Raw genomic sequence first — 461,373 nt, 5'->3', positions numbered from 1 at the left:
AATCAAAATATGCCTATGAGAAATGCACAAAATGCTCCAAGTTTTGAAGACATTGATAAAAATGGTGATAAAAAAATAACAACACAAGAGTTACAAAGTTATCAATTAAATAAAATGTCAACGAGAATGAACAATAAAGGCATGAACAATGGTCAAGGAATGAATCGAGGTCAAGGCATGAACAATGGTCAAGGAATGAATCGAGGTCAAGGCATGAACAATGGTCAAGGAATGAATCGAGGTCAAGGCATGAACAATGGTCAAGGAAGAGGTTTAAATAACTAAGAGAGTTTTCTCTCTTAGTTATTTAAATCATCATACTTAAAGCTACTTTTTGTCTTTTTATATCAATATCAATAACTTTAAGTCTTGATAAAAATTGATTTATTGATAAAACTTCCATTGGATGATTTACTCTTTTCTCACTCATTTTAGAAATATGTATCATTGCATCATTTTTCAATCCAACATCAACAAAAGCTCCAAAATCAGTTAGATTTCTCACTACCCCACAAAGTTCATCATCAAGTTTTAAAGACTCTAAACTAAGCTCATCATCTCTAAATACAGTTTGAGGTAACTCTTCTCTAATATCAAAGCCTGGTTTTAAAAGTTCACTTATTACATCTTCATAAACAGTTTTTGAAATTTCAAATTTATTACAAACTTCTTCTTTATTTATATTATTTAAATCTTTATATTTTAAAAGTTGATTTGCTAACTCATAATTTTCAGGATGAATTGCAGTATTATCTAAAATGGAAGAACCATCTTTTATTCTTAAAAATCCAACTGCTTGTTCATAAACCTTTGCTCCAATTCCACTTACTTTTAATAAGTCACTTTTTGTTTTGAAGTTTTTGTTTTTATCTCTATATGAAACAATATTTAAAGCTAATTTTTCAGAAATACCTGATACAAATGACAATAACTTATAAGAAGCAGAGTTTATATCAACTCCTACTTTATTTACCAAATCTTCAGTAACTTCATTTAACTTTTTCTCAAGTTTTGTTTGATTTACATCATGTTGATATTGCCCTACTCCAAGTGATTTTGCATCAATTTTCACAAGTGCAGATAAAGGATCTCTTAATCTACTAGCAATTGAAATAGCACCTCTTGTTGTAACATCTAAATTAGGATACTCAATAGTTGCAATCTTTGAAGCAGAATAAACAGATGCACCAATCTCACTTACAACTGCAAACTTTAAATCTAAATTATTCTCTTTTATAAACTTTGAGAAAAAACTTGCTGTTTCATTTGAAGCAGTACCATTACCAATTGCTATGGCATTGATTTTATACTTTTTAATTAAATCAGAAACAATCTTACTAGAATTATTATAATCTTCTTTTGGCTTTGTTGGATATATAACATTTGAGTCTAAATAGTTTGCATTTTCATCAATAACAGCCAATTTACAACCTGTTTTATATCCAGGGTCAACTCCAAGTATAACTCTATTTACAACAGGTGGAGTAATTAAAAGTTGATGTAAATTTTTTCCAAAAAGATTTATTGCTTCATTGCTTGCTTTTTCTTTTATATTTGTTATAAGTTCTCTTTTTAAACTAGGAAGTAGCAATCTTTTTAAACCATCAACTAATCCCTCAAGTAGATAAATACTTGAACTATTTGCATCTTTTGGAATCTTAAACTTTTGTATATTCTCTATAATTCTTTCTTCATCAATTTCTACTTTTATTGACAATTGTTTTTCATTGACAGCTCTATTTATTGCTAAAAATCTGTGAGAGGGAATATATTTGGCTTTTTGAGAAAACTCTTTATAGTTTTTATAAACTCCATCTTCTTGATAATCTTTTGTTGGTTTTGTTTGTAAAAGTGCATGATTTTCTAAAAGTGTTCTTACTACTTGTTTTGAGCGTATATCATCAGCATATCTTTGAGCAATAATATCTTTTGCACCCAAAATAGCTTCTTTAGTATCTTTTATATTTTCATTTAAAAAGGTCTTTGCTTTTTTTTCAACTTCTTCTTTTGTATATTTTACACAAGAAATAATATTTGCTAACCCCTCTAAATTATTATCAATAGCTTTTTGTGTTCTTGAACTTTTTGTTGTTTTAAAAATAGAGTAAATATCATCTAATGCAACTAATGTTGTTGCCTCATTAATTGATGCTTCAAGTTTTGAAGTTAAAAGCTCTTTTTGAATAAGTTTTTGTTTTATATCATCTTTTTTTTCTACAACTTTTTTACTATATTCATAAATATCATTGAAATCTCTTAAAGTTTCATCACTTGCATTTCCTGTTAAATCTTTTCTATATCTAGCAATAAAAGGAATTGTACATCCTTGCTCAAAAAGATTTAATATATTTTCTATGTACTCTTGTTTTAAATTTGTTTTTTCTTTTATAGTTTTTATTAATTCATTCAATTTATATATCCTATTGCATCAAAAATTAATTTTACAGCAAATGCTGCTAATAATAAGGCCAAAAATTTCATTATAAAAAAATAAACCTTCCCTTTTAAAAACTTTTTACTCTTTGCTGCCATATATGCAATAAAAACTTTTGAACCAACCAATGAAAAGTAAAAAGTTGCTAAAAAAGCAAATACTACACTTAAAGAGAACTCATTTAGTATTTGCAGTAAAATTGGTGTTCCAATAGCAATCCAAAAAAGATAAGGATTTGGACTTAAAGCACCAATAACTAAACCTTGTCTAAAAGATTTATTTGGCACATTTTTATCAAGTACAATTTGTTCAACCTTAAAATTTTCATAAGCCAAATAGAATAAATAAGCACTTCCAACTAAAGAAACAAACATTAAAAATATTTTTGAATCACTAATATAACTTGCTAAAAGAATAGATAATATCACTATTGGAATATCTACTATTACAGGAGAAAAAGCCACTTTAACACCTGAATTCAAATCGTGTTTTAAAGTTTGTTGTATCACAAAGTTTGTAAGAGGACCTGGAGCAAAACCAGCACTTACACCCAAAGTAAGTGCCAAAAATAAAAAATCTATCATACTCTTCTAAAAATAAGCGAAAGTATTAAAAATACTACAACAACTATTCCTAAACCTATATATTTAAAGTCTTCACTACTATTTAATATATACGAACCTGCTGTGTAACTTGCATAACCAACAATTACAGCCCAAAGTGCTGTTGCTAAAATATTAAAAAATACAAACTTTTTACTTGAATATTTTGTAATTCCCATAGCCAATGGAATTAAAGTTTTTATTCCATAAATATATTTTTGGAAAAAAACAACAAAGGAACCATATCTTCTCATCATCAAATGAGCTAAAGCAACTTTTCTTCCATACTTTTTCATCATATCTTTTGCATACATTTTATTTTTTCTTGCAAGGGTAAATAAAAACTGGTCACCCAAAAAGTTAGATACACCTGCAACTAATATAGAAATATAAATATTTAAATCACCGGCATAAGATAATACTCCTGCAACTACAAGACCAACAAATCCACCACCAAAGGAATAAGCAAATAATGCAATATATCCCCAATCTTTTATCAAATCTTCCAATACAAACCCTTATATAAATTTAAGGGATTTTATCTAAATAAGTTTTAAATAACATATAGTAAAGATTTTTTAAAATAAATAACTTTTTTTTGGGATAAATAATATTAATCACCTAATATTTTAGGAATATTAAGATTTAATAATATATAATCAATTTATAAAGTAAAAAAAGGGTATGAATGTATATATTAAAGAAGTTTTTAAGATATAAGAATAAAGATAAATTAAAAACGCTCTTTTTAATAGATATATTATACATGAAAGATATTAACGCTATTTATAATTTTGATAATGGCGATTACATAATAAAACAATTAGAAAAGTTACTTAAACATACAATTAAAAATAAAATCAAAGCCATACTAAAAGATTCAGTTTTTATTGATTTTGTAAATACACATGTTGATGTTTTTGGACTTACTATATACAAAGATATATCACAAGAAGATATAGAAAAAATAAAAGATGCAATCTTTTATACAATAATCTCACATAAATTTAAACTTTTAGATAAAAAGTCATTTATTAATATCGATGTAACAATAGGTTGTTCTAAAAGTGCAGATAAAAAAATAAAAATATATGCAGAAAAAGCTTTACATAATGCAAAGTTAAATTTTGTTCATTTTATCTATTTTGATAGTAAATTTTATGAAGAAGAAAATTCAAATGAAAACTTACTTGAAATACTTAAATATAATATTCAAGAAAAGTTAGTAGAACCATATTTTCAGCCAATAGCAAATGCTCAAACAGAAGAAATTGTAAAATATGAAGCATTAATGAGAGTATTTGACAAAAATAATAACATGATAATGCCTTATGTATTTATTCAAAAATCTAAAAAATACAGACTATACAATAATTTAATGGCAATACTAATTGAGAAAGTTGTTTCATATATCAATAAATATAAAATCAATATAAGTATAAATCTTGACTTTCATGATATATTAAATCCAAAAATAAAAGATTTATTAATAGAAAAAATCAAAAATAACAATGTTGGAGAATATCTAACTTTAGAGATATTAGAAAGTGATAAAATATCAAACTATTCTATTGTAAATGAGTTTATTAAAGAAGTTAAAAAATATGGTGTAAAAATAGCCATTGATGACTTTGGAACAGGCTTTTCAAATTATGAATATATTTTAAATATTGATGTTGATTATATAAAAATAGATGGCTCACTTATAAAAAAGATTGACCAAGAAATTTATTTAAACCTTGTAAAAAGTATAGTTTTATTTTGTAAACAACAAAATTTTGAAGTTGTTGCAGAGTTTGTAAGTGATTTAAAAATATTAAGATATATTCGTTCATTGGGAATTGAATATGCACAAGGATATTATATTAGTAAGCCAAAACCAATAGAAACAATAGTTGGAGAACTTAATGAAAAGAATTCTTAAAAAAGTAACTGATGAGACAGTAAATGAACTTTTGCAAAATGAAATTATTTTGCCCTCAACATATTTTCAGTGCTTTGATAAACATGCAAAAACCTTAGAAATTGACTTAGAAGATAAAGATTTTCACAAAAGACTAGACTCTTTTATAGCAAAAGAGTATGCAGATATAAATGATTATGCAAGAAAAACACTAGAAAGTTTAGATAAGGTAACAATTGCAACAAAAGATGCGAAACTTGCAATTGAAAATAAAGATGAAAGTTCTTTACAAAAAATCTATCATGAGATGCAAGATTTAAAAAAAGAACTTGATACTATAACAAGTAAAGTATTTAAAGATGAAGTAACACAAGCTTTTAATAAAAAATGGATTTATAATAGATTTTTAAATAATGAATATAATTTTAAAAAAGATGGAGTATTAACTTTAATAAGAGTAGAAAATGCTGATTATATTTATGAAAATTATGGTCAACTAATTTTTGATAATTTGCAAATCTTTTTAGTAAAATATATTACAAAAAAGATAAAAGAAGAGAAATTAAACTACAGTATTGCTAGATTTATAAATAACCAATTTATTATATTTTTTGATAATGAAGATTTAAAAGAGTGTTCACATGTAATCAATAATATAAAAAATCTAATTGAAGACACTACACTTAAAAGTAAATCAGGCATCTTAATCAAACCAAAATTTACCTATGAAATAAATACATATTCAAAAAATGAAAGTTTTTCAGAACTAATAGAAAACTCTTTTATAAATATTTGTTAATAAAATAATTCCAAAAGCTTAGTTAAAAGAGTTATAAAACTCTTTTAACTTCTTTTGTGCTTTTTCAATAGATATTTGTTTAAATCTTATTTTTGTATTTGGTTTTGCTTGAGCTAATTTAAAGCAATCAATACTTAAAACACTACCAATTTTAGGATAACCACCAATTGTTTGTCTATCTTTTAAAAGTATAATAGGTTGTCCATCACTTGGAATTTGTATTGCTCCAAAGCTTATTCCCTCAGATACAATACCATCAATATCACACTTTATTGGTTCACCTTTTAATTTGCACCCCATTCTATTAAACTCATTTGACACTGTAAACTCACTTGAAAAAAACTTCTGTTTTTCCTTATCAGAAAAATATTCATCTTGATAAGATAAAACAACTCTTAATAAAAGTGTATCTTCATACTTTGGATGAAAACTCTTTTTTAATCTTGAAGTATGAAATAGATTATGAGAATTAATTTTTAAAATATCACCCTTTTGTAATCTATTTGCATTTAAGCCACCAAGATTTTCTTTTATTGTAGTTGAATAGCTTCCAAACTCTTTTTTAATTTTAAAGCCATCTTTTACAGCAAGATATACTTTTGAACCTTCTAAAAACTTTCCAATTTTAACAATATCTCCAACTTTAAGATTATGTGTTTGCCAACTATTTTTAGCTTCATTATTTATAAAAACCTCACAAAAAGCTCCAGTTACTGCTATTTGTGTATTTGTATTTGCTTTAAACTCTACATTTGCAAAAGCTATTTCTATAATATTCTCATCTTTTTTATTACCTAAAAGCATATTTGCTATATAGTAAGCATACTCATCCATAACACCTGCGTGTGTTACTCCTATGTGTGTATATGAAAATCTTCCTTTATCTTGAATAGTTGCAAAAATTGGAGTATTAATAATCTCTAAACTCATAAAACTCCTCCTTGTTTTAAAAACTGCTCTTTTGAAATTGGATTAAATTTCACCCTATCTCCTACACTAATAGGAGATAAAGTCTCTAATTTTTTATCAAAAAATTCAAAAGCAGTTCTTCCTACAATATTCCAACCTCCAGGGCTAGCTTGTGGGTAAACAGCTGTTTGAGTATTTGCAATTGCAACACTTCCTTTTGGAATACTTTTTCTTGGAGTACTTAATCTAGGAAGAGCAATACGATCATCAACACTTGCTAAATATCCAAAACCTGGCAAGAATCCTATTGCATACACATCATATGTTTTCTCTGAATGAATTTTTATAATTTGTTCTATACTTAAACCTGTTTTTTCACTCATACTTTGCAAATCTAATCCAACTTCAGTTCCATAATAAACATCAATAGTAATTAGTTTAGAGTTATCTTCTTGAGTTTCATCTAGATTAATCAACTCTTCAAGTTTTATTTTTATAGTTTCATAATCATATGTAAAAATATCATATGTAATTAAAATTGAAGTATATGATGGAACTATTTCAATAATTCCATCAAGATTTAATTTTTTTATACAAAGATAAGCATTTTTTACTTTCTTTGCTATATCTTTATCAATCTTATCTCCAAAATAGATAATTAATGAATCAACTGAGGCTACTTTTATTTTCATTTTAAATCAATGCTTTTCTTAATAGTTTTATAAAGTCTAAGGCTTTTTCATTATCTCCATGCACACATAAACTATCTACTTCTAAAAATAATCTGTTATTGTTTACACTTAATATATAACCTTTTTCTTTAAGTGTTGAGATTCTTTGAGCAACTTCTAGCTCATCTTGAATCACCGCATCATCTCTTATTCTTGATACAAGAGTTCCATCATCATTATAATTTCTATCTGCAAATACTTCATACAATAAATTTATTCCATAAAACATTGCAGTATGTTTATAACTTTCATTTTTAGGGCTTGATAAAATCATAAGTTTTATATTTTTATCAAAAGATGATATTGCACTTAATATTGCTTTGAATATATTTTCATCTTTCATCATATCATTATATAAAGCACCATGTGGTTTTACATATGAAATACCTGTTCCATGAGCTTTACAAAATGCATTTAATGCACCTAATTGATATAAAATTATAGATTTTATCTCTTCAAGTGAACATCTTATGCTTCTTCTACCAAAACCAACTAAGTCTTGATATGCAGGATGTGCACCAAGTGTTACATTATATTTTTTTGCCAAGGCAACAGATTTATTCATAGTTAAAGCATCACTAGCATGGAAACCACAAGCAAGATTTGCCATATCAATATATGGCATAATTTGCTCATCATATCCCATCTTCCAGATACCAAAACTTTCTCCCATATCGCAGTTTAATCTAATATTCATAACCTTATCCTATAAATTGTGATACTTTATTATATCTAACCAATCATTTTATTTGGTAAGAAAAATACCAATTCTGGGAAAAATGTAATTAGTGCAACTGTTATAATCATTATTATAAAAAATGGAAAAGTTGCTTTTAAAATCGTTTCAATCTTTTCATTACTTATACCTTGAATTACAAATAGGGAAAATCCAACAGGTGGAGTTATTTGTGCCATTTCTACCATAAATACCAAGAAAATACCAAACCATAAAGGATCATACCCAGCTAAAATAACAATAGGTAATACAATTGGTAAAGTCATTACAACAATAGAAATTGCTTCTAAAATCATTCCAAGAATAATATACATAATACCTATTAATAAAATAAGCATTAATGGACTTAATCCAAGACCTGTAATAAACTCACTCATAGCTCTTGCAATTCCTAAAAATCCAATAACTTGAGATAAGAAAACTGCACCTGCAATAATAAAACCAATCATAACTGAAGTTTTTACACTATTTAAAAGTGCATTTTTTAATATATCAAAAGATAAAGCTTTAAAGTAAGCAGCTAAAATCAATGAACCCAAAATACCTAAAGCTGCTGCTTCTGTTGGAGTTGCAAAACCACCATAGATTGAACCTAAAACTAAACCAATAAGTGAAAATATAGGCGCTAAATCTTTTAGTGAATATAGTTTATCTTTAAAAGTATATGTTTCATCATCAGCTGGCATAACATTTTCTTTATCTGTTGTTGCTTTATACATAATATAAAAAGAGTATAAAGTAGCAAGTAATAATCCAGGTATTAAACCAGCAACAAAAAGTTTACCAATAGATACATCAGATAAAACTCCATATATAATCATTATAAGTGATGGAGGAATCAAATATCCAAGAGTACCAGAACCTGCAAGTGAACCCATAGCTAATGATTTTGAATATCCTCTACTTTGAAGTTCATCAAGAGTAATTTTACCAACAGTAGCAGTAGTAGCAGCACTAGAACCAGACACTGCTGCAAAAAGAGAACAAGCTGCAACATTTACATGTAAAAGTTTACCAGGTATATGAGTAAGCCATGGCTTTAATCCATTTAGTAATCTTGTTGAGATTGAAGATTTATATAAAATCTCACCCATTAAAATAAACATTGGAAGTGCTGCAAGTGACCAAGAATTTAAAGCATCATATAAAGAAGATGCAAGTAAATCTCCTATTTTATCATATACACTTATTACAGGAGGAAGATTATGATCAAATAAAAGCATCCCAATTATTCCTGTTAACATCAATGAAATACCAATCCAAATAGATGATAATAAAAATACAAACATTATTACTATTAAAACAATTGATAATATAAGTGGATCAGCTATCATGTGTAAATCCTTTGAAAATAAAAACTATAACTGCTAAAATAAATAGCGCAATTCCAAGAGGCATTGCAAGTTGAGTTAAATAAATTGGTGTTTCTGATACATTTTCTGAAAGCATTTCAAACTCATATGAGTCATATGCAAGTAATACAGTTCTATAAAATGCAAAAAATAGTACACCAAGTGCAATAATTGCTGCAAAAACATCTACTTTTTTATTTACTTTTTTAGAAAGTTTTGAAGTAATTATATTAATTCTAATATGACTATCACTACTAAATGTATAAGCAAGTCCTAAAAAAATAGAAGCTAAATAGAGATATCCACTATATTCATCTGCAATCATTGTTGAAATATCAAAAAATGATCTTAGAAAAATCTCCAATAAAATTAGTGATACTAATATTATCAATAAAAATCCCGATAAATAAGCTCCCCCTTTTGAGAGCTTATCTACTAAATTACATAAAGAATTCATACGCAACTACTTTCTATATTCTTTAAAGATTTTTTTAATATCTTTATTTGCATCATCAAGATATTCAGTTAAAAGTTTTAAAGCAATTTCATCAAGCTCTTTTTTAAGTTCAGGACTAGCTTCTTGTACTTTCATACCATTTTTTCTTAATAACTCTAAAGAAGTCTCATCTTCAATTTTCACAGCTTCCCATTGTGACTTTTCAATCTCTTTTGCTGCTTTTAGCATCGCTTTTTGTTGATTTTTATCTAAAGCATTCCAATAATCTAAATTTATAGTCACTGCTTGTAAAGGATATGCATAATTTATTTTTGTATAATTACCTAATACTTCCCAAAACTTACCATCTTTACCTGAGCTTGAAGAAGTTACAACAGAATCAACCATTCCAGTTCTAAGTGATGAATAAACCTCTCCCCAAGGTAAAGCAACAGCATTCCCACCTGCAAGATTTACAAAAGATGCAGAATTTTTATCATAAGTTCTAGTTTTTACACCTTTAAAATCAGCTATTGAATTAATCTCATTTTTAGAATAAAAACCACTTGCTGGCCAAGTTACTGAATAAAGTAGTTTTTGATTCCACTTTCTTGCAGTTTTTTCATAAGATTTTTTTGATAATTGATAAAGTTTATAAGCATCATCATATGAGTTTGCAATAAAAGGAAGTGCTGAAATTCCAAATACCTTACCTCCACCTGAAGTAAAAGGTATAAACATATCAGTCATAGCTACAGTTCCATCTTTTACTGCTTTTAAAGGATTACCCTTAATAAGCGCACTACCTGAATGTACTGTTATTTTTATACTTCCATTAGTATACTCTTTAACTAATGTTGCAAACTTCTTAGCACCTTGAGTATGAAAGTTACTTTCAGAATATTTTGCATTTAAATCCATTTTCATATCACCTGCAAACATTGCACTTGCAAGAGATACAATCAATAAACTTTTCTTGAACATTTAAGACTCCTTTTGATTTTATTAAGGAATCTTAACTTACCCTAGTGAGTAAAGAGTGAGTTTTTTGTGACTTATGTGTAATTTATGTACTTTTTAACTTATACCCTTCTTGTGGAATATTTATTAAAATATCTTCAGGAACCCTTTGTCTAAACTCTTTTATAAATGTTTTCAATGCACTCATACTCATACTTTTATCTTTCCATAAATACTCTTCAATATAATCATATGTTAAAACTCTATTTTTATTTTCATACAACAATATAATAAATTCTTTATCTCTTTTTCTTAAACTTATTAATTCATCTTTAAAATATAATTCCCTTGATTCCATATGAAAACATAAATTATCATTTAATTGTATTTTCAAAGTAAGTTTTGAAGCAAGTGCTTTTAATATACCATTTAAAAGTGACTCTGAGTTCACAGGTTTTAAGATATATTGATTTACATTTAAATTTATCAAATCCAATAAATACTCTTCATTACTATATGCTGTTACCATTATTATAATAGTGTTAAAATCTTTTTTTCTTATCTTTTCAATAAGGGCGATTCCATTCTCTTTTGGCATCTCAATATCACTTAAAATTATTGAAGGCTTATATTCAAAGTACAATTCATAACCTTCATCAGCATTTGAAGCTGAATAAACTTCTTTAAAATAATACTTTAAAGTATTTACCAAACGTTTACGAATCCCCTCTTCATCCTCTACACAAAGAATTGTATAGTTTTTCAATTGTTCTAATAACTCTTTTTTCATAAAAAACCTTTAAAACAAAATATATTATATAATTTATTAAAAAAAACTTTTAACACTTTTTAAGTAACCATTTATTAATTATTTTTATGTATAATCCCTAAACTAATTAGTTATTATATTAAAAATTTATTTGGATTCATTCTATATTATTTCCATAAGAAAACATTAATTAGACTATTACTTTTTTATTACATTTATTTGTTACAATTAAATTAGAAATATGACACTACATCAAAAGGATTACAAAATGTCAATTAAACAAAAATTAGTGCTATTAAGCACATGTGTACTTTTAGGATTAATTGCTCTTTTTATTTTGAATAACTACAGTCAAAATCAAATGAAAGAGTTAGTTAAAGCTCAAAAATCAGTTGAAGTGCTTAAAACATTACAAACAGAATTAAGGAAAAATGAAAAAGATTTTCTAGCAAGAAAAGATGAAAAATACTTAAATGATTTCCAAAATAATTTCAAAAGTTTACAAAACAGTGCAAACTCTTTAAAAGATATACTAAAAAAAGTAGATATTAGCACTGAATATACAAATGACTTTTTAGAAATATCAAATAATTATAATGATATTTTCACACAAATTGCAAATACACAAAAGCAAATAGGTTTAACACATACAGATGGATTATACGGAAACTTAAGAAAAAGTGTACACAATGTACAAGAATTTGCTAGAAACTCTAATAATTTTGAATTATTATCTTTAGTATATGAGTTAAGAAAAGAAGAAAAAGACTTTATGTTAAGAAAAGAAGAAAAGTATAGCACTAGATTTGAAAAAAAAATTGATTTACTTACAAAAATGCCAATTAACCAAGAGATTAAAACTTATTTAAATCAATATAAAACTGCCTTTTTACAATTAGTTGAAAAAGAAAAAGTTAAAGGATTAAATGAAAAAAGTGGACTTTTAGAAAATCTAAGAAAAACTATTTATAAAACTGAAAATAGTTTAAATAAAATGGAAAAAAACATTTCTGCTCATATTGTAAAAGCAGAATCATTCTTAAATACATTCTTAATTATTTTAACACTACTTATTATTGTAGTATTGATGGTTTCTTTTTACTTTATATCAAAATCAATAACAAAATCAATAAATAAATTTCAAGAGGGATTGATTGGCTTTTTTAAATATCTAAATAACGAAACAAAAGATGTTGAACTACTAGATGATAGTAAAAATGATGAGATATCAAATATGTCAAAACTAATCAACAAAAATATAGAAAAAACAAAAAATAATATTGAAGAAGATAAAGCACTAATTTTAGATGTAACACAAATTGCAACAAAAATTAAAGAAGGGCATTTAAATAAACAAATTACAGCTTCAACATCAAATGAATCATTAAATGCACTAAAAGATGTTATAAATGAGATGTTAGTTGGTTTAAACAAAAACATAAGCTCAATTTCAACAGTGTTAAAAGAGTTTAGTAATTATAAGTTTACAAGTAAAGTAGATAGTAGTGGTGTTGAGGGAGATATGAAAGAGTTTATAGAGAATGTAAACTTCTTAACAGATGAGATATCAGGATTGTTAAAAGATTCATTAATCATAGGATTAACACTAGATGAAGCATCAGATAAATTAATAACAAATGTAGATGTATTAAATACAAGTTCAAATGAAGCAGCAGCAAGTCTAGAAGAGACAGCAGCAGCATTAGAAGAGATAACAAGTACAATAGTAAATAACTCAGAGAATGTAGCAAAAATGAGTAAGTATGCACAAGAGTTAGGAAACTCAGCAAAAACAGGGCAAAGTTTAGCAAATAAAACAACAAAATCAATGGAAGAGATAAATGAACAAGTAAGTTCAATAAATGAAGCAATCACAGTAATAGATCAAATAGCATTCCAAACAAATATACTTTCACTTAATGCAGCAGTAGAAGCAGCAACAGCAGGAGAAGCAGGGAAAGGCTTTGCAGTAGTAGCAGCAGAAGTGAGAAACTTAGCAAATAGAAGTGCCCAAGCAGCTAAATCAATAAAAGAGATAGTAGAGAATGCAACAAGTAAAGCAAATGAAGGGAAAGGTATCAGTAGTGAGATGATAAAAGGCTATGATGTCTTACTAGAGAATATTGAGAATTCAACACAAATGATAAGTGAGATAGCAGCAGCAAGTAAAGAGCAAGAATCAGGGATTACACAAATCAATGATGCTGTAACACAATTAGATCAACAAACACAAAAGAATGCATCAATAGCAACACAAACACATGATATTGCAATACAAACAGATACAATAGCAAAAGAGATAGTAAGTGATGCTGGAGCAAAAGAGTTTTTAGGAAAAGAACAAGCAAAAGTAAAAAAGATAGATGTTCCACATGAAGAAGAGCCAAAAGCAAAATATGATAAAAAAGAGGAGTATGAAGACAAACCAAGAGAAAATAAAAAATCATACTCTTATGAAAAAAAACCTAAACAAGCTCAAACTTTTACTTCAAATAGTAGTAGTGATGATGAGTGGGAAAGCTTTTAATCTTTCCCACTTTTAAAAGGAAGAGTGACTAAAAAAAGTGCACCCTTCCTTGAGTTCTCAACACTAATTTCACCTTCCATATTTTTTTCAACAATCATTTTAGCCATATAAAGACCAAGCCCTGTACCTTTTGAACTACTTTTGGTAGTAAAATATGGTTCAAAAATCAAATCTATATATTCATCTTCAACTCCACCTGCATTATCTAAAACTTTAACAATTGCACTTGAACCAACAGCATCTACTTCAATATATATATTTGGATTTTTGATATCTCTTTGAATAAGAATATCTTTTGCATTAGAGATAAGATTTAGCATTACTTGTGCAAACTCTCTTTCATATCCATAAATAATACTATTACATTTTACTTTTTTAACAAGATTTATATTAAAGTTTTTAATTGAAGCATCAACTAAAGTTAAAGCCTCATTACAAGCATCATCCAAATAAAAATAGACTTTCTTCTTATCTGGTTTAAAAAAGTTTCTAAAATCTTCTATTGTATTTGACATAAATTCAATTAATTTATTTGATTCAATGACTGAATCTTGTATCATTTTTTCATCAACTTTATTAAATTTACTTGCAGTTTCTAACTCCATCAGTACACCAGAAAGTTCACTTAATGGCTGTCTCCATTGATGTGCAATCATACTAAGCATAGCACCCATTCTTGCAAGTCTTGATTGATGAAGCATCGCCCTATCTTTTTTCTTTACATCATCAATTGCTTTTTGAACCTTTAGTTCTAAGTTTTTGTTCAAGTCTTGTAACTCTTGCTCTTTTTTAACTACACTTTTTCTATACTCATTAAAAGCTTGGTTAATTCTATTTGAGATAAAAACAGATAAAATACCAATAATAAATATTACAAAAAAAGAGATAACAACAACAGTTTCAATATATTTATCAACTCTTTTTTCTAGTAACTGCTTATTTTTTAAAATAGAGTTTTCTATATCATCCATATAAAGCCCAGCACCAACAACCCAATTCCATTTTTCATAAAGTTTAAAATATCCAAGCTTTTTAGAAAACTGTTTTTTATTTGGTTTTTGCCAGTTATACTCTACAAAGACTCCATTTGGTTTCTTTTTTGTTTCATCGATAAACTTTTTAGTAATATAATCTCCACTTGCATCTTTTAAATCAATATCATATTTACCAATACTATCTTGTCTAAAAGGGTGAGCAATAAGATGATATTTCGTATCATGTATCCAAATATATCCATTATTTTCATAACGAATAGTTTCAATATACTTTATTAAATCTTTTTTAATTTGTTTGAGATTCTTTTTACTATTTTCTACACTTCCTATTATCCAATCTAATTTTGGAACATGTTTTATGTAAATTAATTTATTCTTTAATTGTACATATTTCCCAGTATCAGGATATAGATAATTTTTAATAAACTTGTCATTTAATTCAAACTCTTTTTGAATACTTTTATTAAAAGGTTGAATAAGTTTATCATTTTGTACATCATATGCAAAAAAATAATCATTTCTATTAATAGCTTTTGAATCAATTAACTGATTCATTATTTCATTTTTTTTACTACTATTAAGATTTTTATCTTTTGTTAGCACAGATAGTTGATTGTAAAGTATTTCAACCCTATTCTTAACCCTATTTTTTACTTCATCATTCGCTTTTTTTTCATGATAATCTAAATAAGAAAGAACAGAATTAATCTCTTTTTTAAGTATATTTTTTTGTTTTGAGATATATTCTATTTCCTCTCGAATACTCTCATCATCAAAATATTTATATTGATTTTGAATAAAAAAATAAATTGTAAAAAATGCAATAAGAAGTACTGTAATAATAGGAGTTAATATAATTAACTTTGAAATATTTTTTTCGCTAAACATTCTATATTTTCCTAGTTTAAATTCAGTAATCTTATTTAGTTGTAGTGAGTATTAAGTGAGCTTTTGAAGATTTATTGATAAACGTGATACTTTTGATTCTCTTTTGCTTGTCTTTTTTCAATCTCTTCGTATGTTTTTAAAGCTAATTGCTTAGTTTCCTCGTCAATTTTTTTACCAAAGTATTCATCTACAAAATTATTTAAAACTAAAATATAAACAATAGAGTTTAAAATAATTGCATTATCATCTTTCATCTGTTTTGCTAAATCTATTGCATAAATTGCTTCTTGAAAAGTATAAAATATTCTATCATTTATATTTTCAAGTCTATGTGCATAACCTAAAATAGTCAAATAGTTTTCTTCATATTCTTTATGGATATTCTCTTCTTTTAATATATTAGAATACTCTTTTATTGCTTCTTGATGCTGTGTAACAATTTCATCAGTTTCTACAACAGTATTTTTAAATTGATAAAAAAAATCTGTTACTTGTGTAATAATCAAATCTATAATAAATCCTTTAAAATATTTGTGCAATTATAGCAAAATAACTAAAAATTGACAAACTGAATAATTTACATACCTGAATTAAAATAACTTTTAAATGCATTCAATTTTACTAAACTACAATCAAAATCAATATTTAATCTTTTTTGATTGTTAAATTTATAAATATAGTTTTTATCCAAACCTGAAATCAAAGTTTTAAAAAGTGATGTATCAAAATCTAAGATAAACACATCTTTATTAACTTCCCAAATATAAATCAAATGAAGTAAAAACTCATCATCAACTTTATAAACTTTAAATACATAGTGTTCGTATTCATTATTTTCAAGAACCTCAAGTTTTTTTAGCTTTAGTTGTTCTTTTAAAAAATCTTCATATAAACTAAGTGATTGACCTTGCCAAGTTGTATCTTCATCAACTTTTATATGTTCTACATAAAAATTAGAAGTTTTTAAAGTAAAAGCATCTAATGTATATGGATCATGTCTTGTTTTTACATCAAAATTTTCTAAAGTATGTGTATAAAAGAAATCTGAATCAATTTTAAAATTAAGCTCATTAGCTTCCATTGAAAAAATAGGTCTTGAGACTCTTATGATTTTTTTTAAAATATTTTTAAAGAACCCCATAGAAATTTCCTTTTATTTAATATTAAGAAATGTACTTTAACATATAAATAGATTTTTTTCAAGGAAATTTAAGTAATATTTTATTTTTTGTAGGTTTTAGTTCTATTTGCAGATTTATATTAAAGCTTTATTTTCTTTTTTATGCAAAAAGGCATTTTATCTTTTTGTTTTATTTTTTCAATATAATAAAATACAAATATCAAAGTAAATGTAATGAACAATGAGGCAATTATTTCAAACATAAATTCTTCCTAATTAAAATTTTTGAAATAATACTATAGTTTTTTTTAACTTATCTTATATATTACAAATTGTAAGATATTATGTAAGTTTTTATTAAACTTCGCTATACTAAAAACTTAAATTTAGGGAAAAATATGGATATACAAAAACACTTTTCAAAAGAAAATATTATTTCAAACTTAGCAAAATATGATATGTATTACCAAATTGCAACAGGTAAACTAATAAACATAACGCAAACAAAAGATATAGATACAAGTATAGAGTTTCAATATGCACTAGGCTCTATTTATGAACTTTTAAAAGATTTAGAAAAACTTGAAAACTCTCAAGAGCTTTTTGAAGATGAACTTAGAAATCAAGCAGCAATGGATGCAATACAAAACTTTATTAACAATAATATGAAATTAATAAAAGATGGAAAAATAGAAATAGAACCTATTATAAATGATATAAATGATGGTAATTTTTTCAATAGAACTATGATAGAAATATGTGAACAAAACCATGAAAAGCAACTAGAAAAATGGGAAGAAGTAATTACAGATAAATTAGCAACTGCAATACTTCAATCACTGCAAGAGTTAGAAGCTAAAAACTAGCTTCTAGCAAACTCTTCTAAAGCATTGCCTGTAAGTCTATATGGTATCCACTCTGTTTGTCCTTTAGCACCAATGCTATCATAAAAATCAATTGATGGTTTATTCCAATCTAATACTTGCCACTCTACTCTACCACAATCATTTTCAACTGCTATTTGAGCAAGTTTTTTAAGTAATGCTTTACCTGCACCCACTCCTCTAAACTGAGGTGTTACATATAAATCTTCTAAATATATTCCATTTTTACCAAGCCAAGTTGAATAATTAAAAAAATATAAAGCCATTCCTATTGATTTATTATCATACTCACAAAGCAAAACAGAAGTAACACTTTTATCACCAAAAACAGTTTTCTTTATAGTATCAACATCTGTTTTAACTTCATGCTCTGCTTTTTCATAAATAGCCAACTCTTTAATAAAATTAAATATAATCTCAGAATCTTCTATTTTTGCTTTTCTTATAAGCAATTTTGACATATATATACTCCTTTATTTCAATACAATGATAATTAAATCTAAAATAGTTAAAATTAATCTTAAAATTGGAAAAAATCAATATTTAATAGATATATCTTTTTAAATTTAGGTATTTGTAAGTTTAAAAACGTAAAATGCTTAATCCATTAATAGTTAACATATGAACTATTAACTAACTATCTTTTATACTAATTTAACTTTAAAGGTCTTGTATGCCATTTCAATCAAATAATATATTTGGAATTTTAATTGCAAATATTAGAAATCATTTAAAAAATAATCTAGAAAAGAAGTTACAAGAACACGATATATCTGCTGCACAAAGTATTATTATTAGAAGACTTTGTGAAAAAGATAATCTAACACAAAAAGAACTTGCAAAAGATACATATTTTAAACAATCAAGCCTAACACTTTTAATAGATAAATTAGAAAAAAAAGGTCTAGTTGAAAGAAAAAATAAAAAAAACGATAGAAGAGCATATCTTATATGTATAACTTCAAAAGGTAAAGAACTAGAACAAATTATAAAAGATGCAGGAAAAGAGCTTGAAGAAAAAGCACTTGAAGGAATAGATCTACATAATAAAGAGCTTTTAATCCAAGCGCTTAAACAAGTATACTCAAATCTAAAGTAAGGAAAATATGAAAATAATATTATTTACAATTTCAATCATTTTTTTATTTAATGGTTGCATACCCAAAATAAAAAAAATAGAAAAAATCAAAGATTCAAAAATAGAAAAAGAACTAATACAAGATTTAACTAAATTTAGTAGCAATGACATAGAATTAAAAAATAACTGGTGGAAAAATTATGAAGATTCTCAACTAAATGAATTATTAAATGATGCTATAAAAAATGCACCAAGTATAAAACAATTGGAATCAAAATATAAAATAGCAAGAAATTTAACAAAAGCACATCAATCAAAAAATATTCCTAATATAGATTTTGATTCAAATACTTCAAGACAAAGATATAGCAAGAACCATATATACCCTGCTCCACTTGCAGGAAGTTATAATAATTTGTATCAAACAGGACTTGCTTTAAATTATGATTTTGATTTTTGGGATGAAAGAAAAGCTTTAATTAAAGCTTCTAAAAATGAAGCATTAGCAAAACAAGCACTAATTAAAGTTAAAGAATTAGTTGTATATACATCTATTACTAAATTATATATATCATGGAATTTTAAAATTCAAAAAATAAAAAGGTTAAGTACTTTAAAAAGATTGATTTATGAAAAGCATGACATATTAGATAAATTATATAAATTAGGGCTAGCAAATAAATCAAAAATAAATCAAAGCAACTACTTAAGTGAAAAAATAAATCAAAATATATTAACTACAAAAGCACAAATCGAAGATATAAAAGCATCAATTGGTGTTATTGGTGGATTTTTACCATCAAGATTAAAAAATTTAAAAAATCCAAATATAACAAAAAACTATAAATTTTATGTACCAAAAAATATTCATTTAGATGTGATATCACATCTTCCTAAAATTGCTTTTCAAAAATACCTATTAATAAGTAAAAATGAGTACATAAAAAAAGCAAAAGCAAAATTTTATCCAAATATAAATTTAAAAGCATTAGTTAACTTTACATCTTTTTCTTTTGTTGATTTACTTACAAAATCATCTTTTTCTCCAAAAAGTGAAGTGGCTTTTTCATTACCAATATTTGATGCAAATAAAAAAGAGGAAAATCTTAATGCAAAAGTAAATGATTATAATTCACAAGTTTATGCTTATAATCAAACTATAATCGAAGCTATAAATGAGATAGTCAAAACATTAAAAAAAATAGATCTAAATAAATCAAATATAAAAGCGCAGAATAATGTGATGATTTACAAAATGAAAAATGAGAATATTGAGAAAGAAATATATAAATTAGGATTAAAAAATAAAATCTCTTATTTAGACTCTAAAATAGATATTCAAGAAGAAAAAATAAAAAGTATTTCATTACAAGATAAACAAATGCAACTACAAATAAACTTAATCAAATCACTTGGTGGTGGATACAAAAATAAGGTGAGTAATGTTCTTAGCCTTAAATAAAACTACTTTAAACTGTGCAATAAAAGAGTGGGTAAATCAAGATTTACCTATTTTAAAATATATAGTAAAATCTACAACTGCAGCACTTCTTGCATTGTCTATTTGTATGTATTTTAATCTTAAAATGCCACAAACATCTGTATTTACAGTATTTATTGTAATGCAACCTTTTAGTGGACTTGTATATTCAAAAAGTTTTTATAGATTAGTAGGAACAATCATTGGAACTATTATGGCTTTTATTTTAGTTGGTGCATTTATCCAAGATAGAGTATCTTTTACTCTATTTTTTGCATTATGGATTGGACTTTGTGCTGCTGTTGGATTTATGTCAAGAAACTTCATGTCTTATGGATTTGTGCTTTCTGGATACACTATTGCACTTGTTACTATGCCAATAATGCAAAGATTGCAAGATGTATTTACTTTTGGTATAGATAGATTAGCAGAGGTTATTATTGGATTATTATGCTCTAGTTTTATTAGTGAAATACTTTTCCCTCAAAAACTATCACAAACACTTCAAAAAACTGAAAAAAGGAAATTTGATTTATTAATTAAATCTCTTAGCAATAATGAAAATATATTTAACTTTGAAAAAGAGAGCATAAATTATGCAAAAGATATTTTAGGTACTGATTCACTAAGAATAAATAGTAATTTTGAAACAGGAATGAAAAAATCAAACAGATTATATTATAAAAGATTAAACTCTGAATTTATGCATATAAGTACTACTTTTTTCTCATTGAAAAATATTATAAATAACAACATAAATAATGCAATTTTTATAAACTCAATAAAAAGTATTTATCTTGTATTAGAAGGTTGTTTAAAAAAGTTTTCAGATGAACAACAAACAGTTCAAACATTAAATAATTTAGTACTAGAGTTAAAATCTTTAAAAAAAACAACTCTGTTAAAAATCAAAGAAGAAAAACAGAAAATATCCCATGATGATTTTGAGTTATTGCATGATTTTAATAGTATATGTTATTTAATTACAAGAATCGAAAGTGAATTAATTGAATACTGCAATACATATCTTAATTTTATTTCAAATGACAGTAAGATAAAAAAACTTGAAGATTTTTCACAAAATTTAAAATTTTCTACACATAGTGATAATATTTTAATTTCCTTGATGATTACAAGGGGTGCAATAGCACTGATTTTGATGATGGCATTTTGGATGATATCAGGTTGGAAATATGCTCCATTTGCAGTAATTCCAGCAGTTGCTAATACGCTTTTATTAAGTACAGCTCCAAATCCAGTTGGTGCAACAAAGAACTTTTTAATTGGTACAACAATTGCCTTATTTATAACACCTATTTATAATTTTTATATTATACCTATGTTTGTAAATGATTTAATAACATTTTGTATATTTTTAACTCCTATTTTAGCTTTTATTTCACTACTTATGATACTTCCAGGAAAAAACTTAATAGGATTTGGCTTTTTACTTATTTTTATTAATACTTGTGCTATTTATACTCATTATAATATGACATTTGTAAGTTTTGCAGATATGTGTATTGCAACAATATTAGGACTTATTATTTCAGGATTTAGTTTTATTCTTATTGATTTTGCATCAAATGTTTGGATTGAAGCAAGAGTAAAAAGAACACTTAATTTACAAATCAATAAATCAATAAAAGAAAAACTTGCTCTTCAAAGAGTTAAACTTGAAAGTGGAAGTTTTGATTTACTTCAAAGATATTCTGCAATAGGAAGACTTGATACTAAATCAAATAACACTATTTTTAGATGGGTTTTATCTACTTTAGAACTAGGAAAAGCAATAATTAATATAAGAAGAAAATCAAGCTTATTTTCAAAAAGGCGACCTCCTCAAATACATAAAATTCTTACTTTAATAAAAAAATATTTTGATTTTAAAAATAAAAAAAGTAAAAAAGAACAACTAGAAAAAATAAAACATCACATAGAAGAGTTTGAACATATACACTTAAACTCTGCAAATGATCAAATCTTATTAAAAGATATTTATATGAATTTTTCAATTATATATTCAATTATAAAAAATAGAGAATTTTTACCAATAAAAGGAGAAATAAAATGCACTTAATTGTATCACTATTTGGAATACAAATACCAGCACTGATTTTGATATTTTTATTTGCAGGAGTAATTCAAATATTATTAAATAGAGTTTTTGCTGACTTGGGTGTTTATGAATTTGTATGGCATCCAGGACTTTTTAGAACAGCAATATTTATATGCATATTTGCAAGTTTTTCACTAATAATTTATAAATAAGGACATAAATGCAAAAAAATAAAATCATTAAACTTATAAGATATACAATAACATTTACAATAGTTACAATTGCTATAATATTATCAATCACATTATGGCACAACTATGTTGATTCACCATGGACAAGAGATGGAAAAATAAGAGCAGATATTTCCCTTATAGCTCCTGATGTTTCAGGAATTGTTACAAAAGTATATGTAAAAGACAATCAATACGTAAAAAAGAATGATAAACTTTTTGAAATAGATAAAAAACGATTTGAAGCAAATGTTTTAAGACAACAATCACTTGTTCAAATAAAAAAAGCTAAGTATTTAAAGAAAAAAGCACAATACAATAAAAGAGTAAAAGCTAAGGACTCAATAATACCAAAAGATATAAAAGATAATGCAAAATATGATTTACTTATGGCAAAAGAAGAACTAAATGAAACAAAAGCAAAATTGGATTTGTTAAAACTTGATATAAAAAGAAGTACAGTACTAGCTCCAGCTTCAGGATGGGTTAATAACTTACTATTAAAAGAAGGTGATTTTATAAAAATAGGAGAGAGTCATCTATCTATTTTAAATGAAAATAGTTTTTGGGTATATGGATATTTTGAAGAAAATAAAATTTCTAAAATTAAAGTTGGAGATACTTCAATTATGAACTTGCTTGGAACAGATATCACATTAAAAGGACATGTTCAAAGTATAGCAAATGGTATTACAGATAGAGATAACAACTTAGGAAAAGGACTTCTTGCAAATGTGAATCCATCTTTTACTTGGGTTAGATTAGCACAAAGAATTCCTGTAAGAATTGCCATAGATAAAATACCTAAAAATTACACCCTAAGAGCTGGTACAACTTGCACTATTGAGATTAAAAAGTAAAAGACTTATGTTCAATCTTTGATATTTTCAAAAATTGAACATAAAATCAAATCTTTATTTATTACTTAAAAAGAGTTTGTATTGTACTTTTCTTTATCTTTTAAAATTTCAGCTGTTAAAACCATATCTTTAATAATTGCATCTTTTGTATTTGCAAATTTTTCTATGAACTTATCAGAAACTTCTATTAATTCTGCTTGTTTTCCTAATTCACCTAAAAGAAGTATTTTATTGTATAAAGCCAAAGCAACTTGAGATAGAAGCATTGGATTTATTTCATTTTCAAAGTTATTTACTATTTCATCATATGTTTCTAAAGCTTTAGAAATCTCATTTATATTACTTAAAAGCGAAGCTTTATTTACTAATGCTTTTGCTAGTAATTCTAAACTAGCTTTATTATTAATCTTATTGCATATTTCTATCAATCTATCAAATTTCACAATAGCTTTATCATTGTTTTCTAGTTTTTGATAAATAGAAGAAAGATTAAATAATGCACTAGCAACATCAAGTAAAACCTCTTCTTGTTCTGAGTTTTCAAAGTTTTTGATTAACTCTTCATATACTAAAACAACATCTTCAAGTTTTCCCAACTCTTTTGTACAAATAGCTTTATTTAAATATGTTTTTGTCAATATTAACTCTATTTTTAAAGAAACATCAGATATAAAGTTTTCTAACAATTGATTATAACAAGACAATTCTTCTTCATACTTTTTTTCTTTTGCTAGAATTATGGCTTTATTATATAATGCATAAGCAAAAATATATGAGATATTTTCATCTTGGGTTTTTGAAAAATTATCTATAATTTCATCTAAAGTTTCAAGAAGCTGTTTTTTTTGATCTAAAACTGTCAATACTCTTACCTTTGCCATAAGTGCATAGGCAACTTCAATATCAACTTCTTGTGCAACTTTTAAAAGTTCATAAGTTAAATCTAAAGCTTTTTCATACTCTTTATTATGAAATTTTGTATTAAATTCATCATATATATTTTTAAAATCTAATTGACTCAATTTATCTCCTAAATATTTTCTAATCTTAATTTTTAAATATAATAAACTCTATCTTAAAACTTACTATAATTCTTAGTTTATTTTTTCAACTTTTTCATCTAAGCCCTCATGATAACTTATATATAAGTTTGTTGATAAGCTATCTTGAAATTTTGAAATATAATCTTTTAATTTATCTTTATTAGTAAACTCTTTTGCAAACTCATCTTTTAATTTTATATATATAACAGTTCCTGAGCCTTCATCATTTATGCAAGGTGCTAAAGTAAATCCATCTTCATCACTTGTCCACTTATAAGCTGTATCTTCTGCAAGTTTTTTTGAAATAATATTTGCTTTTACTCCAACTAAAAATAGTGAATATAAGCCTAGATTTGAAACTTCTTTGCTATTTGAAGATAAGAATGATTCAGCCTTTTTTGTAGCTATAGTATGAGTCAAATCAAATAACTCTTCTTTGTTCATACCAATTCCATTATCTACAATAGTAATTGAACCATCAGCTTTATCAAAATAGACTTCTAACATTCCTTCCCACTGATTTAACTCTTCTTTATATTTATTTTCATCTTTTAGATTTTTTAATTTTGACACTGCTTGATTTGCATTTTGTAATAACTCTTTTAGAAAAACCTCGCTATTTGTATAAGCCTTATTCTTTAGATTTGAAACTAATTGTTTTAACTCATTTGTAAACTTGTGATTATTTGACATAAAATCCTCCTAAATAAAATGACAGATTCTAACACAATATTTTGAAAGTATTCTGACATTGTTAGATTAAAAAGTTATCTTCACTCTTTATACAAAATCCAAATTTTCTAAATAATCTTTTATTATCAAAGTAGAGTCTTTTCTACATATTAAATGTGTGTCAAGGTCAAAATCCATATTTGTAATTTTTAGTCTATTTGAATATCCAAATTTTTCAATTATTGGTCTTGAAAAAAGCGCAACACCATAACCAGCTTCAACACAAGATAATATCAATTCATAGTTTTCTAAATTTACTTTTTTATAACTGCTTTTTTTATTTTTTGAAAGATATTTATCTAAAAAGACTCTATTTAAACAACCATTTTTATATGCAAAAATAGTATTTTGAGCAGTTTTATCTTTTGATTGAACTAAAACTATATCCTCTTTTATAATATTTAAAACTTCTATTTCTTTATGATTTGGATTTCCATTTACAAAAGCAATATCAAGTTTATAATCTAATAGTTGCTCAATTAAATTTAAACTACTATCTACAACAAACTCTAAATTCATATCTTTAAAATCTTTGTTTAATTTTTTTTGAAAATCAATTAGTCTGATAGTTGTATTTGATTGAGTTGAACCTATTTTTAGTAGTTCATGATAATCAATATTTCTTATTTTTAAAGTTGCCTCTTCTACTTTTTTAACTATTTCAATAGCATAAGGATAGAGTTTTTCTCCCTCAATTGTAAGAATAACACCTCTATTTGTTCGGTAAAATAAAGCATAACCTAAGCTCTTTTCAAGTTGTTTAATTCTTAAAGTGACATTTGATTGAGTAAAGTTTAACTCTTTTGCTCCCAAAGATATACTTTTAGTATTTGCAACTGCAATAAATACTTTTAATAAATTTGAATCCATACTATAAAACCTTTATAAAAATAGAGTTTGATATACTAGTGTTAGTGCTATAATAAATAGTAAAGCCTTTAATATTTTTGCATAAAACTTTGCATCAATTTTTCTTTTTATTTTTATACCCAAAAACATTCCTAAAGATACAATCACAATACTTAAAATAGATAGTTCAAAAGCTTCATTTGAGAAAGCACCCAAAGATATAAAAACTATAAGTTGCCCTATTTTAGTAAATAAGAAACACAAATTTGATAATTGAATTGTATCTTTTTTTGTATATTTTAACTCTAAAGTATACATTATCATCAAAGGTGCAACTATATTTGTAAGACCTGAAATAACTCCACCAATTAAACCCAAACCATAAGTAGATGATTTTGGATAAGAAGAGATAAAAGTAGCTTCAATTTTTACAAAAGATTGTAAAAGATAAACAAATATAATAAAAGCAAGTAAAAGTTTGAAATAGTTTGAATTTGTATAAACTAAAAGAACAGTTCCTAAAACACTTCCTATTACCATAAGTAAGATAATAAACCAAAACTTTTTTAAAGCTTCAAAAAACTTACCCTCACTTAAAATACTAATAATATTCACAAGCATAGTAGAAATAAGCATATAAGTAATTGTTGTTTGTATATCAGTAAATAAAGCAACCAAAGGAGTAGAAATCATCCCAAAACCAAAACCAATACTACCATGAACAAGTGAAGAAAAAAGAACAATCACCCCAAAAGCAATTACAAAATAAATATCCATATGAGCACCTTTAATATTACATATAACTATGTGTAATACCAAAAGGCATTACTAAAGATTATATCAAAAGTTTATTAAAGGTGTTTTAAATATTTAATTTATGCTTTTTTAAGGCCATCTAAAATAATTCTTTTCATAAAAGTTTCATCAGCGTATTTTACACACTCTATTGATGCATTGATATATTCTTGGGATGTACAGTTTGAATAATCAATTGGTTGATAACCATTATAAACAACAATCATATCAAAAAATAATCTTGTTATTCTTCCATTTAATTCATAAAAAGGGTGAAGACAAATCAATTCTGATTTTATCAAAGCAATTTTTTCTGCAAAAATTTCTTTAGATATGAAACTACAATCTCTTAAGTAATTCTCTTTTTTCAACATATCAAAAATTTTTTTTGATTCATTTTTAACTGCTCGTCCAATACAAAAAGTTGAAGCACCTTTAAACATATCTTCTATTCGATAAACTCCAGCCCAGTCGTAAAGTGTTTCAAAAGTATTTTTGTGTAAATTAATAAAGTATAATTCATCAAAAACTGTATTTTCATTTAATTGTGAAATATAAAGTTCATATGCTTGTTTTAATAAAAGAGATTCTATTTCATGTAGTTCTAATGAGTTTTTTAAAGAGAGTTTATTTATCGGAATATCTGTACCATCATAGTAGATTTTACTATCTTTTTGATGATACTTTGACATTGTATTTTTCCATTAAAACTTTTGCTTTTACTTGCACTTCTTTAGATGGTTTTTTATATCCCTCAATTAAGTTTGAGTTTCTAACTGTTTTTGAAATTTGAGATTTACTTACTTTTGCAATAGTCATTTATAACTCCTATTTTGTAATTATATTTTATCTAATTTTTACAAAAAAGAAAAGCTTTTTATTTTTTAGACAAACCTTTATTTTTTTCTATTTCTTTAGCTCTACTCATATATTCAGAAAAATCTTTAGGATATAATTTATCTAACAATTCTTTTAGAAAAATGTATGCATTATCTATATCATCTTTTTTTATATTTTTTAGAGAATGTGAACCTTCATTTCCAATCCACTTTAATGCAAATAATAAGGTCTTAGTATCATCATTTAAATTCAATTTAGTCTTTAATTTTTTTATTCTAGAATTTAGAGAGATGAAATTACCTTCTTCATTATACTTATCTATATCATTTAATAAACATAATTCTTCTAGTAATACTCTCAATATGTTTACACAAGAAGAATAAGATGAAAAATACAGAGAAAAAGACTCTTTTAAAACACTCCTTATTTCTTCAGGATACTCTTCTTTTAATTCAATTATATGTAAAGAAGGCACAAAATACTTAAAAAGTATCACTTTTTCTTCTACTTCTACTTCTTTATCATTTTCATCATCATAATAATTTACATAAAACCTTGTTTCTCCAATAAAAGATGTTATTTCCTGACATCTATGACATTTCATTTGTCCTGTTATTGTACCTCTATAAAATCTATCATCAAATTCAATCTCGTCATTTATTGAAAATTGTCTTTTTTTTAAACTTGAAATATATTCTTTTTCATTTTTATTTACAATTTCCATATAAGCATTTAGACAATGAGGGCAAGTAAAATCAGTTAAGTTATTATTAAATTCTAAATAATCTTTCATTTTAAATTCTTATTTTTCCAACTGCACAATCAGATGGTCTTGTTTCATTCCAAACTCTAATTAAATCTATTTTTGAATGCTTAAACCAGTCTTGAATATTTTTAATTACTTTTTTACTAAATCCACTATTCTCTAAAATACTACAATCTTCTATTGATAGAGAAGCTCTACAATTATTTGTTTTTACATGAAAATGAGGTGGAGGATGTTCATTTGAATATATTTCAATTTTAATATTATTCAAAGTTGTAATTAAATGTTTTGTATTTATAAAGTTATTGTTATAAATATATGCCCCTGAATTTAAAAATTGATTTAACTGGATTTCAAACTTTTCAAATGAATTTATTTTATTTTGATTAAAAAGATATGACTTTCCAATATTCTCTAACTTTGAAAATGACAATTTACAAATTTCCATAAAATAGTCCCGTAAATTTTTGAACACATTTTATTATTTTATAGCTATAGGTGAGGTTAAAACATACTTTAATATTTTACTTAAAAGAGTTAGTTGTATGAAGATTCAAGGCGAAGTAAATTTTTGGCGATTGAGCATACTAAAGTATGTGATTGAGCCAAAAATTTACTTCAACGCAGAAGATTTATGCAAATAGCTCTTTTATAGAGCTTTTGCTGTGATTCTTGATAATCTTTGTGCAAACGCTACCGCATCAGTAATTTCCATACCTTCACTTAGTTTTGCTTGGTCTAGTAATACCCATGAAACATCATTGATTAAAGAGTCATCTGCACAACCATTTAGTTTTTTAACTATATCATGCTCTGGATTGATTTCTAAAATTGGTGCTGATTCTGGTACTTCTTGTCCCATAGCTTTCATCATTTGTGCCATTTGTGCCATTGGATCATTTGCATCTTTTACTACACAAGATGGAGAGTCAGAAAGTCTATTTGTAACTTTAACTTCTTTTACAGATTCACCTAAAATATCTTTAATTTTTTTAGTTATATCTTGGAATTTTTCTTCTACTTCTTTTTTCTCTTCTTCTGTTTGCTCTACTTTTGGAGGTTCAACAGAAGTAATATCTTTAAATTCCCACTCTTGATATGCACCTAAACTTGGTGTGATAATCTCATCTATTTCTTTATCATCACAAATTAAAACTTCGATATCATTTTTCTTATAACTTTCTAATAATGGAGAGTTTCTTAATACTTTTTCATTCTCACCTACAATATAGTAAATTGCTTTTTGCTCAGTATTAGCTCTATCTTTATAAGCTGCTAATGAAGTCAATTTAGCATCTTCAGTTTTTGTAGATTTGTATCTAATTAAATCTAAGATTAAATCTTTATTTGTAAAGTCTTGATAAGCACCCTCTTTTAAAGGTCTATTATATTGAGAGATAAACTCTTCATATTTTTCTTCATCTTTAGCAAGTTTTTTAATCTCATTTAAGATTTTTTTAACTGAACCTTGTTTGATATTTGCTAAGATTCTATTTTCTTGTAAAATTTCTCTACTAACATTTAATGGTAAATCTTCACTATCAATAATACCTCTAACAAATCTTAAGTAAGTTGGTAATAATTCTTTTTCATCATCAGTAATGAATACTCTTTTAACATAAAGCTTAACTCCTGGTTGATAATCAGCTCTATAAAGATCCATTGGAGCAGTTTTTGGAATATAAAAAAGTGTTGTATATTCGTTTACACCCTCTGCTTTTGTATGAATAGTACATAAAGGATCTTGAGAATCATGAGAAATTGATTTATAAAACTCATTATAATCTTCTTGTTTCAGACTAGATTTTGGCTGTGTCCAAAGTGCTGTTGCTTCATTGATTTTCTCATGTCTATTTTCAATAGTTTTTTTAGCTTCTTTTCCAGCTTTTTTATCCTCTTCACTTAACTCTTCTTCTACTTCTTCTTGGTAGTTTAAGTAAATTGGATATGCAATATGATTTGAATATTTTCCAATAATATTTTTAATTCTTTCTTTAACTGCAAATTCAGATGCTTCTTCATCTTTTAATTTTATATAAATAACTGTTCCATTTGTCTCTTTTGTAACAGGAATTATTTCAAATTCACCAGTTCCAGTTGAAGACCATTTATAAGCAGTCTCTTCACCAGCTTTTTTTGAAATAACATCAACATTTGAAGCTACCATAAATACAGAGTAAAACCCTACTCCAAATTGTCCAATAAGATTGCTATCTTTTTTTGCATCACCTGTTAATGCTTCAACAAATGATTTAGTTCCTGATTTTGCAATAGTACCAATTGAAGAGATTAATTCTTCTTCATTCATACCAATACCATTATCAACTATTGTGATAGATTTATCTGCTTCATCAAAAGAGATATTAATCTCTCCAGCCCATTCTTCACCAACAGATTTCTTGATATTTTCATCAGTTAAATTTAGATAATTTAATTTATCAATTGCATCACTTGCATTTGATACAAGTTCTCTTATAAAAATCTCTTTATTTGAATATAAAGAGTGAGTCATTAAGTGTAGTAATTGTCCTACTTCTGTTTGAAATTGATGTTTTGCCATTAATTATTCTCCTTAATTTTAGGAAATGGACAAATTGCAAAAAGCAATATGCACCATAATTTCTCCTATATATTTTATAAATTTTACAGAAGAATTTTAGCACAACTTTATAAAAGTTGGCTAAAGTTTTTATTTTATTTAGCACTTTTACAATACAAGTGCCAACAAAGACTTTTTTTAGACTTAAGATACAATACAAATTTTTTTCTGTATTATAAAGTGACTATAAAATTACAAAAGAGTTAATAAATGAAAAGTAAAACACTTTATAAAATGATTTTGATTATTTTGATTCCTACAGTAGGAATGATTTTTTTTAGTAGCATTTATATTTACAATAAATATAAAACTTTAGATAGGTTAGATACTATTGATTTACATATAAATTATGTACTTAATGCAGAATTTTTATTAAATAACCTACAAAAAGAAAGAGGTATGTCAGCTGGATATATTGGCTCTATTGGTAAAAAATTTAAAGAAGATTTAATTTTTCAAAAAAAACAAACAAATAAGTCAAAAAAATTCTTTGATGATTTTATATTAAAACATGACTTCAACTCTCAAAAAGAAAAAAGCCATATCAAGAAAATTCAAAATGAACTTTTTAAACTAGAAAAGCTAAGAAATAGAGTTTTTAAACTTGATATAGATTTAACAAACGAATTAAAAAGTTATAATCTAATGACAAATGCAATAATTGACTCAATTACTGTATTACTTACTAGTAATGTAAACAATAATATAAGTAATAAACTTCTTGCAGCACTTTATCTTATTAATACAAAAGAATATGCAGGATTAGAAAGAGCCATACTATCAAATAGTTTCTCAAAAAAATATTTAGAAAAAGATGATTTTATGAAAATTATAAAATTAATCTCTTTACAAAATAATAATATAAAAAATTTCAAAAATGTTATAAGTATTCAGGAGTTAAACTTCTTTTACAGTACTTTTAATTCAAAACTCATTGAAGATGTTTTAAGTTATAGAGAAAAGATTTATAAACTTGACAATAGCAAAACTTTAGATGTAGATGCAAAAAATTGGTGGGATATTTCAACTAAAAGAATTGATGCATTAGGAACTACAATTGAGTATTTTATGAAAGCTGTTTTAAAAGAGGCAAAACAATTAAAAACTTACACAATAAATAGTTTAATATATAGTTTTATACTTTGGCTTATTGGTATATTTGCTTCAATATTCTCTATTTTTGCACTTAGAAAAATAACAAAACAAGAAAATCAAAATTTGAAAAGTTTAAAAAAACAGAAAAAAATCTATAATATTTTAAATAATGCAAATGAATTAATCATTTATAATTATACAATGGAAGAGGTTTTAAATAAAGCTTGTAGTTTTGCTACAAAAGAGTTAGATTTATCTCTTAGTTTTATTTGTTTATTAAATAAAAAACAAGAATTACAAATAGTTGAATCAAATGGTAAAAATAAAAATATATTATCAAAACTTGAAATCAATAACAAAAATAAAATCTACAAAAAATCCTTAATAGAAAGAAAAAATCTAATTATTAATAACACTAAAGAAGATAAATCTTCATTTGATTTAACAACAGAAAAAATAAATGAGATTAATTCAATTGCAGTTTATCCTTTATATAAAAAAGACAAAAGCATGGGTATTATGGCTTTTTGTTCTAAAGATGTAGATTTTTTTGATGAAGAGATTATTACCATATTTGATAAAATGACAAATGACTTATCATATGGTTTAGAAAAAGAAGAGAATGAAAAATTAAGATTAGAGTATGAAGAAGAGATAAAACTTGCTTCTTATTCATTTGATTCACAAGAAGCAATGGCAATTACAGATGCAAATGCAAATATTATAAAAGTGAATACTTCCTTTACAAAAATCACAGGATACACAAACAGTGAAGCAATAGGAAATAATCCAAAAATATTAAAGTCTGGAAAACATAGCAAAGAGTTCTATGAAAAACTTTGGAGTGATATTTTAAACTATGGTTCTTGGAGTGGAGAGATTTATAATAAAAGAAAAAATGGTGAAATTTATCCTGAAAGAGCAACTATTACTGCAATTAAAAATAATATGGGAAAAACTACTCATTTTATTGCACAATTTTTTGATATTACTGAAATAAAAAGAAGTCAAGAAAGACTTATTCATCAAATACAAACAGATAGTCTTACAGGATTGTATAATAGAACTATTTTAAATGAAAAGTTAAATCAAGCAATCGCACTTGCAACTAGACACAAAATATTTGGTGGTGTTATTTTTATTGACTTAGATAATTTTAAATATATAAATGACTCATTAGGACATGATATTGGTGATTTATTTTTAATAGAAATAGCAAAAAGAATAAAAGGATGTTCACGAGTTGATGATATTGTTATAAGACTTGGGGGAGATGAGTTTGTAATATTGGTACAAAATATTAGTATGCAAAAAGAAGAAGCAATTATAAATATAGAAAAATTTGCAAATAAAATATTAAATTCACTAGATAATCCAATAAAAATAGATAATCACAAACTAACTACAACAAGTAGTATAGGAGTAGCACTATTTCCTGAAAATAACAAAAACTCAATTGATATTATAAAAAATGCAGATGCAGCAATGTACTTATCAAAAGAACAAGGTAAAAATAGAGTTATGTTTTATCATGAAGATTTGGATAAAAAAACAAGAAACTATTTAAGAATAGAAAATGAATTAAGAGAAGCTATAAAAGAAGATCAATTTGAATTATATTATCAAAAAAAATATGATTATGAAAAGAAAAAAGTTTTAGGTTTTGAAGCTCTTATTAGATGGAATCACCCAACAAAAAAAATCTTATATCCAGACAATTTTTTAGATGTTGCAAAAAAATCTGATTTGATTATTCAAATTGGAAAATGGGTTTTAAAAACAGTGATTAATCAAATAAGTGATTGGAAAAAACAGAATATAGATTTAGATGATATAAAAGTATCAATAAATATATCACTACTAGAGTTTTCTCATCCTGAATTTTTAAATAGTATAAAAAAGATAATCAAAGAATCAAATTTTGATACAAAATATCTAGAGTTTGAAATAGATGAAGCATCAATTTTTAAAGACTTAAATCTTGCAATAAAAAGGATAACACAACTCAAAGAGTTAGGTATTTCTTGTAGTATTGATGGCTTTGGAGTGGGATACTCTTCACTTAATTCAATTTCTAAAATTCCCGTTGATACTATAAAGCTAAATAAAGACTTTCTAAGACAAAAAGATGTCTTAGTAAATGATTCTATAATAAATATGGTAATAGAAATTGCACAAAAACTAAATCTTAAACTTATAATAGAAGGAGTAGAAAAAAAAGAAGAGATTGACTATCTTATTGAAAAAAATAGCTATTTATATCAAGGTTACTATTTTAGTAAACCGCTTAAAGCAAAAGATGCAACTTTTTTACTAAATAAAAGATAAAGATAATTTGCATATACTTATGCAAAGGATTTTTAGATGAAAAGAAAAATTTATATTGTATCAACACTTATTATTGTAATATTAATAGGTTTTGTAGGTGGGGCAGTTGATATTTTACTATCTGATTCAGTTATAAAGATTGCAAATGATTTAGGTTATCCTTTATACTTTTTTACTGCACTTGGTGTACTTAAAATAGTTGGTGGGGCAATACTTTTATTACCTAAAAAACTTGATAGAATTAGAGATTTAGCATATGCTGGTTTTGCACTTGATTTTCTATTTGCTTCATATTCACACTATAGTGCGGGAAGTAATATAGAAGAAGTTATTATCCCTTTCATATTTTTAGTTATCTTAACTATTTCATTCTCTTTAAAAAATAGAACAACACTATTTAAAAGTAGCGAACTTTAAAAAAAAATTTAAAGTTCGCCTAGCAAAATCCAATGTAATACATTACTAATTTAAAAAAAGATAAACTAACAAAATCTATAAAAAAGGATTGAAATGAATGAAACTCAATTTTTAAAAGATGTAGAAAATATATATCAATTTTTAGAAAATGAAAAAAACAATACAAATAAACTTATAACATATCTTGAAAATAAAGAGTTTGATAAACTAACTATTATTGATGAGTTTGCTCAAAGTTTAAGTTTAAAGCTTGATGAAAATCTAAGATTTGCACTTATTACAAGACTTGTAAATTTAAGAGATGATTCACTAGTTCAAGTTTTAAAAAGATTAGAAAAAGATGAAAAAGAGATTATTGTTTTACAAGAAAAAGCATATCTTTTTGTAAAAGAGTTTTGGGAAAATAAACATTTAAAACTAATAAATCACATTGAAGATAACAACTTATTAACACCATTTTATAAAGAAGTTTTCAATGGAGTTTATAGTGTTGGTAAAGCTATGAGTAAATGGCAAAGTTCATGGACAGCACTGATTATTAATAAAACAAATAAAGAACTACTTGAAAAGTTTGATGGAAATGAAACTAAAGTATTTGAATACTTAGAAAAAGAAAACTTATTTGACTTAGGACATGGACAAGAAATTGCTGATAGATGCTACTCTGCATTAGTAAAAGATAAAGACAAATACAAATCTCAAGCTTATATAAAAGCTTTTAAAAAAGAGGTAACTGATGTAGTTGATGCTTTAGAAAACTTTGCAGATAGATTAATTGAAGTTGAAGATGAAATATATAATCAAAAATGGGATTATGTTTTATATATTCAAGCACTAATTAAAGCATTTAGTGAAGATAATGTAAACAAATTAGTTGAAAAATGGGCAGATGTAGATAGAGCTTGGATGAAAATAACAACACCAATTCAAATAGGACATCCACTTGAATATTATGAAGACCACTTTAGAAAAGCAGTTGCATTAGAGTGGGATATAAGACTTACAAATCCTAGTTTTGCAAAAAATGAAAAAAGAGTAAATAAGATTAAATTTGCTTTTGAAAAAATATATAATAGTTTTGAAAAAAATGAAAATTATGAACATATTTATAACTTCTCTTTAAAATCTCTTGATAAAGTACAATTATATATTGGAAGACCTGCTTTATTTTTTGGAGCTGGATTCAATGGTTTATTTTCAGCACAAGTTGTACCAAATGATGAAATAGTATCAAAAGAAGAAGGTAAAAAGATTTTTGCATTTTCTGATGAAATATTACAAATTTCAAGAGCAAAACCATTTTTAAAATTAGCTCGTGAAATTTTTGGACAAGAGCTACTAACTAAAGATAGAGAGTTTCTATTTAATGAGACTGCAAAATGGCATCAAGTTTATGATATTAGTACAATTGGACATGAGTTTGGTCATATTTTATGGTGTGATGATGAAACAGAAGCAGTTATGAATAAAACAGGAAACTTTAAAAATATAGAAGAGTTTAAAGCTACAACTGGTGGACTTATTTCATTTTTTTGTGATGAAGATGATGATGAAAAAGAGCTTGAAGAACAAGTTCTAATTGATTTAGTAAAAAGAGCTATTGGATTAATTGCATGGATGGAAGTTGATGAAGTACAACCATACTATTGTGAAGGATTAATTCACTTAAATGCTTTATTTGATACAAAAATTTTAGACTTTAAAGATGAAACTTTAAGTATTGATTTAAATTCAAAAAAGATTGAAGAACTTAAAAAATGGTATATTACTACATATACAAATCTTGCAAAACACTATTTAGATAAAAAAGATGCATCTATATTTTTAAATCAATTTGCAACAAAAGAAGGAAAGTATTTTATGCCAGTAAATGAGAAAATAAACTCATTTGTAAAATACTATTTTGAAAGATATAAAGCAATTGGTCAAGAATTAGACACAGAAGATAAAAAAGCAAACTACATAAAAAAAGGCTAGTTAAAAAACTAGCCTTTAAATAAATAGCAATTTACTTTATGATTGTAGCTTTTTAGCTACAAGTTCATTTACTACTTTTGGATTTGCTTTTCCCAAAGTAGCTTTTAAAACTTGTCCTACAAAAAACCCTAAAAGTTTACTATTCCCATCTTTGAATTTTTGTACATTTTGTGGATTATTTTCAATAACCTCATCAATTATAGGTAAAATAATAGCTGTATCACTTATTTGAATTAAACCTTTGTCTTCAACTATTTGTTTTGGCTCTTCACCTGTTTGGCTCATTTGTTCAAATACTTGTTTTGCTATTTTTGTTGAAATAGTTTCATCATCTACCATTTTAACTAATTGAATAATCTCTTTTACACTAAATTTAAGTTCATTTAGTGATTTATCTTTTAACTGCTTTGCTACATCATTTGCTACATAATTAGCTAAAATACTTACTTGAGGAAGTAATTGCATAGTTGCTTGATTATAAGTAGAACTAAGTTCTTTATATGCATTTTCAAAAAATGATGAAAGTTTCTCATCTCTTGCTAAAATATTAGATACTTCATTATTTAACTTAAATTTTAAATTGTATTTTTCAAATAATATCTTTTGTTCATCTGTCATAGGTTCTGCTTCACCATGAACTTGTACTTTATTTAGTTCTTGTTTTGACTCTTTTGGTGTTTCTTTTACTTTTTTATTTTTTTTAGCCCATGAGTCTTTTAAAGAAACAATCTTATTAAATACTGGTAATTCATCACTATAATCAATTGGATCTTTATAAAAATAACCTTGTCTTTCAAACTGAAATCTTTCATCTATTTTATCATCAATTACAGCTGGTTCTACAAAAGCATCTTTTATAATCTTTAATGACTCAGGATTTAAATCTTCTAAGCCCTCAGGAGATTCACTTTTATACAACCTATCATAAAGTCTTACTTCAGCTTTTTTTGCTTCTTTAACACTTATCCATTGAATAGCACTTTTTACTTTTATGCCACTTGTATCGCTTCCACTTTTTGAGTTAGGATAATACTCTGCTTTTATTTCAGTTATATTTCCATTTGAATCTTTAATTACTTCCTTACAAGAGATAATATATCCATGTCTTAATCTAACTGGTTGATCTAAAGTAAGTCTATAATAACCTTTTGGTGGATTTTCACAAAAATCTTCTCTTTCTATATAAAGTTCTTTAGAAAAAGGTATTTTTCTAGAACCCTCTTTTGGTACATCATGGGGATAATAAGAAGCTTCAATTATCTCATTATCTTTTTCATAATTTTCTATAGTTACTTTAAGTGGGTCAAGAACACACATAACTCTTGGAACTTTTTGATTTAAATCATCTCTTATACAAAACTCTAATTGAGCAACATCAACCATAGAGTTTGCTTTTGCAATACCAATTTGCTCACAAAAATTTAAAATAGATTCTGGTGTGTATCCTCTTCTTTTATATCCTGCTATTGTTGGCATTCTTGGATCATCCCAACCACTAACATATTTTCCCTCAACTAATTCAAGAAGTTTTCTTTTACTCATAACTGTATAATTCACACCTAATCTTGCAAATTCATATTGATATGGTCTTGGTGGTTCTAGCTTTAATGTATCTAATACCCAATCATAAATATCTCTGTTGTTTTCAAATTCAAGTGTACAAATCGAGTGAGAAACACCTTCAATATAATCAGATAAACAGTGTGCAAAATCATACATTGGATAAATATACCATTCATTAGATGTTCTAAAGTGATGAGCATGTCTAATTCTATATAATAAAGGATCTCTTAGTTTCATATTTGCAGCACTCATATCAATCTTTGCTCTTAATACGTGTTCACCATTTTTAAACTCACCATTTTTCATTTTTTCAAAAAGTTCTAAGTTTTCTTCAATAGTTCTATTTGCATATTTACTTCTTTGTCCTGCTTTAGTAACTGTTCCTCTATACTCTTTCATCTCTTCTTCACTTATACTGTCAACATAAGCTTTACCCATTTTGATAAGCTTTACTGCATATTCATAAAGTTTAGGAAAATAATCAGATGTAAAGTGTACCTTTTCATCCCATTCAAAGCCAAGCCATTTAACAGCATCTTTCAATGCATTTACATATTTTGTATCTTCTGTTGTTGGATTTGTATCATCCATTCTTAAATTACAATGACCGTTATAATCCTTTGCAATACCAAAATTTATACAAATAGATTTAGCGTGTCCAATATGAGGAAAACCATTTGGCTCAGGAGGAAATCTAGTAACTACTTCTTTGTATTTGCCTTTTTTTAAATCCTCTTCAACTATTGCACGTAAGAAATCTTTATTTTCATTCATTATTATTAAGCCTTTTTATTTTAAAACTCTTCTTTTTTGGTTTGCATTTTATCTAATTTGAGCTTATAGCATCATAGCAATATTAATTAAAATCATTCACATAAATAAACATTTATCGTATAAAAACAACATACCAAATAACATTTTAAAATGATACAATAAATATAACTAGAAAGGATATACACTATGAAAGTATTACTTACAGGCACAACAGGATATATTGGAAGAAGGTTAAAACAAAAGCTAAAGGAAAATAAAAATATTTCACTTAGATTATTTGTAAGAAACAAAAAAAGCTTATCTTCTAATATTGAAAAAGATATCGAAGTTTTTGAGGGTGATACATTTAATAAAGAGAGTTTAAAAGAAGCACTAAAAGATGTTGATACTGCTTATTATTTAATTCACTCTTTAAATAGAACTGATTACAAAAACTTAGATAAAATTTCAGCACAAAATTTTATAGAAGTTGCAAAAAAGTGCAATGTAAAAAGAGTAATATATCTTGGTGGACTTGGAGTAAAAAATAGTGATACAAGTGAACACTTACTTAGTAGATTAGAAACAGGAGAAGTTTTAAGTAATCAAAAAGATGTTCAAACGATTTGGATTCGAGCAGGTGTTATCATAGGTTCTGGAAGTACAAGTTTTGAAATAATTAGAAATCTAACAGAAAAACTACCTGTTATGACTACACCAAAATGGGTATTAACTAAAGCTCAACCAATTGCAGTTGATGATGTTTTAGAATATTTAGAAAAATCATTATTTTTACAAGAAAAAGAAAATTTAATAGTTGATATTGGAGCTGAACAATTGACATATAAACAAATGATGCTTCAAACAGCAAAAGCTTTAGGCTTAAAAAGATATATAATACCACTTCCATTTTTAACAATTAATTTATCATCTTATTGGCTTAATTTATTTACTCCTGTTCCTTTTAAAGTTGCAAAAGCATTAATTGAGGGTTTAAAATCAGAAGTTGTAGTACAAAATGATAATGCAAAAAAGTATTTTAAAGATATAACTCCTATGCCTTTTATAGATGCGGTAAAAAAGGCTGTTAAAGAAATAGAGACAAACCAAGTAATTAGTAGATGGAGTGATAATGCTGGAAAGATTTGGGAGAAAAATCATACAAAAGAGATAGCAGATGCAATTTTTATTGATAGAAAAGAGATTGATATTTCAGATATTTCTAAAAGTAAAGTTTATAAAAGCTTTATTAGTATTGGTGGTAAACAAGGATGGTTTGATTATGATTTTTTATGGGAACTTAGAGGAATAATTGATAAAATTATTGGAGGAGTTGGACTAAAAAGAGGTAGAAGAAGCCAAGATGAGTTAAGAGTTGGAGATAGTTTGGACTTTTGGAAAGTCGTTGATATTAAAGAAAATGAAAGATTACTTTTATTTGCACAAATGAAAATTCCAGGTAGTGCTTGGCTTGAATTTAAAATAAAAGATGACAAACTTATTCAATCTGCATACTTTTATCCTAAAGGGGTCTTAGGTAGAGCTTATTGGTATACTCTTATTCCTTTACACTATTTTGTTTTTAATAATATGATTACAAATATTGTAAAAAGAGCAAAAAAAAGCTAAACAAAAAGAAATATTAAATTTAAAACCTAATAGTAATTTTTCTTTTTTTTATATTAATATAAGTGTATATTTTCACAAAAACAAAGGTTATAATATGCAATTTAATATAACAGCTGGACACGTAGGAATTAGGCCTCCTGTAAATCTTCCTGATCCTAGATTTTTAGAAGTTTTAGGAGAAGAGAAAATAAGAAAATTAGTATCTGATCATTATGATTTATTAAGACAAAGTAATATAAAAGGACTTTTCCCTCCAACAGATGAAGGCTTTGAAAAAGCAAAAGAACACTCAGCAGATTTTTTTATACAAATTTGTGGAGGACCTAAATACTTCAATGAAAAAAGAGGTGCACCAATGATGGCAGCAAGACATAGTCCTTTTAAGATAAACCAAGAAGCAAGACGAATTTGGTTAGAAAGTTATGCGATGGTACTTGCTCCACTTGATATTGAAGATGATATAAAACAATCTTTTTGGAACTATATAGATATTTTCTCTATTTGGATGATGAATAGTAATGAAAACTAAGCTTTATGCTTAGTTTCCAATAGCTAAAGCATATAAAACCATACTATTATCTTCTATAAATTCACAAACCTCATCATCATAATAAGCGCCAATTCCACTACATCCATAACCTAAATAATTTGCAATCAAATATAGTCTATGACCTATAATTCCTGCTTTTTGATAAGCTGCTTGATAGTTTTTTGATTTTGTAGTAAGAAAAAAAGTAACGGCACTATCTTTTCCTAAATCTTGCTCTAAACATAAATAACCAGCTTTTGTTTTAAAATCACCCTCTTTTATATAAGTATTATCTTTATATAAACCCAAAGGCATAGAAACAACTCTATTTATAACACAATAAATATCAATGGCTTCATCACAATCACTTGTAATTGGCTCATTTAAAATCTCTAATACTTTTAAAAACTCATCTTTTTTTATAGCTTTTAAACTAAAATCTCTAATTGAGCGCCTTTTAAAAACTGTTTGTTTAAATATTTCTTTGTTATAAAAAAAGTTTGGAGATAAATTTTGTGAATGCTTTTGCTTAATGTTTAAAGATTTTTCATAAGCTTCTTGAATTAACTCATTTTCTTCAAAATAGTAAGTTCCATCCACTTTTGGTAAATCTAAGTTACATACTTTTTCTACCTCTTCTAAAGAGTTTGAACCTACAACTACACTTGCTTGAAAAAACTCTTCATTTGAAAAATTAAATAGTTTATTTAAAGCCTTTTTATCAAAATCATAAATGATTTTATACTTTTTGTCATGTAAAAAACTACTAGCTTCTAAAGTTCCTAGTAAATGCCCAGAATCAAGTAAACAATATCTTAATGCTCTATTTTTATACTTCCAAGAAGAACGAAAATATAGTGATGAAATAAAGAAAATAAAACCATTTACTTTGTACTTATAATTTAATAAAGGCTCAATTCCATCATTTGTAATCTCTTTTAATAGTGTAATACTTGAACTTTTAATATCAAAATGATAAATACCATCTTTTATATTCTCATTGTTTCTACTTTGAAAATATATTTCATTTGGATAAAGAGCACCTGCACTAGGATTTATTCTTAGATAATACTCTACATTTGGATAGATTTTTTTTGCACTTAATCCTGCAATATAATATAAAAAGCTATGATTTATAAAATCTAAATCTAATTCATACTTTTCAAAACTATCATATGATTTGAAAACCATTGGTTGATTTTCCCAACTTAATCGATTTGGATAGTTTCTAACAGAAAAGTATGAATGTTTTGTATTTAGATGATAATCAAAAAATTCATCAAATTTCATTTATCATCTTTTTGAAGTGTCAATCCCTGGATTTTCTTGTGTTCCTACATAATCATCATCCATTTGACTATAATTGTATCTAAAGCTTGCGTATATAGCCCCTACAATTATTATTAAGGCAATTACTAATCTTACAGTATTTCTTTTACTTTTAGATTCATTTCCATCATAATCTTCAATTTTATGCATACTTAACTCGTCATCTTCATACTTACTCATAATATGACTCCTTTATATTATTAAGCCAATATAACTAATAATTTCTTAACTAAAAGGTCATAAGTTTAAGTTATGATACTTTTTAAACTTACATTTATAATATACACAAAAGTGCATATTATAATTATATAGTAGAAACCATTAGTTGATTTACTGTTGTTACAATATCTTTTATATCTTTTTCTTCTTTTGTCATAAATACATCAAGATGATCTCTTAGTCTATAAAAAGTCTCTTTTTCATTTGCAATAAAATTTGAAAAAGCAGTTTCAGGAGCTTCATTTATTCTCTTGAAATTTAATATCTTTTTTGTATAGTGAACAACAATATAGTCAATAAACTGTAAAACCTGATTTCTAAGTATAACATCATTTCTTGAATGAAGTTTTAACTTACTTAAAGAAACAATTATTTCTAAAATATTAAACTCATGAATTAATTGATAAAATAGTACTATTACATCTTTAAATGAATGATGAGTATTCTCTTTAATAACTACTCCTGCAACGGCAAATCTTAAGTAATCAATAACACTAAAGAAAAGATTAAACTCTTCATCATTAGGAATCAACTCTTCTATTTTTTGAGTATGAATCTCAGTAAGTTGTGAGAATAGTTCATCTTTATGATCAAGTATATGAGCTGAGTCAACTTGAGTTTTATTCATATATTTAACCATCCATTTAGTACTTGTAAATAAAATATACTCTAATTTTGCAATTAGTTTATATTGTTTATCAATATTCATAATATAATCTTGAGAATAGATTTTTTCTCTTATTTCATTTGAACCAAATAATTGTTTTACAATTAAATATGATTTTATTTTTTGTAAAAACTTCTCTTTACCTAATTTTTCATAATCTCCTATAAAAGTACATCCTTGTGAGTTTATAATTATATCTGCAATTTTTGTAGCAATTATTTCTCTTTTTAAAGGGTGACTTGTTATTTCGTGTTCATATGCACTTACAAATGATTTAGGGAAATATCTATAAAGATATTGCGATGCAAACTGTTCATCTACTAAAGTTGATTCTAAAAGAGTTTGTTTAATAAATATTTTTGAATATGATAAAAGAGAACTTAGTACAGGTCTTACAATTGAATCATTTATATCAACTACATCTTCTATATTTTCATTTTTAGGGATATAAAAGTCATGTCTATTAAAAGCTGTTACATATTTTTCTAAAATCTCTATTGTTTTTATAAAGTTATTTCTATGCTTTCTTGAAAGTCTTTCATCCATAGATATTACAAAAGATTGATTATAGTTATTTTGCAATACTAAATTTACAACTTGGTCTGTCAAGCTATGTAGTGTTGCTTTTGTTTCTTGCTCACAAAGTAAGCCTTGCTCTTTTATAATATTTAATAAAATCTTTAAATTTACTTCATGGTCAGAAGTATTTACTCCACCTGCATTATCAATACCATCTATATTTATCTTTCCACCATTTAAAGCGTATTCAATTCTAGCTTTTTGAGTAAATCCTAAGTTTCCACCCTCACTTACAATTCTTGCTTTTATATCTGTTGCATCTACTCTTACTGCTTCATTTTGTTTATCACCTATGTCAAGACTATTTTCATCACTTGCCTTTACATAAGTTCCAACTCCACCATTAAATAATAAATCAACATGCAAAGTAAGAAGTTTTACACAAAGCTCTTCTCCACTAAGAGTTTTTTTACTTGTACCAATAAGTTTTTTTATTTCAGGTGTTAAAACTATTTCTTTTTCACTTCTTAAAAATACTCCACCACCTTTTGAAATCTTTTCTTTATCATAAAAGCCCCAACTTCCTTGCTTTGAATTAAAAAGTCTTTTTCTCTCTTCAAAACTTACTTTTAAATCAGGATTTGGATCAATAAATATCTCTTTATGACCAATTGCTGCAAGTAGCTTGAACTTGTCTGATTCTATCATTCCATTTCCAAAAACATCACCACTCATAGAACCAAGTCCCATTACAGTAATTGGGTCTTTGTAAATATCAATACCCTCTTCTATAAAAAATCTTTTTGTTGACATTAAAGAACCACGAGCAGTAATACCTAAATCTTTATGTCCATAACCATTTGAACCACCACTTGCAAAAGCATCACCTAGCCAATAGCCTCTACTAATTGCTATATCATTTGCAACATCACTCATAGAAGCAGTTCCCTTATCAGCAGCAACTACAAAATATGCATCATCACCATCATAAGCCACGATTCTTTCATCTCTTACAATTTTGCCATTTATCATATTGTCAACTAAATCTAAATTTGAATTAATAAATAAAGAGTAGATTTGTTCAAAATACTCTTTTGTGATTTCTGCTATATCTTTATTTATTACAAATCCACCTTTTGAACCATCTGGAATAATAATAGAGTTTTTTCCCTCTTGTGTAATCATAAGAGATTTTATCTCTTGTCGATAATCTTCATGTCTATCACTCCATCTAAGACCACCTCTTGAAATTTTACTCATTCTTAAATGAATTCCATAAAAATCAGAATGATAAATAAAGTTTTCGATATTTGGTTGTAAACCTCTTAAGTTTTCTGAAAAACATTTTGTATCAATTTTAAAAGCTATTGTTTCTTTATTTAAAAAATAATTAGTTCTTAAAAGTGACTTTAAAAAAGAAAAAGTCAATTTTAAAATTTTATCATCAATTATTTGAGGAATTATTTTTATTTCATCTTCGATTTCTAACTGTAAGTTTTCTAAATCTTGTTTTCTTTTAGCTTTTTGTTTTGGATCAAATTTTTTGTAAAAGTAGTTTAAGAAAAGATTTGAAATTTTATGATGTGTTGTAAGTGTATTTAGTATGGTATCTGCATTAATTGTTAAAACAGCTTGGTCTAAATACTCAATAAAAGCTTTTAAAAGATAAACTTTTTTTACAGTAAGATTTTGAAGTAACACTAAAGAGAATAATTTAGAGTGATATATTTTCTCATCTTTTAATGTTTGAGTGATTACATTTTCTAAATTTTCTTTTGCTTTTTTAACTATATTTACATCTTTAATATGCAAATTAAATCTACTAACATAAATAACTTTTGATTTATTTGAAATATTATAAGTTACTTCATCTACTATTTCAAATCCAATATCATGTAAAATAGGCGTAATAGTAGATAAATAAAGTTGATTAACAGAATAAATTTTTATATGATTTGAGTTATTATCTTCATGAATATGTGTTATTATACATTCATCTAAAACTTCTTGGAAAAATTTATCCGATACTTTTAAATCCTCTTTTGTTAATAACTGAGAGCAAACAGCTTCAATATCTGAAGTAGCCATAGTCTTTCCTTTGTTAGTAAGTTATAAAGATTATCTATTAACAAACTTTATATGTAACTTAAACTATAGTTACTTTTGAATAAGATACAAAATTATTTAAAAAATTACTTTTTTTGATTAAGATTGATTTTATGCTTTAATATCTTCTATTTTTGCATTTAATATTTCTTTCAATTTAACTGCATTTAGTTCAATATCAAGACCTCTTTTCCCACCACTTACAAAAATAGTTTCAAAAGCTAATGAAGAACTATCAATAACCGTAGGAAGCAATCGTTTTTGTCCTAAAGGAGAGATTCCTCCTACTAAATATCCAGTCACTTTTGAAGCCTCATTTTTATCTGCCATTACTACTTTTTTTTCACCTAAAGCATTGGCTATTTTTTTTAAACTAAGTTGATTTGAAACAGGCACAACAGCAACTGCAAGTTTTTTTGGTGATGTTTCAACAAGTAACGTTTTATAAACTCTATTTGCATCTAAACCCAATTTTTCTACTGCTTCATTTCCAAAATCTGTATTATTTGTATCATGTTCATATTTATGTATTTTAAAATCACATTTATTTTTTTTCAAAATATTTATTGCTGGTGTCATAAGCTAAAAAATCCTTTTTTATTTATCTATGCTTGCTATTTATTTTTATAATAAATCTATATTTAATAAGCAAAGCATTTCCTATTTTAGCACTTTTTAGCTCAAAAATAAAATAATTTAACCTATGAAGAGCAACTAACATGGGAAATACCAGCCATCCCAAAAAGATTTGAAGGTTTTTTATTGTAGTACTTATCTTCAAACTCTTTACTATTTTCAATATATGGATTTGTCATTACTTCTTGTAACTGTTTTACTAATTCATAGTTTCCTTCTTGGGCTTGTTCATATGCCAAAACTAAGTACCACTCTTTTAAAGTAAACTTTGGATTAACTGATTTCATTTGATTTGAGACTTTTTTTATAGACTCATTTGAGTTTGTATCTATTTTTGTTCTCCATTTTTCTAACCAACTGCTCCATTTTAATCTAATATCTTTATTTTCAAAGTTATCATAAAAACTTTTTTCAAGTTCATTGATACTATTAGGTATATTTGATAATTCTCTAAAAAATATAGTATAATCAACTTTAGTTTCAATCATTAGATTTATAAGCTCATCAAACAATTCAAAGTCAAATTTATCAATTCCTAATTTACTAGCCCACATATTTTCTATTTTTAAGTGCATAATCTTTGAAAAGTTATTTTCAATCTCTTCAAGTTCTTTTAAACTATTTAAATTTGAACTAAGCAATGGTTTTAAAGAACTACAAAATGATTTAAAATTCTTTTTTGCTGCATTGGGTTGATTGAAAAATGAAAAGTGCATTCCCCCACCAGTCCAAGGTTGGTATTTAGGGTCAAACATATCTATAAAACCAAAAGGACCATAATCAAGTGTAAAACCTCCTGCTGCACAATTATCACTATTGAAATTACCTTGACAGTATCCAACTCTTATCCAATTTGCAACTAAAGATGTAAGTCTATTTTGGAACTGTTTTGCTAATAGTATTACCTTTTCTTCTAAGTTTAAATCACTATTTATTTCATCATTGTATTCTCTATGAATTAAATGTAAAACAATCTGTTCTAACTCTTCATATGCTTTTTTATGTTCATTTTTTCTAGCTCGTCTAGCAAAAAGTTCAAGTTGACCAACACGAATAAATGAAGGAGCAACTCTTGTAGTAATTGCCACATCTTCTTCAATCATCACTTCAGGATCTCTTGAATAAGAGTTATTTCTAAACCATGGTCTTTTTACTTGCTCTTTTTTTGATGTAAATAGACTCAAAGATCTTGATGTTGGAACTTTAAGTGCATGCATATGCTCTTGTGCTAAAAACTCTCTTATACTTGATCTTAATACAGCACGACCGTCTGCACCTCTACAATATGGTGTTCTTCCAGCTCCTTTTAGTTGAAACTCCCATCGTTTACCATTTATAACTGCTTCAAAAACAGAGATTGCTCTACCATCACCATATCCATTCCCTGTTTGAAAAGGACATTGTGCATAATACTCAGTACCATAAATAGATAAAGCATATCCAGTTGCCCAAGCTACATTTTCCATAGGATAAGATATATTTGACATATCACCTGAAAACATTTTAATAAAGTCATCTGATTTTATTAAACTCTTATTAAAACCCAAATCATTAAAAAAGTTTTCACTATGACATATGTATATGGGTTCTTTAATAGCAGTTGGTTCTACACTTACATAATGACCGCTAAAAACTTCTCTTGGTTCTTTGTTATCACCATTGAATTTAGCATCAGGATCACAATTAAGTCTGTTTACAAAAGAGTAATCAGCTAATTTTGCAAATTGTTCAAATGTTTTTATATCTTCTTTTAAATTTTCTTTCATTATTTATTGTCCATTAATTTTTTATCTATTAAGATTTTTAGCATAAGTATTTGAAATACATAGCAAAAATAGGATTTAGAAATTTTTATTAAGTCAAAAATAAATTTAAAGACTTAGACTTTCAAGAGATATTTTTAATTATATGTTAAAATCAAATATTAATTTATATTTATTTCAAGGTGTTTTAGTGGCAATTTTTACTTTACAATCATTAGCAGGTGGATTTCTAGATGAAGATTTAGAACATTTTAATAAAATCTTTGATGACTGGTGCATTCAATTTGATAGTTATGAAGATGCAATGGATATATTGCAAACTATTGAAAATGATGAAACTATTGATATAGTTGAGATTACACCCTTAAGTTATCCAAAATATTTTTTTAATTCTCTTCAAGGTACTATTTACACAACAAGACAAGTTGAAGATAAAATTATTTGTGTTGTAGAACCTTTTATAGGATCAAATTTTAGAATTGCAATATGTGATTTAAACACTAAAAAAGTAAGACTTACGAATACTAGATATAAAAGTATTCCAAATATAGAAAATGCTTTTGCTAACTTTGGTGATACTGAATAATTCACTAAGTAAATTATATATTTAGTTTAAAAGAGAATATTTAGGAGTATATTTCAAATGAACAGATTAAACAATAACTCTTTAGAATCATTAGAGTATTTAAAAGAGTTGTGTGAAAAAGAGATTATATCTTGGCCTATAGATTTTGAGTTTTATCAAGCTAGTAAAACCCAATTGGAAGAAACACTTAAATATTGGTTTGGCAATGAAACTTGGTCATCTTCTGGTGATAGTTTTATTCAGTTTGGTAAAGATGCAAGTGGCTCAATGTTTCTTTTATGGTTTTATCCAAAACTAAAAACAGAACCGCCTGTTGTTTTTATGGATTCTGAGGGTGATGCTTATCTTGTTTCTTCATCTATTACAGAGTTTGTTAAACAAATGGCTTCAGGCTTTTTATTTTTTAGTGGCTCATGGATAGAGCCTAATTCAAAAGAGAAAAAAGATTTAAATTGGACTCTTTTAAAAAAACTAGTAAATGAGCACTTTGGTGTTAAACATATAAACCCAGAAGAATTAACTAAAATTGCCAAATTAAATCATCCAAGTTTTTCTGATTGGGCTGAAAGTAAAATTTAATAGAATAGATAATTTAATAGGAGAAATTGATGTCTTATAGAACTTTAAAAGAAGAGATAAAAGTATTGGAATTAGGCTTACCTCCAATGGAAGATGATGGTTTTATTGGTGGAAGATTAGATCCCAAAGAAGCTAGTTTAATTTTACTTCCTGTTCCTTGGGAAGCAACTGTTTCATTTGGAGAAGGAACAGCAAAAGCACCTGATGCTATAAGAATTTCAAGTCATCAACTTGATGTGGAAACATACCACTATATTAAGCCTTATACTGCTGGAATTGCTATGCTTGAAACTGATAAAAGTTTATTAAAATTAAGTAATAAAGCTAGAAAAAAAGCTTTGAAAGTAATTCAAGCACTTGAAAAAGGAACTACAAAGAAAAAAGCATTAAACTTTGTAAATGAAGCTTCTAAAACCTTAAATGACTCTGTTTATAAAAAATCAATCAAACAAATCAAAAAAGGTAAATTTGTAGCAGTTGTAGGTGGTGATCACTCTTGCCCACTGGGACTTATCAAAGCTTTAAATGATACTCAAGATGAAGCCTTTGGAATATTGCATGTTGATGCACACCATGATTTAAGAAAAGCATATGAGGGTTTTACTTATTCCCATGCTTCTATTTTTTATAATGTCATGAATGAATGTGACAAAATCTCAAATCTTATTCAAATAGGAATTAGAGATTATAGTAGTGAAGAAGCTTTGAGAATAAAAAAGTACGGAAAAAAAGCTGATTGTTTATATGATACACATATGCAAGAAAAACTTGCATGTGGAAAGTCACTAGAAGAGGTATATTTTCCTTTTATTGAGCAACTTCCACAAAATGTATATTTATCTATTGATATTGATGGCTTAGAACCAATTAACTGCCCAAATACAGGAACACCAGTTCCAGGAGGACTTAGATATAGTCAATTAGAACATCTTATTTTTATGGTAGTAAAAAGCGGTAGAAATATAATAGGATTTGATTTATGTGAAGTAGGAATTAGTAAAAACGACTGGGATGAAAACGTCGGCGCAAGAATTTTATACCAACTTAGCGCAGCCTTACTAGCAAGTCAAAATAAAATATCGTATAATTAAAGGAAAGAAATATAATTATTATATGATTTAAGGGTCTTTTATATAAAATGTGTGTTTGATAAATAGTTGTGTGTAGTTCATAAATAATAAAGGATAACATTAAATGAAAAAACTTATAAAAAACATATATCATCAAAAAAATAACTTTATTGTAATTGGATTAACTGGAAAAACAGGTAGTGGTTGTACAACAATTTCAAATATATTAAAAAATGGTTATGCAAATTATAGTGCTACAAATCACGAAGATAAATCAATTCAAAATAGAAAAGATAATATTATTAAAAACTTTGCAAATAAAAATTTTATTGATAAGAAATTTGAGATTATTAAACCATCAACAATAATTATAATGTTATTTATATTTGAAAAAAGTATATTCTTTACACAAATTAAAATATTAAAAGAACTTCTGGAAAAAACACATGAAGATAAAAATGAAATAAAAGAAGAATCTAACAAATTATTAAATCTTTATAAAGCATTTATAAGTTTTGATATAAATAATAAGTTAGATAATAAATCTAATTTTGAATACTATTTAAATAATTTAATTGAAAATTGTTCTGATAAAAATAAATCACTTGTATTAAAATATATTAAAGATAAAAAAAATAAGTATGAAAAAAAATTATTAAATCAAAATCTTGAAAATCTAATTAAAGAAATAAATACTTTATTTGGTTCAAAGTTAAAATCTCAAAATAAACTTTTTAAAAAAGTAAAATATAAGAAGATAAATTCTCCAATAAACGATAAAAATAAAATACTAAATAAGTTTAAAAAAAAACGAGAAATCATAAGTAAAGTACTAGAATACTTAGCCAAAAATAAAAGTTCAATTTTTATTAAGCTATATAACAAATATAATAATATTATTTTAGAAAAAAGAAAATCTAAAGAACTATCAATACCACAACTACAAGTAATTGGTGACTTAGTAAGAGAAAAAATAGATATTTTTCAATTACCAGAATATATTAATTTACTAATTAAATCTTATAGAAAACAATCAAAGAAGAAAAATAAATATTGTTATATTGCAATAGATTCTTTAAAAAATCCATTTGAAATATTATTTTTTAAAGAAAGATATTCAGCTTACTATACATTTTCAATTCATGCTACAGATGAAATAATATATGAAAGGTTTATAGATACTAACATAGATATTAAATCAATCCATAAGAAAGAATTAAATAAAGATAATACGGATAAACAAAAAGGTTCATTAGACTCTAAAAAAGATTTTAATTCACAAAATATTATTGAATGTATACAAAGAAGCGATATTTATATTGATAATAATAATGATGAGAAAGATACTTTATACAAACAAGTTTTTAAATATTTAAGCTTAATAGTACATCCTGGAATTATTACACCAACAAAAGATGAAATAATTATGCAATTAGCTTTAAATGCTAAATTTAACTCTGGTTGTATATCAAGGCAGGTAGGTGCAGTGGTATTAAATAAATATGATTCTATAAGAGCTGTAGGTTGGAATGAAGTTCCAGAAGGTCAAATACCATGTTTATTACGAAGTCACAATGAACTATTAAGCAATACCTCTTTGTTAGATTATAGTAATTATGAAAAAAATAAACTAAGAAAGAAAAAAGAATTTAAATCTATATATGAAAATGATTTTAAACTATCTAATAAACAAGGTTTAAATGATTCATTTTGCTTTAAAGAAATACAAAATAAAATAGATGGTGAAAAAAATCAGGTTTATACACGTTCTTTACACGCAGAAGAAAATGCATTTCTCCAAGCTTCTAAATATGGAAATACTGAAATAATTGGAGGTCAATTATTTACTACTGCTTCACCTTGCTTCTTATGTGCAAAAAAAGCATATCAGTTAGGAATGAAAAGAATAGTTTATATTGAAGCATATCCTGATATTTCAAAAGAACAAGTATTTGATATTGGTATTAATGATATAGAGATGGTGCATTTTAGAGGTGCAATTGGATTGGCTTATCAAAAACTATATGAACCAATATTTTCATATAAAGATGAATTAAAAGCATTAAATACATAACATAGAGAGAATAAAACTATTGATAATATCAAACTTTTAAGTGTCATTGAAAGATATTTAAAAGTTCTGGTTATTAAACTGTACCCATATTATTTCTCGCCTCAAGTTTTATTCTACCATTTAATATTATTCTATATTATCTATTAAATATTCTTCAATTATCTTCTCTCTCACTTTTTGATTTATTTAAACTTGTAACTTCTATTTAATAAATTCACAAATGATAGTTTAAACTTTTTTTCTTCCTAAACTTTGATGAAGCTAGAAGCTATATGTTTATTTTCACTTACGCACGAAACTATTTGTACCTTTAGAATAATACTACTGTATGCACTCTTTATCAGTTTTCTCGAAGAAAGTGCATACAAGCAAGGTAGACAACAAATATCTAACTGTAAGCAAGTCGTTTGCTTGCTTTTTATCTTAACTTTTTAAAACTAAAAAGTAAAATTTAGCTCTTAAAAAAAAGATAGCAATTAAGCTATCTTTTTATTTATGCAAATGCTGGTTCTAAGAAAGGGATAATTTGTTTTTTTCTTGAAAGACAACCATCTAACCAAACTTTTCCATCTTCTAATTTTACATCAAATGCTTTTTCAAATACAGATGTATCTTCTGATGAAACAAGTACTTCAGAACCCTCTTTCATAATATCAGTTAAAAGTAAACAAGCAGTATGTAAATCATTTTCAACTCTAAGCGCATCTAAATCAGCTTGTAATTTATCTTTTACATTATCAAAAATTGCCAAATCAACAACTTCGAGTTGTCCAATACCAACAGCACTTCCATGCATATCAAATGGCTTGTAATCTCTTAAGATAAGTTCTCTTACAGGAACTCCATCAACTGCTGATTTTACTTTAAACATCTCCATACCCAATGCACCAAAGTCTTCAACACCAGCAATTTGTGCAAGTTCTCTAACTATTTTAATATCAATATCTGTACATGTTGGTGATTTAAAAATAACAGTATCACTTAAAATAGCACAAAGCATAACACCAGCAATATTTGCAGGAATTTCTACACCATGATAATCATACATCTCTTTTACAATTGTGTTAGTACAACCAACAGGTCTAATCCAACATTCAAGTGGTGTTGAAGTAGTTAAATCTCCTAATTTATGATGATCAACAATACCAACAATAGTAGCCTCATCAATATCTTTTGGAGCTTGACCTCTATCTGAATAATCAGTAATAAAAATCTCTTCACCAGCAAACTCTGTTTTAAGTTCTGGTGCTTCAAAACCAAATCTATTTAAAATAAATTGAGTTTCAGGCGAAACTGGTCCTTGTCGTGCTGGAATTGCCTCACGCCCTATTTTATTTAATAAATATGCTAAAGAGATAGCTGAACATATTGAGTCTGAATCAGGAGTTGTGTGTCCACATGTATAAATTGCCATAAAAAAATATCCTTTTTATTGTTCCCCAACAAAAAGGGAACCAGTTGTATTTTAAATTTTGTGATTTTATCTAAAGTTTTGTTATGTTAGTTTTAAACAAGTATATTACTATTACTTGTTATAATTAATATAATTAAAAAAAGGAGACAACATGATTAGTAAAGATTTACAAGAAGCATTAATAGAGCAATTAAACAAAGAGTATCACTCTGCATATATCTATCTTGGTATGAGTGCATACTGTTCAAAAGAGGGTTTTAATGGTGCATCAAATTGGTTTTTAATTCAGTATCAAGAAGAAGTTGCTCATGGAATGAAACTTTTCAAATACCTTGAAGACCAAGATGTAGAGATTAAACTTCCAGCAATTGATGAAGTTAAAGTTGAGTATAAATCTTTACTTGATGTATTTAAAAAATCATTAGCACATGAACAAAAAATGACTAAAAATTTAAATATTTTAAGTGATTTAGCTATGAAAGATAAAGATCATGCTACATATAGCTTACTTCAATGGTACGTAACAGAACAAGTTGAAGAAGAAGCAACAGTAAAAGAGATTATTGACCATATCAAACTTGTGGGAGATAACGGATATGGATTATATACAATAGATAAAGAGCTAAGTGCAAGAGTATTTAACGATCCTACAAATCAATAAGAGGTTAAAACCTCTTATTAGAATATTATTTTTCTATTTTCAAAAACTTTTCAAGCCATTGATCTGCTTCTTCAATAGAAGCAAATTTTTGAGATTTTGCAACTTGATCTTGACCTTCATAAAATCTAATTCTTATTCCATCTTCTACTTGATCAATTTTTATTCTAGTAATTCTTGCTAGATTTAAGTAAACTCTATCATTTAATTTAACAAACATGTTCTTGTCCTTTTATTTTATTATTTCTTATTATATCTAATATTAAATAAAAACTGAAACAATTACTTTGATTGCTAAGATTGATAATAGTATTTTAAGTAAAGATCTAAATTTTTTACCATCAATTTTATTTCTTAATTTTGTACCTGCATAACTTCCTGCAACTGCTCCAACAATCATAAAAACAAGTAGCCAAAGATACTCAAAGAATGCAAAACCAAAAAAGATAAAGACAAATACTTTAAAAATATGAGTAATACCCATAAGTGCAGCAGCTGTTGCAACAACTTCATCTTTTTTCTCAAAATCTTTATAAAGTAAAGTCATAGTCAAAGGTCCTGTTGCACCAACAACAAGAGAAAGACCTGTTTGAAAAAAACCTATTATAAAATAACTTTCAAATCTTTTTATTTTTTCATTAAATTTTGTAGACCACAAAGAAAGAAGAATATACACACCTATAAAAAGAGGTACATACTCTAAAGAGATATAATAAATAATACTTGAAATAAGAGCAGTTCCTAAAAGTGAGCCAAAGATAAACTTAGGTATAACTTGATATTGCACATCTTTATATCCAAAAACGGCTCTGCTGAAATTACTAGACATTTGTGTTAAGCCATGTACAGGAATCAAAGCATTTACAGGTAAAAAAGATGGTAAGATTGCTATTAAAATCATACCTCCACCAAGTCCAACAACACCTGCAATTGTTGATGTAAAAAATGTAATTATTCCTAAAAAAATCTCTGTTGTCATACTTCTTCACTTTCTAAAAAATAGAAAATAAAATAACAAAAACTCACTTATAAATAAAATAGCTTTAAAAACTAAAATTTATATTTTATATTTTTAAGTATTATAATATAGTTTTTTTTCAAGTTTTTTAGAAATAATTGATATTGAATATGTCATTACAAAATAAAAAACTCCAAGTGTAAGATATATTTCAAAAGGTTCATATGTTCGTACATATATCAACTGCCCTGCTCTTGTTAATTCTGTTATTGATAAAACAGAAACTAAAGAACTATCTTTTAATATAGCAGCATAAGTATTAGTTAAAGTAGGAAGAGTAAGTCTTAATGCTTGTGGATATATTATATATGCAAGCATACTTAGATTACTCATTCCTAATGACTTTGAAGCTTCATACTGACCTTTTGGTATACCTTGAACGCCAGCTCTTACTATTTCAGACATATAAGCACCAAAATTCAATGAAAGACCTAAAATTGCAGCTTCATGACTTGACATTGATATACCAACTTGTGGCAAACCATAATATATAAAAAATAACTGTATTAATAAAGGTGTTCCTCTAAAAATTTCTATATATGAAGTCAAGACAAAATCTAAAAGTTTATGTATTTTATAACTTCTTAAAGTTCCTACAACTATACCTATTATAAATGCAATTATAAAAGATATAAATGATAAGTATATTGTAAGCCAAGAAGCTTCAAATAAAAACCCAAGATTGTCATAAACTACATTAAAATTCATCTATTTTACTTCTAACCATTTTTGAACTAATTTATCATATACACCATTTGATTTTAGTTTAGTTAATGCCATATTTATTTGTTTTGTTAACTCATCTTTATCTTTTTTCATTACAACAACTAATTCTGATGGAGCTAATTTATCAACTATTTTATATTCACTTTTAAAATTCTTTTGTTTAGCAGCATATGCATAACCCACTACAACTGCATCAATTCTTTCATGTTTTAAGTCTAAAAATGCTTCTGGATTATAGTTATATCTTGCAACTTTTTTTAAGCCTTTTAACTTATCAACAATTTGTTCACTTCCACTTCCAAGTTGTACACCAACAACTTTATTTTTTAAATCTTGTTTTGAAGTAATTTTATTATTTTGTTTTTTTACTACAATTACATCATTTAGTAAATAATATGTATTTGATAAATTCACATTATTTTCTCCAGCTTCTTGACGACTCATAGCACTTAAAATCATATCATATTGATTTGTTTTTAATCCACCTAATAAAGCTTGCCATTCAGCATCTTTAATTACAATCTTTTTATTTAATACTTTACCTATTTCATTTGCTAAGTCAATATCAAAACCTACAATATCACCAGACTTTGCATCTCTTGATTCAAATGGTGGATAAGCTGCACAAAGCCCTACTGTTATTACATCTTCTTGGGCATAAGAAAACATTGAAAAACAAAGTAAAAATCCCGCTATAAATTTTTTCACTATAATTCCTTTAAAATATTTTTTACTGAAGTATTTGGATTAGATTCATTTATTGCATAAAAGTCTAAATTTATTGCATTTTTATCCAATAAATTTTTAAAGACTTCCATAAAAACACCTTTTTCATTAACTATATTCAATGAATTCAAAGTTTCTTCCAAAGAAAAAGAACTATCAATTTCACCTTCCCATTTAGAAGATTTGCAAGTAGTATTTACTCCACAACTAGGACTATTATCGACACCTATACAAGCAGATATTTTATAACCACTATTACTATAATCAATAAGTTGTTGTATTATTGGTTCAAGTAGCTTTTCACAGTGTTTACGAAAATAAGGAGTATCAAGTTGTTCTTTTACTTGTCCCCATCTTTTTATACCACAAGATAATAATTCAGGACAAGGAAGTTGAATAAAGCCATAGCCTTTTTGAATTAAAGGAACCATTAACTCTTCTAAGCAACCACCATAATTTGCAATTTTATTTACTTTTGAATTTACATTTAATAGACAATGACTTAATAAAAGGATTTTTTTATTTCGCTGCATTTAAAAACCTTAGAAACTTCAGTTTTTTAAAAAAGCATTTGACAAGTAAAGTATAATTGTCGTTCCAAACCTTGGAATTCACTTAATTTAAGAAATTAAATTCTATATAGTTTATTCTTAAGAAATCATAAAATCTAAGATTTATTATTTATATTTTTTAAACATTTATTTATGTTTGTATGAAGTAAAGCATAAGTATTTGCATTTTTTTTACAAGTATGCTTATTTCCTTTAATTTTGAGAGATATATTATTAATACTAGCATCAAAGTCTTTACTTTTTGTGTATCTATTTGATTTATTTAGTATATACACAAAAATCTTATTTTTATTATTTAAGCAGATTTTGTATTTTGATTTATTGTCAAAATTTAATTTCATGTTTTTTTTTGAAGCTAAAAAACAATATGATTTAGATGTAAACTCATCTTTTGTATTATGATAAATGCTAATATCATAAATAAAATTCATATTATCAGATTTCTTTTCACCTTGATAAATATAAAAATTTGCATTCATATTTATTTTATTGAAAGAAGAATCTGCATTTAAATTTAATAAAGCAAAAAAGAGTAAAATTATAAGTTTCAAAAAAATCCTAAATAAAAATATTTCGTATTATAGAAAAGTTTTTTTATTTAAAATAGATTTTTTTGTATTAATAATATTATTTTATATACATTTAAAGAAGGTAAAAAATGGACATTTTCCAATGGATAGGCTTCGTAGGCATGGCATTTGTTGTAACTGGTTATTTATTTTTACAATTAGGTAAATATGATATTCACTCAATTCAATATCAATTATTAAATTTAGTTGGTGCTATATTATTACTTATTTCACTATGTGTTCATTTTAATCTTGGTTCTTTTATAATTGAAGTATTTTGGATTGCTATTACAATCTATGGAATATTTAAAAATTTAAGGAAAAGAAGAAATGAAAAAATTGATACTTTTAACCCTTAGTTTAATAACTATTGGTTTTTCAAATAATTATGGCAAAATAGATATGCATGGTGGAAAAGGTGATTCCTTAATTGGAAATAACAAGAAAGATTTTACTAAATCATCTTTTCACAATGAATTTGATGAATTAAAAAAACAGACAAAAGAAACAAAAAATAAAGAAAAACAAAGCAAACAAAAAGAAAAAAAGGATTAACAAAATATGCAAACATATAAGTTTATTTCATGGAATGTAAATGGAGTTAGAGCAGTAGATAAAAAAGAAGCCTTAAAGTGGGTTGATAATGATAATGTTCATATTTTAGGTCTTCAAGAAATTAAAGCAGAAGAAAATCAAATTCCAAAAACTATTTTTGATAAAGAGTTTAACTTTACACATATTAACCCTTGTAGTATCAAAGGTCGTTCAGGAACTGCCCTTTATAGTGATATTGAACCTATATTTAGTGATAATACACTTAATGTTGATATTTTAAAAGAAGGTAGAATAAACGAAGCACACTTTAACTTTGATGGTAAAAAGATTGCATTTTTTAATGTATATTTTCCAAATGGTCAAAGTAATGATGATAGACTTGAGTATAAAATGCAATTTTATGATAGATTTTTAGAATATTGTGAAAATTTAAAAAAAGAAAATTTTTCATTAATAATTTGTGGTGATGTAAATACAGCTCATACAGAAATTGATATTGCAAGACCTAAAGCAAATGAAAAAAAATCTGGTTTTTTACCAATGGAAAGAGATTGGATTACAAAGTTTTTAAATCATGGATATATTGATACATTTAGATATGTAAATGGTGATATTAAAGATAAATATAGCTGGTGGAGTTATAGAGCAAATGCCAGAGCAAATAATGTTGGCTGGAGAATTGATTATTTTTATGTAAGTGAAGATTTAAAAGATAATATCAAAAATGCTTATATTTTAGATGAATATATGGGAAGTGACCATTGTCCAATTGCACTTGAATTAGAGCTATAAAAAAAGGGAATGAAGATTAACTTCATTCCCTTTATACTTTAAAGACTGTAAGCTTTAAAATAATAGTTTAGACTAAAATCTACTATTAAAGTTTCTTTTTGGTCTTTCTTCTCTTGGTTTAGCCTCATTAATTTTAAGAGTTCTTCCTTCAAATTCTGTTCCATTTAATTCTTCAATAGCACTTTGTCCAGCACTATTATCTTCCATACCGATAAATCCAAAACCTTTAGCTCTTCCAGTTTCTCTATCAGTAATAATCTTTACAGAACTAACTTCTCCATACTGAGCAAATAAAGCTCTTAAACTCTCTTCTGTAGTCTGATAAGACATATTCCCAACGTAAATTTGCATTTTTTCTTTTCCTTTTATTGTTATATAATTAACGAACCTTTTACATCCTCTTAGTCTGTATTGGGTACATTAAAAATATTAGTAAGAAGATTATACTATAAAAAACTGTATTTTCTACTGGTTTTTTCAAAAAAATATAAAAAATTTTTAAATTTATTTAAATTAAAAAATTAAGAAAACTAATTAACTCCTATTTTATGGTAGCTAAAGAGTTCTATAAAAGAAAATTAAACTATAAACATTTATAGTTTAAAGAAAAGATTATGCTTAAGATTAAAAAGGTCTAATTTTGACCTTTTTAATCTTTGGTTTCTTGTAAGAGATTTTGAGGACAAGTTTTAATAGATAAGTATCTTACAAAAAATAAAAATATTATCACTCCTGATAATATCATTATATTAAAATTAACAGGGCTAGAAAACAATGCATCAAAAGATGTTAAATCCTCTTTATTTACTTTTACTACATTTAAAATAAGCTCTCTTAGTGTTAAAATAATAAAAGCATCAACAAGAATACTTAATACTACTTTTTGCTCTCTAATAAAATTAATTACAATTCTTACTATTTCAAGAAAGATAATAAAATAAAGCATATAAATAATAAAATCCATTAATTTATTCATAGCAATAGCAATAATAAAAAGCAATGTTGCTACAAGTATTTCAACATAAAACTTATCTTTATAAAAATTTGAAATTCTTTTCATCTTATAGTATAACCTTTATTTTCAACCAAGATTGTGGAATATCTTTCAATCCATATTTTGCAGTAAAAATCATAACTGCCACCATACCTCTAGCGCTTGAATCACCACCAGCTTTTGCATTTTGTATTAATAACTCTTTTAAATCTTTATATTTTAAAAGCAAATGCAATACAGAAGCAAAACCTTCACTTGTACCACAAGCAGGGCCGAACTCTCTTATTACATCAAAGCTATCTTTATCTTTAGATTTTATTGCTTTATCAATATAAGTTTTAATATCTTCACTTGATTGTTCTTTTAACTCTAATATTGAACTTTCAATATCTTGTTTATCTAATACTTTTAATAGTAATTTTGCAAAAAATGAACTTGCATTTTTGCATTCAGAACTATTATGTGTAAGACAAACAAAGCTTTGTACATTATCTAAAAACTCTTTTTTAGTTTTACTAACCATTAATAATGGTGATATTCTTCCAACAATTGATAAATCACTAGATTCAGAACCTATTAATAAACCTTTACTTAAAGGCTCAATACTATTTCTTGTAGCTGAATCTATATATCCATTATATGATTGTATTTTTTCTAACCAATATAAGGCATACTCTTTTACATCAAATTTTTCTTTATCTTTTAAATATTCATAAAACCAATAAGTTTGATCTCCATAGTGAGTAAACTCACCTGCACCCTTACTCTTATGCCATATAGAGTATGGTTTATTTAATTTACTCCAATCAATATTTAAACTTTTTAATTGTTTTTCATCATAAACCCAATGAGCTACTAAACATAAAGAATCAGCAACTAATGTGCTAAGAATAATATCTTTTATTTGTTTTTTATCATACATTTTAAACTCCTAAGTCTAAATATTCCAATTTTTATAATTGGTAAAAGCAGGATACTGCTGCTTAAACTCTTCTTCTTCAAAACTAAATTTATAATTATCAATATACTTTAATAAAAGCTCATAAGCCTCTTTAAGTTCTTGAAATTTCTCTTGTGTACCTGTTGAAGTATCAGGATGGTATATTTTTGAAAGTTTTAAATACTTTTGTTTTAACTCTTTTTTTGAAATTTTAGTTAATATCCCAAATAAATCAACAGCTTTATCAAACTCTTCTTTATCCATAAACTCCCCATTATTTAATCTTTTCTATATTATTTATCACTATAACGCATTTATACTTTAATTTTTGGAATTATACAATATTTTTCACATTTTAGGACAAAGATTATAAATACTCTTCTTCATAATCTTTATCATCTCTTTTAGTAGATAAAGTTAAAGTTATTAGTGATAAAATTATTAAAACAATCACAAATATAATTGCACTTAAAATTGTAATTGTTTGTAAACTCTTTTCTGATTTTTCTTCCATATTTTTGATTTTTAATTCAATCTCATCAACATATGCACCCGTTCCAATTATCCAATCCCAAGGTTGAAATTTTTGAACATATGAAATCTTTGGTTTTGCTTTTTGTTCACCTGGCTTTGGCCATAAATAAAGAACAAGCCCACCTTCTTTTTTTTCATTTGCAATAGTAACAAACTCATTAAAAATATATTGTCCATTTTCATCTTGAAAAGTTGAAAGATTTTTACCGTTTAAATCTTTAAAAATTGGATGGCTTATCATTTTTGATTTACTATTATTTATCCAAAAATATCCATTATTACCATACCTTATTTCAGATATTGTTTTTATTGCATCTTTTTTTATTTTATTTGTAACTTCTTGTACATAATCCCCTGTTCCAATTATCCAATTAAAAGGTTCAAAAACTTTTACATATGATATTTTTTCTTCTGCTTTTTTCATACCAGGCTTTGGCCATAAATAATCAACAAAACCTGCATTTTGTTTTTTTGCCACATGAACAAAAGCTTTAAAAAGTTCTTTACCATTTTCATCTTTTTGATCCATTAAATTTTGATTATTTAATTGTTCTAAAATTGGATGCATAATCATTACTGCATCAAAATCATTTACCCAAAAATAACCACTATTAGAATATTTTGCAGACTTAATTATTTTGATTAAGTGTTGTTTTAATTCCTCTTTAGACATACTATTTTTATATATCTTATAATTTTCTTCTAATATAGAAAAGAGAAAATCCATTCTTTGAGTCAAGTGATTTTTCACTTCTTGTTTTATTTTAGAAGGAAGTGTTCTTTTATAAAATGAATCAATTGTTTGAATAGTTACTTGTACGTAATTTTGAAGTTCTATTTCTGTTTTTTTATAAATATCATGTTTATATTCATCTATATTAGATTTATTGATTGTATTTACTGTAACGATTGTTGCTATAAGTGAAGCAACTGCGAGAAAAAAAACTACAAATATAGAGATTATCAATACTTTAGTTCGCATTGAAACACTAATTGTTTTTGTCATTTGATATATCCTAAGACTATTTAACTTAAGTATACTTCAAAAAAAAATTTGTGTCAATTAGTGAAATGTTTTTTCAATAAAAGAGGGATGTTCCTCTTTTATTTCATAAGTGGGTCTGTAAGTCCTAATACATACATTCCAATAAGTCCTATTATCCCAGCAATTAAACAATAATAAAGCGTAGGAATAATTGTTCGTCTTAATGTTTCACCCTCTTGATCTAGTAATCCAACAGTAGCAGAAGCTGCAACCACATTATGAATAGCTATCATATTACCAGCTGCTGCACCAACTGCTTGAAGAGCAATCATAAAAGCTGTTGAAATACCTAAAGCATCAGCAACACCAAATTGAAACTGACTTAACATCATATTTGATACTGTATTACTACCTGCAATAAATGCTCCTAAAGCTCCTATCATTGGTGCAAATAAAGGATATATATCTCCCACAGAAGTTGCAACGAAATTTGCCATAGCAACAGGCATAAAATCAAATCCTGATTCATTAATTCCTGAATTAATAAGAATTCTTACAAGAGGAATTGTAAATATTAAAACAAATCCAGCCCCTAACATAACTTTTGAAGATTCTGAAACTGCTTCTTTTAACTCTTTAAACTCCATTCTATGAAGAAAATATGTCAGTAAAACAACAAATACTAATATTCCACCAGGAAGATATAAAGGAGAAATAGTATAACCTAAGCCCTCACCTAAAATATCTTTAAAAGGTATTACAATTGAATTTACAAAAGCTTTAGCTTCATCACTAACTCTTGTAATAACTAAAATTACAGCAACTAAGATATATGGTAACCAAGCTTTTGATAAAGACATAGGAACTTTAGCTGTCATTGCATCAAGTTTTAACTCTAATTTACTTACCCAATGAACTGGCCACTCTTCTTTTGGAGCAAAATCCCAAGATTTTTTTGGAATTAAAAATCCTTTTTTTGCTGCAAATGTAACAATAGGTAAACCAACTAATGCCCCTATTAATGATGGAAACTCAGCACCTAAGAAAACACCTGTTAAAGCATATGGAATTGTAAATGAAATACCTGCAAAAATAGCAAATGGAACAATATTTAAACCCTCTGTCCAAGATTTGTTTTTACCAAAAAATCTTGTTAGCATTATTACCATAAATAAAGGAATAAGAGTTCCTGTAATTGCATGGACAATAGCAACTTCTGATGTAATAAGTCTTAAATAAGCATCCCAATTTGAACCTAATGAATCAAGTAAAGTACCAATACTTGCACTATCTAATCCTTTATTAACTCCAATTAAAATAGGAGTTCCAACTGCACCAAATGATACAGGTGTACTTTGAATCATCATACCAACCATAACAGCAGCCATTGCTGGAAAACCAATTGCTACTAACAATGGTGCTGCTATTGCTGCTGGTGTACCAAAACCTGAAGCACCTTCAATAAATGAACCAAATAACCACGCAATAATAATTACCTGTACTCTTCTATCAGGACTGATATTATTAAAACCTTGTCTAATTACACCAATTGCTCCTGAATGTTTTAATGTATTTAAAAGTAAAATAGCGCCAAAAATAATCCATAAAACTGCAATAGTAATAAGTAAACCTTGAATTGTTGAAGCTAACACTCTATTAAACGTCACTTCCCAAACAAATAAAGCTACTAAAGCTGTAGCAATATAAACTATAGGCATTGCCTTTTTTGCTGGTAGCCTAAGACCAACTAATAATATAGCTGCAATAAAAATTGGTAATGCAGCATATAGTGCTTGTGTACTAATGTCCATATAACTCTCCTTTGAACTCACTAAAATAATAAAAAAGAAATGTGATAATTGTATGATAAAAATAAATGGAGAAAAAATTAGCAATTGTATTATTAAATTTGAGTAATTATGAAACAAAATAAAATAAGCTCATAAAGTAATTATAAAAAAAAGATTCAATTACTTTTATTTTTATTTACTTATTCGATTCTTTTTGTATAATTGATATTTTATTATAAAGATTTTACATGTTTATATTATAATATTAAACTTTTAAGAACAAAGGGAATTTTAATACAAATGTACAATAATACAATTATATATATTTTCAATCGACTAATAAGAGTTGGTATCTTATTATTTATTTTATATCTTATTTTTACTAATTTTGGAACTTTTTTAGTAATTATCATAACTATATTTTTACTTGGATATTTTTTTATTTATAAAAAATTAAAAAAAATGTCAAATGAATTTAAATTTACTTATACTCAAGGTGATTTTAGACAAGGTGCAAATCAAAATTTTGATTTTAGAGACTTTGATTTTAATAATTTCAATCAACAATTTGCACAAAGACCAGGACTTGGAGAAGTGGAAAAAGCAAAAGAGTTTTTTGGATTTACTCATACACCAACAAAAGAAGAAGTAAAAAAAAGATACAAAGAATTAGCAAGAAAATATCATCCAGATATTAATAACAGTGATGATAGTTTGATGCAAGAATTAAACCACTATAAAGATGTACTTTTTCAACACTTAGGATAAATAATGGGAATAAAAAAAGTATTTAATATTTTTTTATTCCTAACTACGATTAGTACTATTTTTTTAATATATCTTTGGTATAAAGATTATCAATTTGACACAAAACCTTTAACAAAAGATACTATTTTAAGAATTCAAGAAAAAACAAAATATTTAAAAAGTCTTGCTTTAGAAAAATACAACATAAACTATAATATACCCATATTAATATCAAAAGATATGAAAAGTAACCTTTTTGGTAAAACAAAATATAGCTTTGATGAAAAAATAGTTATATATTTAAATAAAAATAGATTTAAAGAAAATGTTAATTATATGATTGATTCTGTTTTGCCCCATGAATATGCTCATGCAATAATGTTTATATTAGGTGACTTTTCAAGACAAAATGGTGGTCATTCTAAAAAATGGCAAGAAATTTGTATTTTTTTAGAAGGAAAGAAGTGTGATAGATTTGTTAATCACAATGATATAATCATTGAAAAAACAAATCCTTTTAATTAATCATTTTTATATTTTGAACTTAAAGCAAATACTTCATTTGACCATTTATCATCATCTAAAGTATCTTCATTTGCTATTGATTGAGCAATTGTTTCTATTTCATCAGCAGTTGATGAAATCTTTATAGCTTCTTCATAAACTTCTTTTGCCCATTTTTTATCATTTAATAACTCTTTATCACTTAAAGATTCAGCAATAGTTAAATACTCATAAACAATTGTAGCTTTTTCAATTGCTTCACTATAAATACTTTTTGCCATCTCTTTATCATAAAAAGAGTCTTTTTCTTTTGCTAAAATATCTGCAACAGTACGTAAATCTCTAAGTAATGTAATTTTTGTAACTGCTAATTTGTAAGCTTCTTTTGCTAAATTATTATCTTCTAATCCATCTTTTTTGCTAATATAAAATGCAAAATCTACATAATCTCTATAATCTTTTGCAGTTGATAATACATAATGAAAAAGTTTTCTTGATAAAGTTACATTTTTATCAAATTCTTCAGTAGAAAATCTATGTGCCCACTTTGCTAAGTTTGCTTCATATTCTAAATCTTTTAAAATTTCATCTAACTTTTTATTATTACTTAAATCTTGGCGTATTTCTTCTACTATATCTTTTTTTTCTATCAAAATCTTGCCTTTAAAAATTTGGAAGAACTTCTTCTCTTTTTATTAAACTCTTTTTTTGTTCACTAAAGTTTTTATAATCTTGAGTTTGAGTATATGTATTATAATACTCTTGATTATCCCATTCTTCAAAAACTAATAACTCTGTTTCATCATCATCTGCTTCATAAACTTCATAATTTTTGCATCCTTGCACTTTATTAACATTTAGAAGGTGAGTAAAAAGTAGTTTTTTCAAATCATTTTCTTTTGTTTGCTTTGCAATGTAAACTGTCTGTTTTACTAAACTCATTGTATTCCTATAGTTTTTTTTAATTCGTAATGTACACTATCATTAATTAGATGATACTTACATATTGTGTAATTTTATCTAGGTTTAGATATATTTTCAATTTTATAAAGGATAAAATATAGAAACTTTTTTTGATGCACTAATTCAAACAACAAAAACAACAACTTCTTTAGAAGCTATAGCTATGTTTTTATCTATTTTATACCTTTTTTTAGCAATAAAACAAAATGTTTGGTGCTTCGTAGCAGCATTTTTTAGTACTTTAATCTATACAATTATTTTCTTTGATGCTTCACTTTTAATGGATTCATTTTTAAATGCATATTATTTACTTATGGCTATATATGGTTGGTATTCTTGGAAATATTCAAATATAAAAGAGAATAAAGAGTTAGAAATATCTTCATTTGGTATTAAAACAAATATAAAAATAATAATCTTATTATCAATTCTTTCTTTAATTCTTGGATTTTATATGCAAAACTATACAAGTGCTGATTTTGCATACCTTGATACATTTACAACTATTTTTGCAATATACAGTACTTATTTACTTACAAAAAAAATAATAGAAAACTGGATTTACTGGATAGTAATTGATACAGTATCTATTTATATTTATATAAATAAACAGTTTTATTTAACAGCTGTTTTATTTGCAATTTATACAATACTTGCAATTGTTGCATTTATTAAGTGGAAAAGTGAATATGAAAAAACAAATTGATATAAATTTTTTAAAAACCCACGATTTTTTTAAAAATAAAAAAATAAAGAGTATAAACTTGTTTAAAAATCAAGGTCTTTGCAATACAAACTACCTTGTAAAAACAGAAAAAAAAGCTTATGTATTAAGAGTTTTCCACTCAAATAGAAGTGTTAATATAAACAGAGAGTTTGAATATCAAGCACAAAAAAAAGCACATAATCAAAATATTAGTGCAAAACCTTACTATTTTGATAAAAAAAATAGTCTACTAATTTCAAAATATATAAAAGGTGAGCACAAAGATAGACTTAATAATGCTCAACTAAAAGTTTTGATAAAAAAAGTAAAAAAAATTCATAAAATAAAACTAAAGTCAAAAAAATATGATTTTTCTAAAGATCTTAAATATTATAAAAAAGTACTAAAGGATAAAAATAGTTTAAAACTATTATTTAAACTAAAAAAAGAGATAAAAAAGAGTAAAAAATATAAAAATAATTATGCTTTATGCCACCATGATTTAAACTGTAAAAATATTATCTTTTCAAAAAAAGACGTTTTTATAATTGACTGGGAATATGCTGGAATAAATGATATTTTCTTTGATTTAGCTACTATTTGTATTGAATTTAAATTAAATACAAGAAAAACAAGGGTTTTATTAAATACATACTTTAATAAAGTAAGAAAAAAAGATTTACAAAAGCTAGAAACATATAAAAAAATATACTTTTATATATGTAGATTATGGTTTAACGCAAATTTATAAGTTTGTTTTTACAGCTATTTACTTTTACTTAAATTAAATTTTTAAGATTTTATATTATACTTTCACAAAATATAAACACAATTTAAAAGAAAGAATAAATGAAAAAAATTTTACTAACTACTACTTTACTTTTTATCCTATTTTCACAAGAGATATTTGCAAATATAATCGATACAAATCAAGCTAATACTGTTTTAAAAAAAGAAGAAGTATTAATTGGCTATTATGGAAGACCAAACTCTCCAACACTTGGAATACTTGGGGAAACTAATCTTGATGAACTAATTAAAAAGATGAGAGAAAAACAAAAATATTTCAATACTGAGTTAGAAAATAAACTAGATGTAAAACTTGCTTTTCATTTAATACATTCACTTGCAACAAAAGATCCAGGAAGAAGAAATGATTATCTTTTAGGAATGAGTGAAAAAACAGTTTTAAAATATATAAAAAGAGCACAAAAAGAGAACTTTTTAGTAATTATTGATTTACAACTTGGCACTTACACTCCTTATGAAGCAATAAAACCTGTATTAAAATATTTAAAATATGAAAATGTTCATCTAGCAATAGATCCAGAATTTAAAATTCCAAAACATAGAAGATATCCACCAGGAAGATATATAGGACACATATTTGCAAATCAACTAAATGAAGCACAAGAATTAATTAGTACATATTTAAAAGAAAATAATATCAATCAAGAAAAAAAACTTATAATTCATATGTTTCACAAAAGAATGTTAAGACAAAAAGAACAAGTAAAAAACTATGATAATATAAAACTAATATACAATATAGATGGTCATGGAAGTGCACAAGTAAAAATTAAAATATATAATGGTTTGTATGCTGCAACTACTCAAATAGATAAAGCAATTGGAGGTTTTAAGATATTTTATAAAAATGATATAAAACCTATTATGACTCCAAAACAAATTTTAGGCTTTGAACCAGTTGGAAATCAAAAAATAATGGTAAGACCTTATTATATAAATTATCATTAAAACAAAAGCGTATAAACTTTTGGATAAAATTTATTTATGAACTTAGAAGAAAAACTTAAAGAATTACCAAATAGTGCTGGTGTTTATCAGTACTTTAATAAAGATGGACACTTACTTTATATAGGAAAAGCAAAAGTACTAAAAAATAGAGTCAAATCATATTTTAAATTTACTCCTAATTTAGCACCTGCTGATAAATTAAGTCCTAGAATTTACAAAATGATAACAGAAGTGAAATCTTTAGAGTGGATTATTGCACCAAATGAACATGATGCACTTATACTTGAAAATTCACTTATTAAACAACTTAAACCAAAATACAATATTTTATTAAGAGATGATAAAACATATCCTTATATTGTTATTGATTATAAAGAAGATTTTCCAAGATTAGAAATAACAAGAAAAGTATTAAAAGATAAAAATATTAAATACTTTGGTCCATATTCCACTGGTGCTAGAGATATGCTTGATAGTATTTATGAAATAATTCCTTTAGTACAAAAAAAATCTTGTATTAAAGGAAAAGAAGCTTGTCTTTTTCATCAAATAAAAAAGTGTTATGCTCCTTGTGTTGGAAAAATTTCAAAAGAAGAGTATAGTAAAATAGTTGATGAAGCCTTAGAATATATATACAATAAAAATAAGTTAATTAAAAAATTAAATGAAAGAATGCTTCAATACTCAGAAGAGTTTAGATTTGAAGAAGCTATGAAAATTAGAGATAGAATTAAAACAATTGAAAAATCTCAAATCCATACAGGAATGGATTTAGCAAGTAATGATAATCTAGATTTATTTGCAATAAAAGCATCTAAAGAAAAAGCGGTAATAGTAAGAATGTTTTTTAGAGATGGTAAGTTAGCTTCAAGTAACCATGACTATTTAAAAATAAATCAAAAAGAGCTAGACATAGACCTAAATGAAGCATATAAAAGAGCAATAATTAACTATTATGACAATGAAATTCCTTTACTACCAAAAGAGATAGTTGTAGCTGATGAGATAACACAAGAAATTGAAGAGCTTCAAGAGTTTATAAAAGATAGATTTGAAAAAAATATCCCAATCATTCATCCAAAAAGAGGGAAGAAAACACAAATTATAAAAATTGCAATAAATAACTGTAATGAGCTTTTAAGACTTCAAAATAGTAATGCAACTACTATTTATAAACAACTACAAGAGTTATTAAACCTTTCATATACACCAAATAGATTTGAATGCTTTGATAACTCACATATGATGGGTCAAGCAACAGTTGGCGCAATGATTACTTGGGAAGAGAAGTTTATAAAAGCAGATTATAGACATTATAATCTTGAAGCAAAAGATGAATATGCACAAATGAAAGAAACACTAATAAGAAGAGTACAAAGTTTTGAAAAAAATCCAGCTCCTGATGTTTGGGTTATTGATGGAGGAGAAACTTTATTAAAACTTGCTATTGATATAAGAAACTCTGTGGGAGTAAATCTTGATATAATTGCAATTGCAAAAGAAAAACTTGATTTTAAAGCACATAGAGCAAAAGGAAGTGCAAAAGATATAATCTATTTTGAAGAAAATAGTAATATAAAAAGAGTAGATTTACTTCCAAGTGATAAAAGATTACAATTTATTCAAAGACTAAGAGATGAAGCACATAGATTTGCAATCTCTTTTCATAAAAAACAAAAAAGAAAAGATGATAGTAAAATATCTTTACTTCAAATAAAAGGAATTGGTGAAGCTAAAGTCAAAAAACTTCTTTTATATTTTGGAGAATTTGAAAAAATAAAAAATGCATCTTTTGATGAACTAAAAATTGTTTTAAATGAAAAGGATGCTTCATTATTAATAAACTATTTTAAAACATTAGATAACTAAAGGCTACAAATTGGCAAAAATAATTTTAAACAGAGAAAATTTATTTCACAATCTAAATCTAATTTCAAAACAAGCAAAAGGGATAGAAAAAGTTGCAATCGTATTAAAAGATAATGCTTATGGGCATGGATTACTTGAAATAGCAAAACTTGCAAGTGAATATGGAATAAAAAAAGCAGTAGTTAGAACCCATGAAGAAGCATTGAAAATTAATAACTTTTTTGAGGATGTCTTAATATTAGCTGATGTAGAAAACAGCACTTATTCACATACTTTTCACATAGCAGTTAACTCTTTAGAACAAATTAAAAAACTGCCCATAAATACGAAGGTTCATCTAAAAATTGATTCAGGAATGCATAGAAATGGAATAAATAAAAAACAGCTTAAAGAGGCTATTATTGGGATTTGTGAACAAAACTTAAAGTTCACAGGTTTATTCACACACTATAGATGTGCAGATGAATTATCTACAGATTTCTATTGGCAAAGATCAAATTTTGAGCAAATAAAACAAGAAGTGAAAAGCACATGTGAAAAACTTTCAATACCAACTCCAAAGTTTCATTCAGCTAACTCATCAGCACTATTTAGAGTAAAAGATTTTGATGAAGATTTTGCAAGAGTTGGAATAGCAACATATGGATATTTAGAAACTGACACAATATTTAATAATCCTAAATTAAAACCTGTAATGTCATTTTGGGCTCAAAAAATCTCTACACGTGAAATAAAAAAAGGTCAAAGAATTGGTTATGGTGGAAGTTATTTTGCAAAAAAAGATATGACTGTATCAACTTATGATGTTGGATATGGAGATGGCTTTTTAAGATTAAATGAAAAACATAAGTATATCACTCCTAAAGGATATAAGATTTTAGGTAGAGTATCAATGGATAATCTAAGTATAAATAGTCAAGATGAAGAAGTTTGTATTTTTGATGATGTTAGACAATTAGCAAAAATTCATGATACAATTACATATGAAATTATTACAACATTAAATCCCAATATAAAAAAAGAGATAATATGATTATAAAATATTTTTTTGTATTTATTGCATTTATTACATTTTCAAGTGCAATGACATTTGAACAAGTTAAGAGTATTGAAAAAGAAAATGGTGTATTAGAAGCATTAGGTTATTATAAAGATCTTGCACAAAAAGATAATACAAAAGCTATTTTTAGACTTGCAATGATTTATGCAAAAGGTGAAGAGATTCAAAGAAATATAAGTAATACATTTGTTCTTTTAACAAAAGGTGCAACATTAGGAGATAAAAAAGCAGGTTATTATCTTGGGAAACTTTATTTAAATAAGAAGTTAGCTTATTATGATGAAAAAAAAGCCTATAATCTCTTTTTAGAGTTAAGTAATGCAAATTATGTTCCAGCTTATAATATGATGGGAAAAATTCTAGTTAGTGGTATTGCAGTGGATAAAGACTATAAACTAGCAGTAAAATATTTTGAAAAGGCTTCAAAAGCTGGTTTTACAGAAGCACATTGTAATCTTGCTTTAATGTATGCTAGTGGACAAGGAGTATTTCCTAACTTTGGAAGAGCTCATACCTTTGCAAAAGAAGGAATGAAAAAAAATCATCCTTTATGTATAAAAGTATATGAAGATTATAATTTAAGAAGATATCCAGAAGATAAAGGTTTCAAATTTAATTTTTACACAGAACCAGAATAAAATTAATCTCTTTTAGCAATATCTTCTAAGAAACAATCAATTCTTTTTGTTTTTAGATATTGTACAAATAAATCATAATACTTTTCTACAGCTTTCTTACTTGTTGAATTAAGTGATATTACCGTAGCTCTTTTATGATTATCAATAAACCTTGGTAGTGAAGACAATTCAACTTCATCACTATTTACTTGTTTCATTATGTCAATTAAATCACTCTCACCACAAGCAGCAGTTAAAGATAACCTATACTTTACAACACTATTTTTACAATAATAAGTATCTAATGCTTGTAAAACCATAGCTTGACTCATAGATGGAAATCCAGGTGTAAAAAAGAATCTATCATCCAAATAAAAACCAGGTACATTATTTACAATATTATCAAGAAGTTTTGCATTTTTTGGAAGATATGACATATTTATTCTATGTGGATAGGCTTCTTCTTTAAACTGATTTTCAATTAAAGCTTTTGCTTCTTCATGAAAATACATTTCACCATCTCTAAAAACTTTTGCTGCAACTTCTCTTGTCAAATCATCAGGAGTAGAACCAATTCCACCAAAACTAAACATCACAGAGTTTTCATCTGCTTTTATAAGATTATATATATTTTCCATTAGTTTAGGATCATCTTCAATTACAAAAGAGGCTTTATGTCTCCACCCTCTTTTTAGAAGTTCTTTATTTAAAAAAGCAAAATGGGCATCTTTACGACGCCCATTTAAAAGTTCTGTTCCAATAATTACTGAATAAAAGTTAATTAAATCTTCGTTTTTTTTCACTTTTATTACTTTAAATTAGATTTTTGATTGAATAAATTCGTCCATTTCAGCAACAATTTCTTCAATAGTTCTTTCACCATCAATCTTCTTTAAAAGCTCTTTTTTTGTATAAAATTCTTGAATCTCTTTTAATGGATCTGTATATACTTTCATTCTATTGTTAAATACCTCAACATTATCATCAGCACCTCTTGCTCGACCAAGAACTCTATCTTTTGCAACTTCTTGTGATACTTGAACTTCAATACAGTTTATTAATTCAACTTCTGTTTCATTTTCTAAGTATTTATCTAACTCAGTCATTTGTTCACCACTTCTTGGATAACCATCAATAACAACAACATCTGTTGGAGCATTTTTAATAGCACCTACAATTGTTTCAATAACAATATCAATTGGTACAAGATTCCCTTTTGATACATATGAATCAATTAGTTGTCCTCTTTGGCTTCCACTTGCTACTTCTGCTCTGAACATATCACCAGTTGAATAATGAGTAATATTTTCGTGTTTTTGGGCAATTAGCTCTGCATCTGTTGTTTTACCACTTCCTGGTGCACCAATAATTAAAAAAAGTTTTTTCATAAATATTCCCTTATCAATTTTTATAAACATATTAAATTGGCCGTATTATAGCAAAAAGCAACTTATACAAGTTTTTTTGTTTTATCCTTGCATACCATATGAAGATATTTTTCTCTTATCATTTTTATTATATGTTCTTTTTTGAATTACAATCTCTTTTTGTTTCTCTTTTCTTCTTGTATCTTTTTCTACAAATATTTTCTTTTTTGTAAATGGGTCCATTTCAGTATAATACATCACAGCTGAGTATGTTCCAGGAGTTGGAGTAAAGACTTGTGCTTGCTCTGGATTCATCTTTAACTCATGTGTTGTAAACTGTTTAAGTTCATGCATATGCTTCTCTTTACAACCTGGATGAGCTGCAATTAAATAGTAAGTTAAAAACTGCTTTTTACCTGATTCTTTATTTAGCTTATCATACATCTTTTTAAAGTCAATTAGTGTTTGTTTTCCAGGTTTTCCCATATGATATAAAACCTCATCATCTGTATGTTCAGGCGCAACTTTCATTTGTCCAGAGATATGATGATTTACCATCTGCTTTAAATAATCGTATCCATGTTTTTTATCAGCAGTAATTAAATCATATCTTACTCCTGAAGCTACAAAGGCTTTTTTAACTCCAGGCACTTCTCTTATATCTTTTAGTAGTTGTATGTTTCTGCTATGATCAACTTTCATGGCTTTACAAAGTCTTTTATCATCAACACACCTATAATTATCTACACATGTACCTTTTTTAAGTTTTTTCTTGCACTCATATCCGTACATATTTGCAGTAGGACCTCCAACATCTGAAATTATTCCTTTAAAATCTTTCATTTTTGTGAAATCTTTTGCTTCTTGAATAATATTCTCTTCACTTCGTGTTCTAATAGTTCGTCCTTGATGAACTGCTATTGCACAAAAATTACACTCACCCCAACATCCATGATGAGTCATAATTGAAAATTTAATTGTTTCTAGACATTTAACTTTTCCATCTTTTTTGTGATATGGGTGAACATCTCTTTGATAAGGAAAAGATGCGATTTTATCCATCTCTTTTTCTTCTAAATAATCACTTGGAGGATTTTGGATTAGATATCTTGAATCTACTTTTTGACAAAGCCCTTTTGAGTACACAGGATCATTATTGTCATAAAATACTTTAAATAAATCAATATATTTTTCTTTATTACTTAAACACTCTTCATGACTTGGTATTTGTAAATATTCTAAGACAGGTTCTTTTGAGATATAGCAAACTCCTCTTATATTTTTAGGATCACCACCATCTCTTAGTGTGTTACCAAGATCGATAATAGCTTGTTCACCCATTCCATAAATCATATAATCAGCTTTTGTATCAAATAAAATCGGTTTTCTAAGCTTATTTGACCAATAATCATAATGACTTAATCTTCTAAGACTTGCTTCTATACCACCTAAAACAATTGGTACTGTATTTTTAAAATATCTTCTAATTAAATTTGTATAAACAAGTGTTGCTCTATCAGGTCTTTTATTGTTTTTTCCACCAGGAGTATAATCATCACTATTTCTAAACTTTTTAGTTGCAGTATAGTTTGATACCATAGAATCAATACTTCCACCACTAACACCCCAAAATAGTTTTGGTTCACCCAATCTTTTTACATCAACATCACTATTTATATCAGGTTGCCCTATTACACCAACCCTTAGCCCAATACTTTCAAGTATTCTTCCAACAACTGCAATTCCCATAAAAGGTGAATCTATATAAGCATCGCCAGAGATTAAAACAACATCTAGTTCTTCCCAGCCTCGCTTTTTCATCTCTTCTTTTGTAGTTGGTAAAAATTCATTCTTATTCATTTATATTTGGCCTTAATATTTTTTTGTATTGTGCCTAAATATCATTTAACTTATTCTATAAATTTCAAATTAGCTTAACTCTTGTGTTAAATTGTCATCAATTTTTTCAATATCAAGAATCATAGCTACTTTTGAACTACCTTCTTCTTCAATATCAACAAGACTTTGAATTAATGTACCAGAACCTAAAAGTGACTTTGTATATGTTGAATAGAACTTTTTTCAACAACACTGATATTTTCTAAAGAAGATACTAATATTCCAACACAATGTTCAATATTATCTTCATCATATTGAAGTAATATAATATTTTCAAGTCCATCATCTGTGATATCTTCATTTATAAACTTTCTAATATCAAGTACAGATATCAAGTTTTCTTTATATAAAACCATCCCTTTGAAATGATTGTTTTTATCCATGTCTATTGACTCTTCAAGTTTATCTATACCAATTGAAGATATAACATTTTTAGCTTCTACTGCTAAGAATTTATTTCCTAAATAAAAAGTTGCCAAGTCAACACTATTTTTTGTTAAACTCTTTTTCGAAGATAAGGCAAATTTATCTTTTACTTTATATTTAATTTTATTACCATTATTAATCGCTCCTATATAAATAAATACAAAGCATAATACATCATTTACATAATCATCAATATTACTTTTATACTCTCTATATCCAGAAGAACATCTAACTCCAACAGCGTAATACTTACCCTCATATTCAACTATTTCACTTAACTTTTGAGCATTATTTAAATTAAAAAATCTATCATCTAAATCCAAAAAAGTATCTATTTTAAACTCTTCATTTGTAGAAGATATAATATTTTTATTTTTATTTGTAAATAGTGCAAAAACACCATCAACTTTTTCACCTTTATTATTTCTTGGTAAAGTCTCATCAAGCATTGCATTAAACTGAAAAGTAGAATCAAAAACAATTGCAATTCCACCATTTATTTTTTTATCATCATTTAAACAACGAATTGCACTACAATAAATATATGTTGATTCATTATTATATAAATTTGATTTTTCAAATTTTGATACACAATATTTTGATGTATCTTCTAAATTTAAAGTTTTATCTACCCACTCTTGAGTCAATACTTTTCCTATTAAATACTCTTCTTCTTTATTTGAAACTGCAATAATTTTCCCGTCTTTATCAAAAATCAAAAGATTTGAATAGACAGTATATAAATCATTTATATACTTTAATATTGAATTTATTTCATCTTGTTTATATGAAATTGAATTTATATCATCTAAAGCTTTTCTAAAATAAGAAGTTAAAGCCCACCATCTACAATCATTTGCTCTTTCATAAAGATTTCTATCCATAATATCAATTGCTAATGATGATAAAAACTCACTATCTTTTAAAATTGAGCTAATAATAGTTTGATTTAAATTACTTAAAGAAGAGTTTGCTTTTACTCCTGTACTTCCGATTTCATTTAAAAGTGACTTTGAAAACTCTCTATTTGATGAGTTAGTTTTACTTTGAGAAATATTTCCATTCCAAATTACTCTATTTAGATTATCTTGAATTGTCTTACTTTTATTAAAAACCTCTTGCAACTCTTTTGAGAAATGTTGTTCATTTCCCATCATTGCATTAATAACATTGTCATCAACTTTTAAAGTTTCTAAGTAATTACTTAAAAAAGCATACTCAAGAGGTATCATAATATGCCCATACCAATTAAGTCCTTTAAAACCTTGATATCCATTTGTTTTGCAAGTTTTTGCTATATAATCTCTTCCTGCAAATGATATAATTTTATATTGCTCATTTAATACAATTGGTAATTTTGAATCTAATGGTATATGTACCTTATCACTAGAAGCAATTACAACTCCTTGCTCATCTAAAATAGTTATTGATTCTTTATTTTTGGGGTCAATAAGATTATTAAAAATGCCTTTCATTTCATCTTGAAATTTAAAACATAAACATAATACTCCAAGGTTTTCAGAGCTGGGATTGTTTGTTTTTGTAACTTTATAAGAGTAGACCAATGTTTTTTCATGATGGGGTAAAAAATCATGATATCTATAAGTTTCTACATACTCTTGTGTACTATTTAAAACTTCATTAACAAACTCAAAATCTACTTTTTCTAACTTTTCATCTTCATCAAGTCTTACTAAAATTTTACCCTTTGTATTTACTAAAACAATATCAAAATATACAGAGTACTTTGCAACATACTCTTTAAATCTTTTTTGAATTTCATGTTTAAGTTCAATACTTTCATTATTGTAATCAGAAACATAATTTTTAATAAAAGTTCTAATATCATCATCCGTTGCCAAAAATCCAATATCTGCAGTTCTTTCAAAAAGATTTCTAATAACAACATCAATAGCAACTTGAGATTTAAAATTCATCTCTTGAGTTACTTTTTTTATTGTTTGTTCACTTAAATGATTTAAAAGTGTTGAAGTAAGGTTTAAGAAATTTTCTTTTGTTTTGCCAATATCAATATTTATATCACCAAGTTGTCCAAGTAATGCAAAAATATCCCAAGAAGAACTAAGTCTGCCTAATTCTTCTCTATATTTATCTACATCTTCAATATGCTTAATTATAGGATATAACTCTTTTTTTACATTTATACCTTTATAATTTATCAATCCTGACATGATTTTCCCCTTATAGATTGATTAGATATAAATATTATATAATTTTTGAATTTTTTTGTATTGTTTTTAGTGTATAGTATATATACAATTGTATATAATTTTTAATTTGTTAGTTATTTTCTTCTGATATTTTTTGAGTAAGTATGAAGATATTGCTTTGCCAATTCTTTTTAAAAATATTATTTTTAATAATTTTTGTTTCAGAATTTTGAGCAAAAAATGATATGATTTTTTTTGAATCATGTTCATCTACTAATGTTTTATTTATATTGTTTTCTCTTGCAAATATTATAGTTTCATAAATCTCTTTAGCATTTAATTTATGCTTTTCTTTTTTTATTAAATTAATTCTATATCTTTTTGCATAATAATCCCAATATTTATCAAAAGCATAAAAATTATAACTTTTGGCATTGTTTAATTGTTTTCTAACAACTAAAAAAATCTCATCAATATTTTTCAAAAATTTATTTAAATTATTCTCATAAAAATTTTTATGTTCCCTATCAAGTTTTAATATCTGATCATAAACATTTAAAACTATTTTTCTAAAAATTATTGGATCCATCCATATATATGGATTATTATCAATTTTATTAATTCCTTTTGTAACATCAACTATTTTTATATTACTTATTGCTTGTAAATCTTTTATGTATTTCTTTTCTCTTGGTAAGTTCATAGATAAAAAAATAGGAGAATAAGATAATTTTCTTATCTTCTTTTTTGATGGAAATTCATTTAAATAGTTTTCATCAAATAGTGACATATGATAAAACTTATTTAATGTGATTTTTTCAATTATATACTCTAAAGGTAGAATTGATACAGAAACTCTTGGCTTTGCAGCCAAGATAGATATAGATAGAAAAAATAGTATTATTATTTTTTTCATATCTATACTTTTTAAATTTAAGCTTGAGGTTGTCTAATTCTTAGACTTAACTCTTTTAATTGTTCATTATCAACAGCACTTGGTGCATCAGTTAATAAACATTGAGCTTTTTGAGTTTTAGGGAATGCAATAACATCTCTAATAGAATCAGTTCCTGCAAGAAGCATTACTAATCTATCAAGACCAAATGCAATTCCTCCATGGCTTGGCGCACCATATTGTAAGGCATTTAATAAGAAACCAAATTTTTCTTGTGCTTCTTCTTCTGAAATTCCCATAAGTTCAAATACTTTTGATTGAATCTCTTCTTTGTGAATTCTTATTGAACCACCACCAAGTTCAGTTCCATTTAAAACTAAATCATATGCAATTGATTCAATATCTTCTAAATCCTCAATATTATCTAAATCACATTTTTCTAAGTTTGGCATAGTAAATGGATGGTGTAATGCTTTTGTTCTTCCATCTTCAACTTCGAACATTGGGAAATCAACAACCCATAAGAACTCATAAGCATCAGCTGGAACAATATCCATTTGTTCTGCAAGATAAAGTCTAAATCTTCCCATATAATCCCATACAGTTTTTTTATCACCTGCTCCAAAGAATACAACATCACCAACTTCAAGTTCAGTTGTTTTTACAATTTGCTCTAAATCTTCTTCACTAAAGAATTTAGTTAAAGGACCTTTTAAACCATCCTCTTTCATTTGGAAGTAACCTAAACCTTTAGCTCCAAATTTTCTTACATAATCTTCAAAACCTTTCATTTGTCTTTTTGAGAAAATATTATCCCCATTTGGACATCTTAAAGCTTTGATTCTATTGTTTTTCTTATCTTTTGCAATATCAGCAAAGATTTCATTTGTAGAGTTAGCAAAAATATCAATAACATCTACCATAGGCATATCAAATCTCATATCAGGTTTATCTGAACCATAGTTTTCCATAGCATCTTTATAAGTCATTCTTGTAAATGTTGTAGGGATATTATTTTTACCACAAGCTTTAAATACATCAGATATTAATCTTTCAGCTACTTTTATAATATCTTCTTGATTACAAAAAGACATCTCAATATCTATTTGTGTAAATTCAGGTTGTCTATCAGCTCTTAAATCTTCATCTCTAAAACATTTTGCAATTTGAAAATATTTGTCAAATCCAGAAACCATTAGTAATTGTTTAAATAGTTGAGGAGATTGAGGAAGTGCATAAAACTCACCAGGATGAACTCTACTTGGCACTAAATAATCCCTTGCACCCTCAGGTGTTGATTTTGTTAAAATTGGAGTTTCAACATCTAAAAAACCTAATTCATCTAATGTATTTCTAACTTGGATAGTAGCTTTACTTCTTAATTTGAAAATATCATAAGCTTTTGGTGTTCTTAATTCTAAGAATCTATTTCTTAGTCTAATTTCTTCATTTACTTTTTCATCACCTAATTCAAAAGGCATTGGTTTTGATCTGTTTTCAATAGTTAAATCACTAACAACAATCTCAATTTTCCCAGTAGTTAAGTTAGGGTTTTCTAATCCCTCACCTCTTGCTCTTACTTTACCAGTTGCTATAAGAACAAACTCATCTCTTACTGTTTCTGCTTTTTCTAAAGACTCTTTGCTATCTTGTGGGTCACAAACTAACTGAACAAGTCCACCTTTATCTCTTAAATCAATAAATATAATTCCACCATGATCTCTTCTACTGTTTACCCAACCTGTAACAGTAACCGTATCACCAATGTTTTTTTCCGTTACTTCTGTACAATAATGCGTTCTCAATTCTAAACTCCGTCTTTTTAAATATTCGCGATTATACCCAAGATTTACTTAATCTTTTGAAATCCGTGTGCTGTGCTTTTATATAATTTTGGCTCATATAAAACATCATTTCCTTTAACCTTTGTCTTAATCAATTCTGATTTATTGTCATCAAAAAGAGTATTAACTCCAATAAGTGAAGAGTAATTTACCCAATCATAAACAATATTTGACTCTAACGAGTCCATTATATCTTCAAGTTTTTCATCAGTTTCATCAATAGAATTAGCAAGTACAAAGCTAGTTCTATCTTCAACTTGAGTTAAAGATATTAAAAATGGATTAAAATTTAACTGTGTAGATAAAACAACTTCTGGTTCTTTTTCAAAAGCTCTAATTTGAGAAAGTATAATAGAAGTTTTAATAATAGAAGTATTAAGCATAATAGTTGATTTATTTAATCTATTATCATTAATAAGTCTTCTATAATCGTTATTACTATTTTCTACACTTTTTATAGTAATAAATTTTTTAATACTATTTTCGTAAATAGATTTTAACTTATTTCCTAAATAATTATTTTGGTAAAACATTATATTTTTACCATTTGATAAACTTTGAAGTAAAGATATCTGTTTTGAGTAAGATATACCACCATAAATAAAATTATCTTTTGTTACCTTAACTTCTTCTTTATTTAATAAAGGAAAATATATTCTTGAATCACTTGAGAAAGATAAATCTTCTATTTTATTATAGCCCTCATTTGTAAATAATGCAATAATATTTTTATATCCTGCATCTTTTATACTTTCCATGCCTTTTTTTATAGAAAATTCTGTTTCATTATTTGTATCAAATGTCTCAATTTTAAATTTTTCATTTTTAAATAATAAATATGCAGTAACTGTGTTAACAGTGTTATTAGCATACTTACCAACAACCTTAGATGGGTAAATAATTGCTAATTTAAAAACATCATCTAATTCACTGTCTTCAATAGTTTTAACTTCATTAATAATAATTTTATCTTGTGGAATTTTATCAAATTCAACTTCATTGTCTGACTTTTTTATTTCTATGTTTTCTTGTTTCTTATCTGTTTGTATTACTTTTTGTTTTTGAGTACAACCAAAAAATAAAAAAGCAATAGAAATTACAAGTACTATATGTTTCAATGTATCTCCAGTATAGATTTTATTTTTAGCATATCGTAATATGCTTCCTTTTTAAGTGAAGGATTTCTAAGTAAAATATTAGGTGAAAAAGTAGGTAAAACATTATAATATTTATAAGGTAAAATATTTCCTCTTAATTGTTCAAATAATGCATTATCATTTGTAAGGTATTTATAAACTTTTTCTCCAAAAGTAACAATTAACATTGGATTTACTATTTCAATTTGTTTATCTAAATAGACTCTACAATTATTTGCATGTGTTGCATTAAAAGAATCATTTGATTTACATTTTACAATATTTGTTATATAAACATCATCAATATCTAACATCAAAACATTTTGTATCATATTTTTAAGTATTTCACCACTTTTACCAACAAAAAACTGACCTAATTCATCTTCACTTGCACTAGGTTCATCTAAAATAAAAAGAATTTTTGCATCACTATTTCCTTGCCCAAAAAGTACATTTTTCCTACTTTTACATAAATCACACAAGTAACAATTTTCAACAATAGTTTTTAATTCAGTTAAGTTATTTGGCAAATTTGAATTATTAATTTCATTATTTCCAAATTCAACGTTATTATGATACTCATACCCAATTGACTTAAAAAAATTTAGTTGATATAAAATTCTATTTTTTACTGCTTTTGTCATATGAAATTTTACAAAAAACTAACTTTCACATTAATTTGTTCCATTAATTTATATAAATATTTTTTATATATTGACTATCGTTCCATTATTTTGTACAATAGTTTTTAAATAAAATACAGGATATATAATGTCTTCACCAAGTCTTAGAATATTAGAAAAAGATTTAGGAGTAAATAAAACAACTTTACATAACTGGAAGAAAACAAGACCTAAGCTTTATGCTTTTATTATTGAGTCATATAAAAGAAAAGAATTTTTAGATAAAAATTTAGAATTGATGATAAATCAAAAAGATTTTCTTCAAAAAGAGATAAATTCAATTAAAGATAATCTTTAATCAAAATATTTAATATTAAACGTAAATACCAGTATCAATAATAATTTTATTTCTACCTTCATGTTTTGCTTTATTTAAAAGTAAATCAGCTTGATTTATTGCTTCTTTATAAGAGTTATATTTATTTCTATATACAACTCCCGCACAAAATTTTATTTTTAATTTTATGTCTTTATGAACAAACTTATTAGTAGATACAATATTTCTAACTCTTTTTAAGTAACTAATTTCTTCGCCACCATATCTACATATTACATCTTCTTCTCTTGTTAGTTTTTTTAAGATTGTAGCAAAAGTTGTAAGAATAGTATCACCACACTCATGACCATAATTATCATTTATAGATTTAAAATGATCTATATCATAAAAAACTATTGCATATTTTGATTTAAAAATTTCATATTCATTTTCAATCTTATCAACTTCTGCTACAAAAGATCTTCTATTTGCAATACCAGTTAAAAAGTCAATATCTTTTTCTCTACTAACTTCATTTAAATCTTGTTCCAATTTATTTATTTGTTTTTGTAAATAAACACAATCTTTTTGGCCTTTAAAGAGTTCAGCTTGTGATTCATCTATTGTATTTTCTAACTTATGAATTGTATTTACAAGCTTGCTTTGAAGCATCGCTAAATCTCTTGCAGAGTGTTTAGATAATTCTAACTTCTCAAGTTCTGTCTTAATCATTGAAACTTCTTGTGATGTGTCATCACTTTGTAATAAACATTTATCAAAATATTTACCCATAAGACCAATTACTTTTTTTACATCTTTAGCTTTTTCTTGAACTACAACTTTATCCCTTGTAATTCTTTCATTTGTAAATTTTCTTAATCTATTAATAGTGCTATTTTTAACTAAACGTTCAGGATTATCTTCTAATTCAAGTTTTAGTTCAGATATCTTTTTTTCAATATTATAATCAATGGAAGGAGTAAGTAAAAAATCTAAATTATCAATAAACTTTTTTAAATCTTTATCATTTATACGTTTTAAAAGTAAAAAAGTTAATTCATAATAAGTAGTAACATCATTTTCTCTTATATATAGCTTTTCTTCATCACTTAAGTTTTTTAATAACTTATGAAACTTATTTAGCTCTTCAACATTAAAGTTTAATTCTTTTGCTTCTTTATAAAACTCTTTTGCATAATTTGAAGGTGTTGCGATTATTTCTTGTCTTGTTAAAGATTTGATAGTATTTTTAATTATAGTTTTTATATTTTCCATATTATTTCATCTTTTAATTATTTTAAAGTATTTTAACAAGATTCATCTAAAAGAAGTGAAAAAAAGAGACAAAATTATAAGTTATTGTCTCTTTTTATAAAAATTACTTATATCTGTGAGTAATTCTACCCTTATCAAGTGAATAAGGTGTAATTTCTACCTTTACCTTATCACCAGGTAAAATCTTTATGTAGTGCATTCTCATTTTTCCTGAGATATGACATAAAACTACATGTCCGTTGTCTAGCTCTACTCTAAACATTGCATTTGGTAAAGCCTCTACAACTTTACCATCAATCACAATTACATCATCTTTTGCCACTTTATTCTCCCTAGTTATCTACTACTGTACTTAAAATCTCAGCTTTGCCATTAATAACAGCTACCGTATGCTCATAATGACTTCCTCTTAATCCATCACTTGATACAACATCCCAATCATTTTCTAAAATAACAGGTTCTCTATCTTTATGACAAATCATAGGTTCTAAACAAAATACCATTCCATTTTTAATTTTTGGTCCAGATTTTGGACTTCCATTTTCTAAATAGTTTGGAATTTCAGGTTCATCATGAGGTTTTTTACCAATCCCATGTCCACAAAATCTTATAAGTGGTTGATACCCTCTTGCAACTATGAAATCTTCAATTGCTTTTGAAAGCTCTTTAAATCTCATACCTTCATGTATAATATCAATTGCGTAAAGTAAAGAGTCTTTTGCGCAAGCAATTAACTCTTCATCTTCTTTTGAGATTTTGCCAATTGGCATAGTAATAGCAGCATCTCCATACCAACCATCAAGTTCTGTTCCAATATCAAGGCCTAAAATATCGCCCTCTTTTAAAACAACATCTGATGGAATACCATGAATAATAACTTCATTAAGAGATGTACAAATAGCACCAGGGAAGCCATATAGTCCTTTGAAAGACGGTCTAGCTCCTAGATTCGTTAAAAATTTTTCACCCATAGCATCAACTTCTTTTAAAGTCATACCAGGCTTTACATTTTCATTTAAATAATTTAAAGTCTTCGCAACTATAACATTAGCATCACGAAGCTTTTGAATTTCGTTTGGTTTTCTTATTGCAATAGCCATGACTATAAACCTACCGCACTTAGTGTTTCATACTTATTAGTATATTGTTGTGCTTCAATTTTTCTCATTGTATCAATAGCAACTTGAACAACAATAAGAACAGCAACCCCACCAAAATAAAAAGGAACACCCATAGCTTTTACTAGTAGCCATGGAACAGTCGAAATCGCTGCAAGGTATAATGCACCCCAAAAAGTCAATCTTCCTGCAACCTCATTTAAGAAACTAGCAGTTGATGCTCCTGGTCTAACACCTGGAATAAATCCACCTTGTCTTTTTAAATTGTCTGAAATATCTTTTGCATTAAAAGTAATACTTGCATAGAAAAATGCGAAGAATACTACAAATAAAAACATAAAAATATTAAATGTATAGCTACTTGGATTTAAAAAATCCGCAACAGCCATTAAGTACTCATTTTGACTTCCTTGCAAAACAGTTGCAGGGAACATTAAAATTGCACTTGCAAAAATAGCTGGAATTACACCTGATAAGTTAACCTTAATAGGAATATAATTCATAACTCTTTTATTTTGATTTTGCATCATAACTTTTCTTGAATATGAAACAGGAACTCTTCTTTCACCAAGCTCTACATAAATAATAGCTCCAACTGTTGCTAAAACAATAACTAAAATAGCAATTACTGTTAAGAAATTCATTTGACCATTATTTACTAAATCAATAGTACCACCAATAGCACTTGGAATTGCAGAAACAATACCAGCAAAGATAATTAATGAAATACCATTACCAATACCTTTTTGTGTTATTTGTTCACCAATCCACATTAAAAGCATAGTTCCAGTTAACATTGATATAGATGACACTGCAATAAAAGTATCCATATCAATAGAAATTGCATTTTGTCCACTTTGTCCAGTTAAAGAGTTTAATCCCATTGATACACCAATTGATTGAATCAAAGTAATAACAATAGTTGTATATCTGATGATTTGCATATATTTTTGCATACCATCTCTCTCTTTTTTCATTTTACCAAGTGCTGGGAAAGTAGCTGCTAGAAGTTCCATAATAATAGAAGCTGTAATGTAAGGCATAATTCCTAGTGATATAATTGACAATCTTTCAACTGCATTACCACTAAACATATTTACAAGACCCAATGCATTATTTGCATTAGAATCGAAGAATTCTTTTACTACATCTATATTAACACCAGGTACTGGCACATATGCCAGTAACCTGTAAAGGAATATAAACCCTAAAGTAATAAGAATCTTATTTATAAGATCTTTACTCATGATTATTTTCCAGTTGTAGTAATGTTTTCGTCTTTGATTTTAGAAGCTAAATCTTTTGCAGCTGAACCGATTAATTTAACCTTCACAACAGATTTAGATAATTTATAAACTGATTTTATAGAATCTAAAGTAATCTCTTCTAACTGTGCAACTTGCTTAACTTTATCTACATTGATAGAGTAAGGCTTTTGCACTCTTGAGAAGAAACCGATTTTAGGAAGTCTTCTATGGATTGGTTGTTGACCACCCTCGAAACCTCTTTTATTCTTAAATCCAGATCTAGATTTTTGTCCTTTTTGACCTCTAGTAGAAGTCTTACCCATTCCTGAACCTTGACCTCTACCAACTCTTTTAACATTTTTTATGCTACCTTCAGCTGGTTGTAAATTACTTAATACCATCTAATTATCCTTTAATTCTAGCTAATGCTTCAACAGTAGCTTGTACAAGGTTATTTGGATTATTTGAACCTAAAGATTTTGCAACAATATCCTTAACCCCAGAAAGCTCAAGAACTGGTCTTGCAGCACCTCCAGCGATAAGTCCAGACCCCTCAGGAGCTGGTTTTAATAAAATCTTACTTGCATTATATTTATGTTCAATATCATGTGCAATTGTAGTTCCTTTAATAGAAACGCTTACTAATGATTTAAATGCATCATCTAAAGCTTTTTTAATTGCATCAGGAACTTCTTTAGCTTTACCAGTTCCATAACCTACTGTACCGTTTTTATCACCAACAACAACTAAAGCTGTAAATCTAAATCTTCTACCACCTTTTACAACTTTTGTTACTCTTCCGATTTTAACGATTGCTTCTTGAAAATCTTCTCTATTTACTGCTGCCATCATTAACCCTTATAGTTTAATTCCATTTTCTCTTAATGCGTCAGCAAATGCTGCAACCACACCATGATACAGGTATCCGTTTCTATCAAATACAACAGTATCAATATTCTTCGCTTTTAAACCTTCCGCTATAATAGCAGCAGTTTTTGAAGCGCTCTCTTTAGTTACACTTAACCCTAAAGTTTTAGAATTAGCTGCAGCTAAAGTGTTACCAGCTACATCATCAATTGCCTGTGCTGAAACATATTTATTAGATTTAGTTATTGTAACTCTTGGAACAGTTGCTGTACCAGAGATACTACCTCTAACTCTTTTTTTTCTTTTTATTCTTAAAGCATTCTTTTTTGCTATCTCTTTTGCTCTACTCATTTCTCACACCTTACTTAGCAGTTTTACCGGCTTTTCTAACGATAACCTCGTCAGTATATTTAACACCTTTACCTTTATATGGCTCTGGCTTTCTGAAACCTCTGATAATTGCAGCAGCTTGACCAACTTGTTGTTTGTCAGCTCCCTTAACATGGATTAAGTTTTTCTCAACTGTGATATCTAATCCTTCAGGAATATCATAGTTGATTGGGTGAGAATAACCTAATTGAAGTTCTAAAACTTTACCTTTAACAGCTGCTCTATAACCAACACCATTGATTTCTAAAGATTTAGCAAAACCTTTTTCTAATCCTAGTATTGCATTATTAATAAGTGCTCTATAAGTACCCCAGAATGCAGATGATTCTTTAGTATCATTTACTCTAGTTAAAACAACTTGATTATCAGCCACTTCAATTCCAACTCTACCGTGAGTCTCGATTGAAGAAACTTTACTTCCTTTTTTTACGCTTACAACTGTATTATCTACAGTTACTTCAATTCCGTTTGGTATTGAGATAGGTCTTTTTCCAATTCTAGACATTACACTCTCCTACCATACTGTACACAGTAGCTCACCACCAACTTTTGAAGCATAAGCTTCATCGTTAGCGATTATACCCTTGTTAGTTGTAACAATGATTGTACCGTATCCATTTTTAAAGTTTTTTAATTCTGAAAAAGATTTATAAACTCTTCTTCCTGGTTTTGAAACTCTTTTGATTTCATTAATTACTGATGTTTCATTGTCATCATATTTTAATGTAACTTGTACTGTTTTCTTATTATTTTCACCATCAATAACTTTGAAACTCTCAATATACTCTTTTTGTTGTAATACTTCTAAAATACCAACAACAGCATTTGAGTGTAGTAATGTTGCAACTTCTAATTTTCTAAGTGCAGCATTTCTTATTCTAGTTAAAGCATCTGCGATTATATCATTCATCATAGCTTAAATTCTCCTACCAACTAGATTTTCTAACACCAGGAAGTAATCCCTCGTTAGCCATTTTTCTTAAACAAATTCTACAAAGACCAAAATCTTTGTATACTGAATGTGGTCTTCCACAAACTGAACATCTTGTATATGCTCTTGAAGAGAACTTAGGAGTTCTCTTTGCTTTAGCAATCATAGACTTCTTTGCCATTACGCTCTTCCTTTAGTAAATGGAATTCCAACAAGCTCTAATAATCTAAATGCTTCTGCATCATTATCAGTACTTGTAGAAATTGAAATATTCATACCATGAGTTTTTATGATATCATCATAAACTACTTCTGGGAACATTAACTGTTCATCTAAACCGAAGTTGAAATTTCCTCTTCCGTCAAATCCATTTCTTTTAAGACCTCTAAAGTCTTTAACTCTTGGTAAAGCAACTGAACAAAGTTTATCCAAGAAAGTGTACATATTTTCACCTCTTAGTGTAACTTTTACACCTACTGGCATACCTTCTCTTACTTTAAATCCTGCTACTGATTTTTTAGCGATAACTTTAACTGCATGTTGACCAGCAATTAAAGAGATAGTATCTTGAATGTTTTGCATTAATTTACTATCTTTCATAGCTTCACCAGCACCAACAGAGATAACTACTTTTTCTAACTTAGCAGTTAACATCTTGTTTTTTGGAAATTCAGATTCTAAAACTGGCTTAATCTCATTTTTATATTTTTCGAATAATCTTGCTGCCATAATTAATTACCTTCTACTTTTGCTACATTAGAGATATCAATAGGCATCTCTTTGTTTACAAATCCACCATTAGGGTTTTTTTCTTGATCTGGTTTTACAGTTTTTTTAGCTACTTTGCAATCTTTTACAATTACTTTATTTTGCTTTGGTAACACTTTTAAAACTTCACCAGTTTTACCTTTGTCGTCACCTGTGATAATCTTAACTGTATCACCTTTTTTTATTTTTAATTTAATAGCCATAATTATAGTACCTCCGGAGCAAGTGAAACAATTTTCATGAAACCAGAGTATCTAACTTCTCTAGCTACTGGTCCAAAAATTCTTGTTCCAATTGGTTCTTTTTTACCATCAAGTATAACAGCAGCGTTGTCATCGAATCTAATTAAAGAACCATTTTCTCTTTGAACTTCTTTATGAGTTCTTACAATTACTGCTTTAACAACTTGACCTTTTTTTACTTTTCCTGTTGGAAGAGCTCTTTTTACAGAAGCAACGATAACATCACCAACTGTTGCATATCTTCTTTTAGACCCACCTAAAACTTTGATACACATGATCTCTTTTGCACCAGTATTATCAGCTACATTTAATCTAGAAAAACTTTGAATCATTATTTAACTCCTGTAGCTACAATTTTCTTTAATCTGAAAGATTTAGTTTTCGAGATCGGTCTACACTCAATTGCAACAACTGAGTCTCCAACATTCAATTCATTTTTTTCATCGTGAATTAAATATTTTTTAAATCTTTTCACAGTCTTGTGATATCTTGGGTGTAAAACATTTCTTGTAACTAATACAGAAGCTGTTTTATCTCCAGATCTTTTTACTACAACACCGTGAATCTCTCTTTTATGTATACTCATACCTTAGATCCTTAAGTTATTTAGTTGCAGTAATTGCTGTTTGAATTCTAGCGATATCTTTTTTTACCGCTCTTAATTCAGATGTATTTGTTAACTGCATCGTTTTTAGCTTAGCTTTTAATTCAAAAAGAAGCACCTTTTTCTCTTTTAATAACTCGTTTAACTCTGTTAAGCTTTTATCTTTAATATCAGTATAATTCATTTTCGCTATCTCTTGTTACAATTTTAGTCTTAAATGGTAATTTATGTTGAGCTAAAGTTAAAGCTTCTCTTGCTAACTCTTCACCAACACCTGCCATTTCAAAGCAAACTCTACCTGGTTTAATATTCATAACCCATTTATCAACAGCACCTTTACCTTTACCCATTCTTGTTTCTAATGGTTTAGCAGTAAGTGGCTTATCTGGGAAAACTTTAATCCATACTTTTGCCTGTCTTTTAACTTTTCTAGTCATAGCAATTCTGGCAGCTTCGATTTGTCTTGAATCGATTCTTCCATGTTCTAAAGCTTTAAGTCCGAAATCTCCGTATGCTAAAAAGTTACCTCTTTGAGCTTTACCTCTATTTCTTCCTTTCATTTGCTTTCTGTATTTAGTTCTTTTAGGCATTAACATAATTATTTACCTCTTCTTTTACTTGGTCTTCTTTTTGGTTTAGAAGTTTCAGCTTTTTCAGCAGGAATACCTTTAGCAAGTACCTCACCTTTGAAAATCCAAACTTTAATACCAATACAACCATAAGTTGTATGAGCTTCTGCAAAACCATAATCAATTCTAGCTCTTAAAGTATGTAAAGGAACTCTACCTTCTAAGTACCACTCAGTTCTAGCCATTTCAGCTCCACCAAGTCTACCAGAAACAGAAACTTTAATTCCTTTTGCACCAGATTTAAGTGCATTTTGCATAACTCTTTTCATAGCTCTTCTAAATGCAACTCTTCTTTCTAATTGTTGAGCAACATTTTCAGCAGATAACTGACCAGAAAGTTGTGGTTTTCTTTCTTCTTTGATATTAACAGCAATTTCTTTTCCAACTAATTTAGAAAGATTTGCTTTTAATTTTTCAACGTCTGCACCTTTTTTACCAATGATAATACCAGGTCTAGCAGCAACGATAGTAACTCTAACTTTTTTTGCAGTTCTTTCTACTATAGTTTGTGCAACACCAGCATAATATAACTCTTTTTTGATATATTTTCTGATTTTATCATCTTCTGCAACGTTTGCAGGTAATTTAGAAAATGAAGGAAACCATCTAGATTCCCAGTTTCTATTGATACCTAATCTTAAACCTATTGGATTAACTTTTTGACCCATTACTTATCTCCTTTTTCAGCAGCAGCTACTTCAATCATAATGTGTGCAGTTGGTTTATGCTTAGGTGAAGCAGAACCTCTTGCTCTTGGAGTAAATCTCTTAAGAACAGGACCTTTATCAACTCTAGCAGATGTAACAACTGCCTCTTCTGGTTCTAAACCTGCATTTGCAACAGCAGATGCAATAACTTTTGAAATAATTCCTGCAGCTTTATTAGGAGTAAACTCTAATGAAGCAATTGCATATTCAGCATTCATACCTTGAACTTCTCTAGCAATTAATCTTGCTTTGATTGGAGAAACTCTAATAAATTTTAATATTGCTTTAGCCATTCTTATCCTACCTTCTTCTGTACAGAACCTTTATGTCCCTTAAAAGTTCTTGTTGGTGCGAATTCACCTAACTTATAACCAACATGATTTTCAGTAATATTTACAGGAACAAAGTTTCTACCATTATGTACATTGAACGTTAATCCAATCATATCAGGTAAAACAGTTGATCTTCTTGACCATGTTTTAATAGGTTTTTTATCATTAGCTTCTGTAGCTTTGATAACTTTCTTAATTAGGTGCGCGTCTACAAATGGACCCTTTTTTATTGATCTTGCCATCTTAAACCCTTACTTCTTTCTTTTTGAAATGATTAATTTATCACTAGCTTTTTTCTTTCTAGTTTTATAACCTTTAGTTGGCATACCCCATGGAGTAACTGGATGTCTTCCTGAGTTAGTTTTACCTTCACCACCACCGTGTGGGTGATCAATAGGGTTCATTGCAGAACCTCTAGTTTGAGGTCTAATACCAAGGTGTCTAGTTCTACCAGCTTTACCTACTACCATATTAATGAAATCTTCATTTCCTACAATACCAACAGTTGCCATGCAAACACCAAGGATTTTTCTCATTTCACCAGATGGTAATCTTAAGATAACATATTTTCCTTCTCTACCCATAATTTGAGCATATCCACCAGCAGATCTAGCGATTTGTCCGCCTTTTCCAGGTTTTAACTCAATATTATGAACCATAGTACCAACTGGGATACTTACTAGTTTTAATGCATTTCCAGTAACGATATCTAGTCCAGATTCAGCAGCTTGTACTTTATCTCCAACTTTTAATCCAGATGGTTGTAAAATATATCTTTTATCTCCATCAGCATAAGTTACTAAACAAATTCTACAATTTCTATATGGATCGTATTCGATAGTAGAAATAGTACCTTCTACACCAAATTTGTTTCTTTTGAAATCAATAATTCTATATAACTTTTTAGCACCTGCTTCTTTGTGTCTTGAAGTGATTCTACCGTTATTATTTCTACCAGCACTAGCTTTTACTCTTTTTAATAAAGATCTAACTGTTGGTTTAGAAGTAATATCAGAAGTATCCATAACAGACATGAATCTTCTTGCAGGAGTTATTGGTCTAAATTTTTTTAATGCCATACTCTATACTCCTTATGCTGATAGGTTCGCTATTTCAGCGCCCTCTGGCAATGTTACGTAAAACTTTTTAAAGTCAGGTCTTTTACCAACTCTTCCTCTAAATCTTTTTACCTTACCACTTTGTCTTAATGAATTAACCTTTGAAGGTGTTACTCCAAAATACTCTTTAAAAACTTCTTTTAAACCAGACTTAGTCATTCTAGGACTAGTTTGAACAACGATTACACCGTCTTCTTGAAGCTCAATAGTTTTTTCTGTGTATAATATTGCTTTTATATCTGTAATATCTGCCATTTTTACGCCTCTTTTGTTAGTGCATCAAATACTGATTTTTCAATTAGTATTGAATGGTATGCAGAAATTAAATAAGCATTAACTTCTTGCTTTTCAATAACATAACAGTTTTTAATGTTTCTAAATGATAAATAAGTTTTCTCTTCAATTGAATTTACAACAATTAAAGTATCTCTTTTATTAATCTTATTTAAAACTGCCACTGCATCTTTAGTCTTTCCAGACTCAACCTTAACAGAATCAACTACAAATAAAGATTCTTGTTTAGCATGAGCATTTAAAGCATAAGATAATGCTAAAGCTTTTTGCTTTTTATTAACTTTTTGATTGTAGTTTCTTTTAGTAGGTCCAAAAATTTGTCCACCACCAACAAAAAGTGGAGATCTTTTAGAACCCCATCTAGCACCACCAGAACCTTTTTGAGCTTTTGGTTTTTTACCACCACCTCTTACTTCAGTTCTGTTTTTAACTCTAGCTGTATTAGCTCTTAATGATGAAAGATGTGATTTAACATATAAATATAAATTGTGAGAGTTAATCTCATCATATTTTGCTGGTAAATCTAATTCACCGTTATTTTCAAATTTTTCATTTAATTTTATTGCTTTACTCATTTAGCAACCTTTACTTTTCCTAATGCACCATTTGGTCCAGCAATTGAACCTTTTACAACTAAAATACCTGTTTCAACATCAAATGAAATAACTTCATTTTTTAAAGATACGTTTGTATTTCCGTAATGTCCTGGCATTTTTTTACCTGGTTGAACTCTACCTGGCCATTCAGCATTACCGATTGAACCAACAGCTCTGTGAAATCTTGAACCATGAGACTTAGGTCCCCCAGCAAAATTCCATCTTTTCATACCACCAGCAAATCCTCTACCTTTTGTTTTAAAAGTCGATTTTAAAACTTTAGCTTCAGATAATCCAGATACATCTAAGTCACCAGCTTCAGTGTTTGCTACAGTCATTGTTGCAAATCTGTTAAACTCTTTACTTATATTGTATTTTTTTTGTTGACCTTCAATAGCTTTATTAAGCTTTTTACCACTTGCAAAAGCTACTATTGCTTTACTGTTTTCAGCTATCTCACATACTTTTGTATCAAGAACTTTTAAAAGTGTAACAGGAACACTTGGAACTGAAACAGTTCTACTCATACCGATTTTTTCAACTATGAATTCCATTCTTTACCCTTTCTTTTTATTCTTGACCCATTGATCTAACTTCAACATCAACTTCTGGAGCTAAATCAAGTTTCATTAAAGAATCAACTGTATCAGGAGTAGCAGCAATAATATCAATAATTCTACTGTGTACTCTAATTTCAAATTGTTCTCTAGCATCTTTGTTAACGTGAGGTCCTTTAAGAACCGTATATTTTCTAATCTTCGTTGGAAGAGGAATTGGTCCTCTTAACTCAGCACCAGTTCTTTTAACAGCTTCAACAATAGAAGCAACACTTCTGTCTAAAACTCTATGATCATAAGCTTTAAGCTTTAATCTAATTTTTTCCATTTTTTTCCTTTAAAGAACTCGTTAGTTGCGTTTAAAAAACACCCTAACTATATTTTATGGACGCGGATTATAACTTTTTTTATATAAAATGTCAATGTTTATGGGGCTTCTATAAAAAATATTTTAATTTTATTTCCTTTTAGAAAGGAAGTAATGACTAATATAGTGATTTTTAAGCTTTTTTGGACTTATTTGTCTATTTTTACTATTTTCTTCCTTTTTAAAAGGATAAAAATATTTTTATGCTTTTATAAAGTTAAAATTATATAAACTTTTACATATAATAAGGAGTAATATGATTGAATATATTAATGAAATCTCAAAAGATGAAGACTATATAAGATACAACCATTTTCTAATAAGTGAAAATCTAAATGAACTTTTACACAAAGATTACTATTTATATAATACTAATGAATTTAACAAACCAGATTTAGTAGAAGAGCTATACAATAAAAACTTTGTAAATAAGTATGATAAGGTTCAAGATAAACAAATATTTGATTTATACATCAATAATGATAAGTTTAAAGAAAAAACACAATTTATCTATTCAATAATAAATAATAAAAAATTTGAAGAGTTTGCAAAAAACAATCCAAACATTGAAAACCCAAATGAATATACTATTACTTACAATATAGTTGATTCTGCTGGTGTTAAAGTTACTATGTATCAGCTAAGCCTTACAGAAATAGCTTTTGTATTTTAGATAATCTTTTTTGATTATCTAAATTATTTATAATTTAAATAACACTCCACAAACTCTACCAACAATATCAACTTCATCTATTTTGAACCAAATATCATTGTAAGCTTGGTTATTTGATTTTAAATATACTTTATCATTATATATATTAAGCTTTTTAATAAAAGTACCATCTGGAGTATTTATCACATATATATTAGTAGAGTCTATTTCTTTTTTACTTTTATCTAAAAAGATTAAACTTCCATCTTTTATATCTGGTTCCATACTTTCACCAAATGTTTTTATTACTTCTGTATATTTATAGCTACTATTTATATAATCTAGCAATTGTTTATCTATTATAAGTGGTTCAGTTTTTATATCATAGTTTATAGCTCCACCACCTGCTGAAGATATTACACTCTTTTGATATTTTAGTATTATATAATTTGATGTGGGTTCTATTAAACTCTCAGGAAGTTGATTAAAGAAAAACCAGTTAATAGAAATATTTCTTTTAGCTAAGAAGCTCATTATCTCATAGTATGGCACTTTATTATATTGTTTTTGTTTTCTAAAGGTATCATAGTTTATTTCAAGAGCTGTTGCAACATCTTTATCATATATCTTCTTATCTCCTAGTTCTTGAGATAAGATATCTTTTAATTTGTCTAATATGTTATTTATATTTATTTTTAATCTCCTAAAATTTCTTTCAATATTAAATACATAAGCTTAGTAAAATTATGGATATAAAAGTCTTTGCTATCTCCACCATACATTGCGAGGTCTTTACCTTTTCCTAAACTAGTATCCATTATAAGACCTACTCTTAATAATTTATCATAAATGTAAATATCTCTGTATGTTTTTGTTTCAAATTCTAGTTTTTCTTGTTTTATAATCGTATTATCTATATCAAGACCTTTTTTATTGAAAAGCTCGTCTAATAACTCATAAAACTTTATTAAATCTGTATCATTCATAATATTTATATTTGCGAGAAATGTACTTTCATGATAATCTAAATTTCCATTAGAAATAAGGTTCACATATAATTTTGCTAAGATTTTTGCATGCAAATCATAGGTAGAAGTTCTTGCTTTTTCAAATAATTCAAATAAAATATCTAACTTGTTTTCATTTATACTTAGATAAAAGTCTTTTATTTGTTTAGGAGAGAGTAACTCTTCTTGTTTTTCAAATCTTTTTATTCTTTTTGTAAATCTTGCATTTTGATATGAACCAATTGTATAAGCATAAATTTCACCCTTTGCTTTATAAAAAGTACGAGCTACAGCTTCCGCAAGAGGAACTGTTTCATCCTCTAACTCTTCAAATAATAATTTTTTATAAGGTTTATCCATTATAGGATAATAAACTTCTTTCATAATATCTCCAACTATTAAACTTGGAGTATTATATCAATAATTCATAATAAAAACCTCTTTAACACTTTTTTTCTTTTTATGCATATTAGCTCCAAGAGTGTAATCTATCTCTTTACTATTTATTATTTTAAAGTCTTTATACAACTCTCTTACTAAATTACAATCATTTTAAGATAATAAAAACTTACCTTTTTATTATTTGATTATCTAAATTACCCTTTTTTGTCTCAAGACTTCTAAGGTTACTTTTTTTCTTAAATCTAATCTTTTAAAATCTTCTATTAAAAGATTTGTTGCAAAAAACCAAACATCATTTTTTGTTTCTAAAAAGCCCACATACCATCCATGTTTATTTTTTACTGATGTAGCCCATCCAGTTTTTGAACTTAGTTTATATTTTCTGTTTTTTTCTTCAAACATAATATCTTTTACTATATTTATATATTTTTTATCTAGTGGTAGATTATTTAAGTACAATTTCTTTAAAAACTCTACTTGTTCAAATGCTGTGATTTTTATATCTCCATCAAGCCAAAAGCTACTTGAATCAATACCAACTTTTTTATTTCCATAATCAAAAAGTTTCAAATAGTTTTCATACTTTTGTATTGAGATTTGTTTTGCAAATTTTTGATAGCACCAAACACAAGAGTATTTAAAAGCACTCTTTAAAGTTTGGTCTTGATTCCATACATCTAAAAATCTCTTTTTTTTATCCCACTTTATTATTTGATTTTCATCTTTTAGTAGTTTTTCATTTAATATAATCAAACTATTTGGTATTTTGAAAGTTGAAGCTGGCAACAAAGGTTTTGTTGCCCTATTTAAATTATAAGCATAGTTTTTATTACTATTTAAAGATTGTATAACTATTGTGCCATCTACATTAAAAGAGTTAAATACTAATCTTATCTCAATATCTTCTGCTTTTAATAAACTACTAATAAATAGTAGTAGTACAAATAATCTTTTCATGTTTATCCTTTATTGATAAAATCCTGAAAAAAGTAATATTCCATCACTTTGAGCATTTGTTTTATCATTTGATACTAAATCACTTATTATTGAACCAACAGCTGGAGCAAAAGTCATACCTAACCAGCCTAATCCCATCGCGTATGTCAAATTCTTTATGTTTTCATCTCTTCCTATTAAAGGTATATCATTGGGAGTAAGAGGTCTAAAACCTGTCCAATTTACTTCACCCTTCATATCAAAAGCTCTATTATATTCAAAAAAATTACTTTTTATACTATCAATTTGTTTTTGTACCACAGCAGGGTCATTACTTCCTATTTCTAATTTTGAAGTAAGTCTTACACTATCTTTTCTTGGAGTCATAACTATAAACAAATCATTAAATAATGTAGAAGTTTTTGGTACAAACTCTTTTGGCATTTCAAAAGTAATACTATATCCCTTTGCAGGAGTCATCATCAAATCCTTTTTACATTGATTTGCAAGCAATGTTTGATAACCTGTAGACATAATAGTATGTTCAGGTCTATATTGATTTCCATTTGAAGTGATTATATATTTTATCTTGTCATTTCTAATATCTAACTGTTCTACTCTTTCATTTAGTATAAACTCTACTCCTTCTTGTTCTAAATGTTTTTTTAATTCACTCATAACTTTTCTTGAATCAAAATGTGCATTCTTTTTAAATAAAATTGCACCCTTTGCTTTATTTGTTATTGTTGGTACATACTCTTGTAATTCATCAAATTTTAAAACTTTAAATCTATCTTCATTTATATAATTATATTTTTTCAATTTCTCTTTGTAACTTTTCTCTTCTGTAAAAACAGACAACATTCCATCTCTATGATAATCAAAATCCAAATTATGCTCTTTTATCATTTGTTCATAAAACTGTAAAGATAGTTCTCCATACTTTTCAAAAAGCATCATTGTTTTTTTTGTTCTTTTTTCATTTGCACTAAGCATAAAATTTAGTAACCACTTGTATATCTTAGGACTTAATGTAGGATGAAAAATTGCTGGAGATTGACCTTTTAGCATAAGCTTTAAAGTATTTGTTATAACTCCTGGATAACTTAAGGGTGTTTTATCATAAGAAGATAATAAACCTGCATTTCCAAATGATGTTGAGTTTGTAATATCACCCTCGTCTATTATTGTTACTTTTCTTCCACTTTTTTGTAGAAAATAGGCACAATTTAGGCCAACAATACCTCCACCTATTATAACTACATCTCTTTTCATAAGAAATCCTTTATAGATTATATTCATATGTATATAATACTAAAAAATCATATATAATAAAAAAATTTTTAATCTACATTAAAAATTTAATCAATATTTCAATAGATTTGTTACAATAAACCTAGCTTTTGTTATAATAGAAAAAATCAAAGGAAAATATACATATGACACAAATAAAAGAAGATTTATTAGAAGTAGTTGAAACAACAATGATACCAGAAGTAGAAGCTTATATTGAAGACTTGCATAAACTAATTGAAAAAGGTGAGCAAACAGAAGATAATATGGATGAATCAAGAGAAATGGAGTCATTTCTTTTAGAATTACAAAATATTGTTCTTGCGATAAAAGAAGATAAGATGAATGATGAACAAGCAGAAGAAGTTTACGCTAAAATAGAGCAACTATTAGAAGAGAGTCAAGAAAATTTAGAAGAATAAAAAACTTTTATTCTTCTAAGAAATAACAAAAATCAGCAATATTATTTATTTGCGATTTAAAATGACTAATTATCGAAATAGTAATATTTTGATTTTTTAGCATTTCCTCTATTTTTTGGCTAAGTGATTCATTAAGTGAGGCAGTAGGTTCATCAAGCAATAAAAGTTTTGGCTTTAAGAGTAAAGCCCTTGCTAAAATCAATCTTTGTTGCTGTCCTCCTGATAAATTAAAAGCACTTTTATGTAAAATATCTTTTACCTCATCATATAAATAAACTTGTTTTAAAGCTTCTAATATTCTTTCATGTTTATTCTCTAATTTATGTGTTTTAGCAAAAAAATTCAAATTATCATATATACTCATAGGAAGTAAATCAGGGTGTTGGGATACATAAATTATCTCTTTTCTCAAATCTTGTGCTTGATTTTCATCTAATTTTAATAGATCAATATAGTTATCATTTTTTTTGTAAAGTATTTCTCCACTTAATTTATAGTCATCTTCATATCTAATCATAGAGTTAATACATAAAAATAGTGATGTTTTTCCTATACCACTTGGACCTTGAATAGCAGTAATTTTATTCTCTTTTATTTCTAAATTTAAATTTTCAAAAATAACTCTATTTGAAAATTCTAATTTTAGATTTTTAATAATAACCATCTTTTCTTTTAACCCCTTTTTGTATAAGTTTTGTAAGTAAAAATAAAACCAATGAAATAATCAAAAGAATAAGTGCAGCACTAAAAGCTTGATTTAATTCAGTTTGATCTGCATAGTTTGTTGATATATAATAAATATAAAAAGGCAATGCTTCATATTTAGAAAAAATACTGCTAGCAATTCCAACACTAGCAACTGCACCTGTTAACATAATAACAGCTGTATCTTCACAAGCTCTACCTAAAGCTAAAAAGATACCACTTAAAAGCTCTTTTGAACAATAAGGAATAAGTACTAAAAAAAGATTTTTAGTTTTAGATAAACCTAATTTCAATGACAATAATTTTATATGTTTTGGAATACTATCTAAAGCATATTGAGTATTTTTTACAATATAAGGCATAACTAATAGTGCTAAAGCCAAAGATGAAAGAAAAAGTGATGGTAAAAAATTAGTTAAAAACTCTTCATGCAAATATATACTTAATAGTAAAAAAAATAGCCCAATTAATATAGATGGAACAGATGAAAGAAGCTCAAAACAAAAATTAATATATTCTTTTGCTTTTTTATTTGCATATACACTTAAGTATATTCCACTAGCAAAACCAAAAATAAATGAAAAAGCCAAACTCAATATTATAAGCATAAGTGTTCCTACAATTGCAGGAAAAATACCATCAAATACTCTTTGTTTTAACAAAAGAGCATTTACTACATCTGTATCTTGAAAAATTAATTCTAAAGAGATAGAAGCAAGTCCTTTATATAAAACAAATCCCAAAAGTGTATAAACTAAAAATATAGCACCTAAAGTAAAAACATACAATATCAATTTATAAAGTTTATACTTCATATGTTTTACCTTTTATTTTTCTAATAATAAGTATTAGTATAAAATTAGAACTTAAAAGTAAAAATGCACATAAAAAAATTGCTTTAAAAGCCATTGATTCAAAATCATTTGCAAAAATCAATGCTATATGAGATGTTAAACTTCTAGTAGAATCAAATATAGATGTAGGAAAAGCCAATGCATTTCCTGCAAGCATCAAAACAATCATAGTATCACCCAAAGCTCTTGTAGTTGCTAATAAAACTCCTTGACTTAATTGTGTAATAGAATTTTTTATTACAAATTTAAAAAAAAACTCTTCTTTACTTATGGATAAATTCATACAACATTTCATGTATTTTTTTGATAAACTATTGAATATATTCAAAAAAATCAAACTCATAGTTGGAATAATAAGCAATGATAAAACAACACTAGCAACAATTATAGATAATGTTGAACTTGGTTTAAAATAACTAATAAAAGGAACAAAAATAAATAGTGCTGAAAAAGCATAAATTACAGTAGGAATTGTAGCCATCATCAAAACAGTTTTTTCTAAGAAAAATTTGATTAGTGACGAATTTGTAAGAAATATAATACTACAAATAGAAAATGAAAAAACAAAACCCAAAATCAATGCTAAAAAACTTATAATAAAAGAACCAAATAAAAAAGTCAAGATTCCATACTTATTATCTTGTACACTCCAAGTAAAAGAGAAAAAACTCTTCAATTCATCTAAACTAAATAAATCTATACATAAATAAAAAATTATAAAAAAAATGCAAAAAACCAAAAAACTACTTATAAGAGTTATTATAAGTAGCCCTTTAGAAAAAATATTATTCATTTATTGGAATAAAACCATATTTTGATACTATTTTTGCGCCCTCATTACTTCTTAAATAAGAGATATATGCACTTGCTAATTTTGATGGCTCACCACTACTTAATAAATATAAACCTCTTGCTACATTGTAACTGTCATTATTTATATTTTCAACTGTTGGTTTAACACCATTTATATTCAATAACTTTACACTATCATTTGCTACACCTAAAGAGATAATACCAATAGCATTTTTATCTTTTGAAATAGCTGTTTTCATAGCTGCATTTGATGATACAACTCTTGCTTTATTTGATATAGGTGATTTTTTTAAAGCTCTTTTCCAAAAAACTTTTCTTGTAGCACTAGACTCATCTCTTGTATATAAATTTATAGGTGCATTTGATAAACCTAACTCTTTAAAATTAGTTATTTTTCCACTAAAAATATCTTGTAATTGTTTTGTTGTTAAAGAATCAATATTTAACTTAGGATTAACAATAACACCTATTCCATCAATTGCAAAACGAAATAGTTTTAAATCTCCATTTTTAATCTCTTTTTGTGTTGGTTTTCTTCCTGAATTTGCAAGGTCAATGATTTTTGAACTAACTTGTTTTATACCAATCCCACTACCTCCACCTGCAATTGAAATAGTAATATCTGGATATTTTCTCATTATGTTTTTGATAGCTTCTTTTTCACATTTTATATGAGCTGTTCCACCAGCTATATTTAAAGTACCTTTTAAATTTTCAAATACTTTTAAATCTGATGCATTTAAAAAAGTTAAAGAGAGTGTGATTAATGTAAGTAGTAATTTTTTCAAAACTTACTCCTATAATTTTATAAAAATTATGAAGCATAAGTAGTTATTTATCTCTTATGTTCTGCTTAAACCTTAAGCTTTTTTTATGTTTTGAAATTATATTAAATTTCACATTAAATTATTATAATATCTAAACAAAATATTTTGTAGCGTTATTTTTCAGCCTGTTAAATATCTCATTAAAATCAGCAGGATAGACTCTTGTTTGCCCAATAACTGTGATAAAATTAGTATCACCTTTCCATCTAGGAAGCAAATGATAATGAACATGTTCAGCTATCCCAGCGCCAGCAGCATCACTTAGATTCATCCCAATATTAACCCCATGTGCATTCATCACATCTTTTAATAATTTAACACCTTGTTTTACTCTAAGGCTAATTCTTAACCAAACCTCATCATCTAAGTCTTCAATTTTATCTGTATGAGTATAAGGAATAACCATCATATGCCCAGGGGAATATGGATATTTATTCATCACAACATAGCATAATTCATCACTAAATACTACTTGTAATTTTTCATCTTCTAAGTTTTTCCCAATATGACAAAAAACACAACCTTTGATTTTGTCTTCTGTTACATATTCATGTCGCCAAGGGGCATATATCTTTTCCATCGTGATTTCCTCTCACAAAATAAAATTTTATATAAAGTTTGGTGCATCATTTGCAAAAAGTATCAAATCACCTGATTGTGTTTTTTGTGCTAATAACTCTTCAAGTTTTGATTTGTCTTTTAAAACAATAACCTTTTTTTCATCAATATTTTTACTTAATAAATGTGAATTTAGCTTTCCTGTGATTATTACTAAATCAAAATTTTCATTAATCTGTTTTGCTAATAATATATTTGCTTCATCAGTTGATTCTACAAGTCCTGGAGTTACTATTACTTTTCTACCTTCATATGTTGAGCAAATATTTACAGCCTCAAGCATTCCCTCAAGATTACCATTAAAACTATCATCAACTATTATTTTTCCACCAGCATGAATTAATTGAAGTCTATGTGGTACAGGTTGAAGTTTTTCAAATGCTACTTTTATCTCTTCTAAACTCATTCCAAGTTCAAGGGCTACATATATAGTAGCTGTTAGATTTATTGCATTAAAACTTCCAAGTAAAGGAGCATGAAAGTGCTCTTTTATTCCATTGATTTCAACATCAAACCATATGCCATCTAAATTACTCATTGTAATATTTAAATTATCTGGAAATTTAATAATTGATGGATGTTTTTTTAATGGTACGCTTTCATGTACAAAACCTTTTTTTAACCTTGGAGAGTGAAGTAATTCAGACTTAGTTTTAATAATATTTTCCAAAGTCTTAAAATACTCAATATGCTGTTCACCAACACTTCCTATTACACAATATTGTGGTTCTAAAAAATTTGCAATTTCTGCAATATCACCCTCTTGTCTAGCCCCAGCTTCTGCAATATAAACTTGTGTATTTGATGGTAAGTCTTTATTTACATCTAAAACTATCCCTGCAATTGTATTTACAGATCTTGGAGTTTTATATGTAACATATTTATTTCTTAACACTTGATATAAATAGTTTTTTATAGAAGTTTTACCATATGAAGCAGTAATCGCTACTATTTTCAAATTCTTCATAGCTTGAACTCTTTTTTTACCTTGATTTTTAAAAGATATAAAAAAGATTTTTTCTAAAACCATAGAGATAACATATGCCAAAATCAAAGGTATAAAAATAGCTGAGATATAGCATGATTGACTAACTAAACATAAAGCTTTAATGGCAAAAGTAACAAACAATAAAATTGCCAAAAATCTTTTTACTCTTGAAGTAAGAACAAGTGGTCTATCAAGTTTTTTATTCCAAAGATAAAATAAACCTGCATAAAATACATAAAAGAATATAGCAAAAGCTATATCATTTAATACATAAAAAATAACAATAGGAAAAACAAAATATGTAAAATGCCATTCTTGTTTATGATGCTTTAATATAACTCTTTCTAGCTTATAATTATACCACTGCAAATTAGTAATCATATACCAACCAAGTGCCATTATGAAAACTATTTCAGTAAATAAATTAAAGTATTCCATTCTTTATTTCCTTTGCTATATCTTCTGCATGAATACAGAAAAAAAAGTGATCTGCTTTGTATGATTTGAATTTTGATTTTTTAATTAACTGTGATAATTTCTTCCCTGACTCAAGTGAAGTTGCTTTATCTTCTTCTCCCCAAAAAATAAGTGCATTATTTGGAAAGTTTGAAAACTGTTTGCTAAAATCTTCATTTACTACATTTTTAAAAGTTTCATACATATTTTCACTCATTGAATCTACATCTTTACTTCTAAAAATTTTAGTTAGTTTTAAAAAACCCAATTTATTAAATATTTTGGCAAGAAAAATTTTTAGTTTTACATCTAAACTTTTTTTCTCAACTATACCAGCACTACTTAATAAAACAAGATTTTTTGGTTTTAATAAAGTTGCAACTTTTCCACCATATGAGTGTCCTACAATCGCAACTGGTTCTGATTTTATAGCATAAAGTAGTTTTTCAACTATTAAAGCATAATCATTTGTATGCAAAATATAACTATTTGATGTTTTTCCAAAACCTGGCATATCAATATAAATATGTCTAAAGTCTTCCAAGCAATGTTCAAAAGCATTTTTCATAATTTGCTTATTACTTCCCCAACCATGCAAGAAAACTATATCTTGTTTTGCATTTGCATTTACTATTTCATAAGATACATCAAACTCTTTTTCAAAAACTGCTATATTCTTAACTGCCAATTATTTCCCTTTACTTGCTTGAATCTTATTTACATACTCATAGTTTATTAAAATCTTTCTTGTTTTTGGCAATGATTTAGAAAGTTTTTTTATAACTTCATCAAAATTTGAGAAAAGATAGTTTGCCATACTTCCTGGAACTGGGTTTATTTCATTTAAATATACTTCATCATCTTTAACAAAAAAATCACACCTAATAAGTGCTCCCTCAAATTGTGTATTATAAATAGCTTTAAATTTTTCTTTTATTTTTTCTTCTAGCTCTTTTGATATATCAGCTTTTAAAGCAGTACTAGTTCTAGCAAAATCTAAATATTTTTTATCAAAATCCAAAAACTCTGCTTTTTGAGGCTCTTCAATAATAGAAAACTCAAACTCACCAGCTATTTTACAAGCTGCTAGGTTATACTCTTTTATTCCATTTACAAAAGGCTCTATTATTATCGCATCATCAAATTCAAAAGCCACATCAAGAGCATACTCTAACTCTTCTTTTGATTTTACAACTGATACACCAATAGAACTACCAAGTCTTACTGGCTTAATTATTACAGGGAAATCTTCAATTAAAATCTCATCATCTTTTGTAAAATATTTATAATCAATAGTTTTTACATTTACACTATGAGCATAACCTTTTGTTAAAAATTTATTAAAACTAACAGTACAAGCTTCTTTTCTTGGACCTATAAAATCAAGATTATTAAACTCTAAAAGTGAAGCAATTACACCATCTTCGCCATCACCACCATGCATCATATTTAAATAAACATCTGCTTCTAACTTTTTAGGTTTTGATAAAAATCCAGCTTGTGTAAAAAAACCATCTTTTTGCAATAAAAGTTTTTGGCATTTTTTATACTCACTAGAACTAAAAAGTTTAGATTTTATTGTATCTGTTGGAATATGATAAAAATCTCTATTTTCATCTAAAAATATATACTCTATTTGAACATTTATAACATCTTTCATGGCTATTGCAGATACAATAGAGATTTCATGTTCATAAGAAACCCCACCAAAAATAATCCCTAATTTCAATCTTAACTCCTAAGTTATTTTTGAAGCTTTTTTAAAGCTTCTTTTACAAGTTCACCTGTATTTGTACTAACACAAGTTTTAAGCACTTTTGAAACTACATCTTTTTTGAAACCTAATGATTCCAAAGCAAGAGCAGCTTCTAAAGCATTTGTTGCATTTGAAGACTCATCATCACTTTCACCATCAATAACAAACCCAGAAAGCTCTACTAAAATTCTACTAGCACCTTTTGGTCCAATTCCTGGAACTCTTTTAAGCATAGATATATCATTTGAGCTAACAATTTGTGAAAAAGATGAAGGAGTAAAAGTAGAACAAATTGCAAGTGCAACTTTTGGTCCAACACCATTTATTTTAATTACTGTATCAAAAAGTTTTTTTTCATTTAAATCTAAAAAACCATATAAATTTTGTGCATCTTCTCTAATAATATGAGTAGTATAAAGCTTGACTTCATTTTTCGTTATTTTTGAACTACAATTAATAGAAACAAATACTTCATAAATAAGTCCATTTGCATTTATATGTAAAAAAGTAGGCTCTTTTTTTTCTATTTTTCCTTCAATACCAACTATCATTCTTTGAATCTCTTTAAAATTATTTTTAATTAATTTCCTTAAAAAAAGTGTTACTTTTCTACCGAAATAATACTTTTTTACACCTAGATAACCATATCTAAATGAATTTCATTATATAATAAATAAACTTAAAAAAAAGGGGCGTTATAATGCTCGATATCGTAACAAAAAAGATAAGTAATAAAATAATATTTTCTTTACTGATATTGATGACCATTAGTAGTTTAACTATCGTTTATTTTACAACAAAAAGCGTAAAAGAGGACTCTATTGCCGTAACAAAAGAGAACCTTGCAATGTTAAATAGTGCTATGTTTCAAAGTCTAAGGTATGCTATGAATACAGGTGATCCTGTACAAATTGCAAAAGCTGAAGAAGAAGCAAGACAGATAAAAGGTGTAAGAGAATTAGTGGTAGCAAAGAGTAAACCACTAATTGAGATGTACCATCCAGGAGCAGAATTTACAAAAGATAAAGATATTCTTAAATCATTTGAAACGAAAAAGTCACAAATTCTTGAAGTAAGAGAAGGTGAAAATCATAACTTAAGAATGATTAAGCCTATGATTGCAGCACAAGAGTGTTTGATGTGTCATGCAAATCAACAAGAAGGTGATGTAATAGGAATTATGGATTTAACATTCTCTTTAGATGAAGCTGATGGAAGAATTTATGATTTGATAGTTGAAATTTTAATTATTTCAACAATACTTGGATGGATTACAATTGGTTTAGTTTTATTAGTAGTAAAAAAAGCTACAAATCCTATAGGGAAACTTAAAGAGGGATTTCAAAACCTTTTAAACTCAAATGATACAAATATAAAATTAGAAGTTGATTCAAAAGACGAAGTTGGAGAAGTTGCAAACTTATTCAATGCTTATATGGATAAAGTAAGAGATGGCTTAAAGCAAGATGAGTTAGTAATAGAAGAAGCAAATGATATTTTAGAAAAAACTGGAAATGGTTTCTTCGTTTACAGTGTACAATCAAAAGCAGCAAACCCATATGTGGAAGATTTGAAAAATAAACTTAATTTGATGATTTTAAGTACAAAAGAGACTTTAGATAAAATCAATGATACATTAAGAAACTATTCAGAATCAAACTTTGATTACAAAATTGATGACAAAGGCATTTATGGAGACTTAGGTTCTTTAGCTGCTGGAATTAAACTTGTGGGAAATAACACTTCTGAAATATTAGCAATGATTATGAACACAGGTGATGAGCTTAGTAAAAATACTCATTTACTTTCAACTGCTTCTGAGAACTTATCTGCTTCATCAAATGAACAAGCATCAAGTTTAGAAGAAACAGCTGCTGCATTAGAGCAAATCACTTCTAATATAAAAGGAAATACAGAAGCTACAGTTAGGATGGCTAGCTTAGCTCAAAATGTAACAGGTTCAGCTAAAAAAGGTCTTGATCTTGCAAATACAACAGCAATATCAATGGAAGAGATAAATTCAAAAGTTACAGCAATAAATGAAGCAATTGAAGTAATTGACCAAATAGCATTCCAAACAAATATTCTTTCATTAAATGCAGCAGTTGAAGCAGCAACTGCAGGTGAAGCTGGAAAAGGTTTCGCAGTTGTTGCAGGTGAAGTTAGAAATCTTGCAAGTAGAAGTGCCCAAGCAGCAAGAGAGATTAAAGAACTAGTTGAAGATGCAAGTGATAAAGCAACAAAAGGTAAAAGTATTTCAACTAATATGATAGAAGGATATAATGAATTAAATAGTCATATATCAAATACAATAGAGATGATTGATAGTGTTGCAACTGCATCTAAAGAACAAGAAAAAGGAATCGTTCAAATAAATGATGCAGTAAATAACCTAGATCACTCAACACAAAGAAATGCTACAGTTGCAGATGATATATCAAAAATGTCTGCGCAAATTGCATTTATGTCAGATTCACTTGTAACAGCAGCTTCAAGAGCAAATTTCTTAGAAGAAGCAAGAGATGGAGTTGCAAATGTTGATTTAGTTTATGATACAGCAAAATTAAAAGTTGATGTATTAAAACTAAAAGATAAAGTATATTCACAACTTGGCAAATATAACACTTGGGATGTTAAAGAGACTAATTCACTTGAAGAGTGGATTAAAAACTATGAAAACTCAACAACAAATGTTGATACAAATGCCATTGAAAAATTAAGAAAGTTAAACAAAAACTTAAGTACAAAACTTCAAACACTTGTTACTTCAAATGCAAATAAACAAGATAATGTTTTATTAAATGAACAAGCAAGAGAAGTAGAAATAGAAGCTTTAAGAATCTTTGGGGAATTAAATGCCTTAAAAAAAGATGTTTGTAGGAATATGAAAAAGTAAAGAAAAGAAGAAATAAACTTTCTTCTTTTCTCAACCTTGCATTTGTTTAATCAAAGCTTCCAAATCCTCTTCTGACATATTGTCTTCACTATTATCAATATTTTTAGCAGAATCAGCTAGATTATATTGAGATTTATCGATATTATTTTTCTCACAAACAAAATTTACGACTCTTTCTATTCTTTGTCTATGTAAATCTTGATGCTGTAAAAGCCCAAGTGAATTGGAAATTTTATCATCTAGCTTCTCTTTTTCTCTTATAGAAAGATCCATATTTTCAATACTTTCTTGTAAAAATTCAAAATCTTCATATATCTTACAAGCATGAATTTCGGACTCTTTAATCACATCACAAAGTTCTTTAATTAACTCTTCATATTTCATATACAGCCTTTATAAACTTTTATATTATAAGTCTATCTTTTTTTAACTTAACTATATAAACAAAAGAGTCATTTTTTTTATATTTAATGAATAAGTTCTGCAATTAATTCAGTAGCATATGAGCCTTTTGGAAGATAAAAAGATAACTCCATCCAGTTTTTATCTTCTTTATAATTACTTTCAATATCAGAAGGGAATATCCAAGCAAATCTTCTTGCACCATCTTCTTGAAGAACTTCTTTTGTAAAATCTTCCTCAATACTCAATGCTTCACCTTGAGCTTTTTTAATCTTTTTACCGCATAAAAGTCCAGTTGGAACTCTATCTTTTGCATAAAATTTTGAAGCTTCACTTTGTATATCTTCAACATAAAAAATCTTACCAAAAGGATAATGTGACATTAAATCTCCATGCATTATTTTAAAAGGATGTTCTTGACTTTTCATCTGTTTTACTAAATCTAAAGGAAGATTTAATTTTTCATAAATCTCTTTTGGTTCAAAAGATTCAATTAGTTTTGAAATTTCTATTCTTTTTGAAAGCCAATTATTAAAAAGATAACTTTGATAAGAGTTAATAAACATTTGTCTTAGTTTTCTATCTTTTTCTTTTAAAGTTCCATTTATTATTGCTTCACCTTTTTTATAATTATCTCCCTCAATTCCGAATCTTTGAAAACCAAAATAGTTTGGTATTCCAAAAGCAGCAATTTGAGCTAAAACTTGCTCTATAATTCTAGCATCAACAGGACTAACTCTTTTTAATCTAATAAAAAACTTATTTCCTTTTAAATGCCCTATTTTTATTTTATTATTATGATAAGTAGTTTCTAATATTTTTATTTTTTCATGATTAAAACTACTTAGTTTATCTTCATATTTTTTATGTACAGATATAGATTGAATTGTCATTGCATTTTTATCTTTTAAGCCTGCATAACCAATATCTCTATGTTTACATCCAAAGTGATTAGCAAATATAGAAACTGCATCCCACGTTGTCAGCTCTTTTTTTCTAAACTTTATAATTAGATGCTCACCCTCCTTTGAAAACTCATATAAAGGCTCTTCTGTTACAACAAAGTCATCTTTACTTTGTTTGAAAACAACATTTATTTTTGCATGATTTAAGTATCTTTGTATATTAGTCAATTTTATTCCTCATTTTGATTGTTTTTTGTATTGTATTAAAAGTGATGATTTTTTGCATCTGTTTTATAGCTGCCTTTTATTGCTTTTGCAAATATATTTAAAGACACATTATGTTTTTTAGCACTTTGCATAATCTTTTCAAGATTCTTTTTAGAAAAAGTAAAAAGCATTTCATACTCTTCACCTGATGTACCTATATCAGATGATATTTTATCAAAAAATTCAAAATCTACCTTACTTGCTTTTGATAATCTTTCTAACTCAAAAAATAATCCATCTGATATATCTAAAGAAGCATTTACATATTTTGAAATATCATAAAAAAAATCACCTTTTAATTTTGGCTTTATAAGTTTTGATTTTGAAGCTATTTTTTTGCCCTTTAAAGCTTTTTTCAAATCCTTCTTGCAACTACCAAGATCTCCTGTATAACATACTAAATCATCAATCTTTACTCCACTTCTATATATTGGATTTTGGCTTTTTGAAATAATAGTTATTGAAATATCAAGTTTTTCATTGCTTATTGTATCTCCACCAATAATTTTAATACCATAATCTTTTGCAACTTTTTTAAAACCATTGGCAAGTTTTCTTAAATCACTTGTAGAAAAATCTTTAGGAATTGCAACAGTTAAAAGTGCATAAAGTGGCTTTGCATTCATAGCAATAGCATCTGAAATATTAACAAGCATAGATTTAGTAGCAATCTGTTTTAAACTCATCCACTCCCTTTGAAAATGTACATTTTCAAAAAAAGCATCTTGAGAATAAACCATATTTCCAACTACTGCTGCATCATCACCTATAAGTTTTGTTTGATTAGTAAATTGTTGTATAAAATAGTCTTCTTTATTCATGACGCAATTATATCAAAATAATCCTCTAAAATCTAATTTTTTACTTAAATTATTTTCTTGGTAAAATATATTCTTATTGATTAATAATTTTTATTATATAATAATACAATTTTAACAAGGAGAATTAATGCCAAAGATTAACAAATACGTAGATATTGATACAGTAGAAAGAGAAGCAAAAAAAGACTTAATAGATAGACACTCGCCATTTATTCACTGTAAGGAAACTGCAAAAGCAGGAGAGCCATTTGAAGTAACTGTAAAAATGGGAAATGAATATACACATCCAGATGATTTTGATCACTATATTGAGTCTGTTGCGTTATATAATAAAGAAACACTATTAGCAAAAGCTACATATGTTCCAGGAACACTAGGAAATGTAAAAGCTCATAATACAACTACATTTACTATTATTCCAACAACAAAAAAATTAAACCTAGTTGCACACGGATACTGTACAAAACACGGAATTTGGGAATCAACGCCCGTGGTTGTTGAAGTAGAAGCATAAAAGCTTATTAATACTACTCGAATAAATTCGAGTTTCCAAAAGGAAGCGCGAATTCATTCGTGCAAAATCTCAGCTCACAAAAGATTAGAATAAATTCGAGTTTCCAACACTGGACGCGCGAATTTATTCGTGCCTCTTTCAACTCAATTCCACCATACTCGAATAAATTCAAGTTTCTGAAGAGTTTGCAAACAGGAAGCTCGAATTCATTCGTGCATCTTTTCAAGACAATTTAGTTCCAAAACTACATAAGCAGTTTGCTTTTTTATTACTTATTTATATATATTAAATTACACTCTTAAGAAATTTTGGAGAGTACAATGAGATTACTTTTTCTTATAATATTTATAGCACTTACACTTAATGCAAAGATTTTTGTTGATATGTATGATAGAGAAGTAGAAATTACAGATAATAATAAAATAGTGTGTTTAGGTCCTGGAACATTAAGACTTATAACTTATATGCAACTTGAAAAAAAACTTATAGGTATTGAAAAAAAAGAGTTAAGATTTAGTCCTAATTCGGCTTATAGTTTAGTACTTGATAAAAAGTTTATCAAATCACTTCCTATTGTAGGTCAAGGTGGACCTGGGAAAATGCCAAATTTAGAAACATTAATAAGTTTAAAACCTGATGTGATTTTTACATCTATACTTTCACCTAAACAAGTAGCTTTAATTCAAGAAAAAACTAAAACTCCAGTTATAGCACTAAGTTATGGCTCAAATTATGGTGGCAAAAACAATAAAGAAGACAAAATCGAAGCTGTAAAAAAATCTATGTTGATAATAGCACAAATCATGGACAAACAAAATAGAGCAGATGAACTAATCACTTTTATGAATAAGCAAAAAGAAGCTTTAAAAAAAATAACGATTGATGATAAAGCCATATATGTTGGTGGAGTTGCATATAAAGGACTTCATGGTATTACAAGTACAGAGAGTGATTATCCTGCATTTAAACTTCTAAATATAAAAAATCCAATCTTACAAAATCATATTGGTCATGCATTTGTAAATAAAGAAACACTTTTAAGTTTCAATCCTGAAGTTGTTTTTTTAGACTTAGTTAGTAGAAAAATAATTTTAGAAGAGATAGAAAAAGACAAAGCAATTTATAAACATATTCAAGCTTTTAAAAACAGTAATATTTATTGGTTATATCCAAGTAATTTTTACAATACAAATATAGAAAATATTTATATAAACAGTTGGTTAATTGCTTCACATTTTGGAAAAGATATAGATATAAAAAAAGTAAAAGAAAGAGTTTATAAAAAATTTTTAGGAAAAGATATCAATACTAATGTACAGTAAACATTTATACTCAAAAAAAAGATTTTTTATTGCTATTTTATTACTATTTATAACAATAAGTTTAATATGGATTTCTTTAATAAGTGGAAACAATGGGATTGTTTTTTCAGATACTTTTAAACTTTTAGAAGCAAAGGGTAGTTTTTCTATAATAGTTTTTGAAATAAGAGTACCAAGAACTTTAGCAGCATTTGTAGTAGGAGCTTCCCTTGGATTGTCAGGAGCTATGATGCAAGCAGTACTAAAAAATCCTTTAGCTTCTCCTTTTACTTTAGGGATATCTCAAGCAAGTGCTTTTGGGGCAAGTTTTGCAATAATAGTCTTTCAATCATACTCAAGCACATCATCATATGAAGCAGGTTTTATAACTGCACTCTTTGCTTTTGCTTCAAGTATGATATGTACACTTTTAATAGTATCTTTAGGAAAAAGAGCAAATATGTCAGCTGAATCACTTATATTATTTGGGGTAGCTTTAGGTGCGTTTTTTTCTGCATTTACTATGTTACTTCAATATTTTGCAGATGATATTGACGCAGCAGCTACACTATTTTGGACTTTTGGTGATTTGTCTAAAGCTAGTATGAGTACTATTTTAGCAATTGGATTAGTTTTACTAATATGCCTATTTTCTTATTTTAAGATTTTTTGGAAGTTCGATGCTTTGATGTTAGGTGAAGATAGTGCAAAATCATTAGGAATAAATACTCAAAATCTTAGATTAGGCTCTATGATTGTAGCATCATTTTTAAGTGCTATTAGTGTTTGTTTTTTTGGAATTATAGGATTTGTAGGACTTATTGCACCACATATTGTAAGACTTTTTATAGGAAGTTCACATAAATATGTTTTACCTTTATCAGCACTAAGTGGTGCAATTCTTCTTTTACTTGCAGATATTGTTTCAAGAACTATCTTACTTCCTATTACTATACCTGTGGGAATTATAACTTCAATGCTTGGAGCTCCACTATTTTTATACTTTTTATATAAAAGAAGTTCAAGATGCTAAAAATAACTAATTTACATGTTAAAGTAAAGAAAAAAACTCTACTTACAAATATAAATTTAGAGCTAAAACCAAAAGATTTAAATATTATAATTGGACCAAATGGTGCAGGTAAAAGTACTTTACTAAAATCACTTGTAAAAGTCATAGATATACACAAAGGAAACATTAGTTTAGATGAGATAGAGTTTACAACTGCTTCAATAAATAGTGTATCAAAATATATTGCTTATATGGCACAATTCAATCAAAATTCAAACCTTACTACTCTTGATGTATTAGAGATTTCAAGGAGAAAATATAGTGGTTTTTCTTTAAGTAAACATGATCATAAATTAATTGAAGATAGTATAAATGAGTTTGCCTTACAAAAGTTTTTAAATAGAGATATTGATACTTTAAGTGGAGGAGAAAGGCAAAAGATTTTTTTAGCAGCTGCAATTTTACAAGAGCCTAAAATCTTACTTTTAGATGAGCCAATATCTCACCTTGACCCTAAAAATCAAATAGAGATGCTTGAACTAATAAGAAACAAAACGAAAGAAAAAGAGTTTATTACAATAACTGTATTGCATGATTTGCAAAATGCATTACATTATGCTGATAAAATAATAATGCTTAAAAATAAAGAGATTTTATATTTTGAAAATAGTTTAAATATTACACAAAAGATGATTTCTAAACTTTTTGATACAACTTGTAAACTATTTTGGCAAGAGGGACATCCTTTTTTATTTTTAGGACACTCTCATCATAATAACACACATAATCATTCACATAAAAAGGAAACTAATGATACTTGATATATTAAAACAACAAGCACTTCAAAGTGCTAAAAAAAACTCTTTGACTTTAAAAAGTTTTAAAATTTGTGAGCCATTTACTTATGTTGAAGTTACAAATAAAACTAAAACTTCTATTGGAGTAGCTTTAAGTCCAAGTGATGAGGGAGATTTAAAAAATAACAACTTTAAAAGTATTGAAGATATTTTAGAAGATGATAGTTTTAATTTAGCCTCAAGAGCAATTATACTTGCAACAATAAATGCAATAGGACAATATGAATTACAAGAAAATCCACCTTTATTAAAAAAGAATCTAAGAGTTGAAAGCTGTGAGTTTTTACTTGAAAATAGTACCAAAGAAGATAAAATAGTTTTCATTGGAAACTTAAAACCTGTAATAAAAAAACTAAAAGAAAACTCAAGAGATGTAGCAGTTTTTTGTAGAAGAAAAAAAGAGTTAAATAATGAAGTTTATAATGATATCTTTGAGTATGAAGCTGTAAGTAAAGCAGATATTGTAGTAATCACAGGTGCGGCACTTATTGGTTCAACTTTTGATGCATTGCTAAAGTTCGCAACAAAAGCAAAAATTATTATGGTATCAGGATTTTCTGCTGGATTAAATCCAATTTGGTTAAAAAACAGTAATGTAACCCATGTTGCTAGCTTATACTTAAAAGATTGTTCAAAAGAGAAAATAGAAAAAAACCCTTTTGAAGATATCTTTGAAAATAGCTGTTATTTACAAAAAACATAACACAAGAATAGATTCGAATAAATTCGAGTCTCCAACGGAAGCTCGAATTCATTCGTGCCTGTTTTCAACCATTCCACACTACTCGAATAAATTCGAGTTTCCAATGGAAGCGCGAATTTATTCGTGCCTCTTATTAATTTAACACATAATTAACTCTTTTAGTATAAAATCAACAAAAACCTTAGGAGAGTTACATGTTAAAAAGAATTTCTCTTTTTTTATTGCTTATTAGTATAAGTCTATTTGCTAGTCAAAATAAAATGTTTCAAACAGTAGATGAAAATCAAGCTACTTTAGTTAAAACTGATACTAGCAAACATTTTTGTAATGTTTGTGGAATGGATCTTGTAAAATTTTATAAAACATCACATGCAGTTGAGTTTAAAAATGGTCATAAAGAACAGTACTGTTCACTTCACTGTTTTGCAAATATTAATAAAAAGTTTGGAAAGCTTATAAAAAAAGTTCAAGTAGTTAATACTAAAACTTTAGAGTTAATAGATGCAAAAAAAGCTTTTTATGTAGTAGGAAGTTCTGTAAAAGGAACTATGAGTATGACGAGTAAATATGCATTTTTGAGTAAAAAAGATGCTTTAAAGTTTCAAAAAGAGCATGGTGGCGAAATAAAGACTTTTGATGAAGCTTTGAAGATTGCCACTGCTGATTTGACAAATGACAATAAAAAAATAGATAAAAAAAGAGCAAAGGTAGCTAAAAAAGGTAAAAAGATATATGAAGCATTGTGTGATAATAAAGCACAACTTCCAGATTTTAACTCAATAGGTGAAGCTAAAAAATATCTAATTGATAACAAAATTTGTAAAAATATAAAACCAAATATGCTTCAAGCTGCTGCTATTTACAAATATGACCCCTCACTTGCTACAAACCAAAATAAAAAACTAAGTGTTCCAAAAGATGCGAAGTGTCCAGTTTGTGGAATGTATGTTGCAAAATATCCAAAATGGGCTGCAAAAATAGAAGTAAATAAAACTCACACTCACTATTTTGATGGAACAAAAGATATGTTTAAATTCTATTTTAATCCAAAAAAATACGCTCATACTCATACAAAAGAACAGATGAAAAATATAACTGTTACTGATTATTATACTCTTGAAACTATTGATGGTAAAAGTGCATTTTATGTAGTAGGTTCAAATGTATATGGTCCAATGGGAGAAGAGTTAATTCCATTTAAAGATAAAAAATCAGCTAATGCATTTAAAAATAGTCATTATGGTAAAAAAATATTGAAATTTGAAGAGGTAAAAGAGAGTATTTTATACTAAAAAAGCCATTTTACAATGCGATTATATCGCATTGTTTAATGACAACTATTTAATAAATGAACAACAATAATCAACTAAACTTTTTACTCTTAATTTAAATTTTGAGTTTGCAGGTATTTCAAAACTTCCAGGAGCTTTTACTTCCATCCAATCTTCAGCTGGTAGCATAACTTCTAGTTCACCAGTTTGAATATCCATAATCTCTTTATTTACAGTATTTAATTCATACTCACCAGGTAGCATAATTCCTAAAGTTTTCCTTGTACCATCTTTAAATTCAATAGATCTACTTGTTATACTTCCATCAAAAAATACATTTGCAGCTTTTGCAATATTTACATTTTCGAATTCTGCCATTAATTTGTCCTTTCTTGTTTTATATATATGATACCATAAATTTATTTGAAGCATATATCTATTTTAGTTTTGTTATAATTTTTTTAATAAAAAAGTATTACAAATAAACACAAAAAAAGAGTTTTTATATATGCAAGGATACATTTTAGACGTAAAACCTGTAAAAGATGATGATCTAATAGTTACAATACTTACGCCTACAAGAGTTTATACAACATATAGATTTTATGGAGCAAGACACTCAAATATAAATGTAGGATATAAAATAGATTTTGAGATTGAACATAATCTAAGAAGTGATATTGGAAGATTAAGAGATGTAATGCAGTTAAATTATGAGTGGATATTAGATGGAAAAAAAATGTATGCTTGGCAAAGATTTATAAAACTGTTTTATTATCACTTTAAAGATATAGAAGAATTAGATGAATTTTACTTTGATTTACTAAATGCCCTATCACACTTGATGATAAAACAAAATGAAAAAAGAGCTATCATACAAGCATATTTAAAACTCTTAGAACATGAGGGAAGACTTCATGTGGATTACACATGTTTTTTATGTGACATAGAAATTGAAGATGAGATTTCACTTGTGAGAAGTTTTGTACCTGCTCACCCACAATGCACCTTTGCAAGAAAGTTTAAACTTAGCAAAATAAAAGAGATGTTTGAGCAAAATTCACTTATAAATTTCAGTGATGATGAAATAAAATATCTTTGGCATATTTTACTTCAAGGATTGTAAGTTAAAAGATTATATAATATTGTAAATTTGCAGGAGAATTAGATGTTAGATGAACAAAATAATGCAACATCATATTTAGATTTAGAAGATGAGGATATTGCTGTTACAAATATTTTGGAAAAATATAAACTTTCAAATCAACATAATAGCTCATTTTTATTTGATATCGATGATGATTATAAGCAACTTATGCAATATATAGCCAAGTTATATATCAAAAATGAAACTCTTCCTGCTGAGATAAGTCATGAATTAAATAACAATATAAATTTTAGAAAATTTTTGATTAAAGCAATCAAACAGAAACTACAAAATATCTTTTTTGATAAAAGAACAGTTGTTTTTAAAGAAATAGTTGTGATAATAAACTTATTATCTTTTGGTAAAGATTATAAAATATTTGAAAACTATATTTCATATAATACAGATAATCTCTCAGAGCTTTTTAGAGACTATGAAACAAAACTTGAAGAAAACAAAAACAATGATGAACATTTTGAAATTCTTTTCTCTCACTATACTTTGTTAATTGAGACTGTAAATGTACTTTGCAAAGTAAACTCAACTGATGTGCAAAGAAAAAAAAGTATAAATGCAATACTTGAAATACTAACAGAAACAATAAATATCTTAAAGTTTAAAATAGATTTAAATGAAGAGAGAATAAATATATTAAATAATATATTAGGAAAACTTCTATTTTACTATGCACATATTCCTTATATTAATATAAAAAACAAAAGTGTAAAAGAACTTGTTGATGAATTCTTTTTCAACTTTGAGAAATCAAATGATGGGTATGAACTTTCAAAAAGTACACATTTTGGTAACTCAAATGAATTAAATGAGTACAAAATATATCTAAATACTATAACAACCCTACTTTCAAATATGATATATAAACTTGAAACAGAGTATGATTATAATGAGTACAAAGATCTTATCAATTTCAAAAATATCTTAGATTTGTATGAAGAGACTATCATTCATACATATGTTCAAAAATTCAAAACAATAAGCGAGTTCAAAAATCATCTTATAAATAATTATATTTTCATATATAGTAGCAATTGTGAAGATGATATATTTTTAATAATTGATGATTTCTTTAAAAATAAAAATTTTGATAACTCTACGATTCAAATCATATATGCAATCACACTATATTCAACACAAATAAAAAATGACATCTTAATAGATATAATCAAAAAATTTCTTGCAATGGAGAAGTTTGACAATGATTATTTAGAGTTTTATAAAATAAATATTTGTGATGTTATCATACATAGATTTATTAGACAAAATAGCTTTATAATTGATGATGAATTAGCTAGAATTGTAGTTGATTATGTAAACAAAAATAGTGTTGCTTCACATCTAATAAGTGTTTATACAAAAATATTTTTATCACTTAGCTTGTACTATTCATATAGCTATGAAACAAAAAGTATAGAACTATCAAAAAACTACTTTGCAATATACAAAAATATAAATGGAAACACTTTACTTGAAAATGAGTACAAAACTATAAATGATAAAATATTTACCAATTATGGGAAAAGGCTTATAAAAGAGCTTGATTTAGATTATGAATATATAGAAGATGAAAAGTATTATGAACTTGGTAAAAAAAGCGTACTTAAACATATAAATCAAAATAAAATCAATAAAACATACTATATGAATCAAAAACTATCTGATGTGATAACTAATATCTTAAATGAAAAAAATCTTGATGATGAAAAAGTAAATAAATATATAGAAGAGTTTATCTCAAAAGAAGTATTTTATGGACTAGCTTTTGCAGTTGTAGATGGACTTTGTCAAAAAGATTGTACGATACTTGATTTGGGATATGAAACGGTAAAAATACCTTTATTTTCAAACTTTGAATTAAAAATAATTTACTCAACAGTATATAAAGAAGTATTCCAACATCTATTTATAAATAATAAAGAATACATGAAGAAAAATGTATCAAATATAATCATAAGCTACCAAAAAACAATTCCAATGTTTTTTGATAAAATAACAGGTCTTAGAAATGTAAATAGACTTCAAAAAGATTTAAATGATATCAAAAATGAATTTATTTTTATAGAGTTTTATATAAATAATATAGATGAATACAATGAAAAATTAAGTTATGCAAAAACAGATATTATACTAAGGAACTATGCTAAAGAACTTGAAAGTTTTTTAAATATTTACAGACTATCAGGACCAAAATTTGGAGCAATATTACCTCTAAATTCAAATATGGATAGTTATATACAAAAGATTCAAAAAACAAAAATTATTTATCAAGAAAATCAGATAAATTTTGATTTAACATTTGCAGTATCATGGGGAAATAGTGAAAATATACTAGAAAAATCAGCACACTGCATCACTTTGGCAAGAAAGTCAAAAGAAAAATATTATGAGTTTAAATAACTAAGGCTTTTATAGCCTTAATTATACTTGTTCGTCTAAAAGTCTATCTTCTAGTTTTTCAATAGCATTTTCAAGTGATTTTATATCAAGATTATAAGCTTTTGCTTTCTCAATAGCTTTATTTACATTATCATCACTTAAAGGAGCTGTAACTTCACAAGCTGTTTTTACAACATCAAGGATTTGTGCTCTTTGTTTATAAGCTTCATCAGCTTTGCTTACATCATCTACAAACTCGATTGAATTAATCAAAGTATCACTTAGCTTCCAATGCCTAAAAATTCTAGCAGTAATCTCTGAAGTACTTAATCCTAAAATCTCTTTTTCTGCTTGTGCTGTTGACTTACCTTGTCTTAATAAAGCTTTGAATTCATTTGTTTTACCCTCAAGCTCTAAAATATCAGCAACAATAAACTTTCCTGCTTCTTGAAGTAAAGAAGGTAAGATAAGCTCTTCTTTTAAATCAAAAGAGACTTTTGATAACCAAAGATTAGTTAAGGTAGTTGCCATATTTGAAACTCTCATAAAATCATCACTATTGATTCCATAAGCAGATAAATTTGCCTTTAGCAAGTTTTGTACAGTACCGCCAATTGCAATAGAAATTGTAAAGTTAATCCCAAGTAAATTAATAGCTCTACTTGGAGTTTCAACCTTGCTTCTAAATCCAAACATCGCTGAATTTGAAACCTTTAATAATGTTGAAATTATCAAGGCATCTTTCTCAATTATCTTTAATAACTCAAAAGCTTCTTTATCTCTTTTTTGTCTATACTCTTCAATCTCTGCAATTGTTTTAGGAAGAGGAGGTAATGACTCAATTTTTTCTAAAATATTTTCTGGCACTTAAAACTCCTAACTTAAGTTTAAATTAGCTAGATTATAACTAATCTTTCATCTACATAAAATTAAACGTTGAACCTAAAGTGCATAACATCACCATCTTGAACAACATAATCTTTACCTTCAAGTCTTAGTTTACCTGCTTCTTTACATTTAGCTTCTCCACCAAGACTAACAAAATCTTCATAAGAAATAACTTCAGCTTTGATAAAACCTTTTTCAAAATCATTGTGAATAACAGCAGCTGCTTGTGGTGCTTTTGTATTTTTCTTGATAGTCCATGCTCTAACCTCAACTTTACCAGCAGTAAAGTATGACTGAAGTCCAAGTTTATCAAATGCTGTGTGAATGATTTGCTCCAAACCTGATTCTTGTACACCTAAATCAGTTAAAAACTCTCTTGCTTCATCATCTTCTAAACCAACAAGTTCTTCTTCTATTTTTGCACAAAGCATAATAACATCTGCATTTACTTCTTGTGCATGATCTTTTAATACATCAACATAATTATTTCCACCATCAGCTAGTGAATCCTCATCAACATTTGCACCATAAATCACATCTTTATTTGATAAAAACCTAAGCTCTTTATCAAGGGCAATAAAAAGTTCATTTTCACTATCTTCAAAAGTTTTTACAGGCTCTAACTCAGCTAAATGGTCAAGTAAAGCTTGTGCAACTACAAGTTGAGCTGCTGCATCTTTTGACCCTTTTGATTGTTTTTTAAGTCTATCAATTTTCTTTTCAACTTGAGTAATATCTGCATAAATTAATTCTGTTTCAATAATCTCAATATCTCTTAAAGGATTTACATCACCCTCAACATGAGTGATATTACCATCATCAAAACATCTAACCATATGTAAGATTACTTCAACTTCTCTAATATTTGATAAAAACTGATTACCAAGACCCTCACCCTTACTAGCACCTCTAACAAGCCCAGCAATATCAACAAAATCAATAGTTGAATGTTGAATTTTATCTGGAATAACAATCTTTGCTAATTCATCTAATCTCTTATCTGGTACTGGAACAATCGCTTTATTTGGCTCAATAGTACAAAAAGGATAGTTTTGCGCCTCTGCATTTTGTGCTTTTGTCAAAGCATTAAATGTTGTACTTTTACCTACATTTGGAAGTCCTACGATACCTACACCTAAACCCATTAGTTTCCTTTGTTTTATATAAATATAGCCCATTTTATCCAAAAATCACTTTTTCAAGCCTGAAATACCAGCAAAAGCCACAAAATTAATTAGTTCCACCCTACTCGAATAAATTCGAGTCTCCACGGAAGCGCGAATTCATTCCGTGCCATATTACTTATTGTGTTCAAACTCTGGAACTATCTCTTTTAACTTCTTGATTTTATCTTCACAAACTAGAAGTTCTTGAATATCCTTGTTTAGTTTATCTATATCATATTTTGTAGAGCTTGCTACCATGATTGAGTCATAGTCTGTTTTTTTATCACTATCATTTATAAGTAGTTCTTCATAAAGTTTTTCTCCTGGTCTTAATCCACAAAACTCTATTTTTATATCTTCTTGTCCACTTAACTCACACATCTTTTTAGCTAAATCTACGATTTTTACAGGTTCTCCCATATCAAGTATAAATAACTCTCCACCTTTTCCAATACTTGCAGCTTGTAGTACAAGCTCACAAGCTTCTGGTATAAGCATAAAATATCTTGTAATATCTGGATGAGTTACTGTAATAGGTCCTCCAGCTTCAATTTGTGATTTAAACTTTGGTATTACGCTTCCACTACTTCCAAGTACATTTCCAAATCTTACAGCTACTATCTCTGTGTTTTCTTTTGTATTTGCATTTTGCGCATACAATTCACATATTCGTTTTGTTGTACCCATGACATTTGTAGGTCTTACTGCTTTATCTGTTGAGATTAATACAAACTTTTCAGCTTCGTATTTTATAGATAAATCTATACAGTTTTTTGTTCCAAGTATGTTGTTTGAAATACCCTCAAGTATATTATCTTCTACTAAAGGCACATGCTTATATGCAGCTGCATGTATTACTATTTGGGGTTTGTATTTTTTAAAGGTCTTTTCTATAAAGTCATAGTTTCTTACATTTTGCATCACTGAGACGATATTTGGGGAGTGTAGTTCTTCTGTTATTTTATATAGATTATACTCACTATGATCAAGTAAAACAAGCTGTTTTGCACCAAATTTTTTACACTGTCTACTTATTTCACTTCCAATACTTCCACCAGCACCAGTAATAAGTACTATTTTATCTTTTATAAAGCTTTCGATTTTATGTTTATCCAAATCTTGAGGATGCCTTGCAAGTAAATCTTCAACAGATATATTTTTAAGTTGCGTTGTAAAATCTTTGTGTTCAAGTATCTCTTCAAGTGATGGAAGAATTCTAATCTCTTTAAAATACTCTCCAAGTTCCTCATATATATGTTTTATTCTACTTTTCTTTACACTTGGCATAGCAATAATCAAAAGATCAAGTTTTTGCCCTGCTAATCTCTCTTTTAGTCTCTTTTTTGACAAGATATGAATAGCATCAATTGATCTTTTTTGTAAAATTTTATCATCATCTACAAAGTACTTTACTTTATATTTACTCTCTCGAAACTCTTCTTCTAGCTTCATCCCAGCTTTTCCAGCACCATAAATAACTAACTCTTTAGTCTTTGCAACCTTGCTTCTATTTATCAAATAATGATAAGAGTACATAGAAAAATTTATAGCAAACAAATAAAAAGCAAGCTCAGAGGCCATAAAAGCAAATCTAAGTTCCCCATAATAAAAAGGCATATAGATACAAAAAGCTATGATATAAACAATACTTTTCATAATAAAAGTTTTTTGAGTAGCCTTTGACCAACTCAAACTAAAATCTTTGAAAATCAAAAGAGAAGCCAGCATTCTTATAGCTATCACTCCTAAAACAAATCTTATCTCAAACTCCATATGAAATATAAAAAAAGTCCACCAAAAAGTAATAATCGTAAGAGCAATTATCACTACAAAATTAAGTATTCGTTTATCAAGTCTTAGCATCTATCTTTATCCTAATATTTATTTTTCACGGAAGCGCGAATTTATTCGTGCCATTTTCAACAAGCTCCATCATACTCGAATAAATTCGAGTCTCCAAACGGAAGCGCAAATTCATTCGTGCAAAGCCCACCTCACAAAAGACTCGAATAAATTCGAGTTTCCGAAAAGGCAAAATTCATCCATCACATTCGGAAGCGCGAATTCATTCGTGCAAAGCCCACCTCACAAAAGACTCGAATAAACTCGAGTTTCCAAAAAGGCAATCCTTATCTAATCAAAGCTTTTCTTTCCATCTACAAACCTCATGACAAAAGCCATCAAAACCATCGACACGAAAAATGCTACAAATACATTTGCTATAAAATACAAAATATCAAATTAAATTATCTTTGATTACATCACAAATCATCTGTACATCATCTTTATTCATTGTTGTACTACTTGCTACACAAAGCCCTTTTTCAAATAACTCTTCACTTGTACCATCAACTATAGCCTTATTGTTTTTAAATAATTTTTGCATATGCATAGGTTTCCATAAAGGTCTTGATTCTACATTTACTTGTTCTAAAGCCTTCATAATTTTATTGTAATCTGATTTTTCAAATATCATAGCGGTAAGCCATCTATTCCCTCTACTATTGTCAAGTTCTGGCATAAACTCAACTTCATCACAATCTTCTAAAAACTCTTTATACCAATTGAATATTTCTCTTTTTTTCTGTACACGCTCTTCTATAACTTCCATTTGTCCTACACCAATAGCTGCTAAAACATTTGACATACGATAGTTATATCCATACTCTTCATGCTCATAGTGTATAAAAGGTTCTTTTGCCTGAGTAGAGTAAAACTTCGCTTTGTCAATCCAGTCTTTATTTGAACTCACTAGCATACCTCCACCACTTGTAGTTAAGATTTTATTTCCATTGAAACTGTATATCCCAAAATCTCCAAATGTTCCTGTGTGATGACCATTATAAGTAGCACCTAAACTTTCAGCTGCATCTTCAATCAGATATACTCCATGAAGATTACAAATATTAGCTATTTTTTCTATATCAGCACACTGTCCATATAGATGAGTTACTATTAAAGCTTTTGGTTTCTTATCACATTCGCATAAATATTTGTTTAGAAGTTTTGGTGATAAATTCCAACTCTCTTTATCACTATCTATGAAAACTGAATTTGCACCTTGATAAAGTATAGCATTTACTGAACCTATAAAAGTAAAAGTAGAAGCTAATACATCATCTCCCTCACCAACTCCTAAAACTCTAAGAGCTAAATGAATAGCAGCTGTTCCAGAAGTCACTGCAAGAGCATTTTTTGTACCTGTATAATTCTTTATACTGTCCTCAAATTTATTTACATATTCACCAAGTGGTGCTATATAATTGCTTTCAAATACTTTTTCAATATACTTTAATTCATTTCCACTCATATGTGGAGCACTTAAAAAAATTCGTTTATTCACTTTATATCCTCTATTTCTCTACACGGATTACCATATGCTTTTTTAAAATTGTTAATATTTTTTACTACAATTGACCCAGCACCTATAACTGTATGATTTCCTATTATTATACCTTGTATCACATTAGAGCCTATTCCAATATGAGTATATTTACCAACCTTTACATCTCCTGCAAGTGCAACATTTGGTGAAATATGTACAAAATCATCTATCACACACTCATGCTCAATAACACAAGAAGTATTTAATATTGCGCCTTCACCTATAGTGGCTTTTGCATTTACTACTACATTTGGCATGATAACTGTTCCTTTACCTATAGTTGCACTTGAAGATATTATGCTACTTGGATGAATTAAACTTATTATCTTAAATCCACTATTATGAACTTTTTCAAAAAGTTTTGCTCTTATAGCATTACTACCTATTCCAAAAGCAATAGGAATATTATTAGTTTTTTTAATATCTTCAAAAGTTGGATATTTGTTTTTTCCATCATCAATGAATATAATATTTTCGTAACCATTATCTCTTGCAATATCTGCAACTACAAGACCATGGCCACTTGCTCCATAAATATATAACTCTTTCATCTTACTTTGTCCCAGTAAATTTTTCCATTGTAGCACTGCTAGAAGAACTAATATCACTTCTTTTTACAACTTTTAAAAAAGTTAACCAAAGTATTTTCATATCTAATAGAAAAGATTGATTATCAACATACCAAACATCATAATCAAATTTTTGTTCCCAAGAAATAGCATTTCTTCCATTTACTTGAGCCCATCCTGTGATACCTGGCTTTACATCGTGCCTTCTTTTTTGTTTATCAGTGTAAAGTTTTAGATATTCAATAAGTAATGGTCTAGGACCGACAAAGCTCATCTCTCCCTTAAGTACATTAAACAACTGAGGAAGTTCATCTAAACTTGTACTTCTAATAAACTTTCCAACTCCTACTAGTCTTTGCTCATCTGGAAGCAAATTCCCCTCTTTATCTTTTTCATTTGTCATAGTTCTAAATTTATATATACCAAATATCTTTTCTTTATATCCTGGTCGCTTTTGTCTAAAAAGTATAGGACTTCCCATCTTCCAAAGTATAAGTAAACTCACTACTATATAAATAGGTGAAAAAAGAATTATTAAAAATAGCGCTAAGGTTTTGTCAAATAGTGATTTAAGCATTTGAAACCTCTTTTATTAGCTCAATATACCGTTCAGCTAATTTCTCTCTATCAAATTTTTCTTTTACTAATTTGTAGCCATTTTCTCCAAAAGCTTTTAGTTCTATATCACTCATATTTAAAAACTTATCAACTACTTTTTTAAACTCTTCTAGGTTTTCAGGTTCTGCATAGAGCCCACACTTTGCTTCATTTATTAAATCTCTTGTTATACCATCTATAGTTACAAATACTGGCTTTTTACAGCTCATATAGTCAAATACTTTGTTGGGATATACTGTCTTAAAAGTATCAGTCTTTTTGAGTATTGCCATACATACATCACTTGCATTTACATAGTCCACTACTTCATGCTTAGGTACTGAGTCTATAAACTCTATGTTTTTAAGATTATACTCACTAGCTTTTTGTTTTAAAAGTTTTTTTTGCATACCATCACCAATAAGTACAAAGTGAATATTATCATATTCTTTAAAAGCCTTTGCAGCTTCTACTACTTGCATAAGGTCATTTGCTACACCATGGGCTCCAAGATAAGTAAATACTTTTTTGTCACCCCAAGCAAATTTTTTTCTTAACTCACTTCCTTTATGTTCTTCCCCCATTATAGAAAAATCAGCACCATTTGTAATAATCTCTATTTTATCTATAAACTCTGGATATCTTTTTTCTATATTTTCTTTAAAAGCAGGTGTGAGTACAACTATTTTTTTACTATATTTATAAAGTCTATGTTCTAACCAATATAAAATTTTTAATAAAATCTTATTATTTAACACACCAGTTGCTACAGCTGATTCTGGCCACAAGTCTCTTACTTCAAAGATAAAGGGTACTCTTTTTAGTTTCGAAACTATTATTGCACTAATCCCTACAAAAATAGAAGGTGAAGTTACTATATACACATCAGGTTTTTTTAGAAATAGTGCTTTAAGTAAAGATGAAAATGTATAGGAAAGATATCCTATCACTCTACCTACAAAGTTACTATTGTACCCAGAATAAGTCCAAGTACGATACAGAGTGATATCTTCATCTACTTTTTCAGTATTTGACCAAGTGTTTGGAAGTATCTTTTTTCCTGTAGCATAGTGGATATTTCCCGCTATAACATCAGTTATAAATCCTGCTTTTTTACTAAAAAAAGATGTAAATTCATTCCATCTTGAACCACCTGGGTCGTTTTTACCTAAAAAATATTGATGAAAAAGTGTTATTCGCATATAGTATCAGTCCTTTTTTTCTATTATTGTTTTTATCTCAAAGTCTTTAGGAGTATCAATCTCAAAAACTATTCTAATACCCTCATCATAAAAGTTATAATAATCAGATATATAACTAGTCTCTACTTTATGTCTTATATTTGAAGAGATAATAAACTCATCAACTTTCAAGCTATATTCATCTATTTTATCTATATCAAACTTTGTATTCCAAATTTGTTTTATATTTGTATCTTCTTTAATATTTTTTATATTATCTATTACTATTATTTTATCATCTTCTAGTTTTATATCTCTTTCGTGAACTACTCCAAACTCTTTTTTGTATGCGTAGTTCTCACCTAAAAAATGATTTTCATCAAAATCAATACATTTTGCTTTCGTCCAGTTTGAGTATCCAAAGTTCAATACTTGAGCCATCTGATTTGAATTATTTATCATCACAGTGTTATGTCCAATGACACCTATGAAATTGTTTTTAAACTTTTTGTCAGTGTTGTATGAATACGACCCTGCATCACAAAATATATTCTTATTATCACTCCAAATATCAAGATGAAACATGTCATTTGAAGCTGGTCTATCTTTGTAGCTATGGCATCTAAGAAAGCTAAAAAAGTTTTTGTTTTTTAATATATAGTATCCACCATCATTAAATTTTATTTTTTTATCTAACTCTCTAGTTTCTTTATCTTCTAAAGAAAAAAACTCTACTAACTTTTTATGTCCTTCAAACAGACTATAAGCCCTATTTACTACGCTAGCAAAGTTTAAACTACTTCTAAAGTCTCTATAGTTATCACCTGTTAGTGGGAATAAGTTTGCCCCATCATTTGAGCCATAATTTGGAAGCCATCCATTTTGTTGTACAAAAGAGTTTAAAAACTCTATCATTTTTTGATGTCGTTGCTCTAGTTCTATCGGTAAGTTATAGTTCATCTCTTTTGATACAACCATCACAAAAGAAAGTACATCTAAAGCAAGTCGTTGATAAGTAAAAGAGTGTTGAATATATGAACCATTACTATATACCTGATATGATGTCTCTTTTAGTAAATAATTCAAACCTTTTTCTACAAAATATTTTGACTCTTTAAACTGAGGAAATAAAAGTCCACCTATAAAAAGTCCAGCAGCTTCGCTTATAGAGTGATTGTTTTTAACTGATTTAGCTGCATAATCTATATTTGCATCTACTCTTAGAAGTGAAGTATAAATATTCTGTACTATCTTTTGCTCATCTTCTTTAGTAAAAAACTCTCTAAAATATTCAAGTGCATTTATCCAAGCAAAGATTCGAAAACTTATCTCCTGACCACACTTATAGTTTACTCCTAGCGGGTATGGATTTTTCTCTATCCATTCCAACATCTGAGCTATACATTCTTTAGCATACTTTTCATCTTTTGTAATGCTATAAGCATTTATAAAGTAATACACTTGAGGAAACCTAGAAGCCTCCCATATAAGCTTTATATCTCCATACTCTCCAAAGTCTGGCAATCTATTCCATGCTATTGCACTGTCTGCCTTAACTTTTGAGATAGGATTCATCTGCCAATTGATACTTCCATCTTCATTATAATCAAAATACTCATTTGAAAAAGCAAATATTTTACCACTCAAAGCATTATCAGCTTTTTCTATAAATGACTTACTTCCAATAAAGTCTTTATTTACTAAGTCAATTTTTTTATAATAAAAATTTTTCACATCATAACTAGAGACTTTTTTAAGTATTTTGTTATTGACCTTATCAAAATAGTTTATCTTTTTAAGTAGCTCATACTTTACTCTAAATACGAACCAATCAAACCCCATAAGCTTGATGTACTCATATATTGGTTTGGCTTTATTTAATAAGCTCATTTAACTCATCTTCTAATTCACTTATTTGAACTACTCTGTTTTCTTCAAGTGATCTTACATGTGCAAATGTTGCAAGTGTAGTATTTACTAATGACTCAAAAGATATAAGATTTTCTTTTGAAGATTTGATACTCTGTACAAATCCTACCATCTCATCTTTGTGTCCTTTATCTTGATTCCATTTTTTCATACCACTAGCACCGTATGCATCTACTTTTTTATAATTATCTAGCTCAAAAACTTTCCCTTCACAAAACAGATTCATCTGCTCTTTTGGATATGATTTATTTCCATTTGCAAGATAACTAAGAGTTCCTATTGAGCCATCTCTAAATCTAAGATTTAATATCACATTATCATTTTTTATAGCTAACTCTTTTTGGCTATTTAGTGCTACACTACTTACAGACTCAACTTCACTATTTGCTAAAAAGCTCATAGTATCTATAAAGTGACAACCCTCACCAATAATACGACCACCACCTACAATAGGGTCATGCACCCAAAGATCTTTTGGTAAGGCTCCTGCATTTATAGTCATATTCATAGCAAGTCCGCTACTTCTACCTTTTGTTTTTTTATGTATATCTTGGATAAATGGTGAAAATCTTCTATTAAACCCTACCATCAGTTTTGGAAGTCTGCTTTCACTTGCTAATCTATTACAACATTTCACTACCTCTGCTAACTGTTCCATATCAACAGCAAGTGGTTTTTCTACAAATACATTTTTTCCAGCTTCAAGTGATTCTATAACTAAACTAGCATGATTGTTGTGTCTAGTAGTTATAAAGATAGTATTAATTTTTTCATCTTTTAAAAGCTCTTTGTAGTCGGTAGTACTGTACTCAAAGCTAAACTTTTTAGCTGCAAGTGAACTAGAGAGTCCTTTACTACTAGATATCCCTACAAGCTTTGCAGTTGAATCTTTAAGTATAGGAAGAACTATCAGTTTTGTAAAGTTTCCAGCACCTATAACACCAATTCCAACTTTACTTGAAGTAATACTGCTATTTGAAGCTACAAGATTTACTTTTTTCTCTACTTTTACATTCTCTTTTGTTTCATACTCTAGTACTACACCCAATGCATCTCGATTGTTTAGTATCTCATTGTAAGCTTTTGGAGCTTCTATGAACTTATACTTATGTGTTACGAGATAATCAAAGTTTAGTCCACCACTTGAAAGAAGTTGTAGTATAGCTTGAAAGTTTCTATTTTCAGTCCATCTTACATATCCTACTGGGTAGTCTATCCCCTCTACCTCATACTTGTCATCATATCTTCCAGGACCATAAGAACTAGAAATATGAAAAGCTATCTCTTTTTCATAAAAAGGTGGTCGTGGTATGTTCATACCAATTGCACCCACTGCTACGATACGACCTTTTCTTCTTGTGATCTCTGCTGCTTGTTCTAGTGGTCCATTTGACTTTGTAGCAGCTGTGATAATCACACCATCCACTCCTATCTCATCTGTATGGTTTGCCACAAAAGATATAGGGTCTTCTCCATTTGCTGGGTTTAATGCTATAAAGCCATTTGACCTTGCAAGTTCCACTTTGCCATTATCTATATCTACCCCTATTGCTTCACATCCATTTGCTTTTAAAAACTCCATAGTGATCTGACCTATAAGCCCAAGACCTATCACAACTACTTTTTCACCAAGCGTAGGTTGAAATAGTCTTATACCTTGTAAGGCAATAGATGCTATGACAGTAAATGAAGCTTGTTCAAAAGATACACCATCAGGTATCTTTGCCACAAGATTTTTACCTACGGCTACTATCTCACTATGAGCCCCATTAGATACTACTCTATCACCAGCTTTAAACTCAGTGACATTACGACCTACTTCTATAACAGTCCCTGCATTACAGTACCCCAAAGGCATAGGCTCTCCCAGTTTTGCAAATACAGTTTCAAGTGTAGGGACAAGTCCATCTGTTTTTATCTTATCTAGTACCATCTTTACTTTGTCTGGTTGAGCTTTTGCTTTTTGTATGTAAGACCCTCTACCAAACTCTAAAAGCATTCGCTCTGTACCTGGAGAGATTAAACTTCGCTCACTTTTTATAAGTACTTCATTTGCTCCACAGTTTGGAAGAGGTATCTCTTCTAATAATATTTCACCCTTTTTAAGGTCTTGTAGTAGTTGTTTCATAATCTTATTTTATCCTTTTTGTAATTAATTCCGTTTGACACATAACCTATTATTAACCAAATTATAATTGATGAATAAGGTGTTCTCATAGGTGTGTTTATATTAAAACTCACTAATAATAATGTAATTAATATTATTGCAACTAGTTGAAATTTTCTATCATACTTTGATAATACTAAAGCTTTTTTTATTGCAAAAATAAAAATAAAAAGCATACTCAAGAAAAAAAACAATCCACCTTTTACAAAATATTCTATCCATTGATTATGAAACGTACCTTCTGGAAAATATTCTGAAATTAAAAAACCTTCACCAATAATTATATTTAAGTTTGGTAAGTATTCTAAAAATCTTAAGATTTGTTCTATTCGACCTCCTGATAAATCATATCCCTCCATCGAAGAATCAAATATTAACATAAGTTTATTATAAATATATAAATCTTCTATATCAAGAAAAAGAACAATTAAAACCAAACTAAAAAATAATAGAGATATGACTTTTAATATTTTTAATATTGAAATATTTTTAATATTTAGTAGAAAAAATAATAAAAACATAAATAGCAACATTGCAAGTGGTTCTCTAGCTGCACTAACAACTATTTCAAAAAATATAAGAGATGAATAGATATATTTATATTTTATATTACTAAATAATGTTAAAAATAATATTATTGATAATACCAATGGATAAGAAACAAGTTTTTGATAAATTGTCATAAAATAGAAAATATTATCAGTTCCTCTATTAATAATTGCATCATAAATATTTTTATTCAATAACGTATCTAAAAAATGAATTGAAATAAATGTACATAGTGATATTGATAATATTTTAATCGTGGAGTCAAGATTGTAGTTCTTTGATATTTCTTTTCCTATAATATAAGAAAAAACTTGGGGAATAAAGTACAATAGAAAAAGATTTAAATTAACTGTTTTTAAATCAAGAATTAATATAGAGAAAGTTAGAGTAGCTATAGCTATAATCAAACTTAATAAAATGAATATATCAATAAAACTAATTTTATATTTTTTAGTTATTAATACATATAATCCAATTAAAAACGTTATGTAATATGATAAGGGTAATACTTTTGCACTTTCAAATCCAGAAGTATTATATACAGTACCATTTAAATAGAAATATATTGGTACAATAATCAGTATTAAATATATTGTTGTTATATTTAAAATCAAATATAATTCCTTTTTATCTTTTTAATATGATAAATAAAAAGTAATGTGATTAATATAAAATTGACAATTGAACCTATAATTTGTCCAATTGCAACACCGTAAACTCCCCAAGAAAAAAACAAATAATATCCTATTAACAAACTACTAAATGTAGAAATTAAAACTATATATATACTACTATGTATAACTCCTAAACCAACTAATGCACCACCTGTGATAGTATATGTAGATATAATTAAATAGTTCACTAGTAAATAGATAAGAATATCAAGCACTTGACTATACTCTTGACCATAATAGTAATTAACTACAATATAAGCTAATAGATATAAACATAAAGACACTACAATAGAAAAAGGAATCATTAATATTTGATACTTAAGTAAATTATTTTTCAGCCAAGTATAATTATTTTCATTTTCACTAAAATGAGGTGTGATAATAGATTGTGCTGTTCCATTTATAACATTACCTGCCATAAAAAATATTATGGCAATTGAATAATACCCTATTTCATCCTTAACAGCTTCTAAATAATCTAATAAATAAATATCTGAATTCTTTCCCACAACTGTAATTATCATACCAATAAATGAAAAGAAGGCATAGCTATTAAATTTCTTAATTTTAGAATTGTCAATATTAAACTTAAATAAATTTCTATCTAGATGTTTGAAAAAAATAATAGTACCAAGTATGTATGAAATAATAGTTGAATAAATCAAACCACTAAAACCATATAAATAAGTAAATATAAAAATTAATACAATAAAAATTAACCTAATTAAGACTTGAAACTTTGCAACATTTTTTATTTCTTTTAATGCTTGAAAATATGCAAGGAACAAATAACCTAATGCAGCAAAAGGTATTACTATTGAATATCTATATAGCCAATACTCAATATCTTCATTTTTTGTTAGTAATCCAAGTTTTAATAAAGTAAATAGTAAAAAAATAGAAATGATACTAAAGAAAAGCACTATTACAATACTCTTCTTTAAAATAGCTTTCTTCTCAAATTTTGGTCTTTTCTCAGATGCAGTTTTTAATAATGCAACATTTACACCAAAAGTTGCAAATGTTATAAAAAATAAACTATATGATTGAATTATTTTAATATTTCCAATCTCTTCAGCTGAAAGAATCTTTCCTAAAAATAATACTAAACCAAAACCAAAAAACTGAACTAAAAAGTTTGAGCCAAGTAAGTGAAAAAAACCCTTATTATAAATATTTTCAAGAAAATTTTTTATCATTTATTTGAAATCTCTTCATATATTTTTAATAAATCATCAACTACTACTTTTACATCATGATATTTTTCAACATATGTCCTACTATTTTTTCCTATTTCATATCTTTTTTTAGAATCTAAAATAAGGCCTTTTAATACATCATATATAGTATCAGGATTGGCAATAACAAGAGGTAGTTCAGGAGGAAACTTAGATTTTAAATCATCTCTTATGTATGTTATAGTTGGTTTACCTGCTGCCATAGTCTCAACTGCAGTAACACCATGAGAACCACATCTCAATTCATCAACATATATATCGCAATTAGTTATTTCTTTATACATTTCCTCTTGTGTTATTTGTCTTTTTAAAACAAATTCAAATTTATAACCTTCTTCCTCAAGTCTTTTTACTGCTTCTTTTATATATACTGTACCTTTTACTATTGGTTCAGTAGGAATATGCAATATTCTAGGTATATCATTATTTTCATCTGGATATATACAATCAATAAGTGATAAATCAACAGGTTGTCTGAATAAAAAAACCTTTTTAAAATATGGCTTAGCATAGTCTATAAATTCAGGATCAGTTACTACATAATCAAGTCTTTTACTCCATGACCAAAATCTAATTTTTGTTTTTATATCCCTTATAAATGTAGAAAATGAATTTTTTAAGAAAAAGTGCTCATTTAATTCATTAGCTAATTTAATCTCTCTAACATCTCCTCCACCAAAAGTTATAATCATTGGTATATTATGTTTTTTATATAATCTTCCTTCATATAACCAATGTAATTCTCTAAAAAAAATATTTGAACTATGATAATGTACTAGTGACACTTCTTTAGGTACATCATGTAGATACTTAAGTAAATTATAAATTTTTATAAAAATATTATCACTTTTTTTATATAACGCTCTATCAAATTTTAATCTTCTATTTAAATCTTTCCACTCACTATCTAAGTAAATAACATTTTTGCTATTTATACTTCTATTCCTTAATTCTTTTGCTATTTTATAAGGCCAGCCAGCTAAACTTCCAAATTGCAATATATATTTATCTTCCACTATAAACTTCCTTCTATTTTATTTTCTGACTCTTCTTTAAAGATGGTAACTCTACATATTTATGAAGAATCCACGATAAAAAAATCACAATAATAATTACTAAAAACAATGATACAAAAATATTAATTCTAATTTTATAAGTAAAAAAGCTCAATAAACTAAATCCGACAGTGGAATGTACTGCATATAAAGGGTAACTGATATTTGCCCAAAAACCTGAAAAAATACCTTTTTTATCTGATCTAAACTTAAAAAGATAAATAAAGATAATAAATGCTAAAACATACAGTTTAATCACCAAAAAGTTTACATTATATCTTTCATATAAAAAAAATAGAGATACAAAAAATAAAAAAGTTATAATTATAATTGACTTTTTAATTGAAAACTTATTCTTATATAATAAAAAAAGGACTACGCCTATATTCATATAAGTTATATATCCAAGATTATAAATTATAGTATTTATTGATAAGCCTAATAATGGGTAGTTTATATCAAACTTAAATAATAAAATACACACTATAGTCACAACAGCTGGAGCTAAAACGAAATATTCAGGGTATCTCCTTAATACAAATAAAAACAATGCAACGTATAAATAAAATTTCATTTCAATTTCTAAAGTCCAAACAACTCCATCAATAGCAACTCCACCAATCCAGTCTCGAAAAAGAGTAACACTTTTTAAGTAGATTTCAAAAGTATCTGAGAAATCACCTACATATAAATTAAAAATATATATAAATAAAACGGAAATTAAAGCACTTATTATATATAAAGGATAAATTCTAATTACCCTAGCTTGAATAAATTTAATTGATGTCCTATTTGACAAAGATAAAGGTATTACAAAACCACTTATTAAAAAGAAAATAGCTACGCCGAAGGCACCATCTATTGGCAATAAGTTTATAAACCAACTTGGAAAAATCTCTCCCTCTTTGGGATTGTACAAATACCCATTTAAAGCATTAAATCCAACTGTAAAGTGTGCTAGCATAACTATGAAAGCAGCGAAACCTCTTAATTCATCACAAAAATAAATTCTTTGACCATCTTTAACCATTAAAAATCTTTACTGCCATATTAATTTAAGTATTTTTCCAAATTTTTTCTATCTGGAAAATTTACCAAAACTCCCATATCTTTTTTCTGATAAACAACCATACTACCAACTGCACAAGCTGATGCTTTAGCTTTTTTTACAACTTCACCTAAATGTTCAATTTTTCCACAACCACCATTTGCAACAACAGGTATTTGAACATTACTAGTTATACTTTCTATTAAGTCTAAATCATAACCATCCCATGTTCCTTCTTTATCAATAGAAGTAACTAATAGTTCACCTACACCAGCTTTTTCAAGCTCTTTCACCCACTCTAGTACCTCTATACTTTGTTTATACTTCCCATGATGAGAGTAAATTTTTTGACTTCCAAAAAATGACTTTTTTATATCTATTGAGCCTACTACACTTTGATTTCCAAAGTATTTTGATATTTCTTCTATAAGTTTAATATTATTAAAAGCATTGGAATTTATCACAACCTTTTCAAATCCTATTTCAAATATTTTTTTTGCATCATCCAAACTTTTTATATTTCCACCATAACTAAGAGGCATAAAACATTCATTTGCAATGTCAGTTAAAATTTTAAAATTTATATTTCTATTTTCTTTTGAAGCAAAAATATCTAAAAACATCAATTCATCTACTTCTAATTCATTAAATATTCTAACAGTATTTACAGGGTCACCAATGTAATTATACTCTTTAAATTTCACTGTTTTTACAAGGCTCTCATTTTTTAATAATAGACATGGTATTACTCTTGTTCTTAACATTTTATATCCTTGCAAAATTTTCAAAAAGTTTCATACCAAACTTATGACTCTTTTCAGGGTGAAACTGAGCACCAAAGATATTATCTTTTTGAATAGCACTATCAAACTCTACACCATAATCTGTTTTAAGTATAGAATTTTTTTCATTTTCAACTTTTACAAAATATGAATGTACAAAATAAAACCTTGTCTCATCAAACTCTTCAAATCCATGAATTAATAAACTTTCATTAGATTTATTTACTATATTCCAACCCATATGAGGAATTTTATATTCTTTATCAATTCTATTTTTAAAGCTCATTGTTTTAGCAGGTATCCACCCAAGTCCTGATAAACTTCCCTCTTCACTTGAATTAGTTAAAAGTTGCATACCAAGGCAAATACCTAAAACTGGCACTTGTTCCTTTAATGCTTTTTCATTTAATACTTCTTTTAAATCTTTTTCATTTATCTTTTTCATAGCAGTATCAAATGAACCAACTCCAGGTAAAAGTATCTTTGAAGCATTTTTTATTTTATCTACATCATTTTCAATAGTTGATTCTACTCCAATATATTTAAACATATTTTTTATAGAACCTAGGTTTCCCATTCCATAATCTACTATAGTAATCATTTTTTCTCATCCTTAGGCATTGGAAAGCAGTATTTTAGATAAAAACTCATTGGCACAAGATTTGCCTTTGCTAATACTTTAAATAAAGGTCTTAATAATTCGAATCTTTTTTTATATGTAGGATATTCTCTCCACGACTTTGGTTCTCTATTCATAATTTCTTCATACTCTTCATCACTAAGTTCAAGTCTTTTTTTAAAATATTCAACCAAATCTTTTTCTAAATGAGGAGGTTCATTATATTCATTCCAAGCATCAACTCTACTCATTTTTCCATTTCTTACCATTGCAGCAAGTGTATTATTTCTCATATCAGTATGAAATTTTTGAGGTAAGTATACACTATGAAAAAATGCAGTCATTCTATTTTCAAGGTGATGTCCTCCATAATATTTCCAATTATATTCTTTTTGTAAAAATTTTTTTGCGTCTTCTTTATTATAATCAATATACCAAAAAGGTCTAATCTTTTGAATTTTTGCAAACATTGTTGAAAATAAGAATCTTGAAAAAGTCATTAATGGATATGATTTCATAGGTAACTTCCCAAACTTATTATGTATTGATTTTATATATTTACCATCAAAATAATTTCTACCAACAGGAGTAATACCTTCTTCCATAAAAGAATGACCTTCCAAAACATATTTTACTTTATACTTCCAAGCAACTCTATACATTACTTCTGCAAGTGCTAAATCAGTTGAAGCTTCAATTTCAGCGACATCTGCATAAAAAAATGAGCGGAATATATCATCTGCTTCTTTATTATCAGTTACATGAGTATATAAATCAATATCTAATGCAGTTAAAACTTTTCTTATATTTTCTGTTGCAATCGCACTATTCCATGTATTATCATAATGTACTGCTAAAGGTCTTAATCCCCATTTTTTTGTTAAGTATAACATATATGATGAATCTGTTCCACCACTTACACCAATAATACAGTCATATTTTTTACCTTTTCCTGCTTTTTTTATCTCTTCAATTATCTGAAAAAATTTTTCTTCACCTTTTTTTGTTCCAGTTCCATATTCTTCTTTTAAACTTTCTAATTGATGACAATATTTACAAACACCTTTATCATCAAAAGTAATATATGAAACTCTTTCATCGTATATACATTTAGAACAAACTTTTAAATCAGTTTTTAAATCAGTTTCAGTAGACAATATTATCCTTCTTTTAACTTAATAATTTTTATTTATTCAATATTAGAAAAAACTTCACCTTCTAATCCATTATCAATAACATAATCTTTAAAATTATACCTTACATTATTTATTTCTATCTTATCAAATTCAATAAAATAATCTTCTGTACTTACAGAATAAGTATTATTTATAAAAACGATACTACCATTTTTATACATACTACTATCAATATTTGACATTTTTGCACTAATAATCTTAAATTTGTTTTTTCCTAAATAAGTAAAAGCACAAGGGTAAGGAATAGTTTGAGCTCTAATAAAATTATAAATCTCAATACAAGTTTTATTAAAATCTAATATTCCATCTTTTGGACTTCTTTTATCCCATATCTCTAATTTAGATTTATTTTGCTTCTTAAACTTAATCTCTTCCATAATAGGAAGTGTTCTATTTAATATTTCAGCAGACTTTTTAGTTGCTTTTGCATATACTTCTTTAATTGTATCTTCAATATTAATATCAAAGCTTTCTTGTGAAATTATATCTCCACCATCAACACTATCATCAAATTGAAAAAATGTAACTCCAGTTTTTTTTTCTCCATTTATTATTGCCCACACAAGAGGAGCCCAACCTGCATACTTTGGTAACAATGAAGCATGAATACCACATGCACCATATTTTGGAATCTCTCTAATTACTTTTGGAACTATATAATACCATCCCAATACTAATATTATATCAGGATTAATATCTCTAATAATATTTTCATAAGAAGATAGTTTATTATTTTCATCAACAAAATAAAGTGGGATATTATTACTTTTTGATATTGAAGACATATCTACATAATTTCTATTTATTACTTTTTCATTATTTCTTATAGTAAATTCTTGTGGTATAGTAAATATTGCAGAAATATTAATATTATTATCTATTAATGAATTTAATAATTCTTCACTAAACTTTGTACAACCTAAAAAAACTATTTTCATACAAACTCTTTGATTTTTTCAGAAATATACTTTATATCTACCTCATCATAACAAGGTAATGTAATAGTATTCTCCTCTAAATATTTTGCATTTGGTTGAACATCGTTATATTTTTTAGCATAGTAAGTTCCTCGACTTAAACAATAAGTACCAATAGTACTTTCAATATTTTGTTGTTTTAAGTATTTAATCAATTCATCTCTATTTATATTTTCTGGTACTTTAAAGACTAAAGATTGGACATTGTAAACTACATCACGAGATATTTGTTGTACTTGAAAACCTAACGGCTCTAGTAATTGAATATATTGTTCTCTTATCAAATTTCTTGATTTTACTATCTTATCTAGTTTTTTAACTTGTTTTATTCCCATTACACATTGAAGTTCTGGTACTCTATAGTTGTATCCATAATCTACAAAATCAAACTTACCATTCACAACTTTTGCACCATGATTTAATTTGATTTCGAAAAAATCTACAAATTTTGAGTCATTGAAAGTTATAGCTCCACCTTCGCCAGTAGTAAGTAATTTTCTAGGATGAAAACTAAAGCAGGTAATATCTGCTATATTTCCACATCTCACACCAAACTCACTACTTCCTATCGCACAAGCTCCATCTTCTATAAGTGGTAAATTATATTTTTCACATATCTTTTTAATCTCATGAATTCCACTAGGATTTCCAAGAGCATCTACAAATATAACTGCTTTTGTTTTTGAAGTAATTTTACATTCCAATTGTTTTGGAAGCATATTAAAAGTATTCAAATCAACATCTGCAAAAATTGGTGTTGCACCAATATCTTCTACTACATTTGATGTTGCAGGAAAAGAAAAATCTGATAATATTATTTCATCACCAGCCTTTACATCAATGGCTTTAAGAGCCATAGTAAGAGCTGTAGTAGCAGAAGTTGTAAGATAACAATACTCAGCTCTTGTGTAATATTTAATTTCATTTCTAAATTCTTCTACAAATTTACCTTTTGTAAACCACCCACTATCGAAGATTTGCTTAAATTCATTTTGAACTTCTTCAAAAGATATATAAGGTTTTATAAGCTTTATCATTTTATATTTTCCTTATACCATTCAATTGTTTTTTTAAGTCCTTCGTCAAATGGCGTTAATTGGTAATCAATCATAGATTTCACTTTTTTATTACTTGCATTATGTGATTTTACATCTGCACCTCTTTCAGGTTTATTAATAATATCACCTTTAAAATTCATAATATCAGCTATATTATAAATTACTTCTTTCATTGAAATTTGACCATCAGTTGATATATTTATACTATCTGCTTTTTCCATAAGTGGATAAAGCTTTATAATAGCATCTACAGTATCTTCTACATATATAAAATCTCTTGTTTGTAATCCACTACCATGTATTTCAGGACTTATTCCTTTTAATATTCTATATGCTGTAATAGGAATAACTCCTGCTAAATAACCTTTATAATTTTGTCTTGGACCATAATTATTAAAAGGCCTTACTATAAAAACATCTAAATCAAACATATTTACCCAGCTATGAATAGCAATATCAGCTGCTGCTTTTCCTGCTGCATATGTTGTAGTTGGCTTTACAGGATGTTTTTCATCCATTGGCTCATATACGGCACTTCCATACACTTCAGAAGTAGAAAAATGGACAAGTGTTTTAAAATGTCCTTTTCTTTGGTGTTCTAAAATATTTAATACACCATTCACATTTGTATCAAATGCATTTTTAGGATTTACAAAAGAGTAATTTAAAGCTTTTGTAGCACAATTAAATACAATATCAATATCATGCTTTTCAAAAATATAATCTAGTGATGAAGTTATCTCAATATCATCTTTATAAAGTATAGCTCCTTTTGAAATAGCATCTTTTAAATTGTCTTCACTTCCAACAAAAAGATTATCTACTACAATTACTTCACTCGCACCTTCATTGATAAGCCTATCAACTAAGTGACTTCCTATAAATCCTGCTCCACCTGTTACAAGAATAGTGCTATTTTTTATATTTGGTCTCATTTATTTGCTTCCATAATTTGTTTTTGTACTTCATTGGCTACTTCCATAGCAAGTAATCCATCATCTTCATTAGCTACTTTTACATTTTCACCTTGACAAATTTTTACAAAATCCATAAGTTCAAGTAATAGTCCTTCTTGCGGTCTAACATCAACTGTTTCAGATTTTGAAGAAATTGATACATTATCAAGATATTGTTCTATTGATTGTTTATTTACATGAACTTCTTTACTAAGTAAATTACAATCAATATACATATCATCACAAGTAGCACTTATATGTCTTATTCTTTTTTCAGTAATTCTGCTTGCTACAACATTAGAAAATGAACCATTTTCATGTGTTATTATAGCTCTTGCATATTCAGCCATACCATCTTTTACATATCCATGAGCCTCAACTTTTTTAGGTTTTCCATTAAAAGTAAGTGCTAAATCAATATCATGAATCATTAAATCAATTATTACATCAACATCTGTAATTCTAGAACTAACTTTATTAGTTCTAGAAAAATCTATATTTATAATGTTATTACTATTTTTTATTACTTTTTCAAGAGCAACAACTGCAGAATTATATCTTTCTATAAATCCAACTTGTATATTAAGATTTAATTTTTTCGTAAGTTCTACAATTTCTTTACTAGATTCAAGAGTATCAGTTAATGGTTTTTCTACAAATATATTTTTTACGTATTTTGATACTTGTTTTATATAATCTGCATGTGTAAAAGTAGGAGTAACTATAACTACCCCATCTACTTTTTGCAAATCTTCATCAAGGTTTTGTGAAATAGGTACATTATATAGTTTAGACATTTTTTCACAAACCTCTTTATCAAAGTCAAATATAAAAGCTATTTCTAATTGCTTTAACATAGCAAGATTTCTAAGATGGTTTTGTCCCATCTTACCAACACCTAAAAGCCCTATTTTTACAACATTACTACTCATTTGGCTTACCTTCTATTTTATTTCCCATTTTGTCTACGTAACTATAATGTTTAGCTGGATTTCCCATCACTAAACTATACGGTTCTACATCTTTTGTCACTACGCTACCAGCAGCCACCATACAATATTCACCTAAAGTTATACCACATACTATAGTTGCATTTGCACCTATACTAACACCTTTTTTTACTAATGTGGGAGTAATTTTCCACTCAAGGTCAAATGCTCTTGGAACTTTATCATTTGTAAAACAAGCATTTGGCCCTACAAAAACATCATTTTCTATGGTTACACCATGATAAACTGATACACTATTTTGAATTTTACAATTATTTCCTATTTTTACTTCTGTATCAATATATGTATCTTTTGAAATAATACAATTACTTCCAATTTCACTTTTTTCTCTAATTTGAGAATTAATCCATATTTTTGTACCCTCACCTATTTTTGCTTGTTCGGAAACATTTGCAGTTGAATGAATATAAATATTATTAGCCATTTACTACCTCGATAATATAATCTTGTTCTTCTTTTGTTAAAAATGCAGACATTGGGAGTGCCATTATATCTAGTGAAACTTTTTCAGTAATAGGGAAATCTCCATTTTTATATCCCAAATACTGAAATACTTCTTGAAGGTGTAAAGGTATTGGATAATACACTCCAGTTGGAACGCCTTTATCTGCACATTTTTTCAGCATTGCATCTCTATCTTTTACTCTTATACAATATTGAGCCCAAACAGATAAATTATCTTCTTCCACAAATGGAATAATTATATCTTTTAGATTTTCATTATATTTTTTAGCAACTATTCCTCTTTGTGCAATTTCTTTATCAAAATATTTTAACTTAATATTTAAAACACCAGCTTGCATAGCATCAAGTCTTCCATTGATACCAATATGACTATGTTTATATCTTTGAGTTTGCCCATGGTTTAAAAAAATTCTTATTTTAGAAGCAAGCTCATCATTGTTTGTAAATACAGCTCCTCCATCACCATAACATCCAAGTGGTTTTGCGGGGAAAAATGATGTCGTACCTATATCTGAAAGATTACAAGATTTTATACCTTTATAAGTAGCACCAAAACTTTGAGCAGCATCTTCAATAACTTTAATATTATGTTTTTTTGCAATTTTATTAATTACATCCATATTAGATATTTGACCAAAAAGAGATACTGGCATGATAGCTTTTGTCTTAGCTGTAATTTTCTCTTCTATTTGCGTTACATCAATATTATATGTTTTTTCATCAATATCAACAAAAACTGGAATTGCTCCTATAAATGCTATCATTTCAGCTGTAGCAATAAATGTAAATGGTGTAGTTATAACTTCATCACCTGCTTTTATATCTAAAGCCATCAATGCCAAAAGTAAAGCATCTGTTCCACTACTACAAGCTATTGCATGTTTACAACCTACAAAATTTGCTAAATTTTCTTCAAGTTCTTTAACTTTTCCACCAATATACATAGATGTATCTAATACTTCTTGTATTTCTTTATCAATTTCCTTTTTATACTTTTGATATTGTCCCTGTAAATCTATAAAATTTATTTTCATTTTTTCTTCCTATTTAATTATTCCACAAAAATCTAAATCAGTTTTAATATTAATATTTTTAAATTCTTTATGAGCTACTAGAAAAGTAATTATATCTGCTTCTTCTAAAGCTTTTCTATAATCAATAATTTCTAATTCTTCATGACTTTCTATATTTGGTTCTACTGCTAATATATCTAAACCATCAGCTTTAAGTCTTCTTGCTATATAAAGAGCAGGTGATTCTCTTAAGTCATCAATATCTGGCTTGAAAGACAATCCCATACAAGCTACTTTTGCTTTTCTTCCATTTGCATTTTTAAATTCTAATGCTGCATTTTTTATCTTTTCTATAGCCCACTCTGTTTTGTATGTGTTTACTTCTCTTGCTGTTTTTATCATCTTAGCTGTTTTTCCACCTGCATGTACTATAAACCACGGGTCAACTGCTATACAATGACCTCCAACACCAGCTCCTGGTTGAAGGATATTTACTCTTGGATGTCTATTTGCAAGTTCTATCAATTCCCATACATTTATATCAAACTTATCACAAAGCATACTAAGTTCATTTGCAAAGGCTATATTTGTATCTCTAAAAGAGTTTTCAGTTAGTTTTGCCATCTCAGCTGTTCTTGCATCTGTACTTAGTACATCTCCACTTACAAAAGTTTTATAAAATTCTACAGTTTTTTCTGTAGCTTCTTGTGTAAGACCACCTACTATTCTATCATTTTCTACCAATTCTCTCATGATATGGCCTGGTAAAACTCTCTCTGGACAATGTGATATATAAAGCTTAGATGTATTTACATTTTCTTCTTTTAAAGTTTTTTCGACAAGTTCTGTAGTTCCCACAGGAGAAGTTGATTCTAATATTACTATATTATTTTCTTTTACATATGGTGCTATTGCTTTTGTTGCACTTATAATATAATCAGTGTTTGGAACATAGCCTTTATGAAAAGGAGTAGGTACTGCTATTATAAAAACATCAGCAACATCAGGCTTTAAACTTGCTTTTAACTTATTACTATTTACTGCACTTTTTACAAAGGTATCAAGTTCAGGTTCCACAATATGGATTTTACCTTGATTTATAGTGTCAACTGTACTTTGTACTACATCTACACCATGTACTTCATATCCCCTGTTTGCTAGAAGTGCTGCTGTTGGAAGTCCTATATATCCAAGTCCTATCACACATATTTTTTTATTAGTCATTAAAATTCTACTCCCTTTATAAATTCTACAATTCTTTCACAAGCTTTACCATCTCCATAAGGATTATGTGCTTTACTCATTTTTTCATATTCTGCTTTATCATCTATAAGCTTTTGTGCTTCTTCTATAATTATTATTTTATTAGTTCCTACTAACTTAACTGTTTCAGCTTCAACTGCTTCTGGTCTTTCTGTTGTTTCTCTCATAACTAATACTGGTTTACCTAAAGATGGTGCTTCTTCTTGCACTCCTCCACTATCAGTTATGATAAAATATGATTTGTCCATCATATAAATAAACTGTTCATATTGAAGTGGATTTATCAAATATACATTTGAAGTGTTTGATAGTATCTCTTTTACTGGTTTTTGAACATTTGGATTTAAATGTACTGGGTAAACTATATCTATGTTAGGATTATTTACTGCAATAGTTTTTAATGCTTCACATATATTTATAAAACCTTCACCGTGATTTTCTCTTCTATGACCTGTTACCAAGATAATCTTACGATTATCTTGTAGTGAATAGTGATTAGTAATTAGTGATTGGTGGATTTTGTTTTTTAGTTCACTATTGTTTTTTATTTTTTCTAATGCTAAAAATAGTGCATCTATTACTGTATTTCCTGTTACGATAATATTTTTAGGGTCTTTGTTTTCTTTTAAAAGATTGTTTTTACTTGCAGAAGTAGGTGCAAAATGATAATTAGCTAATACACCAGTAATTTGTCTGTTAGCTTCTTCTGGCCATGGGCTATATATATCCCCTGTTCGAAGTCCTGCTTCTACATGACCTACTTTTATTTGTTGATAAAATGCAGCTAAACTAGCTGAACTTGTAGTTGTAGTATCACCATGTACAAGCATTATGTCAGGTTTAAATTCACTTAATACACCTTTTAATCCTAAAAGTACATTTGATGTAATATCATATAAATCTTGTCCTGGTTTCATAAGATTCAAATCATAATCAGGTTTAATGTCAAACAATTCTAGTACTTGATCAAGCATTTCTCTATGTTGTGCTGTTACACATACCTTTACTTCAATATTAGATTCATTTTCAAATGCTTTTACTAGTGGAGCCATTTTTATAGCTTCTGGTCTTGTTCCAAATACTAATAATACTTTTTTCATTTCAGAAATTATTTTACTTTGTTTTTGCATTAAATTTATTTCCCTTTAATTTCATAAAATTCTTTATACCATTTTACAAACTTTTTAATACCATTTTCAAGTATTGTATTTGGTTTATATTCAAAATCATTTATCAAATCACTTACATCTGCATAGGTACTTTTTACATCTCCATCTTGCATTGGCAAAAAGTTCTTTTTAGCTTCTTTACCTATGGCTTTTTCTAGAGTATTTATAAAATCCATTAGTTTTATAGGAGCATTATTTCCTATATTATATATTTTATAAGAAGCTGTTGACTTATCTAATGGAAGATTTTTATCAAAATCAGCATTCAATGAACTTGAAGTTTCTATTGGCTTAGCTGGATTATCTATTACTTTTATAACGCCATCTACTATGTCATCTATATAAGTAAAATCCCTGCTCATATCACCATGATTAAAAACTTTTATTTCTCTATTATTTAGTATTGCGTCTGTAAAAAGCATAGGTGCCATATCTGGTCTTCCATATGGACCATAAACAGTAAAAAACCGAAGACCTGTAGTACATATACCATAAAGATGGGCATAAGAATGTGCCATCATTTCATTTGATTTTTTTGTAGCAGCATAAAGAGACACAGGATGGTCTGTATGGTCTATAGTTTTAAAAGGTTGTGATTTATTTAATCCATAAACAGATGAACTACTTGCAAATGATAAGTTTTTAACATCAAAATTTCTACAAGCTTCAAGGATATTTAAAAATCCCACTATATTACTTTGGATATATGCATGTGGATTTTCAAGTGAGTATCTAACTCCAGCTTGTGCTGCAAGATTACATACTGCATCAAATTTTTCTTCTTGAAAAATTCTATTTATAGTTTCTGTATCTTCAAGGTTTGCTTTTATAAATTTATGATTTGAATATTTTGTACTATTTATTGTAGATGAAGATAAAAGTTCAGCTTCTATATCTTCTTTGTTTATTCCTAGTTCATTTAATCTTGCATATTTTAAGTTTTGGTCATAATAATCATTGATATTATCAAGTCCTACTACTTCATCTCCTCTTTGCAGAAGTTTTTTAGTTAGATGATAACCTATAAATCCTGCTGTTCCTGTTACTAGTATCTTCAAATCTTTATTACCTTTTATTTTTATGGCTAATATTATATTTAAACTATGTTTTAATTTTGGTTAATCTAGGTGACATTTTTGAAACTTTTTTGTGATTTTTTGTAGTGGCTCGAATGAATTAGAGGTTCCATTTAGCTATTTTGGAAGCGCGGATTTATTCGTGTGAAAAGTGTGTAAAGAAAGACCCGAATGAATTCGGGTGTCCGAGTTTTGGAAGCTCGAATTTATTCGTGCATGGTGTTTTGGAGGCGCGGATTTATCCGTGCAATGCCCCGAATGAATTCGGGGTTCCGGAAATGAGAGTGTTTTGGAGGCGCGGATTTATCCGTGCAAAAAGTGTGCAAAGTGGAAAGACCCGAATGAATTCGGGTGTCCGAGATTTGGAGGCTCGAATTTATTCGTGCAAAAAATGCCCCGAATTTATTCAAGATTCCTTTAGCTATCGCTGTTGAAGATGTCTCTTGTGTAGACTTTGTTTTCTACATCTTTTATATCTTCTGAGATTCTGTTTGCTACTATTACATCACTTGTTTTTTTGAACTCTTCTAAGTTTTTTATAACTTTTGAGTTAAAGAAGTCTTCTTCTTCTAGTACTGGTTCATATACTACTACTTCTATACCTTTTGCTTTGATTCTTTTCATGATTCCTTGAATAGCGCTTGCTCTAAAGTTATCACTTCCTGATTTCATCACTAGTCTGTATATACCTACTTTGATCTCTTTTGTATCACTTGATAGTTCTCTTGCTTTTTTTATGATACTATCAGAGATAAAATCTTTTCTTGTACTGTTTGCATCTACTATTGCGCTTATTAGGTTATTTGGTACATCTTGGTAGTTTGCTCTTAGTTGTTTTGTATCTTTTGGAAGACAATATCCTCCATATCCAAAACTTGGGTTGTTATAGTGACTTCCTATTCTTGGATCTAAGCCTACACCCTCAATTATCTGTTTTGTACTTAGGTTATGAGTTTGTGCATAAGAATCAAGTTCATTGAAAAAAGCTACTCTCATAGCAAGATATGTATTTGAAAAAAGTTTGATTGCTTCTGCTTCTGTTGAGTTTGTATAAAGTATGTTTATATCTTCTTTTATTGCTGCTTGATTTAGAAGTGTTGCAAAGATTTCAGCTCTTTTACTTTGTTCACCTATTATTATTCTACTTGGATATAAGTTGTCATATAAAGCTAATCCTTCTCTTAAAAACTCTGGACTAAAGATGATATTTTGTGTGTCAAACTTTTCTTCCAAAGATTTTGTATATCCAACTGGAACAGTTGATTTAATAATCATCAAAGTTTCTGGATTGATACTTAAAACATCGCTTATTACAGATTCTACACTTTTTGTATTAAAATAGTTTGTTTTAGGGTCATAATCTGTAGGTGTTGCAATGATTACAAAATCAGCATCTTTATATGCTTCGTTTTTATCTAAAGTTGCTTTAAAGTTTAAATCTTTTGTTTGTAAATACTCTTCAATCTCTTTATCTTCTATTGGTGATTTTTTATTGTTTAATAGTTCTACTTTTTCAGGGATAATGTCAAGAGCAACAACTTCATTGTATTGAGAAAGTAAAACTCCGTTTGATAGTCCTACATATCCAGTACCTGCTATTGCTATTTTATAATTTTTATTTTGCATGATAGTTTATACCTTGATTTTTTGTTTTTATTGTATATAAAAAGTGGTTAATAGTTGGTTAGGTAAGTAGAAAGGGGAATAGTGCCTCGAATGAATTCGAGGTTCCAGAGTTTGGAGGCTCGAATTTATTCGTGCATGGTGTTTTGGAGGCGCGGATTCATCCGTGCAAAAAATGTGCAAAGATAAAACCCGAATGAATTCGGGTTTCCGAGATTTGGGGTTTCTTTATTTTAGGTTTTTGAAAAACTCTAGTGTCATTCTTACACCAGCTCCACTTGCTCCAAAAGGGTTATATCCCCATGCTTTTTCAACATATGCAGGTCCTGCTATGTCAAAGTGTATCCATTTGTCTTTGTTTTCTTCTTTTATAAAGTTATCAAGGAAAATCCCAGCTGTGATTGCTCCTCCATATCTTGTGCTTGCTATGTTATTTATATCTGCAACATCTGATTTTATTGTTTTTCTTAAAAATCTATTAAAATCAAGTGATGTTGCGTACTCTCCAGAAGCTAAGGCATGTTTTACTGCTTCTTGTTTTAGTTTTTGATTATTTCCCATGATTCCAGTTGTATATTCACCAACTCCTACTACACAAGCACCTGTAAGTGTTGCATAATCAAAAATATAGTCAATATCTTCTATCTCATCTTGTGCATAACATAAGCAATCAGCAAGTACAAGTCTTCCCTCTGCATCTGTGTTTTTAACTTCTATTGTTTTACCATTTTTTGCAGTTAAAACATCATCTGGTTTATATGCATTTCCACCTATCATATTTTCAACAGCACCTACTATTGCATGTAGTTCAATTGGTAGGTTTAACTTAGCAACTGCATAAGCGATACCAAGTACTGCACAACCTCCTGATTTATCTGATTTCATAGTTGTCATAAAATCAGCTGGTTTTAAAGATAATCCTCCTGAATCATAAGTAAGACCTTTACCTACAAGCACTATTTTTTTCTTGGCATTTTTTGGTTTGTGTGCTAAATGAATAAGTTTTGATTCATGTACTGATGCGATACCCACACTAAACATTGCATTCATAGAGTTTTCTTCTAAATATTTTTCATCTAATATTTTACACTCTAGTTCAGTTTCCATTGCGATATCTTTTGCTGTTTCTGCCATGATTTCAGGGTAAAAATCACCAGGTGTAGTATTTACCATATCTCTTACTTTATTTACAGCCTCACTTATGATTATTGACTCATTTAAAGTATCTTCTAATTTTTTATTTACTTCATCAACAACTATATTAAACTCTTGTTTTTTAATCTTCTTTTGTTCTGATTTGTAGTTTGTAAACTTATAATCAGCCAAAAGAGCACCCTCAACTACTGCTTTTAAATTTTTTGTATCTTTTAAGTGAATCTTTGCACTTTTAAGTGTAGTTGAAGTAAACTTTTTTATAGCAGTTGCAACAGCTATTGCTATGCTATCATAGTCATTTGCTTCGCATCCTACATATATTTTTGAGCTTTGTAATAAAAGCTCACAACACTCATCTTTTGCTTCAAAGTTTAGTGTTTTTAATACTTTTTTATCTTTTGTATTGTTTAAGTCATCTAAGATGATTATCTCTAAACCTGATTTTAGTTTTTTTTCTTTATCAACTAAGTTTATTTTCAACATATTTATCCTTTTTTTTAGTAGCTTTATTAAAATAGTAAATTATACTTCCACCAAAGATTATTGCAAATGGTAAGGCAAAATACCAATGCTCTTTTAAAAAATGTAATACTTTCAAAATCTCTTCACCAAAATACCAAACAGGCACGATAGTAATAGCAGCCCAAAGCCAAGCAGAAAGCAGATTTATAAAAGCAAACATTTTTGCACTATATCTTGTAAGACCTATTGAAATTGGTATGATTGTTCTCATACCATACATATATCTTTGCATAAAGATTATTGGCCAACCATGTTTTTTTAAAAGCAAATGTGCAAGGGCAAACTTTCGTCTTTGTCCTTTAAACTTTCTATGAACATAACCTTTGTTAAATCTTCCTATATAAAAATATACTTGGTCACCAGCAAATCCACCAAGACCTGCTACAAAAATAGCAAAATATAGATTCATATCGCCTGTGTGAGATAAAAGTCCAGCCATTACAAGACCTGCTTCTCCCTCTAACATACCCCAAGCAAAAAGTATGATATAACCATGCTCTTTAAGCAAATAAACAAACTTATTTTCAAAACCACTTACAGGAGCATGATATAAATTATATGCTAGATATGAGAAAAAAATAAGCACTATAAAAGTTAAAATTTTCCCAGAGTGTGGTTGTATTTTTTTAAAAAATTTTTCCATCATTTTCCTTAGTCAAAACTAAGTAAGCTTTTTGCTTGTATCATATCTTTGTCTCCACGACCAGATAAACTAACTATTATAATCTTATCTTTAAATTTTTCTTTTGCTTTTTTCAAATAAGCAATAGCATGGGCACTTTCAAATGCTGGAATTATTCCCTCTTTTTGACTTAACCACACAAAAGCATCTAGTGCTTCTTTATCTGTGATTGAGTCATACTCAACTGTTTTATTATCTTTATGAAAAGAGTGTTCAGGTCCAATACCTGGATAATCAAGTCCAGCACTAAAAGAGTGAGCTTCGATTACTTGTCCATTATCATCTTGTAAAAGATAAGAGCATTGTCCATGAACAATACCAGGTGTTCCTTTTTCTAAGCTACATCCGTGTTTATTTGTATCAAGTCCTAAGCCACCAGCTTCAATACCAATACATGTCACCTCTTCATCTTCTAAAAAGTGTGAAAACATACCAATAGCATTTGAACCACCACCAATACAAGCTATAACATAATCAGGAAGTCTATTTTCCTTTTTTAGTATCTGTTTTCTTGCTTCATATCCTATAACCGCTTGAAAATCTCTAACCATCATAGGATATGGATGTGGACCTGCAACAGTTCCTATTATATAAAAAGTATCCCTTGCGTTTGTTACCCAATATCTAATTGCATCATTCATAGCATCTTTTAGTGTTTTACTACCACTTTGTACAGCTACAACCTTTGCACCTAGAAGTTTCATCCTAAATACATTTAACTCTTGTCTTTGTACATCTTTTGCACCCATAAAAACAGTACACTCCAAACCTAAAAGAGCTGCGATTGTCGCACTTGCAACTCCATGTTGTCCTGCACCTGTTTCTGCTATTATTTTCGTTTTACCAAGTTTTTTTGCAAGTAAACCTTGGGCTATTACATTGTTTATTTTATGAGCACCTGTATGATTTAAATCTTCTCTTTTTAAATAAACTTTAGCCCCTACTTCTTTACTTATATTTTTTGCAAGATATAAAGGATTTTCTCTTCCTACATAATCTTCCAAAAGTTCATTTACTTCACTCCAAAACTCTTTATCAAATCTATATTTTTTATACTCTTTTTCTAACTCTTCAAGTATTGGCATCAATGTTTCAGGAACATATCTTCCACCAAATATACCAAAATGACCATTTTCATCAGGGTCAAATTTACTCTTTTTTGGGATATAATCACTCATTTTCATCCTCTTTAAAACTTTTTATAAACTGCATGAAAAACACTAAGAAAATAGATAAAATAAATCCAGTAACAAAAGATACTACAACTATTAGTTTTTTCTTTGGTTTGATAGGATTTTTATGCTTAAGAACTTCTCCTTCTGCATAAGTCCTTTTAAAATAATTTGTTTTTAGTTTTCTTTTTTCTTTTAATAACTTTTGATTTAAATCATAAATCTTTTTTGGAAGTTCTATATCTAAGTTGACTTGCAACTTTTTTAAATCTTCATTTATTAGATTATTTTTTTCAAACTCTAACTCTTCTATTTGTAGTATTAAAATATCTTGTTTTAATTGCTTTAAATCTTCAAGTTTATTTTTTACAGACATAATAAGAGTCTGACTAGTTTGAAGTTGTGTAGCTACTAAAATACCTTCGGTTTTATTTGCAGTTTTATTTTTATTTATTTTTATTATATTTTTTTCATACTCTTTTAATTTCTTTTCATAAAATTCAATTTTATTACTTATTGTATTAAGTTTTACTTTTTTGAGAAAATTTATTTTATTTTCTACTTTTAAAGTTAATTCTTTTTCTATTTTTTCTATTTCTTTTTCTATTTTTCTTTTTTCTATTTTTTCAGCATAGTTTAAATTATACTGTAAATCTTTAATTTTATTTTTTGTATTTATCAAAAACTCTTCATATTTGTATTTATATTCGTTATTTATAAAATCTAAAATCTCTTTGTTTTTATTTAAAAGTTCTTTATTTGAAAAACCTTGTATTTCTATCTTTAAGAAATTTTCAACACCTTTGACTATTTTTATCTCAGTGATTTTTGGATTGTTTTTTTCTATCTTTTTATCTGGATTATCTACATTATAAATAAGTCTTAACTTTTGTTCTAAAACATTTGGTTTTTCTATAAGTTCATCTCCAATAAATCCTATTCTATAAGTTGAGTCAATTTCATAAATAGGTGTTCTTGTAAAAGAATAAACACCTGCTAAAACTGTTATTACAAAAGTAAAGACTACTATAAAAACTCTTTTTTGCCATAGTGTTTTAAATAACTCTTTTAAATCAATCTCATCTTCTTGTATAGCTAGTATCTCTTTTTCCAACTTTTTCTCCCCAGATTTGTTTTATACATCAAGTATTGTATATACAGGTGTGTGTTGCTCTACTCTTTGTTTTCCATTTAAAAATGTAAGATTTAGTAAAAAACAAGCTTCAACTAAATCTGCTTTTACATTTTTTATTAGTTTTGCAGATGCATTTGCAGTGCCACCAGTAGCAAGCAAATCATCAATCAAAAGAACTCTTGCATTTGTTTTTCCATGAAAAGCATCAAGATGAATCTCAACTTCATCAAAACCATACTCCAACTCATACTTTTCACATACAGTTGTACTTGGTAACTTTCCTTTTTTTCTAACTGGAACAAAACCTATATTTAATCTATCAGCAAGTGCTGCACCAAAGATAAATCCTCTACTATCAATACCTGCAACATAATCTAAATTATACTCTTTATATCTTTTTTCAAGATGACTCATCAAAAGATTAAAAGCTTTTTTATCATTTAAAAGTGTTGTAATATCTTTAAATACTATACCCTCTTTTGGAAAATCTTGTACATCTCTTATGGCATTTAATAATATTTGTTTCTCTTCTTGTGTTAATTCGCTCATTACTTTATCACTTTTTTGATTTTTTCTATAGTTTTTGTTGTGCTTTTTCCATCTACAAACTCAACTAGTTTTGTTTCAAGGGCTATGTCACTTCCTACAACTTCTTTGCCCTCATAATCAGCACCTTTTACTAAAACATCTGGTTGAACTTTTGAAATAAGCTCATAAGGTGTATCTTCATCAAAGATTACTACATAATCCACACACTCTAAAGCAGAAACTATATAAGCTCTGTCATCTTGCGTATTTATAGGTCTGTTTTCACCTTTTAATCTTTTTACACTATCATCTGAGTTTAATCCCAAAATCAAAACATCACCAAATGATTTTGCAACATCTAAGTAACTTACATGACCTTTGTGTAAAATATCAAAACATCCATTTGTAAATACTATCTTTTTGTTTTGTTTTTTTAATCTTTTTACTATTTTTTCAATCTTTTCAAAACTTTTGATATGTAATTCAATTGAGCTTTTATTTAAGCTTGATTTATACTCTTCAATCTCATCAAGTGTAACTGTTGCACTTCCTATTTTACCTACTACAACTCCAGCTGCTAAATTAGCAAACTCTAAAGCATCTTCGATGTTATTGTTTAAACTAAGTGCAAATCCAAGCGCTGCAAGTACAGTATCACCAGCACCCGTTACATCAAACACTTCCCTTGCTACTGTTGGTCGAATAATAACTTCTTCATCTTTTAAAAGTGCAATTCCTTGCTCACTTAAAGTAATAATAGAATAATGCAGTTCTGCTTGTTCTTTTAGCTTCTCAAGTGCTAGTTTTAAAGTCTCATCGTTTTCTATTTCTACTTTTGAAGCAATTTGTGCTTCTTTTTTATTTGGTGTTAAAAAATATGCACCTTTGTACATTGAGTAGTCTTCACCTTTTGGATCAACTATTACTTTTTTGTCATATTTTTTTGCATACTCAATTATCTTTTTTGATAGCTCTTTTGTAATTACACCTTTACCATAATCTGAAAAAAGGATAATATCATATCTATTTATTAGTTCTTGAAACTTATCAAAAATCTTCTTTTCACTATCAAATGAAATAGAGTTTTTACTTTCATGGTCATATCTTACTACTTGTGAGTGAGAAGCCATAATTCTTGATTTTTTAGAAGTTTTTCTTCCTTTTTGTTCTATCAAAAAAGATTTTGCACCCTCTTTATCTAGCATAGATTTTAACTCTTTTGCTGTATCATCATCACCTACAACAGATATAACACCCACATCAGAACCAAGTGATAAAAGATTGTTTATCACATTGCCAGCTCCACCTAAAACAGTTGTCTCTTTTTTGATATCTATTACTTGTACAGGTGCTTCTGGTGATATTCTATCGCATTTTCCCCATAAATAATGATCAATCATAAGATCACCAATCACTAAAATATTTGGCTTTTTATCATATGTAATCATCTATTTTACCTCATCATTGAAAAGTCTTTTTATTTCTGGAATATAAGCTTTTATTCCATCTTCTAGCTCATATCTTGCTTCAAAATCAAGATTTTCTTTACTATCTTGCATATTTGCTTCTGTATGAAACTGATATTGTCCTATGTATGGATTTGGTATGTATTGTGTTTCAAAGTTTGTTCCAAGCTCTTTTTGTAAAATATCAGCTATTGCTTGAAATGATCTAGCTTTTCCAGTACCTATATTGTAAACTCCACTTTTTAAAGGAGCGCAAGCTTTGATATTTGCTTGAATAACATCTTCAATATATATAAAATCTCTAAGTATTTTATCGCTTCCCTCAAATAGTTTAGGAGCATTTCCTTTTAGTAACTGATGTCCAAACTGCACAACAGTTGAAGCAGTTTTATTTTTATAAAACTCCCTTGGACCATAAACATTGAAGTATCTAAGCCCAACAATAGAGATATTTGGTTTTTTGTTTATATAAGAATAAGAGATATTATCCATCATTAGTTTACTAAAACCATAAACATTACTTGGAGCCTCTTTTCCTACTGTTTGTGGACTAGAAGCATCTCCATAAGTAGCACCAGAACTTGCATAAACCATATTTGCATTGTGGTTTATAGCTATTTTTAAAAGCTCTTCATATGCATTTACATTTGTTTTTATCATCAAGTCTTGTTCACTAACAGTTGTATCTGAAATAGCTGCTTGATGAAAAATATAATCAAAGCTATACTGTATAGCCAATCTTTTTAAAAGATCAGTATCATTTATATCGCCACTTATTACAGTACCTTTAAATCCAATAAGGTTTTTAAAATGCCCAAAACTTTTCAAGTTTCCATTTGAGAAAGTCTGCCCAGATCTAAAGCAATCAAGAGCAATAACATTTGCATCAGGAAAATTTTCTTGAAAATAAAAAGCCAAATTAGAACCAATAAATCCAGCAGCTCCAGTAATCAAAATCGTTTTATTATTAAAATCTATATCATTATATTTCATTATATCTCTCACTTATGTTTATAAAGTCATCTATTTTAACTAAAATTCAATTAAATTAGGTTTTTGCAAGCAAATACCGGAAACGCCGATTCATTCGTGCAGTGTGTTGGAAGCTCGAATTTATTCGTGCCAAAAAAGCCCCGAATGAATTCGGAGTTCCTAAAATGCAAGTGAAATCGGAAGCGCGGATTCATCCGTGTCAAATTGCCCCGAATAAATTCGGGGTTCCATAATTAAAAAAACACTTAAACAATCTTTCAACTTTACAATATTATAATTTTTAAAATTATTTTAAAGAGTTTTCATGAAAAAATCACTTCTTCTATTTTTCTTTTTTATATCTTGTTTTGCAAACAATCTTCAAAAACCCATGACATATGACAAGCAAAATATCAAAGGCTGGTACATGAGTGAGAAGCTTGATGGTATTCGTGCATATTGGAATGGGAAGCAACTTCTTACAAAAAATGGCAATAAAATAAATACAAAAAAAGAGTTCACGAAAAATTTCCCAAGTTTTGAACTTGATGGAGAGTTATGGACTAAAAGAGGTGACTTTGAAAACATACAAAGTATAGTATTAGATGATATTGCCTCAAATAAATGGAGTGAAATAACTTATAATATCTTTGAGGTACCAAACGCAAAAGGTGATTTTCAAACAAGACTAAACAAAGTAAAAAATTGGTTTAAAAATAAGCCAAATAAATATATCAAATTTGTACCTCAAATAAAATGCAAAGACAAAAAACATCTTCAAGAATTTTTAGAAAAACTAGTATCTAAAAATGCAGAAGGCGTAATAATAAAAAATCCCCATAAACATTACTTCCAAGGCAGAAGCCAAGATATCTTAAAAGTAAAAAAATTTTTTGATATGGAAGGAAAAATCATAGATATAAATTATGACAAAAAAGATAAAAACAGAATGAAAAGCTTAGTAATAAAACTTCAAAATAATATAGTTTTTAATCTAGGAGGAGGTTTTACAAATAAGCAAAGATACAATCCACCTAAAATAGGTGAAATTGTGACATTTAAGTATTATGGATTTACCAAATACAATAAACCAAAATTTGCTTCTTTTTTAAGAATAAGAAAAAAAGAGTAAAAAAGTTCACCGGAAGCTCGAATTTATTCGTGCAAATGTCGGAAGCGCGGATTTATCCGTACAAAAAGCCCCGAATGAATTCGGGGTTCCGAAAATGCAAGTGAAATTGGAAGCGCGGATTCATCCGTGCAAAAAAGACCCGAATGAATTTGGGTTCCTGATATAATAAAAGGGTTATTTATGTATAAAAAACTTCCTCATATAAACTTAAAAGAGCATTATCAATTTATCACTTTTCGTACAAAAAATAGTATTGATTTTTATCTTAAAAAACTTGAAAATGATTTATCATTGAGTAACCATATTAAACAATATAAAATTGATAATTACTTAGATAACTCTTCGTTGGGTGCATATATAAATGGTCATTTTATTGATAGTGTAAAAGATATTATATTGGAAAATCAAAGTAATCTTTATGAAGTCATAATATTATGTATCATGCCAAATCATATTCATATTTTAATAAAGCAGTTTGATGACATTGATAAAATCATAAAATGTATAAAAGCAAAAACTGCACTTAGATTAAATGCCAAGCTAAATAAAAAAGGAAGTTTTTGGCAAAAAGGTTATTATGATAAAGTAATAAGAGATGAAAAACATTTTGAAAAAGTTTACAACTACATATACAATAATCCAATAAAAGCAAAGTTAAAAGATTGGGAAAGAAGAGTTTATAGTTTGTATGAGTAGTGGTTTAAAAGGACTCGAATGAATTCGAGTTTCCAAAGGGAGGCAATGTGTCGGAGGCTCGAATTTATTCGTGCAAAAAAAGACCCGAAAATGCAAGTGAAATTGGAGGCGCAGATTTATCCGTGCAAAAAAGCCCCGAATGAATTCGGGGTTCCGAAACCTGATAGTATTACAATTTTATTTTTTTTATATCTTTTATACTATCAAGTACATATGTTGCTTGTGATTTTGTTTCATCAAACTTTTGCCCTGATTTTACTTGTATTGTATTTTTGATTTTTGCATTTTGGGCGCATTTTATGTCTGAGTCTTTATCTCCTATTAACCATGAGTTTTTTAAATCTATATCATATGCTTTACAAATTTCATCTATCATACCAGTTTTTGGTTTTCTACAATTACAGTTTGCTTCAGGAGAATGGGGACAATATTTTACTTCATGGATTTTAATACTGTTTTTTTCAAACTCTTTTAGCATCCAAGATGTTAGTTTTTCAAAATCCTCTTTTTGATAATAAGCTCTTCCTATTCCTGATTGATTTGTTATTATAAATAGTTTGAATTCTTTTTCTTGCAAATACAACAAAGCATCCATGACTCCGTCTATAAACTCAAAGTCTTCTATTTTATAAACATAGTTTTTATCTGTATTTATCACGCCATCTCTATCTATAAAAAAGGCTTTTTGCATATTTCTTCCTAATCTTAATAAAGTGCGGTTGTAGTATTTACAACTCCTGCTTCATTTAATTTTTTACAAATATTATCAAGTGTTTCATTAATATTCAATTCTATTTGTTCTTCTTCATTATTTACTTTAATAAAAACGCAGTCACCTTTTGCTGTTTTATAAGTAATAGTATTTTCTTCTATTCTCCAATCATCGCTTCCAAGAGTTATAACTTCATTTAAATCATCTATTTTTCCATGTAATAAAAAATATGATTGTAAGGAACTAGTTATTGTAGAGATATCTCTTTTTACTGTTGTAATAACTGCTGCATTTTTTGTATTCATATATTTAGGAATTGCATAACTTCCTATTAAAGCTAATAGCACCAAGACAAAAATCAATTCTAGTAAAGAAAAAGCACTTTTCATGATAAACCTTTTATAATTTTTTTAATTATATTAGGTTTTTAATAAAAATAAAATTATTTATTATTTTTATTAAATTTCATCTTTTTTTTCTTCTATATATTCACTTATTGCATCTTTTATATTTTCTAGTTTTTTGGGGTTACCTTGAAGTCTTTCAAAGTGCTTGTTTATATCTTCATTCTCTTTGATTTTTATATCAGCAATACTTGAACAAATATCTAAAAATACACTATAAGGAACCTCATCTCCTCGTTTTAAAAAATGTATTGCTCTTTGCAAAGATACAAAAGGATTTACGCTTATTTTTGAAAGATTATTAACTTTTGTATTTATATATGAGATAAACTCTTTTCTTACATCACTTTTTATAACTGTAACTTCTTTTGTATTCACATCTAAAACACATTCAAATCCTACTTTTGTAGAATCAAAATCAAAGCCATCAATTGTAAACTCAAGTGTTTTATTTTCAAACTTTGGTCTAAACACAAACTGAAAGATATCATCATGGAATTTATAAGTTAAAGAGTTATTTTCATACTCAAAAAAGCTTTGATCCAAGCATTGGTTTAGCTCTTCCATCATCTGTTTTGATGGAAAAATCATATCCAAATCCCTAAAAAGATCTTTTTTTATACATGAACCTGCTAAATAGAAATTGACTTTTGAAAAACTTGGCTTTCTTACAAGTACATTTTGAAAAAAGTAATTTAAAATATTTATTACATTACAAAGTCTTATATCAAAACTCATTTGTAATTCATATGGTATAAACTCATCATATTTTTGCCAATGTTTTTCATATATCATAGTTAGCCCTTGTTTTTTAGTTTTTCTTTTAAGATTTGTTTTCCAGATTCTACTCCTGGTTGATTATAAGTGTTTATTTGTACAAACTTTCCAACAACTGAGGTTAGAAGCTGATAACTATACATTAGTTTTGCTATGTTGTATTCATCCACTCTATTTATTGTTATTACATCATGTGGAATATCACCTAATTTCTTTAAAGACTCTATTGTAGCATTTGCTTGTTCATCTATTAATTTTGCAAAAGTTAGATTATCAACATACTCTAATTCTTCAAATCCATTAAGTGTATTTGAGGGTATTTTTGTCTCATCTTGAAAGTCTGCTACTTTTATAAAAGTAACTGTTTTATCTCTTTTTCCTTCTGCTATTAATTGTAAAAATGAGTGTTGATCTACAGGTCCTATTAGGCCTATTGGAGTTAAAGCTTGTTTTGTGCCATTTATATTTATTTTTCCTAAGCTTTCACCCCAAAGTTGAATATACCACTTATTAAATCCTTCCAAACTAGCAGAGTATGAAAAAACTACATTTATATTGAATCTATTTTTATTTTCAACCATAAATCTTGCTTTTTCCATGATTGTTTCATAATACCCTTTTTGATTAAAAAAACTATTATGAACTTCTTTAGCACCTTTTAATAAATTATCTATATTTACACCCAAAATTGCTAAGGGTACAAGTCCTACTGTTGAAAATACAGAAAATCTTCCACCTACATTTTTAGGAATATCAAAAGTTGTCATATTTTGTTTTTTTGCAAAGCTTGTTAGTTTACTATCTTCTTCACTTATGATTGCACAATTTTTAGCATCTATTGTCACTAAAGAAGCTAAATACTTAAAAATAGATATTGTTTCTATAGTTGTTCCTGATTTACTAATTATTAAAAATAAAGTATCTTCTAAATCAAGTTTTTTAACTCTTTGTTTAATATCAGTAGGATCAGTTGTTTCAAAAAAATGAAGTTTTTTATCAAACTCTTTTGTTCTTTTTAAAAACTGATATATAGCAAATGTACCTAAAGTACTTCCACCAATACCAACAATAGCAATATGTTTTTTTGATACTTGTTTTGCATACTCTTTTATTTTTGAAGTATCTTGAAAAGGAAGTGAATAATAACCAATCTTTGTTATTTCATCTTTTACATAATCAAATATTGTTTGACTTGATTTTATTTGATAAAAACTTTTACTATATTGCATCTATTTCCTTTTATTTGTATTTAATGAATTTAAAACTGCTATTTTTTACTCGAATAAATTCGAGTTTCCTAAATTTTTTTATAAAAGTGGTTTGTTGCTTCTACAAAGCCATCTATACTTCCACAATCAAATCTAACTCCATCAAACTTAAATCCCAAGACCATTCCTTTTTTTGCTTGAGTTAGCAAGGCATCTGTTATTTGTATCTCACCACCTTTTCCAGGTTTTGTGTTTTCTATTATTTCAAAAATATCTGGTGTTAGGATATATCTTCCAATAATTGCAAGGTTTGATGGCGCATTTTCTGGCTCTGGTTTTTCCACCATATTATCAATCATGTAAATACCTGATTCAATCTCTCTTCCTGAAATTACTCCATATTTATTTGTATGCTCTTTTGGTACTTCTTCAATAGCAACTATACAACACTGATATTTTTCATATAAATTTACCATCTGTTTTAAAACACCGTCTGTTTTACTATCACATAAATCATCTGCTAAAATCACTGCAAAAGGTTCATCTCCAATTAGGGTTTGTCCTGTTAAGATTGCGTGTCCTAAACCTTTCATCTTTGTTTGTCTAGTATATGAAAAAGTACAGTTTTCTATCACATCTCTAATTTCTGTTAAATAGTGTTCTTTACTTGACCCTTTTATTTGATGTTCTAATTCATATGAGATATCAAAGTGGTCTTCAATAGCTCTTTTTCCTCTTCCTGTTACTATTGCCATTGTATTACAACCTGCGTCAATAGCCTCTTCTACCCCATATTGAATAAGTGGTTTTGTAAGTACTGGTAACATCTCTTTTGGTGTTGCTTTTGTTGCTGGTAAAAATCTTGTTCCATAGCCTGCTGCTGGAAATAAACATTTTCTTATCATCTAAAATCCTATAAAATCATCTTTAATTAAAAAATTATACCTAAAAACTTTTAAAGTATTTGAGGTACGTCTATATTTGTCTCTTTATTTGTATCTGCCACACTTTCAAATACAACTTCAATTGGTGCTTCTGAATTATTTTGTTTATTAACAAATCTTGTATACTGTTTTTGGAACTCTAATTTTACTGTTCCTATTGGCCCATTTCTTTGTTTTCCTATAATAATCTCTGCTTCTTCAACTGCTTTGTTAACAAAAGTAGATTTATACTCTTCACCTTTATCTTTTGCTTCTTTCTCTTTTCTTGCCTCATCTCTTTCTTTATAAACATCATCTCTATATACAAACATTATGATATCCGCATCTTGCTCGATGGCTCCTGATTCTCTTAAGTCACTAAGCATTGGTCTTTTATCAGGTCTATTTTCAAGTCCTCTGTTTAACTGAGAAAGTGCAATAATTGGGATTTTCATCTCCCTTGCTAACATCTTAAGTCCCCTTGAAATATCAGATACCTCTTGATGCCTATCTTTATTTCCTGTACCTTGCATAAGTTGTAAGTAGTCAATAACTACCATTGATATATTATTGTCTTCATTTTGAGCTAATTTTCTAACTCTTGCTCTTAATTGGTTGATATTAACACTTCCACCATCATCAACAAAAAGTTTTTTTTGATTTAAATCTTCAAAAGCTCTTGAAAGATTACTCCATTGATCATCATCCATATCACCTTTTCTTAAATTTTGTAAAGGAATTGAAGTTTTTGCAGCAAGCATTCTTAGCATAAGCTGTTCTGCTGGCATTTCCAGTGAAAAAAGCACCACACCTTTTCCTGCTTCTACATTTGACAAAGCCATATTTAGCACAAGTGCAGTATTATGAGTTACGGTCATATCTTCTAATAAAAATAGTCTATTCCCATCTATTTCAAAACCATAATATTCATCTACTATATCTTTTTCAATTTTGATTCCTGTTTGATTCCATGTTCTATTACAATTCCACTGTTTTGCTTTTTTTCTCTCAATTTTAGTGGGAATAATATCAATATTGCCAAAAATCCTAACTCTATAAACATCAGAAACAAAATCTATTTTTTTAATTGAAGCCTCTTTTTTTATTAATGAAGTTCTAAATCCTAAAGTATCACATAAATATTTTATCTGTTTTGCAAGTAATTCATTTTTTTGTGTAATTTCAAAACCATTACAAGAACTATCAAAATATCCATCACTATCAATCAATCCTGCAAGTAACTCTAATCTCTTTTTTTGTGAATTTACTAAATAGTTATGAGGAATATGTTTATTACCTAATAAATTTTCATCTCTTAAGTATTTCTGTAAAGAAAAAGCTGTTTTGCCATCAACTTGTTTTTGATTAGTTATTGAATATTCTGGGCATTTTTCTTCATGAATATATTCTCTTAAACTAAGACCTAGTTTAAGAGAATAATTATTTAAATATTCAATTACTTCTTTATCTTTTGTATAAATTGATACTTTTTTTGACGCACCATCACCTAACCAAAGTCCTAAAAAATATGGTTCAATTAAAGTTTCTTTATTTTCAAACTCAACTGCAACTTTATAGCCTTTATAGTTACTTTTAAACTTTTCTGATTTTTCTAAATACTCTTTAATATTTATATTTAAGATATCTCCATTTTTATGAGGACCTTCAGTTCTACTTCTTTTTAAAGATAAAATATGAGATTCATTTACTCTATAATCTATTGCTTTATTTTGTCTTACCCAATACATTTGTTCTACACCTTTTGTAGTGGATAAAACATTTCTTGGTGTTGAATCATCACCCATAAGTTGGTCACCAACTTTTATATCTTCAACATTTTTTAAAGTACCATCATACATTACAACTTTTGTACCTCGCCCTAAGCATTTCCCCATGGCTGGCCTTGCTGCTATAATTACTAGGTCACCTTCATTAAATCCTGTTGTTCTTTTATCTAAATCATGAAAACCTGTTGTTTCACCTATTAGGTGTTGGTTTCCTAGTTCTTTCATTTTTTTGATATAGCTTAAAGTATCACCTGTGATCTCTTGCATATCTTTTAATTCAGATGTAGCACTATCTGTTGAGATTTTGTATAATGCACCTTGAATTGTATCTAAAGCTTCGTTTGCTGGGATATCTTCTTCTATTGATACTTTTTTTATAGTAGTTGCTAGTGATGCTAGCTCTCTTTTAACACTTCCATCTTTTATCTCTTTTACATAAGCTATTGTATTTGTTATAGGGTTTGCTGAAAGTATTTCTATTAGTATTGAGTCATCAACATCTTTTGTGCTGATTTTTTTTCTTATAAAATCTTCATCAACTGGCATATCATCACGATAAAGATTACTCATAACTTCAAATATTTTTTGATGTGCAGGTAGATAAAAATCTTTTGGTTTTAACATTGATAGAATTTCTTCTATCTCATCAGGGTTGAAAAGTATTGAGCTTAAAACTGCTCTTTCTATATTAATGCTATATACACTATCCATAAAATCTCCATATTTATATAAAGATTTTATTATATCTAATAGTAACTAACAAGCAAAGAAAAATAAAACTTATTTTTTCTTTGCTTCTTCTTCTACTTCTTGTAAAAATCTATCAAGTAGTTTATCAGTTGGAAGTTTTGCTATTGTTTCACCTTTTTTGATGATTAATCCACTTCCTTTTCCATAAGCTATTGCAACATCTGCTGATTTTGCTTCACCAATTGCATTTACAACACATCCCATAACTGAAACATTTAAAGGGGTTTTTATATGCTTAGTTCTTTCTTCAACTTGGGCTACTGCACTTACTAAATCAGCTTCAATTCTTCCACAAGTTGGACAAGAGATTATATTTAGTCCCTCTTTTACTAATCCTGCATCTTTTAATATAGCTCGCCCTACTTCAATCTCTTTTTCAAGTTCACCTGTCATTGAAACTCTTAAAGTATCTCCTATTCCATCAAGAAGTAAACTTCCTAAGGCAATTGAGGATTTGATTGTTGAGTGAAATTGTGTTCCAGCTTCTGTAACTCCTAAGTGAAAAGGATAGTTATTCATAGGTCTTAAGCCTCTATAAGCTTCTACTGTTCTTTGAACATCACTTGCTTTTAAAGATACTTTAATATCAGTAAAACCTAAATCTTCAAGATATTTGATATTGTAATCAGCACTTGCAATCATTCCTTGTGCTGTTTGTCCATATTTATTTTCAAACTCTTTTTCCAAAGAACCACAGTTTACACCAATTCTAATAGGTAAATTTCTTTCTTTGCAAGCTTTTACAACCTCTTCTACTCTTTTTTTATCCCCAATATTTCCAGGGTTAATTCTAATACAATCAACAACTTCAGCAGCAATTAATGCAAGCTTATAATGAAAATGTATATCAGCAACAATAGGTAAACTCACTTGCTCTTTTATACTTTTTAAAGCAGTAGCTGCTTCTTTATTTGGTACTGCTACTCTTACAATATCAGCACCTGCAAAATGCAGTCTTTTTATTTGCTCAACAGTTGCTTGAACATCTGATGTTTTAGAATAAGTCATAGATTGTACAGGAATTGGTGCATCACCACCAATTGGAACATTTCCTACATAAATCTTTTTTGTTGGGTATCTTTTTATCATCTTAAAATTTTATCTAATTATTATTAATCTTTCATGAATATTTTCAATTGATGATTTTCTTAATATTGTGTAATTATACTGTAACATTTTAATAATATGAAAGTTTTACAAATGTATAATAATTATGACTAATATTTTAATTAAAAGACATATTAATGCTATATAGACAAAACGCTTATAAATTTTTACTACTTTTTGTAGTTTTGGCACTTAGTGTAGTACTTTTCACTTCTTTATACATCCATAACAAAGAGAAAAATTTACTTGATTCAAAATACAAAGAGAGTGCTAAAAATACCAAAGAGTTTATAAAAAATCTCATTGAGAATAAACAAAATGCCACATTGGCCATTGCTATTTCCCTTGCAAAAGATGATAGATTATATTCATATATGAAAAATAAAACTTATAAAAACTTTGAATATGAAAAAATCTCATCTCAAATGAGAAAATACACAAAATTCAAAAATGTTTGGATTCAAATCATTGATAAAAATGGAACTTCAATATATAGATCTTGGACAAAAAAAACAAATGATAGTTTATTATTTAGAAAAGATTTAAATAAGATGTTAAAAAAACAAGACATTACTACTTCAATTAGTGTTGGAAAATTTGATTTAAGTATAAAAGCTAGAACTCCAATATTTAATGATGGAAAGTTTTTAGGTGCTTTAGAAGTAATAACACACTTTAATTCAATAAGTAAAAAACTTAAAAAAAGAGGTATTAACTCAATTATTGCAGTTGATAAAAAATATAAAGATAGGTTGATTTTCTCTTTGACAACAAACTTTGTTGATGATTATTATATTTCTAATTTAGATGCTTCTAAAAAATTTATAAACTATTTGAAACAAAATAATATAAATAACTATTTTAATATAAAAGATTACAAAATAGAAAATACTCTTTTTATCACTTCATATGAACTAAGAGATGACAATGGCGGTCATTTAGCTTCTATTATTAGTTTTAAAGATAAAAATAATATAGATATTCAAGCAATTAAAGATTATAAAAGACAAATGATAATGCTTGTAGTTATTCTACTTATTATTTTAGTTTTTATTTTTACTTTATATATATATAATATTGATTCAAAAAATGTAAATAGGTTAAATAGTAGATTAAAAAAACATATAAAACAGCTAAAAATTCAAGAAAATAAAAAGCAATCAATTTTGGATTCACAATCAAGTATTATGGTTATAACTGATGGAGTTAATATCATAAATGCAAATAAACAACTTCTTAAATTTTTTAAAGATATAAGAACATTACAAGAGTTTAGGAATAAATATGTTTGTGTTTGTACTCAATTTATTGATATGCAAGATAGTTCATATATTTTTGATAAAGATTATGATGGCAAAAATTGGGCTGAATATATTCTTTCTAAGCCACATAAAAACTTCAAAGCTGCAATGAAAAATCATTATGGAAGTATAAGGCACTTTTCAGTAAAAGTATCAAAAGGTGAATATGATGACTATATTATAGTTACACTTGCAGATATTAGCTCTGAAATAGAACAAAAACAACAGCTGAAATATTTAAATAATAATTTAGAAAAATTAGTAAATAAAAAAACATTGGAACTTAAAAAATTAAATGAGTCTTTAGAAGATAAAATCAAAGATGAGATTTTTAAAAGTCAAGAAAAAGATAGACTTTTATTTCAACAATCAAAAATCACAGCAATTGCTGAAACCTTAAACAATATTGCCCATCAATGGAGACAACCTCTTAGTACAATAAGTACTGCAACAAGTGGTATGCAATTACAAAAAGAGATGAAAATTTTAGATGATAAAACTTTTAATGACTCTTGTGAAATGATTTTAAGAAGTACAAGAACCTTATCAAAAACTATTGATAATTTTTCTAACTTTTTTGTTCAAGAAAAACAAAAAATTGAATTCACACTTAGTGAGTCAATTCATGAAACACTAAAATTTCTAAATTCAACTTTTGAAGAAAAAAGTATTATTATTGATTATAGTATGGATAAAGATATAAAAATTTATGGATATAAACAAGAGTTTCAACAATCATTATTGAGTATTTTTGATAATGCAATTTATGCAGTTTGCACAAATAAAGATATTAAAAATAGAATCATTTCCATAGAGATTAAAAACAATTGTTTAAGTATAAGAGATTCAGGAGATGGAATTGATGAAGAGGATTTAGATAAGGTTTTAGAACCATATTTTACAAAAAAACATCAAGCTTTTGGAATTGGGATGGGACTTTATATGGTACAAGAGCTTTTAGTAAAACATATGAAATATGAAATTGAGGTTAAAAATAGTACTTTTAGTTACAATAACAAAGAGTATTATGGTGCTTTAATTTTCATAAATTTTAATTAAACTTCTATTTTGAAAAACTTAGATATAATACGCAATATTTACAAAAGGAACTAACGTTGCAAGAGTTTGGTATTTTTGATATGGTTGTAGCTGGTATTACCGTTATTTTAGGTCTTAAAGGTCTATTTAGAGGTTTTATCAAAGAAGTGTTAGGTATTGTAGGAATTATTGGGGGTATTTTTATAGCTTCAAGATTCTCTTTAGAAGTTGGAAATTTAATTGCTCCTGTTTTAGCTTTAGAAAATGAAGCTACTATAAAACTTATTGGTTTTATTGTTGCATTAATTGGATTTTGGGTTCTTGTTTATTTTATTGCTTTAATATTAAGTAAAATAACAGACTTAAGTGGTCTTGGTGCAATAAATAGAATTCTTGGTTTCTTATTTGGTAGTGCAAAAATATTTTTAATCTTCTCTGTAATTGCTTATGCTTTATACCAAGTCCAATCATTCAAATCTGTAATAAATGAAAAAGTTGGAAACTCTATTACATTCCCTTACTTAATTGATGTTGGGGGATACATTATAAAACTTGACACAACTAAAGTTACTAAAAATATCGAAAGTGGTGTAGATAGTGTTGTAAATAAAACTAAAGAGACTATCAATAAATCAATCGAAGAAAAAGTTTCGCAAGAGATAGATAAAGCTACAAATGAAGTAGTAAAAGATTCAACACAAATTAAAGAAAATATAGATCAAAAAGAACAAACAACAAATCAAAATGAAGTTAAACAAACAAATACACAAGAAGAAATAAAAAAATAATAGTAAAGGAAAAATAGATTGTTTGAAAATAAATATATACAACAAAGAATAGAAAAAGCAAATACTTTAAAAGAATTAGGTGTAAATCCATATTCAAATTCAAGTAAAAGAAATACAACTATTAGTAAATACCTAAATGTTAATACAGATATCTTTCAAAAAGAAGATAAAAGAGATGAAAATAGAAACTATACAGTTGCTGGAAGAGTTAAATTTTTTAGGCTTATGGGAAAAGCTAGTTTTTTAAAAATAGAAGATGAGAGTGGAATTTTACAAATTTATGTAGCAAGAGATAATCTTCCAGAGGGATTTTATAATAATATTTTCAAAAAGAATGTAGAAGTTGGTGATATTATTGAAGTTAGTGGTTATCCATTTGTTACAAACAAGGGTGAATTATCACTACATGTGCATGAGTTAATAATACTAACAAAATCTATTTCTCCACTACCTGAAAAATATCATGGGATTCAAGATAAAGAGTTAAGATATAGACAAAGATACCTAGATTTAATTATGAACTCTCAAGTAAGAAAAACTTTTCATATTAGAAGTAGAGTTATAAGTTTAACTAGAAGATTTTTTGAAGATAAAGGCTTTTTAGAAGTTGAAACTCCAATGATGCACCCAATTCCTGGTGGAGCAAATGCAAAACCTTTTGTTACTCATCATAATGCATTAGGTGTTGATAGATTTTTAAGAATTGCACCTGAATTATATTTAAAAAGACTTATTGTTGGTGGATTTGAAGCAGTATTTGAAATAAATAGAAACTTTAGAAATGAAGGAATGGACGCAACACATAATCCTGAATTTACTTCTATTGAATTTTATTGGGCATATAAAACACATAAAGATCTAATTGAAATAACAAAAGAGTATTTTGAATATTTATTTGAACATTTAGATTTACCTATGACTTTACCTTATGGTGATAAAGAGATTGACTTTACAAAATTTAGTGAAATTCCACTAATTGAGTCATTAACAACAGTAGGAAATGTTCCAGCAGATATAACAGAAGATAAAGATAAAATATTAGCATATTTAAAAGAGCATAAGTTAGAAGCTGATGAAAACTTAAACCTTGGACAATTACAAGGTGAGTTATTTGATGCTTTCGTAGAAGATAAACTAATCAACCCAACATTTATTACAGAATATCCAGTTGAGATTTCTCCACTTGCTAGAAGAAGTGATGAAAAACCTCATTTAACTGATAGATTTGAATTATTTATTGCAGGTAAAGAGATTGCAAATGCTTTTAGTGAGTTAAATGATCCAGTTGACCAACTAGAAAGATTTGAGGGACAAATGGCTGCAAAAGATAAAGGTGATGATGAAGCACATGAGATGGATGAAGACTTTGTAAATGCTTTATCTTATGGTATGGCACCTTGTGCTGGTGAAGGAATTGGTATAGATAGACTTGTAATGATGCTTACTAATGAGCATTCAATTAGAGATGTAATACTATTTCCAGCTATGAAACCTATCAAAGGTGAAATAGATTTACACGCTGATCAAGAGTAAACTAAGGAAAACAAATGAGTTATATAACAAGCGCAAACTTAGAACAAGCAGATGAGAAAGTATATTCAATAATACAAAAAGAGTTAAAAAGACAAACAAATCATTTAGAGATGATAGCAAGTGAGAACTTTACAAGCCCAGCAGTAATGGAAGCAATGGGTTCAGTATTTACTAACAAATATGCTGAAGGTTATCCATATAAAAGATATTATGGAGGTTGTGAATTTGCTGATGAAGTAGAACAACTAGCAATAGATAGAGCTTGTGAGATTTTTAATTGTAAATATGCAAATGTACAACCACACTCAGGAAGCCAAGCAAATGGTGCAGTATATGCAGCATTATTAAAAGCTGGTGATAAAATTTTAGGTATGGATTTATCTCATGGTGGACATTTAACTCATGGTTCAAAACCATCATTTTCAGGAAAGAATTACTCTGCTTTTTATTATGGAGTTGAGCTTGATGGAAGAATTAATTATGATAAAGTTTTAGAAATTGCAAAAATTGTTCAACCAAAAATTATTGTTTGTGGTGCAAGTGCATATGCAAGAGAGATTGACTTTAAAAGATTTAGAGAAATAGCAGATGAAGTTGGTGCTTTTCTTTTTGCTGATGTTGCACATATTGCAGGTTTAATTGCAGCCAATGAACATCCATCACCATTTCCACATGCACATGTTGTAACAACAACTACACATAAAACATTAAGAGGACCAAGAGGTGGACTTATATTAACAAATGATGAAGATATTGCAAAGAAGATTAATTCAGCAATATTTCCAGGAATTCAAGGTGGGCCATTAATACATGTAATTGCAGCAAAAGCAGTAGCATTTGGAGAGATTTTACAAGCATCATGGAAAGATTATGCAAAACAAGTAAAAGCAAATGCAAAAGTATTAGCAGATGTATTAGTAAAAAGAGGATATGATTTAGTAAGTGATGGAACAGATAATCACTTAGTATTAGTATCACTTTTAAATAAACCATTTTCAGGAAAAGATGCAGATGCAGCACTTGGGAATGCAGGTATAACAGTAAATAAAAACACAGTTCCAGGTGAAACTAGAAGTCCATTTGTAACAAGTGGTATTAGAATAGGAAGTCCTGCATTAACAGCAAGAGGAATGAAAGAGAAAGAGTTTGAGTTTATAGCAAATAAAATTTGCGATGTTTTAGACGACATTGAAAACACAAAACTTCAAGATGATATAAACAAAGAACTTGAAGCTCTTGCTTCTAATTTTGTTATTTATTCTCAATCTACTTACTAATAAGGATTAGTTATGGAAATTAAAGGCGAAGACTTTTTAAAAAAAGTACAAAAGAAACAAGAAACAGAAGAGTTAGAACAAAGACTTTCACAACTTAAAGGTGATGAAGAAGATGTTCAAACAAACCAACAATATTACTCAAAACCTAATATGCAAGATGATGATGCTGTTAAAGTAGATATTGATGATCAAGAACTAGGAGATATTATGTTAAATGGTGCTTCTAATAATTCAGGTCAATCAAATGAAACAAATAAAAGAAAATATTTGATTTTGGGACTTGTTTTAATAATTCTTTTTTTATTAACAATAGTTATTATTCGTCTTTTAAATAGTCCTAGTGATGATGACTCATTTTCTAATACACAAGAGAAAACAAATGAAGAGAAAAGTTTAGAAAATGACAGTATTGAACAACAATATCAAAAAATAATTGATGAAAAATTAAAAAATATTAAAGAACAAACAAACCAAACAGAAGAAGTAAATACAGAAGATAGTGAGCTAAATATTGATTCTATTGAACAAAAAGAGAAAAAAGTAGAAGAAGAAGCAGCAAAACCTGATGTTTTTGGAATTAAAAAAGAACAAGAAGAAGCTAAAAAAGAAGTAGTAAAAAAAGTAACAAAACCTGTTGTAAAAAAACAAGAAGTAAAAAAACAAAAAACTACTAAAACAGTTAAAAAATCAACTAATACTTCTAAACCAAAAGGAACTTTTGTTCAAGTTGGTGCTTTTTCTAAGCAACCAGCTAAAAAATATCTTGAAAAGATAGAAAAAAATGGCTTTAATTATACTATTTATAAAGTAACTGTAAATGGTAAAGTTTATAATAAAGTATTAGTAGGACCATATAACAATAGAACAAAAGCAGAAGAGAATATGTCAATAATCAAAAGAAAGCTAAATATATCAAGTGCTTTTATTCTTAGATTTTAAGGGCACTTTGTAATGACATTTTATTCAAAAGAGCTTTTTTTAGACCAGTTTACTCCTGTTTCAATTTATGAAAAAGTAAAAGAACTTTATAAAGATGAAATTACTTTTTTATTTGAAAGTACTATCAATTCAAGCGATGGAAACTACTCTTTTATAATAGTAGGAGATAGAGAAAGGGTTTGGTACAAAGATAATAAATGCTTTCACAAAGATGAAGATGGAAAGATAAATGAAGTTGAATCAAATCCTTTAAAATTTCTTCAAAAATACTATAAAAAGTTTGATAAAAAACTTTTCAAAGAAAAAGCAAGAGAGTTAGGAATTGGACTAATTGATGGCTTTATTGGAAATATAGGTTATGATATAGGTAAAGAGTTTGAACCAAAACTAAAAAAATCTATGAGTAACTTAACTGATCAGTTAAATATTCCTGATGTTGATTTAATAAGACCAAAAATGATTTTAGGCTTTTCTCATAAAACTTCAAAACTTGTAATGGTTACCTCGCTTAAAGAGTATGAAAAACAGTTAGATATTATAGAAAAACAGTTACATACTCCTTATACTTTTACACCTTTAAAAAAAGCTACACTTTTAGATGAGGGAAAATTCAACTATACAAAAGAACAGTTTTTTGAAATGGTTGACAAATCAAAAGAGATGATAAGAAGTGGAGATGTTTTTCAAATTCTTATGTCAAATAGATTTATTCAAAAAGCAAAGGTTGACCACTTAAGTTTTTACAGAGCCTTAAGAAGCAAAAATCCTAGTCCATATTTGTTTTTTTTAGAGTATGAAGATTTTTGTATTGCGGGTAGTTCTCCTGAGGTTATGATAAAACTTGTAGATAATCACCTACTTTTAAGACCAATAGCAGGTACAAGAAAAAGAGGTAAAACATTAGCTAGAGATTTAGAGCTTGAAAAAGAACTACTTGATGATCCAAAAGAGAAAGCAGAACATCTTATGCTTGTAGATTTAGGTAGAAATGATGTAGGAAGAGTTGCTCAAGCTGGAACTGTTAAAGTTACTGATTTAATGAGAATAGAAAAATATTCACATGTAATGCATATTGTTTCTGATGTTGAAGCAGTCATTGATGAGCAGTATGATATGTTTGATTTATTTGCTGCAACATTTACAGCTGGTACTATGACAGGTGCTCCAAAAATTAGAGCCATGGAACTAATCGCACAATTTGAGGGTATTAAAAGAAGTTTTTATAGTGGAAGTATTGCATATTTTGGATTTGATGGAAATATGGATAGTGCAATAACTATTAGAACAACACTTCTTACAAAAGATAAAGTTATATTCCAAGCAGGTGCTGGAGTTGTTGCTGATTCTGTAAATGAGCTTGAGTATCTTGAAGTACATAATAAACTTGCTGCAAATATAGCAACATTGAAAGAGTTATCTTAAAAGATACTCTTTTTTCTACTTTATTCTTATAAAATTAAATATTAGATAACATAATTAAAAACTAACAAAAGGATACATAGTGTTACTTGGAGTAAATATTGACCACATTGCTGTTTTAAGAGAAGCAAGAAAAATAAATGATCCAAATCCTCTTGATGCTTTAGGTATTTGTAAATTAGCAAATGCAGATCAAATAACTATTCATTTAAGAGAAGATAGAAGACATATACACGATGATGATGCAAAAAAAATTATAAAGAGCTCAACTTTACCTGTAAATTTAGAGTGTTCAATAAATGATGAAATTATTGATATTGTATGTAAATTAAAACCACAAAGAGCAACTTTAGTTCCTGAAAATAGGCAAGAAGTAACAACAGAAGGTGGTCTTGATATAAAATCAAATTTTGAAAAAATCAAAAAAGCTATTAAAAAACTTCATGATAATGAGATTGAAGTTTCACTATTTATAGATCCAAAAAAAGAGACAATAAAACTAAGTAGTGAATTAAAAGTTGAATGGATAGAGCTTCATACAGGTACATTTGCAAATATTTATGCAATGTTATATGGAAATTTAAGAAATACTCATCATAGCATCAAAGAGTTAGAACTACCAAGACAAGAGCTAAAAGTGATGCTTAAAGAGTCAAAAAAACAGATAAAAAAAGCTTCAAATAAAGCAGATCAATTAAACTTAAAAGTTGCAGCTGGACATGGACTTAACTATCAAAATGTAAGTTTGATTTCTTCTATTAAAACTATTAGTGAATTAAATATTGGTCAAAGTATTATTGCAAGATCGGTTTATACTGGATTACATCAAGCAATATTAGATATGAAAGAGTCAATCAAATGAAGCATAAAATAGCAATATCTATTGGTGATTTAAATGGAATTGGTTTACAAATTGCATTACAAAGTCATGAAAAAATAAAAAAAATTTGTAAGCCAATCTATTGTATAAATAATGAAATGCTAAAACAAGGTGCAAAACTTCTAAATTTAAAAATTCCTAATGATTTTGAAATTCATAAAACTAATGGTGAGTTTGAAATTAAGCCAGGACAAGTATCTAAAAAAAGTGGCAAATATTCTTATGATTCATTTATAGATGCAATAAATCTTACAAAAAAAAGAAAAACAAATGCTGTTGTAACCTTACCTATAAATAAAGAGTCATGGAATAAAGCTAACATTGATTTTAAAGGTCATACAGAAGTTTTAAGAAGTTATTTTGGACAAAATGCAATTATGATGTTAGGATGTAAAAAAATGTTCGTAGCACTTTATACAGAACATATTGCACTAAAAAAAGTTCCTAAAAAAATCAATGAAGAAGATTTAACAACATTTTTATGTAGTTTTTATAAAAATGTAAACCAAGATAATATTCAAGTATTAGGTTTAAATCCCCATGCTAGTGATAATGGAGTTTTAGGAAATGAAGAAGTTGAGATATTTAAAGCAATAAAAAATGCAAATAAAATATTGAAAAAAGATATTTTCAAAGGTCCAGTTGTACCTGATACTGCATTTTCAAAAACAAATAGAAAATCTTGTAAATATTTTGTTTGTATGTATCATGACCAAGGTTTAGCACCATTGAAAGCTTTATATTTTGATCAAAGTATAAATGTAAGTTTAAATCTTCCTATTATTAGAACCTCAGTTGACCATGGAACTGCTTTTGATATTGCATACAAAGATGAAAATATTAATCAAAAAAGTTATTTAAATGCCATAAAAGAAGCAATAAATCTAATAAATAGTAAAAAATGAAAACTTTAGAAGTATGCTATGAACTTGATTTTTCAAAAATTAGTTTTTTAGAAAGAAAAGTAAAAATAAAGAGTAAAAAAACATTTGTTTATGGAGCGCCTAAGTGTGGAAAAACATATTTAATATATGACTATCTTGCGAATTTTGACACAAATGATTATATCTATATAGATTTTAAAGATTTTAGGAATGATTTAGAAGAAATAAGAGTTCATTTAAGTAGTTTTATAATTGAAAAAAAAATCAAGATTTTAGTTTTAGAGAATTTTGATTTTTCATTTGAATTACCAAAATGTGAAAGTATTATTATCTCAAATCATAATAAATTAACTCTTGAAAACTTTGAACATTTGCATGTAAAAGCACTAGATTTTGAGGAATATTTACTTCATGAAACTAGATTTCACACAGCAACTCAAGCATTTAATAACTTTTTAAAATATGGAAATATGCCAGGAGTTGTAAATTTAGAAGAGCATACAAAAGAGAGAAGATTACAAGAAATATTAAGATTATATACAAAAGATGAGACTTATGAGTATATACTTAAAATTTTATTTTTAAATATTGATGAGAAAAAATCACTATATCAATTATTTAATACACTTAAAAATCAAATAAAAATTTCAAAAGACAAATTTTATGCTACAGTTAAAACTTTTGAAAACTCAGGATTAGTCTATTTTTTACCAAAATATAATCAAGAAAAAGCAATAAAGAAAGTTTATTCATATAATCATGCTTTTTTGAATGCAATTTCTCATGCAAAAAAATTTAAAAATGAGTTTACAAATATGGTTTTTTTGCAACTTGAATCAAATTTTGAAAAAATATATTATCTTGATAATATCGATTTTTTTATTCCAAGTGAAAATTATGTAATTTTATCTATTCCCTTTTTTAATCCTTTATTAAAAAAAGGAATAGAAAAGAAATTAAATAAAGTTTTAAAAGAGAATGAGATTAAAAAGATTGATATTGTAACCGTAGGTTACAGTGAAAACTTTTTTATAAATGATATTGAAGTTGAAGTATTACCTTTTTTTGAATGGGCAGTTAGTTAAAAGTTTATCTTAAATCACTATTAATTTTTTTTTAGATATAATCACCAAATTCTAAAAGGAAATAAATGAATAAAAGAGTACTTGTTAAATTTTCTGGTGAGGCATTAGCTGGTGAAGAAGGTTACGGTATAGATACTCAGATTTTGGACTATATCGCAGATGAAATTAAAAACTTAGTTGATAATGGTATTGAAGTAGGTATTGTTATTGGTGGAGGTAATATCATTCGAGGTGTTACTGCTGCTGCTGATGGTGTAATTAAAAGAACTAGTGCTGATTATATGGGTATGCTAGCAACTGTTATAAATGGTGTTGCTATGCAAGAAGCATTAGAATATAAAGGTTTAAATGCAAGACTACAAACTGCTATAAAAATGGAACAAATTGCTGAGCCATTTATTGTAAGAAAAGCTATTAGACACTTTGAAAAAAATAGAGTTGTAATTTTTAGTGCAGGTACAGGTAATCCATACTTTACAACTGATACTGCTGCAACTTTAAGAGCAACAGAAATAAATGCATCTATGTTAATTAAAGCTACAAAAGTTGATGGTATTTATGATAAAGATCCTATGAAATATGATGATGCTGTTAAACTTGATACTATTTCATATGATAGAGCGCTAGAAGATCATATTAAAGTGATGGATGATACTGCAATTGCATTAGCAAAAGATAACAAACTTCCAATTGTAGTTGCTAATATGAGTGAAAAAGGTAACTTACTAAAAATCATCAATGGTGATACTAGTAAATGTTCAATTGTTAAATAAAAAGGATTATTAATGCTAAGATTAGAAGAAAGAATGGCTAAGGCCTTAGAGAAAGTAAATAATGATAGATATATTTTATCAATCGCTGTTGGGCAAAGAGCAGACGATTTAAGTAAGGGAGCAAAACCACTACTTGAGCAAAATACACAAAACATGAAATATACTGATATTGCAATTGATGAAATTGCAAATGGTTTATTAGTTATTGAGGGTTTAATAGATAAAGAAGATTAATTATAAAAGTTTTAAACTTTTATAATTTCTTTATGTGATATTATGGATCCATTCATAGAAACAATTCAAAGCATCAACACAATCGATGGTGCTATTGAAGAGCTAAAAAAACATACTATAATAACACCTAAATTAAAAAATATCATAGACTTTAGTATTAAAGCTCATGATAACCAATTTAGGAAAAGTGGTGAACCTTATGCTGTTCATCCCTTACTTGTTGCTTCAATCACAGCATACTTTAGCCCTGATGAAGCAGTAGTTGCCACTTCACTTTTACATGATGTTGTTGAAGATACAGAGTATGATTTAACATTTGTAAAAGAAAACTGGGGTGAAGATATTGCCCACATGGTTGATGGACTTACAAAAATAGTTGAAATTAGAGAAAGTGAGTTTTCTTCAAGTTTATCTACACATGAAGCAAAAACTATATCTTCTGCTATGACTTTTAGAAAAATGCTTATTGCATCAATCGATGATGTTAGAGTACTTTTAGTAAAACTTTGTGATAGATTTCACAATATGTTAACGCTAGATGCACTTCCTGAAAATAAACAAAAAAGAATTGCTGAAGAGACTTTAGTAGTTTATGTTCCTATTGCTCATAGACTTGGTATTTCAACACTTAAAAATCATCTTGAAGATTTAGCTTTTTACTATATTTATCCAAAAGAGTATAATAAAATAGATAAATTCATAAAAGATCATCAACATGCAATTCAATTAACATTTAATAATTTTATTAGCAATACAAAAAATATACTTGAAAAAAATGGTTATGACGCATCAAAAGTAAAAATCTTAAGTAGAATCAAGCATCATTACTCTATATATTTAAAAATGCAAAGAAAAGGTGTAAGTATTGATGAAGTACTTGACTTACTTGCAATTAGAGTATTAGTTCCAGAAGAGATTGATTGTTATAAGGTTTTGGGTCATTTACACTTAGCTTACAAACCTTTAATTTCAAGATTTAAAGATTATGTATCAACACCTAAAGAGAATGGATATAGAACTATTCATACAACTGTTTTTTATAATTCTAAAATATATGAAATACAAATTAGAAGTTTTGAGATGCATAAAATAGCAGAGTATGGTATTGCTGCACATTGGAAATATAAAAGTGGTGCAAAAAATGGACCAAATTTAAATTGGCTTAAATCTTTAGAGTTTTCAAATGAAAACGTTGAAGAGTTTTATGCTGATACAAAAGATGATTTATATTCAGAAGAGATTGTAGTTTATTCTCCCCATGGTGATACTTTTAATCTCCCAAGAGGTTCTACAGCATATGATTTTGCATATGCTGTACATACAGATGTTGGTAAAAATGCTTTTGAATGTTTTATAAATAAGATTAAAAAACCACTTCTAACAGAACTTAAAAGTTCTGATATAGTAGCTATAAAAACTACTGATTACCCTATTCTTAGGTGCTCTTGGGTAGATATGGTAAAAACAAATAGAGCCAAAAAACAGATTAAAATGCTTTGTTCGCACAGACAAAAAGAGTTAAATGAACTTACAGGTAAAAATATACTTGATACTATTTTCGTAAGATACACTCAAGAAATCACAAATACGCATAATTTTGATTCTTTGCACAAAATAGCAAATAATCTTGATTTTTTAAGACATATAAAAAAACAAATTGAAACAAGAATGATAAAAGAACATGGATTAGTAACTAGATTCAAAATACTTGCAAGTAAATTAAAAAAGTATAAATTTGATAATATTTTAATATATTCAAATTTTAGTATAAATTCTGTATCATTTGACCACTGTTGTCATCCTAAATTTGGAGATGATATAGTAGCTTTTAAAGATGGTAACAAAGCCATCATTCATCATAAGATGTGTGATAAAGCATATAAGAAGATAAAATCAAAACAAAATATGCTATTTTGTAAATGGACAAAAGATACTTTATATCCATATAAAATGGTTGTTTCCCTGGCTAATACAAAAGGTGAATTAGCAAAACTATTAATGTATATGTCAAAATACGAGGGTTATATTCTAAGTGTTGATTATGGTAGAGAAAAACACTCTTACAGACAATACTGTGATATAGATTTTGAAATAAATAACTCAAATGTGGAAGAAGTTAGAAAAATTGTAGAACAAAAAGCAAAAGTAATTGAGTTTTTTTCAAAAAAAGATGCATACAATAAATAATATTTTATAAAAGAGGATAAATGGAAGAGAAGATTAAAAATGCACTATTAGAAATACAAAGAGGATGTGCAGAAATAATTGACATAGAAGCTATTGAAAAATTAGTAAGAAACTTTTATGAAAAAGGTGAAAACTTCTATGTAAAAGCTGGTTTTGATCCAACTGCTCCTGATTTACATTTAGGGCATACTGTACTTATAAGAAAACTTGCAACATTTCAAAAATTTGGTGGAATTGTACAGTTTTTAATTGGTGATTTTACTGCAACTATTGGAGATCCAACAGGAAAAAGTGAAACTAGAAAAGTATTAAGTAGTGAGCAAGTTTTAGAAAATGCTGAAACATATAAAGAGCAAGTATTTAAAATCTTGGATCCTGAGAAAACAAAAGTAATGTTTAATAGTGATTGGTTAAGTAAACTAGGAACAGTTGGTATTATTAATCTTGCTTCAAATTTAACAGTTGCAAGAATGTTAGAAAGAGATGATTTTTCAAAAAGATACTCGTCAAATACTCCAATTGCAGTAAGTGAATTTATATATCCACTACTTCAAGGCTATGATTCAGTTGCAATGAATACTGATATTGAAATGGGTGGAACTGATCAAAAATTTAATCTTTTAATGGGAAGAACTTTACAAAAAGCTTATGATTGTAAAAAACAACAAGCTGTACTAATGACTCCACTACTTGAAGGATTAGATGGTATTCAAAAAATGTCTAAATCTTTAGGGAATTATGTAGGAGTTACAGATACTGCAAATGACATGTTTGGAAAGCTATTATCAACTTCTGATGAGTTGATGTGGAAATATTATGAATTATTGTCAAAAAAGACACTAAAAGAACTTGATGACTTACAAGAAGGTGTAAAAGATGGTTCATTGCACCCTAAAAAAGTTAAAGAAGAACTTGCCATGGAGATTGTAGATACATATCATGGTAAAGGTGCAGGAGAACTTGCAAAAGCAGAGTTTGAAAAAATATTTGCAAAAAAAGACATTCCAAGTGATATGCCAGAATATGAATTTGAAGCAGGAATTTGGATCTGTCAAGCATTAGTTGATGCAAAACTTGTAAATTCAACTTCACAAGCAAGAAGAGATATTAAAGCGGGTGCTGTGAAAATAGATCAAGAAAAAACAACTGATGAAAAACTTAATTTAAAATCTGGTGAATTTATTTTACAAAAAGGTAAAAAGAATTTCGCAAAGATTACAATAAAATAAAAGGGCTAGTATTGAGAATAGGAAAGTATGAGATTAAGCACCCCATAATTCAAGGTGGAATGGGTGTAGGTATCAGTTGGGACAGGCTAGCTGGTACGGTAAGTAAAGAGGGAGGACTAGGTGTTATCTCATCAGTAGGAACAGGATATTATAATAGTGATGAATTTTCTGTAAAAACTAAAAAAGATAAGCCAGTTGATGTTTTGAATTTTTATTCAAAGGAAGCTTTAACTACTATTATTAAAAATGCTAGAAAAATCTGTGGAAATGCACCACTAGCATGTAATATTTTACATGCTATCAATGACTATGGAAGAGTTGTAAAAGATGCTTGTGAAGCAGGTGCGGATATACTTATTACTGGTGCTGGAATACCTACTAATATGCCACAATTTACAAAAGATTTTCCAGATGTTGCATTGGTACCTATTGTTTCAAGTGCTAGAGCATTGAGACTTATTTGTAGAAAATGGAAAAGATATAATAAACTTCCAGATGCAATTATAGTTGAGGGACCAAAATCAGGAGGTCATCAAGGCTTTACATATGAACAATGTCTTCAAGAAGAGTATCAACTTGAAAATATAGTAGGTCCTGTTATTGAAGAAGCTAAAAAATGGGCAGATAATATTCCTGTAATTGCAGCTGGTGGGATTTGGGATAAAACTGATATTGATAAATTTCTAGCTCTTGGTTGTGATGGTGTACAAATGGCAACAAGATTTATTGGAACTCATGAGTGTGATGTTGATACAAATATGAAAAAAGTTTTAATTGATGCAAAAGAGAGTGATATAAAACTTATGAAATCTCCAGTTGGACTTCCTGCAAGAGCAGTTATGACCAACTTACAGGCTTCTATAGAAAATAAAACTGCACCAAAAATTGCTTGTATTTCAAATTGTGTATCGCCTTGTCATAGAGGTCAAGAAGCAAAAATAGTTGGTTATTGTATAGCAGATAGACTAGGAGCAGCATATAAAGGTGATTTGGATACAGGATTGTTTTTCACAGGTTCAAATGGGTATAAATTAGATAAAATAATATCTGTTCATGAACTTATGGAAAAACTAACTAAAGGAGAGTAGTTATTTTAAAAAAAATATTACTATGTTCTTTATTAATATTAAATTTAAACTTCGCATTTGCAAATAGTATTGAAGAACAATATAATGCAAATAGAATGAGTTATCTAAGAGCAGTATTAAATAATAATACTGCTTTAGAGATAAAACACCTTAAAAATATAATTAAATATGGTAATAAACTAGGTCATAACACTTCTAAATATGAAAAAGAATTAGCAAAAATCAGAGTAAAAAAAGCTGCTAAAAATACAAAAACAACTAAAAAAGTAAAAATACAAAAAACAAAAACTATAAAAAAAACAACTAAAACAAAACCTAAAACGAATAATTTAAATTATACAGTTAAAAATATTTATACAAAAAATAATATGATAATAATTGATTTTTATACAAACATAACAAAAAAATATATAGATTATAGTATTGATAAAACAAAGTACTCTAATTTATATCTTTTTGATATAAAAGGCTCATTTAAAGACGCAAGACCAACAAAACTTCAAATTTCTGGAATTGACAGAATATATATTATTCAAAAAGAAAAAAATCTTTTACATATAAAAGTAAGAGATAAAAGTAAATTAAATCCAATTTACATAGTAAATAAAAAACAAATAATCATAAAATTTTTAAATATAGGCTCAAATGTTAATTCAAATACAACAAAAACAACTACAAATAGTAATATAATAAATGTGAATAGATATAAAAGAAAAGTAGTTGTAATAGATGCAGGTCATGGTGGAAAAGATGTAGGAGCTGTAGGTTCTAACAAAAAATATGAAAAAAAAGTTGTATTAGCTGTGAGTAAATATTTGTATAATATACTTAAAAAAAGAGGTTATAATGTCCATATTACTAGAAAGGGTGATACTTTTATTAAAGTTAGAAATAGAACAATTTTAGCAAATAAAAAAAATGCAGATATATTTTTATCAATACATGCAAACTCTATTGCAAAAAGTAAAGCACATAAAGTAAAGGGGGTTGAAACATTTTTCTTAAGCCCAGCAAGAAGTGCAAGAGCAAAAAGAGTTGCAGCAAAAGAGAATAGTAGTGATGTAAGATCAATGAGTAAATCAACTAAAAACTCGTTTTTAACAGTACTTAATCAAAGTAAAATTACAGCTTCAAATAAACTAGCTATTGATGTACAACAAAATATGTTATATACTTTACAACAAAGATATAAAGATACTGTTGATGGAGGAGTAAGAGAAGGTCCATTTTGGGTCTTAGTAGGAGCTCAAATGCCATCTATTTTAATAGAAGTAGGATATATTTCACATCCAACGGAGGGAAAAAGATTATATAAAAGTAGTTATCAAAAACTATTAGCAAAAGGAATTGCTAATGGGGTTGATTCTTACTTTCTAAAAAATCCTTAATATTAAGAATAAGTTCTTTTTGTTTCTTTTTAAACTGGGGAAGATTATCTAAGTCAAAAAATTTAACTTTACTATTTTCCCAAGAAAGATAGTTATCATGTAGTTTATCTTGAAAAAAATATTTATCAATATTTTTTATATTTTTTGCATTGACTAACCAAAGCCCTATATCTTTTTCTTTATTCTTTTGTTCAAAATATTGTTCAAAATCATCAATATAAACATTTATTCCTGACTCTTCACGAAACTCTCTTTTAGCACACTGTTTAGCAGTTTCTTTTGCTAATTGTACACCTTTTAAAAAACCCCATTTGCTTTCACTTTTTATAGATTTGCAAAGCAATAACTTAATCTTATTCTTCTCTTTTTTATATAAAGCAAGTCCATATGCCTTAATTTGTTTACTCATAATTCTCCTTTAATAGGATATTTTTTTCTTATAAATAAAATAAGATAAAGTGTACCATAAAAATATTGGTAATAGAAGTGATACTTCAGGTAAAAGTGTACCATTATTTGAAAATTTATGTAATAAAAAGAAAATACCCCATGTTATTAAAGTAAAAAATATCGAAAGAGAAGTAAATTTACCTATATTAAAAAATCTACTATTTAAAGAAGAGTATGCAAAAATAATAATCATTAATGGCAATATAAAAAAAGATACTATGATTTCATAATACAATGCTGCCCTAATCTTATCTGTATTAATTCCTTGTTTATCTAATAATATTAATGCCGATATTGCATCAATAATTGAAAAAGTTGATTTTGATTCATATACATTGTCTAATATCTTTGGTTTAAAGCCTTCAAGTGTATGTAAAAATCTTTCATGGCTAACTTCTATTTTTGACTCTTCAAAATCAATATTTTTAGGTTTTTTAGTAATTTTTGCATCTATTACATACCATCTATTATTTTGAAAATAAGCTTTTGAAGCAACAATACTTTCAACTAAATCTTTATCAATAACTTTAAAAATATGAATATTTTCAGCTCTTTTTTCTATTGGATATAGTTTTTGAAAGAAAATGTGATAGTCATTGTATTTCAAAAAGATATCTGATTTTGTACTAATAAAATATTCATCATCTAAAATTTTGCTTTTTTGTTCATATGAATAAGCAAGTGGTGTTGCTTGAAGAACTATTAATACAAGTAATAGCAAGAAAGAGATTTTTATAACAGGCGAGTAAAGTCTATTTTTACTAACTCCTAATGCTACAAAAGCAACTAATTCATTACCTTTTATTAATATTACTAAAGTTAAAATCCAACCAAATACTAAAGATAATGGTAAAGTCAAAGTAAGTGTAAAAAAACTGTTATAAAATAGATATAATAACTGTAAGTTTGCAGAATCAGGAAGATTTTTCATATTTTGAAAAAAGTCAATTCCTACAAAAAATAGTTGTAGTGAAACTAAAACAATAAAAAAACTTTTAAGATATTTTTGTAAAATATATTTTGTTAATATGCTCATTATTACTTCAATGTAAATTTAGATTTTACTTCATTTATAGATTCAACTTTTAATGCATCTATAGCTTTGATAGTATGGGGTATTATATCTTTTAATCTATTTAATTCCTCTTTTGAGAAGTTGTTTAATACATAATTTACCACATCTTCTTTATTTTGTGGTTTTCCAATTCCTATTCTAACTCTTATATAATCTTTTCCTATATGTGAATCAATTGATTTTAATCCATTGTGACCACCATGGCCACCACCGATTTTAAATTTAACTGCTCCAAAAGGTAAATCTAAATCATCATGAATTACAATAATTTCTTCATTTTCAAGTTTATAATAATTTTTTATTGCAATAACTGCATCGCCTGAAAGATTCATAAAAGTTTTTGGTTTTACTAGTAAGTCATTTGAAGATTTTAAAACATCTGCTTTAAAATTTGATTTATTAATTGTAGTAGTACTTAAGTTTTTGGCCATCTCATCGATGACCATAAAACCTATGTTGTGCCTAGTTAATAGGTATTTTTCACCTATATTTCCAAGTCCAACTATTAAAGCCATTATAAATTACTTAGCTTTAATTACACCAACGATTGGTACTCTTGGGTCTAAGAAACACTCAACACCCTCAGGTAATTCTAAATCTCTAACTAAGATATTGTCACCTGTATCTAAATTATCAACATTTAGATTAAAGCTTTGTGGTAAATTTTCATAAGTAGTCTTAACAGGAACTCTTTTCTTATGGAAAATGAATAAACCTTTATTTTTAAGACCAATTGGAGTACCTTCAACTTTAACAGGAACTTTATAAGTAGTTCTTACACCTGGTTGTGCAACCATTAAATCAACATGTAATAACTCAGAAGTAATTGGAGCTTTTTGATACTCTTGAACAACAACTTTTAAATTATTTCCACCAACAGATACATCAAACGAAAGTGTTTCTTTATTTTTTAACGTTTTAATAAATTCATTCGTTTTAAACGCAGCATTAATATTTTCTAAACCTTTACCATAGATATTGGCAATTAAGTAACCATCTCTTCTTAAAGATTTAGTTTCTATTTTTGTCATACTATCTCTTACGATACCCTCTAACATAAACATTCCTTTGTTTTAAAATTAAGTTGCGCATTATATTTAAATTATTATTAATAATAGCTTTACTTTTATAAGCTATTTTAGCTTTTGAATATAATAGTACAAAGAATCCAACTCTTCATCTGTTAAAAAGTATGTTGGCATTACTAAGGATTCTGTTTTGTCTGCTCTTAATTTAATTTTAAAATTTTCAAAACTAATATTTGTAAGTGGAGGAACTTTTATATATTTAAGCGCTCCTTTTTTATCTCTATATTTTGCGATTATTACTTCTTTTTTACCATTATTATGGCACTTATTACACCCTATTCCCCTAGGATTTTCATAAAGCATTGCCCCATACTCATATTTTGTAATAAATGAGTTATCATCATCTGTGGCAAAAACAGTTATAATAAATAGAAGTAATAAAAATACTAATCTCAATCTTAACCTTTGTGTAAAAATGTTTTTGGTATTATATCAACCTAAAATTAAAACATATATAAGGTTTACTCCCCATGACAATACTTGATGGAAAAGCATTATCTAATAAAATAAAAGAAGAAATAAAGTTTGAGGTTGAAGAACTTCAAAAAGAAAAAGGTATTACACCTGGACTTGCTGTAGTTTTAGTAGGCGCAGACCCTGCAAGTGCTGCTTATGTAAATATGAAAAGCAAAGCATGTAAACAAGCTGGAATTTACTCAATTGTTCACGAAATGCCAGAAACTATATCTCAAGATAAAATTTTGGAAATTTTAGCAATGATGAACAAAAATCCAAATATAGATGGTATTTTAGTTCAATTACCACTTCCAAAGCATGTTGATACAACTGCTATTTTAGAAGCTATTACACCTGAAAAAGATGTAGATGGTTTTCATGCGTATAATACAGGAAGAATGACATTAGGACTAGACTCTTTTACTCCTGCAACTCCATATGGAGTAATGAGACTATTAGAAGAGTATAACATTGATCCTAAAGGAAAAAATGTTTGTGTAATAGGTGCGAGTAATATTGTAGGTAAACCTATGGGAACACTTTTACTTAATGCAAATGCAACAGTTACAACTTGTCATATACATACAAAAGATTTAAAAGAACATACAAAAAATGCAGATATTATTTGTGTGGGTGTGGGTAAAGTAAATCTAATTACAGAAGATATGGTAAAAGATGGAGCTGTTGTTGTTGATATTGGAATAAATAGACTTGACAATGGAAAATTGGTTGGAGATGTTGATTTTGAAAATGTTTCAAAAAAATGCAAATATATCTCACCTGTTCCAGGGGGAGTTGGTCCCATGACAATTGCTATGCTTTTAGTTAATACAATTAAAGCAGCAAGATTAAGAGAAGAAAGAGAAAGAAAACTAAATGATTAAAAAAGCTTACAACTGGGCTAGTTCATGGACTGGTACAATTATAATTGTATTAGGTATTATATTTTTTGTTGCGCAAGCTTTTGTAATTCCTAGTGGAAGTATGAAAAATACTTTACTTATTGGAGATATGCTTTTTGTTAAAAAATTCTCTTATGGAATTCCTGTTCCTAGAATTCCGTGGATTGAAGTACCTATTTTGCCAGATTTTAATAATAATGGACATTTAATAGAAGGTGACAAACCAAAGCGTGGGGATATTGTTGTATTTAGATACCCCAAAGAAGATACAATTCATTATGTAAAAAGATTAGTAGCAACTGGAGGAGATTTAGTTCTTATTCAAAATAAAAATCTTATTTTACACCCAAAAGAGGGAAATGAGTATGTAAAAAAGAATTTTGCACAAGAGCAAATTTTAAATGTTGAGGGAAAACTTTGGGTTATTAATCCTTATCAAAAAGATCATCCAGGAATACATAATGATCCAGAAGTACAAAATACAAGGCAAGCTCCAGCTCAACTATTTAATATGTTACCTATTAAAGTTCCAAAAGGAGAATACTTTATGATGGGTGATAATAGAGACCATTCAAATGATTCGAGATTTTGGGGAACAGTTGAATACAAAAATATTGTAGGAAAACCTTGGTTTATCTACTTTTCTTGGGATGAAAATAAAAAAATTAGATGGGATAGAGTTTTTAGAAAAGTTGAATCTTTAGAAGAAGATTTAAAAGGAAAAGAGTTAGATATAAATCATAAAGAAGGAATTTACTAAAATGAAATATTTTATAGCAGCAGATCATGCTGGAATTGATATTAAAAAATATGTAAAAGAACTATTTGAAAGTAAAGGGCATGAAGTAGAAGACTTAGGTCCTTATTCAAAAGATAGAGTTGATTATCCAGATTTTGCTGTTAAAGTATGTGAAAAAGTATTGGCAAATAAAAACAGCTTTGGTATTTTAATTTGTGGTTCTGGTATTGGTATGTCTATGTCTGCAAACAAATTTGATGGAATTAGAGCTGCTTTATGTCATAATGAATATTCAGCTAAAATGGCAAGAGAACATAATGATGCAAATATAATGTGTTTGGGTGAAAGAGTTAGTGGATATGGTATGATTGAAGCTATTATTGACTCTTGGTTAGCTTCATCTTTTGAGGGTGGAAGACATGAACAAAGAGTTGAAAAAATAAATGCTTTAGGTAAGATGGGAAGCTGTCGAAGATAAAAAAAGGAAAAATATCATGCGTGAACCTTGGGTTGCATATGTAGTTGTTCTAAGTGTTGTTGCCCTAATGATTTTAGGCAAGAAAATGATATTTTTTCCAAAAGATGAAGATGAATCTTCAAAAAAGGATGAAAATGATAAATCCTAAAATAATTGACTACATTTTTTCATCAGCTTCTATTCAAAGATGGAATGATTATCCAAGAATGGTTGAGTTAGTTGAACTTGATAAACAAGCCCATAAATTTATAATAGCTTTTTTTATTGCAAAACTAGAAGATGACATTAACTACACACACTTAATAGAAGCGGGTATTTTTGAGTTTCTAAGAAGAATAGTTGTAACAGATATTAGACCTGATGTATTTAGAAAAGCTATTCAAAAAAAATCAAAAGAGATAAATTCTTGGGTAATTGAAAAACTAAAAGACTCGTTAGAACCTATTCAAAATGGAGTATTTTTAAAAAAATTCGAAGAGTATTTATATGATTCAAATATGTATAAAAAAGAGAGATTTATACTTAAAGCTGCATCATATTTAGCAACAAAATGGGAGTTTTCAATAGTATATCAAACTTCAAAATTTTTAACAGATATTGAAAATGTCAAAAGAAGTGTAGAAGATGAAATCGAAGATTATTATGAACTAATTGGAGTTAGAAAAATATCTTTGAATAAAAAACTTTCAAGAATAATTGATTTAAGTGGAAGATTAAGATTTCAAAAAAGATGGGCACAAACACCAAGAATTCCTGAAACTTCAGTTTTAGGTCATATGCTAACAGTTGCACTTTTTGCTTATTTTTATTCAAAAGATGTAGATGCTTGTGATAAAAGATTGGAAAATAACTTTTATACTGCACTGTTTCATGATTTACCTGAAGCTTTAACAAGAGATATAATCTCACCTGTAAAGTATAGTGTAGATGAGTTATCAGATATTATTGCAGAGTATGAAATAATCAAAATTGAAGATGATATACTTCCTTTTGTTCCAGAGGGATTAAAAGATGAGTTTTCTTATCTTTTAGGACTTTATGAAAATAATAAAAAAGATGAATTTTTAAATAAAATCAACTATAAAGATCAAATAAAAATTGTAGATAATATTGATGATTATAACCTTGATAAATATAGTCCTATTGATGGAAAAGCTTTAAAACAGTGTGATAAACTTTCAGCTTTTATTGAAGCTAGTTTATCAATCTCCCATGGTATAAAATCAAAAGAGTTGCAAAGTGGTAAAAAACATATTTTCAAAGGCTTGAAAACTGTTCAAGGAATTGACTTTAAAGATCTTGCAAGACAAATTGATGAAGAGTTTGGAAGTACAGGACAAACCCAAGCAAGATTTGATTTTGACTAAAAGAGGAGTTCCTCTTTTAGTTTAAAAACTATATTTTATATTTACATATACATATCTTCCTGGTTCATTTAATAGCATTACCTCATCACTTGTTGATGAAAGTAAAGTTAAATCTTTATATGTATTACTTGTGGCATATGTTTTATCAAAAACATTATCAACACCTAGTGTTACTACTGTATTTTTTATATAACTATTTTCATATTTTAAGTTTAAAATACCATATCCACCTAGATGTTGTTCTCCATTTTCCTCATCATAGTTACTCCAAGCTTTTGAAGCAATATATGAAGCTTTAAAGTTATTTTTACCTACTTCATAATTCAAAGCAATTCTCGCTTTAAGTGGCGCTATTTCAGCTAAATTTGTATCATTTTGTCCATCTAAAGCCTCATCTTTTTTACCTCTTTGATATGATAAACCATAATCAAAATACAATTCATCACTTGCATAATAAAACCCACTTATATCAAATCCATATATTTTTGCATCTATATTTTCAAACTTATTTTCTACATTTGAATTATTGTAAACTATATAATCTTTTAACATAGAATAAAATAGTTTTGTTTTGATTTTAAAATCACCAATAGTTTTTTCAAAACCTAAATCTATTTCATAGTTTTTTGTTTGATCTAAATCTGGTGTTCCTACTAATTTTCCACCTTTTTTAAAATACAACTCTCTTGCATCTGGAACCCTACTTGATTTTCCAAGTCCTGCAAAAAAATTTAAACTATTATTCGCTTTATATGTAGTTAATAAATAAGCATTTAAAGAGTTATAATCATTATCCTGCTCATTCCCATCAGTTCTTATATCAGTTCTATCATATCTTGAAGCAAGTTCAATATTAAAAGCATTTATATCTTTATTGTATTTTACAAAAACTGCTTTATTTTTTGTATCTGTTTTAGAAATACTATCTGCTAGATAAGGATTCATCTTATTGCTATACTCTCCCTCCCAGCTTCTTTTGCTTGTATCTAAGCCTAAAGTTAAAACTCCATTAAAAAAATTCATATCATTTTGAAGTTTAGCACCTTTTATTTTTGATTTCATATGATTTGTCATTTCCATTGCACCATTTTTTCTATATGTTGTTGCCATAGGATGATCTACTTTTGAATAATAAGTATTAAATTTTAATTTTTTAGAAAAAGTTGATAAATCATTTGCTATATAATTAAAAGTATAAATATCAGAATCATCGTATATTGCGTCCATTGGTGTATTTGCATACAAAATATCATCACTTCTATTAGCTGTATAAGATAGATTTATCTCTTGTTTATCATCTAGATTAAAGTATAATTTACTCATAAAAGTTTTCTTTTCATAAGCATCCATATCTTTGTATTTATCACTATACACTCTTGTGTCATCTTTACTATTTTTTTCAAGTTGTTGGGCTAAAGTATTACCATCTCCATCTTCATACTGTTCGCTACTTTCAGTTGAAGCAGAGATAAGTGCTTTTATATCTTTTGTTCCTCCACTAAGTGTTGCAGAATACTTACTATAGCCATAACTTCCATAATTAACATTTACATCACCTAAAAAGCCCTCTTTTGGTTTTTTTGTATTTACTTTTACCTTACCACTTAAAGTACCAAAACTTTCAATATCATAAGGTCCCTCAATAATTTCAACACTTTGTATATTATTTGTAAGAACATGTGAAGTTGGTGGATCCATCCTATTTGGACATGCACCATATATCTTTGCATCATCTATTAAGATATTAATATTATCTTTTTTTTGCCCTCTAATTATAATATCATTTGCAATACCACTTCGTCTTACAAGTGAGATTGAAGGTGATACATCACTTAAGGCTTGTGCTAAATCTGCTGATTTTAGATTTTCATTACTAATATCTTTTACGACTTTAGATTTTAATGTATCAGTTACAAGAACTGATTCTAAACTTACTTGCTCATTTGCACTTAAAACAGCAATTGCACTAAATGATAAAACTAAAGATTTTTTCATACTCATCCTTTAAATTTTTTCAAATATTAGCTTTGATGTGTTAATTAAAAGTTAAATAGTAAAATCATTTTTTGATATAATAGAAGAAAAAAGAGAGAAATAATGGCAAAAATATCTTTTGAAGTTGACACTAAAAACTTAAACAATATTCTTACAATACTTAAAAGTTTAAAAAGTGGAATGATAAAAAATCTAAAAATTGATGAATCAAAAAAATTCTTAAATACTCAAGATAAGCACTCTACACTTACTTCAACAAGTAAATATCTATCTAAAGATGAGTTCAAACAAAGATTAAAGAAGGGCTTGAAGTAGTATTTTACTACTGCCCTCCTCCTACACCTGCTGCAAGTTCATCATGTGGAAATGTATGTGGAATTTCATGGCAAACATTTTTTGATTCTTCAATTGCACTTATTAGCTCTTTTAAATTTGCATAAGGCAATTCTATAGCACTTTTTTCACCCAATTCATTTGTAACTTCAACTCTAAATACTGGATAACTAGACTCACCATAAGGTTTTTCTACGTGAAATACTTCAATTAAACCAGTTTTCGTTTGAGAGATTTTAAACTCTTTTACTTTTATAGCTTCTCTTGACATACTAGCCTCCTTATTATTTATTTATACAATAACAAACAAAAAGAAAAACTAATATAAATAAATAAAACTAATTACTTTATGCAGGTTTAAAAGATTTTGTTGTTTTACAAACTTGAGGGAAAAGACAATTATTACAATCAGGATTTATAGCTTTGCATGTGTATCTTCCAAAAAGTACCATTGCTTGATGAAAAATATGTAAATCGTCTTTTAACTTTTTTACTAATTCTACTTCTGTTTTCTCAACTGTTTTCTCATATGAAAGTCCAAGCCTATGAGAGACTCTAAAAACATGAGTATCTACAGCCATTAAATTTGCTCCTGCATACTCAATCATAAATACATTTGCTGTTTTATTTCCAACTCCTGCTAGTTTTATTAGCTCCTTTTCATTATGAGGAATATCACCATCATAATCTAAAATAACACTTTGTGCCATTTTTATAATGTTTTTTGCTTTATTGTTAAAAAAAGAACACGATTTTAAAAGCTCTTTTACTTCTTCTATTTTTGCATCTGCTAATGAAAATACATCTGGATATTTTTCAAATAGTGCAGGAGTTATTATATTTACTCTTTTATCTGTACATTGGGCACTTAGAATAATTGCAATTAATAATTCATAATCATTTTTATAATTCAATTCAGTTACTGCATCATTGAAATTTTCTTGAAATGCCTCTTTTATTATTTGAATTTCAGCTTTTGTAGCTTTTTTCATCTATTTCCTTAAATACTTTTTTATTTTAGAAAAGATTTTTTTTGCATAAGCATAGTTTATATCTTCTAGTCTTATTAAATAGTTTTCATCTTTTTTTGTTATTATAATCTCTTCTTTATTAAAATAATTCAATAATCCCTCATAAGTTTTTAATGCATCATTTTTATTAAAAAGTCCTACTTTTATATCTATTTTTTTACTTAAATCAGTTGTTGAAGTAAGTTTCAAAATATCTTTAAGTTCACCTTTTTTTAGAATTCTAACTTCACTTAGCTTACCATCTTGTTTAATTTCAACTACTTGTGCAAGGCTTAAGTTTTTTGTAATATTTGAATTTTGTGAACTAACCTTAATATCACCACTTAAACTAGAAACTTTACTTTGATTACCAACAATAATTGAACTATTAGCAAAAGAAAATAAGCAAATTATTAAAAATAGACTTTTCATTTGTTAATTCCTATTATAAAATTATCAGTTTGGATTTTAAACTTTTTAGGTGCAAGTTTTTCAATATCTCCTGTTTTTATTTTATAACTTCCTGTTTTTATTTTAAAATGTATTTCATTATTTTCTTTGTTTTTTCTATCATAAAAGTATTCTGATATCTCAAATATCGTTTTTACTCCTACATAAACTATGGTATTATCAATAAATCTAATTTTTACTTTTGAATCATCAAATGTCTTTATAATATCACTTTTTTTAATCTTAAACCCAGCACTAATTATAGGCAATATATCTTTTCCTCTTTGTACTAATGCTCCTTGATTTTTACTATCATCAAGAACTACTTTTTCAACAGTTGCAATATCATTTGCAAAAGATAATAATGCAAAAAATAGTACTAGTATTAAAGCTTTCAAAAATCTATCCTTGTTTATTATTTATTATTATGTTAACATTTTTTAGCTAACATTTAACCTATGAAGGCTTTATTTAAATACTTAGCAATTTTTATCATTGTTTTTTGCTCTATATTTTTTACTTTTAAAAGTTATCCTAATTTATTGTCAAGTCTTGACAATCAAATAAAAAGCTTTTTATTAAAGCATAAAAATAAGACACAGCAAAGTAAAAATATAATAATTGTAGATATTGATGATAAAAGTATAAGTCAAACTTCACAATGGCCTTGGAGAAGAGATCTTTTTGCTAATTTAATATATGAATTACAAAAAACAAATCTAAAAGTAATTGGTGTTGATATTTTGTTTTCAAAAGAAGATATAAATTCTCCTTTTAATGTAATTAAAACCCTTAATTTAAAAATTGACAAACAACTTCCTAATTATGATGAACTTTTTTCAAAAGCCATTAAAAACTCTTCAAAACCAATAATTTTAGGATATCACTTTTTTAATAACTCTTTTAAACAAAAAATAGCACAAAAACCATATAGTTTAAAAATTTTAAAAAAAACAAAAATTGATGATATGAATATTTTAGAAGCAAATAATATTAATATGAATATTGATTTACTTCAAAGTAGTGCTTATTCAACTGGCTTTTTAAATATTATAAATAGTAACTCCTCTATTTTGACGAATGTACCTTTAATAATAAAATATGAAAATGAGCTTTATCCATCTTTTGCATTAGAAGTAATACGAACCCTAAAAGATAATAAAGATATCTCTATTAAAAAAGTTGATAATTCATATCATGAAATACAACTTGATGATTTAAATATTAGTGTAGATAAAAAAGCATCTTTAAGTTTAAGTTATTATAAAAGTAACTATTTTAAAACCATATCAGCTATAAATATTTTAAATAAAAATTATGATAAAACTATTTTTAATAATAAAATAGTCTTATTGGGAAATTCAGCCTTAGATGTAGTAAATTTAAATAACACATTAGTAGATAAAAAACTATCAAGTACACAAATTCATGCAACAATAATAGAAAATATTTTAAACAAGGATTTTTTTATAAATGTAAATTGGCAAGATAATTTTATAAGTGCAACAATTTTTATTATTTTTGCTTCACTTTTTTTAACTCTTTTTTTCAATAAACTTTTATTTAGCTCATATATAAGTTTATTGTTACTATTTTTTATAAGCTTTGGTATTTTCTACTTTTTTTATATTGAAAATATAATAATAAATAGTGCCTTTATTTTAATTTCTTTAATTATTGCTTTTATTTGCACAACTACAATAATTTTTATAAAAAAAACAAAAGAGCTAATATTATTGAAAAAAAAGTTTGCAGCTAAAGTATCAAGTAATGTAATGAATGATATATTAAAAGATGAAAATAATCATTATTTAAGAACAAAACAAAAAGATATTACTATTTTTTTTAGTGATATTATAGGTTTTTCACAAATTACCAATCAAATCAATGATCCTGAAAAACTAACAAAATATTTAAATAAATATATGAATCCAATGACTAAAATCATTATGAAAAATAAAGGTACTGTTGATAAGTTTATAGGTGATTCTATTATGGCTTATTGGAATGCTCCTTTTAGTGTAAATAATCATCAAGACCTCGCATTAACATCTGCACTTGAGCAACTAAAAGCCTTAGAAGAAATAAATAAAAACTATGAAGAAAATTCACCTTTAAAAATAAAAATTAGAATAGGAATAAATAGTGGAAAAGCTTATGTTGGAGAAATGGGAGCAGATGATAGAAATGATTATACAGCACTTGGAAGTGAAGTAAATAAAGCTTCAATTTTAGAACAAGCTTGTAAGATTTATAAAACCTCTTGTATTATTTCACAAAGTGTAAAAATTGCATTAAAAAAAGATTACACAATCAGACTTCTTGATACTATTTCTATAGAAGATACAATAAAAGGTGCTTTTAATATTTATGAAGTTTTCAAAGAAGGAAAGCCAACACAAGAAGAACAAATCCAAATAGATTCTTTTGAAAAGGCTTTAGGGTTTTATTATAAAAAAGAGTTTCAAAAAGCCTTAGATATTTTCCAAAAACTAGAAAATAAAAATAGCAACTTAAATACTTATGCTATAAGTTTTCATATTAAAAGATGTAAAAAATGCTTAATGAATACAAGCTTTTTTTCTCCTGTTACTATAATAAATAAAAAGCTTATTTCAAAATAAGCCTTTAAAGTTTTTTAATTTTATCTATTTCATCTCTTAATCTAATTGCTTCCTCAAAATTTAAATCACTTGAAGCTTTTTTCATTTTTTTATTTAATTCAAGCAATAATTTTTTCTTTTCACTTGCTGGCATTTTATCTAATTTTTGTTTCTTCCAAGCCAAGTCATCATACTCTTCAAGTTTTAGATTTTGATCAAGTTTTCTTTTTGTTGATTTTGGTGTAATATTATGTTTTTTGTTATGTTCTTGCTGAATTTTTCTTCTTCTATTTGTTTCATCTATTGCAAACTGCATAGATCCAGTTACTCTTTTAGCAAAAAGAATTACTCTACCATTTTCATTTCTAGCACCTCTACCCATTGTTTGAATAAGTGAAGTTTTACTTCTTAAAAAACCTTCTTTATCTGCATCTAATATAGCAACTAATGAAGTTTCAGGAATATCAAGACCTTCTCTTAAAAGATTGATTCCAATAAGCACATCAAACTCTCCAAGTCTTAATTCTCTAATAATTTGATTTCTTTCAATTGCATCAATTTCACTATGCATATATTTTACTTTTATTCCCAAATCAGAATAATAAGAAGCTAGCTCTTCTGCCATTTTTTTAGTTAAAACTGTTACTAAAACTCTTTCATTTTTTTCAACAACTCTTTTTATTTCATCATAAAGTTTTTCAACTTGATACTCACTATCCATGATTTCAATAACTGGGTCTAAAAGACCTGTTGGTCTAATAATTTGTTCAGCCACTACTGCACTTTTTTCAAGTTCTAATTCATTTGGAGTAGCACTTACAAAAACAAAGTGTGGTGCTTTATTTATAAATTCATCAAATTTTAAAGGTCTATTATCAAGTGCACTTGGTAATCTAAAACCATACTCTACAAGTACTTCTTTTCTACTTCTATCAGCTGCGTGCATTCCTCTAAATTGTGGTAAAGATACATGTGATTCATCAACAATTAATAAAAACTCTTCTTTCATTTGTTCAAAATAGCTTATTAAAGAGTAAGGCGTTTCTTCTGGTTTTTGTCCAGTAAGATGCCTTGCATAGTTTTCAATTCCTTTACACATACCTGTACTTTCAATCATCTCTAAATCAAATTCAACTCTTTGTTTTAATCTTTGATACTCCACTTGTTTATCTTCTTGTTTGAAAAACTCAAGTCTTTGCTTTAACTCTTCTTCTATTTGTTTTACTGCAACTGCTAATTTGTCATTTGAAACAACAAAAGGATTAACAGAATAGATTATTACTTCATCTAACTCTTTTATTCTTGTGTTAGTTAAATATTCATGCTTACTAATTGTTTCAACTTCATCACCAAAGAACTCAACTCTTATAAATTCATCCTCAAAATATGCAGGAAAAATATCAATTACATCTCCATTTACTCTAAAATCTGCCCTATCAAAGAACTTATCATTTCTTTTATAACCCATCTCTACAAGTTTTAATAAAAACTTTTTTTGAGAATATTCAAAACCAACTTCAATTCTTTGAACCATTGCTTTATACTCTTCTGGATTACCTAAACCGTAATTTGCAGAAACAGAAGCAATTACAATAACATCATCAAAAGATAAAAGTGACGCAGTTGCACTAAGTCTTAATCTTTCTAATTCCTCATTTATTGAAGAATCCTTTTCAATAAATAAATCACTTCTTGGGATATAAGCTTCTGGTTGATAATAATCATAATAAGAGATGAAATACTCCACATGATTATTTGGAAAAAATGCTTTAAATTCTGAATATAGTTGTGCGGCAAGTGTTTTATTATGTGTCATAATCAAAGTTGGCTTTTGAGTTTTTTCAATAACTTTTGCCATTGTATAAGTTTTTCCACTTCCTGTTACACCAAGAAGAGTATTATATTTTTCACCTTTAATTATTGAATCACTTAAAGCTTTTATTGCTTGTGGTTGATCTCCTGCTGGTTCATACTCACTTACTACTTTAAACTTTGCGATAATCTATCCTTTATTGCTTGTATGTTGTTAAAATATAAAAAAGTATTGATATCTCTTTATTTGTCCAAATAACATCATCACTTAAAATATTTTTTGAAACTTTTATATCAACATTGGCTTTATACTTTAATAAAATAGTTTGAATAAAACTATTTAATGATTTATTATCAAGGTTAAGTATATTTTTATGAAATACCTTTTCTTTATTTGGTATAAAAAAATCTTTGTCATTTTTATAAAGATTAAGTAACATAGATATTTGCCAACTATGCCACTCTTTTTTTTCTAATTGCTTTGTATTTAAACTTTTTATATCTAATACTTCAAAAGTATGAAATATCTTTCTTACTATATTGCTATTTGTTGCAAAATCCAATTTTTCTATTTTCAAAGGTAATTCAACTTGACTTATATAAATATGATTTTTTATCTTTGGGTTTTTATTTTGAAGCTTTGTAGCTCTTCTTTTATTATAAAAAATAAAAGGTATTGATAAAAATATAACTGCAATAATAAAAAATAAAAACTCTAAATTCATAAATTTACTTTCTTAAAAATATTTTGTTCTACTAGCATATATTCACTACTACAACAAAGAGAAGGTACATTTACATATCTTTTATTTCCAAAATCATACTCTTTACCTTGGTGAAAGTGACCTTCAATAATAATATCTGCTTCAAAATTTTCAACTCTTTTTTTTGCTAACTCTTCAAAAGCTGTAAAATTATGACAAATATTTTTCTTCATCAAAGTATAATATATCTTCTTTGAAATAAAATTATTATAATCAATAGAGTTTAAAAACTTCAATAGTTTATGGTTTCTTATAATTTTACAATAAATATTATATAAATTTGGAGTAAAATTATCTCCATGAGAAAGTGCAAGTTTTTTATTTTGATACTTCATAAAAATAGGTTGATCTTCTCTTTTTACTACTAAAACATCTATAAAAAGAGGCTTCATATTGTAATCATGATTTCCCTCTAAATATATTATTTTTATATCTTTTGCAAGTTCATTTATTATATCAATAAGTTTTTGATTTCTTTTTACAAAATAAGTACTTTCAGATGAGATAAAATCAAACATATCTCCCATTAAAAAAAGTTGTTCAGTCTTAATCTTTTTAGATTTCAATTTTTCTAAAAAGATTAAAAAATCTTGATTCTTTTCATTGTAGTGCGAATCTGCTACAAAGATTGCACCATCCTTTATATTAAGGTGCATAAGCAATTTTAGGTATTCCTTCATCCTCTTCAAAGCCACACATAATATTTGCATTTACAACAGCTTGAGAAGATGCTCCTCTTAGTAGATTATCAATTGAAGAGTTAATAAAAAGTGCTTTACCATTTCTTGCTACAAAAATATCACAAAAATTTGTTCCTGCTGTTGATTTTATATCAACAGCACTATTTCTAACTCTTACAAATTCACTATTTTTATAACTTTTTTCTAATATAGCTTCCACATCAACTTCTTCTTTTAAGCTCGCATAAACTGAAACTAACATTCCCCTTGTAACAGGTATTAAATGTGGTACAAAGTTAACACTGAAATCTTTATCTTTAAGAAGTTTAACTTTTTCTTGAATTTCAGGCATATGTCTATGCTTGAAAGGATTATAAGCATGAGTATTTTCGTTTATATGAGCAAATTGAGTTATCTCATTTAACTTTTTACCTGCCCCTGTAACTCCAGATTTAGCATCAATAAATATTGGACTATTTTCATCAATATAATCAACAAAAGGAAGCAAAGCTAAAAGTGAAGCTGTTGGATAACACCCAGGATTTGCAACTAAGTTTGCATCTTTTAATTGATTTTTATAATACTCAGGTAAGCCATACACTGCACTTGAGATATTCTCTTTATCTTCATGAGGGCAATAATGTTTTTCATAATTTTCAAGTTCTAATCTATAATCAGCACTTAAATCAACTACTTTAACACCTAAATCTAGTAGCTCTTTTGCAAAAGACATAGATGTTTTATGAGGTAGTGCTAAAAAGGCAAGTTTTGCAACTTTTGCAACTTCTTTTGCATTTGCTATTTCAACAGGCATATCAATTAGACCTTGCAAACTTGGATGCAAATCTTGTACATTTATATTTCCTGTTGAGTTAGCTATATATGAAATATTGAATTTTGAGTGAGTAATCAATATTTTTACTAATTCTAAGCCAGTATAGCCACTAGCTCCTATAATTGCTACATTCATTATATTGATATCTCCTTGAAATAAACTTCTAATACTTCAAAAGATCTAACACCTCCTGGAAGTGTAGCTTGAAGTTCATCACCTTCTTCTTTTCCCATTAGCTGTTTTGCTAAAGGTGAGTTAAAAGAGATAAATCCTTTTTCTGCATTTGATTCTATTCCACCAACAATTGTATAAGTATACTCTTCTTCTGTATCAACATCTACTAAACTAACAGTTGATCCAAAACTAACTTTATCATGTGGTAGCGTTGAGGGATCAATAATTACTGCTTTACTAATAATATTACTTAATTCTGCGATTTGTGTATCAATTAATTTTAATTTATCTTTTGCAGCATGATACTCAGCATTTTCTTTTAAATCTCCTAATTGTCTTGCTTCATCTAAGGCAATAACAGTTTGAGGTCTCTCTTTTGATTTCAAGAAGTCTAGATTTCCTGTAATTTTTTCATATCCATCTCTTGTCATAGGTTCTTTTTCCATCAACGACTCCATAAATTATTTTATGTTATAATATCTAAAATTTTTAAAAGAGTAGATTAGATGAAATATGATAGAACAAAAAAACTATTTGGTGAAGAAAACTTTAATAAATTTACAAAAGCAAAAATTATATTACTTGGAGTGGGTGGAGTAGGAAGTTTTGCCCTTGATGCACTTTATAGAACAGGTGTTACTGATATTACTATTGTAGATTTTGATACATATGAAGAATCAAACTTAAATAGACAAATAGGTAGTGAGGGTAACATTGGAAAAGTAAAAGTTGAAGCATTAGCACAAAAATATCTAAAAGTGACACCAATTCATGTTAAGATAACAAAAGAGTGGATTGATAACTTTGATTTTTCACAATTTGATTATATTTTAGATGCCATAGATGATGTAACACCTAAAGTTCATTTAATTAAAAAACACTATACTAAAGTAATTAGTACAAGTGGTGGGGCTAAAAGAATTGATCCTAGTAAAATTGAGTATTTATCTATTTGGAAAACTTATAATGACCCATTTATTAGAAAAATAAGAACAGAGCTTAAAGCTCAAGGGTTCAAGAAAAAGTTTAAAGTAGTTTTTTCTTCAGAAGAACCTTTATGTATAGAAAAAGGAAGTTTTGAAGGAGTTACAGGTTCATTTGGTCTTATGATGGCTTCTGTAACAATAAAAAAATTGTTAAATAAGAAGAAGTAGAATAACTTTTATAAAAAAGTTGATTATAAGAAAAAAAGATATATAATTTAAGTATCACATAAAAAGGAATAATATGAGCGATATTAATAGTAGCGTTGAACAAATGACACAAGGTCACAAAAGAAATGTTCAACAATTAGCCGTATTTTACACTAGTCATAACAATATTTACGCAATCAATATTGCAAAAGTAAAAGCTTTTGTTATTAAAGAAGAAGTAACAATAAATGACACACCAAGTGATTCAAATATAATTGCAGGTATTGCTACTATTAGGGGTGAACCTGTTACTTTAGTAAATTTAGATGCATGGCTAGGCCAACAAAAAATGCAAATAGATGAATACAAACTTATAATATATTGTGAATTCAATCATAAAAAAGTAGGATTTTTAATTAAAGATATGTTAGATATCGTTGAAAAAACTACTGAAGAGTTAAGACATACAGAAGAAACAAATTCAAAAATAACATATACAACTTATGTAAGAGTTAATGATAAAGATGAATTATGTACTGTATTTAATGCTGAACAACTACTAAAAGATATTGGTTGGACTGGTGATGGACAAGATGAAGTTAACAAATATGTTGATGCTCCATTAAACTCTAATAAATTAGTTCTAGCAGCAGAAGATTCAGGAGTTGCAAGGGAAGTATTAAGAAAATTTTTCCAAAAAGCAAAATTAAAGTTTGAAATTTATAACAATGGTGCTTTATTACTTCAAAGAATACAAGAAGTAGATCCAAATAGCATAGGTTTAATTATAACAGATATTGAAATGCCAGAAGCTGATGGTTTCCAAGTTGCATCATTTATAAAAGACAATAGCTCACATAATTTTATTCCTGTAATAGTTAACTCATCAATGACAACTGATGCTGTTAAAAACAAAATGAAAGATATTGGTGTTGATGGTTTTATTGGTAAAACTGATGTTCAAGCTTTATATGAAGCTACTAAAAAATTCTTACTTAGTTAATATTAGATGAGACTTTGCTCATCTAATATATAAATTTTCTTATTTAGATTCTAACCAATTTTTCAATACTTCTATTTGTAAATTTGTTTGTTTTGTAGATGTACCACCAAAAGAATTTCTTGCATTCATCGAAGCTTCCAAATCAAGATAATTTAAAATCTCTTCATCTATATTAGCAATTTGTTCATTTGATTTTCTTATTTCTTCAATTGTAAGTTCACTAATATCTTTATTTAATTCATTTGCTGTTGCTACGACATCTTTTGTAATATAATAAGCTGTTCTAAAAGGCATATTTTGTTTTTGTACTAAATAATCAGCCAAATCAGTAGCACTTAAATGCCCTATTTTACAAGCATTATACATCTTGTCTTTATTTACAATCATAGTTTTGATTACTTCATTTAAGATTGCAAGTGATACTTCTATTGTCTTAACAGAATCAAATACACCCTCTTTATCTTCTTGCGTATCTTTATTATAAGCTAGTGGTAAACCTTTCATTACGGTAAACAATGAAATCAAATTACCATAAACTCTTCCTGTTTTACCTCTTAAAAGTTCAGGAACATCTGGATTTTTCTTTTGTGGCATAATAGAAGAAGTAGTTGCATACTCATCGCTCATTCTAACAAATTGGAACTCATATGAAGACCAAGTTACAAGCTCTTCTGAAATTCTACTTATATGCATTACAGCTGTACTTATATTAAATAAAATTTCCAAAGCAAAATCTCTATCACTTACCGTATCCATTGCATGAGTTGTAGGTGAATAAAATCCAAGTTGTGAACATGTACTATCTCGATTTATATCATGAGGTGTTCCAGCAAGGGCAGCACTTCCTAAAGGTGAAAAGTTATTTCTTTCATATGAACTTTCAAATCTTTCATAATCTCTTTTAAACATGTTTGCATAAGCTAGTAAATGATACCCAAAATTAATAGGTTGAGCATGTTGTAAATGTGTCATTCCAGGTATTAAAGTAGTTGTATGTTTTGAAGCAACATCAACAAAAGTATTAATCAACTCTTTAATTTGTTGTTTGATACTTATGTTTTTATCTTGTACATAAAGTCTAAAATCAGTTGCAACTTGATCATTTCTACTTCTTGCTGTATGAAGTCTTTTCCCTGCTTCACCTACGATTTCAGTTAATCTACTCTCAACTGCCATGTGAATATCTTCATGCTCTATTTTAAACTCAAATTCACCACTTTCTATCTCTTGTTTTACTTGTAAAAGTCCTTTATGAATTGCTTCTTTATCTTCTTTTGATAATATTCCTTGCTCAAAAAGCATTTGACTATGTGCTATTGAGCCTTTTATATCTTGTGCATAAAGTTCTTTATCAAACATAACAGAAGCATTAAACTCATCTAATATTTTTGCATTTGTATTTTTTAAAATTTGATTATTTTGCTTTGACATTAATTCTCTTCCTCAATCTTTACAATAGCATCTTTTATTATAGTTATTATTTTATTTTTTGCTTCAGCTTCATCATTTTCAGGTACATCCCATCCAACAATAGACATATATTTATCAACAAGTGAATTTACATCTGAAATAATTGTATCGTGAAGTTGTTCTAGCTCTTTATCTTGTGCAGTCATAATATCCCCTTTTTTTAGTAATAAAAGATATTATAACATAACTATGATTTTACGAAAGTTTGTAAAGGATCTTTTTTTGAAATGCTTGCATACTTTTTCATTCCAAGTACACAGTTTATAAAAAATAAGATATTAGATAAAATAAATAAAATTGCTGCTATAGTTATAAATATTTGACTAAAAAAACCATACAATAAAAAGAAAACATATGAAGCCATATAAATATAAAAATGAATTTTAATTAAATCTTCATGAATTATCTCTTTTATTGTTGGAATATCAAAATATCCCTTTGAACTTAGATGAAACCAACATAAAAATGGAATAATTTTATAAACCATTCCTTGTAATAATGAAAACAAAAATCCAAAAGCAAATAAAATAGTTAAAAAATAAGATGAATCTTGTGGAACAAAAAGCCAATTAAGCATTGCTATTACAAGAGAATACAATGATACTTTCCAATACCAAAGTGTTACATCTGTAACAGGTCTTCTTCTATTATTTAATGAGTTTAATCCATGAAATGCATATATAACAAAAAATATTGCAAATAGTACTTTATAAATATAAAAATTAAGATCTAAAAATGCAAAAGCAAAATAAGAAATAATAAGTAAAAATATAGATATAGGTAATCTATTTTGAACTGATTTAGGAAAATCCAAAGCAACATAAAACATAGGTATTACTTGAAAAGAGACACCAATAATAAGTAATGCAGCAAAACCAAATATACCAAGTAAAACATGAATATTTACAAAAGATAAATAGTTTGAGCCCATATTTCCACTTAAATGTGCTCCTGCTAAATGTAAGCCTAAAAGTGCTGTTAAAATCCCTGCAATAGCAAATAGTTTCATTACATTTACGGTAGAAGTAACATATTTTACTTTAAATAGCAGTCTTATTGCTGTAATAAAAAAAGTCAAAAAAGATATAGCTAGACAAACAATTGCAGCAACTAAAAACTCATTTTGATAATACAAAAACTTTAATACAAAAAATATAGTTCCCAATGTTAAAAAAGTATGTACAACTGTTGCAAAAAGCTTGGCTCTTTTAATAGGAGCACCTGCAAGTACAGGCATCATTTGTTGCATTGCACCAAAAATTATCATTGATAATACACCTAAAGTAAACATATGTACCATAGCTATTGTTTCACTTGAAAACCTATTTGTTATAAGTTCTGCTGGATAAATTAAAAACATTACGCCAATTAGCATAGCGAAAATTGGTGCTGTTAAAAAAAACCTAAAAGGTACAGAAATTGGTGGTGCTTGATCTAATGATAATCCTTGGTTAAACATTTAATTCACTCTTTTTAATTCTTTCATTTTTTCTATAACTGAACTTTTTTGTTCTTGTATATGAGCATCAGCCATTGCATAAAGCATTTGCTCTTCTTTCATATTATGTTGTTGCGTAAGCATCATCAAACTTTCACTTAATCCAAAAAAATGATTCTTATCTTGCTTAGCAATATCTTCTCTCATTTGAGAAACAACATTTAGCATTTGTGCATGTTCCATTCTCATAACTTGAGTTGGTCCATTTGTCATACCAGTAATTTCTTCAAAAACTGGAAACATAACTTTTTCTTCCATATCAAAATGAGTTTGCAAATCTTTTGCAAATCTTTCAAAAGTTTCTTCTGATTTTACCCAGTCTTGTGAAGCTACTGCATTTTCCATATTTGCAAATTCTTCATCACAGTCTCTATGATCTTGTGTAAGAAAAGATTTAATTGTTTCTTCCATAATTTACCCTTATATGTTTTATAAAATTGTACATAAAAAAATAAATTAATAGATTGATGAATATCAATAAAAGAGAGAACTCTCTTTTATTTGATAGATTTAAATAGGTAAAACTCTTAAGTTTTCGTCAATTTTTTGTTTTAATATTGACTCAATAGCATATAATGTTCCAGTACTTCCAGAAGCACATCCAGAACATGCACCTAAGTATCTAATATATAAGTCATAATGAGGTAAGTTTTCTTTAATATCAATAATTTCCATATTACCACCATCCATTACAAGCATTGGTCTAATATCTTCATCTAAAACTGAATCAATTGCTTTAATTCTTTGAACTAAAGTCATCTTATCAAAAGTTAATGCACCACTTGCACTTGCATCAGCTGCATCTTTTAATTTTTCTTCATCCATTGAAGCTCTTGTATCTTTTAAAATATCTACTAAGTAAATATCCTTTTCTTCATGTCCACCTGGTTTAATACATGATTTACAAAATGCACCTGCTTTTGTATAATCTGTAATCTCTTCAACTGTTTTTAAATCATTAATTTTAATTACTTCTTTAATAGTTGCTAATGAAACTCTTGCACATTCACAAACAATCTCTTCTTCTTCAAGAGATTCCATATCAACACCTTTATATTGTGATGCTGCTTTTTTAATAACATCATATGCCATAACAGAACAGTGCATTTTTTGAGGTGGAACAGCAGGAGTATCTGGATTATCTCTTAATGCTTTTTCAACATCAATATTTGTAATCTTAATTGCTTCATCAACTGTTTTACCTACACATAACTCAGCCATAACATCACTTGATGCAATTGCAGTACCACATCCAAAAGATTTAAATTTTGATTCTAAAATTTTATCTGTAGCTTCATCAACTGCCCAATAAAGTCTAACTGCATCACCACATGATTCTGCACCAAAATCAGCAATAATAAGTTTTGTATTTAACTCTTTTGCTCTTTCTTCTGTAATTTCCCCTTGATGTTGAGGATTATTCATTCTATTTACAACTTGATCTGAATACTCATCCCAAATAGATCCACTAACTAAATCATTTTTTGCCATTTTATTATTCCTTTATATTTCTTTTTATAACCCAGATTCATGTGATTTTGGTGCATATGCATAAGAACTTGATAAATTTCTTAATCTTTTAACTGCATTTACAATTACCTCAATCGCATAATCAATTTGTTCTTGTGTATTAAATCTACTTAAACTAAATCTAACTCCAGTATGTGCTAACTCACTATCACTTCCAAATGCATTCATTACTGGATTTGCTTCTAAATCTTCAGATGCACATGCACTTCCTGTACTTGCACCTATTCCTTTTTGATTTAAATCCCATAACATAGACTCACCCTCAACACCTCTAATTGAAATAAGTGTTGTATTTGGAGTTCTATTTTCAGTTCCACCAATAACAAGTGTTTCAGGTAGTTCTAAAATTGCATTTTCAAGTCTATCTCTTAATTTTCTTACATGATTATCTTCATAAGCTAAAGCCATTTCATTTGTAGCTAAATGCATAGCATATCCCATTCCAACCATTGACGCAACATCAACTGTACCTGCTCTTTTACCACCCATTTGTTCACCACCGTGTAATAATGGAGTTAATTTAACACCTTTTTTAATATATGTTCCACCAACACCTTTTGGTCCATGAAATTTATGTGCTGAAAATGACATGAAATCTAAATTTGCTTTTTGTACATCAACAAGAACTTTTCCAATAGCTTGAGTTGCATCTGAATGAAATAGTACATTTGCTTCTTTACAGATTTTTCCAATTTCTTCAATAGGAAAAAGTTTTCCAGTTTCATTATTTGCCCACATAATACTAACTAAAGCTGTATCATCTTTAATATTTTCTTTTACTGTATTTGCTTCAATAACGCCATTTTCATTAACTGGTAAATACGTAACACTTACTCCTTGTGCTTCTAAAAATCTACATGCTGCTGTAACTGCTGGGTGCTCTACTTCTGAAGTTACAATATGATTTTTATTACCATTTAATATTTCATCAACCCATACACCTTTTATTACTGTATTAATACTTTCAGTAGCATTAGAAGTAATAATAATATCATCTTCATCATCTGCATTTATTCCAGTATATAAATAATCTAATGCTTCCATCATTTTTGGATGAGTCCCAGCTCCAAATCTATGTAAAGAGTTAGGGTTACCATAAGTTTCACAGAAAAATGGTTTCATCTCTTCAAAAACTATTGGATCAACCATTGTTGTAGCATTGTTATCTAAATAAACTTCCATCATATTTCTTTTCCTAGTCGATAATTTAATTTTATTATCATTTAATTTTTTGTATTATATTTAATATAGGATAAAATTTGTCTTAATTAAATAAGCTAAACTTTGTTATTTACTAAAAGTAACAAATTTTAGAATATTATTTTATCTTTAATATTATTTATATTCACTTTGATATGATGATTGAAAAAATTAATCTTTAAAGTTGATAGAGTTTTTACTAATAAATAGATATTATAAATTAAATTTTTTTATACACGAAGGATTAAAATGAAAAAGTTAGTTTTACTAATATTGTCAGCTACTTTTCTTTTATTATTTTCAGGATGCTCTGATTCAAATAATGAAAAGAAAGAAGAAAATAAAATATTAAAAGTTGGAATGGAATTAGCATATCCTCCATTTGAAATGAGTGACAAAGATGGAAACCCAACAGGTGTTTCTGTGGACTTTGCAAAAATGATTGCAAGATCAATGAATAAAGAATTAAAAATAGAAAATATTGCTTGGGATGGTCTTATTCCCTCACTTAAAACAGGAAAAGTTGATATGATTATTTCTTCTATGACTATTACAAAAGAGAGAAAAAAATCAATTAATTTTTCAATTCCTTATGCAAAAACTGCTTTAGCAATACTTGCAAATAAACAATCAGGAGTTAAAAGTATTGATGATTTAGACCAAATGGGTAAAACTGTTGCAGTAAAGAAAGGTTCAACTGGTCACATTTATGCACAAAAACATTTAAAAAATGCAAACGTTTTAGTTTTTGATAAAGAAAATGCTTGCGTTTTAGAAGTTGTTCAAGGAAAAGCTGATGGTTTTTTATATGATCAATTAACTATATATAGAAATAATATAAAGCACAAAGATACAACTGTTGCACTTTTAAAACCTTTCCAAAAAGATTTTGAATATTGGGGTGTTGCTTTAAGAAAAGATGATACTAAACTAAAATCACAAGTTGATGAATTTATAAAAAAAGCAAAAGATGATGGAACATTTGATGACTTTGCTTATAAATATTTAGAAGATGCAAAAAAAACATTTGATAAATTAAATATATCTTTTTTCTTTTAGGAGTTAACTATCAAATTAAAAGATTATTTTATAAATGAATTATCACATAACAAGCAAGACTCTTTAAGTAAAAGAGTCTATGCTTTTAATCTAACAATATTAACAATCACCGTTTTTGCTATTTTGTACTTTATGTTTTCAAATGTAAGTTATGATTTTGCTTGGGATAGTGTTTTTGAATATAGGCAAAAATTTATTGATGGTTTTTTTATGACTATTCTTATTTCTATATTTGCATTAATTTTAAGTCTGATTATAGGCTTATTTTTTGCTTATGCTCAAAATTCTAAATTAATTTTTCTAAGATTTTTTGCAAGGTTTTATATAGAAATAATTAGAGGAACTCCCCTACTTGTTCAAATATTAATATTTTTCTATGTTTTTGCTAATAATCTTGGATTTAATAATAGATATATAGTTGGTATTTTTATACTTGCTATTTTTGCTGGGGCTTATGTGTGCGAGATAATTCGTGCAGCTATTGAATCGATTGAAGTTGAACAATATGAAACAAGCATAAGTTTAGGAATGACTAACTATGAAATGTATAGATATATAATCTTTCCACAAGCTTTTAAAAGAATGCTTCCAGCTTTAACTGGTCAATTTGCTACAATAATAAAAGACTCTTCTTTATTATCAATTATATCAATTTCTGAATTTACAATGAATGCACAAGAAGTAAATGCTTATACATACTCTACATTAGAAAGTTATATACCTTTAGCAATTGGTTATTTATTACTAACTTATCCTATATCATTTTATACTAATCGACTTGAAAAAAGTATCAAATAACAAAATACTATCTTTACAAGAAGACATAATTATGCTACAATTTCCTAAATAAGACAATTAATGTCCTATTTAGGAGTTTTTATGAAAAATGAGACAATAAATAACGTTATACAAAATGATTATAGCCTTGGGTTTGAGACAATTGTAAACTCAGATACTTTTCCAAAAGGCTTAAATGAAAATGTAATAAAAGCAATATCTGCTAAAAAAGAGGAGCCGCAATGGTTACTTGATTTTAGACTTAAAGCTTATAAAAAATGGCTTACAATGGAAGAACCAAATTGGGCAAAATTAGGTTATGATAAAGTTGATTATCAAGATATATCATACTTCTCTGCACCTAAAAAGCCACTTGGTTCATTAGATGAAGTAGATCCAGAAATTTTAAAAACATATGAAAAATTAGGTATTCCATTAGAAGAGCAAAAAAAACTTGCAGGAGTTGCAGTTGATGCTGTATTTGATTCAGTATCTGTTAAAACTACATTTCAAAAAGAGCTTGAAGAATTAGGAATAATATTTTGTTCAATAAGTGAAGCTGCAAACAAATATCCAGATTTATTAAGAAAATATTTAGCTTCAGTTGTTCCATATAGTGATAACTATTTTGCAACATTAAATTGTGCTGTTTTTACAGATGGAAGTTTTGTTTATATTCCAAAAAATACAAGATGTCCAATGGAATTATCAACATATTTTAGAATCAATGCTTTAAATACAGGACAGTTTGAAAGAACACTAATTATTGCAGAAGAAGGAAGTTATGTATCTTATAATGAAGGATGTTCAGCACCTATTAGAGATGATAGTCAACTTCATGCAGCCGTAGTTGAATTAGTAGCATTAAAAGATGCACATATAAAATACTCTACTATTCAAAACTGGTATCCAGGGGATAAAGATGGTAAAGGTGGAATTTTAAACTTTGTTACAAAAAGAGGTATTTGTAAAGGTGACAATTCAAAAATATCTTGGACACAAGTTGAAACAGGTTCACTTGTAACATGGAAATATCCATCATGTATTTTAAAAGGAAATAATAGTAGTGGTGAGTTTTACTCAGTTGCTCTTACTTCACTTGCTCAGCAAGCTGATACAGGTACAAAAATGATTCACATAGGTGAAAATACTAAATCAACAATTATTTCAAAAGGTATTTCTGCATTAAATGGCTCAAATGCTTATAGAGGCTTGGTAAAAGTTGCAAAAAGTGCAAAAAACGCAAGAAATATTTCTGCTTGTGATTCACTATTGATTGGTTCAAACTGCTCAGCACATACATATCCATATCAAGATATAAAAAATTCAAGTGCTAAAATTGAGCATGAGGCAACAACTTCAAAGATTTCTGATGAACAACTATTTTATATAAGACAAAGAGGAATTAGTGAAGAAAATGCGGTATCATTAATAGTAAATGGTTTTTGTAAAGATGTATTAGAAGAGTTACCAATGGAGTTCGCAGTTGAAGCAAAAGCGCTTCTTGATGTATCACTAGAGGGTAGTGTTGGTTAAAAAAAGAGGTAAAAAAATGTTAAGTATAAAAAATTTAGATGTAAGTATAGCAAATAAAGAGATTTTAAAAGATTTCAATTTAGAGATAAATGAAGGTGAAGTTCATGTTATCATGGGTACAAATGGTGTAGGAAAATCTACACTTGTTAAAGCTTTAAGTGATCACTATGATTGTGAAGTAACAAAAGGTGAAGTAACTTTTAAAGGTAAAGATTTATTAGAACTTGATGCAAGCCAAAGAGCAAATGAGGGATTATTTATGAGCTTTCAAAATCCTGTTGAAGTTCATGGCGTAAACAATATGTATTTCTTAAAAAGTGCAGTAAATGAAAAAAGAGCTTATAAAAATGAAGAAGAAGTAAATTCTGCACAATTTTTAAAAGAAGTAAAAGGTATCATTAAAGATTACAATATAAATAATGAAGTTATAAAAAGAAACGTAAATGAAGGTTTTAGTGGTGGAGAAAAAAAGAAAAATGAAATGCTTCAACTACTAGTATTAAAACCTGATTTAATTATGTTAGATGAAATTGATTCAGGACTTGATATTGATGCAATAAAACTTGTAGCAAATGCTGTCAATTCTATGCTTGATGGAAAGCGTTCAGTTTTGATGATTACGCATTATGATAGATTATTAGAGTTAATAAAACCTGATTATGTGCATATCATAAAAGATGGTAAAATTGCAAAATCAGGAGATTATAATCTTGCTTTAGAACTTCAAAAAAGAGGTTTTGAGGGATTAGGAGAGGATAATGAAAGTAGTTGAGATAGAAAACTTAAATCTTGATATTTTACCAACTAAAAAAGTAGAAGAGTTTAGAAGCTTTAATATATATCCTATTTTTGAAAAAGATTTAGATTTCAATCTTGAAAAAGACATAGATTTAAATCAATATTCATACTTAAAAGATGAACATTTTTATAATATCTTTTTAGTAGATAATGAATTAGTTTTTGAAAATGAATTAAATAAATTTTTAGAAGTATCTTATGAAAAATTTGAAGATAGTGTAAATAAATTATATACTTTAAATAGTTATATAAATAAAGAAGCTTTAAATCTAACTATTAATGAAAAACTTGACAAACCTTTAAATATAATTTCAATTTTTCAAGGTAATAATAAATTTTTCACAAACTCTTTAAATATAAACATAAAAGCAGATGTAGATATTTTAGAGACTTTTCACAATGACTTATCAAAAGATTTTTTAATAAGTGCAAATAGAAAATATACAGTTTTAGAAGATATAAAAGCAAATATTGCAAAGGTTCAAACTTTACAAAATGGTAATATTATTACAAATTATAAAACTGATTTAAAAAGTAATGCAATACTTAATCTTGTAAACTTAGAGTATAAAGCAGATCTTGCTTTAAATATCTTTGATAGTAAACTAGAAAATGAGAATGCAGTTTTAAATATTGATGGAATTGTAAAAAATAAAGCAAAACAAAGAAGTGGTAATATTGCTTTTATTGAACATATTGCAAAAAGTACAACAAGTGATATTAAAATAAAGCATCTTTTAGATGAGAATGCCCATTGTCTTTTTGATATAAGTTCAACTGTTCAAAACAGTGCACTTTATTCAAAAGCTTTTCAAAATAGCCAAACTATTATTTTAAGTGATGATGCAAAAATAAATGCAAATCCAAGACTTCAAATTTATATTGATGAATTAGAAGCAGCACATGGTGCAAGTTGTGGTACTTTAAATGAAGATGAATTATATTATTTATGCTCAAGAGGTATAAGTAAAGCAAAAGCAAGAGAGATGATTATTGACTCTATTGAACTACAAGTTATTAGAGAAATTGAACTAAAAGCAATTAGAAGATATATCAAAAATCTAAAAAGGATAAATCATGTATAAAAAAGATTTTCCTTTTTTTAAAAATAGTAGTGTAGTCTATCTTGATAATGCAGCAACAACACAAAAACCAAAAGAAGTTGTTGATAAAGTAGTTGATTATTATACAAACTTTTGTTCAAATACACATAGAAGTAACCATGGGGGTGCAAATAAAGCCACAAAAGAGTTTGAAGCAACAAGAGACACATTAAAAGATTTTATAAATGCACCTCAATCAAAACAAATAATTTTTACAAAAGGTGTAACTGAGTCTTTAAATATGATAGCTTCAACTTTTGCAAAAGAGTTTAAAACTATTATTATCTCTTCATTGGAACATCACTCAAATATTACTCCTTGGCATATGCAAGGAAGAACTTTACATAAAGGACTTGAAGTTGTAAATGCAAAAGATAATTTAGAGTTTGATTTTGAACACTTTGAAGAGCTTTTAAAAAATAACCCAAACTCTTTTGTAAGCATAACTCATGTTTCTAATGCATTTGGTGTTATACATGACATAAAAAAAATTGCACAACTAACACACAAATACAATAGCTACTTACTAGTAGATGCAGCGCAAAGTTTGGCTCACTTTGAGGTTGATGTTCAAGATTTAGATGTGGATTTTTATGCTATGTCTTCACATAAAACATTTGGACCAACAGGCGTTGGAGCTTTATATATAAAAGAAAACCTACTTGAAAAACTTCCTGTTTATCAAACAGGAGGAGCTACAATTAATGATGTAAGTTTTGAAAGAAGTATTATGTTAGATGCTCCATATAAATATGAAGCTGGAACACAAAATATTGCAGGAGTAATTGGCTTTAAAAAAGCACTAGATTACTTAAATAAAATCACACTAAAAGAAGTTTACAAACTTGAACATGAATTATGTACTTATTTATATACACAATTAAAAAAAGTTGAAAATATCATCTTATATAATGATACTAAAAATTCAACGGGAAGTAGAAGTTTTAATATAAAAAATTTAAACAGTGAAGATATCGGTATTTTACTTGACAAAATGCATATAGCAGTAAGAGCTGGTCACCATTGTGCGCAACCTATTATGAAAAAATTAAATATTGATGGTACAATAAGAGTAAGTATTGCTTTTTATAATACAAAAGAAGATATTGATATCTTTATAAAAGGTTTAAAAAAAGCGATTTTAATGCTAAAGGATTAAGATGGTTGAAAATAAAATTGATGAGATAAAAGATGATTTAGAACTTTTTGATGATGATTTACAAAAATATGAATATATAATTGATTTAGGTAAAAGTTTAGAACCACTTGAAGAAAAACATAAAAAAGATGAAAATTTAGTACAAGGCTGTACTTCAAAAGTTTGGTTAATATGTGAAAAAAAAGATGATATTTTAGTATTTAAAGCTGACTCAAATGCAGCAATTGTAAAAGGTTTAGTAAAAATATTATTATCAATTTTTTCAGGAATGAAAGCTCAAGAAATTATAGATTTTGATACACAAGTTTTACAAAAACTAAATCTTCAAGAGATTATTACACCAAATAGACAAAGCGGTGTACAAGGTATGATAAAAAGAATAAAAGAGTATGCAAACGCCTTTGCATAAGGAGAAAATATGAGTAATTTTACAAAAGAACAAATAGAAGATGTAGAAAAAAAAATAATATTTAATTTAAAACAAGTATATGATCCAGAAATTCCAGTAAATATTTATGATTTAGGTTTGATTTATAAGATAGAAATAGAAGAAAAAGAGCCTTATTTACATGCAACTGTTACTATGACTCTTACAAGTCCTGCTTGTCCTGTTGCTGATGCATTGATTGATCAAGTAAAGTATGTGACACAAGCAGTTGATTTAGTAGATGAAGCTTATGTTCATTTAGTATTTGATCCACAATGGGATAAAGAGATGATTTTAGAAGAAGGTAAAGATGAGCTTATGATGAATGGAACGATAATTTAAACTATTATGCTTCTTTAAAAGAGATTATGAGATAATGACGACTAATCCAAAAAAAGAAGCATAATGGCAAAAAATAAGAAAAAAAATAGTTCAGCATTTACAATTACAGTAGTTGTAGTTGTAATATTTTTTATATTAATAGCTTTTAAAGAAGCAATTGGGATTGGAGATAGTATCTTTTCTCCTAATACAAAAAATTCAAACTCTGTAAATGAGCATATTCCACCAAAGTTAAGATGGGAAAAGTCTTTTAGATTTGGAGATGAAAAAGAGAAAGAAAAAGGTGGAGGAAACTTTTTACAGTATCAAACAGACAAAAATAAAAATAAATAAAACCAATTAAAAAGGGGGATTACATGGAACTTTTTTATACAATTTTCATGGTAATTATTTTTATTGTTGCAATAATGCTAAGTTATAAAACCTTACAATTCACAAAAACTATGTGGAAGTTTAAAAATAGAAAAAAAGATGGTAGTGAAGACAAAGACTTTAAGTACTTTGATTAAAACTACTTAATTTACAAAGTTTTCCATATTACTTCATTTAGAAGATTTTATGAAAAACTTTGAAATTATTTTATTTTAAACTTTGTTCAAAAACTCTATCAAGTTTAGCAACAGCTAAAAACTTATCATAATATGCTTGAAAATACTTCTGCTTCGCATTTGTAAGTAAGTAGTTTGCATCTGTTAAATCTGTTGGTTTAACAATACCCTCAGAATATTTATCATTGACAATTTTATAGTTTTCTTTTGCTTGTACTAATGCAAGTTTTGCACTATCATAATTTAAAAGTGCAACTTCTAAATCACTTTTTGCTTTTTGATATTGTAGTTTTATATCAAGTTTTGTTTTTTGTAGTTGTTCTTTTACTTGTCTCATTTTAAGTCTATTTATATCAATAGTTGAATATTTTATTCCACCATCATATAAATTCCATTTCAATTGAACTTGAGCTACTTTTTGATCATCTGGTTCTAAATCTTTTGGCATAGAGTCATCACCATACTTATTATAAGATAATGAAGCATCAATTGATGGTAAAAAATCACCTTTTGTTGAATCAACTTTTGAATCTATACTTTTAATATTCATTTTTAAAGCTTTGATTTCACTTCTATTATCCAAAAATTCAACTTTATAAGAATCTTTTTCAATAGCTATATTATCATCTAATTCTTCAATTGTTTGCTTTTGTAAATCAATTCCACCTAAAATATTACTCAACTCATATCTTGCAATTTTTAAATCACTTATTGCTCTTGTAAGATTTTGTTTTGCATCTAACATCTTTACTTGAATATCAAGCAAATCATTTTTTGCAATCAATCCTTGTTCAAATCTATTTTTTGAGTCTTCATATTGCTTTTTAAATAGTTTATAAGCAACTTCATATGTATCTTTATTTTTTCTTTTATTTAAAAACTCAATATATGCTGTTTTTGTATTATAAACAATATCTTCTTTAAAGGCAAAAAGAGTCAAATTACTAGCTTTTGCACTATATTTTGCACTTTTTACAAGATTATAATCTGAGAAACCATTAAATAAATTATAAGATAAAACTGCACTTGCACTTGAGTCTCTTTTTAAACTTTCATCTCTTGCTTTACTTCTATCTGTGTAAGCATAAGACAAATCAAGTTTTGGTTTAAAACCTGATTTGTTTAATTCTATATTCTCTTTTGCTTCATCATACTCATAATATTTTTGTTTTAATTCATTATTATTTTTTAATGCAAGATTTACTGCACTATTTATATCTAAAGCATTTGCATTTACTATAAATAGTGTACTTATTAATACTATACTTCTTTTTATCATGCTATTTCCTTACGCTTTACTAACATCAACAGGAGCTTTTACATTTTTTACTTTTTGTTCTAATTTAATAAAAAACATTAAAAGTGCAGGTGTAATAAATATAGTAAATATAGTAGATAATGCTAATCCACCAGTAATTACTGATCCTAAACCTCTATAAAATTCACTTCCTGGACCTGGAATTAATACAAGTGGTAACATACCAAAAATTGATGTTAATGAACTCATATAAATTGGTCTAATTCTAGTTCTAGTTGCTTCAACAACTGCTTTTTTATGCTCAAAACCATGATTTCTTATTAGATTTAAACTTTGGTGAACAATTAAAATCGCATTATTTACAACAATACCTACAAGAATAATAAATCCAAGCATTGTAAGTACATCAAGAGGCTGTGGTGCAATAAAGGCATTTGTCATTGCAAGACCTAAGAAACCTCCAGCTGTTGCAAGTGGTACTGTAAACATAATTACAATTGGATATAAAAAGTTTCCAAATAGTGCTGACATTAGTAAATAAATAATTACTAAGGCTAAAATAAAATTAATACTTAACATATCAATTGTTTGTGATAATTTATCTGCTGTACCACTAATATTTACTTCAACATATTTTGAAACTTTACCTTCACTTTTTATTTTATCAATTGAACCTTTTAAAATTCCCATTGCTTCTTCAATTGTCATTCCATCTGGTGGAGTGATTTGTAAAGTAATAGTTCTTTTCCCATCTAGGTGTCTTATTTCACTAATACCTGCTGTACTTTGTGAAGTTGCAAGTGAACTTAAAGGAACAATTGAACTATTTGGTAATACAACTTGTGCATTTAAAATATCTTGAGGTGTGTTTATTTGACTATCTTTTGCTTTTACAACTAAATCAATTTTTTTCTTACCATCTTGTTCAAAATCACCTATAATCTTTCCATCCATATAAACATCAGCTATTACACCTAAATCATTTGCACTCATATTTAAAGAACGCAATGCATCTTGATTTGGATGCAATCTAAACTCTGGATAAAGTAACTCAATTGATGGTACAGGTCTTACTTGTCCACCTTTAATGATTTGATTTGCTGCTAAGAATAACTGTGTACCAACATCTGCAATCTCTTGTATACTCTCTCCACTAATATCAATATCAATATTATTACCTTCACCAACACCACTTTCAAAAACACCACTTTGAATTGTTACTCCATAAGTTGATGGAAGTGAGTTTACAATAGGTCTAAATAAAGGTATTAACTCTTTTGCTCTTGATTCATGCATTGAAGTTCCACCAAAAAGGTTAAAATCTCCAAAAGATACAAAGAAAGCTCTATTAATACCAGGGTAACCATCTTTATCTTTATTAAAGTTTGGTTCGACTTGTTTCATTAAATATGCACCCATATCATATCTTTCTTGATAAGATAATCCTGGAGGTGGAATTAAGATATTAAAAATCAAGTTTTTATTTCCTTGAGGAAGGTAATCCATCTTTGGAAATAATAAGAAAATAATACTTAAAGATGAAATACCTAAAATCAGTATTGTCATAACTTTTGTAAATGTATTTTTTAAAGATATATTTACAATACTCATAAATTTTTCAACTATAGCATCACCTAGTTTTGTAAGAGAACTTTTACCCCTTGGCTCTTTTCCACTAATACTTGCAAACTTTTTCCAAAGCATTGGAATAACTGCAATTGAAACAAAAAGTGAAAATGAAACTGCTGATGTTACAGCAATTGCTATATCTTTAAATAATTGCCCTGCTTCATCTTCTAAAAAAACGATTGGTAAAAATACTGCCATTGTTGTAGATGCACTTGCAATTAGTGCTCCCCAAACTTCTTTTGCACCAACATATGCAGCTTCTGGAATACTCATTCCTTCTTTTCTATGCCTATCAATATTTTCTAAAACAACAATCGCACTATCAACTAGCATACCAACGGCAAAAGAAATCCCTGCTAAAGAGATTGTATTTAAACTTCTTCCTAGTAAATCAAGTACAATAAATGTACCAATAACAGAAATAGGAATAGCAATAGATACAACAGCTGTTGGTGAAATTGCTCTTAAAAATAGTATTAAAACAAAAATTGCTAAAGCACCACCAATCATGATATTTTGTTGTACTAAATCAACAGAACCAACAATATAACTTCTTTGGTCATAAATCCATTTTATTTTTAAACCTTTTGGTTTTAAAACGTTTTCATTTAATTCATTTACAGCTGCTTCAACTTCGTTTGTAAGCTTTACAGTATTTACCTCAGAGTTTGGTTGAACCCCTAAAAAAATACCATCTTTACCCATAAACATCGCAACACCACTTGCTGTTTCATATCCAAAATCAACAGTTGCTACATCAGATACTAGAACTCTTTGATCTCTATTTGAAACTAATACTACACTTTCAATATCTTTTGTAGTTGCAAATTTGTTTACAGTTCTAATTCTGTAAGCTCTTCTTCCCATATTTTGAACACCAGCAGATACATCAACATTTTCATTTTTTAGAATATTGATTACTTGATTAACTGTTAAATTATATGAAGCAAGTTTATTAATATCAAAATTTACTTGCATTTGCTGTTCACGACCACCGCCGCCCATTGTCCCAGCAACACCATTAACTCTTTTAATTACTGGTTTTATTTCATCTTCAAAATATGTTTTATATTCATCAATATGCCTATCATTGCCCTCAAGTGTTTGAAGCATCATCCAAATAACAGGACTTGCTGTTGCTGTTTCTATTACAGGTTCATCAACATTATCAGGATAAGAACTTACCTCATCAAGCTTGTTTGACACATCTTGAAGGGCTGATCTTAAATCAGTTCCTAACTTAAAAGTTAAAGTAATCTCACCATAATCATCATTTGCTGATGCTTCATATTCTATTAGATTATTTAAACTTTTAAGTACATCTTCTTGTTCTTCAATAACTTCTCGTTCTATTTCATAAGGAGTGGCACCTGGCCATGTTGTTGTGATTTTTATCTCTGGTTTTGTAACATTGGGAGTAAGTTGGTATGGTAAGCCTTTTAATGACAAAATACCAAACATCACAACAATTAAAACAGAAACGATTATAGTTACTGGATTTTTAATTGAAAACTTAATTAAATCCATTCATTTTCCTATTTATTTAAAACTTTTACTGGTTGCTTAGGAAAAACTCTTTCATTCCCTTTTACAACAATTTTCATACCTTCTTGTAAACCTTGTGCTTTAATACCAGCTTTCAATCCATCAAAACCAATAATTTGTACTGGAATCATATTTGCAATTGATTTTTCGTTTATTGCAAAAACTACATCTTGACCAAATCTTTTAATAACTGCATCTCTATTTATAACTAAAGCATCTTTTTTAATCTCTTTTGCAAGTTTTATTTTTGCTTGTGCTCCATCAAAAATAAACTTATCTTTTACAACTGCTTTAAATCTAACTGGAAATGTTCTAGTTAATTTATCCCCACTTGGAATTGCAGCATAAAGTTTTCCATCAACAGTCATATTTGGTAATTTTATTTTATAAATCTTTGTTTTACTTAATTCATCTACATAACCAATTGGTAGATTAAACATCATTTCTATATTGTTTGTATTTACAATATTTGCAATTTTTGAACCACTATTAACCCACTCATTTAAATTAATCTCTTTTGATACAATTACTCCATCATATGGTGCTTTAACAAGTTTTTTATTTTTTTGTATTTTTAATTCTTGAAGTTTTGCTTCTGATGAAATTAATTTTTGTTTTGCTAATTCGTATGTTAATTGCATATCATCAAAAGTTTTTTGAGCAATTGATTTTTTTTGTACAAGTGCTAAATATCTATTGTAATCATTTTTTGAGTTTTTCAATTCAACTTTTGCTGTATTAACATTTGCTAAAGCAGCTTTAATTTGTGCATTTAAAATTGATGAATCTATTTTAATTAAAGTTTCACCTTTTTTTACTTTTTTACCAACTTCAAAATATATTTTTTCCACAAGTCCATTTGTTTCACTTGCAAGAACTGAACTATTTTCAAACTTTACAGTTCCTATAAACTCTGTTAGTGGGTTTATTTTTCCTTTTTCTAATGAAGCTACATTTACTAATGCAGGTCCACCTTTTGCAAACAGTGAGCAACTAATCACTGCTAATACTAATAAAACTTTTTTAATCACTTTGTCCCCTTTAAAGTAATCTAATACTTTAATCTTTTTTTATTTCTACTAATTCAAAAAGACTATCTATAAACTTTTTACAAAGTACTTTAATGTCTGTATCATTTTGAGTCATCTTTGTAATAGCAAGTCCTCTTTCATAAACCATAATTACTTCAACTAAATCAATAGCTTCATTTTTCAGCTCACCTTTAGTGATGCCTTCTTGTAAAATTTTAGTCAATTGCACTTGAAAAAATGAACTACAACTACAATTAAAATTTAACATTTGTTCATTTTCTTCACTTAAAACTATTGATAAGTATTCTTTAAATCCATCAAAGTGTTTCATGTTTTCTTCACTATCATCAATAGCAAATTTAAAAAAATGGACTACTTTATCTCTTGTAGTTTTCTCTTTTTGAATATTTTTTTCAAACTCATCATGATATTTATCTATATGAATATTTATTATTTCAAAAATTATATCTTCTTTATTTTCAAAATATTCATAAATTGTACCTTTTCCAATACCTGCTGTTTTTGCAGCTTGTGATACCGTAAGCTTTTTTATACCAACTTCGTGTATCAAGTCACTACAAGATAGTGCAATTTCTCTTCTTCTTTCTTCTTTATTTACAATTTTTGGCATCAAACCTCCATAATAATAAGCTTATAGTATAGTCATGTTATTTTATGACTGACTGTCGGTCAAGTAGAATTATATAATTTTTATCTTAATAGAAACTTTTATTATCGACTACTAGTCAATAATAAGTAATTTTTACATTTTTTATTTATAAAATGAGTTTCTAAAAGTAGTGGAAGTAGTATTGATAGGAGTTTACCCTATCACACTATGAGCAGTTTTTTTGATTATTTGTTTGTTGTAAGTAGTTTATGTTTGTTATTTAATAGATATGATTTTATATCTAATCCAGCTTTTGAACAAGCATCTTGTAAACTCTCTTTTTTCTCTAATAATCTTAGAAGAACTTCTATTTTCTTATTTGTTTTTATATGCGTAATTGACATATTATTCCTTTTTGTTTTTTTATTAATTAGTTTTGTTTAAGTTTAATATCAACGTGAGAATTAATAAGTGCATAAACAGATGAATAATCATCCTAAAGTTTTACAGTATAGCCAAATAAAATATAAAAAGCAAGGGCTTATGTTTTTAATTTATATAATCTTTTTAAGAATCGTTATTAACTTTTAAGTTCAACTAGTGCATAATAGCTTAGAATGATTATTTATAAAGGTATAAAGTATGAATAGAACTAGTGAATCAGATATTGGGAAGCTTATACTAAGACTTACTGTGGCTATTATGATGTTATTTCATGGCTATGCTAAGATTATTCATGGAGTGGGCTTTGTAGAAAATATGCTTATAAAAAATGACCTACCAGCTATACTTGCATTTGGTGTTTATATTGGTGAAATATTAGCACCAATTTTTCTTATCTTTGGATATAAAACTAGATTTAGTGCGTTTATTATTATGTGCACTATGCTAATGGCTGTATATTTAGTACATCCTCATGATATATTTGAAATATCAAAACATGGATCACCTTTACTAGAAACAGTATATTTTTATATATTTAGTTGTATTGCTATTATGTTTTTAGGAGCAGGTAGAATCGCAGTTGATTCAAAGTAAAAGTCAAAAGACTTTTACTTTAAACTTTTTATTACTTTTAATAAAGACTTATAAGTTATATTTAATTCTTCAAATTCAAGTACAGAAAAAATATTTTTTTCTAAATGAATAACTTTAGGAAATAATTCTAAAACTAAACTTTGTCCTTTTTTAGTGATACTTATAGGTTTACTTCTTAAATCATCTAAAAATACCTCTTTTTTTATATAGTGTTTAATTTCTAATCTTTTTATTATTTTCGTAATTCCACCTGATGAGAATTGCAGTTTATCATACAAATCACTTGGCTTAAATACTTTTTTATCTGCTTCATGTAAAACTATTAGTAAATCTAATTCAGCAAAGCCAATATCATAACTTGATAAAAGTTTTTCAACCTCTTTTTTTAAAAGTTCATTTAAGTTATAAACTTTTGAAGCTATTTTATATATAGGATTTGTTTTTGTATTATTTTGTTTTTTAATAATACTTGTTTTTGAAGCCATAATATTTCCTTTATTTCTTTATCAAAATATCCACAAGTCTATTTACAAAAGGTGCCACAAAAAACACCGAAGGAAAAGCTATAAAAAATGCTTTTATAAAAGCTGTTATCCATTTGTACACAAACTCATCAATAAACCCTAAATTCAAAAATGTAATAGCAAAACTCATGATAAAAGTCATAAGTAATGCCATCAAAAATGAAAATACCAATCGTCTATATTTTGCGTTTATCAATATTCTTCCTTATAGTATTATTTATTTTTATAAATTTAATTAATACCATAAAACTAATTAATATTTAAGAAGAGCAAGATAATTTTAAATTTGCAAACTCTTTTGGAGTTGCTTTTGCATACCTTTGAAAATCTTTATGCTCATCAAAAGGGTTTTGGGCAATATTTAATAAATCATTTACTAAAGTAAAATCATCCTCTTGAGCTTTTTGTATTGCCTCTTCTAACATATAGTTTTTTATTATGTATTTAGGATTAACCTTTTGCATACTTTCACATCTTTGATTTTGAGTTCTTGGATCTAAAAGTAAAACTTGCTTATACTCTTGTAACCACTCTTTCATAACTAAAGGATAAATACAATTATCTAAAATAGATGAAAAATCATCTAAATTTTCAAGTTGTGATAATTTATAAAAAAATAAATTATAATCTATTTCTGAAGACTCTAGTGCTTTTAGTAACCTAATAATCAAATCAATATTTTTATCTCCACTTAAAGTTATATCAAGACCTAACCTTTTGTTCATAAGTTCTAAATACTCTCTTTCGTGTTGTGAAAAAAATGTTTCTAAATAGTTCTTTAATTTTTCAAAATCAGCAATAATACTTAAACAATCAGCTAAAACAAAAAGATTCCACTTTGCAATATATGGTTGATTGTTATAGGAGTATCTTCCTTCTATATCTGTGTCATTGCAAATACAATGCTTATCAAAATAGTCCATAAAACTAAAGGGCCCATAATCAATAGTTACACCAAAAACTGACATATTATCAGTATTCATAACTCCATGCATAAAACCATAAGTTTGCCATTTTGCTAAAAGTAAAGCTGTTTTATCAACTAATTCATAGAAAAACTTTTCATATTTATTTTCATCATCTTTTAAATGTTTGTAATTTTCTAATATTACAAAATCAGCCAATGCTGTTATATTTTGTTTTGCATCTTTACTTCTTGCAAAATACTCAAAAGTTCCTATTCTAATCCAAGAATCACTAGCTCTTAAAACAACTGCGCCTTTTTCTGCTTGAAAAGGATTTCTATAAACATTATGCCCTGAGCCAATTATTGCTAAAGCTCTTGTTGTTGGGATATTTAATGCATGCATAGCTTCACTTATAATATACTCTCTTATACTTGATCTTAAAACTGCTCTTCCATCACCTTGTCTTGAGTAGTTTGTAAGTCCTGAACCTTTTGTTTGTAAATGCCACTTGCCAATACTTCCTAAATTTATAGCCCTTCCATCTCCAAGTTGTGGAACAAAATGTCCAAATTGATGACCTGCATAAACCATAGAATAAGGCTTTGAACCTTCTAAAACTTTTTTACCATTTAAAAAGTTTATAAACTCATTTGTTTCACACTCATTATAATCAAGACCTATTTCATCACAAAGCTTTTTATTATAAGAGATTAAAAAAGCATTATCTAAAGCAGTTGCATCTAAAAGTTGGTAAAACTTACTATCTACACTATCCAAATATTTTGTTTGTAATTTCAATTCATCTAATTTCATAAAATATCTTTTTATTTAACACTAACAAAATAAGATAAAACTTGTCCTATATTAAAACTATTATATAAAATTTTTAATTGAAAAATAACTTTTAATACAAATGTAAATATAATTGCACAAAGGAATTAAATGATACAAGCGCCCTACTTTAGTTTTAAAAATTATATGAAAGAAAACTATGGAAATACACTGCACTCAATCCCAATTGATTTAGATCTTGGATGTCCAAATAGAGATACAAATGGAATTGGTGGTTGTACCTTTTGTCCCTCAAATGGAGCAAGAGCAGCACAAACTCTTGATACAAATAGTGTGCAAGAGCAGATACAAAAAGCTATTACTTTTTCAAAAAATAGATATAAAGCAAAAGAGTTTATGCTTTATATTCAAGCTTATACAGGAACTTTCACCTCTGTAATAAATCAAAAAAGAGTATATTCGAAGCTTCTTAGTTTATATAATTTTAAAGCTATAAGTATCGGAACAAGACCTGATTGCTTAAATAAAAAAACACTAGAGTATTTAAAAGAGTTAAATGAACAAATTGATGTTTATATTGACTTAGGAGTTCAAACACTAAATGATACAACTTTAAAAAGAATAAATAGAGGTCATGATGCTAGTTGTAGTATCAAAGCAATAAAAAAGTTAAAAGAGTATGGAATAAAAGTTTTTGCACATATTATTGTAGGACTTGAAAAAGAAACAAGAAAAGACTGGCTTCATACAGTTAAAGAATTAGTAAAACATGAAGTTGATGGTATAAAAATTCATAATCTTCATATTATTAAAAATACTTTACTTCACAAAGAGTATGAAAAAAACAAGTTTAAAACTTTAGATGAGTATGAATATGCACAAGAATTAATCTACCTTATAAGAAATATTCCTAAAAATATTGCAATAGTTAGAATAAGTACAGATACACCAAGTAGTGATTTACTCTCTCCAATTTGGCATATGCAAAAAGGTCAATTTGTTGAGTATGTAAATCAACAAATGATTTATGCAGGATATACTCAAGCTGATATGATAAGTAAACAAGAAGAATCTTTACAAAAAGAGAACACTTTTAAATTAAAAGATAAAAGTATAACAGTATGGGATAAGATACATAAAGATTATTATCATCCTAAAAGTGGTGCTTTATTACAAGCAAAAGAGGCTTTTATAAAGCAATCCAAACTAAAAGAAAAATTAGAAAAAAAAGATATAGATTTACTTGATATAGGTTTTGGTATGGGATACAACTCACTTTGTAGTATCTTTTTAGAAAAGAAACACAAACTAAACATCACAGCAATTGATAAAAATAGAGTAATTATAAAAACAGCTTCAAAACTTATTGAAGATGAGAACTATTCAAAAGTATTAGAAGAGATATTTGAAAAATATAGTTATAAAGATGAGTTTAATAGCTTAAATTTTATAGTTCAAGATGCAAGATTTGCCCTTAAAAACTTAGAAAAAAAGTTTGATATTATATATCTTGATAGCTTTTTACATAATCTAAATGCTTCTTTATTAAGCTATGATTTTTTTAAACTTTTAAAAAGTGTACTTAAAAGTGATGGAGTTATGATTTGCTCACAAACAAATCATATAGTAAAAGTTGCACTTGCAAAAGCGAATTTTGTTTATGAAGAGTTTAGCTTAGAAAAAACAGATATAAAAGCTTTAGTGATAAAACATGGGATAAACAGTAGTGATGAGGTATGCTATGAAGATGAATATCTAGTTTATAGAGATAAACAAATCGTTACAAACAAAGAGCAGCAAAGCCTATAAATAGCCTAATATAACTAAATCTAATTTTTTTTATTGTAAAATATTATATATAAGTAAGAAATATAGAGGGAAATATGAATAAAAATATAGAAACAGCATTAAGTCACATAGCAAAGTATGCTCCATTTGAAGACAAAGCAGGAGCTTCACACTTTCCTATTTACAATACTGGAACTTTTGATTTAAAAAAACAAAATGGTAATAAAATTTATGATTATACAAGAAGTGATAACCCAACAAGAGAGATGTTAGAGAATCTTTTTAGTGATGTTGAGGGTGGTGCTGGTTGTGTTTGTACACACACAGGAATAGCATCTGTTGCACTTTTATTTGAAACAGTTTTAAAAGCAAACTCATCAATCTTAGTTGAAGCAGATTGTTATGGTGGAACTTTTAGATTGTTAAAAGTATTTAAAGAAAAATATAATATTACAGTTCATTTTGCCAACTTTTTAGACCAAGATAAAGTTGAAGAGATATTAAAAAACAATCAAATAGAGCTTGTACTTTGTGAAAGTCCTACAAATCCAGGTCTTAAAATTATTGATTTAGAACAAATAGCAAATATAGCACATAAATACAATGCACTTTTTGCAGTTGATAACTCACTTGCTACATTTATTTCACAAAGACCTTTAGAGCTTGGAGCTGATTTTAGTCTATTTTCAACTACTAAATATGTATCAGGACATGGAGCTGTTGTTGCTGGTGCTATTGTTGCAAAGACACAAGAGTTAGCACAAGAAATTCATTACTATGCAAATGCACATGGAAGAAGTCAAAACCCAATGGATGTATATCTAATAACACTTGGTATCCCTACTTTGAAAATTAGAATGAAAGAGCATGAACAATTATCTATAAAAATTGCAAACTTTTTACAAGAGCAAGATTATATAAAAAAAGTAACTCATCCAGCACTTAAATCACATCCACAATATGAACTTGCAAAGAAGCAAATGCAGTATATTCCAGGTGTTTTTTGTGTTGACTTTGTAAGTGAAGAACTTGCAGAAAAGTTTATTGAAAATACTAAAATTTTTGGAGAAAAATGTTCTTTTGGAAGTCCAGACTCAAGAGTAGAGATACCTGCAAAAATATCCCATGCAAGTTTTTCAAAAGAAGAATTAGCTGCAATTGGAATAAGTGATAGTACAGTTAGATTTTCAATTGGTTTAGAACACATAGATGATTTAATAGAAGATATAAAACAAGCCGTAAAATAATATGAAAAAAGAACTATTTAAGCATATTCCTTGTGGTGAAACTTTACCTATTAATAACACACATGCTGTATCTGTAAGTATGCCAAGCTTACAAGATGTTATTGATTATGAAGAGCAAACACCACAGATTTTAGAAAAGATAAAAAGTGCTTATCCTAGATTTGTTTTGCATCCATACTTAAAACTTCTAGCAAACTATATAAAAAATAAATATAAAGTTAGTAATAAATATGAAGTTGTATTACTAAGCTCAAAAGAAGCCGTAAAAATTGTAAGTAATAAATACTTTATTCATAACAAAATTGATATAGATGAACCATTTGGTGTAATTTTAGTATTAAAAGGTACAACACAGCTTCAAAAAGTACTTACATTTATTCAACATGTTGGCTGTAACTTATCTTCAAGATTTGCACAAGACTATTTATATGAAGTAAAAGTTATAAAAACTAAACAAGAAGAAGAATTAGAAGATGAAAATACAGCTTTACACACAGTAAAACAAACTCTTGCAAAAGCATACAAGCAACCAATAAAAAACATAGGTCTTGCCCCATCTGGAATGAATGCAATCTATTCAGTAATTAGAGGATTAAAAAAGATACAAGAGAAAAATAATAGAACTATTTTAGTTCAATTAGGTTGGTTATATCTTGATACTATGAATATAGTAGAACACCACTACAATAGAACAAAGAAATTCTTAGATATAACAAAACTTGATGAACTTGAAAGTTTCTTAAAAATAAATGGCTTAAATGTATCTGCAATTATTACAGAAATACCTACAAATCCCCTACTTCAAAGTGTAGATTTAAAAAGATTGAGAGAACTTTGCAATAAATATAATATTGTTTTAGTAATAGATGCAACCCTAGCAACACCATACAATCTAAACTTAAAACCCTATGCAGATATTTTAGTTGAATCCCTTACAAAGTTTGCATGTGGAAATGCAGATGTTTTAATGGGAGCAGTTATATTAAATGAAAACTTCAAAATTTCACATATGCAAGGTGAGTTTTTTAAACATCTTGATATGGTTTATATAAAAGATATTCAAAGATTAGCTTACGAGATTAAAGATTATAAAAAAAGAGTAAAAAAAATAAGTGCAAATACAAAAAAACTAATACACTATTTTGAAAATTGTCCTTATATAGATAAAATTTATCACTGTTTTAGTAAAGAGAATGAAAAAAATTATAAAATAACAATACAAGATGACAACTCATACTCTGGTCTTATAAGTGTTACTTTTAATAAAGAGTTTAGAACAATATATGATAATCTAAACTTTGCAAAAGGACCAAGCTTAGGTACAGAATTTACACTTCTAATGCCTTATGTTTATCTAGCTCATTATGATTATATCTCTTGTAAAAAAGGTCAAGAGTTTTTAAAAAAAATAAACTTACCTATTGATTTACTTCGTATTTCAGTTGGAACTGAAAATATTGAAGATATTATCAATGAATTTAAAAGAGTAGAAAGTCTTATTTCTTAAGACTTTTGACTTTATGTTTTACTCTATTCATCTAAACCTAACTTACCTTTATATCTTTTAGGAAGTCCTGGCATTGTTAGTTGTAGTTCATAACCTTTTTTTATTGTTTCATTTGATAATTTCCACTTTTCTTTTAAATATTTTAAAGTTTTTTCTTTTTCAAACTCTTTATAAGCAATTAAATTTAATAAATAAGCACTTGCTTTTACATCATCTTTTAAATTATTATGATATAGATTTGCCATTCCTTTTATGGAATAAATGCTTTCTCTCTTTATACCTTTTTTATACCAAATCGCAGCATTTTTATAATCTTTCAAATTTTTTTTATACAATAAAGATAAATTATTTATTGTTTCTTCTTTGTATTTTAAATTAAATGATTCTTTATAATATTTTATAGCATTATCATAATCTTTCAAATCATCATATGTTAAAGCTAATCCAAATAAATTATCTGCATTTATATTAATAGAATTAGCATATAAATACCATTTTATAGCTTTTTTATAATTCTTTAACTCATCTCGATAAATAATTGCAATATTTCTAGCTGCAATTTCATCATTATCAGCTAACTGATACCATTTCCCTGTATTTTGTTCAACATTAGCTAATCTAGTATCCCATTCTGGTTTAGGAAGTTTAACTTTTTTTTCACTTTTTATATTAGTTGAACTTTTATTATCATCACAAGCAATAAAGCCCAAAGCTAGTAAATTAACTAATACTATTTTTAATATATTATTTTTTATTTTCATTTCTTATCTCTTTAATTTGTTTTATTTGTTTATAATCTTCATCATTTAAAAGTTTTTCTTCTAATTCATCTATTTTCAAGTCTATTATTGGAGAAAAACCTACAGAAGTATATACTTTTTTAAATATTACTTTATATTTAATTTGAACATTATCATTTGAAAGTATTATATAGCAATCACTTGAAGCTAACTTTTCTACTTCACTTATACCTTTATTTTGCCAATTATAGTCATTATATTCTGATTTTGTAAAGTCATATATATAATCGTCTTCATATGGTTTTGTTGTTATTTCTTCATATATTCCATTTTTAGAAACTAATATTATTGCATGTAAAATTAAACCTTTATCAATTTTAACAATAGTATTAAAATCACCTCTTGGTTTATATCCATTTTTTAAAGTATATAAAGGTTTTTTGATATTTTTATTTAGATGTTCTATTTTATATCCTAATAAGGCTATATTTATTTGATTTAATTCATTTTTTAGTGAAGCTTCAAATATTTGATTATGTTTATTATAATTATCCCCTATAAAATTCTTTATCTCTTTTATATTTGAAAATCCTTTTTTATTTAAAGCTTTTAGTTCTTTATCATTTGAAATAGTCTCTAAGAAAATCTCTGATTTAAAACTTTTGCCCCAAATAGATTTATCTTTATATGATATATCTATACGTGGAATATCTTTAAAAAATAGGGATTTTTTTATATATTTTTCTAACTTACTATCTATTACCATATGAGATAATAAATACCAAACCAACTCTATAACTGCAAGGAGTAAAAATACTGCTACAGTAGTAGGTACAGCTAAAAGAAGCGTTAAAGTCAAAGCACTTTTTAAGGTCACAAAAAAAGCTGCATCATAGTCCTCATCTTTTGCATATCTTTCTATTTCAAATCCAGATGATATTATAATCGCAGGTATTCCTAAAAAGGCTATTACTTTTCCACTTGCACTTTTTGTAATATTTACATTTTCTTTTGAAAATATTTTTTGCATTAATCCTTTTGCTTCTTTTGCTTTTACTAGTTCTATATTTTTTTCCATTGTATTTGCGATACTCTTTGTTAAAAGTGAAATATCATTTGCAAGTCCGATTGTACTATTTACTGTTAGTTTATCTTTCCCACTTAATATTCTTGCAATATTTGCTCCTGCTACTAGGAAAGATAAGGATTTTATATGGGTGTTTAGATTTGATGAAAATTTATTAAGAGTACCATCTCTTAATTTACTATCTTTATATTCATCAAATGCATCCCCAACATTAGAAGAACTACCATTAATTCCTTTTAAAGTTTCATATAGTTCTTCTACTTTTGCTTTTGCATTAAACTCTTCATCAAAGTTATTATCAAGTAAATTTGGAAGCACTAGTTCATATTTTACTTTTTTTGCTGGAAATTGATTTAGAAAAGCTTCTACTGTATCTTTTCTTTTTTGTTTTTGGGATAAAAAAGCATGTGTTATTAAATTGTATTGCATTGTATTATATATTTCATGTATTGCATAGTTATCTTCTATATACTTTTTATCTTCATCGCTTAGTGCTTTTCTCTTTCTTGTAAGATCACTTATATATTCTAGTAATTTTTTGTGTTCAGTATTAAAAGGTGTAGTAAGATTTGTTTCTTCATCAAGAAGAGTTCTAGAAGCATGAAGCAAATATATTATATTCATAGCTGAAATTACATAAGTTTTTTCATCTATATTAGTTAATCCTTGATAAATACCTAAAAGTTCTTCTAGTTTTTTATCTTTTAATTTTGTAGCTATTTTAGATATTATCTCTTGTGGACTTTCAATTCCAGAAACTTTATAATATTTTAATCCTTTGTCATGATATAAAAAATTAAATTTTATAGTTTTATTTGAATAGTTAAAAGAGTTTAGTTTTTTATTATGTTCAAGACTCTCATACTCGCTTAATAGTTTATTTTTATTTTGAAATATCTCTTTATATGGCTTTTGATTTTCAAGAAGACTTTTTGTATCTCTTATATTTTCTTCACCAATTTGAGGCATTGGTTTTGTATTTTTTAAAGTAAAATAGAACTCTTTTCTCAATTTATGTATTTCATCATATTTTCCACTTTTTTTTATAATATCTTCAAACTTTAAAGAGAAAAATATTGAAAATACAATTAAAGATAATACAAGGTCAGGATTATCTTTATATATATTTAATTTTGTATTTTTAGGAATAAAATCCAAAAATTCATTAATTGTTGGAATATAACCAATATTTCTAGATTTTGTGTATTGATAAGTTTTTTTATAAGATTCTTTTGCATAAGCCTTTTTATCAAATATAAATGTAGTTTGATTCACATTTTTCAAAACTATTTTTTTAAAAAAATCTTTTTTGATATATAATGTTTCTTGCAAATAAGATAAAGCTATTTCAGAACTTTTTTCTATAACTGTTGCAACATTATTATCTTTTAAAAGTTCTTTTATCAAAACAGGACTTGAACGTAATATTTCAATTAAAGACTCATAGTCTTTTTTCAATACTTTTATATTTTCATCATAATCTTTTTGTTCTTTTTCATCAACATAAAAGTGATTTAAAGTATTAGAAATAATATAAGAATACTCATTTTTCTTTCTAATATCTTCAATAATACTATCATTATAAGCATATGCAAGTTTATAGTTTGTGTAGTATCTTTCATACATATCTTCTATTTGGGCTAAGATATCTTCTATTATACAAAGGATATTTAATCTTTTATTTTTATCCTCTTCATTTACTTTATACTCTTTTTGTAGTTTTAAATCATCTTTTGTAAGTATTGTTTTATTTATACTATTTGTATCTTTAAAGTAAAAGCTATTTTTATTATCTGGTTGTTTTGGATTTATTATTTGTCTTTTTAGTTTTAATATATCTATTTTATTTATAAGTTTTATACTACTATATGAAATTGTTATTTCACTTTGTTCATATATTGGTATATAGTTATATTTTATTTTTGTATTTGTATTTTCAAAAAATATCTCTTGTAGTTTTTCACTATATAGTGTTCCTCTACTTAGTACTTTATACTCTTGTATTTTATCATCTTGAATAACATACACATAGGCAAAGGTATGCACATGAACATTATCTTTTATTTGAACAAACTCTTTTTTTCCCACATAAGTATCATCAGATTTTAAAAATGCTCTTGTTGGTCTAAGTGGTCTAAATACATCTTCACTTTTTCTTACTAAGTACAAAGAGTATTTTTCTGTTTGTTTTATCTCTTCTTCTTGTTTTATTGCCTCTTCTAGTGGTTCTTCTTCTTTTACTACACTACTTTCTATACTTGGTGGGGCAATTATTTTTGAAGTTGTTTGTCCTGGACTTACTAATACAACTGCTCTTCCTTTATCTGTTTTAAATCCATCTGTTCTTAATAAAAAATGATTGGCAGTTGATTTTACATTTGTTTCTGTCCCTGCTGTTGATATTGAAGCTACTTTTGTACATTTGTTTTTACTTCTTGGGCAAGCTACTGGGGCTCCTATTATATCTTTTAGGTATAAAGGCTTTGCTCCTGCTATTCGTTCTACTTTTGCTGTTGAAGTTAATGTTACTTTACCTCCACAAGCGCATTGTATAACCCCTGCTTCTATTACATTATATGTATTGCCCATTTTTATAACCTAATTATAATTTATGGTATTTTAGTTTAAAATAATTTAATTTGTTATTAAAGATGTAGGCATTTTCTCTCTTTTTTTCAAAAATAGATAAATAGCAATTAAAAAAGTAAAAAATTCACTAAGTGCTAAAGTTACAAATATCCCTATATTTCCTATATAAATTGGCAATATAATTATCAAAGATATTGGAAAAATAAAACTTCTTGATATTGCAATAATAATAGAATAAAATGGTTTTTGAATTGAAGTAAAGTATGATGTAATCAATATATTAATTCCAGAAAATAAAAAAGCTGGCCATGAGTAATATATAAATTGTAAAGTTAGATTTTCAATATCTTTTTTATGTTCACCTTCTAAAAAAAGTTCTATTAAAACATCTGGGTAAATCAAGATAAAAGTTACTAAAACTACTGCAATAGAAATTAAAAAAATTGAAGCAATCTTTAAAAATTTATCTATTCTTAGATAATTTAATGCTCCAAAGTTTTTACTAAGCACAGGTTGCATTGAATCTGCTATTGCAAAATTTATCATCAAACTAACAGTAATAAAGTACCCAATTATAGTATAAGCTGTTACTCCAAAAGTTCCAAATTTTTGTAGCATTATATAGTTAAAAATAATTACTGTAATACCTGCTGATGATTCATTTATAAACTCAGAAGAGCCATTTTTCATTGCTTTAAAAATTGAGCTAAAATTTCCATATGGTTTTATAAAACTAAAGCTTGATTTTTTTGATAGAAAATAAGGAAATAATATAAAAAAAATCAAAACTTGGGATATACCAGTTGCATATGCAGCTGCTTGTATGCCAAGATCATACTCAACTATAAAAATATAATCAAGAACTATATTAGCTATTGCACTTGAAACTAATGCAAGAAAGGCTAAATTTGGTTGTTCATCAACTCTTACAAAAAAATCAAGTACAATTGCAACCATCAATATTGGCATAAAAAATACAATTATTGATAAATAATTAACCGTAAGATTTTTTAAATTCTCTTTTGCATTAAATAAACTAAAAATATTATCTAAATTAAAATATAGTAATAATGCCAATAAAATAGATGAAAAAATAATAAAAATTATAGATTTTGAAAAGATATTATTTGCTTCTTTTAGATTATTTTCTCCCATTAATTTTCCACAAATTACACTGCTTCCAACAGCAAACATAAATGAAAAACCTATAATAATAGTAATAATAGGATAGCTCATATTCATTGCTGCAAGTGCAGTAGGACCTACATAGTTTCCTACAAAATATCCATCAATAATTCCAGCAGATGAAATAGCTAATAAACCTAAGATAGAAGGAATAGCATATTTAAAAAAAACCCTTATTGGCTTTGTTGTTAGCATTTTAGACCTCATATAAAATATGCGAAATTATATCCCTCAAACCTTAACAAAGGGTAAATATTATAAGACTAGAAAAAATAGTCTTATAATGAGTTAGAACTAAATAGTAAGAATAATCCAAGAATAAACATAATAATAGGAGAAATAATCTCTAATATATATGTAAATCTATGTGATTTAGAGCTTAGTTTGTGTAAGCTTACTCCTAAAAATGAACTTGCAAATATCACAAGCCCCATACCAAAACTAATTGCAATTGAGGCCAATAGTACTGCAAAATATGTTTTCAAAATAAACGCATATATAAATAAAATCACTGTACCAGGGCAAGGAATAAGACCAGCAGTTAATACAAAGTATAAATCACTTCTATTTTTTCTTTTTAGATTTTGAAAATCAATTTTATCATTTGCTTTAAGTAAGGTATTATTGTTTGTAGTACTAAAAGATATGGCATTACTGCTTTTTGTACTACACGAACTACAAGAACAACCTTTGTTATTTAACTTTTGAAGTAGTATATAAAAAGCTAAAAGCATTATCATAACAGCTGAAATTTGAGTAAGTATTTTCACACTATCACTTACAAAGCTATTTAATACAGATTGAAGTATAAAAACTGAAATTGATACTAGTATTAAAGCTCCTATTATATGAACAAATGCTGAGGCAAGTGAAATTATAAAAGCTTTTGAGTATGAACTTTTGTTTGAAGTAAAATATGAAAATGCTAAAGTTTTTCCATGACCTGGACCTAAAGCATGAATTATTCCATATATAAAAGAAACAAAAAGAAGTGTAAATAGTGCTAGATTATCACCTTTTTGTACTGCAACTAAATATTTCTTTACTTTTTGAACAAACTTATCAAGTAAAGTTTGCTCTTTTTCTTGTTTTGGTTTTAAATCTTCTTTCTTTATTTCTTCTTTTTTTACAATTTTTTCTTCTGTATGTTTTGCTTTTTCATAAGTTGTTGCATTTGCAATATGAAATATTACACTTTGGGTATCTACTATCTTAGAAATTTTTGCTTTATTTTTAAAATTAAGATAATTTTTTTCTAATAGCAAAACAAAATAATTTTCATCATCGTTTATTTTAATATATAAAGCATAATCATTTTTTATATCATAATCTACATCAATAGTATAAAAAAAGTGAAGTATTCCATCAATTATTTTTGCTTTATAAGAGCTTACTTTTACTAAATCAGAATTTTGTTTATCTATAACTTCTCCATATGAGATATGTGTCATAAAATTTTTAATTGAAGCATAATCAACTAAGGCTTTTTGAATAAACTTCATCTCATATTCATCAAGTTTATCATCTAAATTTGTATCATATATTTGTTTTAACTGGTCAGTAAACTCTTTTGTAATAACCCACTTAACATCAATTGAATTAATTTTTGTATCTGTTGAGTTTACATTAATAGCTACTTTTGTTTGGGGAGAGTAAACACTACACAAAGCACAAGCAAAAACTATGCTTTGTGTAAGTATAAAAGAAAATAAAACTTTAAGCATTTTTACTTATACGAACTTACTATTTGTTTTGCAGTTTTTATTAATGATTCTTTTAAATTTTCTTCAAGTGGATTCATCACAACTGCATCACCTTTGATATTTGAAGCTAAAATTTTTGCACTTTTTTGAGAAAACTGCGGTGCTACAAATACAACTTTAATATTGTGCTCTTTTGCTTCATTGATTAAGTCAACTAATTGATTTGGTTTTGGTTCTTTTCCTTGAACCTCAACAGCAATTTGTTCTAAATGAAATCTTTTAGCAAAATATCCCCAAGATGGATGAAATACCATAAATGCTTTATCTTTTACAGGTTTTATAATAGTTTTTATTTCCAAATAAAGCTCATCTAATTCTTTTATAAAATTTTCATAATTTTTTTTGTAAAAATCTTTATTTTTTGAATCAATATCAACTAATACTTCATAAACATTTTTTGCTTGTGTTTTAACTAAAATAGGATCTAGCCAAATATGTGGATCTAAACCTGAGTGTTCATGAGTTTCATCTTCATGGTCGTGATGTGCTTCATGGTCATGTTCATCTTCATGGTGTGCCGATTCTTCATGTTCATGTTCCTCTTCGTGATGTGCTTCATGGTCATGTTCATCTTCATCATGATGCTCATGTTTTGCCATTGCAAGTTTTTTTATTCCTATTGATGTATCTATAATATTTAAATTTTCATTTGCATTTTTAAATTTTTCTAACCAAACTTTTTCAAAAGGAACTCCAATAGCAAAATAAACTTCTGATTTTGCAAGTTTTCTCATTTGAGAAGTTTTTGGTTCATATGTTGCAGGTGAAAACCCTGGCTTAACCATAACATTTACATCGATTTTATCTTTTGCAATCTTTTCAACTATATATTTTTGAGGCAAAATACTCACTGTAACTTCTTTTGCAAAAACAACACTACTTAGTGCCAAAATTGCAATAAATAACTTTTTCATTTTTTCTCCTTTTGCAATCGAGTTGCATTTGTGGAATAATAATATATAAAAACTTTAACGCAACTTAGTTGCATCTTCTAATAATATTTTAAAAAATAATCGATATAATCTTTGTTATGAATATAGAAAAACTAATAAATGAAAAAAATTTAAAATTAACAACAGCAAGAAAAGCAATTCTTGAGATACTTATGAATTCAAATAAACCTATTTGTTATGATGATATAAAAAGTAATCTTTCTATGGATAAGGCAACTTTTTATAGAAATATAACAAAATTTGAAGATGAACATATAATAAGTAGCTTTGAATCAAATGACAAAAAAAGATATTATGAGATTCAAAACAATCCTCATGCGCACTTTATTTGTTGCAAGTGTTCGAATATTGAATGTATATCTCAAAATATTGATTTTAATTTAGCAAAGCATGAGATTGATAATATTATTATAAAAGGTATTTGCCCAGAATGTTTAGACAAATAACTCTATATTCAACTTTAATTTAGAATTTTAATATGAATAAATTATTAAAAGATACAACATTTGAATGTGTAAAACTTTCAAATAACAACTTTTCAAAACACTTTCATGATACTTATACTATTGGAATAACTTATGAAGGGGTATTAAAATCTTTTAACACTAATCAAAAATATGATTCTTTTAGATATACATCAAGGGTAAATAATCCAGGGGAACTTCATGGAGGAGTATCAAGTGCATGGTCACACTCAAATTTTTATCCAAAAGTAGAACTACTTTCAAATATATATGAAGATATCTTTTTTGAAAAGAAAATACCAATTTTTCAGAAACATGTTTTTAGTGATAAAATACTATTTTTTAAATTGCATAATTTTTTTATGAACTATTATAATAATGAAGACATCTTACTTATTCAAAGTAGTTTAGTAGATGCATTGTCTTACTTGATTTTAAATTATACTTCTCATACAAAAAAGAGTTTTGAAAATATTTTTGATGACAAAAGAGTTATAAAAAATAGTTATGAATTTATATGTGATAATCTTGATACAGATTTTAACCTAGAACAATTAGCAAGAAATTCAAATATGAGTAAATACCATTTTTTAAGAGTATTTAAAAAAGAGTTTGGAATAACACCTCACAATTTTATTATAAACCAAAGAATAAATAAAGCAATCAATCTTATTAAAAATGATGTAAGTTTATCTCAAGCTAGTTTACAAGTAGGATTCAACGACCAATCACACTTTACAAGAAACTTCAAAAAACTTTATGGCTACACACCCTCAAGAATAAATAAAAAATAGCAATTTTATTCTATAATTATATTTTTATTTTTGTTATATTAAAAATAAAAAGAAGATATATGACACAAACAAACAGAACTATTTTTTATATTTTTATGGTTTTAGCAATGGCTGGATGGGGTGCTTCTTGGGTAAACGCAAAGGTTTTAAGTGCTTATATAAATGAGTATGAACTTATGTTTTTTAGAAATCTTTTTACTATTATTTCACTAGCACCTGTTTTAATGATTACGCGAAAATATTTTTATATAAATAAAAGAAGCCTTTTTTTAGCACTTATTGCTTCAATCGTTATGATTGGATATATGAAATGTTATTTTTTAGGAACAAAATATGGAACTGCTAGTTTAGGCGGAGCACTTGTAACTACACTTATTCCCATAAATACATTTATAATAATGGCAATTTTTTATTCTAAAAAGATTTTGAGAAAAGATATATTTGCACTTGTATTAGGAGCTTTTGGAGTACTTACAATATTAAATGTTTTCTCTTTTAGTGCTGAACAAATTTTTACTACATATAATATGTATTTTTTAATAGGTTCACTACTTTGGCCAGTTTTGACAATAGTTAGCTCAAAAATTACAAAAACAAACCCTATGGTTTTTACTTTTTATATGTATTGTATTTCAAATGTATTAGTTATGATTTTCTTTTTAGATGTTAGAACCATTGATTATAGTGGTTTCGATGGAATTTTTTGGTTCAATATTTTATCTTTGTCAGTTATTTCAACTACTTTTGCTACAAGTATATATTTTATAGGAATTGAAAAACTAGGTACAAATGAAGTAAGTTCATTTATATTTTTAGTTCCATTTTTTGCAATAGGATTTAGTGCAATTTTTCTAAAAGAAAATATTAGTCTTTCTATAATTATAGGAACTATTATGACTTTATTTGCAGTTAAGATACTAAATAATATAAAAATTCGTAGAAAATAGTTATCTTAAAAGATACTATTTTCAAACTCTTGTTTAATTCCATCATATGCAAAAGATTTAATTTTTCCTGTATTATAAAGTATCGCTACAATATCTTGTAAGTATTCATATCTAGCGTTATATCCATTTAATAAAGAAATAATCATATTTTTTTGTGCATTTAAAAGTACATCTAAAGAGATATCACCTTTTCTATACATCTTTTTATTTAATATATAATTTCTTTGAGCATTTTTATTTGAAATTTTTGAGTTATTTATTGTTTTGTAATTTGAAATTAAATAGTGCAAGTTTTTAGAAATTGTATTATGAATTTTTGATTTTTGATTTTTGATTGTTAAGTTTAAGTTCTTAACTTCTTTTTTATTTTGATTGTTTTTTAAAGTAACCTTTGCATTGATATATAAAGGAAGCTTTTCTTTTATTATCTTGTCAAAATCCTCTTTATTCCAAGGTTTGTTTGTATTTGAATTTTTATGCTCGTTTATTACTTCATCTACAGTTTTAGATTTTTTTAAAAGTTCTTGTGTGTACTCATCTTCTTTTGCTTTGTCTTTTTTACTATTTAATAAACTTTGCATTACTGTAATTTGTATATTTTCATCTATGTATTTGGAAGCTAATTTATTTGAAACTCTATTTAGTTTCTCTTTAGTATTTACATAAAAAATCATTGATTCATTTTTTACTAAAAATTCATCACTTTTTAAATCATAATCTTTTAAATTGAAATTATCAAGCTCTTTTTTAACTAATACTTTTAGCATTTGTTTTAATTTAGTTTTTTCTTCATAAATCTTTATTCTATCAACACTTACATTTCTTAATTGTAAGTATAAACTTTTTAAATCATCACTGATATTTATACCTATTTTTTCTCTTTCTTTTGCATATTCTAAGGTTTGTCTTAAAAGTTTTTCTCTTTTCATATTTAATTGTAATTGTTTTTTTAAATTTAAAACTTTAAAATAAAGCTTTGCTATTTCATACAAAGTAGCTTCATTTAAGCCCTCATGCTTTGCATATAATGCACTATTTAAAAGATATTTGCTTTTTTTGTTTTTTAAAATATGATTATTTGTATATAAAAGTTGTATTAAAACTGTCAATGAATTATAGTTACTTTGAGAATACAGTCCATTTACTAGTCTTTGATTATCTATAAAAAATTTATTATTATTTACTATTAAATTATTGTTTTTTATACTTTTTTCTTTTTCTCCATGCAATGACAATAAAAAAAGTGATTTTAAATCTATTCTATTTTCTATACTTTGTGCAAAAAGTTTTGAAAAAAGAGTAAATATAAAGAAAAAGAAAATGAATTTTATTTTCATTAAAAACCTTAGAATTATTTGTTTTGTCTTTATATTATAAACAAAACTTTATAAAGCTATACTAAAAAGAATTTATAAAGTTTAATTAATATAAAATTCAGACAAGGGAAGGCAATTTTTACTAAGGAAAAAGAATGTTAAAAAAAATAACAATAGGTTGTGTTGGTGTATTATTGAGTGTAAATACAGCTTTTGCAAAGAAAGACACAATCCATGAGGGAAAAGTTTTAGAATTTAAAGATGCGGGTAGCTATACATATGTAAAAATTCAAGATAAAGATAAAAACTACTGGGCAGCAGTTCCAGCTACAAAAGTAATAGTTGGTGAAACTATTAAAATTAGTGAACAAATGTGGATGACAAACTTTAAAAGTACTGCATTAAATAGAACATTTGAAAAAGTTATGTTTGCAGAGATGCCAAATGCAAAAAAAGCAATTCATGGAACAAATAATGTGCATGGAATTCATGGACAGATGACAAAAGGTGAAAAACCTAATCCAAAATTTGATGAAATTGTAATATCAAAAGATAAACCAATCAAAACAACAATAGCAAAACTTTTTGAGAAAAAAGATGCCTTTAAAAATAAAAATGTACAAATCCAAGGTGAAGTAGTACAAGTATCAAATAAAGTACTTGGAAATACATGGGTTAAAATCAAAGGTACAAATGACTCTATAATCTTTAGATCACCAAATGCAGATGAAAAAGTAAAAAAAGGTGACAAAGTAGAAGTTATAGGGACAATTAACACAGATGTTGATTATGGATATGGTTTTAAATACCAAATAATAGGTGTAAATGCAAAGTTTACAAAACTTTAAGATTTAAGCTAGATACTAAACAATCAAAATAGCTAGAATAACTCTAGCTATTTTTTTATCTTGGATATGAGCAGTTGTTTATATCAAGGCAAATACCATTGATATATTCTGGACAATCTGTTGCTAACCAAACAATTGCTTTTGCTACTTCTTCTGGCTGAGCAAATCTACCTGTGGCAACTGTCTTTTTAAACTCTTTTTTTCTCTCTTCTGAATTATCTTTTTGCATATCTGTTTCTGTTGGACTTGGAGCTACACAATTTACAGTAATACCATGTGCACCTAAAAGTTTTCCATAGATTTTTGTAGCATTTATAAGTCCAGCTTTTGCAATACCATACCAAACATCAGGATGCCCTACTTGTCCAGCAATTGAAGCTGTATTTACTATTCTTCCATATTTTTGCTTTTTCATATGCTCACAAAATAGATTCATAAGTTCAATAGGAGCATATAAATCCACATTCATAATAGCATTTCTTGCTTCAACAGGATAGTTATCATATGTATATTTAGGTTGCATATAACCTGCATTGTTTATTAAAATATCAATATCACCAAGCTCTTTTGCAAGTGCTGGTAAATCTTCAAGCTTTGATAAATCAAACTCAACAGCAGTTACATCTTTTACCCCAACTAAAGGACAAGTTTCAAACTCCCTTGCAAGCATAATAACCTCATGTCCTAGCTCTAACATAGCTCTTGAAACAGCTAAACCAATACCTTTATTTCCACCAGTTATCAAAACTCTTTTTTTATTCATAGTTTTCTCCCTACTTTTATAAATAAAGTATATAAGCCACTTGGTTTCAAAACTCTTAAAAAATATTGTTATTTATAAAATTAAATTGCAAATAATCAAAAGGCTTTAACCTTTTGATTATTTATTTTCGTTTTCTTCTAGTAGGTGTTCGTATCTTTTGTCAGTTAGTAGTTTCATAAAAGCTACAAGTGCTTCTACTTTTCTATCTATTAGTTTGTTGGCTTTAAGATCTTCAAGTGAGATTGTTTCTTCTACTTCTGGATCTTGCCATGGTTTACCAGTTTCTGGATTTATTTTTCTATCTTTATTGTTGTATTTATCATAAAATTCTACAACTGTTCTTAGGTCTTTAAATACACCATTGTGCATATATGGTCCTGTAACTGCTACATTTCTTAGTGTTGGAACTTTATATTTACCTTTGTGTTTTTCATCTGTTACAGCTGGGTTATTTAAAAGTCCATTATCTATTGAAGTTGTTCCATTTTTGGCTCTTAATTCATGGTTTATTGGTGTTCCTATATTGTGATACTCATAGTTTGTAAAAGTTTCACCTTTTTTATCTTCACCTTTTAATACATGACAATTTGCACAAGAATTATTGTTGTTTGAGAAGAATATTGAACGCCCTAAATCTTCTAATACTGTTAAGTCATATTCACCTTTTAAATATCTATCATATTTTGAGTCAAAAGGTGCAAACTCTTTAGTCATCTCAAAAGCTTCAATAAGCTCAGTCATAGCAAAAAATGCTTTTTCATTTGACTTGAAGATATCTTCACCATAAATTTCTTTAAATCTTTGTATATAATACTCATTTTCTTTAAGTCTATTTACAACAGCTTCTTTACTTGGCATTCCCATTTCTACTGGGTTTAATGGTGGTCCACCTGCTTGTCCAGCTAGTGTTCCTTCTCTTCCATCCCAAAATTGTCCACCTTTATATTTTTTATTTTTTTTGTCATAGTGAAATACTGGTGAAAACATAGCATATGATGCTGTTGGAGCTTGTCTATCTCCAAGTGATTTATTGTCATCTCCAAGTGATGCCATCTTTCCTACGCCATTATCTCTATCATCAGCAAACCCTCTTTCTGGATTGTGACATGTTGCACAATTTTGAGTTCTATTTTTAGATAAATTTTTATCAAAAAATAGAATTTTACCTAATTGTTCTTTTTCTAGTTGTAGTTTTGCCAATTCTTTTTTTGACATAGTAGGTGTTTGATTACATCCTGCTATTATCAATGCAATCAAAGAAAAACCAATCATTTTTAGATATCTCATATCTTTTTCCTTTGTAGTAAAGTTAAAAAAGGTGTATAAATAAGCTTCAATAAAGAATCATAATCGCCCATTTGTTCCTTTCTTAGTCCAAATTTTATATTTTTTACCTCATTTGATAAGGTAAGGGTATTAAATACCCTATCCCATATAGCCAAATATCCACCATAGTTTCTATCCAAATGCTTTGTACTATGGTGTATTTGATGCATATAAGGAGAAATTAGCCATTTTTCACACCATGAAAAATATTTAAATTTCACATGTGAATGTCTAAGGTTTGAGCCAAGTAGTGAAAACACAAATACAAATACATTTACTCCAAAAATATCATATACACTAAGCATTGCTCCAAAAAAGTAAATAAACACTCCTGTAACAAGCCCTATGCTTATTGAGTATCTAAATCCAAAAAGTATATTTTCAATAGGATGTACCCTATAAAAAGTCAGAGGATTCAAGACCTTTGCACTATGATGCACCTTATGAAAGTGCCATAAAAATGGAATTGTATGTAAAAATCTATGTATCCAGTATCTTGTAAAGTCACTTACTGTAAAAAGTGTGATTGTATACAAAATCATAATAGTTTCATAAGAAAATGAGTTTGTAAAAAAATATCCAAATTGTTCACTCATAGTATAATTAACTTCTAAAGCTATTGTTTTTGCACTTATAACCACAGGATAAATCATAAATAGTTTAATAAAGTAAGAAACTAAAAAATAACTATAATCAAGTCTTGCACTTGGGTGCCACCAAAGTTTTGAAGAAAATAGTATTTTAGAATTACTATCTTTCTTCAAATAAATATATATAAATGTAATTACTAAAGAACTCAGTAAAAATCCCCAATATATTCTTTTGTTTGGGTTGATAAAATACTCAAGTGCAAAAAAGTCCACTAGTCACCATCCGCATCTAAAATTTTTGCAGTTACAGATAACTCTTCAATAAGTGATAGATAATAAGTATTGTGAAATTTACTTAAAGCTTCAAATAGTGCTTGTGCATTTGTAAAATCATCTTTTTTTAGTTTTGCTAACTCTTTATATGATTCATCTAAAGCTCTTCTTACTTGAAATACTTGTTTTTTTGCTCCACCATCAATAGCCATAGTTGCATAGTTTTTATACTTTTGTTCACCTATAATTTGATTGTGTGCATCTAAGATTGCTTTAATTGCTGCAAAACTTTGCTTTGATAAATAGTACTCACCTCTTTTATTATCTGGATTGTCTTTATATTTTCTTGAGTATCCAGCTGGGTCACCAACTCTCCACTCTTTTAATTTATAAGTAGAATCAATCAAGATATTAATAATAGCTGCATTTCCCCATTTTTCATCTCTTTCTTCACCTTTTAAAAAGTTTGAATAAACATTTTTTATATCATTTAAGTGTGAACTTATTGCTTCAAACATAACATCTAAAAGCTCTTTATCTCTTTTTGACAAAGTTTTATCTTTAAAAAGCATATATTCAACTGCATTGATACTTTTTGTAGAGTTTCTAAATAACTCTATTTTTGCATCATCAGTTGATTTTATAGCTCTATTTAATTGAACAGTAATATCTTCATTTCCATAGTGGAAAATATCCACATATCTTGGAGTATCAATATAGTCTTCATTGATAGTTCCAGCTAGATAAACTGCTTGTACTTTTTTCCATGATTTTACAAGTTTTTTAAAATCATCTTTGCTATAACTCTTTTTTAAATTGTTTAAATCTTCTATTGCATTATTTACATTTGGTAATGATATATTTTTTACTATATTTGTCAATGTATTTGAAAATGCAAAAGAGATTACAAATGCCAATAATAAAACGATTTTTCTCATTATAATTTTCCTAAAAATTTAATTAATTCTTCTCTTTTTTCTTTTGGTAAGTTCATATATGTTTGTTTAACTTTAGAAGCCTCACCACCATGCCATAAAATAGCTTCTTGAAAAGTTCTTGCTCTTCCATCATGTAAAAGTCTTGGCTTTACACCATTGATTTTTTCATGTAGTGCCAATCCCCAAAGTAAAGGTGTTCTAAACTCACTTCCTGTTGCTTTAAACTCAACTCTTCCATCAGCTAACTCTTCACCCATATCATGAAGTAAAAAATCAGAGTATGGTCTAATTGTTCCTATTTTTGTTTCAAAACTGCTAATATGACAAGATGCACATCCAACTTTTTTAAATAGTTCTAGACCTTTTTTGAACTCTTCATCTTCTTTTGGTTTATAAACCCTTAGATTCGACAAATAAAACTCAACCGCATCTAGTCTATTTTGAGGAACATCAAACTCATATCTCATATCTTTTGGTGCTTCATTACACTTTTTTTGTGTTTTTGTACAATTTTCTTGTGGATAAAAAGGCGTTGTAAGCCCCATATCATTGTGCATTGCACCAGCAACTTGTTCGACAACTGTTGCAGCACTTGCTTTCCAAGTATATCTTCCTAACTCAATCTTGTTTGTTTTAGGAGAATATACTTTATTTGCTTTTCCTGAAATACCATCACTATTTTTATCATCAATATCTTCATTTGCTAAAATTGCTTCATCTGATATTAGTTCAATTAATCCCATTCCCATAAGTGTTGGAGCAAGTCTAAAAGATATGACTGCATTTTTATGAAGTTTTCCATAGTTTAAATCTTCTAAAAGATAAGTAGGTTTTAATAAAGTTTCAACTTCTTTATCAGGAAAAGTAACTTTTACTTCTTCAAACTTTAAATTAGGTCTTCCCTCAAACATTACACCATGTACACCATTTATTGATAATTGTGCTCCATAGTTTGGTTCAGGAACAAAACCATTCTTTTGCATATACTTTTTATGTTCTTGAGTATTATTAGAAGCAATAGAAAGTCTTACAACTAAAGCTCTTGAAAGATTATTACTATTTTTTTTATATAAAGTTCCTCGACCATTTGCAGGATGACAGGAAATACATGTGTTTGCATTATATAAAGGCCCTAGACCATCTCTTGCAGTTGTAGCACTTGGTGATTCAACCCAAGGAATTCTAAAAAAACTTTTTCCTAAGATATATTGATCATACTGTTTATTATTTAACCCTTTTATTGGCTTAAATATACTATTTTTATTTAATTTTTCAGTGTAAATATCAGACGCATTATTAACGGCAAAAAGTCCCGTAGCAAATAGTGCTACAAGACTTTTTAATAATACTACTTTTTTTACAGAAAAATTAAATTTTTGTTTCTTCTGGATCTGTAACATCATCATTTGATAATTCAACACCATTTGCCTTAGCTACATTAACCATCTCATCACCAAGTTTTCTTAGTTGATTTTTAAGTTTTACTATAACTTTTGCTTGTGGGTCATTTGGTCTAATTTGATAATCAAAGTGTCTTGAAGTTTTTGCAATTGCATCTATGTTTGCAATTTTATCTTCAATTGAAGCCATAAGATTTAAAATTCTATCTTTAGTTTCATTATCTAACATATTAATTGGAGCTTTACCATATGACATTCCATTATATGTTCCCATTAATACATTTTTGAAACCTTTATAGTTTGCAACAATATCTCTGTGTGTATTATCAGAGAAGCAAGAGTGTTCGTCTTCTTCACTTGGAGTTAATACAGCAACTGCAATTCTTTCATTTGCAAGTTCTGATTTAACAAATACACCCATACCAGCAAAGATTTGTCTTAATGCTGTTTTTTCATCAATATTTTTAGATGCATTTTCACCTTTAAGTTTTCCTAAAAGTGCAGCTTGATATAAACCTGTATTTCCATTTATCTCTTTTTTCCAAGCAGATGTTACAGTTTGTAAATCAGAAACAATTTTTTCACTAGAAGCTTTTAAATAGTCAAGTCTTCTTTTAGAATCTTTATCAGATGTAAAGTCACTTAAAGGTCTTTGCCCAGCTACTAATGCTCCATTTGTAATTGAATCTTTTACAAAGTTAGAGTAATCTTGGTCTTGTCCCCATAATAAAAATTCAATAGCGTGATAACCTGTACTTACATTTGCTTCACCACCATTTTCATTAAGTGCAGTTAATGCATCTACAGTAATATCTTTTACATTTACAACTGTGCTTTCTTCACCACCTGGATTAAATTCACCTTTTGTATCAATAATATTTCCAGATGTTCTTTTATTATTTGCATCTGTTGTATAATCAATCATATTTTCATCAAGTGGCCAAGCATTTATTTGTCCTTCTAAAGCACCATAAGCTTCTGCTACCCAACCCTCTTCTGCATCAATTGGACCATTTGAAAGTCTAAAGATTTCAGTTTGACCATATGATTCTCTTGATTTTAACCAAGCTGCTTTTGCAATATCGAGATTTACTTGTGTTGGGTTATTAGCAAAATCATTTATTGCTTTATCTAATTGTTTTGCATCTTTTAAGGCATCATTATAATTAGCTAAAGCAATATTTGAATAAGAAGTTAATAACTCTTGGGCAGTTACTTGATTATTGCTTGCATTAACTTGTGAAGTTGCACAACCTGTAAGTGCAAGTGTAGCAGCAAGTGAAAGAGAAGCTACAAGAACTTTTGTTTTTGTAAATGTCATTTATGTTTCCTTTTTTAATTTTAATATTTATTATCAATATGAAATTAAAACAAAATGTAGTTTAAGAGTAACTTAAAAGTGACAATGATTATCAAAATAGAATAATGTATATATAAAGTAGTATTTTCAAAGAAATAATAAAATAGAGTCAAGCTCTATTTTATTATTTTTATTCATTTCCAAAGAATTTTCTAAATCCTTCGATTATCTCTTGAGTAGTTTTTTTACCTTGTTTTTCTCCTAACTTTTCAGTTAGTTTTTCTTCAAGTTTTTTAGAGTGTTTTTTTATAATTTTTTCACTCTCTTTTTTTAATTTTAGTTTTAAAAGATTTGTTGTATCTACTGAAACTTTTGGACTTTTTAAATCTCCTGTTATAAAAGTATCAAACTCAACCCCTTTTAATTGAGTTTTTACTAATGCATCAACTGTTGATTTATCTAAATCAATTTCACTTTTTGTTACATTAAGTTGTGTTAAATCACTACTCATATCAATAGTTGAATTAATTAATTTTTCATTAATAGTACTTTTAACATCAATACTTTCATAAACTTCTCTTGTGATGTCAAATTTTGCAAATGTATTTATTAATTTTGAGAACTCATTTGGTAAGAACTGTCCATTTGAAAGAGTTGCTACTAAATCACCTTGTTGTTTTTTAATATTGTATATTAAGCTAGCATTTGCTTTTGATGTAAAAAAATCAGGATAATACATCATATGATTTAATTTTTGAATATCTATATTTTTTATATCAGCTTTTAAATCATCATTTAATAAAGTAAAATCTAAACTTCCATCTAAAAGCATTGAAGCCCCTGAGACTTTCATTAGTGTAGCTGTCTTTTCAATATCACCATCTATATTTATTGAACCTCTCATTTTTGTTTGTGTTAGATCATACAAATTTATCAAATCAGGGATACTTAGTAAATAATCACTATTTATATTCATACTTTTCAAATCAACAACTGCTTTTTTTACTAATAAGTTTGCCATAGAAGTAAAAAAATCAATTTTCGAAACTGCTTTGTTTGGCTCTAGATTTGTAACAATATCACCTTTAAATGTTAAAGGAACCATCAAGTTTTGATTAAAAGCTTTATTTACTATTTCATTGTTTACTTGACCATTTGTAATTACTGTTGAAATAATTCCATCAAGACTTGCAATATTTGGATTATTTATTTTACCATCAATACTTATCAATCCATTTGCATATGAAGGCTGATTTAAAGTATATAAGATATCCTTAATTTTAGCATTGGTAATCAAAAACTTTATATCACTTGGTTTAAAATCTTTAAGCTTTATATCATAAGATGTGCTACTATCAAAAATATTACTTATACCATTAATTTTAGTAAGTTTTTCATCACCAGCTACTGTACCTTTTGTATAAAAGTTACCCTTTAACTTTTGTTTAGTGAATTTTTCAAGTTTTGATAAGTCTTTGATATTTATTTCATAATTCAAATCAACTCGTTTTTGAAGTAGTGCCAAATCACCAATTACATCAATTTCTGAATTTTCATCAATTGTTGCAACAAACTTGATTTTACTAGTTGTTAAACTAAACTCTTTTACTTTAAAAATGGCATTAACATTTTCATTTGCGCTTTTTTGTATATATGAAGCTACTAAAGAGTTACCTGCTGGAGTAAATAAAAGACCATATAAAAGACCTAGAAAGATTAATAAAGATGCTAAGAAAAAAAGAAAAATTTTTTTCATGTAAGTCCTTTGTTTTTTTTAAAGATTATACTGCAATTTTTAAAAAAATCAAATTAGTAATATGCTTTGTTACATTTTGTAATTTTATAATCTTTTTACATACTAACTAAAGAAAATTTAATAAACTCTCATGTATAATCTTGTCACTCAAAGTGATAAGTAGGGAAATCTAGGCATTTATGTTTAGGTTGCTTTAGTTATTCTAAGGTTACGCTATCCGAACAGACTTTGAAAATAAAAAATAATAAGGAATATAGAATGAAAAAAATCGTTCTTTTAATGCTAGCTATTGCTGGTGCTGCATTCGCTGCTGATGGTGCAGTTGCAAACGAAACTTTAAAAGCTTACTCTGTAGTAGCTGCTGGGATTGGACTTGGTCTTGCTGCATTAGGTGGTGCTATTGGTATGGGTAACACTGCTGCTGCAACAATTGCTGGTACTGCTAGAAACCCAGGTTTAGGTGGAAAATTAATGACTACAATGTTCATTGCATTAGCGATGATCGAAGCACAAGTTATTTATGCATTAGTAATTGCTATGATTGCTTTATATGCAAACCCATTCTTAGGATAATTTGTAAAACTACAGATTTTATAGATACATAAAAAGGTCAAAACATTATATGTTTTGACCTTTTTTTTATTATACAAAAACTAAAATAACCATATAATGACACTTTAAATGTAAACTCACAAAAAAATTATATTTAGATTTTTTTTCAAAATTTATATAGTTTTTATACAAAATGATACTATTTTACAACTTTTTTTAGCTAAGATTACAGTATAGTTAAAAAACAACAACAAAAGGAAGTGTCATGAAAACAAACAGTATAAAAACAAAGCTTCTGATATTGATATTATTAAGTGTGTCATTTTCATTTATTGCTCTAGGGATATTTAGTTCAACAAATGAATACAATGCTCAGTATAATACAATCAAACAAAAAGAGTTAGACTTAGCAAAAGAAAGCTCAAGATACATAAATAGTTTCTTACAATCAAAAGTTGATATTGTTGAAGCAGTATCTGAAGAAATTGATAAAAATACTTTAGATATTACAAATAAACAACTAGTTGAAAAATTACTATTAGGTAAAAAATCAGGTAATTTTGTGGATTTATATATAGGTTTACAAAGTACAGGGGATTTAGTTTTAGCTAATGGAAAAGTTTTAAATAAAGAAAAAGACAACTATGATGCAAGAGTTAGACCATGGTATAAAGATGCAATACAGAAAAAAACTTCTGGGGTTTCTAAACCATATGTTGATGTAACTACAAAAAAACTTGTTGTTACAGTTTATACACCATATGTTAGAGAAGGTGAAATTCTTGGTGTAGTTGGTTCTGATATATTTATTGATACTATTGTTGATACAGTATTAACAGTAGAATTAAAAGAGACTGGATTTGCTTATTTAGTTGATGAAGAAGGAAATATTCTTATTCATAAAAATAAAGACATACTAAAAAAAGAGAGTACAGTTTTTAAACAAATAAAAACATCAAATACTTTAGATTTTGGAGAAGCAACTCTTGGAAGTGAAGAGTTATTAGCTGCTTATAATACAGTTGATTTAACTAAATGGCATTTAATGATACAGTTAAATAAAGCTGAAATTTATGAAGAGATTTTTGCAAGTGTTATAAAAGAAGTTATTTTGTATGTTGTTCTTCTTATTATAATATTATCAATATTACTATTTAGTTTAATAAAACTTCTTGCACCAATAAAAACTCTAGAAGAGGGATTAAACTTTTTCTTCAAATATTTAAAAGGTGAAGAAGAAGAGATTAAAGAGTTAAATATTCAAACAAAAGATGAGTTTGGAAATATGGCAAGTGTTATTGATAAAGAGATGAAACATGTAGCAACTAGCTTTGAAGAAGATAAACAACTTATTAATGAAGTTAAAAACGTTGTAAATCATATCAATAATGGAAAACTTGATGTATTAGTAAATAAATCTACATCAAATAAATCATTAAATGAACTAAAAGACATTTTAAATGAGATGATAAGAACTATTAATGAGAATGTAAATAGTGATATCAACCCAATTTTAAATGTTCTTGAAGAGTATTCAAATCTAAACTTTGTAAATATGATAGAAAATCCAGATGGAAAAGTATCAAGAGGATTAAACAATTTATGTGAAATCATAAATGGGATGTTAAGAGAAAACAAATTAAATGGTATCAACTTAGAAAAGAGTTCAAATACTTTATTACACAATGTTGATATATTAAATAAAGCTTCAAATGATACAGCAGTTTCACTTGAAGAAACAGCAGCAGCAGTTGAAGAGATTACAAGTACAATTATTAACAATACAAATAGAATTAGTGATATGTCAAAACATTCACAAGAGTTGACACAATCAATTCAAGAAGGTAATGAACTTGCAAGCTCTACTGCTAAATCAATGGAAGAAATAAATGAGCAAACTAATGCAATCGCAGAAGCAATTACTGTAATTGACCAAATTGCATTCCAAACAAATATTCTTTCACTAAATGCAGCAGTTGAAGCAGCAACAGCTGGTGAAGCTGGAAAAGGCTTTGCAGTTGTAGCAGCAGAAGTTAGAAACCTTGCAAGTAGAAGTGCAGAAGCAGCTAATCAAATTAAAACGATAGTTGAGAATGCGACTTTAAAAGCAAATGAGGGTAAAGTAATTGCAGGGGATATGATAAAAGGGTATAACTCATTGAATGAAAATATATCAAAAACAACAGAAGCAATTACTGATATTTCTGATGCATCAAGAGAGCAAAAAACAAGCATTGAACAAATCAATGATGTAATTACTAGACTTGATCAACAAACACAAAGCAATGCATCTGTTGCTAGTCAAACACATGATATAGCAACAAATACATCAAGTGTAGCTAAAGAGATACTAAATACAGTAAATCAAAAGCAATTTAGAGATTCATAAAGAGTAAAAACTCTTTATGAACAACTTTAATTAATCTTCTTTAAACTTTTTATCACTAGCACTTTTTAATATTTCAGATGCAATATTTGAACTTGATTTAGCAATATCTTGAGTATTTCCTGCAACTCTTGAGTTTTCTTGAGTTTGAGCATCAATTTTAGTAACCATTTCATTTACTTGCTCAATACTAATTTTTTGCTCATTTGAAGCTGTTGAAATATTACTAATAATATGTGTAGTCTTTTCTACATTTTGACTTAATTTACTATAGCCTGTTATCATAGTATCAGCAATAACTTTTCCATTGTGTGTTTTTGAAGTCGCTTTTTCAACTAAAGTTTTTATTTCACTTGCAGCTTGAGCACTTCTATTTGCTAAGTTTCTCACTTCAGCTGCAACAACTGCAAAGCCTTTTCCAGCTTCACCAGCTGTTGCTGCTTCTACTGCTGCGTTTAAACTTAAGATATTTGTTTGAAAAGCGATTTGATCAATAACAGTGATTGCTTCAACAATAAGTTTTGTTTCTTCATTTATATCATCCATAGCTTTAGCAGTTGAACTTGCAAGTTTTTCACCCTCATTTATAGCTTGACTTAATTCATTTGAATAATTAGTCATAGTTCTAATATCTTGAGTATTGGCTTTTACAGTATTTGTAACTTCTTCTAATGCAGAAGCACTCTCTTCTAAAGATACAGCAGTTTCATTTGTAGAGATATTTAACTGGTTTACATTCTCTAATAGAAGTTGAGATTTTTCATTTAAAAGCTCACCATTAAGCTTATTTGTTTGAAGCATTTTTGTTATAATTTCACAAAGTTGATTGATTTTTATAGCAATATTTCCTGTTGGATTTTTTATTTCATTTGTAAAGTCAAGTTGTGAATATGATTCTAACACTGTTTTAATTTGAACAATATCATCATTTACATCCATTCTAATAGATTTAATCATCTCATTTAAAATATCTTTTAGTTCATTTAATGATGAATTTGAAGTTTCTTTTGTAACCTCGCACGACAAGTCACCATCTTTTATACTTCTAACAATTTGTTTTACTTCTTGAATAAGAAGTTCTTCTTGTTTATGAGAAGTTTCAATAATTTGCATTTGTTCATCAACTATTTTACCCATTTTTCCAAACTCATCATTTGAGTTTATATTTAACTTTTCAATAGTTTTCTTTTCACCTTTTAAGTAGCTAAAAAATGAATAAAGACCATCTTCAAATTTTCCTAAAGGACTTAAAGCTTTATTCAAAAATAGATATAAAATAAATAAAATCACAGATAATAAAACAATAAATAAAATCACTGTTTTTTGAATATCTTTTTTAATTTGTCCAAAGATATGCTCTTCTGGAACCTTAATAAGAATATCCCAATTTAAAGTTTTTATTTTATGAAAGAAAATATGTTGTTCAATCCCATCTTCTTCATCCACAAGATATCCCTCTTTATTTGTTTTCATTCCATTAAAAAACTTACTAGTTTTTCCCATTGATTTTTTATCTTTATGAATTAAAATCTCTCCATCGTTACTATCTACAACATATGCATATCCACCCTCAGTAATATCAGATGAAGCTAGTTTATTTATTAATACATCCAAAGCAATATCTGCTCCTAAAACTGCAACTAACTTACTGTTTTTATAAATTGGTTTATATAAAGTTACTACATAAGTATTTAAAGTTTTTCCCCAATAAGGTTTCGTAACTCCAAGTGCTTGTTTCTTCACTGCTTGTTTGAACCAAGGTCTTTTTCTAGCATCAAAATTATCTTTTTCTAAAGTTAAAGTTTTTCCACCTGATTCAACTTCATTACCATTATCAGCAAATCCAAGAAAGAACAGACCAAACTCCCCTGCACTGTTTCCAAGTTCTAGTGTTTTAAATATATTTTGATTATGAACACTCATCTCTTCTTTTTCTAAATTCTTTGCGATTGTATTAACTACTGTAATTTTAGAGTTGAAATATACATCTAAATACTCTGCAATATTTTTTGAATTGTTCATCTCTTTATTTTTAACTAAAGCAGACTTAGATTCATAAGAATTAATTGCATTTTGGAACCCTAATATTCCAAAAGAGATTCCAACACTAATAAAAATCAAAGTTAATAATTTTGTTTTTAAACTATACTTCCCCATTTGTTATCCTTTTATTCAAGATTTTTTCATTAGATATTAACTATTTAAAAGGACTTAAAAGTGATTTTTTCTTAATTTATAAAATTATTATTTTTTATTAATATATATTTAAGATTATTTTATTCGAAAAAAGAGATTCTGTTTTTTCCTAAACGCTTTGACATATACATAGCTGTATCTGCTTGTTTGATTAGTTCTTGTACGCTAAATGTACTATCATGAAATAAAGTTATTCCAATACTAGGTGTTGAAATATTTTCATATCCATTTATTATTTTTATATCATTTAATGAACCTTTGATTTTAGAAGCTAAAATTTGAATATTGTTTCTTGCACTAGCTTTATCACTTCCAATAAAATCTGCTAAAACAATAAACTCATCTCCCCCAATTCTAGCAAGAGTATCTTCTTTTCTAACTGTTTCTTGCAGTTTTTTTGAGACTTCTTTTAACAAAACATCACCTGTTTCATGACCTAAAGTATCATTTATAGTTTTAAAATTATCAAGATCGATAAATATCAATGCACCATAATTTTTATATCTTGAAACTTTATTAATAGAGTGTTCAATTCTATCAAATAAAAGCATTCTATTTGGCAAAGCAGTTAAACTATCATGTGTTGCTTGATACTCCAAATATTGTTGTTTTAGTTTTTGTTCACTTATATCATTATATTGAGATAAATAGTGTTTCACACTTCCATCTTTTTCTTTAATAGCAGTAATTGTAGCTTTTAAAGGTATTTTTTCACCATTTTTCTTTTTATTATAAATTTCTCCTGACCAAGTTCCCTTTTTTAGTATTGAATTCCACATTTGTTTATAAAATTCACTTGAATGCTCATCAGAACGAAATATATTTGGATTTTTACCTAGAATATCACCCTTTTCATATCCCATAACATTACAAAATGCTTGGTTTACATTTATAATTTTTGCTTCGCTATTTGTAATAATCATAGGTTCATTTGATTCAAAAGCATATGATGCGATTGTTAATTGCTCCTCTTGTTTTGCTTTTGTTTTTTCATAATCAATCTTTTCTAAAGCATACTCCATATCGATAATCATTTTATTAAATAAAATTTCTATTTCATTATCAAAAAAGTTTTTGTTTTTTGAATACAAAACCATAAGAGCAGTAACTTTCTCAAATTTTCTTATTGGAAATACAGCAATTGAAGAGAAGTTTCTTGTTTTAAAAAAATCTTCTTTTATATCACTTACTTTTTCTATATTTGAAGTTTTTATTATGTTTTTCTTAGAAATTATTGCCTTTTTAAAGATTGAACTACTTGGTTCTTCTTCTTTAAAAAAAATATTATCAGGATTTTCACCTTTAATAAGCATAATTTTTCTTTGAGATTTTTTAACTTTATAAATAAGTCCTAAAGATATATTTTGGTCATTTACAATAGTGCCAAGTAGTTTATTGTAAAGTTTTTTTCTCGTAGGCATTTTTAAGATAACTTTATTTATTTTATTTAAAACTTTATAGATATTTTGTTGTTTTTTTAATTTATTAAAACTTTGTTGTTGGTTTGAAACAATAACTTTTAATACAAATAAAAGACTGATTAATGTTACAAAAGAGACAAATAAAAAGCTTAAACTTAGTATTTGAGATTTTGTAGCTTGTGATTCAATCTCTTTTGTAAGCTTTAAAACTTCACTACTTACTAAATAATAAAGTTTGCCAAATTCATCAACTCTTGAAGAAGAAAAGTTCCACCATTCATCTAAAGCTAATCTATTTGAATGAACAATCTCTTTTAAATTCTTTCTTAAATAGTTTAATCTCTTTTCATATGCAAACTTAATATTATTTGAATAAGCATCAATCTCATTTTTTTGTGCACTTAGTAAAAACTCTTCAATATTTATATTTTGAATAGTATATGTTTGAATTAATTTTTGATAATTTTCATCAGAGATTTTTTTATTTATAATATATAAAGAAGTCATTATTCTTTCTACTGCTGCTGCTTCTTTAGTAGTTAATAAGTTTACAATATATGCAAATTTTGTATTAAAATTCGTTACAAATTTTATAGGTTTTATTGAATAAATAGTTGATAAAAGTAGATTATTTATCTTAGTATAAAATTTAATTATTTTATTTGAATCAATTTCATCTTCATCCACACTTTTTCTAATTTTTATAAAATCATGAAAAATATTTTGTACTTTATTGACACTATAATTTGAGTTTGGTGTTTCTTTTTCTATGTTAGATATAGTTGTTAGAAATTCTTGATAAACTCTATTTGTTAAAGTTCTTTGCTTTAAAAGTTTATCTTTATATTTTTTTGTATTTAGATAGATTGCTGTGTAGCCTCTTTCTTTTTGAATAGAATCAATAACTTTTTCTGTTGCAAAAATATACTTTACATCATTTTGAATATTATCAACTTGACTTAAAGTATCTATTTTATCAAGAACAAGTATTGTACTAAAGTATAATATACCAATAGCAGGTAATGTAAATATCAATAAAAGCTTAACAAAAAGAGTATTTTTTAGCAAGATACTTTCCTATTCATAGAATTATTTCAAGTGATGATAATACCCAAAAAGGCTTTATACTTGAATTTTAATATTGCAAATTTTATTATTTTAATCTAAATAGTGTCTTTATGATTAGTTTGGTTACAACTAGAAGAAAAACTTCTAGTTTGCAACTGACATAGCAAATTCTTTTAAAACTTGTGATTGATTTGCTTCTAACCCTTGTTTTATTTGTTTTGAAAAATCATCTGGAAAAATTTCAAACTCTTTATTAAAAAAAGCTTCAAAAACATTAGAAACAATTGATTCAGGTGTTGCTTTTGGCATATCTTGACCTTTTGTCATATTTGTATCAATAGGACCTGGAAGAACTTCATAAACATCTATTTCATCTTTTAGTAATTCTGCTCTTAAAGCTTGTGTTAGTGAGTGTAGTGCAGCCTTTGATGAACAATAAAGTCCCATTATTGGAAGATTTGCTAAAGCTAAAACTGAAGTGATATTTATAATTGCACCTTGTTTATTTAACTTATTGCTTAAAATTTTGCATACATTTAAAGTACCATGAACATTTACATCAAAGTCTATCGTACTATCTTCAAATACTCTTTTTGCACTATTTACACCAGCATTATTTATAATAATATCAAGAGAGTCAATACTATTTGCAAAAGAAATAACATCTTCTTTATTTGTAATATCTAACTTTACAGTTTTTATATTTGATGATAATTTTTGAATCTCTTCTAAAGTTTTTATATCTCTTGCAGCACAATAAATAGTTTTAGCACCTAAAGCAATTGCTTTTTTTACAAATACTGAACCAAGTCCGCCATTTGCACCTGTGATAAGAATTGTTTTATTATTTAAATTCATATATATAGCCTTTATAAATATTTTTATTTATATTACTCTCTTATAATAAAAAAGAACTTACAAATTAGTTCCAAAAATACACAAGAAGATGTTAATATAACTTTCATTTTACATAAAAAAATTATAATACTAAAAATATTAAGAGGTAAAAATGAATAAAATATTAATTTTGATAGTTACTTTTTTTGTAACTTTTATATTTATTGGTTGTCAAGAAAATAAAAAAGAGTCAAATGAACTAATTTATGCAAGTACAAAAGATATAAGAGATATAAATCCTCATTTATATAGAGGAGAGATGGCTGCACAAAATATGGTTTTTGAACCATTGATTATTAATACTCAAAATGGAATCAAACCTTGGCTTGCAAAAAGTTGGCAAATAAAAGAAAATGGGAAAAAATATATCTTTAAATTAAGAGAAGATGTTTTATTTACTGATGGTGTTAAACTTGATGCAAATGTTATCAAAAGTAACTTTGATGCGATTTTAAGAAACAAAGTTAGACACTCTTGGTTAGAACTTGTAAATGTTATAGATTCAACAAAAGTAATTGATAAATATACTTTTGAATTAAATCTAAAAAGCCCATATTATCCAACCCTTACTGAATTAGCCATGACTAGACCTTTTCGTTTTGTTTCACCAAAATGTTTTAAACAAAATGAAACAAAAAATGGCCTTTCTTGTTATAATGGTACTGGAGCATGGATATTAAAAGAACATAAAAAAAATAGTTTTGCACTGTTTGAACAAAATAGTAAATATTGGAATAAATTACCTAAAATATCTTCAATAAAATGGAAAGTAATACCTAATCATCAAGCAATATTATTAGCTTTACAAAAAGGTGAAGTTGATTTGATTTTTGGTTCTGATGGAGATATGATAAACTTAAATGCTTTTACTGCTTTGAAAAAAGAGAATAGTTTAAAAACACTACTAAGCAATCCTATTGCTTCAAGAGCTATTCTTATAAATACTAAAAGAGAGATTACAAAAGATCCTCAGGTAAGATTGGCATTGGCTCATGCAATTAATAAAGAAGCCATAATCAAAGGGATTTTGAACAATTCTGAATCAGTTGCAAATACACTTTTTTCAAAAACTACGCCCTATTCAAATATTGATTTGAAAACAAAAGAGTTTAATCCTAAAAAATCAAATCAATTACTTAAAGATTCAGGTTGGATTTTAAAAGATGATAACTTTAGATATAAAGATGGAAAGCTTCTTGAATTAAAACTATATTATAATGCAAATAACGCACAAGAAAAAGTTATAAGTGAATATATACAAAGTAACTTAAAAGATATTGGAGTAAACTTAAAAATTATTGGAGAAGAGAAACAGTCATTTTTAGATAGACAAAAAAGTGGTAATTTTGATTTACAATATGCTTTATCTTGGGGTGTTCCATACGACCCGCAATCATTTATCTCTTCATGGAGAGTACCTGCACATGGAGATTATCAAGCGCAAATGGGATTAGAAAGAAAGACTTGGTTGGATAATACTATTCAAGATATTTTAACACAGTCAAATGAAGAAAAAAGAAAACAGTTATATGAAGAGATATTTACATATATTCATCAAGAAAATGTATATATACCTCTTAGCTATTCAAGAACAAAGGTAGTATTTAATCCAAGGGTTAAAAATATTACATTTAATCTTTCTCAATATGAAATTCCATTTGAAAAGATGTATCTTGAAAAGACAAAATGATAAGATATATAATAAAAAGAGTATTACTTATAGTTCCCCTTTTATTAGGGGTTTCTATAGTATGCTTTATTTTAGTAAATCTAAATCCTAGTAGCCCAGCTGAAGTTACACTAAGAATAAACAACATTACAGTTACTCCACAAGCAATAGAAGAGACAAAAAAAGAGTTAGGTTTAGATAAGCCATTAGTACAACAATATATTCAATGGATAAAAAATTTGCTAAACGCAGATTTAGGAACTAGCTATGAAACAAAACAACCTGTATTTGATGAACTTATTCAAGCACTACCTGTAACAATATATCTATCTTTTAGTGCTATTTTGTTAATAGCAATTTTTGGTTTTACAATTGGTGTATTGTGTGCAGTTTATGAAAATAGTTATTTTGATAAACTAGCTAGAGTATTTATCTTTACATCAGCTGCCATGCCTAGCTTTTGGTTAGCTTTATTACTAATTTGGCTTTTTTCTTTAAAGTTTAATATTTTTCCATCAAGTGGATTAGATGGTATAAAAAGTATTGTTTTACCAGCTATTACGTTAGCAGTAGCATATATCTCTACTTTTGTAAGAATTATTAGAAACTCTTTAATACAAATAAAAAGCTCTTTGTTTATTACTTATGCTAAAGCAAGAGGACTTAATAAGTTTGAAATATTAAAACATAAGATAAAAAATATTATCAATCCATTTATTGTTGCACTAGCTATGTCTATTCCTAAACTATTTGCAGGTACTGTAATTATAGAAAATATCTTTGGTTTACCAGGACTTGGAAGACTTTGTGTACATGCAATTTTTGCAAGGGATTATCCAATAATACAATCTTATATTCTTTTTATTGCGATTTTATTTATCATATTTAATCTAATAGCTGATATTTGGTTACAAGTAAGAGATCCAAGATTAAGAGTTTGATATGAGAAAAGATTTTTTAATAAAAATAGTCAATAATAAACTAGCATTAGCAAGCTTGATATTTATAACACTTCTAATATTAACTGGACTTTTTGCTCCTTTAGTATCTCCAAATGACCCTTACTTAGTCAATCTTGAAAATAAACTATTGTCATTTAGTTTAAAATATCCTTTAGGTACTGACCACTTGGGTAGATGTGTTGCTTCAAGATTGATTTATGGTATTAGAACTACTTTGTTTTACTCTTTGTTTGCTATGTTTATAACAGTATTCTTTGGCTTAGTTCTTGGATTGCTTGCAAGCTTTTTTAAACTCTTAAGAGTTGTGATTTTAAGATTTTGTGATATTATGCTATCTTTTCCAAGTGAACTTATGATGTTAGCAATTATAGGCTTTTTAGGTACAGGAATTGAAAATATTATAATTGCAGCAATAATATCAAAAGTTGCATGGTACACAAGAATGATTTACTCTTTTACTTTAAACCATGTAAATACTAACTATATACATTTTTCAAAAATAATTGGCATACCATCAAGAACAATCATAAAAAAACATCTTTTTCCTCTAATATTAAGTGATATAATCATGCTAGCCACATTAAATGTAGGAAGTATCATATTAAGTATTTCAGCTCTTTCATTTTTAGGTCTTGGAGTACAAGCACCAACTTGCGAATGGGGAATAATGCTAAATGAAGCTAAAGAGTTAATGAGTATAAATCCATATATGATGCTACCTCCTGGCTTGATGATACTTTTTGTAGTTTTATCTTTTAATATATTAGCAGATAGCATAAGAGATATTCTTGACCCAACATATAATCTAAAAATAAAAGACAACTCATGAGATATTTAAAAATTGAGAATCTAAGCATAAAAGATAATAAAACAAAAGAGATTTTATTGGATGATATAAGTATTGATATTGAAAAAAATACTATTTTAGGAGTTGTAGGAGAGAGTGGAAGTGGAAAATCACTACTTTGTAAGACTATTTTAGGATTAACTTCTAGCAATCTTAATATTAAAGGGAAAATAACACTTAATAATAAAGATATTTTAAACAATAGTAAAATTATAAAAGATAACTTTTGTGTAATATTACAAGAAGCTATAAATGCTTTTAATCCCCTTTATCCCATAAAATATCAAATGTTAGAGAGCATTAAAACAAAACAAAGTAAAAAAGAAAAATTAAAAATATGTATAAAGTATCTTAGAAAAGTTGGTCTAAAAAGATGTAGTAAAATCTTAAAAAGCTATCCCCATGAATTAAGTGGAGGACAACTTCAAAGAGTTATGATAGCAATAGCTTTAACACAAAATAGAAAAATAATTATTGCAGATGAACCTACTTCATCTTTGGATAGTATAAATCAAAAAGAGATTATTAATATATTGAAAAATTTAAAAGATAAAACAATAATAATTGTTTCTCATGATTTAGCTTTGATTTCTCATATTGCAAAAGATATTATTGTTTTAAAAGATTCAAAAGTAGTTGAAAAAGCAGATACTAAAACTATCTTTACAAATACAAAAGATGAATATACTAAATTTTTAATTTCTACACAAGAAAATTTATCTAAAGAGTTCATATCATGCTTAAAATAAAAAACCTATGGAAAAAATATAAAAAAGAGTTTGTTTTAAAAGATATAAATCTAAACCTTCAAAAAAACTCTTCACTAGCATTAGTTGGAGAAAGTGGAGCTGGGAAAACAACTTTAAGTAGATTGATTTTAGGAATAGACACTCCAACAAAAGGTAATATACATATTGATAAAAACAGTATGAGTGTTGTCTTTCAAGATTATAGAAACTCTGTCAATCCACTTTTTACAATAATAGAGATTTTAAAAGAGCCATTTTGGTTAAGAAAGACTACTTTTTCAAATGAAAAATTAGAAGATTTATTAAAAACTTTCAATCTTTCAAAGAGGTTATTAGATAAATATCCCCATGAACTAAGTGGTGGACAACTTCAAAGGGTATGTATATTGCGTGCAATTTTGACAAAGCCATCTTTTCTTATCTTAGATGAGGCATTTAGTGCACTTGATGTATCTACAAAATCACAAGTTGTTACATATATAAAAAGTTTAAAAAAAGAGCAAAACTTAACAATTTTTTTAATAACTCATGATTTAGAAGTAGCAACAAGTTTGTGTGAAAACATAAAAATACTTTTTAAAGGAGAAGTTATTGAGTCATTAAAAACCAACTGTTTAGGGCAGGCACAAAATCAATACACAAAACTTTTGATTGATTCAATAATACCTTTAAAAATAAAGGAAACAAATGAGTAAAGAACTACATTTTAAATATGTAAACAGCATCTTTCAAAAGCAAAGTAAAGATTATATTATAAAAGAGTATATGAAGCATTATGACAATAAACTATCTAAAAGTAGATATGAAAAACTATATAAAAATATGGATAGTTTGATAAATGATACAAAAAACAATGCTTTTTTTATAGCTTTAGATACATCAAATAGTATTGTTGCCTCAATTAGTATATCTATTTTTGATAATAGAATAAAACCTCTTCAACAAAAATACAAAAACAGAAAAATTGCAGAGATTGGAAGATGTTATGTAAAAAAAGAGTATAGAAGACAAGGTATAGCTTCAAAACTATTAAACTTAGCAACCTTGTTTGCTATAAACAAAGAGTATGAAAAAATGTACTTACATACTCACTATTTTTTACCAGGAGGATTTAACTTTTGGAAAAAGATGGGATTTTGTATCACACTAGATGAAAAAGATAGTTTACAAACAGTGCATATGGAAAAAAGTTTACAAACTATAAGTAAACATAACCATAAATTAGCTAAGATAATCTTATGAATTACAATAAGATTATCTTCGCACTACTAATGATGTATATTTTAGCTGATATGGTTAAGACTTACTTTTTTTAGAAAACTTCATAAAAAAAGGTAGTAACTTAACTACTAAAAACCCAACTATTGCTCCAAGTAGTATTTCACTTAAAAATATTAAAAAACCTCCAATATATGCAATGCTTTTCAAGTAACTATCAAGAAAACTTAAAATATGTGTTTCATGAGCTATGATACCTCCACCCACAGCTAACATAGCTATTGTACCTACAATAGAAATAGTTTTTATTATCTTTGGCATAGAGTTTACAAAAGCAGTTCCTATGCTTTTTGAAACTGCACTCTTTTTCTCTTGAAGATAAAATCCTATATCATCAAGCTTAATTATAAGTGCTACTACTCCATACACAACAATAGTAGCAATTAATCCCATAATTACTAAAACAGATAGTTTTGTAATAAAATCGCTCTTTTCTACTAAACTTAGAGTTATTACAATAATCTCAAAAGATAAAATAAAATCTGTCTTTATAGCACTTTTAATCTTTTGCTCTTCTAGTTTTTCACTTGAAAGCTCTTTTAAAGTATCTTTTTCACTTTTATGTTCTTGATGCTTGCCAAGCTTTTCTAAAATAGTCTCAACTCCCTCATACGCTAAATATGTTCCACCTAAAATTAAAGTAGAAGCTATAAGCCAAGGAGCTAAAAAACTCATAAGTAAAACAATGGGAATAATGATAAATTTATTTTTTAAACTTCCAAGGGCAATCTTATAAACAATAGGAAGCTCTCTTTTTGCTGCTTTTCTTTTTGCTTGGATTATTGCTTTTTGTCTTATTTGCTCTAATTCACCAATAATCTTTTCTTGCTCTTGCTTTGATAGTTTTTGTATATTTTCTTTGAACTCTTCTACACTACTTGCATCTTTTAGCTCTTTTTTCAAAATATCTGATGTAGTTTCGTTTGTAAAGCTTGCAATTGCAGCTAAATCATCAATAACTAAACCAGAAGATTTTACACTTGCAAGTTTTGTATAAGTTACTATATCATCAAAAAGTACACCTACATCATCTAATGAAGTAGCAAGTGTTTTTGTAGCAGTAGCCATAGTTTTACTAGCAAGTGCACTAATATCATCTGATAAAATTGATAGATAGCCTAATAGTCCAGCCATTTTATTCCTTATATTAATAAATTTTTTGTATTTTATTTTATTTTGTATTAATTTGAACTTCATAAAAAAATATTTCTTATACTGCATAAGTATAAATTATAATTATATGATTATTTTTACTTATATATAAGTAAAATTTAAGATAAATTCTTGTAGAATTTTTTTTTCAAAAGAAAAAGATTATCCTTTGTGATAATTAAAAAGGAATGTTTATGGCATGCGATACTGGTGCAAAACCAATAGTACAAAAAGAAAAAATAATAAATAACGATGAAATAATTGAAAAAAAGGAAATAAAAATGAGTTCAAGTTTAGTACTAAGAAAAGCTCCTGATTTTAAGATGGAAGCATATGATGCAAAGACAGGTCACTATACAGAAGTAAATAGTGAAGATTATAAAGGTAAATGGCATGTAGTTTGCTTTTATCCAGCTGACTTTACATTTGTTTGTCCTACTGAAATTGCAGCAATGAATGCAAAATATGATGAATTTCAAGAATTAGGTGTAGAAATACTTGCAGTATCAACTGATACAAAGTTTTCACATAAAAGATTTGTAGAAACTGAACCTATTTTAAAAGGTTTAAAACTTACAATAGGTGCCGACCCAACTGGTGAAGTTAGTAGAGATTTTGGTGTGATGATTGAAGAGCAAGGAGTTGCTTTAAGAGGAAGATTCTTAATCAATCCAGAAGGTACAGTTGTAGCACAAGAAGTACAAGCACCTATGGTAGGAAGAAATGTGCATGAATTTTTAAGACAAGTAAGAGCTTGGCAACATGCAGAAAAAACTGGTGAAGTTTGCCCAGCAGGATGGACTCCAGGTAAAAAAACACTTCCAGTAAATACTGATACAGAACAAATGACAGGAAGAGTTGGGGATTATATTACTATTGAAGAAATAATGTCTTAATAACTTAGATTTAAGGAAACTCTCCTTAAATCTATACCACTTCTTATATCTTAAAAACTTTTTTAATAAAAAATTATACTTTTACTTTACTTCTTAATAATTATCATAACTTTATGTTGATATAATTCAATTTCTCAAACGCGACCGTGGTGAAATTGGTAGACACGCTATCTTGAGGGGACTTTTGAGATTGTAGTGTTGAATTTAAATATGCGAATGTGGTGGAACGGTAGACACGTTAGCTTGAGGGGACTTTTGAGATTGTAGTGTTGAATTTAAATATGCGAATGTGGTGGAACGGTAGACACGTTAGCTTGAGGGGCTAATGCCAGTACTGGTGTGAGGGTTCAAATCCCTCCATTCGCACCATTTTATGGTATATATTTAAACTAAACTATTTCTTCTTATATATAAGGAGTTGTAATTACTGCCAGTGATTTTATATAGAAAACTTCTAACAATTTAAAATAAAATCTAAATTTCCAATTGTCATAATGTATTGATTTCGTTAACTTTATTGCACACTTTACTGCACAGTTTTAAAAAGTTTCACTAAGTTTGTAATTTTTTACTGCACACTCATTTAACTAAAATTTATAACAAACCTTATAAAACGTCAAATTGTCATATATCTATTTTAAAACTTCTATAGGAGATATAATTACTTCAGTATTAAATAAATTTTCTTTATAACTAAAACTATCAAGGAGATTATCGATATCAATTCTTTCAATATTAATTACTAAATCATTGAAATTATTAATGTTTATATTAGACTTTTGAACATAAAGAATTATTTTTTTGATTTTTTGCATATCTTCATTTTTTGCAAAAAACATATCTTTATTAAATAGCAAAGAATATACTAAGACTTGTCTAATATCATCAGATTTTTTTAATACGTTTTCTTTAAACTTATATTTTGCATCAATAATATGAAAATGATTCTCTTCCTTAATCATAAAATCAGGATATTGATTAATTAATTTTGTTTTACCTTCTTCTAATAAAAAATTACTATTATTAATATTTTTATCTATGCTTCCATCTGACTTTACTATTTTTTGTTCACTTTCATTTCCAATATATAATAACTTATCATAATGTGATAATTTCTTTTCTAGAACTTTCTCAAAGACTTTTGTTAGGTCAACACTCAAAAACAATTGTACATCTTTCTTTAACTCTGTAAAGAATATTGAGTGTACTAAATTAAAAACTTTTTTATTTTTCTTAATTTCAATGTTATTTTTATATTTTCTAAAAAACTTATCTAAAGTTTTTTTCGAAATATTATCACTTGAAATATTCTTATGTGTTGATATCTTTATTAATAGATTATTGATTTTATTTAATATTTTCAATATTTCTTTATATTCATCTCGTGCATTTTCTTCAAATATATCTAGTCTTTTTTTCTTTAAAAATTTTAAGCTTGAATATATAAATTTAATTAGATCTTTTTGAAATGGGGCTTTAATAAATTGATAGTTTTTCAAAGGATTTTCTTCAATTATATTAAGTTCAAATATTTCTTCACCAATAATTTTATCACTACATATAATTTGGTTCTTATAGTTTCTTTTATAATTTAACAATGTCCCATATATTTTATTTAATTTTTTTACATAAAATTCTGCTTCTAATTGTAAAAAACTATTTCCTTTGAAATTTTCAAATAAATCAATAACTTTTTGATTTGATGAATAACTAGAATATAGTTTAAAAAGCTTAATTAAAAGTTCTTCTATTTTTTTAATTCTTTCTTCTTTATCAGTTATTCCATTAAAATCTATATCTATATCTTTTGGAATAATAAATAAATAGAAATAGTAAACTTCATCTTTATAGTTAATATCATCAATATATGTAGATATGCTGTCTATATAGTTAGTCTGTCTTTCTAATATATTTCTACTAAATAAATTATTATCTAAAATTTTTCGTATTGAAGATGCCGCATTTTGAGGAAATTTCTCTAGTTCATCATAAATATGTTCTATCTTATCTTCAAAATTTTGAAATACTAAATATAATTTATTTTCACTAGCATGAGATATAATCATTTAATTTCTTAATAATTATAGATCATCTTCATAAATATTGAATTTATGAAGAAGTCTAAAGTTTTTCTCACTAGAATCAATATCTGACAACTCTTTAAGGTTTTCTTTAATCCAAGTGTTATTTTTTACTCTACACATTAAATCCCATCCTAACCTATTGATTTCACTATTTTTATTATTAAATTTTAAAGAATTTTTAATCATTCCAAAAAAGAATTTTATTGTTTCTTTCTGTTCTCTTAAATTATCAATTATATCTCCATTACTGTTAACAATTTTCCATTGTCCAAAGCAATATTTTTCATAGTCAAAAATTTTATTTTCTTCCAAAATATCTTTAAAATGTTGATTTAGTTCTTTACAACAAATAGCAAAATCATTTCCCTCAATATTCTTATCAAATGTATCTATTGGATCTTTATAAGCTATATTGGCTCTATCTTCCCAATCTGCAAATATATTTAAACTGTATTCATTAAAATTTGCAGCACCTAATAAATAAAAATTCTTTGGATACACTAACTTCAATGAATTTCCTGAAATTCTATTCGTAATTGGAACAATAGGTATATCTTTGCAATGTTCATCCATAAAAGTATTCCATTCTTTTATGAAGTCATTTGCACTGTCAAAGTATTCAGTAAAAATCTCATTTCCTTCATCTACTTCTTTTACAACTCTTTTTTGTTGAGATTTAAATAAAGGTGTATATTCTGAAAGTAATGATGAAATATCTTGATTGTGAAAGTCATCAAGAAAAACAACGTGATCAATTTTTGGATTTACAATAGCAGACATTAGAAATTGAAGAAATTCTCCAAATTTAATTTCTTTTTTTATACTATCAATAGTAATTGCCAAGTCAGTATTTTGTAATCCTTTATATTCATTTCCAATACCACCTGAAACTGGAACTTTTAAATATTTATAATCAATATGATTTGTTCCAGTTTTGAAAATTTGTTTTTCCTCAAATTTGTAACTTTTACCAGTATTAGGTTGTCCAATTATAAATTCAATATTATTGATTTTACTATCTACTTTAACTTCTTCTTTTGGATTAATTTTATTTAAAAATGATTTAAATTTATTTCCATGACCACTTAAATTTTCTTGATTAGATTCTTCCTCTACAGAAGTATCTTCTACTGATTTATCATCTAAAAAATTAATGTACATATTTAAAGTTTGTAAAATCTCACCTGAGTAACTGCCTTTTCTATCCCATTCATAATATCTACCTCCAGATGAAAGTTCTGTTCTAATATTATCAAGAACATTTAGATCGCTAATTTCAAAAATACTAATAGGATTATCTTCATCAATCTTAATAGGCAATATTTCATCTAAGTACTTTATTCTTGTAGAAATTTTTTTAGTTCCAAGAGTTAAAGACTCAATATACATGCCAAATCGTTCTCTAATATCCTTTTTATCATTTTCAGAAACTTCTTCACCAAAAACCATTTTTAATTGTTCTTCACTTATAAGGGCTACTTCATTAGCTTTTTTTGTTTTATAATATAAAGTATAAGGAATATCTATAGTTTTATTCAAGTCTTCTTTCTCATCTAATTTAATTGACTTGCCATTATTAGTAATTAAAAATTTAAATCTAATATTGAATAACTCATCAGAATTGTCATCAGTATAAACATATAATATATCTTTATCTTCTATACTATGATTCTTATATAACTCTTTTTGTAACTCTTCAATTAAAATTTCTTCTTCTTTTCTATTTTTTACTAACCATGTATTCATTATAATATTTCCTCTAATTCATTAAACTCTTCAACTTTATCAATATGAAACGGAATGCCTAAATATTTTCCACCATTTCCATTATATTCCCAAACAGTAAAATCTTTAACTTCATTACTAAACTTTAATTCAGAATCACTTTTATATACATCAAATTTATATAAAAAGTTTTCTGTGTTATTAGTAATACTTTCAGATGTATTTTTATTTGGATTTTCTATCAATAACCTATATTTATTAATTTCAGTATTGTGTCTTTCAAGTAAATATTTAAAATACCTATCACTTTTTATAAAAAAAGAATAATTATTTGAGCCATCAATTAAAATTGTCAAAGTAACGATATCCCCTGGCTGCATATTTGTTCTTATTATATATTTTCCCAAATTTTTTAACCAAAATTCAGGTTGCTTATGTTGTTGTTTTAAATCTACTTCAAAACTTCCCAAAATATAATCGACTATCTCTATTTTAACAGTATCATAAGAGTGAGTTTTCTTTAAATCATAAAATTCTTTAAAAATAGGGAATCTATAAACATTGATATATTTGTCTTTCCCAGCATATCCAGTAAGTTGTCTTGTAGCAATTATTTTATATTCATATTTTTTCATTATTAAGCACCAAGTTATTTGGTGCTTATTTTAGCAAAAATTATTATAAAAACAAGTAATTAAATATATTTTTTATAAACTTTTGCAAAAACTTGTCCCATTAGAGGTGGGACAGCATTACCTATTTGCATATAAGTTTTTAAGTAAGCTCCTAAAAATAAATAGTTATCAGGAAAAGATTGAACTCTTGCAGCTTCTCTTGGAGTTAAACTTCTTACTTGAGTAGGATGAATATGAGAATGACAATCCATCTTCATATGTGCAGTAATCGTACGTGAAGGTTCATTTTCAATTAACTTAAAATATTTATCTTTAAATAAATGGTTTCTATGACTATAAGGCATTATATCTTTTATTGATTCACAAGTTGAGTCTGCACCTTGTTGTAATGTTTTATAAATTAGAATATTGTTCTGATTTTGATATCTGGCTTTATGATTAAATGTATAATCAAATTCTTCATCATTATTTATTAATTTTATATAATCATTAGATTTATTTTTATATTCATTAATGTCTATCTTTTTACCCGATATTTCACAATCAATTTCTGTTGTATTTTTAACAGTTGGACACTCTAAATTTTTAATATTTTCAAGAGCATCTTTTAAGACATATTTTGTTTTGTTTTTTATTTCTAATTCAATTTCATTCATTAAAATATCAGGTGTAATATTCTTAGAACTCATATATTCCTTACTCACACCAACATAAATTAATCTAATTCTTTTTTGAGGTACAGAAAAATCACTTGAATCATATAATTTATATTTTACTTCATAGTCAATCTTTTTAAAATCTTCTACAACTTCATCAGCAACTTTTAGCATACCTCTAACATTTTCCATTAGTATGAACTTAGGTCTTATTTTTTCTACAGCTTTAACATAATATTTATATAAAACATTTCTTGGGTCATCAATTATTCTTTGCTGATTTGCACTACTAAAAGATTGACAAGGAGGTCCTCCAATTATTACATCTACATCAGACACTACATGCTTTTCAATATTATCTACAATTTCTTTTATATCAGCACTCAAAATTTTTTCTGAATTTAAATCTGGGTGATTATACTTATAAGTTTCAATAGCACAAGGTTCTATATCATTTGCTAATTCTATTTGATAACCCTCTTTTACAAACCCCCAACTAAAACCACCTGCACCACAAAATAAATCTATTATTTTTGGTTTATTACTTTCAACTCTTTTATCTTGTAGTTCTTTTCGATATGAGTTATAAAATTTATTTAATATATAATTTGTTTTCTTTTTATTTTTTATATAGAAACTTAATACTTTTAATAAATCTCCATATTCACTTTTTAAAATCTTTTTCAATAATGGTAAATCATCTTCAATTTTTAATATTCCAATTAAAGCTAATTCTTTTAAAACACCTTTTTTATCTATTTCTTGTTTATCTAAATCTATTTTATTTTTTTTACAAAACTTTATTATCAGTTGATTTATAATATTCACTTTTTCAATAAAAAACTTTTTATCATTTGAATCTACTAAATCATTTATATTTCTAAATATCATATTCTAATTTTTCTCACTTAAAAATTTTTTCAATACTTTTGCAATTTGTTTAGCAAATAAAGGTGGGACAGCATTACCAATCTGTTTATATTGTTGTGTTTTAGAACAAGGGAAAACAAAATTATCTGGGAAAGATTGAAGTCTTGCAGCTTCTCTTGGTGTTAATGTTCTTTCTTGAGAATGATCTGGGTGAATAAATTGATTACCATCTTTATACAAATGTGCAATAATAGTTTTTGATGGTTTATCAAAAAATTGAACAACATAACTATTGTTAAATAATCTTTTTTTAGGATGAATTAAATGCGCTTTATTTTCATATAATTCTTCTAAAGTCCATTTATTTTTACTCATATGTTTGTAACGTTCTTTATCTAAACTGTTATGGTTTCTTGCCACATGATGATGTAAATAATCATAATTCTCAGGTCTAATTTGTTCCAAATACTTTGATACTTTTTTAGGTCTAAATTTCACTAAATCTTTACCCTCTCCTGGTAATAAACTAGGTAAATCAGAAATTGCTTCTTCTACTGTTACTTTCTCTATTTTCTTTGAAACTTCATTCAATTCATTATATACATCATTTACATCAATATTTAAATCTCTTCTAACACCAATTAATATAACTCTTTTCCTTTCTTGAGGAACACCAAAGTCAACTGCATTTAAAAGAATTTTATCTTTGTCCTCTATTATTTTATAATTCTTTTTCATATCTTCATAAATTTTATGAATTATCAATTCACCATTTACTTTAGTGGATAATATTCCACTGACATTTTCAAAAACGAAAAATTTTGGTTTATAGTGATTTAATACTTTAATATAATTCTCATATAAATAGTTTCTTGGGTCTTTTTTCATTCCATGGGGGTCTCTAGCTTTACCTTGCGATGAGAAAGATTGACAAGGAGGTCCACCAATTATTACATCAACATCATTGTCTTGAACACAATCATCAATTATTTTTAATATATTTTCACTAGTAATATCTGTAGGTTTAACTTTTTCAATTTCATTTTCATTATATTTATAAAATCTCATTCTCTCTTTTAAAGTATCACAAGCATATTTATCAAACTCTACGTGAGATAGAGCTTTATATCCCTCTTGATAAAATCCTTCAGCAAAACCTCCAGCACCTGCAAATAAATCTATAAATGTATATTTCTTTTTCATATAACCAATCAATTTTTTATTGGAATTATATCGCAAAGTTTCTGGAAACACAATTTCATTGCAAATTGTAATTCTTATTTTTTAAATAATCTTCCTTACTAAAAACACCCTCCTCAAAAGGATAATCCTTAACAGTCTCCTCAATATACTTTTTCATATCATTTTCAAACTTTTCATTTTTCTTTTTTGAATTGATTTTTATATCTTTTATAAAGTTATCAGGAACATATAAAGTTCTTACATTATAGTATTCACTTTCATTTTTTATTATCATTTCACCAACTCCAAATTCTTTTACATTTATCCCCATTTCTTCCAATGGCTCTTTATCAATAACCGAATGAATACCCTCATCACTTTCTGTTTTATGCAAAATCCTAAAAATAGTATTATTTTTAATTGAGTTAGTTATTCCACTACCAACAGAAGTGAAAATCTGTGTCGCATAAAACAATTTAAACCCACTACTTCTTGAAGTTCTAAACAAACTTTCAATAATTTCTTTTATTTTATCTTGTATAAACTTTTCTTCTTTTGTATTTGCTTTATAATCTAATATTTCAGCAATTTCATCAAAGAAGACATAAATATAATAATTAGTAAATTTCTTCTTATTATGGGCTTTTAAGAACTTCTGTCTTGCTTTATTCATTATGTCTAATCTAACTAATTTTTTATAGAGTTCTTTTCTATTATCTGTATAGGTAAAGATTTTATTAGTTTTAAATCTCTTTTCTAAATTTTCGTAAGGTTGGCTTTCAACTCCACCCTTAAAGTCTATAAAATTCAATTCATAAACAGTATCAAAGTTATAAAAAATAGAAAATAATACATGATTTAGGGTATTTGATTTACCACCTCCCGAAGTTCCAAGTAGTGCAAAAGAGTGAGGGAGAGAAGAAAGACTTATATATTTAGCAACTCTTTTTTCTTTAAATCCACCTTCAAATCCTAAAAATAGATAACCTTTTTTCATATAGTCTTTTGGAGATAATCCTTTAATCTCTTCAATACTAGGAGTAGGATTTTTAAATCTAACCATAACCCCTAATTTGTTATATCTCTTAATCTCACAACTACCCATTTTATTTCTTTGTGTCATATTCTCAAATTGTTTTAAAAACTTGTCATATTCCATTGTTTCCCCTGCAACAACTTCATATATATACCCATCTTTTAGTTTTTTCTTTAAATAGTAATTCTCTAATCCAAAGTTTGCTAATTTTCTTTGCTCTATCTTTTTTGAAATAATTGTTTTAATATATAGAAAAGTAAAAATAAACCCTAAACTAATATGTAAGATATAGGTTTTAACTACTTCTATAAATCCACTAACTTTTGAAATAAAATATATATTTTTAATCTCACTAATTATTGAAGAAAATAAGATTTTAAAATTTAGTTCTTGTAAATAATAGATTTTAAAAATAGCAAGGGAAAAAATAAAAGAAGAGATTAAAATAAATAAAATAACTCCTACAACATAGGCACCGTTTAAGTTGCCAAATTTATCATAAGAGCCAAATTCATATTTTACTTTTGTCATTTAATTTTCTTCTATTAAAATTTTTGGTTCTTTTAACATCTCTTCTTTAATCTCTTTATGCTTTTTTATCTCTTCATTTACATTTATAGATACATTATTTGTATTATTAAAAAGCATATTTAAAAGAAGTAAAACAATAACAAATAATCTATAAGGTATCTTTTCAGTAATTAAAAATTTAAAATAATTCATATTCTTCCTTTAATAATTCTATTTCTTCAAATTGAAGTTTTATATACTCTTCATTTGTAAAAAGTTCAGTTTTATTTTTATGACAATTTGTCGCAAGTTTTGATTTTGTATTATGAAGTTCTTCTAATTTAAAATAAGTAGCCACATCCATATTATTTACTGTTGTATCAATTGAAGTATCTATAATCATTTAAAACACCTCTAACAGTCTTTTATCAAGTAATAGTAATAAATCTTTATAGTTATTATTTAAAACCTCTAATTGTTGTTTTAATATTAAGTAATCTTCAACACTTTCAATATATTCTAATCTCTCACAGAATATTAAATTCAATTCTTGTATGTAATGTTCAATCATTTTAAACCCTTTAAAGCTAAAAGAAAAGTTTTCTTTTAGGCTTTTGGTTGATTTAATAAAATAGGTTTTTCAACACTTGAATAGAATGTTCCAAAATCTGTAGAAGCTACATTTACACCTCTAACAACTACTTCTTTTCCTTTGAGATTATCAAGTTCAATTTTTTTAGTGTTTTTTATTTTTATATTAAATAAATCTGTTCTTGTTCCATTACTAACTATACTTTGAATTGTTGAGTGAGTAAGTTTTTTATTTGTATTTTTATCTATTGAAGTGCTTTCAATGATATTATCAACTTTTAAAGTGATTTCTCTATTTATTTTAAAATCTTCATCTATATCAACTTTTTTAATATCACTACCAGCATAAAAAACTTTAATTCCATTTTTGTATTCTTTTGGCTCTTCAACTTTTACAGTTTTACCAAGTAAAGCTTTTAAACTATCTTCTTTATATAGTTTATGAATTTTTACTGTATGTTTTAATAATTTACCATTGTCAAATGAAATGTTTTGAATTTGAAAAGTCCCCTCTTCTTCATTGATTTCATAACCACTTATTTTTACAAATAAATCTACTTTTAAAAAATTTTTCATTGTTTTTCCTTATAATTTTTATATTTTGAAACTTCTTTTTATGTTTCTATTTTTATTATAAGAAGTAATTTTAATTTTTTTAAAGACGAAGTTAGAAATTTTGAAATTTGTTAAAAAAGAAGATTTTAAACCCAAACTAAAAAAAGTTTAGGTTTAGAATTATAGATTTTTTGTATAAAGTATTTTGATATTTTTATCGTTATAATCTTTATACATATCATAAGTTTTAGCAGTTTTTACTAATAATTCAATTCTAATAAGTTTTATATCAGTGATAGTTTTAAGTTGCTGATAACTCAGATTAGTTTTTTTACCATTAGAAGAGTTTCCTATTATAGGTTTAGTAGTGTTATAATTTATAAAATCTTTTGAATAACTTGAATCTCCAGGCACTCCAATTTTACTATCTACAACTTTATATACAAACCTAAGATAATATCCATTAGGATATTTATATTTTGAGATATGTTCTTTTGCTTTATCCTTTTTTATTGGAAAATTAAAATATTTATAAATAACTTTTTTATCTCTTTCATCAATGAGATTTAAATATGTTTCATAAAATTCATTATCTAATCTATGAAAGTAATAGTTATCATTCATAATAGATTTACCAACAAAAAAAGGAAAATATTCTCCACTAAAATTATATTTATCCCGTTTAACCTCTTTTATTAAAAAGAACTCTTTATTTTTAATTTTATCTTCTGCTTTTACCATTTTATCTAACATAAAGTTTTTATTTTTAGCTAATACTTCATTTGCTTCAAATTCATTGTTTATATCTTCCCAAAACTTTTTACTTTGTTTATCAATTAAGAGTTTTTCTTTTCTATCAAGATTATTGTATTTTCCTTGAGCTTCATATAATTTAAATTTTGCTTTTGCCATATAAGCTAAAAAGGCTTCACTATTTGTATCAAAGCTTTTACTTTTTTCAAGGTTATAAAGAAAAAAATCTAAACTTTCATTAGATGTTGTTTCTAAACTTATTGGACTTGAAAATAGTATATTAAAGCATAAGCCTAAAAGTAAAACTATTTTTTTCATTTATTCTCTCCTTTTAGAACTATTTAGTCTCTTGAGGAATAGGTTTCTTAGCAAACATAATCCCAACAATTAAAAGAACAACTCCAACAGCTGTAATTACTCCATATTTTATCCATAAAGATGTCATTGAAGTTCCAGACATTTGAAGTCCCATCTCTATCATTTCATTTCCTTGTGCTCCTATTAAATCTAATACATTTATTAAACCAACAAAGCCAACTAATAAACCTGCTATTATTAAAATTATTCCACCTATTTGTTTTCCAGTCATTACATTACTCCGTCTATGATCTTCCATTCTTTATTTATTTTTTCAAGTTTTACAGTATGTTGTTTTGATTTTCCTTGACTATTTGTTTCTTCAAATTTTACTGTTGCTTCATTTCCACTTGAACTAACTTCTGAATTTAAGATTTTCATTTTTGTGTCTTTTTGTTTTTCCATTACTTCTGTCATTATTTCTTTAAAACAAAAACTTACTGTTTTATTTTGGATTTCACTTGAAAAACTTTGATACCCATTACTTGTTCTATCTAAGACTTTTAAATCAATATTTTCTTTATTTAACAAAGGAATTACTTTATCTTTAAACTTTTTATTTGTTCCACAACTAAAAATTATATTTCTTGAAAATTTATCTTTAATATCTGAACTTACTGTTTTTGATACTTGATTAAAATCTGCATTTTTTAAACCACTTATATAATTTTCAACAACACTTTCTGGGCTACTTTCCATGCAACCACTTAAAACAAGTGTACTAACAACTCCAAGTATTCCTATTTTTATTTTATTTTTCATATTTCTCCTTTTTTTATTTGTTTTAATTTTTTTAAAATTTAAAGTTTTAACTTAACTCCTCCTTTTTTAATATGATTTATCTATATATTTTCTTTGTTCTCTACATAGTTTAAAAACATCATTTTTATTATAAAATCCTGCATTTATTTTTACTGGTTTTAATTGATAACAAACCATTTCATTTAGATACTCTTTTCTAGGATTTAGCTTATAGATATATTTGTTATATTTAATTTTTTCTTGATACATTGTTCCAAAAGTAAAGGTATTATTTTTAAGTTCTACACCCATATTTTTTAGATACCCACTTGAAGAACTTACTTTTTTATTATCTAAGAAGTTTATATTTATCTCTTTACCTATTAAATTTAAGAAGCTAATCTTTTTATTTTTATCATAGTGACTAACTATCCAACTACCTCTTAACTCTTCAAACTTATCAAATGAAAAAAGATTTGTTGTTAGTAGTAAAATACATATTAGTAAATTCTTTTTATACATTGTTTTCCTTTTACTCTGTTATAACAGATTAGATTATATTGCATTAAAACTTAATTTTAGTCTGTAATTACAGATTGAAAAGATTTTTTATTTAAATTAATATCACTCTGTAATAAAAGAGGATAAATTTATGGAACAATTTAATGATTTTGAAGACTTTTCAGAAGAGCAAAAAGAACAATTTTTTAAAAATATTGGTAAGAATGTATCAAGAATAAGAAAAAAACATAAATTATCCCAGTTAAAACTTAGCCAACTAATAGGACATAAATCAACTTCTTTGGTAAGTGGAGCAGAAATTTATTATAATAAACAACATTTCTCATTAGAACATTTAGCTTTAATTGCTTTTGTATTAAATGAAGATATAACAGAATTTTTTAAATCTATATAAACTGATACTTATTAAAATATCCCTCTTCTATCTTTTCAATAGAAAAAGGATTAATTTTTAGTTTCTCAAATTCATAATTGTATATTGGTATTTGTTCATTATGTTTTTTATTATAAATAAGCCATTTTTTGAAATAAACTTTTTGAATAGTTTTTGAGTTATACTCTTTTATATAATTATCAATATTTTTTAAAATACTTCTTTTGAAAGGATCTATATCTTTTTTATTCTTTATCTTTTCAAACTCTTTTTTTATTGCTTGAAAATCTATTGATATTCTTTTAACTTTCTCTTCTTGAAATCTAAAATAACCTTTTAATATAAGTTGCTCTATTTGATAATAAATTGGAATATTACCTCTTTTAAAATATTTTATTATTTTTGGTTTATATTGATTTAAAAATTTATAAACTATCTCTATTTTTTCTTGATTAATATGTCTAAAATTAGAGCTTGTGAAAAATCTTGTTTTTGAAAAATATCTTTTATATTGATTGTAAAAAAGGTTTTCAGATTTTGTTGTTTTTAAAAGATACTTATTTAAGTATGTTGAGGCTTTTGCATTTTTTAGTATTTCAAATGTTGTCTCTTTTAATTTAAAATTATCTATTGTCATAGAATAAACCTCTTCTACTATATTTAAAAAGGTTTTGTCTATATAAAATAATGAATGAAGATGTCCATCTAAACTCTTATGAGGTTCTAGGATTTTTATAAAATCAATGTTTATTACTTCTTTATTAGTTATGTTATTGCTTTTACAATATCTTCTAATTTTATATTTTAATGTGTGGTAAAAATATCTATGAATTTCATTTAATAGTTTTAAACCCTTTTCAACATTTTCTTCAAATTTATCCTTTGAATTAAAAGTATTAGTTTCAAAACCATTTTTATTATATTTATGAAATTGCTTGTTTGGCAGAGTAAAGGTTATAAATACTTTTTCTTTTTGTTTATTTACATAATCTAAATACATAACCTTAGCTATTTTTTTATAGCTATATAATTTATCTTTATTTGATAGGAAGTCTCCTTTTTTATACTCTTTAAATTTTAATTCTACTTCATTTATATCGTTTGATTTAACATCATAATAAAAGTCATTAGCATATTTAAACATACCATTTACTAAACTATAATCTTTAATTTTTTTAGTTTTAATATTTTTTGATTTTAGATTATTTTTCACAAAATATTCAAGCAGTTTTGAAGATTTTACAATATAAGAGTATTCAAGTTTATTTTTTAATTCTTTAATAGTATCAGCATAAGAAAGATTTTTAATACCTAAATTATTTAGATTATATTGTAAGCTATTTAATTGTTTATCACTTAAATTATATCTTGAAAAATTTAATAAACTAACATCAACTTTTGAAAAATTTACACTCAATAATTTAACCTTTTTTTCTAATATACTTATATTATAAGATGTAATTATTGATTTTTTTTAGACTATCTATGAAATTTATAATATTTCTTATACTGCTCACAGTTTATTAAAAGTTAGTCAAGGCAACTTTTAAGAATTTGAAAATTATATATTTTATATGCTTTCTTGGTAGGAGGTGGGGAAGTGAAAAACTTTTGCTATTTTTCACTTTTCCCCAAAAGGGATTAAACTATCTATTTTATATTATAAAAATAGATTGAATAGTTTAAAAATGAGATTTTAGAATTTATCATTTAAGATTATTAAAAAACTATTACTTTTTAATTTACTTATCTAAAATTTTGAATATTAAAAATTGAATTTTATCTCACTATCATTATTTTTTATATCTTCCATTTTACCACTTTTATCAATTACAATATCTTTATTATTCTCTTTTATTTCATTAGTTTCTTCTTTAATAGAAGTTAAATCTGATGGTTCAATTGGTTTCTTAGGTGGTGTATCTTCTTTACATAAATCTATATTATTCTTTTTAGCAAATATTTTCATTCGCTCAACTATATCTTCATTTAATTCTGTTGGCTCCAATATTTTTACATATTCAATAGTATGAAAAATAGTTGATATTATATATTCTTTATCATCTTCTGCAAAAATATAGCATTTATTAGGTAATGTATCTAAACCGTACTCTTTTGAAAAGTCTTGCTTTTCTTCTTCTGTAACGTATAACTTCATATTTGATAATGGTTTAACTTGGAAATATTCAACTATATTTGTATCAATTTCTAATAACACTGTTTTAGATGGTTGATTCTTTTTATATGATTCAACAGAAAGCATTGAGTAACTAGGATTAAATAAATATTTTTGATTAGTGGAAGATTCTTCTACTTCATAATTACTATAAGTTTTATCTTTTAATGTAATTCTTTCAATTTTATCAAAGTCAATTTCATGCTTTAAATCATCTTCATCTACTTCATATCTTAAAACTTTATATTGATTATGTCCCTCTTTCTTATATATAATCTGCATTGGATAAATTGAAAATTCTTCATCCTTATTATATATTTTTATTGTTAAATCATCTAATTCATTTATCGCATCAATAATTGTAGCTTCTATAAAATTTAGTTTATTATGATAGATTGAAGGTTTTATTATATATTTAATAACTTCATCAATATTCTCAAAATATTTAGATACAGTAGAATCATAATGTTTTCCAAGATATCCTAATAAAGAAGGGGTCAGAAATTTCAATACATTGTTATCTATAATCTCATATCTACTATCTTTAAACCAGTTTTTTGAAAACAATGCATAATTTGGCTGTTTATGGTTTAATAGTCTCAAGCATTTTAAAAGACGTAAAGCTTCTTTTGAGGTCGAGTCATTCTTATTTTCTTTTATTTTAAAAAACAGTTTTTCAACTAATTCCTCTTGAGAAACTTCATTATAATATTGATGAATTTTGAATTTAGAAGAATCTACAAATACATTTAAATCATTATTTATACACATAGCTTCAAGTATTGCGTTAGCTAAAATATAAGACTTATTAGTCTCCTTTGGTTTGTATTTAAAGCAGGTTTTTTCTAAAGACTCTATATGTTCTTCAACTTTCTGTCTTAATTTTTCTTCTTGAAGTTCAGATAAATTAAATTTATCACTTAATCTTTCAATTTCATCTTCAACTTCATTGAAGTCAATACTTCTTATTTCTTTTTCTAGTTCTTTTTTCATAATAAATTATACAAATTTAATTCTTAGAGGGAGATTTCCCACACCACTTTGCAAAAATTCCATTATCCATTAAATGACTCTTTAAATAAACAATTTAAAAGTCATTGATGTGTTATTTTAAAATCTATTGTTAAAAAGTTTAAATTTTACATTCTCAATGATTTTAATTTCAGTGTAGACGACAATTTGTCGGAATTTGAATAGGTCAGTCTATTTAAATCACTAGATTAAAATTATGACCTATTCATACCTATTCACTTATTTTTTGTAAGTGAAATATTCATTAAGGAAAAGGCTATGAATAAAACAATTGAAATATTATTCAATGATTTGGTATTTGAGTTTTCAGACTCAAATGAGAATTATAATGTTGTTTATAAACTAATTTCTCAATATCACATAAGTGATTCTATTTGGAAAAACAAAATCACTAAGAGCATAAAAAAAGCTTTAAAACTTGATTGTAAAAAAACTGCTTTGAGAGAATTAAAAATTCTTTTGAATAAATGTTTAGAAAAGAATTTTGAAACAAAAGCGATTTCTGCATTTCCTTACCCTGGTGGTAAGAATAAAATGAAGAAAGAACTAAACTATGCCCTTGAGGTTTTAAATGAAGATAAAACTGAAATAGGTGAAAAATTTGAAATATATGCCGATATATTTTTTGGTGCAGGTGGCTCTTTAATCTCAATGTCTGACAAATTGTCGGAAATTGGAATTAAAAAAGTGATAGTTAATGAATTAAATAAGACGATAATAAATATTCATAAACTAATTAAAGAGAAACCAAATCAACTAATAGATGCATTTTCTAATTTGATAAAAACTAAAGTTGTTTCCAAATTTGGAAGAATTTTTCTTGAAAAAGAGGAATATGAAATATTGGCTTCTGAATTGAAAGAAGAAGTTCATAATTTAGAAAAAAATAATGAAAGAGGTGTTGAAACTGCTATTAGATTCATTCTATTACAATGTATTCAATATTCAAGTAATTACACTCCTAAAGTAACTTTTGAAGTTTCAAACTTTAGTAATAAAATTTATTCTTCAGAAAAAATTGTTGAAGTAATCTCTTCGTTCTCAAATAGAATAAAAAAATACATTCTATTTACAATAAGTTCGACATTGAATTCAAATGTGAAGATGCATGGGAAGTATTACAACAATATAAAAAAAATAAAAATATCTTATTTAACATTGATATTATTTATGTTGTTGAAGATAACACTCCTATTGAAAACTTTTCTTCTAATTATTTTGAAGAACTACAATCTAAAGATATTCCATTAGCAAGAACAAATTATGGTGTTAAAAAATTTGACTCTATTAAATACATTAAAGAGTTGAAATATATTAACTGTATTTATAACAATAATGCACACCCTGCTATTGAATATTATAGGAGAAAATTTGGTTTAGAAAAACTTATTTTCACACGTGTCGAAACTTCTTCTTCGATTGAAAAAGGAGCATATAGACATACGGCAAACGAATACATTGTATTTGGTTTAAAAAATAACTAATAATTGAAAGGAATTATTATGAATAACATTAAGACAATAAAAATTGAACAAGTAAAAATTGGTGAGAGAGTAACTTCTTTAGATACAAAAACTGTGGAACTAATAAAAAAATCTATTAATGAAAATGGACAATATAATCCTATTTCATTAAATTTGATTGATGGTGAATATGTCCTTATTTCTGGTTATCATAGATTGATAGCTCATAAAGAATTAGGTCTTACAGAAATTGAAGCTTCTGTTTATACAGATTTATCAAAAGAAAAAGTTGAGATAATTGAACTAGAAGAAAATATTATCAGAAAACATTTTGATCACTTTGAATTAGGAAAACTAATTGAAAAGTATGATAAGTTATGTTCAAACACTTCAAAAACAAAAAAGGCAAAAGCTAAAAATGAAGAGATTAAAGACAAAACTGGTGTACAACCAAGAGAAATTCAAAGGTCAAGAAAACTTTGGAATGAGTTATCTAAAAATAAATCTTTAATTGAACATTTAGAAACAAAAACAGAACCTTTAGTTAATGAGGATTTGAAAAAGCTTGCTTCTTTTTCAAAAGAAAATCAAGAGATAATTATAAATCTAACCAAAGATTTACTTAATAAAAAAACTTTAAAAAATGCAATTCTTAAAGTAGAACATACAATTGAAGAGAAGATTGAACAGTCAAGGAAACAAAATCTAAGAAAACTTACTTCTAACGTATGTTTTAAGGGTGATTCACTTGAAATCTTAAAGTCAATTCCTAAAAATCACTTTTCACATTGTATTACTGACATTCCTTATGGTATTTCAGTAAAAAAAGAAATGGGGAAAAATACAACTTCTTGTAAAAGTGAAGAATGGGATAAAGATATACCTCCTTTAGAGTTATTTAATGAGATATACAGAACACTAAAGCCTGGTGGTTTTTTTGTAACTACATTTTCTCCAAGAAGCGATTTAATTTTAAATCTTCATGACAAACTTAAAGAAGTAGGTTTTAATATTAAGTTTAATCAACTTTATTGGGTTCATGATCCAAATCTTCCAAGAAGTTATTGGATGGAAGATAAACAAAAAAGTAAAGTTAAAGAAGATGAAGATAATGTTGATAAATCTTCTAACTTTAAAGGTGAAAAGACACCTCATATAGCATCATCAGTTGAGCCAATTATTATTGTACAAAAACCTTTTGAAGATTCAATTTATGAGCATGCTACAAAAGCTCTTAATGATGACACTTTATCAAAAGGGACAATTAATATAGAGGAAACTAAGGTTAATAACAAACAAGTTCAACAACTCATTTCTATTGAAGAAATAAATGAGTTTATTGGAAAAAGGTTTTCAATTAAAAATTGGAGCCAACAAATATTTGGTAATATGATTTTTACTTCTAAACCTAACGAAGAAAAAAATTATAATTACAAGGGTGAAGAAATTAAATCAAAGAATGTAAATTCTAAAAAGGCAAATGACCATGCAAGTGTAAAGCCAGTTGCACTATTTGCGTATTTACTAAAACTTTTTAACACAGATAAGGATGGAATAATATTAGAACCTTTTGCTGGTTCAGGTACAACTCTTATTTCATCAAAACTTCTCAAAATGAATTATTTTGGGATAGAACAAGATGATGGATATTATGAAATCATTAAACAGAGACTTATTCAAGATAAATCATATACAAATGATGATTTAAAATCTAACTTTTTTAACAACTAGTTTAGTAGTGGGATATTTCCCACTACTACTTATTATCATTCTCTATATAAAGGAGATATTACAATGGAAGATAATTTTAAACAATCAGAATATCTAGCTTTAAAATCATTGGTATTAGAACTAAAAGAGATGATTAGTCTTATGATACCTCAAAAAGCAAGTGTTAGTTACTTATCTGAAACTACTGGAAAAAGTAGACAATCAATAAGACAATTTCTTATAAATAATTTTGAACCTGAAGTTGATTATTGGGTTGATGGTGGTAAAATGTTTGCATCACAAAAGGCAGTAATTACTATTTTGAATAGGAGTTCAAAATGAGTAATAGAATAAAAGGTGATGGGGTCTTTAAAATTAGAAAAAATGTTATCTATGTTCACGGTTCTGTAAATGGCAAATTTCATAGAAAATCTACAGGTAAAAAATTAACTCCTGCTACTAAACAATGGATGAAAAAAGCAAATCCATTAGATGTGTTATCAAAATTATTAGATACAGATAGAAATGAAGTCACGACAAATAACTTCGAAAAATTTGGATATATGATACTAGAAGTCACAAGTTCGAGAAGACAACAAGCTAGTCAAAATGAACTTGAAGGACTTTTTAAAAATAGAGTTCTACCAAGTTTTAAAGGTTTAAAAATAGAGGACATAAAGCCTCTTGATATTGTTAATTTACTTGAGAGACAAAAAAAAGAAGTTTGTAACGATAGAGTTAAAAGAATAAAGAATCTTTTAAACATAATTTTTGATTATGCCTATGATAATGAGTTAATCGAAAGAAATCCAGTGCAAACTAGAAGTGTCAAAGCTGTTGATTTATCTTATAATCCTAAAAAAACTGAGGCATACTCTACTGAAGAAATAAGAGTTATACTAAAAAATGCAAAAGGTTGGTTCAAAATATTTTTAGAACTATCTTTCAAGTTAGGATTAAGAACGGGGGAATGTATGGCTTTAAAATGGAGTGATATAAATTTTGAAACTGAAAAACTATCACTTCAAAGAAGTATTACAAGAGGTGTTATTACAGAACAGAATGAAAATTCAACAAGTAATAAAAACCATTTTAGAACCATTCAGCTATTACCAGATTTAGTGAAGTTATTAAAAATTTACTATGAAGTTAGACCTTCAAATGAATGGTTATTTATCAATAAAGATGGTAGATATTACAGAGAATCAAAAACTATAGTTGATTATCATTTAAAACCGTTACTAAAAAGTATAGGAGTGAAATATAAAACTCTATATGCAACAAGAAGGTCATATGCATCTGTAATGAGTTTTGGAGGTGAAAACCTTGAAGATATCCAAAAAATCATGGGACATTCAAAAGGTTCAAAGATAACAGAAAAACATTATATCGACCCTAGAATACTAAAACTAGAGCACGATAAATTAAATGCACAAAAACAACAAGAAATATTTAATATGATGGTTGAAGTTGAGGATAAAGTTTCTCAATCAAAACCAGCATAGTCTACTGCACACATATTGCACAGTAGTTGGTTGAGTTCCTATTTTAAGGGAAATACCTCCACCTTGAGGGGGTAGTGCCTTCGGGTGTATGGGTTCAAGTCCCATCGGTCGCACCATTAATTTTCAAGTAACATATTTAATCTTTAGTTTGTATAATTACACCCTTTTTTGATAACAAAAGTTCTCGAAAAATCCTATATTTCTTAAATCAAAAATAGCTAAATTTTTAACAATATATTTATTAGTGATAATCATTTCTTCATTAAAATATTGATTTAAATTAGGAATATCATCAATTGAAGTAATTCTTAACTTTTGATATAAATATTTCCAATAAAACTTTTCACAAAAAAGCTTATAAAACTCATTAGCATTTTTAAAAGTTTCTTCCTTGAAACTCTTGAACCCTTTTTTAAGGTTGCTAAACTTTTAACACTGTTTATGTCTAACATAAATATTGAGGAATCTTTAATCAATTGCATAAATTAAATAATATGGACTCAAACCTTTTGACTTTGCATAACTCTTTAATAGTTGATACTGTTTATGAGTTGCTTCTTTTGCTTTATAATTTAACTTTTTTAAATATCCATCATACATAAGAATTGCTTTTTTAGCTTGAAATAACAAAGGTATTGCATATTTTTTTGTAATAATCCAAAATTCTAAATCTGCACCATTTAGAACCTCTTATTTTTTGTAAAATGTGAAGAAATTAATTTCACATAATTAAACTTATTGTCAATTTCTCTTCATTTCCAAATTAACCAATCTGTTATAGATTCCTCACCTATTTTTGGAACATTATCAATAAAATCTATGGTTAAATCATCTAAAAATAAATGTTCAAAACACAAATCTTTTCTATTCATCTTCTTTCCTAATTAAAACTCTAGACACTATCAATTACATCTAAAATTAAGTTTATAATGTCTCTATCACTTAACTGAAGAATATTAATTTTTTGTTATAATAATTAAAATGTATATAAAATTCAAAATAAATAGTATTGATTTAGGAAAATAACATGAATGAAATTATTATAGCTATATTAAGTTTTTTAGGTGGTTTATTTACTTGTAAAATAATTACAAAAATAAATAAGCAATCAAATAGTTCTTTAAATTTTTTTAGTAATAATAATAAAACAAATTTAAGTAATGAAAATGATAAACAGAATTCTTAGTTTTTTTAGCAGTGGAAATATATATAATGCAACAAATATAAAAGAACAAAACAATTATAGTTCAGAAGTTAAAACATTATTAGAAAGTTTAGATGAACATTTTTGTGATGGTAAAATCACTAAAGCTTTTGAATTATTAAACACTGCACTTGAAAAACATCAACACAAAGAGTCGAAATATTACATATTACTAAAAAAAGCAGAATATTTTTTAGAACTTAGAAATTCAGAAAAAACTAAAAATATTTTAGAAGTGCTAAATAAAGATTATAATGAATATAAAGATATAAGATATAAAGAACTTTTACTTTCAATATATTCTGCGGAAAAGAATGAAAAAGATTTTTTTGAATTAGTTAAAGATTTAAAAACTGAAAAAGATGATATAAAATCAAATGATTATTTTAAAATCATTTTTTATCTAAATAGTGGAAATATTGAAGAATCAAAAAAATTATTTAATTCTCTATCAAAAGAAAAACAAGAAAAAAATCATTTAATAGCGGGGCATATATTTTCAAATTCATATAATTATTTAAATAAAAATGAAGAAGATTTAAAAAAAGCGAATACTTATTATAAATTAGTATTAGAAACAAATCCAAGCTTTTTAATTAAGCTTCATATAAAAGGATTTTTTATTCAAATTATTATCAATGAATATTTTAGGGTAAAAAAAGAATTTAAGAATGAAGTAGTAATAGAGTATAAAGAACTTTTAGACAAACTTTTAGAAGCAGAAAAATTTCTAAATCAACAGTACAGTAATGAATTGAAAAATTTTAAAGCATATTTACTTCTAATTTTAGATTTAAAAAATGATTATATTGACTTTTATGAAAAGAATTCAGAAATATTATTTGATGAACATTATTTACAATATTGTAATTATAAAAATATCAATATTAATCATAGTTTAATTCAAAAAAAAGTACTTCAAAATTATAAAGTATTATTAATATATTCAAGCTTATTGTTAATAAAAAATGAAAATACAAAAATAATTTTAAGTTATTTTAATAAAAATACGGAACTATTATTAAAGTCCGATACAATTATTTATTTTTATGTGTTTGCTTCAATAAATGAAAATACTGTTATATCTAAAAACATAGCAAATTATATAAACTCTAATTTAGAAAAAAATTTAGAATTGTATTTTTCACATTTATTATTAAAAAAAAATGAAAACAAAAAAATTAAAAATATAGAGATTACTACATTATTTAATTTTCTAGAAAAAGCAAATATTTTAAATGACATAATTTTTGAAGTCATAAATTTTTTAATGGAAGTAAAGAAATCAGAGTTATATATAAAGTTAGCTATTTTAAAACAAAATGAGTTTAAAAACTTAATAGGTTATATTTTAAAAAAATGTTATGAAGATAAAGAAATAAAAATCAGTGATTTTGAAAATTTTATTAAAGCTATTAAAGATAAATCAAATTATTATGGACATATAGCTGATATATATTTTAAATTTAGTAGATTAGATAAAGCATTTGAATTTTATTATAAAATTTGGGAAAAAAATAAAGATATTATATCTGCAAAAAATGTTTTAATTACGGGACTTCATAATTTTGTGAAATACAAAAATAGACTTAGTGAAGAAAATGAAAATGAAGTTTTATATTATCTTCAATCTATACAAAAAGAACTTGATTTTACAGATATTAATTTAATATCATATTTTAATTTATTTGTGAATAGAGATGTAAATAATGCATTTGGAATTATAAATAAAAAAATCCTTAGTTTAAATATAGATGAATTGGATAATGAAAATAAAATGCAGTTAGCTTCAATGTATTTTAGTTCAATCACTAATTTTAAAGATACAGAAATTAATGGTTTTCAAAAAAATACAATTTATTATAAAAACAAGAATTATTATTTGGATAAAGAGTTATTCCAAGATGTACATGAAATTTATGTAAAGAAATTCAAAATATTATTAATTGATAAACTTGAAATAAATAAAATAAGCGATGATAAAACATATGAACAGAAGTCATTATTTCATTCAATTATAAATGAAATATTAGAAACAGTTGATAGTCCATATTTTAAAGTTATGAAAGTTGATTGGGGAATAGAAAAACCATTTGAAGATTTACAAAAAATTTTGTCAAGTCAAAATCTACAATCTAGTAATTTAATTAAAAAATATAGTGAAGGGAAAGAAATAGGTTTTTGGAGTTTATCAAAAGGATATGATAAATATTTTAATCTAATTGTTAAACTTCTTGAAAAAGAAAATCTTAACTTCAATTCTTGTAGAGTAAATTTTAAAGATAAAAACACTCCAAAACTTTTAACACTTTCATCTATAATATTCTTAAATTACTGGGATAAGCTTGATACAGTATTAAAAAGAGAAGATGTTTATATACAAAAATCTACTTTTGACTATTTACTTAGTTATAAAGAAAAATTAAATAAAGAGAATGAACTTTTATATGTTTTTGAAGAAGATGGAAAATTGTGCAAAAATATAATAACAAAAGAACAGATAACGCTCTTCTTAGATAATTTAAAAAAGATTCTTGATAATATTGCATATGTTAAAATCATTGATGATATAAAATCCACCCTATTATTTAAAGAATCATTTAGTATTACAGAATATATAGGAATTCAAGAATATCATGCAATTGCTCTTAGTTTTGAGAAAAACTACCAACTTATAACAGAAGATAGAATGTTAGAAGTTATTTTTGAAATATTAAAATTCAATACAACAATGATAAGTAATTCATTATCCTTATTAAAAAGAGAAGATATAATTGATTTAGCTATTACTTTACATAAAAAAAATTACAAATATGTATTTGATATAACAATTATCCAATCATTGCTTGATAATTTAATTAATTTACTAATAAATAGTGATATTAGCACAAATAAATTATCAGTAAAAGAAATTAATCTATTAAATATACTAAATGATTATGGCTTTTTAGAAAAAATAAAGGAAGTTTATTTTCATCACTATAAAGTCCTTTATCCTAAAGTAGTATTACCTAAAGAAGATAACCTATCAAAAAACCTTGAATATATAATTGCATATATATAATAAATTCAATCATAATAATGATTTGTATTAAATACTGGGAATATCATCCCAGTATAATAATTATAATAAATTATTGTATTTTAGATTCTCTTCTAACTTATTAAAACCATCTTTAGTGTTAGTTCCTACAGAACTTATTTGTAAAACTAATGCTAAATAAAGCTGTGCTTCATTTGATAAAAAATGTATTTTTGAAGCTATTGCTTCAAAAAACTCTGCAAATTCTTTATCTTTAATAAGTTCACTATTAGTATAAAACTTTTCAAATGTTACCAAAAGATAAATAGCAATAAACTCATATTCCATTAGTGTAAAATTTACTTCTTTTGTCATATTAGATAAATTCATTTTATACTCTTTATCTGTCAATTTTTCCAAAAATTCAAATAGTAAATCATTAGTTGATACTTCTGAAGAGATATATTATTGTCAAATCAAAGTAAAAGTGCCCCACTTTATTAACAAGAATATAATAAACTCTAAATAAACTTGTATAAAATTTGGTAGATATTTCTTTTATGAAATACTCTATTTTCAAACTTTTTAATATAATTTAGTTTCATTAATTAACTAACTTCTACTATTAATTAAGCTTTATTTCATTTGTTATTATTTATAATTTTTATATAATTCCCTCGTAAGCCTATATACTAGAGATATAGCCGAGGGTTCAGAACTACTTAATACTTTCCCAATTAAAATTGATTAAATTTCCTCATTTTCATAATCATTATTCAGTTGTTATAAAAGTAAAAAACAAAAGTCTTACTTAAAGACTTTTGCTTTTATTTGCATTATATTTGGTAGTTATTAAGCGTGTTGTTTTATAAGTTTTTTTTCTAATTTAAAAAATGTTCTTACTGTTTTATATTGAACAAAAACTAAAATAGCTAATATTATAAAAAACTGTGGTGAGAATATAGTAATAATATTATTTTTTACAAGTCCTGCCATAATAAAAAAGAACCCTAAAACATAAAAAGCAACTCCTGGACAGATGATTGCAAAGCTTAGATTACTTTTTTTGTCTCCATTTATATAGTCTTTAAAATATCCAAGTTTTTTCATTACGAAGTATCCTACAACTGCAAAAATCAACTCTAGTGAAAATATCGATGAAGTTATCAAAAACAACCAAGCAGAAGGAACACTATCATTTACTAAGTGATGATAAAATCCAAAAGTAAGTCTAATAAAAGCAATATTTAAAAGAGTTAATATAGGAAGCATTATCCATATACTTACACTTGTTTCTTTGCTTATTCCTGACTCTAAAATTTCTCTCATTGCAAGGATTATTTTAATAAATGTTAAACTTATTGCAACAATTGCAAAAAATACTGCAAAAAATATTCCAATACTTGAAACAGCACTATTACTACTCATAGCTCCAGGCCCTGAAAACCCAACAGAAATCATTGCAAAAGCAAAGATAGCTATTAGTTGACTAAAATTATTGTTTTCATTAGCTTTAAAATCACCACTTATTATCATATGAGAAAAATACTCAATATAGATTTTTAAAGCAAAAAAACCAATAACTAAAAAACTAACTAAAGCAACAGGTAAAAGATACTCTATAACATCATATAAAATTGGTAAAGTTAAAGCCAATAAAATAAAAACTATATTCATACTCATACCAATAGTAAGAGGTATCGCCATCAAAGATACTTCGCTATTTGTTCTTTTTAGTTTCTCAAATGCCACACTTTTTTTAAAAATACCATACTCTTTGATATTCCAAATAAGTAACTCAAAGTGTTTAAAGATAAAGAAAAGTGTAATAAGTATTGCAATAGCAATCAAAAATGATACAAAATTTCCTTTTTGTAAAAAAGGCATAATATGAGTAATACTTACCATTTCTACGCCCTTATGTGGTATTAAAAAATTTAGATATAAAAAGAAAGATACTGCTAATCCTCCTGAACCTAATGAAGCTAAAAAATACATTGGTGAGTATTTTTCGCCCAAATTACTAACTTTTGCCATAAATTTTCCCTTTTTCTAATATTTGTTATAGTAAACTTAGTTGACATTTTAATCAAAATAATATTTTTTGTCAAGGAGGTTGACATTATGGAAGATAATAATTTAGATATTAAGTTTCTTCTTTTGGAAAAACTTAACTTAATTGAAGAGTTAAGTTTCATAGAAGCAAAAAAACATGAATTTGAAACAAACGATATAGTAACAGCTACAAGAATAATCACTCTTATTCAAAATGGTATAGTTACTCCTTCATTATTAGGTAAAAAACTAAATATAAGTAGACAAGCTATACATAAAAGTATTAATAATCTTTGTGAAAAAGGATACTTATGTTTAGATGATGAAACAAGTAATAAAAAAAACAAACAAATAAACATAACAAAAAAAGGAAATGAACTTCTAGTATGTAGAAAAGAAGTGATGAATAAAGTTGAAAATACCATTAAGAAAAACATTGGACAAGAAGAGTTTACAAAACTAAAAGAGCTACTAAGTAAGAAGTGGGATTAAAAAAATTTGAAATAAATCAAAATTTATATTGACTTAGATTTTTTTATATGATAAAATCATCATATGATAAAAATATCATATGAAAGGATTTATATATGAAAAAAACATTTAAAGCACAAAATATAGCTTGTTCAGGTTGTTCAAACCTTATAAAATCATCACTAGAAGATAGTTTTGGAACTATTGAGGTTAATTTAGATGTTGAACCAAAAGAGGTTACTGTTGAGATTGCTGATGATACAAAAGAGGCAACTTTTAAGGAAGAGATGAAAACTCTTGGATTTGAGATTATAGAAGAGTAGCATGAGTAAACCAAAAAATCTGACTAGGTCATGCTGTGAAGGTATAAGTCATATTCCTAAAATCAGAGAAGTCTTACCATCTCAAAATACTTTAGTTGAAATATCAAATGTCTTTAAAGCACTAAGTGACCCTACTCGTGCAAAAATGTTATATGCACTTTTAGATTATGAAATATGCGTAGGAGAGATGGCAAATCTTTTAGAAATACCCCAATCTCATGTATCACACCAACTAAGAATTTTAAAAAAGTATGGCATAGTCGATTTTGAAAAAGATAAAAAGATGTCGTTTTATTATATTAAAGATAAATACATTAAAGACCTTCTTAAGCTAATCTTAGAAGAAAAGGACTGATATGTCAAAAGAGAAAATAAATTTAAATATTTCAGGTATGACTTGTGTAAATTGTTCAAATGGAATTGAAAATTTTTTAAAAAGGCAAGATGGAGTTATTGATACAAAAGTAAGTTTTGCTTCAAGTGAAGGTGAGTTTACTATTGATTCAAAACTATATTCAAAAGATAAACTCGTTGCAAATATTGAAAAACTTGGATACAAAGTTGAAGATGATTTTGAAAAATTAGAGCAAGAACAAATAAGAAGTTTTCAAAAATTAAAACAACTATTTACTACTTCTATATCATTAACTATTGTTATTTTTGCACTGATGTTTTCAAATATTTTTGAAGATGAATTAAATAAAAAAATCATATTTATATTTGCTACAATTGTTCAGTTTTATTGTGGTGGAAGATTTTATAATCTTGCATACAAAGCATTAAGCAATAAAAACTTTGATATGAATGTATTAGTAGCTTTAGGTACAAGTGCTGCTTACTTTTATTCGGTTTTTGTTCTTTTTGCACCGTGGCTTTTCCCAGAAAACTTAAGATTTATATATTTTGATGGGGCTGCTGTTATTATTAGTTTTATTCTTCTTGGAAGATATCTTGAAGAGCGTTCAAAACAAAAAGCAAGTGACTTTTTAAAAAAACTAATGAACCTAGCTCCACAAGAAGCTAATCTTATACAAGAAGATGGAAATATCAAAACTGTTTTAGCAAATAGCTTAGAAGTTGGAAATAAAGTTTTAATCAAATCAGGTGAAAAAATCCCAATTGATGGAAAAATCATAGAGGGTAAAGCAGATATTGATACATCTATGATTACGGGTGAATCTATGCCTGTATTTAAAGAGTTAGGAGAAGAAGTACTATCAGGAACACTGAATACAAATGGTGTAATAAAAATAGAAGTTCTAACAAAATCAAAAGATACTACACTATCTAAGATTATTCAACTTCTAAAAAGTGCACAAAGCAAACAAATTCCAATAAGTAGATTTGCAGATAAAGTTGCAAATATTTTTGTTCCAAGTGTTATTGCTATTGCTACTCTTACTTTTGTTGTATGGTCACTTTTAGGAGATATGCAAACTGCAATATTAGCTTCAATTAGTGTTTTAATTATCTCTTGCCCTTGTGCTTTAGGACTTGCAACACCAATTGCTATTGTAAGCTCAGTAAGTAGAGGTGCAAAAGAAGGACTTCTAATAAAAAACCCAGAAGTTTTAGAGATAATAAAAGATATAAAATATGCGGTTTTTGATAAAACAGGAACTTTAACAAAGGGTGAAATAAGTGTTGAAACTACTGATATTGATGAAAAATATTTCAATACAATAGCTTCTGTTGAAAAGTTAAGTGAGCACCCTATTTCAAAAGCTATTGTTTCTTATATTGAAAATAAAGAAGCAGTTGAAAATATAGAGATTGAAGATGTTGAAATAATTGCTGGTAAAGGTATCAAAGCAAAAGTTGAAGGAAAACTTGTTTTATTAGGAAATGAAAAACTTCTAAGTGAGCATGATATATCTATACTTGATAAACATAAAAAGTTTTATGAAGAGCAACTAAATAAATCAAATGGTGCAATATTAGCCTCAATTGATAAGGAAACTATTGGTTCATTCTCTTTAGTTGATAAACTAAAAGATGACGCAAAAGAGCTTATTGCAAATATTAAAAAAAGAGGTATAACTCCTATTTTACTTACAGGTGACAACAAAATCACTGCTTCAAAAATAGCTTCAAAACTAGATATAAAAGAGGTTTATAGTGAAGTTATTCCTACGCAAAAATATGATGTAATTTTAAAACTTCAAGAAAAAGCAAAAGTTATGTTTGTAGGAGATGGGATAAATGACGCTCCTTCAATCAAACAAGCAGATATTGGAGTTACTTTAAACTCTGGTTCTGATATTAGTAAGGATGCTGGAGATATTATCTTAGTAAATAATGAACTTTCATCTGTTGAAAAGAGTATAAAATTATCAGTTGAGAGTATAAAGATTATAAAACAAAACCTTTTTTGGGCATTTGCTTATAATTCATTAGGAATTCCACTTGCAGCTGGTGTTTTATATCCAACATTTGGACTTATGTTAAGTCCTATGTACGCAGGAATTGCTATGAGTTTTAGTTCTGTTGCAGTTGTATTAAATTCACTTAGATTAAAAGTTAAAAAGTTTTAATAAAAAAATAAAGAAAGAAGAAAACTAAACTCTTCTTCTTTCTTCTTTTGTATAATTTTCTGTATTTTTATTTTTTCTTATTTTGATATTTTCTTTTCCTTCAAACTGAGCAGCTTTTGCACTTTTTGCAGCTTTAACAGCTATATTATTACTTTGTTCTGCAATTACTTTTACATTATTAGCAATATCTGCATTTTGTTGTGTAAGTGTGTCTATTTGTGAAACTGCACTATTTATTTGTATAATATTTTGTTCTTGTTCTTTTGTTGCTGTATCTACTTGATTAATTAATTCTATCGTATTTTTTATATTATTACTTAAAACTTCATACTCTTCACTCATAGATTCTGATGCACTAGTACCTTCTATAGTCTTCTCATGCAAAATATCCATAAGTTCTTGAATACTTTTTGCAGTTTGTGCACTTTTATTTGCGAGGTTTCTAACTTCTTGTGCAACTACAGCAAAACCTTTGCCTGCTTCTCCTGCTGATGCAGCTTCAACAGCTGCATTTAAAGAAAGTATATTTGTTTGAAAAGCTATATCAGAAATAGCACTAATTGCTTCATTTGCTTTATTTGTTGCTTCTTTTATATCTTTCATAGAATTTAAAGTTTTAATTGAATATTTTTTACCTTTTATTGCATTTTCTTTAACATCTTCACCTATTGAAGCCATATTACTAGTAAGCTTTCTATTCTCACTTATATTTGAGCTAATTTCATCAATTGATGCTGATGCTTCTTCTATTGTTGTTGCTTGTTTCATAGATGAGTTTGCTAAAATTTCAGCCTCATTTTTTAAATTAGCTGATTCATACTCTAAAATCAAAGATTCTCTTACACTTTTTTGTAAATTCTCAGTAATCTTTTGGCGTAATGAGTTGATTCCTAAAAGTAGTTCTTTTAGTTTTCCTCCTCTAAAAAGTGAAATATCTACTTCATTTAAGTAGTTTTGATTTTCATACTCTTCTAGTCTTAGTATAACTTCAAAAATACTCTTATCAATTTTGTAATTCATCGCATTTATCGTTTCACAAAGATAAGATATTTTTGCATCACTTGATTTTGAAATGATAATATCATCAGTAAAACCATCTGATATTTTTTCACATGATAAAATTATTTCTCCATAAACTTTTAAATCTTCTAGCTTTTTTTCTCTAACTTTTTTTGATATTCTTAAGATTTTTTCTTCTATTTTTTTAAACTTTTTTTTCTCTATTTTTTCTAGATTATCTAAACTATTCTTATCATTTGTAATATATTCTTCAAATTCATTTAAAAATGAACTTATTTTATCTAGATCTTTTTTTGTACTAAACATCACTATTTCTCTTCTTGTTTTAGTTTTTTATAAAGTTTTATTGCATTTTGTACTTCTTCTTGTGTTGACTTCACTCTTACTGAGATATATCTTTTTCCTTCAGCTTTTTGAACAGGATAAACAGTAGCATTTACCCAATAATAATCATCATTTTTACATCGATTTTTAACTATCCCATTCCAAGTTTTGCCATTTTGTACATATTCCCATAACTCTTTAAATGCAGACTTTGGCATATCACTATGCCTTAAGATATTGTGAGGTTGTCCTATAAGTTCATCTTTTGTAAAACCAGCAATTTTACAAAAATCATTATTAGCATAAGTAATATTTCCTTTAGCATCTGTTTCAGATACTATCATAGTATTCTTTGATAAGTTTTTCTCAGTATTCAATATAATTCTTCCCATATTATAATTTATTTGGAATTATATTGAATTTTTTTATAATAAAGGATAAATTTTTATAGTAGTTTTGTAAAAAAAATTTTCTATAAGGTTTTTTAGCTATCTATCAAGTAAAGCTTCAGCCTTTGTTTTTAAACTCTTTTTATTTATAAACTCTTCTTCTCTTTTACTAAATTTAGTATTATCTTTTCTAATATTACTTTGTCTTTTTTCTTTTTTCTTTTTTACTGGTGGTTTATCAATATCTTTTCTTTTAAATAAAGTTAAAATCAAATAAATAGAAATAAGTATATTTGAAAATATTATAAGCCATTTTATAACTAAAGCTAGTTCTAAATACTCTAATTTCTCTTTTAAAGTTAGATACTCAACTATATCTGTATATATAGAGTTTGCAAATACAGCAATAATTAAAAGTGCTGATATTATCATCACTCTTTTTCTAAATTTATATAAATAATACCAAAAAATAGCAGATTTCACTTGTCTAAACATTTACAATCTTTTATATCAAAAAGTCTAATCCTAGTATTGCAAGTGCTGCTACTAGTGACTTTGTTTTTAAATCATCTTTTAATTTTCTTTCTTCATCTGAAATTATTATTTCTAGTTCTTCATCAGTATAATCATCGAAACTTTTATTTCTTTCTGCTAATCTTGCTTTTGTACTTAAAATTGCTTTTTCTCTTATTTTCTTTTTTATTCCCTCTTTTAATTCTTTACTTTTAACAGAGGGATAATCAAATGCTTTTGTTACATTTTCAGAAGTTATACTATAAAGTTTTGAGGAGTTTTGTTTTAATCTTTCTTTTATTTTCATTTTATATCTTTTTATTTTGATTATAACATATTAAAATCAAAAAAACTTTTATAGTTCAGAAGCAGTTTTAATAATATCAATGCCAAATTTATCTCTTAAATTTTGTACTTTGTTTGTAAGTTCTTTTTTCTTTAAATCAGTTTCGTACTCAAAAAGATTATAGGTAAACTTTCTATTATCAGCAAAATTGGAAACAGTTATATTTAATTGTATCACTCCATGCTTTGGATGTTTGTCACTTTTTACAAAAAGTTCTTTTATTTTCAATTTAAAATCACTTTCATTAAAAATAGTATTTACATTTACATAATCTTTTGATTTTATTCCATACTCATATTTTATAAAAATGGAGTACGTCAATGGATTTACATTCTCTTTTTTCACTAAAAAACAAAGATATCTACAAAGTATCATAGCTCTTCTAATTAATTCAACTCTTTCATATACCACATCAAAACTTCTTCCTATTCCAATTGATTTTTTATCTCTTGTTGTACTAAGTTTTCTATCGTTGATGCCACAAACTCTATTATATAGTTGAATTCCTGGTTTTTTCCAAGAATAAAATAGCTCTTTTTTATCTTTTATATCTCCTAATGTTCTTACTCCATAACCTCTTAGTTTTTGGGAATAGCCTTTACCAATTCCAGGAAACTCTTCTATTGGAATATCTTTTATAAAATTTGGAATATGTTCTTTTTTTATATGTTTTATTCCATCTGGTTTTGCATATTCTGTTATTAGTTTTGAAAGATATTTTGAATGAGCTATTCCTATTGATATGGGTAAACCTAAATCATTTTTAATCTTTTGTTTTAAATAGTTTGCAAAATCAAAAACTTCATCTTCATTTATATAACCCGTAACATCACCAAAAAACTCATCAATACTAAACTGTTCAACTAAAGGAATCTCTTTTTTCAATAATGCACTTAGTTTTTGTGACAAATCATGATATAAAGGATAATTAGGTGGTATCATAAGAAGATGTGGGCAAAGTTTTAAAGCTTCATTTACACTCATGGCAGTTTTCACTCCATAAGCTCTTGCTTCATATGATGATGTTGTTATGATGCCTCTTATTCTTCCATTTTCGTCTTTATAATACTCTTTAAATGTTTTTGTATTTTCATCTGTAAAAATAGATCCTACAAAAGCACCAGAATTATTACTAATAGTTCTTTTTTGATTTTTAGTATCAAATATACTTAAGTTACTTCGTCCTCCAACAGCAACAGGAATATTTTCTAAACTTTTATCAATAATTCTATGAGCAGATACAAAAAAACAATCTAAATCTAGGTGTATAAACATGTTTTTATTTTATCACATAAAAAGTTTATAAGCCAAAAATATTTCATATTGTGATATTATTTGAAAAATTATAAAAGGATAAATTATAGAAAAGTGTAGAAACTGTAAAAGAGAAGTTGAAGCTAAAAAAAGACAATGCCCTTACTGCGGGATTTTAAACCCAACAGTAAATTTAAAAGATATATTTAAAGCTTTAGCTATTGTTTTAATTATTATGAGTATTGTAACTTTTTTTATGAATTAATTTTTAAACTTTCTTAATAAAAGTCCACCTGTATAACCTATTGCAAGTCCTATTAAGTGAGAATACCAAGCAATAGGAAGTCCTATTAGTAGTGGTGCAACAGAGATTAGTAAAATCCAAGTAACAATACCTTTTCTTTGATAGGTATCCACAAGAGCAACATATCCTAAAAGTGCACAAATAGCACCAGAAGCTCCAACTAAATTTACATGATTGTCTAAAAATAGTATATATAAAAAACTCACCAAAGATGTAAGTAGACCAAATACAAAATAAGCTATAAATAAAACAGTTTTACCTTTATATCTTTCTACTGCATTACCAAATTGATAAAGTACAAACATATTCATACCCAAATGTCCAATACCACCATGTGCAAACATTGTTGATAATGGTTGCCACCAAAATCCCTCGATAACCATATATCGATTTAATCCTAAGACTAAACTTCCATAATTTATATTTATTTGAATGATATACATCAATACTGTAATTGCAATTATTATATTTGTAAGGGTTAAGTTTTTATTTTGCATTTGCTTTAAATGTCCTTATTGCACAATCCGTGATTTTTCTCAATTGTATTTTATCAAAATAAACTAAATTGGTAAATACTCCAAATATCTCTTTTCCTTTTATTCTAATAGAAATGTTTATTGCCCCAAAATCTTTTTTTTCTCTTTCATTTTCTACAAGTTCATATTTGATTGTGAGATACTTTACAGGGTTTTGCAAAGGTGCCATTTGAATTGCATCTACAAAATAGCTATCTTGTTCTGCTAAACTTATATACTCTTTGATATAAGAGATTGTATTAAGTGATTCTATATATCCACCACTTAATTTATAATATCCCTTTTCTAAAGCTTTTAATGAGTTTTGTAAGATTTTTTTATTTTTTATTCTTAAAGTAGAATTTTCATCAAGACATGCAAGTCTAACAATTTCTTTTTTTTGTTCTTTTTCTTGCATATCTCCAAAATATTTTGAATAAAGAGTAATTACAATTGAAACTATTACAATAGTTCCAAAAGTAAAAAAATTATTTATAATTTGACTTGGATTAGCCCCTCTTCTCATATTTTATATTAAAGTTTCTTTTAATACATCATCTATTGTATCAACTGCTTTAATCTCCATTGATTTTTTAACTTCTGATGGAATATCATCTAAATCTCTTTGGAAATTTTTTCTAGGAATTAATACTTTTTTCATTTTGGCTTTATGTGCTGCAATTAATTTTTCTTTTAATCCACCAATAGGAAGAACTTTTCCTGTTAAAGTAAGCTCTCCTGTCATTGCAATATCAGACTTAACAGCTTTATTTGTCAAAATAGATGCTATTGTTGTAGCCATAGTAATACCAGCACTTGGTCCATCTTTTGGAGTAGCACCTTCTGGAATATGTAAATGAATATCATATCTTTTATAAATTTCACTAACATCAACACTTATATTATCTTCTTTCTCTTTTGCTGTTTTTGGTATAACTTTTTCATCAACTTTTAGTTTTCTTTCATCAATCAAAAGTTTTACAACAGAGTAAGAGATTCTTGAAGACTCTTTCATAACATCACCCATATTACCAGTTACTGAAAGTATTCCTTTTCCTCTTAACTTAACAGCTTCTGTTTTTAAAACATCTCCACCAACTGCTGTCCAAGCAAGTCCATTTGCAACACCTACTTGACTTTTTTTATCAGCTTGATCAATTTCAAAAATTGGGTTATCTAAATAATGTTTTAGATTTTGAGTATTTATTGAAACTTTTGAAGTGTCATTTTCAGATACTATTTTTTTAACTGCTTTTCTAAATAGTTTTGAAAATACTCTTCTTAAATTTCTAACCCCAGCTTCTCTTGTATACTCAGAAATGATTTTCTCTATTGTTGGTTTACTCATAGAGATTTCACTTTTTTTAAGTCCATGTTTTTCTAATTCTTGAGGAATTAAATAATCTTTTGCAATATGATATTTTTCATTTGGAGTATAAGAGCTAATTTCAATAAACTCCATTCTATCTTTTAATGCAGGTGGTATTCTTCTTAAATCATTTGCCGTTGCAACAAAAATAACTTGTGATAAATCAATAGCAAAGTTTAAGTATAAATCTCTAAACTCATGGTTTTGTTCAGGGTCTAATACTTCTAACATCACAGCTGTTGGGTCACCTCTGTGATTTGCTCCAAGTTTATCAATTTCGTCAAGAACAACAACTGGATTCATTTTTTTTGCATCAACTAAACTTTTCACAAGTCTACCTGGCATTGCTCCCACATATGTTCTTCTATGTCCTCTTAACTCATTTACATCTTCCATACCACCTAGTGCAATTCTTTCAAGTGGTCTATGTAATGCTTTTGAAATTGAGTTTGCAAGTGAAGTTTTACCAACACCTGGAGGTCCAACAAAACATAAAACTGTTCCTTTAGATTTTAAAGTCTCAATATTTCTTAATTCTAGTAACTCTTTTACTGCAAAATACTCCGCAATTCTCTCTTTTGCTTTATCAAGTGAGTAGTGATCTTTATTTAATTGTTCTTCAACATTTGTAACAGAAATTCTTGCATCAGCATACTCACCAAATGGTATTTCTAAAACTTGTTCTATATACGTTTGTAAAAGTGAAGCATCAGGTGAATCTTGATGCATTCTACTAAGTTTTTCAATCTGTTTTTTTGTCTCTTTATAGCCCTCTTTTGGCATAGAGTTTTTGATTTTTTTTAACTTCTTTTTATAGGCTTTAATCTCATTGTCTTTTTGATTATCAGAACCTAATTCTTTTTGAATAGCTTTTATTTGCTCTTTCAAAAAATAATCTTTGTGTGTTTTTTCAATTTTAGAGTTTACTTTTTGAGTTATCTCTTTTTGAATTTTCAATGCTTCTATTTCTTTTTTGATTGTTTCAATTATCTCTAAAAGTCTCTTTTCTATATCAGTTTCAGAAAAAAGCTTATAAGCATCATCTTTTTTAATTCTTAATACAGATGAAATTAAATCAGCAATTCTAACAGCATCGTCATTCTCTTCAATTGTTTTGATTAAATCAACTGGAAATTTTGAGTTTACCCTAGAAAGTTTTTTTACTTGATCTCTTAGTACTTCAATAATAGAATCAATTGATTCTTGTGAATACTCTTTTGTTTCATGTAAATCAACTTTTGCAACTGTATTCTTTTCTTCACTATAATTTAAAATTTTACCTTTTGCTAATCCTTGGAAAAGTACTTTTGTCTTACCATCTGGCAAAGATACTTTTCTCATGATATTACCAATCACACCAACATCATAAAAATCCCCTTCTTTTCTGCTATTTTCATGACCTGGTTTACTAACTGTAACAATTACAAGCTTATCATTGTTTATAGCTTCTTCAACTGCTGCGATATTTTCTTTATCATCTAAAAATAATGGTGCAATCATAAAAGGATATAAAAATATATCTTCTTCAATTATTAATGGTATTTCTTGTGGAAATGAATCATAATTTTCTAATTCCATCAAACTTCTCCTTATTATAATACTTTATTGTATTTATTCAAATATTGCTCTGTAAAAAGGTACTTCAACCTCTTTTATATCTTCTGTTTTAGTCCAAGTTTTTTCAGCTTTTTCTTTATAAACTTTTGCAGCTTTAGGCTTATCTAGTCTTTTATATAAATCTGCAATTGCTATATCTAATTGTGCTTTTGCCATATGAACTCTTGCATTTATAGTATCAATTAATGGCATATATTTTGATCGTGGATATTTTTGCTTAAAAACTTTTATATCTTCAATAGTATCATCTAATAACTGTTGATCTCTTAACTGATAAGAAAAACCTAAAAAGTTTGCTTTAATTTTAAGAAACCTAACATAATCAATATCTTTACTAATAGTAAATCTTTTAATGTACTCGTCTAAATAAAAATTAGCTAATGCATACTGTTCTTCTTGCATATGTGCATTTGCCAAAATAATCAAAGAAGTTGGTAGAAGTGGTGAGTTTCTATGCTCACTTTCTAATGATGTAAATGTATCATCTGCAGCTTCTAAATCATAATCTGCTATTTGTTTTGTCATTTTATTATACCAATAAAGAGCAGGTCTATCATACTCTTGTATTCTATCACTTTTAGAAGAACAAGAGGCTAGGATGAAGCCCGCAGAACAAATCAATAACATATTTTTTAACTTCAAGTTTCTAATCATTTTAATAATCCTTTTCATAAAAGTAGTATTTTATCTAATACTTGCTTATATGAAATAAAAAATATTATTAATTATTTGATATACTATATAAAATCAAAGAAAAAGGCAGATTATGAAACTAACATTAATAGGCAATGGTATTATGGCTCAATCGCTAGCTAAAGGTTTAGTTAAAAACTATGAAGTAGAAGTTATAGGAAGAGATATTACAAAATTAAAAAAAATGCAAGAGAAAATTCCCCAAATTGAAATAAAAGTAATAGATGACCACGAAGATATAACAGATAAAAATATTATTTTTTGTGTAAAACCTTATGCTTTACAAAGTGTTTCTGTAAGATTAACTGGAACTGCAAATACACTATACTCAATATTAGCAGGAACTAAACTTGAAACTTTAAAAAAACAAATACATGCAAAATTCTATATAAGAACTATGCCAAATATTGCAGCTTCAATGTCTATGTCAATGACAACTATTACAGGAGATAAAGAAGCAAAAATAGCAGCACTTGAAATTTTTGATGCTATTGGAAAAACTGTTTGGGTAAATACAGAAGCTCAACTTGATATTGCAACAGCAGTTGCAGGAAGTGGTCCTGCTTTACTTGCAATTATAGCAGAAGCTATTTCTGATGGTGCTGTTAAGGCTGGATTAGAAAGACATATTACAAATGAGCTTGTTCATGGACTTTTTGCTGGAACATCTGCACTTTTAGCAAAAACTCATCCAGCAATCATCAAAGATTCTGTTATGAGTCCAGGGGGAACAACAGCAGCAGGTGTTGCTATGCTTGAAGAAGGAAAAGTAAGAGATGCTATGATAAAAGCGATAGAAGCTTCACATGCAAAAGCAACAGAACTTAGTAAAAAATAAAAAAGCTTTTACTTTATTTGAGACTTTAATTAGTCTTACTATTTTAGCTATTGTAATAAGCTTAGTGTATAAACTAAGCTTTTATAATAGTTATAAAAAAAAGTTTGAAAAACTTGAAAATATACAAAATTTGTTTATTTTGAAAGATTATTCAAATAGTTTTTCTAAAAAAGATGAAACTCTAAGAATAATTCAAGATAAAACAGTTAAAAGTATCAATGTAAGAAAAATACTTTACAACAAAGATAATATAAGTGTATATAAATATGAATTGCAAAAATAAATGTGCATTTATAACTTTAGAGTTACTTTTAGTAATAGTTATTGCTTCGATTATATTAATTAGTAGTTTTAAAATAATAACAAATATTTATCAAAATGCTAAAACTTCACAAAATATTAGTATTTCTCAATTAGACTTGTTAAGTTCAAGAATAATTTTAGAAAAAAATCCAAATTATATCAATAATTTATCTTTTAAGAACAATAATTTATATATTGAGAACTCTTTATTTTTAGAGAATATCTCAAATTTTAAAATACAAAATAAACAAAATTTTAAAATTATTAGTTTCATATATAATAATATTTATAAAATAAAGTGGGTAATAAAAATATGAAGAAATCTTTTATTCTACTTTTTACTATTTTAATAGTAACAATTTTAAGTTTAATTAGTATCAAAATATTTGAAACAAAATCTGTGAATAGTACAAATCTTACAAATAAATATGTATATATTCAAGCTTTGAATCATCTTATATTTTTAGAAGAGTATATTAATTCACTTGAAGAAATAGATGATATAAATGAAATTATAATAGATAATAAAGAGTTTTATATTAAAGCTATATTTAAAAAAATAGCTTTAAAGCATAAAATCTCTTTAGAAGTAAAAGCAAAAAACTTCAAAGTAAGAGTTCAAAAAACTCTTACAAAATAGTATCTAAAACTTTTAAAGCAAGATTTAAAGCTTTAGTTCTATGGGAAAATGATTTTTTTACTTCATAGGGAAGTTGTCCTAAAGTTTTATCATAATTATTTGGAATAAACATAGGATCATATCCAAATCCACCCTCACCTAATTGTCTATTTATAACATTTCCATGCATCCACCCATGAACTGTATAAACTTCACTTTTATAAACAATTGCTATACAAGCTGTATAAAAAGCTTCTGTTTTTTCTAAATTTTTCTCATTTAATTTTGAAATTAATTTTTCATTATTTTCTTTGTCACTTGCATTGTTTCTTGCATATCTTGCTGAATAAATGCCTGGTTCATTATTTATTGCAGGAACTGTAATTCCACTATCATCTGAAATTACAATGGCATTTTCATCTTTTAATAAATCATATATTGATTGTGCTTTTTTTATAGCATTACCTTTAAAACTATCCTTATCTTCAACAATTTCAATATCTCCTAATAACTCTTTGTACGTTACTATTTCATGTGAGGGAAGAAGTGTTTTAAACTCTTTTATTTTACCTTGATTTGCACTTGCTAAAACAATTTTCATATAATTCCTTAAACTCTTTTTTTTATTATATTAAAAGATTAAAGAATCTCTGCTTTATGAGAAAACTTAAACACTTTTTACAAAATTATCTTTTAACATCTTATTAACTTTATTAATATATAATCTTCGCCTATTTAAAAAATTCAGGATTATATAATATGATTAAATCAATAATTCCTCTAAGTTCCATTATAGCTTTAAGATTTTTAGGACTATTTTTAGTATTGCCAGTATTATCAGCTTATGCAATGAACTTAAAAGGGGCAACAACAGAGATTGTAGGTATCGTAGTTGGTGGTTATGCCTTAACACAAATGCTTTTTCAAGTGCCATTTGGAGTTATGAGTGATAAATTAGGAAGAAAAGGCACAATTGTAACAGGTCTTTTACTTTTCGCAGTTGGTTCATACTTCTGTGCTATTTCAGAAGATATTTATACTTTAATGTTTGGTAGGTTATTACAAGGTGCCGGTGCAATTGGTGCTGTTGTTACTGCTATGATTAGTGATATAGTAAAAGAAGAGCAAAGACCAAAAGCCATGGCAGTAATGGGTGGATTTATTGCTATAAGTTTTGCCATATCAATGCTTGCAGGGCCTACAATTAGTGCAGTAGCAGGTGTTGAAACACTATTTTATATTACTATGGTTTTAGCTTTAAGTTCAATAGTAATTTTATTTAAAGCAGTTCCAAACCCTCCACATATTACACATACATATAATGCAAAAGCAAATTTATCTGATACTTTAGCAAATCCAAATATTTTAAAAATGCATCTTACAAACTTTTTGCAAAAAGGTTTAATGACATTTGCATTTATGATAATTCCAATGGTTTTAATAAAAAACTTTCAATGGGATTTTGCAGAATTATGGAAAGTATATCTTCCAGCAATGATAGTAGGTATTTTATCTATGGCACCTGCTGCAATTCTTGCAGAAAAAAAAGGAAAGTATAAAGAAGTTCTTATGATAGGAATTGCATTTTTTGGAGTATCATATATGATAATTGGTACATCAACTAGTTCAATTGGTTTTATAATTGGAGTTGTAATTTTCTTCTCTGGCTTTAATATGCATGAACCTATAATGCAATCACTTGCATCAAAGTTTGCAAAAGTTCATCAAAGAGGCTTAGTTCTTGGAGTATTTAATTCATTTGGTTACTTAGGAACTTTTGTAGGTGGTCTTTTAGGAGGTATATTTTTTGAAGATGTATCTTTAAGTACTTTAGTTATTGTTATTGCTGTTATTTGTATTATTTGGATAATATTAATAGCTACAATGCCAAATCCATCAAAGAAAAAAATGTCTTATTTAAATTTAGATGAATTTAAAAGAGAAAATGCAAGTAATCTACACAATAAAAATATTGATGAGTGGTATATCAATGAAACTGAAAATATAATAGTTGTAAAATATGACAGTAATTTGATAGATGAAGACGGTGTTAAGAGTTTATTAAAATAATTTCTTCTATACTATAACTATCATAGTTATAATTTCAAATAGAGGTAAGAAAATGAAAAGGACAATTGTTGCAGTAGTAATAACCTTTTTATTTCTTGCCTCATTTTCTACAGCAACTATTCCTAAAAATTTCTCCCAAGAAAAATTCAATGAATTTACTAAAAAATATGGAAAGAAAGCTTCAAAAAGAGTCCTTTTATGGGATGACTTAATAGAATCAGCAAAAGATAAAAAGCTTTTATATAAACTTAAAATGGTAAATGACTTTTTTAATAAAATACCATATAAACTTGACTCTATTCATTGGGGTAAAAACGACTATTGGGCAAGTCCATTTGAATTTTTAGGAACAGGTGCAGGTGATTGTGAAGATTATGCTATTGCTAAGTATTTTACATTAAGACAACTTGGAATAGAAGATGAGAAGCTAAGAATTGTTTATGTAAAACTACTTAGAAAAAACTCTAAATATGAGCAAGCACATATGGTACTTACTTATTATCATAAACCAAATGCAACTCCGATTGTACTTGATAATATCAACAAAAGATTGAAATTAGCCACTAAAAGAGAAGATTTAAAACCTGTTTATAGTTTTAATGCAGGCGGATTATACAGAGCAAAAAATAAAGGAAAAACTTCTGAAAAAATTGGAAGTAATAATCTAAAATCTTGGAAAGATTTAATGAGTAGATTTTAAAGGAAAAAACATGTCATTATCAAAACAGTTATATATCATAATAGCATTTATCTTTTTGATTATTTTTACAGGTAATTTTATAATAAGTGTAAAAAATGCAAAAGAGTATCTTGAAACAGAAGCTAGTACAAAAGCACAAGATACAGCAACTGCACTTGGAATGAGTCTAAAAGGACTTATGAAAGATAAAAATGATGCAGAAATAAAATCAATAATAAATGCTATTGCAAATAGAGGTTTTTATAAAGAAATAAGACTTGAAGATACACTTTTTACTATTAAAAAAGCGCAACTTATAAAAAATGCAAACGATAAAAGTATTGATAATAGTTGGGAAGTAGAAAATATTAAAGTAGATAAAAACCTTGGAAATATAGAAACTAATAGCGATGATTTGGATTTAATGCAAGAGCTTGAAGCTTTAGAAAATAATCAAGAACTTAACCTTAAAGAAAATAAACCTACTCAATATAAGTTTATTCCAAATGGAGATTTAAAACAAAAAAACATAAAAATTTACTTTACAGCTTCAAAAAATGAAAAAAGCATTGATACTTTTTCAACAATTGTTATTGATAATACAATTGTAAAGGTAACAAGAGATGAAAAATTTGAATATGTTCCACAATGGTTCGTAAATGCAATCTCTATAAACTTAAAAGAGATGGAAAGTCAAATAAGTAATGGTTGGAAAACCACTGCAACTATTTATGTAAGTGCAAATGCAGGTGATGCTTATGCAAAATTATATGAGCAAGCAAAAAGTGGAGTTTTATATTCAATAATAGCATTTATAGTATCAATGGCATTACTTTTTGTATTTGTACAATATCTTTTAAAACCACTTAAAAATATAGAAAAACTTGCAAGAAGTATTGCAATAGGAAATTTTAAAACTATTGATAAACTTCCTTGGACTACTGAAATTAAAAATGTTGCAATTTCAATGAATGAAATGTCAACAAAAATAGAATCAGTAATAACAAAATTAAATAAAAATTTAGAAAATATAACTCAAAAATTATCAAAAGATGAACTTACAGGATTAAATCTAAAACAAACAGTTGAAACAGATATGAAAAAAATGTTTATATCTAAATCTAATGGTTATATTTTTACTATAAAAATTGATAGTTTAGGAGAGTTTGCAAAACAACATACAAATGAAGAAGTTAATAAATTTATCAAGAAGTTTGCTTCAATTTTAAAAGAGTGCAAAGCTTGTAAAAATATAAATATCAGTGCTTATAGATTTTATGGTTCTGAATTTGCATTAATTACAGATGGAATAAATTATGAACAAGCACAAGAGTTAACAGCTACAATAAAAAGAGAGTTTGAAAACCTTGCAAATGAGGTTGGCAAAGATGAAATTGCGCATATTGGGGCAACTCCTTTTAATCCTATTGGAACGACAGATCAAATGCTTCATGCAGCAAACGAAGCATATGAAAAAGCAAAACTAATAGGCCCAAATGAAGCTTTTATTAGAGATAGTGATGATTTAGTAAGAGATATGAAAGCATGGAGAACTTTAATATTTGATATTATAAAAAATCAAAGATTTGAAATAAGTTATATTGGTGATGCAAAAGTTTTAAATGGTGATGATGAGAATCAACTTGTAATGCAAGAAGCTTTTACAAAAGCTTATGATTTAGATAATAAAGATATTCCTATTGGTACTTTTGTATCTATTGCAGAGCAGTATGAAAAAATAGTTGACTTTGATAAAGCAGTTATTTCAAAAGTTATTAGTGATATAAAACTAGAAAATATTAAACACTCAATTTCAATTAACTTATCACTTGATTCAATTGATGATTTAAACTTTATCCTTTGGCTTAGACAAACACTACACAAGTATAAAGATATATCTCATCAACTTGTATTTTCTCTTACAGCTTATGCAGTTACTAAAGATATTGAGAAGTTCAAAGATTTTGTCACAATAGTACATGAACTAAATGCAAAAGTAATTATAAAAAGATTTGAATCAAAATTTATTGCATTAGATGATATTAAAAATCTTGATTTAGATTATATAAGACTTGCAAGAGAATATAGTAACAATGTAAAAAATGATCCTTCAAAACAAAGCTTTATAGAAGCAATGGTTGAATTAACTCATCTTTTAAATATAAAACTATTTGCAGAAAATATTAAAGATGACGAAGATTTACAAAAGGTAAAAGAATTAAAAGTATATGGAGCAAGTAGGTAAATATATGAAGCAAAAAGCTTCATATACTAGCCTTAAAAAACTTCAAGTTTTCACAAGAATCACATCTTGAGATATATTCTTCTTCATCCACATAACAAATAACACATGGATGTTCACTATTTTTACTTTTTTTTATGGTGCAATTAGGATTATTATTTGCAATAAATGAAACATTTAATGCAGAATCACACGCAAGAGTATCAATAGTCTTTCTTGAAGTATTTCTACTTCTAGCTACACATCTTCTAACTGTTGGATATGAACTTTGACTAAGCCTATGTAAAAGCTCTACATCACTACTTTTCTTTGCAAGTTGAATTAACTGTAATTCACTTAAACTATTAATTGCAATCTCATTTACACCCATAATCACTCCTTTATTCCTACTAACATTATAAAATATTTAAAAATAAATTCAAAGCCTAAAATTTGTATATTTTAAGTATTTTTTTAGTTTAAAATATAAAATAACAGTTATTTTTCTGATAAAGCATTGATAAAAAGTAAAAGAAATATTATTTTTAGCTTAATACTTAATTTATTGCTAAATTAGTTATTTATAGGATTTTTAATATGATGTAACAAGTAGTAACTATTTTAGACTTTCTTTATTTATAAAGATGACATAATTAAGCCATTTTGATTAAACATTAATTCTTTATTAATAAATATGAATTATAATACAGCTTTTAATAAAGGTAATTAATGTTTGAAAAATTTTTAAGATTTTTTGTAGAAAATGCAAGAATGAACTACACATTGTTTTTTCTAATTTTTGCAATTGGAATCTACTCTTATACTAAAACACCAAAAGAAATATTCCCAAATTTTGATTTAGATATGATATCTATAAATGGTTCTTATAGTGGAGCTAGTGTTGATATACTTGATAAAATGGCCGTAACTGAGATTGAAGATAATCTAAAAAATATCACAGGAATTAAAGAGATAACAACAGTAATTAGTCCTAGTAGATTTACAATTGTTTTAGAGTTAATCAAGGGTCAAAATAGATATAACATTGCAGATAAAGTAAAAGATACTATTACTTTAACAAAATCAAACCTACCCTCAGATATGGATGAACCAAGTGTTAATGTAATTGAAAGATATAAAAAACTTATTGATGTAACATTAACTTCTAAAAAATATTCCACTGATGAATTAAAACCTTTTGCAACACAATTAAAAAGTAAAATTTTAGGAGTTGATGGAGTCGGAGATGTATCTATTTATGGGGATTCTGACAAATATTTTGAAGTACTTTTAGATGATAGAAAAATCGAAGCATTAAACTTAAACAAAAGCGATGTATTTAGTGTCATTTCAAATTTATCTTATATTTTTCCAATAGGTAAAATAGAAGGAAGTAAAAAGCATTTTTATCTTTCAACATACAATGGAGCTAAAAATGCAATAGATTTTGAAAATAGCTTAATAAAAATATCAAATAAAACTTTATTTCTAAAAGATATTGCAACAGTAAAAAAAAGATATGAAGACTCTTCAACTCTTTTTTCTTTTAATGGAGAAAATGCTCTATCTTTGGCAGTTGAACAATCTGAAACATCAGATGCGCTTAAAGTTTCTCGTGATATGAAAAAACTATTAAAAAAGATAAATAAAGAAAATAGTGATATTCATATTACTATTGCAGATGATAATAGTGAAAGAATTCAAGATAGACTTAATATTGTTATTTCAAATATTTTACTTGGAATTATATTAATTACAATACTTGTTGCTTTATTAATTAACTTTAGAATGTCTGCAATTATTGCTATTGGTATTCCAACATCATTTGTTATAGCTACTGTTTATATGTATACTTTTGGCTACACAATAAATATGATTTCATTAGTTGGTGTACTTATTGCAATTGGTATTGTAGTTGATGATGCAATTGTCGTAAGTGAAAATATACAACAACATATTGAAGAGGGTTATGAACCAAAAGAAGCAGCTATACTTGGTGCAAAAGAGATGGTAAAACCTGTAACTATTGCTTCAATGACAACTCTTTTTTCATTTTTACCTATTTTAATGATTAGTGGAACTATGGGTGAAGTAATGAAACTAATTCCTATTGCATTAAGTGCATTACTTGTTGCTTCATTAATTGAATCTTTTATCTTTCTTCCAATACATGCATCTCATACATTAAAAAGTGGTTCAAAAGTTACTTCATGGGAAAAAGCAAATAAAATATATAGTGAAATAATTCACTTTTTCATGAGATGGAAAAAAACTTTTTTACTTCTTTTTATAATACTAGTGCCAATTATTACACTTATGGCTATTAAAAGTTCAAAATTTCAAATGTTTCCAAATTTTGATGCAACTGATATAAAAATATCAATTAAAGCAAATGAAAATACAAAGCTTGAAGATGCATATAAAATAGTTCAAAGTATTGAAGCAGATTTGATAAAAGAAGAAAAAAGATTCTTTATTAGAAGTATTGACTCAGTCGCTGGTTTTAGAAGAGATACAGGAAGTAATACAGAAAGATTTCCTTATGTAATGTATATGACAGTTGAATTAAAAAAATTAAAGCAAATGAACTTTTTAGATAAATATGTAACTCCTTATTTGAGTTTTTATTATGATAAAGAAGGAAGAGAAAGAACTGAAAAGTCAAAAGTTATTGCAAAAAAATTAAATAAATTTTTGGAAGAAAAAAAATACAAAGAAAAATTTAATTTAAGTGAATTAGTTATTTTAGAAAAAAAAGTAGGTCCAGTTAAATCAGATATAAAAATTGGTTTAATTTCAGATGACAATCAAAAAATAATTAAAAATGTAGAACTTTTAACTAAAAAAATCGAATCAATAAATGGTGTAGTTTCTACTTCAAATTCACTAAAGTTTGGTATTGATGAGATTAAAATAAAAGTAAATGACTATGGACAAAAGTTAGGATTAACGGAGAGTTTTATTGGTTCATATTTGTCAAATTTATATTTAGAAAAGAAAAAGTCTGTTTCTTTTGATGAAAAAGAGATGCTTGATATTAAAATAAGAAGTATAAATAAAGACAATTATGAAAACTTTAAAAATGTCGAAATACCATTGCCAAATGGGCAGTTTGTAAGACTTTATGAAATAGCAAGATTTGATATTATTAGATCATTTGAGCAATTAGTAAAAGATAATACACAAAAGAATTTTTATGTTTATGCAAATGTAAACTCTGATATTGTTACAGCTTCTGAAGTTACTAATAAAATAGAAGACACATTAAACAAGATAGAAGAAAATGGAGTAAGACTAATATTTAAAGGTGAAGCAGAAAAAAGAAAAGATTTAAAAAATGATATGCTTTATGCTACTTCACTTGCACTATTATTAATAATGCTTGCTATGCTTTATTTATTTAACTCTTTTAGAGATACTTTTATACTAATGAGTATTATTCCTTTTTCAATCTTAGGTGTATTAATTGGGCACAAACTAATGGGATTAAATCTTTCTATGCCATCAATTATTGGAGCACTTGGATTAGCAGGAGTTGTAATAAATGATGGAATTATTATGATGACATACTTGAAAAAAGCAAAAAATATAGAACAAATCTTTTATAGAGCATCAAAAAGATTTAGACCAATTATTCTTACAACAATAACAACACTAATTGGTATGAGTTCACTTATTTTCTTTCCAACAGGTCAAGCTGTTATATTCCAACCAATAGCCATTGCACTTGGGTTTGGTTTAGCATGGGGAACAATACTAAATCTTGTATATCTTCCCGTTCTTTATACTATTTCACATAAACTAAAGTAGAGTTTTCTCTACTTTAAAATACTAAATTTATATCCCATTCCATATATATTTTTAATAATTTTAGTTGAAGTTTTTTTTCTAAATCTTTTTAAAATCATCATGATTTTATTTTCACTATACTCTTCATTTTCACCATAAATAGATTTAAATAAGTCCATTAGTGTAAAATAATGTACATCTTCATTACAAAACTTTCCTAAAATAGTATATTCATTTTTTGTTAAATCAACTTCTTTATTCTCTTTTTTCAATATTTTATTATAATTATCCCAAGTAAAGCCATCTTCTAAATGGACTATATTCTCTTGATTTATACCTTTTTTATTTTCAATGGCTTTTAAAATTGAATCTTTAAAAAGACTTCTTGGAAGAGGTTTAACTAAATATTTAAAAATATTTAATTCAATTGCATCAAATAAATATGCTTTATCACTATGTGCAGAAAGCACGATAATTGTAACATCCTTATCTTCTTTTCTTATCTCTTTTACAACATCCATGCCATTTATAAAAGGCATACTTATGTCAAGCATAATTATATCTGGCTTATGTTTATAATACATCTCTAAGCCCTCTTTACCATCTGCTGCTTCGATTATTTCATCAAACAACTCTTCTAAATAAATACTATAACTTTTTCTCAAAAGTTCATCATCTTCTACAAATAAAAGTTTCATTTTTTCATCCTATAATACTAAATTTTGCGCCATTGCCATGATTTTTACAAATTAATTTTTTATTCATATTATCTTCAATTATTCTTTTTGCAATAAAAAGTCCAATTCCTGAATTTATTTTTTCATCTTTTGTTGAAATATTTGCATCAAAAATTTTCTCAATTGGTTTTACTTTTATTCCTCCTGCATTATCTATAACAGAAAAAATTGCTTTATGTCTTTCTTCTATAATCTCCAAAGTAATCGTTGGATTTTTAATTTTTTCTTTTATTATTGCATCCATTGAATTGTTCAATAATATAATTATAACTTGAATATACTCTTTTTTGTACCCTACTGTTTTAATTTTAGTATTTTTACAGTTTATCAAATGATTTACTGAATTTTTATTAAATTTTATATCTAATAATTTAATTGCTTTTTTTGCACAATCAATCAAATAAAACTCTTCTTTATTTTTTTGTGGACTAAAATAGTCTAAAAATTGAGTAACAGTATCATTCATATATTTTGTTTGTAGTTCAATCTCATTTAATTGATTGGACAAATACTCTTTTGTTAGATTTTTTTTATTATATGTTGTTTCTAAATTTAAAGATATCATATTTATTCTATGTAATGGTTGCTTCCATTCATGTACAATTGAGTTTAAAACTTCACCAAATGAGGCTAATCTTGTTTGTCTAAGTATATAAAGTTCTTGTTCTTTATTTTTTATTTTCAACTTTAAATTTTTTTCATTACTTAGTTTTAATCTATATGCAATTAAAAGTGACATCATAACAATTTCCAATAAAATATTAACTTTCAGGATTTTTGTCATTAAATTTGTATCAATAAAACCTAAAACAATATTTACTATAAATGTTAAGGTAACTACCATAAATATTGTCCAAATAAAAGCATATATTTTAGAAATTTTCTCTTCTGTTATAATTAGATATCTAATTGCAATAGAAATTATCAATAATGTAATTAATATTGTACATAAAAGCAAATATTTTTGAATCAAATAAAGAAAAGATGCATCAAGTAATGCAATAAAAAATCCAATTATTGAAACTAAAGGAAGAATACAAATTGAAGTAAGCATTAAAATTCTATATAAAACAAATGCATTTCTTCTACTTTGAAATAAATTGGAAGAAAACTTCGCAATTGATATAAAAGTTATTATAAAAAAGACACAAGATAAAAATTCATTTAATATAGGAGTTGAAGAAAATAAAAGATAAGTCAAATAACCATCATAAAAAAATAAAAAGCCAAATACTCCTATAATATAGCCTAAATAATATTTATAAATTTTTACTTTCGAAACTAAAAATATAAAAAAATTATAAAAAAACATTAAAAATAAAGCAGCATAAAATGAACTATTAAATATATTTTCAAAATCCCTTTGTTTATAAAATTCTTCTTTTGAAACTATATGCATAGGAATTAAAAGAGAAAAAGAAGAATCTATTTTAATATAAAGTGTACTTTCACCTTTTGGTATCTCATATGCGTATTTATTGTAGTCTGAAAATTCACATATATAGTTATATTTAATACCATTTTGATATCTTTTGATTAATTTACTATCTTTAAAAAAATAGAGATTAAGCTCATCAATTAAAAAGTTATCTATTCTAAAAAGCTGTGGATTAGAAGATTTATTATTGATTTCTAATTTTAACCAGTAAATATTTTGTGAAAATTTAAAATTTGAATTATCATGAATATTAAATTTTCTAAAGTTTTCATGTATTATAGTTTCAATAGGAAAATCATTTTTATTGTATGTTAAATATTTATCTAAACTTCTAATTTCATTATTACTATTTTCAATAACTAAAGTTTCAGAATACAAAAAATTAAAAAAAAGCAATAATAAAAAAAGATATTTTTTTAGATTTTTCATTTTTACTCTTAAATTATAAATACTAATGATGTTAATGTATCAAGAGTAATATCTGAGGGTTCAGCACCAATATCTTCTAAACTATTTTCTACTTTATGTATCATAAGAGAAAGTAACACTTCAAAAGAAAAATTAGAGTGTGATAATAAATTCTCTTTTTTTTCAATAATAGATTTTAATTTTTTTAATTTATTTAAATCATCAAATTTCTTTTGCATATATTCAACTTGCCAATTATTTTGCCAAGTTAAAAATAAATAGTTACCATTTATATCTTTTGAAGTTCTTATTTTCCATTTTAAAATATACAGATTCTTATAAAGTTTTTCTAATTTTTCTTTATTATAATTTAATGCTGTAAATTTATGTTGTCCTGCAATGGAGTAAGCATCATAAATCATATAATAAACTCCAAGTACCAAATAATCATTTCTATTTAAAATACCTTTTTCATCAAAAGCCAAATCAAGATATTGTTTAAAGTTTTTCAATTTTTTTCCATCAAAATCTCTTAAAGTTACAAAGGTTTTATTATTATTTATTTGTCTATAAATAGCTTTTTCTAAAGTTTTATTGTAATACCTTGGATTTCTTTTATCAAGTTTTACTTTATAATCATGCAAAAAATTCATTATTTTATTGTAATCTTTAGAAATTTGATTTGCTTTGTGTGTTTGAAATACTTTCTTTATATTATTATTTGATACGCAGCCACTAAAAAGTATAATTAAAACATATATAAATATAAGATTTTTGTACACTTTTTAGCTTCCTTTTGTAAGAATTATAAATTTACCTTATTTTAACATATTGATACATAAAATACATCTTTCCTTGTATAAAAATTAATGATTTTAATCTAATTTATTTAAGCATTCTTTTGAAAAAGGAATTATTTCATTTATTCTATTTTCTTTTATTTTATTTACCCAATTAGCATCAGCTAATAAAGCTCTTCCAACTGCAACTATATCAAACTCATTATCTTTTAGCTTTTTTTCTACTAATTTAATAGTTTCTAAGTCTTCATCAAGTCCTATATTTCCCACTGTTATTACAGGTTTATTTGTTATTTTTTTTGTCAAAGTTGCAAGAGTAAGTGGTGATTCTTTAAAAGCTGGTATCCAAAATCTTCTTTCACTTACATGAAATATATCAACTCCTGCTTCAACTAGTGATAAAAGAAGCTCTTTTAGTTCTTTTTCATTTTTAGCTATTTTTGCATCATAATCTATAGTTTTCCATTGTGAAAAACGAAATACTACTGGAAAATCTTTTCCTACTGCTTTTTTTATTGACTTTACTAATTCATTTGCAAAACGCAATCTATTAGAAAATGAACCTCCATATTTATCTGTTCTTTGATTTGTCTTTTCCCAAAAAAATTGATCTATCAAATATCCATGGGCAGCAAGAAGTTCTATTCCGTCAAAATTTAACTCCTTTGCATCAAGAGCAGCTTTTGTAAATGCTTTTATTACTTCATTTATATCATTTTGGCTCATAGCTCTTACAGTTTGTTTGCCCTTAATGTATTCATCCATTGGACCAATACTTACCATATTTTCATTAGGAGTTACTCCTAGTTTTCTAGTATTTCCTGCATGCCAAAGTTGTGGTATTATCTTTGCACCTGAGGCGTGAACTTTATCTACTAGTTTTTTCCACATAATTAAAGCATCACCATAAAATGCAGGAGCATTAAAATTACCATTTGCAACTTCATGGTTTACAAATGTTCCCTCACTTATAATTAATGCCGTACCACCTTTTGCTCTTTTAGCATAATAATATATCATATCTTCTGTTGGTATATTATTTTTAGCTTGAGTTCTTGTCATTGGTGCCATTGCAATACGATTTTTTAAAGTTAGATTTCCTAAAGTAATAGGAGAGAATAAAATTGAATTTTCCTTCATAATTATTTCCTTTTATTTTTTTGAAACTTTAACTTTTATATGTTATATTGTCAAGAACTACCTCAAAAGGTATATACATACCAAAAGGATACTAATGCAGATAAAATACAAAGAAAAAGATTATACATGTTCATTTGAGTTTGTCCTTGATATCGTATCTGGGAAGTGGAAAGGGCTTGTTCTTTGGCATCTTAGTAAGAAAACTATGAGATATAACGAAATTCATAAAATTTTAGGAAAGATTACACAAAAAATGTTAACTCAAACCCTTAGAGATTTGGAAAAACATAAACTTATCTCAAGAAAAGTCTATCCAGTTATACCACCTAAAGTAGAATATACAATAACAAAAAATGGACAAAAGCTTATACCAATTTTTCATCAATTGTCAAAATGGGGAGATGAAATGGCTGAAGAATATGCAGAAATAAAAAAGTAAACAATAAATAGAAAATCATCAAGGGCCCTTAAAGCTCATGATGATTTTCTCAAAGAGAGTGCAAACACAAGGCTTGCTTTTGTTTATACAAATAATTCAATTAACTCAAAGATTTAAGTTCAGCTTCTACTTTTACAAGTTTCTCTTTTGCTGAAGATAATCCAGCTTTATTCTCTTCTATAACATTAGCAGGAGCATTTGCTACAAATCTTTCATTTGATAACATTCCTGATAATTTTCCTATTTCTTTTTCTAACTTCTCTTTTTGACGAGTTAGTTTATTAATAATAGGTGTCATATCAATCTCACCTGTTGGTAAATAAACTTCTAAATTATCACTTACATCTGTTATAGAGTTTTCTACTTTTGCATCAACAAACTCTATATTTTCAACTTTTGCAAGTTTTTCTATAAATGGCTTTGCCATAGTTGTATCAATTTGTTTATCAAGTTTAATATATGCTTTTGCAATCTTACTATTACCCATATCTATGATAACTTTTGCTCTTCTAACTGATACAATAGCTTCTTGAATAATGGCAAAATCTGCTTCAACTTTTACATCTTTTTTTATCTCTTTTGGAAAGTTTGTAATCATTAATGATTCACCCTCTTCTAGAGATGTTCCACTTAATTTATGATATAAAAAGTCAGAAATAAATGGCATAAATGGACTTACTATTTTTAATGTCTCTTTAAAAATTGCTCCAAGTTCAATAACTGATTCTTTACTAGCTTTTGCATACTCAATACCCCAATCACAAAACTCATTCCATACAAATTTATATAAAGTACTTGCAGATTCATTGAATTTGTATGTATCTAAAGTAGTTCTTACTTCATCAACTGCATCACTTAATCTACTTTGCATATAAATACCAAGTGGTGTTTTAATTTGTATATCTTTTAAATCAGGGAAAGTATCCACATTTAGTTGTAAAAAGTTTGATGCATTATAAAGTTTGTTTGTAAAGTTTCTAAATTGCTCTAGATTTTTAGCACCTAGTTTTATATCTCTTCCTTGAACACAAAGATATGCTAAAGTAAATCTTATAATATCAGCACTATGTTCATTTACCATATCAAGTGGGTCAATTACATTACCTTTACTTTTAGACATTTTTGCCCCATGTTCATCTCTTACTAATGCGTGCATATAAATATCTTCAAATGGTAACTCTTTTTTAAAATGTTCTCCCATCATCATCATTCTTGCTACCCAAAAAAACATGATATCAAAACCAGTAATTAATAAACTATTTGGATAAAAGTCTGCTTCATCAGTTGAGTTATATAAATCTTTTAGTTTTTCATTATTTCCCCAACCTAAAGGTGACATTGCCCAAAGTGCAGATGAGAACCAAGTATCAAGAACATCTGGATCTTGAGTATATTTTTTACTTTTACATTTTGGACACTCTTCTGGTTCATCAGCTTTATCAGCCCATTGGTGATTACAATCATCACATGTAAATACAGGAATTCTATGTCCCCACCAAAGTTGTCTTGAAATACACCATGGTCTTAATTCATCCATCCAAGCTGTATATGAATTTATCCAATGAGATGGATGAAATAGTGTTCCATTGTGCTCACCACTTTTTGATCGCTCTTTTGTAATCTCTTTTGTTTTTCTAATAGATTCTTGAGCCATATCTGAGCTTAAAAACCATTGTTGAGAAATAAATGGCTCAACAATATTTTTACATCTATAACAATGTCCTACTTGGTGAACATGTTCCTCAATTTTTACTATATAACCCTCAGCTTGTAGTTTTTCTACAATTGGCTTTCTAGCTTCTAGTCTTTCAAGTCCTGCAAACTCTCCACAGTATTCATTTAAAATACCTTTTTCATCAAATACTTTAATAAATTCTAAGTCATGTCTAATACCAACTTCGTAGTCATTTTGATCGTGAGCTGGAGTAACTTTTACAATACCTGTTCCAAACTCCATATCAACATAAGAGTCAGTAATAATTTTGATTTTTCTATTTGTTAAAGGAAGAAGTACTTCTTTTCCTACAATATCTGTATATCTTTTATCATCTGGATGTACCATAATAGCAGTATCACCAAAGTATGTTTCAGGTCTAGTAGTAGCAACTGTGATATGACCACTATCATCAGCAAAATGATAATTCATATGATAGAAGTTTCCACTTACTTCTTCATGCTCAACTTCAATATCAGAAAGTGCACCATCGTGTGTACACCAATTTACCATGTAATTATTTTGAGTAATATGCCCTTCATTATATAAAGATACAAAAGCCTCTTTTACAGCTTCTTGTAAACCTTCATCCATAGTAAATCGTTCACGTTTCCAAGCAGGAGTAACTCCTAGTTTTCTCATTTGATGAACAATATTTCCACCACTTGTCTCTTTTTGCTTCCAAGCTCTTTTTAAAAACTCTTCTCTTCCTACCTCTTCTTTAGTTTTACCCTCAGCTAAAATTTGTTTTTCAACAACATTTTGTGTAGCAATTCCAGCATGATCAGTTCCTGGTTGCCATAAAGTTTTAAAGCCATCCATTCTTTTATATCTAGTAACAATATCTTGTAAAGTAAATGTAAGTGCATGTCCAATATGTAAGCTTCCAGTAACATTTGGAGGTGGCATCATAATCGCAAAATTTTTATCTTTTTCTTGAATAGATTTGTTTCCATCTATTTCAAAATATCCTCTATCTTCCCATATTTTATAAAATTTATCTTCTATTTTTGACGGTTCGTATTTTTCACTCATTAAAATTCCTATCAATTAAATATGCGCGATTATATCTATATTTTACTTAGTATGGATTTATAAATATTTTATTTAATCTCATATTTTAAATATAATTGCTATGTCATTTGTGATAGAAATATCAAGTTTTGAGGATTCGTTTTTCATTATTTTTATTGCTTCTTCTTTACTATAGGCTTTTCTATAAGCTTTTTCTTGTAATAAAGCATCATATACATTTGCATTAATTAAAACCCTATCTTTAAAACTTAAACTTTTGTTTTCAAAACCAAAAATATATCCACTTGCATCCAATCTTTCTTGAACTTTCATAGCCCAAGATACAATGTCATTAAATCCCATGATATTAGACAAAACTTTTTTTGTATAATATGGATATGTTCTAATTTGTTCTTTTTCATATATATCTAAAGGTTCAATCTTTTGAAGTATGTCATTAGGAACTACTAGTTTTCCAATCTTGCAAAAACCTGCAGCTATTTGTAGTGTTATTTTATCTTTGTATTCTAAGGCATAAAAATCACTAATTTTTCCTACATATTCAATCAATTTACTTTGCGGTTCAGCAAGTTTTAGAAAATTCTTTGCAATTTTTAACAATTTTTCAAACTCTAATGCTTGTGAAAAATCTTCAAGTAGTGTATAAATAAACAATAAAATATCTGATTCACTTTGTAAGTCTAACCAAAAGTTAATTGACTCATTAAGCTTAAAAAAACTATCTACAATCTGTTTTGAAAAAAGTATATTTTCATTTAACTTTACATAGTTTAATATTTTCTCTTTTTTTGCTGGATTAAAATTTGATAAGTCAAACTCTTCATCCAAGCTTGTTGCAAAAAAAATGATTTGAGAAAACAGAGGTATTTGTTCATTTTTTAAGCCAAAAGTTCCACTTCCATCAAAATGTTCTTTTTGATAAAGCAATATATCTTTTTGTTCTTGTATAAAAGGAAAATCTTTTACATACTCATTTGATAATTCGCATAAAGATTTATTATCACTACTTTGGTTTAAAGCTAAGCTTGAGCATAAAGAGTAAGAACACAAATCACTAAGTTGCTTATTATCTAGTTTTAATATAACTCCTAAACTTAAAGCTATATAACTAACTCTTTTCAAATGCCCTAACTGTGTAGCTTTTTTTTCATTATTTACATAATCTAAAACTATAGATGTTGACAATAAAAAGTTATTTAAATTAAATAAAATTTCTCTTTTTTTATCCATTTTACTACTCAACTAATTCAACTATTGCATTTACTGAAGCTTCTGTCATATCTAAATCCAAATGTTGTGAACCAGTTGCTTCTACAAGTTTTACATCTAAACCCTCTTTTTTAGCAAACTCATAAAAATCTTTTGTCTGTTTTGGAGTTGATATTTTATCTTCACTTCCATAAACTAAAGCAATTTTTGTTCGTCTATCAATATTATCAATAACATCCATAGCAGAGATTTTATCTTCAGATTTATTTTTTTTATCAAGTTTATAACTTCCACCAGCACAAAGTAGATTATTGATTAAAAAAGGTTTTTCTCCAACTAGATTTATTCCCATTGTACAACCTGCACTATGTCCTATATAAGTTACTATATTTGCATTGTATTTTGTTTTTAGTTGTGAAACCAATGAAGACAATAACTCAACATACTCTTTAGTAAAAGCAAGATTATCACCACTTGAAAGTGATTTTATATTATTTGTTGAAGAGTTAGAGTATCCAGGAAGTGCAATAGCAACCGTATTTATATCTGTTTCAAAAGATAAATTTTCAGCAAAAGGAGCATATCTTCCTAATGTGTTGGTATTTTCATCCCATTTACCATGAACAACTATATTTAACTTACCTTTTGTTTCTCCATTATACTTTTTAAAGTTTATACACTCACCACCAGCAAAAATGTAACTTTCTCCTTTTTTCTCACACGCTTCTTTTGTAACAGTAGAAGCATTTAATAATCCACTTGCTACAAATATAGTAAAAATAAGTTTTTTTATAAACATTTGTTCTCCTTTTAATAAGCTGTAATTCCTATATATCCATCAACTTGTCTTTCAATTACCTCAACAATACCTGCTTGAGTAAAATCAACTCCATTTATAAAATCTTTTTCTTTCCAATTCATAGTTTCCATTGTATTTTTACAAACTATAAACTCAATATCATATTGCATTAAAGACTTAATTCTTGTAAGAGTTGCTTTATCAAAATCTTTTTTTAAAGATTTTACACCTTTTCCATATGCAACAACTACAATTTTTAAACTCTCACTTGGATACTCTTTTAGTATATTATACATAGAACTCAAGGTATGATTTATTGTTTCTAAATCACCTACATGCAAAGAGTACACAACTTTTCTTGGTTCATCAAAACTAGGTTTAGGATTTGAAAAATCCCTTGCAAAACAAACTATACTTATTAATAAAACTAAAACCAACATTCTCATAATTTATCCTTTGATTTTTACTTGCATTTGCTCTGTTATTTCACCATCACTTATTATTTTGCAATACAAGCCTCTATTATTTTTTAAAAGCTTTGGCAACTTATTATCAAACTTACTTAAATGCTTACAAACAGTACAACTTTCAGTTATTTGTATTGCACAATTATTTATATAAAATATATCTCCTACTTTAAACTCATGTGGATCAAAATCTAAAAGAATATTTTCACCCAAACTTCCATAAACTAAATCAATATTATTCTCTTTAGCTATCTCATAAGCTTTTATTCCTACAATCATTACAGATTTATTAAGATCTTTTCCTGCAAACTTATCAAAAGCTATTCCATATCCTGTAATAAGATTTAATCTTTTTACTTGTGGTCTTGGTGAACTTTGTAAATCTTTTTTAGCACTAAATGTGCCTAATACTTTTCCTAAACTTATCATTTTATATTCTCTTTTAAAATATCTAAAAAATCTTTTTTACTCCAACTTCCAACATATGTTTTTAATAAGTTTGCATTACTATTTAAAACAAAGAAACTAGGAGTCACTCTTTTATAATACTTTCTAAGATTAAAAGGCAAAGCTTTGTTATCTACATCAACTTCAAGTAGAATATAGTTACTATTTAAACTTTTTTGAACCTTTGTATCACTAAAAACTTCTCTGTCCATTTTTTTACAATAATAACAGCTTTTTGAAGTTGCATAAACTAAAATAAGTTTATTATTTTGTTGCGCTTTTAATACAATCTCATCTTCATCAAAATTACTATTTACCTTAATTGTCTTTTTACTTTTATTATGTTTGCTATATTGCATAAAAAAGATTGCTAAGTTTACATACTCATCATCACTTAACTCTCCTTTCATACTAGGCTTTACATCATAATATTTCAAAATATGTTCATCACAAATACTATTAAACTTATCTGGCTTTATTAAATATGATTTTAAATACTCTTCAATTTCTATTTCTCTCATTTCACTATCATTTGGATCTCCAATCTTTTTGGGACTATCCATAATCGCATATGCTAGCATATTTGCAGTTGGAGCTTTCAAATTTAAAAGTTTATTATCTTTTTCAAAGAAATTCTCTTTTATTTTTTTTATTTCAATAAACTGTTGATGACATGAAGAACACTTATTTTCAAAAACCTTTTTACCCTCTTCATAAGAAGCAAATAAAAATAGGTTTACAAATAAAATAAAAAAAACTACTTTTCTCATTTTTACCCCTTTTCAAATTTATAAAATCTTTTATAAAACCTTATAAATTTGAAAAAGTATAAAGAAATTTCTTTATACTTTTTGCTTTAAACAATTCCTGGATTACCTTTTACACCGACAATATCAGGTGTATCAACATTTAGTTTTCCAATATGTTTTATATTTTTCAAATAAACTTCAACAGTTTTCCAAATTGGTTCACCCTCAGATTTTGATCCAACAGTTGACCAACCTGCAACCTTGTATGATTTATTTGCTTCTATTTTTTCACCTGTACTTGTAAGCGTAATAGATGAAATTCTATTACCAATTTTAGCAGTTGGATTGATTTTATAAGAAATTCCACCTGTTCTTACCATATCCCCACCTTGTTGATAAAATGGATCTTCATTAAATAGATTATCAGCTACATCTTCAAGTATTAACTTTATATCACTACCTTTCATATCTCTTGCATATGTTTCAGGATATGTCATAGCTGTTTGTGTCATCAAATCATCAAAAGTTATAACTTGTCCAGGTAACACAGATGTTCCCCATCTAAATCCAGGAGATAAAGAGATTTGTGCTTGCTTAACTTCAAGTAAAGAATCACAGATTATTTGATCCCATGAACCATTAAAATTACCCCTTCTAAATAAAGTTATATCAGTTGTTGCAATTTGTCTATTTAAATCTTCTAAATATGGCTTTCTTACACTTTTAATATACTCTTTCATCTTTTTATCTTCTTTTATTAAATCAGAAAATATTGGAAGAAGAGTAAATTTGAAGTCTTTAATTTTCCCATTTTGAATATCTAAATCTAATACATTTAAAAACTTACCATTTGAACCTGCATTACAAACATATGTAACACCATTTGCATTTTTAATAGGAACTGCTTCTGGAACACCATCATGAGTATGTCCACCCATAATAAAATCAATTCCAGTAACCACATTTGCTAACTTTTTATCAGTATCAAAGCCATTATGAGAAAGAACAATTACAGCATCTGGTTTTTCATTCTCTTTTATTTCATTTACAAGCTCTTGCATTCCCCCATCATTGATTGAAAAACTCCAATCAGGGATAAATCTTTGAGGATTTGCAATAGTTGTATAAGGAAAGGCTTGTCCAATAATAGCAACTCTTGCATTACCCATTTTTTTAATAGTATATGGTTTAAAAGCATGTCCAGAATCTTCATCATAAGCTTGCATTGCTATTTCTGTTTCTTCAAATAATGCAGCCTCTTTAACCTTTACATTTTGAGCTAAGAACTCAGCATCTAAATCTTTTACATTATCAAGTACTTCTTGTGCTTTATAAGTAAATTCCCAATGCCCAACAGCAATATCAACACCAAGTAAATTCATAGCTCCTACCATGTCTTTACCCCTTGTCCACAATGCAGTTGCACTTCCTTGCCAAGTATCCCCACCATCAAGTAAAAGAGTTTTTTCTTCCCCAAAACTATTTTTCAAAAAATCCACAACAGTTTTAATTTGTGCATAACCACCTGTTCTTCCAATTGCTTTTGCATACTTTTCAAAGTTTACACAAGAATAAGCATACTCAAGCCTTTTATTTCCTTTAATTCCATAATAATCTAAAAGCTTTTCTCCTACAATATGAGGAGGTTTACCATAGTTATCATAAAATCCCAAGTTTACACTTGGCTCTCTAAAATATACAGGCAAAAGTTGTGCATGAGAATCAGTCATATGCATAAGCCTTGCATTTCCAAATGGCTTTAATTTATAATAATCTTCTAAATTACCTGTATTTGTCATTCTTGTATGAGAGTTGGCAAAAATTGGAGATGCTCCAAGCATTGCCATCATATAAATAAACTCTCTTCTGCTAAACTTACTCATTAAACTATCCTTTTATTTTGCTGCATCACCTGTAACAGTAAATCCTAAAGATGTCCATGCTTGCATTCCACCTCTGTAGTATTTTATTTTTTCAGCTGGGAAACCAATTTTAATTAATGAATACTTTGCATACTTAACCATAGTTGGAGTTTGTCCACACCAATAACCATTACAATAAAGAACAACAGTTTTTACTTTTGAAAAATCCAATGTTCCATCACTTTTTACTATAACACCCATATAATCTTCCATCATATCAATTGCATCATCTTTATAATTAAAATTTGTATATGGAACATTTACAGCACCAGGAATTCTTAATCTTACATACCATCCAGGAGTTCTTGTATCAATAATCGCAATACTAGAATCAGTTTGTGCTTTTTTCATATAATCTATTAACTCAATTTCTCCAATTGTTTCAACACCTTTTGCTAAAATCATTGGTTGAGGAACACCAAAACTTGTATATGAATAAAGATCAATTATCTTATTTTTTTTATCTTGGACCCTACTTAATGTAAATGTTTCATTATTCAATGTAATCTCAACAGATTTAACACCTGGTACAATTGGTACATAGTTATCACTTTCTGCTTGACTATATGAAAAACAAAATAGTGTAAGCATTGATGTTGTTAAAATCTTTTTTAATAAACTCATATTTTTCCCTTTCAAATTAATATTCATATCCATCACCAGGAACAGCTAATCTCCAAGTTGTTTTTGCTTCATTTGCTTGTGTCAATGCAGATATCGCAAATTTACAAGCTCTAATTGCTCCAAACTCAACAGGAAGTTTTGTTTTAGAAGCTTTACCTTTAAAATCTTTTGGATTAACCTCTTTTGCACCTGTTTTAATGGCTTCCTCAACTGAAATTATTAAATCTGTATTATTAACTCCCAGTCTTCTAAACTCCAATTCATTCTTCTTTGCAATTTCATTATACTTTTTTGCTGTTTGTATAACTTTTTCTATACCATTATTTTCAACACTACAAACCTTTTCTACATCAATATCTTTTACTGATGATAGACTAGGAGAAGATGAAGATGAAGATGCACAAGCACCAAAAACTATAGTAATTATTGATACAAGTGAAATATTTAGTAACTTATTCATGATTTTCTCCTTTTACTTTCTAACATCTGGACCATCTATTGGCATATCATTTGACATATATGCCATAAAATATAGTAATTCATGCATTTGTTTACTATCATTTTTAGGTGGTACTTGTCCTTGGTCTTTTACACATCCTGACATTCTTCTTTCAAGTGTCCCTAAACCGCCCCATTTTAATCTATAAACAGGAAAATGCGTAATTTGTCCCAATAAAGGAGAAAGCTTTTCATTTCTAACTCTTTGTCCAGCACCTTGAATATGGCAAGTTGCACATGAAAGTTTCAAGTAACCTCTTTGAGTATAATAATACTCTTTACCTCTTTCATAAGCTTCTTGTGCTTCTTTTGTTGGGATTTTTATATTCATCTTCTTTTGTGCTTCTGCAGTTGAATATGCTAAAAATGCTTGAAAAGTTGCCATTTTCCCTTTTTTTGCATTCCATTTTTTTTCATTATTTGATTCTAAACACTCATTTATTGCAGTTGTTAAAGAAATAACTTCTTTTCTGTTTGTATCAAAATATGGATAATCGCCTCCAATAGTTGGATCAGGAAAACAAGTTTTTAAAGAATTCCCATTTGCAAACTCTTTAGTATAAAGTTCTTCTCCATCTTCTATTTTATCTTCATAAGGTGGAAACTCTTTAATTGCTTCATATTGTTCTTTTGCATCTTTGGCATAAGAATAACTTCCTATACCAAAATCCATATGTTTTAATCCTTTCTCATACCCATCTTTTAACTCTTCTTCTGGTGAATATGGAAAAAATGTATTTTTGTTCTTATAAGGATCTTGAAATTTTGCTTCAAAATACTTAACTAACTCTTTTTTGTCTTTTTGTGCTTGTACATCAAATTGTGTTGCATTTAAAGAAAAAAATGCAAATGATGTTAAAACACTAGCTTTTAGTAGTCTAGTTAACATGCCCTCTCCTTGTTATAAAAAAACTTTTTTAAGTATTTATCTAATTTTCTTTGTACTTACGTCTTTGTTACCTTTTAAATCAACCCACGTAATAGTAATTTCATCACCTTTTTTTGCACCTGTGAATTTGAACTTCATATAAGGGTCTTTTGATAAAAACTGTGAAGTTGACACTTCATAAACTACTTTTCCATTAGCTTCTGCCATAAAATGTGTAATAAAATTAACTTCTTTTTTAGCTCTTTTCGCTTCTACATAACTTAACATTGGGTGTTTTGAAAGAGTTTTTACAGTTACAACACCTTTTTTTTCTTTTGCTTTAATTCTTGTTTTTGCCATTTTACATCCCTTTTCATATTGATATTATTTGTTAATTAAAAGTTGAATAAAATCAACCACCACATCCACCAATTGTTACTTTTACTAGTTTTGAAACTTTATATAGTTTTCCATTTTCTTGTGCAACTACAGTAACTGTTCCTGTTTCAGCCATCTTAATTCTAATACCATAATCAATAATTGCATTATCAGGTATATCAAATACAGCAACAGCACTTTCTGGATTTGCATCTTGAAAAACTGCTATTTTTGAAGCTTTTAAATCTGTTTCAAAAGATACAGGAATAACAGCACCATTTTCTGCAATATCAGGAGCTTTAAGTTTTATTTTTCCCTTTGTTGCAGTTGTAGTACCAAATAGCTCTTTTATTGCATCATCAACTTTTGTTGCTTTCCAAAGATTTGGTTTTGTTTCTCTAAAGTTTACTGCACTTAAATTAACTGGCGCAGTAGCAACACCAAATGCCAATACACTAAGTCCTAAAAATTTTCTTCTTTCTAACATCATTTTTCCTTTATTAATTTATTGTTTTTAAATATGCAACTAATGCTTGTATTTGTTCATGGCTTAACCAACCATTTTTACCAAATGCAGGCATTGCAGAAATAGGATTTGTTGTATAAGGATTATAGATTTTCTGATACAACGCATCTTCTGGCCATGCTGATAAATATTGAAGCTTTGGTCCCATTGTTCCTGGACCATTAACCTCTTTTTCATTTACAGCATGACATGCTAAGCAATTACCAAGATCTTTTGTATTAAAAATCTTTTCTCCCTCTTTTATTAGCTCACTATTAGAAGCAAAACCGTTTACAGAAAAAACTGTAAATGCAACTAATGCAAGAAATAAACTTTTACTTAATTTCATAATACCTCTCCTTTCTTATTTACTTAACTCAATCATATAATCAACTGTTTTTTTAATATCTTCATCTGAAATATCCATATGTCCACCTTTTGGTGGCATTGCATTTATTCCATTTAAAGCATTGTTATAAACTGTTTTTATACCTTTTTGTAAAACATCTTCCCACTCTTCTTTATCGCCTAAAACAGGTGCTCCAATAGCATCATTTCCATGACAAACTGCACATTTAGACTCATAAATTGTTTTTCCTATACTTGAAGTTTGATTATCTTTTGTTTTTGGTAAATCTCTTTTTGTTGATAAAACTTGATTTGCATCTTGTGATAAATCATTTTTAACTTTCATAACAAGATTGCTTACATCTTCTTTAATACAATCACTCATACATCTTTTTCCAAGACCATAAGCTTTTGCATTTATAAAGAATTCTCTCATATTTTCCACGCCTTGTTTAGGGTTTTTAGGAGTATCAACTTTAGGATAAAAACCATCTTCATTTGGCATTTTTATTTTTGAAAAGTTATCTTTATTTAAAACAAATTCATAATCAAGCTCTTTACCATCTATTTTTATTCCATTTACAGATAATAAATATGCTACTAGTGCATATGTTTCACTATTTGATAAACTTTTTGGATTTGTATAAGGCATAGAGTCTTGAACATACCAAAAAAGAGTACTTGCATATGGCCAATAAGAACCAATAGTTTTAAAAGGTCCTTGTGGATTTGGATTCATATGTGCTGGATTTAATCTTTGCAGTTTTAAAGAGTCTTTAGAACCACCTGCTAAAGTAGGATAACCTTTACCTCCTGCTCCAAACTCTCCATGACAACTTGCACATTTATCATCATAAACTTCTTCACCCCACTCTACACTACCTTGTGCAACTTTAGGATTTCCATCTTCATCTAATACAGGTTTTCCACTTTTTGTATCATACTTTGGAAGTCCTGTTCCATCTGGCATAACATCCACATTCCAAGCTTTTATCTCATCTTTTGTTGCTTTTCTTCCAAAATCAAAATTTTTTATATCTTGTGAATTTTGATGATAAAGAGTATATTTTCCATCTTTTGTAGGATAAATTTTCCCTCCATCAACAGCAATATCACTTTTAGCAAAAGCTAAACTACTAGCTGTAAGCATGGCAAAAGCAAAACCTAGAAGCGTATTTTTATGATTTTTTATGTTTTCTAATTTGTACATTGTTACACTCCCCTTTTTTTGTAATTCCCCATGTTACTATCGCATTTCTGTGATAAATAGACTCTACTCCAACTTTAGAAGTTTCTTCATCAATTGTTGGTTGTACATATCCCATATCATCAGTTGCTCTACTTGCTAATAATAAAGGTTTCCCTTTCCATTTTATGATATAACTAAATCTAGTCCATGATTTTGGTAAAACAAGTCCTTTTAAATCTGCTTCAACCCAATTATCACCACCATCTAAAGAGATATCAACATGTTTAATTGTTCCTCTTCCAGACCAAGCAAGTCCTTCAATTTCAACTAAATCGCCTTTTTTTAGATCACTCCAAGGCTTTTCAGGACATGGTGAAGTAATTACAGAGTTAACTTCATTAACCCAAAAATATCTAATAGCTTTACCTGATTCTTGAAGCATTGTATATTTTGAAGTCTCTTCTTTTGAGTGCCAAGGTTTATTAGAAAACTCTAATCTTTTTAGCCATTTAGTATTTAAATTACCTTCCCAACCTGGAACAATAAGTCTTACAGGATAGCCTTGTTCTGGACGTAAAGCTTCACCATTTTGAGCCCATACTACCATCACATCATCAAGTGCTTTTTCAACAGGAATTGTTCTTGGATTACTTGCATTATCACTACCCTCAGCTAGCATCCAAACTGCATCTTTTTCAAGTCCAATATCTTTTAAGATAGTTTTTAACATTACTCCAGTCCATTGGGCAGAACTCATCATTCCTTTCATAAACTGTAAGCTATTAAACTGAGGACCTCTCCACTCTGGACTTCCATTTGCAGGACACTCAATAAAATATATTCTAGTTTCACTTGGATATTTTTTTAATTTATCTAAAGTTAAAACTATTGGCTTTTTCACTTTACCATGAATCATAAGTCTCCACTTATTTGGATCAACTTGCGCAGTTCCACCATGATTTCTTGTAAAAAATAAACCATTTGGTGTAATAATTCCTTCTGATTCATGTATTGGACACATTGATATAGAAGCATATGCATCACCAGAAGATAACAAATCATGAGTTCTTCTTATATTATTATGTTCATATGCTGAGGGTAAACCATATAAATTCTTATTTATTGGATCACCAAGTTTTGTACTCCATTGAGCTTCTTGCATTATCTCTTTTTCATTTGCACTTGCAATTGTAGGTGAAAGAAATGAACCTGCTCCCAATGCACCTGCTGAATACAAGATACTCTTCTTAAAGAAGTCTCTTCTGGAAGACTCTTTTACCTCACTAACATCAAGATTACGCATCTTAATAACCTTACTGTTTTTCATGTGCTCCCCTCTTTAAACTGCAACAATTAAGCTAGAAAATTACAATTATATATTTATTATTGAAATTTACAAGCAACTAACTAGAAACATTGATTTTTCTTATCACTTTGCAAGTATAATATTTATTGGTAGCATTAAAGTAGCAATAAAATAGGGGCTTATAGAATCATATTATAAAATTATATTAAATATAATTTTGAATTATTATAGTAATTTCTTTTATTAAAAAATAAAATTAGTTTTTTTATATGCATATTTTAGTCTTTAACTAGAAAAATGACAAAATAGTTTTCCTAACTAAACACAATTGAAATTTATTTTATTAATTTACCTATAAATTATAGTAATTTTAGATTTTTATGGTAATATTATAAATTCAAATCAAATCACACCATATCAAGAGTAAAATAATAGTGAAAAAAATCATACAAAATAAAACCATATTATTTGTAATAACAATCTCTTTATTAACTATTACATTTATACTTTTTAGCTACTTTACAATAATGAAAAAATATATAAACATAGAAAAGATAGAAAACTTAAAACATTTAGAAACATTTGTTCATAATATTGAAAATAAACTTTTAGAAAATGAAAAGAAAATTGACTATCTTATAAACTTAAATAAAAACTATAAAAATATCTTAAGACAAAGTAATCTTGAAAAAACAGATTTTATTATGAAAACTCTTGATTTAGATTTTTTAATGTTTGAAAAAAACTCTAAAATAGTTTTAAAAAAGATAAATCCTAATCATAAAATAAAAAATATCTTACATCTAGAAAAAAAGATTTTAAACTCATTTTCTAATTTACCAACATTTGGAATTGTTGTAAATATAAATTCAGAACTTTTTTTTATAAATAAAAAAGTTATAAATAAAGACTTTTTTATTTATACAATTAAACAAATCAGCAATAAAGAACTGAAAAACTTAGCTTTAAATTTTGAAAAAATAGCTTTAATTGATGAACATATTTATTCGAATAATAATTATATATCTAATTCTAAGATTTTTGATAAAGTATTTTTAAATACAAAAATAGATATACAAAATATAACTACAAAAGTATCTTTTTATAGTCAACAAAGCCATTATTTATTCTCTTTAAAACTAAAAAATAAGACTTTATTTATGAAAGAAGGAGAGAATACAATATTTATATTTTGTGCTTTTTTAATACTATTTTTAATACTTCTATTTTATACAACATATATTTATCAAAAAACTCTTAAAGAACATAATAATAATCTTGAAAATAGAGTTAAAGAAAGAACTTTACAAATTAGCTCTGCATTAAAAGAGTTAGAAAAAGTAAATTTAAAACTATATGATTTAGCACATACTGACTTTTTAACAAAGACTATGAATAGAAGACATTTTTTTATGCATGCTCAAAATATTTTTTCACAAACAAATAAGAACTTAAATGATCTTTGTGTAATAATGATTGATATTGATAACTTTAAAAGATTAAATGATTCTTACGGACATGATTTAGGTGATAGAGCATTAGTTGCTTTTAGTAAATGTGTAAAACAAAATATTATTGAAGATGATATCTTTGGACGATTAGGTGGGGAAGAGTTTGCAATAGTATTAAAAAATACAAACTTAGATAAAGCAATAAAAATTGCCAATAAAATTAGAAAAAGTATTGAAAATATTAATATTGTAATAAAAGATAAAAATATTAATATAACAGCTAGTTTTGGGGTAAGTGATATAAAAAATTGTTCAACTATTGATGAAATGCTACAAAAAGCAGATACACATCTTTATAGTGCAAAGAACTCTGGTAAAAATAGAGTAAGAAGTAGATTAAACCTTATCTAATCTTCACTCTTAGCTGCGTCTTTTATCAATCCTGCTTCTTTTAAAAATGGTGAATGTATAAAATCTATTTTTTTAATTCTGTCATATTTTGCATAACTTAAATACAAAATATCTTTTGCTCTTGTAACTGCTACATAAAATAGTCGTCTTTCTTCTTCTAAACTTCCACCTTTGCTCATAAGCTTTCTATTTGGAAATCTTCCATCCATTAAATCAATTACATAAACTTCTTTAAATTCTAAACCTTTACTTGCGTGTACTGAAAGTAAATTTACACCATCACCCTCACTCATTTCACTTCCACCTAAAACCATTGAGTTAATAAACTTTGAAAGTTCTGTGTAGTGTGTTGATAATCTTTTTAAAAGAACAGCTTTTCTATTTATTTTTGAAATGGAGTTATTTTTAAGTTCTAAATTTACTGTACCATCTTTTTGAGTCGCTCTTTTTGTAGATAATATCTCTTTAACTCTATTAAAAAGTGGGCTTTTAAAAATATGCTCAATTTGAGAACTTGGTGTTTTAACTCTTTTTAACTCTTTTAATAACTTGTAAAAATCATACAAATAGTTTGCACCCTCAACATTTAGTTTTGGATGTTTTAGTATTGGATTTGATAAAAATCTCTCTTCAAATCCACAATCTTTAAACTTAGCTAAACTTCCAAGCTCTATAAAATCATCAAATAAACCCAACTGAATATTTTTAACTTTACTTGATTCATATGGATTTTTTATCTTATCATCTGGATTAAACAATCCATCAAATAATCTTCCATGTCCTAATTTCACTAGTGCATCAAAAATATCTTTTGCAATTGCTTTTCCTATACCTTTTCCATACTCTATTAAATGAATAAAAGCCATCATATCATTACGAGATATTTGTAGCATTAAAATATCAATTATAAATTTAACTTCCATTGCATCAAAAAAAGACATTCCACCTTTTCTCTTTGCAGGAATACTAAACTCTCTTAAGTTTACTTCTATACCATCAGCACTTGAATTATTTCTAAAAATAATTGCAATTTCATTGTGTGGTGTGCTACTTTGAGATATAAGTTTTGAAATATACTCATATTGACCAAAGAGTTCATTAAAAGCTAATAACTTTGGCTTAATATCTACATCATTTCTCATTACTTGAAGATTTTTTTCATAGATTCTTTCATTGTATTCTATTACTTTTGATGCTAAATCTAAAATTGGTCTTGATGAACGATAATTCTTTCTAAGTGTATATACATTTGCACCTTGATATCTTGTCGAAAAAGTCGAAATAATTCCAATATCTGAACCATTGAAGGCATAAATACTTTGATCATAATCTCCAACGCAAAATAATGATTTTGGTTTAAAGCCATCAAGTAATCTTCCTTGTAAAGGGTTTGTATCTTGATACTCATCAACCAAAATTTCTTTAAAATCAAACTCATTCTCTTTTAAAGTATTTAACATAAGAACCAATAAATCATCAAAATTTACATAACCATATTTTTTCTTTAAATCATCAAACTCTAAAACTACATCTTCATAAATTGGAGTATAAAGTTCATGTGCAGCATTTTTAGTCATTATCCACTCTCCAAACTCTTCACCATCGTTTGAGTTTAGAAAAAGAGAATATAAATCATATAAATAGCCACCATCATATGGATTTGCCTCATCATCTCTATTATAAAATACTCTTTTTTCATATAAAGATTTAAATAGTGTTTTAAGCTCATTTGGTTGCTTTAAATTAATATTTATTTCAAGTTTTTTAAGTAGCTTATATGAAACAGAGTGAAAAGTACCTGCCATAATTTTTGCAGCAATATCTTTTCCAAAAAATTTTGCAACTCTTTGTACCATCTCAGCTGCTGCTTTGTTTGTAAAAGTTAATAGTAAAATTTCATCTGGTTTTGTTCCAGCATTAATTAAGTTTGCAATTCTTCCAACAATAGTAGAGGTTTTTCCTGTACCTGCACTTGCGATTATTAGGTTATATCCAGGTTCACAAGTTGCAGCTTCTAGTTGTTCTTTGTTTAAATTTGATAAAGGCATTAGTTGAATTCATTTTTATGTGTAAGTTTAATCATTTTTGAATATTATCATAAAAATACTTTGCATTTATTTCAACTAATTAGTTCTTAGGAAAATCCTTTATTATAGTAATTACAAGTTCTCCAACAGTTATTCCAAATTTCTTCATTTTTGAATGATTTATTATTACACCATCTTCTTGCAAGTGTAACCAATCTTTCACATCAATATTAATTGTACTGCCATTATAAGGGATTTCCATAGTATAATCCATCATAACCGTATTTCCATTTACTAACATTGTAGCTTCACCTACAATATCACCTGCTGTACCTATGTATTTACCATCTAAAGTTGGTTTTAACGTCCAAACTCTTGTTTGTTTTTCTCCATCATTATAAACAAATCTTTCATCTAAAGTTCCAACACCATTTTCATCCCAACTTCCTACTAAATCACCTTTAAAAGTTCTTATTATCTCTCCACTTCTATTTTTCACTAGACCATAAGCAGTAAGTTTTCCATCAAAATAGTCTTGGGGTACAAACTTGGGAGTAGTGTTATTAAAATCACTAATCTTCATAGATCCACAACCTCCTAAAAAAAAGCAAAATCCTAGTGTATAAAATATCTTTAAATTCATACTAATCCTTTATTTAAATAGATGTTTTGATCCCTTGAAAATACTAATTGAACAAGATTTATATTTCGTGTAATAAATGCAGCTTCACAATAGTTTAAGTACATTTTCCACATTCTAATAAAATAGTTGTCAAAACCTAATTTTTTAACCTCAGCAAGTTTATTTATAAAATTTTCATGCCAAATATTTAATGTTTTTGCATAATCTTCTGTAAACTCTTCCATATGCAATAAATTCAATCTTGTATGCTTTGAAGTAACATCTAAAATCTTTCCTACACTTGGAAGATGACCTCCTGGGAAAATATATTTTTGAATAAAATCAGTACTTTTACAATAGTGTTCATATCTACAATCTGGCATAGTAATAACTTGCATTGCTAAAACACCACTTGGCTTTAATAACTCTTGGCATTTTTTGAAAAAAACATCAAAATATTCTCTTCCAACTGCTTCAAACATCTCAACAGCTATTATTGCATCATACTTGCCATCTAAATCTCTATAATCTTTTAGTAAAATCTCTATGGCATCTTCAATTTTTTCTTCTTTGAATCTTTTTAGACATAAGGCTTTTTGTTCTTTACTTAAAGTTACTGTTGTTACTTTACATTTTCTCTCTTTTGCAAGATGTAATGCCATTGAACCCCATCCAGAACCTATTTCTAAAACATGTGAATTTTCATCTATTCTTAGTTTTTGAGCAAGTAATGATATTTTTCTTTTTTGTGCTTCAAATAAATCTTCATCTTTATTTTCAAAAACTGCACTTGAATACATCATCGTATCATCTAAAAAAAGTTTAAAAAAATCATTTGACAAATCATAATGTTCTGAAATATTTTTTCTTGAATTGTTTTTTGAATTTTTTCTTAATATATGTTTTATTCTATTAAACTGAGGAAGTAGATTAATTAGTTTATTATTTTTTTCATCACTACTTAATGAGCCTAGTTTATTAGAGTTTAATAAAGCAATAGAAATTAGATTTGTAAGATTATTTGTTTCAAAGTCTTCATCCATATAACTTTCAGCAAAACCTATATCTCCATACAACATAACTTTTTTGAAAAAATTATTATTTTTTATATATAGTGTAGCTTTTGGATTAAAACTATCTCCAAAAATCTCTTTTTTGCCATTTGAAAAAACAACTTCTAAAGTGCCTTTTTCAATTTTTGATAAAAAGCCATATCCAAACTTTTCCCAAAACTTCTTCATCTAAAATCTCCTTGTTTCATCTTGCTTTGTAGGACTATGCCACTTTAGACCTTTTTTATATAGTTTTAAAGAGTGCCAAAGTGTTCTTGTAACAACAAATATTGTTAAAAACCAGTACTTAAAAAAAAGCCTTAAGATGTTTTTACTACTAAACGTCAAAGGTTTACCACTAAAAACAGCTGTTAAGCTTTTTTCTTTTTTTTCATGATAATCAATTTTTAAACTTAAAAAATCTTCTTTTAAAATTAAGGTGAAAAAATATGTTCCATCTCTATTAAAAAATGGTGAGACATACATATCTTTTGTAATAACTGCACTATATTTATTGTCTTCATCTTCTTGGAGTTTCAAATCATATATTATATTTCCACCATTATAATTATGTACTTCTGCTAACATATAAATAGGTTTTTCATCTTTTATTATTAAAAGCAAACTTATTGGATTAAATACAAAATTACAAATTCTTGGAAGAGTAATAAATCTTAAACTTACATCTTCTTCATCTATTTTAAATTTTTCAAGTAATTCTTTTACATTTTGTATAAAATCATTATTTTTTCCAAAGTGATCTTTTGCATAAAATGAGAAGAGATTTAATCTATTTATTGAAAAATATTTTTGATTTTTTAAACTTTGAAAATCACCTAAATCAATATCTAAAAGATAAAAACCATAAGTAAACTCATGTACTTTTGGCTCAAACCTTTTATGATATATCTTTCCTTCTAAAAACTGATGACTCATAATTCACATCCAAACTCTTTTGCAATTGTATTTGCACTATATAATCCATCTTCATGGAAACCATATCTCCAGTATGCACCTGCAAAGTAACTGTTGTTTTTACCGTTTATTAAATCTCTTTTTTCTTGTGCTTGTATTGCTTTCCTATCAAATTGAGGATGTTCATATGAAACTTCTTCTATATAATCTTGAAATTTGTAATCTTCATTTAAAGTTACAAAATAATCTTTTTTTGTTTTTAGATTTTGTAATCTATTTATCCAATATGATAAGCTAACACTTGTTCTATCTTTATTATTTGTATAGTTCCATGCTGCATAGATTTTTTTATCTGGATACAAAGCATTCTTATCTGTATGTAATACTGCTTTATTTTGCTTATATAAAAAACAAGATAAAATCTCTTTTTCATCATCACTTGCATCTTCTAAAAGCTCTAATACTTGTGGCGCATGACAAGCAAATATTACTTTATCATAAAAAAAAGTATCATTAACACTATTTTCTAAAACTACTTTATTATTTTCTCTTTTTACTTTTACAATGTTACTATCAATTACAATTTTTCCAGAAATATATTCTGATATTCTTTTTACATAATTTATTGAGCCATTACTTACAGTTAACCATTGATGATGAGTACCAACTCCAAGTAAACCGTGATTTTTAAAAAACTGAAGAAAAGTTCTAGCAGGGAAATCATTCATTTTTGTATCAGGTGTTGACCAAATAGCAGCACCCATAGGCAAAATATATCTTTGTTTAAATACATCAGAAAAAATAGATAAATACTCTCCTAGGTTTTTATTTAAGTCTTCATGATTTATTTCTAAATCTTTATTTGCTTTTTTATTAAACTTTAAAATATCCATTATCATTTTATAATGATTATATGAAAAAATATTTTTCTTTTGAAAGAACAATCCACTTAAAGAATCACCATTATAAGCTACATTTGTTTTTTTATCCCAAAAACCAAAACTCATATCGCTATTTTCAATTTTTACACCAAGTTGTTTAAATAGCTTAGTTAAAAGTGGATATGTTTCATGATTAAAAACTAAAAAGCCAGTATCAACACCAAACTCCTTATCATCTTCTTGTACAATTGTAGTTCTTGCATGCCCACCTAATCTTGACTCTTTTTCATAAAGATCAACTTCATGTTTTTTACTAAGTAAATATGCACTTGCTAATCCACTAATTCCTGCACCTATAACTGCTATTTTCATTTATATCTTCCTTGTTTATCTTGTTTTGTAAATATCAATCTATTTAAATCTATATGAGCTTTAAGTTTTTCTAAAATAAAATCTAATTTCTCTTTTTTCATCTTAGGTGTTCTGCTCATAATCCAAATATTTTTCTTATCTTCATCACTAACAACTGCATTTTTATAGTCTTGGTCAATATAAACAATATTATATCTTTTAGTAAAAATCCAAAAATATGTCATATCAATTTTAGAAATTGATTTTTTGTTTTTTGAAGCTGTTTTTCCAACTCCTGAATATTCAATAAGCTTTCCACCTATTTCATTTTCAAAACATCTATTATAAATATTGTATGTGTTATCTTCTTGTAAAACATACTCCACACTAGAAGCAACACAGCTTTCTTGATAAAAGTTTGGTGTTCTTGCTATTTCATACCATAAGCCACTAAATTTATCTATACTTGCAAATTTTACTGGTTCTAATGCATTTGCATTTAATGTAAAGAGTATGATTATTAATAACTTATAAAACATCTTTTCTTCTCCTGTATGGTTATTTTATTGTAAATTAGTGCTGTTTTGTACTTATAAATAGTCAGTTAATATTTAAGATGTTTTGATTTTAGAATAAATACTACAGCAAGAAGTTTTAAAGTTATAGGAAAGAAACCATATAAAGAAGATAACAATAGTTGTGAAGTTGAGGATTGAGGATTTGAATCAAAACCAAAAACTCCTAAAATAATAAAAGTAATTCCCACCGCACTTGCAAGTGCTAATTTTGTAAGCATAGCCCAAAAACTAAATAAAACTCCAGTAAATTGACTATTTTGTTTTGTAAACTCTTGTGCTATATCTGCTTGAATTGATGAGGGCAAAAACATATCTGCACCTAAACTAAAGCCTGAGATAATACATACAATCAAAAAAGGTACAAAATCACCTTCTGATAAAAAAGGAACATATAAAAAAACTAGTGAAGCTAAGATTATAGAATAAATCCAACTATTTTTTTTACCAAATCTTTTAGAAATATAATACCAAAAAGGTAAAGCTAAAACCCCTGATAAAAAATATACTAAAAGAAGTACTCCAATTGAATCTTTTTCATTTAATACATAAGTTACAAAAAGTATAAATAAAGTTGCAGGTATAGCATTTGCAATGTTATTTATAAAAAAAGCAAAAAAGAGTTTTCTAAATTTGAAACTATTTTCTTTCAAGAATACAAATGATTCTTTTATTGTTATATCTGCATCTATTTTTTGTGTATTTTTAGTTCCAAATACTAAAAAAATCAAAAGAATGGGAAGTAAATATAACACCAACTCCCACATTAAAAGTAAAGATTTTTGTTCATCTTTTGAGATATTATAATAATAGGGTAAAAATAAAGCTAGAACAACAGCTATTATCGTAAAAAACTCTCTACTTGAAGCTAGAAGATTATTATGATTTTTGTTAAAACTTATCTCTGCACTTAAACTAAAATATGGAATAGTTAATAAACTCCATCCAGTATAAATAAGTACTGAAAAAATAAACAAATAAAAAGCATTTGCATTACTTAGAGGATGAGTTAAAAAATAAAATGAAAATAACACTATTATTGAACCAATTATTATAAAAACATATCTTTTAAAATATTTATCACTTAATCTTCCAATAATAGGATCAGTAAAAACATCAATAACCCTTGCAATTAAAAGAGTAGCTCCTACTAGTGCCATATCAATTCCAACATCTTTTGCATAAAAAGTTGGAAGATAAATATATAAAGGTAAACCTAAAATAGCTAAAGGAATAGCAAATAATGAGTATGAAAAAAGTTTTAATTTTGAAAGTTCTTTATTCATTTATACTTATCTTTTTTTTAATAAGTCTTAAAATAAAACCTAATAAAGGTATTTTTTCATAAATATTACTTGCAGCATCCCAATAATCTACATGTGAAGAAACCCTTGCATTATCATTAAACTTTACAATACTTACTCCCTCAAATGAGTTGAAATCTGAATCTTTTTTTGTTTTATACTCAAAAATCCAATGTATAAAAGATTGTGTTTCATCACAACTATGACTTAATACTATAAATTTAGCTTCATATAAAACTTCATACATATCTTGAAAAACTTCATAAATTTTTTCTACACCTACAACTTTTTGAAAAGGGTCTTGAAAAATAGAGTTTTCATCAAAAAAATAGTTATATTTTTCAAATTGTGTATCTTTATTTATAGTTTCAAAAAACTCACAATATGCTTTTAAATAGTCTTTATTTTTCATTTTAAAAGCCTTTTTGTAATATTTAATGAAATAAAATAAGGTAAAATTTTTAGAAGTTTTAAAAATAGTGCCAGTTTAAAAGGAAACCTTATCTCAAAGCCTTTGTTTTTTTCTATTTGTGAAGCAATTATTTTAGCAGCATCAATAGGTTCTAAAAGTTGAGGCATTTCAAAATCATTTTTTTTAGTAAGTCTTGTATTTACAAAGCCATGATTAATAATTTGAAGTTCTATATTTTTTCTTTTTAATTCTGGATGAATTGATTGTAAAATATTTACAAGTGCAGCTTTAGAAGCACTATAAGCACCCCCATAAGGAAGTCCAAAATCACTAGATAAACTACAATTAAATATCCATTTACCAAAACCTTGCTCTTGAAAAAAATCTTTTAGAATAGATATTACTCTAATAGCTCCTAGATAATTAATATCAACCATTTGCTCAAAATCTTTGATATTCCAATTATCTAAATCAAAAGTATTGTAAACAGCTGCATTATAAAAAAGTAAATCTATTTTGTGTTCTTGTGATTTTATTTTTTCAAGGGAATCTTTAATTGAAGATTCATTACTCACATCAATATTTATTAAAGTTAATTTAGAAGGATATTTTCCCATCAATGATATTAACTCTTTTGATTTAGTAGCACTTCTTGCACTAACTATAACACTATAGCCTTTCTCAAGCCAAAGTAAAACAAGGTTTAAACCTATTCCACTGCTAGCTCCAATTATCCAAATTTTTCTAGACATAGCATGTCCTTTATTTCAAGCATTGAGTTATAATATAATCATATAAAGTTTTTTAGTAGTTAATATTTGTTAGTTAATATTTGGATTTTTTGGGCAAAAAAAAAGACCTTCAAAAGAAGGCCTTTTTTACACACAAGGAAACATAAAAAATTAGTTGTCGGAAAACTTCTAATTCGCTGTCTATTTTTACTGGAAAATAAGTAAGTCCGTATCTTGCTTATTTCTGTAAAAATTATAACAGTATAGTATTAACTAAATCTCAACAAATAGTTAACAAATAGTTAACTATACACTTATATTGTATTTCTTTTAATAATTTGTTGTAAAAGTTTAAAATATCCTATTGCTAAAATTAATATTATGTATGAAAATTGAATAAAAGTCAATGACTTTTGAGCCATCACAAAATGTATTGTTATTAGTATTAAAGCAAAGTAAATTAGCTTATGATACTTATTGTACTTTTTAAATAGATTCTTTTTTGATGTAATAGCCATAAATAAAAGAATAAAAAATGCAATCATTCCAATATAAATAAATGGCTTATCTAAACTTTGTTTTATTATAAAACTAAAATCAAGTTGTGCATCTAAAATAGTAAAATTTAAAAAATGTAAAAATGCATAGAAAAATCCAAAAAGTCCTATCATTTTTCTATATTTTATTAGATTAACCCATTTTCTTATCATAGATAAACAAATACTAAAAAATAACAAAACTGTTGAAATAACACCTGTTACTGTATATATATATTTTATTGGATCATTTACATTTTGTAAAATAAACAATTCATATGATGTAACTACTAAAGGTAATAAAAAAAGCACAAATAATAAATATTTCACTAAAAATCCTTTGTTAAGTCCATACCTTTATATAAATGTGCAACTTGTTTTTCATAACCATTGAACATTAATGTATTTTGTTTAAAGAATTTACCTAAAACTCTCTCCCTAGCTTGTGACCATCTTGGGTGGTCAACCTTTGGATTTACATTTGCATAAAAGCCATACTCTTTTGGATTCTCTTTTTGCCAAGTATTAAGTGGTTCTTTATCTGTAAAAGAGATTTTTGCAATTGATTTAATAGATTTAAAACCATACTTCCAAGGAACTATTAGCCTAATTGGAGCCCCATTTTGCTTTGGCATTGATGAACCATATAAGCCAACAGCCATTAGTGTAAGTTCATTCATAGCTTCATCCATTCTAAGACCTTCAACATAAGGATAATCAATAGCATTGAAAACTTTATTTTTTTGATCAGGGAACATCTGCTCATCATATAAAGTTTCAAATCTTATATATTTTGCACTAGATAAAGGTTTTAGATATTTGATAAGTTTAGACAACTCAAATCCAATCCAAGGAACAACCATAGACCAACCCTCAACACATCTAAATCTATAAATTCTTTCTTCTAAAGCAAACTTTTTTAACAAATCATCAAAATCTAAAGTCATTGGTTTTTCAACCAATCCATCAACTTTTATAGTCCAATTTTTCGTATTTAAAGTATGAGCCATATCTTTTACTTTTCTTTGATTTGTAGTAAACTCATAAAAGTTATTATGTGAAGTTATCTGTTCATAAGTATTAAGTATTAGATTATTGGGATTTGGATCTTCTGTAAATTTTAGATTCTTAATAGGCATTTTTTCTTTTGCTAAAGCTTCCATAATAGAACCACTTGCAATTACACTTGCAGCACCAAGTTTTAAGAAAGTTCTTCTATTATCAAATAACTCTTTTGAAGTTACTTCATTTTCACTAATTTCCCAATCTTTTTTTGTAAGTTTATACATAGCATATCCTTTAAAATCTGTTATTATAGTTTATAACATATTTGTTAAGGATATGTGTAGTATTTATTTGCCTTTTAATAATATTTTTAAGTAACTACTTGACCATAAAATTAAAATCAACAAAAGGAAAAAAGAAGATATATTTATCCAGAAAACATAGTTTAAATTACTATTTAAAGTAAAAGATGCAAATACCCTTAAGATAATTACCCCTTGCAATGCTAAAAATAAAAACTTTGTAAAACTATTTGCATAAGGCGTTCTTCCAGAATGTCCTAAAACTACCCTAGTTCCAAAACCTAATAGAATTGTTGTAAAATATCCTAAAGCAAAAGCATGCAAAGATGCCTTTTCGAAAATAAAATCAATATTTAAAATAGAAAAGCTATTTTCTAATATAGATATAAAAAATCCAAGTGGAATCCAAAATAAAGATAAATATAAAACCCACATAATTGCACTAACTTTAAATATTGGAAGCTTCCATTTTATTAATTCATTTACAAAAAATACAAAAAATAGTGTATCACTAATTAGACTAAAATAAGCATTTTCAAAAAACAATGCTATTACTTTTAATAGCATCAAAAAGAAAAATATCTCCATAATTTTTGAACTTTTATTTATTTTATACTCAGGCACTTTTACTTGTGTAAAAAATGGTATCATTCTTTGAGATACTGCAAAAATGATTCCAAATGAAAATATATAAAAACCACTATTAATAGCAAGTTTTTTTAAAGTAAATGAAAAAGAAACATCAAAAAATGATATGTAAAAAAGTATGTGAGAAATTAATCCTGCAAAAAAACAAATCAATATCCATTTAGCATCATATTTATTCGTAACCTTACTATTTTTATAGATTTCATACAGTGTTTTAAATGATAAAATTTGTGCAAGTAAAAGAGTAAAAGAGAAAAGAAACAAATATTCATTTGCAAATAACAATGAGATAAAAAAGCCAACACTACTAAAAAAATATAGATAAAAGTGTTTCATATAAGTTGATACTTTTATTTGTGCTTGTACTAAAAATCTGGGAAAAACTACATACAAAAATCCAATAAAAAACTGAATAAACACAATGTGAATCATACTATAAGCATGATAATCTAATATTGAACTGTCAATTGATATTTTTTGTGTATATACACCTAAAATTAAAGATAAAAAAAGAATGAAAAAAATCATTCCATTTGAAAAGAAAGCTTGATGGGGTTGGCTAGAAAAATTCTTATACCAAGTAGTCATAATTACTCCTATAAAAAAAGGAGTTTAAAACTCCTTTTTAATGTTTAAATAATTATAACTCAAATGTTAAATTAAAAAATTGATTACTGACAAGTTCCACAACAAGATGTATTTGTTGCTTCTTTTGCAGCTTCAAAAGCAGCATCATAATTTGGCTCTTCTGTTATTTCATTGCAAATTTCTTTATATACAACAACTCCACTTGCATTAATTACAAATACAGCTCTTGCAGCAACACCTCTTAAAGCTCCACTTTCAATTAAAACTCCATAAGCTGTAGCAAGTTCTTTATTTCTAAAATCACTTCCAACTTTTAAATTTTCAATTCCCTCTGTTGTGCAAAATCTACCCATTGCAAAAGGTAAATCCATAGATGCAACAACTACTTCTACATTATCTAGTTTTACAGCTTCTTCATTGAATTTTCTAGCTTCTGCTGCACAAACTGGTGTATCTAATGATGGTACAACAACTAAAACTTGTGCACAACCTTCTTCTCCACCAACTTGTATTTCACTTAAATCTTGTCCTACTATTTTTACAATAGGAGCTACATCTGAAACATTTATTTCATTTCCAGTAAGTTTTACTTCTTCACCTTTTAAATGTGTAATTGCCATTTTTTGTCCTTATTTCTTTGTTTAAAATATTATATAAAATTTATTTGAATTATTACTTAATGGTTAAGTTTTATTGCGTTTGATTCTAAAATCACTCTATTTTCTGTAATTAAAGTATTTAGTGCTGCTTTAAATCTTTTTTTACTCATTTCAAAAAGCTTTGTAATCAATTCTGAATCACTTTTTGATGTAACTTCTAAATAGTTATTATTCGATTTTAAAACTTCAACTATTTTGTATAAATCATCATCACTATTTTTAACACCTATTTTTTGTAAAACAATATCTAATTTTCCATCATCTCTTACTGTTTTAACATAGGCTTTTTTAATATCACCAATATTTAATTTTGAAAATATTTCATTATGATAAAGCATTCCCTCGAAATTCTTATTTACATATACTTTAAAACCTAAAGGTGTTTTTTTATAAACAATTATTTCTACTTCATCATTTGTTTTAAAACTATTTGTATTTCTATCATACTCTTCTTTAAACTTTTCAGTAGCAATTAATCTATTTGATTTTTCATCTTCAACTAATTTTAAAACTCTTTTTTCACCAACTTTAAAAGGAGATTTTTGTTTGTTGATTGGAACTAATATATCTTTTGGTAACCCAATATCTACAAAAGCACCAAATCTTGCTATATCTACAACTTCTAAAGCAGCTATTTCATTAAGTTTTAATTTAGGAGTTAAAGTTGTTGAAACTAATCTATCTTCACTATCTGTATATATAAATACATCAACTGTTTTTCCAAGTTCCATACCATCTTTTATATATGCATTTGGAAGTAAAACTTCTACCTCATCTTCACTTATTAAATAAAGTCCTGGTTCACTTGCTCTGTTTATTTTTAATGTGTTTATTTCACCTAGTTTTATCTGTTTATTCATATGGTTATTCCGTTATTTTAATTTTTGTTATTATATCTAATTTTTATCTTTTTATTACTTTTACTAAAAAAAGAGTTATAACTCCAACAATAATAATACTTGCACCAGAGCTTATATCATAAAAATAAGAAATCACTAAGCCACTTATTGTAAAAAATAGTGCAAAAAATGAACTTATTATCATCATAGATGATAGTTTAGAAGCAAAAATTTCTGCTAGATACGTGGGAATTGTTAAAAGTGCAATTACTAAAATCAAACCTACAACTCTTATTGCTGCTACTACACATAATGCTGCTAAAATTAATATAAGTGTATAAAAGAATCTAACACTAATACCTCTTAATTTTGCAAATTCACTATCATATGATACAGCTAAAATCTCTTTATAAAAAATTGATATTAGTAAGATTACTAAGATATCTAAAGTAAACATATATATAATATCTTCATTTGAAACAGCAATTATTGAACCAAATAAGTAACTCATCAAATCTACATTATATCCTGGAGTTAAATCTACAAATATAATACCAATAGCCATTCCCAAGGCCCACATCATTCCAATGATACTATCAATTCTAGTTTTATTATATTGAGTAATAAAAGCTATAAATATTGCTGTTATAACAGCAAATACAGTAGCTCCCAATAATATAGGTATTCCTAGAAAAATTGCTAAACCAATTCCACCATATGAACTATGAGCTATTCCACCTGCTAAAAAGGTAAGTCTATTTACAACAACTAATGAACCAATTATTCCTGCTGCAATTGAGATTAAAACCCCAGCTAAAAGTGCATTTTGAACAAAATCAAATGATAATGCTTGTATTAACATATTAGTATCCATGATTACATCCACAAGAAGATTTTTTTCCTAATGCTGAAAGAAGTTCCACTTCACATAAATGCTCACTATCATCAATATTTTTTTCAACATTATCAAGCTTATGATAAACAAGATTTTTATTTACATGTGCTACGCTTTTTGCATAATTTAACAATACAGAAATATCATGACTTACAACTACTATTGTAATATTTTCATTTAATTTTGCAAGTAACTCATAAACCTCTTTTTGTCCTTTAACATCAATACTTGCTGTTGGTTCATCAAGTAACATTACTTGTGGATTTGCACATAGTGCTCTTGCTATAAAGACTCTTTGTCTTTGCCCTCCACTTAAATTTCCTATCTTACTTTTTGCAAACTCTTGCATACCAACTTGCTCTAAAGATTTCATAGCACAAGCAATATCCTCTTTTGAATAACCAAAGAGTTTTCTTTTTGAACCAATATGTCCCATAAGAACAACTTCAAGTGCTGTTATAGGAAAATCAATATTTAAATTTGTATTTTGAGGAACATAGCCAAATGATTCTTCTTTTAGACTCTTTTCTATACTTCCTTTTTGAGGTTCTTTAAGCTTTAAAATTAGTTTTAACAAGGTACTTTTACCACCACCATTTGGTCCAATAATAGCTAAAAAATCACCTTTTTTTATCTCTAAATTTATATTTTCTAAAACATTTACTTTATCATAACTAAATGATAAATCTTTTATTTTTATTATATTCAAATATTTACCTTTTCTATCAAATGCAACTAAGTCGCAATACTATCTAAATAATTATTAATTTTGTATCAAAAAATAGTTTTAAATTTTTCCCATAAAATTCCCAAATACTCATGAAAAGCGAGTTCTGATTTATATAAATTATAAGCTTTTGGTCTTGATAAAAAATAGCCCTTATTTTTTGCAAGATGATTTGTAACCGCTGGAATTGGCAATAAACCATGTTTTTTAAATATCAACATAGCTCTTTTCATATGTGAAGCAGAAGTTACAAGTATGAACTTTTTGTTTTTTAATAACTGTTTTACTGCTAAAGCTTCTTCATTTGTATCTCTTGGCTTAGGTAAAGTAATAATATCTTCACTTTTTACTTTTAAAGACAATGCAAGTTTTTTTTGCATAAATGCATTAGAAATAGTATCTTTTCCTTCATAGCCTGAAAAAATAAGTTTACTATTTGAAGTATTTTTATATATTCTATAAGCTTCTAAAAATCTATTTAATGAAGTTGTGTTTAGTTGTGAAGTAATACTTAAACTCTCATTTGTTGTATGTCCATTACCTAAAACCACAATATATTTTATATCTTTTGGTATTGTTTTCAAAGCTTTATAGCTATTTTCTAAAGGAAATAATAATCTATTTGAGATTGGCTCATAAGATAATAAAACTATCCAAAAAAAAGAGAATATAAAAAAAACTTTACTTTTAAAATATGATTTTTTATATAAAAAGACTAAAGCAATTAAAAATAAAATCAATCCAAGGGATAAAGGCATAAAAAAACCAGCAATAATCTTTTTTGCTAAAAACATCAACTCTTATTTCCTACTAAAACAGAAGCATATCCCACAACCCTTGAATCATCTTTTGTTTTATCAAAACTTGTACAATAATGCAATACTTCATTTTCTAAATTTTTATTAATTGAAGCTTTAACAAGGGCTTTTACACCTATCATACCACAAGCTTCAGCACCTTTATTAAATAATTCCATATCTTTTTTAACAATTGCATTTAAACAAATATTGTCTTTATTATTTGCTTCTTTTAAGTTATAAAAGTGACTTAAATCTGTACTTATTACTAAAAATGTTGTTTCATCATCAAGTATATTTTCAATAAGTTCACTTAAATCGTTAAAATCAATTTTCCCATAAACAATCTCTACTATTTTACTATTTGAAAAATAGTGTTTAATAAAAGGAGCTTGTGTCTTAGTAGAGTGCTCTTCATGAACATCTTTTATATAATCACACCATTGGTATTTTTCAAGTATTTTATTTGCATATTGGGTATCAACTTCTATATCTCCTAAAGGAGTTTCATAATTACTACTTAAACAAATTGAAGCTTTTTCAAAATAGATTTTATGTGAGGGGCCAATAACAACTACTCTTTCATAATTTTGATTTTGTGAAGCTATATTAAAAGCTAAATTAGCAGTAAATCCACTATAAATATATCCTGCATGGGGAGAGATAATAGCTTTTGCTTTTAAAGGTTTGGCGTTTAATTTAAAACTATTATTAAAACCTTTAATTAAATCTAAAATTTCTTCTTTATTATTTGGATAAAATGTACCAGCAACTGATGTTTTTTTATTACTCATTTCAAATACTCCCTTTACTTTTTTACTGCATTTTGGACATACTGAACCAACAATTATATTTTTTGTTATTTTAAAGTATTTTCTACTTATTAATAACTCATTACAATTTTTACAATAAGTATTATTTTCATAAGAAACATTCCCAATATAAACATTTTTCAAACCCACTTCTTTTGCTATATCATAGGCTTGTTTTAATTTTTCAAAAGGAGTTCTTGGAAGTTCAAGCTCTTTATAATCAGGATGAAAAGCACTTAAATGCCAAGGAGTATCTTCTCCTAAACTATTTTTTATAAAACTTGCCATATTAAATAACTCTTCTTTTGAATCATTTTTTGTAGGAATTATAAGTGTAGTAATTTCAAGCCATATATTATTTTTCTTAAAATGTATCAAGTTATCTAAAACTTGCTGTAAATTTCCACCAAGCTTCTTTTTATAATAATCACTATTAAATGATTTCAAATCAATATTAACAGCATCTATAATATCTTTCATGTCATCAATAACTTCACTACTTTCAAAGCCATTACTTACAAATACAGATTTTATATTATATTTTTTAGCCTCAAGTGCGATATCTTTTGCAAAAGGATAAAAAATTGTTGGTTCATTATATGTATAAGAGATTGATTTGCAATCTTTTTGTATTGCTATTTGAACTATTTCTTGTGGTGAAATATAATTACTAGTATCTATATTTTTTTCTTGTGAAATTCCATGATTTTGACAAAAACTACATTTAAAATTGCATCCAACAGTACCAAGAGATAAAGATTTGCTATTTGGTAAAAAATGATATAGTGGCTTTTTTTCAATAGGATCAATATTAAAAGCACTAATATACCCATATACTAAACATTTAATTTTATTATTGATATTTTTATTTACTCCACAAATACCCGTTTGGTTTAATTTTAACTGACAGTAATAACTACAAAGCAAACAAATTTGTTTATCATTTTTTTCTTTGAAGTATTGCATTTTATCTATAAGCCTCTAAGTCCTCTGGCTCTTCATAATCATCTTTATATTTATCTCTTATTTCAAGAAACTTATCTAAATTATCAAAAAAGATATCTACAAGTTTTGGGTCAAAATGTTTTTCTCTTTGTTCTTTAAATAAATTCAAAATTCTATCCAGTTCCCATGCTTTTTTATAACATCTATTACTTCCTAAAGCATCAAATACATCTGCAATTGCTGTTATTCTTCCAAAAATGTGTATATTTTCACCACTTAAACCTCTTGGATAGCCTGTTCCATCCCATTTTTCATGATGTTCATATGCTACTGTTGCAGATGCTTTTAAAATTTGTCTATTTGAACTTTTCAGCATATCATGACCCAATTTTGCATGTTCTTTCATGATTTCAAACTCTTCTGGTGTAAATTTACCTGGTTTATTTAAAATATTATCAGAAATAGCAACTTTTCCAATATCATGCATAGGTGAGGCTAATCTTATTAATTCAGCAAGCTCTTGACTTAATCCATACTCTGTTGCTAAAATATATGAGTATTCTGCAACTCTTTTTACATGATTTCCTGTCTCTTTACTTCTTGCTTCCCCAATTGTTCCAAGAGAAAAAATTACATCTTTTTGTGTATCTTCAATCTCTTTGTGTAAATTTATTCTCTCAGTAATATTTTTACCAATTCCCATAAACTCTTTAATATTACCATCTACATCTTTAATTGCTCTAAAAGTAAAATCCATATTATAAAGACCATTTTTACTATTACAACAAAAGTTTAAAACTCCTCTATATAAACCTTTATTTAAAATATCATCAAAAACCTTTTCATACTCATCATATGAATTTTTATCAACAATTGATATAAGTTCTTTACCTATTATGTCAATCTCTTCTTCAAAGTGTAATAACTCCAATAATCTATCATTTGCAAAGGTAATATTTCTATTGATATCAACTCTTACAACAGAAGCACTTATATTAATCATATGTTCATACTCTTTTAATAAATGAACACTTTTTATTGCATCTTCTTGAGAAGTAAAAAGTTTTTCTTGTAAAAACTCCTTATATGCTTCTCCTTCTGTTACATCATATCTAATAGCAATAAACTCATCAATTTCATCTTTTGAGTTTAATATAGGCACTATTGTTGCATCAACAATATAAGTTAAACCATCTTTTGCTCTATTTTTAAATCTGCCTTTCCAAACTCTTTTTTCATTTTTGATTGTATTCCATAAATCTTTGAAAAACTCTTTACTATTATTTGGGTGTCTTACTAAATTATGTGAGTTTCCAAGTAACTCTTCTATTGAATATCCAGAAATATCACAAAACTGTTTATTTGCATAAGTAATTTTTCCATCTACATCAGTTTTTGAAAAAATTGCAGATTTATCAACTGCTATTTTGTACTGTTCTAAAAGTTTAGTAACACTTTCATACTCTTTTTGTCTTTGAATTTTTTTATAGGCTTTATTTATTTTTTCAAAAAGAGTTGAAATATCAATTGGTTTTAGTAAATAATCATTAATAATATCTATTTTATTTGCTTGTTTTATAAACTTTGCTTGTGAAGATGAAGAGAGTATAATAGCTGGTATTTCTTTATTTATTTTAGTGATTTCTTCTAACATTTCAAAACCATTTAATTTAGGCATTTTTATATCAGTAATAATCAAATCAATTGATTTATCTTTAAAAATATCTAAACCTTCTTGACCATTTGATGCTACAATTACTTCTTTTGCGAAAAGTTTTAAAATAGTAGCAATTTCAGTTTTTACTGACTTTTCATCTTCCACATATAAAATAGTTAAGTTTTTTTTAGATATTTCTTCTTTATGCATAGATTATTCCTTAATCTTCATGGCTTCATATATAAAAATTTGTGCATTATCTTCAAGACAAGATATTGATACATTTGCTTTTGTGCACAATGAGTTCATAAACTCATCGAAACTTGGTAACTGTTCCCAAACTTGAGGTAAAAAAGTTGCTTGATTTTCATTATACTTTAAAATTACACCATGTTCATTTGGAATTAATTTATCTTTTAAATCATATTTATCTATATAAGTTACTCTTCTTGGTGGAGTTAAAACAGAAACTTCTATTTTTATATTTGTAAAATCTTTGAACTGTAAAGGTTCAAATCTTGGATCATTAAAAGCTGCTTTTCTTGCATTGATAAAAACATCTTCATAAAGTTGAGTATGTGCAGTCAAAGAGCCTATACAACCTCTTAATCTGCCATTTAAAGTAAGTGTTACAAAACTTGCTCTTTGTTCACTTAATTCATCAAAGTTTGATAAATAAAACTCTTTATTTAAAACTAATGACTTATCAAAATATGTAAAAATGCTTTTTCTTGCAATATCTAAAAGAACTTTTAAATCCATTACTTTCCTATTAACTCTTTAATTGTAGCTTGAAAATCTTCACTATCATTTACACACTTGCAAACCTTATAGTCACTTATTCCTATTTCATCAGCAATCTCTTTGTACTCAATACTTAATTCAAAATCTGTTTCTGAATTATCAATAATAAATGCAATTGGATAAATCAAAACTTTTTCATCTTTAAAATTTTTCAACATATCATCTAAAGATGGCTCAAGCCATTTCAATGGCCCTACTTTTGATTGATATGCTAGGTTTGTTGATTTAAAATTATAGCCTTTTTGTTGTAGTTTTTCTGATAAAATTCGAACATGTTCATTAACATGTTTTTCATATACATCTCCTGCATCAACAATTTTTTGAGGAAGACCATGGGCTGAAAAAATAAGATTATACTCATTTACATTTTCAACTTTTGAAACTAACTCTTTTAAAATAATATCATTAAAACTCTCATTTTTATAAAAAGGATCAATAACTTCGATATTAAATTCATCTTTTGCTACTTCATAAAAATCCTCAACAGAAGATTTTGTAGTGGTTGTTGAATACTGAGGATATAAAGGAAGTAAAATTACATCTTTTATACCTTGTTCTTTAATTTGTTTTATTGCTGTTGATGAAAAAGGAGGAGTATATCTCATAGCTTGAGTAACATAAATATCATCAAAACTATCATTTAACTTATCAATTAAATTTTCAGTTATTTTATTAATTGGAGAAAATCCACCTATTTCTTCATAATTCTTCCATGCTTCATTTAATCTTGAAGTTGTAATAAAAAAAGCAATCATTTTTCTTAAAATGCTACTTTTGACTGTAATAATATTTTTATCATTAAACATATTAGTTAAAAACATTTTTAACTCATTTTTTGTCCTTGGACCACCCATATTTAATAAAACTAATGCTTTTTTATTTTTCATTTTTCAACCTATTTAAATCTATAATTTCATCTGCACACCAATTAGCTAATGAGATATCATGTGTAATCATTAGTATTGCACATTTATCTAAATATTTTATTAAAAGTTTCATAACTTCTAAAGATATAATATTATCTAAAGCTGATGTAGCTTCATCTACAAGTAAAAGATCAGGTTTCATTAATAAGCTTCTTAAAATTGAACATCTTTGAAGTTGACCACCACTTAATTCATGAGGTTTTTTTAATAAAAACTCTTTACTTAAATTAAGCTCAAGACATAACTTATTTAATTCATTATTTAAAGTATCATTATCAACCACATCTTTTATTTGCTCTAAAATTTTATAAGATGGATGAAATGAACTATAAGGGTCTTGATATATTGAACTTATTTTCTTAACTTTAATAATTCCCTTTTGTGGTTTTAAGTTATTACAAATAAGTTCAAATAAAGTACTTTTTCCCTTTCCACTTTCTCCTACAATACAAATAAGTTCGCCTCTTTTTAACTCAAGATTAAAATCATCATATATCATTTTTTTATTATTAAAAGAGAAAGAAAGATTTTTTATGCTCAATACTAAATCATCACTCATTTTTTACCTAAATACTTATATATAATTAATTATAATATAATAAGATGGCTTTAAAATAGTATATACATTATCAAAAAATTAGTAAAAATATTAATTTTGATATTAAAAGTTTATTCAAGAAAAAAAAAGATAAAATGCATGTCTTAGATATTTCAAGGAGAGATAATGAAAAAAATTGTTTTAGGAACATTAATAGCAGCAGCTTCTGTAATGGCTGCAAATTGGGCTGCATGTGCTAGCTGTCATGGTGCAAAAGCTGAGAAAAAAGCCTTAGGTAAATCACAAGTTATTGCTGGTTGGGACGAAGCTAAAACTATTAAAACACTAAAAGGTTATAAAGATGGATCTTATGGTGGAGCTATGAAAGGTGTAATGAAAGGTCAAGTTGCAAGACTTTCAGATGCAGACATTAAAGATTTAGCTAAAAAAATTGCTTCATTTAAATAAATAATTATAAATTATTGAAAAAAAGTAAGTTACTTATCTAACTTACTTTTTTTTTGCTCTTTTTTTGCATTCATCTTTTTTTGTTCTTTTTTTCTTGCATCATTTAAATCTTCAGTTGAATCAAAAAGCAAGCCACCCATCATTTTTTCACCATCATCAAACTGACCACCTTTAGCTCCCCAAATAAATACACCTAGTATTGCAAAAGAGACTACAAGTGCAACAACTAACATCATTAATAAAGTACCATCAATCATAAAAAATTCCTACTTTTTTAATTTAATTCTCATAGAGTTAGCAACAACAATAAGTGAACTAAGACTCATTGATAATGCAGCAACCAAAGGAATAACATACCCAGCCATTGCTAAAGGAATTGTTATTGCATTATATACTAAAGATATAAATAAATTCTGTTTTATAAATTTGTATGTTCTTTTTGAAAGTGTAAATGCTAGTTCTAAACTATTTAATGAATTATCTAGTAAAACAATATCTGATACACTTAATGCAATATCAGCAGAACTTCCCATTGCAATAGAAACATCACTTTTTGCTAAGGCAACAGAATCATTTATCCCATCACCTACCATAATAACATTTTTATCTTTATTTTTTAAATCTTGTATAAACTGTGCCTTTTCTATTGGATCAACTTCTGAAATATAGTTTTTAATTCCAACGTTAGATGCAACATTTTTTGCAGTTGCATTATTATCTCCTGTAAGCATGACTACATCTAAACCTAATTTTTTGATATTTAAAATAAACTCTTTTGCGCCCTCTTTTATCTCATCTTCAAGTTCAAATGTTGCAATAACTTTTGAATCTACTACAAAAATATAAATAGAATTTTTACTTTCAAATTTATAATCAATATTATAAGTTTTTAAAAGTTTCATATTTCCGCCTAATATATTAAATACTTTTCCATCAATATTTTTATATTTTGCGACTACACCTTGTCCATCAATACTTTTAATATCAAAAAGATCTTTTGATTCTAAAGAAAAATTATTTTTCATATACTCTTTTACAGAATTACTAATTGGATGATTTGAACTATCTAAAAGAGTATATAATAAATTTAGTTTGTGAATATTATCATCTAAAAATTTTGCTTTTTTTACTTTTAGTTTACCTTTTGTAATTGTTCCTGTTTTATCCATTACTAAAGTATCAGCTGTTGCCAATGTTTCAATATATTTTGCTTCTTTAAATAGTAAACCATTTTTTGCAAGTTCTGAAATACCTATTAAACTAGCTATTGGCGTTGCTAGGGCTAAAGCACAAGGACAAGCAATAACAATAACTGAAATTGCAACAATAAAAGATTTTTCAAAATGTTCAGCCCCCTCATAATCAAAGCCTAAATCTATCCCAAAGTAATACCAAACAACAAATGTCAAAATAGCTAAAGATAAAATTAATACACTAAAACCTTTTGATATTTCATTTGCCTTATGTTCAATTTTTGGTTTTGAACTTAATGAATCTTCAAGTAAAGTTACTATTGAATTTAAAGTTGAATCTTCATAGGATTTCAAAACTTTATATCTTATAACCTTTTCACAATTTATTGTTCCACTAAAAATTTTTGAACCCTTTTGTTTATCAATAGGAAGTGATTCACCACTAATACTTGATTCATCAAAAGATGCACTTGAAGATTCAAGTGCTCCATCAAAAGATGCTTTTTCACCTGCTTTTAACTCGACAATATCTCCAACTTTTACACTATTTATAGGTAATACTTTTTTTATATTGTCTTCTATAATAATTGCTTCTAATGGTATTGAGCTTTTAATTTTATCTAAGGTATCAACGGCTGATTTTTTACCAATAACTTCAAGATACTTTCCAACTAAAACAAAGGTAATAATCATAGCAACACTATCAAAGTAACTCTCACCCTTGCCTCCAAAAAGAACATAAAGCGAATAAATATATGAAAATGTAGCTCCTGAACTAACTAAAAAGTCCATATTTAAAATACGATTTTTCAATCCATAATATGCACCCTTATAAAAAATCCAACCACTATAAAAAAGTACAGGTGTTGCTAGTATAAACTCACCTAAGTGTATATAATTTCTAACTTGTTCAGAGATTCCTGTAAAAAATCCAGTATATTTTGCTACAGATAACATCATTATATTCATTGTTGCAAAAACAGCTACCATCATTCTAATAAAAAAATCTCTTTTTGATTTTGTAGCTTTTTCATCTGCAATAGTTGCATCATATGCATATGCGTTATAACCAATACTTCTAATTTTCAAAATAATTTCAGAAAGTTTAATTTTATCTTCATCCCAAACTATCTTTGCTTTATTTGTAGAGAAATTTATATTTGCTTCAACTATTCCATCTGTATCATAAAGTACTTTTTCATTTAGCCAAACACAAGCAGCACAATGAATTCCTTCAATTATCAAGTCAATTCTACTAAAGCCTTCATCTGTTGTTTTTATAAAATTATCTTCAAAACTTTTTGTATCAAATTTTTCCACATCATTATCAGTTGTTAATGGTGGAGCAATGGTTTTATTTCCAAGTTTTTCATAAAAAGAGTCTAAACCATCATCTTTTAGAAGATGATAAACTCCTTGACAACCTTTACAACAAAAATGCAAAGAATCATCTTTTATCATTATATCTTCATCATACTCTAAATGACAATGATCGCATTTTATTTTTGACACTGAAATATTCCTAAATCCCTATTTTTAAAAAGTTTTGCACTCTCTTTTACAAGACCATGCATAGAGATATAAACTCCTTTAGTATCATTAGTATTTAAAAAGCTAAGTCCTATCATAAAATTTGAAGTTGCCTCAATTTTATCAATAGAGTATGGGTGCATAGCCCCTGTTAAAACAATAAATTTATCTTTAACTCTTTTTTCAATATATTTTGCAGTTTCATCCATAGTATCTGTACCATGAACTATTAGAATCTTATCATATTTTCCAATTTCATTAATAATTTCTTCTCTATCATTAGTATTGATTTTCAATGAGTCTTTAAAGATAATACCTTTTATGTCAATATTTAAATTTCCTCTAGCACAATTTTCTAAAATATCTAAAATTGCTTTGTTGTCTTTAGCTACATCTAAAGTTCCAGTTTGTTCATTGTATCTTTTATTAAATGTTCCGCCTGTATTTATTACTAATAATTTATTCATATAACCTCTTTTAAATGCTTTTATGTTATTATTATTTAAATGAATAATAATTTTCTAAAACAATAATTATTATTATACCGTATTAACATTGGAGTAAATCTTAATGATAAATAATATCTCAATATTAAAAAATATTACGATTTTATATGCAGAAGATGAAGCTAGTTTAAGAGAAATAACTTTAAATATCTTAAAAGGTTTCACAAAAAAACAGTTTGTTGCAAAAGATGGTCAAGAAGGCTTGGACTTGTTTAAAGAGAATGAGGAAGAGATTGACCTTATCATAACAGACGTAAATATGCCACATATGAATGGTTTAGAAATGATAAAAGAGATAAAACAAATAAATCCTAATATTCCAATTATTGTTGCAACTGCATTTTCAAATACAGAATATTTACTTGAAGCAATTGATATTGGTGTTGATAAATATGTTTTAAAACCAATTGATATGAAAAAATTACTTCAAACAATGAGTCAATCATTACTTTATCACGAATTAAAAGATTTATACATTGATAAACTTACTCACTTACCAAATAGAAATAGATTAAAAAAAGATTTAGCCCAAACAGAAGAAGACTTGATGGCACTTATAAATATTGATAAGTTTTCAACTATAAATGATTTGTTTGGTGAAAGCAATGGTGATAAAATACTTTCTGAATTCTCAGATAATTTGAAAAAACATTTTTGTAAACAAGATTATAAAATATATAGAATTGAAGCAGATAAATTTGCAATAGTTTCAAAAAAACAAGATAAAGATATTTATGAGTTTAAAAAACTATGCAAAACCTTTGCAGATAATATTCAAAAAGAAACAATTATTATTGATGATAATGAAATTGATTTAAATGTTACAATTGGTATTGCAAAAGGTGATGGTAATAGAGCATACAAATATTCTCAAAGAGTTATTTCATATGCAAGAAGTAAATTTGAACAAGTTATGATTTATGATGATTCTTTTAATATCCAAGAATCATTTGAAGAAAATATAAAATGGGTTAAGAAGATTAAAAATGGTCTTAAAAATGGTAATTTTAAAGGTTTTTATCAACCAATAGTTGATAATAAAACTCAAGAAATCTATAAATATGAAGCTTTAATTAGATTTATTGAAGATGATGGAGAAGTAATTGCTCCATTTAAATTTTTAGATATAGCAAAAAAAGCAAAATTGTACCCCCATGTAATTAATGTAATGTTAAAAGAAGCATTACTTCTTATAAAAGCAAAAAATAAAAGAGTTGCAGTAAATATCTCATTTGAAGATATTGCAAGTGATGAAACACAAAAATTCATTTATGAAGAGTTAAAAGCTGAACCAGAAGCAACAAAACTTTTAGAGTTTGAGATATTAGAAAGTGAAGAAATTTCAGATATTGATATAGTAAAAAGTTTTATAAAAGATGTTAAAGCTCTTGGTTGTACAGTAGGAGTAGATGACTTTGGTGCTGGATACTCCAACTTTAATATGCTTACAAATTTAGATATTGATTTTGTAAAAATTGATAGTTCATTAATAAAAGAGATTGATCACTCAAAAAATCAAGAGATTATTGTAAATACAATTTCAAACTTCTCTAAAGAGTTTGGTTTTACAACAGTAGCTGAGTTTGTAAGTAGTAAAGAGATTTATGAAAAAGTAAAATCTTTAGATATTGACTACTCACAAGGTTATCACTTTGGTAAACCTATGAGTTTTGATGAAGTATAAGTTAAGTAGATGAAACTAGTTCATCCACTCGCTTATAATTTGTTTTTTATTAAATAAAGAAGCTTTTATTCTTGCTGCATTTGCGATACTTACAAGTTTTTTACTTGCATCATCTAAATTATCATTTATTAAAAAATAATCATACTTATCAATAGAGTTAATCTCTATTTTTGCATTTTTTACTCTTTTAGCAATTATATCTTTTGAATCAGTTGCTCTATTATTCAATCTACTTTCTAACTCTTTTAAAGTAGGTGTTGTAATAAAAACAGAAGTTAAAAAAGAACAAAGGTCTGTTTTCTTAACTAAATCATGTCCTTGCACATCAATATCAAAGATTACTAACTTTCCATCTTTCAAGGCTTCTTTTACAGGTTTTAAAGAAGTGCCATAATAGTTACCATGAACATTTGCATACTCTAAAAAGTTCTTATCCTTGATATCTTTTTCAAAATCTTCTTTTGATACAAAAAAATAATCAACACCATTTTTCTCTCCTTCTCGTGGAGCTCTTGTTGTTGTTGAAATAGAAAAATAATACTCACTAATATCTTTATAAACTTCTTTTAAAAGTGTTGATTTACCACATCCACTAGGACCAGAAATAAGTAAAATTGCTCCATGGTTATCTTGCATTAGTTATTATCCTTCAAACTTAATTTTAAATCAATATCTTCACCATTTGAAAGTTTATCAATAACACTTTGGTCAAATTTTTCTAATAATGGTTTTAACTCATCAATACTGTACTTATTCAAAATTAATTTTAAAGGTTGATTATTTGCAATATCATAATCACCAACTTCATTTAATGCATCATCAATAATATCAGATAACTCTTTCCAATCAGTCTCTTTTTCACTATTTACAAACTCATTTTGTATATTGTCATATCTTAATATATCAGAAATTTTAGATAATTCATTATTATCTAAAACTCCACCATCATTTAAAGTTGCTAAAGTAACTATACTTTCATCATTTTCATCTTCAATATCAGAAGCTATATTATCAGCTAGTGATTCAACATAATTTGTCAAATCTTCTGCTGAATCATCATTTATCATAGTAGATGCTGAATATTTTGCACTATTTTTTATATTTTCTTGTTTTTTTAAAGTCTCTTCTTCATCAATAAATTCTAATTGTTCTTTTATTATTTCTTGAAGTTGTAAAGGTAAAAAAGGTCTTGGAATAATAAAATCTCTTGCTTTTTCAAAAGGTAATTCATCATTGCAAATAGCACCAAGTTTAGAACAAAACTTCTTTAATGAATTAAATCTATCATCGATATATTCTTGATCAATAATTATAAAATCTTTTTTCTCTTGTACATTATAATCACTTTGAACAAACAGTTCTAAATCAAGTTTTTTGCAAACAAGTTTAAAAATCTTTACAATTATTGGAGTATTACTAATCAATAATATATTCACCCTAGCTCCTCTAGCTTTAAATCAATAAGCTTATAAGTTTTATCACACATTTTTGCAAGCTCTTCATCATGTGTTACTAAAATCAAACCTGCATTATATAAGTTTACATACTCAAAAAGTGCATCAATTACGTGAGTTGAAGTCTCTTTATCTAGATTTCCAGTAGGTTCATCAGCAAAAATTACTTTAGGCTTTTTTGTTAAAACCCTTGCAATCGATAATCTTTGCTGTTGACCTCCACTTAGTTCTCCAACTCCTTGATTAAGTACATATTCTATATCCAATACTTTCAATAGATTTGTATCAATCTCATTTAAACTAAGCAGTGTTGCTATATCTAGATTCTCTTTAGCACTAAATCCTCTAAATAAATAATGTGCTTGAAATATTATACCAAAATCTTCTCTACGTATATTTAAAAGTTTTGTTTTCTTTTGTTTATATATATCTTTTTGTTCAAAAAAAACTTTTCCACTATTAGGTTTTAAAAGTGAAGACAAAATATTTAATAATGTGGATTTTCCACTACCACTCATACCTATAATTGCAATAGTCTCTTTTTGATGTAAAGATAAATTTATATCATTGAAAAGTTCATAGTCAAATTTATGAGAAACCCCTTTTGCTTCCAGCAAAAGGGGTTTAGTTGTAGAGTGTGACGAGTTTAAATTTTGTTCGTACACAATTGTTCTTTAGTAGAGATTATTTACCCATTTGTTTTGCAACTTCTGCTGCAAAATCTTCTTCTTTTACTTCTATTCCCTCACCAAGTTCAAATCTAATGTATTCAACAAGTTTAATTGAAGAATCAACTTCAGCAATTGCTTGCTCTACAGTTTTTTTATCATCCATAACATAAGCTTGAGATAGTAAAGCTAATCTACCATCTAGTTGAGTATTATCTTGGATATATCTTTCGATTTTACCAGGAATAATTTTATCCCAGATTTTTTCTGGTTTACCTTGCTCTTTTAATTCAGCTTCAAATCTAGCTTTTGCATTTGCAATAGCTTCATCTGTTAATTGAGATTTAGATACAAAATCAGGAATATTTTTTAATGGTTTACCTAATCTTTGTAATTCATCATTCTCTGCTTCAATTTCAGCTTTAATAGCTCTATTTTCTGCTTCAACAAACTCTGAATCTAAATCAGTATATGAAATAACAGTTGGTTTCATAGCTGATGCATGCATAGCAATATTTCTTAATAATGTTGCAGTTTTTTCTTTTGCCGCATCATCACAAGTTGCAGCTAATAAAACCCCAACTTTACCATTTGCATGAACATAACCATTAACTACTTGATTTTCTGCAGTAGCTAATTTTCTTGCTACTAAATTTTCACCAATAGTTGCAATTTTTTCATTTAAGAAAGTTCCAAACTCTTGTCCATTGATTTTTGAAGATGCTAAAGTTTCAGCATCTTTAATATCATTTGACTGTGCATGAGTAGTAATTTCTTTAGTTAAAGAAATAAAATTTTCATTTTTTGCAACAAAGTCTGTTTGAGAGTTAAGTTCTAAAATTGTACCTTTAGTGTTATCTTCATTAATTAAAACAGAGATTAAACCCTCAGCAGCAACATTACCAGCTTTTTTAGCAGCTTTTCCAAGACCTGCTTCTCTTAAGTGTTGAACTGCTTTATCTAAATCACCTTCACACTCATTTAAAGCGTTTTTACAATCAAGCATACCAGCACCAGTCATCTCTCTTAATTGTTTAATTAATTTTGGAGTTGCACCTGCCATGATTATGCTTCCTCCTTCGCTTTTTCTTCTTTACTTTCTTCTGCTACTGCTTCTGCAACAACTTCTTTTGCTTCTTCTTCGCTTACAGGTGCTTCAACTTCATCAGTACCCTCAGCATCAGCAGCTGCTGATTTACCTTCATTAATTGCTGCAGCCATTTCTTGACAAAATAATTGAATTGATCTAATAGCATCATCATTTCCAGGAATTGGGAAATCTACTAAATCAGGATCGCAGTTTGTATCTAATGGAGCTACAACTTTAATTCCTAATCTTCTAGCTTCTTTAATAGCAATTTTTTCTTTAACTGAATCAAGAACAAACATCATATCAGGGATATTATTCATTTCTTTAATTCCACCAAGATATAACTCTAATTTTTCTTCTTTTCTTGTAAGCATTAAAGCTTCTTTTTTAGTTAAAAGATCAAATTGACCTTCTTCTTTCATTTTTTTAATTACTTCTAATTTTCTAATTGATTTTTTAATTGTTCCGTAGTTTGTTAACATACCACCTAACCATCTATGGTTAACATATGGCATTCCACAAGATTCAGCAGCTCTTTTTACAGCTTCACTAGCTTGTTTTTTAGTACCAACAAAGATCATAGTTTGACCCTCAGCAGCTGCATCTCTTACTACATTATATGTATATCTGAAATATCTTAATGTTTTTTGTAAGTCAATAATATAAATATTCTTTCTAACACCAAAAATATATTTTTTCATTTTTGGATTCCATCTTCTTGTTTGGTGTCCAAAGTGTACACCACATTCTAATAGGTCTTTCATAGTAACCATATTTAATTCTCCTAAGTTTTTATTTTTTCAATTGGGTTTAGCCTCTGTGCCCCTTAGTATCAGCATTGATACAACCCATTTTAGGACTGACACATGTGAGGTTTCTAATCATAATTATTTTGTAAATTATAATAAGAACGCGTATTTTAGCTAATGTAACTTTAATTTAAGTTTAAGCAATTATAAAGAGACAAAATCTCTTTTGTTATTTAAAACTTTTATTAAATAACGTCTTGTCTCTTTATATGGTAATTCTTTTACTAATTTTTTATACACTTGTGAAGCATTACTTTTATTAATCATAGATTTTGCTCTTTGTTTATTAGAATTAAATGTTTTTAAGACATTTCCACTTCCTGTATTATAAGCACTAATTACACAATACTCTTTTGAAATAGGATTATATATTCCTTTTAAATATCTTTCATTTAATATTTTTAAATATACAGTCCCTAATTTTATATTATTACTTGCATTAAATAAATACTCTTTACTTGGAGTATGTGTTTTATTTGTTAAGTATTTATAAGAGTCCCTTCCAGCAGTAGTGGGTACAACTTGCATTAATCCAATAGCTCCTGCATTACTTATTGCAAATTGATTAAAATTACTTTCTGTTTTGATAATTGCATAAATCAAATTCTTACTTATATTATATTTTTTCGAATATCTTTCAACAAGAGGTTTAAATTTGGCAACTCTTATACTTGCATGGTCTTTTACCATTGGTATTTTCACATAAGCAACTTTTGTATTTTTATTATCTTTTTTTATTGTTTTATATTTTATTTTTTTCGTTAATAACTTAGCAAATCTATTTGCCCTCCAAGAGTATCTAATCTCTTTATTTTGGTCATCTTTTATTTCACCTAATAAATAAGGAGTTTTACCTAATTTTATCTTTTTTGCATTAAATAAATCTGCAGCTTGAGGATCTTCTGGCAATAATAAAGTTGTAACAATTGCTTTTTGCAAACTCTTCTTTGTATTATTTGTATCAAGTGTTTCAACTAAAACATATGCATTATCAAAATCTATTAAAGCTCTACTTTTATAGTTTTGCATATACTTAACATACTCTTTCTTTTTGGGCAATTTTACATTATTTTCACCCCAATTTTCAGTGATTGCTTTAGTAAAAGCAATCAATATTTTTCTAAAGTTTTTATCTAAAGATTTTATATCTTGTTCTAAGCTTTTAGGATTAGTAGCATAATTTATACTTTTTGACTTTGCAATAGATTTTAAAGCAGTTGTAGGATCTTGACTTATAGCAGCACGAGTTAAGTTATAAATATCAGAACTGCTACATCCAATTAAAAAAAATATTACTATAAAAATTAAAAAAGTTTTTTTCATAAAATTATTTTAACAAAATAAACATAGATTATAATTGAAATATTTATTAAAATTTAAACTCTATTTATTACTATTTTGATAAAATTAAACAAAAAAGGTTATATAAAATATATGAATAGTTTTAAAACCATTATGCAAATAAAAAATGAATTGGCTAAAAAAATAGTTGGTCAAGAAGAGATGATTGATGCTTTACTAATTGGATTATTAACAAATGGTCATATTCTACTTGAAGGTGTTCCAGGACTTGCAAAAACTACAACTGTAAATTCCTTAGCTAAGGTAATAAATGTAGATTTTAAAAGAGTTCAATTTACACCTGATTTATTGCCAAGTGATATTATTGGTGCACAAATTTATGATATGAAAACAGGTGAATTTAAAATAAAAAAAGGACCTATTTTTACGAATTTATTATTAGCAGATGAAATAAACAGAGCTCCTGCTAAAGTTCAATCAGCCCTACTTGAAGTTATGCAAGAAAGACAAGTAACAATTGCAGAAAATAGTTTTAAAATAGATAAACCATTTTTAGTTCTTGCAACACAAAACCCAATTGAACAAGAAGGAGCTTACACTCTTCCAGAAGCACAATTAGACAGGTTTATGTTTAAAATTGTTGTTTCATATAATACAAAAGAACAAGAGTATGAAATAGCTAAAATGGCTTCTAGTAATGAAAAAATTAATCTTGAAAAAATCATAACAAAAGAAGAATTATTTAAACTAAAAGATGAAATATTAAATGTCCATATTGATAAAGAATTAGAAGAGTATATAGTTGATATTATTTGTGCAACAAGAGATCCAAAAAGTTATGGATTAGAAGAATTAAGTGAGCAAATAGAGTTTGGAGCAAGTCCAAGAGCAACTATTGATATGTTTAAAGCAGTTAAAGCTCAAGCATATTTAAGAGGAAATGACTATGTAAGCCCTATTGATATTGCATTGCTTGTAAAAAATATTTTAAGGCATAGAATTATTTTAAGTTATGAGGCTCAAGCACAAGATATAAATGTTGATGATGTAATTGATAAAATAGTAGAGAAAATAAATATTCCATAATGAATCCAAAAATAAAAAAGATTTTAATAAAAAGCAAAAAAGAGGTTTTTAGTGAAGTTGTTGGAAATAATAGCTCAAAGCTAAAGGGTGAAGGCTACGATTTTTTAGAACTTAAAGAGTATGAATATGGAGAAGACGTAAAAAATATTGATTGGGTTATTAGTGCAAAACTTCAAAAGCCATATGTAAAAGTTTTCCATGCACAAAAAGAGTTAAATATAAACCTAGTTGCTTTATTAAATGGAAGTGTACATTTTGGTACGGATAAATTCAAACAAGAATTAATATGTGAGATTTGTTCTATTTTAGCTTTTAGTGCAATAAAACAAGGTGATGCCTTTAGTTCATATATTGCAAATGAAACTCTAACTTTTTGTACTAAAAAAAGTAAAAGAACTTTTAGTGTAAATAAAATGACTGAAAATATTTTTGAATACAAAAGTGTAAATAAAAAGCTAAATTATAAAAATATAACAAACTCTATTTTTTCTCATATAAAAAGGCGTTCTCTTATATTTTTAATAGGTGACTTTTTTAATGTGGAAAATTTAGATTTAAAACTATTAAGTAAAAAACATGAAATTGTAGTAATAATAGTAAGGGATAGATTTGAAGAGAATTTAACAACTTTGGGAAATATAAATTTAAAAGATTTAGAAAATGGCTTTGAGTACAATGGAGTTGTAAATGCTCAAGCTCTTAAAGATTATAAAGAACAAATTAAAAAAAACGATCATATTTTATATGAGCATTTAAGAAAGTGCAATGCAAACTTTACAAAAATATATACAGATGAAAATCCCATTTCTAAACTTGCAAGGTTAATGAAATAATGAATGAATTAAAAATAAATGACATAAAAGGCTTAGTCTCTATTTTAGACTACTCTTATTTTATATATATTTTTTTAATTGTTGTTATTATTTTAATTTTAGTAATTTTATTTTTACAAATAATTAGAATATTTTATAAAAGAAAAAAAAGCGATGAACAAATAGCATATGAAATATTAGAGAAACTAGATTTAAATAATACAAAAGATGCAGCTTATAAAATTACAAAATACGGAAGAGTTGCATCTACTGATAATAGATCCAAAAGATTATTCTTCCAATTAGAAGAAAAGTTAGAGAAATACAAATACAAAAAAGATGTAGCTAAATTTGATAAAGATATTATTAATGAATATAAAAGATTTGTGGATGCAATAGATGTATAGTTTTAGTTTTGAATACCCTTATTTATTTTTACTTTTAATACCATTTATACTATGTTTTATATATTGTAAAGCAAAAGAGTCAAGTTATTTTATGCCACATCTTAATTTACTTAATCAAAGTACTAAAAAAAGTACCATATTAATAAATTTATTAAAATATTTGACAGTAATTCTTGCCATAACCGCCTTGGCTTCCCCTATTAAAATTAAAAATGCCCAATTCATTAATAGTGATGGAATTGATATTGTATTAAATCTTGATACAAGTGATTCAATGAAACAAAGAGGTTTTAATAAATTTGATTTGCAACAAAATAGATTTGATGTTGTAAAAGAACTTGCAAGTGATTTTATTGATAAAAGAACAAATGATAATATAGCTCTTGTTGTATTTGGTAATAGCGCGCTTATTGCTTCAACTTTAAGTTTTGACAAGAACGCACAAAAGGAGATTTTGAACTATTTAGATATAGGAATAGTTGGTCCAAGAACAGCACTAATTGATTCTTTAGCAAGTAGTGTAAAGATATTGAAAAATTCAAAAGCACTAAGTAAAATCATCATTTTACTTAGTGATGGAGAAGACACTTCAAGTCAAATACCTTTTAATATAGCATTAAAACTTCTTAAAAAATATAATATAAAAGTTTATACTATTGCAATTCAAAGTCAAAATAGATATGTTTTAAATAAAATTGCAAAAGAGACTAATGGTAAATACTTCAATGCAAATAGTAAAGAAGATTTACAAAATGTTTATAAACAAATCAATGAGCTAGAAAAAAGTAAACTCAAAAAGAATAAAGTTGTATTAAAAGAGTATTACTATTTTTATCCTTTGTTTATAGCTACCATTATATTAATTTTGTTAATATACTTAAGAAATAAAGAATAAGGGGTTAAAGTATGCTAGAAAGTAAAAGTGAAGAGTTAAAAAAAGCCTTAGAAAAAAGCATGTCAAAAGAGAATATTCAAGAAAAACTTATGGAAGAAAAATTAAAACAAGACCAATTAAACCAACAAGAAAAACAAAAACAAAAAAGAATTTTTTATATATTAATTACTATTTTTACATTAATAATTATCAGCCTAAGTGCTTATTTATTAAGTACTAATGATAATAGTCAAATTGCTAAAGAAGATACTAATAAAAAACCACAAAAAGAAGTTACAAAAAATGTAAATAGCACTAAAGAAATAAAAGATATTCAAAAAGATATTAACAAGCCAATTATAAAAGAAAAAATTATTACAAAAGAAGTGATAGTTGAAAAAAAAGTGCCTTTATCAAATGAAAATTTTAAAGAGTTCTTTAATACAAAAAAGTTTAATCTTGCAAAATGTTATAACTACAAAACTTTTGAATATATGCCAACAAAAACTTGTAAAGAAAGCTTATCAATATTTTTAGCAAAAAATAAAAAAACTATACGACTAGAAGTAATTGGCGTTATTTCAAAAGATGATATTAAAGAAGCATCAAAACTATCAAAAGATGAAAAAATTCAAAAATATATTGTAAGAGGTATTGCAAGAGACAGAGTAGTTGAAGCTTCATGGTTAGTTAAAGAATTAATAAAAGATAAAAATATAGTAATAACTCCTGTGAATTATTATATAAAATCTAAAGAAAATAATAAAGGTATAGTACTTAGAGCATATTATTAAATATGCTTAAGTACTTCATCTTTATCTACTAAAGGAAGCTTCTTATCATAAATTATTTGATAAGGCTCATCCCCTTTTCCAAGTATTAATAAAACAGAATTTTTGTTCTGTTTTGCTAAATCAATACCTTTTTTAATAGCTTCTTTTCTATTTACTTCAATAGTCAAATTATCTTTATTAGGTATTGCTTTACAAATATCTTCAATAATTAAATCTGGATCTTCAAATCTTGGGTTATCTGATGTTACAATTATATGTTTTGCAAAATTTGCTGCAAGTTTTCCCATAAGAGGTCTTTTCTCTTTATCTCTATCTCCACCTGCACCAAATACTGTTATAATATCTTTATGATTAAAACTTTCATAAACTTCTTTCATACCATCAGGAGTATGGGCAAAATCAATTATAATAAGAGGATCAACACTTACAATCTCCATTCTTCCACTAACTCCCGCAAAATTCTCAACAGCTTCACAAATCTCATCTAATGTTTTGTTTGTAGTTAAATGAACACTTGCAATTGCTGCCATTAGATTATAAATATTAAAAATACCCATCATAGATGATGAGAAAGCGTTCATTTTTTCAATATTTGAAAACATTACATGCATTCCATTTTTAAAAGAATATGCTGTAACTTTATAAGTTGAAGGATTTTCTAAAGAGTATGTATATGCATTTTTAGTATTAAACTTAACAACTTTGTCATCTTTATTAATAAGTTTTTTACTATCATCATTGAAAAATGAATTTTTTACATTTATGTATTCTTCTATTGTTTTATGATAATCCAAATGATCTCTTGTTATATTTGTATGAACTTTTAATTCAAACTCAATACCCTCAATCCTTTTTTGTTCGATTGCATGGGAACTTACTTCTGTTACAAAGAAATCACATTTATTATCTATTGCTTTTTGTATGTGTGCAAAGTTTGCAAGTTGTACAGGAGTAGTTAAAGTATAATCTTCGACTTTTTCATCATTTATAAAAAAACCTCTTGTACCTTGAAGTGCAACTTTATATCCTAAGTCTAAAAGTATTGAGTAAATTGCAGCAGCAGTTGTTGTTTTTCCATTTGTTCCTGTTATTCCAATAATCTTTATTGAAGAAAAATCAACATAATCTTTTAACTTTCTTGAAGGAATTAAATCAACACAATTATTTGCTTTTGCATCATCACAAAACTTCTCATTTTGTGATGAATAAACAAAAGCAACTTCACTATTTGCTTCTTTTGAATTATCTGTAAATTTCTTATTATTTATGGTTATTAGCAATTTTTTTCTCTTCTAATTTTTTATATAGCTCTTCAATCTCTTTATCATAAGTAAAATACTCATTAAAACCATCCAAATAGCTATAAGCAGTAGTATTAAATCCATTGTCAATTAATTTTGAAACAAAATCAAAAAAATCTTCTTTTGATTCTATTGCTACTTTTGTAGAAAACATTATATCTTCAAAAGCCACTCTAAAAGATCCCCTAGAATCTACTAATTTTTTAAAATCATCATATTTTATTGCATCAAGGGAATCAACACCTGTTTCAGTGATATCTTTTAACATTTCCATCATTTTATCAATATCACCATCATAAGCATTTACAACCTCTTCTACATAAGAGATTGCAGCTTCCATATCTTCTAAAGATGCAGCAGAAAAATAGTCATATAAAGTTAATGCTTTTTGCTCATCTTCACTAGCAATATCACAAAAAATAGCATATACTTTATACTCTTTTTTTGTAGAGAATAAAGATGAAAGTTGAGAATATAAAAAAAGAGCTTTATCATACTCTTTATTCAAAAAATATGAATTTGCTTCATTTAATAATCTTTTCTCATTTATCATTAAAGTTCCTCTAAACTATTTTCCATACCTTGTGGTACGTTTATAATCTCTAGTTCTGGATGTATTGCTGCTTTTAATTCTTTTTCAACAACATATTTTAAAGTACTACCACTTGCACTACATCCAACACATGCACCTTGTAGTTGCACAAATACTTTTCCATTTTTAATATCAATTAATGATATAGCTCCTCCATCTTGTGCTAACATAGGAACTACTTTGTTTTCAATAATTGTACTAACTGGAAGTTTCAAATCTTCATCTGAAAATGGCATCATATTAAGTTTACCTCTTCTTTTTTTTATTTACTAAAAATACAGCAATAGCAATAATTACAAGAATTACCCCTACTGTTTTAAATACAAAAGATAGTGTTACTGGATCTTCTAACATTAAGCTAATACACTTTCACATCTTTTACATAAAGTATCTTCACTCTCTGATTTAAATTTCCAACATCTTGGACATTTTTCATCACTTACTTTACAAACATCAAATTTGCATGAATCAATTTCAAAAGATACTAATACTTCACTATCTAAATTTTGAGTAACACAACTTACTAAAAATAAATCTTCTGCTTCAATAGTTGGTAAAGCCAAAATATCTTTAGAGTTTGTAACTATTGCTAATTCTAACGTAGATTTAATTATTTTTTCTTTTTTAAGTGTATCAATAGCTTCTGAAAATTTTTCTTTAGCTTTTAACAAAAATTCTTCATTAAGATTACTTTCAATTTCAGGTAATTTTTCATCTTCTAAATCAAAAATATCTTGTGCGTCACCTTTTATGAATTCTGGTGCATACTCTAATAATTCATCCATTGTATATGTTAAAATACAAGATAATGTAGTAATAAGTTTTTTAGTAATTAAAGCCATTGCACTTTGTGAACTTCTTCTATGAATATCATCTTTATCATCACAATATAATCTATCTTTACAAACATCTAAATAAATACCAGATAAATCTACTACTAAAAAGTTATTTAACTTATTTAATCCTTTTGAAAACTCATAAATAGCAAATGAATCTTCAATTTCTGTAAATACTTTTTTAGCTTTTGCTAAAATCCACTTATCAAGTTCAGTCATTTTATCAAGAGATACTATTTCATCTAAATCATCAATATTAGCAAGTAAAAATCTTGAAGTATTTCTTATTTTTCTGTACATCTCTGCATTTTGCTTTAAGATATTATCAGAGATTTTCAAATCACTTTGATAATCACTCATTGCAACCCACATTCTCAAGATTTCACTTCCATATTGCTTCATAACCTTATCAGGAGCAACAACATTTCCTTTTGACTTAGACATTTTTTCACCTTTTTCATCAACAGTGAAACCATGTGTCAAAATAGATTTATAAGGAGCAACTTCATTTGATGCTAAAGTAGTTAAAAGTGAAGATTGGAACCAACCTCTATGTTGATCACTTCCTTCTAAATACATATCAGCTGGGAATGTTCCTGCATCATAATTTCTACTTCTTAATACTGCATTTTGAGTAGAACCTGAATCAAACCAAACATCTAAAATATCCATAGTTTTTTCTAAATCATCTGCATTTAAACCACTACCTGGATATAATAACTCTTCAATTGATAAATCATACCAAGCATCACAACCTTTTTGTTCAAAAATCATCGCAGTATAATTTAATACTTTTTCATCAAAGATAATTTCATCAGTTTTTTTATTTCTAAAAAATGCAATTGGCACACCCCAATCTCTTTGTCTTGAAATACACCAATCAGGTCTTCCTTCTATCATAGATTTTAATCTATTTCTTCCCCACTCTGGATAGAATGTAAGATCTTCAACTACTTTAAGTGCATTTTCTCTTAAAGTTTTATTTTCTTTTCCATACTCATCATCAATTGAAATAAACCACTGTTTTGTTGCTCTAAAGATAATTGGTTTATGCGTTCTCCAACAATGTGGATATGAGTGTCTTATGTCAATTCTACTTAATAAAGCCTCACCTAATTCTTCTAAAATCAACTCATTTGCTTTAAATACATGAACACCTAGATATTTATCAGTATCTTTAAAAAGTTTTTCTCTTACAATTGTTTCATCATATTTACCATATGCATCAACTGGCATTAATACTTCAAGACCATATTTTAATCCAACTTTATAGTCATCTTCACCATGCCCAGGAGCTGTATGAACTGCACCTGTACCAGCATCCATTTCAACATGATCTGCTAAAATAACTTTTGAAGTTCTTCCATTTAATGGATTGATTGCATTTGTATTTTCAAGCTCTTTTGGACAAACATCTTTTACAATCTCACCTTTTATTATTTCATTTTCTATTAAAGAGTTATAAAGTTTTTTTGCAACAATAAACTTATCACTTGTTATTACATACTCTTCTTCACCATTTAGTGCAATTCCTGTATTTGAAGGAATTGTCCAAGGTGTTGTAGTCCATATAACTAAACTTGCATCAAGTGTTTCATGTTTAAATGCAACATAAATTGATGGTGAAGTTTTATCTTCATACTCAACTTCTGCTTCAGCTAGTGCAGTTTGTGCTGCCCATGACCAATAAACTGGTTTACTTCTTTGCACTAATAAACCTTGTTTTGCAATTGCACAAAGTTCTCTATAAATATTAGCTTCAAATTTAAAATCCATTGTCAAATAAGGATTATCCCAATCCCCAAGAACACCAAGTTTTTTAAATTCATCTCTTTGAATATCTACAAATCTTGAAGCATGTTCTCTGCAAAGCTCTCTAATTTTTGATTTTGGTAACTCTTTTTTCTTTGTATTACCTATTTTTTCTTCTACTTTTTGCTCAATTGGTAAACCATGACAATCCCAACCTGGAACATATCTAACTGATTTACCATTAAAATAATGATACTTAACAATAATATCTTTTAATACTTTATTTAATGCATGACCAATATGAATATGTCCATTTGCATACGGAGGACCGTCATGAAGAGTAAAACTAGGTTTACCTTCTCTGTTTTTTTTCATTCTGTCATAAACTTTTTTCTCATCCCAAGCCTTATATTTTTTAGGCTCATTTTGGGGTAAACTCCCTCTCATTGGAAACTTTGTTTTTGGAAGCAATAAACTATCTTTATAATCCATATCTGTACTACCTTCAATATATTTAAGTATTTGTTCTTATTTATTTAAAGTGTAGATTATATCTAAGATTTAGTAAAATTAGATTTAATTGGCAATATTTTAAATCTTGATAAATATTAAATAATAGTTATTTTTTTAATTAAAATTTTATTATTTAGCTAAAATGTATTTTTTTTGTTTACTTACCATAGAAGTAACCATTAAAAATAGAATTGTACAATTATTGTACATTACATATACAAATATTTCTGTTATAATGTTACGAAAGAGGATATATTATATTAATTATGTACAGTTTTTTTTATTTTTATACCAAAAATAATTTAAATATGATAGTATCTTTTATATTTTAAAACTTGATGGGGATTATTAATATGAACGAGAAACATTATGAAGTAGTTATTGTCGGTGGAGGTATTTCTGGTGCAGCTTTATTTTATGAGTTAGCCAAATATACAAATACAAAAAGTGTTTGTATGTTAGAAAAATACGAAGATTTAGCTACTTTAAACACAAAAGGAACAAGTAATTCACAAACAATTCATGTGGGTGACATAGAAACAAATTATACATTAGAAAAAGCAAAAATCACAAAAAGAACTGCAAAAATGATTGAAAAGTTTTGTCTTCAATATAATTTGCAAGATAAAATTATGTTCAAACATCAAAAAATGGCTTTAGGTGTTGGAGAAAAAGAAGTAGAATTTATAAAAAATAGATATGAAGAGTTCAAGACAGTTTTCCCTTATTTAGAGCTTTGGGACAAAGAAGACTTGAAAAAACTTGAGCCAAAATTAGTCTACTTAGAAAATGGTCAAGAAAGACCTGAGCCAATTTTAGCCATGGGTGCAAAAGATGAATATACAACTGTTGAATATGGACAAATGACAAAAGAGCTTGCAAAAGCAGCTCAAGCATGTGAAGATGTTAGAACAGATATATTTTATAATTCAGAAGTAGATGAAATAGAGCAACTTGGAGAATTGTATAAAATTACAACAAAATCAGGAACTGTTTTTACTGCTGATTTTGTTGTGGTAAATGCTGGTGCACACTCATTATATCTAGCACACAAAATGGGTTATGGAAAACATATGGGTTGTCTACCAATGGCAGGAAGTTTTTATATGACTAATGAAGAATTCCTAAATGGTAAAGTATATATGGTACAAAATGATAAACTTCCATTTGCCGCACTTCATGGTGATCCAGATATTTTAGCAGATGGAAAAACAAGATTTGGTCCAACTGCACTTATGCTTCCAAAATTAGAAAGATATAAACCAGGTACTTACTTAGACTTCTTTAAAACTTTAAACTTAGATGGAAATATTATTAAAATATTTTGGGACTTATTAAAAGATAGTGAAATAAGAAATTATGTATTAAGAAACTTCTTATTTGAAGTTCCAGGATTAAATAAAAAACTTTTTGTAAAAGATGCGAAAAAGATTGTTCCATCATTACAAGAAAAAGATATAGAATACGCAAAAGGCTTTGGAGGAATTCGACCTCAAGTTCTTAATAAAGAGCAACAAAGATTAATGCTTGGTGAAGCTTCAATTAATACAGGTAAAGGAATTATATTTAATATGACTCCAAGTCCAGGTGCTACATCTTGTTTAGGAAATGCAAAAAGAGACATTCATACAATTACTGAATATTTAAATTTAGAGTTTAATGAAAAAGAGTTTTTAGCAGATTTAACAGAAGATGAATAAACTACATTATATATAGTATGATTTTCATACTATATATATTCTTTATTATACTTATTAACTTTTCATTTAAAATATACTAATATGTTATATTTTTAGTATAGATAAAAGGAAAAAAATGTTTGACAATATTTTTAATGAAAAAACAATGCAAGAGTTACAGCAACTATTAAGAGAAAATAAAAAAACAATTACTTGCGCAGAAAGTTGTACGGGTGGATTAATTGCTTCAATGATAACAGAACTTTCAGGTTCATCTGATATATTCAATGGATCAATAGTATCTTATTCAAATGAAATAAAAAATAAAAAAATAAATGTAAAAAAAGAAAATTTAGAAAACTATGGTGCGGTTAGTACTCAAGTTGTTGAAGATATGCTTACTGGATCAATAAAGATGTTTGATGCTGATTATTCCCTTGCTACAAGTGGAATAGCTGGACCAACTGGTGCTACAAAAAATAAACCTGTAGGTACAGTTGTAATAGGGGTAGGATCTAAAAATGGTGATAAACTAGTTGATGTTTATAACTTCAATGGTAACCGAAAAGAGGTTCAAATACAAGCTGCAAAAACAAGTTTTAAAATTTTTTTAGAATTTTTTCAAAAAACCCTTGACAAATAAAAAATTTTTTTATATAATTCCACTCCATTTTAAGAAAGACGACCCGTTAGCTCAGCTGGTAGAGCATCTCCCTTTTAAGGAGGTGGCCGAAGGTTCGAATCCTTCACGGGTCACCATTGTAAAGAATATTGTATCTTATATTTATATTTGATACTATTCATTACTTATTTTATTTTATTGGCCCCTTCATCTAGCGGTTAGGATTCATGGTTTTCATCCATGCCACAGGAGTTCAAGTCTCCTAGGGGTCACCATTTTATTAGGTCGATTAGCTCAGTTGGTAGAGCGCTACCCTTACAAGGTAGATGTCATAAGTTCGAGTCTTATATCGACCACCATTTTTTAGTTGTGCGGTTGTAGTTTAGTTGGTTAGAATGCCTGCCTGTCACGCAGGAGGTCGCGAGTTCGAGTCTCGTCAACCGCGCCACTTATTATTGTTTATTGACCCGTTAGCTCAGCTGGTAGAGCATCTCCCTTTTAAGGAGGTGGCCGAAGGTTCGAATCCTTCACGGGTCACCATTGTAAAGAATATTGTATCTTATATTTATATTTGATACTATTCATTACTTATTTTATTTTATTGGCCCCTTCATCTAGCGGTTAGGATTCATGGTTTTCATCCATGCCACAGGAGTTCAAGTCTCCTAGGGGTCACCATTTTATTAGGTCGATTAGCTCAGTTGGTAGAGCGCTACCCTTACAAGGTAGATGTCATAAGTTCGAGTCTTATATCGACCACCATTTTTTAGTTGTGCGGTTGTAGTTTAGTTGGTTAGAATGCCTGCCTGTCACGCAGGAGGTCGCGAGTTCGAGTCTCGTCAACCGCGCCACTTATTATTGTTTATTGACCCGTTAGCTCAGCTGGTAGAGCATCTCCCTTTTAAGGAGGTGGCCGAAGGTTCGAATCCTTCACGGGTCACCACTATTAGACAATAATGAAAAGTGAATTCCTTTGTTCATTATTCAATATTATCTATTACTTTTTTTATATTTTTTTGGCCCCTTCATCTAGCGGTTAGGATTCATGGTTTTCATCCATGCCACAGGAGTTCAAGTCTCCTAGGGGTCACCAATCAAATTTTCTTAGGTCGATTAGCTCAGTTGGTAGAGCGCTACCCTTACAAGGTAGATGTCATAAGTTCGAGTCTTATATCGACCACCATTTTTTTTAGTTGTGCGGTTGTAGTTTAGTTGGTTAGAATGCCTGCCTGTCACGCAGGAGGTCGCGAGTTCGAGTCTCGTCAACCGCGCCACTTAGAAACACATACTTAATTTTTCTTAATCTTTTCCCCTAATAATACATTTTTTAATAAAAAATAAGATACCATTTATATACACAAGCTTTACATATAAGGATTGTAATTTGATTAGAGCAAAATCTCTTTATCAATTAATAGTTTATAGTATTTTATTTATTATTATATTGATCTCATTTTTTACACTAACTATTATAGATAATACTTTTAATGAATTTCAAGCAAAAATAAAAATTATAAAAGAAAGCTATACAACTAAACAAAAAGACTTAATTAGACAAGATATAGCTAATACGATGAAGTTTATTAAGTTTTATCATGAAAAATATAACAATATAAAAACCCAAGATGAAATAAAAAAAGATATTATAATTGCAATTGATAAAATGAAAAATCAAAAAGATGTAAATGATTATACTTTTATTTATAACTTTAATGGAAAATCGATATATTATCCAGTAGGGAAAGCAGGGAAAAATTTATATGAATTTACTGATAAAAATGGAACAAAAGTTATTAAGGATTTAATCGAAATTTCAAAAAAATCAAATGGTGGTTTTGTAGAATATCTTTGGTATAAACCACAATTAAAAAAAGAAGTAAATAAGATATCATTTGCTATGTCATATAAACCTTGGAATTGGACAATAGGAAAAGGAGTATATTTAGATAAAATTAAAAAACTTGTAAAAGAAAAAGAAAGAGAGTATGACCAAAAAATATCTAATTCTACTTTACAAATCACTTCACTTACTATCATGCTAGTTTTATACTCGATATTTATATATAAAAATGCAACGATTCTTATTGCAAAAGAAGTAAGAGAAATTGGAAAGTATTTTAAAAGATCACAAACTGACGAAAAGCCAATTAATCAAGACAAAATATCATTTTCAGAATTTAGAACTATTGTAAATTACGCAAATGAAACTTTGACAAGCATAAAATACAAAAAACATTTACTAGAAGATATAAATAAAAATCTTGAATCAAAAGTTGAAGAAAAAACAAAAGAGCTCACAAATCTAATAGAATCACAAAAACAATTTTTAAAAAATTCTGTTCATGAAATAAATACTCCTTTAGCAATAATACAAACAAATATTGATTTATTAAAAAGGAAAATACCTGATAATTCATATGTTACAAATATTGAATCAGGGGCTAAGATAATACAATATATATACGATGACTTATCTTTTATGATAAAAAAAGATAGAGTTGAATACAAAAAAACATACTTAAATTTTTCAGAAGTTTTACAAGTCAGACTTGATTTTTTTGAAGAGATTGCAAAATCTAACTCTTTATTTTTTATTACTAACATTGAAAAAGATATATATATAAAATTTAATAAAACTGAGCTTCAAAGAATAATAGATAATAATCTATCTAATGCAATAAAATACTCATATGCAAAATCTCCTATATACATAAAATTAATGTACATAGATGATATTCATATAGAGTTTGAAGTTAAGACCTCTTCTGAAAAAATAGATAACAATAACAAAATTTTTAACGATTTTTATAGGGAAAATAGTGCACGTGGTGGGTTTGGACTTGGACTAAGGATTGTAAAAGAGATATGTGATAAAAACTTTGTTATAATCAAGTTAGATTCAAATGAACAAGAGACAAAATTTACATATAGGTTTAAAATAAATGAAAATACTACTTCTTGAAGATGAATTAATGCTAAATAATGCAATAAGTGAATATCTTAAAGATATTGGGCACATGGTTGAAAGTTTTTCTGATGGACAACAAGTTATTGAAAATGTAAACTCATCATATGATTTACTTATTTTAGATATAAATGTCCCAAAAAAAGATGGCTTTGAAATACTTCAAGAATTAAACCAAAAAAAAATATATGTACCAACAATCTTCATTAGTGCATTAGTTGATATTGAAGATATCACAAAAGCATATAACCTTGGTTGTAGAGAATACATCAAAAAACCTTTCCATTTAGGTGAGCTTGGTATAAAAATAAATCAAATACTTAAAAAAGATCAAAAGAATACTTCTCATATAAGATTTAGTGAACACTATTCGTATTCAAAGGATACACAAACACTATATTTTAATGGAGAACCACAAACTCTAACAAAAAAACAATCTGAAATAATTCATATATTAGCATTAAATATTAATATGATTGTTGATTTTGAAAGATTTAGAATCGATATTTGGGATGGAGAAAATATTGACAATCCTACTATTAGAGCAGAAATTTCTAGGTTAAAAAAAGCATTGAAAGAAGATTTTATTAAAAATATTCGAGGTTTAGGATATAAAATAGATAGATTCTATTCTTTATAAAACTACTATAAAATGGTCTTTCTAGACCATTCTACTAAAACACTAATACATTTTTTTTACATTTTATATTAATTGCTACCCTTTTGCTATATATAACTATTATACTTTCAATGTTGGATGACTAAACAATTTATTTGTTAGTATAAACTTTATGAAGGAGAGAATATGAGTCCAGAAAAAGCTCAAGCTTATTGGAAAGAAAACATTACTACTATTTTAAAACTTTTAGTAGTTTGGTTTGTCGTTTCTTTTGGTTGTGGAATCATTTTTATTAATGAACTTAATACGATAGAAATAAGTGGTATTAAGCTAGGATTTTGGTTTGCACAACAAGGTGCAATATATGTATTTGTTATTTTAATTTTTGTTTATGTGAGAGCGATGACAAAAATTGATGAGAAATATGGCGTAAATGAGTAGGAGATAAAAAATGGAATTACAATCGTTAATTTACCTATTTGTAGGTATATCTTTTGCTATTTACATTGGTATTGCACTATGGGCAAAAGCGGGTTCAACTAAAGACTTTTATGTTGCTGGTGGAGGGGTTCACCCAGTAGCAAATGGTATGGCAACAGCAGCAGATTGGATGAGTGCTGCTTCATTTATTTCAATGGCAGGTATTATTGCATTTATTGGTAGTGATGCAAGTGCTTACTTAATGGGATGGACAGGTGGATATGTTCTACTTGCTATGTTATTAGCTCCATACTTAAGAAAATTTGGAAAGTTTACAGTTCCTGATTTTGTAGGAGATAGATATTATTCAGATGTTGCAAGAACAGTTGCAGTTATTGCGGTAATATTTGTTTCTTTCACATACGTTGCTGGTCAAATGAGAGGGGTTGGTATCGTATTTTCAAGATTTTTACAGGTTGATGTAAATACAGGTGTTATAATCGGTATGGTTATTGTATTCTTTTACTCAGTACTTGGTGGTATGAAAGGTATTACTTATACGCAAGTTGCACAATATGTAGTAATGATTTTTGCATATACAATTCCTGCAATATTTCTTTCATTACAAGTAACTGATACATTCTTACCTCAATTAGGTATCTTTGGACAAACAACTTTTGCATTTGACAATGGGGTTAGAGTTATTCCAGAAGGAACATATTTACTTCATGCTTTAGATAGTGCAATAACTGATTTAGGATTTACAGCTTATACAGAGCCAGGTAACTTATGGAATATGTTTATGCTAACAACTGCATTGATGTTAGGTACAGCAGGGCTTCCTCACGTTATTGTAAGATTTTTCACAGTTCCAACTGTAAAAGACGCTAGAGTATCTGCTGGATGGGCATTAGTATTTATTGCAATTATGTATACATCAGCATCAGCTGTTGCTGCATTTGCAAGAGTTAACTTAATCAAAAATGTACAAAATGTTGATTATAAAGCATTTGTTAATGGTGAACTATCTCATTCAGATGGTACTAAAAATGATGGTAATTGGTTTAAAACTTGGGAACAAGGTGGATTAATTGCTTGGACAGATAGAAATGGTGATGGAAAAATCCAATATGCAAGTGGTACAGCTTTTGATGGACCAAAAGGTAAACCTCAATTTGTAGAAGATGAAAGATCAGAAGTTGGTAATAGAGTTACAACTAATGGTAAAGGTGCGCCAACTCAAGAAGAGTTAGCAAAAAATAATGGTTTACACAATGAGCTATATGTTGATAGAGATATTATGGTTCTTGCAAATCCTGAAATTGCAAATTTACCAAATTGGGTAATCGCATTTATCGCAGCTGGTGGTCTTGCAGCAGCATTATCAACAGCAGCTGGTTTATTACTTGTAATTGCTTCAGCAATTTCTCATGATTTGATGGGACAAGTAATATTTAAAGATAAAGAAACAGGTAAATCTAAACTTACTGAGAAATCAGAGTTAATGTGGGCTAGAATTGCTGCAATTGCTGCAATTTGTGTCGCTGGTTATTTGGGTATTAACCCTCCAGGATTTGTTGCACAAGTTGTTGCTTTTGCATTTGGTTTAGCAGCTGCAGCATTTTTCCCAACAATTATTCTTGAAATTTTTGATAAAAGAATGAATAAAGAAGGTGCGATTGCTGGTATATTAACTGGTTTAATCTTTACTTTTGGATATATAATTTACTTTGTATTCTTAGGTGGAGATAAAGCAGACTATTTCTTAGGAATAGCTCCAACAGGTATCGGTACAGTTGGTACATTGTTACACTTAATTGTAGCATTTATTGTGTCAAGAATGACACCAGAACCACCTGCACATGTACAAGAGATTGTAGAAAACATCAGAATTCCATCAGGAGCTGGTGAAGCGCATGATCACTAAACTATTAAAAAGTCGGGATTAACCGGCTTTTTATAGTATTCTTTAATGCCATATTACTTCTATATTAGATATATAGATAATTAGCATTAAAAAATGCTATGTAAAGGATAAAAAATGAGTCTTCGTGACCAACAAGCATTTTTATCAAAAATTCATCCCTTTGAAGTATTAAATGAAAAGCAAATGGATATTTGTATTAATAATATGGATATAGCTTACTATCCTAAAGATACTACTTTAATTAATCCTGAGAATATTTCAAACTATTTTTTTGTTATTATAAAAGGCTCTGTTCATGAATATAGAGATGAACAGCTTGTTATGGATTATCATCATGAAGACTCTTTTGATGCTAATTCACTTATATATTCAAAAACTAAAAGCACTTTTAGAGTTCAAGAAGATTTAATCTGTTATGAACTTGAAAGAAATACTTTTTTAAATCTTATAGAACAAAATAATGAGTTTAAAGATTTTTTCTTAAACAATTTAGTAAACAAAATTCAAACACTAAAAACAAAAGAATATACATCTGAATTATCTTCTTTTATGATTGCAAGAGTTGAAGATACACTAATTCATGAACCGTGTATTGTCCAAGGTAAAACAACATTAACAAATGCAATTGCAAAATCAATTGAATTTAAAACTTCAACTATTATTGTACAAAAAGATGATGAATATGGAATAATTACAGATTCATTACTTAAAATGCAAGTTTTATTAAAAGGAAGAGATTTATCAATATATGTTGAAGATATAGCAATATTTCCTTTACTTACAGTATCAAATGATGATTATTTATTTGAAGCTTTAACATTGCTAATAAAAAAAGGCATAAAAAGAGTTGGAGTAACAAATAATAAAAATGAATTAGTAGGAATATTAGAACAACTTGATGTCCTTTCACATTTTGCAAACCATACTTTTGTTGTTGATACTCAAATAAAAAAAGCAAAAACAATAAAAGACTTAAAATCTGCTAGCAGTGATTTATTAAATATTATAAAAGCATTGCAATCAAAAGGTGTGAAAGTTAATCATATATCAAACTTAATTGGTCAATTAAATATAAAAGTTTATAAAAAATTATATCAACTTATTGTTCCACAAAATCTTCAAAAAGATGCATGTTTTATGGTTATGGGAAGTGAGGGAAGAAATGAACAAATAGTCAAAACAGATCAAGATAATGCTCTTATTATTAGAAATGATGTTGATATTGAGCAGTATAGAACTTATATGAATACTATGACAAAAACTTTAATAGATTTTGGATATCCTCCATGCGAGGGTAATATTATGGTTTCAAATCCTTTTTGGTGTAAAAGTGTAAAAGATTATGAAAAAGAGACAAAAAGATGGATAGAAGCACCAGATATGCAAAACTATATGGATCTAGCAATATTTTTTGATTCTTTTGCAGTAGCTGGAGATAAAGAATTATTAATAAACTTAAAAGACTATTTATTTAATAAACTTCACGATAAAGATGTTTTCCTAGCATATTTTGCAAAAGCTACTTTAACTTTTGATACTCCAACTACAGTTGCAAATTTTATGACAAAAAGCCATCAAATAGATATTAAAAAAACTGGTGTTTTTCCAATTGTACAAGGAGTTAGAAGTTTAGCTTTAAGAGAAAAGATAAGAGAAACAACAACAGTTAAAAGAATTAAAATTTTACAAGATAAGAAAGTTATTGATACTGAGTTAGCAAATGAATTAATTGAAGCTTTTGAAGTATTGAGCACTTTAAGGTTAAAATCACAATTAGAACAAAACAACAATAAAACAAAAATAAATAATGAAATTGATACTCATAAACTTAGTAAAATTGAAAGAGATTTACTAAAAGATAGTTTTAAAATAGTACTTGCTTTTAAGAAGTTTATTATCTATTCATTTAAAATTGATAAGATTTTGTAATGATTAAGAATTTAATTAAATATCTTCAAAAAAAATCTTTAAAAGATAAAAGTTTTTTATATTTATTTGATGAGCCTCCAAAGGGTGAATATATATGCCTTGATTGTGAAACAACAGGACTAAAACCAAGAAAAGATGAAATATTATCTATTGGTGCTGTCTTAATAAAAGATAATAAAATCATTTTTAGAAAAAATTTCAATATATTTGTAAAACCCTCTTCTAATGTAAATGTAGAATCAATTAAAATTCATCAAATTAGACCAATTGATTTAGAAAATGCAAGTGAACCAAAAATAGCAATATTAAAACTCCTTGAGTTTATTGGTGCAAGACCTATTGTAGGATATTATATAAAGTTTGATATTGCAATGATTTCTAAATATACAAAAAAATATATTGGTATAAAAATTCCCAATGAAAGTATTGAAGTATCATCTATGTATTATAAAACAAAAAAACGTTCAAGTGAGTACGAATTTGTTGATTTAAAGTTTGATACAATTATGAAAGAATTAAATATTCCAGAACTTGGAAAACACGATGCATTAAATGATGCTATTATGACTTCAATGATATTTTTGAAATTAAAAGATAAAACTCCAGCAAAAACTACATTTTATACCAACTAATAAAACATACGTTTTTACACAATTCATACACTTTAGTTACAAAAAGTTACTCATACTCCTTTACAGGTTTAAATTTCACTTAAAGCCCTACTCACTTCTAGCACAAAACATTATTTATATGTATAATCAAATACTAGATAGCCAATGCTATTTTAATGCTACGAAGTCGATTTTAAGGTACTTTAGACAGCTTTATAATTAGGCTAATTAGTATAGAATTATTCACTAAACTTAGGAGGAAAGTATGAATGATGAGTTAGTAGAAAAAATAAAATCTAACCCAAAATATCAAGAACTAGTATCAAAAAGAACTGGTTTTGCACTAAAGTTAGGAATCTTAGTTTTAGTAATGTTTTATGCATATATTTTAGTAATTGCATTTAATCCAAGCATTATGGGAATTAAAACTGGAGAGGGTGTTATGACAATAGGATATCCTATTGGAGGAGCAATTATTATAATTAGTTTTATTACAACTTTAATTTATGTAAGAAGAGCAAATGGTGAGTTTGAAGATTTAACAAATCAAGTAAAAGAAGATGTAAAGGATGAGTTATAATGAGTAGAATTTTAATATTATTAACAACACTATTTGCAGTTTCGCTTTTTGCAGCAGGAGATGCAAGTTTTGAGGCAACAAAAAGGGAATTAAATATTCCAGCAATTATTATGTTTTTTGTATTTGTTATGGGTACATTAGGTATTACATATTGGGCAGCTAGAAGAACAAAATCTGCAAGTGATTTTTATACAGCTGGTGGTGGAATTAGCGGATTCCAAAATGGTATGGCAATTGCAGGTGATTATATGTCAGCTGCTTCATTTTTAGGTATTTCTGGTCTTGTATATTTAAGTGGTTATGATGGTCTTATTTATGCAGTTGGATTTTTAGTTGGTTGGCCTGTTATTTTATTTTTAATGGCTGAAAAATTAAGAAACCTAGGAAAATTTACATTTGCAGATATTGCTGCTTATAGATTAGGTCAAAAAGAGATTAGAACATTAGCTGCATTTGGTTCACTTTCAGTTGTTATTTTATATCTTATTGCACAAATGGTAGGTTCAGGTAAACTTATACAAGTATTGTTTGGCTTAGAATATGAATATGCAGTTGTATTAGTTGGTGTAATGATGATTATTTATGTTACTTTTGGTGGTATGCTAGCAACTACTTGGGTTCAAATTATCAAAGCTATATTACTTTTATCTGGTGTTTCTTTTATGGGATTTATGGTTTTAAGTCACTTTGGATTTAGTTTTGAAGCATTAGCTGCTAAAGCTGTTGAAACACATACAAAAGGACAAGCTATTATGGCTCCTGGTGGATTTATAACTGATCCAATTTCAGCTATTTCACTTGGTATGGCGCTTATGCTTGGTACTGCTGGTCTTCCTCATGTTCTTATGAGATTTTTTACTGTTGGAAATGCTAAAGAGGCTAGAAAATCTGTTGTATATGCTACTGGATTAATTGGTTATTTTTATCTAGTAATTGCTGTAATTGGTCTTGGTGCAATTGTATTTTTAAACTCAGATGCAGGTGCACAATACTTTGTTGATGGTAAGTTATTTGGTGGAAATAATATGGCAGCAATTCACTTATCTCATATGGTTGGTGGAAATGTATTTTTAGGATTTATTTCAGCAGTTGCTTTTGCTACTATTTTAGCAGTTGTTTCTGGTCTTACTCTAGCTGGTGCTAGTGCTATTTCACATGATATTTATGCATCAGTTATTAATCCAAATGCAACAGAAGAACAAGAGATTAAAATTTCTAAAAGAGCTGTTATTATTATTGGTGTAATTGGTGTAGTATTAGGTATTGCATTTGAACAACAGAATATTGCCTTTATGGTAGGACTTGCATTTGCAATTGCTGCATCTGCAAACTTTCCAATTTTATTTTTATCAATTTATTGGAGAAAACTTACTACAAGAGGTGCAGTTATTGGTGGATTTATTGGTTTATTAACTGCTGTTATTTTAGTTATTATAGGGCCAATTGTTTGGGTAGATATATTAGGAAATGAAGAAGCGATTTTCCCTTATAAATACCCTGCACTATTCTCTGTATCAACAGCATTTATTGCAATTTGGTTTTTTTCAATTACTGATAATTCTCAAAGAGCAAAAGATGAACAAAAAGCTTTTGAGGCTCAAAGTATAAGAGCTGAAACTGGTTTTGGTGCTGAAGGTGCAGTTGATCACTAAAAAGTTCTAATGTTACAAAGAAGCTTGAGCTTCTTTGTAACACTTTACCAAACGAAACACTTTTAAACTTAACTATAACAGTTTTATTTATTAATAATTTTCTCAGTTTTCTATCATTTTTTATATGCTAATCTTTAAATAATTTTTACATAACTTAAAATAAAGAAGAGCATATGAGTATTCAAGAACAAATTAACTTTTTAAAAACTATATATCCATTTGACCAACTAAATAAAACACAAATGGAAGAATTTAGTCAAAATTTAGACATTATGTATTTTAAAAAAAATCAAATTATTCAAGAAAAAGATAAAAATCCTGAAAACTTATATCTAATAATGAAAGGGATTGTTCAAGAAAAAAATAGTGAAGAAGTATTATCTATTTATTCAATAAATGAATTTTTTGATCCAATTTCATTAATAGAAAACTATTCAAAGAATACCTTTATTACTGCAGAAGAGACAATATGTTATGCACTTCCAAGAAAAATATTTTTAAAAATCTTACATGAAAATCATAAAATGGAAAGTTATTTTTTTCAATCAATTTCAGAAAAATTAAATAATAATACTCTTCATGAAAAAAATAAAGAGTTAGCTAATATGATGATAGCTAAAGTAAAAGATGCAAATGTACATAAAGCTATAATTGTTCCTTTTAAAACAACAATTTATGAAGCTGCTAAAACAATCAAAGAACATAGAGTTCCCACTTTGCTTTTAAAAGATGAAAAAGATGAAATTTATATAGTAACTGATTCTGATTTTAGACAAAAAGTGATTTTAAATAGAATGGATTTTGATGATTGCGTTGGAAAAATATCTAGTACAGGTCTTATTTATATAAATGAAAATGATTTTTTATTTGATGCGCAACTTATTATGTCAAAGCATGGTTTAAAAAGATTAGTTGTAAAGAATAATAACAATGAAATAGTAGGAATAATTGATCAAATATCTCTTTCATCATTTTTTGCAACTCACACTTTTTCTGTTTCAAATGAAATAGATAAGGCTCAAACTTTAGAAGAATTAAAAAATACATCAAAATCATTTTTAAAAATTATTAAATCATTAAATGCAAAAGGTGTTAAAATTGCTTTTATCACAAAACTTGTAAATCAATTAAATAAAAAATTAATTGATAAAATATTTGAATTATTAGCTCCTAAAGAACTATTAGGTAAATCAGCTCTTATTGTAATGGGAAGTGAAGGAAGAGCGGAACAAATACTTAAAACAGATCAAGATAATGCATTAATTATTAGTGATGATTGTAGTTTAAATGATGAACAAATTCATGATTTTGCGAGAAAATTTACTGAAATACTAGTCGAATTTGGTTTTCCAAGATGTGAGGGGAATATAATGGTATCAAATCCTTATTGGTGCAGAAGATTTAGTGATTTTAAAGAACTTATTTATAGTTGGGTTATGGGTAAAACTGGTGATGATTTTATGAATCTTGCAATATTTTATGATGCTATTTGTGCAAGTGGAGATAGAACTCTTCTTACATCATTAAAAGAGTACTTATTTAAAGTTGGCTCAAACTCTCAAAGTTTTTATATGAATTTTGCAAAAATAATTACTAGTTTTGATGTTCCATTGGGTTTCTTTGATGGATTTGTATTTAATAATGAAAATAAAAAACATAAAAATGAAATTGATATAAAAAGAGGCGGTATATTTATACTTGTTCAAAGTATTAGAACATTAAGCTTAGAGAATAAGCTTTTTAGAACAAATACTATAAAAAGGATTAAAGAGCTAAACAAATTAAATATTATAGATGATGAATTTTCAAAAGAGTTAGAAGAAGCATTTAATTTTTTAGCAAGTGTAAAATTAAAATCAAATCTACAAAATTTAGATGCAGGTAAAGAGATTAATAATTATGTTAATCCTGAAGATTTAAATACTATGGAAAAAGATTTATTAAAAGATAGTTTTAAAATTGTTAATAAACTAAAGAAAAAATTAGAATATCATTACAAGTTAAGTTATGTATAGTTTAATAAAAAATCATTTTAGTAAAAAAAAGTTAAAAGATAAAAAATATCTTTATTTATTTGATAAACCAAAGCAAGATGAATATGTATGTTTTGATTGTGAAACAACAGGATTAAATCCAAAAATTGATGATATTATATCTATTGGTGCAGTTATAATAAAAGATAATACAATAGTTTCTAGTAAAAAATTTGTTAGATTTATTAAACCAAAAACAAAATTACAAGAAGACTCAATTAAAATTCATTATATAAGAGAATGTGATTTAGAAAATGCTGAAAATATTGATAAAGTAATTGAAGAGTTTTTAGAGTTTATAGGAAATAGAAAACTAGTTGGGTACTTTTTAGAGTTTGATATTGCAATGGTTAATAAATATATTAAAGATAAAATTGGTATAAAACTTCCAAATAAAACCTTAGAAGTTTCTGCTATTTATTACGATTGGAAAATAGAAACAATTCCTCAAGGACATATCGATTTAAGATTTGATACTATTATGAAAGAACTTCAAATACCAATTATGGGTAAACATGATGCGTATAATGATGCAATGATGACTGCAATGATGTTTTTAAAATTGAAAAATCAAGCAAAAATGAAAAGACATACATAATTTAGACACTACTTTTACATAACCTTTTGATATAATTTTTCAAATTTCAAGAAAGGTGTTATGTATGTTAGTTTTAATCTTAAATGCTGGGAGTTCATCTCTTAAATTTCAGCTTATGAATCATGCAACTCATGATGTATTTGCTAGAGGAGTTGCTGAAAGAATTGGAGTAGATGGAAGATTAGCAATTGAGTCAAATGGAACTAAAACTAAAAAAGATGTAAATTTACCTACACATAAAGAAGCAATTGAATTAGTTTTAGAATCCTTAGTAACAAAACCTCACAAAGTTATTGATTCAGTAGAAAAAGACATAGATGCAATTGGACATAGAGTTGTTCATGGAGGTGAATATTTTTCAAAATCTGTAATAATTGATGAAAATGTAATTACAAAACTTGAAAGATTAGTTCCTTTAGCTCCACTACACAATCCCGCACATATTATGGGTATTAAAATCTGTATGGACTTAATGAAAGAAAAACCAAATGTAGCAGTTTTTGACACTGCATTTCATCAGACCATGGATCCAAGTACATACTTGTACGCTGTACCTTATGAAGATTATAAAAAATTTGCTTTAAGAAAATATGGTTTCCATGGAACTAGTCATCATTTTGTTTCAAAAGAAGCAAATAAATTATTAAAAAAAGACAATCCAAAAGTCATAGTTTGTCACTTAGGAAATGGTTCATCAATTTGTGCAGTAAAAGATGGTAAATCAATTGATACATCAATGGGATTAACTCCACTTGAGGGTCTAATAATGGGCACAAGAAGTGGTGATATTGATCCAGCTGCTATTTCTTATTTAATGGAAAAGAAACAAATGAGTGCACAAGATGTAGTTAATTATTTAAATAAAAAATCTGGTCTTTTAGGTGTATCTGGAATTAGTTCTGATTTAAGAGAAGTAATTGAAGCTAGTACAAATGGTGATGAAAGAGCCATATTAGCTATTGATATGATTTGCAATCGAATCAAAAAATATATTTGTGCATATGCAGGAATGCTTGGTGGACTTGATGCAATCTGTTTTACAGCAGGAGTTGGAGAAAATGCAAGCATAATTAGAGAAAAAGCTTGTGAAAATTTGAATTTTATGGGTATTGAATTAGATAATGAAAAAAATGAAAAAAGACAAACAGGGAAAAGAGAAATCAATACAAATAAATCAAAAGTAAAAATTTTTGTTATACCTACAAATGAAGAGTTTGTTATTGCAAATGATACTTATAATTTAGCCAAAGATTTATAAAAATATAAACTCAGCAATCATAACTTTATTTTTGCTGAGGAACTTAAAACTTTTTAAAACACCCCAATCTCACGCAATAATTATACTTTTTTGGTAACCATGTACAAAAATTATACAATCACTAATTTAATGTATATAATTTTTTTTCAAATGCTACGTTAATGCTATATTATTGCTATACTTTTCTTCTATAATTTTCTATGAATCATAAATAAAGGATATATAAATGAGTCTAATAAATAGTATTAAAAATAATGCTAGAGAGAAGCTTAGAAATATCGTTCTTCCAGAGTGTGAAGATGAAAGAGTATTAAAAGCTGCACAGCAAGTTTTAGAAGATAAAACAGCAAATATTATCCTAATAGGAAATGAAGAAAATATAAAAGCAAATGCACAAAAGTGTGAAGCTAATATTGATGGTGCTAAAATAGTTGATCCTAAAAAATTTGAAAATATTGACACTTATGTTAATGAATTAGTTGAATTGAGAAAATCAAAAGGACTAACAAAAGAAGAAGCTACGCAAATCATGACAAATGAACCAAGATTTTTTGGTTGTATGATGGTAAGATTGAAAGATGCTGATGGCTTAGTTGCTGGTTCAAATTCACCTACAGCAGATGTTTTAAGAGCTGCTATTCAAGTTATTAAAACTGCACCTGGAATAAATACTGTATCTTCAACATTTATTATGGAAACTAAAGATAAAGAGTTTGGAGAAGATGGTTTGATTTTATTTGCAGACTGTGCTGTTTTACCAGATCCAAATCCTGAACAATTAGCTGATATAGCTTCAAGTACAGCTGCAACTGCTAAAAATGTTGTAGGATTAGATCCAAAAGTTGCAATGCTTTCTTTTTCTACAATGGGTAGTGCTAAACATCCACTTGTATCTAAAGTTCAAGATGCAGTTTCAATTTTAAAAGAAAGAAATGTTGATTTTAAATTTGATGGTGAAATGCAAGCAGATGCTGCAATTGTACCAACAATTGGTGCTAAAAAAGCTCCAGAAAGTAGTGTTGCAGGTAATGCAAATGTATTAGTTTTCCCTGATTTACAATCTGGTAATATTGGTTATAAACTAGTACAAAGATTTGCAAAAGCAGATGCACACGGACCAATTGTTCAAGGTTTAGCAAAACCTGTAAATGATCTATCAAGAGGTTGTTCAGTTGAAGATATTGCAAATTTAGTTGCAATTACAGCTACACAAGTAGAAGATTAAAAATAACAAATAATTATATGAGGGAGATGTATAAATGAATGTATTTATTTTAAACGCAGGGAGTTCATCATTAAAATACCAGTTAATGAATCCAATAACAAAAGATGTATTAGCAGCTGGTATTTGTGAAAGAATTGGAATTGATGGTGTTTTAAAACATGAATTTGGAAATGATCAAAAATTAAAAATTGATGTTTCAATGCCTACACATAAAGAGGCTATTGAGCTTGTGTTAAGAACATTAACTGATGGTGAAGGTAAAGTAATTGACTCAATTAATGATATTGAAGCAATTGGACATAGAGCTGTACATGGTGGAGAAGAGTTTGCATCGTCTGTTATGGTTACTGATAAAGTAATTGATGCAATGAAAAAACTTATTCCATTAGCTCCTTTACATAACCCTGCTAATATTATGGGTATGGAAATTTGTCAACAATTAATGCCTGGTATTCCAAATGTTGCAGTATTTGATACAGCATTTCACCAAACAATGCCAGATTATGCTTATATGTATGCTTTACCATATGATCAATATACAAAACATGGTATTAGAAAATATGGTTTCCATGGAACATCTCACTATTTTGTTTCAAATGAAGCAAGAGGAATGTTAGATAAAAAACACAATACAAGAATTATAGTATGTCACTTAGGAAATGGTTCATCTGTTTCTGCTGTATTAGATGGAAAATGTATAGATACATCAATGGGACTTACTCCTGTTCAAGGTTTGATGATGGGAACAAGAGCTGGAGATGTAGGTGCTGGTGCTATTTCATTTATGATGAGTCAAGAAGAAATGACAATAAATCAAACACTTGATTTAATGAACAAAAAATCTGGTATTTTAGGTATTTCTGGTAAATCTTCAGATTTAAGAGAAGTTCTTGATGGAATGCAAGAAGGTGATGATAAATGTAGGTTAGCTGTTGATATGGTTGCTTATAATATTAAAAAATATGTTGGTTCATATGTTGCCGCACTTGATGGTATAGATGCATTATGCTTTACAGGTGGAATTGGGGAGAATTCTGCTTTAATAAGAGAAATAGTATGTGCTGGACTTGATGGAATGGGATTAAATATTGATCCTACTAAAAATAACAAAAGATCAAACAAAGCTAGAGATATTGCAACAAATAGTTCTGCTGCTAGAATTTTTGTTATTCCAACAAATGAAGAGTTTGTTATTGCAAATGATACATACAAACTTGTTTCTGGACTTGAAAAATAAAACAAATATACTTCACAAAAAAAGGCAAGGCATTTTAGCCTTGCCTTTTTTTATCTACTATTATTTCTACTTCTAGTACTTCTACGATGATTAGTTGTAGTTTTTTTATTTGAATCTCTTCTATTAGTTCTATTTTTACTATCACTTTTTTTATTAACTTTTTTTAATAAAGGAACAGTAAAGCCTTCAATATCTTTTACAGGAATAGATATTTTTGTAAGTCTTTCAATATCTTTTAAATATTGACTCTCTTCATCACAAACTAAAGATAAAGCAATACCATTATTCCCTGCTCTACCTGTTCTTCCTATTCTGTGAACATAATCTTCAGGAACATTTGGCAATTCAAAATTTACAACATGGGGTAAAAGTTCAATATCAATACCTCTTGCTGCAATATCAGTAGCTACTAAAACTCTTATTTTTTTTGATTTAAAATTACTTAGAGCACTTGTTCTTGCCCCTTGTGATTTATTTCCATGAATTGCTAATGAGGGAATATTACTTTTATTTAAAAATTCACTTAACTTATTTGCACCATGTTTTGTTCTTGTAAAAACTAAAACTTGATTCCACTTTTGAGTATGTATTAAAAAGGCTAAAAGATTTTTTTTCTTATCTTTTTGTACATAATGAACAACTTGTGAAACTTGCTCTGATAAAGCATTGCTTCTTGCAACTTCAATTAATTTAGGATTATCTAAAAATGAATTTGATAATTTTTTAATTTCAGGTGAAAAAGTAGCTGAAAAAAGAAGTGTTTGTCTTTTATTTGGGATACTTGCAACAACTTTTTTAATATCATGGATAAATCCCATATCTAACATTCTATCTGCTTCATCAAGAACTAAAAATTCAACTCTTGATAAATCTATTGTTTTTTGTGACATGTGATCTAATAGCCTACCTGGTGTTGCAATAACAATATCAACACCTTTTCGCAAACTTGCTTTTTGTGGACTTATTCCAACTCCACCAAATATAACTGCTGTTTTCAAAGAAAGATACTTACTATAAGTTTGTATATTTTCAGAAACTTGTAAGGCTAACTCTCTTGTAGGTGCTAAAATCAATGCTTTTATATAAGATTTTTGCCCTTTTTTATTGGGTTTTTGACTCATTTTTTCTAATAATGGAAGAGTAAATGCGGCTGTTTTACCAGTACCTGTTTGTGCAGCTGCTAAAACATCTTTATGATTTAGTATAACTGGTATTGATTCTTTTTGTATTGGAGTTGGGCTTGTATAGCCTTGCTCTTTTACTGCTTTTAAAATATTAGGATTCAATCCTAATTGTGAAAATGACATATATGACCTTTGGTATCTTAGTAATTCAAGTAAAATTATTCGTGTTTTATGAAGAATATATAGGTTAGTTACTATAGTTTTTGTGTATTATATCACAATTATTAAAGAAAAGATAAATTTTTCAATTTTATCTTTTCTTTGTCTTTTAAAATTTAATTAATAAGCTTTTAAACCATCCATAAATCTAATAGAAAAGTTTGTAACTGCTTGATTTATAACTTTATCAATAAACTTATCAAACTTATCTTGTTTTTTCCATATAGGTGTTGAAACTTTTGATATTTTTATAAGCTCATCTTGTGCAAAAGATAGTGTAGCTACCTCATCAACTAATTTTACTGCTTTTGCTTGTCTTGCAGTAAAAATATGTGCATCAGCAAACTCTTTATGATTTGCTTTTTTAAGTCCTCTTGCACTACTTACATCTGTTATAAACATATCATATGTATCATCTATAACTTTTTCTAACTCTGCTTTTTCAAAGTTTTCCCATGCTCTTGTAGGTGTTCCAGCTTCTTTGTATTTACCAATCTTAACAGTTTGAGTTTTAACTCCAATTTTTTGCATAAGTTCTTCTACATTTGCACCTTGAAAAATAACTCCAATTGAACCTACCATACTTCCTGGATTTGCAATAATTTTATTTGCCCAAATTGAAGCATAATAACTTCCACTTGCCATAACTCCACTTGCATATGCTACAACTGGTTTTAACTCTTTTAGCTCTTTTATTGCATATGCAATTTCAACTGAGGGAGCAACTGCTCCACCAGGTGAGTTAACTACAAAAAGTACACCTTTTATATTATTGTCTTCTTTTGCTTGATTTACTTGCTCTAAAACTTTTGTTGAATCCATAATTGGACCACTTAATTCTATTTTTTGTAAGTTTGCAGTTTGCATATTATTCATTGTTGAATCATTTGCATCAAATACAATAAAATACATTATTGTTAAAAAAACAATTGTTTTAAAATATTTAGTAAGAAAGTCTAAAATAGCAATTATTGGTGAAAACATGAATCTAAAAAAATCACGCATCAATTCCCCTTATTATAGTTTTTTTCACGTATTTTGTATGTAGTATTATGTGAGTTGATATATCTTCTTTATGCTTTATAGCATCTGGAAGTTTTATAGCAATTATATCTGAATCTTTATTTTTTGCTAAAGTACCTTTATTTAAACCTAAAGCCTTTGCACCATTAAAAGTTGCCGCTTTTAAAATCTTTTTTGCAAAACTATTTATTTCAAACTCACTATGCATCATAAGCACATTTCTAAGTTCATCAAACATAGATAAAGAGTTATTTGAACTTAAACCATCTGTGCCTATTGAAAAATTAATATTATCCAATTTTCGCAAATCAAGTTTAGTATTGTTTAAAACTCTATTTGATGTAACACAATGATTTATTGTTGCATTTAACTCTTCAATTTTATTTAAATCATCATTACTTGCTTCAACACAATGTGTAAATGATAAATTTTTTAAATTTTGAAATTGTTCTAAAAATCTCATTGGCTTTGTAACAGCTTTTTCTTCACCTAAAAAGTTTTTAAAAAACTCTAAAAAACCACCTTCATCTTTATGCAACCAATCATACTCTTCAATTGATTCTAAAAAATGTGCACTAACAGGATAATCTTTTTGCTTTGCTATATTTAAAGTTTCTCTTATTAAAAATGGATGTACTGAATAAGGAGAATGAATGGCAATTGCTGGAAAAAACTTTTCACTTTTTTTATCTTCAGACTTTTGCAACCTTGCTTTAAAATCATTAAACAATGTATCAATCATATCTGCTTTGCTACCTATTACTTCATTGAAAAAAACCGTGTTTAAAGGTGAATTTAAACAAGCTTCTAATTCAAATCCATATGAAGAGATTGCTCCAATAGTTGTTGTACCACTTTTTTTCATCATTTCTAGTTTTTTTGATATTAATTTTGTTGTTGCTTTTTGTACAAGTTCATCCCTTGAAGCAATAACAGAATTAAGCCATAACATGAAATTACCATATTTTAAAGTTGTTGTATTTGAACTAAATTCTAAGTGAACGTGAGTGTTTATAAGACCTGGCATTAAAACAGAGTTATCTTCTAATTCTTCAATTATTTCATTTGGATATTTTTTTGAAATATTTTCAAAAGTATCAATCTCTTTTATTGTTTTATCATAAACAATAGCACCATCTTCTATGATACTATCGTTTTCATCACAAGTAACTATCCACTTTGCAGCTATTATTTTCATAATAATTACTGTTCTTTTGCGTCATTTGCTTCTTGAACTGCTTTTACTTCTGAAACAATTTGCATTAATGAAATTAATGCTAAATGATATCCAAATGGTCCAAACCCAGAAATAACTCCTGTTGATGCACCAGCTGTAATAGATTTTTGTCTAAACTCTTCTCTTTTATATATATTTGAAATGTGTACTTCTACAACTGGCAAACTAACTGCGCTTAAAGCATCTTTGATTGCAATTGAAGTGTGAGAATATGCAGCTGGGTTAATAATAATTCCATCAACTTCTCCTAAACACTCTTGTATCTTATCAACTATCTCACCCTCAAGGTTTGATTGAAAAAATTCCAATTCTACATTATTTTGTTGAGCACTTGATTTCATTTGCTCATGGATTTGCTCTAAAGTCATAGGTCCATAAATATGCTGTTCTCTTACACCTAACATATTTAAATTTGGTCCTTGAATTACTGCAATTTTCATATTATATTTCCTTTTATAAAATTTTGATAAGATTATATTAAAATTTACGTTAATGAAAGATGAGTTATGAAAAATTATATACTAAGAAATGAAAATGCAATCTACTATGAGTGCGGTTTTTCATGTGATAATGTTATTTTTATAAGTCTAGGAAGTGAGAAGTTTTTTCTAACTGATGCTAGATATGTACTTGAAGCAAAAGAGTATGCTTACAATTGTACAGTTGTTGAATCAAGAGATTTATTCCAAACTGCCAAAGTTCTTTTAAAAGATAGCAAAATTAAAAAGTTAACATTTGATCCAAATGATTTTACATATTTTGCATATTCTGAGTTAGTACAAGATTTAGATATTGAGTTTATTCAAGAAGCAAATTTTTCAAAACTCAAAAGAATCATAAAAACAGATGATGAAATTGCAATATTAAGTAAAGCAGCTAAATTAGGAAGAGAAGGTTTTAAAACTCTTGCTAAGTATATAAGAAAAAATGCTTACAATCAAAAAGAAGAATTTTTAAATTTTAAAGCAATAGAAAAAATGAGTCAACAAGGTAAATATAATTTAAGTTTTGAACCAATACTTGCAATAAATGAAAATGCAGCAAAACCTCATGCCCTACCAACTAAAAAAAGATTAAAACTTCATGATTTGCTTTTAGTTGATGCGGGAATAAAATATAAAAGGTATTGTTCAGATAGAACTTGTACTTCTTATGTGGACTTTGAAAGTTTTAATTTTAAAAGGGAACAAAAATTCAAAAATAAAAAACATCAAAAAATATATGATTTAGTATACAAAGCTCAACAAACTGCTATTAAAAATGCAAAAGTTGGGATGAAAGCTTCTAAAATAGATGCATTAGCAAGAGATGTAATAACAAAAGCTGGTTATGGGAAATATTTTGTTCATAGTACTGGACATGGAGTAGGACTTGACATACATGAATTTCCAATGATTACATCAAAAGCAGATACAATAATCGAAAATAATATGGTCTTTACTATTGAACCTGGAATTTATTTGCCAAATGAGTTTGGAGTAAGAATAGAAGATACTGTTGCCATGATTGATGGAAAAGCAGTAATTTTATAAAAATCAAGTTTTTTAAAAACTTGACTTTTTTACTCAATTTTATATTTAGGAGCAAAATGTTAAAAAAATTAGATGATAATTTAACACTATTTTATACAAGTAATTTTCCATACAATAAAAAGGTTAATTCAGACAAAAAATATCTTGTTACTATTGGTATTGGGGGGAATATAGGTAATGTAAAAAAAAGATTTGATAAGTTATTCTTATATTTAAAAGCTGATACAAGATTTGATATAATAATGACTAGTCCTTTACTTTTAAATCCACCATTTGGTTTTTTAAATCAAAATAACTTTTTAAATGGTATAATTGAACTTAAAACTAACCTAGCACCAAATGATTTTTTAAAAAATATGCAACGGTTAGAGAAAAGATTGGGAAGAAAGCGATCCTTTCAAGATGCGCCTAGAACCTTGGATATTGATATTATCTTTTTTGATAATAAAACAATTAATACCCAAAAACTTATTGTTCCTCACAAAGATTGGGCAAACAGAGAATCAGTGATTATTCCTTTAAAATATATGAATAAATTAAAAACAAAATAGAGCATAGAGTTAATTATAAGTTTTAAAATAGCACCTCTTGTTCAATTATTTTAAAGAAGGTATAAAATGAAAAAAAAAGTAGTTGTAGGAATGTCTGGTGGTGTTGATTCATCAGTTACTGCTTTACTATTAAAAAAGCAAGGTTATGAAGTACAAGGCTTATTTATGCGTAATTGGGAGTATGGCATAAAAGGTAGTCAATGCCCTAATCGTATAGAGTTTGAAGATGCTAAAAAAGTAGGTGAATTAATAGGGATTGAAGTAAAAGGTAAAGATTTCGTTGAAGAGTATAAAACTAAAGTATTTGATGTATTTTTAGAAGGTCTAAAAAAAGGACTTACACCAAATCCCGATATATTATGTAATCGTGAAATCAAATTCAATGTATTTTTAAATGAAGCTAAAAAGATGGGTGCAGATTTTATTGCTACTGGACACTATGCTAAAATAGCTAAATATAAAGATCATTATGTTTTAGACACACCAAAAGATAATACTAAAGACCAAAGCTATTTTTTACATGCATTATCAAGTGAACAATTATCACAAGCTATGTTTCCCCTTGCAGATTTAACTAAAAAAGAAGTAAGAGAAATAGCAAAAGAGCACAATTTACCAGTAAGTGATAAAAAAGATAGTACAGGTATATGTTTTATAGGGAATCAAAGATTTGATGAATTTATCACACAACATTTAAAAGCAATTCCTGGTGATATTATAGATGAAAATGAAAATGTAATAGGAAAACACAAAGGCCTTATTTGTTACACACTTGGACAAAGAAAAGGAATTGGTGTTGGAGGTATTAAAGAGACTGAAGGTGAGAATCATATTCATAAACCTTGGTATGTAGCAAAAAAAGACCTTGAAAACAATACCTTAACAATTGTGCAAGATACAAATCATCCTTTACTTATGAACAAAAGTGTTGAAGCTACTCATATGCATTGGGTACTTGGAGTTGCTCCAAAAGTTGGAGATAAACTAATGGCACAAATTCGTTATCGTCAACAAAAGCAAGCTTGTACAGTAACACAAGCTGATGATAAAAAAGTAGTAGTTGAGTTTGATAATCCTCAAAGAGCTGTAACTTTAGGACAAAGCCTTGTTTTATATGATGGTGATTATTGCTTAGGTGGTGGATTTATTAGTGATTATAATTAATATGCTATAATCCCTTTTTTAATAATCTTTACAAGATTAACTTCTAATAAATTCATGTAAAGATTATAACTTATATATGGAAGAAAGCGATCCTTTCAAAATACGTCTAAAACCAAAAATTAAATATCATATTAATTATAAATATGAAGAGCTATATGCTTCTTCATAAAATTGGGCATTAAAGAATTAGTGATTATTCCTTTATTAAATCTATAGTTTCTAAAAAAGAGACTTTTAAAGGTAAGATATGGAAAAAGTAATGGTTGGAATGAGTGGAGGAATTGATTCATCAGTTACTGCTTATATGCTACAAAAAGAGGGATATGAAGTAGAAGGTGTTTATCTAAAACTTCATAATAGAACAGATGGATATCATGAATCAAATATCAAAGATATAGAAAATGTTGCAAAATTTCTTGGTATTAAATATCATATATTAGATATTGCTGAAGATTTTACAAAAGAAGTTTATGACTATTTTGTAAATTCATATTTAGAAGGCACAACACCTAATCCATGTGTTAAATGCAATAGACAAATCAAATTTGGAAAAATGTTAGATTTTGCGAAAGAACACAAAGCTTCATATTTAGCAACAGGGCATTATGCAAAAACAGATGGTGAATTTATTTATGAAGCTGATGATAAAACAAAAGATCAAAGCTATTTCCTTTCACAAGTTGAAAAAGAAGCATTACCTTTTATGATGTTTCCAATGAGTACATATAAAAAAGAAGACATTGTAAAATTTGGTTCAAAATTAGGTGATTCGTATAAAAGAATTACAGAAAAAAATGAATCTCAAGAAATTTGTTTTGTTGATACTGTTTATACTGATGTTATTAAAAAACACGCAAATATAGATCAACCAGGTGTTGTTTTTGATGAAGAGGGAAATGAAGTAGGAACACATAAAGGTTATATGCACTATACCATTGGAAAAAGAAGAGGTTTTACTGTTCATGGTGCCCATGAACCACATTTTGTAAAATCTTTAAATCCAAAAGATAATACTATTATTGTTGGGAAAAAAGAATCACTAGAAATAAATATAGTTGAAGCAAATAATTTAAATATGTATATTGAAGATACAAACTTTAAATGTACTGTTAAATTAAGATATAGAAGTAACTTACTTCCTTGTGAAGTAAGTATTAAAAATGACAAGGCAAGTATTAAGCTTAAAAAATCAGCATTTGGAGTTGCAGCTGGTCAATTAGCAGTATTTTACATAGATGAAAAAGTTATTGGTAGTGCTTGGATTACAAACACTTTTAAATAATAAACTAAAATTCAAAAGAGAAATTACCCTCTTTTGGATTTATACTTAAAATAACTACAAAATAGTTTAAAATAAGACATTAATCTCAAAATTCCAATAAGTAATTTTTTTTTATTTATACATATAAATTCAATGTAAGAAGTATTTAGATAAAATCGCAATAAACAAATACTCAACACAAGGAAAAAAATAATGTCATGTTTTAAACTTTTTAGTGGCTCAGCTAATCCTGATTTTGCCAAGAAAGTTGGAGAATATTTAAAAGAACCAATTGGCGAAGCTAAATTAAATAAATTTAGCGATGGAGAAATTTCTGTTCAAGTTACAGAAAGTGTAAGAGGGCAAGATGTGTTTATAATTCAACCAACAAGTGCTCCTGCAAATGATAACTTAATGGAATTATTAATTATGATTGATGCATTAAAAAGATCTAGTGCAAAATCAATTTCAGCTGTAATACCATACTATGGCTATGCAAGACAAGATAGAAAAGCTGCTCCAAGAGTTCCTATTTCTGCAAAGTTAGTTGCTGATTTATTAGAAAAAGCTGGAATACACAGAGTAATTACTATTGATTTACATGCTGCACAAATTCAAGGTTTTTTTAATGTTCCAGTTGACAACTTATTTGGTTCAATTATGTTTGTAGATTATATTAGATCTAAAAAATTAGCTAATCCAATTATTGCAAGTCCAGATATTGGTGGTGTTGCTAGAGCTAGAAGTTATGCAAATAAACTTGACTATGACTTAGTAATTGTAGATAAAAAAAGAGAACAAGCCAATGTTGCGGAAGTTATGAATATTATTGGTGATGTAAATGGCAAAGATGTAATTTTAGTTGATGACATGGTTGATACAGCTGGGACATTAGTTAAAGCAGCAGAGGCACTTAAAAAAAGAGGTGCAACATCAGTTATGGCTTGCTGTACACATGGAGTATTAAGTGGTCCAGCATATGAAAGAATTGAAAATGGTGTTTTAGATGAATTAGTAGTCTCAGATACAATCCCTCCAAAACAAAAGTCAGATAAAATTACAGTTTTAACTGCATCAGAGATAATTGGAGAAACAATAAAAAGAATTCATAATAATGAATCTGTTAATTCAATTTTTAAATATTAAGTTAATATGAACAATTAAATGCTTTGTCATTAAGTTTTAGCTATTATAATATAAAAAACAATAAAACAAGGATAATTATGAAGAAAGTACTATTATCAACAGTATTATGTGCAAGCTTAATGTTTGCAGCAGATAGTTCTTACAAATATGAAGTAACTCCATTAGTTGGTGGTGTTGTAACAGAGGGTAATACTACTCTTGATGATCACTATGGGGTTGGTGGATTAAGTTTAGGATTTAATCTTGAAGAAAGCATGTTTGATCAAATAGAACTAGGTTTTTTAAGAAGTTTAGGTGATGTTGATTATGATAAAGGTGGAGATACTTCGATTTCAAGAATCTTTACAAATGTAATCAAAAATTATGATCTTACAACTAATACTTCACTATATACTTTAATAGGTGCGGGTGTTGAAGTTTTTGGTCATGAAGCATATAAAAACGAAACAGGATTTTTTGGAAACTATGGTGTAGGTTTAAGATATAACATCAGTGATGATTTAATATTTAAAACAGATGTAAGACATATGATTGAAACTGATCATGGAGACAATAGCTTACTTTATACTTTTGGTTTAGCAATTCCTTTTGGAAAAAAAGCTACAAATGTAACAAAACATGAACCTGTAAAACAAGAAGTTAAACCTGAACCTAAAAAAGAAGTTCAAGCTAAAAAAGTAGAACTAGATAGTGATAATGACGGAGTAATTGATTCAAAAGATCAATGTGCAAATACACCAAAAGGTGATTTTGTAGATGAAAAAGGTTGTTCTTTAAAAACAGATTTAAATATTAACTTTGCTTTTGATAGTGCAAAAATCAACAATTCATATGAGTCAAAAATTAAAAAATTTGCAGAATTTATGAAATCATTCCCATCAACAAAAGCAAAAATTGAAGCACATACAGATTCAATTGGTACAGAAAAATATAACCAAAAATTATCTGAAAGAAGAGCAGCTTCTACAGTTAATGCATTAAAAGCATATAATATTGATGCAAAAAGATTAAAATGGCATGGATATGGAGAGTCTAAACCTCTTGCAACTAATGCAACAAAAGAAGGTAGAGCTAAAAACAGAAGAGTTGAAGCTACAATCGTAAAATAAAAACATAATTAAAAGATAGGTTCTCCTATCTTTTAATAACTACAATAACTTAATAACTACATAACATTATTTTAGATATAATCGCGTAAAATATAATAAAATAGGATACTACTTTGCAAAAAAACATTAGAAATTTTAGTATTATTGCACATATTGATCATGGAAAATCAACACTTGCTGATAGAATAATCCAAGAGTGTGGAGCTGTTACAAATAGAGAATTGTCAGCTCAAATGATGGACACTATGGATATAGAACAAGAACGTGGTATTACTATTAAAGCTCAAAGTGTTAGATTAAAGTATGTAAAAGACAATGAAGTATATGTACTAAATCTTATTGATACTCCAGGGCATGTTGATTTTTCATATGAAGTTAGTAGAAGTTTAGCCTCTTCTGAGGGAGCTTTATTAATTGTTGATTCAACTCAAGGAGTTGAAGCACAAACAATTGCAAATGTTTATATTGCACTTGATAATGACTTAGAATTACTTCCAGTTGTAAACAAAATAGATTTACCCTCAGCTGATCCTGATAGAGTATTAGAAGAAACAGAAGAAGCTATTGGTTTAGATTGTACAGAGCATAATTTAATTAGTGCAAAAACAGGTCTTGGAGTAAAAGAGTTAATTGATTCTATTGTTGAAAGAGTTCCTGCACCAAATGGAGATGAAAAGGCTTCTACTAAAGCACTTATTTATGATTCTTGGTTTGATAATTATCTTGGTGCACTAGCTCTTGTAAGAGTTTATGATGGAAGTATTAAAAAAGGTCAAGTATTAAAGATGATGAACACAAAAGTTGAACATCCAGTACTTGATTTAATGTACCCTCACCCAATAAAAAGAGAAAAAACAAATGAAATACAAACAGGTGAAATTGGTATTGTAGTTCTTGGACTTAAAACTCTTGATGGAATTGCAGTTGGTGATACAATGACAGATGCTAAAAATCCAACATTAAAGCCAATTGCTGGATTTGAGCCTGTTAAACCATTTGTTTTTGCAGGACTTTATCCAATTGAAACTGATAAGTTTGAAGATTTAAGAGAAGCCCTTATTAAATTACAATTAAATGACTCTTCTATTTCATTTGAACCTGAAAGTTCAGCTGCTTTAGGAAGTGGTTTTAGAACAGGATTTTTAGGAATGCTTCATATGGAAGTAATAAAAGAAAGACTTGAGAGAGAATTCAATCTTGATTTAATCGCAACTGCACCAACTGTTGTATATCAAATTGAGAAAAAAGATGGAGAGAGAATTGAAATTCAAAATCCATCAGAATTACCAGAACCAAACTATATAGAAACAATTTATGAACCATATGTAAAAGCAACAATATTAGTACCTGATGAGTTTTTAGGAAATGTAATAAAACTAGTAAATGAAAAAAGAGGAATTCAAGTAAAAATGGATTATTTAGGTAAAAGAGTTTTACTTGAATATGATATTCCTATGAATGAAATAGTAATGGATTTTTATGATAAATTAAAATCTACTTCAAAAGGTTATGCTTCTTTTGATTATGAACCAATAGGTTTTAGACCAGGTGATCTTAAAAAACTTGATGTAAGAGTTGCAGGAGATATCGTAGATGCACTTTCTATTATTGTACCAGAAGATAAAGCAGTAGCCAGAGGAAGAGAGTTTATTAAAGCATTAAAAGAGTTAATTCCAAGACAATTATTTGAAGTTGCTGTTCAAGCAAGTATAGGAACAACAATTATTGCAAGAGAGACTGTAAAATCAATGGGAAAAAATGTTACTGCAAAATGTTATGGTGGTGATATTACAAGAAAAAGAAAACTTTTAGAAAAGCAAAAAGCTGGTAAGAAAAGAATGAAAGCTATTGGTAAGGTTAATGTACCTCAAGAAGCTTTTATGGCTGTTCTTAAAATCTAAATTTTGTAAATTCAAGATTTAATATTTGTATATAAGTAATTAATATATAAATTTAAATCTTGGAACTTGTTTTTAAAATTTCATAATCATATTAAAAAAATAACTTCTTGACTCTCCATGTGTATCTGAATCAATAAAATACTTTTTATTAAATATATTTTTTATATCAAAATTAAATTTTATATCTTTATCTTTTACTTTTGTATAATAAGAACTTCCTATGGAAGCAATAGTATAAACATCTAGTTTTTTACTATTATTTTCATTTGCATACCGACTTGACATATGAGTTAATCTACTAAATAACTTAATCTTTTTTATTTTATATTCTAGATTCATGTTTAATTGTTTTTCTGCTTTATCTTTTAACTTATTACCAATCAAATCTTTTCTATTACTATTTTTTATCTTATTGTGGCTTATTATTGCTAACATTGCTAATTTTAGATTATCATAAAAACTTTTAATTATAGAGATTTTTATCCCTTGAGATTCACTATCAATTTTTTCTTTTTTATTTGAATCACTTTTTCTATAAATATAGTCATAATAATTATTTTCTCTAAATAATGTACTACTAATCAAATATGATTCAAAAAAATCTTTTTCAAATGTTAATTCTATTCCTCTTGATATGTTGTTCTTATTTTTTATATAATCAGAATCAATATCTTTATAAAATTTATTATAATTATCATTTATTTGATAAATTTTAGTATAAACATCAATTGAATCAAAACCTAAATTTGTATCAAAGCTAACTTTATTTTTATCTTTTAAAATAAGATTTCTATACCCATTTGTATCTATATTTATGTTTGAATTTAAATTTGAATTTATACTTTCAAAGCTAAGTTTACTAGTCATTATAGAATTATGTTTAAAATATAACTTTGCTAAAGATTGTTGCTTATAGATTTTATTTTCAGAAAAAAGTCCTATTGAATTATCTATACTTTTTTTTAATGAGTCTTCATAATTAAAATTTAAATCTAACCAAATATTATCATTTATATATAAACTATTTGCAAAAGTTACACTTTGTTTATCTTCATTATTTAAATCGTAAAAACTTGTATCATAAAAATTTGTATTTAATTTATTATCATTAAGATAACCATTTTTTTCTAATTTATATTCTATTACATATTCGTAAAGTTTATTTTTTTTCTCTACTTTTAAGAGTGCATTATTTTTATCAATATTTTCAAGTTTAATATAATCAAATTGTATTCCATAAGAGTATACATATAAAAATTGTAAAAAAATAAATAACTTTATTACATACATACTAAACACCTCATTTAATATCTTTTTACAAACTAATTATATTATAAGAAGCTTTTATTGAAATTATTGAGTTTAATTTGTACTTCAAATAACAAGTAGCAAAAGTACTACTTGTTATAAATATTACTTTTTAAAAGGTAACTCAAAAGCAATAGTAACTTCTGAAAAACTTTTACCCTTATGCAAATCAAAACACTCTTTAGCAAATTTTGCAAAAGATTCACTCATACTATAATCTAAAATATCAATCACACCACTTGCTATAACTTTTTTATCTTTTATTTCATATTTCATAGGAACAGTTTTTGTTACTTCATTCATAGTTAATTTCAATGTTAAACTTTTAGTATTTGTATTAACATCTGAAATAAAAGCAAGAATTTTTTCTGAACTTTTTAAAGAAAAAAGCGTATTTACCATACTTTTATTTCTAACTTCCAAACCAGATTCTAAACTTAAAGAGTCAATTTTTACTTTTGCACTTTTTAAAAACTTAGTAAAATTATCACTTTTTTTTATCTGTAAATTAACATCTTTAAATGTTCCAGATACACCAACTTTCTTTTCTGTTTTATATCCTGTCCATTGCACTTTTAAGTCACCATTTAACTCATATGCATTTAAAGATACAAATGCAAATAAGAAAAAGATACCAATTAGTAATTTTATTTTCATAACAACTCCTTTCATTTATCATATAAAATCTAATATTTATTTAAGATAATAATTATAAATTAAATATTATTTTAAATAATTTATAGTATTATTTTATATGAGATGTATATCATGTGAAAAATTATCTTTTCTTATTATTTGTAAAAGTTGCCAAGAAAAATATCTTGAACCATCTTTTCATAAAAGAGAAATTGATAAGAATTTTTTTAATTACTCATTTTATGCTCTAAGTGATATAGAAGATTTATTAAACTCTAAATACTACTTTTATGGAGATAGAATTTATAATATATTAGCAAATTTATCTTTTAAAAAGTTTGCACAAAATTTTGATTTTAAATATAAAGTTTATGCAATACCAATTGATGATCATACAAGACATGAGTTTTCACATACTGCAATACTAACTAAACATCTACAATCAAAATATATACAAGCAAAAACAAACTGTTTAAAAGCAACAAATAAAGTAAAATATGCAGGAAAAAATTTAAAATATAGACAAGATAATCCAAGGAATTTCAAACTATCAAATTTATATAATCAAACAACAATTATATGTGATGATTTAATCACAACAGGTGCTACAATATTAGAAGCGAAAAAAGTTTTAAAGAAAAAAAATAATCAAGTTATCTTTTCTTTAACCCTAGCTGATGCAAAAATTTAGTATAATTTATTTTATTTAGAGGGCGAAATTGTGATAGGAATTATTGATTATAATATGGGAAATCTTGCAAGTGTATATAATGCTTGCCATCTTTTGGATACTAAAGCATCGATTATAAAAGACCCAGAAAAGTTAAAAAACTTTAGTAGAATCATCTTGCCAGGAGTAGGTGCTTATGGTGATGCTATGGAACATCTAAACTCAACTGGCATGAAAGAGGCTGTAATGGAGTTTGCAAAAAGTGGAAAACCAATGATTGGAATTTGTCTTGGGATGCAACTACTTTTTGAAAGTTCACAAGAGTTTGGACACACTGAGGGTTTAGGGTTAATCAAAGGAAAAATTGAAAAATTTGACAAATCTAAAATGCATGAAGATTTCAAAATCCCACATATGGGATGGAACACTATTGAAAATAAGCAACACAAACTTTTTGAAGGTTTAAAAAACCCTTATCTTTACTTTGTACACTCTTATCATGCAGTTACAAGTGAAGAAAATATCATAGGTAAGACAACTTATGGATATGAGTTTGCAAGTGCTGTTAATAAAGATAATATCTTTGGTTTTCAGCCTCACCCTGAAAAATCTCATGATAATGGATTAAAAATTCTTGAAAACTTTATAAATATAAAATTATAATAAAGGAGATATTATGAAAACTATAGCAATAACAGGTGCAAGTGGGTTTGTAGGAACTTCCCTTAGAAACTTCTTTGAAAAACAAGGTTATAAAGTAGTTGCTATAAATAGAGAAGTTTTAAATAATAAACAAGAACTTCAAAATATAGTATCATCAAGCAATATAGTTATAAATTTAGCAGGTGCAAATATCATAAATAGATGGACAAAAGAGTATAAGGAACTACTTTATTCAAGTAGAATAAATACTACTTCAAATTTAGTAGAAGCTATAAATAGTGTAGAAACAAAACCTGAATTACTTATTTCAACTTCTGCTGTTGGAATTTATGATAATAAAGACACTTATGCAGAAGATGGCAAATACTCAGATGATTTTTTATCAAAACTTTGTCAAAGATGGGAAGAAGAAGCACATAAAGCTCAAACAAATGTATCGATTTTTAGATTTGGTATAGTATTAGGTAAAAAAGGAGGAGCTTTTGCAAAAATGCTAACTCCTTTTAAACTTGGTCTTGGTGGAATAATAGGAAGTGGGAAACAAGCTTTCTCTTTTATTCATATTGATGATTTACTAAATGCTTATAAATTTGTAATTGACAATAACTTAACATCAACATTTAACCTAACAGCACCAAAACCTACAACAAATTTAGGTCTAACAAGAGCTTTAGGTAAAGCACTTAAAAAGCCTACAATTTTTCCAGTTCCAGAGTTTGCATTAAGATTGATTTTTAGTGAAGGTGCAAAAGTACTTACAGATGGACAAGATGCAGTACCTAAAAAATTATTAGATTTAGGATTTGAGTTTAAATATAAAGATATACAAGAAACAGTAGATAGTTTGGTTTAATTAAAAAAGGGAGAAAAAATTAATATGGATATATTACCAGCGATTGATTTAAAAGATGGGAAAGCTGTAAGATTGAGTAAAGGGCTTATGGATAGTGCAAAAATCTATTCAGATGAGCCTTGGCAAGTGGCAAAAAGGTTTGAAGAACTTGGAAGTAAATGGGTTCATATTGTTGATTTAAATGGAGCCTTTGCTGGAAAACCTGCCAATTTAGAACAAATTAAAAAAATTAGAGAAAATTGCAACTTAAAGATTGAACTTGGTGGTGGAATTAGAGATGAAGAGACTATCAAAATGTATGTAGAGCTTGGAGTTGATAGATTAATTTTAGGTTCTATTGCTGTAAAAAATCCTCAATTTGTTAAAGATATGGCTTCAAAATATAATATTGCAGTTGGAATTGATGCAAAAGATGGAATGGTTGCAGTTGAGGGTTGGGCAGAAGTATCTAATATGAAAGCAACAGATTTAGCAAATGAGTTTGCAAGTGCTGGAGTTGAAGCTATTATTTGTACAGATATTTCAAAAGATGGTATGCTTTGTGGAGTAAATGTAGAGTTTACACAAGATATTGCACTTGCTAGTAAAGTAGATACTATTGCTAGTGGTGGAGTAAAAGATATTTCTGATATTATAAACTGCAAAAACAATGGTAATATTGCTGGTGTTATTGTAGGAAAAGCCTTTTATGAAGGTAGTTTAGATTTAGAAGAAGCTTTTAAAATATTATAATATGTGCTTAATTATATCCCTAGTATTTTATGCATTAGCCTACACTTTTTATGAAGATTCTAATATGCAAGGCTTTTATATAAATCTAGGGATTGCCCTACTTTTTTCTATTTTATTAATAAGAAATTTCATAAAATCAAAAAGGCAATAGCTTGAAAAAAAAGATTGATAACTTATACTCAAAACTTGCAAATGAAGAAGATGCAAGAGTATGTAAAGCAATTGATGAAAGTGCTTGTAAAGTAGTTCCTGGTAACTTTTTTCTTACAATAATTAGTTATTTTTTTAGTAAACTAGCAGATGCTGTTGCTAATACAAAAGTTATACTTCCTTGGATAATGCAAAGTATTGGCGCTCCTTTATATTTAATAAGCTTTTTAGTTCCAATTAAAGAGTCAGGTTCACTCTTACCTCAACTATTTATTGCAGCATATATTAGAAAACTACCTATTAGAAAATGGATTTGGTCTTTAGGCTCTTTACTTCAAGCTCTTTGTATGTTTGGTATTGCAATTGTTGCTTGGAATATGCAAGGTTTAAGTGCAGGTCTTGCAATTATTGCTCTTCTTGTTGGTATGAGTTTAGCAAGGGGATTATGTTCAGTTGCTGCAAAAGATGTTTTAGGAAAAACTATTCCTAAAACAAGGCGTGGAGCTTTAAATGGTCTTTCAGCAATGCTTGCTGGTCTTTTAGTTGTTGTTTTGGGTGTATACTTTTTGCTAAATGGAGAAAAACCTTTTTCATCACAAAACTTTAGTATTCTTCTTTCAATTGCTGGCTTATTTTGGATTTTTGCAGCTATTGTTTATGCTTTAATAAAAGAGTTTGAAGGAGAAACAGATGGTGGAGGAAATGCTTTTAAAGTTGCTATTTCAAAACTAGGTATTTTAAAAACAGATAAGCCTTTTAGACTATTTGTAATTACAAGAGCTTTATTTTTATGTTCTGTATTATCTGCACCATTTTTTGTAATAATTGCTCAACAAAACTCTGAATCAAACTCTTATTTATTAGGTCTTTTTATACTCTCTAGTGGATTAGCTGATTTATTATCTGCAAATTTTTGGGGTAAGTTTTCTGATATTTCAAGTAAAAAAGTTATGATTATAGGAGCAACTATTGCCACAAGTGTTGGTTTTGTAGTTGTTTTTATAGACTTTTTCTATGATGAACTTTTTTCAATTATTTGGATTATGCCTATTATCTATTTTATTTTAAGTATTGGTTATCAAGGTATAAGAATAGGAAGAAAAACTTATATTGTTGATTTGGCCCAAGGAAATAAAAGAACTGATTATGTAGCTGTAAGTAATACACTAATAGGTTTTATTTTACTACTTAGTGGATTGATTGGAACATTAAGCTCACTTATTGGAGTTAGCGGAATCATTTTGTTGTTATCTATTATTGGAGTTATAGCAATATATCTTGCAAATAAACTTCCTGAAGTACAAGAAGATTAAGACTCAAATAAAATATAAATAGATTTTCTACAATATAAGGTTAAAAAGATATAATCTTAAAAATTAAATTTAAAATGGATAAATAATGAAATTAAAAAAATGGATATATTTAACAATCTTTTTAGTAATCTTTTATTATGCATTTATAGTAAATATAGTTATAACACTTTCAATTATTGCTTCTTTATATATAGCATTTAAACTATATAGATTTTATGCTAAAAGAGAGTTAAACAAGCTAGTAAAATCAAAAGAGTCTTTTGAAAAAAGTCAACTAGGACTTTTTGTTGCCCTTGTTGCTAAAGTTGCTAAAGCAGATGGAAGAGTACAAGAACTTGAAGCACAACTAATTAGTATGATGTTTGATGATATCTCTAAAATTTTCAATGAAAAAGAAAAAGCAAGAGCTATAATGAAAGAGATTTTCAATGAAGAAAAACAAAAAGAAGGAAATACTAAAGAAATCGCTCAAGCTTTAAATAAAATATTAGGTCGTAGTATTATTAAGCGTAAACAGTTTTTGAGTTTTTTAATTCAATTAGCTTATATAGATAGTGGAATTAGTCAAGATGAAAAAAAAGTTTTACATGAAATTATGCAAGAGTTAAATATAGAACCTAGCGTATATGATGAGATTGTAAATAAGTTTGAAAATATGATGAAAAATAAGCAAGAAACAATGAGTTTGCAAGAAGCTTATGAGATTTTAGAAGTAAAACAAAGTGATGATATGAACACTATAAAAAAAGCATATAGAAAATTAATTAGAAAATACCATCCAGATATTATAAGTTCACAAGATAAAGATGAAAGCTACATGGAAGAAGCAACAGCAAAAACACAAAAGATAAACCAAGCTTATCAAGTTATAAAAGATGAAAATAAAAATTAATTTTGACATTAAAAGAAATAAATGATACAATTTTATCAAACTATCGTTTGGGAAAAGTATGGCAATAAAAAAAACATCAAAAGAAGAGATACTAAACAAAGCAATTAATCTTTTTAAAACTCAAGGCTTTAATCATACTTCAATGGCAAATATTGCAGATGAATGTGGATTAATAAAAGGAAGTATCTATCATCATTTTAAAAATAAAGATGAGATAGGACTTGAAGCACTTAAATATATAAGTGAATACTTTGATAAAAATATTTTTTCAATAAAAGATGAAACACTACTTACAAAAGAAAAGTTAAAAAAAATAGTTAAAAAAACTGATGAATACTTTTTAAATAGTAATGGAGGTTGTTTACTAGCAAATTTAGCAACTGAAGTTTCTAATCAAAATGAAGCATACAAAACAGTTATAATAGATTATTTTAAAACTTGGGAAGATTGTTTAGCTAAAATTTTAGAAGAAAAATACCCTAAAAATGAAGCACAAGATTTAGCATATGAATATATTTGTTCTTTACAAGGTTCTATTATTATGTTCAATCTAACAAACAATAAAAAAAGACTTTTAAAAATAGGAAAAAACCTATTAACTAAAGTTTAAATTTTTTTGCCTATATTACCAAACAATCGTTTGTTTGATTAAGGAGAGTTTATGAATTACATAAAAAAAATAAAAGGAAATAATGCAAAGCTTCCACCAAAAGCAAATGCTATTGAAGTTGCCTTTGCTTTTATTGGTGCATTTATTGCAATATCTGTTGTTGCTTATCTTACAAATAGTTATGAAAACATATTTATCATGGGTTCATTTGGAGCTACTTGTGTTTTGCTATTTGGATTTAGCGATAGTCCTTTTTCACAACCAAGAAATATCTTTTTTGGTCATGTTATATCAACATTTATGGGACTATTCTTTTTTCATTTTGTTGGTGATTATTGGTGGAGTTTAGCTCTTGCTTTAGCTTTAGCTATTGCAGTAATGTTATTAACAAGAACAGTTCATCCCCCAGCAGGTTCAAATCCAGTTATTGTATTTATAATGGGTTCATCTTGGAATTTTCTATTTTTTCCAACAGCTTTAGGAGCTGCTATTATAATTTTAGTTGGTGTTTTTTATAATAATTTACACAAAAAAAGAGTCTATCCAAACTATTGGATATAAGAGTAAAGATATTTTTCTTTACTCTTCTAAACTTGTATAATGAAGCTCCAAACCATTTGAAGTTGCTACAAAACCATTTATGTTGATTTTACCCTCATGAACTAATTTATGATACTCTTTACATAAAGGAATTAGATTATACTTATGATTTGCATTCATATGACCTATAAAGCCATCTTTGTTTGCTCGTGCTTGCTCTTTTATATGATGAACATCATCACAAGTTCATTTATCTTTTAGAAAATGCTTTTTTTAGGTGACTGTAGAAAACATGAAATTAAATCTAACAATTTTTTCACAACTAAACTTGTATAAATTGAAAACCATTTTTTTAGCCAAATCACAACTTCCATTACCTCATAAGGATTTTACAACTTTTTCGTAATCTATTATGCACTTTTCCTTTTCTATTTATTTACCATTCTAAAGAATAACTATGTATTATAAACTATTTTACACTTATATGTTTTTTACCTGAATCCTCTTAATACTTAATATATTTTTCTGTAAAGTTCATTTATTTATCCATAAATTCATATTTAATTGATTTACATAATCTTTCTGTTAACTTGCTTGCAACTATTAACTTTAAAAACATTTTTAACAATAATTATTATGTAATCATCCTAATTAAATAATATTAAGGATAACTTTTGTCTATGGAAGAACTTTTAGAAAATATGATTAAAAATATGAAGAATTCTAATGACAATAATGAAAAATTTAGTTTATTAGAAAATATAATAACTTTAGAATCTGATTATGAAAACTATAGAAAATTATTGTATAAAGATATAAAAAAATGGTTATATCTTTATATAAAAGTTAACCAAAATAAAAACTTTACCTATGATGAAATTGTATTTGATAAAGTATTAAAAAAAATAGAGCTTGTTCCAATTGAACAGAAAATACCATTAGTCAATTATTTTATTAGACTTTTAAATAAAGAATTCTTAATTGAAGAAATATCTATTTATGAAAACTATAAAAAAGATTTAGAAATTAAATCTTTGAAAGAAGAAAAAAAATATTTTTCATACTTAATAAAATTATCAACAAAAAATTTAAGTAATTTACTTTATACATTAATAGTGTCATTAATATTTTTTGCTATCGTTTGGTTTAATTTAAATTCATTTTCCCCTGAAAAGTTTCCATTTAAGATTGTTGACTTTGTTGGAGATAGAGGAATTAATTATTTTATAAATATACTATATATACTTTTTAGCTTTGAGGATACTCAATTAAAAACTATATATGAATTGTTTTTAATTGGTAGTATCAAATTATATTTTTATGTTCTAATAACATATTTTTTAGTAAAAGAAATTTCAAAAAAGATTAATTCAATATGACATATTTTAATTCAGTAGATTTTGTACACAAAGCACTTTCATCTTTACTATATAGGATAGTTATAATACTTTATTCTATCTTTATACTTACAATAAATCCAAATACTTTTCATTATGGGATTTATATTGCTATAACAATTATATATATATTTGCATACTTTCAATTAGTAAAAAGAAATCAACCCTATTTAAGAACATTAAACGATTTTATATTTATATTTCTGATACTCTTTGAAAAAGATATTTTTTTGATTGAGAATTTTATGATGCTTTTACTACCAATATTTAATTCACCTAATCATACGGGGAAGAAAAGAAATAATTTATTTTTATATATTTTTACTATTTTTATGTTCTTAATACTATTTATAACTTCAAATACATTTGATTTAAATAAGTTTATATATATATTCTTAGTGATTACTTTCTTAATAGTTATTACTACTTTTGAATTAACAAGATCAAATTTATTTCATAAAATATTCAAAGTATATAAAGAAATAGATAATTTAATTTCAAAAAAATCTAATAATTCTCAAATCAATGAGATATATAATTTAATCATGAATAGATTTTCAGATTTTTCAAATGTAAAAATAGAGCAAATAAGTTGTTTTAAAAAAGATAAAAATCAACTAAATTTAATAAACTCATCTTCTTTTATATATGAATTTAAATTAGACTTAACATTACTTAATAAAGAAAGAAAAAATTTCAATAATATACCTATAGAAATTAATGAAAAAAAATATCTTAGTGTTATTACAATTAGTGCTGGGGAGTATTATTTTTTATGTCTAGTCCCCTATAATGAATTAAAGATAAGTATGTATAAAAAATTTTATCTCTATGAATTGTCTAGACTTTTATTTGAAAAAGTCACTAAGATTATAGAACAAGAAAATATATTAGCAAAAGAAAAAACTAGACATACTGAAAGATTATCAAATAAGCAACATTATGTTCTTGAAGTAATGAACTCTACTCATTTCTTTTCAAATAAATTATCTACAATTAAAAACTTTATTCAAAGTAGTGAAGATTATGATAATAATAAATTTAAAACTATTGACGATAAAAAAATTAAAGAGATTATAAGAGATGAAAGAAAAAAAGCAAAATCATCATTAGAAAATATTTCTAATAAAATGAATAAATTGCTAGATAAAGGAGCTAATCCATTTATACCTACAACAACAAGAAATTTAAAATATAAATATATATTCATGTTAATAAAGAGACTTTGGATACAAGAATTCAATGAATCTAATATAATTTTTATAAATACTTGTGATGAAAACTTTAATAGAAAAGTTGAAAGTAATGATGAAATAATTGAATTCATATTTATTGACTTATTAACAAATATGAAAAAATATTCAAATGGCTATCAATCAATAGAATTTGATTTCAATAAACCATTAACAATTACTATTAAAAATAATATTAAAAACTATAATGATCAAAAAATAATTTTATTAAAAACTATTGAAAATTTTAACAATAATGAAAGATTAGAAATTAATAGAAGAAATAACTTTGGTTTATCTCATATTAAGGATTTATCTTTACAATTGAATATTGATGTAGGATTAAGTTTAAATGAGGATAAGAAATACTATATTACTAAATTAGTTTTTCAAGGAGAAGAAAAGTGAAAATATTAGTTTTTGAAAATGAAATTAGTGAAGTTGAAAACTCTTTTAAAATTTTTAATTTAAAATATTATAACAATGAATTGGAAATAAAATATTACACAAACTCACAAGATTTTGGAGATATAACAAATGTTGATGATTATAAATTAATCATAATTGATATTGATTTATCTGTAAAAAGTGCAAAAGATGGATTTGGTATTATTGATGATATAAAAGAATATAAACCTGAAGTTTTAAGAAGAACAATTATTATTACTGGTTCAAGTCAAGTTAGAAAAAAGCTTGATGAAAAAAGTTATAATTTTATACCTATCTTACAAAAACCAATTAATTATAAAGAAATTTTTAATGGCACAAAAAAGTTTTTAACATAATATTTTCTCTAATATTAATTAAATATGTTAAAATTTATTTCGTTTATCCACTTTAAATATACAACTTGATACAAAAAATTCAATCTATTTTATACTATAGAAAATAAATGTTCTTAAATAATATGATTTTATATTCAAGATAATAAATACCATTCAAATTTACATAACTTTATATACTTTTTAATTAGTTTTCTCTCCTATATCAGTACAATGAAGCTCCAAACTATTAGAGGTTGAAAAACCATTTTTTGCCCTCATGAACTAATTTATGATGCTCTTTTGATTTGCATTCACATGAGCTATAGAAGCATCTTTATTTGCTCTTTTATATGATGAATATCATCATATTCTTCATCCAAGTTTACTTCTTTACTTATTAAAAATATAAATCAAAAACACATGATTTATATACTCCATTACCTCGAAATTGTATTATTTACAAAACAGTTTTCAACTTTTGAAAATCATATAATATTTTTAACCTCTTATAATTTGTATAAATGGCAAATAATCATGTACTCGACTTCATTTATTTCTTTGCCAAGCTAAACTATATATTTAAGTAAACTTTTTTACAATTATATTTTTTTTTGCTCTTATTATTTTAGTATTTATTTCTATTTAACTCATTTATGTTAATCCATCTATTTTTTTGATGTTTATATGATCTATCTCTATCTATTAGATATGCTTGCAGAATATTTTATTAATAGATACAATGCATATTCAATTATTATTAGGAAATGACATCATGAACAACACTCAAAAAAAATTAATTTCTAATTTTGGGATAGAAAATAATTTAGCTGAAAGAATCAGTAAACAATTAACTATTTCAAAAATTAAACAATATGGAAAAAAGAGACTTTTTGAAGATTATAATCTTAATAAGGAGACCGTTGAAATTATTAAAAGAAAAACATCCCGTCCACCTATTCCAGATGAAACAATAAAAGATTTATTTTATAAATCAATGTATCAGTGTATTATTTGTAATTCTACAAGTTTTGTTATACACCACATCAAAGAATGGCATAGAAGTAAAAGCCATGATATTGATAATTTAGTACTACTTTGTCCAAATCATCATAATGATGCACATACAACGCATAGACTTGCAAAAACTTTATCTGAAAAATATATAAAAGACGCAAGAAAAAGACATTATGAAAAAGTTATAGAATTAAGAGATAAATTCACATTTGGTAATTTAAACTATAAGGATGGCGGACTATGGTATGTAAATATAGAACATATATTAAAAACTTTTTATTCACTATTTGGTAATGATATATGTAAAATGGCTAAATTAAAAAATTTTGAAGATCTTTTGACAAAAGGTTATATAAACCCGAAAGGAGCTTTTACTAACAATAATCTTATATTATGGAATACAAATAGAAAATTTTTTAATGATATTAAAGGTGGAATGAATACACAACTAAATATAAGAGAATATTTGGAATCAATGGTAGGTTCTATTTTAAGTAAACTTCAACTTCCTTTATTACATAAATTAAAATCAATAAAAGAACTAGAAAATTTACACCGTAAAGAAGCACTACTTTTATTTAAAGGAAATATAAAATATACAAAATCTATAAACAATCCTTTAAAAGATATGAAGGGAACTTTTAAAATACAAAATTTTAATTTTGTATTTGAATATAATAGTTTTTACTATTTGGGCAATTCTGCTAGTACATATTTATTACCTAGTGGCTTTGATGGAGAAGTAATGCTAAAAATCAAATCAATACAGAAAGATAACCAAAACTATAATGTAGTTTGTAGAATATATTTTATAGGAATGGAAAGTAATAGTATTATTGAATTTTAATATATTTTATTTAAAAGGAATTATAAATAAAGATGATATTTAATAATATCTATACAATTATAACATTAATACTTTCAGTTTCCCAATGTGTTTATTCATTATATGTTTTTAACATCCTAAATGATATTTCAAATAATTAACCTATAAGATTTTTTGTCTCATAATTGAAAGACTTTTATATAATTAATCATAGAAAATTTAAAAGTGAGGCAAAACTTGTGATAAATACCATTTAAATTAACATACTACTCTTCTAAACTTGTATAATGAAGCTCCAAACCATTTGAGGTTGCTACAAATCCATTTATATTTATTTTGCCTTCATGAACTAATTTATGATGCTCTTTGCATAAAGGAATTAAATTATATTTATGATTTGCATTCATATGACCTATAAAGCCATCTTTGTTTGCTCTTGCTTGCTCTTTTATATGATGAACATCATCACAAGCTTTTCCACATATTACACAAGTTGAGGCAAATACATCTTTATTATATTTTGAGGTTTTTTTCTGTGTAAGTCTTTCTATTTTATCATAATCATCTGTTAAACGTTTTCTAATATCATTTGCAACGCTTAAAAACTCTTTATCCATATGAAGTGATTTTGCATACTCTAATCCATACATAGAAGAACCACTTCCAAAGGCTAGTTTTCTATCAAAAATAAGCTTATCTTCTTTATCTTCATACATAACTGATAGATGTAAAGAGATAATATTTCTTAGTTTTTCTATCTCTTTTATCTCTGGTAATTGATGTAAGTGCGTTGCAAAAACAAAAATTGATTCTAGTTTTGCAAGTTTTAATATAGCACTTGCAACAATACTTAAACCACTCATAGTTTCAGTACTATGAGAAATCTCATCTCCTAAAACTAAAGATTTTTTTGTTGCTCTATTGAAAATATTTTTAAGTTCAAGCATCTCAACAGCAAATGAAGATAAACCTTTTGCAATATTATCAGCTCCACTAATTCTTGTATAAACTGCATCAAAAACTGAAAATCTCATAGATTTTGCAGGTACATAAAAACCTGCTTGTGCTAAAATAACAGCAATTCCTATTGATTTCATAAGTGAAGATTTACCAGATGAGTTTATACCATAAAGTAAAACTCCATGCATTTTATTATCTGTTATATTTAAAGGGTTTGAGTTTTTTACTATTACATTGTTTTTTTGCTCTTTTGAGGCATAACTTAGCTCTCCTAAAACCACATCATTTGGAACATAAATACCTTGTTCTTCATTTGCTTCAATAATAGGATGTCTAAGCTCAACTAGCTCTAAAAAGTTTTCATCATCTTTTGTTTTTACTATTTTAGGGCATGTATAATTATATTTTTTAGCTGTTTTTACATTTGAAACTGTTAAATCAATCTCTGCTATAAACTGTACAAGTTCTTCTAATAATATTGCAAATTTTTTCTCAAACTCTACTAGTTTTTCTTTAAATACAAGTTTATTTAATTCTATTATTTTTCTTAGATTATGTACATATTTATCTGAAATAGTCTCTGTTAAACTGCACGATATTTTCACATTTGTAGTTTGCACTTTTATTTTAAAATCTTTAACTAATAAAAGCTCATCATCTATAATAATATGTGAATTTAGTAATTCATCTTTTATTAGATTGTATCTATTTTTAGTAAGTGCTAAATAAAAGCCCTCTTTATCAAGCCTATTTATACTTACTTGATTTTTATCATCACTTTTTAAATATGTTAAAATATGTGACTTTAATAACTCTAATTTTGAGTAAAGTTCATCATTTTGTCTAGTTAATTCATCAATTTGAACATTTATTCCCTCGCAAACCATATTTGCTTCTACATCTTTTAACATATACTTACCAGATATATCTAAATCAAAAGTAGAATCAATTGAATTAATAAAAAGTTCCAACTCTTTAGAACTACAAGGAGGAGTAAAAAACTTATAACTTTCCATAAACTTTACGACTTCTTTTATGCTTAATAAAGAGTCATATAAATAGTTTAATTCAAAAGGGTGTAATCTTGCAAGTTTTATTCTTCTTGTAAGTCTTTCAATATCATAAATATTTGCTAATTCATTTTCTATTGGAGCATAATAATCAAATAACTCTTTTGATAAATTAAATCTTCTTAATATCTCTTTTGTATCTTTTACAGGATGAGTAAGTCTTTCTTTTAGAAGTCTTTTTCCCATGGCAGTTGAAGTATTATTTAAAAGTTTAATTAAACTTGGATTATGAGAAGTTTCTATTATATTTAATTGCTCTAATGCATTGTTTCCTAAATATATGTATTTTGAAATATCAAGTTTTACAGGCATTGATAACTTTTGAATAATATTTGAATCATGACCAATAACAAAATCAATTAATATAGCTAAGCTTTCACTACTTAAAGGCACTCTTTCCATATCAAGATGTTCTATTGAAGTAAGAAGTGATTGAATATTAAATACATTTTTAAATAATTCATTTTGATAAGTAATTTTTGGCCTAAAACTTCCAATATGAAAAGTTTTTAATTTTAACTCTAAGTAGTCAATCACTTCTTTTTGATTTATATTTTTATCTGCAAAGGTTACAACTATTTCATTTGTTTTATGCATATTCATATAGTTAAAAGCTTCATCAAGTGCATAAAACTTATCTTCACTTGTACCATGTACTTCATTATAATAGCACTTACCTGTTGTTACATCAATTGCACTGTAACCTATTAGATATATTCCTTTTACTTGATCAACAACTAAAGAAGTAATATTATTTTCATCTTGGTCAACTACAAAATCAAAATTTGTTCCTGGACTAATAACTGTATCTAAATATCTTGAGACCTTAGGAGGAAGACCTCTTTGTCTTATAACAACTACTGTATATTTTTGTTCATTTATTATTCTTGAAAGGTGTTTATCAAAAGATATAGCAGGAACACCTGCCATGATAGGATTATCTTGAGAATTTTCTAAAATTGATTTGTTTTTTCTTGTTAGTTGTATATTTAAAAGCTCAGCAATCTCTTTTGCTTTACCTATTTGCTCTTTATCATTATTTACTTCATAAACTTCAAAAAAAGTTCCTATTTCCATAAGAACAATAGTATTTTTACCATATTTTTCTTCAAATAGTTTTTGAAGTTTAAAATATGTGTATGTAAGTAAGATTTTTTTATCATCTAATAGTTCTTGAACTTCTTGTCTCAATTTATCTTCTCACTCCAGTCCAGTTTCTAATCATTTCTCTTTGCTCTTTTGTTAAATCTGCTTCTTCATGAAAAGAAGTATAACTTTTAAGTGGCATAGCTGCATAAACTTTTTTATAGATTGATCTTAGTTTCTCTTCTTGCTTTTGTTTATCATAGTTATTCCATTGTGTGAAATTTAAAGCACTTCTTCCGTCATTAACATGCGAAGTAATAACCCAAGAAAATGGTGCTACTTGAGAATACCAAGGCCAATTTGTTTTATTTGAATGACAATCATAACATGAAGTTTTAAATAAATTCATAACCTCAGGCTTTGCAACAATTTCTAACTCTTTTACTATTTTTGTATTTTTTTGTTCTGGTCTTATAAATTGCATAACTACAAAAATAACAAAGAAAATGAGAAGTGTTTTTTTCATATAAAATCCTAGTTGATAAATTAAATAAATAGATTATATGGTCTTTCAAGCTCTTTTATAAATAAAGAAACACTTAAATTTCTTCCTTGTCTTTTGAACTCTTTTTTATCAAAAAAAACCAATATTGTTGGTATAGAAAATACCGTAAAATGACTTGCTACTTGTTTATATAATTCAGCTTTGACTTCATACATTTGTATTTTTGGAAAGTTCTTTGATATTTCTTGCTCTATTTTTGATTTTAAAACACTACAAACAGAACAATTCTCACCACTAAAATAGATTAATACAGCTTCTCCTGTATTAATCTTTGAACTAATATAATCAACTGTTTTTACTTGTATCATTGTATAATTCTTTTTCTAATTCTTGGTTAAATCTCTCTTCTGCTTCTTTTGCATTTTCAGGATTATTTTTAGAATCTTTATGATCTTTTCTATGTGTAAAAATATCATGTCTTGTTAAACTAATACCTTTCATATGTGTAATAGGAAAAGCAAAAGCAATACCTTTTCCAATAGTAGTAATATGCAATGAATGTATAATCTCTTTTATTACTGAGTTTACCATTGCACTTGGAAGAAGGAAAAGCAATAAAACACCATTTGCTTCAAAAGATGTTCTATAAAAATTGCCAATTCCATCAAGTCCTATACCATCAGCTTTTAAAACAGTTACACCTCCAGCACCAGCTTTACTTGCTGCTTGAATTGCATCAAGTTTTTTATCTTCTGGAATTATTATAACTACTGCACTAAAATCCATAGGCAATGAGTGTCTTCTATCACTTCCATCAATATTAACCGTTGCTAAATCCATATTCTCAGCATCAATTAAAGTATCTCTTAAAATATTTGCAGCTTCAATTTCAGTATCAGATTTAACTCCAAGTTTTTCAACAAATATTCCATACAACATTACTGTTATCATAGGAAATAGTGAAGCAAATGCAATAAGTCCAAAACCATCAATTAAAGGACTTCTTCCCTCAATCGAAGTAGCAAGTCCAATTCCAAGGGCTGCAACAAGTGGAACTGTTACAGTTGATGTAGTTACTCCTCCACTATCATAAGCAATAGGAATAATATACTTAGGAGCCATAAAAGTTAAAATAATCACTAATATATACCCAAAAATAATATAGTAGTGTATATGTCCACCATCTACAATTCTAAAAGCACCTAAAGCAATACCAATTGCAACACCAAAAGCAACAAATAGTCTTAATGCAAAATCATTAATTTTACCATCACTTATCTCTTTTGCTTTTTTTGCAATAGCCATCAATGCTGGCTCAGCCATAGTAGTTGAAAATCCAATTGCAAAAGCAAATGTATAGATTATTAATACAGATTTACCTTTTGTAAGTTGGAAAGCCATTGATTCACCAAGTGAAAATAGACCCATTTCAAGACCAAGGATAAAAGCATATAAACCAATAATAACTAAACCAAAACCTAAAAATACTGTTTTTACATTTTGTATTTTTTTTCTTAAGACAATATATTGAAAGAAAAGTATTATAACTAGTATTGGTGCTACATCTTTAATTACAGATAATATTCCAGAAACAATAGTAGAAATATTTATATTTATTGTACTTGAAGCCGTTGCATTAATTGCAATATCGGCTACTTCTTTTGCTTCAAATAGATTATATACAGCAATTCCATAAATTTGCACAAATATCATTGGTGTTAATGAAGCAAAAGCAATAAGTCCAAAACCATCAATTACAGGGTTTCTTCCTTTAATTGAAGTTGCAAGTCCAATTCCAAGTGCTGCAACTAATGGAACTGTTACAGTTGAAGTTGTAACTCCACCTAAATCATATGCTAAACCAATTATCTCTTTTGGCGCAAAAAAAGTTACTCCCACTACTAAAATATATCCAGCAATAATATAGTAGTGTATTGGATGACCTTTTATTATTCTAAATACACCTAATAATATAGCAAAACCAACAGAAGCAGCAACTACAAGCCTTAATATTGTTGCATCAATTCTACCACTAGAAATAGAAGCAGCTTTATCTGCAATAACAGCTAGTGCAGGTTCAGCAATAGTAGTACCAAAACCAATCAAAAATCCAAAGAAAAGAATCCAAATTATATTCTTACTTTTTGCAAAATCCCTTGCTAGACTCTCCCCTATTGGAAAAATTCCTATTTCCAATCCTTGTAAAAATAAAGCAAGCCCAAATCCAACAATTACTAATCCAATAGTAGTAGAAAGCCAATTTTCAGGTACATCTTGAATAATTGTAAGCTGAAAAAATAAAATTACTATTATTATTGGAAGTAAATCTCTAAATGAATCTCTTAAAAGTTTTAAAAAAAAGTTAAACTGTGTCATTTTGTACTACTTTCAAATTGTAAAACTAATTTCCTTTTCAATATAAACCCCTCTTTTTTATATGTCTCACTCATTTATAATTAATTCAGTAATTTTTGTACTAGTTATTCTATTTTCAACAAATACATTAGAAATATTAAATTCATTTATTATATCTGATTCTTTTTTTGTATGTATTTTTACAATAATTTTTTCTATTGGTACAACTTGTTGAATTGTATCACATACTTGATATAATTTTTTTGGATTATCTATTGCAACAATTACATATTTTGCTGCTTTTAAATTTACAGTTCTTAATAAATCTTTATTTGTGGCATTTCCAAAAACTACATTATATCCACTATTTATTGACTTATAAAAACTTTCAATGTTATTTTCAATTGCTATATATTTTTCAGAAGAAGCTGACAAATCATCTGCTATATTTCTTCCAAACTCACCTAAACCTAAAATAACAGTATGATTTGATAATATAGAACTAGTCAAATCTTGATTAACATTTGGTTCTTCTTCTTGATTAAATTTATCCGTAATAAAAGTAAGATTTTTTAAAATTATTGGAGTAATAATCATTGATAATACAATAGTTACAATCATTATTTGGCCATATGGAGCTGGGACTAAGCCACCTGTTCTTGCAAGTTCAAGTAATGCAAGTGAAAATTCCCCAACTTGAACTAAACTAAGTGCTGTTTTCATACTTACACGTTTATTTTCATTTATCCTAATAATAGCATAAATGATTACAAATTTTAAAATCATCACAGAAACTAATAAAGCTAAAATTATATGAATATATAAAGAAATAATATCAAACTTTAACTGCATTCCAACAGTTACAAAGAAGATACCTAATAACAAATCTCTAAAAGGCACCAAATCAGCTTCTGCTTGGTGTTTATATCTAGTTTCAGCAATTAACATACCTGCTATAAAAGCTCCAAGAGAATATGAAAAGCCTAATTCATGAGCTAAAAGTGAAGCACCAATTGCTAAAAATAGTATTGTACCAACAAAAAGTTCATCTGAGTTTGTTTTAGTTATTGCTTTAAAAAAAGGTTCAAGTAAATATTTTCCAATAATTACCATAAGTGCTAATAACATCGCAGCATGTAAAACCATCTCGCCTAAAACATCTGTTACAGAACTATTTGATGCGCTGCTCATAAATCCAATTGTTAATAAAATAGGTATTACTGCTATATCTTGCATAATCAAAATACCTAAACTTCTTTGTCCATATCGTCTATTTATTTCACCAGTTTCATTAAAAGTTTTTAAAACTATTGCTGTTGAAGATAAAGCAATAGCTAAAGATAAGATAAATGAAACATTTTTTTCAATACCCAATAAAAAATAACTAATAGAAAAAACAATTACAGCCGTAATCAAAATTTGCAATGTACCTGCTACAAATACTTCATTTTTCATCTTTTTTAAATGACTAAGTGAAAATTCTAGTCCTATTGTAAACATTAAAAATACTACACCAAACTCTGCAATCTCTTTTAATGTATGATTATTAACAGCATCATGAAGATTGAAACCATAAGCGATAATTGTACCTGTAAATATATAACCAATAATGGTAGGAAGATTAATTTTTTTTAAAAGTATGTTTATAGTTAAAGCTAAAAAAAGAGAAGTTACTATAACTGTTAGCATCCAAATCCTTACTAAATTAAAATATAAGGATTATATCAAAATTTCTTTTTAAACAGATAAATAACTTAATAAAGTAGTTTAAAACTACTTTATTTTTTATACTTGATGTTCACTATTTTTTGCAAGTCTTTCTTTTTGTGAAAGATATGAGTTTAATGCACTAACATATGCATTTGCCGTTGCAAGCATTGTATCAACACTTAAGCCATGTCCCACAAATGATGGAGAGCTTTCATCAAAAACTACTCTTGTTGTAACTTTTGCTAAGGCATCTTTACCTTCTGTAACAGAAATTACATTATAACTTTGTAACTCCCCGCTATATCCTGTAAGTCTATCAATTGTTTTGAATATTGCATCCATTGTTCCATTACCAATATTTGCATCAGTTAAAATTTCATCATTATGTTTAATAGAAACAGCTGCTGTTGGCACTCCGTTTGAACAGTCAGAAATTTGTAATCCAACTAACTCATAAATTTTATCTTGATTCAATGACTCATCAGTAATTAACATTCTTATGTCATCATCAGTTACTTCTTTTTTCTTATCTGCTAAAATTTTAAATTTTTCAAAGGCTGAATTTAATTCTTCACTTGTTACTGTATCAAAACCTAAGTTAGTTATTTTGTCTTTAAATGCAGCACGCCCAGAATGTTTTCCTAAAATTAAAGTAGAATCTTTAATAACACCAACATCTTCAGGTCTCATAATCTCATATGTTTCTTGATGTTTCAATACACCATCTTGGTGAATTCCACTTTCATGAGCAAATGCATTTTTACCAACAATTGCTTTATTTTGTTGTGGCTCAACACCTGTAATAGTTGCGACTAATCTTGAAGTTGCATAAATCTCTTTTGTATTTATACTTGTATATAAATCCTTAAAAGCATCACGTCTTGTTTTAATAGCCATAACTGATTCTTCTAAAGCAGAATTACCAGCTCTTTCTCCTAAGCCATTCATTGTTACTTCAATTTGTCTAGCACCATTTGTTACAGCTGCTAAAGTATTTGCTGTTGCTAAACCTAAGTCATTGTGATTATGAACAGAAATTATTGCTCTATTTGCTGCAAAATCAGATAACTCTTTAACCATTGCTCCCAATTCTGTTGGTAATCTATATCCAACAGTATCAGGTAAATTAATAGTTGTAGCTCCAGCAGCAATTACTGCATCCATTACCTCTTTCATAAAAGATATTTCACTTCTTCCTGCATCTTCTAAAGAAAACTCAACATCATCAACAAAAGTTCTTGCATATTCAACTGCATATACTGCTCTTTTTATTACTTCTTCTTCACTCATTTTCAATTTATATTTCATATGAATAGGAGAAGTTGCAATAAATGTATGAATTCTATGCATTTTTGCTTTTTGTACTGCTAAAGCAGCTTGTTTAATATCATTTTCAACAGCTCTACTTAAAGAACAGATTGAAGACTTTTCAACTTGTTCAGCAATTCTACTAACAGCATCAAAGTCCCCTGGACTAGCAGCTGCAAAACCTGCTTCAATTACATCAACACCTAATTTTTCTAATTGCTTAGCAACTTTAATCTTCTCTTCTGTGTTCATAGAACACCCAGGACTTTGCTCCCCATCCCTTAATGTTGTATCAAATACAACTATTTTATTATTATCCATGATTTTTACCTTTTTAAAAGTATCTTAATTATATCCATTTTTCTTTAAAAGAAAAAAACTATATTCTTGATTTGTTTTTTGATTTATTGTGTGTAATTATTAGAGTGATTTTGAAAGCAGAAGAAGAGTGTTAACACTTTTGATGAATTGATTATTATAAAAATCGAATATTTCCATTGTACTCTCCCATAAATTTGACAAATTATATTTTAAAAAACTTTTTTTGTCAAGAGTTATTTTGATTTTTTTGACAAAACAACTCTATTTTAAGTTTATATCTTTTCTTTTATCAAAAGAGGCACACAAATAGTAAAACAAGCACCAAGATTAATGTTTTCTACAATAATAGCACCACCCATACTATTTTCAATAATGGTTTTTGTCATATATAATCCTATACCTGTTCCTTTTCCCTCTTCTTTTGTTGTAAAATATGGCTCAAATATTTTATCTTTTATATCTTCACTTATGCCTTTTGCATTATCTTCTATTTGTACTATTGCACTATTTTTATCTTTATAGACTCTTATTTTTACCTTTGCATCTTCTACTTTTTTTTCTATTAATGCATCTTTTGCATTTGATAATATATTTAATATACTTTGTGAAAACTCATTTGTATATCCATATACTTCTATATCTTCTTTGCTAAACTCTTTTTCTATTTCTATATAGCTATGTTCAAATGTTGATTCTATTAAATATATCGCTTTTTTTACTGTTTTATTTATCTCAAAATACTCTTTTGTTTTATTTGGTTTAAAAAAGTTTCTAAAATCATCTATTGTTTTTGACATACTTGATGTTAATATATTTGTCTTTTTTATACTTCTTTCCATAAACTTATCATCCAAATCACCCATACTATATGCAAACTGCATATTTTGCATTACTAATCCCAATGCATTTAGTGGTTGTCTCCATTGATGGGCTATATTTCCTATCATCTCTCCCATTGCTGCTAATTTACTTTGTTGTATCAATAACTGCTCTTGTTTTCTTTGTTTCTCTATCTCTTCTTCTACTTTTTGTTCTAAACTTTTATTTAAATCATTTTGTGTTTTTACTAATGTTTCTATTTTATTTGCCATTTCATTAAAAGAGTTTTCAAGTTGACCTATTTCATCATTTGATGTTATTTTCAACCTATAATTAAACTCATTATTTGAAAACTTTCTAGTTCCTAATAAAATATTTTCGATTTTTTTACTAATATAACTTGACATCAATAAGGCAATTATCATTACTAAAACAATCATTACAACTGTAGAAATAGTAATATCGTTTAACATTTGCATTATAAGTTTTTCAATTTCATTTCTATTTTTTTCTAAACTTTTATTCATATTTTTTGTTTGAGAATCTAAAATAACATTAATTTTCTCTTTCGTTTTATTTGCAGCTGCATGAAATTCATCAACATTTGCAGTAATACTTACAAAACCAAATCCTCTTTTACTATTGGCATACTTACCTGTATAGTATGGTATTGCTGCTGCTGTTGATAGCTTCCATATATTACTCCAATGTATTATAAATGATCCATATCCTCCATTTTGTGTTAACTGCATCCAACCTTGACATTGTGGTGCAAAGTTTAAATATCTACAATCTATATTTACATTGCCATCTTTTATTAACTGCTTCATATTTGGCTTTTTATTTAAACTTTGTTCTTCAAACTTTGGATAATCTTTTAAAAATTCATTTATATCTTTTTTTGATGCATAATATTTCTTTGCCACATCTTCACTTAACCATGGCATTGCTTGTTTCCCTGTCTTTGGATCATACCCTACTATTGAATAATCCCTTGGATGAGAAATATTCTTTCCCTCATAATCCCACATAAATGCATAATTCCCTACACTTGCATCTGCTATATCTTGTATTGGATTTTTATCCACTGGATTTACTGTATCTGTAAATTGCATTATATGTTCATGATCTAATGCTAAACTTACATATCCTACTTTTTTATCTTTTTTATATACTGGTGTTACAAACCTTATTATTCCCTCAAACTTCTTCCCTTTTGGATTCTCTTTCCCTGCATATCCATGATTTTGAGGTTCAAATTCTATATTCGCTTCTTTTGCTTTCTTTTTTGTAAAGGTTCCTATTATATTTGTTTTTACACTTTGCCCTATTACATCACTTACATATATTTGCCCTTTTTTTAACTCTTCTATTTTTTTAAAATACTCTTCTGAGTTTACATATGTATTTTTCTTTTTTGATATATCTAACAACTGTTTATTTATTTGTGATATTTTATATATCTCTTTTCCATTTATATCAAAGTAGCTAACTTCTTTATAGATTGGTATTTTTACTCTTTTTAACTCTTTTGGGTCTGTATAATTAAACTCTTTTTCATTATCTTTTAATTGGGCTTTTCTTTGTTGTCTTTTTATACTTTTTATTCTCTTACTTGATTCCCATCTTTTACTTTTCTCATCATAATAGTATTCTCCATGTACTATTATCTCTCTTTGTTTACTTTTATAAAAATCACTTAATACTTTTTGGTCTAGTTTAATTTTTGAAAGAAATAAAATATCTTCATCTCTTTGATATAAAAAGCTTGCTACATTTTTTGCTATTTCAAAAGATAGCCTTTCTATAGATTGTTGTGATTTTTTATCAAGCATTTCAATACTATCACTAATTGCTTTATTTGCAGTATTTGAAATTATTTGTTTATTTTCTAAAAAAAGCTCTTTAGTACTACTTGAAAAATATTTATCAAGTTTTATAATTCCTATAAAAGCTATATAAGAAATAAGAAGTAAAGGTACTACTTTTATTATTATAAAAAGCAATATTAATTTTATTTTTATACTTAAATTCTTCATATTAATTTCTACTAGAAATATTTAAAATACTTTTTAATTCATTCATCAAATTTTCATTTGAAATACCATTATTTAAATCATTTACTAACTTATTACTTATATTATGAATTTCGTCTAACTTCTCTTCATTTTTATCTACAAAAACAAAAACACTTTTATTCATTTTTTCAAAATATTTATAGCTAACATAAAACTCTCTTTTAAATAGCTTTTCACATTTACTACTTTTAAGTCTAACTAAATGTCTTCTTTGTTTATTTGCAATAACATAATCAATCCAGTTTTCATTTGCTTTTAATTCTTCAATATCAAATAAATTTTTACACTTGTTTATTTGTTCATTAAAAGTATCTAAGTTTTCAAATCCCATCAAATCTAGTAAGCTTTTATTTGCATACTCAACATTATTTGAATTCATTACAAACATAAAGGTAGAATTACAATCTAGTATAAACTGTATATACTCTTCATAACTATTATTCTTTTTTTCCAAAGTATCTAAATATAAACTTTTTTTAATAATCGCTAATATTTCTTGCATATTTATTGGCTTTAATAAATACTTATCAATTCCTAACTCAATTGCTTTACTTAAACTATCACTTTCACTATGAGCTGTTGTAATTACGATAGGAATACTAGGATCAATTTCAAATATTTTTTCAGCCATATTTAATCCATTTAATTTTGGCATTTGTATATCAGTTATTACTATATCAGGTCTTTTCTTTTTAAATAATTCTAAACCCTCAACACCATCTTTTGCAATAAAGAGTTCTTTTACATATCTTTTTAAAAAATATGAAATCTCTTCCAATGTCATTTCATCATCTTCAACATATAAAAGTGTTATATCTTTAAAAGTCTCTTTATTAAAACTATGCATAATTAATCCTTGAGCCTATCTTTAATTTCTAAAAATTCATCTAAATTATCCATAAATAAATCAATTAGATTTGGATCAAAATGTTTACCTTTTTGTTCATTAAAAAGTTTTAAAATATCTTCTAAAGGCCAAGCTCTTTTATAAGTTCTAGCACTTCCAAGTGCATCAAAAACATCTGCAATTGCAGTAATTCTTCCATAAATATGAATATCTTCACCCCTTAAACCATTAGGGTATCCACTGCCATCCCATTTTTCATGATGAGTATATGATACCATTGCAGCTGCTTTTAACATTGGTCTTTGTGAACTTTTAAGTATTTCATAACCAATTTGTGCATGGGTTTTCATTATTTCCCACTCTTTATCATCTAATTTTCCAGGTTTATTTAAAATAGAATCAGGAATAGCAACTTTACCTATATCATGCATTGGTGAAGCTGTGAAAATTTCATCAATTTCAATATCACTCATTTTTGCTTTTTTTGCTAAAAGTTTTGAATATTCTGCAACTCTTCTTACATGCTGTCCTGTCTCTTGACTTCTATATTCTCCCACATCACCTAATGTATAAATTATCTCTCTTTGTGTATTTTCAACTTCTTTATGCAAATTAACTATTTCTGTAATTTCATGTCTAATGCCTAAATATTCAAAAATATTTCCATCTATATCTTTTAAAGGAAAAGTATGCACATCAAAATGTAATAAAGTGCCATCTTTACTTTCATTTGTTATTTTTCCTTTCCATCCATCTTTTGAAAAAATTGCCTCAATCTTTTTTTCATACTCTTCTTTTTTCAAATTTGTTTGTTTTAAAATAGAGTAATCACAACCAATTATTTCATCTTTTGTATATCCTAAAGAATCAACAAAAGCATCATTTACATAAGTTATCTTTTTATCTAAATCTAACCTTATAATTATATTACTTCTATCTATTGCATTTTCATATTGTTCTATAATATTTATAGATGAATCTAAATCAAAGGATTTTTTTTCAGTTTGTTTTTTAAAATACTCTTTAGTTTGAGTTAAATAAGTAATATCATTTGATAAAGAGATAAACTCAACAATATTACCATCAATATCTAAAATTGGTTTTATAATCATATCAAGATAATAAGCAGTTCCATCTTTTGCTTGATTTTTCACTTCACCTTGCCAAGATTTTTTTTCATTTTTGATTAAATGCCACATTGATAAGAAAAATTCTTTATTTGTATCAGGATGTCTTATTATACTATGTGGTTTACCAATCAACTCTTCTTTTTTATAACCTGATATTTCCAAAAAAGGTTTATTCACATATATAATCTTTCCATTTATATCTGTTTTTGAGATAATTGAGCGATCATCTACAATATCTTTATATTGAGTTAAAATATTTTGTATTTGTTCTTTCTCTTTTTCAAGAAGAATAGATTTTGCAATTGAAGCTAAAGTTTCTATCATATCTTTTAAATTTAAAGGCTTAGTTATATAATTACTTACACCTAAATTTATTGATTCAAATAAATATTTTGTGTCATTATATGCAGTTGTTATAATTATGGGAATACTACTATTTTCTTCTTTTATTTTTTTTGCCATTTCAAGACCTGTAAGAATTGGCATTTGTATATCTGTAATAATTACATCAATTGATTCTTTATAAAAAATATCCAAACCTTCTTGGCCATTATTAGCACAATAAAAGTTCTTAACTTTTGTTTCAAGAAAATATCTTACTTCATCTTGTGTAAATTTATCATCTTCAACATATAAAATTGATATCTTCGATAAATAACCTAAAATTTGCGTACCATCTTGCATAATAAATCCTTTAGAAAGCTAAAGTAAAACTATTTTATATATATTCTAGTAAAAATTAGTGTCATTTAAAAGGTTAGTATGTAGTTTTAAGTAAATTTATAGATATAAGTAGAAAAACTTTAGAAATAAATTTCCTAAAGTTTTATTAATAGCAAATTGTTTGTCCTGCTTGTATTGTCTGCCCTACTTTTATATTAAGAGAAAAACTTTTTTCTATTTTTAAAAGTAATTCACCTTGAGTAAATACTCCAAGTTGATCACCTTTTTTATACTCTTTTTCAATAGGTTTATCCAAAGGCGCAGTAGCAAAAGAAGAGACAAGTTCCATTATAGTATTTTTAGTAGATAAAACTATTTTTTCATTTAAAAGCTTTGCTTTTTTTTCATCAAAAGGTAAAAAAAGACCTTTTCTTAAACTTTCAATTTTTACAAATGAGTCTTCAGGTGATAATAAAACTGAATTATCAAAAAGTGAAGCATTTAAATAGATTAAATAATAGTTATCATTAAAATCAATTGCTTCAACTTTTCCACTTATTGCAGATACAATAAAAGCTTCATTATCAATAATTATTTTTTTTACCCTATACACATATAAACACAAGAAAAAAAGAAAAAAAGTTATTATTGATAAAAACTCTAAATCAACTACTTGTAAAAACACAGCAAAGACAAGAAGATATAATGATATCTTTTGTCCTTGTTTTAATATATATTTATCTAGCATAGCTTTGCCTATTTATTTTCACTATTTTCTTCTTTTTTCAAAGAATCCGTATTCTCTTTCTCATCAGGCTTATCATCAGTTTTTTCTGTATCTTCTTTTGTTGTTGTATCTTCTTCACTTATAGCATCAGAATGTAAATCTTCTGCTTCAAAAACAATTCCACCATTTGCTTTAATTATCTCTCTTACTCTTTCACCTGAAATAACTTCAATTTCTAATAATTCAGCTGTCATCTCTTCAATGGCTGCTTTATTGTCTTTTAAAGATTGTAAAACTGCTTCATATCTATCATTTAATGCTTTTTTTATAAAGTCATCTAAATTTCTAGCCATATTATCAGAAAAATCTTTTTGTGTTTGTCCACCTAAAAATTGATTTTGTCTTTTTTCTAATACCATAAGACCTGCAACTTCAGTCATTCCATAAACAGAAGCCATCGATTTAATTATATCAGTTGCTCTTTCTAAATCATTTCCAGCACCAGTACTAATTTCACCAATAAATACCTCTTCAGCTGCACGACCACCAAGAAGTGTATCTACTTCTGCTATTAGTTCATGCTTTTGCATTAAATATTTATTTTCTTCAGGTGTATTTAAAGTATATCCAAGCGCAGCAAGTCCTCTTGGAACAATTGATACTTTGTTAACTTTTTTTGCACCTTTTGTAATTTCTGCAATTAATGCATGTCCAGATTCATGATATGCAACTATTCTTCTCTCTTTTGGAGAGATTCTTCTAGATTTTTTCTCTAAACCAGCTATTTGTCTTTCAACTGCTTCTTTAAAATCACTAGGATCTACTTGCTCTTTTTTTGCACGACCTGCTAATAGAGCTGCTTCATTAATAATATTTGCTAAATCTGCACCAGCAAGACCTGCTGTCATTTTTGCAACTTCTTTTAAATCAACATTTTCACCTAGCTTAACATCTTTAATATGAACTTTTAAAATTTCAACTCTACCCTCATAATCAGGTTTATCAACTAATACTTGTCTATCAAATCTTCCTGGTCTAAGTAAAGCTGGGTCAAGAACTTCAGGTCTATTTGTGGCAGCTAATACAATTACAGGAGCCGCTTCTGTTGAGAAACCATCCATTTCAGCTAATAGCTGATTTAATGTTTGCTCTCTTTCATCATTTCCACCCATAGGTCCACCACTTGCTCTACTTTTACCAATTGCATCTATCTCATCAATAAAAATAATAGCAGGAGCAACTTTTTTAGCTTGTTCAAATAAATCTCTAACTCTACTTGCACCAACACCAACAAACATCTCTATAAAAGCAGAACCTGAAACAGATAAAAACTGTACATCAGCTTCACCAGCAACTGCTTTTGCTAAAAGTGTTTTACCAGTACCTGGAGGTCCAACTAAAAGTACACCTTTTGGAATTTGTGCACCAAGCTTAACATATCTATCTGGGTCTGATAAAAAATCAACAACTTCTTGAACTTCTTCTTTTGCTTCTTTATTACCAGCCATATCTTCAAATTTAACTTTAGGTTTTTCTGAATTAATCATCTTTTTTGAGCTTCCTATTCCAAGAAGGCCACCGCCTCCTCCTCCACCCATAGATTTAGACATTCTTTTTGCCAAAAACATCCAAATTGCAAAGAAAATAAAAATAGGTAGTACCCATCCAAATAATATATCAGCTAATACATTCTCTTCATTGATTCCACCATATTCTATATTATTACTTTCTAATTTTGAAATAAGTGTTTCATCAGGAACCACTCTTCTTGCAGTATAAGTAACAACTTCGCCTGAACTAGGTTTAGAAACTGCTTTGATTTGAGTATTGCCAATTCCTACATATTCAATTTGACCACCTGAAATTAGCTGTTTTAACTCTGAATAAGGTACAGTTTTATGCTTTGTTTTCCCATAAGAGGCAATATTTGAATTTCCTGCATTTTGCATTTGTTCTTCTGGAAATAAAGCTTTAAAAGCTAATATTGTTACTATAGAAAATACCACAAAAACTAATAATGGATTATTGTTAAAAAAGTTATTCCCTTTTCCATTATCGTTATTGTTATCTTGTTTTTTTGACATAAAATAAAACTCCTTTTTTTATTTAGAAAATACTATTGTTACCCACTCATTTTTGTGAATAACTTCTAATTCTTTTAAGTCCTTGAATTTATTCAAAACCCTATCTAGATGTTTATCCAAAATTCCTGATACTATTAAAATACCACCATCATTTAAGCAATTTTTTAAATCTTTATGAATCATTACTAAAACATCAGCAACAATATTTGCAATTACAACATCATACTTTTTCACTGCATTGTTAGCTGAACCTATCCAACTATTATAAAAGTTTACACTATTTAATTTAAAATTCTCTTTTGTATCAGCTATGCAAACTTCATCTGTGTCACAAATATCTACATTACATCCCAACTTTGAAGCTGCAATTGATAATATTCCACTACCACACCCTACATCTAAGACATCACTATCTTTTTTAACAAACTGATCTATTGCTAAAATGCAAGAAGAAGTTGTTTCATGGTGACCTGAACCAAATGATAAAGCAGGATCTATGATTATATCAATTTTATCTTCTTTTTTATCTTCCCAAGAGGGTCTAATAAAAAAGTTTCCAACTTCTACTGCTTTTACACTTTTTTGATAATTCAAAATCCAGTCTTGATTTTCTATTTTTTCACATTTTGTTTCACAAGAGATATTTAATCTTTTTGCAAATTCATTTATTCCAAACTCTATATGAGTTAAATCATCTTCACTTCTTGCTATAAGCAGTCCATTTTTTTCTTCTATAGCTTCATTTGTTAAAGCACTCAATAGTTCAAGAAATTGTTCATAATTGTTTTTAGGTTTAATTGTTAATTCAAAATAATATTCAGACAAATATTTCCTTTTTCTAAAAGTGAAATATTTTATCCAAATATCTGTTTAAAATTCATTAAAAAAAGCTTTCTATCATATCTCTCATAATTTTAATATCATGAACACGATTTATTATATCTCTAAATTCATTGGCACCAGTGTAACCTTTAGAGTATGAATGTAGTAATTTTCTAAACATTTTAGCACCATGTTCGCCATGAAAATCAATGACAGCATCATAATGTTCTAAAATAATCTCTTTTTTCATAGCTTCTGAAATATCTTCAACACCATTTTTTAGTTGATAAAATACCCATGGTTTTCCAATTGCACCACGTCCAATCATCAAACCATCAGCATTTGTATAATTTAATACTTCTTTAGCTTTATTATAATCTTTTATATCCCCATTTGCAATTACAGGAATATTAATAGCTTCCTTCATTGCTTTTATTGCATCATAATCAACAGGAGCTTTATACTTTCCAGCTCTTGTTCTTCCATGAACTGATACAAAGTCAACACCACAAGCTTCAACAACTTTTCCAATTTCAACTGGTATTTTTTCATTTACACCAAGTCTTACTTTTGCTGTTGTATATTGTTTCTTGTTATATTTTTTAACTGTACTTAATATCTCTTCTAATTTTTTCAAATCTCCTAAAAGATTTGAACCAGAACCATGATTGAAAACTTTAGGAGCAGGACAGCCACAATTTAAATCAATTCCATCAATTCCATCAATTTCGTTTAGTATTTCAACCGCATCTCTTACTAACTCTGGTTTATTACCTGCAATTTGTACAAAATAAGGATCTTCAGTTGGGGACTTCTCTATCATTTTTAAAGTTTTTTCTGATTTATAAACTAAAGCGTTTGAAGATATCATTTCTGATATTGTTAAATCAGCACCAAATTTTTTAACTACTCTTCTAAAAGGTAAATCTGTATATCCAGCAAGTGGAGCCAACACCATAAGGGGTTGGCTAAAATTAATTTTCTCTTTCATTAGCTTTTGTAACAAAGACTTTCTAAAGAGTATTGTTTTCCAGAATCTTTAAGATCAATCAATGCTCTAAATGCAGGATATTCTTCATCTGTATAACTTGTTAATAACTCTCTAATTCTATCTATCATTTCAAACTCAAATAATACATAAAGATAAGCTTCTGTACTACAATCAATCTCTTTTGACAAATCTTCAAATAGTGAGATTAAATCATCAGGTTGATATGCATCTTTATAAAGTTTTGCTAACTCTAAATAATCATTTTTTTCATAATCTAAGTTTTTAGTAATTTTTATAACTTCTTCATTTATTATAGCAAAGTCTGGATTTTTTGCACTTTTTTCAAAAAGTTTTTTTCCCATTTCTTTATCTAAAGTTACATTTTCATAAAGTTTCTTAACAGTTGTCATACTTTTTTCTTCAACAACATTTAAAAAAGCTTTTTTTATAACATCAGAACTATAATTCATTGGTTTTTTTAAAACTTCTACACAAAAATCAATCTCAGCATCTACTTTATTTAATAAGTTTTTATGTGCTAATTTTGAAGTTGGTTCTAATTTTAAATCTTTATCTTGAACATAAGTTCCATTATTAATATCTTTTATTAGTGAAACTATTTTATTAATTTCATTATTTGAAGTTGTAAAACTTGAATCTTTAACCTCGAAATTAATTTGTGAAAGAATATTAGAAATATCTTTAAAAGCTTTTGTTTTATAACTTGTTTTATCACCTTTTTGTAATAAATAAGCTTTTATACTTTGCATGATATTTTCTTCATCTTTTAAAATTGCTCTATATTTTAAATAGCTTTTTAAACTATAATAAAGCATATGAGAAACACTTCCTATAAAAAGCACAAGTAATGGTAAAATTACCCAAACCGCAATTGGTAATGTAAGTGAAATATCAAGAACAGTAATTTTATACTCACCAGGTTCTACACTAAACACATAACCAAAAATTAAAATTATTAATAAAATTGAAAATACAATATATTTTTTAAGTCCCACAACTATTCCTTTTCTACTGTTGTTCTACCTCATATATTTCTCTACAAGGTGTACAAAATTTTGCAAATGGTTTTGCTCTTAATCTACCAATAGCGATTAACTCATCACACATTTCACAAATACCATATTTACCTTTTTCTATTCTTTTCAAGGCGTCTTCTATTTCGTTTAACTCTTTAACTTGTTGATTTGCAATAATTCCTTCTTTAAAACTATCACTTGAAACTTCTGCATAATCATAATCATCATTGCACTCTGTATCTTTTAAAGAGTTTATACTTTCTCTACTTCCATCAATACTTTTTATTATTTGCTCTCTTCTAATAACTAAAGTATCTTTTAACTCTTGTATTTGTTTTGTATTAGCCACTCTCATCCCTTATTGAAAATTTGAGTATTATACAAAAAATTTAATAAATTACTTATGATAAGGATGATTATTTTTAATACAAAGACCTCGAAACACTTGTTCAATCAATACAAGATGGGCAATTTTATGAGCCATTGTCAATTCACTCAAGCTTATTATTGTGTCACATTTATTTAAAAATTCTTTTTCAAAACCAAATGCTCCTCCAATAAAAAAATTAATTTCTGAATTATTATCGAAAATTTTTGAAAATTTAAAACTATCAATTTTTTTACCTAATACATCTAATGCAATATTTAAACTTGAGTTTTTTAGATGCGGTTCATATACTTCACTATATGATTTTTTAGCCTCATCTTCACTTAAAGTTTGAGCTTTTGCTATTTTTTTATTAAAAATGTAATGAATTTCTACTTTTGCATATTTCAAACTCATTTTGATAAATTCTTTTGTTAATTTATCAAATTCATCATTTGATGGTTTCATTATAGAGTATATATTAATCTTCATAAAGTCCACTTCCTACGACATTAAAATGCACATTTTTAATATCATCATCACATTTTACAGAACCAATTGCACAAACAGGATGTTTTGAAATTTTTGCTAAATAAGATATTTTATCACCTAAAATATTTGACACATCTTTTGTTTTAGTTGCTTTATATGCTCCAAGACCTATCATATCTAAATCAAGTTCATTTGCTTCAAGTATTTCTACTTCATTATGTGTAGAAAGACCTAAAAGTTTATCTTTTATCTTAGCTCTTATTAGTTTTAACGCAATTTTTTTATCTTTATGAATTTTATGAAAATCCTCTTGCCCCAGATGAATTCCATCTGCATAATCAATTATATTTAACTTATCATTTATAATAATTGGTATATTAAGTTTAGATCTTAAAAAATTTAAATTTTCAATTTGAATATTATCATTATTGATTTTATCTCTATATTGAACTAGTTTTATATTTTTCTTTTTACAAATTTTTACAAACTCTTCTAAATTTATATTTTTTCTTTTTAGAATTTCAAAATCACAAAGTCCATAAGTATTGTTAAAAGAGGCTTTTAAATCAATATCTAAAAGCCTCTCAAGTTTAGTAGGATTCATTAACTAGCTTGAGTGGATTCTTTATAAAACATTGTTAAAAGATCACTTAGTGTTTTTTTCATTTTTGCTCTATTAACCACCATATCAATAGAACCTTTTTCAAGTAAAAATTCTGCTCTTTGGAAGCCCTCAGGTAAATCAGCTCCAATAGTTTGCTTAATAACTCTTTGTCCTGCAAAACCAATTAATGCACCAGGTTCAGCAATAATAATATCTCCTAAAAATGCGAAAGATGCAGATACACCACCCATCGTAGGATCTGTTAAAATTGATATATATGGTAAACCTAAAGCATCAAGTTTTTTAAGTGCAGCAGAAGTTTTTGCCATTTGCATAAGTGAAAATGTTGACTCTTGCATTCTAGCACCACCTGATGCAGAAATAATTATTAAGCCTTGATGTTTTTCCATTGCTCTGTTTACTGCTCTTACAATCTTTTCACCTTCAACTGAGCCTAAACTTCCACCCATAAATGCAAAATCAAAAACAACTATTTGTACAGGTTTTGAATTTATCGTACATTCACCACTTACAACAGCAGAAGTTCTTCCAGTTTTTTTCTGTGCTTCATCTACTCTTTTTTTGTATGATTTTTTATCAACAAAATTCAATGGATCAACTGGTTTTAAGTCAGTATCATACTCTACAAAAGAGTCATTATCTGCTAAAGACTCTATTCTTTTTTTAGCTCCAATTCTCATATGAAAATTACACTTTGGACAAATATTTTCTTGGTTCTCTACTTCTTTAAAGAACATTAAAGCATTACACTCAGGGCATTTAACCCAATGAGAAGGAGCATCTTTTTTACTTGGTTGTTCCTTTTTCCTATCAAATGATATTTTGCTAAACAAGTCTTTTAAATCCATTCTAAATCCTTTACTAAACTACATAATCTTTATTTAATATTCTTAAATTTCTCTACTTCGTCAAGTTTTTCCCATGGGTAATCACTTTGTCCCACTTGACCTCTACTTGCAACATCTGCATATAAAAATGTCTCTTCTGATGGCTTATCTAATCCAAATTTATCAATAATCCATTTTGGTGTTAATGGATAATTGTCCATTACAAATTGTGATAACTTATCATCATTTACACTTGTATAAGTTCCCATTGTATCAACAGAAATAGATGTAGGTCTAGCTACACCAATTGCATATGAAATTTGAACTACTGCTTTTTGTGCAAGTCCTGCTGCTACAATTTGTTTTGCAATCCATCTTGCTGCATATAATCCACTTCTATCAACTTTTGTATAATCTTTTGAACTTTGAGCTCCACCACCAATTGGTGCATATCCACCAAATGAATCAACAATTAATTTTCTTCCTGTTAATCCACTATCATGTAATGATGAATGAGATACATATCTTCCAGTTGGATTAATATGAATAATTGTATTATCTTTATCATACATAGATGTTGGAAGACCTGTGTCATCAATTAATCCTTGGATTAACTCTCTTACTTCTTCAATTGGCATATCTTCAACAGAAGGTGCACTAACAACAATTGTATGAATCTTTTGTGGATTACAATTTTCAAAATTTTCTTTAGTTCCATAATCAACAGTAACTTGTGTTTTAATATCAACACCTAATTTATGCTTATGTTTTAATGCATAATTATATACTTTATCACAAAGCATTCTAGCATAAGTTATTGCAGCTGGCATTAAATCTGCTGTTTCAGTTGAAGCAAAACCAAACATAATACCTTGATCACCAGCACCAATTTCACCCGAATCTCGATCAACACCTTGATTAATATCAGGGCTTTGTTGATTTAATAATACTTTCACATTTACATCATCAGGGTGCAAACATTGTTCTTTTGTAAAAGAAGATTTTCCATCATAGCCTATTTTTGCAAGGGCATCTTTTACTAATTTTTCATAATCTTCATTACTTAACTGACAATTTGATTTAACTTCTCCGCCTATTACTACATTTTTACCTGCAACAAATACTTCAGAAGCAACTCTACTATTACTATCTTCTATAATTAATTTATCTACTATTGTATCTGCAATAATATCAGCACATTTGTCAGGATGACCTGCACTTACTACTTCAGAAGTGAATAAATATTGATTTTTGTTTTCCATCTTTGTTTTCCTCTTAGGTTTTCCATTTTTGTTTTCCATTATTTTTAATTACCATTATTGCTGCCTAAAAAATAACAAATATTGCAGCAAGTTGAATATTACTCTACAGTTACTGATTTTGCCAAGTTTCTTGGCATATCAACATCATTTCCTAATCTTATTGAAATCTCCATTGATAAAAGTTGTACAACAACTAACATCTCAAAAAATTCCAGCATATAGTGATTAGTTTCTTGTATTTTTACAAAATCATCACTTAACTCAAAATCAAGCGATGAAATCGAGCAAATAGTGCTATCTCTAGCACTTAATTCTTCAACATTTGACTTAACCTTGTCATAAAGAAGATTTTGAGGCATTAAAGCAATTGTAAATAGCTCTGGATCAGCTAGTGCAATTGGTCCATGCTTCATCTCACCTGCTGGATACCCCTCAGCATGTAAGTAAGAAATCTCTTTAAGCTTTAAAGCTCCTTCTAAAGCTAAAGGATAAAATACATCCCTACCAATAAAAAAGAACCCATGACCGTGAAGGTATCTTTTAGATAATCTTCTTGTTTTTTCATGAATTTTATCTTCAATTTTTAGTGCATTTGGAACTTCTCTTAAGGCTGTTAACTCTTTTTGCATAACTTCATTACTTATAGATTTTTTTACATTTGCAAAATATAAAGCTAACATCCAAAGTGTTACTGTTTGCGTTGAAAAAGCTTTTGTCGAAGCAACTCCTTTTTCAATCCCTGCTCTTGTTAAAATTGAATAATGAGCAAGTCTTGTCATAGAAGAGTTATCAACATTGCAAATAACTAAAGTTTTAAGCCCAGCTTTTTTTGCCATTTTTAAAACTTCTAAAGTATCTGCAGTTTCTCCACTTTGCGAAATAACTATAAAAAGCGTGTCTTTTGTTAATAAAGGCTGTTTATATCTAAATTCACTTGCAATTTCAACATTACACTTAATCTTACTTAATCTTTCAAAAAGATAAGAAGAAGTAATTCCTGCGTGATAACTAGTACCACATGCACAAATTTTAATTTCATTAATTCCATCTAAAATAGAATCATTAATCTCATCAAATGATGTTGTTTCATCTTTTACTCTTTCAAGCATACAATCACTTACAACATCACTTTGTTCATAAATCTCTTTTTCCATAAAAAATCTAAAGCCATCTTTTTGTGCATACTGTTTTGAAGATGGTAATGAACTCCAAGTGTAATTATCATCAAAAAACTCGATTTCATCAGCACTTGCAATGCCACCAACTCCATCTTCTAAATATACCACTTCTTTACATAACCCTATCAAAGGAGCATCCGAAGATGAGAAAAGAATCTCCTTTTGCTCATTTCCTTTTGCTATTATTAATGGACTTCCATTTTTAAAAAAGAAGATTTTTTTAGGATCCGCTTTAGAAACTAAAAGTATAGAAAAAGCACCTTTTAGTTTTGAAATTGTATCTTTAAAAGCTTGTTTTGTATCATTAATTTTATTATTAATATTTTCAAATAAGTGAACTATAACTTCTGTATCAGTTTGTGATACAAATTTGTGTCCTTGGCTTATCAAATCATCTTTTAACTCTTTATAATTTTCAATTATTCCATTGTGAACTACATAAGAATATTCTCCTAAATGAGGATGCGCGTTTAATTCAGTTGGTTTTCCATGAGTAGCCCACCTTGTATGACCTATTCCTAAGTAAAACTCTTTATTTATAATATCTTTTGTTTTTTCTCTTAAGTTTTCAAGTTTTCCCAAAGCTTTATATACATCAATATTATTTTCATTCAAAAGTGCTAAACCTGCTGAATCATAACCTCTATATTCAAGCTCTTTTAAACCATCAAGTAGTACTTTTGCTGTATTTTTATTGCCGATGTATCCAACTATTCCACACATAAATGCTAAACCTTCATTTCAAATTTGAAGCTGATATTTTACTAAAAAATTACTAAAATTCTTCTTTTATGTTATAAATGGCTTAAAAGCTTTTTGTGAATTTTACTATTTGTTGCAACTATATATTTATCACTGAAAAGTTTATATTTTTTTCCTTTTTCATTTGTTACTTTTCCTCCAGCTTCACTTAAAATAATTATTCCAGCACTCACATCCCATGCTTTTAAATTCATTTCATAATATCCCTCATACGTACCTTTTGCAACATAACATAAATCTAAAGATGCTGAACCTAATCTTCTTATATCTTGACAATTTGGAAGTATATTTTTCATTTGTTTCATAACAGCATTTAAATCATCACTACATGTTCCACAAGAATATGGAAAACCAGTAGAAATCAATGCTTTTTGAAAGTTTTTTTCCTTAGAAACTTCTATTTTCTTTTTATTTAAATAAGCACCTTTATTTACTTTAGCATAATATAATTCATCCAAAATAGGATTATAAACTACTCCCATATATGGTTTTTTATTTTTATAAACTCCAACAGAAATAGCAGTATGTGGTACTTTATTTACAAAGTTTGTTGTACCATCAATTGGATCTATAATAATAGAATTATCAAATTTTAAATTACTATTATCAGACTCTTCTGCAATTATATTAAAATCACTAAACTCTTTTTTGAATTTTTCTTTTAAAAACTCTTCAACTGCCACATCATATTTTGTAACTAAATCTTTTTTTGCTTTAAATGTTACTTCTTTTTCATTATAGTAACCCTCAACTAAAATTTTTGAAGCCTCTTTGATTATCTTAATTAATTTTTTTTTCATTTTTTATCCAATTTTTTTTATATTTTATCTAAGATTTATTATATAAGACTAAATAATTTTATATTTTATAAAAAAGTAAAAGAAAATATGTTAAAACCTATGTTATGAAAACTTTTGAAAGAATAGAAAACGAAACACTTTATTTTAGTTCATGCGAAACTTGCGAGGCTCATTGTTGTGATGGAGAAAGAGGTATATTATATGCACAAATACTTCTTGAAGATTTTGAAAAAGTGTATGAAAACTTCCCTATTGTTTTTATGTATGGTGAACTTGGTTATTTAAAACCTGTAATTCTTCTTACTAATGGTAAAGAGTTTTGTAGATATTTAGAAAATAATCTTTGCACTATTTATGAAAAAAGACCATCAACTTGTAGAAATTACCCTTTAAGTGCTCACTTGGATAATTCAATCTATGTAGATAAAAATTGCCCAGCTATTGCAAATGAGGGAACTGAAATAGTAAAAAATGGAAAAATAAACAAAGAGTTTAATAATTATAGTTTTTCTGATTATCAAATAAGGTATATAAATACTCACTTTTGTTTTCATGAGATAAATAATAGTGATAATTTAACAAAAGCTATTACTTTAAATGGTATTGATTTTTATAAATTTGTAAAAGATTTTAATGATAAATATGTAAATATGCACCTAGAATCTTTAAAAAATATTGATAAGTACTATTTAAAAGCTATAAAATGAGTTTTATAAATAAAAAAAATTATATAAAATAAAGCACAAACCCCAAAAAATAACCTATATATGGTTTAAAAATTGATTCTATATATCTTTTAGATTATTTTTTTAACATATACTGCAAATTTAATTTACTTTTAAGCTAGTAAAGTGCTATACTTATTTTATCCAATGTAACGGAGGTTGTAAAAGATAGGAGTTTTAGATAAATAGTTTAAATAGAAAACTTATCACTGTTACAAAAAAATTAAAATAAAAGTCAATAATAAAGACTTGGGAAGTAAGATAAATTTACTTCTAACAAATAATGAAAAAAGGGGAAAGTTAAACTTTCCCCTTTTTTATTTTAACTCTCAATAACTCAAGCATGTCCTAACTTTAACATAACAGTTCCCATTACGATTAATAAAATAGCAATAAACTTTTGTGTGCTCATTAATTCTTTAAAAATTAACCAACCAAGAAGTGTTATAGCAACAGTTCCAAAACCAGCCCATATTGCATATGCTGTACCTATATCGATTTTTTTTACAGCAAGGCCAACTAAGCTAAAAGATATAATATAAAATATTAAAACTGCACCTGCCCAATAATAACTATTTGTTATTGATGTTTGTTTAATACATAAAGTTCCCATTACTTCAAATATAATTCCAGCAAATAAATACCACCAATGCATTTTTATCCTTTTTTCAAAATAATAGAAATCTGTTTTATATAAAGTGATAATTCATTTTGAAGATTAAAACTATTATCTACTAAATCTCTAAAATACATCCCATCCGCAGTTGCACAAATAGATTTAATAAACTCTTTTTTTGTATAGTTTATTTCATATTGTTCAAAAATATTTAACAATTTTTTATCAATATACTCATAATAAAAATGATTATATTGGCTTACTTCTTTTTTCTTTGAATATACATATGTATGAAAGCTTGCAAAAAAAAGCTTTCTTAAAGTTTTGCATAAATCATCATTGCTAATATAAACACTAAAAAATATTAGTAAACATTGTTCAAAACTTTTGCACTTTTCTAAATCTTTTTCGCATATATTAAAATATTCAATTGTTTTTCTTTTCATAACTTCAAATACTAACTCTTCTTTAGTTTTAAAATAGTGATAAAACTGACCTTTTGAAATATCAATCTTTTGTATCAATTGATTTAAAGAGATAGTTTCAATCTCATTTTTTTTAAACTCATTATATGCTTTTTGACATATCTCATCTATTTTTTCTTCTTTATTTACTATTATTGGCATAATAAACCTTTTTATAAACTAGTGGTTTATTATAGTTTGTTTTTACTTTCTTTTTCATAAACTACTGGTTTATTTAATTGATTTTTTTATAACTTAAGTTAAAATATAATAAGAATAATTAAAAAGTGAGTCCATATGAATATAACAAAGCAAATTAAAGAAGATTTAGCAATATTTACAAATATTAATAATGTTCAAACATATAAGAGTTTTTTTAAGACAAAAGCTGGTGACTATGCACATAAAGATGTTTTTTTAGGTATAAAAGTTCCAGATATTAGGAAAATAGTAAAAAAGTATTTTTTAGATCTTTGCTTTAGCCATATAGATGAGTTTTTACATTCACCATACCATGAATATAGAATGTTTGCACTTTTAGTTTTAACATATCAATATAAATCAAAAAAGCTTAATAAAAAAGAAGAAATATTTAATTTTTATATTCAAAATATATCTTGGGTTAATAATTGGGATTTAATTGATGTAACTTCTCCTCACATTGTAGGTGATTACTTAATAAAAGAAGACAAATCAATACTTTATGAGTTTGCAAGATCAAATAACTTATGGAAAAAGAGAGTGGCGATTATTAGTACTTTTGCTTTTATAAATAATGGAAATTATCAAGATACATTAAAAATTGCAGATATATTACTAAAAGATGAACATGATTTAATTCACAAAGCTGTAGGTTGGGCTATTAGAAATGTAGGTAAAAAAGATGAAAATACAATGATTGAGTTTTTAAATCAAAGATATAAAAAGATGCCAAGGACAATGTTAAGATATGCAATAGAAAAACTACCTGAGCAGTTAAGACAAAACTATTTAAAAGGTACAATATAGTATTTTATTTTTGTTTTTTATATACTGTTTGAGTATAAAATTGTGCAACAACTCTAGTATTAATAACTTTAAAAAGTTTTGATTTTGTTAACTTTGAAAATAGCGGTTTCCCCTCACCTAGTAAAACAGGTATTGTAGAAATAGTCATTTCATCAATTAAATCTTCTTCTAAAAAGTTTTGAATTGTTTTTCCTCCATCAATATACAACTTTTTATATCCTTTATTATTTAAAAAGTTAACTAATATTGAGGGTTTCATATTAAGTAATTCTATTTTATCTTCATAACCTTTTGGAATACTCTTCATAGAGCTACTAAGAACAAAAACTTTTTTATTATAAGGCCATTTATCGTTAAAACTTTTAACAACATTAAATGTATTTTTACCCATTACTACACAATCAATACTATTCATAAAATCTAAAAATTCAATTTCTATTTTTTTATCCATAGGTACAATATCTAGCCACTTAACACTGTTATTCTTATGTGAAATATATCCATCTAAACTAACAGCAATATATACTTTATTTGAAAACATTATAAACCTTTAATTTTAAAAATAGCAATTATATCACCTTTTTTATCAAATAAAAGGTAGAACTTAAGAATCTAAAAAAATAGAAATAAAAAAACCACACCTTATAAAAAGGTGCGGTTAACAAATAGTTAAATAAGTTTTAACTATTTTTACATCATACCAGGCATTCCACCCATTCCACCCATATCAGGCATAGCTGGAGCTGCTTTATCTTCTTTAATATCTGTAACTGTAGCTTCTGTTGTTAAAAGAAGTGATGCAACTGATACTGCATTTTGCATTGCAACTCTTTCAACTTTAGCAGGATCTACAATTCCAGCTTCAAACATATCAACATAGTTTCCAGTTGCAGCATCAAATCCATAATTATCACTATCAGATTTTTTTACTTCATTTACCACAACACCTGCATCAAATCCAGCATTTGTTGCAATTTGTTTTAATGGAGCTGAAATAGCTCTTAAAACAATATCTGCACCAATTTGCTCATCACCTTCAAGCTCTAAAGATACTTTTGCAGCTGCTTTAATTAATGCAGCTCCACCACCAATTACAATACCTTCTTCAACAGCAGCTCTTGTTGCACTTAATGCATCATCAACTCTATCTTTTTTCTCTTTCATTTCAGTTTCAGTAGCAGCACCAACTTTAATTACTGCAACCCCACCAGAAAGTTTTGCAAGTCTTTCTTGTAATTTTTCTTTATCATAATCACTTGTAGTGTTTGCGATTTCATTTTTTATTTGTCCAACTCTTGATTGAACAGCTTCTGCACTTCCTGAACCATTTACAATAGTTGTATTATCTTTATCAATTACAATTCTTGAAGCAGTTCCAAGAGAATCAATTCCAGTAGCATCTAAACTCATTCCCATCTCTTCAGAAATAACAGTACCACCAGTTAACACAGCAATATCTTCAAGCATTGCTTTTCTTCTATCACCAAATCCTGGAGCTTTAACAGCAGCAATATTTAAAGAACCTCTTAATCTATTTACAACTAGTGTTGCTAATGCTTCACCATCAACATCTTCTGCAATAATTAATAATGGTCTTCCTGCTTGATTAACAGCTTCTAAGATTGGTAACATCTCTTTTAAATTAGATATTTTTTTATCATATAGTAAAATATATGGATTTTCCATTTCTGCAATCATTTTTTCAGAATTAGTTACAAAGTATGGAGATAAATATCCTCTATCAAACTGCATACCCTCAACAACATCTAATTCATCATAAATACCTTTTGCTTCTTCAACAGTAATAACTCCATCTTTTCCAACTTTGTCCATAGCTTCTGCAATCATAGAACCAATTGCCATATCAGAGTTTGCTGAGATTGATGCAACTTGTTCAATTTCTGTTTTATTTGCAACTTCTTTTGAAGCTTTTTTTATCTCTTCTAAAATTGCTTCTGATGCTTTTGCCATTCCTCTTTTTAAGATAATAGGATTAGCCCCAGCAGTAACATTTCTAAGACCTTCTTTAAATATAGAATAAGCTAATACTGTTGCAGTAGTTGTACCATCACCTGCTTCATCAGCTGTTTTAGAAGCAACTTCTTTTACAAGTTGAACTCCCATATTTTCTATAGTATCTTCTAATTCAATCTCTCTTGCAACAGATACTCCATCTTTAGTGATATTAGGAGCTCCAAAAGATTTTTGTAATAAAACATTTCTTCCTCTAGGTCCCATTGTAACCTTTACAGCGTCAGCTAATTTTTCTACACCTGAAAATAATCTGTTTCTTGCATTATCACTAAACATTACTTCTTTTGCCATATTACTTTTCCTTCTTTTGTTTATTTAAATTTTTTAAATTAATTATGTAATTGCAAATGCAATTACATAACTCCTATAATATTTTCAACATTTAATACTAAGTATTCTTGTCCCTCAAGATTCAATTCAGTTCCTCTGAATTGTTCAAATACTATTGTATCACCCACTTTAACATCTTCTACTTTTGAACCAATTGCTTCTACTGTAGCAGTATGTGGTTTTTCTTTTGCATTATCTGGAATATAAATTCCACTTGCTGTTTTGTTCTCAACTTCAGTTCTTTTAACCAGAACTCTTTCCCCTAGTGGTTTAAAATTCATTATAGTATCTCCTATCAAGTTATAAAATAAAATTAGCACTCTATTTTTTTGAGTGCTAAATTTTATAAAATTTTTTATTTTTTGTCAAGTAGTTTGAGTTATTTTGACTAAAAGTTTTAATATTATTTGTGTCTATGTAGATATTTAAGTAATAACTCTTCTAAAGAGTCTTTTAATTTATCATCTAAAGATCTTAATTGCTCTTCACATTTGTTTGCTAATTTATCAGCAGATTCAATTGCACCATCTAAACCTAAAAGATTAACAAATGAATTTTTTTCATTATCATTTTGTGTAGTCTTACCTGCTTCTTGTTCGCTTTGTGTTTCATCAATGATATCATCTTGTATTTGAAACAATAAGCCAATATCAATTCCAAAATTATAAAGTTTATCTTGTAAAGTTAAATCATATTGAGCAATAATCGCCCCCATCTTTAAACTTGCTGCAATTAATTTTGCAGTTTTATGAATATGTAAAAATTCCAATTCATCAAGTTTTAATCTGTGATTTTCAAAATGACAATCAATTGCTTGACCAATAATCATACCATCAATACCACCATCACTTGAAAGTGTTTTAATCAATTCTATTTTTATATCATTACTAAGTGGTGCATTAGCCAAAAGATTAAAGCTATGAGTATTTAAAGCATCTCCTACTAAAATAGCTGTTACTTCATCATACTTTTTATGTAAAGTTTGAAAACCTCTTCTCAAATTTGCATCATCCATAGCTGGTAAATCATCATGAACTAATGAGTAAGTATGTAAAAATTCTATTCCTAAAGCAATAGGTAAAGAGTTACTAACTAAAAGTGGATTTTTAGAATTAACAACAGATAATAAAAGCATTGGTCTAAATCTTTTTCCACCTGCTTTTAACATCTCTTCTAAAGCTGATTCAAAATGTGGATGAAATGTTTTTGAAGAGGGAAGATTACTATTTAAGTAATCTTCAAATTTATTTAATAATTGTTCCATTTTTAAGATTTTTGTCCAAATGAACCCATTCCACCCATCATATTCATGGCCATCATTTTTTTATTTTCATCAGATTGTTTAATAACATCATTCATACATGAGATTAAAAGTATTTGTAAAGAGTCCTTATCATCCATCAAAGAATCATCAATTTTCAAATCAATAACTTCACTATTTCCATTGATTGAAATTTCAACCATTCCTCCACCTGCTTTTGCAGTAAAAATCTTAGAAGCATTATCTTCTTTTGCTTGATTTGCCATATCTTGAACTTGGCTCATCATATCATTTAAATTTATTTTACTTAAATCAATTCCATCAAACATGGTCACTTCCTACAAGTTCATTTGTCACAGTATCAATATTGTTTTTTTCATCTACAATAACTACTGTTGGTTTATAATTTTTTAATTCTTCTTCATTATAAGAAGCATATGATATAACAATAATCTTATCACCAATTTCTACTTTTCTAGCTGCTGCTCCATTTAAGCACATATCTTTACTTCCAGCTTTGCCTTTTATTACATAAGTAGCAAATCTTTCACCATTATTAATATTTACTATTTCGACTTTTTGTCCAAC

General features: G+C 26.9%; 460 protein-coding genes, 13 tRNA genes and 1 pseudogene (2 of these 474 only partly in view). 175 read left to right on the top strand and 299 right to left on the bottom strand.

The window, feature by feature from the left end; genetic code table 11:
- A protein-coding gene (locus AMRN_RS05145; RefSeq protein WP_099344766.1) for an EF-hand domain-containing protein crosses the window boundary here: on the top strand, positions 1-285 show its 3' portion. The gene continues 174 nt to the left of window position 1, outside the view; only the last 285 of its 459 coding nucleotides appear in the window; its start codon lies beyond the left edge, outside the window; its stop codon occupies positions 283-285.
- Between the two features lie 22 nt (positions 286-307).
- Here the strand turns inward: AMRN_RS05145 and AMRN_RS05140 are convergent, their stop codons facing one another.
- From AMRN_RS05140 to AMRN_RS05130, 3 genes are read right to left on the bottom strand one after another with little or no spacing between them, the layout of a single operon-like run.
- Complete coding sequence (locus AMRN_RS05140) at positions 308-2,410, bottom strand: helix-hairpin-helix domain-containing protein (protein ID WP_118897373.1); 2,103 nt, start codon at positions 2,408-2,410, stop codon at positions 308-310.
- Positions 2,407-3,018, bottom strand: a complete 612-nt coding sequence (locus AMRN_RS05135; protein ID WP_099312169.1) for a LysE family translocator — start codon at positions 3,016-3,018, stop codon at positions 2,407-2,409. The genes AMRN_RS05140 and AMRN_RS05135 overlap by 4 nt, the downstream gene beginning before the upstream one ends.
- Positions 3,015-3,545 (bottom strand): DedA family protein, encoded by a 531-nt coding sequence (locus AMRN_RS05130; protein WP_099312167.1) that lies wholly within the window; start codon positions 3,543-3,545, stop codon positions 3,015-3,017. The genes AMRN_RS05135 and AMRN_RS05130 overlap by 4 nt, the downstream gene beginning before the upstream one ends.
- Before the next feature lie 257 nt (positions 3,546-3,802).
- Here AMRN_RS05130 and AMRN_RS05125 point away from each other — a divergent pair, with 257 nt between their 5' ends.
- On the top strand, positions 3,803-4,960 hold the full coding sequence (locus tag AMRN_RS05125) for an EAL domain-containing protein (RefSeq protein ID WP_165772917.1): 1,158 nt from the start codon (positions 3,803-3,805) through the stop codon (positions 4,958-4,960).
- The gene (locus AMRN_RS05120; RefSeq protein WP_099312163.1) at positions 4,944-5,738 is read left to right on the top strand and encodes a diguanylate cyclase; all 795 of its coding nucleotides are present in this window, start codon (positions 4,944-4,946) and stop codon (positions 5,736-5,738) included. Before AMRN_RS05125 ends, AMRN_RS05120 begins: the two co-directional genes overlap by 17 nt.
- Before the next feature lie 18 nt (positions 5,739-5,756).
- Here the strand turns inward: AMRN_RS05120 and AMRN_RS05115 are convergent, their stop codons facing one another.
- From AMRN_RS05115 to AMRN_RS05085, 7 genes are all read right to left on the bottom strand, one after another.
- On the bottom strand, positions 5,757-6,668 hold the full coding sequence (locus tag AMRN_RS05115; RefSeq protein ID WP_099312161.1) for a 5-oxoprolinase subunit C family protein: 912 nt from the start codon (positions 6,666-6,668) through the stop codon (positions 5,757-5,759).
- Positions 6,665-7,339 carry a 5-oxoprolinase subunit PxpB gene (gene pxpB, locus AMRN_RS05110; RefSeq protein WP_099312160.1) on the bottom strand — a complete coding sequence of 225 codons (675 nt, stop codon included), beginning with the start codon at positions 7,337-7,339 and terminating at the stop codon, positions 6,665-6,667. The genes AMRN_RS05115 and pxpB overlap by 4 nt, the downstream gene beginning before the upstream one ends.
- A gap of 1 nt (position 7,340) precedes the next feature.
- Positions 7,341-8,075 carry a 5-oxoprolinase subunit PxpA gene (locus tag AMRN_RS05105; protein WP_099312158.1) on the bottom strand — a complete coding sequence of 245 codons (735 nt, stop codon included), beginning with the start codon at positions 8,073-8,075 and terminating at the stop codon, positions 7,341-7,343.
- A gap of 35 nt (positions 8,076-8,110) precedes the next feature.
- The gene (locus AMRN_RS05100; RefSeq protein ID WP_099312156.1) at positions 8,111-9,448 is read right to left on the bottom strand and encodes a TRAP transporter large permease; all 1,338 of its coding nucleotides are present in this window, start codon (positions 9,446-9,448) and stop codon (positions 8,111-8,113) included.
- The gene (locus AMRN_RS05095; RefSeq protein ID WP_228150850.1) at positions 9,438-9,857 is read right to left on the bottom strand and encodes a TRAP transporter small permease subunit; all 420 of its coding nucleotides are present in this window, start codon (positions 9,855-9,857) and stop codon (positions 9,438-9,440) included. Before AMRN_RS05095 ends, AMRN_RS05100 begins: the two co-directional genes overlap by 11 nt.
- Positions 9,858-9,929: 72 nt before the next feature.
- The gene (locus tag AMRN_RS05090) at positions 9,930-10,886 is read right to left on the bottom strand and encodes a TRAP transporter substrate-binding protein (protein WP_099312152.1); all 957 of its coding nucleotides are present in this window, start codon (positions 10,884-10,886) and stop codon (positions 9,930-9,932) included.
- 82 nt (positions 10,887-10,968) lie between these two features.
- Positions 10,969-11,652: a response regulator transcription factor gene (locus AMRN_RS05085; protein ID WP_099312150.1), complete on the bottom strand. Its 684-nt coding sequence runs from the start codon at positions 11,650-11,652 to the stop codon at positions 10,969-10,971.
- A 247-nt stretch (positions 11,653-11,899) separates the two neighbouring features.
- Here AMRN_RS05085 and AMRN_RS05080 point away from each other — a divergent pair, with 247 nt between their 5' ends.
- The gene (locus AMRN_RS05080; RefSeq protein WP_191282164.1) at positions 11,900-14,158 is read left to right on the top strand and encodes a methyl-accepting chemotaxis protein; all 2,259 of its coding nucleotides are present in this window, start codon (positions 11,900-11,902) and stop codon (positions 14,156-14,158) included.
- Here the strand turns inward: AMRN_RS05080 and AMRN_RS05075 are convergent.
- The 3 genes from AMRN_RS05075 to AMRN_RS05065 all read right to left on the bottom strand — a co-directional run bounded on the left by AMRN_RS05075 (position 14,155) and on the right by AMRN_RS05065 (position 17,182).
- Positions 14,155-16,041 carry a sensor histidine kinase gene (locus AMRN_RS05075; RefSeq protein WP_099310530.1) on the bottom strand — a complete coding sequence of 629 codons (1,887 nt, stop codon included), beginning with the start codon at positions 16,039-16,041 and terminating at the stop codon, positions 14,155-14,157. The genes AMRN_RS05080 and AMRN_RS05075 overlap by 4 nt on opposite strands.
- A gap of 71 nt (positions 16,042-16,112) precedes the next feature.
- Positions 16,113-16,547, bottom strand: coding sequence for a hypothetical protein (locus tag AMRN_RS05070; protein ID WP_099310529.1), 435 nt, complete (start codon positions 16,545-16,547; stop codon positions 16,113-16,115).
- Positions 16,548-16,618: 71 nt separating this feature from the next.
- Positions 16,619-17,182, bottom strand: coding sequence for a hypothetical protein (locus tag AMRN_RS05065; protein WP_099310528.1), 564 nt, complete (start codon positions 17,180-17,182; stop codon positions 16,619-16,621).
- Positions 17,183-17,559: 377 nt separating this feature from the next.
- Here AMRN_RS05065 and AMRN_RS05060 point away from each other — a divergent pair, with 377 nt between their 5' ends.
- Complete coding sequence (locus tag AMRN_RS05060) at positions 17,560-18,027, top strand: hypothetical protein (RefSeq protein ID WP_099310527.1); 468 nt, start codon at positions 17,560-17,562, stop codon at positions 18,025-18,027.
- On the opposite strand, the gene AMRN_RS05055 is transcribed toward AMRN_RS05060, so the two are convergent.
- The gene (locus AMRN_RS05055; RefSeq protein WP_099310526.1) at positions 18,024-18,506 is read right to left on the bottom strand and encodes a GNAT family N-acetyltransferase; all 483 of its coding nucleotides are present in this window, start codon (positions 18,504-18,506) and stop codon (positions 18,024-18,026) included. The genes AMRN_RS05060 and AMRN_RS05055 overlap by 4 nt on opposite strands.
- Before the next feature lie 212 nt (positions 18,507-18,718).
- Here AMRN_RS05055 and AMRN_RS05050 point away from each other — a divergent pair, with 212 nt between their 5' ends.
- The 5 genes from AMRN_RS05050 to AMRN_RS05030 are packed head-to-tail and all read left to right on the top strand — an operon-like array spanning position 18,719 to position 23,752.
- The gene (locus AMRN_RS05050) at positions 18,719-19,144 is read left to right on the top strand and encodes a MarR family winged helix-turn-helix transcriptional regulator (protein ID WP_099310525.1); all 426 of its coding nucleotides are present in this window, start codon (positions 18,719-18,721) and stop codon (positions 19,142-19,144) included.
- 7 nt (positions 19,145-19,151) lie between these two features.
- The gene (locus AMRN_RS05045; protein ID WP_099310524.1) at positions 19,152-20,585 is read left to right on the top strand and encodes a TolC family protein; all 1,434 of its coding nucleotides are present in this window, start codon (positions 19,152-19,154) and stop codon (positions 20,583-20,585) included.
- Positions 20,566-22,683 carry an FUSC family protein gene (locus AMRN_RS05040; RefSeq protein ID WP_099310523.1) on the top strand — a complete coding sequence of 706 codons (2,118 nt, stop codon included), beginning with the start codon at positions 20,566-20,568 and terminating at the stop codon, positions 22,681-22,683. Before AMRN_RS05045 ends, AMRN_RS05040 begins: the two co-directional genes overlap by 20 nt.
- Entirely contained in the window at positions 22,674-22,874 is a 201-nt protein-coding gene (locus AMRN_RS05035; protein WP_079576983.1) for a DUF1656 domain-containing protein, read from the top strand. The genes AMRN_RS05040 and AMRN_RS05035 overlap by 10 nt, the downstream gene beginning before the upstream one ends.
- 8 nt (positions 22,875-22,882) lie before the next feature.
- Positions 22,883-23,752 carry an HlyD family secretion protein gene (locus AMRN_RS05030; protein ID WP_099310522.1) on the top strand — a complete coding sequence of 290 codons (870 nt, stop codon included), beginning with the start codon at positions 22,883-22,885 and terminating at the stop codon, positions 23,750-23,752.
- Positions 23,753-23,817: 65 nt separating this feature from the next.
- On the opposite strand, the gene AMRN_RS05025 is transcribed toward AMRN_RS05030, so the two are convergent.
- From AMRN_RS05025 to htpG, 9 genes are all read right to left on the bottom strand, one after another.
- Positions 23,818-24,774, bottom strand: coding sequence for a tetratricopeptide repeat protein (locus AMRN_RS05025; RefSeq protein ID WP_099310521.1), 957 nt, complete (start codon positions 24,772-24,774; stop codon positions 23,818-23,820).
- A gap of 72 nt (positions 24,775-24,846) precedes the next feature.
- On the bottom strand, positions 24,847-25,488 hold the full coding sequence (locus AMRN_RS05020) for an ATP-binding protein (protein WP_099310520.1): 642 nt from the start codon (positions 25,486-25,488) through the stop codon (positions 24,847-24,849).
- Between the two features lie 87 nt (positions 25,489-25,575).
- The gene (locus tag AMRN_RS05015) at positions 25,576-26,397 is read right to left on the bottom strand and encodes a LysR family transcriptional regulator (RefSeq protein ID WP_099310519.1); all 822 of its coding nucleotides are present in this window, start codon (positions 26,395-26,397) and stop codon (positions 25,576-25,578) included.
- 12 nt (positions 26,398-26,409) lie between these two features.
- On the bottom strand, positions 26,410-27,153 hold the full coding sequence (locus tag AMRN_RS05010) for a sulfite exporter TauE/SafE family protein (protein ID WP_099310518.1): 744 nt from the start codon (positions 27,151-27,153) through the stop codon (positions 26,410-26,412).
- A gap of 98 nt (positions 27,154-27,251) precedes the next feature.
- Positions 27,252-27,863: a Fic/DOC family protein gene (locus AMRN_RS05005; RefSeq protein WP_099310517.1), complete on the bottom strand. Its 612-nt coding sequence runs from the start codon at positions 27,861-27,863 to the stop codon at positions 27,252-27,254.
- On the bottom strand, positions 27,838-27,990 hold the full coding sequence (locus AMRN_RS14185; protein WP_162919065.1) for a hypothetical protein: 153 nt from the start codon (positions 27,988-27,990) through the stop codon (positions 27,838-27,840). Before AMRN_RS14185 ends, AMRN_RS05005 begins: the two co-directional genes overlap by 26 nt.
- Positions 27,991-28,048: 58 nt before the next feature.
- Positions 28,049-28,804 carry a DUF4145 domain-containing protein gene (locus AMRN_RS05000; RefSeq protein WP_099310516.1) on the bottom strand — a complete coding sequence of 252 codons (756 nt, stop codon included), beginning with the start codon at positions 28,802-28,804 and terminating at the stop codon, positions 28,049-28,051.
- A gap of 1 nt (position 28,805) precedes the next feature.
- Entirely contained in the window at positions 28,806-29,225 is a 420-nt protein-coding gene (locus AMRN_RS04995) for a DUF4160 domain-containing protein (protein ID WP_099310515.1), read from the bottom strand.
- Between the two features lie 201 nt (positions 29,226-29,426).
- A complete protein-coding gene (htpG, locus tag AMRN_RS04990) occupies positions 29,427-31,337 on the bottom strand; it encodes a molecular chaperone HtpG (protein ID WP_099310514.1) in 1,911 nt (636 codons plus the stop codon).
- A gap of 249 nt (positions 31,338-31,586) precedes the next feature.
- Between htpG and AMRN_RS04985 the strand changes: the two genes are divergently transcribed.
- From AMRN_RS04985 to ciaB, 3 genes are all read left to right on the top strand, one after another.
- Entirely contained in the window at positions 31,587-34,799 is a 3,213-nt protein-coding gene (locus AMRN_RS04985; protein ID WP_099310513.1) for an EAL domain-containing protein, read from the top strand.
- Positions 34,800-34,835: 36 nt separating this feature from the next.
- Complete coding sequence (locus AMRN_RS04980) at positions 34,836-35,216, top strand: DoxX family protein (RefSeq protein WP_099310512.1); 381 nt, start codon at positions 34,836-34,838, stop codon at positions 35,214-35,216.
- A 93-nt stretch (positions 35,217-35,309) separates the two neighbouring features.
- A complete protein-coding gene (gene ciaB / locus AMRN_RS04975) occupies positions 35,310-37,193 on the top strand; it encodes an invasion protein CiaB (RefSeq protein ID WP_099310511.1) in 1,884 nt (627 codons plus the stop codon).
- 36 nt (positions 37,194-37,229) lie between these two features.
- On the opposite strand, the gene AMRN_RS04970 is transcribed toward ciaB, so the two are convergent.
- A complete protein-coding gene (locus AMRN_RS04970; protein WP_099310510.1) occupies positions 37,230-39,530 on the bottom strand; it encodes a glutamine--tRNA ligase/YqeY domain fusion protein in 2,301 nt (766 codons plus the stop codon).
- 186 nt (positions 39,531-39,716) lie between these two features.
- Between AMRN_RS04970 and AMRN_RS04965 the strand changes: the two genes are divergently transcribed.
- Both AMRN_RS04965 and AMRN_RS04960 read left to right on the top strand, forming a co-directional pair.
- Positions 39,717-41,138 (top strand): SDR family oxidoreductase, encoded by a 1,422-nt coding sequence (locus tag AMRN_RS04965; protein ID WP_099310509.1) that lies wholly within the window; start codon positions 39,717-39,719, stop codon positions 41,136-41,138.
- A gap of 94 nt (positions 41,139-41,232) precedes the next feature.
- Positions 41,233-41,667 (top strand): globin domain-containing protein, encoded by a 435-nt coding sequence (locus AMRN_RS04960; protein ID WP_099310508.1) that lies wholly within the window; start codon positions 41,233-41,235, stop codon positions 41,665-41,667.
- 9 nt (positions 41,668-41,676) lie between these two features.
- Here AMRN_RS04960 and AMRN_RS04955 read toward each other — a convergent pair whose 3' ends face one another.
- The 5 genes from AMRN_RS04955 to AMRN_RS04935 all read right to left on the bottom strand — a co-directional run bounded on the left by AMRN_RS04955 (position 41,677) and on the right by AMRN_RS04935 (position 48,909).
- Complete coding sequence (locus AMRN_RS04955; protein WP_099310507.1) at positions 41,677-42,957, bottom strand: SagB family peptide dehydrogenase; 1,281 nt, start codon at positions 42,955-42,957, stop codon at positions 41,677-41,679.
- 3 nt (positions 42,958-42,960) lie between these two features.
- Positions 42,961-43,176: a hypothetical protein gene (locus AMRN_RS04950; protein ID WP_099310506.1), complete on the bottom strand. Its 216-nt coding sequence runs from the start codon at positions 43,174-43,176 to the stop codon at positions 42,961-42,963.
- Between the two features lie 124 nt (positions 43,177-43,300).
- The gene (locus AMRN_RS04945; protein ID WP_099310505.1) at positions 43,301-46,489 is read right to left on the bottom strand and encodes an NAD-glutamate dehydrogenase domain-containing protein; all 3,189 of its coding nucleotides are present in this window, start codon (positions 46,487-46,489) and stop codon (positions 43,301-43,303) included.
- A gap of 129 nt (positions 46,490-46,618) precedes the next feature.
- Positions 46,619-47,086, bottom strand: coding sequence for a Cys-tRNA(Pro) deacylase (ybaK, locus tag AMRN_RS04940; RefSeq protein ID WP_099310504.1), 468 nt, complete (start codon positions 47,084-47,086; stop codon positions 46,619-46,621).
- A gap of 122 nt (positions 47,087-47,208) precedes the next feature.
- Entirely contained in the window at positions 47,209-48,909 is a 1,701-nt protein-coding gene (locus AMRN_RS04935; RefSeq protein ID WP_191282162.1) for a protein adenylyltransferase SelO family protein, read from the bottom strand.
- A gap of 187 nt (positions 48,910-49,096) precedes the next feature.
- Between AMRN_RS04935 and AMRN_RS04930 the strand changes: the two genes are divergently transcribed.
- The 4 genes from AMRN_RS04930 (at position 49,097) to AMRN_RS04915 (ending at position 53,215) form a co-directional block, all read left to right on the top strand.
- A complete protein-coding gene (locus AMRN_RS04930) occupies positions 49,097-49,492 on the top strand; it encodes a hypothetical protein (protein ID WP_099310502.1) in 396 nt (131 codons plus the stop codon).
- Positions 49,493-49,549: 57 nt separating this feature from the next.
- The gene (locus AMRN_RS04925; protein ID WP_099310501.1) at positions 49,550-50,071 is read left to right on the top strand and encodes a hypothetical protein; all 522 of its coding nucleotides are present in this window, start codon (positions 49,550-49,552) and stop codon (positions 50,069-50,071) included.
- Between the two features lie 29 nt (positions 50,072-50,100).
- A complete protein-coding gene (locus tag AMRN_RS04920; protein WP_099310500.1) occupies positions 50,101-51,162 on the top strand; it encodes an agmatinase family protein in 1,062 nt (353 codons plus the stop codon).
- A gap of 103 nt (positions 51,163-51,265) precedes the next feature.
- A complete protein-coding gene (locus AMRN_RS04915; protein WP_099310499.1) occupies positions 51,266-53,215 on the top strand; it encodes a cytidine/deoxycytidylate deaminase family protein in 1,950 nt (649 codons plus the stop codon).
- Positions 53,216-53,708: 493 nt separating this feature from the next.
- On the opposite strand, the gene AMRN_RS04910 is transcribed toward AMRN_RS04915, so the two are convergent.
- Positions 53,709-54,629 carry a manganese-dependent inorganic pyrophosphatase gene (locus AMRN_RS04910; protein ID WP_099310498.1) on the bottom strand — a complete coding sequence of 307 codons (921 nt, stop codon included), beginning with the start codon at positions 54,627-54,629 and terminating at the stop codon, positions 53,709-53,711.
- Between the two features lie 151 nt (positions 54,630-54,780).
- On the opposite strand from AMRN_RS04910, the gene AMRN_RS04905 reads away from it, so the two are divergent.
- On the top strand, positions 54,781-55,290 hold the full coding sequence (locus AMRN_RS04905) for a ferritin (RefSeq protein WP_099310497.1): 510 nt from the start codon (positions 54,781-54,783) through the stop codon (positions 55,288-55,290).
- A gap of 25 nt (positions 55,291-55,315) precedes the next feature.
- On the opposite strand, the gene AMRN_RS04900 is transcribed toward AMRN_RS04905, so the two are convergent.
- The 6 genes from AMRN_RS04900 to AMRN_RS04875 all read right to left on the bottom strand — a co-directional run bounded on the left by AMRN_RS04900 (position 55,316) and on the right by AMRN_RS04875 (position 58,880).
- A complete protein-coding gene (locus AMRN_RS04900; RefSeq protein ID WP_099310496.1) occupies positions 55,316-55,507 on the bottom strand; it encodes a sodium-dependent tyrosine transporter in 192 nt (63 codons plus the stop codon).
- Between the two features lie 42 nt (positions 55,508-55,549).
- A complete protein-coding gene (locus tag AMRN_RS04895) occupies positions 55,550-56,266 on the bottom strand; it encodes a sulfite exporter TauE/SafE family protein (RefSeq protein WP_099310495.1) in 717 nt (238 codons plus the stop codon).
- Between the two features lie 93 nt (positions 56,267-56,359).
- Positions 56,360-57,013: an amino acid ABC transporter permease gene (locus AMRN_RS04890; RefSeq protein ID WP_099310494.1), complete on the bottom strand. Its 654-nt coding sequence runs from the start codon at positions 57,011-57,013 to the stop codon at positions 56,360-56,362.
- Positions 57,014-57,739, bottom strand: a complete 726-nt coding sequence (locus AMRN_RS04885; RefSeq protein ID WP_196778519.1) for a transporter substrate-binding domain-containing protein — start codon at positions 57,737-57,739, stop codon at positions 57,014-57,016.
- Complete coding sequence (locus tag AMRN_RS04880) at positions 57,739-58,290, bottom strand: CD3072 family TudS-related putative desulfidase (RefSeq protein WP_099310493.1); 552 nt, start codon at positions 58,288-58,290, stop codon at positions 57,739-57,741. Before AMRN_RS04880 ends, AMRN_RS04885 begins: the two co-directional genes overlap by 1 nt.
- A gap of 134 nt (positions 58,291-58,424) precedes the next feature.
- The gene (locus AMRN_RS04875) at positions 58,425-58,880 is read right to left on the bottom strand and encodes a hypothetical protein (protein ID WP_099344812.1); all 456 of its coding nucleotides are present in this window, start codon (positions 58,878-58,880) and stop codon (positions 58,425-58,427) included.
- A gap of 107 nt (positions 58,881-58,987) precedes the next feature.
- Here AMRN_RS04875 and AMRN_RS04870 point away from each other — a divergent pair, with 107 nt between their 5' ends.
- The 3 genes from AMRN_RS04870 to xth are packed head-to-tail and all read left to right on the top strand — an operon-like array spanning position 58,988 to position 60,245.
- Entirely contained in the window at positions 58,988-59,257 is a 270-nt protein-coding gene (locus AMRN_RS04870) for a CBU_0592 family membrane protein (RefSeq protein WP_099312554.1), read from the top strand.
- On the top strand, positions 59,229-59,453 hold the full coding sequence (locus tag AMRN_RS04865) for a hypothetical protein (protein ID WP_099312556.1): 225 nt from the start codon (positions 59,229-59,231) through the stop codon (positions 59,451-59,453). The genes AMRN_RS04870 and AMRN_RS04865 overlap by 29 nt, the downstream gene beginning before the upstream one ends.
- A gap of 6 nt (positions 59,454-59,459) precedes the next feature.
- On the top strand, positions 59,460-60,245 hold the full coding sequence (gene xth, locus AMRN_RS04860; RefSeq protein WP_099312558.1) for an exodeoxyribonuclease III: 786 nt from the start codon (positions 59,460-59,462) through the stop codon (positions 60,243-60,245).
- 72 nt (positions 60,246-60,317) lie between these two features.
- Here the strand turns inward: xth and AMRN_RS04855 are convergent, their stop codons facing one another.
- The 6 genes from AMRN_RS04855 to AMRN_RS04830 all read right to left on the bottom strand — a co-directional run bounded on the left by AMRN_RS04855 (position 60,318) and on the right by AMRN_RS04830 (position 65,509).
- The gene (locus AMRN_RS04855) at positions 60,318-60,596 is read right to left on the bottom strand and encodes an RNA recognition motif domain-containing protein (protein WP_079577018.1); all 279 of its coding nucleotides are present in this window, start codon (positions 60,594-60,596) and stop codon (positions 60,318-60,320) included.
- Positions 60,597-60,894: 298 nt separating this feature from the next.
- Positions 60,895-61,305: a hypothetical protein gene (locus tag AMRN_RS04850; RefSeq protein ID WP_099312560.1), complete on the bottom strand. Its 411-nt coding sequence runs from the start codon at positions 61,303-61,305 to the stop codon at positions 60,895-60,897.
- A 1-nt stretch (position 61,306) separates the two neighbouring features.
- Complete coding sequence (locus AMRN_RS04845) at positions 61,307-62,161, bottom strand: ADP-ribosylglycohydrolase family protein (protein ID WP_099312562.1); 855 nt, start codon at positions 62,159-62,161, stop codon at positions 61,307-61,309.
- A 15-nt stretch (positions 62,162-62,176) separates the two neighbouring features.
- The gene (locus AMRN_RS04840; RefSeq protein ID WP_099312564.1) at positions 62,177-62,443 is read right to left on the bottom strand and encodes a DnaJ domain-containing protein; all 267 of its coding nucleotides are present in this window, start codon (positions 62,441-62,443) and stop codon (positions 62,177-62,179) included.
- Positions 62,444-62,546: 103 nt separating this feature from the next.
- Entirely contained in the window at positions 62,547-63,719 is a 1,173-nt protein-coding gene (locus AMRN_RS04835) for a cache domain-containing protein (RefSeq protein ID WP_099312566.1), read from the bottom strand.
- 98 nt (positions 63,720-63,817) lie between these two features.
- Positions 63,818-65,509 (bottom strand): L-lactate permease, encoded by a 1,692-nt coding sequence (locus AMRN_RS04830; RefSeq protein ID WP_118897371.1) that lies wholly within the window; start codon positions 65,507-65,509, stop codon positions 63,818-63,820.
- A gap of 441 nt (positions 65,510-65,950) precedes the next feature.
- On the opposite strand from AMRN_RS04830, the gene AMRN_RS04825 reads away from it, so the two are divergent.
- Complete coding sequence (locus tag AMRN_RS04825) at positions 65,951-66,256, top strand: J domain-containing protein (protein ID WP_228150938.1); 306 nt, start codon at positions 65,951-65,953, stop codon at positions 66,254-66,256.
- A gap of 3 nt (positions 66,257-66,259) precedes the next feature.
- Positions 66,260-66,760, top strand: a complete 501-nt coding sequence (locus tag AMRN_RS04820; RefSeq protein WP_099312572.1) for a SprT-like domain-containing protein — start codon at positions 66,260-66,262, stop codon at positions 66,758-66,760.
- On the opposite strand, the gene AMRN_RS04815 is transcribed toward AMRN_RS04820, so the two are convergent.
- Together AMRN_RS04815 and AMRN_RS04810 are read right to left on the bottom strand one after the other, a co-directional pair.
- Positions 66,757-67,392 carry a hypothetical protein gene (locus AMRN_RS04815; RefSeq protein ID WP_099312574.1) on the bottom strand — a complete coding sequence of 212 codons (636 nt, stop codon included), beginning with the start codon at positions 67,390-67,392 and terminating at the stop codon, positions 66,757-66,759. The two genes, AMRN_RS04820 and AMRN_RS04815, sit on opposite strands and share 4 nt — an antisense overlap.
- A 10-nt stretch (positions 67,393-67,402) precedes the next feature.
- Complete coding sequence (locus AMRN_RS04810; RefSeq protein WP_099312575.1) at positions 67,403-67,681, bottom strand: putative quinol monooxygenase; 279 nt, start codon at positions 67,679-67,681, stop codon at positions 67,403-67,405.
- A 118-nt stretch (positions 67,682-67,799) separates the two neighbouring features.
- Between AMRN_RS04810 and pnuC the strand changes: the two genes are divergently transcribed.
- The 6 genes from pnuC to AMRN_RS04780 all read left to right on the top strand — a co-directional run bounded on the left by pnuC (position 67,800) and on the right by AMRN_RS04780 (position 73,733).
- The gene (gene pnuC / locus AMRN_RS04805; protein ID WP_322861998.1) at positions 67,800-68,408 is read left to right on the top strand and encodes a nicotinamide riboside transporter PnuC; all 609 of its coding nucleotides are present in this window, start codon (positions 67,800-67,802) and stop codon (positions 68,406-68,408) included.
- Positions 68,392-69,159, top strand: coding sequence for a choline/ethanolamine kinase family protein (locus AMRN_RS04800; protein ID WP_191282160.1), 768 nt, complete (start codon positions 68,392-68,394; stop codon positions 69,157-69,159). The genes pnuC and AMRN_RS04800 overlap by 17 nt, the downstream gene beginning before the upstream one ends.
- A gap of 98 nt (positions 69,160-69,257) precedes the next feature.
- Positions 69,258-70,166: a hypothetical protein gene (locus AMRN_RS04795; protein ID WP_099312602.1), complete on the top strand. Its 909-nt coding sequence runs from the start codon at positions 69,258-69,260 to the stop codon at positions 70,164-70,166.
- 36 nt (positions 70,167-70,202) lie between these two features.
- Entirely contained in the window at positions 70,203-72,035 is a 1,833-nt protein-coding gene (gene uvrC, locus AMRN_RS04790) for an excinuclease ABC subunit UvrC (RefSeq protein WP_099312601.1), read from the top strand.
- A 10-nt stretch (positions 72,036-72,045) separates the two neighbouring features.
- Positions 72,046-73,068, top strand: a complete 1,023-nt coding sequence (locus AMRN_RS04785) for an alanine racemase (RefSeq protein WP_099312600.1) — start codon at positions 72,046-72,048, stop codon at positions 73,066-73,068.
- Positions 73,065-73,733: a tetratricopeptide repeat protein gene (locus AMRN_RS04780; RefSeq protein ID WP_099312598.1), complete on the top strand. Its 669-nt coding sequence runs from the start codon at positions 73,065-73,067 to the stop codon at positions 73,731-73,733. Before AMRN_RS04785 ends, AMRN_RS04780 begins: the two co-directional genes overlap by 4 nt.
- 2 nt (positions 73,734-73,735) lie before the next feature.
- On the opposite strand, the gene AMRN_RS04775 is transcribed toward AMRN_RS04780, so the two are convergent.
- The 8 genes from AMRN_RS04775 to AMRN_RS04740 all read right to left on the bottom strand — a co-directional run bounded on the left by AMRN_RS04775 (position 73,736) and on the right by AMRN_RS04740 (position 84,094).
- Positions 73,736-74,515 carry a competence/damage-inducible protein A gene (locus AMRN_RS04775; protein WP_228150859.1) on the bottom strand — a complete coding sequence of 260 codons (780 nt, stop codon included), beginning with the start codon at positions 74,513-74,515 and terminating at the stop codon, positions 73,736-73,738.
- A gap of 15 nt (positions 74,516-74,530) precedes the next feature.
- The gene (locus AMRN_RS04770) at positions 74,531-75,100 is read right to left on the bottom strand and encodes an adenylate kinase (RefSeq protein WP_099312596.1); all 570 of its coding nucleotides are present in this window, start codon (positions 75,098-75,100) and stop codon (positions 74,531-74,533) included.
- Positions 75,101-75,181: 81 nt separating this feature from the next.
- Positions 75,182-76,939 carry a YgiQ family radical SAM protein gene (locus AMRN_RS04765; protein WP_099312594.1) on the bottom strand — a complete coding sequence of 586 codons (1,758 nt, stop codon included), beginning with the start codon at positions 76,937-76,939 and terminating at the stop codon, positions 75,182-75,184.
- Between the two features lie 185 nt (positions 76,940-77,124).
- The gene (locus tag AMRN_RS04760; protein WP_228150858.1) at positions 77,125-79,596 is read right to left on the bottom strand and encodes a chemotaxis protein CheW; all 2,472 of its coding nucleotides are present in this window, start codon (positions 79,594-79,596) and stop codon (positions 77,125-77,127) included.
- A gap of 109 nt (positions 79,597-79,705) precedes the next feature.
- Positions 79,706-80,491 (bottom strand): metal ABC transporter solute-binding protein, Zn/Mn family, encoded by a 786-nt coding sequence (locus tag AMRN_RS04755; protein WP_118897370.1) that lies wholly within the window; start codon positions 80,489-80,491, stop codon positions 79,706-79,708.
- A gap of 17 nt (positions 80,492-80,508) precedes the next feature.
- Positions 80,509-82,275, bottom strand: coding sequence for an aspartate--tRNA ligase (gene aspS / locus AMRN_RS04750; RefSeq protein ID WP_099311757.1), 1,767 nt, complete (start codon positions 82,273-82,275; stop codon positions 80,509-80,511).
- 44 nt (positions 82,276-82,319) lie between these two features.
- On the bottom strand, positions 82,320-83,432 hold the full coding sequence (locus AMRN_RS04745; RefSeq protein ID WP_099311755.1) for a hypothetical protein: 1,113 nt from the start codon (positions 83,430-83,432) through the stop codon (positions 82,320-82,322).
- Entirely contained in the window at positions 83,429-84,094 is a 666-nt protein-coding gene (locus tag AMRN_RS04740; RefSeq protein ID WP_099311753.1) for a uracil-DNA glycosylase, read from the bottom strand. The genes AMRN_RS04745 and AMRN_RS04740 overlap by 4 nt, the downstream gene beginning before the upstream one ends.
- Positions 84,095-84,221: 127 nt before the next feature.
- On the opposite strand from AMRN_RS04740, the gene AMRN_RS04735 reads away from it, so the two are divergent.
- Complete coding sequence (locus tag AMRN_RS04735; RefSeq protein WP_099311751.1) at positions 84,222-84,431, top strand: hypothetical protein; 210 nt, start codon at positions 84,222-84,224, stop codon at positions 84,429-84,431.
- Positions 84,432-84,446: 15 nt separating this feature from the next.
- Here AMRN_RS04735 and AMRN_RS04730 read toward each other — a convergent pair whose 3' ends face one another.
- The 24 genes from AMRN_RS04730 to rpsJ all read right to left on the bottom strand — a co-directional run bounded on the left by AMRN_RS04730 (position 84,447) and on the right by rpsJ (position 96,392).
- Entirely contained in the window at positions 84,447-85,664 is a 1,218-nt protein-coding gene (locus AMRN_RS04730) for a GGDEF domain-containing protein (RefSeq protein ID WP_118897369.1), read from the bottom strand.
- 103 nt (positions 85,665-85,767) lie between these two features.
- Positions 85,768-85,986, bottom strand: a complete 219-nt coding sequence (infA, locus tag AMRN_RS04725) for a translation initiation factor IF-1 (RefSeq protein WP_079577043.1) — start codon at positions 85,984-85,986, stop codon at positions 85,768-85,770.
- 10 nt (positions 85,987-85,996) lie between these two features.
- Positions 85,997-86,764, bottom strand: coding sequence for a type I methionyl aminopeptidase (gene map / locus AMRN_RS04720; protein WP_079577044.1), 768 nt, complete (start codon positions 86,762-86,764; stop codon positions 85,997-85,999).
- 2 nt (positions 86,765-86,766) lie between these two features.
- On the bottom strand, positions 86,767-88,029 hold the full coding sequence (secY, locus tag AMRN_RS04715; protein WP_099311747.1) for a preprotein translocase subunit SecY: 1,263 nt from the start codon (positions 88,027-88,029) through the stop codon (positions 86,767-86,769).
- A 2-nt stretch (positions 88,030-88,031) separates the two neighbouring features.
- Positions 88,032-88,430: a 50S ribosomal protein L15 gene (rplO, locus tag AMRN_RS04710; protein WP_099311745.1), complete on the bottom strand. Its 399-nt coding sequence runs from the start codon at positions 88,428-88,430 to the stop codon at positions 88,032-88,034.
- Positions 88,431-88,434: 4 nt separating this feature from the next.
- Entirely contained in the window at positions 88,435-88,878 is a 444-nt protein-coding gene (gene rpsE / locus AMRN_RS04705; protein ID WP_099311743.1) for a 30S ribosomal protein S5, read from the bottom strand.
- Between the two features lie 9 nt (positions 88,879-88,887).
- Positions 88,888-89,247, bottom strand: a complete 360-nt coding sequence (rplR, locus tag AMRN_RS04700) for a 50S ribosomal protein L18 (protein ID WP_079577048.1) — start codon at positions 89,245-89,247, stop codon at positions 88,888-88,890.
- Positions 89,248-89,257: 10 nt separating this feature from the next.
- Complete coding sequence (rplF, locus tag AMRN_RS04695) at positions 89,258-89,791, bottom strand: 50S ribosomal protein L6 (protein WP_099311741.1); 534 nt, start codon at positions 89,789-89,791, stop codon at positions 89,258-89,260.
- Positions 89,792-89,800: 9 nt separating this feature from the next.
- Positions 89,801-90,199 (bottom strand): 30S ribosomal protein S8, encoded by a 399-nt coding sequence (gene rpsH / locus AMRN_RS04690; protein WP_099311739.1) that lies wholly within the window; start codon positions 90,197-90,199, stop codon positions 89,801-89,803.
- A 13-nt stretch (positions 90,200-90,212) separates the two neighbouring features.
- Complete coding sequence (locus tag AMRN_RS04685; protein ID WP_099311737.1) at positions 90,213-90,398, bottom strand: type Z 30S ribosomal protein S14; 186 nt, start codon at positions 90,396-90,398, stop codon at positions 90,213-90,215.
- On the bottom strand, positions 90,398-90,946 hold the full coding sequence (gene rplE, locus AMRN_RS04680) for a 50S ribosomal protein L5 (RefSeq protein ID WP_079577052.1): 549 nt from the start codon (positions 90,944-90,946) through the stop codon (positions 90,398-90,400). The genes AMRN_RS04685 and rplE overlap by 1 nt, the downstream gene beginning before the upstream one ends.
- A 2-nt stretch (positions 90,947-90,948) precedes the next feature.
- Positions 90,949-91,188 (bottom strand): 50S ribosomal protein L24, encoded by a 240-nt coding sequence (gene rplX / locus AMRN_RS04675; RefSeq protein WP_079577053.1) that lies wholly within the window; start codon positions 91,186-91,188, stop codon positions 90,949-90,951.
- Positions 91,189-91,190: 2 nt separating this feature from the next.
- Positions 91,191-91,559: a 50S ribosomal protein L14 gene (gene rplN, locus AMRN_RS04670; protein ID WP_079577054.1), complete on the bottom strand. Its 369-nt coding sequence runs from the start codon at positions 91,557-91,559 to the stop codon at positions 91,191-91,193.
- On the bottom strand, positions 91,559-91,813 hold the full coding sequence (gene rpsQ / locus AMRN_RS04665; protein ID WP_099311735.1) for a 30S ribosomal protein S17: 255 nt from the start codon (positions 91,811-91,813) through the stop codon (positions 91,559-91,561). Before rpsQ ends, rplN begins: the two co-directional genes overlap by 1 nt.
- Before the next feature lie 16 nt (positions 91,814-91,829).
- On the bottom strand, positions 91,830-92,015 hold the full coding sequence (gene rpmC, locus AMRN_RS04660) for a 50S ribosomal protein L29 (RefSeq protein ID WP_099311733.1): 186 nt from the start codon (positions 92,013-92,015) through the stop codon (positions 91,830-91,832).
- Positions 92,002-92,427 (bottom strand): 50S ribosomal protein L16, encoded by a 426-nt coding sequence (rplP, locus tag AMRN_RS04655; protein ID WP_079577057.1) that lies wholly within the window; start codon positions 92,425-92,427, stop codon positions 92,002-92,004. Before rplP ends, rpmC begins: the two co-directional genes overlap by 14 nt.
- A 2-nt stretch (positions 92,428-92,429) precedes the next feature.
- Positions 92,430-93,128 carry a 30S ribosomal protein S3 gene (gene rpsC / locus AMRN_RS04650; RefSeq protein ID WP_099311731.1) on the bottom strand — a complete coding sequence of 233 codons (699 nt, stop codon included), beginning with the start codon at positions 93,126-93,128 and terminating at the stop codon, positions 92,430-92,432.
- Positions 93,128-93,460 carry a 50S ribosomal protein L22 gene (gene rplV / locus AMRN_RS04645; protein WP_099311729.1) on the bottom strand — a complete coding sequence of 111 codons (333 nt, stop codon included), beginning with the start codon at positions 93,458-93,460 and terminating at the stop codon, positions 93,128-93,130. Before rplV ends, rpsC begins: the two co-directional genes overlap by 1 nt.
- Positions 93,461-93,462: 2 nt before the next feature.
- A complete protein-coding gene (gene rpsS, locus AMRN_RS04640) occupies positions 93,463-93,741 on the bottom strand; it encodes a 30S ribosomal protein S19 (RefSeq protein WP_099311727.1) in 279 nt (92 codons plus the stop codon).
- A 9-nt stretch (positions 93,742-93,750) separates the two neighbouring features.
- A complete protein-coding gene (gene rplB / locus AMRN_RS04635; protein WP_099311721.1) occupies positions 93,751-94,578 on the bottom strand; it encodes a 50S ribosomal protein L2 in 828 nt (275 codons plus the stop codon).
- 12 nt (positions 94,579-94,590) lie between these two features.
- Entirely contained in the window at positions 94,591-94,872 is a 282-nt protein-coding gene (locus AMRN_RS04630) for a 50S ribosomal protein L23 (RefSeq protein WP_079577062.1), read from the bottom strand.
- A gap of 2 nt (positions 94,873-94,874) precedes the next feature.
- Positions 94,875-95,486, bottom strand: coding sequence for a 50S ribosomal protein L4 (gene rplD, locus AMRN_RS04625; protein WP_099311720.1), 612 nt, complete (start codon positions 95,484-95,486; stop codon positions 94,875-94,877).
- Positions 95,483-96,061 (bottom strand): 50S ribosomal protein L3, encoded by a 579-nt coding sequence (rplC, locus tag AMRN_RS04620; RefSeq protein ID WP_099311719.1) that lies wholly within the window; start codon positions 96,059-96,061, stop codon positions 95,483-95,485. The genes rplD and rplC overlap by 4 nt, the downstream gene beginning before the upstream one ends.
- 16 nt (positions 96,062-96,077) lie before the next feature.
- Positions 96,078-96,392: a 30S ribosomal protein S10 gene (rpsJ, locus tag AMRN_RS04615; protein WP_079577065.1), complete on the bottom strand. Its 315-nt coding sequence runs from the start codon at positions 96,390-96,392 to the stop codon at positions 96,078-96,080.
- Between the two features lie 295 nt (positions 96,393-96,687).
- On the opposite strand from rpsJ, the gene AMRN_RS04610 reads away from it, so the two are divergent.
- A complete protein-coding gene (locus tag AMRN_RS04610) occupies positions 96,688-97,104 on the top strand; it encodes a hypothetical protein (protein ID WP_099311718.1) in 417 nt (138 codons plus the stop codon).
- Between the two features lie 27 nt (positions 97,105-97,131).
- Here AMRN_RS04610 and AMRN_RS04605 read toward each other — a convergent pair whose 3' ends face one another.
- The 4 genes from AMRN_RS04605 to AMRN_RS04590 form a co-directional block, all read right to left on the bottom strand.
- Entirely contained in the window at positions 97,132-97,617 is a 486-nt protein-coding gene (locus AMRN_RS04605; RefSeq protein ID WP_228150844.1) for a S24 family peptidase, read from the bottom strand.
- 161 nt (positions 97,618-97,778) lie between these two features.
- Positions 97,779-98,474: a hypothetical protein gene (locus tag AMRN_RS04600; RefSeq protein WP_099311716.1), complete on the bottom strand. Its 696-nt coding sequence runs from the start codon at positions 98,472-98,474 to the stop codon at positions 97,779-97,781.
- A gap of 207 nt (positions 98,475-98,681) precedes the next feature.
- Complete coding sequence (blaOXA, locus tag AMRN_RS04595; protein ID WP_409454894.1) at positions 98,682-99,455, bottom strand: class D beta-lactamase; 774 nt, start codon at positions 99,453-99,455, stop codon at positions 98,682-98,684.
- 3 nt (positions 99,456-99,458) lie between these two features.
- Positions 99,459-100,703, bottom strand: a complete 1,245-nt coding sequence (locus AMRN_RS04590; RefSeq protein ID WP_099311714.1) for an NAD(P)/FAD-dependent oxidoreductase — start codon at positions 100,701-100,703, stop codon at positions 99,459-99,461.
- 164 nt (positions 100,704-100,867) lie between these two features.
- Here AMRN_RS04590 and AMRN_RS04585 point away from each other — a divergent pair, with 164 nt between their 5' ends.
- Complete coding sequence (locus tag AMRN_RS04585) at positions 100,868-101,143, top strand: hypothetical protein (protein ID WP_079577069.1); 276 nt, start codon at positions 100,868-100,870, stop codon at positions 101,141-101,143.
- 7 nt (positions 101,144-101,150) lie between these two features.
- On the opposite strand, the gene AMRN_RS04580 is transcribed toward AMRN_RS04585, so the two are convergent.
- Genes AMRN_RS04580 through AMRN_RS04570 form a run of 3 tightly spaced genes read right to left on the bottom strand, consistent with a single transcriptional unit; the run spans position 101,151 to position 103,186 of the window.
- Positions 101,151-101,807, bottom strand: a complete 657-nt coding sequence (locus AMRN_RS04580; protein WP_099311712.1) for an ATP-binding cassette domain-containing protein — start codon at positions 101,805-101,807, stop codon at positions 101,151-101,153.
- Positions 101,794-102,663, bottom strand: a complete 870-nt coding sequence (locus AMRN_RS04575; RefSeq protein ID WP_099311710.1) for an ABC transporter permease subunit — start codon at positions 102,661-102,663, stop codon at positions 101,794-101,796. Before AMRN_RS04575 ends, AMRN_RS04580 begins: the two co-directional genes overlap by 14 nt.
- Complete coding sequence (locus AMRN_RS04570; protein ID WP_165772919.1) at positions 102,653-103,186, bottom strand: ABC transporter permease subunit; 534 nt, start codon at positions 103,184-103,186, stop codon at positions 102,653-102,655. Before AMRN_RS04570 ends, AMRN_RS04575 begins: the two co-directional genes overlap by 11 nt.
- A gap of 25 nt (positions 103,187-103,211) precedes the next feature.
- Between AMRN_RS04570 and AMRN_RS14260 the strand changes: the two genes are divergently transcribed.
- Complete coding sequence (locus tag AMRN_RS14260; protein ID WP_228199142.1) at positions 103,212-103,412, top strand: hypothetical protein; 201 nt, start codon at positions 103,212-103,214, stop codon at positions 103,410-103,412.
- A 75-nt stretch (positions 103,413-103,487) separates the two neighbouring features.
- On the opposite strand, the gene AMRN_RS04565 is transcribed toward AMRN_RS14260, so the two are convergent.
- From AMRN_RS04565 to ruvA, 6 genes are all read right to left on the bottom strand, one after another.
- Positions 103,488-104,303, bottom strand: a complete 816-nt coding sequence (locus tag AMRN_RS04565; protein WP_099311706.1) for a phosphate ABC transporter substrate-binding protein — start codon at positions 104,301-104,303, stop codon at positions 103,488-103,490.
- Positions 104,304-104,433: 130 nt separating this feature from the next.
- Complete coding sequence (locus AMRN_RS04560) at positions 104,434-104,922, bottom strand: HIT family protein (protein ID WP_099311704.1); 489 nt, start codon at positions 104,920-104,922, stop codon at positions 104,434-104,436.
- 27 nt (positions 104,923-104,949) lie between these two features.
- Complete coding sequence (locus AMRN_RS04555) at positions 104,950-106,386, bottom strand: Mur ligase family protein (RefSeq protein WP_099311702.1); 1,437 nt, start codon at positions 106,384-106,386, stop codon at positions 104,950-104,952.
- Positions 106,373-107,092, bottom strand: coding sequence for an alpha/beta fold hydrolase (locus tag AMRN_RS04550; RefSeq protein ID WP_099311700.1), 720 nt, complete (start codon positions 107,090-107,092; stop codon positions 106,373-106,375). Before AMRN_RS04550 ends, AMRN_RS04555 begins: the two co-directional genes overlap by 14 nt.
- The gene (locus AMRN_RS04545) at positions 107,093-108,133 is read right to left on the bottom strand and encodes a D-alanine--D-alanine ligase (RefSeq protein WP_099311698.1); all 1,041 of its coding nucleotides are present in this window, start codon (positions 108,131-108,133) and stop codon (positions 107,093-107,095) included. It lies immediately after the preceding gene.
- A 14-nt stretch (positions 108,134-108,147) separates the two neighbouring features.
- Complete coding sequence (gene ruvA / locus AMRN_RS04540; protein WP_099311696.1) at positions 108,148-108,711, bottom strand: Holliday junction branch migration protein RuvA; 564 nt, start codon at positions 108,709-108,711, stop codon at positions 108,148-108,150.
- 149 nt (positions 108,712-108,860) lie between these two features.
- Between ruvA and AMRN_RS04535 the strand changes: the two genes are divergently transcribed.
- Positions 108,861-111,056, top strand: a complete 2,196-nt coding sequence (locus tag AMRN_RS04535) for a methyl-accepting chemotaxis protein (RefSeq protein ID WP_099311694.1) — start codon at positions 108,861-108,863, stop codon at positions 111,054-111,056.
- Between the two features lie 30 nt (positions 111,057-111,086).
- Here AMRN_RS04535 and AMRN_RS04530 read toward each other — a convergent pair whose 3' ends face one another.
- From AMRN_RS04530 to AMRN_RS04520, 3 genes are all read right to left on the bottom strand, one after another.
- The gene (locus AMRN_RS04530; protein WP_099311692.1) at positions 111,087-111,440 is read right to left on the bottom strand and encodes a hypothetical protein; all 354 of its coding nucleotides are present in this window, start codon (positions 111,438-111,440) and stop codon (positions 111,087-111,089) included.
- 83 nt (positions 111,441-111,523) lie between these two features.
- Positions 111,524-112,591, bottom strand: coding sequence for a tRNA pseudouridine(13) synthase TruD (gene truD / locus AMRN_RS04525; RefSeq protein WP_099311690.1), 1,068 nt, complete (start codon positions 112,589-112,591; stop codon positions 111,524-111,526).
- Positions 112,592-112,626: 35 nt separating this feature from the next.
- The gene (locus AMRN_RS04520; protein ID WP_079577081.1) at positions 112,627-113,451 is read right to left on the bottom strand and encodes a thiamine-phosphate kinase; all 825 of its coding nucleotides are present in this window, start codon (positions 113,449-113,451) and stop codon (positions 112,627-112,629) included.
- A gap of 127 nt (positions 113,452-113,578) precedes the next feature.
- On the opposite strand from AMRN_RS04520, the gene AMRN_RS04515 reads away from it, so the two are divergent.
- From AMRN_RS04515 to AMRN_RS04490, 6 genes are all read left to right on the top strand, one after another.
- Positions 113,579-113,965, top strand: coding sequence for a class II SORL domain-containing protein (locus tag AMRN_RS04515; protein ID WP_099311689.1), 387 nt, complete (start codon positions 113,579-113,581; stop codon positions 113,963-113,965).
- A 320-nt stretch (positions 113,966-114,285) separates the two neighbouring features.
- Positions 114,286-115,287, top strand: coding sequence for an ABC transporter substrate-binding protein (locus AMRN_RS04510; RefSeq protein ID WP_099311688.1), 1,002 nt, complete (start codon positions 114,286-114,288; stop codon positions 115,285-115,287).
- Positions 115,277-116,299: a FecCD family ABC transporter permease gene (locus tag AMRN_RS04505; RefSeq protein ID WP_099311687.1), complete on the top strand. Its 1,023-nt coding sequence runs from the start codon at positions 115,277-115,279 to the stop codon at positions 116,297-116,299. Before AMRN_RS04510 ends, AMRN_RS04505 begins: the two co-directional genes overlap by 11 nt.
- Positions 116,293-117,099 carry an ABC transporter ATP-binding protein gene (locus tag AMRN_RS04500; RefSeq protein WP_099311686.1) on the top strand — a complete coding sequence of 269 codons (807 nt, stop codon included), beginning with the start codon at positions 116,293-116,295 and terminating at the stop codon, positions 117,097-117,099. Before AMRN_RS04505 ends, AMRN_RS04500 begins: the two co-directional genes overlap by 7 nt.
- On the top strand, positions 117,089-117,838 hold the full coding sequence (locus AMRN_RS04495) for a Rossmann-like domain-containing protein (protein ID WP_099311685.1): 750 nt from the start codon (positions 117,089-117,091) through the stop codon (positions 117,836-117,838). Before AMRN_RS04500 ends, AMRN_RS04495 begins: the two co-directional genes overlap by 11 nt.
- Positions 117,839-118,032: 194 nt before the next feature.
- Positions 118,033-119,130: a nitrous oxide reductase accessory protein NosL gene (locus tag AMRN_RS04490; protein ID WP_099311684.1), complete on the top strand. Its 1,098-nt coding sequence runs from the start codon at positions 118,033-118,035 to the stop codon at positions 119,128-119,130.
- Positions 119,131-119,175: 45 nt separating this feature from the next.
- Here AMRN_RS04490 and ppnP read toward each other — a convergent pair whose 3' ends face one another.
- Positions 119,176-119,487: a pyrimidine/purine nucleoside phosphorylase gene (ppnP, locus tag AMRN_RS04485; protein ID WP_099311683.1), complete on the bottom strand. Its 312-nt coding sequence runs from the start codon at positions 119,485-119,487 to the stop codon at positions 119,176-119,178.
- A gap of 130 nt (positions 119,488-119,617) precedes the next feature.
- On the opposite strand from ppnP, the gene recO reads away from it, so the two are divergent.
- Entirely contained in the window at positions 119,618-120,235 is a 618-nt protein-coding gene (recO, locus tag AMRN_RS04480; protein WP_099311682.1) for a recombination protein RecO, read from the top strand.
- 42 nt (positions 120,236-120,277) lie between these two features.
- Positions 120,278-122,671 (top strand): hypothetical protein, encoded by a 2,394-nt coding sequence (locus tag AMRN_RS04475; RefSeq protein WP_099311681.1) that lies wholly within the window; start codon positions 120,278-120,280, stop codon positions 122,669-122,671.
- Between the two features lie 21 nt (positions 122,672-122,692).
- Here AMRN_RS04475 and AMRN_RS04470 read toward each other — a convergent pair whose 3' ends face one another.
- From AMRN_RS04470 to rfaD, 33 genes are all read right to left on the bottom strand, one after another.
- Positions 122,693-123,517: an HDOD domain-containing protein gene (locus tag AMRN_RS04470; RefSeq protein WP_099311680.1), complete on the bottom strand. Its 825-nt coding sequence runs from the start codon at positions 123,515-123,517 to the stop codon at positions 122,693-122,695.
- Between the two features lie 62 nt (positions 123,518-123,579).
- Positions 123,580-124,683: a redox-regulated ATPase YchF gene (gene ychF, locus AMRN_RS04465; RefSeq protein ID WP_099311679.1), complete on the bottom strand. Its 1,104-nt coding sequence runs from the start codon at positions 124,681-124,683 to the stop codon at positions 123,580-123,582.
- Between the two features lie 153 nt (positions 124,684-124,836).
- Positions 124,837-126,567 (bottom strand): UDP-N-acetylglucosamine 4,6-dehydratase (configuration-retaining), encoded by a 1,731-nt coding sequence (pglF, locus tag AMRN_RS04460; RefSeq protein WP_099311678.1) that lies wholly within the window; start codon positions 126,565-126,567, stop codon positions 124,837-124,839.
- Between the two features lie 373 nt (positions 126,568-126,940).
- Positions 126,941-128,047: a UDP-N-acetylbacillosamine transaminase gene (pglE, locus tag AMRN_RS04455; RefSeq protein ID WP_118897368.1), complete on the bottom strand. Its 1,107-nt coding sequence runs from the start codon at positions 128,045-128,047 to the stop codon at positions 126,941-126,943.
- The gene (locus tag AMRN_RS04450; protein WP_099311676.1) at positions 128,044-128,640 is read right to left on the bottom strand and encodes a NeuD/PglB/VioB family sugar acetyltransferase; all 597 of its coding nucleotides are present in this window, start codon (positions 128,638-128,640) and stop codon (positions 128,044-128,046) included. The genes pglE and AMRN_RS04450 overlap by 4 nt, the downstream gene beginning before the upstream one ends.
- 1 nt (position 128,641) lies before the next feature.
- Positions 128,642-129,235 (bottom strand): undecaprenyl phosphate N,N'-diacetylbacillosamine 1-phosphate transferase, encoded by a 594-nt coding sequence (gene pglC / locus AMRN_RS04445; RefSeq protein WP_099311674.1) that lies wholly within the window; start codon positions 129,233-129,235, stop codon positions 128,642-128,644.
- Positions 129,228-130,457, bottom strand: coding sequence for a glycosyltransferase family 4 protein (locus AMRN_RS04440; RefSeq protein ID WP_099311672.1), 1,230 nt, complete (start codon positions 130,455-130,457; stop codon positions 129,228-129,230). The genes pglC and AMRN_RS04440 overlap by 8 nt, the downstream gene beginning before the upstream one ends.
- Before the next feature lie 6 nt (positions 130,458-130,463).
- On the bottom strand, positions 130,464-132,326 hold the full coding sequence (locus AMRN_RS04435) for a heparinase II/III family protein (RefSeq protein WP_099311670.1): 1,863 nt from the start codon (positions 132,324-132,326) through the stop codon (positions 130,464-130,466).
- Positions 132,310-134,493, bottom strand: a complete 2,184-nt coding sequence (locus AMRN_RS04430) for a bi-domain-containing oxidoreductase (protein WP_099311668.1) — start codon at positions 134,491-134,493, stop codon at positions 132,310-132,312. Before AMRN_RS04430 ends, AMRN_RS04435 begins: the two co-directional genes overlap by 17 nt.
- Positions 134,490-135,695: a hypothetical protein gene (locus AMRN_RS04425; RefSeq protein ID WP_099311666.1), complete on the bottom strand. Its 1,206-nt coding sequence runs from the start codon at positions 135,693-135,695 to the stop codon at positions 134,490-134,492. Before AMRN_RS04425 ends, AMRN_RS04430 begins: the two co-directional genes overlap by 4 nt.
- Complete coding sequence (locus AMRN_RS04420) at positions 135,692-136,954, bottom strand: lipopolysaccharide biosynthesis protein (protein ID WP_099311664.1); 1,263 nt, start codon at positions 136,952-136,954, stop codon at positions 135,692-135,694. The genes AMRN_RS04425 and AMRN_RS04420 overlap by 4 nt, the downstream gene beginning before the upstream one ends.
- The gene (locus tag AMRN_RS04415) at positions 136,951-138,009 is read right to left on the bottom strand and encodes a glycosyltransferase family protein (protein WP_099311662.1); all 1,059 of its coding nucleotides are present in this window, start codon (positions 138,007-138,009) and stop codon (positions 136,951-136,953) included. The genes AMRN_RS04420 and AMRN_RS04415 overlap by 4 nt, the downstream gene beginning before the upstream one ends.
- 13 nt (positions 138,010-138,022) lie before the next feature.
- Positions 138,023-139,078: an acyltransferase family protein gene (locus AMRN_RS04410; protein WP_099311660.1), complete on the bottom strand. Its 1,056-nt coding sequence runs from the start codon at positions 139,076-139,078 to the stop codon at positions 138,023-138,025.
- Positions 139,079-139,098: 20 nt separating this feature from the next.
- Positions 139,099-139,860: an AglZ/HisF2 family acetamidino modification protein gene (locus AMRN_RS04405; RefSeq protein ID WP_099311659.1), complete on the bottom strand. Its 762-nt coding sequence runs from the start codon at positions 139,858-139,860 to the stop codon at positions 139,099-139,101.
- 1 nt (position 139,861) lies between these two features.
- A complete protein-coding gene (gene hisH / locus AMRN_RS04400; protein ID WP_099311658.1) occupies positions 139,862-140,479 on the bottom strand; it encodes an imidazole glycerol phosphate synthase subunit HisH in 618 nt (205 codons plus the stop codon).
- Positions 140,476-141,654, bottom strand: a complete 1,179-nt coding sequence (locus AMRN_RS04395; RefSeq protein WP_099311657.1) for an N-acetyl sugar amidotransferase — start codon at positions 141,652-141,654, stop codon at positions 140,476-140,478. Before AMRN_RS04395 ends, hisH (AMRN_RS04400) begins: the two co-directional genes overlap by 4 nt.
- Before the next feature lie 32 nt (positions 141,655-141,686).
- On the bottom strand, positions 141,687-142,631 hold the full coding sequence (locus AMRN_RS04390; RefSeq protein ID WP_099311656.1) for a methionyl-tRNA formyltransferase: 945 nt from the start codon (positions 142,629-142,631) through the stop codon (positions 141,687-141,689).
- Positions 142,628-143,707 carry a DegT/DnrJ/EryC1/StrS family aminotransferase gene (locus AMRN_RS04385; RefSeq protein WP_099311655.1) on the bottom strand — a complete coding sequence of 360 codons (1,080 nt, stop codon included), beginning with the start codon at positions 143,705-143,707 and terminating at the stop codon, positions 142,628-142,630. The genes AMRN_RS04390 and AMRN_RS04385 overlap by 4 nt, the downstream gene beginning before the upstream one ends.
- A complete protein-coding gene (locus AMRN_RS04380) occupies positions 143,704-144,663 on the bottom strand; it encodes a dTDP-glucose 4,6-dehydratase (RefSeq protein WP_099311654.1) in 960 nt (319 codons plus the stop codon). The genes AMRN_RS04385 and AMRN_RS04380 overlap by 4 nt, the downstream gene beginning before the upstream one ends.
- Complete coding sequence (locus tag AMRN_RS04375; RefSeq protein WP_099311653.1) at positions 144,660-145,616, bottom strand: Gfo/Idh/MocA family protein; 957 nt, start codon at positions 145,614-145,616, stop codon at positions 144,660-144,662. Before AMRN_RS04375 ends, AMRN_RS04380 begins: the two co-directional genes overlap by 4 nt.
- Positions 145,609-146,118 carry an acyltransferase gene (locus AMRN_RS04370; protein WP_099311652.1) on the bottom strand — a complete coding sequence of 170 codons (510 nt, stop codon included), beginning with the start codon at positions 146,116-146,118 and terminating at the stop codon, positions 145,609-145,611. Before AMRN_RS04370 ends, AMRN_RS04375 begins: the two co-directional genes overlap by 8 nt.
- The gene (locus tag AMRN_RS04365; RefSeq protein WP_099311651.1) at positions 146,111-147,193 is read right to left on the bottom strand and encodes a DegT/DnrJ/EryC1/StrS family aminotransferase; all 1,083 of its coding nucleotides are present in this window, start codon (positions 147,191-147,193) and stop codon (positions 146,111-146,113) included. The genes AMRN_RS04370 and AMRN_RS04365 overlap by 8 nt, the downstream gene beginning before the upstream one ends.
- 9 nt (positions 147,194-147,202) lie before the next feature.
- Entirely contained in the window at positions 147,203-148,396 is a 1,194-nt protein-coding gene (gene wecC, locus AMRN_RS04360) for a UDP-N-acetyl-D-mannosamine dehydrogenase (protein WP_099311650.1), read from the bottom strand.
- Positions 148,396-149,535: a non-hydrolyzing UDP-N-acetylglucosamine 2-epimerase gene (gene wecB / locus AMRN_RS04355; protein WP_099311761.1), complete on the bottom strand. Its 1,140-nt coding sequence runs from the start codon at positions 149,533-149,535 to the stop codon at positions 148,396-148,398. Before wecB ends, wecC begins: the two co-directional genes overlap by 1 nt.
- A gap of 35 nt (positions 149,536-149,570) precedes the next feature.
- Complete coding sequence (locus AMRN_RS04350; protein ID WP_099311649.1) at positions 149,571-150,662, bottom strand: NAD-dependent epimerase; 1,092 nt, start codon at positions 150,660-150,662, stop codon at positions 149,571-149,573.
- A 435-nt stretch (positions 150,663-151,097) separates the two neighbouring features.
- On the bottom strand, positions 151,098-152,306 hold the full coding sequence (locus AMRN_RS04345; protein ID WP_099311648.1) for a nucleotide sugar dehydrogenase: 1,209 nt from the start codon (positions 152,304-152,306) through the stop codon (positions 151,098-151,100).
- Positions 152,307-152,531: 225 nt separating this feature from the next.
- Positions 152,532-153,938, bottom strand: coding sequence for a leucyl aminopeptidase (locus AMRN_RS04340; RefSeq protein WP_099311759.1), 1,407 nt, complete (start codon positions 153,936-153,938; stop codon positions 152,532-152,534).
- Entirely contained in the window at positions 153,919-154,623 is a 705-nt protein-coding gene (locus AMRN_RS04335; protein ID WP_099311647.1) for a DedA family protein, read from the bottom strand. Before AMRN_RS04335 ends, AMRN_RS04340 begins: the two co-directional genes overlap by 20 nt.
- A gap of 8 nt (positions 154,624-154,631) precedes the next feature.
- A complete protein-coding gene (gene trpB / locus AMRN_RS04330) occupies positions 154,632-155,840 on the bottom strand; it encodes a tryptophan synthase subunit beta (RefSeq protein WP_099311646.1) in 1,209 nt (402 codons plus the stop codon).
- Entirely contained in the window at positions 155,833-156,948 is a 1,116-nt protein-coding gene (locus tag AMRN_RS04325) for a Wzz/FepE/Etk N-terminal domain-containing protein (RefSeq protein ID WP_099311645.1), read from the bottom strand. Before AMRN_RS04325 ends, trpB begins: the two co-directional genes overlap by 8 nt.
- 21 nt (positions 156,949-156,969) lie before the next feature.
- Entirely contained in the window at positions 156,970-157,518 is a 549-nt protein-coding gene (locus AMRN_RS04320; RefSeq protein WP_099311644.1) for an adenine phosphoribosyltransferase, read from the bottom strand.
- Positions 157,518-158,945: a D-glycero-beta-D-manno-heptose-7-phosphate kinase gene (rfaE1, locus tag AMRN_RS04315; RefSeq protein ID WP_099311643.1), complete on the bottom strand. Its 1,428-nt coding sequence runs from the start codon at positions 158,943-158,945 to the stop codon at positions 157,518-157,520. The genes AMRN_RS04320 and rfaE1 overlap by 1 nt, the downstream gene beginning before the upstream one ends.
- Entirely contained in the window at positions 158,946-159,956 is a 1,011-nt protein-coding gene (gene rfaD / locus AMRN_RS04310) for an ADP-glyceromanno-heptose 6-epimerase (RefSeq protein ID WP_099311642.1), read from the bottom strand.
- A gap of 304 nt (positions 159,957-160,260) precedes the next feature.
- Between rfaD and AMRN_RS04305 the strand changes: the two genes are divergently transcribed.
- Together AMRN_RS04305 and AMRN_RS04300 are read left to right on the top strand one after the other, a co-directional pair.
- Entirely contained in the window at positions 160,261-161,067 is an 807-nt protein-coding gene (locus AMRN_RS04305; protein ID WP_099311641.1) for a DNA ligase, read from the top strand.
- Positions 161,068-161,247: 180 nt separating this feature from the next.
- On the top strand, positions 161,248-161,763 hold the full coding sequence (locus tag AMRN_RS04300; RefSeq protein ID WP_099311640.1) for a transposase: 516 nt from the start codon (positions 161,248-161,250) through the stop codon (positions 161,761-161,763).
- A gap of 169 nt (positions 161,764-161,932) precedes the next feature.
- On the opposite strand, the gene gmhB is transcribed toward AMRN_RS04300, so the two are convergent.
- The 7 genes from gmhB to ispG form a co-directional block, all read right to left on the bottom strand.
- Complete coding sequence (gene gmhB / locus AMRN_RS04295) at positions 161,933-162,454, bottom strand: D-glycero-beta-D-manno-heptose 1,7-bisphosphate 7-phosphatase (RefSeq protein WP_099311639.1); 522 nt, start codon at positions 162,452-162,454, stop codon at positions 161,933-161,935.
- A 14-nt stretch (positions 162,455-162,468) separates the two neighbouring features.
- Entirely contained in the window at positions 162,469-162,864 is a 396-nt protein-coding gene (locus tag AMRN_RS04290) for a type II secretion system protein (RefSeq protein WP_099311638.1), read from the bottom strand.
- A gap of 69 nt (positions 162,865-162,933) precedes the next feature.
- Positions 162,934-163,674, bottom strand: coding sequence for a Gabija anti-defense Gad2 family protein (locus AMRN_RS04285; protein ID WP_099311637.1), 741 nt, complete (start codon positions 163,672-163,674; stop codon positions 162,934-162,936).
- Between the two features lie 2 nt (positions 163,675-163,676).
- Entirely contained in the window at positions 163,677-164,885 is a 1,209-nt protein-coding gene (locus AMRN_RS04280) for a glucose-6-phosphate isomerase (RefSeq protein WP_099311636.1), read from the bottom strand.
- A gap of 68 nt (positions 164,886-164,953) precedes the next feature.
- The gene (gene galU / locus AMRN_RS04275; RefSeq protein WP_099311635.1) at positions 164,954-165,769 is read right to left on the bottom strand and encodes a UTP--glucose-1-phosphate uridylyltransferase GalU; all 816 of its coding nucleotides are present in this window, start codon (positions 165,767-165,769) and stop codon (positions 164,954-164,956) included.
- Between the two features lie 50 nt (positions 165,770-165,819).
- Positions 165,820-168,285, bottom strand: a complete 2,466-nt coding sequence (gene dnaB, locus AMRN_RS04270) for a replicative DNA helicase (RefSeq protein ID WP_099311634.1) — start codon at positions 168,283-168,285, stop codon at positions 165,820-165,822.
- A 69-nt stretch (positions 168,286-168,354) separates the two neighbouring features.
- A complete protein-coding gene (ispG, locus tag AMRN_RS04265) occupies positions 168,355-169,413 on the bottom strand; it encodes a flavodoxin-dependent (E)-4-hydroxy-3-methylbut-2-enyl-diphosphate synthase (RefSeq protein WP_099311633.1) in 1,059 nt (352 codons plus the stop codon).
- A gap of 155 nt (positions 169,414-169,568) precedes the next feature.
- Here ispG and AMRN_RS04260 point away from each other — a divergent pair, with 155 nt between their 5' ends.
- From AMRN_RS04260 to AMRN_RS04190, 15 genes are all read left to right on the top strand, one after another.
- A complete protein-coding gene (locus AMRN_RS04260) occupies positions 169,569-171,791 on the top strand; it encodes an ATP-binding protein (RefSeq protein WP_099311632.1) in 2,223 nt (740 codons plus the stop codon).
- A gap of 56 nt (positions 171,792-171,847) precedes the next feature.
- Positions 171,848-172,558, top strand: coding sequence for a CvpA family protein (locus AMRN_RS04255; protein ID WP_099311631.1), 711 nt, complete (start codon positions 171,848-171,850; stop codon positions 172,556-172,558).
- 18 nt (positions 172,559-172,576) lie between these two features.
- On the top strand, positions 172,577-174,091 hold the full coding sequence (gene lysS / locus AMRN_RS04250; protein ID WP_099311630.1) for a lysine--tRNA ligase: 1,515 nt from the start codon (positions 172,577-172,579) through the stop codon (positions 174,089-174,091).
- Positions 174,092-174,105: 14 nt separating this feature from the next.
- Positions 174,106-175,368, top strand: coding sequence for a serine hydroxymethyltransferase (locus AMRN_RS04245; protein WP_118897367.1), 1,263 nt, complete (start codon positions 174,106-174,108; stop codon positions 175,366-175,368).
- Between the two features lie 12 nt (positions 175,369-175,380).
- On the top strand, positions 175,381-176,307 hold the full coding sequence (locus AMRN_RS04240; RefSeq protein WP_099310107.1) for an SPOR domain-containing protein: 927 nt from the start codon (positions 175,381-175,383) through the stop codon (positions 176,305-176,307).
- Between the two features lie 12 nt (positions 176,308-176,319).
- Positions 176,320-177,729 carry an anthranilate synthase component I family protein gene (locus AMRN_RS04235; RefSeq protein ID WP_099310106.1) on the top strand — a complete coding sequence of 470 codons (1,410 nt, stop codon included), beginning with the start codon at positions 176,320-176,322 and terminating at the stop codon, positions 177,727-177,729.
- Between the two features lie 79 nt (positions 177,730-177,808).
- On the top strand, positions 177,809-178,588 hold the full coding sequence (locus AMRN_RS04230) for a pyridoxine 5'-phosphate synthase (protein WP_099310105.1): 780 nt from the start codon (positions 177,809-177,811) through the stop codon (positions 178,586-178,588).
- Complete coding sequence (gene pdxA / locus AMRN_RS04225) at positions 178,585-179,511, top strand: 4-hydroxythreonine-4-phosphate dehydrogenase (RefSeq protein ID WP_099310104.1); 927 nt, start codon at positions 178,585-178,587, stop codon at positions 179,509-179,511. Before AMRN_RS04230 ends, pdxA begins: the two co-directional genes overlap by 4 nt.
- Complete coding sequence (locus AMRN_RS04220) at positions 179,508-180,575, top strand: ATP-binding protein (protein WP_079578741.1); 1,068 nt, start codon at positions 179,508-179,510, stop codon at positions 180,573-180,575. Before pdxA ends, AMRN_RS04220 begins: the two co-directional genes overlap by 4 nt.
- A 65-nt stretch (positions 180,576-180,640) precedes the next feature.
- Positions 180,641-181,348, top strand: a complete 708-nt coding sequence (pyrH, locus tag AMRN_RS04215; protein ID WP_079578739.1) for a UMP kinase — start codon at positions 180,641-180,643, stop codon at positions 181,346-181,348.
- Positions 181,349-181,360: 12 nt separating this feature from the next.
- A complete protein-coding gene (locus tag AMRN_RS04210) occupies positions 181,361-181,582 on the top strand; it encodes a DNA-directed RNA polymerase subunit omega (protein WP_079578737.1) in 222 nt (73 codons plus the stop codon).
- Between the two features lie 42 nt (positions 181,583-181,624).
- Positions 181,625-183,769 carry a RelA/SpoT family protein gene (locus AMRN_RS04205; protein ID WP_099310103.1) on the top strand — a complete coding sequence of 715 codons (2,145 nt, stop codon included), beginning with the start codon at positions 181,625-181,627 and terminating at the stop codon, positions 183,767-183,769.
- 20 nt (positions 183,770-183,789) lie between these two features.
- Positions 183,790-184,998 (top strand): tyrosine--tRNA ligase, encoded by a 1,209-nt coding sequence (gene tyrS / locus AMRN_RS04200; protein WP_099310102.1) that lies wholly within the window; start codon positions 183,790-183,792, stop codon positions 184,996-184,998.
- Between the two features lie 11 nt (positions 184,999-185,009).
- Positions 185,010-186,086, top strand: a complete 1,077-nt coding sequence (locus tag AMRN_RS04195; protein ID WP_099310101.1) for a nitronate monooxygenase — start codon at positions 185,010-185,012, stop codon at positions 186,084-186,086.
- Between the two features lie 95 nt (positions 186,087-186,181).
- On the top strand, positions 186,182-187,474 hold the full coding sequence (locus tag AMRN_RS04190) for an N-acetylmuramoyl-L-alanine amidase family protein (RefSeq protein ID WP_118897366.1): 1,293 nt from the start codon (positions 186,182-186,184) through the stop codon (positions 187,472-187,474).
- On the opposite strand, the gene AMRN_RS04185 is transcribed toward AMRN_RS04190, so the two are convergent.
- From AMRN_RS04185 to AMRN_RS04165, 5 genes are all read right to left on the bottom strand, one after another.
- Complete coding sequence (locus AMRN_RS04185) at positions 187,437-187,883, bottom strand: NUDIX domain-containing protein (protein ID WP_099310099.1); 447 nt, start codon at positions 187,881-187,883, stop codon at positions 187,437-187,439. The two genes, AMRN_RS04190 and AMRN_RS04185, sit on opposite strands and share 38 nt — an antisense overlap.
- Before the next feature lie 9 nt (positions 187,884-187,892).
- Positions 187,893-188,960: an LptF/LptG family permease gene (locus tag AMRN_RS04180; RefSeq protein WP_099310098.1), complete on the bottom strand. Its 1,068-nt coding sequence runs from the start codon at positions 188,958-188,960 to the stop codon at positions 187,893-187,895.
- 2 nt (positions 188,961-188,962) lie between these two features.
- A complete protein-coding gene (gene pth, locus AMRN_RS04175; RefSeq protein ID WP_099310097.1) occupies positions 188,963-189,514 on the bottom strand; it encodes an aminoacyl-tRNA hydrolase in 552 nt (183 codons plus the stop codon).
- Positions 189,515-189,520: 6 nt separating this feature from the next.
- A complete protein-coding gene (locus AMRN_RS04170) occupies positions 189,521-190,057 on the bottom strand; it encodes a 50S ribosomal protein L25/general stress protein Ctc (protein WP_099310096.1) in 537 nt (178 codons plus the stop codon).
- Positions 190,058-190,132: 75 nt separating this feature from the next.
- Positions 190,133-190,483 carry a cytochrome C oxidase subunit III gene (locus tag AMRN_RS04165; RefSeq protein ID WP_099310095.1) on the bottom strand — a complete coding sequence of 117 codons (351 nt, stop codon included), beginning with the start codon at positions 190,481-190,483 and terminating at the stop codon, positions 190,133-190,135.
- A 74-nt stretch (positions 190,484-190,557) separates the two neighbouring features.
- Here AMRN_RS04165 and folD point away from each other — a divergent pair, with 74 nt between their 5' ends.
- From folD to AMRN_RS04145, 5 genes are read left to right on the top strand one after another with little or no spacing between them, the layout of a single operon-like run.
- Positions 190,558-191,427: a bifunctional methylenetetrahydrofolate dehydrogenase/methenyltetrahydrofolate cyclohydrolase FolD gene (folD, locus tag AMRN_RS04160; RefSeq protein ID WP_099310094.1), complete on the top strand. Its 870-nt coding sequence runs from the start codon at positions 190,558-190,560 to the stop codon at positions 191,425-191,427.
- Entirely contained in the window at positions 191,420-192,205 is a 786-nt protein-coding gene (gene lepB / locus AMRN_RS04155) for a signal peptidase I (RefSeq protein WP_099310093.1), read from the top strand. The genes folD and lepB overlap by 8 nt, the downstream gene beginning before the upstream one ends.
- Before the next feature lies 1 nt (position 192,206).
- Positions 192,207-192,662, top strand: coding sequence for a ribose 5-phosphate isomerase B (gene rpiB, locus AMRN_RS04150; protein ID WP_099310092.1), 456 nt, complete (start codon positions 192,207-192,209; stop codon positions 192,660-192,662).
- Between the two features lie 16 nt (positions 192,663-192,678).
- Positions 192,679-192,810 carry a hypothetical protein gene (locus AMRN_RS14315; protein ID WP_265734369.1) on the top strand — a complete coding sequence of 44 codons (132 nt, stop codon included), beginning with the start codon at positions 192,679-192,681 and terminating at the stop codon, positions 192,808-192,810.
- On the top strand, positions 192,797-194,029 hold the full coding sequence (locus AMRN_RS04145; protein ID WP_099310091.1) for an HD domain-containing protein: 1,233 nt from the start codon (positions 192,797-192,799) through the stop codon (positions 194,027-194,029). Before AMRN_RS14315 ends, AMRN_RS04145 begins: the two co-directional genes overlap by 14 nt.
- 21 nt (positions 194,030-194,050) lie before the next feature.
- Here AMRN_RS04145 and AMRN_RS04140 read toward each other — a convergent pair whose 3' ends face one another.
- The gene (locus AMRN_RS04140) at positions 194,051-196,024 is read right to left on the bottom strand and encodes a TonB-dependent receptor (protein ID WP_099310090.1); all 1,974 of its coding nucleotides are present in this window, start codon (positions 196,022-196,024) and stop codon (positions 194,051-194,053) included.
- Between the two features lie 102 nt (positions 196,025-196,126).
- Here AMRN_RS04140 and AMRN_RS04135 point away from each other — a divergent pair, with 102 nt between their 5' ends.
- Entirely contained in the window at positions 196,127-196,339 is a 213-nt protein-coding gene (locus AMRN_RS04135; protein ID WP_099310089.1) for a hypothetical protein, read from the top strand.
- A 7-nt stretch (positions 196,340-196,346) separates the two neighbouring features.
- Here the strand turns inward: AMRN_RS04135 and AMRN_RS04130 are convergent, their stop codons facing one another.
- From AMRN_RS04130 to AMRN_RS04115, 4 genes are all read right to left on the bottom strand, one after another.
- Complete coding sequence (locus AMRN_RS04130; RefSeq protein ID WP_099310088.1) at positions 196,347-196,628, bottom strand: hypothetical protein; 282 nt, start codon at positions 196,626-196,628, stop codon at positions 196,347-196,349.
- A 76-nt stretch (positions 196,629-196,704) separates the two neighbouring features.
- Positions 196,705-197,349 (bottom strand): endonuclease III, encoded by a 645-nt coding sequence (gene nth / locus AMRN_RS04125; protein WP_099310087.1) that lies wholly within the window; start codon positions 197,347-197,349, stop codon positions 196,705-196,707.
- The gene (locus tag AMRN_RS04120; protein ID WP_099310086.1) at positions 197,350-197,799 is read right to left on the bottom strand and encodes a hypothetical protein; all 450 of its coding nucleotides are present in this window, start codon (positions 197,797-197,799) and stop codon (positions 197,350-197,352) included.
- Positions 197,796-198,215 (bottom strand): FecR domain-containing protein, encoded by a 420-nt coding sequence (locus tag AMRN_RS04115; protein WP_099310085.1) that lies wholly within the window; start codon positions 198,213-198,215, stop codon positions 197,796-197,798. Before AMRN_RS04115 ends, AMRN_RS04120 begins: the two co-directional genes overlap by 4 nt.
- 60 nt (positions 198,216-198,275) lie before the next feature.
- On the opposite strand from AMRN_RS04115, the gene AMRN_RS04110 reads away from it, so the two are divergent.
- Positions 198,276-200,441, top strand: coding sequence for a CHASE2 domain-containing protein (locus tag AMRN_RS04110; RefSeq protein WP_099310084.1), 2,166 nt, complete (start codon positions 198,276-198,278; stop codon positions 200,439-200,441).
- 4 nt (positions 200,442-200,445) lie between these two features.
- Here the strand turns inward: AMRN_RS04110 and uvrB are convergent, their stop codons facing one another.
- From uvrB to greA, 5 genes are read right to left on the bottom strand one after another with little or no spacing between them, the layout of a single operon-like run.
- On the bottom strand, positions 200,446-202,419 hold the full coding sequence (gene uvrB / locus AMRN_RS04105) for an excinuclease ABC subunit UvrB (protein ID WP_099310083.1): 1,974 nt from the start codon (positions 202,417-202,419) through the stop codon (positions 200,446-200,448).
- A 10-nt stretch (positions 202,420-202,429) separates the two neighbouring features.
- The gene (locus AMRN_RS04100) at positions 202,430-202,957 is read right to left on the bottom strand and encodes a hypothetical protein (RefSeq protein ID WP_099310082.1); all 528 of its coding nucleotides are present in this window, start codon (positions 202,955-202,957) and stop codon (positions 202,430-202,432) included.
- The gene (locus AMRN_RS04095) at positions 202,954-203,652 is read right to left on the bottom strand and encodes a UDP-2,3-diacylglucosamine diphosphatase (RefSeq protein WP_099310110.1); all 699 of its coding nucleotides are present in this window, start codon (positions 203,650-203,652) and stop codon (positions 202,954-202,956) included. The genes AMRN_RS04100 and AMRN_RS04095 overlap by 4 nt, the downstream gene beginning before the upstream one ends.
- The gene (gene argC, locus AMRN_RS04090; protein WP_099310081.1) at positions 203,642-204,646 is read right to left on the bottom strand and encodes an N-acetyl-gamma-glutamyl-phosphate reductase; all 1,005 of its coding nucleotides are present in this window, start codon (positions 204,644-204,646) and stop codon (positions 203,642-203,644) included. The genes AMRN_RS04095 and argC overlap by 11 nt, the downstream gene beginning before the upstream one ends.
- A complete protein-coding gene (greA, locus tag AMRN_RS04085; RefSeq protein WP_099310080.1) occupies positions 204,646-205,131 on the bottom strand; it encodes a transcription elongation factor GreA in 486 nt (161 codons plus the stop codon). The genes argC and greA overlap by 1 nt, the downstream gene beginning before the upstream one ends.
- A gap of 60 nt (positions 205,132-205,191) precedes the next feature.
- On the opposite strand from greA, the gene AMRN_RS04080 reads away from it, so the two are divergent.
- The gene (locus AMRN_RS04080; RefSeq protein ID WP_099310079.1) at positions 205,192-205,839 is read left to right on the top strand and encodes a tRNA threonylcarbamoyladenosine dehydratase; all 648 of its coding nucleotides are present in this window, start codon (positions 205,192-205,194) and stop codon (positions 205,837-205,839) included.
- Positions 205,840-205,912: 73 nt separating this feature from the next.
- The gene (locus AMRN_RS04075; RefSeq protein ID WP_099310078.1) at positions 205,913-206,821 is read left to right on the top strand and encodes a chemotaxis protein CheV; all 909 of its coding nucleotides are present in this window, start codon (positions 205,913-205,915) and stop codon (positions 206,819-206,821) included.
- Positions 206,822-206,860: 39 nt separating this feature from the next.
- On the opposite strand, the gene argH is transcribed toward AMRN_RS04075, so the two are convergent.
- The 6 genes from argH to AMRN_RS04045 all read right to left on the bottom strand — a co-directional run bounded on the left by argH (position 206,861) and on the right by AMRN_RS04045 (position 212,501).
- Positions 206,861-208,252 (bottom strand): argininosuccinate lyase, encoded by a 1,392-nt coding sequence (gene argH, locus AMRN_RS04070; protein WP_099310077.1) that lies wholly within the window; start codon positions 208,250-208,252, stop codon positions 206,861-206,863.
- On the bottom strand, positions 208,252-208,437 hold the full coding sequence (locus AMRN_RS04065; RefSeq protein WP_099310076.1) for a hypothetical protein: 186 nt from the start codon (positions 208,435-208,437) through the stop codon (positions 208,252-208,254). Before AMRN_RS04065 ends, argH begins: the two co-directional genes overlap by 1 nt.
- Before the next feature lie 41 nt (positions 208,438-208,478).
- Positions 208,479-209,750 carry a hypothetical protein gene (locus AMRN_RS04060; protein ID WP_099310075.1) on the bottom strand — a complete coding sequence of 424 codons (1,272 nt, stop codon included), beginning with the start codon at positions 209,748-209,750 and terminating at the stop codon, positions 208,479-208,481.
- Positions 209,751-210,200, bottom strand: a complete 450-nt coding sequence (locus AMRN_RS04055; protein ID WP_079578675.1) for a hemerythrin domain-containing protein — start codon at positions 210,198-210,200, stop codon at positions 209,751-209,753.
- Positions 210,201-210,299: 99 nt separating this feature from the next.
- Positions 210,300-211,280 (bottom strand): iron-sulfur cluster assembly scaffold protein, encoded by a 981-nt coding sequence (locus AMRN_RS04050; RefSeq protein WP_099310074.1) that lies wholly within the window; start codon positions 211,278-211,280, stop codon positions 210,300-210,302.
- A gap of 24 nt (positions 211,281-211,304) precedes the next feature.
- A complete protein-coding gene (locus AMRN_RS04045) occupies positions 211,305-212,501 on the bottom strand; it encodes a NifS family cysteine desulfurase (protein WP_099310109.1) in 1,197 nt (398 codons plus the stop codon).
- A 267-nt stretch (positions 212,502-212,768) separates the two neighbouring features.
- On the opposite strand from AMRN_RS04045, the gene AMRN_RS04040 reads away from it, so the two are divergent.
- The 10 genes from AMRN_RS04040 to AMRN_RS14180 all read left to right on the top strand — a co-directional run bounded on the left by AMRN_RS04040 (position 212,769) and on the right by AMRN_RS14180 (position 220,229).
- Positions 212,769-213,578, top strand: coding sequence for a transporter substrate-binding domain-containing protein (locus AMRN_RS04040; protein ID WP_099310073.1), 810 nt, complete (start codon positions 212,769-212,771; stop codon positions 213,576-213,578).
- Between the two features lie 132 nt (positions 213,579-213,710).
- A complete protein-coding gene (locus tag AMRN_RS04035) occupies positions 213,711-214,376 on the top strand; it encodes an amino acid ABC transporter permease (RefSeq protein WP_099310072.1) in 666 nt (221 codons plus the stop codon).
- An 81-nt stretch (positions 214,377-214,457) separates the two neighbouring features.
- Positions 214,458-215,891, top strand: coding sequence for a Fe-S cluster assembly protein SufB (gene sufB / locus AMRN_RS04030; RefSeq protein ID WP_118897364.1), 1,434 nt, complete (start codon positions 214,458-214,460; stop codon positions 215,889-215,891).
- Positions 215,892-215,907: 16 nt separating this feature from the next.
- On the top strand, positions 215,908-216,663 hold the full coding sequence (gene sufC / locus AMRN_RS04025; protein WP_099310108.1) for a Fe-S cluster assembly ATPase SufC: 756 nt from the start codon (positions 215,908-215,910) through the stop codon (positions 216,661-216,663).
- A complete protein-coding gene (locus AMRN_RS04020; protein ID WP_099310071.1) occupies positions 216,650-217,774 on the top strand; it encodes a SufD family Fe-S cluster assembly protein in 1,125 nt (374 codons plus the stop codon). The genes sufC and AMRN_RS04020 overlap by 14 nt, the downstream gene beginning before the upstream one ends.
- The gene (locus AMRN_RS04015) at positions 217,767-218,951 is read left to right on the top strand and encodes a cysteine desulfurase (protein WP_079578663.1); all 1,185 of its coding nucleotides are present in this window, start codon (positions 217,767-217,769) and stop codon (positions 218,949-218,951) included. Before AMRN_RS04020 ends, AMRN_RS04015 begins: the two co-directional genes overlap by 8 nt.
- A gap of 1 nt (position 218,952) precedes the next feature.
- Positions 218,953-219,360 carry a SufE family protein gene (locus tag AMRN_RS04010; RefSeq protein WP_079578661.1) on the top strand — a complete coding sequence of 136 codons (408 nt, stop codon included), beginning with the start codon at positions 218,953-218,955 and terminating at the stop codon, positions 219,358-219,360.
- 9 nt (positions 219,361-219,369) lie between these two features.
- On the top strand, positions 219,370-219,720 hold the full coding sequence (locus tag AMRN_RS04005) for a metal-sulfur cluster assembly factor (RefSeq protein ID WP_099310069.1): 351 nt from the start codon (positions 219,370-219,372) through the stop codon (positions 219,718-219,720).
- A 63-nt stretch (positions 219,721-219,783) separates the two neighbouring features.
- Positions 219,784-220,053, top strand: a complete 270-nt coding sequence (locus tag AMRN_RS04000) for a hypothetical protein (protein ID WP_099310068.1) — start codon at positions 219,784-219,786, stop codon at positions 220,051-220,053.
- A 23-nt stretch (positions 220,054-220,076) separates the two neighbouring features.
- Positions 220,077-220,229 (top strand): hypothetical protein, encoded by a 153-nt coding sequence (locus AMRN_RS14180; RefSeq protein ID WP_165375108.1) that lies wholly within the window; start codon positions 220,077-220,079, stop codon positions 220,227-220,229.
- Between the two features lie 70 nt (positions 220,230-220,299).
- On the opposite strand, the gene AMRN_RS03995 is transcribed toward AMRN_RS14180, so the two are convergent.
- From AMRN_RS03995 to AMRN_RS14175, 5 genes are all read right to left on the bottom strand, one after another.
- On the bottom strand, positions 220,300-221,547 hold the full coding sequence (locus AMRN_RS03995; protein WP_079578655.1) for a TolC family protein: 1,248 nt from the start codon (positions 221,545-221,547) through the stop codon (positions 220,300-220,302).
- Between the two features lie 9 nt (positions 221,548-221,556).
- Positions 221,557-224,682, bottom strand: coding sequence for an efflux RND transporter permease subunit (locus tag AMRN_RS03990; RefSeq protein ID WP_099310067.1), 3,126 nt, complete (start codon positions 224,680-224,682; stop codon positions 221,557-221,559).
- 8 nt (positions 224,683-224,690) lie between these two features.
- On the bottom strand, positions 224,691-225,731 hold the full coding sequence (locus AMRN_RS03985) for an efflux RND transporter periplasmic adaptor subunit (RefSeq protein ID WP_165375109.1): 1,041 nt from the start codon (positions 225,729-225,731) through the stop codon (positions 224,691-224,693).
- 28 nt (positions 225,732-225,759) lie between these two features.
- A complete protein-coding gene (locus tag AMRN_RS03980; RefSeq protein ID WP_099310065.1) occupies positions 225,760-226,362 on the bottom strand; it encodes a TetR/AcrR family transcriptional regulator in 603 nt (200 codons plus the stop codon).
- A 224-nt stretch (positions 226,363-226,586) separates the two neighbouring features.
- On the bottom strand, positions 226,587-226,745 hold the full coding sequence (locus tag AMRN_RS14175) for a hypothetical protein (RefSeq protein ID WP_165375110.1): 159 nt from the start codon (positions 226,743-226,745) through the stop codon (positions 226,587-226,589).
- Between the two features lie 238 nt (positions 226,746-226,983).
- Between AMRN_RS14175 and AMRN_RS03975 the strand changes: the two genes are divergently transcribed.
- Positions 226,984-227,379 carry a DoxX family protein gene (locus AMRN_RS03975; protein ID WP_099310064.1) on the top strand — a complete coding sequence of 132 codons (396 nt, stop codon included), beginning with the start codon at positions 226,984-226,986 and terminating at the stop codon, positions 227,377-227,379.
- A gap of 14 nt (positions 227,380-227,393) precedes the next feature.
- Here the strand turns inward: AMRN_RS03975 and AMRN_RS03970 are convergent, their stop codons facing one another.
- The 3 genes from AMRN_RS03970 to AMRN_RS03960 all read right to left on the bottom strand — a co-directional run bounded on the left by AMRN_RS03970 (position 227,394) and on the right by AMRN_RS03960 (position 229,624).
- On the bottom strand, positions 227,394-227,864 hold the full coding sequence (locus AMRN_RS03970) for a MarR family winged helix-turn-helix transcriptional regulator (protein ID WP_099310063.1): 471 nt from the start codon (positions 227,862-227,864) through the stop codon (positions 227,394-227,396).
- 10 nt (positions 227,865-227,874) lie between these two features.
- On the bottom strand, positions 227,875-228,099 hold the full coding sequence (locus AMRN_RS03965; RefSeq protein WP_099310062.1) for a DUF2798 domain-containing protein: 225 nt from the start codon (positions 228,097-228,099) through the stop codon (positions 227,875-227,877).
- Positions 228,100-228,163: 64 nt separating this feature from the next.
- A complete protein-coding gene (locus tag AMRN_RS03960; protein ID WP_099310061.1) occupies positions 228,164-229,624 on the bottom strand; it encodes a protein adenylyltransferase SelO in 1,461 nt (486 codons plus the stop codon).
- A gap of 129 nt (positions 229,625-229,753) precedes the next feature.
- Between AMRN_RS03960 and mnmL the strand changes: the two genes are divergently transcribed.
- From mnmL to AMRN_RS03945, 3 genes are all read left to right on the top strand, one after another.
- Positions 229,754-231,412 (top strand): tRNA modification radical SAM protein MnmL/YtqA, encoded by a 1,659-nt coding sequence (gene mnmL / locus AMRN_RS03955; protein WP_099310060.1) that lies wholly within the window; start codon positions 229,754-229,756, stop codon positions 231,410-231,412.
- Between the two features lie 74 nt (positions 231,413-231,486).
- Positions 231,487-232,638, top strand: coding sequence for a trans-sulfuration enzyme family protein (locus tag AMRN_RS03950; protein WP_099310059.1), 1,152 nt, complete (start codon positions 231,487-231,489; stop codon positions 232,636-232,638).
- A gap of 1 nt (position 232,639) precedes the next feature.
- Complete coding sequence (locus AMRN_RS03945; protein WP_099310058.1) at positions 232,640-234,145, top strand: PLP-dependent transferase; 1,506 nt, start codon at positions 232,640-232,642, stop codon at positions 234,143-234,145.
- Between the two features lie 23 nt (positions 234,146-234,168).
- Here the strand turns inward: AMRN_RS03945 and AMRN_RS03940 are convergent, their stop codons facing one another.
- From AMRN_RS03940 to AMRN_RS03920, 5 genes are all read right to left on the bottom strand, one after another.
- Positions 234,169-234,906 carry an SEL1-like repeat protein gene (locus AMRN_RS03940; RefSeq protein ID WP_099310057.1) on the bottom strand — a complete coding sequence of 246 codons (738 nt, stop codon included), beginning with the start codon at positions 234,904-234,906 and terminating at the stop codon, positions 234,169-234,171.
- Positions 234,890-238,561 carry a hypothetical protein gene (locus AMRN_RS03935; protein ID WP_118897363.1) on the bottom strand — a complete coding sequence of 1,224 codons (3,672 nt, stop codon included), beginning with the start codon at positions 238,559-238,561 and terminating at the stop codon, positions 234,890-234,892. Before AMRN_RS03935 ends, AMRN_RS03940 begins: the two co-directional genes overlap by 17 nt.
- Before the next feature lie 45 nt (positions 238,562-238,606).
- Positions 238,607-239,941, bottom strand: a complete 1,335-nt coding sequence (locus AMRN_RS03930) for an MATE family efflux transporter (protein ID WP_099312502.1) — start codon at positions 239,939-239,941, stop codon at positions 238,607-238,609.
- A gap of 83 nt (positions 239,942-240,024) precedes the next feature.
- On the bottom strand, positions 240,025-241,470 hold the full coding sequence (locus tag AMRN_RS03925) for a nickel/cobalt transporter (protein ID WP_099312504.1): 1,446 nt from the start codon (positions 241,468-241,470) through the stop codon (positions 240,025-240,027).
- Between the two features lie 2 nt (positions 241,471-241,472).
- Complete coding sequence (locus AMRN_RS03920) at positions 241,473-242,423, bottom strand: metal ABC transporter solute-binding protein, Zn/Mn family (protein WP_099312506.1); 951 nt, start codon at positions 242,421-242,423, stop codon at positions 241,473-241,475.
- A gap of 116 nt (positions 242,424-242,539) precedes the next feature.
- Between AMRN_RS03920 and AMRN_RS03915 the strand changes: the two genes are divergently transcribed.
- Genes AMRN_RS03915 through AMRN_RS03905 form a run of 3 tightly spaced genes read left to right on the top strand, consistent with a single transcriptional unit; the run spans position 242,540 to position 244,667 of the window.
- The gene (locus AMRN_RS03915; RefSeq protein ID WP_079579833.1) at positions 242,540-242,908 is read left to right on the top strand and encodes a Fur family transcriptional regulator; all 369 of its coding nucleotides are present in this window, start codon (positions 242,540-242,542) and stop codon (positions 242,906-242,908) included.
- Positions 242,909-242,940: 32 nt separating this feature from the next.
- Positions 242,941-243,720: an AraC family transcriptional regulator gene (locus AMRN_RS03910; RefSeq protein WP_099312508.1), complete on the top strand. Its 780-nt coding sequence runs from the start codon at positions 242,941-242,943 to the stop codon at positions 243,718-243,720.
- 59 nt (positions 243,721-243,779) lie between these two features.
- Positions 243,780-244,667, top strand: coding sequence for a DMT family transporter (locus AMRN_RS03905; RefSeq protein WP_099312510.1), 888 nt, complete (start codon positions 243,780-243,782; stop codon positions 244,665-244,667).
- 5 nt (positions 244,668-244,672) lie between these two features.
- On the opposite strand, the gene AMRN_RS03900 is transcribed toward AMRN_RS03905, so the two are convergent.
- Positions 244,673-246,004 carry a TolC family protein gene (locus tag AMRN_RS03900; protein WP_099312512.1) on the bottom strand — a complete coding sequence of 444 codons (1,332 nt, stop codon included), beginning with the start codon at positions 246,002-246,004 and terminating at the stop codon, positions 244,673-244,675.
- Positions 246,005-246,138: 134 nt separating this feature from the next.
- Here AMRN_RS03900 and AMRN_RS03895 point away from each other — a divergent pair, with 134 nt between their 5' ends.
- On the top strand, positions 246,139-246,831 hold the full coding sequence (locus AMRN_RS03895; protein ID WP_099312514.1) for a GW dipeptide domain-containing protein: 693 nt from the start codon (positions 246,139-246,141) through the stop codon (positions 246,829-246,831).
- 55 nt (positions 246,832-246,886) lie between these two features.
- Here the strand turns inward: AMRN_RS03895 and AMRN_RS03890 are convergent, their stop codons facing one another.
- The 7 genes from AMRN_RS03890 to AMRN_RS03860 form a co-directional block, all read right to left on the bottom strand.
- The gene (locus tag AMRN_RS03890; RefSeq protein WP_099312516.1) at positions 246,887-247,594 is read right to left on the bottom strand and encodes an SDR family NAD(P)-dependent oxidoreductase; all 708 of its coding nucleotides are present in this window, start codon (positions 247,592-247,594) and stop codon (positions 246,887-246,889) included.
- Between the two features lie 117 nt (positions 247,595-247,711).
- Positions 247,712-248,881, bottom strand: coding sequence for a cytochrome-c peroxidase (locus tag AMRN_RS03885; protein WP_099312518.1), 1,170 nt, complete (start codon positions 248,879-248,881; stop codon positions 247,712-247,714).
- Complete coding sequence (locus AMRN_RS03880; RefSeq protein WP_228150972.1) at positions 248,878-249,684, bottom strand: sterol desaturase family protein; 807 nt, start codon at positions 249,682-249,684, stop codon at positions 248,878-248,880. Before AMRN_RS03880 ends, AMRN_RS03885 begins: the two co-directional genes overlap by 4 nt.
- A gap of 98 nt (positions 249,685-249,782) precedes the next feature.
- Complete coding sequence (locus AMRN_RS03875) at positions 249,783-250,721, bottom strand: imelysin family protein (protein ID WP_099312520.1); 939 nt, start codon at positions 250,719-250,721, stop codon at positions 249,783-249,785.
- On the bottom strand, positions 250,721-252,142 hold the full coding sequence (locus AMRN_RS03870; protein ID WP_228150856.1) for a di-heme oxidoreductase family protein: 1,422 nt from the start codon (positions 252,140-252,142) through the stop codon (positions 250,721-250,723). The genes AMRN_RS03875 and AMRN_RS03870 overlap by 1 nt, the downstream gene beginning before the upstream one ends.
- On the bottom strand, positions 252,090-253,442 hold the full coding sequence (locus AMRN_RS03865) for an imelysin family protein (protein WP_099312522.1): 1,353 nt from the start codon (positions 253,440-253,442) through the stop codon (positions 252,090-252,092). The genes AMRN_RS03870 and AMRN_RS03865 overlap by 53 nt, the downstream gene beginning before the upstream one ends.
- A gap of 169 nt (positions 253,443-253,611) precedes the next feature.
- Positions 253,612-255,177, bottom strand: coding sequence for a hypothetical protein (locus tag AMRN_RS03860; protein WP_099312524.1), 1,566 nt, complete (start codon positions 255,175-255,177; stop codon positions 253,612-253,614).
- Positions 255,178-255,435: 258 nt separating this feature from the next.
- On the opposite strand from AMRN_RS03860, the gene AMRN_RS03855 reads away from it, so the two are divergent.
- Together AMRN_RS03855 and AMRN_RS03850 are read left to right on the top strand one after the other, a co-directional pair.
- Positions 255,436-255,750, top strand: coding sequence for a F0F1 ATP synthase subunit C (locus AMRN_RS03855; RefSeq protein WP_079579822.1), 315 nt, complete (start codon positions 255,436-255,438; stop codon positions 255,748-255,750).
- 244 nt (positions 255,751-255,994) lie between these two features.
- On the top strand, positions 255,995-258,118 hold the full coding sequence (locus AMRN_RS03850) for a methyl-accepting chemotaxis protein (RefSeq protein ID WP_099312526.1): 2,124 nt from the start codon (positions 255,995-255,997) through the stop codon (positions 258,116-258,118).
- Between the two features lie 30 nt (positions 258,119-258,148).
- On the opposite strand, the gene AMRN_RS03845 is transcribed toward AMRN_RS03850, so the two are convergent.
- The 3 genes from AMRN_RS03845 to AMRN_RS03835 form a co-directional block, all read right to left on the bottom strand.
- Positions 258,149-260,272 (bottom strand): methyl-accepting chemotaxis protein, encoded by a 2,124-nt coding sequence (locus tag AMRN_RS03845; protein WP_099312528.1) that lies wholly within the window; start codon positions 260,270-260,272, stop codon positions 258,149-258,151.
- Between the two features lie 119 nt (positions 260,273-260,391).
- Positions 260,392-262,800 (bottom strand): diguanylate cyclase domain-containing protein, encoded by a 2,409-nt coding sequence (locus tag AMRN_RS03840; RefSeq protein WP_099312530.1) that lies wholly within the window; start codon positions 262,798-262,800, stop codon positions 260,392-260,394.
- Between the two features lie 144 nt (positions 262,801-262,944).
- Positions 262,945-263,658, bottom strand: a complete 714-nt coding sequence (locus AMRN_RS03835) for an SDR family NAD(P)-dependent oxidoreductase (RefSeq protein WP_099312532.1) — start codon at positions 263,656-263,658, stop codon at positions 262,945-262,947.
- 151 nt (positions 263,659-263,809) lie between these two features.
- On the opposite strand from AMRN_RS03835, the gene nikA reads away from it, so the two are divergent.
- The 6 genes from nikA to AMRN_RS03805 are packed head-to-tail and all read left to right on the top strand — an operon-like array spanning position 263,810 to position 269,166.
- Positions 263,810-265,387, top strand: a complete 1,578-nt coding sequence (gene nikA / locus AMRN_RS03830) for a nickel ABC transporter substrate-binding protein (protein WP_099312534.1) — start codon at positions 263,810-263,812, stop codon at positions 265,385-265,387.
- Entirely contained in the window at positions 265,384-266,307 is a 924-nt protein-coding gene (gene opp1B, locus AMRN_RS03825; protein ID WP_099312536.1) for a nickel/cobalt ABC transporter permease, read from the top strand. The genes nikA and opp1B overlap by 4 nt, the downstream gene beginning before the upstream one ends.
- 1 nt (position 266,308) lies before the next feature.
- Positions 266,309-267,157, top strand: a complete 849-nt coding sequence (opp1C, locus tag AMRN_RS03820) for a nickel/cobalt ABC transporter permease (RefSeq protein ID WP_099312538.1) — start codon at positions 266,309-266,311, stop codon at positions 267,155-267,157.
- A complete protein-coding gene (locus AMRN_RS03815) occupies positions 267,154-267,924 on the top strand; it encodes an ATP-binding cassette domain-containing protein (RefSeq protein WP_099312540.1) in 771 nt (256 codons plus the stop codon). Before opp1C ends, AMRN_RS03815 begins: the two co-directional genes overlap by 4 nt.
- The gene (locus tag AMRN_RS03810) at positions 267,912-268,619 is read left to right on the top strand and encodes an ABC transporter ATP-binding protein (protein WP_099312542.1); all 708 of its coding nucleotides are present in this window, start codon (positions 267,912-267,914) and stop codon (positions 268,617-268,619) included. The genes AMRN_RS03815 and AMRN_RS03810 overlap by 13 nt, the downstream gene beginning before the upstream one ends.
- Positions 268,612-269,166, top strand: a complete 555-nt coding sequence (locus AMRN_RS03805) for a GNAT family N-acetyltransferase (protein ID WP_099312544.1) — start codon at positions 268,612-268,614, stop codon at positions 269,164-269,166. Before AMRN_RS03810 ends, AMRN_RS03805 begins: the two co-directional genes overlap by 8 nt.
- 54 nt (positions 269,167-269,220) lie before the next feature.
- Here the strand turns inward: AMRN_RS03805 and AMRN_RS03800 are convergent, their stop codons facing one another.
- Positions 269,221-270,336 (bottom strand): DUF808 family protein, encoded by a 1,116-nt coding sequence (locus AMRN_RS03800; protein WP_099312546.1) that lies wholly within the window; start codon positions 270,334-270,336, stop codon positions 269,221-269,223.
- 212 nt (positions 270,337-270,548) lie between these two features.
- Between AMRN_RS03800 and AMRN_RS03795 the strand changes: the two genes are divergently transcribed.
- Both AMRN_RS03795 and AMRN_RS03790 read left to right on the top strand, forming a co-directional pair.
- The gene (locus tag AMRN_RS03795) at positions 270,549-271,250 is read left to right on the top strand and encodes a peroxiredoxin (protein ID WP_099312548.1); all 702 of its coding nucleotides are present in this window, start codon (positions 270,549-270,551) and stop codon (positions 271,248-271,250) included.
- Between the two features lie 283 nt (positions 271,251-271,533).
- Positions 271,534-271,619, top strand: a tRNA-Leu gene (locus AMRN_RS03790).
- Between the two features lie 263 nt (positions 271,620-271,882).
- Here the strand turns inward: AMRN_RS03790 and AMRN_RS03785 are convergent.
- The 14 genes from AMRN_RS03785 to AMRN_RS03725 all read right to left on the bottom strand — a co-directional run bounded on the left by AMRN_RS03785 (position 271,883) and on the right by AMRN_RS03725 (position 283,467).
- Complete coding sequence (locus AMRN_RS03785; RefSeq protein ID WP_118897362.1) at positions 271,883-273,316, bottom strand: ligand-binding sensor domain-containing protein; 1,434 nt, start codon at positions 273,314-273,316, stop codon at positions 271,883-271,885.
- Between the two features lie 15 nt (positions 273,317-273,331).
- On the bottom strand, positions 273,332-275,080 hold the full coding sequence (locus AMRN_RS03780) for a hypothetical protein (protein WP_118897361.1): 1,749 nt from the start codon (positions 275,078-275,080) through the stop codon (positions 273,332-273,334).
- Complete coding sequence (locus AMRN_RS03775) at positions 275,080-275,694, bottom strand: hypothetical protein (protein ID WP_099312694.1); 615 nt, start codon at positions 275,692-275,694, stop codon at positions 275,080-275,082. The genes AMRN_RS03780 and AMRN_RS03775 overlap by 1 nt, the downstream gene beginning before the upstream one ends.
- Positions 275,695-275,753: 59 nt before the next feature.
- Complete coding sequence (locus AMRN_RS03770) at positions 275,754-277,241, bottom strand: DNA cytosine methyltransferase (protein ID WP_099312692.1); 1,488 nt, start codon at positions 277,239-277,241, stop codon at positions 275,754-275,756.
- 3 nt (positions 277,242-277,244) lie between these two features.
- Positions 277,245-278,423 (bottom strand): DNA cytosine methyltransferase, encoded by a 1,179-nt coding sequence (locus AMRN_RS03765; RefSeq protein ID WP_099312690.1) that lies wholly within the window; start codon positions 278,421-278,423, stop codon positions 277,245-277,247.
- Between the two features lie 55 nt (positions 278,424-278,478).
- A complete protein-coding gene (locus AMRN_RS03760) occupies positions 278,479-279,969 on the bottom strand; it encodes a hypothetical protein (protein WP_099312688.1) in 1,491 nt (496 codons plus the stop codon).
- Positions 279,970-280,161 carry a hypothetical protein gene (locus AMRN_RS03755; protein ID WP_099312686.1) on the bottom strand — a complete coding sequence of 64 codons (192 nt, stop codon included), beginning with the start codon at positions 280,159-280,161 and terminating at the stop codon, positions 279,970-279,972.
- A complete protein-coding gene (locus AMRN_RS03750) occupies positions 280,148-280,351 on the bottom strand; it encodes a hypothetical protein (RefSeq protein WP_099312684.1) in 204 nt (67 codons plus the stop codon). Before AMRN_RS03750 ends, AMRN_RS03755 begins: the two co-directional genes overlap by 14 nt.
- Positions 280,352-280,519, bottom strand: coding sequence for a hypothetical protein (locus AMRN_RS14170; protein WP_165772878.1), 168 nt, complete (start codon positions 280,517-280,519; stop codon positions 280,352-280,354).
- A 35-nt stretch (positions 280,520-280,554) separates the two neighbouring features.
- Positions 280,555-281,115: a hypothetical protein gene (locus tag AMRN_RS03745; RefSeq protein ID WP_099312682.1), complete on the bottom strand. Its 561-nt coding sequence runs from the start codon at positions 281,113-281,115 to the stop codon at positions 280,555-280,557.
- 159 nt (positions 281,116-281,274) lie between these two features.
- Entirely contained in the window at positions 281,275-282,165 is an 891-nt protein-coding gene (locus AMRN_RS03740; protein ID WP_099312680.1) for a hypothetical protein, read from the bottom strand.
- A gap of 19 nt (positions 282,166-282,184) precedes the next feature.
- Positions 282,185-282,436: a hypothetical protein gene (locus tag AMRN_RS03735; RefSeq protein ID WP_099312678.1), complete on the bottom strand. Its 252-nt coding sequence runs from the start codon at positions 282,434-282,436 to the stop codon at positions 282,185-282,187.
- Positions 282,436-282,966, bottom strand: a complete 531-nt coding sequence (locus AMRN_RS03730; protein WP_099312676.1) for a hypothetical protein — start codon at positions 282,964-282,966, stop codon at positions 282,436-282,438. Before AMRN_RS03730 ends, AMRN_RS03735 begins: the two co-directional genes overlap by 1 nt.
- Positions 282,967-283,032: 66 nt before the next feature.
- Complete coding sequence (locus AMRN_RS03725) at positions 283,033-283,467, bottom strand: hypothetical protein (protein WP_099312674.1); 435 nt, start codon at positions 283,465-283,467, stop codon at positions 283,033-283,035.
- Positions 283,468-283,597: 130 nt separating this feature from the next.
- On the opposite strand from AMRN_RS03725, the gene AMRN_RS03720 reads away from it, so the two are divergent.
- Positions 283,598-283,861, top strand: a complete 264-nt coding sequence (locus AMRN_RS03720) for a helix-turn-helix domain-containing protein (RefSeq protein ID WP_099312672.1) — start codon at positions 283,598-283,600, stop codon at positions 283,859-283,861.
- Here the strand turns inward: AMRN_RS03720 and AMRN_RS03715 are convergent.
- Complete coding sequence (locus tag AMRN_RS03715; RefSeq protein ID WP_118897360.1) at positions 283,854-285,257, bottom strand: hypothetical protein; 1,404 nt, start codon at positions 285,255-285,257, stop codon at positions 283,854-283,856. The two genes, AMRN_RS03720 and AMRN_RS03715, sit on opposite strands and share 8 nt — an antisense overlap.
- Positions 285,258-285,605: 348 nt before the next feature.
- A complete protein-coding gene (locus tag AMRN_RS03710; protein ID WP_099312712.1) occupies positions 285,606-287,009 on the bottom strand; it encodes a WYL domain-containing protein in 1,404 nt (467 codons plus the stop codon).
- 297 nt (positions 287,010-287,306) lie between these two features.
- On the opposite strand from AMRN_RS03710, the gene AMRN_RS03705 reads away from it, so the two are divergent.
- From AMRN_RS03705 to AMRN_RS03690, 4 genes are all read left to right on the top strand, one after another.
- Positions 287,307-288,299, top strand: coding sequence for a hypothetical protein (locus AMRN_RS03705; protein WP_099312710.1), 993 nt, complete (start codon positions 287,307-287,309; stop codon positions 288,297-288,299).
- A gap of 251 nt (positions 288,300-288,550) precedes the next feature.
- Positions 288,551-290,242 (top strand): DNA methyltransferase, encoded by a 1,692-nt coding sequence (locus AMRN_RS03700; protein ID WP_099312708.1) that lies wholly within the window; start codon positions 288,551-288,553, stop codon positions 290,240-290,242.
- A gap of 63 nt (positions 290,243-290,305) precedes the next feature.
- Positions 290,306-290,563, top strand: coding sequence for a hypothetical protein (locus AMRN_RS03695; RefSeq protein WP_099312706.1), 258 nt, complete (start codon positions 290,306-290,308; stop codon positions 290,561-290,563).
- Positions 290,560-291,726 (top strand): tyrosine-type recombinase/integrase, encoded by a 1,167-nt coding sequence (locus AMRN_RS03690; RefSeq protein ID WP_099312704.1) that lies wholly within the window; start codon positions 290,560-290,562, stop codon positions 291,724-291,726. Before AMRN_RS03695 ends, AMRN_RS03690 begins: the two co-directional genes overlap by 4 nt.
- A 468-nt stretch (positions 291,727-292,194) precedes the next feature.
- Here the strand turns inward: AMRN_RS03690 and AMRN_RS14165 are convergent, their stop codons facing one another.
- Positions 292,195-292,356, bottom strand: coding sequence for a hypothetical protein (locus AMRN_RS14165; protein ID WP_165772883.1), 162 nt, complete (start codon positions 292,354-292,356; stop codon positions 292,195-292,197).
- Positions 292,357-292,753: 397 nt separating this feature from the next.
- On the opposite strand from AMRN_RS14165, the gene AMRN_RS14160 reads away from it, so the two are divergent.
- The gene (locus AMRN_RS14160; RefSeq protein ID WP_165772882.1) at positions 292,754-292,912 is read left to right on the top strand and encodes a hypothetical protein; all 159 of its coding nucleotides are present in this window, start codon (positions 292,754-292,756) and stop codon (positions 292,910-292,912) included.
- Complete coding sequence (locus tag AMRN_RS03685) at positions 292,893-295,994, top strand: hypothetical protein (RefSeq protein ID WP_118897359.1); 3,102 nt, start codon at positions 292,893-292,895, stop codon at positions 295,992-295,994. Before AMRN_RS14160 ends, AMRN_RS03685 begins: the two co-directional genes overlap by 20 nt.
- Positions 295,995-296,054: 60 nt before the next feature.
- Here AMRN_RS03685 and AMRN_RS03680 read toward each other — a convergent pair whose 3' ends face one another.
- The gene (locus tag AMRN_RS03680; RefSeq protein WP_099311136.1) at positions 296,055-296,342 is read right to left on the bottom strand and encodes a hypothetical protein; all 288 of its coding nucleotides are present in this window, start codon (positions 296,340-296,342) and stop codon (positions 296,055-296,057) included.
- A gap of 462 nt (positions 296,343-296,804) precedes the next feature.
- The gene (locus AMRN_RS03675) at positions 296,805-297,989 is read right to left on the bottom strand and encodes a TsoY family (seleno)protein (RefSeq protein WP_099311135.1); all 1,185 of its coding nucleotides are present in this window, start codon (positions 297,987-297,989) and stop codon (positions 296,805-296,807) included.
- An 87-nt stretch (positions 297,990-298,076) separates the two neighbouring features.
- Between AMRN_RS03675 and AMRN_RS03670 the strand changes: the two genes are divergently transcribed.
- The 4 genes from AMRN_RS03670 (at position 298,077) to AMRN_RS03655 (ending at position 301,335) form a co-directional block, all read left to right on the top strand.
- Entirely contained in the window at positions 298,077-298,499 is a 423-nt protein-coding gene (locus AMRN_RS03670; protein WP_099311134.1) for a MarR family winged helix-turn-helix transcriptional regulator, read from the top strand.
- Between the two features lie 95 nt (positions 298,500-298,594).
- On the top strand, positions 298,595-298,801 hold the full coding sequence (locus AMRN_RS03665; RefSeq protein WP_099311133.1) for a heavy-metal-associated domain-containing protein: 207 nt from the start codon (positions 298,595-298,597) through the stop codon (positions 298,799-298,801).
- A gap of 1 nt (position 298,802) precedes the next feature.
- Complete coding sequence (locus AMRN_RS03660) at positions 298,803-299,156, top strand: ArsR/SmtB family transcription factor (RefSeq protein ID WP_099311132.1); 354 nt, start codon at positions 298,803-298,805, stop codon at positions 299,154-299,156.
- A gap of 1 nt (position 299,157) precedes the next feature.
- On the top strand, positions 299,158-301,335 hold the full coding sequence (locus AMRN_RS03655; RefSeq protein WP_099311131.1) for a heavy metal translocating P-type ATPase: 2,178 nt from the start codon (positions 299,158-299,160) through the stop codon (positions 301,333-301,335).
- A gap of 24 nt (positions 301,336-301,359) precedes the next feature.
- Here AMRN_RS03655 and AMRN_RS03650 read toward each other — a convergent pair whose 3' ends face one another.
- The 9 genes from AMRN_RS03650 to AMRN_RS03610 form a co-directional block, all read right to left on the bottom strand.
- On the bottom strand, positions 301,360-302,661 hold the full coding sequence (locus AMRN_RS03650; RefSeq protein WP_099311130.1) for a methyl-accepting chemotaxis protein: 1,302 nt from the start codon (positions 302,659-302,661) through the stop codon (positions 301,360-301,362).
- Between the two features lie 2 nt (positions 302,662-302,663).
- Positions 302,664-303,071 carry a PAS domain-containing protein gene (locus AMRN_RS03645; RefSeq protein WP_099311129.1) on the bottom strand — a complete coding sequence of 136 codons (408 nt, stop codon included), beginning with the start codon at positions 303,069-303,071 and terminating at the stop codon, positions 302,664-302,666.
- 96 nt (positions 303,072-303,167) lie between these two features.
- Positions 303,168-303,563: a hypothetical protein gene (locus tag AMRN_RS03640; RefSeq protein ID WP_099311128.1), complete on the bottom strand. Its 396-nt coding sequence runs from the start codon at positions 303,561-303,563 to the stop codon at positions 303,168-303,170.
- 10 nt (positions 303,564-303,573) lie between these two features.
- Positions 303,574-303,888 (bottom strand): hypothetical protein, encoded by a 315-nt coding sequence (locus AMRN_RS03635; RefSeq protein ID WP_099311127.1) that lies wholly within the window; start codon positions 303,886-303,888, stop codon positions 303,574-303,576.
- Between the two features lie 48 nt (positions 303,889-303,936).
- Positions 303,937-305,202, bottom strand: coding sequence for a DNA polymerase Y family protein (locus tag AMRN_RS03630; protein ID WP_099311126.1), 1,266 nt, complete (start codon positions 305,200-305,202; stop codon positions 303,937-303,939).
- 240 nt (positions 305,203-305,442) lie between these two features.
- Positions 305,443-305,982: a rhomboid family intramembrane serine protease gene (locus AMRN_RS03625; RefSeq protein ID WP_099311125.1), complete on the bottom strand. Its 540-nt coding sequence runs from the start codon at positions 305,980-305,982 to the stop codon at positions 305,443-305,445.
- A complete protein-coding gene (locus AMRN_RS03620) occupies positions 305,972-306,526 on the bottom strand; it encodes a hypothetical protein (protein ID WP_099311124.1) in 555 nt (184 codons plus the stop codon). The genes AMRN_RS03625 and AMRN_RS03620 overlap by 11 nt, the downstream gene beginning before the upstream one ends.
- A gap of 3 nt (positions 306,527-306,529) precedes the next feature.
- A complete protein-coding gene (lon, locus tag AMRN_RS03615; RefSeq protein ID WP_099311123.1) occupies positions 306,530-308,947 on the bottom strand; it encodes an endopeptidase La in 2,418 nt (805 codons plus the stop codon).
- A 33-nt stretch (positions 308,948-308,980) separates the two neighbouring features.
- On the bottom strand, positions 308,981-309,640 hold the full coding sequence (locus tag AMRN_RS03610) for an outer membrane protein assembly factor BamD (RefSeq protein WP_099311122.1): 660 nt from the start codon (positions 309,638-309,640) through the stop codon (positions 308,981-308,983).
- A gap of 112 nt (positions 309,641-309,752) precedes the next feature.
- Here AMRN_RS03610 and AMRN_RS03605 point away from each other — a divergent pair, with 112 nt between their 5' ends.
- Genes AMRN_RS03605 through AMRN_RS03590 form a run of 4 tightly spaced genes read left to right on the top strand, consistent with a single transcriptional unit; the run spans position 309,753 to position 311,460 of the window.
- Positions 309,753-310,517, top strand: a complete 765-nt coding sequence (locus AMRN_RS03605; protein WP_099311121.1) for a pyrroline-5-carboxylate reductase — start codon at positions 309,753-309,755, stop codon at positions 310,515-310,517.
- Positions 310,486-310,800 carry a type II secretion system protein gene (locus tag AMRN_RS03600; RefSeq protein WP_099311120.1) on the top strand — a complete coding sequence of 105 codons (315 nt, stop codon included), beginning with the start codon at positions 310,486-310,488 and terminating at the stop codon, positions 310,798-310,800. Before AMRN_RS03605 ends, AMRN_RS03600 begins: the two co-directional genes overlap by 32 nt.
- A complete protein-coding gene (locus AMRN_RS03595) occupies positions 310,784-311,137 on the top strand; it encodes a hypothetical protein (protein ID WP_152031930.1) in 354 nt (117 codons plus the stop codon). Before AMRN_RS03600 ends, AMRN_RS03595 begins: the two co-directional genes overlap by 17 nt.
- The gene (locus AMRN_RS03590; RefSeq protein WP_099311118.1) at positions 311,134-311,460 is read left to right on the top strand and encodes a hypothetical protein; all 327 of its coding nucleotides are present in this window, start codon (positions 311,134-311,136) and stop codon (positions 311,458-311,460) included. Before AMRN_RS03595 ends, AMRN_RS03590 begins: the two co-directional genes overlap by 4 nt.
- Here the strand turns inward: AMRN_RS03590 and AMRN_RS03585 are convergent.
- On the bottom strand, positions 311,450-312,040 hold the full coding sequence (locus AMRN_RS03585; protein WP_099311117.1) for a non-canonical purine NTP pyrophosphatase: 591 nt from the start codon (positions 312,038-312,040) through the stop codon (positions 311,450-311,452). The genes AMRN_RS03590 and AMRN_RS03585 overlap by 11 nt on opposite strands.
- Positions 312,041-312,198: 158 nt before the next feature.
- Here AMRN_RS03585 and AMRN_RS03580 point away from each other — a divergent pair, with 158 nt between their 5' ends.
- Genes AMRN_RS03580 through AMRN_RS03570 form a run of 3 tightly spaced genes read left to right on the top strand, consistent with a single transcriptional unit; the run spans position 312,199 to position 316,433 of the window.
- A complete protein-coding gene (locus tag AMRN_RS03580) occupies positions 312,199-313,509 on the top strand; it encodes an MFS transporter (protein WP_099311116.1) in 1,311 nt (436 codons plus the stop codon).
- 52 nt (positions 313,510-313,561) lie between these two features.
- Positions 313,562-314,209, top strand: coding sequence for a transglutaminase-like cysteine peptidase (locus AMRN_RS03575; protein ID WP_099345516.1), 648 nt, complete (start codon positions 313,562-313,564; stop codon positions 314,207-314,209).
- A gap of 10 nt (positions 314,210-314,219) precedes the next feature.
- On the top strand, positions 314,220-316,433 hold the full coding sequence (locus AMRN_RS03570) for a bifunctional diguanylate cyclase/phosphodiesterase (protein ID WP_118897358.1): 2,214 nt from the start codon (positions 314,220-314,222) through the stop codon (positions 316,431-316,433).
- 19 nt (positions 316,434-316,452) lie between these two features.
- Here AMRN_RS03570 and AMRN_RS03565 read toward each other — a convergent pair whose 3' ends face one another.
- Positions 316,453-316,800, bottom strand: a complete 348-nt coding sequence (locus AMRN_RS03565; protein ID WP_099311114.1) for a hypothetical protein — start codon at positions 316,798-316,800, stop codon at positions 316,453-316,455.
- A 338-nt stretch (positions 316,801-317,138) separates the two neighbouring features.
- Here AMRN_RS03565 and AMRN_RS03560 point away from each other — a divergent pair, with 338 nt between their 5' ends.
- Positions 317,139-320,219: an efflux RND transporter permease subunit gene (locus AMRN_RS03560; RefSeq protein WP_099311113.1), complete on the top strand. Its 3,081-nt coding sequence runs from the start codon at positions 317,139-317,141 to the stop codon at positions 320,217-320,219.
- A gap of 8 nt (positions 320,220-320,227) precedes the next feature.
- Here AMRN_RS03560 and AMRN_RS03555 read toward each other — a convergent pair whose 3' ends face one another.
- From AMRN_RS03555 to AMRN_RS03540, 4 genes are all read right to left on the bottom strand, one after another.
- Positions 320,228-320,896, bottom strand: a complete 669-nt coding sequence (locus AMRN_RS03555) for a response regulator transcription factor (RefSeq protein WP_099311112.1) — start codon at positions 320,894-320,896, stop codon at positions 320,228-320,230.
- Positions 320,897-320,900: 4 nt separating this feature from the next.
- Positions 320,901-322,802, bottom strand: a complete 1,902-nt coding sequence (locus tag AMRN_RS03550; RefSeq protein ID WP_118897357.1) for a sensor histidine kinase — start codon at positions 322,800-322,802, stop codon at positions 320,901-320,903.
- 8 nt (positions 322,803-322,810) lie between these two features.
- Positions 322,811-323,563 (bottom strand): hypothetical protein, encoded by a 753-nt coding sequence (locus tag AMRN_RS03545; protein WP_099310927.1) that lies wholly within the window; start codon positions 323,561-323,563, stop codon positions 322,811-322,813.
- Positions 323,564-323,656: 93 nt separating this feature from the next.
- Positions 323,657-324,721, bottom strand: coding sequence for an oxidoreductase (locus AMRN_RS03540; protein WP_099310928.1), 1,065 nt, complete (start codon positions 324,719-324,721; stop codon positions 323,657-323,659).
- A gap of 94 nt (positions 324,722-324,815) precedes the next feature.
- Here AMRN_RS03540 and AMRN_RS03535 point away from each other — a divergent pair, with 94 nt between their 5' ends.
- On the top strand, positions 324,816-325,160 hold the full coding sequence (locus AMRN_RS03535) for a winged helix-turn-helix transcriptional regulator (protein ID WP_099310929.1): 345 nt from the start codon (positions 324,816-324,818) through the stop codon (positions 325,158-325,160).
- Positions 325,161-325,260: 100 nt separating this feature from the next.
- On the opposite strand, the gene AMRN_RS03530 is transcribed toward AMRN_RS03535, so the two are convergent.
- From AMRN_RS03530 to soxC, 15 genes are all read right to left on the bottom strand, one after another.
- Complete coding sequence (locus AMRN_RS03530; RefSeq protein ID WP_099310930.1) at positions 325,261-327,909, bottom strand: valine--tRNA ligase; 2,649 nt, start codon at positions 327,907-327,909, stop codon at positions 325,261-325,263.
- Positions 327,910-327,987: 78 nt separating this feature from the next.
- Positions 327,988-329,139, bottom strand: a complete 1,152-nt coding sequence (locus AMRN_RS03525; protein WP_099310931.1) for an HD-GYP domain-containing protein — start codon at positions 329,137-329,139, stop codon at positions 327,988-327,990.
- 4 nt (positions 329,140-329,143) lie between these two features.
- Positions 329,144-329,917, bottom strand: coding sequence for an alpha/beta hydrolase (locus tag AMRN_RS03520; RefSeq protein WP_099310932.1), 774 nt, complete (start codon positions 329,915-329,917; stop codon positions 329,144-329,146).
- An 11-nt stretch (positions 329,918-329,928) separates the two neighbouring features.
- On the bottom strand, positions 329,929-330,363 hold the full coding sequence (locus AMRN_RS03515) for a DsrE family protein (protein WP_228150813.1): 435 nt from the start codon (positions 330,361-330,363) through the stop codon (positions 329,929-329,931).
- A 3-nt stretch (positions 330,364-330,366) separates the two neighbouring features.
- Positions 330,367-330,813 carry an MOSC domain-containing protein gene (locus tag AMRN_RS03510; RefSeq protein WP_099310934.1) on the bottom strand — a complete coding sequence of 149 codons (447 nt, stop codon included), beginning with the start codon at positions 330,811-330,813 and terminating at the stop codon, positions 330,367-330,369.
- Positions 330,810-331,601, bottom strand: coding sequence for a thioredoxin fold domain-containing protein (locus AMRN_RS03505; protein ID WP_099310935.1), 792 nt, complete (start codon positions 331,599-331,601; stop codon positions 330,810-330,812). Before AMRN_RS03505 ends, AMRN_RS03510 begins: the two co-directional genes overlap by 4 nt.
- 86 nt (positions 331,602-331,687) lie before the next feature.
- Complete coding sequence (soxB, locus tag AMRN_RS03500; RefSeq protein ID WP_099310936.1) at positions 331,688-333,463, bottom strand: thiosulfohydrolase SoxB; 1,776 nt, start codon at positions 333,461-333,463, stop codon at positions 331,688-331,690.
- A gap of 12 nt (positions 333,464-333,475) precedes the next feature.
- Positions 333,476-334,126: a rhodanese-like domain-containing protein gene (locus AMRN_RS03495; protein WP_099310937.1), complete on the bottom strand. Its 651-nt coding sequence runs from the start codon at positions 334,124-334,126 to the stop codon at positions 333,476-333,478.
- A gap of 16 nt (positions 334,127-334,142) precedes the next feature.
- Entirely contained in the window at positions 334,143-334,586 is a 444-nt protein-coding gene (locus AMRN_RS03490; protein WP_099310938.1) for a hypothetical protein, read from the bottom strand.
- A 12-nt stretch (positions 334,587-334,598) separates the two neighbouring features.
- The gene (gene soxA, locus AMRN_RS03485) at positions 334,599-335,513 is read right to left on the bottom strand and encodes a sulfur oxidation c-type cytochrome SoxA (RefSeq protein ID WP_099310939.1); all 915 of its coding nucleotides are present in this window, start codon (positions 335,511-335,513) and stop codon (positions 334,599-334,601) included.
- A 36-nt stretch (positions 335,514-335,549) separates the two neighbouring features.
- A complete protein-coding gene (soxZ, locus tag AMRN_RS03480; RefSeq protein WP_099310940.1) occupies positions 335,550-335,852 on the bottom strand; it encodes a thiosulfate oxidation carrier complex protein SoxZ in 303 nt (100 codons plus the stop codon).
- A 52-nt stretch (positions 335,853-335,904) separates the two neighbouring features.
- Positions 335,905-336,357 carry a thiosulfate oxidation carrier protein SoxY gene (gene soxY / locus AMRN_RS03475; RefSeq protein WP_099310941.1) on the bottom strand — a complete coding sequence of 151 codons (453 nt, stop codon included), beginning with the start codon at positions 336,355-336,357 and terminating at the stop codon, positions 335,905-335,907.
- A gap of 13 nt (positions 336,358-336,370) precedes the next feature.
- A complete protein-coding gene (gene soxX / locus AMRN_RS03470; protein WP_099310942.1) occupies positions 336,371-336,724 on the bottom strand; it encodes a sulfur oxidation c-type cytochrome SoxX in 354 nt (117 codons plus the stop codon).
- A gap of 15 nt (positions 336,725-336,739) precedes the next feature.
- Positions 336,740-337,933: a c-type cytochrome gene (locus AMRN_RS03465; RefSeq protein WP_099310943.1), complete on the bottom strand. Its 1,194-nt coding sequence runs from the start codon at positions 337,931-337,933 to the stop codon at positions 336,740-336,742.
- On the bottom strand, positions 337,902-339,239 hold the full coding sequence (gene soxC, locus AMRN_RS03460; protein WP_099310944.1) for a sulfite dehydrogenase: 1,338 nt from the start codon (positions 339,237-339,239) through the stop codon (positions 337,902-337,904). Before soxC ends, AMRN_RS03465 begins: the two co-directional genes overlap by 32 nt.
- 413 nt (positions 339,240-339,652) lie before the next feature.
- Between soxC and AMRN_RS03455 the strand changes: the two genes are divergently transcribed.
- Entirely contained in the window at positions 339,653-341,080 is a 1,428-nt protein-coding gene (locus AMRN_RS03455) for a GGDEF domain-containing protein (RefSeq protein WP_099310945.1), read from the top strand.
- Here the strand turns inward: AMRN_RS03455 and AMRN_RS03450 are convergent.
- The 22 genes from AMRN_RS03450 to AMRN_RS03345 all read right to left on the bottom strand — a co-directional run bounded on the left by AMRN_RS03450 (position 341,077) and on the right by AMRN_RS03345 (position 362,649).
- Positions 341,077-343,128: an ATP-dependent helicase gene (locus AMRN_RS03450; protein WP_099310946.1), complete on the bottom strand. Its 2,052-nt coding sequence runs from the start codon at positions 343,126-343,128 to the stop codon at positions 341,077-341,079. The two genes, AMRN_RS03455 and AMRN_RS03450, sit on opposite strands and share 4 nt — an antisense overlap.
- Positions 343,129-343,207: 79 nt before the next feature.
- Positions 343,208-343,750: a DUF3833 domain-containing protein gene (locus AMRN_RS03445; RefSeq protein ID WP_099310947.1), complete on the bottom strand. Its 543-nt coding sequence runs from the start codon at positions 343,748-343,750 to the stop codon at positions 343,208-343,210.
- Positions 343,747-344,970 (bottom strand): SAM-dependent methyltransferase, encoded by a 1,224-nt coding sequence (locus AMRN_RS03440; protein WP_099310948.1) that lies wholly within the window; start codon positions 344,968-344,970, stop codon positions 343,747-343,749. The genes AMRN_RS03445 and AMRN_RS03440 overlap by 4 nt, the downstream gene beginning before the upstream one ends.
- Positions 344,971-345,717 (bottom strand): DUF1365 domain-containing protein, encoded by a 747-nt coding sequence (locus tag AMRN_RS03435; protein WP_099310949.1) that lies wholly within the window; start codon positions 345,715-345,717, stop codon positions 344,971-344,973.
- Positions 345,714-346,949, bottom strand: coding sequence for an NAD(P)/FAD-dependent oxidoreductase (locus tag AMRN_RS03430; RefSeq protein WP_099310950.1), 1,236 nt, complete (start codon positions 346,947-346,949; stop codon positions 345,714-345,716). The genes AMRN_RS03435 and AMRN_RS03430 overlap by 4 nt, the downstream gene beginning before the upstream one ends.
- Positions 346,946-347,467 (bottom strand): lipocalin family protein, encoded by a 522-nt coding sequence (locus AMRN_RS03425; protein ID WP_099310951.1) that lies wholly within the window; start codon positions 347,465-347,467, stop codon positions 346,946-346,948. The genes AMRN_RS03430 and AMRN_RS03425 overlap by 4 nt, the downstream gene beginning before the upstream one ends.
- A 65-nt stretch (positions 347,468-347,532) precedes the next feature.
- A complete protein-coding gene (locus tag AMRN_RS03420; protein WP_099310952.1) occupies positions 347,533-348,789 on the bottom strand; it encodes an MFS transporter in 1,257 nt (418 codons plus the stop codon).
- Positions 348,782-349,219, bottom strand: coding sequence for a nuclear transport factor 2 family protein (locus AMRN_RS03415; protein WP_099310953.1), 438 nt, complete (start codon positions 349,217-349,219; stop codon positions 348,782-348,784). Before AMRN_RS03415 ends, AMRN_RS03420 begins: the two co-directional genes overlap by 8 nt.
- The gene (locus tag AMRN_RS03410) at positions 349,216-349,971 is read right to left on the bottom strand and encodes an SDR family NAD(P)-dependent oxidoreductase (protein ID WP_099310954.1); all 756 of its coding nucleotides are present in this window, start codon (positions 349,969-349,971) and stop codon (positions 349,216-349,218) included. Before AMRN_RS03410 ends, AMRN_RS03415 begins: the two co-directional genes overlap by 4 nt.
- Before the next feature lie 293 nt (positions 349,972-350,264).
- Positions 350,265-350,816, bottom strand: coding sequence for a protein-methionine-sulfoxide reductase heme-binding subunit MsrQ (locus tag AMRN_RS03405; protein WP_099310955.1), 552 nt, complete (start codon positions 350,814-350,816; stop codon positions 350,265-350,267).
- Positions 350,816-351,775: a protein-methionine-sulfoxide reductase catalytic subunit MsrP gene (gene msrP / locus AMRN_RS03400; RefSeq protein WP_099310956.1), complete on the bottom strand. Its 960-nt coding sequence runs from the start codon at positions 351,773-351,775 to the stop codon at positions 350,816-350,818. The genes AMRN_RS03405 and msrP overlap by 1 nt, the downstream gene beginning before the upstream one ends.
- Positions 351,776-351,838: 63 nt before the next feature.
- The gene (locus AMRN_RS03395) at positions 351,839-353,029 is read right to left on the bottom strand and encodes an NnrS family protein (RefSeq protein ID WP_099310957.1); all 1,191 of its coding nucleotides are present in this window, start codon (positions 353,027-353,029) and stop codon (positions 351,839-351,841) included.
- A gap of 83 nt (positions 353,030-353,112) precedes the next feature.
- The gene (prx-suh, locus tag AMRN_RS03390; RefSeq protein ID WP_099310958.1) at positions 353,113-353,649 is read right to left on the bottom strand and encodes a thiol peroxidase Prx-SUH; all 537 of its coding nucleotides are present in this window, start codon (positions 353,647-353,649) and stop codon (positions 353,113-353,115) included.
- Between the two features lie 56 nt (positions 353,650-353,705).
- Positions 353,706-354,548 (bottom strand): CvfB family protein, encoded by an 843-nt coding sequence (locus AMRN_RS03385; protein WP_099310959.1) that lies wholly within the window; start codon positions 354,546-354,548, stop codon positions 353,706-353,708.
- Between the two features lie 43 nt (positions 354,549-354,591).
- Positions 354,592-355,389: a metal ABC transporter permease gene (locus AMRN_RS03380; protein ID WP_099310987.1), complete on the bottom strand. Its 798-nt coding sequence runs from the start codon at positions 355,387-355,389 to the stop codon at positions 354,592-354,594.
- A 1-nt stretch (position 355,390) separates the two neighbouring features.
- On the bottom strand, positions 355,391-356,131 hold the full coding sequence (locus AMRN_RS03375; protein ID WP_099310960.1) for a metal ABC transporter ATP-binding protein: 741 nt from the start codon (positions 356,129-356,131) through the stop codon (positions 355,391-355,393).
- Positions 356,132-356,196: 65 nt separating this feature from the next.
- Positions 356,197-356,943, bottom strand: a complete 747-nt coding sequence (locus AMRN_RS03370) for an ElyC/SanA/YdcF family protein (RefSeq protein WP_099310961.1) — start codon at positions 356,941-356,943, stop codon at positions 356,197-356,199.
- On the bottom strand, positions 356,943-358,724 hold the full coding sequence (gene amrS, locus AMRN_RS03365; protein WP_099310962.1) for an AmmeMemoRadiSam system radical SAM enzyme: 1,782 nt from the start codon (positions 358,722-358,724) through the stop codon (positions 356,943-356,945). The genes AMRN_RS03370 and amrS overlap by 1 nt, the downstream gene beginning before the upstream one ends.
- 1 nt (position 358,725) lies before the next feature.
- Complete coding sequence (locus AMRN_RS03360; protein WP_099310963.1) at positions 358,726-360,570, bottom strand: response regulator; 1,845 nt, start codon at positions 360,568-360,570, stop codon at positions 358,726-358,728.
- Positions 360,571-360,573: 3 nt separating this feature from the next.
- On the bottom strand, positions 360,574-361,122 hold the full coding sequence (gene amrA / locus AMRN_RS03355) for an AmmeMemoRadiSam system protein A (protein ID WP_099310964.1): 549 nt from the start codon (positions 361,120-361,122) through the stop codon (positions 360,574-360,576).
- Positions 361,122-362,051 carry a ferrochelatase gene (gene hemH, locus AMRN_RS03350; protein ID WP_099310965.1) on the bottom strand — a complete coding sequence of 310 codons (930 nt, stop codon included), beginning with the start codon at positions 362,049-362,051 and terminating at the stop codon, positions 361,122-361,124. The genes amrA and hemH overlap by 1 nt, the downstream gene beginning before the upstream one ends.
- Positions 362,041-362,649 carry an ATP-binding cassette domain-containing protein gene (locus AMRN_RS03345; RefSeq protein ID WP_099310966.1) on the bottom strand — a complete coding sequence of 203 codons (609 nt, stop codon included), beginning with the start codon at positions 362,647-362,649 and terminating at the stop codon, positions 362,041-362,043. Before AMRN_RS03345 ends, hemH begins: the two co-directional genes overlap by 11 nt.
- Positions 362,650-362,814: 165 nt before the next feature.
- Between AMRN_RS03345 and AMRN_RS03340 the strand changes: the two genes are divergently transcribed.
- The gene (locus tag AMRN_RS03340) at positions 362,815-363,096 is read left to right on the top strand and encodes a c-type cytochrome (RefSeq protein WP_099310967.1); all 282 of its coding nucleotides are present in this window, start codon (positions 362,815-362,817) and stop codon (positions 363,094-363,096) included.
- Between the two features lie 29 nt (positions 363,097-363,125).
- On the opposite strand, the gene ccoS is transcribed toward AMRN_RS03340, so the two are convergent.
- The 3 genes from ccoS to AMRN_RS03325 are packed head-to-tail and all read right to left on the bottom strand — an operon-like array spanning position 363,126 to position 366,286.
- Positions 363,126-363,353, bottom strand: a complete 228-nt coding sequence (gene ccoS, locus AMRN_RS03335) for a cbb3-type cytochrome oxidase assembly protein CcoS (protein WP_079577354.1) — start codon at positions 363,351-363,353, stop codon at positions 363,126-363,128.
- 9 nt (positions 363,354-363,362) lie between these two features.
- Positions 363,363-365,801 (bottom strand): heavy metal translocating P-type ATPase, encoded by a 2,439-nt coding sequence (locus AMRN_RS03330; RefSeq protein ID WP_099310968.1) that lies wholly within the window; start codon positions 365,799-365,801, stop codon positions 363,363-363,365.
- Positions 365,789-366,286 carry an asparaginase domain-containing protein gene (locus AMRN_RS03325; RefSeq protein ID WP_099310969.1) on the bottom strand — a complete coding sequence of 166 codons (498 nt, stop codon included), beginning with the start codon at positions 366,284-366,286 and terminating at the stop codon, positions 365,789-365,791. The genes AMRN_RS03330 and AMRN_RS03325 overlap by 13 nt, the downstream gene beginning before the upstream one ends.
- 103 nt (positions 366,287-366,389) lie before the next feature.
- On the opposite strand from AMRN_RS03325, the gene AMRN_RS03320 reads away from it, so the two are divergent.
- Entirely contained in the window at positions 366,390-368,009 is a 1,620-nt protein-coding gene (locus AMRN_RS03320; RefSeq protein ID WP_099310970.1) for an EAL domain-containing response regulator, read from the top strand.
- A gap of 15 nt (positions 368,010-368,024) precedes the next feature.
- Here AMRN_RS03320 and gmk read toward each other — a convergent pair whose 3' ends face one another.
- The 6 genes from gmk to AMRN_RS03290 all read right to left on the bottom strand — a co-directional run bounded on the left by gmk (position 368,025) and on the right by AMRN_RS03290 (position 373,353).
- Complete coding sequence (gene gmk / locus AMRN_RS03315) at positions 368,025-368,645, bottom strand: guanylate kinase (protein ID WP_099310971.1); 621 nt, start codon at positions 368,643-368,645, stop codon at positions 368,025-368,027.
- Positions 368,645-369,445 (bottom strand): hypothetical protein, encoded by an 801-nt coding sequence (locus AMRN_RS03310; RefSeq protein ID WP_099310972.1) that lies wholly within the window; start codon positions 369,443-369,445, stop codon positions 368,645-368,647. The genes gmk and AMRN_RS03310 overlap by 1 nt, the downstream gene beginning before the upstream one ends.
- Positions 369,442-370,128, bottom strand: coding sequence for an ABC transporter ATP-binding protein (locus AMRN_RS03305; RefSeq protein ID WP_228150814.1), 687 nt, complete (start codon positions 370,126-370,128; stop codon positions 369,442-369,444). The genes AMRN_RS03310 and AMRN_RS03305 overlap by 4 nt, the downstream gene beginning before the upstream one ends.
- Positions 370,129-370,147: 19 nt before the next feature.
- The gene (gene tsf, locus AMRN_RS03300) at positions 370,148-371,194 is read right to left on the bottom strand and encodes a translation elongation factor Ts (protein WP_099310973.1); all 1,047 of its coding nucleotides are present in this window, start codon (positions 371,192-371,194) and stop codon (positions 370,148-370,150) included.
- 2 nt (positions 371,195-371,196) lie between these two features.
- Entirely contained in the window at positions 371,197-371,994 is a 798-nt protein-coding gene (gene rpsB / locus AMRN_RS03295) for a 30S ribosomal protein S2 (protein WP_099310974.1), read from the bottom strand.
- A gap of 180 nt (positions 371,995-372,174) precedes the next feature.
- Positions 372,175-373,353 (bottom strand): murein transglycosylase domain-containing protein, encoded by a 1,179-nt coding sequence (locus AMRN_RS03290; protein WP_099310975.1) that lies wholly within the window; start codon positions 373,351-373,353, stop codon positions 372,175-372,177.
- A 111-nt stretch (positions 373,354-373,464) separates the two neighbouring features.
- Here AMRN_RS03290 and AMRN_RS03285 point away from each other — a divergent pair, with 111 nt between their 5' ends.
- The 5 genes from AMRN_RS03285 to AMRN_RS03265 all read left to right on the top strand — a co-directional run bounded on the left by AMRN_RS03285 (position 373,465) and on the right by AMRN_RS03265 (position 377,305).
- Positions 373,465-374,418: an AAA family ATPase gene (locus AMRN_RS03285; protein WP_079577345.1), complete on the top strand. Its 954-nt coding sequence runs from the start codon at positions 373,465-373,467 to the stop codon at positions 374,416-374,418.
- On the top strand, positions 374,418-375,251 hold the full coding sequence (locus AMRN_RS03280) for a DUF58 domain-containing protein (RefSeq protein WP_099310976.1): 834 nt from the start codon (positions 374,418-374,420) through the stop codon (positions 375,249-375,251). The genes AMRN_RS03285 and AMRN_RS03280 overlap by 1 nt, the downstream gene beginning before the upstream one ends.
- Positions 375,251-375,637: a hypothetical protein gene (locus AMRN_RS03275; protein WP_099310977.1), complete on the top strand. Its 387-nt coding sequence runs from the start codon at positions 375,251-375,253 to the stop codon at positions 375,635-375,637. The genes AMRN_RS03280 and AMRN_RS03275 overlap by 1 nt, the downstream gene beginning before the upstream one ends.
- 91 nt (positions 375,638-375,728) lie before the next feature.
- On the top strand, positions 375,729-376,532 hold the full coding sequence (locus AMRN_RS03270; RefSeq protein WP_196777522.1) for a vWA domain-containing protein: 804 nt from the start codon (positions 375,729-375,731) through the stop codon (positions 376,530-376,532).
- Between the two features lie 11 nt (positions 376,533-376,543).
- A complete protein-coding gene (locus AMRN_RS03265; protein WP_099310979.1) occupies positions 376,544-377,305 on the top strand; it encodes a hypothetical protein in 762 nt (253 codons plus the stop codon).
- On the opposite strand, the gene AMRN_RS03260 is transcribed toward AMRN_RS03265, so the two are convergent.
- From AMRN_RS03260 to ileS, 4 genes are all read right to left on the bottom strand, one after another.
- Entirely contained in the window at positions 377,302-378,585 is a 1,284-nt protein-coding gene (locus AMRN_RS03260; RefSeq protein ID WP_099310980.1) for a UDP-N-acetylmuramoyl-L-alanyl-D-glutamate--2,6-diaminopimelate ligase, read from the bottom strand. The genes AMRN_RS03265 and AMRN_RS03260 overlap by 4 nt on opposite strands.
- Complete coding sequence (locus tag AMRN_RS03255) at positions 378,566-379,159, bottom strand: hypothetical protein (RefSeq protein ID WP_099310981.1); 594 nt, start codon at positions 379,157-379,159, stop codon at positions 378,566-378,568. The genes AMRN_RS03260 and AMRN_RS03255 overlap by 20 nt, the downstream gene beginning before the upstream one ends.
- On the bottom strand, positions 379,159-379,437 hold the full coding sequence (locus AMRN_RS03250) for a NifU family protein (RefSeq protein WP_099310982.1): 279 nt from the start codon (positions 379,435-379,437) through the stop codon (positions 379,159-379,161). The genes AMRN_RS03255 and AMRN_RS03250 overlap by 1 nt, the downstream gene beginning before the upstream one ends.
- 114 nt (positions 379,438-379,551) lie before the next feature.
- The gene (ileS, locus tag AMRN_RS03245; RefSeq protein WP_099310984.1) at positions 379,552-382,278 is read right to left on the bottom strand and encodes an isoleucine--tRNA ligase; all 2,727 of its coding nucleotides are present in this window, start codon (positions 382,276-382,278) and stop codon (positions 379,552-379,554) included.
- 374 nt (positions 382,279-382,652) lie between these two features.
- Between ileS and AMRN_RS03240 the strand changes: the two genes are divergently transcribed.
- From AMRN_RS03240 to AMRN_RS03110, 27 genes are all read left to right on the top strand, one after another.
- On the top strand, positions 382,653-383,999 hold the full coding sequence (locus tag AMRN_RS03240) for an FAD-dependent oxidoreductase (protein WP_099310985.1): 1,347 nt from the start codon (positions 382,653-382,655) through the stop codon (positions 383,997-383,999).
- 115 nt (positions 384,000-384,114) lie between these two features.
- Positions 384,115-384,621, top strand: coding sequence for a CinA family protein (locus AMRN_RS03235; RefSeq protein WP_099310986.1), 507 nt, complete (start codon positions 384,115-384,117; stop codon positions 384,619-384,621).
- 40 nt (positions 384,622-384,661) lie between these two features.
- A tRNA-Lys gene (locus AMRN_RS03230) sits at positions 384,662-384,737 on the top strand.
- 63 nt (positions 384,738-384,800) lie between these two features.
- Positions 384,801-384,875, top strand: a tRNA-Glu gene (locus tag AMRN_RS03225).
- Positions 384,876-384,883: 8 nt separating this feature from the next.
- Positions 384,884-384,959: transfer RNA gene (locus AMRN_RS03220), tRNA-Val, on the top strand.
- A 12-nt stretch (positions 384,960-384,971) separates the two neighbouring features.
- Positions 384,972-385,048 (top strand) — tRNA-Asp (locus AMRN_RS03215).
- Between the two features lie 16 nt (positions 385,049-385,064).
- A tRNA-Lys gene (locus AMRN_RS03210) sits at positions 385,065-385,140 on the top strand.
- A gap of 63 nt (positions 385,141-385,203) precedes the next feature.
- A tRNA-Glu gene (locus AMRN_RS03205) sits at positions 385,204-385,278 on the top strand.
- Positions 385,279-385,286: 8 nt separating this feature from the next.
- Positions 385,287-385,362 (top strand) — tRNA-Val (locus AMRN_RS03200).
- Between the two features lie 12 nt (positions 385,363-385,374).
- Positions 385,375-385,451, top strand: a tRNA-Asp gene (locus tag AMRN_RS03195).
- Positions 385,452-385,467: 16 nt separating this feature from the next.
- Positions 385,468-385,543, top strand: a tRNA-Lys gene (locus tag AMRN_RS03190).
- Positions 385,544-385,618: 75 nt separating this feature from the next.
- A tRNA-Glu gene (locus tag AMRN_RS03185) sits at positions 385,619-385,693 on the top strand.
- Positions 385,694-385,707: 14 nt separating this feature from the next.
- Positions 385,708-385,783 (top strand) — tRNA-Val (locus AMRN_RS03180).
- A 14-nt stretch (positions 385,784-385,797) separates the two neighbouring features.
- Positions 385,798-385,874 (top strand) — tRNA-Asp (locus AMRN_RS03175).
- 110 nt (positions 385,875-385,984) lie between these two features.
- Positions 385,985-387,562, top strand: coding sequence for a sensor histidine kinase (locus tag AMRN_RS03170; protein WP_099310139.1), 1,578 nt, complete (start codon positions 385,985-385,987; stop codon positions 387,560-387,562).
- Positions 387,543-388,205 (top strand): response regulator transcription factor, encoded by a 663-nt coding sequence (locus tag AMRN_RS03165; RefSeq protein WP_099310138.1) that lies wholly within the window; start codon positions 387,543-387,545, stop codon positions 388,203-388,205. Before AMRN_RS03170 ends, AMRN_RS03165 begins: the two co-directional genes overlap by 20 nt.
- 165 nt (positions 388,206-388,370) lie before the next feature.
- Entirely contained in the window at positions 388,371-388,625 is a 255-nt protein-coding gene (locus AMRN_RS03160; RefSeq protein WP_099310137.1) for a DUF4212 domain-containing protein, read from the top strand.
- A 10-nt stretch (positions 388,626-388,635) separates the two neighbouring features.
- Complete coding sequence (locus AMRN_RS03155; protein WP_099310136.1) at positions 388,636-390,531, top strand: sodium:solute symporter family protein; 1,896 nt, start codon at positions 388,636-388,638, stop codon at positions 390,529-390,531.
- Between the two features lie 114 nt (positions 390,532-390,645).
- Entirely contained in the window at positions 390,646-392,460 is a 1,815-nt protein-coding gene (locus tag AMRN_RS03150; RefSeq protein ID WP_099310135.1) for a DUF294 nucleotidyltransferase-like domain-containing protein, read from the top strand.
- Positions 392,460-393,092: a 3'-5' exonuclease gene (locus tag AMRN_RS03145; protein ID WP_099310134.1), complete on the top strand. Its 633-nt coding sequence runs from the start codon at positions 392,460-392,462 to the stop codon at positions 393,090-393,092. The genes AMRN_RS03150 and AMRN_RS03145 overlap by 1 nt, the downstream gene beginning before the upstream one ends.
- Positions 393,093-393,336: 244 nt before the next feature.
- Positions 393,337-393,651 carry a DUF485 domain-containing protein gene (locus AMRN_RS03140; RefSeq protein ID WP_099310133.1) on the top strand — a complete coding sequence of 105 codons (315 nt, stop codon included), beginning with the start codon at positions 393,337-393,339 and terminating at the stop codon, positions 393,649-393,651.
- Positions 393,651-395,303: a cation acetate symporter gene (locus AMRN_RS03135; protein WP_099310132.1), complete on the top strand. Its 1,653-nt coding sequence runs from the start codon at positions 393,651-393,653 to the stop codon at positions 395,301-395,303. The genes AMRN_RS03140 and AMRN_RS03135 overlap by 1 nt, the downstream gene beginning before the upstream one ends.
- A gap of 173 nt (positions 395,304-395,476) precedes the next feature.
- Positions 395,477-397,318, top strand: a complete 1,842-nt coding sequence (locus tag AMRN_RS03130) for a putative nucleotidyltransferase substrate binding domain-containing protein (RefSeq protein ID WP_099310131.1) — start codon at positions 395,477-395,479, stop codon at positions 397,316-397,318.
- Positions 397,311-397,934 carry a 3'-5' exonuclease gene (locus tag AMRN_RS03125; protein WP_099310130.1) on the top strand — a complete coding sequence of 208 codons (624 nt, stop codon included), beginning with the start codon at positions 397,311-397,313 and terminating at the stop codon, positions 397,932-397,934. Before AMRN_RS03130 ends, AMRN_RS03125 begins: the two co-directional genes overlap by 8 nt.
- A 64-nt stretch (positions 397,935-397,998) precedes the next feature.
- Positions 397,999-399,192, top strand: a complete 1,194-nt coding sequence (locus AMRN_RS03120; RefSeq protein WP_099310129.1) for an acetate/propionate family kinase — start codon at positions 397,999-398,001, stop codon at positions 399,190-399,192.
- 226 nt (positions 399,193-399,418) lie between these two features.
- Positions 399,419-400,417, top strand: a complete 999-nt coding sequence (gene pta / locus AMRN_RS03115) for a phosphate acetyltransferase (protein ID WP_099310128.1) — start codon at positions 399,419-399,421, stop codon at positions 400,415-400,417.
- A 34-nt stretch (positions 400,418-400,451) separates the two neighbouring features.
- A complete protein-coding gene (locus AMRN_RS03110; RefSeq protein WP_099310127.1) occupies positions 400,452-401,654 on the top strand; it encodes an acetate/propionate family kinase in 1,203 nt (400 codons plus the stop codon).
- Between the two features lie 50 nt (positions 401,655-401,704).
- Here the strand turns inward: AMRN_RS03110 and AMRN_RS03105 are convergent, their stop codons facing one another.
- From AMRN_RS03105 to aroQ, 4 genes are all read right to left on the bottom strand, one after another.
- Positions 401,705-402,961 (bottom strand): DEAD/DEAH box helicase, encoded by a 1,257-nt coding sequence (locus AMRN_RS03105; RefSeq protein WP_099310126.1) that lies wholly within the window; start codon positions 402,959-402,961, stop codon positions 401,705-401,707.
- A gap of 156 nt (positions 402,962-403,117) precedes the next feature.
- Positions 403,118-404,002 (bottom strand): signal peptide peptidase SppA, encoded by an 885-nt coding sequence (gene sppA / locus AMRN_RS03100; protein WP_099310125.1) that lies wholly within the window; start codon positions 404,000-404,002, stop codon positions 403,118-403,120.
- Positions 403,995-405,218, bottom strand: coding sequence for an aminofutalosine deaminase family hydrolase (gene mqnF, locus AMRN_RS03095; RefSeq protein ID WP_099310124.1), 1,224 nt, complete (start codon positions 405,216-405,218; stop codon positions 403,995-403,997). The genes sppA and mqnF overlap by 8 nt, the downstream gene beginning before the upstream one ends.
- 5 nt (positions 405,219-405,223) lie before the next feature.
- Complete coding sequence (gene aroQ / locus AMRN_RS03090; protein WP_079577318.1) at positions 405,224-405,697, bottom strand: type II 3-dehydroquinate dehydratase; 474 nt, start codon at positions 405,695-405,697, stop codon at positions 405,224-405,226.
- 66 nt (positions 405,698-405,763) lie between these two features.
- Here aroQ and AMRN_RS03085 point away from each other — a divergent pair, with 66 nt between their 5' ends.
- The 7 genes from AMRN_RS03085 to lepA all read left to right on the top strand — a co-directional run bounded on the left by AMRN_RS03085 (position 405,764) and on the right by lepA (position 413,921).
- Positions 405,764-406,789, top strand: coding sequence for a M24 family metallopeptidase (locus AMRN_RS03085; RefSeq protein ID WP_079577317.1), 1,026 nt, complete (start codon positions 405,764-405,766; stop codon positions 406,787-406,789).
- A gap of 56 nt (positions 406,790-406,845) precedes the next feature.
- Positions 406,846-407,340, top strand: a complete 495-nt coding sequence (folK, locus tag AMRN_RS03080; RefSeq protein WP_099310123.1) for a 2-amino-4-hydroxy-6-hydroxymethyldihydropteridine diphosphokinase — start codon at positions 406,846-406,848, stop codon at positions 407,338-407,340.
- A 66-nt stretch (positions 407,341-407,406) separates the two neighbouring features.
- Positions 407,407-408,504 (top strand): tRNA 2-thiouridine(34) synthase MnmA, encoded by a 1,098-nt coding sequence (mnmA, locus tag AMRN_RS03075; RefSeq protein WP_099310122.1) that lies wholly within the window; start codon positions 407,407-407,409, stop codon positions 408,502-408,504.
- Between the two features lie 247 nt (positions 408,505-408,751).
- Positions 408,752-409,786, top strand: a complete 1,035-nt coding sequence (gene mnmA, locus AMRN_RS03070) for a tRNA 2-thiouridine(34) synthase MnmA (RefSeq protein ID WP_099310121.1) — start codon at positions 408,752-408,754, stop codon at positions 409,784-409,786.
- Between the two features lie 192 nt (positions 409,787-409,978).
- A complete protein-coding gene (locus AMRN_RS03065; RefSeq protein ID WP_099310120.1) occupies positions 409,979-410,911 on the top strand; it encodes a ribose-phosphate pyrophosphokinase in 933 nt (310 codons plus the stop codon).
- A gap of 77 nt (positions 410,912-410,988) precedes the next feature.
- Entirely contained in the window at positions 410,989-412,020 is a 1,032-nt protein-coding gene (locus AMRN_RS03060; protein ID WP_099310119.1) for an OmpA family protein, read from the top strand.
- A gap of 113 nt (positions 412,021-412,133) precedes the next feature.
- Positions 412,134-413,921, top strand: a complete 1,788-nt coding sequence (gene lepA / locus AMRN_RS03055) for a translation elongation factor 4 (RefSeq protein WP_099310118.1) — start codon at positions 412,134-412,136, stop codon at positions 413,919-413,921.
- 72 nt (positions 413,922-413,993) lie between these two features.
- Here lepA and AMRN_RS03050 read toward each other — a convergent pair whose 3' ends face one another.
- Both AMRN_RS03050 and AMRN_RS03045 read right to left on the bottom strand, forming a co-directional pair.
- Positions 413,994-415,211, bottom strand: a complete 1,218-nt coding sequence (locus AMRN_RS03050) for a porin family protein (RefSeq protein WP_118897356.1) — start codon at positions 415,209-415,211, stop codon at positions 413,994-413,996.
- A gap of 123 nt (positions 415,212-415,334) precedes the next feature.
- Positions 415,335-415,886, bottom strand: a complete 552-nt coding sequence (locus tag AMRN_RS03045) for a YceI family protein (protein ID WP_228150851.1) — start codon at positions 415,884-415,886, stop codon at positions 415,335-415,337.
- A gap of 97 nt (positions 415,887-415,983) precedes the next feature.
- On the opposite strand from AMRN_RS03045, the gene AMRN_RS03040 reads away from it, so the two are divergent.
- From AMRN_RS03040 to AMRN_RS03005, 9 genes are all read left to right on the top strand, one after another.
- Entirely contained in the window at positions 415,984-416,556 is a 573-nt protein-coding gene (locus AMRN_RS03040; RefSeq protein WP_099312206.1) for a ComF family protein, read from the top strand.
- A gap of 30 nt (positions 416,557-416,586) precedes the next feature.
- Positions 416,587-417,198 carry an imidazole glycerol phosphate synthase subunit HisH gene (gene hisH / locus AMRN_RS03035; RefSeq protein ID WP_099312204.1) on the top strand — a complete coding sequence of 204 codons (612 nt, stop codon included), beginning with the start codon at positions 416,587-416,589 and terminating at the stop codon, positions 417,196-417,198.
- A 13-nt stretch (positions 417,199-417,211) separates the two neighbouring features.
- Positions 417,212-418,051, top strand: a complete 840-nt coding sequence (locus AMRN_RS03030) for a TIGR01777 family oxidoreductase (RefSeq protein ID WP_099312202.1) — start codon at positions 417,212-417,214, stop codon at positions 418,049-418,051.
- A 24-nt stretch (positions 418,052-418,075) separates the two neighbouring features.
- Entirely contained in the window at positions 418,076-418,783 is a 708-nt protein-coding gene (hisA, locus tag AMRN_RS03025; RefSeq protein ID WP_099312200.1) for a 1-(5-phosphoribosyl)-5-[(5-phosphoribosylamino)methylideneamino]imidazole-4-carboxamide isomerase, read from the top strand.
- A gap of 1 nt (position 418,784) precedes the next feature.
- Positions 418,785-418,934, top strand: a complete 150-nt coding sequence (gene ypmT / locus AMRN_RS14415) for a protein YpmT (protein WP_474064773.1) — start codon at positions 418,785-418,787, stop codon at positions 418,932-418,934.
- Position 418,935: 1 nt separating this feature from the next.
- Positions 418,936-420,246 (top strand): MFS transporter, encoded by a 1,311-nt coding sequence (locus AMRN_RS03020; RefSeq protein WP_099312198.1) that lies wholly within the window; start codon positions 418,936-418,938, stop codon positions 420,244-420,246.
- A gap of 85 nt (positions 420,247-420,331) precedes the next feature.
- On the top strand, positions 420,332-421,138 hold the full coding sequence (locus tag AMRN_RS03015; RefSeq protein ID WP_099312196.1) for a DnaJ domain-containing protein: 807 nt from the start codon (positions 420,332-420,334) through the stop codon (positions 421,136-421,138).
- Positions 421,139-421,196: 58 nt separating this feature from the next.
- Entirely contained in the window at positions 421,197-421,748 is a 552-nt protein-coding gene (locus tag AMRN_RS03010; protein WP_099312195.1) for a TetR/AcrR family transcriptional regulator, read from the top strand.
- 51 nt (positions 421,749-421,799) lie between these two features.
- Positions 421,800-422,309: an HPP family protein gene (locus AMRN_RS03005; RefSeq protein ID WP_099312193.1), complete on the top strand. Its 510-nt coding sequence runs from the start codon at positions 421,800-421,802 to the stop codon at positions 422,307-422,309.
- Between the two features lie 18 nt (positions 422,310-422,327).
- Here the strand turns inward: AMRN_RS03005 and AMRN_RS03000 are convergent.
- Positions 422,328-422,531, bottom strand: a pseudogene (locus tag AMRN_RS03000) (hypothetical protein); the annotation flags it as partial.
- A gap of 437 nt (positions 422,532-422,968) precedes the next feature.
- On the opposite strand from AMRN_RS03000, the gene AMRN_RS02995 reads away from it, so the two are divergent.
- From AMRN_RS02995 to AMRN_RS02980, 4 genes are all read left to right on the top strand, one after another.
- Positions 422,969-423,667, top strand: coding sequence for a hypothetical protein (locus AMRN_RS02995; RefSeq protein WP_118897355.1), 699 nt, complete (start codon positions 422,969-422,971; stop codon positions 423,665-423,667).
- A 248-nt stretch (positions 423,668-423,915) separates the two neighbouring features.
- A complete protein-coding gene (locus AMRN_RS02990; RefSeq protein WP_133116780.1) occupies positions 423,916-425,325 on the top strand; it encodes a hypothetical protein in 1,410 nt (469 codons plus the stop codon).
- Positions 425,322-425,702, top strand: a complete 381-nt coding sequence (locus AMRN_RS02985; protein WP_099312187.1) for a response regulator — start codon at positions 425,322-425,324, stop codon at positions 425,700-425,702. The genes AMRN_RS02990 and AMRN_RS02985 overlap by 4 nt, the downstream gene beginning before the upstream one ends.
- A gap of 718 nt (positions 425,703-426,420) precedes the next feature.
- Positions 426,421-427,542 carry an HNH endonuclease signature motif containing protein gene (locus AMRN_RS02980; RefSeq protein ID WP_099312185.1) on the top strand — a complete coding sequence of 374 codons (1,122 nt, stop codon included), beginning with the start codon at positions 426,421-426,423 and terminating at the stop codon, positions 427,540-427,542.
- A 245-nt stretch (positions 427,543-427,787) separates the two neighbouring features.
- Here AMRN_RS02980 and AMRN_RS02975 read toward each other — a convergent pair whose 3' ends face one another.
- From AMRN_RS02975 to AMRN_RS02875, 21 genes are all read right to left on the bottom strand, one after another.
- Positions 427,788-430,742: a MutS-related protein gene (locus AMRN_RS02975; RefSeq protein WP_099312183.1), complete on the bottom strand. Its 2,955-nt coding sequence runs from the start codon at positions 430,740-430,742 to the stop codon at positions 427,788-427,790.
- 1 nt (position 430,743) lies between these two features.
- Positions 430,744-431,163, bottom strand: coding sequence for a heme-binding domain-containing protein (locus tag AMRN_RS02970; RefSeq protein ID WP_099312181.1), 420 nt, complete (start codon positions 431,161-431,163; stop codon positions 430,744-430,746).
- Positions 431,164-431,183: 20 nt separating this feature from the next.
- Positions 431,184-431,510 (bottom strand): thioredoxin family protein, encoded by a 327-nt coding sequence (locus AMRN_RS02965; RefSeq protein ID WP_099312179.1) that lies wholly within the window; start codon positions 431,508-431,510, stop codon positions 431,184-431,186.
- Entirely contained in the window at positions 431,488-433,518 is a 2,031-nt protein-coding gene (locus tag AMRN_RS02960) for a DUF1538 family protein (protein ID WP_099312177.1), read from the bottom strand. The genes AMRN_RS02965 and AMRN_RS02960 overlap by 23 nt, the downstream gene beginning before the upstream one ends.
- A gap of 66 nt (positions 433,519-433,584) precedes the next feature.
- Complete coding sequence (locus tag AMRN_RS02955) at positions 433,585-435,186, bottom strand: cation:proton antiporter (protein ID WP_099312175.1); 1,602 nt, start codon at positions 435,184-435,186, stop codon at positions 433,585-433,587.
- Between the two features lie 96 nt (positions 435,187-435,282).
- On the bottom strand, positions 435,283-436,836 hold the full coding sequence (locus AMRN_RS02950; RefSeq protein WP_099312173.1) for a 2-isopropylmalate synthase: 1,554 nt from the start codon (positions 436,834-436,836) through the stop codon (positions 435,283-435,285).
- Positions 436,837-437,108: 272 nt separating this feature from the next.
- On the bottom strand, positions 437,109-439,694 hold the full coding sequence (locus tag AMRN_RS02945) for a sensor histidine kinase (RefSeq protein WP_118897353.1): 2,586 nt from the start codon (positions 439,692-439,694) through the stop codon (positions 437,109-437,111).
- 1 nt (position 439,695) lies between these two features.
- On the bottom strand, positions 439,696-440,580 hold the full coding sequence (locus AMRN_RS02940; protein WP_099311456.1) for a response regulator transcription factor: 885 nt from the start codon (positions 440,578-440,580) through the stop codon (positions 439,696-439,698).
- A 2-nt stretch (positions 440,581-440,582) separates the two neighbouring features.
- A complete protein-coding gene (locus AMRN_RS02935) occupies positions 440,583-442,394 on the bottom strand; it encodes a PAS domain S-box protein (RefSeq protein ID WP_099311457.1) in 1,812 nt (603 codons plus the stop codon).
- A gap of 145 nt (positions 442,395-442,539) precedes the next feature.
- Positions 442,540-443,121: a phosphatidylserine decarboxylase gene (locus AMRN_RS02930; protein WP_099311458.1), complete on the bottom strand. Its 582-nt coding sequence runs from the start codon at positions 443,119-443,121 to the stop codon at positions 442,540-442,542.
- Between the two features lie 8 nt (positions 443,122-443,129).
- Positions 443,130-445,184 (bottom strand): ATP-dependent zinc metalloprotease FtsH, encoded by a 2,055-nt coding sequence (gene ftsH, locus AMRN_RS02925; RefSeq protein WP_099311459.1) that lies wholly within the window; start codon positions 445,182-445,184, stop codon positions 443,130-443,132.
- Between the two features lie 18 nt (positions 445,185-445,202).
- On the bottom strand, positions 445,203-446,009 hold the full coding sequence (locus AMRN_RS02920; protein ID WP_099311460.1) for a 50S ribosomal protein L11 methyltransferase: 807 nt from the start codon (positions 446,007-446,009) through the stop codon (positions 445,203-445,205).
- 55 nt (positions 446,010-446,064) lie between these two features.
- Positions 446,065-446,997, bottom strand: coding sequence for a tRNA dihydrouridine synthase (locus AMRN_RS02915; RefSeq protein ID WP_099311483.1), 933 nt, complete (start codon positions 446,995-446,997; stop codon positions 446,065-446,067).
- A complete protein-coding gene (locus AMRN_RS02910; protein WP_099311461.1) occupies positions 446,997-448,013 on the bottom strand; it encodes a hypothetical protein in 1,017 nt (338 codons plus the stop codon). The genes AMRN_RS02915 and AMRN_RS02910 overlap by 1 nt, the downstream gene beginning before the upstream one ends.
- 13 nt (positions 448,014-448,026) lie before the next feature.
- On the bottom strand, positions 448,027-448,383 hold the full coding sequence (gene dksA / locus AMRN_RS02905; protein ID WP_099311462.1) for an RNA polymerase-binding protein DksA: 357 nt from the start codon (positions 448,381-448,383) through the stop codon (positions 448,027-448,029).
- A gap of 48 nt (positions 448,384-448,431) precedes the next feature.
- Positions 448,432-448,893: a 23S rRNA (pseudouridine(1915)-N(3))-methyltransferase RlmH gene (locus AMRN_RS02900; RefSeq protein ID WP_099311463.1), complete on the bottom strand. Its 462-nt coding sequence runs from the start codon at positions 448,891-448,893 to the stop codon at positions 448,432-448,434.
- A complete protein-coding gene (locus AMRN_RS02895) occupies positions 448,883-449,497 on the bottom strand; it encodes a thiamine phosphate synthase (RefSeq protein ID WP_099311464.1) in 615 nt (204 codons plus the stop codon). The genes AMRN_RS02900 and AMRN_RS02895 overlap by 11 nt, the downstream gene beginning before the upstream one ends.
- Positions 449,497-450,366, bottom strand: a complete 870-nt coding sequence (gene accD, locus AMRN_RS02890) for an acetyl-CoA carboxylase, carboxyltransferase subunit beta (protein WP_099311465.1) — start codon at positions 450,364-450,366, stop codon at positions 449,497-449,499. Before accD ends, AMRN_RS02895 begins: the two co-directional genes overlap by 1 nt.
- Before the next feature lie 29 nt (positions 450,367-450,395).
- Positions 450,396-451,607: a methionine adenosyltransferase gene (gene metK, locus AMRN_RS02885; RefSeq protein ID WP_228150839.1), complete on the bottom strand. Its 1,212-nt coding sequence runs from the start codon at positions 451,605-451,607 to the stop codon at positions 450,396-450,398.
- 98 nt (positions 451,608-451,705) lie between these two features.
- A complete protein-coding gene (gene glmS / locus AMRN_RS02880) occupies positions 451,706-453,508 on the bottom strand; it encodes a glutamine--fructose-6-phosphate transaminase (isomerizing) (protein ID WP_099311467.1) in 1,803 nt (600 codons plus the stop codon).
- A 71-nt stretch (positions 453,509-453,579) separates the two neighbouring features.
- Complete coding sequence (locus tag AMRN_RS02875) at positions 453,580-454,347, bottom strand: inositol monophosphatase family protein (protein ID WP_099311468.1); 768 nt, start codon at positions 454,345-454,347, stop codon at positions 453,580-453,582.
- Positions 454,348-454,451: 104 nt separating this feature from the next.
- Here AMRN_RS02875 and AMRN_RS02870 point away from each other — a divergent pair, with 104 nt between their 5' ends.
- Positions 454,452-455,054, top strand: a complete 603-nt coding sequence (locus AMRN_RS02870; RefSeq protein ID WP_099311469.1) for a YkgJ family cysteine cluster protein — start codon at positions 454,452-454,454, stop codon at positions 455,052-455,054.
- 355 nt (positions 455,055-455,409) lie between these two features.
- On the opposite strand, the gene AMRN_RS02865 is transcribed toward AMRN_RS02870, so the two are convergent.
- Positions 455,410-455,727 (bottom strand): DMT family transporter, encoded by a 318-nt coding sequence (locus tag AMRN_RS02865; protein WP_099311470.1) that lies wholly within the window; start codon positions 455,725-455,727, stop codon positions 455,410-455,412.
- A 2-nt stretch (positions 455,728-455,729) separates the two neighbouring features.
- The gene (locus tag AMRN_RS02860; RefSeq protein WP_099311471.1) at positions 455,730-456,314 is read right to left on the bottom strand and encodes a TetR/AcrR family transcriptional regulator; all 585 of its coding nucleotides are present in this window, start codon (positions 456,312-456,314) and stop codon (positions 455,730-455,732) included.
- Positions 456,315-456,449: 135 nt separating this feature from the next.
- On the opposite strand from AMRN_RS02860, the gene AMRN_RS02855 reads away from it, so the two are divergent.
- The gene (locus AMRN_RS02855; protein WP_099311472.1) at positions 456,450-457,160 is read left to right on the top strand and encodes a DNA alkylation repair protein; all 711 of its coding nucleotides are present in this window, start codon (positions 456,450-456,452) and stop codon (positions 457,158-457,160) included.
- 4 nt (positions 457,161-457,164) lie between these two features.
- Here the strand turns inward: AMRN_RS02855 and AMRN_RS02850 are convergent, their stop codons facing one another.
- The 6 genes from AMRN_RS02850 to panD all read right to left on the bottom strand — a co-directional run.
- Complete coding sequence (locus AMRN_RS02850) at positions 457,165-457,701, bottom strand: dihydrofolate reductase family protein (RefSeq protein WP_099311473.1); 537 nt, start codon at positions 457,699-457,701, stop codon at positions 457,165-457,167.
- A 149-nt stretch (positions 457,702-457,850) separates the two neighbouring features.
- The gene (gene groL / locus AMRN_RS02845) at positions 457,851-459,485 is read right to left on the bottom strand and encodes a chaperonin GroEL (RefSeq protein WP_099311474.1); all 1,635 of its coding nucleotides are present in this window, start codon (positions 459,483-459,485) and stop codon (positions 457,851-457,853) included.
- 62 nt (positions 459,486-459,547) lie between these two features.
- Complete coding sequence (gene groES / locus AMRN_RS02840; RefSeq protein ID WP_099311475.1) at positions 459,548-459,805, bottom strand: co-chaperone GroES; 258 nt, start codon at positions 459,803-459,805, stop codon at positions 459,548-459,550.
- Between the two features lie 122 nt (positions 459,806-459,927).
- Positions 459,928-460,788, bottom strand: a complete 861-nt coding sequence (locus AMRN_RS02835; RefSeq protein WP_099311476.1) for a polyprenyl synthetase family protein — start codon at positions 460,786-460,788, stop codon at positions 459,928-459,930.
- Positions 460,789-460,790: 2 nt separating this feature from the next.
- Positions 460,791-461,114 (bottom strand): YbaB/EbfC family nucleoid-associated protein, encoded by a 324-nt coding sequence (locus AMRN_RS02830; protein WP_099311477.1) that lies wholly within the window; start codon positions 461,112-461,114, stop codon positions 460,791-460,793.
- Positions 461,107-461,373, bottom strand: partial view of an aspartate 1-decarboxylase gene (gene panD / locus AMRN_RS02825; RefSeq protein WP_079580181.1) — the 3' portion only. Its footprint extends 117 nt past the window's final position; the window shows 267 of its 384 coding nt (coding positions 118-384); its start codon lies off the right edge, out of view; it ends in the stop codon at positions 461,107-461,109. Before panD ends, AMRN_RS02830 begins: the two co-directional genes overlap by 8 nt.

This window comes from Malaciobacter marinus (genome assembly GCF_003544855.1).
Lineage (GTDB): Bacteria > Campylobacterota > Campylobacteria > Campylobacterales > Arcobacteraceae > Malaciobacter > Malaciobacter marinus.
This window is presented reverse-complemented; position numbering and strand designations above follow the sequence as displayed.

What these genes read in the sequence shown, in the direction of transcription:
- AMRN_RS03235 (WP_099310986.1), top strand. Translation starts at nt 384,115, where the DNA reads ATGTTTGACAATATTTTTAATGAAAAAACAATGCAAGAGTTACAGCAA.
- AMRN_RS03165 (WP_099310138.1), top strand. Translation starts at nt 387,543, where the DNA reads ATGAAAATACTACTTCTTGAAGATGAATTAATGCTAAATAATGCAATA.
- AMRN_RS04120 (WP_099310086.1), bottom strand. Translation starts at nt 197,799, where the DNA reads ATGAAAAGTCTATTTTTAATAATTTGCTTATTTTCTTTTGCTAATAGT.
- AMRN_RS04810 (WP_099312575.1), bottom strand. Translation starts at nt 67,681, where the DNA reads ATGAGTTTAGTAAAACAGACAGTTTACATTGCAAAGCAAACAAAAGAA.
- AMRN_RS05030 (WP_099310522.1), top strand. Translation starts at nt 22,883, where the DNA reads ATGCAAAAAAATAAAATCATTAAACTTATAAGATATACAATAACATTT.
- AMRN_RS03795 (WP_099312548.1), top strand. Translation starts at nt 270,549, where the DNA reads ATGGCATGCGATACTGGTGCAAAACCAATAGTACAAAAAGAAAAAATA.
- opp1C (WP_099312538.1), top strand. Translation starts at nt 266,309, where the DNA reads ATGAGAAAAGATTTTTTAATAAAAATAGTCAATAATAAACTAGCATTA.
- AMRN_RS03645 (WP_099311129.1), bottom strand. Translation starts at nt 303,071, where the DNA reads ATGGGAAGAATTATATTGAATACTGAGAAAAACTTATCAAAGAATACT.
- glmS (WP_099311467.1), bottom strand. Translation starts at nt 453,508, where the DNA reads ATGTGTGGAATAGTTGGATACATCGGCAATAAAAATACAGCAAAAGTA.
- AMRN_RS03730 (WP_099312676.1), bottom strand. Translation starts at nt 282,966, where the DNA reads ATGAAAAATAAAATAAAAATAGGAATACTTGGAGTTGTTAGTACACTT.
- AMRN_RS02860 (WP_099311471.1), bottom strand. Translation starts at nt 456,314, where the DNA reads ATGCCAATAATAGTAAATAAAGAAGAAAAAATAGATGAGATATGTCAA.
- rplR (WP_079577048.1), bottom strand. Translation starts at nt 89,247, where the DNA reads ATGAGTAGAGCAAAAGAGATAGCAAAAAAGAATGCTTTAAGAATAAAA.
- mnmA (WP_099310121.1), top strand. Translation starts at nt 408,752, where the DNA reads ATGGAAAAAGTAATGGTTGGAATGAGTGGAGGAATTGATTCATCAGTT.
- AMRN_RS05135 (WP_099312169.1), bottom strand. Translation starts at nt 3,018, where the DNA reads ATGATAGATTTTTTATTTTTGGCACTTACTTTGGGTGTAAGTGCTGGT.
- AMRN_RS04900 (WP_099310496.1), bottom strand. Translation starts at nt 55,507, where the DNA reads ATGTTTGTTAAATTAAATGATAGAGTTTACTTAAATCTAGCAAGAATT.
- AMRN_RS04925 (WP_099310501.1), top strand. Translation starts at nt 49,550, where the DNA reads ATGAACAGATTAAACAATAACTCTTTAGAATCATTAGAGTATTTAAAA.
- rpiB (WP_099310092.1), top strand. Translation starts at nt 192,207, where the DNA reads ATGAAATATTTTATAGCAGCAGATCATGCTGGAATTGATATTAAAAAA.
- AMRN_RS03690 (WP_099312704.1), top strand. Translation starts at nt 290,560, where the DNA reads ATGAGTAATAGAATAAAAGGTGATGGGGTCTTTAAAATTAGAAAAAAT.
- AMRN_RS04995 (WP_099310515.1), bottom strand. Translation starts at nt 29,225, where the DNA reads ATGGAAATTTGTAAATTGTCATTTTCAAAGTTAGAGAATATTGGAAAG.
- AMRN_RS14175 (WP_165375110.1), bottom strand. Translation starts at nt 226,745, where the DNA reads ATGTCAATTACGCATATAAAAACAAATAAGAAAATAGAAGTTCTTCTA.
- AMRN_RS04060 (WP_099310075.1), bottom strand. Translation starts at nt 209,750, where the DNA reads ATGTTTAACCAAGGATTATCATTAGATCAAGCACCACCAATTTCTGTA.
- AMRN_RS03005 (WP_099312193.1), top strand. Translation starts at nt 421,800, where the DNA reads ATGAATTACATAAAAAAAATAAAAGGAAATAATGCAAAGCTTCCACCA.
- AMRN_RS03395 (WP_099310957.1), bottom strand. Translation starts at nt 353,029, where the DNA reads ATGACTACTTGGTATAAGAATTTTTCTAGCCAACCCCATCAAGCTTTC.
- AMRN_RS14185 (WP_162919065.1), bottom strand. Translation starts at nt 27,990, where the DNA reads ATGACTATTGCAAAAGTAAGTAAATCTCAAATTTCAAAAACAGTTAGA.
- AMRN_RS03655 (WP_099311131.1), top strand. Translation starts at nt 299,158, where the DNA reads ATGTCAAAAGAGAAAATAAATTTAAATATTTCAGGTATGACTTGTGTA.
- metK (WP_228150839.1), bottom strand. Translation starts at nt 451,607, where the DNA reads ATGGAAAACAAAAATCAATATTTATTCACTTCTGAAGTAGTAAGTGCA.
- amrS (WP_099310962.1), bottom strand. Translation starts at nt 358,724, where the DNA reads ATGCAATACTTCAAAGAAAAAAATGATAAACAAATTTGTTTGCTTTGT.
- hisH (WP_099311658.1), bottom strand. Translation starts at nt 140,479, where the DNA reads ATGATTACTATAGTAGATTATGGAATGGGAAACCTAGGTTCTATAAAA.
- AMRN_RS03810 (WP_099312542.1), top strand. Translation starts at nt 267,912, where the DNA reads ATGCTTAAAATAAAAAACCTATGGAAAAAATATAAAAAAGAGTTTGTT.
- AMRN_RS04435 (WP_099311670.1), bottom strand. Translation starts at nt 132,326, where the DNA reads ATGAGCTTATTAAATAAAGCCAAACCAATATATGAGTACATCAAGCTT.
- AMRN_RS03875 (WP_099312520.1), bottom strand. Translation starts at nt 250,721, where the DNA reads ATGAGAAAAATCGTTTTATTATTGGCATTTGTAATCTCTTTTGCATTT.
- rplD (WP_099311720.1), bottom strand. Translation starts at nt 95,486, where the DNA reads ATGAGTAAAGCAATAAAATTAAATGAAAAATTTGAAAATAACGGTGAA.
- AMRN_RS03065 (WP_099310120.1), top strand. Translation starts at nt 409,979, where the DNA reads ATGTCATGTTTTAAACTTTTTAGTGGCTCAGCTAATCCTGATTTTGCC.
- AMRN_RS03275 (WP_099310977.1), top strand. Translation starts at nt 375,251, where the DNA reads ATGAATGAATTAAAAATAAATGACATAAAAGGCTTAGTCTCTATTTTA.
- dnaB (WP_099311634.1), bottom strand. Translation starts at nt 168,285, where the DNA reads ATGGATAGTGTATATAGCATTAATATAGAAAGAGCAGTTTTAAGCTCA.
- rfaD (WP_099311642.1), bottom strand. Translation starts at nt 159,956, where the DNA reads ATGAAATATAATGATATAGATTTTAATAATAAAACGATTTTGATTACT.
- AMRN_RS04220 (WP_079578741.1), top strand. Translation starts at nt 179,508, where the DNA reads ATGAAAACTTTAGAAGTATGCTATGAACTTGATTTTTCAAAAATTAGT.
- AMRN_RS03975 (WP_099310064.1), top strand. Translation starts at nt 226,984, where the DNA reads ATGAATAGAACTAGTGAATCAGATATTGGGAAGCTTATACTAAGACTT.
- AMRN_RS04145 (WP_099310091.1), top strand. Translation starts at nt 192,797, where the DNA reads ATGATAAATCCTAAAATAATTGACTACATTTTTTCATCAGCTTCTATT.
- AMRN_RS04185 (WP_099310099.1), bottom strand. Translation starts at nt 187,883, where the DNA reads ATGAGTAAACAAATTAAGGCATATGGACTTGCTTTATATAAAAAAGAG.
- AMRN_RS02830 (WP_099311477.1), bottom strand. Translation starts at nt 461,114, where the DNA reads ATGTTTGATGGAATTGATTTAAGTAAAATAAATTTAAATGATATGATG.
- AMRN_RS03045 (WP_228150851.1), bottom strand. Translation starts at nt 415,886, where the DNA reads ATGAAAATAAAATTACTAATTGGTATCTTTTTCTTATTTGCATTTGTA.
- AMRN_RS03665 (WP_099311133.1), top strand. Translation starts at nt 298,595, where the DNA reads ATGAAAAAAACATTTAAAGCACAAAATATAGCTTGTTCAGGTTGTTCA.
- AMRN_RS02915 (WP_099311483.1), bottom strand. Translation starts at nt 446,997, where the DNA reads ATGAAAGAGAAAATTAATTTTAGCCAACCCCTTATGGTGTTGGCTCCA.
- AMRN_RS05115 (WP_099312161.1), bottom strand. Translation starts at nt 6,668, where the DNA reads ATGAGTTTAGAGATTATTAATACTCCAATTTTTGCAACTATTCAAGAT.
- AMRN_RS04040 (WP_099310073.1), top strand. Translation starts at nt 212,769, where the DNA reads ATGAAAAAGTTAGTTTTACTAATATTGTCAGCTACTTTTCTTTTATTA.
- AMRN_RS03755 (WP_099312686.1), bottom strand. Translation starts at nt 280,161, where the DNA reads ATGAATTATTTTAAATTTTTAATTACTGAAAAGATACCTTATAGATTA.
- AMRN_RS03160 (WP_099310137.1), top strand. Translation starts at nt 388,371, where the DNA reads ATGAGTCCAGAAAAAGCTCAAGCTTATTGGAAAGAAAACATTACTACT.
- AMRN_RS04205 (WP_099310103.1), top strand. Translation starts at nt 181,625, where the DNA reads ATGGATCCATTCATAGAAACAATTCAAAGCATCAACACAATCGATGGT.
- AMRN_RS03970 (WP_099310063.1), bottom strand. Translation starts at nt 227,864, where the DNA reads ATGGCTTCAAAAACAAGTATTATTAAAAAACAAAATAATACAAAAACA.
- AMRN_RS03815 (WP_099312540.1), top strand. Translation starts at nt 267,154, where the DNA reads ATGAGATATTTAAAAATTGAGAATCTAAGCATAAAAGATAATAAAACA.
- AMRN_RS04240 (WP_099310107.1), top strand. Translation starts at nt 175,381, where the DNA reads ATGGAAATTAAAGGCGAAGACTTTTTAAAAAAAGTACAAAAGAAACAA.
- AMRN_RS04135 (WP_099310089.1), top strand. Translation starts at nt 196,127, where the DNA reads ATGGCAAAAATATCTTTTGAAGTTGACACTAAAAACTTAAACAATATT.
- AMRN_RS02935 (WP_099311457.1), bottom strand. Translation starts at nt 442,394, where the DNA reads ATGCAAGATGGTACGCAAATTTTAGGTTATTTATCGAAGATATCAATT.
- AMRN_RS03285 (WP_079577345.1), top strand. Translation starts at nt 373,465, where the DNA reads ATGAATAGTTTTAAAACCATTATGCAAATAAAAAATGAATTGGCTAAA.
- AMRN_RS04590 (WP_099311714.1), bottom strand. Translation starts at nt 100,703, where the DNA reads ATGAAAAGAGATGTAGTTATAATAGGTGGAGGTATTGTTGGCCTAAAT.
- mnmA (WP_099310122.1), top strand. Translation starts at nt 407,407, where the DNA reads ATGAAAAAAAAAGTAGTTGTAGGAATGTCTGGTGGTGTTGATTCATCA.
- AMRN_RS04605 (WP_228150844.1), bottom strand. Translation starts at nt 97,617, where the DNA reads ATGAGCTTCTTAGCTAAAAGAAATATTTCTATTAACTGGTTTTTCTTT.
- AMRN_RS03125 (WP_099310130.1), top strand. Translation starts at nt 397,311, where the DNA reads ATGTATAGTTTAATAAAAAATCATTTTAGTAAAAAAAAGTTAAAAGAT.
- AMRN_RS04345 (WP_099311648.1), bottom strand. Translation starts at nt 152,306, where the DNA reads ATGCAAAATAAAAATTATAAAATAGCAATAGCAGGTACTGGATATGTA.
- pxpB (WP_099312160.1), bottom strand. Translation starts at nt 7,339, where the DNA reads ATGAAAATAAAAGTAGCCTCAGTTGATTCATTAATTATCTATTTTGGA.
- AMRN_RS04965 (WP_099310509.1), top strand. Translation starts at nt 39,717, where the DNA reads ATGAAAGTATTACTTACAGGCACAACAGGATATATTGGAAGAAGGTTA.
- AMRN_RS04895 (WP_099310495.1), bottom strand. Translation starts at nt 56,266, where the DNA reads ATGACAACAGAGATTTTTTTAGGAATAATTACATTTTTTACATCAACA.
- AMRN_RS03600 (WP_099311120.1), top strand. Translation starts at nt 310,486, where the DNA reads ATGCAAAAGCAACAGAACTTAGTAAAAAATAAAAAAGCTTTTACTTTA.
- AMRN_RS03495 (WP_099310937.1), bottom strand. Translation starts at nt 334,126, where the DNA reads ATGAGTTTATTAAAAAAGATTTTAACAACATCAATGCTTACACTATTT.
- AMRN_RS14170 (WP_165772878.1), bottom strand. Translation starts at nt 280,519, where the DNA reads ATGATTGAACATTACATACAAGAATTGAATTTAATATTCTGTGAGAGA.
- AMRN_RS04130 (WP_099310088.1), bottom strand. Translation starts at nt 196,628, where the DNA reads ATGTCAAGAGAAGCTATAAAAGTAAAAGAGTTTAAAATCTCTCAAACG.
- AMRN_RS04575 (WP_099311710.1), bottom strand. Translation starts at nt 102,663, where the DNA reads ATGAAGTATAAACTTTATAAATTGATATTGTATGTTTTTACTTTAGGT.
- AMRN_RS04280 (WP_099311636.1), bottom strand. Translation starts at nt 164,885, where the DNA reads ATGCAATATAGTAAAAGTTTTTATCAAATAAAATCAAGTCAAACAATA.
- AMRN_RS02965 (WP_099312179.1), bottom strand. Translation starts at nt 431,510, where the DNA reads ATGATACAAGTAAAAACAGTTGATTATATTAGTTCAAAGATTAATACA.
- AMRN_RS05060 (WP_099310527.1), top strand. Translation starts at nt 17,560, where the DNA reads ATGGATATACAAAAACACTTTTCAAAAGAAAATATTATTTCAAACTTA.
- lon (WP_099311123.1), bottom strand. Translation starts at nt 308,947, where the DNA reads ATGGAATTAGAAAATTATGATTCATTTCCACAAGAAATACCATTAATA.
- AMRN_RS05120 (WP_099312163.1), top strand. Translation starts at nt 4,944, where the DNA reads ATGAAAAGAATTCTTAAAAAAGTAACTGATGAGACAGTAAATGAACTT.
- AMRN_RS03575 (WP_099345516.1), top strand. Translation starts at nt 313,562, where the DNA reads ATGAAAAGGACAATTGTTGCAGTAGTAATAACCTTTTTATTTCTTGCC.
- AMRN_RS03960 (WP_099310061.1), bottom strand. Translation starts at nt 229,624, where the DNA reads ATGAAATTAGATGAATTGAAATTACAAACAAAATATTTGGATAGTGTA.
- AMRN_RS03050 (WP_118897356.1), bottom strand. Translation starts at nt 415,211, where the DNA reads ATGTATGTAATAAAGTTATTTATTTTTTTACAATTTTTATATGTATAC.
- AMRN_RS05010 (WP_099310518.1), bottom strand. Translation starts at nt 27,153, where the DNA reads ATGGATATTTATTTTGTAATTGCTTTTGGGGTGATTGTTCTTTTTTCT.
- AMRN_RS05090 (WP_099312152.1), bottom strand. Translation starts at nt 10,886, where the DNA reads ATGTTCAAGAAAAGTTTATTGATTGTATCTCTTGCAAGTGCAATGTTT.
- AMRN_RS03270 (WP_196777522.1), top strand. Translation starts at nt 375,729, where the DNA reads ATGCCACATCTTAATTTACTTAATCAAAGTACTAAAAAAAGTACCATA.
- AMRN_RS03465 (WP_099310943.1), bottom strand. Translation starts at nt 337,933, where the DNA reads ATGTACAAATTAGAAAACATAAAAAATCATAAAAATACGCTTCTAGGT.
- ciaB (WP_099310511.1), top strand. Translation starts at nt 35,310, where the DNA reads ATGAATGAAACTCAATTTTTAAAAGATGTAGAAAATATATATCAATTT.
- AMRN_RS03990 (WP_099310067.1), bottom strand. Translation starts at nt 224,682, where the DNA reads ATGGATTTAATTAAGTTTTCAATTAAAAATCCAGTAACTATAATCGTT.
- AMRN_RS04890 (WP_099310494.1), bottom strand. Translation starts at nt 57,013, where the DNA reads ATGAATTTTAATGTAGTTTATGACAATCTTGGGTTTTTATTTGAAGCT.
- soxX (WP_099310942.1), bottom strand. Translation starts at nt 336,724, where the DNA reads ATGAAATTAAGTAAAAGTTTATTTCTTGCATTAGTTGCATTTACAGTT.
- galU (WP_099311635.1), bottom strand. Translation starts at nt 165,769, where the DNA reads ATGATAAGAAAATGTTTATTTCCAGCAGCAGGCTATGGAACAAGATTT.
- AMRN_RS02870 (WP_099311469.1), top strand. Translation starts at nt 454,452, where the DNA reads ATGAAAACTTTTGAAAGAATAGAAAACGAAACACTTTATTTTAGTTCA.
- AMRN_RS03525 (WP_099310931.1), bottom strand. Translation starts at nt 329,139, where the DNA reads ATGGATAAAAAAAGAGAAATTTTATTTAATTTAAATAACTTTTTATTG.
- AMRN_RS04050 (WP_099310074.1), bottom strand. Translation starts at nt 211,280, where the DNA reads ATGGCAAAAAATGATTTAGTTAGTGGATCTATTTGGGATGAGTATTCA.
- recO (WP_099311682.1), top strand. Translation starts at nt 119,618, where the DNA reads ATGCAAGGATACATTTTAGACGTAAAACCTGTAAAAGATGATGATCTA.
- argC (WP_099310081.1), bottom strand. Translation starts at nt 204,646, where the DNA reads ATGAATGTAGCAATTATAGGAGCTAGTGGCTATACTGGCTTAGAATTA.
- amrA (WP_099310964.1), bottom strand. Translation starts at nt 361,122, where the DNA reads ATGGATTTAAAAGTTCTTTTAGATATTGCAAGAAAAAGCATTTTTACA.
- AMRN_RS04980 (WP_099310512.1), top strand. Translation starts at nt 34,836, where the DNA reads ATGAAAAGAAAAATTTATATTGTATCAACACTTATTATTGTAATATTA.
- AMRN_RS04765 (WP_099312594.1), bottom strand. Translation starts at nt 76,939, where the DNA reads ATGAATAAGAATGAATTTTTACCAACTACAAAAGAAGAGATGAAAAAG.
- sppA (WP_099310125.1), bottom strand. Translation starts at nt 404,002, where the DNA reads ATGCGTGATTTTTTTAGATTCATGTTTTCACCAATAATTGCTATTTTA.
- hisA (WP_099312200.1), top strand. Translation starts at nt 418,076, where the DNA reads ATGGATATATTACCAGCGATTGATTTAAAAGATGGGAAAGCTGTAAGA.
- tsf (WP_099310973.1), bottom strand. Translation starts at nt 371,194, where the DNA reads ATGGCAGGTGCAACTCCAAAATTAATTAAACAATTAAGAGAGATGACT.
- trpB (WP_099311646.1), bottom strand. Translation starts at nt 155,840, where the DNA reads ATGAGTGATTATATCCCAAAAAAGAGTAAATTTGACCCTGATGAAAAT.
- AMRN_RS03540 (WP_099310928.1), bottom strand. Translation starts at nt 324,721, where the DNA reads ATGAAGGAAAATTCAATTTTATTCTCTCCTATTACTTTAGGAAATCTA.
- AMRN_RS03415 (WP_099310953.1), bottom strand. Translation starts at nt 349,219, where the DNA reads ATGAAAAATAAAGACTATTTAAAAGCATATTGTGAGTTTTTTGAAACT.
- mqnF (WP_099310124.1), bottom strand. Translation starts at nt 405,218, where the DNA reads ATGAAAATAATAGCTGCAAAGTGGATAGTTACTTGTGATGAAAACGAT.
- wecB (WP_099311761.1), bottom strand. Translation starts at nt 149,535, where the DNA reads ATGAAAAAAGTATTATTAGTATTTGGAACAAGACCAGAAGCTATAAAA.
- AMRN_RS03925 (WP_099312504.1), bottom strand. Translation starts at nt 241,470, where the DNA reads ATGCTTAAAGTTTTATTTTCTTTTATACTTACACAAAGCATAGTTTTT.
- AMRN_RS03780 (WP_118897361.1), bottom strand. Translation starts at nt 275,080, where the DNA reads ATGAATACATGGTTAGTAAAAAATAGAAAAGAAGAAGAAATTTTAATT.
- AMRN_RS04610 (WP_099311718.1), top strand. Translation starts at nt 96,688, where the DNA reads ATGATTGAATATATTAATGAAATCTCAAAAGATGAAGACTATATAAGA.
- AMRN_RS03910 (WP_099312508.1), top strand. Translation starts at nt 242,941, where the DNA reads ATGAATAAATTATTAAAAGATACAACATTTGAATGTGTAAAACTTTCA.
- AMRN_RS03560 (WP_099311113.1), top strand. Translation starts at nt 317,139, where the DNA reads ATGTTTGAAAAATTTTTAAGATTTTTTGTAGAAAATGCAAGAATGAAC.
- AMRN_RS05125 (WP_165772917.1), top strand. Translation starts at nt 3,803, where the DNA reads ATGAAAGATATTAACGCTATTTATAATTTTGATAATGGCGATTACATA.
- AMRN_RS03800 (WP_099312546.1), bottom strand. Translation starts at nt 270,336, where the DNA reads ATGGCTGGACTATTAGGCTATCTATCAATTTTATCAGATGATATTAGT.
- AMRN_RS03605 (WP_099311121.1), top strand. Translation starts at nt 309,753, where the DNA reads ATGAAACTAACATTAATAGGCAATGGTATTATGGCTCAATCGCTAGCT.
- AMRN_RS03735 (WP_099312678.1), bottom strand. Translation starts at nt 282,436, where the DNA reads ATGACTGGAAAACAAATAGGTGGAATAATTTTAATAATAGCAGGTTTA.
- pyrH (WP_079578739.1), top strand. Translation starts at nt 180,641, where the DNA reads ATGAATAAAAGAGTACTTGTTAAATTTTCTGGTGAGGCATTAGCTGGT.
- AMRN_RS04585 (WP_079577069.1), top strand. Translation starts at nt 100,868, where the DNA reads ATGACACAAATAAAAGAAGATTTATTAGAAGTAGTTGAAACAACAATG.
- AMRN_RS03685 (WP_118897359.1), top strand. Translation starts at nt 292,893, where the DNA reads ATGATAAACAGAATTCTTAGTTTTTTTAGCAGTGGAAATATATATAAT.
- AMRN_RS04045 (WP_099310109.1), bottom strand. Translation starts at nt 212,501, where the DNA reads ATGGAAGTTTATTTAGATAACAATGCTACAACAATGGTTGATCCAATA.
- nth (WP_099310087.1), bottom strand. Translation starts at nt 197,349, where the DNA reads ATGAAAAAAGCTACAAAAGCTGAAATTCAAATAATAAAAGAGGCATTT.
- AMRN_RS04190 (WP_118897366.1), top strand. Translation starts at nt 186,182, where the DNA reads ATGAGTTATCTAAGAGCAGTATTAAATAATAATACTGCTTTAGAGATA.
- AMRN_RS04820 (WP_099312572.1), top strand. Translation starts at nt 66,260, where the DNA reads ATGGGAATAAAAAAAGTATTTAATATTTTTTTATTCCTAACTACGATT.
- ybaK (WP_099310504.1), bottom strand. Translation starts at nt 47,086, where the DNA reads ATGACACCAGCAATAAATATTTTGAAAAAAAATAAATGTGATTTTAAA.
- AMRN_RS04780 (WP_099312598.1), top strand. Translation starts at nt 73,065, where the DNA reads ATGATTATAAAATATTTTTTTGTATTTATTGCATTTATTACATTTTCA.
- pglC (WP_099311674.1), bottom strand. Translation starts at nt 129,235, where the DNA reads ATGCTTAAATCACTATTTGACAAAACCTTAGCGCTATTTTTAATAATT.
- map (WP_079577044.1), bottom strand. Translation starts at nt 86,764, where the DNA reads ATGGCTATTGCAATAAGAAAACCAAACGAAATTCAAAAGCTTCGTGAT.
- AMRN_RS04450 (WP_099311676.1), bottom strand. Translation starts at nt 128,640, where the DNA reads ATGAAAGAGTTATATATTTATGGAGCAAGTGGCCATGGTCTTGTAGTT.
- lepB (WP_099310093.1), top strand. Translation starts at nt 191,420, where the DNA reads ATGATTAAAAAAGCTTACAACTGGGCTAGTTCATGGACTGGTACAATT.
- AMRN_RS04020 (WP_099310071.1), top strand. Translation starts at nt 216,650, where the DNA reads ATGAAAGTAGTTGAGATAGAAAACTTAAATCTTGATATTTTACCAACT.
- AMRN_RS03360 (WP_099310963.1), bottom strand. Translation starts at nt 360,570, where the DNA reads ATGCATAAAGAAGAAATATCTAAAAAAAACTTAACTATTTTATATGTG.
- rplN (WP_079577054.1), bottom strand. Translation starts at nt 91,559, where the DNA reads ATGATTCAAAGTTTTTCTAGATTAAATGTAGCTGATAATACTGGTGCA.
- AMRN_RS04515 (WP_099311689.1), top strand. Translation starts at nt 113,579, where the DNA reads ATGCCAAAGATTAACAAATACGTAGATATTGATACAGTAGAAAGAGAA.
- rplB (WP_099311721.1), bottom strand. Translation starts at nt 94,578, where the DNA reads ATGGCATTAAAAAAATTTAGACCAATAACTCCTGCAAGAAGATTCATG.
- AMRN_RS04760 (WP_228150858.1), bottom strand. Translation starts at nt 79,596, where the DNA reads ATGTCAGGATTGATAAATTATAAAGGTATAAATGTAAAAAAAGAGTTA.
- folK (WP_099310123.1), top strand. Translation starts at nt 406,846, where the DNA reads ATGTTAAAAAAATTAGATGATAATTTAACACTATTTTATACAAGTAAT.
- AMRN_RS05100 (WP_099312156.1), bottom strand. Translation starts at nt 9,448, where the DNA reads ATGATAGCTGATCCACTTATATTATCAATTGTTTTAATAGTAATAATG.
- AMRN_RS03750 (WP_099312684.1), bottom strand. Translation starts at nt 280,351, where the DNA reads ATGATTATAGATACTTCAATTGATACAACAGTAAATAATATGGATGTG.
- AMRN_RS03555 (WP_099311112.1), bottom strand. Translation starts at nt 320,896, where the DNA reads ATGAAACTTTTATTTGTAGAAGATGATGAACTTTTGAGAAAAAGTTAT.
- AMRN_RS14160 (WP_165772882.1), top strand. Translation starts at nt 292,754, where the DNA reads ATGAATGAAATTATTATAGCTATATTAAGTTTTTTAGGTGGTTTATTT.
- AMRN_RS04300 (WP_099311640.1), top strand. Translation starts at nt 161,248, where the DNA reads ATGTATAAAAAACTTCCTCATATAAACTTAAAAGAGCATTATCAATTT.
- rpsE (WP_099311743.1), bottom strand. Translation starts at nt 88,878, where the DNA reads ATGGCAGCAGTAAATAGAGAAGATTTTCAAGAAGCAATCGTTAAAATC.
- AMRN_RS02960 (WP_099312177.1), bottom strand. Translation starts at nt 433,518, where the DNA reads ATGACACAGTTTAACTTTTTTTTAAAACTTTTAAGAGATTCATTTAGA.
- AMRN_RS02980 (WP_099312185.1), top strand. Translation starts at nt 426,421, where the DNA reads ATGCATATTCAATTATTATTAGGAAATGACATCATGAACAACACTCAA.
- AMRN_RS02865 (WP_099311470.1), bottom strand. Translation starts at nt 455,727, where the DNA reads ATGCATTGGTGGTATTTATTTGCTGGAATTATATTTGAAGTAATGGGA.
- AMRN_RS03450 (WP_099310946.1), bottom strand. Translation starts at nt 343,128, where the DNA reads ATGCCTTTATCAAATTTAAACAAAGAACAACTAGAAGCTGCAACTTGT.
- AMRN_RS03725 (WP_099312674.1), bottom strand. Translation starts at nt 283,467, where the DNA reads ATGTATAAAAAGAATTTACTAATATGTATTTTACTACTAACAACAAAT.
- rplV (WP_099311729.1), bottom strand. Translation starts at nt 93,460, where the DNA reads ATGGCTAAAGCAATATTAAAATTTATTAGAGTTTCTCCAATCAAAGCA.
- groL (WP_099311474.1), bottom strand. Translation starts at nt 459,485, where the DNA reads ATGGCAAAAGAAGTAATGTTTAGTGATAATGCAAGAAACAGATTATTT.
- AMRN_RS04005 (WP_099310069.1), top strand. Translation starts at nt 219,370, where the DNA reads ATGAGTAATTTTACAAAAGAACAAATAGAAGATGTAGAAAAAAAAATA.
- AMRN_RS04630 (WP_079577062.1), bottom strand. Translation starts at nt 94,872, where the DNA reads ATGGCAGATATTACAGATATAAAAGCAATATTATACACAGAAAAAACT.
- AMRN_RS05085 (WP_099312150.1), bottom strand. Translation starts at nt 11,652, where the DNA reads ATGAAAAAAGAGTTATTAGAACAATTGAAAAACTATACAATTCTTTGT.
- AMRN_RS03435 (WP_099310949.1), bottom strand. Translation starts at nt 345,717, where the DNA reads ATGAGTCATCAGTTTTTAGAAGGAAAGATATATCATAAAAGGTTTGAG.
- AMRN_RS03430 (WP_099310950.1), bottom strand. Translation starts at nt 346,949, where the DNA reads ATGAAAATAGCAGTTATAGGTGCAGGAATTAGTGGATTAGCAAGTGCA.
- AMRN_RS04095 (WP_099310110.1), bottom strand. Translation starts at nt 203,652, where the DNA reads ATGCACCTTAATATAAAGGATGGTGCAATCTTTGTAGCAGATTCGCAC.
- ileS (WP_099310984.1), bottom strand. Translation starts at nt 382,278, where the DNA reads ATGGATTATAAAGATAGTTTATTGCTTCCAAAAACAAAGTTTCCAATG.
- sufB (WP_118897364.1), top strand. Translation starts at nt 214,458, where the DNA reads ATGAAAAATGAGACAATAAATAACGTTATACAAAATGATTATAGCCTT.
- AMRN_RS04080 (WP_099310079.1), top strand. Translation starts at nt 205,192, where the DNA reads ATGAAATATGATAGAACAAAAAAACTATTTGGTGAAGAAAACTTTAAT.
- AMRN_RS04970 (WP_099310510.1), bottom strand. Translation starts at nt 39,530, where the DNA reads ATGAATGAAAATAAAGATTTCTTACGTGCAATAGTTGAAGAGGATTTA.
- AMRN_RS04380 (WP_099311654.1), bottom strand. Translation starts at nt 144,663, where the DNA reads ATGAGACCAAATATAAAAAATAGCACTATTCTTGTAACAGGTGGAGCA.
- AMRN_RS04055 (WP_079578675.1), bottom strand. Translation starts at nt 210,200, where the DNA reads ATGGAAGAAACAATTAAATCTTTTCTTACACAAGATCATAGAGACTGT.
- AMRN_RS04335 (WP_099311647.1), bottom strand. Translation starts at nt 154,623, where the DNA reads ATGGAAAAATTTTTTAAAAAAATACAACCACACTCTGGGAAAATTTTA.
- AMRN_RS05065 (WP_099310528.1), bottom strand. Translation starts at nt 17,182, where the DNA reads ATGGGGTTCTTTAAAAATATTTTAAAAAAAATCATAAGAGTCTCAAGA.
- AMRN_RS03550 (WP_118897357.1), bottom strand. Translation starts at nt 322,802, where the DNA reads ATGAAAAATCTAAAAAAATATCTTTTTTTATTATTGCTTTTTTTTAAT.
- rplX (WP_079577053.1), bottom strand. Translation starts at nt 91,188, where the DNA reads ATGGCTATTAAATTAAAAATAAAAAAAGGTGATACAGTTAAGATTATC.
- AMRN_RS03705 (WP_099312710.1), top strand. Translation starts at nt 287,307, where the DNA reads ATGAATAAAACAATTGAAATATTATTCAATGATTTGGTATTTGAGTTT.
- AMRN_RS04905 (WP_099310497.1), top strand. Translation starts at nt 54,781, where the DNA reads ATGATTAGTAAAGATTTACAAGAAGCATTAATAGAGCAATTAAACAAA.
- AMRN_RS05055 (WP_099310526.1), bottom strand. Translation starts at nt 18,506, where the DNA reads ATGTCAAAATTGCTTATAAGAAAAGCAAAAATAGAAGATTCTGAGATT.
- AMRN_RS04385 (WP_099311655.1), bottom strand. Translation starts at nt 143,707, where the DNA reads ATGATAAAGCTTATAAAACCTTATATATCTTTTGAAGAAGTTCAAAAT.
- AMRN_RS03490 (WP_099310938.1), bottom strand. Translation starts at nt 334,586, where the DNA reads ATGAATAAGTTACTAAATATTTCACTTGTATCAATAATTACTATAGTT.
- AMRN_RS02950 (WP_099312173.1), bottom strand. Translation starts at nt 436,836, where the DNA reads ATGGATAATAATAAAATAGTTGTATTTGATACAACATTAAGGGATGGG.
- ftsH (WP_099311459.1), bottom strand. Translation starts at nt 445,184, where the DNA reads ATGTCAAAAAAACAAGATAACAATAACGATAATGGAAAAGGGAATAAC.
- AMRN_RS04870 (WP_099312554.1), top strand. Translation starts at nt 58,988, where the DNA reads ATGGACATTTTCCAATGGATAGGCTTCGTAGGCATGGCATTTGTTGTA.
- AMRN_RS04075 (WP_099310078.1), top strand. Translation starts at nt 205,913, where the DNA reads ATGAGCGATATTAATAGTAGCGTTGAACAAATGACACAAGGTCACAAA.
- AMRN_RS03145 (WP_099310134.1), top strand. Translation starts at nt 392,460, where the DNA reads ATGATTAAGAATTTAATTAAATATCTTCAAAAAAAATCTTTAAAAGAT.
- AMRN_RS03885 (WP_099312518.1), bottom strand. Translation starts at nt 248,881, where the DNA reads ATGAGATATCTAAAAATGATTGGTTTTTCTTTGATTGCATTGATAATA.
- soxZ (WP_099310940.1), bottom strand. Translation starts at nt 335,852, where the DNA reads ATGGCAAAAACAAGAATTAAAGCAAAAGAAAAAAAAGGTGTTGTAACT.
- mnmL (WP_099310060.1), top strand. Translation starts at nt 229,754, where the DNA reads ATGATACAAGCGCCCTACTTTAGTTTTAAAAATTATATGAAAGAAAAC.
- AMRN_RS04730 (WP_118897369.1), bottom strand. Translation starts at nt 85,664, where the DNA reads ATGGAAAATATAAAAACTATAATTAAAAATACTATCAAATCTTTAACA.
- AMRN_RS02970 (WP_099312181.1), bottom strand. Translation starts at nt 431,163, where the DNA reads ATGAAAAAAACACTTCTCATTTTCTTTGTTATTTTTGTAGTTATGCAA.
- rpsH (WP_099311739.1), bottom strand. Translation starts at nt 90,199, where the DNA reads ATGATGAATGATATAATCGCAGATGCTTTAACTAGAATAAGAAATGCT.
- greA (WP_099310080.1), bottom strand. Translation starts at nt 205,131, where the DNA reads ATGGAAAAAGAACCTATGACAAGAGATGGATATGAAAAAATTACAGGA.
- AMRN_RS03325 (WP_099310969.1), bottom strand. Translation starts at nt 366,286, where the DNA reads ATGAATAAATTATTAGTAATAAATACAGGCGGAACATTTAATAAAAGA.
- soxB (WP_099310936.1), bottom strand. Translation starts at nt 333,463, where the DNA reads ATGAGTAAGTTTAGCAGAAGAGAGTTTATTTATATGATGGCAATGCTT.
- AMRN_RS03865 (WP_099312522.1), bottom strand. Translation starts at nt 253,442, where the DNA reads ATGACATTTACAAAAACAAAAGTTCTTGTAGCTTCTCTTTCACTTGCT.
- AMRN_RS03695 (WP_099312706.1), top strand. Translation starts at nt 290,306, where the DNA reads ATGGAAGATAATTTTAAACAATCAGAATATCTAGCTTTAAAATCATTG.
- AMRN_RS03345 (WP_099310966.1), bottom strand. Translation starts at nt 362,649, where the DNA reads ATGAGTGATGATTTAGTATTGAGCATAAAAAATCTTTCTTTCTCTTTT.
- AMRN_RS02850 (WP_099311473.1), bottom strand. Translation starts at nt 457,701, where the DNA reads ATGTTTTCAAATAAAGTATATATTGCTGTTAGTTTAGATGGATATATT.
- soxC (WP_099310944.1), bottom strand. Translation starts at nt 339,239, where the DNA reads ATGAAAAACAGTAAGGTTATTAAGATGCGTAATCTTGATGTTAGTGAG.
- AMRN_RS03570 (WP_118897358.1), top strand. Translation starts at nt 314,220, where the DNA reads ATGTCATTATCAAAACAGTTATATATCATAATAGCATTTATCTTTTTG.
- AMRN_RS04010 (WP_079578661.1), top strand. Translation starts at nt 218,953, where the DNA reads ATGGTTGAAAATAAAATTGATGAGATAAAAGATGATTTAGAACTTTTT.
- AMRN_RS03565 (WP_099311114.1), bottom strand. Translation starts at nt 316,800, where the DNA reads ATGGGTGTAAATGAGATTGCAATTAATAGTTTAAGTGAATTACAGTTA.
- AMRN_RS03920 (WP_099312506.1), bottom strand. Translation starts at nt 242,423, where the DNA reads ATGAAAAAGTTATTTATTGCAATTTTGGCACTAAGTAGTGTTGTTTTT.
- AMRN_RS03250 (WP_099310982.1), bottom strand. Translation starts at nt 379,437, where the DNA reads ATGATGCCATTTTCAGATGAAGATTTGAAACTTCCAGTTAGTACAATT.
- AMRN_RS04735 (WP_099311751.1), top strand. Translation starts at nt 84,222, where the DNA reads ATGTCTTCACCAAGTCTTAGAATATTAGAAAAAGATTTAGGAGTAAAT.
- prx-suh (WP_099310958.1), bottom strand. Translation starts at nt 353,649, where the DNA reads ATGGCAATTACACATTTAAAAGGTGAAGAAGTAAAACTTACTGGAAAT.
- AMRN_RS04560 (WP_099311704.1), bottom strand. Translation starts at nt 104,922, where the DNA reads ATGGAAAAGATATATGCCCCTTGGCGACATGAATATGTAACAGAAGAC.
- AMRN_RS05020 (WP_099310520.1), bottom strand. Translation starts at nt 25,488, where the DNA reads ATGTCAAATAATCACAAGTTTACAAATGAGTTAAAACAATTAGTTTCA.
- AMRN_RS04000 (WP_099310068.1), top strand. Translation starts at nt 219,784, where the DNA reads ATGGCAAAAAATAAGAAAAAAAATAGTTCAGCATTTACAATTACAGTA.
- AMRN_RS05035 (WP_079576983.1), top strand. Translation starts at nt 22,674, where the DNA reads ATGCACTTAATTGTATCACTATTTGGAATACAAATACCAGCACTGATT.
- AMRN_RS02895 (WP_099311464.1), bottom strand. Translation starts at nt 449,497, where the DNA reads ATGAATCCTACTAAACTTGAGAGGCTTTTAGATATTGATTTAAAAGCC.
- AMRN_RS04855 (WP_079577018.1), bottom strand. Translation starts at nt 60,596, where the DNA reads ATGCAAATTTACGTTGGGAATATGTCTTATCAGACTACAGAAGAGAGT.
- tyrS (WP_099310102.1), top strand. Translation starts at nt 183,790, where the DNA reads ATGGAAGAGAAGATTAAAAATGCACTATTAGAAATACAAAGAGGATGT.
- AMRN_RS03010 (WP_099312195.1), top strand. Translation starts at nt 421,197, where the DNA reads ATGGCAATAAAAAAAACATCAAAAGAAGAGATACTAAACAAAGCAATT.
- AMRN_RS03530 (WP_099310930.1), bottom strand. Translation starts at nt 327,909, where the DNA reads ATGAGTGAAAAATACGAACCGTCAAAAATAGAAGATAAATTTTATAAA.
- AMRN_RS03760 (WP_099312688.1), bottom strand. Translation starts at nt 279,969, where the DNA reads ATGACAAAAGTAAAATATGAATTTGGCTCTTATGATAAATTTGGCAAC.
- AMRN_RS03915 (WP_079579833.1), top strand. Translation starts at nt 242,540, where the DNA reads ATGAATATAGAAAAACTAATAAATGAAAAAAATTTAAAATTAACAACA.
- rplF (WP_099311741.1), bottom strand. Translation starts at nt 89,791, where the DNA reads ATGTCTAGAATTGGAAAAAGACCTATCTCAATACCAAACGGAATTGAA.
- AMRN_RS04290 (WP_099311638.1), bottom strand. Translation starts at nt 162,864, where the DNA reads ATGAAAAGTGCTTTTTCTTTACTAGAATTGATTTTTGTCTTGGTGCTA.
- AMRN_RS04100 (WP_099310082.1), bottom strand. Translation starts at nt 202,957, where the DNA reads ATGAATTTAGAGTTTTTATTTTTTATTATTGCAGTTATATTTTTATCA.
- AMRN_RS05050 (WP_099310525.1), top strand. Translation starts at nt 18,719, where the DNA reads ATGCCATTTCAATCAAATAATATATTTGGAATTTTAATTGCAAATATT.
- AMRN_RS04410 (WP_099311660.1), bottom strand. Translation starts at nt 139,078, where the DNA reads ATGGTTAAAGATGGTCAAAGAATTTATTTTTGTGATGAATTAAGAGGT.
- AMRN_RS03440 (WP_099310948.1), bottom strand. Translation starts at nt 344,970, where the DNA reads ATGAAGAAGTTTTGGGAAAAGTTTGGATATGGCTTTTTATCAAAAATT.
- AMRN_RS02900 (WP_099311463.1), bottom strand. Translation starts at nt 448,893, where the DNA reads ATGAAGATTAATATATACTCTATAATGAAACCATCAAATGATGAATTT.
- gmk (WP_099310971.1), bottom strand. Translation starts at nt 368,645, where the DNA reads ATGCAAGATAACCATGGAGCAATTTTACTTATTTCTGGTCCTAGTGGA.
- AMRN_RS04110 (WP_099310084.1), top strand. Translation starts at nt 198,276, where the DNA reads ATGAAGGCTTTATTTAAATACTTAGCAATTTTTATCATTGTTTTTTGC.
- AMRN_RS03040 (WP_099312206.1), top strand. Translation starts at nt 415,984, where the DNA reads ATGAGATGTATATCATGTGAAAAATTATCTTTTCTTATTATTTGTAAA.
- AMRN_RS04845 (WP_099312562.1), bottom strand. Translation starts at nt 62,161, where the DNA reads ATGTATGATAAAAAACAAATAAAAGATATTATTCTTAGCACATTAGTT.
- AMRN_RS04755 (WP_118897370.1), bottom strand. Translation starts at nt 80,491, where the DNA reads ATGAAAAAAATAATAATACTATTTTTTCTATCTATATCTATCTTGGCT.
- AMRN_RS02875 (WP_099311468.1), bottom strand. Translation starts at nt 454,347, where the DNA reads ATGAAAAAAAAATTAATTAAGATAATCAAAGAGGCTTCAAAAATTTTA.
- argH (WP_099310077.1), bottom strand. Translation starts at nt 208,252, where the DNA reads ATGTCAAAGCAAAATAATCAAATTTTAAAAAATACAAATGCAAAAATA.
- AMRN_RS03425 (WP_099310951.1), bottom strand. Translation starts at nt 347,467, where the DNA reads ATGTTTTATAAGTTATTAATAATCATACTCTTTACATTAAATGCAAAT.
- AMRN_RS03535 (WP_099310929.1), top strand. Translation starts at nt 324,816, where the DNA reads ATGCAGATAAAATACAAAGAAAAAGATTATACATGTTCATTTGAGTTT.
- AMRN_RS03785 (WP_118897362.1), bottom strand. Translation starts at nt 273,316, where the DNA reads ATGATTATATCTCATGCTAGTGAAAATAAATTATATTTAGTATTTCAA.
- AMRN_RS05080 (WP_191282164.1), top strand. Translation starts at nt 11,900, where the DNA reads ATGTCAATTAAACAAAAATTAGTGCTATTAAGCACATGTGTACTTTTA.
- AMRN_RS04740 (WP_099311753.1), bottom strand. Translation starts at nt 84,094, where the DNA reads ATGACAAAAGCAGTAAAAAATAGAATTTTATATCAACTAAATTTTTTT.
- AMRN_RS03135 (WP_099310132.1), top strand. Translation starts at nt 393,651, where the DNA reads ATGAGTAGAATTTTAATATTATTAACAACACTATTTGCAGTTTCGCTT.
- AMRN_RS03625 (WP_099311125.1), bottom strand. Translation starts at nt 305,982, where the DNA reads ATGCAAAATAAAAACTTAACCCTTACAAATATAATAATTGCAATTACA.
- AMRN_RS03385 (WP_099310959.1), bottom strand. Translation starts at nt 354,548, where the DNA reads ATGAATAAACAGATAAAACTAGGTGAAATAAACACATTAAAAATAAAC.
- accD (WP_099311465.1), bottom strand. Translation starts at nt 450,366, where the DNA reads ATGGATTTAAAAGACTTGTTTAGCAAAATATCATTTGATAGGAAAAAG.
- AMRN_RS03580 (WP_099311116.1), top strand. Translation starts at nt 312,199, where the DNA reads ATGATTAAATCAATAATTCCTCTAAGTTCCATTATAGCTTTAAGATTT.
- AMRN_RS04935 (WP_191282162.1), bottom strand. Translation starts at nt 48,909, where the DNA reads ATGAAAGAAAATTTAAAAGAAGATATAAAAACATTTGAACAATTTGCA.
- uvrC (WP_099312601.1), top strand. Translation starts at nt 70,203, where the DNA reads ATGAACTTAGAAGAAAAACTTAAAGAATTACCAAATAGTGCTGGTGTT.
- AMRN_RS04530 (WP_099311692.1), bottom strand. Translation starts at nt 111,440, where the DNA reads ATGAAATATGAAGAGTTAATTAAAGAACTTTGTGATGTGATTAAAGAG.
- AMRN_RS03775 (WP_099312694.1), bottom strand. Translation starts at nt 275,694, where the DNA reads ATGAAAAAATATGAATATAAAATAATTGCTACAAGACAACTTACTGGA.
- AMRN_RS05015 (WP_099310519.1), bottom strand. Translation starts at nt 26,397, where the DNA reads ATGGATTCAAATTTATTAAAAGTATTTATTGCAGTTGCAAATACTAAA.
- ruvA (WP_099311696.1), bottom strand. Translation starts at nt 108,711, where the DNA reads ATGATAGTTGGTATTGAAGGAAAAATAGAAAAAAAAGAGCCTACTTTT.
- AMRN_RS04910 (WP_099310498.1), bottom strand. Translation starts at nt 54,629, where the DNA reads ATGGCAATTTATACATGTGGACACACAACTCCTGATTCAGACTCAATA.
- AMRN_RS03835 (WP_099312532.1), bottom strand. Translation starts at nt 263,658, where the DNA reads ATGAATTTAAATAATAAAACAATTCTTATCACAGGTGCAAATGGCGGA.
- rpsQ (WP_099311735.1), bottom strand. Translation starts at nt 91,813, where the DNA reads ATGAGTATACATAAAAGAGAGATTCACGGTGTTGTAGTAAAAAGATCT.
- secY (WP_099311747.1), bottom strand. Translation starts at nt 88,029, where the DNA reads ATGAGTAAAGATCTTATAAATAAGATTCTTATTACTTTAGGGTTTATA.
- AMRN_RS03380 (WP_099310987.1), bottom strand. Translation starts at nt 355,389, where the DNA reads ATGTTAATACAAGCATTATCATTTGATTTTGTTCAAAATGCACTTTTA.
- AMRN_RS04440 (WP_099311672.1), bottom strand. Translation starts at nt 130,457, where the DNA reads ATGCGAATAACACTTTTTCATCAATATTTTTTAGGTAAAAACGACCCA.
- AMRN_RS03745 (WP_099312682.1), bottom strand. Translation starts at nt 281,115, where the DNA reads ATGAAAAATTTTTTAAAAGTAGATTTATTTGTAAAAATAAGTGGTTAT.
- AMRN_RS04945 (WP_099310505.1), bottom strand. Translation starts at nt 46,489, where the DNA reads ATGGCTACTTCAGATATTGAAGCTGTTTGCTCTCAGTTATTAACAAAA.
- AMRN_RS03620 (WP_099311124.1), bottom strand. Translation starts at nt 306,526, where the DNA reads ATGAGAAGAGGGGCTAATCCAAGTCAAATTATAAATAATTTTTTTACT.
- AMRN_RS04210 (WP_079578737.1), top strand. Translation starts at nt 181,361, where the DNA reads ATGCTAAGATTAGAAGAAAGAATGGCTAAGGCCTTAGAGAAAGTAAAT.
- AMRN_RS04920 (WP_099310500.1), top strand. Translation starts at nt 50,101, where the DNA reads ATGTCTTATAGAACTTTAAAAGAAGAGATAAAAGTATTGGAATTAGGC.
- pta (WP_099310128.1), top strand. Translation starts at nt 399,419, where the DNA reads ATGAGTCTAATAAATAGTATTAAAAATAATGCTAGAGAGAAGCTTAGA.
- AMRN_RS03150 (WP_099310135.1), top strand. Translation starts at nt 390,646, where the DNA reads ATGAGTCTTCGTGACCAACAAGCATTTTTATCAAAAATTCATCCCTTT.
- AMRN_RS03320 (WP_099310970.1), top strand. Translation starts at nt 366,390, where the DNA reads ATGATAAATAATATCTCAATATTAAAAAATATTACGATTTTATATGCA.
- AMRN_RS03420 (WP_099310952.1), bottom strand. Translation starts at nt 348,789, where the DNA reads ATGAATAAAGAACTTTCAAAATTAAAACTTTTTTCATACTCATTATTT.
- hemH (WP_099310965.1), bottom strand. Translation starts at nt 362,051, where the DNA reads ATGAAAAATAAAAAAGCATTAGTTTTATTAAATATGGGTGGTCCAAGG.
- AMRN_RS14315 (WP_265734369.1), top strand. Translation starts at nt 192,679, where the DNA reads ATGCGTGAACCTTGGGTTGCATATGTAGTTGTTCTAAGTGTTGTTGCC.
- AMRN_RS04170 (WP_099310096.1), bottom strand. Translation starts at nt 190,057, where the DNA reads ATGTTAGAGGGTATCGTAAGAGATAGTATGACAAAAATAGAAACTAAA.
- AMRN_RS02930 (WP_099311458.1), bottom strand. Translation starts at nt 443,121, where the DNA reads ATGCTAGATAAATATATATTAAAACAAGGACAAAAGATATCATTATAT.
- AMRN_RS04535 (WP_099311694.1), top strand. Translation starts at nt 108,861, where the DNA reads ATGCTCGATATCGTAACAAAAAAGATAAGTAATAAAATAATATTTTCT.
- AMRN_RS03855 (WP_079579822.1), top strand. Translation starts at nt 255,436, where the DNA reads ATGAAAAAAATCGTTCTTTTAATGCTAGCTATTGCTGGTGCTGCATTC.
- AMRN_RS02855 (WP_099311472.1), top strand. Translation starts at nt 456,450, where the DNA reads ATGAATATAACAAAGCAAATTAAAGAAGATTTAGCAATATTTACAAAT.
- AMRN_RS04140 (WP_099310090.1), bottom strand. Translation starts at nt 196,024, where the DNA reads ATGAAAAAATCTTTAGTTTTATCATTTAGTGCAATTGCTGTTTTAAGT.
- AMRN_RS02945 (WP_118897353.1), bottom strand. Translation starts at nt 439,694, where the DNA reads ATGAAGAATTTAAGTATAAAAATAAAATTAATATTGCTTTTTATAATA.
- AMRN_RS03895 (WP_099312514.1), top strand. Translation starts at nt 246,139, where the DNA reads ATGTTAAAAAAAATAACAATAGGTTGTGTTGGTGTATTATTGAGTGTA.
- AMRN_RS03520 (WP_099310932.1), bottom strand. Translation starts at nt 329,917, where the DNA reads ATGTTTATAAAAAAACTTATTTTTACTATATTTGTAGCAAGTGGATTA.
- AMRN_RS04505 (WP_099311687.1), top strand. Translation starts at nt 115,277, where the DNA reads ATGTACAGTAAACATTTATACTCAAAAAAAAGATTTTTTATTGCTATT.
- AMRN_RS03595 (WP_152031930.1), top strand. Translation starts at nt 310,784, where the DNA reads ATGAATTGCAAAAATAAATGTGCATTTATAACTTTAGAGTTACTTTTA.
- rplO (WP_099311745.1), bottom strand. Translation starts at nt 88,430, where the DNA reads ATGGTATTAAGTAATTTACAACCAGCTGAAGGTAGCATAAAAAATGTT.
- pglF (WP_099311678.1), bottom strand. Translation starts at nt 126,567, where the DNA reads ATGCTAAGACTTGATAAACGAATACTTAATTTTGTAGTGATAATTGCT.
- AMRN_RS03905 (WP_099312510.1), top strand. Translation starts at nt 243,780, where the DNA reads ATGACACAAACAAACAGAACTATTTTTTATATTTTTATGGTTTTAGCA.
- AMRN_RS04245 (WP_118897367.1), top strand. Translation starts at nt 174,106, where the DNA reads ATGAGTTATATAACAAGCGCAAACTTAGAACAAGCAGATGAGAAAGTA.
- AMRN_RS04285 (WP_099311637.1), bottom strand. Translation starts at nt 163,674, where the DNA reads ATGATATATGAAAAACATTGGCAAAAATATGATGAGTTTATACCATAT.
- AMRN_RS05045 (WP_099310524.1), top strand. Translation starts at nt 19,152, where the DNA reads ATGAAAATAATATTATTTACAATTTCAATCATTTTTTTATTTAATGGT.
- AMRN_RS04850 (WP_099312560.1), bottom strand. Translation starts at nt 61,305, where the DNA reads ATGAAAAGAATTTCAAATTTTTATAAAGATAAGTTTTATGTTGAAATA.
- htpG (WP_099310514.1), bottom strand. Translation starts at nt 31,337, where the DNA reads ATGGCAAAACATCAATTTCAAACAGAAGTAGGACAATTACTACACTTA.
- AMRN_RS04835 (WP_099312566.1), bottom strand. Translation starts at nt 63,719, where the DNA reads ATGACAAAAACAATTAGTGTTTCAATGCGAACTAAAGTATTGATAATC.
- AMRN_RS04420 (WP_099311664.1), bottom strand. Translation starts at nt 136,954, where the DNA reads ATGATAAAAAATTTTCTTGAAAATATTTATAATAAGGGTTTTTTTCAC.
- AMRN_RS03740 (WP_099312680.1), bottom strand. Translation starts at nt 282,165, where the DNA reads ATGAAAAAAATAGTTTTACTTTTAGGCTTATGCTTTAATATACTATTT.
- AMRN_RS05000 (WP_099310516.1), bottom strand. Translation starts at nt 28,804, where the DNA reads ATGAAAGATTATTTAGAATTTAATAATAACTTAACTGATTTTACTTGC.
- AMRN_RS04960 (WP_099310508.1), top strand. Translation starts at nt 41,233, where the DNA reads ATGCAATTTAATATAACAGCTGGACACGTAGGAATTAGGCCTCCTGTA.
- AMRN_RS03515 (WP_228150813.1), bottom strand. Translation starts at nt 330,363, where the DNA reads ATGAGAATGTTGGTTTTAGTTTTATTAATAAGTATAGTTTGTTTTGCA.
- AMRN_RS03980 (WP_099310065.1), bottom strand. Translation starts at nt 226,362, where the DNA reads ATGCCAAAAATTGTAAATAAAGAAGAAAGAAGAAGAGAAATTGCACTA.
- AMRN_RS03085 (WP_079577317.1), top strand. Translation starts at nt 405,764, where the DNA reads ATGAAAAATTATATACTAAGAAATGAAAATGCAATCTACTATGAGTGC.
- AMRN_RS05075 (WP_099310530.1), bottom strand. Translation starts at nt 16,041, where the DNA reads ATGTTTAGCGAAAAAAATATTTCAAAGTTAATTATATTAACTCCTATT.
- AMRN_RS04375 (WP_099311653.1), bottom strand. Translation starts at nt 145,616, where the DNA reads ATGAGTAGTAATGTTGTAAAAATAGGGCTTTTAGGTGTTGGTAAGATG.
- AMRN_RS03120 (WP_099310129.1), top strand. Translation starts at nt 397,999, where the DNA reads ATGTTAGTTTTAATCTTAAATGCTGGGAGTTCATCTCTTAAATTTCAG.
- AMRN_RS02835 (WP_099311476.1), bottom strand. Translation starts at nt 460,788, where the DNA reads ATGGAACAATTATTAAATAAATTTGAAGATTACTTAAATAGTAATCTT.
- ppnP (WP_099311683.1), bottom strand. Translation starts at nt 119,487, where the DNA reads ATGGCAGAATTCGAAAATGTAAATATTGCAAAAGCTGCAAATGTATTT.
- AMRN_RS02955 (WP_099312175.1), bottom strand. Translation starts at nt 435,186, where the DNA reads ATGCTAACAGTTATAGTAACTTCTCTTTTTTTAGCTTTAACTATAAAC.
- soxY (WP_099310941.1), bottom strand. Translation starts at nt 336,357, where the DNA reads ATGTTAGAAAGAAGAAAATTTTTAGGACTTAGTGTATTGGCATTTGGT.
- sufC (WP_099310108.1), top strand. Translation starts at nt 215,908, where the DNA reads ATGTTAAGTATAAAAAATTTAGATGTAAGTATAGCAAATAAAGAGATT.
- AMRN_RS03945 (WP_099310058.1), top strand. Translation starts at nt 232,640, where the DNA reads ATGAAAAAAGAACTATTTAAGCATATTCCTTGTGGTGAAACTTTACCT.
- AMRN_RS04305 (WP_099311641.1), top strand. Translation starts at nt 160,261, where the DNA reads ATGAAAAAATCACTTCTTCTATTTTTCTTTTTTATATCTTGTTTTGCA.
- AMRN_RS03280 (WP_099310976.1), top strand. Translation starts at nt 374,418, where the DNA reads ATGAATCCAAAAATAAAAAAGATTTTAATAAAAAGCAAAAAAGAGGTT.
- AMRN_RS03700 (WP_099312708.1), top strand. Translation starts at nt 288,551, where the DNA reads ATGAATAACATTAAGACAATAAAAATTGAACAAGTAAAAATTGGTGAG.
- ychF (WP_099311679.1), bottom strand. Translation starts at nt 124,683, where the DNA reads ATGGGTTTAGGTGTAGGTATCGTAGGACTTCCAAATGTAGGTAAAAGT.
- AMRN_RS05005 (WP_099310517.1), bottom strand. Translation starts at nt 27,863, where the DNA reads ATGTCAAAGTATCATCAAAAAGATAGTAAAATCTACTATGATGGTACA.
- rpsS (WP_099311727.1), bottom strand. Translation starts at nt 93,741, where the DNA reads ATGGCAAGATCAATAAAAAAGGGTCCATTTGTAGACGCGCACCTAATT.
- AMRN_RS04405 (WP_099311659.1), bottom strand. Translation starts at nt 139,860, where the DNA reads ATGTTAAGAACAAGAGTAATACCATGTCTATTATTAAAAAATGAGAGC.
- AMRN_RS04955 (WP_099310507.1), bottom strand. Translation starts at nt 42,957, where the DNA reads ATGAAATTTGATGAATTTTTTGATTATCATCTAAATACAAAACATTCA.
- AMRN_RS04570 (WP_165772919.1), bottom strand. Translation starts at nt 103,186, where the DNA reads ATGATGGCTACAATTCCTACTGTAATTTATGCTTTTTCAGCACTATTT.
- rpmC (WP_099311733.1), bottom strand. Translation starts at nt 92,015, where the DNA reads ATGAATTATACTGATATTAAAGATAAAAGCTTAACAGAGTTAAACGAG.
- AMRN_RS04950 (WP_099310506.1), bottom strand. Translation starts at nt 43,176, where the DNA reads ATGAGTAAGTATGAAGATGACGAGTTAAGTATGCATAAAATTGAAGAT.
- msrP (WP_099310956.1), bottom strand. Translation starts at nt 351,775, where the DNA reads ATGTATAAACTTACAAAAAAAGATTGGGAAATTAGTGAAAATGAAGTA.
- AMRN_RS04320 (WP_099311644.1), bottom strand. Translation starts at nt 157,518, where the DNA reads ATGAGCGAATTAACACAAGAAGAGAAACAAATATTATTAAATGCCATA.
- AMRN_RS03340 (WP_099310967.1), top strand. Translation starts at nt 362,815, where the DNA reads ATGAAAAAAATTGTTTTAGGAACATTAATAGCAGCAGCTTCTGTAATG.
- AMRN_RS03140 (WP_099310133.1), top strand. Translation starts at nt 393,337, where the DNA reads ATGAATGATGAGTTAGTAGAAAAAATAAAATCTAACCCAAAATATCAA.
- AMRN_RS03710 (WP_099312712.1), bottom strand. Translation starts at nt 287,009, where the DNA reads ATGAAAAAAGAACTAGAAAAAGAAATAAGAAGTATTGACTTCAATGAA.
- AMRN_RS04490 (WP_099311684.1), top strand. Translation starts at nt 118,033, where the DNA reads ATGTTAAAAAGAATTTCTCTTTTTTTATTGCTTATTAGTATAAGTCTA.
- AMRN_RS04555 (WP_099311702.1), bottom strand. Translation starts at nt 106,386, where the DNA reads ATGGAATACTTTAATTTATTTACTGAAATAGTTTTCATAATGGCACTT.
- AMRN_RS04600 (WP_099311716.1), bottom strand. Translation starts at nt 98,474, where the DNA reads ATGAAAGAAGTTTATTATCCTATAATGGATAAACCTTATAAAAAATTA.
- AMRN_RS03630 (WP_099311126.1), bottom strand. Translation starts at nt 305,202, where the DNA reads ATGTTTATACACCTAGATTTAGATTGTTTTTTTGTATCTGCTCATAGA.
- AMRN_RS03860 (WP_099312524.1), bottom strand. Translation starts at nt 255,177, where the DNA reads ATGAAAAAAATTTTTCTTTTTTTCTTAGCATCTTTATTAATCTTTCTA.
- AMRN_RS04180 (WP_099310098.1), bottom strand. Translation starts at nt 188,960, where the DNA reads ATGAGCATATTAACAAAATATATTTTACAAAAATATCTTAAAAGTTTT.
- AMRN_RS02940 (WP_099311456.1), bottom strand. Translation starts at nt 440,580, where the DNA reads ATGCATAGTTTTAATAAAGAGACTTTTAAAGATATAACACTTTTATAT.
- AMRN_RS03510 (WP_099310934.1), bottom strand. Translation starts at nt 330,813, where the DNA reads ATGATAAGTTTAGGAAAAGTATTAGGCACATTTAGTGCTAAAAAAGAT.
- AMRN_RS04430 (WP_099311668.1), bottom strand. Translation starts at nt 134,493, where the DNA reads ATGAAACAACTACTACAAGACCTTAAAAAGGGTGAAATATTATTAGAA.
- AMRN_RS03240 (WP_099310985.1), top strand. Translation starts at nt 382,653, where the DNA reads ATGAACGAGAAACATTATGAAGTAGTTATTGTCGGTGGAGGTATTTCT.
- AMRN_RS03845 (WP_099312528.1), bottom strand. Translation starts at nt 260,272, where the DNA reads ATGGGGAAGTATAGTTTAAAAACAAAATTATTAACTTTGATTTTTATT.
- AMRN_RS03765 (WP_099312690.1), bottom strand. Translation starts at nt 278,423, where the DNA reads ATGAAAAAGAAATATACATTTATAGATTTATTTGCAGGTGCTGGAGGT.
- AMRN_RS04015 (WP_079578663.1), top strand. Translation starts at nt 217,767, where the DNA reads ATGTATAAAAAAGATTTTCCTTTTTTTAAAAATAGTAGTGTAGTCTAT.
- AMRN_RS04800 (WP_191282160.1), top strand. Translation starts at nt 68,392, where the DNA reads ATGAAAAAACAAATTGATATAAATTTTTTAAAAACCCACGATTTTTTT.
- AMRN_RS04390 (WP_099311656.1), bottom strand. Translation starts at nt 142,631, where the DNA reads ATGAAAATAGTTTTTTTAGGTTGTACAAAGTTTAGTGAAGAATTATTA.
- groES (WP_099311475.1), bottom strand. Translation starts at nt 459,805, where the DNA reads ATGAATTTTAAACCACTAGGGGAAAGAGTTCTGGTTAAAAGAACTGAA.
- AMRN_RS03015 (WP_099312196.1), top strand. Translation starts at nt 420,332, where the DNA reads ATGAAATTAAAAAAATGGATATATTTAACAATCTTTTTAGTAATCTTT.
- nikA (WP_099312534.1), top strand. Translation starts at nt 263,810, where the DNA reads ATGAATAAAATATTAATTTTGATAGTTACTTTTTTTGTAACTTTTATA.
- AMRN_RS04510 (WP_099311688.1), top strand. Translation starts at nt 114,286, where the DNA reads ATGAGATTACTTTTTCTTATAATATTTATAGCACTTACACTTAATGCA.
- AMRN_RS03670 (WP_099311134.1), top strand. Translation starts at nt 298,077, where the DNA reads ATGGAAGATAATAATTTAGATATTAAGTTTCTTCTTTTGGAAAAACTT.
- AMRN_RS03660 (WP_099311132.1), top strand. Translation starts at nt 298,803, where the DNA reads ATGAGTAAACCAAAAAATCTGACTAGGTCATGCTGTGAAGGTATAAGT.
- ccoS (WP_079577354.1), bottom strand. Translation starts at nt 363,353, where the DNA reads ATGATTGATGGTACTTTATTAATGATGTTAGTTGTTGCACTTGTAGTC.
- AMRN_RS03130 (WP_099310131.1), top strand. Translation starts at nt 395,477, where the DNA reads ATGAGTATTCAAGAACAAATTAACTTTTTAAAAACTATATATCCATTT.
- AMRN_RS04685 (WP_099311737.1), bottom strand. Translation starts at nt 90,398, where the DNA reads ATGGCAAAGAAGTCTATGATTGCTAAAGCAAAGAGAACTCCTAAGTTC.
- folD (WP_099310094.1), top strand. Translation starts at nt 190,558, where the DNA reads ATGACAATACTTGATGGAAAAGCATTATCTAATAAAATAAAAGAAGAA.
- rplE (WP_079577052.1), bottom strand. Translation starts at nt 90,946, where the DNA reads ATGGCAGCAAGATTATTCGAAAAATATAAAAATGAGATTAAGCCAGTT.
- AMRN_RS03805 (WP_099312544.1), top strand. Translation starts at nt 268,612, where the DNA reads ATGAGTAAAGAACTACATTTTAAATATGTAAACAGCATCTTTCAAAAG.
- AMRN_RS03410 (WP_099310954.1), bottom strand. Translation starts at nt 349,971, where the DNA reads ATGTCTAGAAAAATTTGGATAATTGGAGCTAGCAGTGGAATAGGTTTA.
- AMRN_RS03505 (WP_099310935.1), bottom strand. Translation starts at nt 331,601, where the DNA reads ATGAGAAAAGTAGTTTTTTTTATTTTATTTGTAAACCTATTTTTATTT.
- AMRN_RS03930 (WP_099312502.1), bottom strand. Translation starts at nt 239,941, where the DNA reads ATGCTAACAACAAAGCCAATAAGGGTTTTTTTTAAATATGCTATTCCT.
- AMRN_RS04260 (WP_099311632.1), top strand. Translation starts at nt 169,569, where the DNA reads ATGCTATATAGACAAAACGCTTATAAATTTTTACTACTTTTTGTAGTT.
- rpsB (WP_099310974.1), bottom strand. Translation starts at nt 371,994, where the DNA reads ATGGTTACTATGAAAGACCTATTAGAATGTGGTGTACACTTTGGACAC.
- AMRN_RS04795 (WP_099312602.1), top strand. Translation starts at nt 69,258, where the DNA reads ATGAAAAAAATTTTACTAACTACTACTTTACTTTTTATCCTATTTTCA.
- AMRN_RS02995 (WP_118897355.1), top strand. Translation starts at nt 422,969, where the DNA reads ATGGAAGAACTTTTAGAAAATATGATTAAAAATATGAAGAATTCTAAT.
- wecC (WP_099311650.1), bottom strand. Translation starts at nt 148,396, where the DNA reads ATGACTAATAAAAAAATATGTGTGATAGGACTTGGATATATAGGACTT.
- AMRN_RS04985 (WP_099310513.1), top strand. Translation starts at nt 31,587, where the DNA reads ATGAAAAGTAAAACACTTTATAAAATGATTTTGATTATTTTGATTCCT.
- AMRN_RS04880 (WP_099310493.1), bottom strand. Translation starts at nt 58,290, where the DNA reads ATGCAGCGAAATAAAAAAATCCTTTTATTAAGTCATTGTCTATTAAAT.
- rpsC (WP_099311731.1), bottom strand. Translation starts at nt 93,128, where the DNA reads ATGGGTCAAAAAGTTAATCCAATAGGTTTAAGATTAGGTATCAATAGA.
- AMRN_RS04365 (WP_099311651.1), bottom strand. Translation starts at nt 147,193, where the DNA reads ATGAAAATAAATTTTATAGATTTACAGGGACAATATCAAAAGTATAAA.
- AMRN_RS03770 (WP_099312692.1), bottom strand. Translation starts at nt 277,241, where the DNA reads ATGATATTTAGAAATATAAATGATTTAGTAGATTCAAATGATAAAAAG.
- pth (WP_099310097.1), bottom strand. Translation starts at nt 189,514, where the DNA reads ATGGCTTTAATAGTTGGACTTGGAAATATAGGTGAAAAATACCTATTA.
- AMRN_RS04065 (WP_099310076.1), bottom strand. Translation starts at nt 208,437, where the DNA reads ATGACTGCACAAGATAAAGAGCTAGAACAACTTCACGATACAATTATT.
- AMRN_RS04915 (WP_099310499.1), top strand. Translation starts at nt 51,266, where the DNA reads ATGAAAAAACTTATAAAAAACATATATCATCAAAAAAATAACTTTATT.
- pdxA (WP_099310104.1), top strand. Translation starts at nt 178,585, where the DNA reads ATGAAGCATAAAATAGCAATATCTATTGGTGATTTAAATGGAATTGGT.
- AMRN_RS04520 (WP_079577081.1), bottom strand. Translation starts at nt 113,451, where the DNA reads ATGAATAAAGAAGACTATTTTATACAACAATTTACTAATCAAACAAAA.
- AMRN_RS03155 (WP_099310136.1), top strand. Translation starts at nt 388,636, where the DNA reads ATGGAATTACAATCGTTAATTTACCTATTTGTAGGTATATCTTTTGCT.
- AMRN_RS04825 (WP_228150938.1), top strand. Translation starts at nt 65,951, where the DNA reads ATGTCAAATGAATTTAAATTTACTTATACTCAAGGTGATTTTAGACAA.
- AMRN_RS03680 (WP_099311136.1), bottom strand. Translation starts at nt 296,342, where the DNA reads ATGAATTTATCTAATATGACAAAAGAAGTAAATTTTACACTAATGGAA.
- AMRN_RS04495 (WP_099311685.1), top strand. Translation starts at nt 117,089, where the DNA reads ATGATACTTGATATATTAAAACAACAAGCACTTCAAAGTGCTAAAAAA.
- AMRN_RS03590 (WP_099311118.1), top strand. Translation starts at nt 311,134, where the DNA reads ATGAAGAAATCTTTTATTCTACTTTTTACTATTTTAATAGTAACAATT.
- opp1B (WP_099312536.1), top strand. Translation starts at nt 265,384, where the DNA reads ATGATAAGATATATAATAAAAAGAGTATTACTTATAGTTCCCCTTTTA.
- AMRN_RS04840 (WP_099312564.1), bottom strand. Translation starts at nt 62,443, where the DNA reads ATGGATAAAGAAGAGTTTGATAAAGCTGTTGATTTATTTGGGATATTA.
- ypmT (WP_474064773.1), top strand. Translation starts at nt 418,785, where the DNA reads ATGTGCTTAATTATATCCCTAGTATTTTATGCATTAGCCTACACTTTT.
- AMRN_RS03265 (WP_099310979.1), top strand. Translation starts at nt 376,544, where the DNA reads ATGCTAGAAAGTAAAAGTGAAGAGTTAAAAAAAGCCTTAGAAAAAAGC.
- AMRN_RS04865 (WP_099312556.1), top strand. Translation starts at nt 59,229, where the DNA reads ATGAAAAAATTGATACTTTTAACCCTTAGTTTAATAACTATTGGTTTT.
- aroQ (WP_079577318.1), bottom strand. Translation starts at nt 405,697, where the DNA reads ATGAAAATTGCAGTAATTCAAGGACCAAATTTAAATATGTTAGGTGTA.
- AMRN_RS03900 (WP_099312512.1), bottom strand. Translation starts at nt 246,004, where the DNA reads ATGAAAATAAAATTCATTTTCTTTTTCTTTATATTTACTCTTTTTTCA.
- AMRN_RS03850 (WP_099312526.1), top strand. Translation starts at nt 255,995, where the DNA reads ATGAAAACAAACAGTATAAAAACAAAGCTTCTGATATTGATATTATTA.
- AMRN_RS03110 (WP_099310127.1), top strand. Translation starts at nt 400,452, where the DNA reads ATGAATGTATTTATTTTAAACGCAGGGAGTTCATCATTAAAATACCAG.
- AMRN_RS03370 (WP_099310961.1), bottom strand. Translation starts at nt 356,943, where the DNA reads ATGTTTTTAGCAAAAAAGATTATTGCTGGTTTTTTTATGCCTTTATCC.
- AMRN_RS03935 (WP_118897363.1), bottom strand. Translation starts at nt 238,561, where the DNA reads ATGGGCAATACATATAATGTAATAGAAGCAGGGGTTATACAATGCGCT.
- AMRN_RS04475 (WP_099311681.1), top strand. Translation starts at nt 120,278, where the DNA reads ATGTTAGATGAACAAAATAATGCAACATCATATTTAGATTTAGAAGAT.
- AMRN_RS03610 (WP_099311122.1), bottom strand. Translation starts at nt 309,640, where the DNA reads ATGATTAGAAACTTGAAGTTAAAAAATATGTTATTGATTTGTTCTGCG.
- AMRN_RS03255 (WP_099310981.1), bottom strand. Translation starts at nt 379,159, where the DNA reads ATGATAAATGAGAAAAGATTATTAAATGAAGCAAATTCATATTTTTTG.
- AMRN_RS03585 (WP_099311117.1), bottom strand. Translation starts at nt 312,040, where the DNA reads ATGAAAATTGTTTTAGCAAGTGCAAATCAAGGTAAAATAAAAGAGTTT.
- AMRN_RS03720 (WP_099312672.1), top strand. Translation starts at nt 283,598, where the DNA reads ATGGAACAATTTAATGATTTTGAAGACTTTTCAGAAGAGCAAAAAGAA.
- AMRN_RS04035 (WP_099310072.1), top strand. Translation starts at nt 213,711, where the DNA reads ATGTTTTCAAATGTAAGTTATGATTTTGCTTGGGATAGTGTTTTTGAA.
- xth (WP_099312558.1), top strand. Translation starts at nt 59,460, where the DNA reads ATGCAAACATATAAGTTTATTTCATGGAATGTAAATGGAGTTAGAGCA.
- AMRN_RS03030 (WP_099312202.1), top strand. Translation starts at nt 417,212, where the DNA reads ATGAAAACTATAGCAATAACAGGTGCAAGTGGGTTTGTAGGAACTTCC.
- AMRN_RS03950 (WP_099310059.1), top strand. Translation starts at nt 231,487, where the DNA reads ATGAATAAAAATATAGAAACAGCATTAAGTCACATAGCAAAGTATGCT.
- AMRN_RS04235 (WP_099310106.1), top strand. Translation starts at nt 176,320, where the DNA reads ATGACATTTTATTCAAAAGAGCTTTTTTTAGACCAGTTTACTCCTGTT.
- AMRN_RS04580 (WP_099311712.1), bottom strand. Translation starts at nt 101,807, where the DNA reads ATGGTTATTATTAAAAATCTAAAATTAGAATTTTCAAATAGAGTTATT.
- AMRN_RS03445 (WP_099310947.1), bottom strand. Translation starts at nt 343,750, where the DNA reads ATGAATTTAAAGATATTTTATACACTAGGATTTTGCTTTTTTTTAGGA.
- AMRN_RS14180 (WP_165375108.1), top strand. Translation starts at nt 220,077, where the DNA reads ATGGAACTTTTTTATACAATTTTCATGGTAATTATTTTTATTGTTGCA.
- AMRN_RS04500 (WP_099311686.1), top strand. Translation starts at nt 116,293, where the DNA reads ATGCTAAAAATAACTAATTTACATGTTAAAGTAAAGAAAAAAACTCTA.
- AMRN_RS03650 (WP_099311130.1), bottom strand. Translation starts at nt 302,661, where the DNA reads ATGTTTAGTACAAAAAAAGATCTAGATAAAATAAGTTCATTTTTAAAT.
- AMRN_RS03060 (WP_099310119.1), top strand. Translation starts at nt 410,989, where the DNA reads ATGAAGAAAGTACTATTATCAACAGTATTATGTGCAAGCTTAATGTTT.
- rplP (WP_079577057.1), bottom strand. Translation starts at nt 92,427, where the DNA reads ATGTTAATGCCTAAAAGAACTAAATACAGAAAGCAAATGAAAGGAAGA.
- AMRN_RS04770 (WP_099312596.1), bottom strand. Translation starts at nt 75,100, where the DNA reads ATGAAAAAACTTTTTTTAATTATTGGTGCACCAGGAAGTGGTAAAACA.
- soxA (WP_099310939.1), bottom strand. Translation starts at nt 335,513, where the DNA reads ATGTTAACTAGACTACTAAAAGCTAGTGTTTTAACATCATTTGCATTT.
- rplC (WP_099311719.1), bottom strand. Translation starts at nt 96,061, where the DNA reads ATGGAATTCATAGTTGAAAAAATCGGTATGAGTAGAACTGTTTCAGTT.
- AMRN_RS03890 (WP_099312516.1), bottom strand. Translation starts at nt 247,594, where the DNA reads ATGAATAAAAAAAGAGTTTTGATAACTGGTGGAAATAAAGGTATTGGT.
- AMRN_RS05105 (WP_099312158.1), bottom strand. Translation starts at nt 8,075, where the DNA reads ATGAATATTAGATTAAACTGCGATATGGGAGAAAGTTTTGGTATCTGG.
- AMRN_RS04370 (WP_099311652.1), bottom strand. Translation starts at nt 146,118, where the DNA reads ATGGCTAATAATATTTATATTCATTCAACTGCAAATGTTTCCGAACAA.
- AMRN_RS05040 (WP_099310523.1), top strand. Translation starts at nt 20,566, where the DNA reads ATGTTCTTAGCCTTAAATAAAACTACTTTAAACTGTGCAATAAAAGAG.
- AMRN_RS03640 (WP_099311128.1), bottom strand. Translation starts at nt 303,563, where the DNA reads ATGTTTAGACAAGTGAAATCTGCTATTTTTTGGTATTATTTATATAAA.
- AMRN_RS03290 (WP_099310975.1), bottom strand. Translation starts at nt 373,353, where the DNA reads ATGAAAAAAACTTTTTTAATTTTTATAGTAATATTTTTTTTAATTGGA.
- ispG (WP_099311633.1), bottom strand. Translation starts at nt 169,413, where the DNA reads ATGATAAAAAGATACCCAACAAAAAAGATTTATGTAGGAAATGTTCCA.
- rfaE1 (WP_099311643.1), bottom strand. Translation starts at nt 158,945, where the DNA reads ATGATTACATATGATAAAAAGCCAAATATTTTAGTGATTGGTGATCTT.
- AMRN_RS03995 (WP_079578655.1), bottom strand. Translation starts at nt 221,547, where the DNA reads ATGATAAAAAGAAGTATAGTATTAATAAGTACACTATTTATAGTAAAT.
- AMRN_RS04830 (WP_118897371.1), bottom strand. Translation starts at nt 65,509, where the DNA reads ATGGACATTAGTACACAAGCACTATATGCTGCATTACCAATTTTTATT.
- AMRN_RS03675 (WP_099311135.1), bottom strand. Translation starts at nt 297,989, where the DNA reads ATGGCAAAAGTTAGTAATTTGGGCGAAAAATACTCACCAATGTATTTT.
- AMRN_RS03105 (WP_099310126.1), bottom strand. Translation starts at nt 402,961, where the DNA reads ATGTCATTTTCACAATTAGGATTGAATCCTAATATTTTAAAAGCAGTA.
- gmhB (WP_099311639.1), bottom strand. Translation starts at nt 162,454, where the DNA reads ATGCAAAAAGCCTTTTTTATAGATAGAGATGGCGTGATAAATACAGAT.
- rpsJ (WP_079577065.1), bottom strand. Translation starts at nt 96,392, where the DNA reads ATGGAAAAAATTAGATTAAAGCTTAAAGCTTATGATCATAGAGTTTTA.
- AMRN_RS03635 (WP_099311127.1), bottom strand. Translation starts at nt 303,888, where the DNA reads ATGAAAATAAAAGAAAGATTAAAACAAAACTCCTCAAAACTTTATAGT.
- AMRN_RS03940 (WP_099310057.1), bottom strand. Translation starts at nt 234,906, where the DNA reads ATGAAAATAAAAAATAATATATTAAAAATAGTATTAGTTAATTTACTA.